The organism is Mycobacterium sp. IDUB_24 (genome assembly GCF_055419385.1).
The window spans coordinates 113,756-474,912 of record NZ_JBVAXO010000006.1 but is presented as its reverse complement, the minus strand read 5'-3'; the positions used below and the strand labels follow the sequence as shown (position 1 = coordinate 474,912).

The window sequence follows — 361,157 nt, the reverse complement described above, 5'->3', positions numbered from 1 at the left end:
TCACGCAGAGCGGCCAACCGCTCCCACGGATCCTCTTTCAAAAACCGCAGCGCCACATCATAAGTCGCCCCACCCCAGCACTCGATGGACAACAACTGCGGCATCATCCGCGCCACATACGGCGCCACCTTGAGCAACCCAGTGGACCGCAACCGGGTGGCCAACAACGACTGATGGGCATCGCGGAACGTGGTGTCGGTGACCCCGAGGGCCTTGCTGTCGCGCATCCAGGCCGCGAACCCCTCGGGCCCCAACTCGACCAGACGCTGCTTGGAGCCGGCCGGCGGCACCGTCGACAGATCCAACGACGGCAGCTTGTCCTGTGGGTACACCGTCGACGGCCGCTCGCCATTGGGCTTGTTCACCGTGACATCGGCCAGATAATTCAAGATCTTGGTACCGCGATCGGCCGGCGTGTGCGCGGTCAGAAGCTGCGGACGGTCGTCGATGAACGAGGTGGTGACCCGTCCGGCCCGGAAATCGGGATCCTCGATGACTGCCTGCAGGAACGGAATGTTCGTCGACACCCCACGGATGCGGAACTCCGCCAGCGCTCGGCGGGCCCGCGAGACCGCCGTGGAAAAGTCGCGCCCGCGACAGGTCAGCTTTACCAGCATCGAGTCGAAGTGCGCCAGCACTTCGGCCCCGACGTTGGTGCCGCCATCCAGGCGCACCCCCGCACCCCCGGGTGACCGGTAGGCGGTGATCCGGCCGGTGTCCGGACGGAAGCCATTAGCCGGATCCTCGGTCGTGATCCGGCACTGCATCGCCGCTCCGCGAATGACCAGCGAGTCCTGGCTCAACCCCAGATCGGCCAGCGTCTCCCCGGCCGCGATCCGCAGCTGCGAACCGACCAGGTCCACATCGGTGATCTCCTCGGTCACCGTGTGCTCCACCTGAATGCGTGGATTGCACTCGATGAACACGTGATGCCCACGCTCATCGAGCAGGAACTCGATGGTGCCCGCACAGCTGTAACCGATCTGGCGGGCCAGAGCCACCGCATCCGCGCAAATCCGCTCGCGCAACCCAGGATCCAGGTTCGGCGCCGGCGCCAGCTCGATCACCTTCTGATGCCGCCGCTGCACACTGCAATCCCGCTCGAACAGGTGCATCACATTGCCCTGCGTATCGGCCAGGATCTGTACCTCGATGTGGCGCGGGTTGATGACGGCCTGCTCCAAGTACACCTCGGGGTCACCGAACGCCGACTCGGCCTCGCGCGACGCCGCCTCCACCGCCTCGGGCAGCGCATCGGGACCGGTCACCCGGCGCATACCGCGCCCACCGCCACCAGACACCGCCTTGACGAACAGCGGGAACGTCATATCCCGTGCGGCAGTGACCAATTCGTCGACCGACGACGACGGTGCCGACGATGCCAGGACCGGCAGGCCCGCTGCCCGCGCAGCGTCGATCGCCCGCGCCTTGTTACCGGTCAATTCCAGAACCTGCGCCGAGGGGCCTACAAACGTGATGCCCGCCTCCGCACACGCCGAAGCCAATTCCGGATTCTCCGACAAGAACCCGTAACCCGGGTACACCGCGTCCGCACCGGAATGCTGGGCGACCCTGATGATCTCGTCCACCGACAGGTACGCCCGTACCGGATGGCCGATCTCGCCGATCTGATACGACTCGTCGGCCTTCAGCCGATGCAGCGAATTGCGATCCTCATACGGATACACCGCCACCGTCGCGATGCCCATCTCGTAGGCAGCGCGAAACGCACGGATCGCGATCTCGCCACGGTTGGCGACTAACAGTTTGGAAATCACGGGTAGACCTAACCGACAAGTTATTGCGGAAGTGTTACAGGAGCGTTGACCAGTATTCCCAGAAACGCACCAAGATCAACAGCAAAAGTGAGGTGAACCAGAGCGCCACGAGCGACCACCGCCACTGGTGGACAATTCTGGCGACCGCGTTGGTGTGCAGCGGCCGAAGCGCGATGGAGCTCGTCACCACCAGCAGCGGGATGGTCACCGACCACACCACCATGCAGTACGGGCACAGGGCACCGATGCGGTAGAGGCTCTCGAAGATCAGCCAGTGCACCATGACCGCACCGAGCAGGCTTCCCACCGCCAGTCCGGCCCAGTACCAGCGGGGCAACCGGACGCCCGCGACGGCCAGAACACCCGTGACCAGGGTGACCGTGAACGCGACCACCCCGATCAGCGAGTTGGGGAACCCGAAGACCGATGCCTGCCACGTGGACATCACCGAGCCACAGGAGATCACCGGGTTGATGCTGCAAGAAGGCACGTAGCTCGGATCGATCAGCAGCTCGATCTTCTCGACCGTCAGTGCCAGCGCCGCCGCCAGACCGAGGACGCCGGCGATCAGTATCCAGACCGCACCGGCCTTGCCGACGGCGACTCCCGGGACCTTTCCGGTCCCGGCATCGCCGGGTTCGTCGAGCTCGGACGCTGCGGCGTCAGTCATGGGTGGGCCGGCGCGGGGGCGGGCGGTGCGGGCGCGGCCGGCGCCGGCGGGGCGGGGGCTGCAGGGGCGCCGGGAGCGGGAGCGGGAGCGGCCGGAGCGGGAGCGGGACCGTTCAGGGCCGGCAGGTCGCCCACAATCTCCTTGACCTTCGCGATCAGCGCGTCCGGCGTGGTCGGGCTGTAGTCCTCACCGTTGAACTTGACGGTCGGCGTCGAGTGGATCTCGGTGGCTGCGGCCATACCCTGCACCATCTCCACGTAGCGAGCCTTGGTGATGCAATTGGGCACCTCACCGGCGGCTCCGGCCTGGCGGGCCAACTCGATGATCCGGGCATTGTCCGGGTAGACGCCGCCACCCTCCTCCGGCTGGATTCCAGGGGTGTACAGCGCGGAGTGGAAGCGGCGGAACGCGTCGACGGACTCGTCGGCGACGCAGTAGGCAGCACCACCGGCCCGTGACGAGTAGCCGTTGCCGGCCTTGTCCAGGATTGCGACCATGTGGTAGTCAGCGGCCACAGCGCCCGCGTCGATCAGCTTGTTGATGGTCGGGCCGAACTGTCGCTCGAGCATGCCGCACGCCGGGCACAGGAAATCCTCGTAGAGGCTCAGTGTCACCTTGGGCTCAGTTGTGCCCTCTTTGGTGACCACGTTGGGCGCCGCCACGTGGATGGCCCTGGCTTCCCCGGTGGCAGGCCGCTTGTGGCCGGTCGTCACGATGTAGAGCACCAGCCCGACGGCGAACACCACCACCACGGCTGTGAGCCCGATCTGAACGAACAGGTTGCGCTTGCGGTCCGCCGCCTTGAGGTCGTACTTCGCGGTCTTCTTCGGTTTGGCCACGTCGACAAGCGTACCGGCGCCGACAGGTCAACTTTCGGCGTGGCTGAGATGTGCGCGCAGGGCCGAGATCATTGCGTTCGTCGCGGTGGCGCTGCCGCCTCCCAGCGGGAAGAAGTTGGCGAACGCGTGGATCATCGACCGCTCTTCGCGGAGGTCCACCACCACCCCGGCGTCCTGTAGGGCTCTCGCGTAGCGGTTCCCCTCGTCACGCAGCGGATCGAACCCGGCGGTGACCACCAGCGCAGGTGGCAAGCCGGACAGATCCTCGCTCAGCAGCGGTGAGATCACCGGGTCCTCGGCGGTCACCTCGGCACCGTCGAGGTAGTGCGCGCCGCACCAATCCATGTCGTGTTTGCTCAGGAAGTAGCCGTCGGAGAACAGGGTCTTGGATCGCGTGTCGCTCGACATGTCTGCAACCGGATAGAGCAACAGCTGCAGCGCCGGCAGCGGCAGCTCGGAGTCGCGGGCCTGCTGCGCCACGACGGCCGCCAGATTGCCGCCCGCGCTGTCTCCCCCGACCACGATGCGCGTGGCGCCCAGGCCGGCAGCATGGTCGAGCGCCCAGCGATATGCGGCATACGCATCGTCGACGGCGGCCGGCGCCTTGTGTTCCGGCGCGAGCCGGTAGTCGACGGAGATCACCTGGATTCCACCGTCCCGGCAGATCAACCGGCACAGGCTGTCATGGGTGTCGAGGTCACCGAGCACGAAGCCGCCGCCGTGGAAATACAGCAACATCGCCGACGTCGCCGGGGAGCCCGTGCCGTCGGGGACGTAACGTCGCGCCGTCAGAGGGCCGGCCGGTCCGGGAATCGAAATCTCGGTCACGTCCGCGCGGATGTGAACCTTCATCATCGCCGCGGTGGCCCGCAACGCGGCCCGCGAAACAGCAACGCCAGACTCCGGGCTGTAATCGGCGACGAGGCCCCCGACTCCGGCTGCCCGCTGAGCGGCCAGGGTGAATTGCAGCGTGGTGTCCAGGGTGTTGCCGTCGACGACCACCGAACGCCCGCCCAGCAGCAGGCGTTTGGTCCGGTCGGAAATCCGCGGAATCGCGGACAGGGTGAACTTGGTTGCCCGCTCGAGCACCGCCTGTTTGACCGTGTCCCGGCCGTGGCCACCAGGTCCGCCCTGGATCTGCCCGCCTGGCAGACTTTCAGTCATGGCTGCTCCCTCTATGAGTCCTCGTGTCACGCTGAACGACGGTAATTCGATACCGCAAGTCGGGTTGGGGGTTTGGCAGACCCCCGCCGAGGAGACCGAACGCGCGGTGTCCACGGCCCTGCGGGCAGGCTATCGGCACATCGACACCGCCGCCGCGTACCGCAACGAGGCCGAAACCGGCCGCGGCCTGACCGACTCCGGGGTCCCGCGCGAAGACGTGTTCCTGGTGACCAAGCTGTGGAACAGCGATCAGGGATACGACTCGACACTGGCCGCGTTCGACGCCAGCCTGGACCGGCTCGGCGTCGACTACCTCGACCTGTATCTCATCCATTGGCCGGTGCCGGCCAACAACGCCTACGTCGACACCTTCAAGGCTTTCGCGCATCTGCGCGATCAGGGCCGGATCCGGTCCATCGGCGTGAGCAACTTCGCACCCGAACACCTGACGGTCCTGATCGACGCCACCGGCATCGTTCCCGCGGTCAATCAGATCGAATTGCACCCGCTGCTACCGCAACACGAGCTTCGCGAGGTACACGCCAAATTGGGCATCGCCACCGAGGCGTGGAGCCCGCTGGGCCAGGGCTCGCTGCTCGGCGATCCGGTGATCACCGGCATCGCCGAACGGCACGGCAAAACCCCCGCACAGGTACTGATTAGGTGGCATATACATCTGGGTAATATCGTCATCCCCAAGTCAGTGAACCCGGAGCGGATTGTGAGTAATTTCGACGTGTTCGATTTCGATCTGGACCAGTCGGACATGTCGGCCATCGCCTCGTTGGAGACGGACACCCGCCTGGGACCCGACCCCCAAACCTTCAACTTCACAGGATAGGTGCCATGACCTCCTCTGACGGGGCTGCGATTCCCACCGTCACACTCAACGACGACCGTACGATCCCGGTCGTCGGTTTCGGTGTCGGCGGACTCTCGGATTCCGAGGCGGAGCGCGTGGTGTCGGCGGCCCTTGAGTCCGGTCACCGCTTGATCGACACCGCCGCCGCCTACGGCAATGAGGCCGGCGTCGGCCGTGCCATCGCAGCATCGGGAATTCCGCGTGAGGAGATTTCGGTCACCACGAAACTGGACATCGCCGATCAGGGTTTCCAGTCATCGCAGAATGCCGGCCGCGCCAGCCTGGAGCGGCTCGGGCTCGACTATGTGGACCTCTACCTGATTCATTGGCCCGGCAACGACATCGGCAAGTACGTCGACAGCTGGGGTGGGCTGATGGCCCTCAAGCAGGAGGGCGTGGCCCGCTCCACCGGCGTATCCAACTTCAGCCCCGAGAACCTGTCGACGATCGTCGACCTGACGTTCGTCGCTCCTGCGGTCAACCAGATCGAGCTGCACCCCTTGCTCAATCAGAGCGCCTGGCGCGCCGCCAACACCCAGTACAACGTCGTCACGCAGGCCTACAGCCCGCTCGGTGTCGGCAATCTGCTCGACAACCCGGCCGTCACGGCCATTGCCGAGGCGCACGGGAAGACCCCCGCGCAGGTCCTGATCCGCTGGAGCATCCAGCTGGGCAACAGCGTGATCTCCCGCTCGACCAAGCCGGAGCGCATCGCCTCCAATCTCGACGTGTTCGGCTTCGAGCTGACCACCGATGAGATCGCGGCTCTCGACAGTCTCGATAATGGCACCCGGTTCCGGCCCGACCCGGCGACGTTCACGGGCTAGCTTCTCTTCCGCCAGCAGACGCAAAACTGCCCTTTTTCACGTGAAAATGGGCAGTTTTGCGTCTGCTCGCGAAGGAATTCAGCCCGTGGGGCACGTGCCGGCGGCGTCGCGCAAAACCCCGGCCGACGCGGTGTCGACCGGAAGCGCATAACCCCGCAGCACCTCGACGAACTGGACCGCGTACTGGCACCAGAACGCGCGGTTCGGCGGCATCCAGTGGGCAGGCTCCTGATCGCCCTTGTCCTGGTTGGGCTTGCCGGCGACCGCCAGCAGATTGGCGGGGTCGTTGGCGAACCGCAGCCGCAGCTCATCGGGCCAGTTCCGCGCGCCGAGATCCCAAGCCAGCGCCAGCGGCACGATGTGGTCGATCTGCACCGAGGCACCGGTCTGGTTGCCGCGCACGAACGACACCACCGCATTCGTATACGGGTCGTGCAAGGTGCCGGTCGCCACGGCGGTCGGACACCGTTTGATCGCGACGAACGTCTTGTCGACGAGGTCACGGTTGAGGATGTCGTTGCGGGTGTCACAGCCGTTGTGTCCACCGGGCGCGCCGTTGTCGTCGTCCCAGGACTCCCCGAACGCCGCGCGGCGATAGTCGTTTCCGCGCATCCGCAGCGGCACCTCGGGCACTCCGGCCAGCAGATCAACCCCGGGCGCGACGCTGGGTGGTTGAGCCTGCGCGGCGAACCGGTCAGGACGTTGCGTCGACCACGCCACCTGGATGGCGACGACCACTGCGAGTGCCACGGCTGCGGCCAGCCACCACATCCGTCGGCGGGTCACGCCTTGTCCAGGTATTCGACGCGGTCGGTGTCGACGAATTGGGCTGCCAGAAGTGCCATCCCGGGATCGTCGGGCCTCTTCTCATACACCGATTCGCAGAGCTCCCTGGCATCGGTGATCACGCCCAGGTGATCGGCGAGCGACAGGAAGCGCAGATTGATCGTGCGCCCGGACTGGTTGAGCCCCAGCACATCCCCCTCACGACGCTCCTGCAGATCGAGATCGGCCAGGGCGAACCCGTCGAGCGTGGCGGCGACGGCTTTGATCCGTTCGCCGGCCTTCGAGGTCTCCGGCAGCCGGGTGGCGAGCAGACACAGACTGGGATGCCGGCCACGACCGATCCGGCCGCGCAGCTGATGAAGCTGGCTGATTCCGAAGCGGTCGGAATCCATCACCACCATGACGGTGGCATTGGGGACGTCGACACCGACCTCAATCACCGTGGTGCACACCAGAACGTCGATCTCTCCCGCGCGGAACGCGCCCATGACCAGGTCCTTGTCCTCCCCGGACAGCCGGCCGTGCATGAGGCCGAGCCGCAACCCTGCCAATGGTCCTGCGCCCAGTCGGTCGAACAGTTCCAGGACCGTGACCGGTGGGGGGCCGCCCTCGCCATCGTTGTTGACCTTGGACTTATCCGACTCGTCGATGCGCGAGGCCACCACGTAGGCCTGGCGTCCGGCGCCGACTTCCTCCCTGATCCGGGCCCACGCCCGGTCCAGCCATGTCGGCTTCTGCGAGACGAAGATGGTGTTGGTGGTAATGGGCTGACGACCGCGGGGAAGCTCACGCAACGTCGAGGTTTCCAGGTCGCCGTAGACGGTCAGTGCCACCGTGCGCGGAATCGGCGTCGCGGTCATCACCAGCAGATGGGGTGTGACTCCGTCACGCGCCTTGGCGCGCAAGGTATCCCGCTGCTCGACTCCGAATCGGTGTTGCTCGTCGACCACAACCATCCCGAGGTTGTGGAACTCGACCGCCTCCTGCAGCAGTGCGTGGGTGCCGATGACGATGCCCGCCGCGCCAGAGGCCACTTCGCCGCGAGCCTCCCGCTTCTGCTGCGGCGTCATCGAACCCGTCAGCAACGCGACCCGGGTCCCGTGCTCGGCCCCACCGAGTTGGCCTGCCATGGCCAGCGGCCCGAGCACGTCGCGGACCGACCGGGCATGTTGGGCGGCAAGCACTTCCGTCGGTGCCAACAGGGCACACTGGTAGCCGGCATCGACCATCTGCAGCATGGCCAAGACCGAGACGATCGTCTTGCCCGACCCGACCTCGCCCTGCAACATCCGGTTCATCGGACGCGTCGCGGCCAGTTCCTCCGAGATCACGTCGAGCACCTCGGTCTGGCCCTGCGTGAGCGCAAACGGCAGCCGGGTCGCCATCTCGGCGGCAAGCCCGTCGGTCCTGCGCAACGCGACGGGCCCGGATTCGCTGAGCTCCCCGTAGCGCCGTGCCACCAGACCCCACTGCAGGCCGATCGCCTCGTCGTAGGTCAACCGTTCCATTGCCCGATCCCGGTCGACCGAGTTCTCGGCCAGATGGATGGCCCGGAGCGCCTCGTCCTCACTCATCAGATCCCGCTCGCGCACAAAGGATTCCGGGAGCGGTTCCGGGACGGGGTCGAGCACGTCCAACACCTGACGCACGCAGGCATAGATGTCCCAGCTCTGCAACTTGGCGCTGGCCGGATAGATCGGGAAGAAGTCCCGCTCGAACGCCGACAGCAACTCGTCACCCGTCGCACCCGAGCTGGTGGCGATCGCCTTCATCGCCTTGCTGCCGTGGGTCTTGCCCGTCGGGGAATCCAGCACCAGATAGGCCGGGTGCGTCAATTGCATTGCGCCCTTGAAGAATCCGACCTCGCCCGACAACATGATCCGGGTTCCGGTGGGCAGTTGGTCGATCATCCAGCCGGCGTTGAAGAACGTGGCGGTCACCTTGGGCCGGTGTTCCCCCAGCGTGACGCGCAGCCATTTGCGGGCACGCTTGCCGGGTTGGCTGCGCATCAACCCGTCTTTGGTGTCGGTCACCACGTCGACGAACGTGACGTGCTCCCCTTCCTCGAGGTCCAGGGCGTCGTCCTCACCACGTACCGACATGCCCTCGCTGTATTTGCGCGGATAGTGGCGCAGCAGGTCGTTGACGGTGCGCAAGCCGAAATGGTCGAAGAGCTTGTCGGCGCCCTTCTTGCCGAGGATGAAGTCGAGCCGATCGCCGAGGGCGGCCACTACTCCACCCCGATCAGCAGGGCGTCGCCGCGGTGGCCCGTGTGATACGTCACCAACTCGGCGCCGAGGTGCGCCCGGTGGACGTGGGCCTGCAGCGCCTCCCCCACGGTGTCATCGACACCGTCGCCGGTCAGCACCGTGATCAGCTCTCCACCGGCCACCATCAGCAGATCGATCAACCCGGCGGCGGCCGCGGTGAGATCGGGCCCGACGATCAGCACCTCGTCGCCGGCGATGCCCAGCCCGTCACCCGGCTTGCAGGTGCCCGCCCAGGTCAACGCTTCGTCGGTGGCGATCCGCACCGCACCGTGCCGTGCTCCCGCGGCGGCGCGCGCCATGGTGTAGCCGTCGTCGACGGCTTGCCGACCCTCGTCGTGGACGGCCAGCGCCGCCAACCCCTGCACCATCGAACCGGCCGGCACCGGCACCACGTCGATCCCCCAACCGATCGCGGCAGTGCAGCCCGCCACGAGTTCCTCGGCGGCGACATACCCGTTGGGCAACACCATCACCTGAGCCGCACCCACATCGATCAGCGCACGCAACAACTGCTGCGCATTGATCGGCTCGCCCCCTTCGGGCCGCAACACGTGCGCGCCCTCACCAGCGAACAGCTCGACGCCGCCGTCCCCGTCGACCACCGCGAGCACGGCCCGCTCGCGAGCCCATCCACCGACTGTCCTGACACCCGCGGCGACGGTCAGCGCGGTGATCTGAATGCGGTTCAGTGTCCCGACTGCCAGCCCGGCCTCGACTGCGGCGCCGGCATCGTCGAGATGGACGTGCACCGAGTACTGATCGCTACCTGAGGCGGCGATCGCCACCGACTCACCCGTCTGCTCGAGCACTGCCCGCAGCCCCTCGACGGCAGCCGCACCGCACCCGCTCAGCAGGTACATGACCTCGAACTGCGGCGGTGCCGCCGCGGCCGCCACTGCGGCCTGCGGCGGGGCCGGGGTGTAGATCGGACGTCGGGGCGCGTGGCCGGCCAGCGTGACCGTCATGGCGTCGAGCAGGACGAGCAGGCCACGGCCGCCGGAATCGACCACCCCGGCCTTGGCCAGTACGTCGAGCTGTTCCGGCGTGCGGTCCAGGGCGGCCGATGCGGCCTCGCCGGCAGCGGCCGCCACATCGGCGACGTCGCCCCCGGCAGCCGCGCACCGTTCGCCGGCCTCGGCGGCCGCCTGCAGCACGGACACGATCGTCCCCGGCACGGGCTCACCCATCGAGGTCACGGCCAGGGCGGCGGCATGGCCCAGCGCCGTGCCGAACAGCGCTCCGTCGACCGCATCGAGATCGCCGTCACGCTTGGCCGCTGCGGTGGTGATGGCCTCGGCCAGGCCCAGCAGAATCTGGGACAGGATCACCCCGGAGTTGCCCCGGGCGCCCTGCAATGCTCCGGCCGCCAATGCACTCGCCACCGCCGTGATGTCGGCGCCAGCCGGCTCGGCGTCGACGTGCGCCCACGCCGAACGCATGGTGAACAGCATGTTTGTCCCGGTATCGGCGTCAGCCACCGGAAACACGTTGAGTCGGTTGATCTCGTCGGTGTGGACTATCAGCTCATCGACAGCGGTATGGGCCCAGGCCCGCAGAGCGGGGGCATCCAGCCGCCGAGCCGACATCGGACCTCCCAATCCCCGAATCAGATCCCCACCGAAAACCCGGTGCGTTCCCCCGTGCGGCGCGGTCATCGCCGTGGCCGCCAGCCTATCCAGTGACAGCGACAAACCCGATCAGAGCACCACTGGCTGTGGACAACCTGGGTCATGCTCACGACCCGTTTTGGCGATCCTCTGGCCTCCCGGTATTCTGATCAGGTTGTCGGGTCGAGCCCCGCCGTTTGCGGCGAGTGGGCCCAGGCCCCCCAAGTACTGATTTCGAGGAGTTGTTGATATGGCTGCCGTGTGCGATATCTGCGGAAAGGCGCCCGGCTTCGGCAAGTCGGTGTCGCACTCGCATCGGCGGACCAGCCGGCGCTGGGATCCGAACATCCAGTCGGTGCGTGCCGTGGCGCGTCCGGGTGGCAACAAGCAGCGCGTGAACGCCTGCACCTCCTGCATCAAGGCCGGCAAGGTCTCGCGCGGCTAGCTCGCGCGCCTGGTCGGTGCGCGACGTTTGTGTTTATCTGAGGACACGGCAGGGTATCTCCTGTCGTCATGACCTCATGTCGTGCATCACAGACACCGATCTATGCATTTGCGGCCGCAGTCGCGGTCGGTTTCGTGCTGTCCGCATGCGGCGGCACCAGTTCCGATGGCAACACCACCACCTCGGAGACTCCCTCGACAACGGACGCCCCGGTGACCTCGGAAGGTCCGGCGACCCACACCGAGACCACGGTCATCGAAACCCCGGTGTCGCCCGGACCCGCGTCGCCGCCGGCTGAGATGCCGGGTCCGACCGACGGCGGCGGGGACATGACTGTTCAGATTCCCTCGCCGGGTATCCCGTCACCTCCGCCGATTCCGGCGCCGCCCGCGATCCCCGCCCCGCCGGCGATTCCCATGCCCTGATCGCCTCAGGGCAGCCGCCATTCGATCGGGTCGGCGCCTTTCTGCTGCAGCAGCTCGTTGGCTCGGCTGAACGGGCGCGATCCGAAGAAACCCCGCGACGCCGACAACGGCGACGGGTGCGGTGATTCGATCGTCGCGCAGTCACCTTCGGCCAGCAGCGGTTTGAGCGTGGACGCGTCGCGGCCCCACAGGACTGCCACCATCGGCTGCTCGCGGCCGACGAGCGCCCGGATCGCGCACTCCGTCACCGCCTCCCAACCCTTACCGCGGTGCGAGGCAGGCGTTCCCGGCGACACCGTGAGCACCCTGTTGAGCAGCATCACGCCCTGTTGTGCCCACGGGGTGAGGTCACCGTTGGCCGGCTGCGGGTAGCCCAGATCCTGGGTGTACTCGCTGAAGATGTTCGACAGGCTGCGTGGCAGCGGACGGACGTCGGCGCCCACCGAGAAGCTGAGGCCGACCGCATGTCCCGGGGTCGGGTAGGGATCCTGACCCACGATCAGCACGCGCACCCGGTCGAAGGGGAAAGTGAAGGCGCGCAGCACATTCTGCCCCGAAGGCAGATAGCGTCGGCCGGCCGCGAGTTCCTCGCGGAGGAAGCCACCCATCTGCGCGACCTGCGTTTCCACGGGCTTGAGCGCGCGCGCCCAGCCGTCCTCGACCAGATCAGTCAGGGGGCGCGCCCCTGTTGAATCGCTCCTCGCTTCCGCAGTCACGGAAAACAAACCTAGCGTGCTCCCTCAGTCAAACGACTGCCATCCCGCATTTCCCGTCCACGTGGCGCCGTCGACGAGCACCGTTGCCGGGCTTTCGATCACCCGTCCGATGCTCCGCCAGCCGGGAGGTGGCGCGCCGGGGAATGTCGCGGCCAGCGCATGGTCCTCACCACCGCCCAAAACCCATGCCAGTGGGTCGGCGCCCACTGCCCTGGCAGCCTCGGCGACGGCCAGGCGATCGGCGTCCAATCGGCTGCTGTCGAGGTCGATACCAACTCCGGAGGCCGTCGCGATGTGGCCCAGGTCGGCGAGCAGGCCGTCGGAGACATCGGTCATGGCGGTGGCCCCGGCATCGGCTGCCCGGGCACCCTGCCCGTATGGCGGCTGTGGGGTCAGGTGCCGCTGCCGCAGGTCCTGGAACCCGACGGGCCCTTCGACTCCGTGCTCCCACAAGGCATATCCGGCTGCCGATCGTCCCAACTCGCCTACCACGGCGACGGTGTCGCCGGCGCGGGCACCGCTGCGGCGCACCGGTTCCCGTCCGTCGAGGTTACCGAGAACCGTGACCGATATCACCCACAGCGGGGCGCTGACCAGATCTCCACCGGCGATGCTGGCGCCCAACCGACGCGCCTCGTCCCACAACCCGTCGGACACCTCGGTGGCGGCCGCGACGGAGGTGTCGGGCGGTGCACCGAACGCCACCACGAATGCGGTGGCCCGCCCGCCCATCGCCTCGATATCGGCGGCGTTCTGGGCGATGGCCTTGCGTCCGATGTCGTGCGGTGTCGACCAGTCCAGCCGAAAATGCCGGTCCTGCACCAGCATGTCGGTGGAGACCACGGTGCGCCCGTCGGAAGCCGTCACCACAGCCGCGTCGTCGCCCGGACCCAGCGTCACGGCCTCGGCTTGCGCGCGTCCGGACACCAGCCGGTCGATGACGACGAATTCCCCGGCGGCCGCCAGAGTGTCGCCCTCGTCGTCACCGGGATCGTCGCCGATCGTCTCGCCGGTCATGTCGCCTCCTACCGGTCGGCTGTCGCGTCGGGAGAACCCGGACCCGACCTGCGGTACGTTTGGTGCCTGCGGCCAGCAGTTTATGCAGCGAGACGGAGGAGACAGCCGGTGGTGGACGCTTACGTGCTGATCCAGACCGAGGTGGGCCGCGCCGAGGTCGTCGCCAAACAGCTCGCCGGACTGCCTGGGGTGGTCTCCGCCGAATACGTGACCGGGCCCTATGACGTGGTCTTGCGTCTCAGCGCCGACACGTTGGCCGCGCTGCAGTCCGATGTCGTGCCCGCGGTGCAGCAGGTACCCGGAATCACCCGGACGCTGACCTGCCCGATCGCCAACGCCGGCCGGCCATAGAGTTGGTGGTGTGACCGACTCGCACGCCTCCGACGGACCGCCCCGCACCCTGCTGATCGCGGCGCTCGTCGTTGCGGTCTCGGTGCTGATCACGGTCCTCGGTATCGCGGCGTCCCGGCAGCGCTCACCCGAGCAGCAACCCGTCGCCATTCCGTCGATACCTGCACCGCAGGCCGACAGCCAGCAGTGCCAGGACCTCCTGAACGCGCTGCCACAGCAGCTCGGCGATTTTCGGCGTGCCCCGACGGTGGATCCGACCCCGCCGGGCACCGCGGCCTGGCGTGCCGAGCCCGACACCGAGCCGGTGGTTCTGCGCTGCGGACTGGAGCGCCCCACTGATTTCGTCGTCGGCACCCCGCTACAGGTGGTCGACGAGATCCAGTGGTTCCGGGTGGGTGACCCAGGCGCGCCGGGCCCGGGCAGCGAGGCCGATGATCAGGGCCGCAGCACCTGGTACGCGGTCGACCGCCCGGTATACATCGCCCTGACACTTCCCGCCGGGTCCGGGCCGACACCCATTCAACAGATCTCGGGTCAGATCGCCCGCACCATGCCCGCCCAGGAGCCCGCGCCGGCTCCGGCGCGCTGAGGTCAGCGGAGACCGGTACCGCGCGCCAGCGCCGTCTCGACCATCGCGGTCAGCAATGTCGGGTAGTCGACGCCGCTGGCCGCCCACATCCGCGGGTACATCGAGATGGTGGTGAACCCCGGCATCGTGTTGATCTCGTTGATCACCGGGCCGTCGTCGGTCAGGAAGAAGTCGACGCGGGCCAACCCCTGGCAGTCGATCGCGGTGAAGGCCCGCACGGCCAACCGCCGGACCTCCTCGGAGACGTCGTCGTCGACCTTGGCAGGTACATCCAATTCGGCTGCGTCGACAAGGTATTTGGTGGCGAAGTCGTAGAAGCCGTCCTCGCGCCCGCGCACGCCGGCCACCCGGATCTCGCCCACGGTGCTGGCTTCGATCTTGCCGTCGGGGAATTCGAGTACTCCGCATTCCAGTTCGCGCCCCGGGATCGCAGCCTCGACGATGACCTTCGGATCGTGACGGCGCGCGAGTTCGATCGCCGCGGGCAGCTCATCCCACGCCGCGACCCGGCTGACGCCGATCGACGAGCCACCCCGGGCCGGTTTGACGAACACCGGCAGGCCGAGCCGTTCGCGGTCCTCGAGATCCAGAGTGGGCTGGTTGGGACGCAGCACCACGAAGTCGCCGATCGGCAGGCACTCGGCGACGAGCAGCTTCTTGGTGAACTCCTTGTCCATGCCCGCAGCGCTCGACAGCACACCGGAGCCCACGTACGGGATCCCGGCCAACTCGAGGAGGCCCTGGATGGTGCCGTCCTCGCCGTAGGGGCCGTGCAGTACCGGGAAGACCACGTCGACGGCGGCCAAAAGCTCACCGGGACCGTTGCTCAGCGCCAACAGCTGGCCGCTGCGGTTCGGGGCGGCAGGCAGCGCGAGCTCGGTCCCCGACGTCTCGGTCACCTCGGGCAACCGGCCGTCGGTGATCGCGAGCGTCTCCGGACTTCCGTCGGTCAACATCCACGAACCGTCGGGGGTGATTCCGACGGCGACGACCTCGAATCGCTCCGGATCGAGGTTGCGCAGGATGCTGCCTGCCGATACGCAGGAAATTGCGTGCTCAGAGCTACGCCCGCCGTAGACGACGGCGACGCGGGTGCGGGATCCGGTCTGATTGCGGGCTGTCACAACCTAGAGAGGTTACCGTCCCGGTCCGTCCGCGCCTTCCGGCGCATCCCGACCTGGGCTTTCACCGCTGCAGTGCCTGCTCCACGTCGGCGAGCAGGTCCTCGGTGTCTTCGATCCCGGCCGAGATGCGGGCGAAACCGGCCGGTACGGGGTCGCCCCAGCGGGCCCGGCGATCGACCGAGGTGTGGATCCCGCCGAAGCTGGTCGAGGCGATGAGCAGCGCGCTGCGCTCCACCAGGGCATGCACCGCGGCGGCATCGGCCAGCTCTATCGAAACCAGCCCGCCGAAACGCTTCATCTGGGTGGCCGCCAGCTCGTGTGCCGGATCTTCGGGCAGCCCGGGGTAGCGCACCGAGCGCACCGCCGGATGGCTGCGCAGCAGCATCGCCAGGGCTGCGGCGTTCTGGCACTGCCGTTCGAAGCGCAGTCCGGCACTGCCGAGACTGCGCAGCACCAGCCAGGCCTCGAACGCGCCCAGGATGGGTCCGGCCAGCAGCCGGTCTCGCTCCACCGCCGCCATCAGCTCGGGCTGGCTGCCGGCCACGTAGCCGGCCACCAGATCGCTGTGCCCCGACAGTGATTTCGTGGCACTGGCCACCACGAGGTCGGCGCCGAGCGACAGCGGTTGCTGGCCCAGCGGCGTGGCGGTGGTGTTATCGACGACGAGCGTGGCGCCGCGACCGCGGCAGGTCATCGCCAGCCGGTGCAGATCGACGACGTCGAGCCCCGGATTGGCCGGCGTCTCGGCGAGCACCGCGTCAGCTTCCGCGGAGGCCTCACAGATGTCGGCAACAGTCGCCTCGATCACCGTAATACCCTGCGGTGCAAGATATTCGACCGCGTATTGACGGACCTGATAGTAGCCGTCGGCGGGGACCACAAGTGTGGATCCCGGTTTGGCCAGCACCCGCAGAGCCGAGGTGATCGCGGCCATGCCCGATCCGAATGTGAGCGCGGCGGCCGCCCCTTCGAGTTCAGCGAGCGCCGATTCCAGTTGTCGCCATGACGGATTGGAGCTGCGCCCGTAGCTGTCCAGCGGCTCAGCTTCGTCTGGCGAGAGGTGGAATGTCGACGCCGGCACCGGCATCGGTGCCACCGGCTGTCCCGGAATCGATTCCAGACCAACAGCTTTGACGCTTCGAGTGGAATCCCCGTACAAACCGTCCATACCCGTTTTTCCTCCTCGCCCCGGAGGATCCCTACTCCGGTTTGGTGCTGCGACCCAAAAGCCCTGAGACTGCCTCGTGAACCGACAATCCCTTGTGACACACCCGATGAACGGCGTCGGTGAGCGGCATCTCGACACCGTAACTGGAGGCCAGCGCCAGCACTGATTCGCACGAGGCGACGCCCTCGGCCACATGTCCGCCCGCCGCGGTCAGCGCCGATTCCATGGTGCCTCCCTTGCCCAGCCGCACACCGAAGGTGCGGTTACGGGAGCGCTCCGAGGTACACGTGGCCACGAGATCTCCGACACCGGCCAGCCCGGCCAGCGTGGCGGGGGTGGCGCCCAGCGCAATACCGAGCCGCATGACCTCCGCCAGCCCGCGGGTGATGATGGCGGCCACGGTGTTCTCCCCCAGCCCGACTCCCACTGCCATGCCACAGGCCAGCGCGATGACGTTCTTGCACGCCCCGCCGACTTCGGCGCCCACCACGTCGGCGTTCGTATAAGGCCGGAAGTATCCGGTGGCCAAGGCCCGCTGCAGAGTGACCGCGCGTCCGGAGTCGCTGCAGGCGACGACAGTGGCCGCCGGCTGCTCGTCGGCGATCTCGCTGGCCAGGTTCGGTCCCGTCACCACCGCGACCCGGGACGGATCCACACCGGTCACCTGGACGATGACCTGGCTCATCCGCATGAGCGAGCCGAGTTCGATTCCCTTGGCCAGACTGACCAATGTCACGTCGTCACCGATCAGGTGCTTCCACCCGGCCAGGTTCGCCCGAAGCTGCTGAGCCGGAACACCGAGCAGCACCGTGCAGGCACCGGCCAGCGCCTCGCCCGGATCCGAGGTGGCCCGGATCGTCGACGGCAGGACGACGTCCCCGAGATAGCGGCTGTTGCGATGCTCGGTGTTGATCTCGTCGGCGACCTCTGGACGCCGGGCCCACATCGTCACCGGATTTCCCGCGTCCGCCAGCACCTTGGCCAGCGCCGTCCCCCACGCACCGGCACCCATCACCGCAGCCTCTACCACCCGTTCACCCTATCCCGGCGGCTGTGTCACGCGCCGACGCCGGCCGGGCTGGCAGGATGAACCCATGAGCGGCTCCCGAAGCGGCAACGCCGCAGCCACGCCGGCTGCTGACGTCACCCTCGTGATCGCGGTGAAACGGCTGTCAGCCGCCAAAACCCGGCTGGCGCCCATCTTCTCCGCGGCCACCCGCGAGGCTGTGGTGCTGGCCATGCTGGTCGATACCGTCACCGCCGCGTCGTCCATCGCCCCCGTCACCGTCGTCACTCCCGACGAGACCGCGGCGGAGGCCGCCCGGCAACTCGGCGCCAGGGTGTTGATGGACCCGACACCACCCGGTCATCGTGACCCACTCAACAACGCCATCACCGCGGCCGAGGCCGAGCTTCGCTCCGCTGCGCCGAATATCGTTGTACTCCAAGGAGATCTACCTGCCCTGCAGCCCCAGGAGCTGGCCGAGGCCCTGGCCCTGGCCCGCGGTTACCAACGCAGTTTCGTCGGCGACCGGCACGGCACCGGAACCGCGGCGCTCTTCGCGTTCGGCACTGCCCTGGCTCCGCACTTCGGATCCGATTCGGCTGCGCGCCATCGCCACTCCGGCGCGATCGAACTCACCGGGGCCTGGCCCGGCCTGCGCTGCGATATCGACACCCCCGACGATTTGCAGGCGGCCCGGCGTCTCGGCGTCGGCACCGCAACTGCACGCACCCTCGGCAGGCACGCCACCAGGTAGCCGAGGACCCGCGGGATAGGGAATGATCGGACGGATGAGCGAAGCCACCGAAGCCGAGCCAGGTACCCGATCGGACCACTCCCGACGGGACGCCGCGGCAGCCGTATCGGGGCCGTCCGACGAGTCATCGGCACCTGAAGCGCCACCGGCTGCCACCTCACCCGCAGTGGACGACGCACTGCCCGAGGACCGATACCTCAACCGCGAGCTGAGCTGGCTGGATTTCAATTCGCGGGTCCTGGCTCTGGCGGCCGACACCTCGTTGCCATTACTCGAGCGGGCGAAGTTCCTGGCAATCTTCGCCTCGAACCTCGACGAGTTCTACATGGTCCGGGTGGCCGGCCTCAAACGCCGCGACGAGATGGGACTTTCGGTGCGCTCGGCCGACGGCCTGTCCCCACGCGAACAGTTGCGTCGCATCAACGAACGCACCCAGCAGATCGCGAGCCGTCACGCCAGCGTGTTCTTCAGCTCCGTCCGCCCGGCCCTGGCCGAAGAGGGCATCGTCATCGTCAACTGGGCCCAGCTCGACGAGTCCGAACGCGCGAAGCTCTCCACCTACTTCCACGAACAGGTATTCCCCGTCCTCACGCCGCTGGCGGTGGATCCGGCGCACCCGTTCCCGTTCGTCAGCGGGCTGAGCCTGAACCTGGCCGTCACCGTCAAGCACCCCGAGGACGGCGGTCAGCACTTCGCCAGGATCAAGGTGCCCGACAACGTCGGCCGCTTCGTCGAACTCAGCGCGCCCGCCGACGGCTCGACGGTGGTGCGGTTCCTGCCGATGGAGGAACTGATCGCGGCGTTCTTACCGGTGTTGTTCCCCGGTCTGGAGATCGTCGAGCACCACGCATTCCGGATCACCCGCAACGCCGACTTCGAGGTCGAAGAGGATCGCGACGAGGACCTGCTGCAGGCACTGGAACGCGAACTGGCCCGCAGGCGGTTCGGCTCGCCGGTCCGGCTGGAAGTGTCCGACGACATGACCGAGAGCATGCTCGAACTGCTGCTCCGGGAACTGGATGTGTACCCCGGTGACGTCATCGAGGTACCGGGGCTGCTGGATCTCTCCGCGCTGTGGCAGATCTATGGCGTGGATCGTCCCGCCCTCAAGGACCGGCCGTTCGTGCCCGCCACCCCACCGGCTTTCGGTGAACGGGAGACGCCGAAGAGCATTTTCTCCACACTGCGCGACGGGGATGTGCTGGTGCACCATCCCTATGACTCGTTCTCCACCACCGTTCAGCGCTTCATCGAGCAGGCCGCCGCCGATCCGAACGTGCTGGCGATCAAGCAGACGCTGTACCGCACCTCCGGTGACTCCCCCATCATCAACGCCCTGATCGACGCCGCCGAGGCAGGCAAGCAGGTGGTCGCGCTCGTCGAGATCAAGGCTCGCTTCGACGAGCAGGCCAACATCAAGTGGGCCAGAGCACTCGAACAGGCCGGGGTGCATGTGGTCTACGGGTTGATCGGACTCAAGACGCACTGCAAAACCTGCCTCGTGGTGCGACGCGAAGGATCGACGATCCGGCGCTACTGCCACATCGGTACCGGCAACTACAACCCGAAAACCGCACGCCTGTATGAAGACGTGGGGTTGCTCACGGCCGATCCCGACATCGGCGCCGACCTCACCGACTTGTTCAATTCCCTGACCGGGTATTCCCGTAAGGACTCCTACCGCAATCTGCTGGTGGCGCCGCGCGGGGTGCGCAAGGGCATCATCGAGCGCATCGACCGGGAGATCGCCGCCCATCATGAGGGAGCCAAGACCGGTATCCGGGTGAAGGCCAACGCACTGGTCGACGAGCAGGTGATCGATGCGCTCTACCGGGCCTCACAAGCTGGAGTTCCGGTCGAGATCGTGGTGCGGGGTATCTGCGCCCTACGTCCCGGTGTCCCCGGATACTCCGACAACGTCACGGTGCGCTCGATCCTCGGACGCTTCCTCGAGCACTCGCGCATTATTCACTTCCGCGCCATCAACGAGTTCTGGATCGGCAGTGCCGACATGATGCATCGTAATCTCGACCGCCGTGTCGAAGTGATGGCTCAGGTCAAGGATCCGAGGCTGACCGCCCAACTCAACGATGTGTTCGAGTCCGCGATGGATCCGGCCACCCGGTGCTGGGAGTTACGACACGATGGTCACTGGACGGCCCTGCCCCAGGCGGGACAGACAGTCCGCGACCACCAGGTGTCGCTGATGGAACGCCACCGGCACCCCTGACCCCCGCCCGGACCCGGGGCCGCTCGGACCGGGCCGGTGAATGACCTGCAGGAGTTTAGGTGTCCAACGACAGCACGAAAGCAGCGCAGCCGGGTAGCAGGCTCGTGCCCGCGGCGGGCGCCGTGTTGTGGCGCGGCGGCGAGGACGCCGCAGGTGGAGCGGTGACCGAGGTGGCTGTGATCCACCGTCCGCGATACGACGATTGGTCCCTGCCCAAGGGCAAGGTCGAGTTGAACGAAACCGATCCGGTGGCCGCGGTACGCGAAGTTCACGAAGAGACCGGTTACACCGCACAACTCGGCCGCCGGCTCGGTTCGATCTCGTATGACATTCCGCAGGGCACCAAACGGGTCTGGTATTGGGCAGCCCGCGCCACTGGAGGAGACTTCACCCCCAATGACGAGGTGGACAAGCTCATCTGGCTGCCGGTGGACGCGGCAATGAACCAGCTGGACTACCCGCAAGATCGAAAAGTGTTGCGCCGCTTCGGGAAACACGCGCCCGACACCGACACGCTGCTGATCGTGCGACACGGTACGGCCGGACGGCGGTCCCGTTTCAAGGGCGACGACCGCAAACGTCCGTTGGACAAGAAGGGCCGGGCACAGGCCGAAGCTCTGGTCGGCCAACTACTGGCATTCGGTGCCACAACGCTTTACGCGGCCGATCGGTTGCGCTGCCATCAGACCCTCGAGCCCCTCGCACAGGAACTCGGGGTGGACATTCACAACGAGCCGGAGTTGACCGAGGAGGCATACCGCTCCGACCACAAGGCCGGTCGCAGCCGTGTCCTGGAACTCGCCGCCCGGGCGGGGACCCCGGTGATCTGCACCCAGGGCAAGGTGATTCCCGATCTCATCTCGTGGTGGTGCTCGCGGTCACAGGTGCGCCCGCAGACCACCGGAAATCGCAAGGGCAGCACCTGGGTGCTGTCGATGACCGACGGCCGACTGATCGCCGCTGACCATCTCGGCAGTCCCCTGCCCACCGGCGGCTGAACACACACGAGAAAAGGCACGTCGTGAGCTGACCTACCGCCCACGACGTGCCTTTACCGTAATTACTTGCGGCCCTTCTTGGCCGGCGCCTTCTTGGCAGCCACCTTCTTGGCGGGCGCCTTGGTCGCGGCCTTCTTGGCCGGAGCCTTGGTCGCCGCCTTCTTGGCGGGAGCCTTCTTGACAGCCGCCTTCTTGGCGGGCGCCTTGGTCGCGGCCTTCTTGGCCGGAGCCTTGGTCGCCGCCTTCTTGGCGGGAGCCTTCTTGACAGCCGCCTTCTTGGCGGGCGCCTTGGTCGCGGCCTTCTTGGCCGGAGCCGCCTTCTTGACAGCCGCCTTCTTGGCCGGCGCCTTCTTGGCGACGGTCTTCTTTGCGGCGGTCCGCTTGGCCGGGCCCGCGGTGACGCCGCGCTTGACGGCCGGACCGTCAGCCGGGAGGCGCTGCGCCCCAGCGACAACCGCCTTGAACTGAGCGCCCGGACGGAATGCCGGCACCGAGGTGGGCTTGACCTTCACCGTCTCGCCGGTGCGCGGGTTACGTGCCACACGGGCAGCGCGACGGCGCTGCTCGAAAACACCGAAGCCGGTGATCGTGACGCTTTCGCCCTTGTGCACCGCGCGGACGATGGTGTCCACAACGTTCTCCACCGCGGCGGTAGCCTGCCGACGATCGGTGCCCAGTTTGGTTGTGAGTACGTCGATGAGCTCCGCTTTGTTCATCCAAAACCTCCGAAACCAGTGGTCCTCCTTGGACCGACTAGAGGACACGGTAAACCCTGTGACCACTGATTTCCAAGAGCCACGCGCAATTTCAGGCGTAGCTAGCGAACAATCCGGCAATCCGCTTGCCCCACTTGGACTCCGCTCGGTCGGGTCCAGAACCGGTTTGGCAGGCGGCGATTTCGGGCGCCGAAGCGCCCGTACAGGGCCCCCGATCAGGCCGGCAGAGTATGCGGCTTCCAGGTCGGACGGCGCTTCTCGTAATCCTCGATCGAAGAGAGTTTCCGCAGCGTAAGGCCTATATCGTCGAGTCCCTCGAGCAGCCGCCAGGCCGTGTAGTCGTCAATTCTGAACGGCAACACAACCGTTCCGGCGACGACATTTCGATCTTGAAGATTCACAGTGATTTCCAGGCCCGGATTCTGCTCGATGAGCTTCCATAAGAGCTCGACATCGTCTTGGGCGACTTCGGCGGCCAATAGCCCGGCCTTACCGGCGTTGCCGCGGAAAATATCGGCGAATCGGGATGAGATAACCACCCGGAAGCCATAGTCCATGAGCGCCCAGACGGCATGTTCGCGTGACGATCCGGTGCCGAAATCTGGTCCCGCGACCAACACCGAGCCTTTGTCGAATGGCGGGAGATTCAGAATGAATGACGGGTCTGTGCGCCAGGCGGCGAATAATCCGTCTTCGAAACCTGTTCGGGTTACCCGCTTCAAATAGACCGCGGGGATGATCTGGTCGGTGTCGACATTGGACCGCCGCAGCGGGACGCCGATACCGGTATGAGTGCTAAAAGCCTCCATCAGGCTTCTCCTTCTGGTTTTCTTAGCGGGTCGCGGCGGGCAGATCGGCAGGGGACGCCAGCTTTCCGCGTACGGCGGTGGCTGCGGCGACAGCCGGCGAGACGAGGTGCGTACGGCCCCCCTTACCCTGTCGGCCTTCGAAATTCCGGTTTGAAGTCGAGGCGCAGCGCTGGCCAGGGGACAGTTGATCAGGGTTCATGCCCAGACACATCGAGCAGCCCGCCTGACGCCATTCCGCGCCCGCGGCAGTGAATATCCCGTCGAGACCTTCCGATTCGGCCTGGGCCCGGACCCGCATCGAACCCGGTACCACCAGCATCCGCACTCCGTCGGCGACCTTGCGATCGCGCAGCACGTCGGCGACCACTCGCAGATCCTCGATCCGGCCGTTGGTGCAGGACCCGACGAAGACGGTGTCCACGGCGATATCGCGCATGGCCATCCCGGGCCGAAGATCCATGTAGGCCAAAGCCTTCTCCGCCGACTGACGCTCTCCGTCGTCGCCGATCAACTCCGGATCGGGAACCGACGCGGACAGCGGAACGCCCTGGCCCGGGTTGGTTCCCCACGTCACGAACGGGCTCAACGTGGCGGCATCCAAGTAGACCTCGGTGTCGAATTCGGCACCCTCGTCGGTACGCAACTGGCTCCATGCGGCCAGAGCAGCGTCCCAGTCGGCCCCCTGGGGCGCGTTCGGGCGGCCCTTGAGGAATTCGAAGGTGGTCTCGTCAGGGGCGACCATGCCGGCCCGGGCCCCGGCCTCGATGCTCATGTTGCAGATCGTCATCCGGCCTTCCATGGACAGCGCCTCGATGGCACTGCCCCGGTATTCGATGACGTGCCCCTGGCCGCCGCCGGTGCCGATCTTGGCGATCACGGCCAGGATGATGTCCTTGGCGCTCACCCCGGGCGGCAGTACGCCGTCCACGTTGACCGCCATGGTCTTGAACGGCTTGAGCGCCAGTGTCTGCGTGGCCATCACGTGCTCGACCTCGGAGGTGCCGATGCCCATGGCGATGGCGCCGAACGCACCGTGGGTCGAGGTGTGGCTGTCCCCACACACGACGGTCATGCCCGGCTGCGTCAGCCCCAGCTGCGGTCCGATGATGTGCACGATGCCCTGTTCGGCATCCCCCATCGAATGCAGCCGGATGCCGAATTCCTCGCAGTTGCGCCGCAATGTCTCGACCTGGGTGCGCGAAACCGGGTCCGCGATCGGCTTGTCGATGTCGACCGTGGGCACGTTGTGGTCCTCGGTGGCGATCGTCAGGTCGGGACGTCGCACCGGCCGGCCCGCCAATCGCAGGCCGTCGAATGCCTGCGGGCTGGTGACCTCGTGGACAAGATGCAGGTCGATGTAGATCAGGTCGGGCTCTTGGGCCGCGCCCTCTCCCTGACCGCGCGCCACGACGTGGTCGTCCCAAACCTTTTCGGCCAGGGTGCGCGGCTTCACTGATATCTGTGTCGATTGGTCCATCGCTACTTCTCGATTCGATTAACGGCAACGCGGGCTTGCATCAAGAGTCCGCCAGGGCTGGGAGTTACTGTCGCCATCTCGCCTGTCATCTCACAATGCGAGACGCTAGTATCTCTCTGTGAGAAATGATAGCGGCATCGGCGTTCTCGACAAAGCCGTGGGTGTGCTGCACACCGTGGCCGAGTCACCTTGCGGGCTGGCCGAACTCTGCGAACGGACCGGGCTGCCGCGGGCGACCGCGCACCGGCTGGCCGCCGGGCTCGAAACCCACCGGCTGCTGACCCGTGACGGCGACGGACGCTGGCGACTCGGCCCGGCACTGACCGAATTGGCCTCCCACGTCAACGATCCGCTCCTGGCGGCCGGGGCCGCGGTACTGCCTCGCCTCCGCGAAATAACGGGCGAGAGCGTGCAGCTGTACCGGCGCGAGGGGCAATCGCGCGTCTGCGTAGTGGCATTGGAGCCCCCGGCCGGGCTTCGCGACACCGTGCCGGTGGGCACCCACCTACCGATGACCGCCGGCTCGGGAGCCAAAGTTCTACTCGCCTACGCCGACCCGGCCACCCAACAGTCCGTGCTGCCGGCGGCCAAGTTCACCGACCGCACGCTGGCCGAGGTCCGCAAGCGTGGCTGGGCACAGAGCGCCGCCGAGCGTGAGCCCGGAGTGGCCAGCGTCTCGGCGCCCGTCCGCGACGGCCGGGGCGCGGTGATCGCCGCGGTGTCGGTGTCCGGACCGATCGACCGCATGGGCCGTCGGCCGGGGGCCCGCTGGGCTGCCGATCTTCTCGCCGCAGCCGACGCGCTGACCCGCCGACTGTGAGGCGAATCTCAATATTCTCGTGACGCCTCGGCGTGGCCGGGCCGAGCTTTGTCACGACGGCGCGGCCGTCGGGGGCCGACGCTACTCCAGCGTGATGTTCGACACCCGGAGCCACTCTGGCGTGACAAAGCGGTTGCGGACACCAAGCCCGCACAACGCAAAAGCACCCAGTTCGTGAGAACTGGGTGCTCTTACTTGTTGTACCCCCGATGGGATTCGAACCCACGCTACCGCCGTGAGAGGGCGGCGTCCTAGGCCGCTAGACGACGGGGGCTAGAACTTCCGGATGGTCAGCATAGCTCAGGCGATCTCGCTGACCTAATCCGCTAGTTGGCTGGGGTACCAGGACTCGAACCTAGAATGGCGGTACCAGAAACCGCTGTGTTGCCAATTACACCATACCCCATTAATTGCCCATCACCGCAGGTCACAGGCAATTTCGATCCGATCGGCTCAGCGGGGGCTTCCCCGTTTTGCTTTTCGGGCCGACGAGCAGACTACCAAAGATCTCGGACGGTTTTTCACACCCTGCCCCGGGCGGCCCGCAACCGCTGAAGGCTGCGGTCGGCGCCCAGCAGTTCCATCGACTCGAACAGCGGCGGGCTGATCGTCGCACCGGTGACAGCGACGCGGATCGGTCCGAACGCCTTACGGGGCTTCAGCTCCAGGCCCTCCAGGAGCGCCGCCTTGAGCGCAGCCTCGATGTTGGCGGTGTTCCACTCAGAGACCCCCTCCAAGGCGCTCAGCGCGGCGTCCAGGACCGGTGCGGCTTCCTCGCGGAGTTCTTTGGCGGCGGACTTCTCGTCGATCTCGTAGGAGCCGTCGTCCAAGAACTTCAGGAGGCCCCACGCATCGCCGAGTACGACGATGCGGGTCTGGATCAGTGCGGCCGCTTCGGCGAATGCGGTGTCGTCCAAACCGGTGTCGTGACCGTGGGCGTCGAGATATGCGCGCAGCCGTGCGGTGAAATCTTCGGGCGTCAGCTGCCGGATGTGCTCGGCGTTGATCGCGTCGGCCTTCTTCTGGTCGAACCGCGCCGGGTTGGAGTTGACGTCGGCCACATCGAATGCGGCCACCATCTCGTCGAGGCTGAACACGTCGTGATCGTCGGCGATCCCCCAGCCAAGCAGCGCCAGATAGTTCAGCAGGCCCTCCGGCAGGAAGCCTCGGTCGCGGTGCAGGAACAGGTTCGACTGCGGATCGCGCTTGGACAGCTTCTTGTTGCCCTCACCGAGAACACTTGGCAAATGGGCGAACTGAGGCACCTGCTCGGCCACACCGATCCGCATCAGGGCCTGGTAGAGCGCGATCTGGCGCGGCGTCGAGGGCATGATGTCCTCGCCACGGAGCACGTGGGTGATCTTCATCAGCGCGTCGTCGACCGGGTTGACCAAGGTGTACAACGGATCTCCGTTGGCACGAGTGATCGCGAAATCCGGCACCGACCCCGCCGGAAAACTCACCGGCCCGCGCACCAGATCGGTCCAGCCGAGGTCCTCGTCGGGCATGCGCAAGCGCAGGACGGGCTTGCGGCCCTCGTCGGCAAAGGCCTTGCGCTGCTCGTCGGTGAGGTCGCGGTCGTAATTGTCGTACCCGAGTTTGGGATTGCGCCCGGCCGCCAGATGGCGCGCCTCGACCTCCTCTGGCGTCGAATACGCCTCGTAGACCTCGCCGGCATCGAGCAGACGGGCGATCACGTCACGGTAGATCTCGCTGCGCTGCGACTGTCGGTACGGCTCGTACGGGCCGCCGGCGTCGGGGCCCTCATCCCAGTCCAGGCCCAGCCACCGCAGTGCGTCGAGGATCGCGGCGTAGCTCTCGTCGCTGTCGCGAGCAGCGTCGGTGTCCTCGATACGGAACACGAACGTCCCGCCGGTATGCCGGGCGTAGGCCCAGTTGAACAGAGCCGTGCGCACCAACCCGACGTGCGGGGTGCCGGTCGGCGACGGGCAGAACCGCACCCTGACCGGATCAGAGGGAGATGTCATCACTTACCTCTACTTCTGCTTGCGTACAACGGGATTGGTGAGAGTGCCGATGCCTTCGACGGTGACACTGACGGTGTCCCCGTCTTCGATCGGACCGACTCCCTCTGGCGTTCCGGTCAGGATCAGGTCGCCCGGCAGCAGCGTCATCACGGCCGAGACCCACTCGACGATGGCACCGATGTCGTGGATCATCAGCGAGGTTCGGCTGCGTTGGCGCACTTTCCCGTTCACCTCGGTGCGGATCTCCAGATCGGACGGATCGAGGTCCTTGACGATCCACGGGCCCACGGGGCAGAAGGTGTCGTGCCCCTTGGCCCGCATCCACTGGCCGTCCTTGGCCTGCTGGTCGCGCGCCGAGATGTCGTTGGCAATGGTGTAGCCCAGGATGTTCTCGGCAGCGCGCGCGGCGGGCACGTCCTTGCAGGGCCGCCCGATGACGATCGCCAGCTCACCCTCGTGGTGAACGGGATGGGCGTCGGCCGGCAGCTGAATCGGCACGCCTGGCCCGACGATCGCGGTGTTGGGTTTGAGGAAGATCACCGGATCCTCCGGAGCCACCCCACCCATCTCCTGGGCGTGGGCCTCATAGTTCTTCCCCATACAGATGACCTTGCTGGCCAGGATGGGTGCGAGCAGCCGGACGTCGGCCAGCGGCCAGCTCCGTCCGGTGAAGTTCGGGTTGCCGAACGGATGCTCGGCGATCTCTTTGCAGACGGCATCGGCACCGTCGCCTTCGACACTGACGAAAGCGACGCCGTCGGGACTGGCGATTCGACCTAAGCGCATTTTGACCAGGGTAGTGCTCGGCGTCGGCCGCAACGCCTCCAGTCGGACTTCGTCAACGCCCGTCGAACACCGCGGCGAGGAACGGTGTCGAATCCGGAACCGAGGCCATCACAGTCCCGGAGTGATCCTCGTCGGGATAGACCTTGAGTGTGACGTCCTGCCCGTTGGCGCGTAGCTGGTCGGCAAGCTGTTGCGACATGTTGGGCGGGACATCGCGGTCCAGCAGCCCGACGCCGAGGAAGATCGGCCGGTCGTAGCCACTGGTCGGCGTGCCCAGGTAGGTGTCGAGCGCTTCGGTCAGCCCGGGCAGCGTGGCCAGCGGCGCGCGGAAGTACGCGGTCGGCGTCATACCGGTGAGATGCTGGTCGAGTTGCGGCTTGCACAGCATCTCCGCCCTGGCGACCGCGTCGAGCCCAGCCGGGGTGAGCACGCTGTCGATGTCGAGATCAGGCCGAGCCTCCCGCAACCCGGCAAGGATGTACCCGGTGTAGCTGTTGACCGCGGGCCCGGCGTTCGGCGGCAGAACCATGTCCGGCCCGGCCTGCTGGACGACGCCCTCGACATTGAAGGGTGTCCCGGTCGCCACCACGCCGCGGTAGTCCAGACCGGTACCTCGGCTGAATTCGGTGGCCCGGCGGGCGCTGTTGATCGCAGCCCCGCCGCCCTGCGACTGGCCCACGATGGCCCACTTGTTCGACAACGGCAGATCCATGTGGTGCATGGCGATCACCGAATCGACGACGCTGTGCGCGGTGGCGACGCTGTTGAGGTAACTCATCAGGCCGGGAGTGCCCAACCCGGCATAGTCCGAGCCGACAACGGCATAGCCCTGGTCGAGCCAGTGCGTCAGATATTCATCGTCCCGGGCACTGCGCGGTTGTGCCGAGGGAGCGCAATCGTCGCCGAGTCCCACGGTGCCGTGTGCCCACGCGATCGTCGGCCAGCCACCCTCGGGCGCCTGGCCGTGCGGAATGAACACCGCCGCGGTGCTGACTGCCGGTGAATCATGTTGATCGACAGTTGAATAGAGGATGCGGTAGGCGCTCTCCGCACCCGGCACGGACAACGCCTGATCCAGTGGGACCGTCTCGATCAGGCTGCCGGGCGCGGGAATCGGAGCGTCGTAGTGGCGGACATCCAGGCCCGACCAGTCCGGGACCGCCGCCACCGCGGTCGGCGCTGTCAGAAGTCCACACGTCAACAGGGCGGTAGCCGCAAACCACATCTTCACCGCCACAGCGTATTGCAGGTTTAGCGCGTCTCATATAATGAGACGCAAGTTCAATATTTTGAGACAGCATGAAACGATGCACCCATGTCTGTTTCGTCGATCAGCACGTTCCGCCGGTGGTCGATGTTGGCGATTGCACTGAGTGCCACCACCTGCGCCAACGTGTTCATCAACGGCGCGGCGTTCCTCATTCCGACCCTGCACGCCGAGCGCGGTCTGGATCTGGCCAAAGCGGGTCTGCTGTCGTCGATGCCGAGCTTCGGGCTCGTGGTCACCCTGATCGCGTGGGGCTACGTCGTCGACCGGGTGGGCGAGCGGATCGTGTTGACGGTGGGCTCGGCACTGACCGCGGCTGCGGCGTTCGGCGCGGCCGCTGCACATTCCCTGGTGATGGTCGGGGTGTTTCTGCTGTTGGGCGGAATGGCTGCGGCCAGCAGTAATTCGGCAAGCGGACGGGTCGTGGTGGGTTGGTTCCCCCCCGAACAGCGGGGCCTGGCCATGGGAATCCGCCAGACGGCAACACCTCTGGGAGTTGGACTGGGAGCGTTGGTCATTCCGCGCCTCGCCGAATCCCACGGTGTGGCAACCGCATTGTTGTTCCCGGCGATCGTTTGCGTGCTGGCGTCGGTGATCTGCGCTGTGGGCGTACTGGATCCGCCACGCCCGCCCCGGCACGAGGCGCCGGCCGAGCACCTGGCCAACCCGTACCGCGGCTCAAACGTGTTGTGGCGCATCCACGCCGTCTCGGTACTGCTGGTGGTGCCCCAGGGCCTGGTCTGGACGTTCACTCTGGTGTGGCTGATGAGCGATCGGGGCTGGTCTGCGGCGTCGGCCGGCACGCTGGTGACAGTCGCTCAATTGCTGGGCGCGGCAGGCCGGATCGCCGCGGGCCGCTGGTCCGATGTGGTCGGGCAGCGGCTGCGCCCGATTCGCACCATCGCGTTGGCGGCCGCGGCGACGATGGGCCTGCTGGCGCTCACCGATTGGCTGGGCTCCCCGATCAGTGTCGCCCTGATCGTGATCGCCTCGGTGATCACGGTGTCCGACAACGGTTTGGCATTCACGGCGATCGCCGAGATCGCCGGCCCGTTCTGGAGCGGACGCGCACTGGGTACCCAGAACACCAGCCAGCACCTGGCCACCGCCAGCTCGGCGCCGTTGTTCGGTGCGCTGATCGGGGTGGCGGGCTTCCCGGCGGCTTTCGCGGTGTGTGCGTTGTTGCCGTTGTTGGCGGTCCCCCTCGTCCCAGCTGATCCTGTGAACGCCGAGCCATAAGCTCGCGGCGCCTGCGCGAACCGGACCAGGCGGTCTACTGCACTTCGCTCATATCCCCCGTCCCCGGGGTGCCTTCGGCCAGCCCGTAACGCAGGTACACGATGCCGTTGGGACTGGCGACCGGCGGTTCCAGCATGGTGATGTTCGTGGGCACCGCGCCTCCGTCGAACACCTTCTTCCCGGCGCCCAGCATGATCGGATGTATCCAGAGGTCGAGTCGGTCGAAGAGCTTCTCGCGCAGCAGCGTCTGCACCAGGTTCAGGCTTCCGACGACCTTCACATGCTCGTGCTTGTCGCGGATCTCGCGCACTGCAGCGGCCAGATCCGGGCCGAGCTGTGTGGAGCCGGACCACGAGAGATCGGGCTTGCCGCGGGAGGCCACGTATTTCGGGATGCTGTTGAAAAGCGTTCCGAATTCGTCGTCCTGCTGCGGCCAGTGCGCGGCGAAGATGTCGTACGTGCGGCGTCCGAGCAGAAGGGCATCGGTGCCCTCGTAAGCGGTGCCGACCTGTGCGCCGGAAACATCGTCGATCAGCGGGGCCTGCCAGCCGCCGAACGAGAACCCCTCGGGATCCTCGTCAGGGCCACCCGGCGCCTGCGCGACGAGGTCCAGGGTTGCGAACATTTCGATCTCGATGAGTCCCATGCCCATACAGACCCGTGGGCGTCGGCAGACTCATCGCGGCCCTGTGCTGGGCAAGCGACTAGCAGTTCGTCGACTCTGCGGTGAGGGCGCAAAAGTGCGAGAGATGCACGCCCTCAGCGCAGAGTCGACGGCAAAGAACTACAGCAGCGAAAGGATCCGCTCGCCGACCTCGCTGGTCGAGAGCTTCGCATCGCCACGGGTGGCCAGGTGCTCGCTGACGGCCTTGTCGACCCGCGCCGCCGCGTCGGTTTCGCCGATATGGGTCAGCAGCAGCGCCACGCTCATCACCGCGGCGGTCGGATCGGCGATCCCCTGCCCGGCGATGTCGGGTGCGCTTCCGTGCACGGGCTCGAACATCGACGGGTTGGTGCCCGTCGCATCGATATTGCCCGAGGCGGCCAGGCCGATTCCGCCGGAGACCGCGGCGGCCAGGTCGGTGATGATGTCGCCGAACAGGTTGTCGGTGACGATCACGTCGAACCGGCCGGGGTCGGTGACCATGTGGATGGTGGCGGCATCGATGTGCTGGTAAGCAGTTTCGACATCCGGGTAGTCCGCACCGATCTCGTCGACGGTGCGCTTCCACAGCGAGCCGGCAAACGCCAGCACGTTGTTCTTGTGCACCAGGGTGAGGTGTTTACGCCGTGCGCGGGCTTTCTCGAACGCATAACGCACCACTCGCTCCACACCGAACCGGGTGTTGGTGGACACCTCGGTGGCGACCTCATGCGGGGTGCCCACCCGGATCGCGCCACCGGTGCCGGTATAGGGACCTTCGGTGCCCTCACGCACCACCACGAAGTCGATCTCCGGGTTGCCGGCAAGCGGGCTGGAAACCCCGCCGAACAACTTCGACGGCCGCAGGTTCACGTGGTGGTCCAACGCGAACCGCATGTTGAGCAGCAGCCCACGTTCGAGCACACCACTCGGTACAGAAGGATCGCCGATGGCGCCCAACAGGATCGCGTCGTAGCCCTTGAGCTCCTCGACGAATCCCTCCGGCAGGGTCTCCCCCGTCGCGTGGTACCGACGCGCGCCCAGGTCGTATTCCGTCCGGTCCACGCCGGGCAGTACCGCGTCGAGCACCTTGAGTGCCTCGGCGATGACCTCCGGGCCGATGCCGTCACCGGCGATTACAGCGAGTTTCATGACAGGTCCACCACTTCCAGCGTCGTGGCGTCAACCGCGGCCGAGATTGCGGAGCGCACATCCTCGGGCACATCGGTGTCCAGACGCAGCATCACGATGGCGCTGTCACCGTCGACGTCCTGGCTCAGCTGCGCAGCCAGGATGTTGACGTTGGCCCCACCCAGCAGGGTGCCGATCTTGCCCAGGGCGCCCGGCTGATCGTTGTAGTTGACGACGAGGTTGTAACCCTCGGCGCGAAGGTCGAAGTTGCGTCCGTTGATCTGGACGATCTTTTCGACCAGCTGCGGCCCGGACAGAGTGCCGGCCACATTCAGCGAGCTGCCGTCGGCGTGTACGACGCGGACGTCGACCACGCTGCGGTGGTTGGGGCTCTCGGTGGCGGTGCTGATCTCGGAGGCCACGCCACGGTCGGCGGCCAGCGTCGGCGCGTTGACGAACGTCACCTGCTCGTCGACCACCGCGGAGAACAATCCGCGCAGCGCTGACAGCTTCAGGATCTCGACGTCCTCGGAAGCCAGCTCGCCGCGCGCCTGGACGGTCAGCGACACCGGAGCCGCATCGGACAGGGCACCGGCCAGCAGGCCCAGTTTGCGTACCAGGTCCAGCCAGGGCGCCACTTCCTCGCCGACGGCCCCGCCGCCCACGTTGACCGCGTCCGGCACGAATTCGCCCGCCAACGCCAGCTTCACGCTGGCGGCCACATCGGTACCGGCCCGGTCCTGCGCCTCAGCGGTCGAGGCTCCCAGGTGCGGGGTCACGACCACCTGGGGCAGCTCGAACAGCGGGCTGTCGGTGCACGGTTCGGTGGAGAAGACGTCCAGGCCGGCGGCCCGCACATGGCCGCTGTTGATCGCATCGGCCAGGGCCTGCTCGTCGATCAGGCCACCGCGGGCGGCGTTGACGATGATGACGCCCGGCTTGGTCTTGGCCAGGTTCTCCTTGCCCAGCAGGCCGGCGGTCTCCTTGGTCTTGGGCAGGTGCACCGAGATGAAGTCGGCGCGGCCGAGCAGCTCGTCGAGCGGCAGCAACTCAATGCCGAGTTGAGCGGCGCGGGCCTGCGAGACGTAGGGGTCGTACGCCACGATGTGCGCCCCGAAGGCGGCCAGGCGCTGGGCGACCAGCTGCCCGATGCGGCCCAGGCCGACGACGCCGACGGTCTTGTCGAAGATCTCGACACCCGAGAATGACGACCGCTTCCACGTGTGTTCGCGCAGGGTCGCGTCGGCTGCGGGGATCTGGCGGGCCGTGGAAAGCAGCAGGGCCAGAGCGTGCTCAGCGGCGCTGTGGATGTTGGAGGTCGGCGCGTTGACCACGAGCACCCCGCGGGCCGTCGCTGCGTCGACGTCGACGTTGTCCAGGCCGACGCCGGCGCGGGCGACGATCTTGAGTTTGGGTGCCGCGGCGATGACCTCGGCGTCCACCGTGGTGGCGGAACGCACCAGAAGCGCGTCGGCTTCGGGTACGGCAGCGAGCAGCTTCTCGCGGTCCGGACCGTCGACCCACCTGACCTCTACCTGGTCACCGAGGGCGGCGACGGTCGATTCCGCGAGCTTGTCGGCAATCAAAACAACGGGGAGACTCACGCGGACAGCCTAATGTGTGGGCCCTACCACAGCCGAACCGCGTGCGGTGTACTGATGGGCGTGGACGTCACAATTGTCGGCAGCGGCCCCAACGGCCTGTCTGCCGCGGTCATCTTGGCGCGGGCCGGGCTGGCCGTACGCGTCATCGAAGCCCAGTCGACCCCGGGTGGCGGCGCGCGCACGCTGCCCGACCCGGATTTTCCCGGCGTCAGCCATGACATCTGTTCGGCGGTCCACCCGCTGGCGTTGGCCTCGCCGTTCTTCGCCGCCTACGACCTGACCGCCCGTGGGGTGCAACTGGCCGTCCCCGAAATCTCCTACGCCAGCCCGCTACAGCACCGCCCGGCGGCGATCGGTTACCGCGACATCGCCCGCACGTGCGCCGAGTTGGACTCTGGAGACTCGTGGCGACGGCTGCTCGGTCCGCTGGCGGCTGACTGTGATGACGTGGTCGGTCTCATCCTCGGCGACAAGCGGTCGCTACCCCCGTCGTTGGGCGCGGCCGCGCGCGTCGCACCCCGGCTCCTGGCCCAAGGCACCCCGTTGTGGCGGTCACTCAAGGGGGAGGACGCCCGCGCACTGTTCAGTGGGGTTGCCGCACATACGATTTCAACTATGCCATCGCTGGTCTCAGGCGGCGCCGGGCTGATGCTGGCCACTCTTGGGCATGCGGTCGGATGGCCCATTCCGATCGGTGGATCACAGGCCATCCCCGACGCATTGATCGCCGATCTCACTGCGCACGGCGGCGACCTGGTCCTCGGACACGAGGTCACCGAGCCACCGTCCGGCGTGGTCATCTACGACACCGCACCGACCGCTCTGCTGTCGATCTACGGCAAGGCCCTGCCGCCTCGCTACGCCCGTGCGTTGAGCCGCTACACCTATGGCCCCGGCGTGGCGAAGGTCGATTTCGTGCTGAGTGGCGAGATCCCTTGGCGTGACCAACGTCTGGCCCAGGCCCCGACGCTGCATCTGGGCGGCAGCCGGGCACAGATGGCGTTCGCCGAGTCCGAGATCGCCGCGGGCCGCCACGCGGAGTGGCCCATGGTGCTGGCCGCACTCCCCCATGTCGCCGATCCCTCCCGCATCGATGACGCCGGCCGCCGCCCGTTGTGGACCTACGTCCACGTACCCAACAACTCCACCCTGGACCTGGCCGAGACGGTGACGGAGATCTTCGAGCGGTTCGCCCCGGGTTTCAGGGATCTGGTGGTCGCGGTCCGCAGCGTGCCCGCGTCGCGGATGGACGAGCACAACGCCAATCTGGTGGGCGGCGATATCGGCGTCGGCGGCAACAACATGGCCAGTGCGCTGCTGGGCCCCACGCCCCGGTTCGATCCCTGGACCACGCCGATTGCGAAGGCCTACCTCTGCTCGTCGGCCACCCCGCCCGGCGGTGGCGTGCACGGGATGGCCGGGTTCTATGCAGCCCGCACCGTACTGAAACGCGAGTTCGGCATCACGGATCTACCTAAGCTGGCGCCATGACCAACCCTGCACCCAAGGTCGCCGTCATCTACTACTCGGCGACAGGCCACGGCACCACCATGGCCCAACGTGTCACTGCCGCCGCCGAGTCGGCGGGGGCCGAGGTCCGACTGCGCCCCGTCGCCGAGACCGCTGATCCCGAATCGTTCGCCCACAATCCGGCGTGGACCGCCAATTATGAAGCCACCAAAGATCAACCGACCGCCACCGGCGACGACATCGTGTGGGCGGATGCGGTGATCTTCGGATCCCCCACCCGATTCGGTTCCGTCGCTTCGCAATTGCGCGGCTTTCTGGACTCGCTCGGCGGCCTGTGGTCGCAGGGCAAGCTCGCCGACAAGGTCTATGCCGGGTTCACCTCAACCAACACCGCGCACGGTGGTCAGGAGACCACGCTCCTGACGCTTTACGTCACGCTCATGCACTGGGGCGGGATCATCGTGCCACCCGGGTACACCGACCCGCTCAAGTTCGTCGACGGCAATCCGTACGGCGCGAGCCTGATCGCCAATCACGACAACATCGGCGAATTCGACGACGCCACCAACGACGCTCTGGATCACCTGGCCCGTCGGGTGGTCAGTGTGGCTGCGCGCCTGGGTTCGTAGCGAGGAGGAAACGAGATGACGACTCGATACCTACAGCAAGTGGCCGCCGCCTGCGGTGCGACCGTCGTATCGGCGGTGGTCGTGTCATGCGGCTCGGGGACACCTGTACCGAACATCGAAGAAGACGTAACGATCCCGCAGATGACGATCGGCGAGACGATAACGGGTGAGCCAAAAGGACCGGCCGGTGACACCGCAACCCCGACCACTCCGCCGACGACGCCCGAAATCCCGAAGGCCACCCCGCCGTTCACCACCCCGCCGCAGGTCGCTGTCCCGCACTGACCGCGGACAGACGATTTGGTGCCGCCGCTCCCCTGGGCCGGCACTTAGATTTGAGCGGTGAAAATTGGCATCGCGCGGCTGGTGGGTTCGGTCCCCCACACTGATCCGATCATGAAGTTGTTCGCGGTGGGCGACATGGACCTCTATCACGTGAGCCCCCCGTTGCACGGCTACAACGTCGTCGCCGCTTCCCAGCAGCTGTGGGCCATGCGCGCGCAGTGCATCTATCCCGACGGCCGGATCGAGCCGCCCGAGCCCGACGACCCGGTGTCGACCGAGCTCTACGGCGTGCTCGGTGAAGGCCTGCAGATCGACAGCACCGAGAAGCTTCCGGGCAGCGCCGACGGCAGAAGTGTGGCCCGCACGCTGGCCGCCATGGGCTACACGATCATTTAGAAAAGCCGAAGGCCAGTTATCACACGCATTTTCGTAGCTTGCGTGCAATAACTGGCCAGTCGGTGCGAAAAATCAGGCCGTTTCGGTGATCGGCCGGTCGACCCAGCTCATCAGGTCGCGCAGCTGCTTGCCGGTGACCTCGATCGGGTGCTCGGCGTTCGCCTTGCGAAGCGCCTCGAGCTCCTTGTTGCCGCCCTCGACGTTGGCGACCAGACGCTTGACGAAGGTGCCGTCCTGGATGTCGGTCAGGATGTCCCGCATGCGCTGCTTGGTGTCGGCGTCGATGACGCGCGGACCCGACAGGTAGCCACCGAACTCCGCGGTGTCGGACACCGAGTAGTTCATGCGGGCGATGCCGCCCTCGTACATCAGGTCGACGATGAGCTTGAGCTCGTGCAGCACCTCGAAGTAGGCCATCTCCGGCGCGTAACCGGCCTCGACCATGACCTCGAAGCCGGCCTTGACCAGCTCTTCGGTGCCGCCGCACAGCACGGCCTGCTCACCGAACAGGTCGGTCTCGGTCTCTTCCTTGAAGGTGGTCTTGATGACGCCGGCGCGGGCACCACCGATCGCGGCGGCATAGGACAGCGCCAGGGCCTGACCCTCGCCCTTGGGGTCCTGGTCGACGGCGATCAGGCAGGGCACACCCTTGCCATCGACGAACTGGCGACGCACCAGGTGGCCGGGGCCCTTGGGGGCGACCATGCCGACCGTGACGTTGGCCGGGGCCTTGATCAGACCGAAGTGGATGTTGAGGCCGTGGCCGAAGAACAGCGCGTTGCCGTCCTGCAGGTTGGGCTCGATGTCGTTCTTGAAGATCTCGGCCTGCGCGGTATCGGGCGCGAGCACCATGATGACGTCGGCCCACTTGGCGACCTCGGCCGGGGTGTCGACCTCGAGGCCCTGCTCCTCGACCTTGACGCGGGACTTCGAGCCCTCTTTCAGGCCGACCTTGACCTGCACGCCCGAGTCGCGCAGCGACAGCGAATGCGCGTGCCCCTGGCTGCCGTAGCCGATGACGGCGACCTTGCGACCCTGGATGATCGACAGGTCCGCGTCGGCGTCGTAAAACATCTCAACTGCCATGCGAAATTTTCCTTCTCTTTCTAGCTCTACAGCCGACTAACGCTACTTGACGTGCTTACTTCACTGCGCTGATACCACGGGGTCCCCGCGAGACCGACACCATCCCGGACTGTGCGATCTCACGGATACCGTAGGGCTCGAGGACCCGCAGCAGGGCCTCCAGCTTCTCCGAAGTGCCCGTCGCCTCGACCGTCAGGGACTCGGTCGAAACATCAACGACCTTGGCGCGGAACAGGTTCACCGCTTCGATGACCTGGCCGCGGTTGGATGCATCGGCGCGGACCTTGATCAGCGCGAGCTCGCGGGAGACCGAGTTGTCGTCCTCCTGCTCGACGATCTTGATCACGTTGATCAGCTTGTTGAGCTGCTTGGTGATCTGTTCCAGCGGCGATTCCTCGACACTGACCACGATCGTCATCCGGGACATGTGCTTCTGTTCGGTGGCACCCACAGCCAGGGACTGGATGTTGTAGCCACGGCGGGAGAACAGCGTGGCCACCCGGGCAAGAACGCCGGGTTTGTCCTCGACCAGCACCGAAAGCGTGTGGGTGGGGGTGGTGTTGCTCATCAGGCATGCCCCTCGTTGTCGTTCTCGTCGAACAGCGGCCGGATGTCGCGGGCCGCCATGATCTCGTCGTTGCTGGTACCGGCGGCGACCATCGGCCACACCTGCGCGTCGGCACCGACGACGAAGTCGATGACCACGGGGCGGTCGTTGATGGCCCGCGCCTGGTTGATGACATCTTCGACGTCCTCGGCCCGCTCGCACCGCAGCCCCACACAACCCAGTGCCTCCGCCAGCTTGACGAAGTCCGGGATCCTGCGGCTGTGTGTCGCCAGATCGGTCTGGCTGTAACGCTTTTCGTAGAACAGCGTCTGCCACTGCCGCACCATGCCCAGGTTGCCGTTGTTGATCAATGCCACCTTGATCGGCGCGCCCTCGATGGCACAGGTGGCCAGCTCCTGGTTGGTCATCTGGAAGCAGCCGTCGCCGTCGATGGCCCACACCTCGGCCTCGGGGCGGGCGAACTTGGCGCCCATGGCCGCCGGCACGGCGTAGCCCATGGTGCCCAGTCCACCCGAGTTCAGCCACGTCTTGGGGTTCTCGTACTTGACGAACTGCGCGGCCCACATCTGGTGCTGGCCCACTCCGGCGACATAGATCGCCTCGGGTCCGGCGATCTGACCGAGCTTCTCGATGACGTACTCGGGACTCAGGCTGCCGTCGCTCTGCGGGCCGTAGCTCAGCGGGAAGGTCGTCTTCAGGCCGGACAGGTACTCCCACCAGCTGTCCAATTTCAGTGCGGCACTGGTCGTTCCGTCACGGCGCAGCACCTCGATCAGATCGGTGATGACCGCTTTCACGTCACCCACGATGGGCACGTCGGCGTGCCGGTTCTTGCCGATCTCCGCGGGGTCGATGTCGGCATGGATCACCTTCGCCTCAGGGGCGAACGAGGACAGCTGACCGGTGACCCGGTCGTCGAACCGCGTGCCCAGGGCGATCAGCAGGTCGCTCTTCTGCAACGCACCCACCGCGGCCACGGTGCCGTGCATGCCCGGCATACCCAGGTGTTGGGGGTGGCTGTCCGGGAATGCGCCGCGGGCCATGAGTGTGGTGACGACCGGGATGCCGGTCAGCTCGGCCAGCTCGAGCAGTTCGGCACTGGCCTCTCCACGGATCACCCCACCACCGACATAGAGCACCGGCTTGTGCGCCGCGGCGATCAACTTGGCGGCCTCACGGACCTGACGGCTGTGCGGCTTGGTGTTCGGCTTGTACCCGGGCAGGTCCATCTGCGGGGGCCAGGAGAAGGTGCACTGGCCCTGCAGGATGTCCTTGGGAACATCGACGAGCACCGCGCCCGGGCGCCCCGAGCTGGCGATGTGGAAGGCCTCGGCCATCACCTGGGCGATGTCATCGCCGTTGCGCACCAGGAAGTTGTGCTTGGTGATCGGCATGGTCATGCCGGTGATGTCGGCTTCCTGGAAGGCGTCGGTGCCGATCAGGCTGCGACCCACCTGCCCGGTGATGGCCACCACAGGGATGGAGTCCATCTGGGCGTCGGCCAGCGGAGTGATCAGGTTGGTCGCGCCGGGGCCGGACGTCGCCATCATCACGCCGACCTTGCCGGTGGCATGCGCATAGCCGCTCGCGGCGTGGCCGGCGCCCTGCTCATGCCGGACCAGCACGTGCCGAAGCTTCTGCGAGTCGAACAGCGGGTCGTAGACCGGCAGCACGGCGCCACCGGGGATGCCGAAGACGACGTCGACGCCGAGCTCTTCCAGCGACCGGACGACCGCCTGGGCGCCGGTGATCTGCTCGGGTGCCACTCGCTTGGGCTGTCCCGAATCTGATTTGGCGTTGGCTGCGCCGTTGGCAGGCGCGGTTCCCGACCGGGCTGGCGGTCGCGTTGTCGGTGCGCTCACGATGTCCTCTTCACGGTCTGCGTCACATTCCACTTGGAAATTTCAATTTTTCAATGGTTCCGGCGCGCTTGTCGGGCAAATAAAAAACCCCCGCCAGCCGGTAGCTGTACGAGGGTGGCGCGTCGATGCGGTTGCTATGCCCGGCAGAGGGCCAGCGCGGCATCAACGCGCCAACCAATTACTACGAGCAATCCGGGGGTCTGCATAGCACCTGACGGTAGCTGCCGTACAGGTTAAAGGTCAAATTGGTTCGGCACGGACCGGACGCCCGGTGACGCCGGCGGGGCGGTCCCCTGGGTGGTGCAAGGATGAACACGTGAGCGCACGATCGGCAACCGCCCCTGTCGTCATCCGGATATCGCCCATGGCGCACCTGGCAGTCGGATTCCTGACGCTGGGCCTGCTGACGCTGGTCCTGAGCAATCCGACCTGGTTCTCGGTGCTACTGGTGATCCCCATCGCGCTGTCGACGGCAATCATCCGGTACCGCACGACCGCTGATACCGACACCGTCACCGCGCGGTCGCTGACGCGCAGCCGCACAGTGTCGTGGACCGATATCAAGGGACTGCGTTTCGACCGGTCATCCTGGGCGATTGCCGATGTGAACGACGGGACCGACCTGCGCCTACCTGCGGTGACGTTCGCAACACTGCCGTTGCTCACCGAGGTGAGCGGCGGCCGCGTACCGAATCCGTACGCCTGAGATCAGTGCCCGTTCAGCACCGATTCAGCCGAGTGGGTTGCCGCCGTTGAGCAGTACCCAGATGGCGATGCCGCCGGCCACGCCGAGCACCAGGGCCACGAAGGATCCGACGAAGGGACGTCGGGCCCAGCCGCGGCCGGCGTCGAATCCGTAGCGACCTGGACCGGTCAGGATGATCGCGGCCGCGGCGACGACGACGATCAGCCGGTACTCGGTGCCGTCGGTGATGACTTCGGAGAGCCGGGCCTGTTCGTGGGCAGCCATGGCCGTGGCCAGCACCCCGTTGATCAGGTAGGCCAGCGCACCGGCGGCCGCGATCGGGGTGAACAACCCGAGGACCAGCAGCACGCCGGCGGCGATCTGCCCTCCGGTGGCCGCGTAGGTCAGGATGTCGGCGTTCCTGTAGCCCATCTCGTCCAGCGATGAGTTGAACCCGTCCAGCCCTGGGCCACCCCACCAGCCGAAGGCCTTCTGCAAGCCGTGGATGATCATCAGTCCGCCGAGCGCCACGCGCAGGATCAGCAGGCCGAGGTCCTGGGTGCCGCGCCGGCCGGCTGCCCGGACGCGGTCATCGACGAACTCGTCGCGCTCGATCTCGGCCGGTTCGGCCGAGAAGGGCCCCATCGGGGCGGGTCCGCCGGCTTGTACGTACGGCAGTGGCTCCGGGTCAGCGACCAGGCTGAACGCCGACTGGTCGCCGGTTTTCGAGTCGTAGCGGGGAATCGCGGTGGTCTCGAAGTCGCCGCCATAGTTTTCCGACGGCAGGTCGTCTTCGGGATCGACCAGGCTGGCCCCGGCCGGCCTGGCGGAATCGTCCGAGTAACCCGGTCGTTGCCAGGCTTGTGGGTCCTGTGGGTGGCTGGTCACAGCTGCCAGGGTAAGTGCAAGTCCGGTCCGATCCGAGCATTTACCCCGGCGCTTCCGCCTGGTATCGGGCTGCTACCGGTACGACGCGCGGTCCCGACGTGGCGCGCACTGCCGAGCGATCCGTAATCTGGCGGGCATGAAATCGCGCCGGCGGATGACGGGGGTGGCCGCCGTTCTGTGTGCCGCGATGCTTGTCGGGTCGGGCTGCGCCCGATTCGACGCGGCCCAGTCCGAGCCCTTCACCACTGCACCCAAGATGGAACCGGGGCCGACGACGACACCGCCGCCGCCGCCACCGCTGCCGGCCAAGCCGTTCCCCAAGGAATGCAAGGCAACGGGTGTGATGCAGGGCTGCCTGGACAGCACCAGCGGATTGATCATGCTGCCTGACAGCCAGTCCGCGCTGGTCGCCGAACGGCTCACCGGCGCGGTCAAGCAGGTGTCGGTGAAGGCCGAACCGAAGGTCAAAGTGATGATCCCGGTGGATCCGTCGGGCGACGGCGGACTGATGGACATCGTCTTGTCGCCGACCTACGGCCAGGACCGGCTGATGTACGCCTACGTCAGCACACCCACCGACAACCGGGTGATCCGGATCGCCGACGGCGACGTACCGAAGCCGATCCTGACCGGCATCCCCAAGGGCGCTACCGGCAATACCGGGTCGCTGACGTTCACCAGCAAGACCACCCTGCTGGTGCAGACAGGCGATGCGGGCGACCCGGCACTGGCCGCCGATCCCGGATCTCTGGCCGGCAAGGTGTTGCGCATCGAGCAGCCCACCACGGTCAACCAGGCACCGGTCACCACGGCCCTGAGCGATTTGGGTGCCGGCGGAGGCATGTGCGTCGATTCATCGGACGGCTCGCTCTACGTCACCGACCGCACTCCCAGCGCCGACCGGTTGCAGCGGATCACCAAGGACTCGAAGGTGTCCACGGTGTGGACCTGGCCGGACCGGCCCGGTGTCGCCGGCTGCGCCGCACTGGAGGGCACGGTGTTGGTCAATCTGGTCAATCCCAAGAAGACCGTCGCAGTGCGACTGGCGCCCGATACGGGCGCGGTCACCGGAGACCCGGAGGTGGTCCGCGAGAACGTGCGCGGGCATGCGTGGGCCCTGCAGCTCTCGCCAGACGGCAACGTGTGGGGGGCGACGGTGAACCGGACTGCCGGAGATGCCGAGAACTTCGACGACGTCGTCTTCCCCCTCTTCCCGCAGGGCGGCGGCTTCCCACGGAGCAACGCCGATAACACCTGAGGCACACGACATTTCGGCATACAATGACTCTTTGAGCCTGACCTGAGCGGCCGGCGTCAACCGGTCGGCATGAATACAACGCGCATAATGCGCCCTTAGAAATGGTTCGCCTATCACGTACCATTACCCGGGTGCCTGACCGCCAGCGCCGCAGATATGCACCGCGGCTACCGCGTGAAAAACGGCGCGAGCAACTGCTGGACGCAGCTTTGACCGTGCTCCACGATTGCCCCCTGCACGAGCTGACGATGGAGGCAGTCGCCGAGGCCGGCGGCGTAGGCAAACCCGTCCTCTATACCGCGTTCCGGACCCGCACCGAGTTGGTGGCCGCGTTGCTCGTCCGCGAGCATCAGCTCGGACTGAGCCAGGTCCTGACCACCCTGCCCAAGAATCTGTCGGTAACCGGACCGGCAGATGCCTATACCGCTACCGTCACCGGTTTCCTGCGCTGCGTGTTGGAGAACCCGGCGCGCTGGCGGCTCATTCTCACGGTGCCCGACAGCGCTCCGCGGGACTTTCACGCGGCGGTCCGCAACGCTCGCAACGAGATCCTCACGCAGGTCGAGCAAATGGCAAAAGCGGGCATAGCGGTGGATCCCCGGTTTTCCGAATTGGATCCCGAGCTTCTCGGCCACACCTTGCTGTCGTTCGCCGAGATGTTGGGCCGCCTGGCCGTGCACGACCCGGACAGCTATCCGCGCGAACGGCTCGAGCAATATGCCACTGCGGCGATGACGATGTTCGCCCGCACGGTGAGCTGACGGGCGGGCTTACCCGCTCTGACCGCAGGCGGCCAGCACCAACTCGCGAACCCGGGCCGCGTCGGCCGAGCCCTTGGTCGCCTTCATCACCGCGCCGACGATCGCCCCGGCGGCCTGGATCTTGCCGCCACGGATCTTCTCCACGACATCGGGCTGAGCCTCGAGCGCTTTATCAATGGCAGCCTGGATCACCGCATCGTCGCGCTCGAGCGCCAATCCGCGGTCGGTCATCACCTGCTCGGGTTCGCCCTCGCCTGCCAGCACTCCCTCAATGACCTGGCGGGCCAGCTTGTTGGACAGCTTGCCCTCGTCGACGAGCTTGACCACGGTGGCCACCTGGGTCGGCGTGATCGGAAGGTCGGACACGGACACTTCAGTTTCGTTGGCCTTCTGCACCAGGAAGTTGCCCCACCAGGCGCGGGCAGCCTCACTGGAGGCGCCTTGCTCGACGGTGGCGGCCACCAGTTCCACCGCACCGGAGTTGACCAGATCACGCATCACCTCGTCGGAGATGCCCCAATCCTGCTGAATCCGCTTGCGCGACAACCACGGAAGCTCAGGGATGGTCTGGCGGAGGCGTTCGATGAGCTCTGCGGCGGGGGCGACAGGCTCAAGGTCGGGCTCGGGAAAGTACCGGTAGTCCTCCGCGGTCTCCTTGCTGCGACCGGGCGATGTAAAGCCGTCCTCGTGGAAATGCCGCGTCTCCTGGGTGACCGTGCCGCCGGAATTGAGAACTGCCGCCTGACGGCGCATTTCGTACCGGACCGCCACCTCGACGCTCTTGAGTGAGTTCACATTCTTGGTCTCGGTGCGAGTGCCGAACTCGGCAGCCCCGACCGGCTTGAGGGACAGGTTCGAGTCACACCGCATCGACCCCTGATCCATCCGCACATCCGATACACCCAAGCCGCGCAGTAGGTCTCGCAGTGCCGTGACATAGGCACGGGCGATCTCCGGTGCGCGCGCCCCGGTTCCCTCGATGGTCCTGGTGACAATCTCGACGAGCGGGACGCCGGCACGGTTGAAATCAGCGAGGGAGGTCGTCGCGCCCGCGATGCGGCCGGTGTCGCTGCCCAGGTGGGTCAGCTTGCCGGTGTCCTCCTCCATGTGCGCACGCTCGATCTCGACGCGGAACGTGGTGCCATCGTCGAGCGGCACGTCGAGATAGCCGTTGACGGCGATCGGCTCGTCGTACTGCGAGATCTGGTAGTTCTTCGGCTGGTCGGGGTAGAAGTAGTTCTTCCGGGCGAACCGGCCCCACGGCGCGATGTCGCAGTTGAGCGCCAGGCCGATGCGGATCGCCGACTCGACCGCCGCCTCGTTGAGCACCGGCAGCGAACCGGGCAACCCGAGGCACACCGGGCAGACGAGCGTGTTGGGCTCGGCACCGAACCGGTTGGCGCAGCCGCAGAACATCTTGGTGGCTGTTGACAGCTCGACGTGCACCTCCATGCCCATCACGGGCTCATAGGCGGCGATGACGTCGTCGTAGTCAACGAGTTCAGCGGTAGCGACAGACATGCCGTCGATCCTAGTGGGGCCGTGTTTCAGGCCAGTCCGGGGTGGACGCCGGGGATCAGGCCTGCGGCGGCCGACAGCCGCCGCAGTGTGTGCCGCAGGACTGCGCGTTCCTCGTCGGACAGCGACGCGGTCAGCTCGTCCTCAAGCCCGCGACCCGCCTCGTCGAGCGCCGGGACCAGCTCGCGCGCCCGCTCTGTCAGTGACACCGCGAATGCTCGCCGGTCCTCGGGATGTGGCCGGCGTTCGACGAGCCCCTCGGTTTCCAGGGTGTCGATCAGCGTGACCATGACGTTGCGGTGCAGACCGAGACGCTCGCACAGTTCGCGCTGTGACTGTCCATCGACTCCGGCCAGCGCCAGCAGGACCGCGGTGGCCCGAGGATGCAGGCCCAGCGGTTCCAGCCTGGCCTTGAAGCCCTCGGCCACATACGCGCCAAGTTGGGACAGCAGGAACGGTATGCGCTCGTCGAGAGCGGACACACCGGTCGGTTCCTGGGCCACGATCCGAACACTAGCACTACCAGTGATTGTCATATAGCGTGATTGTCACTATTAGTGACTAATTGGGAGGCAACATGCGACTCGTCATCTTCGGCGCCAACGGGGCAACCGGACGTCTGCTCACCCGCCGAGCCCTCGACGCCGGCCACGGTGTCGTGGCGGTCACCCGCCACCCCGAGGCGTTCCCCATCACCGGGGCGGCACTCACCGTGGCCGAGGCCGACGTGCGTGACGCGGCGGCGGTCACCACCGCAGTCGACGGCGCCGACGCGGTGCTGTCCACCCTGGGCGTCACTTTCACCATGGATCCCGTCGACACGTACTCCGTCGGCGTGGGCAACATCGTCGCGGCGATGCGCGCGACCGCAGTGGAGAAGCTGGCCGTCGTGAGTTCCACCGCGATCGCCGATTACCCCGGCCGCACCGAAACCCCGTTCGCGCTGCGCCTGGTCCAACCGGTGATCAGCCGGATCTTCGGCAAGACCCTCTATGCCGACATGCGCCGCATGGAGGACATCGTGACCGACAGCGGCCTGAATTGGACGATCGTGCGCCCCTCCGGGCTGTTCGACCTGCCGGACGTCACCGAATACGTTGCCGGACAGTGCGATCCGGTGGGTGCGTTCACCTCCCGCACCGACCTCGCCGACTATCTGCTGACGCTGGCCGAATCTCCGGAAACCGGTGCCACCGTGACGGTTTCGACGACCGCGAACACCCCTTCGATGTGGCAGCTGCTACGCCGCGAAGCGCTCAAGAGTGCATGATTTTTCCGGCAACAGGGACTAGCCGAAGAACTCGGCGGCGTCGTCATAGCGGGACTGCGGCACCAGTTTGAGGTGTCGGGTCGCATCGGCCAGGGACACCCGGCCGATGTCCTGTCCCTGCAGCGACACCATCATCCCGAACTCACCGGCATGCGCGGCATCGGCCGCGTTCACGCCGAACCGGGTGGCCAGAACCCGGTCGTACGCCGTCGGGGTACCACCGCGCTGGACGTGTCCCAGCACGGTGACCCGGACGTCCTTCTTGATCCGCTTTTCCACCTCGAGCGCCAATTGCTGTGCCACACCGGTGAATTTCTCGTGCCCGAACTCGTCCATGCCGCCCTGGCGCAGTTGCATGGTGCCCTCTGCGGGCTTCGCTCCCTCGGCCACCACACAGATGAAGTGTGACGATCCGTGCTGGAACCGCTTCTTGACCAGCCGGCACACGTCCTCGACGTCGAAGGGCTGCTCGGGGATCAACGTCATGTGCGCACCCGAGGCCAGGCCGGCGTTCAGCGCGATCCACCCGGCATGCCGGCCCATCACCTCGACCAGCATGACCCGCTGGTGCGACTCGGCGGTGCTGTGCAGCCGGTCGATGGCTTCGGTGGCCACCTGCAGGGCCGTGTCGTGGCCGAAAGTCACGTCCGTGCAATCGATGTCGTTGTCGATGGTCTTGGGCACCCCGACCACCGGCACGTTCTCCTCGGACAACCAGTGCGCGGCAGTCAGTGTGCCCTCACCGCCGATCGGGATCAACACGTCGATCCCGTTGTCTTCGAGGGTCTGCTTGATCTGGTCCAGGCCCGCCCGCAGCTTGTCCGGGTTGACCCGCGCGGTGCCCAGCACGGTTCCGCCCTTGGCCAGCAGCCGATCATTGCGATCATCGTTGGCCAGCTGGATACGGCGATCCTCCAACAGGCCACGCCAGCCGTCGAGAAATCCGACCACCGACGAGCCGTAGCGCTGGTCGCAGGTACGCACCACCGCCCGGATCACCGCGTTCAGGCCAGGACAATCACCGCCGCCGGTGAGAACTCCGATGCGCATGGGCACCATCTTGCCCCGACTGACACGACCGCGCCGGGGATAGAGGGCGTGCCGCCTACAACGCGCTGGGCAACGGGCCGCGGGCAGCCTCGTAGGCCGCGCCGACCCGGTACAGCCGGTCATCGGCCAGGGCCGGCGCCATGATCTGCAGTCCGACGGGCAGGCCGTCGTCGGGCGAGAGACCCGACGGCACGGACATGCCGCAGTGCCCGGCCAGGTTCAGCGGCAGCGTGCACAGGTCGAACAGGTACATGGCCAGCGGATCGTCGACCTTCTCCCCCAACCGGAACGCCGTCGTCGGGGTCGCCGGGGAGATCAGCACGTCGACGTTCTGATAGGCCTGGTCGAGGTCGCGGGCGATCAGGGTCCGCACCTTCTGCGCCTGGTTGTAGTAAGCGTCGTAGTAGCCCGCCGACAACGCATAGGTGCCGATCATGATCCGGCGCTTGACCTCCGGCCCGAATCCGGCGGCTCGGGTCAACGCCATGACCTCCTCGGCGCTGTGCGTGCCGTCATCGCCGACGCGCAGTCCGAACCGCATCGCGTCGAAGCGGGCCAGGTTGCTCGACACCTCCGAGGGCAGGATCAGGTAGTAAGCATCCATCGCATGGTCGAAGTGCGGGCAATCGACCTCGGTGACTTCGGCTCCGAGCGCGGTCAGCTGGGCGACCGCGGCGTTGAACGACTCCAGCACGCCGGGCTGGTATCCGTCGCCGCGCAGCTGCTTGACCACACCGACCCGTACGCCCTTGAGATCGCCCTGCGCACCCGCCCGGGCCGCACCGACGACGTCGGGCACCGGGGCATCCACGGAGGTGGAATCGCGCGGGTCGTGGCCGGCGATCACCTGGTGCAGCAGTGCGGTGTCGAGCACCGTGCGGGCACACGGACCGCCCTGGTCCAGCGAAGACGCGCAGGCGATCAGGCCGTAGCGCGAGACCGTGCCGTATGTCGGTTTGACGCCGACCGTCGCGGTGAGCGCGGCCGGCTGACGGATCGACCCGCCGGTGTCGGTGCCGATGGCCAGCGGAGCCTGATAGGCGGCGAGCGCTGCGGCGCTACCGCCGCCTGATCCGCCGGGCACCCGCTCGGTGTTCCACGGGTTGCGGGTCGGGCCGTAGGCCGAGTTCTCCGTCGACGACCCCATGGCGAATTCGTCCATGTTGGTCTTGCCCAGGATCGGGATGCCCGCGGCGCGCAGCTTGGCGGTGACGGTCGCGTCGTACGGCGCGCGCCAGCCTTCGAGGATCTTGGACCCCGCGGTGGTCGGCATGTCAGTGGCGGTGAAGACGTCCTTGAGCGCCAGCGGCACCCCGGCCAGCGGCGAAGGCAGCGTCTCACCGGCCGCCACGGCGGCATCGATCCGGGCCGCGTCGGCCAGCGCGGAATCTGCCGCCACGTGCAGGAAGGCATTGAAGCGTTCGTCGGTGTCCGCGATCTGGTCCAAATGGGCCTGCGTCACCTCGGTCGAGGAGACTTCCTTGGCCGCGATCTGGGCACCCAGGGTCGCCGCATCGCGACGGATCAGCTCACTCATGCTCGTCATTCACCCTCTCCGAGAATCCGCGGCACGGCGAAGCGCCCGTCTTCGGCGCGCGGCGCGGCGGCCAGCGCTTCCTCCTGCGTCAGGCACGGCTGGACAACGTCAGGCCGGCTGACGTTGACGTCCTTCAGCGGATTGTCCGTCGCTTCCACACCGGTGACGTCGACGGACTGGATCTGGCTGACATGGCCGAGGATGGCATCCAGCTGTCCGGCGAAACTGTCCAGTTCGTCATCGGTCAGCGCCAGACGCGCCAGACGCGCCAGATGGGCAACCTCGTCTCGGGAGATCTTCGACACGACAAAGCAGCCTAGTCAAAGCACAGGAACTACCACACAGCGGCAGCACACCCGCCGCGGCGCAGCGCTACAGCGTGCGCTTGACCGCTACGACTTTGAACGTCGCCGACTTCATTTTTTCGGCAGTCGATTTGTCGCGTACCGACCCGAACGCCGTTCTTTTCTGGATGGCATGCGGCCCGAGGAGAGCTCCTGCGCCTGAGTCGGTGGCGAGCTGGACGCCACTGCTGTCGAATGCCCCCAGCGTGACGAAGAAGCTTCGTACCGTGTCGGTTTTGTTGGTCAGCGTGATGAGCAGTTCGGCGGTTCCCGACGGGCTGATGGTGACCTCGCCGAAATCCACCTGCAGTTCATTCGCCAGGACGTCCTCGACATCCTCATTGAAAAACTCCTCATCGCTGTCTGCCGAGGAACCCGCAGAATCCGGACCTGTTGTCGGGGTCGCGAGTGCCGGCACCACAAGCATCACAACGCTGACGGCGACCGCCAGTGCGGATATCACCGTCCCCACTACAGCCGGTAGCGGGTGTGCCGCGGCAGTGCGGAGCAGAGCCACGATGCCTGTGGCGACGCCGATGCCGGCTACCACGGTGGCCGCCGGAACCAGTGAGAACAGCGCCAGCGCCATGCCGATCAATCCCGCGATGATCGCGGCAGCCGACCACAGATACGGTGTGCTGCCACCGGAATTCGGTCCTGCCGGTGCAGCTTGAATCGGAGTCGGGGTGTACATCGTCTACCTCTCAGACTCTCAGTTACTTGGTGCCCGGATACCAATGACCCGGAAGTTGGCGCCCTTGAGTTTTTCGGCTCGTTCCTTGTTCACCGGCCCGGTGAACATCTCGATGTCCTGCGAGGCGCCCGGAACCATATCCATAACAGTCCGGTCGGCCTGGATCTGGTTGTCGGATTTGCCCTCATAGGCTCCGATCGACAACGAGAATTGTCCGCCGGTTGCCGACTTACTCGTCACCTTCACCTTCAATCGGTTGTTCACGACTCGATCCGCGTAGCCGTCGGAGGCGGGTTGGAAATCAAACTCATAGTTACCAATTTCGACGTCAAGGCCGCTGCCGGCCGCTGATACGACATCGGACCCGCCGTAGACGAACCCCATACCGATCACGATGGCGATGGCGATGGCGGACAAAGCGCCGCCGAGAACCGCTGGAAGCACCGATTCATCGGGTACGCGTTCCCGCCGCAGCCATCCGATGGCGGCGGCAATGATCCCGAAGACACCGGCAACCACACCCACCCAGCCTGCCGGTGGCGGTGCGAAGGCCAGTCCTATTCCGCATGCGCCGACCACCAGGGAGACCAGCGGCCACCTTCGCCGCCAACCGGTCCCACCGCTCCGCGCATGGGGCAGTGAGGCGTACCCGGCCATCGGGACTCCGTAATCCGGGGTCAACTGCGGTGCCCCACCGCCGTACATCGGTGGGGGTGCGGCGTAACCCCACGATGGACCGCCACCGGGATTCGGGGCCCCGGAGGTGGGTGGGAACTGTTGCCCGCCAATGCCGCCCGCTGGCGGCGGATAGTCAGGCGGGGTGCCCCACGGATCTGGTCCGGTCATCGGATCGGCTCCCCACTTTGCATGAACATCTCGTCGCGGCTATTTCGGTTCACGGGAACTCGCCTCGATCGCTCGGAAGGTCGCGTTCTTGATCTGGTCGTAGTCCACGGGACTGTTGGAACCGTCAAAAGCCTTGGCTTTCTTCGTCTGTCCAGCGTTCAGCGTTTCCTCGATCGAAGACGTCGCCAACTGGGTGTTTCCTTCGAAGGCCCCGATCAGCACATAGAATGTCCGTGCTTCCGTCAGGCGATTCTTCACGGTGACCGACAACTCACCGGATTTCTCGGCCGACATCACGAAGTCCCCTACTGTCACCTCGAGCTGGTCGGCGAGCACCTTCTGTGTGTTCGCTCGTCCTGCTCGCGGGGCCGCTGTCTGCGCGGGGGGCGTCTCGACCGCATCGCCCGAACCTGAGTAGACGATGGTCATGACGATGCCCATGACGAGGGCAAGTGCTGAGGTGACAGTGCCGATCGCGGCAAGACTCGGCCCGTCGGTTCCCCGACGCACCAGAGCAACGATTCCGACCGTCAGTCCGGCGATACCGGCCATCGCCGCAACCAACCCGACGTAATAGGGCACAAACGCCAGCAGAAGTGCACCGACACCGACGAACACGGAAATGATCGCCGGCGTCGAGCTGGCACCGTGGGTTCGCTGTGGCGGCGACTCTGTTTGTCTGTGCGGCACGGGTGGATAGGCGCCGAAGCCGCTTCCGAATTCAGGCGGCTGCCCGCCGAATGGTCCCGTCACATCAGACCTCCGAACTCCGGGCCGCGACCACCTTGAACTCTGCCGATTTGAGCTTCTGGGCCACTGCAACGTCTTCCTCGAAGGTGAAATAGTCCACGGTGGTGGTGGCGTTGGCTTCCAACGTCCCCGGACTACCGCCCCGGCCGAAGAATTTGCCACCAATCTGGGTGCGCTCATGGGCGAATGCTGCAATGTCAACTGAGAAGTTGCGAGCGGTGTTCAGCTTGTTGTGGAACGTGACCGGCATTCGGGTGCTCCACACCTTGCTACCGAAGCCGTCGAGCGTGTACTCGAACGCCCCGAACGTGACTTCGAGTTCGTCGCGCAAGATTCTCTTGGTCGCGTCGCTGTCAGCGGCCGCCGTCGACGCGCCGGGTGAGCTCCCGGTGTGCGAATTGACCTGGATCAGAACCGAACTCACCGTGAGTACGACGGCAACACCGGCTGCCACCGCACCGGAAATCGCCAGTGCCGGAACCTCTTCTCGATCACGACGTGCCTGGCGAATGCCGACGATCCCAGCGGCAAGACCTGTCAAGCCGATGACGGCCCCGATCAGGCCGAGCCAGAACGGTGCGCCGCTGTAGAACGGGATCAATACGAGTGCAACACCGATGATTCCGATCACCACGGACAGGATCGGCCACAGCGCACCGCCCGAGTTGGCTCGCGGCGGCAACGGCTGACCGACCGGCGGCGGTGCCGCCGACCCGGCATCGGGATATCCGCCCTGATATCCCGGGCCAGGACCACCCGCCCCGAACGGATCACCGAACGGCGACCCGAGCCCGCCGCCGGGCGGTTCCTGCCCGAAACTCGTCATCACGCGTCCCTTCGCATCTTCGTCATCAGGAGCAACTGGCCTTGGTCACTTCAAATCTCCCGTTTCGCAACCGATCTGCCTCGCTGCGCGGGATGCTGCCCGGGTACGAGAATCCGAAGACGTTCTGGCGCGCCGTTGCGCCGGGGTTGAGAGTCACCTGCACTCCGAGTCCGGGATAGACCTCGGCTCCTGCGCTGTCGAGGGCTCGGACGGTGAAGATGCAGAAGCGGGTGATGTCCCGTTTGCTGACCATCGTCATCTCTGCCACCGGATGCTGCGCATCGAGGGCGCCGCCGTCGTCACTGTATGGACCGAAACTGACCATGACCTCGTCCCTGAGGATCGATTCGGTGTCATGGTTGTTCTCGGGGATCGCCGTCGAGGGTCCCAACTTCTTCGATGTCACGGTCGCGGGGGCTGACGGAGCCGGCTCGGGTGCCGGCGCCCGGTAGACGACGAAGAACATCACCGCGGCCAGGGCCATCGCCAGTACCGACACCACGATTCCGGTGATCGCGCTACCCGCGCCGCGCCCCTCGCGCTGTCCTGCCTGCAGCCCCAAGACGCCCGCCACGATGCCGAAGATCCCGACCGGTATTGCTACGAATCCGATACCGGCAGGAAAGAGCGCGACGGCCAAGGCACAGATCCCGACGACCGACGCGATCAAGGGCCATCGGGACCCCGCCGTTGGTGGTGGCGGCGCGGTACCCGGCGGTGTACCGAAAGGCTGCAAAGGGCTTCCGAATGTGCCGTTGTCAGAGGGCCAACCGCTTCCCCACTGCGTCATCGCGCGACGAGCCCCCCGATCACGGTAAAAGTACCTGTGAACACCCCTGCGCGAGCATCGTAACCGGCTCTGGCCTGGGGAGCTGACACCAATTTCCCCCTCGGCTCGGCCCGCGTAGCGACGTCGCCCAGCGGTGCACCGGCAGTCCTCCTGTGCAACAGTGATGCGCGTGCCTTCGTATCTGCTGCGGGTCCAGCTCGAGGACCGACCAGGCAGCCTCGGCTCGCTCGCCGTAGCCCTCGGCTCGGTCGGAGCCGACATCCTGTCCCTCGACGTCGTCGAGCGCGGAGCCGGCTACGCCATCGATGATCTGGTCGTCGAGCTGCCGCTGGGCTCGATGCCCGACACCTTGATCACCGCCGCCGAGAGTCTTTCCGGCGTCTATGTCGACAGCATCCGCCCGCATACCGGGCTGCTCGAGGCGCACCGCGAACTCGAGTTGATCGACCACGTGGCGGCGGCGCGGTCGAGGGCCGGCCGGCTGAAGGTGCTGGCCGAAGAGGCGCCCCGGGTGCTGCGCGTCAGCTGGTGCACCGTGGTCCGGTCCACCGGTAGCGGCGTGGAACGTGTCGCGGCAAGCCATGGCGCACCCGAGACCCAGGCCCAATCGGCGCCGTGGTTGCCGTTGCCGACAGCCACCGCACTCGACGGCACCCAGGACTGGGTGCCGCAGGTGTGGCGCGACATGGACACCACGCTGGCCGCCGCGCCGTTGGGCGACCACGACACCGCGATCTTGCTGGGCCGCCCAGGGGGCCCAGGGTTCCGCCCGTCAGAGGTGGCGCGACTCGGCTACCTGGCCGGGATCGTCGCCACGATTCTGCGCTGAGGCGCGGCTACTCCTCGTCCGCCGTCACTTGCGGGCCGTCGGCGAGCAGAGCGCGAAAGCCGTCCTCGTCGAGAATGGGGACACCGAGCTCCACCGCCTTGTCGTACTTGGAGCCAGGCGCATCGCCGGCGACCACGTAGGCGGTCTTCTTCGACACCGAGCTGGCGGCTTTGCCGCCGCGGCTGATGATGGCCTCCTTGGCCTGGTCGCGGGAAAACCCGGGCAGGGATCCGGTCACCACGATGGACAGACCTTCCAGCGTGCGCTCGATGCTCGCGTCGCGTTCGTCGGCCATCCGGACTCCGGCGGCGCGCCATTTGTCCACGATCAGGCGGTGCCAGTCGACGGTGAACCAGTCGATGACCGCGGCAGCGATCGTCGGGCCCACTCCTTCCACGGCGGCCAGCTGTTCCTCTGAGGCCGCGACAATGGCGTCCAGGCTGGCGAACTCGGTGGCCAGCGCCCGAGCGGCCGTGGGGCCCACGTGGCGGATCGACAACGCCACCAGGACCCGCCACAGCGGCTGAGCCTTGGCCTTGTCCAGATTGGCCAGCAGCCGTTTGCCGTTGGCGGACAGTTCGCCGGCCTTGGTGGTGAAAAGGTCGGTGCGCAACAGCTGGTCGGCGGTCAGGGTGAACAGATCACCTTCGTCGGCGATCACTCCGGCCTGCAGCAGCGCGGTGGCGGCCTCGTAGCCCAGACCCTCGATGTCGAACGCGCCGCGGCCGGCGACGTGAAACACCCTCTCCCGCAACTGCGCCGGGCAACTGCGGGTGTTCGGGCACCGGATGTCGGCGTCCCCCTCCTTGGCGGGGGCCAGCAAGGTGCCGCACTCGGGGCAGTGGGTCGGCATGACGAACGCATGCTCGGATCCGTCCCGCAGATCGACCACCGGACCGAGCACCTCGGGGATGACGTCACCGGCTTTGCGGATCACCACGGTGTCGCCGATCAGCACCCCCTTGCGCTGCACTTCGGTCGCGTTGTGCAGGGTGGCCAGACCGACGGTCGAGCCCGCCACCTTGACCGGCTCCATGTACGCGAACGGGGTGACCCGTCCGGTCCGCCCGACACTCACCCGGATGTCGAGCAGCTTCGTAGTGGCCTCTTCCGGCGGGTACTTGTATGCCACCGCCCAGCGCGGGGCGCGCGACGTCGCCCCGAGCCGACGCTGCAGCGCCACCTCGTCCACCTTGACCACGAGGCCGTCGATCTCGTGCTCGACGTCATGGCGGTGCTCACCCCAGTAGGCGATGCGCTCGGCGACCGCGGCCACGCCGGAAACCTTTGCCGTGTGCGCGGATACCGGCAGACCCCATTCACCCAGCGCCCGGTAGGCGTCATGCAGCGATTTGAACGGGAAACCCCCAGCGCTTTCTATATGGCCGAGGCCGTGGCAGATCATCCGCAATCGGCGGCGCGCGGTGACCGCTGGATTCTTCTGGCGCAGTGAGCCGGCCGCGCTGTTGCGGGGATTGGCGAACGGTGGCTTGCCCTCGGCGACGAGCCCGGCGTTGAGTTCCTCGAAGTCGGCAACACGGAAGAACACCTCGCCGCGCACTTCCAGCACGTCGGGCACCGGAAACTCGTCGGAGGCCGTCAACTGCTCCGGGATGTCGAAGATGGTGCGGGCGTTCAGCGTCACGTCTTCACCGCTACGTCCGTCCCCACGCGTCGCCGCCCGAACCAGCCGCCCGTTGCGGTAGACGAGCGCCAGGGCGACACCGTCGATCTTGAGCTCGCACAGATAGTGCGCGGCATCGCCCGTCTCCACGCTGATCCGGGTCGCCCAGGCCGACAGCTCCTCGGCATCGAAAACGTTGTCCAGCGACAACATCCGTTCGAGATGCTCGGCAGGGGAAAATTCGGTGGCGAACCCGGCGCCCCCGACGAGCTGTGTCGGGGAATCCGGGGTCCGCAGCTCGGGATACTCCTCCTCGAGCGCCTGCAGCTGCCGCAGCAGCACGTCGAAATCGGCATCGGAGATGATCGGCGCGTCTTTGACGTAGTACCGGAACTGATGGCCCCGCACTTCTTCGGCGAGTTCCTGCCAACGTCGCCGCACGTCGGAATCGGGCTGTTCGGGCAGCACGGCCTCAGCATCTCCGGTTGGCTTCTCGCTCACCCTGGCAGGCTATCGGAGCGGGATGACACCCCCACTAATCTGGGAGGATGCCGCATCCCATCATGTTCAGCGACGACGACCTGGGCCTGGCCGAATTGCGCACCGTTGCGCTGGGATTTCCCGAGGCCTTCGAGAAGATCTCGTGGGGCCGACCGGTCTTCTGCGCGCCGAAGATGTTCGCGATGTACGGCGGCAACGTCAAACCCGAGAGCCGCGGCGAGATGGTGCCCTATCCGCATTCGCTGTTGATCAAGGTCGACGAGAGCGACCGCCGGGCACTCGAACAGGACAGCCGCTTCTTCTTCCCTGCCTACATGGGCCCTTTCGGCTGGCTCGGTCTGGACTTCACCGCCGCGAAAGTAGATTGGGGCGAGGTTCGCGAACTCGTCGACGCCTCGTTCCGCCTGGTCGCCGCACGCCGCCTCATCAAACAACTCGACGAGAACTGATCGGAAACAGCCATGAGTTTTGCCAGTCCCTTCCCCGACGTCGACCTACCCGCCGTCAGCGTCTACGACTATCTGTTCGCCGGCATGTCGGCGGACGATTTCGACCGGATCGCCCTGGTTGACGCCAAGTCCGGTACCGAGACCAGCTACGGCGATCTGGTGCGCCGGATCGACACGTTCGCCGGTGGGCTGGCGGCACGCGGGATCGGTGTCGGCGACGTGGTTGCCCTGTTGTCCCCCAACAGTTCAGGTTTTGCGATCGCGTTCCACGGGATCCTGCGCGCAGGCGCCACGGCCACCACGGTCAATGCGCTGTTCACCGCGCGGGACATCACCAAGCAACTGCAGGATTCGAGGGCCCGCCTGCTGGTCACGGTGAATGCGCTGCTGCCGCAGGCCTTGGCGGGAGCGGCAGGCGCCGGCCTCGGCGAGGATCAGGTGGTCGTGCTCGACGGCGAGGGACTCGGCGCCGAGCGCCCGGCACCCGATGTGAGCTTCGATCCGGCGCGCCACCTGGCCGCCCTTCCGTACAGCTCGGGCACCACCGCCAATCCCAAGGGCGTCATGCTCACCCACGCGAATCTGACGGCCAACGTGGCCCAGATCCGCCCACTGCAGGGCCTGACCGCCGACGACCGGCTGTTGGCCGTGCTGCCGTTTTTCCACATCTACGGCATGACGGTGCTGCTCAACGCCGCCCTGCATGCCCGCGCCCGGCTGGTCATCATGCCGTCGTTCGATCTCGGTGAGTTCCTGGACAACATCGCGACCCACCGGTGCACGTTCGTCTACATCGCCCCGCCGGTGGCCGTCGCCCTGGCCAAGCACCCCATGGTCGACTCGTATGACCTGTCGTCGCTGCGGGCCGTGTTGTCCGGCGCGGCATCACTCGATGCCGACCTTGGCCGTGCCGTGGCGGATCGGTTGGGCTGCACTGTCTCTCAGGGCTACGGCATGAGCGAGCTGAGCCCGGTCAGTCACATCACCCCGCATGACGGCGGGCTGGCCACGGTCGGCACGGCCGCGCCGCTGGACTCGTGCGGCTGGACCGTCCCCAACAGCGTGAGCAAGCTGGTCGATCCCGACACCGGCGACGAGATCGACATCCCGGCAGAGGGTTTGAGCGCGACCGGCGAACTCTGGTTCAAGGGACCCAACGTGATGGCCGGCTACCTCAACAATGAGGCAGCCACACAGGAGACCATCGACGCCGACGGGTTCCTGCACACCGGGGATCTGGCCCACGTGGATTCCAGCGGCTGCGTCTACGTTGTCGATCGGCTGAAGGAACTCATCAAATACAAGGGCTACCAGGTGCCACCAGCCGAGTTGGAATCCGTCCTGCTGGGCCACCCCGGCATCGCCGACGCCGCGGTGATCGGGGTGCAGGACCGGGAATCCGGCGAGGAAGTGCCGAAAGCCTTTGTGGTCAAACAGCCTTCATCTGACTTGAGCGGCGAAGAAGTGATGGCGTTCGTGGCCGGTCTGGTAGCGCCCTACAAGAAGGTGCGCCAGGTCGAGTTCATCGACGCAATCCCCAAGTCTTCGGCGGGCAAGATCCTGCGCCGGGAGCTGCGGGGCAACTAGTCCTCGATGTAGGCCCGCAGCCGGTCGATCGCGCTGTCCCAGCGCCGCGACAGCGCCGTCAGGTAGTCGCCGGCCTGCACCAGCGGTTCGGGCTGGATCCGCCAGATCCGTTCGCGGCCCTTGCGATCACTTGTCACCAGACCCACCGCCTCCAGCAGCAGCAAGTGCTTGGTGGCGGCTTGACGTGTCGCCGGAATCACCTGCGTCAGTTGCACCGTCGAACACGGGCCACCCTCACAGAGCCGGGTCACGATGCGTAACCGGTTGGGATCGCCGAGCGCGTCAAACAGTGGTGCGCGCTCGGCGACGGCGGTCGTCACTCCGTCTCGCCGAGCGCGAGGTACTTGCGCACCAGCTCGGTCTGGATGGCCCAGCCCTCGCTGTTGGACTCGTACGCCGCGCCGCGCCGCGAGGCCGGGATCGCGTCGAATCCAGACTCGACGATCCGGAGCAGCACGCCGTCGGCAGCCTCGGTCAAGGTGAACTCCACCAGCGTGGTGGGCTCGGCCGAGTAGTCGGTGTCGGGATCCACGGCGTAGGGATGCCAGCGGTAGGCCAGCCGGTGCGGCGGTTCCAATGCGACGATGTGCCACTTGTCCGCCTCGCCCGCGTACGGCTTCTGGGATGCCGCCACGTCCTGGTCGACCTCGGTCGGCGTGATCACCCCGTTGACGGTTTCTCCGGCGACGAACGGCCCGTCGAACCGGACCCCGAACCAGCGGCCGAATTCCTCGGAGTCGCCGATGGCCCGCCACATGCGATCCAAAGACGCCTTGAGCAGAACCTCTTTCTCGATCCGATCAGTACTCATATGCAACCTTTCAGTTGCCCTTCAGCCTACGACCACGCACAGCCAAGCGCAACCTTTTGGTTGCTTTTACTAGATCGCGTCCGGATCTTCGGCGAAGGCGTCGGCAACCTTCTGCGCGAGTTCCACCGCGGCGCGCGCCCACTGCGCGTTAGCGCCGGCCAGCCCGCACGCCGGCGTGATGCCGATGCGGTCACGCAGGACGGCCCGGGCGAACCCGAGTCGGTCTGTCAGCGCCACCGCACTCTTGGCGACCTCTTCTACCGAGGGCACGCCGTCGGGCGCCGTCGAGGGCACCAGGCCGAGCAGCACGGTGCGTCCCGAGTCGACGAACTCCCCGACACCGTCCAGATCCGCGGGCGTCAATGTCGAAACGTCGATCGACACGGCCTGAACAGCACTGCGCAACAGGGCCTTCCACGGCAGTTCGGGTGCGCAGCTGTGCAGCGCAACCTCGGTGCCGGTCGCTGCGACACAGGCGTCGATCAGGTTCATCGCTACTGGCTCGTCCACCGGATGCACCGGGGTGAAACTGGTGACCCCGGACAGCCGGCCGGCCAGCGCGGCAGGCAGCAACGGTTCATCGAGCTGGACCACCACGGGGGTCTCCAACCGCCGCGCCACCTCGGCCCGGTGGATCGCCAGTCCTTCGGCCAGGGAAGCCGAAAGATCCCGCAGCGCACCGTGATCGGTGATGGCGCGATGCCCGTTGGGCAGTTCCAGTTGCGATGCGAGTGTGATGGGGCCGGGCGCCTGCACCTTGACGGCACGCCCACTGCCCCGCAGCCCGGCGCGCTCCCAGGCTTCTTCCAGCGCGTCGATGTCCTCGCCGAGCAGGCTCGCCGCCCGGCGCCGCGCAGCGCTACGCCCCGCGGCCATGCGGTATCCGCGCGGCACGGTGTCGATCCCGATGTCGACCAGCAGCGCCCCGGCGCGCCCGATGAGATCGGCGCCGATCCCGCGGGCGGGCAGCTCCGCGAGATGCGAGAGGGTGTGCAGTTCACCGACGACGACTTCTGCTGCGGCCCGTGGGTCGGTGCCCGGCCAGGATCCGATCCCGGTGGCCGTGGCGAAGACACTCATCCGAAAACGCTCACGTGCGTGCGATGGTCGCGCTGGCGATGACCTCGTCGCCCTCGGCGTCGGGGCGATACAGCACCATGGTCTGGCCGGGCGCCACCCCACGCAATGGTGCCCGCAGGGACACCACCAACCTGCCGTCGCACAGCTCAGCCACCGCGTCGGTGATGCCGCCGTGCGCGCGCACCTGAATCTGGCATTCCACCGGCCCCTGCAGCGCCGCGCCACTGGTGAACACCGGCTTGTCGCCGAACAGCTCCCGCACCTCGAGGTCCTCGGCGGGTCCGACCCGCACGGTGCCCGTCTCGGCGTCGATCGCGGTGACGTAGCGCGGCCGGCCATCGGCCCCCGGTCCCGGGATACCCAGGCCCTTGCGTTGCCCGATCGTGAAGCCGTGCACGCCTTCGTGTTCGGCGAGAACGGTGCCATCGTTGTCGAGCACCGCGCCGGGCCGAATGCCGATGCGGGCGCCCAGGAACGCCTGGGTGTCCCCCGACGGGATGAAGCAGATGTCATGGCTGTCGGGCTTTTTCGCGACTGCCAGGCCACGCTCGGCGGCCTCGGCCCGGATCTGGGGCTTGGGCGTGTCACCGATCGGGAAGATCGCATGAGCGAGCTGCTCGGCCGTCAGCACACCCAGCACGTAGGACTGGTCCTTGTCGGCGTCGACGGCGCGGCGCAACCGGCCATCGGCCAGCCGCGCGTAGTGACCGGTGGCCACCGCATCGAACCCGAGCGCGAGCGCCCGTGCCGCGAGCGCGGAGAACTTGATGCGCTCATTGCACCGCACACAGGGGTTCGGGGTCTCGCCGCGGGCGTAGGACTCGACGAAGTCGTCGATCACGTCATCTTTGAACCGGTCGGCGAAATCCCATACATAGAACGGGATGTCGAGAATATCGGCCACCCGGCGGGCGTCACCCGCGTCTTCCTTGGAGCAGCATCCCCGTGATCCGGTGCGCAACGTACCGGGCGCCGACGAGAGCGCCATGTGCACTCCGACGACATCGTGACCGGCGTCGACCATCCGGGCGGCAGCCACCGAGGAATCCACGCCCCCGCTCATCGCGACCAGGACTCTCATGAGAACGTCCTCCCGGCACTGGCCAGCGCCGCCTGCCGGGCCCGCTCGACCGCAGCGGGCAGCACCTCGAGCACGGCGTCGACATCGGCGTCGGTACTGGTGTGCCCCAGCGAGAATCGCAGTGATCCACGTGCGGTGGCCGGGTCGGCGCCCATGGCGATCAGGACGTGTGACGGCTGCGCCACGCCGGCCGTACACGCCGAGCCGGTGGAGCATTCGACACCCTTGGCATCAAGCAACATCAGAAGCGAATCACCTTCGCAGCCGCGGAAAGTGAAGTGCGTGTTGGCAGGCAACCGGCCGGCTCCCCGTGGGCCGTTCAGGTGGGCGTCCTCGATCGTGGACAACACACCGTCGATCAACCTGTCCCGCAACGCCTGCACTCGGGAACTGTGCTCGGCGAGCCCACCGATGGCCACTTCGGCGGCCGCGGCCATCGCCACTGCGCCGGCCACATCGGGCGTGCCGGAACGGACGTCGCGTTCCTGACCGCCGCCGTGCAGCAGGGGCACACAGGCAGTGTCACGCCGCAACACCAGCGCGCCGACGCCCATCGGGCCGCCGAACTTGTGCGCCGCGACGCTCATGGCCGACAGCCCGGTCGCGGCGAAATCGACGGGGACCTGGCCGACAGCCTGGATGGCGTCGCTGTGCATCGGGATGTCGAACTCGGCCGCGACGGCGGCCAGCTCGGCGATCGGCATGATCGAGCCGACCTCGTTGTTGGCCCACATGATGCTGACCAGGGCTACCTCACCGGCACCGCCGGATCCGCCCTCCCCCTCGAGCGCCGAACGCAGAGACCCGGGTGTGACGACGCCCTCTGCGTCGACCGGCAGCCAGGTCACCTCGGCGTCCTCGTGGTCGACCAACCACTGCACGGCATCGAGAACCGCGTGATGCTCGACGGCGGTGGTGATGATCCGGCGCCGCTTCGGTTCGGCATCACGGCGGGCCCAGTAGATGCCCTTGACGGCGAGGTTGTCGCTCTCGGTGCCACCGGCGGTGAAGATCACTTCTGAGGGGCGGCAGCCGAGCAGACGGGCCAGGGTCTCGCGGGCCTCCTCCATCCGGCGCCGGGCCAGGCGCCCCGAACCGTGCAGCGAGGAGGCGTTGCCCACGCTGGTCAGCGCAGCCGTCATCGCTTCAACGGCGGCTGGGTGCATCGGTGTGGTGGCGGCGTGATCGAGATAGACCGGCCTGCCCGCGGAGGAGCTCATAACCTCTCCAGGATAGCCGCTGGCAGGCGACCCGCTCTCCAGCCGCCTCAGGCCACCAGGACGTGCGCGGGAGCGCCAGGCAGCTCCTGGTGGTCGCGCACTACCGCCTCGCAGCGTCCGGCCAGCGCCCGCCGGTCGTCTCCGGGCAGCTGCAACGACCCGACATGCACGTGGCACACCGTGCGACGTGCGGTGATCACCCGTCGTATCGACCGAAGCAGCGTGTCCTCTCCCACGAACGACGGGATGGTCGACGGTCGGCCGTCTCGGTGCCGGTAGTTCAGGCGCAATGGCTGCACCGGCCGGGCGGCGTCGATCGCGGCCTGGAACATCGCCGGCCGGAACGGTCCGTAGGCCAGCCCGCACCAGGTGGTGCCCTCCGGGAAGGCCACCACGGTGTGCCCGGCGCGGAGCCGCTCGGCGACGGTGTTGACCACCGCGGGCAGCCGGCGCAGGCTGCCCCGATCGATCGGGATCACTTTCATCACCCGGGCCAGCCGGCCCACCGCGGGCCACTCCACCAGGTCGGCACGGGCCACGAACGAACCGGGCAGCACCGCACCGATCGTGAAGATATCCAGCCATGACACGTGGCCGCTGACGACGAGTACGCCCTGCAGGTTGCGAATAGGTCCGCCCGACAACGCGATTCGGACTCCGAAGCAACGCAGCATCAACCGGCAGTAGAACCGCTGCACGTGGGAGCGGCCCGGCATCGGCACCGCCAGCAGCGGCACCCCGGGGGCCAGCAGAACGGCCATCACCACCCGCACCGTGGTGCGGATCCAGACCACGAGCCGGCGGCCGGCGTCGGCGCCACCGGCATTCACGCAACTGCCGTCACACGATGCCCTGGGCAGCCAGGAATGCTCACAACTGGCGGTGGTCATGACGCGCCCCCGGCCGTCCCGTCGGCCATGTCGGCTGCCGCCGAGACCGAGCGGAGGCGCTTGAGATAGCGGACGTCCGCGCGGCGTTTGTCCAGCAGGGCCGGAAAGTCCCCCACCCCGAAGTCGGGGTCGTGGGCCGGTTCCCCACACACCTGCGCACCGAGGCGCAGGTAGCCGCGCATCAGCGGCGGCACCGTGGTCCGTGACGGCGGGTCGATGTCATCGAGGTCTCTGCCGTCCAGCACCACCGGCCGGTACGGGTACACCGTGTGTTCGGCGGGCGCCGCGTGGCGGCGCCGCACGAAGTCACGGACCCCGCGGATCTGGGTTCCCGGCGGGCCGTCGGCGTTCCCTGCGACCGGCACGGAGACACAGCCCGTCACATAGTCGTATCCCGAGCGGTCGAGGTAGGCCAGGATGCCCGCCCACATCAACAGGACGACGGCTCCGTTGCGGTGATCGGACCGCACCACCGCACGGCCCATCTCGACCAGAGACGGCCGTAGCGCGTCGAGACCGCGTACATCGAACTCGGTGGCGGTGTACAGCCCGCCCGCGGCGATGGCGCCCGGCGGCGGCAGCATCCGGTAGCAACCCACCAGCTCACCGGTGCGGTCCTCGCGAACCAGCAGATGGTCGCAGTGCTCGTCGAACCGGTCGGCATCCAGACCAGCCGAGCGTCCGTCGACGTTCTCGCTGAGCGCGAATCCAGGTTCGGAGGTGAACACGTCGTGCCGGAGCCGCTGGGCGGCTTCGATGAGCTCGTGGTCGGCGGCCCGCGCACGCGAGGAGCGAAATGGATGAAGCAGGAGGGTGTAGCGGGGCGCATCGGGCGCCGCGCTGTCGGTGTGATCAGCGGCGATGAGTACAGATGCAGTGCTCATAACCAGCACGGTCGCCCAGTCGGGTCTCCATACGGCATCGCCCGCATGACGTGTCCGTGAGCGCCAGGTGACGTTTTGTGCCGCCGACTCAGTCGTCGAGGAACACCACGTTGTCACTGATCGGATTGCGCGGTGTATCCAGGTTGTTGGCGGGAAATGCCGGGTCGGCGTAACCGATCGACAGGCCACAGAGGATCTTCAGGTCTTCTGGGATCCCGAGTTGTTCACGCAGCACATCGGGATAGAACGAAATCGACACCTGCACGCAACTGCCGATACCCCGCTCGTTCAACGCCAGCAGCAGAGTCTGGAGGAACATCCCGACTCCCAGCGCGTCGACGTTCGTGAAATCGCGATGCATGCAGACCACCCCGGCGACCGGCGCGTGGAAGAACCCCCAATTGCGCAGTTGGGCTGCCCAGCGGCCCTCGGCGTCGTCGCGGGCGATCCCCATGGCTCCGTAGACCAGGGCGCCGCTTTCCCTGCGCCGGTGAGCGAACTGCGGCGGCAGGCCCGCGGAGCCGATCGCCGGCGGTGCGGCCTCGACCGCGGCGAGCAGCGCGTCGACCAATCTGACGCGCCGCTCTCCGGTGGCGAAGAAGACGTGCCAGGGCTGCGTGTTCGAGTTCGAGGGCGCCCGGATCGCCAAGGCGAGTGCCTCATCGAGCAGTTCTCGCGGAACGGGTTTGTCCGGCAAGAACATCCGCGATGACCGCCGCGACCGGACGACGTCCCCGAACTCGCCCATCAGCTGACTCGCCCGTCCTTGCGGGCCTCCAGTTCGTCGTCCTCGACGATGACGAGCATCGGTTGGCCGGGGACACACAGCATGTTGACGAGGAAGCGCAGGGGAACGTCGTCGCGATTGTTGGCATCCGAGTAGTGGATGACGTCACCGCCCGGTTCCCAGAAGGCCTCCCCCGCCTTGACCACCCGCGGCGCCTCACCCTCCAATTCGAAGAGCATCTCGCCCTCAAGCACATAGCCGAAGGCTGGTCCGGCCGGATGCCGGTGTGGCGGTGCCCCGGGCGACCCGGCGGGCCACTCGATGATCGTCGTCATCACCTCGGCATTGGGCGGGATGAACGGCGGTGTCGCGGTGGCGATCACGGTCATTGCGTCGTGGAGCGCCTGTTCGCGCTCAGCCGAGATCGGCATGTCAGCGAACCGCGATCCAGTCGGCCCAACGGGTTTCACCGAGGACCCCGTCATCGCCGGTGACCAGGCTGTTGTCGTCGACAGCGGTACCGAAGTACGTCGCCTGCGGATCGATCACGACGGGCTTGTCGTCACCTTGCCGGGCGAGCACCGCGCGGGCCATGTCGGCAAACGAGAACTTGTCGGGCCCACCGATGTTGACGATGCCGCCCAGCGGCGCGGCCTGCGCCACCTTGGCCACCTCGGCGGCGACGTCGTCGACAGAGATCAGCTGGATCCGTGCGTCGGGGACGCGTACCTCGTCTCCCACCACCAGCGACGCGGTGATGGCCTCGGCGAATTCCTGGAACTGAGTGGCCCGCACGATCGTGTACGGCAGCCCGGAGTCGGTGATGTTCTTCTCCTGGGCGACCTTGGCCCGCATGTAGCCACTGTCCGGCAAGCCGTCGTCGCCCACGATCGACAACGCGACGTAGTGCCCGACACCGGCCTCCTTGGCGGCGGCCGCCAGATTGCGCGAGGACGTGGTGAAGAAGTCCATCACCGGACCGTCCTCGAACGAGGGCGAGTTGACGACGTCGACCAACGCCGCTGCGCCGCTCAGCGCGTCTGCAAGACCTTCACCGGTGAGAACGTTGGCACCCGATGAAAGGGAGGCAGCCACCACGTCGTGCCCGGCGTCGGTGAGCAACCGCACTACCCGCGAACCGATCTGGCCGCTGGCACCTATGACTGTGATTTTCATTGTGCGAATACCTTTCTCTGTCGTGCTGACAGGACCAACACTGGCACCGCATGCCGAGATCCAAACCCTGGAAAGTCCGTGGTCTGCCCGCTCACCACACATGCCCAGCAGACACAAAACTGCCCCTTTTCCGAGGAAAAGGGGCAGTTTTGTGTGTGTTCGCGAGGGAAATTAACCCTTGCGGGCCTTGACGGCCTCGGTGAGCTGCGGGCTGACCTTGAACAGGTCACCGACGATGCCGAGGTCGGCGATCTCGAAGATCGGAGCTTCCTCGTCCTTGTTCACCGCGATGATCGTCTTCGACGTCTGCATGCCGGCGCGGTGCTGGATCGCGCCGGAGATGCCCAGGGCGATGTACAGCTGCGGCGACACGGTCTTGCCGGTCTGGCCGACCTGGAACTGGCCCGGGTAGTAACCCGAGTCGACCGCGGCGCGGGAGGCACCGACGGCACCGCCCAGCGAGTCGGCCAGCTCTTCGACGACCGAGAAGCTCTCGGCGCTGCCGACACCACGGCCACCGGCGACCACGACACTGGCCTCGGTGAGCTCGGGGCGGTCACCGGCAACGACGGGCTCGCGCTTGGTGATCTTGGTCGCGTTCTCGGCCTGGGCCGGGACCTCGACGTTGACGACCTCGCCGGCACCGTCGGCCGGGGCGGCCTCGATGGCACCCGGGCGCACGGTGATCACCGGGGTGTCACTGGTGACCTGGGCTTCGACGGTGAAGGCACCACCGAAGATCGAATGGATACCGACTGCGCCTTCGCGGACCTCGACCGCGTCGATCAGCAGGCCCGAGCCGATACGCGCGGCCAGGCGGGCGGCAACTTCCTTGCCGTCAGCGGTGGCAGCGACGATCACACCGGCGGGGGCAGCCGACTCGGCCAGTCCGGCCAGCACGTCGACGACGGGGGTGACCAGGTAGCTCTCCGCGTCGTCAGACTCGGCGACGTAGATCTTGGCCGCGCCGGCGGCCTTCAGGCCGTCGACCAGCGGGGCCGCGGTGCCCGGCTTGCCCACCACGACAGCGGCAGGCTCGCCCAGCACGCGGGCGGCGGTGATGAGCTCGGCGCTGACCTTCTTCAATGCGCCTTCGGAGTGCTCAGCGAGCACAAGTACTTCAGCCATGAGTTCTCGTTATGTCTTTCTGCTAGATCAGCTTTTGCGCGACCAGGTACTCGGCGATCTTCGTGCCGCCGTCGCCTTCGTCGGTCACCTTCTCGCCGGCGGTCTTCGGCGGCTTCGGGGTCGAAGACAGCACCTTGGAACCGGCATTGGCGACGCCGACCTCATCGGCTTCCACGCCGATCTCGGCGAGGGTGAGCACGGTGACTTCCTTCTTCTTCGCGGCCATGATGCCCTTGAAGGAGGGGAAGCGGGGCTCGTTGATCTTCTCGTTGACGCTGACCACGGCCGGCAGAGCGGCCTCGAGGCTGAACACGCCCTCGTCGGTCTCACGCTCGGCGGTGACCTTGCCGCCCTCGACGGTCAGCTTGCGCACGTGGGTGAGCTGCGGCAGGCCGAGGTACTCGGCGATCACGGCGGGAACAGCGCCGCCGACGCCGTCGGTGGCCTCGTTACCGGCGATGACCAGCTCGGTGCCCTCGATGGTGCCCAGCGCGCGGGCCAGTGCCCAACCCGTCTGGATCACGTCGGAGCCGTGCAGGCCGTCGTCCTTGAGGTGCACGGCCTTGTCGGCACCCATGGACAGCGCCTTGCGGATCGCCTCGGTGGCACGCTCGGGGCCGGCGGTCAGCACGGTGACAGTGCTGTCGCCGCCGTCGCGCTCCTTGATCAACAGCGCCTCTTCGACGGCGCGCTCGTTGATCTCGTCGAGCACGGCGTCGGCAGCCTCGCGGTCGAGGGTGAAATCGCCGTCGGACAGCTTGCGCTCCGACCAAGTGTCTGGGACCTGTTTGATCAGGACCACGATGTTCGTCATGACTCTGGTTCGTCCTCCTCGATGAGACCGGTGGTCCGGGCTCATATCACGTTCTAGGCAACTAGCATCATGTTACCGGTCGGTAACTTTTGATGGTTCGCAGGAACACCATAGCTGGTCGGAGTTTGTATTCCGGCCTCCCCTACCACACCCCTGAGGTATGGGAACCGTTGGTTGATTCGCCACCGACCCCTTCAACCTGGGTAAGCCTGGGTTAGCCTGCCTTCCAATGAGCACTATCGTGGACGACCCGGACGGCGTCGAATCTCGGGCCCTACCCCTGACCGGCGAGCGGACCATCCCCGGCCTGGCCGAGGAGAATTACTGGTTTCGTCGTCATGAGGTGGTGTATCGGCGATTGGCCGGCCGGTGCGCCGATCGTGAGGTCCTCGAGGCCGGCTGCGGTGAGGGCTACGGCGCCGACCTGATCGCCGACGTCGCGCGTCGCGTCGTCGCGCTGGATTACGACGAGGCGACGGTCGCACACGTGCGGGCCCGCTACCCGAGGGTGGACATCAAGCACGGCAACCTCGCCGAGCTGCCCCTGGCCGACCAGTCGGTCGACGTCGTGGTCAACTTCCAGGTCATCGAACATCTTTGGGATCAGGGCCAGTTCGTCTCCGAGTGCTACCGGGTGCTGCGGCCCGGCGGGGTATTCCTGGTCTCGACCCCCAACCGCATCACCTTCTCCCCGGGCCTGGACACTCCGCTCAACCCGTTCCACACCCGTGAACTCAACGGCGCCGAGCTGACCGAGCTGCTGCACGATGCGGGATTCACCGTCGAGTCGATGCTCGGGGTCTTTCACGGCGCCGGACTCGCGGAGCTCGATGCCCGGCACGGCGGCTCGATCATCGAGGCGCAGGTACAGCGCGCCGTGGCCGACGCACCGTGGCCCGAGCAACTGCTCGCCGACGTCGCGGCGGTCAGCATCGACGACTTCGACCTCACCCCGGCCGACGAGCGCGACATTGACGACAGCCTGGATCTGGTGGCGATCGCGGTGCGGCCGTGACACCGTCCGCCGCCGATCCGGCTCCCCGGCCCGATGTCGCCGGCGATCCGGCTCCGGGACTGTTCACGCTCGTCCTACACACCCACCTGCCCTGGCTGGCCCATCACGGCCGCTGGCCGGTCGGCGAGGAATGGCTCTACCAGTCCTGGGCCGCGGCGTACCTGCCGTTGATGCGTGTGCTGCGCGGCCTCGCTGCCGAGGATCGCAGCCACCTGATCACCCTCGGTATGACGCCGGTGGTCACCGCTCAGCTCGATGACCCCTACTGCCTCACGGGGATGCACCACTGGCTGGCCAACTGGCAGCTGCGCGCCCAGGAGGCGACGACGCTGCGTGAGCCAGAAAGCTTGCGGCAGTTCGGAATTCGCGAGTACGCCGAGGCCGGCGCGGCAATCGAGGAGTTCACCACCCACTGGCGCCACGGCGCCAGTGGGTTACTGCGCCGGCTGATCGACGCCGAAACCATCGAGCTGCTCGGCGGCCCGCTGGCGCACCCCTTTCAGCCGCTGCTCAACCCGCGCCTGCGCGAGTTCGCGCTGCGCGAAGGCCTGGCCGATGCCCAGCAGCGGTTCGGGCACACCCCCGTCGGCATCTGGGCACCCGAGTGCGCGTACGCGCCCGGCATGGAAACCGGTTACGCCGCGGCCGGTGTCGGCCATTTCATGGTGGACGGCCCGTCCCTGCACGGCGACACCGCGTTGGGCCGGCCCGTCGGCGAGTCCGACGTGGTGGCCTTCGGCCGCGATCTTCAGGTCAGCTACCGCGTGTGGTCGCCCAAGTCGGGCTATCCCGGTCACGCCGCCTACCGGGACTTCCACACCTACGACCACACCACCGGGCTCAAGCCGTCCCGGGTCACCGGTCGCAATGTCCCGTCCGAGGAGAAGGCGCCCTACGATCCGCAGCGCGCCGACCGCGCGATCGACGAGCACGTCGCCGACTTCGTCGCGGTCGTCCGCCGCCGCCTGGTCAGCGAGAGTGAGCGGATCGGCCGCCCGGCCCATGTGGTGGCCGCTTTCGACACCGAGCTGTTCGGGCACTGGTGGTACGAGGGCCCGGAGTGGCTGGGCCGAGTGCTGCGGGCACTGCCCGAGGCGGGCGTGCGAGTAGGCACTCTCGCGGACGCCAAGGCCCAGGGTTTCGTCGGTGCTCCCGTCGAATTGCCGCCCAGTTCATGGGGTTCGGGCAAGAACTGGCAAGTGTGGAACGGCGAGAAGGTGGCCGATCTGGTGGCGCTCAACAGCGAGGTGGCCGACGGCGCCCTGAGCACCGTGGACAAGGCGCTCACCCAGCACGCCTCGGTCGGTGCACCAACCCCGCGCGACCGGGTGGCCGATCAGATCCTGCGGGAGACCCTGTTGACGGTGTCCAGTGACTGGCCGTTCATGGTGAGCAAGGATTCGGCCGCGGAATACGCTCGGTACCGCGCTCACCTGCACGCCCACGCGACCCGCGAGATCTCCGATGCGCTGGCCTCGGGCCGACGCGACCATGCCGAGCGCCTCGCGGACGGCTGGAACAAGGCCGACGGGCTGTTCGGCGCCCTCGACGCCCGGCGTCTGCCAAAATGATCACCAGCACGAGCGTGCGAGTCTGCCGCTCGACACCCAGCCAATCCCCAGCATTGTGCGCACGGTCGCACCGGTACGAAGGCACGCAGTCATGAAGATCCTGATGGTGTCATGGGAGTACCCGCCCGTCGTCGTGGGCGGCCTGGGCCGACACGTGCATCACCTGGCCACCGCGCTGGCCGAAGCCGGCCACGACGTCGTGGTCCTCAGCCGCAGGCCCACCGACACCGATCCGAGCACCCACCCCTCGACCGACGAGGTCAGTGAGGGCGTACGGGTGGTAGCCGCCGCGCAGGACCCACACGAGTTCGAGTTCGGCACGGACATGATGGCCTGGACGCTGGCCATGGGGCACGCGATGGTGCGTACCGGCCTCTCCGTCAAAGATTATTCGGGTGACCGCTGGGTGCCCGACATCGTGCATGCCCACGACTGGCTGGTCGCCCACCCCGCCATCGCCCTGGCCGAATATTTCGATGTGCCACTGGTTTCCACCATCCACGCCACCGAGGCTGGGCGGCACTCCGGATGGGTCTCCGGACCGATCAGCCGCCAGGTACACGCCGTGGAGTCCTGGCTGGTGCGCGAATCCGATTCGCTGATCACATGTTCGGCGTCGATGAGCGATGAGATCACCGAACTGTTCGGACCCGAGCTGTCCGAGATCAGGGTGATCCGCAACGGGATCGATGCCGATCTCTGGCCGTTTGCGCCGCGGCGTCCCCGCACGGGCTCACCCGAGTTGCTCTACCTTGGCCGTCTGGAATACGAGAAGGGTGTGCACGATGCGATCGCGGCGCTACCCCGTATCCGCCGCGCTCATCCGGGCACCACGCTGACCATCGCCGGCGACGGCACCCAGCAGCAGTGGCTCATCGAGCAGGCGCGAAAGCACAAGGTGCTCAAGGCAACCCGATTTGTCGGACGGCTCGGCCACGAGGATTTGCTGGCGGCCCTGCAGGCGGCCGATGCCGCTGTGCTGCCCAGCCATTACGAGCCGTTCGGCATCGTGGCGCTCGAGGCGGCAGCCACCGGGACGCCGCTGGTGACCTCCAATGTGGGCGGCCTGGGCGAAGCTGTGATCGACGGCCAGACCGGAATGTCCTTCGCACCAAGGGATGTGGCGGGGTTGGCTGCGGCGGTCCGCGCCGTACTCGATGATCCCGAAGCAGCGCAGCGCCGGGCGATCGCCGCGCGCGAGCGCCTGAGCTCCGACTTCGACTGGCACACCGTGGCCGCCGAAACCAGCCAGGTGTATCTGGCCGCCAAACGTGCCGAGCGGGAACCGCACCCGCGCCGGCCGATCGTCGAGCACGCACTGCCCGACCGCTGATTCGACGGGCGTCGAACCAATCCGCACCTAACGTGCGGGTATGGCACCCAAACGTTCTGCCGCGATAACGCTGATCGCCGCATACCTCGGGTTGTTCATCGGCCTGGTCGACGCGAATGCCGTCAACCTGGCGCTACCGGCGATCGCCGGTGACCTGGGCGGCGGCGTGGCCGGTGCGCAATGGACCATCGACGCCTACAACGTGACGTTCTCGGCGTTTCTGCTGACCGCGGGATCCCTCGGTGACCGGTTCAGCCGGCGCCGCATGCTGCGGGTCGGGTTGGTGACGTTCGTCGGGGCCTCGATCGCTTGTGCGGTGGCGCAGTCACTGACCCTGTTGCTGGTGGCGCGGGCGGTTCAGGGTATCGGGGCGGCGATGATGCTGCCGCAGGGCCTGGCCATCGCCGCAGCGGCATTTCCGGACCCGCGTGGGCGGGCCCGTGCAACCGCGGCATGGGCGATGGCCGCGGCGAGCAGCACCGCGCTGGGGCCGCTACTGGGCGGGGCGCTGACCGAAACCGTGGGCTGGCGTTGGATCTTCTGGGTCAACGTGCCGGTAGGCCTGCTGGCGTTGGCGGCCAGCGCGACGCATCTGCCCGATTCGCGCGATCCGGGCGCCGCGCGCATCGACCTTCCGGGTCAGTGCCTGGCCATCCTGGCGCTCGGGGCGACGACGCTGGTGCTGGTCGAGGGACACGATTGGCGTTGGCCGCAGACCGTGACGATCGGGGCAACGGCCCTGGCCGCGTTCGTCGCATTCCTGGTCTCGCAGTACCGCGACCCGCACCCCATGCTGCCGCTGGACCTGTTCGGTAGTCGCAACTTGGTCGGGGCTCTGCTTGCGACCTTCACCATGACTTTCGGCATCTATGGCCTGCTCCTTGTGAACAGCTTTGCCTTCCAACAACTCCGGGGCTACAGCGCGTTGATGACCGCCATGTGGTTCCTGCCGATGCCGGTCGTCTACCTGGTGTTGATTCCGGTGGTCAACAGGGTGGCCCGCCACACCGGCCCACGCCCACCGATGACGGCTGGACTGGTGTTGATGGCGGTGGGGTCGCTGCTCTACGCCGCGGCCGGGCCGCTGGGCGCCATCGAATGGCTGGAACTCTCATTCGTGCTGGCGGGCGCCGGGCTGGCGCTCAACACCGGCCCGGCGGTGATGCTGGCCATGGACGCGATCCCGCCGGCACGGGCGGGGCTGGCCTCGGGTGTGGTGAATCTGGCGCGTCTGCTGGGTATCACTGTCGGCGTCGCGGTGTTGGGTAGTGCCATGACGGGCGTCGGCGGGGCCGCCGGGGTGCGCGCCGCACTGCTCATGGGCGCCGCGTGCCAGTTGGTGGGCGCGGTGCTGACGCTACGGCTGACGCGACGCACCCGGGCCCCCGCAGAAACGGGTAACCACACCACGGCCGGAAAGGAGTCATGCCATGCGTGAGGCACAGGAACTGGCCTCGACAACCGAAGTGGACATCGCCGCGGTCGCGACGCTGTTGGCCGACCCCGCGCGCTGCAAGGTGCTGCTGGCGCTCGATGACGGCCGTTCCCTGCCGGCCAGTGTGCTGGCCGAGGAAGCCGGTATCAGCCGTCCGACGGCCAGCAGTCACCTGGCCAAGCTGACCGATGCCGGCCTGCTCGCGGTCCGCACACAGGGCCGCCACCGCTACTACCGGCTGGCCGGACCTGAGGTCGGCGCGCTCATCGAGCAGCTCGGCCGGCTGGCGCCGGCCCGGCCGGTCACCTCGCTACGGGAGGGCACCCGCGCGGCGCGCCTACGCTCCGCCCGCACTTGTTACGACCACATCGCCGGTCGGCTGGGTGTGCAGCTCATGGGCAGCCTGCTCGATCGCGGCGTACTCACCGGCGGGGACGGCTGGTTTCACCCCGGCGGGACCGACCGGCTGAGCAGCCCGGGCCACGACGTGCCCTATCGGCTCACCGACGGCGGACACGACCTGCTCCATCAACTGGGAATCGAATTACCCAGCGGCCCACGGCCAGTGGTGCGGTACTGCGTGGACTGGACCGAGCAGCGTCACCACGTCGCCGGCGGGTTGGGCCGAGCGCTTCTCGACCATTTCCTGGCCGCCGAGTGGCTGCGCCGCACCCCACGTCACCGTGCGCTGACCGTGACCGATTCCGGCCGCGCCGCCCTGAGCGACCGATTCGGCATCGACTGGACGGGTTGACGCACGCGTTCAAGAATTGCCGAACGCCTGTCGGCTGCGGTGTCCACCAAGCACAATCGAGCCGTGACCTGGACCCGCAGACATCTACGCAAGACTTGCGCTGCGCTCGTCGGCGCAACCGTCTCACTCGGCCTCGCCGCACCGGCCACCGCTGAACCGGGCGGCGCCACGCCGAGCTTGCCCGCGTTCGTGCCCCACCCTTCGGACTGGTCGCCGAACTACACGGTGTTCCCCTACAACCTGTGGCAGGTGCGCGTCACTCCCGAACAGATCGACGCGCAGCGGGAGTCCTGCCAGTGGTTCAACGCCCAGTACGGCACGCTGATGACTCAGATCGTGGGCTTCCAGAATTTCCTGGGCGAGCGTCACGACTATTGGTCTGCGCCCGGCGTGCAGGCCGCGGGCGATGCCGTGAAGGCCAACGTCGATCAGTCGGCGGCGTTCCTGGATCCCCGCGCCCACACCCTCTACATCACCAATTACCCGGACCAGAGCGAGTATTCACCGCTGTACAACGGTGATTCGATCTATCACCTGTGGTATCAGCTGACCCAGATCAGCGACAAGATCCAGCAGCAACAGCCGTCCGGAGTGATCAACGCCAACATCGCCACCGCCAACGTCTACGGGAACGTGATCCGCGACTCCGGGGTGTGCAACGGGGCGTAAGCGCCCTCAGTGGCTGTTGGCGGCCTTCTTGCGCTCGATATCGGCCAGGGCCGCGGCGAGTTCGGCGCGCTCGGCGGCCGACGTCTCCCAATCCAGCTTGCGGTTCTTGACCACCTTGGCCGGCGCCCCCACGGCGATCGAGAAATCGGGGATCTCCCCTTTGACCACGGCATGTGCGCCCAGCACACAGCCACGGCCGACGGAGGTGTTGCGCAGGATGGTGACCTTCGCGGCGACCCAGGTGTCCGGACCGATCCGCACCGGGCCCTTGACGATCCCCTGGTCCTTGATGGGCATGTCGATGTTGTCCATCTTGTGGTCGAAGTCGCACACGTAGCACCAATCGGCCATCAGCGCGGAGTCGCCGAGCTCGATGTCGAGGTAGGTGTTGATCACGTTGTCGCGGCCGAGCACCACCTTGTCGCCGATGCGCAGCGAGCCCTCGTGGCAGCGGATGGTGTTCTTGTCACCGATGTGCACCCAGCGGCCGATCTCCATCTGCGCCAGTTCCGGGGTGCACTGGATCTCCACGCCCTTGCCCAGGAACACCATGCCGCGGGTGATGATGTGCGGGTTGGCCAGCTTGAACTTCAGCAGCCGCCAGTACCGCACCAGATACCACGGGGTGTACGCGCGATTGTCGATCACCCATCGGAGCGAGGCCTTCGTCAGGAAATCCGCCTGGCGCGGATCACGCAGCCGCGAGCCCCGCCACCGCTTGTGGATCGGGGCACCCCACATCGTCGTCATGGCCGGACAGCCTACGCGAGCACTTTCGACGGCTTCCGGGTCCTGCGCCGCAACGCGGCCGCGTTACCCTCACCAGGGTCACAATTACGAGCGCCCTGCGTATTCGGCGACGAAAGGACATCGTGTTCCGGCGATACCTTGTACTGGCGGTCACGGTGCTGTTCACGGGCCTGCTCGCCGGTTGTGAGAACACCGATTCATGGGTGGACGCACACGCCGCACAGGGTTGGTCAGCGCAATACGGAGACGCTGCCAACAGCAGTTTCATCCGGTCCCGTGGTCCCGAGGCTCTCCGGCTGGAATGGAGCCGGTCGGTCAAGGGTGAACTGGCGGCCCAGGTGGCGCTGAGCACGAACAATCGTCTGGCCGTCAACGCGCAGACCGCTGGAGGTTGTTCGTTGATGGTGTGGGAGGCCGACAACAACGCCCGCCAGCGCTGGTGTACGCGATTGGTCCTGGGCGGCGGCTGGTCCAGTCCCCTGTTCGACGGGTTCGACAATGTCTATGTCGGCCAGCCCGGCACCATCTTGTCCTTCCCGCCGACACAGTGGATCCGCTGGCGTCAGCCGGTGATCGGCATGCCGACCACGCCCAGGCTTCTCGATGACGGTCAGCTGCTGGTGGCCACCCATCTGGGTCAGGTGCTCGTGTTCAACGCGCATCGCGGCACGGTCGAGGGCACGCCGCTGGATCTGGTCTCCGGCGTGGACCCGACCGATTCCCAGCGCGGTCTCGGCGACTGCCAGCCGGCCCGGTCACGGTGCCCGGTGGCGGCCGCACCGGCGTTCTCGCATCAGGCGGGGCTCGTGGTGCTGAGTGTGTGGCAGCCCGGCACCGACGCGCCCGTGCTGATGGGACTGCGTTATCACCCCGGCGGGAAGACGCCGCTGACGCAGGAATGGACGAGCACCGCGGTGGACCGCGGGCCGCTGGCCAGCCCGGTGCTGTCGGCCGACGGTTCGACGGTGTATGTCAATGGCCGCGATCAGAAACTGTGGGCGCTCAACTCCGCCGACGGCTCGCCGAAATGGTCGGTGCCGCTGGACTATCTGGCCCAGACCCCGCCGTCGGTGTCACCGGACGGGCTGATCGTGGCCGGTGGTGGGCCGGAGGCCAAGCTGACCGCGGTGCGCGACGCCGGCGACCACGGCGAGGTGGCCTGGACCCGTGACGACGTCGTACCGCTGACCACGTCGAGCCGCGCTGACGGTGTGGGTTACACGGTTGCCCGCGAGGGCGGGCACGGCCAGACGCTGTTGGTCTTCGACAGCGGCGACGGGCACACCCTCAACAGCTATCCCGTACCTGAGGCCACCGGCTGGCCGGTCGGGGTTTCGATCGGGAATGACCACCGGATCGTCACCGCCACCAGTGACGGCCAGGTGTACGGGTTCGCGCCGGCCTGATCGGCGCTCAGACTGATCGGCGCTCAGGCCAGCAGCGCCGCCACGGCGGACCGCGGGACGTTGGCCTGGCTGGCTCCGGCGGCCTCGGGCAACAGTTCACCCTGGCCGAAGAAGAAGATCACCGAGTCGTCGGTGATCGCGAAATTCTGATAGTGCGTGGGGTCCAGGCCGACGGCCGGCGTGATGGCCTGTTCGATGCCCGACTGCTTCTGTAATTCGCGCTGCACAATCGGGAAGACCACGTCCAGCGGCCTGGTTCCCGGCTTGAACAGGGTGTCGAAGGTGATCGGCGCCCGGGTGGCCACGTTGTAGTTGAACGTCTTGTACCAGGTCTGTGGGTGGGCACCGCCGACGTTCTGATACACCTCGAACACCAGACTCTGGGTGTGCGGTGGTGTCCCGGAGTTGTAGGCCGTGCCCTTGGCATCCAGGACGTAGGGCTGGTCGCGTGAGCCGGGCATGCCCGAGACGTTGACGAAGCCGTCACGGGTCTGGATCAGGTACCCGGCGACGGCCTGCTGATCGGGATAGTCGACCGGGAACGTGTAATCCAGTGTGTAGGTGGCATTGGCGGTGTGCACCTGACAGATCTGACCGCCGTCGACGGTGCCGCCGAGGTCGGCACAGGCCGACTGTGCAGCCGCCACGGGCATGCCGAGCCAGCCGAGCAGCGCACCGGCCGCCAGCAGGGCTGTCACAGGGGAAATTCGCATCGTCAGTCGTCCTCGCAGGCGATCAACTCACACCGGTGGATCCACCGGCGTGTTTCGTTCAGGGTACGTGTCAGTTATCGAGACGGGCGACAAATGAATGCCGTTGCCCGACTGGCCGCTCCAGAGCCGAGCCGGGCGATAACCACCGCCAGGCGCTCGCTACCGCGCAGCCGCATCCGCGTCCGCAGCGCATCGGGGTCGATGTCCACGCCACGGATCAGGATTTCCAGCGCTCCTACCGACCGCGCCGCCAGCGCGGACCTGAGCCGACGTTCCTGAAATTGCAGCTGTTCCAGGACCTCGAAACCGCGCATCCCGGCGGGCAACTCGTCACCGGACAGGTAGGCGATGTCGGGGTCGAGCTGCCACAGGCCGTGCCGGGCCGCGTAGTGGCGCACCAGCCCGGCGCGCACTACCGCGCCGTCGGGGTCGACAATCCAGCGGCCTGCCTCGGCGACGGGACAGTCGTCGGGTTCGGCGTCCGTGATCTGTTCGGAGGTTTGGAGCATGCTGGCCCGCCGTCGCACGCCGGATTCGGTCAGGCCGGGTGACCACAGGCATGCCTCCCGCACGCTGCCGCCCACCGAGGTCACCTCGATCTCGCCGGTGAACCCCATTTTGGTGAGCTCGTCGAAATCGATTCCCGGGGCACACTTCACCACCAGGTCCCGGCCACCGTAGACGTCCAGGACCGCGTCGAGCGCCGGGGTGTAGGCCCGCGGGTCGAAGCGTCGCCGTCCACCGGACCGGCGAGCCGGGTCGATGATCACCACCGTGTTGCGGGTTATCGGCGCCAGTGCGTCGGCCCGGCACAGTGGAACAGCGGTGCCGCCGTCATCAAGATTGTTGGCTGCCATCGCCAACCGCACCGGATCGAGGTCGCTGCCGACCAGCTGAGCAGCGCAATCACGCAGTGCCACAAGCTCAGTGCCGATCGAACAGGTGGCGTCGTGAACCCGGGCCCCGGCCAGCCTGCGGGCCCGGTGCGCAGCCACCGGCGCGGCTGTCGCCTGTTGCAGCGCGTCGTCGGTGAACAGCCACCGGTCCGGGTCGCTGAACTTGCCCTGCGCACGTCTGCGCAGTTGTACGGTCTCCACAAGCACCGCCGCGCGGTCACCGAATTGCGCTCGGACAGAGGCGATATCGCTGACCAACGACGCTCCGGCCAGCGACATCCCGGCGACCTGAGTCAGTGCCTGCCGTCCCGCATCGGAGCGCAGATACGAGACGTGGGCCAAACCGAAATCTAGGACGGCTTGACCCCGGTGACCATCACGTTGTAGAACCAGCCCTTGGGCACCACGCGGCGCCACACGTTGGCGTCGACCCAGCTCAGCGTGGTCCAGCTGTTGAACGCGAACTTGGCCCAGCCCCAGCCCAGGCGCCCCGGGGGCACCGCCGCTTCGAAGGTGCGCACCGGCCAGCCGAGCATCGCCGCGGTGAATTCCTCGCTGGCGGTGCGAACTTCGACGGCACCGGCATTGGAGGCCATGCGCTCCAGATCGGCCGGGTCGAAGGTGTGCAGGTCGACGACCGCTTCCAGCGCCGCGGCGCGGGAGGACTCGTCGAGTTCGGCCTGGGGCCGACGCCATTCGCTCAGCCAGGGCAGCTTGGTCAGGTTGGTGGTGGCGTGCCAGGTGAAGGTGGACAGCTCACGCGCGTACTTGTTGCCGACCGTGGTGGGCTCGCCGGCGAAGACGAAACGGCCCCCCGGCTTGAGCACCCGGACCACCTCGCGCAGCGAGAGTTCGACGTCTGGAATGTGATGCAGCACCGCGTGCCCGACCACCAGGTCGAAAGTGTTGTCCTCGTACGGGATGCCCTCGGCGTCGGCGACCCGTCCGTCGATGTCCAGGCCGAGTGACTGACCGTTCCGGGTCGCCACCTTGACCATGCCCGGGGACAGGTCGGTGACCGAACCGCGCCGCGCCACCCCGGACTGGACCAGGTTGAGCAGGAAGAAACCGGTACCGCAGCCCAGCTCGAGGGCCCGGTCGTAGGGCAGCTCACGCTGCTGTGTCTCGGGCACGATCGCGTCGAACCGGCCGCGGGCATAGTCGATACACCGCTGGTCGTAGGAGATCGACCACTTCTCGTCGTAGGTTTCGGCTTCCCAGTCGTGGTAGAGCACCTGCGCAAGCTTGCTGTCGTGCATCGCGGCTTCGACCTGCTCGGCCGTGGCGTGCGGATTAGGAGTCGGCATGCCGGCAAGATCTGCGTCGGTGCCGGAATCCTTGATGTCAGTCATGCAGGGCAGCCTAACGGCCCGGGTCAGGTCGGAGTCAGGGCCGGTCCACCACTCCGTCGACGGCAGCCTTCGCCGCGGCCAACACGTCCACCGGATGATCGACGAATCGCCGTGCCCAGGCCAGCGCCTCGTCGTAGACGTGGTCGGGTGCCACCATCTGGTCGATCAGGCCGAGCTCCAGGGCCTCCTCGGCGCCGACGAACCGTCCGCTGAACACCAGTTCCTTGGCCTTACTGGGTCCGATGGTCTGGGCCAGCCGCGCACCACCACCGGCCCGAGGGGCCAGGCCGGCCAGGATCTCGGTCGCGCCGAACTTGACGTTGTCGCCGCTCACCCGCCAATCGGCGGCCATCGCCAGGGTCATCCCGCTGCCCAGTGCGTAGCCGGTGATGGCGGCGACGGTGGGTTTGGGGATGGCTGCCACCGCTTCGACGCACTGGCGCAGCGCCGTGTCGGCCGCCGCGGCCTCGGCGGTGTTCAGCGTGCGCAGCTCGGGTACGTCGTCGCCCGCGCAGAAGATCTCGTGTCCACCGAACAGGATCACCACGGAGATGTCGGTGCGTTCACCCAGCTCATGGGCGGCCGAGACGATCTCGCGGTACATCTGCCGGGTCAGCGCGTTGGTCGGTGGCCGCGACAGCATCAGAGTGCCGACGCCGTCCAGTTCCGGCGTGACCCCGGTGATCACGCTGACGAACTCGCTCACTGGTCCGATTCCCCGGTCGCTTCGCTCCTGCCCGCCGAAACCGATTCCCCGGTCGCCGCACCCCGGCCCAGCGGCGCCCGGTGGTTCCTGGCCGCGTTGTACCGGCCACTGTCGAAGAACTCGATCTGCCAGCTCCCTTCACCCAGGGAGAGGTTGGGCTCGGTGGCGACGATCTTGCGCTCGGTCGCCAGCACGTCGGCGACCGAGCGGCCGCTGAGTGAATTGAGCTGGGTCCAGGTCGGCGGGAGCAGGAACGAATTGCCCCGTTCGAAGTCGTCGAGGCCGGCCTGCGGGGTGCTCCAGAACGCACGGTCGGTTTCGGTGTTCTCACCGTCGGCCCGCTGCCCCTCGGGCAGCGCGCCCACGAAGAAGAAGGTGTCGTAGCGACGGGTGCGTTCCTCTTTGGGGGTGATCCAGTTGTCCCACGGCCGCAGCAGGTCGGCACGCAGCACGAGCTTCTCGTCGCGCAGGAAGTCCGCGAACGACAACGAGTGGTTGGCCAGGGCGGCGCGTGCTTCGCCGTAGACGGACGCGTCGGACACGATGCCCGGATCGCCTTTTCCGCTGGCGGGACCGGCGAACAGAACGCCGGACTCCTCGAAGGTCTCCCGGGCCGCGGCGCACACCAGCGCCTCGGCCAGCCCGGTGTCCACCCCGAGGCGCTGGGCCCACCAGTCCGGTTCGGGACCGAACCAGGCGATGTCGGCGTTGCGGTCACGGTCGTCGACTCCGCCGCCAGGGAACACCATCACCCCGGCGACGAACTCCATCGCCGCGTGCCTGCGCATCATGAAGACTTCGATCGCCTCGGCGGCGTCCCGAACGAGCATCACCGTGGCCGCGGGCCGCGGCACCAGTGGATCGTCACTACTCGTCATTCACGCCTCCTATGAGCCGCACGGCTCCTGGTTCGGCGGGCGAAGTAGCGCCCGTCGATGACATCCAGCGCGATCGACTGACCGAACGCCTTGGACAGGTTGTCAGCAGTCAACACCTCGGTCAGTAGACCCGACGCAACCGCGTGCCCTTCTGACAGGATCAGCGCGTGGCTGAATCCGACCGGAATCTCCTCGACATGATGGGTGACCAGCACCATGGCCGGCGCATCGGGGTCGGCTGCCAGGTCCGTCAACCGCGCCACCAGCTCTTCGCGGCCGCCGAGGTCGAGACCGGCTGCGGGCTCGTCGAGCAGCAGGAGTTCGGGGTCGGTCATCAGCGAGCGGGCGATCAGGACCCGTTTGCGTTCGCCTTCCGAGAGCGTCCCGTAGGTGCGTTCGGCGAGGTGTTCGGCGCCCACGCTCTCCAACATGTCGACGGCCTGGGCATAGTCGACGTCCTCGTAGACCTCGCGCCAGCGGCCCAGCACGGCATAGCCGGCCGACACCACGAGATCGCGCACCACCTCGTCATCGGGAATCCGCTGCGACAACGCCGAACTGCTGAGTCCGACGCGGGCCCGCAGCTCGGACATGTCGGCGCGGCCCAGCCGCTCACCGAGCACGTAGGCGGTACCCGACGAGGGGTATTCGGTGGCCGCCGCGATCCGCAGCAGCGAGGTCTTGCCTGCTCCGTTGGGGCCGATCACCACCCAGCGCTCATCGAGCTCGACGCTCCAGGTGATGGGTCCGACCAGGGTGTTGCCGCCCCGGCGCAGGGTCACGCGCGCGAAGTCGATCAACAGGTCGGGGTCGGTTCCGTCTCCGTCATCGCTGATTGTCGAGTCGGTGCGTTCCCCTGAGGCCACTCGCCCATCGTAGTGATCGAATCCTGATCCGCTCGGGCACGCCCGCCGCTGAAATCATGGAACAACACGGATCGTGGGGTCAGCCGCAGGAACAGCTGCACCAGCGGGCCGATCCCGACGGCGTAGACAACGGTGCCGATGCCGACGGTGCCGCCCAGTAGCCAGCCCACCGCCAGCACCGTCGCCTCAATCCCGGTGCGCACCAGGCGGACCGACAGCCCGGTCCGGGCCACGAGTCCGGTCATCAGGCCGTCACGAGGGCCCGGGCCCAGGCCGGCGCCGATGTAGAGCACGGTGCTGATGGCGTTGAGCACCACGGCACCGATCAACATTGCGATGCGCACCGGCAACGCCGACGGTGCCGGCAGGACCGCGAGTGCTGCGTCCACCGTGACGGCGATGACGATGACGTTGGCGACGGTCCCGATGCCGGGCCGGTTGCGCAGCGGGATCCAGGCCAGGAGGACGACGACGCCGACGACGGCCGAGGCCATCCCGAGTGACAGCGGCGTGTGCCGGGTGAGGCCCTGATGGAAGACGTCCCATGGATCGAGTCCGAGCCCGGCGCGCACCATCATCGCCATCGACACGCCGTAGCCGCACAGGCCGACCAGGAGCAGCGTGCCGCGTTGGAATGCGGACCTCATGCGTGGTCGGGGAATCGGACGCGGATCGCGTCGAGCTCGCTGCGCACCCGGCGAGCGTCGGCATCACGGTCATCGGCGTAGTTGCCGGCGTCGTACACACGGCGGAGATTCTCCGCCAGTCGGGAAATCCAGTTCCGTGCCATGCATCCATGATCACGAGAATGTGGCTTGCTCTTCAATATCCAGTTGGCTCATACTGGCCTCATTATGTCGACGGATATGGCCACCAGAGCCCTCGATGTGGACCTGTTGGCGCGCGAACTGGGCAACTGGCGTACCTCCAGCCAAAGTGGCCCCGCCTACCTGGGCCTGGCCGATGCCATCCGCCTGCTGATTGTGGACGGCCGGGTTCCGGTCGGGTCACGCATTCCCAGCGAACGCGCGCTGGCCGAGTCGCTGCGGGTGTCACGCACCACGGTCACCGCGGCCTTCGCCCAACTGCGCGACGACGGTTACCTGCACGCCCGCCGCGGCGCCCGCAGCATCACCGCCCTGCCCGCCGCAGGCCACATCGAGCCCGACGCCACCACGCCGACGGTCAGCCTGGCCGCCGCGGCGCTGTCCGCACCCGGTACCGCCGTGCTGGAAGCCTTCGCCGAAGCCGCCCGCGATATCGCGCCCTATCTGCGCGAGCCGGGCCACGAACTGATGGGCGTCGGCCCGCTGCGTGCAGCCATCGCCGAAAGATATTGCAGCAGAGGCCTACCCACTGATCCGGACCAGATCATGGTGACCAGCGGCGCCCAGCACGCCATCGGACTGATCCTCGTCAGCCACACCCAGCCCGGCGACCGGGTCCTCGTCGAGCAACCCACGTACCACGGGGCGCTGTCGGCGATCTCGACTGCCGGCGCACGAGCGGTCCCGGTCGCGCTCACCGACGACGGCTGGGAGCTCGACGCCGTGCAGGCCGCGCTGCGACAACTCGCGCCGAGCCTGGCCTACCTGGTTCCCGACAGTCACAACCCGACCGGGTTCACCATGCCCGCCGCCGAGCGAAAGCGGTTGGGACAGATCATCTCCGACACGCGAACCCGCACCATCGTCGACGAATCCATCGCCGACATGTGGATCGACGAGGCGCCGCCCGAACCGCTGGCCGCCTCGGTGGCCCGCAACGATCTGGTCCTGACGATCGGCTCGATGTCGAAATCGTTCTGGGGCGGCCTGCGGGTCGGCTGGATCCGCGCCGAGCGCAGCACGCTGGCCACCATCGCGGCGATCCGGCCTTCGGTGGACCTCGGTACCCCGATCCTCGAACAGCTCGCCGCGGCGAAACTGCTCGCGATGCGTGCGGAGGTGCTGCCGGAGCGGCGCGAGATCATCCGCGCCCGTCGGGAGTTTCTGGTGGCCTTGCTGGCCCGCGAGCTGCCGGACTGGCAGCCGGGCCACGGCCGCGGCGGAATGTCGTTGTGGGTGAAGCTGCCCGCGCCCATGAGCACCGCGTTGTCGGCCGCCGCGATGCGGCTGGGTCTGGATGTGCCCGCCGGACCGCGATTCGGGGTGGACGGGACGCTGGAGCGGTTCATCCGGCTGCCTTATGCGCTGCCGGAACCGGAACTGGAAGAGGCGGTGCAACTGTTGGTGCGGGCTTGGCACAGCATCACCGGCACGCTCAGCGCGCAACCTCAGACGCTGGTGGTCTAGGCCCTCGCCGGAGCTACGGCTGCTGCGACATCGCGTAGCAGGTGCTGTAATGCTCGATGGTGCACGGAATTCCGTTCACGGTCGGCAACTGGCCCGGCTTGTTCGTGATGTTGGTTCCGCCGGCAGTGGGCGCCATCACCGGCGGTGCCACCGCGCCCATTCCGCCGCCGGACGAACCGGCCACGCACACGCCCTCGAACTTTGTCTGCACCGTTCCCGACGGGCATCGCTTGGCCTCGGCCGGGGCCGCGACTGCCAGCTGTCCCAGAACTGCCGCAACGGCGAACACGCCAACCACGACCGTGTGCTTCAAGTTCGCCATGCCCCTACCCTACGTCAGGGGCGACCTGGCGCGCTGTCAGTCCTCGGGGATCTCGACGCGGCGCAACACGCCGTCCTGGGCGTCGGCGGCCTCGATCTCGCCGCGGGTGACGCCGAGGATGAACAGCACGGTGTCCAGGTAGGGATGGCTCAGCGACGCATCGGCGACCTCACGCAACGCGGGTTTCGCGTTGAACGCGACGCCGAGCCCGGCGGCTGCCAGCATGTCGATGTCGTTGGCCCCGTCGCCGACGGCCACGGTCTGCTCCATCGGCACGCCGACCTGCTGGGCGAAATCGCGCAGCGCCTTGGCTTTACCGGGCCGGTCGATCACCTGACCGATGACCCGCCCGGTCAGCTTGCCGTCGACGACCTCCAGTTCGTTGGCGGCCACGTAGTCCAGCATGAGTTCGTGGGCGAGCGGTTCGATGACCTGGCGGAAACCGCCTGACACCACACCGCAGTGGAAGCCGAGCCGTCGCAACGTCCGGATGGTGGTTCGGGCGCCCGGTGTCAGCTCGACCTGTTCGGCGACATCGTCGAGCACCGAGGCAGGCAGGCCCGCCAGGGTCGCCACCCGGCGGTGCAGGGATTCGGCGAAATCCAGTTCGCCGCGCATCGCTGCTTCGGTGACGGCGGCCACCTGTGCCTCCATGCCGGCCCGGGCCGCCAGCATCTCGATGACCTCACCCTGGATCAGGGTGGAATCGACGTCGAAGACGATGAGACGTTTGGCGCGACGGGACAGGCTGTAATCCTCGAGCGCGATGTCGACGCCTTCGTCGACGGCCACCTGGGCGAGCGCCGACTGCAATTGGCTGTAAGCGGCACCCGCAGGTACCGATACGCGCAGTTCCAGGCCGGTCACCGGGTAGTCGGACACACCGCGGATCGTGTCGATGTTGACTCCCAAGCCCGCCACCGCACGGGCCACCACGCTGAATGCCTCGGCCGTGATCGGACGGCCCAGCACCACGATCGTGTGGGTCGACGGCTCGCGCATGACGGGCATGTCGCCGCTGCGCTCGACGGTCACGTCCAGGCCGAGGCGGTGGATCGCTGTCTCGACGTCACTGCGCAGCGCGTCGGCAACCGTTTCGATCGGTGCCGCGACCAGCACACCCAGGGTGAGCCGGCCGCGGACCACGACCTGTTCGACGTTGCGCAGTTCCACTTGATGGCGGGCGAGCACCTCGAACAGTGCCGACGTGACACCGGGCTGATCGACTCCGGTGACGGTGATCAGAACCGACGAGCGCTCTCGTGGAGCACCGTTCATCGAATCACCTTCGACGTGCTCACCCCCGGATGCTGCCACCCGTCAGCTGGAGCTGTCCGCAGACTCGAGCTCTGGGTGATGTGCACGGCCCACGTGGGCCTCGGCGCGCATCCGCTCGACCATGTGCGGGTAGTGCAGCTCGAACGCCGGGCGCTCCGAACGGATCCGGGGCAGCTCGGTGAAGTTGTGCCGCGGCGGCGGGCAGGAGGTAGCCCACTCCAGCGAGTTGCCGTAACCCCACGGGTCGTCGACCATCACCGGCTCGCCGTAACGCCAGCTCTTGAACACGTTCCACACGAACGGCAGCGTCGAGATGCCCAGGATGAAGGCGCCGATGGTGGAAACGACGTTCAGGGTGGTGAAGCCGTCGGACGGCAGGTAATCGGCGTAGCGACGCGGCATGCCCTCGTCACCGACCCAGTGCTGCACCAGGAAGGTGGTGTGGAAGCCGATGAAAGTCAGCCAGAAGTGCAGCTTGCCCAGGCGTTCGTCCAGCAGGCGTCCGGTCATCTTCGGGAACCAGAAGTAGATGCCCGCGTAGGTGGCGAACACGATGGTGCCGAAGAGCACGTAGTGGAAGTGCGCGATGACGAAGTAGCTGTCGGTGACGTGGAAGTCGATCGGCGGGCTGGCCAGCAGCACGCCGGACAGGCCACCGAGCAGGAAGGTGATCAGGAAGCCGACCGAGAACAGCATCGGCGTCTCGAATGTCAGCTGGCCCTTCCACATCGTGCCGATCCAGTTGAAGAACTTGATGCCGGTCGGGACGGCGATCAGGAACGTCATGAAGGAGAAGAACGGCAGCAGGACGGCGCCGGTGGCGTACATGTGGTGCGCCCACACGGCGACCGACAGGGCCGCGATGCTGATGGTGGCGTAGATCAGGGTGGTGTAACCGAAGATGGGCTTGCGGCTGAACACCGGGAAGATCTCGGAGACGATGCCGAAGAACGGCAGCGCGATGATGTACACCTCGGGATGCCCGAAGAACCAGAACAGGTGCTGCCACAACAGGACACCGCCGTTGGCTGGGTCGTAGATGTGAGCACCCAGGTGGCGGTCGGCAGCCAGGCCGAACAGCGCGGCGGTCAGGATCGGGAAGGCGATCAGCACGAGGATCGAGGTCACCAGGATGTTCCAGGTGAACACCGGCATGCGGAACATCGTCATACCCGGGGCACGCATGCAGACCACGGTCGTGACCATGTTGACGCCACCGAGGATGGTGCCCAGACCACCGACGGCCAGACCCAGGATCCAGAGGTCGCCACCGGCACCCGGCGAGTGGATGGCGTCGGTCAGCGGCGAGTAGGCCGTCCAACCGAAGTCCGCGGCACCACCGGGGGTGATGAAGCCGCCCATGGCGATCAGCGCGCCGAACAGGAACAGCCAGAACGACAGGGCGTTCAGCCGCGGGAACGCCACGTCGGGCGCGCCGATCTGCAGCGGAAGCACCAGGTTGGCGAACCCGAACACGATCGGGGTGGCGTAGAACAGCAGCATCACTGTGCCGTGCATGGTGAACAGCTGGTTGAACTGCTCATTGGACAGGAACTGCAGGCCAGGCATCGCCAGTTCGGTACGCATGAACAGCGCCATCAGCCCGCCGATCGCGAAGAACGCGAAGCAGGCGACGCAGTACATGATGCCGATCAGCTTGTGATCGGTCGTCGTGATGAGCTTGTAGATCAGGTTGCCCTTGGGGCCCATCCGTTCCGGAAAAGGACGACGTGCCTCGAGTTCTCCGATTGGGGGCGCTTCGGCTACCAAGAGATCCTCCAAAGATTCGTCGGGAAATCCCGCATATCGACCTGAATCCTAACGCTCCCGACGGCTTGTGCGCCCGTGGGTCCTACAAACCGTCGTACTGAGTCGCGCCCTGGAGTCACCACTTTCGACGGCGAGGCCCTGACCAGCGACAAAAGCTGTGAATGTTACGGTCGGCCGGTGCTGATGAACCGACCCCGCGCCGCAGTCGCGGTGATCGCCGCGGCTGCAACACTTGCCAGTGGATGCGGTTCGGCGGAGCAGACGCCGCAGTCGCAGACGTCGATCTCCACCAGCGTCACCAAGATCGCCGATTCCGGCGTGTTGGGTAATCAGCGCAAGCCCGACGAATCCTGTGCGGCCGAGCCCGCCGCCGCCGATCAGTCGGCGCGCGAGGTCCGCAACGCACGCGCCGACGGTGCCGATGTTCCGGAGTCCACCGAGGTGCGCGGCGATCCGCAGCGCATCGTTGCACTGTCCGGCGACCAACTGGACGCATTGTGTGCGCTGGGCCTGCAGTCCCGGATCGTCGCGGCCGCGCTTCCGGATGGTTTGTCCGAGCAACCCTCCTATCTCGGTGGGGTCGTGCACGGAGTGGCTCCGGCCGGCAGTCGGGGCGCACCGGACCTGGATGCCGTCAAGGCAGCCAACCCGGAGTTGATCCTGGGTTCGGCGGCGCTGACTCCGGCATCCTTCGGCGCACTGTCGGCGATCGCCCCGACGGTGTTCACCGGTGCGCCCGGTGCCGGCTGGCGTGACACATTGCGGGCGGTGGGTGAGGCGACGGGCCGCAAGGACGCCGCGGCCGACCTGATCGCGAAGTTCGACGACGCCGCCCGCGACACCGGCGCGAAGAACGACGCCCCGCATTTCCAGGCTTCGGTGGTTCAGCTGACCGAAAACACCGTCCGGGTGTACGGGGCCGACACTTTCCCGGGCAGCGTGCTCGCTGCGGTGGGATTGGATCGCCCTGCCGCGCAACGATTCACCGACAAACCCTACGAAGAGCTCGGCACCACCGACGCCGACTACCGCAGCGCGGACGCAGACATCGTCTACGTCTCGTTCGCGTCCGCAGCAGCGCGGGACAACGCGCCGAAGATCCTCCAGAGCCCGGCCTGGCGGGCCTTGTCCGCGGCCAAGGACAACCGGGTGTTCGTGGTGAACAACGAGGTGTGGCAGACCGGGCAGAACATCGTGGCCGCCCGCGGCATCCTCGATGACCTGCGCTGGGTCAACGCACCGATCAACTGATCCTTCCGTCGACCCCGTGCACGGCCTGCTGGCCGAATTGGCCGGTGGCCAGCGCCCCGTCGGGCAGCACCAGGTCCCCGGCCTGCATGCGCCGACGCAGATACGTGAAGGTCTGCGCGGTCTGGGCGAACAGGTGCTCGCCGGCTCGCAGCGCCGGGCGCTGCGCCCCGTCACCGCTGACGAACCGCGGCAGTGGTTTCACCTCCGTGTGGTAATCGACATTGAAGAACAGCGGGAATGAGTAGCGCTCCTGCGCCACGCGGCGCACCCGGTGGCTCGTGGCCACGAACGCCCCGTTGGTCCACAGTTCGAGCAGATCCCCGATGTTGACGACGAATGTGCCTTCCACCGGCGGCACGTCGATCCACTCGCCGGCGCCGTTGAGTACCTCCAGGCCTGGCGCCGTGGGCTTGAGCAAGGTGAAGCACTCGTAGTCGGTGTGCGCGCCGATGCCCTGTCCGTCCTGCGCGTCCGCGTTGTACGGGTAGTGCATCAACCGCAACTGGCTGGGTGTCTTGGTGGCGTGGCGGGAGAACACCTCGGGGTCCTCCCCCAGCGCCACCGCGAACGCCCACAGCAATTGGCGGCCCACGTCGATCACGGCCTGGTAGTAGGAGGTCACCGCCTCGGCGAATCCGGGTAGGTCGGGCCACGTGTTGGGTCCCAGCATCGGGTTGCCGGCCAGATGGTCCGGGTCGTCGGCCGGCAGGTCCAGTGCGGTGTCGAAGGCTTCCTTCAGATCGGGCGGGCTGTCGGATTCGAGGCCTTCCTCCCCCACTGGGACGTAACCGCGGTGACAGCGTGAGTATCCGATGTAGCTGCGCATCTTGTCCTCGTGCGGCAGCGCGAAGAATCCCTTTGTGGCGGTGAGCATCCGCTCGAACACCGCCTCGTCGACCCCGGAGCCGCTGATGTAGAAGAAGCCGACCTCGCGCGCCGCGGCGCCGATCTCGGCCGCCACTCGCTCCCGCTCGTCGTAGCGGTCCGACCGCAGCCCGCTGATGTCGATGACCGGCACGGCGCTGAAGGCCGCCAACGATGATGCATTGCCACTCACAGTCCCACTGTCCCTTCGGTTCGTTCCACGACCCAGCGCACGCCGTTGGCCTGAATCTCCTTGCCTTCCAGATCGATTGCCAGCGCAGCCCACTGTGGGCCACCCACCGAGTCGATCACCACATCGCCACCGCCCAGCCAGCCGAAGGTCGGCCCGACGCGCACCAGGACGGCCAGGCTGTCGTCAGGCCCCCGTAGGAAGAGCCCACCGTGCGGGGCCGTCGGCCCTGGATCGCGTACCCAGTGTTCGACGTAGTCCTCGTGCACCCCGGTCTCGATCAGGGTGTTTCCATCCCAACGCATCTCACCCTCGTCCGGGACCGGGCCCGAAGGTTGGAGTTCGACGTCGCGCCGCCAGATGAAGACGGTGCCGCGCTGGATCAGCTCACCACCGAAGCCACGGGAGTCGACGTAAGCACTGCCGGCCTGCAGCCACGCGACGCCGCTGTCCGTGTCGCGTGACCCGTCGGCTTCGATCAGCAAGGTGCGCTGCCACAGTCCGGCACATTCCGAGGCCATGACCTGATTCACGAACATTCCTCCCACAGATCCCGGAGCTGCTGCAGCCCTTTGCCGGTCGGTGTGCCCAGGGCCCGCACCCTGGCGATACCACCGTCCGGATAGGCGTTCACGCGTATCGCGGTGACGGCCCGGGCGTCGACGATGAACACCTGCCGGGCGTCGGCGGCCAGGTGCCTGCGCCCCAGCACCGGGATGTCGAACGGTACTGCTGCCCAGCCCTGTTCGACGGACGGTTGGACACGGGCACCGAGTACCGCCACCTCCCGGGAGGCATTGAACACGAAGCAGGACGTGTCGATCTCGATTCGCTTCACATCGGTCGGCACCGTGAACGAGATGACCACCGCGTCATGGGTGTCCGGACCGATATCGCGGCGTCTGCGTGTTTCCCAGCCATCGCCCATGTGGCGTGGCCGGTGGGGTGCGACGAGCGCGCGCGCATCGGAATAGAAAGCGTCGCTGCACCACTCGACGCGTCCACCCTGTTCCAATCCGGATACCTCGACGGTGACGTCGGACCACAGTGCCGGATCGGGGATCACGTCACCGAACACCCGCAACCGGGCGACACCGCCATCGGTGGTCAGCGACAGCCGCACGTGCGTCCAGCGACGGCCATCGGACACCGTCATCACGTTGTTCGAATCTGGCTTCAGCACAGTGGTTTCCACCACGGTGGTCCATTTGACGGACGGACTCGTCGCATCCGCGTCGGGAGCGAGCACGGCCGCGTCCAGCCGGCAGGCCTGAGGATGGTTGCCCGAGAACGACCTGGTGTCAACGTCGATCGTCCGAAGGCGCCCGGGCGCACCCAGCCGGACGATGGCCCAGTCGCCACCGGGCCCGGCGTGACGGCGGGTCTCCCAGCCGTCCACGACCTCACCTCGCAGGTCGTAGGTACCCGGCACGAACGCCGGCTCGGCCGGATCGACCAGTCGCTCCTTGAAGCCGAATGATTCGTCGCTGGCGGCCACCACACTTCCTCCGACGACTCGAGAGGCAAGGTCCACTCCGGGTACCGGGGGAATCATCCGTGCCGCCCCAGAGCGGGCGAGATCGGCCAGGGGCTGCGCGGGTTGTCCGGGCCCGGTGCGTACACCCCCGCCTTGCTGGTCGACAACCCGAGACCGACGACGGCCTGAGCGAGACTGACGGCGGCGGCCACTCCGTCGATGACCGGCACGCCCAGTTTGGCGGCGACCGCGTCGACGATCCCGGACATCCCTGCACACCCCAGGCAGATCACGTCGGCACCGTCTTCGGTGACCGCTCGCGCCGCCTCCTCCATGATGGCCTGGATCGCACCTTCGGGATCGGCATCGACGGTGGCGGTGTCCAGGCCGCACGCCCGTACCGAGCTGCAGTGCGCGGCGAGCCCGGCGAGCTGCAGCCGATCCTCGATGGGCGCGATGGATCGGGCCAGTGTGGTCACCACCGAGAACCTCCTGCCGATCAAGTGGGCGATGTGGGCTGAACATTCGGCGATGTCGAATACCGGCACGGTCAGCATTTCGGCGAGCGCATCCCTGCCGTGCTCACCGAATCCGGCCACCACAACAGCGTCGAAATCGAATTCACCCGCTTCGGTCAGCCTGGCGACCAGGTCCATCATGCCGACTGCAGCCAGGTAGCTCTCGGCAGCCGAGTCGATCGCCGCGCTGCCGAAAAGCGGTGCCAAGCAGACGATCTCGGTGCCATCTTGCGCCGCCGCGGTGGCCGCTGTGGCGATCTCGGCGGTCATCGACCCCGAGGTGTTGGGATTGAGTACCAGAATCCTCATGCCGGTTGCCCCACCGCCTCCGACACGGCAACGCCGGATACCCAGGTTTGCACCGCCGCACCCCGGATCGTCATCCCTGCGTATGGGCTCACCCGGTGGCGGTGGTGCAGATCGTCGGTGTGCACGCGCGTTTCGGCGTCAGGGTCGAAGGCACACAGGTCGGCCCTCAGCCCCGTCGCGATGCGTCCCCGGTCGGTGAGACCAGCCAGCGCCGCAGGCTGCTGCGCCATCCAGCGACTCAGATCGGGCAGTCCGAATCCGCGCTGCGCCGCATGTGCCCACACCGCGCCCGGACCGACCTGCAGTGAGCTGACACCTCCGAAGGCGCTACCGAAATCCCCGTCCGCCTTCAGCTTCGGAGCGCACGGCGAGTGGTCGGAGACCACCATGTCGAGCGTCCCGTCCAGCAGTCCCTCCCACAGTCCGTCACGGTTCCCGGCGTCCCGGACGGGCGGACATGCGGCGAATTCTGTGCCGCCGTCGGGGATCGTCTCCGCTGCGAACGTCAGGTAGTGCGGACACGTCTCGGCTGTCACCGAAACGCCCGACCGTCTGGCATCGGCCAGCATCGGAAGCACGTTCACGCTGGACACATGCACGACGTGGGCACGTGCACCGCTCGCCGCCGCCGTGTCGATCACGAGCCGCACCGCATCCTCTTCGGCGGCGTCGGGGCGGGACCGCAGGAACGACGCATAGCGTCGCCCTCGCGGCGGTGCACTGCCCGCGATCACGTGGTGACTCTCGGCATGCACCAACAGCACCGAGTCGAGTTCGGCGATGCGGCTCATGGCGGTACGGAACTGGGCGGGAGTCAGGTATCCGAAGTCAGGGTTGCCGGAATCGGCGAGAAAGCACTTGAACCCACGCACGCCCGATGCCGCCAACGCTTCCAGCTCACCGAGATTCTCCGGAACCACCCCCGCCCAGAACGCGACGTCGACACGGCAGTTCCCGTGGGCGGCGGCCTGTTTGGTACGCAGTGCCGCGACGCTCGTGGTCACCGGACTGCAATCGAGCGGCATGTCGACGATGGTCGTGATGCCGGCAGCAGCCGCCGCTGCCGTTGCCGTGCCGAAACTCTCCCAGTCGGTGCCGGGGTCGTTGACGTGCACGTGGGTGTCGACGAAACCGGGTAACAGCACGGCATGCGATGGGATCTTCACGTGGTCGTCTGCCGGCACGTGAGCGTCGACCGCACCGATACCGGTGATGGTGCCACCGTCGATCACCAGCGACGCCGGCCGTAGCTGACCGTCGAGAAGCACCCGCTCGGCTCGGATCACCAGATCAGCCATGGTGTGTTCCCGAAGTCACCGGCCCGAAGCGCTCGTGAAAGTGATCGGTGAGTCCGGGCCACACCTCCGGGTCGTGACCGGGTATCAATTGATACCCCTTGTCGCGCGCCAGCTTCTTGAGCTTGCGGATCGGCTCGACCGTTTCCTCCGGCTCGACGTCGATGAACCCGCCGATCGGGAGCTCATGCTCGATGTTCTCCGTCAGATCTGCTGCGTCGAACGCGAACACGAATCCGCCACCGCCCACGGACTCATCGAGCTCCACCGCGAAACTCTGATGTCCGGGAGTGTGTCCGTACGTCGGGATCGCGGTGATTCCGGGCGCGATGGTGGCCTCACCGTCGGCCAGTCGCCATTCGATGTTCGGATCGTCGAAGTCAACTCGGACGATCGCATTCCGTTCCGGCTCTGGGTGATTCGACAGACCGTAGTCGAGCTCGCGGCGCTGGGCATGCACCGGAACCTTGCCGGCGAACAATTTGAGTCCACCGGCATGGTCGTGGTGCAGGTGACTCACCGCGACGGTACGGATGTCGTCAAATGCGACGCCGACCTCGGCGAGCCGCTGTTCGATCGGTTCGCCCGGACCGGGCAGCACCGGCCGATACTCCACTGTCGGGAAGAACCGCCGATACAACGCCGGGTCACGCACCAGGGCGGTGTTGAACCCCGTGTCGAGCAGCACCCAGCCCCCGTCGGTCTGAAGCAGCACTCCCGGAACGGGTTCGCGCATGCGCTGGCCGGCCGGCGCCCCGTACACCGATACCGATTTGGGCAGTTCCTCCCAGCCCAGTGTGAGCAGGATGATGTGGCGGACTCCGCTTTTGCGGATCAGCGTCGCCATCAGCCCACCGACAGCGCGGCGAGCCGCAGCGAGTTCGGGTTGGTCACCACGTGCGACTGTTCGACACCCTTGAGCCACGGCTGGGCCACCACGAAGTCGTTGACGTCGGCGATGTTGAGCCAGCAGCCGGTCTTGACGGCTTCCAGTCCGGCCCGCGAGAACACGGCGGAATCCCCGGTGGGCAGGCCGGTTGCCAGTGCGTCGGTGACCGGCGGTGCCGAGCAGCCCAGGTAGTTCAGGCCGCCGTCGGGGTCCCACGAGATGTGACCCCAGGTGTACGGGGACGGAGCGTCAGGCCAGGCCAGGGCGGTGAAGATCTCCGGAGCGGATTGACCGTCGGTGCCGACCCAGCCGTAGATCTCCGAGGTCGGGTAGGCCTGTACCTTCGCCGTCAGTCCTGCTGCGGCAAGCTGGGTCTGCAGCAGATTGCTGACCAGTTGATTGTCAGGGTTGCTCGAGTCGTAGCCGATCGTGATGGCCTTCTGGTCGGCGGACAGTCCCCCGGCGATGCCGGTGAGCACCGATGGATCGTGAGCCACTGCCTGTTTGGCGAAGTCCGAGGCCATCATGTTGGGCGGATAGATCTGTCCCGCCACATCTCCCCGTCCGAAGTACGTCTGCTTGACGAGCTCGTCGACGTTGATTGCCTGGAGGACCGCGGTGCGGTTCCGGGCGTCGGTCATCATGCCCTTGTGCGGGTTCACGTAGAGGTAGTTGGACATCATGGTCGGCAGCGAATAGTTGGTGAATGCCTTGTTGTCCAGATAGGACTGGACCGCCGACGAGGGCAGATCATGCAGGATGGCGGCGAGTTGCCCGTTGTTGAACTGGAGTTGCTGCGCCGATACGTCGGTGATCACCGGCATCTCGACCTTCTCGAAGTACGGCTTGGGTCCCCAGTACTCCGGGAATGCCGCCAGCGCATAACGGGATCCCACATCGGCCGCGGTGAGTGTGTACGGGCCGGTCCCAAGGTCGTGGCTGGTCAGGTAGCTCTGCGCATGATCGGCTCCCGCATTCTGCTGCAGGCCCGCAGGACTCAGCATCCTGGGCCCGTATGCGCACGCGAGATAGTCGAGAAAGGCCGCGTTGGGGGCCTTCAGGGTGATGGTGACATCGTAATCACCGTGTGCGGTAACTGATTCCACGTCTTTGACCATGTAGGACGGGCCTTGGTCGACGGCCAGGCGGCGATCGAAGGATGCCTTGACGGCCTCCGCGGTGAACGGGGTGCCGTCATGGAACTTCACGCCTTGGCGCAGTTTGAAATCGAACACCTTGTTGTCCGGCGACGCTTTCCACTCGGTGGCCAGTAACGGTTCGAGTTCGGGCTTGTCGGTGCCGGCCTTGTACTGCAGCAGCCCCTCGTAGGTATTGGTGGTCAGCAGCAGACCCTGGCCGGCGTAGTAGATGTCCGGGTCTGGCGGCTGGCCGGGGTCCTGCAGGAACGACAGATGCAGCACCTTGTCGGTCGGCGCCGCACTCGGCGTGCTGCTTCCCGAATCCGCACCGCCGCAGGCGCTCAGCGTCAACGCTGCCACCGCACTCACGGCGGCCATGGTCTTCCATCGCTTGATCATCGGGCAGCTCCTTCGAGAACAGACGGGGACGTGGTGAGTTCGGAGAAGGCGGCGAGGATCTCGTCGGAGGTTCGCACCGCACCGGTCTGCAGGTACTCCATGGCATCGAGCGCGGCGTCGTGCCGATACTGCGACGACCCACCGACGCAGTCGGTCACGACGCGGACGTAGAAGTCGCGCTGGTGGGCGTCGGCGAAGGTGTAATGCACACACACGTCGGTGAGTCCGCCGATGAGGATGAGTGTCGACGCCTTGAGGCCGGACAGCACGATCTCGAAATCCGTTCCGATGAAACCGGAGTAGCGCCGCTTCACGATGTGGAACTCGTCGGGCAGTGGCCGCAGGGTCGGTTCCAGGTCGGTACCGGGCTGCCCCTCGACACAGTGAACACCCTCGGTACCGTCGAGCTCACGCCCGAAGTCGATTCCGCTGGGCCGGTGGACCTCCTGGAAGAACACGACCGGCACGCCCGCCGCACGCGCCGCGGCGAGCAGCTTTTCCGCGACGGCGACGCGCTCGGCGTGACCGGACATCACCGGAATCCCGGCATCCTCGGCCGACATCGCCCCGCCTTCCTGTATGTCGACCACGACAAGAACTGGATTCCCCACGATGAGTGGCTGTTTGGGCACCTAACCTCCTATGACTGCGATACGGGGATCTGCTGCCGCCTGGAGTAGGTCCACGGCGGTGTTGATGACTACATAGAGCGCACCCAACATCAGGGTCACGCCCGCGATGGCCGGGAAGTCGGCGACCGGGATGCTCTGGGCGATGTACTGGCCGATACCCGGCCATCCGAACACCTGCTCGACCACCAGCACGCCCGAAAACATCAGGCCCACTTGCAGTCCGGTCATCGATAACGCCGATCCCACGGAGTTGCGCAGCACGTGGCGCGTCATGATCTTTCCCTCCGACAGACCTTTGGCGCGGGCAGTGCGTGCGTAGTCACTGTCGATGTCGGTCATGAGGCTGCTGCGCAACACCCGCCCGATCGCTACGGCCGGCCCGATGGCGATCACGACCGCCGGCAGCATCAGGTGGTGCACCGCGTCGGCCACCACGTCGAACCGGCCGTGAACGAGTCCGTCGACCGTCAGCAGACCGGTCGGCCCGGTGGGCGGGTTCGGCACGGCGATCCGGCCGTTGGCGGGAACCCAACCCAGGTTCTGGTAGAACACGATCAGCCCGAGGATGCCGAGCAGGAACATCGGCGCCGCGGCCCCGGTGAACAGGATTGCCCGGAGCACCTGTGCACCGGGCCATTTCAACGTGGTGCCGAACGCCAGCAGGGCCGCCAGCGCCAGCGCGATCACGATCCCGAAGATCGCCAGTTCCAATGTGGCAGGGAGAAAGCTGCCGAGGTCCGTCAACACCGGGTGCCGGGTGCGGTAGGACGTTCCGAGGTCGCCGGTGACGGCGTTGGTCAGATAGTGCCAGAACTGCACGAGGACCGGCTGGTTCAAACCGAGTTCCTCGCGCCTGGCGGCGACGGCTTGGGCCGAGGCCTGGGCGCCGAGCTGGGCTTTCACCGGATCAAGCGGCGAGATGTGCTGGAGCACGAACATCACCCCGGTAAGGGCGACCAGGATCGCCACCATCGCGCCCACCCGGGAAGCCACGAAAGTCTTCAACCAAGTACTCCTCTCTTCGCGCAAGCGCTCATCGGCCGTACTCCTCGCTCAACGGTTCTTCATCAGGTTGCGCAGACAATCCCCCGCGATGTTCCCGACGAGAGCGAGGACCAGGACACCGAGACCCGGCATCACCGGAATCCACCACTGCTGCAGGAAATAACTGAGATTGCGGGCCGAGTCCGCACCCAGCTCAGGTGCCGGCGCCGACTGTCCCAGACCGAGGAACGACAGTGCGGCCACGGTGAGGATCAGGGTGCCCAGGTCCAGGCTGGCGGCGACGAAGGCATTCGGCAGCGCGCCGGGCAGCAGGTGCCGGGTGGCGAGCCGGAACCGGCTCACGCCGGCCAGCTTTGCGGCCTCGACGTGAGGTCGAGCGGCCAGGCGGGCGATCTCGCCCCGTACCAGCCTGGCGTAGAACGGCCACCAGACGATCGACACCGCGATCAGTGTGTGCACGAAACTCGGCCCGAGTGCGGCGACAACCGCGATCGCGAGCACGGGCGCGGGCAGTGACAGGAACGCATCCGTGATGCGCATCAGCATCGAGTCGATCCAGCCTCCCGCCGTGCCGGCGATCAAGCCCACCAGCCCGCCGACCGCCAGGCCGACCGCCACCACCACCAGTGCCGCGAACCAGCTGGAACGTGCGCCGTAGAGCACCCGAGACAGAATGTCGCGGCCGACGCTGTCTGAGCCCAGCAGGAAGCCGTTCTTGCCCGGAGCCTGCAGCGGCATACCCACCGGGGTGAGCGGGTCGTGGGGGGCGAGCAGCGGGACCGCGACGACGAGCAGGGTCAGCACGATCACCATCGAGAATCCGGCCCAGTTCACAACGGTGGACCGCGGCCACGACCATGACATCCGGCGTCGGGTACCGGCACGGGCCGGCGTGGGGAATGCGATCGCTATCGCCATCAGACGGCCCGCCTTTCGATACATGCCACGAGATGGGGATTGCCCGGTGTGCCTTCCAGCCGGACGTCGAGTTCGTCACCGCCGCATGCCGGTATCGCGATCGGGCATCGGGGGTGGAAAGCACAGCCGTCCGGGGGCGACAGCGGGCTGGCGGGTTCGCCGGACAGCACGCGTGATTCGCGGCCGAGGTCGGGGATCGCATCGACGAGGGCCCGGGTGTAGGGATGCGCCGGGTCGGCGATCACACGGTCGGCGGGTCCGATCTCGACGATGCGGCCCAGATACATCACGGCGATCCGGTCAGCGACCACCCGGGCAACCGACAGATCGTGGGTCACGAACACGACCGACATGTCCAGGCTGCGGCGTAGATCCCCGATCAGGTTGAGGACCGAAGCGGCCAGTGACACGTCGAGCGCGCTGGTCGGCTCGTCACACAGCAGCACCGAAGGTGGCACGACAGTCGCCCGCGCCAGGGAAACCCGTTGCCGCTGACCGCCAGACAGCTCCCCTGAGCGTGCTCTGGCCACCTCGGCCGGGAGGCCGACCCGTTCGAGCACATCGCTCACCGCGTTTCGGCGCTGAGCCGCCGACATCTTGCTGCCGCGCAGCCGTTCTGCGATCAGCTCACCCACCGACAACCAGGGCGTCAGTGAAGCGCCCGCATCCTGGAAGACCATTTGCGGACGGTGACCGCCGGCGACCTGGACAGAGCCCGAGGTCGGGCTTTCCAGCCCGGCGATGATCCGCAACAGCGTCGACTTGCCCGAACCACTCTCGCCCACCAGCGCCACGGATTCTCCCTGGCGCACACGCATCGTCACGCCTCGCAGGGCGTGCAGCTTTCCGTGATTGTCGGCCGAACGATCGAGCCATCGCCGCGACACCGAGAACGTCTTGGTGATGTTGGCCAGCGCCACGGCCGGCGGCTGCTCACTGCTGCCCTGCTCCTTGGCCGGAAACAGACCCGCGGCGCCGGCCGTCGAAGCGCCCGGCATCGCGGCGATGTCCGGTATCGGCCGGATGCAGGCGCTGACTCGTTGTGGCGCAACCACAACGGGCTCCGGTAACGATGTGGCACAGTCGCCGACTGCCGCTGCGCACCGCGGCTCGAACGCACATCCGGGCAATGGCGACGCCGGGCTGGGCACCGCGCCGGGCAGCGCCGCGAGCTTCCGGTCACGTGCGGTATCCAGAGTGAGCCGGCTGCCGAGCAGTCCTTTGGTGTAGGGATGGGCGGGGCAGGCCAGTACCTCGGCGGCAGGGCCGATTTCGGCGATGCGACCCGCGTAGAGCACCGCGATGCGGTCGGAGATCTGCGCCGCTACGCCCAGGTCATGGGTGATCAGTACGATGCTGCAACCGATCTCGTCGCGCAGCCGCTGCAACAGCCGCAACACCTGGGCTTGAACGGTGACATCGAGCGCGGTGGTCGGTTCGTCGGCGATGACGAGTTCGGGGTCCCCGGCGACCGCCATGGCGATCATCACCCGCTGGCGCAATCCTCCGGAGAGTTCGTGCGGATATGCCCGCATCCGGCGCTTGGGTTCCGGAATGCCGACCGCGGTGAGCAGTCGCAGTGCCTCGTCCTCGCTGCCGGCGGCCTCCGCGACCTGCTTGCCGATCCGCATGGTCGGGTTGAGCGAGGTCATCGGATCCTGGAACACCGCACCGAGGTCGAGGCGGCGCACCTTGCGCAACGCCCTGGTTCCGCCGCTCACCATGTCGGAGTTCGCCACTCGGACCGCCCCGCCGATCTCGGCGGTCTTGGGCAACAGCCCGAGCATCGTGAATCCCAGAACTGTTTTCCCGGAACCAGATTCACCGACCAGGCCGACTATCTCCCCCGGGGCGATGGCGAGGGAGACCCCGCGCAGCGCGTGGATGTTGCGACCGTTGCGACGGAAAGTCACGCGCAGGTTGTCGATGGTCGCGATCGGTTGTGGCGGTGGGAGTGACGTTGTCCCGGCACGCACCACCGAGTCGTCCGCCGCGGTGTCTGTCCTGTCGAGGTCCGCGGGAAGGGTGACGTCGATCGTGGCCTCAGCCATCGTGTGCCTCCCAGAAGCGATTTGGCGATTGCGCGTCACCACCGTGTGCCGCAGCCTGTCGAGCGACAGTTTTCACCGGCGGCGGCGTCATCTGGTGTCACCGGCGTTAATGAGGTGTTAAGGAATTGACGGGCCCGGTAACTGCCACGTGTCGCGCGTTTCTATCGAGTGACCGGTACCCGTTGCGCTGGCTCTTCGTGGCCGAAGGGCCAACCATGGGCCCTATGGCAGGAAGACCACGGGTGCACGCCCAGCGTCGGCAGGGGCTCACCGCTCGTGACGAAATCCTCGACGCCGCAGGGGAATTGTTCACCACAACCGGCTACGCGGGAACTTCGACCCGAGCGATCGCCGAGGCGGTCGGCGTCCGCCAGGCCTCCCTGTACCACTACTTCAAAACCAAGGACGACATTCTGTGCGCTCTCCTCGAGCAGACCGTTGCGCCGACACTCAAGTTCATTCCGAGCCTGCTCGGTACCGAGCCCGCATTGACCGCAGAAGAGCACATGCACGCACTGGCGGCGTTCGACGGCGCGCAACTGATGTCGGGCCGGTGGAACCTCGGTGCGCTGTATCTCCTGCCCGAATTGCGTGAAGCCAAGCTCGAACCGTTCTGGTCGGACCGGGAGCAGCTACGACTGCACTATCTGACTGTGAGTCGCGCGCTGAGCCGGCGGACCGGCGTTCACGAAGCGGCCGCCGACCTCCCGTTCCGGCTCGTCGAGTCGTTGGTCAATGTGTGGTCGATGCCGGTCGGCCCGGAACGTTCCGAGATGCCGTTCCACGTGGCGGACGCCTGTATGCGGGTGCTGGGTGTTCCGGACGATGCTGCCTCGGCTCTGCGGGCGTGTAGCCGCGAGGTGATCGACAGACACAACACGAGCACCGTGTCCGCAGCCCCGTAGGGTGCTGTGCATGTTCCACGTGCTCACCACGACCTATGTGCAACCCCTCGATGTCGTCGATCAGACCCGCCCCGCCCACGTCGCGTGGCTCAAGGACGAAGTGGCCGCAGGCCGCATCCTGCTGGCGGGGCGTCTGGAGTCGGCGACGGGCGCCGTGCTGATCACCGGCGATCTCACCGAGGAGGAGGTCGAGGACGTGATCGCCCGCGATCCCTACACCTTGGCCGGGCTGATTCGCTGCGAGCGCACGTCCTTCAACGGGTCGGTCCGCGCGCCTGGGCTGTGACCGCATCCCGGCCTCGATCCGGGATCTATGTCACAGGCGGTAGCGGGATTACTGCTGCCGCCGGCGTCGTTGCAAGTCCTGGACTGCCTCTCAGGCAGTAGTCAGTTAACCGGACTAACCTTTTCTGGGACAAGTAAGACGACGAGCAAAGAGGGCTTTGATGAGCACTGTTTATGCCTATGCCGCGAACTCCGCGACCGAACCGCTGACCAAGACCACCATCACCCGCCGCGAGGTAGGGCCGCATGACGTGGCATTCGACATCCATTTCGCCGGCATCTGCCATTCCGACATTCACACCGTGAAGGCCGAGTGGGGCACCCCGAACTACCCCGTCGTGGCCGGCCACGAGATCGCCGGCGTGGTGACCGAGGTCGGGTCCGAGGTGACCAAGTACAAGGTCGGTGACCATGTCGGCGTCGGCTGTTTCGTCGACTCGTGCCGCGAATGCGACAACTGCAAGGCCGGGCTGGAGCAGTACTGCACCGGCGGCGGCATGATCGGCACCTACAACGCGATCGGTCGCGACGGCACCCCGACCTACGGCGGCTACAGCGGCGCGATCGTCGTCGACGAGAACTATGTCCTGCGCATCCCCGACAGCATCCCGCTGGACAAGGCCGCTCCCCTGCTGTGCGCCGGCGTCACCCTGTTCTCGCCGCTGCGGCACTGGAACGCCGGGCCGGGCAAGAAGATCGCCGTGATCGGTCTCGGCGGCCTGGGCCACATGGGCGTCAAGCTGGCGCACGCGATGGGCGCGCACGTCACCGTGCTGTCGCAGTCGCTGAAGAAGATGGAAGACGGCCTGCGCCTGGGCGCCGACGAGTACTACGCGACCAGCGACCCGGACACGTTCAGCAAGCTGGCCGGCCGCTTCGACCTGATTCTCAACACCGTGTCGGCCAATCTCGACCTCGGCGCCTACCTGGGCCTGCTCAAGACCGACGGCACCCTGGTCGAGCTGGGCGCGCCGGAGAAGCCGCTGGTGGTGCCGTTCTTCCCGCTGGCCGCCTACCGCCGCAACCTGTCCGGTTCGATGATCGGCAGCATCCCGGAGACCCAGGAAATGCTCGACTTCTGCGCCGAGCACGACGTGACCCCGGAGATCGAGGTCATCCAGCCGGATTACATCAACGAGGCCTACGAGCGCGTGCTGGCCAGTGACGTGCGGTACCGCTTCGTGATCGACACCGCCTCGCTGCGCGCCTAGTCGAAAACCACGTCAACGCCGGGGGTTGCAGTCACGTCAGCGACTGCAACCCCCGGCGTTACGCGTTATGGGCCCTCGGTGTCGGGGGTGGCGTCGGCCTCAAGGTCGACGCCGGCCAGGGGCCAGCCAGCGGCAGCCAGTCTGGCCGCGACCCGGGCAACGTTCTCCGGTCCGGCGTCGTGGTGGGCGACCTCGGCGATGAACTCCGCGATGTCGTCGCGCTCGATCGGATCGTCGATGTCGGCGGGTGCTGCGGCCTCGGCGATATTGCGCACCACCTCGGCCACCTGCTCCTCGGTGAGTGGGGTGGCCCGCAGCAGCGCGAGCAGGGGCACCCGATCGGTGCCCGGGACCCCTTCGGGGTAGCCGGCCCGCAGCCAGTTCAGGACCGAGATCAGCAGCGACTTTGTGGACACCCGGCTAAGTTACGCGGTTGTCCCGCGAACCCTCCACTGGAGGAACCGACAGTTGGGTGGCCATTCATACCTGATTCACCGCCAAAACAATCCCCCTGAGCGCAACCGGTGACTGACCGGTGGCCGCCCGGCATCCTCGGCACAGTGACCCGCGTGATCCGCTTCAATGCCTTCGACATGAACTGTGTCGCCCACCAGTCGCCCGGTTTGTGGCGTCATCCAGAGGACCAGTCCTGGCGCTACAAAGACATCACCTACTGGACCGAGCTGGCGAAGTTGTTGGAACGCGGGCGTTTTGACGGCCTGTTCATCGCCGACGTGCTGGGCACCTACGACGTGTACGGGGCCAGCGACGAAGCGGCGATCCGCCAGGCCGCGCAGATCCCGGTCGGTGACCCGATGCTGTTGGTGTCGGCAATGGCACTGGTCACCGAGAACCTGGGGTTCGGCATCACCACCGGGACCGGGTTCGAGCACCCGTATCCGTTCGCCAGGCGCATGTCGACGCTGGACCATCTGACCAACGGCCGGGTGGGCTGGAACGTCGTCACCGGGTATCTTCCCGCCGCGGCGCGCAACATGGGCCAGACCGACCAGCCCGCGCACGACGCGCGCTACGACCACGCCGACGAGTACCTCGAGGTGCTCTACAAGTTGTGGGAGGGTTCCTGGGAGGACGACGCGGTGGTCCGCGATGCCGCACGCGGCGTCTTCACCGATCCGGCAAAGGTGCACCACATCGGCCATGCCGGAACACATTTCAGCGTCCCGGGGGTACATCTGGCCGAACCGTCGCTGCAGCGCACGCCCGTCATCTACCAGGCCGGCTCGTCGCCGCGCGGGGTGCGTTTCGCCGCGGAGAACGCCGAGGCCATCTTCACCGCCGCCCCCACCAAAGCACTTCTACGCGAGACGGTTTCCACCATCCGCGCTGAACTCGAGCTGGCCGGCCGGGATCCGTACTCGGCCAAGATCTTCAACCTCACCACCATCGTCACCGCCGATACCGACGAAGAAGCCCACGCCAGGCACGCCGAGTACCTGGCCTACGGCGATCCCGAGGGTGCGCTGGTGTTCATGTCCGGTTGGATGGGCGTGGACCTGGCCCAGTACGGCCTCGACGAGCCGATCGGCAATGTCGACTCCAATGCAATCCTGTCCGCGGTCAAGGCCTTTCAGTCCGCCTCGGACAAGGGCGGTGAGTGGAATGTCCGCGATATCGCCGAGTGGGGTGAGATCGGCGGCATGGGACCGCGCATCGTCGGGTCCGGCGTGCACGTGGCCGACACCCTGCAGGAGTGGGTCGACGAGACCGACGTCGACGGCTTCAACCTGGCATACGCGATCACCCCTGGCTCCTTCGAAGAGTTCATCGAGCACGTCGTGCCGGTCCTCACCGAGCGCGGCGCCTACCAGACGGCGTACGCACCCGGCAGCCTGCGCAACAAGCTGCTGGGGCAAGGCGATCGCCTGGCCGACGAGCACCGAGGGGCCAGTTACCGTGTGGGAGGCCCGAAGTCGACGATCATCGAGCGTCCGTCGACACTGCCATCGTCCTCGGCTTCGACGGCCGCCCAGCCTGCCCGTGGCCGGTAGAATTGCCGAACAGACATAAAACTGCCCCAAATCCGGTGATTTCAGGCAGGTTTGCGTCTGCTCGCGCGGCGATTCCTAGCGTGGAGCGGCCTGGACGTTCGTGGGTTGCGGACCCAACGTCGATGGCGGCAGTCCGGTCTGTTCCACGCCCGGAGTATCCAATTGCCCGGCCAACCACGGCAGCCCGGCACCGAGCGCATTAGCGGCGAACGCCCAGTCGTGGCGGCCGGGCGCGGTCTGCACCGAGCACGTGATCGCTGCGGCGCGGGCTGCCTCGCACAACGTGGTCGCGGCGACGTCTTGGGCCTCAGGATTGGCGGTGGGGTCATGGGTTACACCACCGTGGTGCGGCACCTCGAACCAGGCCGATACATCGGAGTACGGTCCGTGCCGTTGCATGACGGTGACCGGGTCGTACGCCGCCCAGGCATCGGCGTCCCCGCCGAACAGACGGTTGATCGTCTGTGTCTTGTCTCCCGCGTTCGGGCGCAGATCACCGGCGATGTCGATGAACGACCGGAACATGTCGGGATGCATCACCGTGAGGTCCACCGCGCACGTGCCACCCATCGACCAGCCCGCAATCCCCCAACCGTCGCGATCAGCACGCACCCCGAAGTTCGAGATCAGGTACGGGACAACATCCTTGGTCAGGTGGTCGGCGGCATTGCCTCGGATGCCGTTGACGCACTCGGTGTCGTTGGTGAATGAGCCGGTGGCATCGACGAACACGAAGACCGGAGCATTACCGCCGTGCGCAGCCGCGAACCCGTCAAGGATGCCCAGCACATTGCCTGCCCGCAGCCAGTCGGCCGGGGTGTTCAGTTGTGACCCGATCATCATGACCGCCGGAAGTTGCGGCGGCGGGCTGCTCGCGAACCATGCCGGCGGAAGGTAGACGAGTTCACTGCGGTGACTGAAACCGGAAGCCTGCGAATCGATGGTCACCGGCACCAGAACACCACTCGGGGGCTGAAAGTGCGCCAGTTGCATCTTCGTCACGGTCAGCCGGTCGGTCTGTCCCGGCAGCGGACTCGCCGTGAGCTGCTTCCACATGGCGTCCATGGTCGGGAAATACCCCACCCACATGTTGAGCGTCAGACCACAGGCCAGACCGCACACCCCGACAGCGGCCACCGACGCGGTGCGCCGCCACCATCGGGCACTCACCCAACCCAGCAACGCCACGCCTACGGCCAGCACGCTCAACGCGATCCAGACCCACAGCTCGAGCGGCCCGGCGTTGCCCGCCACCCCGATCGAATCGATGTACCAGTACGTCACACCCGCCAATGCGGCCGCCACGACCACCAGTGCGGGCAACAACCGGCGGCGCCAGCGTTGCGTGCGCCAGCCCACGGCGGCTCCCAGCAGCAGTGCCGCGATCAGCTGGACGACTACCGGGAACCAGCCGTGGATCAGCGAGATCTGCGCAATGAGCTGGTGCATCGGTTCTTTTGATATCAGTGCCAGCTGTCAGCTCACTGGGCGAACGCTGAGCGGCCGGCCGCGCAACGGCGGTATCTTGCGAGTGATTCAGCGTGCAAGGAAATGGCGCCTTAAGGTGGTCCGATGCGCATGAGGATGCTGGTGGCTGTGATGAGCGTGGCTGTCGGGGCCGGCGCCGGCGTCCCCGGTATGGCAGCAGGCGACCCACCGCCACCTCCACCCCCGCCGCCACTCAATCTCAACGCACTTACGCCCGTGAAGCCGTCAGACTTCGCGATGCAGAACGGCGAGTACTACGCATTCGCGGTGCCGGGCGATATCGCGTGCGCGATCGGCCGCGGATCGGGCAAGTACGGCTGCAGCGGCCCGCTGCCCGCATCACCCGATGGGGCCAACGCGGTCACGGGCGCACAGCAGGGGCTGCCCACGTTTATGAGCGACAACCGGCCGCTGTTCGTGTTCGACGGTTTGCCCAACCGCTTGCCGCCCGGTTCACGCATCAGCTTCCGCAATGTGACGTGTGGCACCGACGGCACGGTGACGATGTGCAGTAATTCCTTTGACGGGGCGGGGTTCGTCCTCAGCCCTGGCGGCAGCCATGTCCTCGATCCGAACAACCCACTGCTGCTCAACACCGGCGAGGGGCGCAACCCGTACGCCAACTAGCTAGAAATCCCAGTCCTCGTCTTCGGTGTTGACGGCCTTGCCGATCACATACGAGGAACCCGACCCCGAGAAGAAGTCGTGGTTCTCATCGGCATTCGGTGAGAGCGCGGACAGGATCGCCGGGTTCACGTCGGTCTCGTCCTTGGGGAACAGCGCCTCGTAGCCGAGGTTCATCAGCGCCTTGTTGGCGTTGTAGCGCAGGAACTTCTTGACGTCCTCGGTGAGCCCGACCTCGTCGTAGAGATCCTGGGTGTATTCGACCTCGTTGTCGTAGAGCTCGAACAGCAGCTCGTAGGTGTAATCCTTGAGCTCCGTGCGCCTTTCCTCGTCGAGAAGCGCCAGCCCGCGCTGGTATTTGTAGCCGATGTAGTAACCGTGTACGGCCTCGTCGCGGATGATCAGCCGGATCATGTCGGCGGTGTTGGTCAGCTTGGCCCGGCTGGACCAGTACATCGGCAGGTAGAAGCCCGAGTAGAACAGGAAGCTCTCCAGCAGGGTGGAGGCCACCTTGCGCTTGAGCGGTTCGTCACCCTTGTAGTACTGCATCACGATCTCGGCCTTGCGCTGCAGGTTCGGGTTCTCCTCCGACCAGCGGAACGCGTCGTCGATCTCGGCCGTCGAGCACAGCGTGGAGAAGATGTTGCTGTAGCTGCGCGCGTGCACCGACTCCATGAAGGCGATGTTGGTGTAGACGGCTTCCTCGTGCGGCGTGAGCGCATCGGGGATCAGGCTGACCGCACCGACGGTGCCCTGGATGGTGTCCAGCAGTGTCAGGCCGGTGAACACCCGCATGGTGAGCTGCTTCTCGTGCGCGGTGAGCGTGCCCCACGACGGGATGTCGTTGGACACCGGCACCTTCTCCGGCAACCAGAAATTACCGGTCAGCCGATCCCAGACTTCGGCGTCCTTTTCATCCTGGAGCCGGTTCCAGTTGATCGCTGAGACACGGTCGATCAGCTTCATGCCTTCGCTCACCGGAACCTCATTTCGCCAGGTTGTTGTGTTTGCCGGACAGTATCCACGACACTACCCCTGGGGCTAATGACCCGCGGTGACCGCAACACCTTGTGTTTTCGTGTCGCGCGCCTCATGGATGAAATCGAACTCTTTCGGGTCCAGCTTGCGCGTGGCCAGCCAGTACTGCCAGGTCATGCCGCTCCACAGGGTCCGGTTGACGCCGTGGGCGTCCATGTACCAGCTCCGGCAACCTCCGGTGTTGAACACGGTGTCGGCCAGATCGCGTTGCAGCTCGGCATTGAACTCCGCCTGGGCGCGAGGACTGGGCGACAGCGCGGCAGCCCCGGCGTGGTCGACGGCGGCGATCGCCTGTCCGACATAGCGGATCTGCGATTCGATCATGAACACCACCGAGTTGTGACCCAGTGCGGTGTTGGGCCCGAGCAGGAAGAACAGATTCGGCATTCCGGAGACCGCGACGCCGCGGTGGGCTGCCATGCCCTCGCGGTTCCAGCGGTCCACCAGGTCCTCACCGCCGGCGCCCTTGATGTCGACGTAGGTGTAGGAATCGGTGACATGGAAGCCGGTGGCCCACACGACCACGTCCGCCGGATGCTCGACGCCGTCGGCGGTGACGATGCCGGTCGGCGTCATCCGGGTGATCGCCTCGGTGATCACCTGGGTCTTGGGGTTGGCGATTCCGCGGTAGTACTTGTCGGAGTTGAGGATTCGCTTGCACCCGGCGCGGTAGCTCGGCGTGAGTTTGCGACGCAGTTCTGGGTCTTTGATGCTGCGGTTGATGTTGTAGCGCCCCATCGCCTCACCGATCTTGAGCAGCCGCGGTTGCTGCGTCATGGCGAAGCCGACACCCTCGTGGATCCAGTAGATGGCGGCACGCATCGCCGCGCGGGTGCCGGGCACATAGCTGAACAAGCGCCGAATCCATTGCGGGAACTTGTTGTTCACTCGTGGCATCACCCAGGCCGGGGTGCGTTGGTAGAGGTGCAGCTCCGCGACGTCTTTGACGATCTCGGGCACGATCTGGATGGCGCTGGCCCCGGTGCCGATCACTGCGACCCGCTTGCCGGTGAGGTCGACGCTGTGGTCCCACTCGGCGGAGTGGAAAGCGGCACCGGCGAAGTCCTCGGCGCCTGGAATCTCGGGGATCTGCGGAATGTGCAGCCCGCCGGCTCCCGACACCAGGAACTGGGAGATGAACTCCTGCCCGGTGTCGCTGAACACATGCCAGCGCAGCTCTTGTTCGTCCCAGTGCGCGCGGTCCACATGGGTGTTGAACCGGGTGTAGCGGCGCAGCCCGTACTTGGCGGCCACGCCCAGCAGGTAGTCCTGAATCTCGGGCTGGAAGGACCACATGTGGCTCCAGTCCGCCTTGGGCTCGAACGAGAACGAGTACATGTGCGACGGGATGTCGCAGGCACAGCCCGGGTAGGTGTTGTCGCGCCAGGTCCCACCGAATTCGTCGGCCTTCTCCAAGATGAGGAAGTCGACGCCTCGGCGTTGCAGCTCGATCGCCATCCCCATCCCCGAGAACCCGCTGCCGATGATCAGGGCGCGGGTGTGGATGGGTTGCTGACCCTGCGGCGAGGGTTGGGCAGCCGTCATAGCTCAGGTCCTTTTCTGGGAACGGCGGTACCGGATACTTCCCAGTCTCCGGACCTGGAAGCCGACTGTCAACGAGATGAGTTCAGCTGGCGTGCTGGCGACGCTGGACACCCTCGTGAAGCGGCAGATCCGGGTCGATCCAGATGCCGAGCAGTTCACAGGTGCCGTTGATGGAACCGACCATGATCGTGGTGAGGTGGTTGACGAACTCCTCGGCCGGCATCCGGCGCGGGCTGTCTTCATCAGTGCCCAGCCACCAGTCCGTAGCCGACGCGCACGCACCGAAGGTGGCGAACGCCGCCAGTTCGATGGCAGCCCCGTCCAGTTCCATCTCGCGCAGCTCGTTGGAGAACATGTCGGCCATCGCGAGGGTGATGCCGCGACCTTCGTTGAGCGCCCGCATGGTCGACTCGCTCTGTTCGGCGAACCGGCCCTGGATCAGGAACCGCAACACATTCGGGTGTTCGTCGACCAACCGCACGTACTGGTCGACGCTGCGCCGGATGACCTCCCGGGCCGGGTCGGCGCCGAGGTTGATCACCGGGAAGATCGCCGACCACAACATGTCGCGTAGGCGCTCACCGATGGCCTGAAACAGATCGGACTTGTCGGCGAAGTGGCGGTAGATCTTGGGCTTGGCCGTACCGGCCTCTTCGGCGATCTCCCGCAGACTGACCTCGGGGCCCAGGCGGTCGATCGCCCGGAACGAGGCGTCGACGATTTCCGAGCGCACCTTCTTGCGGTGCTCCCGCCAGCGCTCGCTACGAGCATCAACCTTGACGCCCGGGCTATCGCTGGAATGTGATCTCGACGTTCGCCGCACGCGATCACTGTACTCGCCCTGATGGCGCTGACCTGCTCAGACCGCCTCACAACACGCGGTTCTGCCGTTTGACCCGGTCGTTCGCCCGCCAAGCCGCCGACACCTCACTTGGGTAATATCGCTGCCACAGTCAACGGATGAGACGAGGCTCATGACGCAGCGATACGACCTGGTCATAGCAGGTGGCGGCCCCTCGGGGTCGGCCGCGGCGTGGCAGGCCGCCCAGACCGGCGCCAAGGTGTTGGTCCTGGACAAAGCGGATTTCCCCCGCGACAAGCCATGTGGTGACGGACTCACCGCCCGCGCGGTGAGCTACCTGCAGAAGATGGGCTTGGCCGACGAGGTCTCCAAGTTTCATCGGGTCAACAAGGTGACCGTGTTCAGCCCCAGCGAGTGGGAGCTGTCCTTCCCGCGTCGTCCCGGGATGCCGGACCACGGCCACACCGTGAGCCGCACCGAACTGGACACGCTGCTGCTCAAGCATGCCGAGTCAACGGGAGCCGAGGTGCGTCAAGGCGCCGAGGTCGCCGGGCCCGAGTTCGACGCGAAGGGTCGCGTGGTCGGCGTGGTGCTCAAGAGCGGTGAGAAGGTATTCGGGGACGCGGTCATCGCGGCCGACGGTGCCTACTCCCCCATCAAGCGGGCCCTGAAGATCGACTCGGAGTACAACGGCTACTCGGCCATCGCGATCCGGTCCGAGATGCACGCCAACCGTCCCGACTCCGACGCCTTCGAGATCTACCTCAAGCTGTTGTTCCAGGGCGATCAACTGCCCGGCTACGGCTGGGTCTTCCCGATGGGCGGCGGCCGGTTCAACATCGGCCTGGGCTACGTCAACAGCTACAAGAACTGGCAGTCCATCAACGCCACGCAGTTCCTCGGCGACTTCCTGCGGACCCTGCCCGCCGAATGGGAGCTGCCCCCGATCGAGGAGCTCAAGAAGAACAAGAGCGTGCGGGCCTGGCGATTGCCGATGGGCTTCACGGCCTGGCCTCCGTGGCGTCCGGGCGTGCTGTTCGTCGGGGATTCGCTGGGTGCGGGCAAGCCGGTGTCCGGGGCCGGTATCTCCAAGGCACTCGAATCCGGTTTGACCGCAGGCGAATGCGCGATTGCCGCGCTGACGAACGGCGGGCCCGACGACTTCACCAACTACGAGCAGCGGATGCGCGCGGCGTGGGGGCGTGAATACCGACGCGGTCGGTTCTTCAACAAGCTCGCCGGGATGCCCGCCGTCGCGGGCGCGGGTCTCAAGGCGTTGGACAACCACACGTTCCGGGACATGTTGCTCAAGTCGCTGTACAAGAAGGCACAGAGCCCGCAGCACACGTAGGCATTAGACAGCGAGTGTGAGGCCCTTCGCGCGATTCGTCGCTGGGGCCTCACGCTTGCCTGGGCCGACTCAGATCACCGTCGGTGAACCGTGAAACCGCATGTCTGATCGCGGCTACCAGTGCGGGACTTCCGGTGTGCCCGGAGTCCTCGATGACGACAAGTTCGGCCGTTGGCCACACCTGGGCGAGTTCCCACGCAGTGCGCAGTGGAGCGGACAGATCGAGACGGCCGTGAATCAGCACAGCGGGAATCCCGGCCAGGCGGTGGGCATTTCGCAGCAGCTGCCCATCTTCGAGCCAGGCATGTCGGGCGAAATAGTGGGTACAGATGCGCACAAAAGCGTGCTGCGCGGCACCGGACCGCGCGCTGTATTGGCCCGGCGTCCCCTGGGTCTCGTGCGCGATCGCCGCGTCCTCCCACTCGCACCAATCACGCCCCGCCTGTGCACGCACCGCCACGTCGGGGTTTTCCATCAGCACCCGATATGCCTCGACGAGATTGCCGTCGCGCAGATGCTCGGGCACACCAGCCCGGAAACGGGCCCATTCCATCGGCAACAGCAGGCGCAAACCGCGGTAAAGCCAGTCGATTTCATTGGGGCGGGTCATTGTCACCCCGATCAGGATGATGCCTTCCACCCGTTCGGGATACTGCTCGGCGTAGGCCAATATGAGCGTCGACCCCCACGAACCGCCATACAGCAGCCACCGCTGCACTCCCAGATGGATCCGAAGCGCTTCCATATCGGCAACGAGGTGCTGGGTGGTGTTGTGCGCCATGTCGGTAGCCGGGTCAGCGGCACTGGGCAGGCTGTCCCCGCAGCCGCGCTGATCAAACGACACAATGTGAAACACGGTGTGATCGAACGTCCGGTGCGCGCTGTGCGAACGGCCACCACCGGGACCACCGTGCACGATCAGCACCGTGCGGCCCGCAGGATTGCCCCGCGTCTCCCAATACATGCGATTGCCGTCGCCAACATCGAGCATCCCGAAACGTTGCGGCGCCGGGGCGGCCGTCGAATTTCCTTCCCCCATAGATCAGCACGCTAATCGACAGGATCAGCAACTCAACTGCATCATCGCCCCTCCTCTACATCAGATAGCGTGGCAAAGTGCCTTGGCGAGGACGATTCGGCAGGAACTGTGGAACCGCCGTGACACTTGGGGCCCTCGCGTGTGCCACTGCGTGTTCGCACGTCGTCACCGGGCAACCGGTCGCCGGAACCGACGTCCACGACACTCCGGCGCAGAGCTCACCCACCGCGAAGTGGCGAGACCATGTCCTGCCCTCGGATTGTCTACTCAGCGGAGCGCAGATGTCCGCCCTCGCCGGCGTTGGAATCGATGATGGCCTCGACGCCGTAATCAAGAACTCCGATGGGTCCGTCGGGCACAGCTGCAATTACTACGCCACCGCAGGCGGCGTGCTGTCGTTCACGGCCACGATCAAGGTCCAGGCGCCCACCGCCGGAGTGATCACCAAGGAGCTCCTCGCCGATATCGGCCGACCGGGGGCCACTGAAGTTCCCGGCGTCGGGCTACTCATGCTCATCGAACCGCTCACTGCCCCGAGGGATTTCCCTGCGATGCGCGTCGCCACGGACAAGTATCTGGCGAACGTCGTGCTTGTGGGCGGCAACATTCCCGGGCCGCCCGACGTCGCGTCGTGGACACAGGCGGCATCCGAAATCCTGGAATCCCTTCCCACCTGACAATCCAGCACGCGCACACAGCGTGCCACGCTTATCCTTCCGGATAGAAAAGAAACAGCACGCAGCCCTCCGCGGACTGCGGCACATGCCATGAGCCGGCCGGGGCGTGCAGGAAAGTGCCTGCGGCGTAGTCGTTGACGCCGTCGTTGAAGACACCGGAGACCACATAGACCTCTTCGGGACCGGGGCTGTGTAGGTCTTCACCACCCCAGACCGCTCCCGGCGCGATGGTGGTGATCGCCGCCTTGGCTCCGTTTGCGCCCCGCCAGAGTAGTTGGACGGTAATTCCGGGAAAGACTTCGATCGGGTCGACGTCAGCCGTCGACTTCCAGACGTATCCAGGCGCATTGGGACCGAACGACGCAACGTCACCGCTAGTTGTCATATGGGCACGAACCGTGCGCACCGCTTCGCAAATTCCCGACGTGTCCGGTCCCCGAACGCGTCCGGTGCGTCAGCGCCGACCGCGCTTGGCCGAGTCCGGCTTGCGAGCTACCTTGCCCGCTGCGGCGCGGGCCGCCTGCTTGGCGAGAGTTTTCTCCCGTGCGGTGCGTTTCGGTGCCGCCTCGGCCTGTCCGCGCGACGAACTGGGTTTGCGTCCCCGCACGATGCCGACGAACTCCTCGACCAGCGCCGACTGCGGCCCTTCCGAGAAGGCGAGCGCCACCGGGCAGGTGGGTGCATCGGTGATCGGTCGGTACGTGAGGTCTTTGCGGTGATGCAGCCGCGCCAGCGACTGCGGAACGATGAGCGCTCCCATTCCCGCGGCGACGAGTTCTATTGCATCTGAGGTGGTTTCGGGTCGGTGATCAACGATGGCGCCGGGAGCGCCCGCCCAGGCGACGACATCATCGAGCGGGAGCAGAGTCGGCTCACCGTCGAGGTCTGCGGCGGTGATCTCGTCGACGGCGGTGAGAAGGTGGTCGGTCGGCACCACGGCCACCGTTGTCTCCTCGTAGAGAGGGATGACGGCCAGCCCAGACGCGTCGGCCGATGGCCGGAGTAACGCCACGTCGACGGTGCCGTCCCGCACAGCGGAGGCCGCATCAGCCGCGGCGACGGCGCACAACCGCAGCGATACCCCGGGATGCCGTTCCGCCCAGATCCGCGCCCATTTCGCCGGCGTCCCACCGGGGACGTACCCGAGGGTGAGGGAGCTGGGGGCCACCATCTCAGGCTACCGATACGCTGGTGCCATGAGCAGGCCGAACGCGCAGTCCATGAAACCCGCCACCGCGGCGAAGAAACTGGACGTCTACTTGCCCGCGACACCTGCCGAGTTCCAGGAGAACGCGATTACCCGTGCCGAGCTCGCCGCGCTGCAGGCGGAGCCGCCGCAATGGCTCAAGGACCTCCGCAAGAACGGGCCGCATCCCAAGAACCTCGTGGCAGCCAAGCTGGGCATCTCGATCGCCGGTCTGGCGCGTGGCGCTGTCGGGGATGCCCTCACCACCGAGCAGATCGATCATCTGCTCGAGGAGAAGCCGGAGTGGCTGGTCGCCGAACGCGAGAGCTACCAGAACGTGCTACGCGAGGAGCGCCGCTTGAAGTCGCTGCGTGCGGAGCAGGCCCGCGAGAGCTGATCCTCAAACCGCTGGCGGACAGCGGTGATCGTTCGATGGGTCAGTGAGGTTCCGGCGTGTCCGCCGGGAGAAGGTGCGCGTACGGATCTTCGTCCGGCCCAACATGTTCGGGCATCGGATAGTAGGTCTTGATCAACAGATTGCCGGCCGGATCCCAGGCGAAAGTCTCGATGCTGTAGGCCGACTGGACGTCGGGCTCAGTGCCGAAAGAGTTCTCGCAGACCCAGGCCATCTCGTCACCATTGACCTGCACGGTGATCATCCTGATCTTCAGGATCGACTGGAACATGTCGAACGCGTCGGAGGTGGCGGCAGCGAAGCCGTGCTTCTCCTCGGTACCGACGGGGTCGAACATCCGGACCTCGCCCGGGCAGATGGTGCGCCACGACGCCACCCACTCGTCCTTCTTACCGGCGTTCCACAGCTCAGCGTGCTTTCCCGCGTGCGCCAAGCGCGCGCGCCGACTCGGAACGTTGCTCATCGTCGACTCCCTTCTGTGCACCCAGCCGTGATGCCTGGGTTGTCACCCAATGTCGGTAATTTCGCGACGCAAGAAAAATAACAGATGTAATCTTTTGGCGTGGCCAGCTCCGATGCATCTCCCGATTTGGACGGAAAAGTCGCGATAGTCACTGGTACGAGCCGTGGTGTGGGAGTGGGTATCGCGCACGAACTCCTTCGCGCAGGTGCGACGGTGATCGGCTGCTCTCGTGCACCGTTGGACAGGCTTCCTGGCACCGAGACCAACCCGGACTGGGCTGACCGTTCCGCTCAAATGGTGTGCGACCAAGCGGATTACCGGGCTATCGACGCCTTCGTCTCGCGGGTGTCCGACACCTATGGGCGCGTCGACATCCTGGTCAACAATGCCGGCGGCACCGTCCCCTCGCCATCGGTCGATGCAGTGCCCAGCCTGGTGTCGCGCATCCAAGGAGCGCCCGCCAGTGACGACGAGTACGAGCGCAGCGTGCTGTTCCATGCCTTCGCCGTACAGATGAACCTGATCAGTCCGCTGTGGTTCGCCATCCGCGCATATCGGCAGATGAAAACGCAGGACGGCACCGGTTGCATCATCAACATCTCCAGCGGGGCCAGTCATCCGGCAGGCTCCCCCACGCTGGTGTCCTACGGCGCGGCCAAAGCCGGCCTCAATCATATGACACGGTCGCTGGCCCAGGAATGGGGTCCGACGGTGCGGGTGAATTGCGTTGCGCTCGGGCCCACAGTCACCGAGAACTTCCAGTCCTTCGTGCTGCCCAAGGATGACCCGGACGGCGAGAAGTACTTCGCCCCGATCCCCCTCAAACGAGGTGGCGAGCCCGCCGAAGTGGGGCGCACCTGCGTCTTCCTCGCCTCCGGTGCGGCCGACTACATCAACGGCACCACCATCGAGATCGACGGCGGCATGCTCCCCGGAGTCCTCTACGAGGCCGGCCTCAAGACCATCACCGATCTACTCTGAAGGAAAACCATTGACCCGCCGAGTCATTCAATTCTCCACCGGCAACGTCGGTGTCCACGCCCTGCGGACCATCATCGGGCGCCCAGATCTCGAACTCGTCGGTGTGCACGCCGCATCGCCGGACAAAGTCGGGCGTGATGCCGCAGACCTCTGCGGTTTGTCCACTCCCGCCGGAGTGACCACCACGTCGGACATCGAGGAACTCGTCGCGCTGCATGCGGATTGCGTCGTCTACACCTCCCAGGCCGAAACCCGTCCGCATGAGGCCATGGCGGATCTGATCCGCTTCCTGCGTGCGGGGACGAACGTCGTCGGGACATCCTTTGTCTGGTTGGTCGCCCCCGAATTCACCGATGCATGGCTGCGTGAACCGCTGCAGCGCGCGTGCCAGGACGGCAACTCGACGCTCTACGTCAACGGCATCGACCCCGGCTTCTCCGGCGATACCCTCGTCTATTCGGCGCTGAGCCTCGCCGGCCGGGCCACCGCGATCACCGTCCAGGAGATCTGCGAATACGGCAGCTACGACGACGCCGAGTTCACCGGTGTCAGTTTCGGTTTCGGCACCGATCCCGACCACCAGCCCATCCTCTTCGCGCCGGGCGTGCTCGCGTCGATGTGGGGAATCCAAGTGCGCAGCTTGGCCCGCGACCTCGGCGTCACACTCGACGACGTACGCGAGCGACACGAGAAATGGGTGACTCCGGAACCGATCTCCACCACCATGATGGACGTCGCGCCCGGCCAGGTGGCCGCCGTCCGGTTCGCGGTGGAAGGCGTCCGCGACGGCGAGGTGATCATCACCATGGAGCACGTCAACCGACTCACCCCGAATGATGCACCGGACTGGGCCCGTCCCCCAGACGGCAGACCCGGCGTCCACCGCGTCACCGTCGAAGGCGATCCCGGTATCCGAATCGACACCCATGTCGGCGGATCCGGGATCGATCACAACATCGGCGGCGTCGTCGCCACCGCGGCGCGGGCCGTCAACGCGATCGAGGCGGTATGCCGCGCCCCCGCCGGTATCCGCGCTGCCCACGACCTCCGGCCCCTCGACCACCTTGCCGGCACGATGTGGTGACATAGGGCGCATGGCAGGGTCCCCAGTACCCCGGCGGCCGCCCAGCGGCAACCAGGAACGCGCCGAACGCACGCGCCGAACGGTCATCGACGAAACGGTGCGCTACATCCTCGACGAAGGCTTCGCGGCACCCAGCGTGCGGCGCATCACCGAGCGCGCCGGCCTCACCTGGGGCGTGGTGCAGTATCACTTCGGAGACCTCGGCGGACTGCTGATGGCAGTGGTCGACCAGGGAATCGCCGAACTCACCGGGGCACTCGAGAGACTTCGTCACGAGACAGCAAGCCTGCCCACCGATCGCCGCACCGAGGTGGTCGTCGACGCACTGTGGCAGGCGTTCTCAAGCCCGACCTCGATGGCCGCCCTCGAGATCCTCATCTCCACCCGCGCCGCGCGCGACAGCGAGGTCAACGCCCAATTATCCGACACCATGCGGGAATTCACCGAGCTCGGCAGACACCTCGGCGAAGATCTGGACGCACCACAGGCCACCGAGATCGGCAACCTCATCTGGGCGACGTTACGAGGAATCGTTCTCGCCCAAATGGTTTCGCCGCAGCCCCTGGACACCAGCAGAGATCGCCGGACCCTGGTCGACGTGCTCAACACTTATATCCGGGCACAGCGCACGCGCCCCTAGAAAGCCCAACCGGTCAGGAGACGACATGCCTTCTCACAAGGTGACATGCCCGTTGTGTGAAGCGATGTGCGGTTTGCATGTCACGGTGAGTGACGGCCACGTCCAAGGCATTCGCGCCAATCCCGACGATGTGTGGTCCCGCGGGCACATCTGCCCGAAAGGGGTGTCGCTCGGGCACCTTCACGCCGACCCCGACAGGCTGCGCCGGCCGATGGTGCGTCTGCCCGACGGCACTCACGTGGCAGTGTCCTGGGATGACGCGCTCGCCGAGACCGAACGGGTGCTGCGGCCCGTCCTCGATACCGACGGTGCCGGCGCGCTGAGTGTCTACGTCGGGAACCCCGTCGCACACAACAGCCACTTGGCCACCTACATCGGGGCGCTGATCGGCTTCGCCGAGGCGGCCGGCATGAAGGGGTACTACTCGCCGGGCACCGTCGACCAATGGCCGCTGAACGTGGTGAGCACCCTGCTGTTCGGCGGGATGTGGAACGGGCCCATCCCCGACCTCTACCGCGCGGACCACCTGGTGATCCTCGGCGCCAATCCGGCTGCCTCGCAGGGTTCCATGCTGTCGGCGCCCGACATCATGGGCCTGCTGTCCGGTGTGACGCAGCGCGGCCGCGTGGTGGTTGTCGACCCGCGCCGCACTCCGACCGCGCAGCGTGCGAGTGAGTGGGTGCCGATCCAACCCGGCACCGACGCGCTGCTGCTGTTCGCCATTCTGCGCACCCTGGCCGAGAACGGTTGGGTGCGGCGCCCCGAGCATCTGCGCGGAAAAGTCACTGGGCTCGATGAGATCATCGCGATGGCCGAGCCTTTCGTGCCCGAGAAAGTCGCTGTCACAACGGGTATCGACGCACGCACGATCCGCCGGCTGGCCGCTGACCTCGCACAGGCCGAACATCCGGTGCTGTACAGCAGAATCGGCGCCTGCACACAGGAATTCGGCACCCTGGCCACCTGGCTGGTATTTGTGATCAATACCGCCCTCGGTGTGCTCGACCGCCCCGGCGGTTCGCTGTTCCCGAAACCGGCGGTCTGGGCGCCGATGTTCGCCAAGCCACCCGACCAGAACGGGCCGGGATGGCAGTTCGGCCGCTATCGCAGCCGCGTCCGGCGAGCGCCCGAGGTGCTCAACAGCTTTCCGGTGGGCTGCCTGGCCGAGGAGATCGACACACCTGGCGAAGGTCGGCTTCGCGCGCTGATCACCGTTGCCGGTAACCCAGCTGTCTCGGCGCCGGGCGCCGGGCGCTTGTCGGCGGCGTTGGGCCGACTCGACGCGTTGATCGCGGTGGACAACTGGCTCAACGAGACCACCCGGCATGCCCATGTGATCCTGCCCGGATCATCCCCTCTGGAACTACCCCACTTCGACGACCTCTACTGGATGTACTCGGTCGCATCCTGCATCAAGTACTCGGAACCGGTCTTCGAACCCGAGCCCCAGCGTCCCCCTGAGTGGGAGTTGCTGCTGCGACTCGGTGGCGCGATGTTCGGCACGCCGGTTCCCGAGGTCGACGTCGCCGTGCTCGACGACCTCTACGTCGGTGGGATGGTCGCCACCATGTCCGGGATTCCAGGCAACCCGCTGACGGGACGTGACGCCGGGCAGGTCATGGCCGCTCTGGCCGGCAAGGGGCCAGAACGCTTGATGGATCTGGGTATTCGAGTGGGGCCGTGGGGTGATCAACTGGGCGACCGGCCGGGTGGTCTCACCCTGAGCGAGGTGCGGCGCCATCCCGATGGACTGCGGCTGGCCGAACTCGAAGGGGGACGGCTCGAGACGAGTGTGACGACGCCCTCGGGCAAGGTCGAACTGCTGCACGACCATCTGGTCAGCGATATCCCCCGGCTGCTGTCGCGTATGGAGCGCGAGACTCCCGAGCTCGTGCTGATCAGCCGACGGCATCTGCGGTCCAACAACTCCTGGCTGCACAACGTCCCTGCCCTCATGAAGGGACGTGACCGTTGCACCCTGCTCATCCACCCCGTCGACGCGGCGCGTGCCGGTGTCGAAAGCGGCGCGATGGCGAACGTCGCCACCTCCGAAGGCACCGTTACGGTGGCTGCCGAGATCACCGACGAGGTCAAACCCGGTGTGGTGTCGCTACCCCACGGCTGGGGTCACGGCCTGGAGGGAACACAGTTGGCCACCGCGAACCGTCATCCGGGAATCAACAACAACCTGCTCAATCCCACCAACATCATCGATGTGCCGAGCAACACCCATGCGATCAATGGCGTTCCCTGCCACGTGAGCCCGGCCTGACATCACCGCGGCATGACTGCTGCCCCCAACGGTTTCATCAATGATCGCGACATTCTTGCGCTGGCCGATAGGCAGGCGTCATGTGGCGCTGCCTTTACTCGGTTCTGGCGGGCAGATTCATTCCAAGGCTGTACAGCGTGCTGGTGACGTACTTGGCCAGCACGCTCTCGCGGATGGGTGCGGGTTCGCGCAGCGTGGTGAGTAAGGCGTAGAGCCCGAGCAGAAAGAAGACGGCCGAGTGGAACGAATCCACATCGGCGCGGGCATCGCCTCGGTTGCGTGCGCGCAGGATCTCCGCTGCCAGGAGCACGATGGTGGGATGGTCGGTCCATGCGTCGTCGTCGGGGCGTGCTGAGGAGAAGTACAAACCCAAAACGTCGCGGAACAGCAGTGGCCCCCAACGGTCTTCAAGGTCCACTACTAGGCGGACGATCTCGTTGAGCACCGTCGGCAGATCGTGTCTGGTCTCCAGGAAACGGCCAAGTTCCTCCGCGACGCGGGCTTCCTCGCGACGGATCAATTCGAGCAACACGTGTTCGCGCGTCGGGAAGTGAAAATTGAAGGTTGACCGCCCCACCCCCGCCGCGTTGACGACGGCGTTGATGTCAGCAGCAGCGGTCCCCACGCGGCTGAATTCCACGATGGCGGCATCAAGTACTCGCTCACGCGTCTGTTGACGCTGCGCCACGCGCTGGTTCGGCACACCTTGCACCCCCGTATTGTGCCTCATTGCGCAAGATTTAATGAAACTGTTCATTGAGTAGATCCCGAAACGAACGGCATATTTGCAGCCTCCACGAGACTATATCCCCGATAAATCCCTAATCAAGGGCACTATTGAGCCTCAGCGCGGGACACGAGCGACTAGCCGGCCCGGGAGTATTTCGTTGACACTCTTCAGCGAAATCGGGTAGGAATAGCACGCCGCTGTGCGGCGGACGACACCTGACTTGCGAGGGGTTCACAGCAATGACCGAACAGCAGACGGACCTGAAACCGGTCGACACCGGGAAGCGAACGGGGGTCGCGATCACGGCGTTGTGGTGGGTGCTGGGCCTCGGTGTTCTGGTGTTCGTCGGCGCGCACGCCAAGCTGGGTGCCGACGAAGCGCGCATCGCCAATCCGCAGCCCTCGGAGGAAGCCTGGCGCGCGGTCGAGGGTCTGCCGAATTGGGCGCCGATGTGCAACATCTGGACGTTGGTGATGATGATCGTCGGCGGAGCGGCGTTCGTCTACGGGTGGCGTAAACATCCCCGCCACCCGTATCTGCTGTTGGTGCTGGCCGGCACGGCGCTGCCGTGGCTGGACCCACAAGCCGACTGGGTGTCGTACTCGGTGTTCAGTCCCGATCTGTGGCACTTCCCGGTCGACTGGCCGTGGGTGTCGATATCTCCTTTGGTCGAGCCGTTCGTGTGCATCGCCTACGCCTCGGTGCTCATCGTGCCGGCATTCGTGGCAATCCCGCTGCTGCGCAAACTGCAGGGCCGCCGCCCGCTCGACAGCTTCGTATGGCGCCACCCGCTGATCACCCTGAGCGCGATCACGTTCGTGATCGGGTTCGCCCTGGACGCGGTGGTCGAGATCGTGTGCATCAGCAAGCGCGTGTACGCCTACTCACAGGTGCCCGAATTCGGGTCCATCTTCGTCGGCCAGTACAACCAGTTCCCTCTGCTGTGGGAAAGTGGGCTGGCCACCTCGATGATGATCGCCGCCTCGATCATGGTCTACCGCGATGACACCGGCCGGACTCAGGCTGAAAAGCTCGCCCAGCGGCTGCGCCTGTTGCCCACCCGCCCCGCACTCGCGTCGTTCCTGGTGATGTTCATGGCGTTGACCCTGTCCTACCTCGCTGTGTACGGCGGAGGCTTCCTGATCATCCGTGCCGGCAAGCTCTCCACGTCGGCGGCCTGCCCCTGGCCGTTCCCGGAGACGAAAGTGTATGACCCGCAAGGCTTCTACGAGAAAGCCGGCCACCCCGGGCCGTTCTTCGAGGGCAAGTGGAACACCTGGCTCTCCGGGCAACCCGACGGCCGCCCCACCATCGACGGACCGGTGCAGGCAGGGCGCTGCGGCCCGGGCCATGACTAAACCCCACGATGCGGCACCCGCACATGCGAATCCCGTCATGACGCCTGACGAGCAGGCCGCGCGCCGGTTTGACTTGTTCGCCTCCGCTCTGGCCGGCCGCACGCTGCGCGTCGTCTATGGCGAGCGCGGAGAATCGGCATGGACCGACGGCAACACCCTGGTCATCGACCCGGCCAGCAGCGAGCACGACCAGCTCACCGCGGTAACTGTGCAGGCCTGCCTGATCGCTGGCGGCAGCTTGCACCCCGACACCATGCGCGGGCTGCGACGGCGCCCCAAGCTCGCGGCACGCTACCTGGCCCTAGAGGGTCCGCGTGCGCTGTGGGTCAACCAGGCAGTGCTTCCCCCGTCACCGCACCCGGTCATCGACCCACAGACCGCGCCCCGCAGCACCTCACCCTCAGCATCGTTCACGCTCGCCTCGTCTCGCCAGCCCCTGTCCGCCCCGCCCGCGGCGTTTGGCGTGATCCGCGCCAAACAGGTGTTGGCCGCCCACACCGACAGTTCCCGCGACACCAATGCCGAACCCCAGCATGCGCCGCGGTGCGAGTCCGGGCAGTTGGCCGACCTTGACGACGAAGACGACCTCGACGACGACGGGGCTGGCGCGGGGGCGGACATGTTCTCCGTCGGGGGTACGGCCGGGGCACTGGGCCGACTGCTGCAACGCCTACTCAAATCCGTGCGCAGCGGTGACGGCGAAGGCTCCCCAGGCACCGACGCGGCCACGCACCTCGGCCGTCGCACCACCGCCCGGCGCGGCATTTCCGTGATGTCCTCAGCGGCCGGGGCGGCCGCCGAGGTTACCGGCACACCCAACCCCAGCACCCTGACCTATCCAGAGTGGGATGTCACCGTCAAGCGCTACCGCCCCAACTGGTGCACCGTCAACGAGACCGACCCACCGCTGCGCGACGCCCCGGACATACCGGTCGCGCTCGACGCTGCGCGGCTACGCAAAACCCTTGCCCGACTTACCCTCGGGCTCGATCAATGCCACCGCCAACCCCACGGCGACGACATCGACCTCGACGCCGCGATCGAGGCCCGGGTGCAAGCCCGGGCGTCCTCCACACCGGACGAGAACCTCTACATCGCCAGCCTGCGCCGCCGCCGCGACCTCTCAGTGCTGGTACTACTCGACATCTCCGGCTCAGCCGGCGAACCCGACGGCCGCGGCGTTACCGTGCACGAACGACAACGCAGCGCCGCCGCCGCGATCGCCAGCGCCCTCTATGACCTCGGTGACCGAGTCGGGCTCTACGCCTACAACTCCCACGGCCGCAACGCAGTCAACGTATTCCCGGTCAAACGGTTCAACGACAGATGGAATGCAGCCACCCTGCAACGACTGCACAGCCTCACCCCCGGCGCCTACTCCCGACTAGGGGCGGCGATCCGCCACGGCGCCGCCGTACTGGAGGCCCAAGGCGGCACGATGCGACGGCTACTCATCGTGTTGTCCGACGGACTGGCCTATGACCACGGCTACGACAAGGACTACGGCGCCGCCGACTCCCGCCGAGCCCTCGCAGAAGCCCGCCGTCGCGGCACCGCAGCACTGTGCCTAACCTTCGGCGCCAACACCGACGCCCCCTCTCTCCGGCGAGTATTCGGAACCGCCGCACACGCCACGGTGGCCGACCACACCCAACTCGCACACGCAGTCAACACGCTCGTGCGCACCGCGCTGCGTTCTGCTGACGTCCGCAAAGCGACATAGCCAAGCCCCACGATCCATCACCAGCGGAAGGACACCCATGACCGCCACCGAAGCCCACCGATCAGACCGCGACGCGCCAACCATCTCCGAACGGCCCTTTTACGTCGCCACCGGTGATGAGGAACAAACCTTCACCGCGGCCTACCACCAGCACCTGTCCATCCTGCTCAAAGGACCCACCGGATGCGGGAAAACCCGCTTCGTCGAAGCCATGGCCCACGACCTGGGCCGCCCCCTGATTACAGTCGCCTGCCACGACGACCTGACCACCGCCGACCTCGTCGGCCGCTTCCACCTCCGCGGCGGCGACACCCAATGGGTCGACGGACCCCTAACCCGCGCTGTGCGCGAGGGAGCTATCTGCTACCTCGACGAAATTGTCGAGGCCCGCCAAGACACCACCGTGGTATTGCATCCCCTCGCCGACCACCGACGTCAGCTACCCATCGAACGCCTCGGCGTTACCCTCGACGCCGCCCCGGGGTTCGGACTCGTCGTGTCCTATAACCCCGGCTATCAAAGCGTCCTCAAAGACCTCAAAGACTCCACCCGTCAACGCATGGTCGGCATCGAATTCGACTTCCCCACAGCCGAAACCGAAGAAACAATCCTCACACAAGAAGCAGCCATCACCCTCGACACAGCCAAACACCTCGTCCGACTCGGCCAAGCCATCCGCCGACTCGAAGCACCAGGACTTCGCGAAGTCGCCTCCACCCGCGTGCTCATCGCTGCCGGACGACTCATCGCCAACGGCCTAACACCCCGCAACGCCGCCAAAGCTGCTGTCGCCGCACCCCTCAGCGACGACCCTGCAGTCCAAACAGGACTGCGACAGATGATCGAGACCTACCTGCCGTAGCGGTCCTAGCCTCGCAGTAGCAGGCTCACCGGACGAGACACGATGTACGCCATCTCGGCTCTCCGCCAACGAGGCATAGCCGCTGGCGGCTGATAGAACGGGCTCTCTTCGGAAGTCCTACATAGCGATACACGACCTCCGACCAAAGCCTGATCCCGTAAATCAGGCCACCGGTCGAAAGCTCGGCTGTCGCAGAATCTGCGCTGTCAGCGACCAGTCGTCACAACATGCAGCTGACGCAGTTTTCAACCTCAGTGCCTTGAAGCGCCATCTGCCGCAACCGGATGTAGTACAGCGTCTTGATTCCCTTGCGCCAGGCGTAGATCTGCGCCTTGTTGACCTCACGGGTGTCGGCGGTGTCCTTGAAGAACAACGTCAGGCTCAGCCCCTGGTCCACATGCTGGGTGGCCGCGGCGTAGGTGTCGATGATCTTCTCGTAGCCGATCTCATACGCATCCTGGTAGTAGTCCAGGTTGTCGTTGGTCAGGTACGGCGCCGGGTAATAGACGCGACCGATCTTGCCTTCCTTGCGGATCTCGATCTTGCTCGCCACCGGGTGGATCGAGGATGTCGAGTGGTTGATGTAGGAGATCGACCCGGTCGGCGGGACGGCCTGGAGGTTCTGGTTGTAGATGCCGTGCTTCTGCACCGACTCCTTCAACTGCTTCCAGTCGTCCTGCGTCGGGATGTGGATCTCCGCGTCGGCGAAGATCTGCCGGACCTTGTCGGTGGCCGGCTCCCACACCTGATCGGTGTACTTGTCGAAGAACTCACCCGATGCGTACTTGGAGTCCTCGAATCCGCCGAAGCGCGTACCACGTTCGATCGCAATGAGATTCGACGCCCGCAGGGCGTGGAACAGCACGGTGTAGAAGTAGATGTTGGTGAAGTCGACGCCCTCTTCGGAGCCGTAGTGGATCCGCTCACGGGCCAGATACCCGTGCAGGTTCATCTGCCCCAGGCCGATCGCGTGCGAGCTGTTGTTGCCCTGTTCGATGGACGGCACCGACCAGATGTGGGTCTGATCGCTCACCGCGGTCAGCGCCCGGATCGACGTCTCGATGGTCTGCGCGAAATCCGGCGAATCCATAGCCTTGGCGATGTTCAGCGAACCGAGGTTGCACGAGATGTCCTTGCCCACTTTGGCGTAGGACAGGTCCTCGTTGAACAGCGACGGCGTGGAGACCTGAAGGATCTCCGAGCACAGGTTCGAGTGGGTGATCTTGCCGGCAATCGGGTTGGCCCGGTTCACCGTGTCCTCGTACATGATGTACGGATAGCCCGACTCGAACTGCAGCTCGGCCAGTGTCTGGAAGAACTCGCGGGCCTTGATCTTGGTCTTGCGGATCCGGCCGTCGTTGACCATCTCGTGGTACTTCTCGGTCACCGAGATGTCGGCGAACGGGACGCCGTAGACCTTCTCGACGTCGTACGGCGAGAAGAGGTACATGTCTTCGTTCTTCTTGGCCAGCTCGAAGGTGATGTCCGGGATCACCACGCCCAGCGAGAGCGTCTTGATCCGGATCTTCTCGTCGGCGTTCTCGCGCTTGGTGTCGAGGAACCGGTAGATGTCGGGGTGATGTGCGTGCAGATACACCGCGCCGGCGCCCTGGCGCGCGCCGAGCTGATTGGCGTAGGAGAACGAGTCCTCCAGCAGCTTCATGATCGGGATGACGCCCGAGCTCTGGTTCTCGATGTTCTTGATCGGCGCGCCGTGCTCACGAATATTGGTCAACAGCAAGGCAACTCCGCCACCGCGCTTGGACAGCTGCAGGGCCGAGTTGATGGAGCGCCCGATGGACTCCATGTTGTCCTCGATGCGGAGCAGGAAGCAGGACACCGGCTCGCCGCGCTGCTTCTTGCCTGAGTTGAGGAATGTGGGGGTGGCCGGCTGGAAGCGACCGTCGATGATCTCGTCGACGAGCTTTTCGGCCAGCACCGTGTCGCCGGCGGCCAGGGTCAGCGCGACCATCACCACACGATCTTCGAAACGCTCGAGATAGCGCTTCCCGTCAAAGGTCTTGAGCGTGTAGGAGGTGTAGTACTTGAACGCGCCCAGGAACGTCGGGAACCGGAACTTCTTGGCGAATGCCCGGTCGAGCAGCTGCTTGACGAAATTGCGGCTGTACTGGTCGAGCACCTCGCGCTCGTAGTACTCCTTCTCGATCAGGTAGTCGAGCTTCTCGTCCTGACTGTGGAAGAACACCGTGTTCTGGTTGACGTGCTGCAGGAAGTACTCCCGTGCGGCGAGCACATCCTTGTCGAACTGAATCTTGCCGTCGGCGTCGTACAGATTCAGCATCGCGTTGAGCGCGTGGTAATCCGTCTCGCCGGGAAGCGCATGCGCGGCGGTGGTTACAGGCTCTGCAGCTGTGACGGTTGGTGGCACGTCTGATCCTTCCAAAAGTCTTTCAAACCCTCGCGGACGGCGTCGACATCGTCCGGGGTACCCATCAGCTCGAAGCGGTACAGGTACGGCACACCGCATTTGCGCGAAATTACATCGCCCGCGTAGGCGAACTCCGCACCGAAATTGTTGTTGCCCGCGGCGATGACGCCGCGGATCAACGACCGATTGTGTTCATTGTTCAAAAAGGCGATGACCTGCTTGGGCACGTAACCACCGTTGTTGACATCGGGAGTGGCACGGCCGCCGCCGTAGGTGGGCAGGATCAGAACGTAGGGCTCATCCACCTCGATGCGGCCGTGCAGCGGGATCCGGGTGACACGGTCTTCGGGCCACCCCAGCTTCTGGACGAAGCGGTGGGTGTTCTCCGAGACGCTGGAGAAGTAGACGAGATGGCTCATCGTGTCCAGCTCCTCTCCCGTGGTGGTGATGCCTTTCGTTACGCCGTCGCCGCGACCGTGCTCAGCGCCTTGATCCGATCGGGACGGAAGCCTGACCAGTGGTCGTTGCCGGCCACCACGACCGGGGCCTGCAGGTAGCCGAGCGCCATGACGTAGTCACGGGCCTCGCTGTCGAGGGTGATGTCGACCTTCTCGAAGGCGATGCCCTGCTTTTCCAACGCCTTGTAGGTGGCGTTGCACTGCACGCATGCGGGCTTGGTGTACACGGTGACGGTCATCTTCGGTACGGCTCCTCTTGCGGAAAGTGAAAAAACTAGACAGGTGACTGGCAACTGATCGGGTCTTACGTTTCGCTTAAGTTCAGCGACCGCCGGGCCGCCAAAATTCCTGCCGGTCGAAGCCGCTCTCCGGCTGGTCTTGAAACCGACTCGGCCGGATTCGCTGCGCTCCGGCCGGCTCCCGAACTGTGGTGGCCTGTCGGTCTCACAGACACTACACCTAGTGGCCGACAGTTCGAAGTCATACAACATGTTCTGAATAACATTTCTGAAATTCCCAGGTCGTAAGCTTGCCAGCAACCACACCGACGGCGTGTCGTGCCCGACTTGACAGACCGTGTCGCGCCGCGCCTCTAGATGTACCAGCAGCCACCGACAAGGTGGCCTCACGGACACCGGCGGACCCCCCAATAGCAAAGCCGCCGGCCGGGTCAGGACGACCCAGCCGGCGGCAAGATTTTGCCGGAAAGCGGCGCAAACGGCAAAACGCGAAGACGACCCCTCAGTCGACCTCGACTGTGAGCTTGCCCACAATGTCACGCAGAGCCTCGGCCACCTCGGCGTTCTCCCTCGGATGCTTGCCGTCGAGCGACTTGGCCGGCACCGAAAGCGTCAGATCCTCGACCACGCGGGGTCCGGCGATGCCGAATGATTTCCGCGTCTCGTCGTGCGCCCACACGCCGCCGTACTGCCCGAGCGCCGCCCCGACCACCGCCAGCGGCTTGTCCTTGAGCGCGCCATTGCCGAACGGCCGCGACAGCCAATCGATGGCGTTCTTCAACACCCCCGGGATGCTTCCGTTGTATTCGGGAGTGACCACGAGTGCGGCATCGGCCTCGCCGGCCGCCGCCCGCAGTGCCACCACGGGTTCGGCCACGTCCGCGGTGTCGATGTCCTCGTTATAGAAGGGCAGCTCCCCCAGCCGATCGAAGATCTTCAGCTCTACCCCGTCGGGCGCCTGCTCTACCGCCAACTCGGCGAGTTGACGGTTGATCGACGCCGCCCGCAAGCTTCCCACCAACACCAGCACCTTGACTTCGGCCATATTCACGCTCCTTGTTCGACTCGCCCGATTCTCGCAACAGTCAACCGGACTGTGGTCCGATTAATTCCACCTGAGTTAAAGTGCAGTTGTGGCAGCCTCCGACCGCCCGCCCCGGCTCGCGGGCATCGACCCGGCGCCACCAGAACGCGGCCCAGGCCGTGTTGACGCCGCCCGGAACCGCGCCCTGATCCTCGACGCTGCACGTCGGCTCGTCGCCGAACGCGGCCCCGACGCGGTCAGCACCGACGATATCGCGGTCGAGGCCGGCGTCGGCAAGGGAACTTTGTTCCGAAGATTCGGTAGCCGTGCCGGACTGATGATGGTGCTGCTCGACGAGGACGAGACCGCCGAACAGGACGCCTTCATGTTCGGCCCACCCCCGCTGGGCCCCGGGGCGCCGCCACTGGAACGGCTGCTGGCCTACGGCGCGGACCGGCTCAGGTTCGTGCACTGCCACCAGGCGCTGCTGTCCGATGCCATCCGGGATTCCGCTCTGCGCTACACCGGCCCGTTCACCCTGCACCGCACGCATGTCCGGATGCTGCTCGAAACTGCCGGCACCACCGGCGATCTCGATGCACAGGCCGATGCCCTGATTGCTCTGCTCGACCCCGACTATGTCGCCCACCAACTGTCCCTCGGCCGGCGCCTCGACGACCTCGCCTCCGCGTGGCAGGACACCGCACGCAAGTTGTGCGGCCACTAGCGCCATGACCGCCTGGGTGCTACATGTCGACCTGGATCAGTTCCTGGCCTCGGTCGAGTTGCGGCGCCACCCTGAACTGCAGGGCCTGCCCGTCATCGTCGGCGGCAGCGGTGATCCCACCGAACCGCGCAAGGTGGTCACCTGCGCGTCATACGAGGCGCGCGAGTTCGGGGTGCACGCCGGGATGCCGCTGCGCACGGCCGCACGCAAATGCCCGGACGCCACGTTCCTCCCTTCGGACCCGGACGCCTACGACGAGGCTTCCGAACAGGTGATGGGTCTGCTGCGCGATCTCGGCCACCCGCTGGAGGTCTGGGGCTGGGACGAGGCCTACCTGGGTGCGGAGGTGGACGATCCGGTCGAGTTGGCCGAACGCATCCGCGCGGTGATCGCCGCCGAGACCGGGCTGTCCTGCTCGGTGGGCATCAGCGACAACAAACAGCGCGCCAAGGTCGCGACCGGACTGGCCAAGCCCGCGGGCGTCTACCTGCTCACCGAGACCAATTGGATGTCGGTGATGGGTGACCGTCCGACCGATGCGCTGTGGGGCGTCGGACCCAAGACCACCAAAAAGCTTGCCACGCTGGGCATCACCACGGTCGCCGATCTTGCCGCCACCGATGCCACCGTGCTCACTTCGGCCTTCGGACCGAGTACCGGGCTGTGGATCCTGTTGCTGGCCAAGGGCGGCGGCGACACCGAGGTGAGCTCCGAGCCCTGGATTCCGCGCTCACGCAGTCACGTCGTCACCTTCGCCCAGGACCTCACCGACCGCAGCGAGATGGACGACGCGATCCGCGAACTGACCCGGCGGACCCTCGACGAGGTGGTCGAACAGGGTCGCATCGTCACCCGGGTGGCGGTCACGGTGCGCACCAGCACCTTCTACACCCGCACCAAGATCCGCAAGCTGAGTTCGCCGAGCATCGACGCGGAAGTCATCACCGAGACCGCGCTGGCCGTGTTCGATCAGTTCGACCTGGACCGGCCGATCCGACTGCTCGGGATCCGTCTGGAGCTCTCGATGGACGACGTTCCCGCCGCCGCGACTGTCACAGCACACCAATAACCTCGACGCATGCTGCAGACCATCGCGATCCGGGGTTACCGCTCGCTACGGGAGGTGATCCTGCCGTTGGCCGAGCTCACCGTGGTCACCGGGGCCAACGGCTCCGGCAAGTCGTCGATCTACCGCGCACTTCGGCTGCTGGCGGACTGCGGGCGCGGCCAGGTGATCGGCTCACTGGCACGCGAGGGCGGTCTGCAGTCGGTTTTGTGGGCGGGGCCCGAACAGCCGAACGAGCGGACTCAGGGCACCGTCCGGACCCGCCCGGTATCTCTCGAACTCGGCTTCGCCGCAGACGATTTCGGCTACCTGGTGGACCTCGGCCTGCCGCAGATGGCCGGGTCCGGAGGCGAGCCGTCGGCATTCACCCATGACCCCGAGATCAAACGGGAGGTGGTGTTCGCCGGACCGGTGCTGCGCCCGGCGTCGACACTGGTGCGTCGCACCCGCGAATACGCCGAGGTCGCCTCGCAATCCGGCCGGGGTTTCGACGAGGTGACCCGTTCGCTGCCCTCCTACCGCAGCGTGCTCGCCGAATACGCCCACCCGGACGCCCTTCCGGAACTCTCCGCGGTCTCCGACCGGCTACGCGACTGGCGGTTCTACGACGGGTTCCGGGTCGACGCCGGTGCACCTGCCCGCCGACCCCATGTCGGAACCCGTACCCCGGTGCTCTCCGATGACGGCTCCGATCTGGCTGCGGCGGTGCAGACGGTCATCGAAACGACCGTCGACGATCTGCAACGCGCGGTGGCCGACGCGTTTGACGGCGCCTCCATCTCGGTGGCGGTCAACGACGGTCTTTTCGATCTGCAGTTGCGCCAGCGCGGCATGCTACGACCGTTACGGGCCGCCGAATTGTCCGATGGCACACTGCGTTTCCTCCTCTGGGCAACGGCACTGGCCAGCCCGCGTCCGCCGTCACTCATGGTGCTCAACGAGCCGGAGACCTCGTTGCACCCCGATTTGGTTCGGCCGCTGGCATCCCTGATCCGCACGGCCGCCAAGCAGTCCCAGGTACTGGTGGTGACGCATTCGCGTGCATTGCTGGACTTCCTGGAGACCACCCCGGCAGCCGACGAGCAGCGCGGTACCGCGATCGAGGTCGAGCTCTTCAAGCAATGGGGCGAGACGCAGGTGGAGGGGTTCGGCATGCTCAACACGCCCTCATGGCACTGGGGAAAACGCTAGCGCTGCACGGATTTCGGTCGTAACGCCCGGCTGAACAGCACGTTGACCTGGCGCATGGCCACACTGTAGGGCCACCACGCCACCCGCTTGAAGGCATACAACGCACGGATGTCGCTTGAGGTGTAGATCAGGAAGCGGTTGCGGCGCATCCCGGCCAGGATCTTGTCGGCGGCCTTCTCCGGCGAGATGGCGTGACCGGCGAACCTGTCGACCCACTTCTGCACATTCGGATCGTCCCGGTCCACACCGGCGATCTGAACCGTCTGCACCAGACCGGTTTTCACCGCGCCCGGCACCACCACCGAGACCCCGATGCGGTGGCGCGCCAGGTCGAAACGCAGCACTTCACTCAGTCCGCGCAGCCCGTACTTGCTGGCGCTGTAGGCGCTGTGCCAGGGCAATGCCACGATGCCGGCGGCCGACGACACGTTCACCAGGTGCCCGCCGCGGCGGGCCTGCACCATCGGCGGCAGGAAAGTCTCGATCACGTGGATCGGGCCCATCAGGTTGACGTCGATCATCGAGCGCCAGTGTTGGTGGGTCAGTTGGTCGACGGTCCCCCAGGCCGACACCCCGGCGATGTTCATCACCACGTCCATCGACGAATGTGCCGCGTGGACGTCGGCGGCGAAGGCCGCCACCTGGTCATAGTCGGAGATGTCCAGCGCCCGGTGCGCGGGAACGTCGGCGCCGAGCGCCTTGGCGTCAGCAACCGTCTGTGCCAGTCCCACTTCGTCCCGGTCGGTCAGATACAGCTCAGCACCCTGCGCCGCGAGCGCAAGGGCAGTGGCGCGCCCGATCCCGCTGGCCGCACCCGTGATCAGACACCTTTTTCCCTGGAAGTGCTCCACCAGACTCGCCCGACCGTTACCCGCGGTATCACTCCCCATAGCGGTGACCTTACCTGTGACGCTAGAGGTCCTGGCCGCCCCACAGTGCGTTGAGCCACAGCCGCTCCACCACGTCGAGTGCACGTGCCGGATCGGTGCCGCGCCCGACGAAGCCCGAATCGTGCGACAGCGTCATCGCCGTCGTCGCGACCAGGGTGCGCACCAGCGCGGGCAGGTCGTCTGAGATCGGGCGGGCGCCCTGGTCCTGTTCGACGAGGCCGACGATCTGGCCGATCACGGCATCCTCGTAGTCGTTCATGATTTCCCGGATCTGGGCGTCGGTGTTCTGCGCGACGGTGCAGGCCGACATGATCGGGTCGTTGGTGGCGAAGACGGTGGCCGCACTGCCGACCATCCGTTTGGCGAAGGCTGCGGGTGTTTCACCGGAATCCCGGGGCGCGTAGTTGTGCGTCAACGCGGCGAGTTGTTCCATGACGTCGGACACGATGACGGCCAGCACCGCGTACTTCGAATCGAAGTAGAAGTAGAAGCCCGAGCGGGCCACCCCGGCGCGTTCGCTGATGGTGCTCACCGACAGATCGGCGAACGAATGCTCTTCGAGCAGGTCCCGCACGGCCGCCACGATGGCCTCGCGTTGCCGGTCACCCCGACTGCGACGGGCCTGCGGACGCCCGGTCGAGCCGTTGCTACTCCCGGGTATCGATTCGGCGGTCATGGCATTAGACCTTTGCATCCACGACGCGCCAGTTCAAAACTTGACATGCGTCAAGTCTGACAGTCAGGATGGCCTCAAGTGGTGACATCGACCACACTTCGTCGGACTTTGTTGGTCAGGAGCGGCCCATGACAACCATCAGCACCCCGCATTACCTGCTCGATCAGGCCAAGCGCCGGTTGACCCCGACCCCGGTGACCATCCCCGGAATGGGAGCGGTCGAGAAGCGGCTGCTGGCACGCCAGTGGAACCAGTTCCCGTTGGCACCTGCGCCCCCGGCGAGCGGCCTCAAGACGGTGATGGGCGACGGCGGGCTGCCGGTGTTCGGGCACATGATCGAGATGTTCCGCGGCGGGCCGGACTTCATCCTGCATCTGTATCGCGAGTACGGCCCGGTGCACTACATGTTCTCGCCGGTGCTTCCCGCAGTGCTGGCATTGGGTCCGGATGCCACGCAGGCCGTGTTCTCGAACCGGAACAAGGACTACTCCCAGCGGGCATGGGATCCGGTGATCGGGCCGTTCTTCGAAGGCGGCCTGATGCTGCGCGACTTCGATGACCACATGTTCCACCGCCGGATCATGCAGGAGGCCTTCACCCGCAGCCGGCTCACGGGATACGTGGGTCACATCGACGCTGTCGCCAGCCAAGTGCTGGCCAACGACTGGGTGGCCAACGACAAGCGCTTCCTCTTCTACCCCGCAGTCAAGGAACTCACGCTCGACATCGCGTCCGAGGTGTTCATGGGTGTTCCAGCGGGTACCGACCGCGCCCTGGTCACTACGGTCAATCAAGCCTTCACCACCACCACGCGGGCCGGCAACGCGATAGTGCGCAAGCCGGTGCCGCCGCTGAGCTGGTGGCGGGGGGTGAAGGCGCGCGAGACGCTGGAGAACTATTTCAACAGCCGGATCGTCGAGAAGCGCGCCTCGCAGGCGACCGACATGTTCAGCGTGCTGTGTCACGCCGAGGACGAGGACGGTCAGCGGTTCACCGACGACGACATCGTCAGCCACATGATTTTCCTGATGATGGCGGCCCACGACACCACCACGTCGACGCTGACCACGATGGCCTACCACCTGGCGGCCAACCCGGAATGGCAGGAGCGCTGCCGTGAGGAGTCCGAGCGGATCGGTGACGGCCCGCTGGACATCGAGGCACTGGAGAAGCTGGAAACCTACGATCTGGTGATGAACGAGGCGTTGCGGATGCAGACCCCGCTGCCGTTCAATTTCCGCCAGACCGTGCGCGACACCGACTTGTTGGGTTTCTACCTCCCTGCCGGCACCAACGTCATGACATGGCCGTCGATCAACCATCGGCTACCGGAGCTGTGGACCGATCCGGAGAAGTTCGATCCTGCACGGTTCGCCGAACCGCGCAACGAGCACAAGAAGCACCGTTATGCGTTCGCCCCGTTCGGCGGTGGCGCGCACAAGTGCATCGGCATGGTGTTCGGCCAACTGGAGATCAAGACCGTGATGCACCGACTGCTGCGCCGCTACCGCCTCGAGCTGACGCATCCCGGTTACCGCCCGCACTATGACTACGGCGGCATGCCGGTGCCGATCGACGGCATGCCCATCGTGCTGCGGCCCCTGCACTAGCCGCGAAGCGCCGAGACTCAGGCCATCATCAGCCGGTTGGCGCACGCGATCACCGCATGCAGGGCCGACTGCTCAGGATCATCGGCCAGGCCCATGGCCCACTCGCTGTGCAGGCCGTCGCTGCCTTCGATGAAAGTCGCGGTCCGGCCGCCGGTGGGCAGCTGATGAAACGATCTGGTTTCAACGGTGATCCCGCGCGCGTACAGCATTTCGGTCAGTGCGGCGACGGGTCCGCTCGCGGACACGGTCAACGTGCTAATGGTGTCGCCCAAAGCCAGCGTGGCCTGGTAGTGGCGCGCCTGCGGCCCCAACCTGCCCGCTGAACGCTGCGTATCGGTGCAGGTCCACTGACCTAGCTTCAACGCACCCGGGCCGGCCGTGTATTCGGCCAGGAACTGTTCCCAGGAGGCGGCCTCGCCGGCCTGTCGCAGGCCGCGCGGCAGAGGGTTGGAGAAATGGGCCGCGAACGTCGGTGCCATGTCCGATTGCTGGGCTGATGAAGTGATGTGCATGCGCCGGTCTTCTCTTGCTCAGAGGAGGTGACCGACGAAGTAGCGAACGACCCACAGCGGGGGGTCGGTCTGATCAGACCCCGCTGCGGGTTGCTACTACAAGTCGCCTTGGCACGTTGGCGATGCTAGACGCAGCCGGACCGGTCACGCAAACACTTTCGCCGTAGTCTCAGCCACGTGGGAGCCTCATGAGCGTCGGTGAGGTCGTCCTGCTTGTCGTGGCCGGGATCGCCGGCGGACTCACCGGCAGCATCGCCGGACTGGCCTCGGTCGCCACCTATCCCGCACTGCTGTTGGTCGGTCTACCCCCGGTCACCGCGAATGTCACCAACACCGTGGCGTTGGTGTTCAACGGCATCGGCTCGGTGCTCGGGTCCCGGCCCGAGCTCGCCGGGCAGGGTGCATGGATCAAACGGATCATCCCGGTCGCCGTTGCCGGCGGGGCCGTCGGCGCCGCACTGCTGCTGTGTACCCCGGCCGAGGGTTTCGAGAAGGTCGTCCCGCTCCTGCTGGCGTTCGCGTCGGTGGCGATCCTGCTACCGCGTGGCCGCCTGCGGGAGACCCGGGTGGTCGATCACCGCGAGCATCGGATCAAGGTCGCCATGGAGGCAGGGTCGATCTTCCTGATCACCATCTACGGCGGGTATTTCGGTGCTGCCGCCGGGGTGCTGCTGCTGGCCCTGCTGTTGCGTACCGGCGGTGCGACGCTGGCGCATGCCAACGCTTCCAAGAACGTGATCCTCGGGGTGGCCAATGCGGTGGCCGCCGTCGCATTCATCGCGGTCGCCCCGGTGTACTGGCCTGCGGTGGTGCCGTTGGGTGCCGGCTGCCTGATCGGCTCCCGGCTGGGTCCGATCGTGGTGCGACACGCCCCCGCCAAGCCGCTGCAGGTCCTCATCGGCGTGGCCGGTGTGGCCCTCGCCGTCAAGCTCGCGATCGACACCTACTAATTTCCCCGCGAACAGTCCCCCGCAAGCGGGAGGGGCCCCCACCAAACCTGCCCCTTTTCCCGTGAAAATGGGCAGGTTTGTGTCTGCTCGGCAATCAGCTGAAGGGATTGTCCCCCTTGGCGACCCGCGTCCCCAGCGCGAGGAGGTTCTCCGCCGAGGCATGTAACTGCTCGCCGGCATCGCGGCTGGCCCGCCCGGCCAGGTATCGCGACCAGGTGCCCTCGATGACGATCCCGAGTTTGAAGCAGGCCAGCGCCACATACCAATCCAGTCGGTCGGTCTGGCGGCCTCCCGCGGCGCGGTACGCCTCGATCAGTTCACTGCGGTGGGCCAGATCACCGAGGGCGGCCAGTGCCGACCCCGCGTTGATCGGATTGGGGTCGTCGGGCCAACAGACGAGCATCCACCCGAGGTCGAGCAGCGGGTCGCCGATCGTGCACATCTCCCAGTCGATGAACGCGGCCAGTTCGGGAGTGTCCCTGCGCAAGAGGACGTTGTTGAGGTGCGCGTCGCCGTGCATGATGCCGGGTTCGGCGTCGGGTGGGCGGTTGTCCTCCAGCCACTGCGCCAAATCCCCCACCCCCGTCAACGACTCGGGTGAATACTGCTCGTGGCGGTAGCTGTCGAGCAGCCCGAGGAACTGCGGAACCTGGCGGGCCAGAAAGGATCCCGGCCGGCGGATGGCGGCGAGTTCACTGTTCTCCCAGGCGACGTTGCCCAGTTCCGCGAGGCTCCCCGCATAGGACGGCCCGACACGGTAGCGCAGGTCGGCATCGTCCCGGTAGGCCTGGCTCACGTCGGTGCCGGGGTTGAACCCGTCGACCTCCTCCATCAGGTAGAACACCACGCCGATCACGTCGAGATCGGTGCAAGCGGCGATGAAACCCGGATGCGGTACCGCCGAGCCCGCCAAGGTGCGCAGCACCGCGATCTCCCGCAGCATCGTCTTGTCGCTGGTCGGCCGGGGGTGTAAAGGTGGGCGCCGCAGCACCATTCGACGTCCGTCGACGCTCATGCCCACCACGATGTTCTGCGTCCCGCCGGTCAGCGGCGCCACGTCGGTCAGTGTCGTTCCGATCCGCTGCTCACGCAGCCAGCGTGCTATGGCGTCCTGATCGGCGGCGCTGAGAGTGGGCAATTCCGGTGCATCGTCGGGCATGAGGCCATGGTGCCAGCTGTCCTTCCGGATCAGTGCACGTTCGCCGCTGACAACAGGTATTCCCACGACATCGTGGAACCGGTGAGGAACCGGTCAGCGAGCGCAGCGATCTCCGCGTCCAGTTCCGCGACCCGATCGGCATCGGCGGCGATGGCCCGGTAGGCCGAGATCGTGGGCCCGTAGTTGGCCTTGAAGTAGTCGCGGAACGCGGCTCCGTCGGCATAGGCTTCGACGTCCAGTTCCCGGCGCTCACAGGTCAATTCGCCGACCCGATCACCCAGCAGGGTGCGCAGGTACTCCTCGTCGCCCCAGCGCGGCGGCGGGGACACCCCGGGTGGCGGCGCGGGTACATACGGCTTCATGGTGGCGAACAACTGGCCGATGAAACCCTCTGGTGTCCAGGAGATCAGGCCGATCCGCCCGCCCGGACGGGTCACCCGGAGGAGTTCGTCAGCGGCCTGCTGGTGATGCGGAGCGAACATCACCCCGATACAGGAGAGCACCGCATCGAAGGAATCGTCGGCGTAGGGCAACGCCTCGGCGTTGGCCTCCGCCCAGTCGATCGTCACTCCGGCGTCCGCGCCGAGGCGGCGCCCCTGGTCGACCAGCTCCGGGCACAGGTCACTCGCGGTCACCCGCGCGCCGGTCGCGGCGGCCGGGATGGCGACGTTGCCGGTCCCGGCAGCGACGTCGAGCACGCGGTCACCGGGCCCGATGCCGCTGGCCTCGACCAGTACGAGACCCAGTGGACGCACGATGTTCGCGGCGATCACCGCGTAGTCACCCAGCGCCCACAGCGCCCGGTGTTTGGCCTCAAGCTCATTGGCGGCGGTCGTGGCCTTCATGACGGGCTCCTGTCGCGGATTGGCTTCATCGTCGCCCCACGCGGTGTGCGGATTCCAGTACCAGATCTGTACTGGCTTCCGGGCCCTGACAGGCGTGTACTGAGAAAGCCACGCATTTTCCGGGGAGGAAGACCGCCATGTCGACGTATGGCCAGTTCTGTCCCGTGGCCAAGGCCATGGAATTGCTCGACGAACGCTGGACCCTGCTGGTGGTCCGGGAACTGCTGCGGGGCAGCGCGCATTTCAACGACCTGCGCCGCGGTGTGCCGAAGATGTCGCCGGCGCTGTTGTCCAAGCGGCTGAAGTCGTTGGCTCGGGCCGGGGTCATCGAGCGTTCGGAGATCGACGGGCGGACAAGCTATTCGCTGACCCCGTGCGGTCAGGAACTCGCCGGCGTGGTCGACGCGCTCGGGTCGTGGGGGGTGCGGTGGATCGGTGAACTGGGCGAGCAGGATCTCGACCCGCACCTGCTGATGTGGGACATGCGCCGCACCATTCCCATCGCCGACTGGCCGCGTTCGCGCACCACGGTTTCGTTCGTCCTCGACGGTGTGGCGCCCAAGGCGTCGCGATGGTGGCTCACCGTGTGCGACGGGCAGGCCGATGTGTGCGATTTCGATCCCGGGCACGAGGTGGCGGGCACCGTGCAGACCTACCTGCGCACGCTGGTCGAGATCTGGCGGGGCGACGTCGGCTGGGCCCGAGCGGTGCTCGACGGCAGTGTCGCGCTGTCAGGCTCCGCTGATGTCCGCCGCGCCATCCCGCAATGGTTGGGCCAGAGCACGGCGGCCACGATTCCCCGGCCGGCCTGAGCGGTCAGTCCAGGATGCGGCGGGCGACGTTGGTGGTGACCAGGTCCAGAAGTTCATCGGCACGCCCGGCCAGGATGGTGCGAATTGCGTAGAGCGAGAAGCCCTTTGCCTGCTCAACTGTGATCGCCGGCGGTATCGACAATTCTTGCCGCGCCGTGTGCACGTCGATGACGGCGGGACCGTCGTAGGTGAAAGCGTCGGTCAGGGCCCGCTCAAGGTCACCCGGTTCGGTGACTCGGCGGCCGAACACCCCCATGGCCTGGGCCACCGCGGCGAAATCGGGGTTGACCAGGTCGGTGCCGAACGTGACGATGCCCGCCGCCTTCATCTCGAGCTCGACGAAGTTGAGCGACGAGTTGTTGAACACGATCACCTTGACCGGGAGCTTGTTCTGGATCAGTGTCACCAGCTCACCGAAGAGCATGGTCAGCCCGCCGTCACCGGCCAGCGCGACCACCTGCCGGTCGGGGAACGCGGTCTGCGCGCCGATCGCATGCGGCAGAGCGTTGGCCATGGTGCCGTGGTTGAACGACCCGATCAGCCTGCGCCGGCCGTTCATCGTCAGGTACCGGGCCGCCCACACCACCGGGGACCCGACATCACAGGTGAACACCGCATTGTCGGAAGCCAACCGGTCAGCAAGCGCGGCAACGTATTCCGGTCGGATCGGGGTCTTGTCGCGGTCGTTGACGGCCAGCGAGTCCAGCTGCCCGCGAGTCTTGCGGTAGTGCCGCAGTGAACGGTCAAGGTGCTCACGGTCGGTCTTGGGACGCAGCAGCGGCTGTAGCGCGGCCAGGGTGTCGGCGACGCTTCCGCGCAGGCCGAGGTCGATCGGGGTGCGACGGCCGAGATTGCGTCCACGGATATCGACCTGGATGACGGTGGCGCTCTCGGGATAGAACTGCTGGTACGGAAAGTCGGTGCCCAGCATCAGCAGGGTGTCGGCCTCCTTGATGGCCTTGTATCCGGAGGCGAAGCCGAGAAGTCCGGTCATGCCGACGTCAAAAGGATTGTCGTACTCGATGAATTCCTTGCCCCGCAGCGCGTGAACGATCGGGGCCTGCAACGTCGCTGCCAGCTCGATCAGCGCGTCGTGCGCGCCGGCCACCCCGGCACCACCGAGGATGGTCACCCGCTCGGCGGCGTTGAGGATGTCGGAAGCCCGGCGCACCGACTCGTCGTCGGGACGCACCACAGATCGAGTGGGCCGCACCGGGCGCGTGGTCCAGCCGGTCTCCCCCGCCCGCTGCAGGAAGATCTCGCCGGGGACGACGATGACGGCAACGCCGTTCTCCTCGATCGCGGCGCGCATGGCCATTTCGAGGATTCGCGGCAGCATCTCGGCGGTGCTGACGAGTTCGCAGTAGACGCTGCACTCGCGAAAAAGGTCCTGGGGGTGGGTTTCCTGGAAGTAATCCGACCCGATCTCGGTCCGCGGAATGTGTGCGGCGACGGCCAGCACCGGCACGCGGCTGCGCTGTGCGTCGTACAGACCGTTGATCAGGTGCAGATTGCCCGGACCGCAACTGCCCGCGCACACCGCGAGCCGACCGGTCAGTGCGGCATCGGCGGCCGCGGCGAAGGCGGCGGTCTCTTCGTGCCGGACGTGCTGCCAGGTGATCTCGCCGCTGCGGCGGATGGCGTCGGTGAATCCGTTGAGGCTGTCACCGGGAAGGCCGTAGACCCGCCTTACCCCGCTCAATGTCAATGCGGAGATGACTTGGTCTGCAATGGTCGCCATCACGCCTCCCTGGTACGTTGCGGGCCGCCTCAGCTGTCCAAGTTGTGTCTGGTCGCCCAGGACGTGATCGCTGCTGCGATTTCCATGGGCTGATCCTCGGGGGTCTCGTGGCCGGCGGGCCCGAGCTTCTCGATTTGCAGGCCGGCGACCGTGGCGGCACACCAGTCGATCAACTCGGGCGTGGTCGACGTCGTGGGTGTGGGGTCGAACGTCAGCATCAGCTTGGGGACGCCCGTACTGGTGGCCAGCCACTCGTCGAACGCCGAGATGCGCTCGACGACATCGGCGGGTGTGCCGTCCACAGGCTGCGATCGCGCCCACTGCAGCAATGGCCTGCGGCTGGCCGGGGTCGGGTAGTAACAGCGATAGACCGCCAGTTCCGGGTCACTGAGTCCAGTTGTCACCGACCCGGGCAGTAGCTGCTCGATGAAGATGTTCTGGTCCAGCACCATGGCCTCACCGACGCCCTCGGTGCGGATCGCCTGGAATAGTTCACGCGCGCCCGCAGAATAGTCTTGCCACGTCATCGGCTTGATGACTGGTTCACTGAACGCCACACCGCGCACTCGCTCGGGATGCCTTGCCGCCCAATCGAACGCCAGGGCGCATCCCCAGTCGTGGCCCACCAGGATGACCTCATCGAGCTCGACTGCGTCAAACCAGGCATCCAGGTAGCGGGCATGGTCGTCAAATGTGTAATCGATGTCCGGCTTGCCGGATTCCCCCATCCCGATGAGGTCAGGTGCCAGACATCGCCAGGTTGGGCCGACGGCCGGCAGGACCTTCCGCCACACAAAGGAGGAGGCGGGGTTGCCGTGAACGAAGACGATCGGCACACCCGACCCGGTTTCCCGATAGAACACGGCCGAGCCGAGAACATCCACTACAGGCACAACGTGACCTCATCTCGGCGCGATCGTTCTCCGCTGCGGGTTCTCACCTTTCACGACAATTCAGACACACATCCGGTACATGGACAGCCATTCCGGCGTGATCGGTGGCACTGGGCGCAGTCCGATCACGCCGGAATTCACTCTACTTGGGCGCGAAGCGCTGACCGGCGTCCAAACGAAGGCACTGGCCGTTGAGCATCGGGTTCTCGGCGATCGCGACGGCGAGCTTGGCGTATTCCTCGGGCTTGCCCAGACGCTTGGGGAATGCGGCGTCCTTGGTGAGCACCGCGGCGAACTCGTCGGGGATGCCCTCGGTCAGGCCGGTCGCGAACAGGCTCGGGGCGATGGCCAGCACCCGGATGCCCAAGCTGCCGAGATCCCTCGCCATGGTCAGGCACATGCCGGCGATGGCGGCCTTCGACGCCGTGTAGGCAACCTGCCCGATCTGGCCCTCGAACGCCGCGATGGAGGCGGTGTTGATGATGACGCCGCGCTCCTCGGCCTCTTCGTCGACGGGCTCGTTCTTGCTCATGTGCCAGGCCGCGAGCCGGCTGATGTTGAACGTGCCGATCAGGTTGAGGTCGATCGTGGAGCGGAACGAATCCAGGCTGTGCGGACCGTCCTTCTTGATGGTGCGCTCGCCGATGCCGCCACCGGCAGTGGTCACGATGATGTGCAGGCCACCCAAGGCGGCCACGGCCTCCTCCAGCACCTTTTCGGTGCCGTCGAAGTCGGTGACGTCGACGGCGAAGAACGACCCGCCGATCGCGTCCGCCACTTCCTGCCCCTTGGACTGCGGCCGGTCCAGTACGGCCACGCTCGCGCCACGCTTGGCCAGTGCCTCAGCGGTGGCCCGGCCGAAGCCCGACGCGCCGCCGACGACGATAGCCTTCTTGCCTTCGATCTCCATCTAGCTTCCTTTCCAAAAATGACCGAAATCGTAAAGCAACTTATCCCATCAACCCTTCCCGTAAGCCTTTCGGGTTCTCCCTCTGCACCGCTTCGCACCGCGAGCGTGCGTGTCTGTCGCCCGACACGCCGCATTTCGCCCGTCATCAGCGCCCGCTCGCGGCTGCTGACCGTGCGTAAATCCCTCGACGCAATCACCGACACCGAATATGTTCGCCTGCCATGACACCTGCACAGCATTGGCGCGACCGGTTGCGCGAGTCCCTGCTGTCGGCGCGCAAGTCCCGCGACACCGCCGGCGTCGCCGCGATCCGGTCGGCGTTGAGCGCCATCGACAACGCCGAGACGCCGCAGGCCGATCAGACCGACACCCGCATCGGTGGACCGATCGCGGGTGCGGTGTCCGGAGTGGGCTCGACGGAAGTGGCCCGCAAAATCCTCAGCGATGCCGAGATTCGCGATCTCATTCGGGCCGAGGTCGATGAACGCCTCAGCGCGGCAGATCAATACACCGCGAACGGGCGGCTCGAGCAGGCGTCTGATCTTCGGTCGCAGGCCGCCGTCCTGACCCAGGTGCTCAACCGAACGCCGGAGGTTGTCTGAGCCGTTGCCTTTTGGTGTGCGATTGTGAGTGCTCGCCATTAGGCAGCCTCGCCTTGCGGTGAGGCGGTCCCCGTCTGGTCCACCGACCGGTGGTGCGGGGTCGACGTTTCATCGCCTGCTGCGTGGCCCGCTGGCGCGGGTTCGGTCTCCTGCGTGGCTCCACGTCCTGCCACCGGGCCACTCCCGGCGGGACTCTGTTCACCCGCGTGTGCGGGTACGCCGAGTCGGGCGAGGTTGATCGCGGCGTTGAGATCACGATCGATCCGCACACCGCATTCGTCGTCGCCGCATTCGAAGACCCGGTCGGACAGGGTGAGGTTTGGCTTTCGCCTCCCACATCCCGAACACGTCTTCGACGACGGATAGAACCGGTCGGCCTCCACCAAATGGCTGCCGTACCAACGAGATTTGTAGCTCAGCATGCGCCGGATCTCCGCCAGCGCGGCGTCGGCCAGTGCGCGATTCAGGCCCCGTTTGCGGGCGCCTCCCTTGGCGCGCATGCCCGTAGCGTTGAGAGTCTCCACCACCACAACATCGTGCTGCTGGGCCAGGGTGGTCGTCGCCTTGTGCAGCACGTCGCGGCGCACCGCCGCGGCATGGGCATGCGTGCGGCCGATACGGGCCTGGGTGGCCCGCCACCGCTTCGACGGCGTCTGTTTGGTGCGGCTACCCCGATCGTAGGGACCGTGCTGACGGGCCGCGCGGCGCTGCAAGGCCCGCAACCGAGCTTGCGCCGCCCTCAACGACTTCGGTGCCGCGATCCGCTCGACCTCCATCCCGTCCGGGGTCGCGACCACCAGCAGACTGTCGGCCTTCACCCCGACGTCAACACCGACCACCGGATGCACCGACTGCCGGGCGTCTGCCGGCCGCGACTTGGCTTCGACGATCACCTGCAGCGCGCAATACCAGCGCCCGGCACTGTCCCGGCGCACCGTGGCCGACAAGATCCGCGCCGACCCGGCCTCGATCCGGCGGGCCAACTTGCGGGTCGATTCATGCGTGCGGACCGCGCCCAGCCGCGGCAGGGTGACGTGGCGGCGGTCGGCCTCGATCCGGATGACCCCAGTCGTGAACCGCACCGACTTCGGGGTCCGGGCCGTTTTGAACCGGGGAAACCCGACTACCCGGCCGGCGCGCTGGCCACGCCGCGATGACGACCATGCGTCCAATCCGCGGGCCAACCCATCAAGGCCAGTGTTGTAGGCCTCCTTGGAGTTCTCGCCCCACCACGGCGCACACCAGGCCTTGCGCTGATTCCAGACCTTGCGCAGCGCCGGCAACGACCACCCCAACACCGGGGTCAACTGCTCCTCGTCGATGCCGTAACTGCGCTCAGCCGAGCGCTGATCCATCACCGCCTTCACCAACACCAACATGTGATTGTGCGCGAACCGCGCCGCACCAGCATGAGAGGCCAACGCCCGCAACTGCGTTGGCGTGGGATCCAACGCGAACCGGTACGCCTGCGCCGTCCACCCATGGGGAATCTCGAACCTAGCCATCGGCTGCAGTCTGCGTCTGCTTGGTTGCGGTGACCGCTCGCATCGCCCGGTTCCGCGCGCCCCGGCGGCCGTACAGGCGCGCGCACATCGAGGTCAGCACCTCGATCATGTCGCCAACCAGATCGTCTTCGGTCTCACCCTTGTCGGTCACCACGATGCGGCGGCCCTGCGCAGATAAAGCCGCTTCGAGATGCTCGACTCCGAAACGGGCCAGCCGGTCACGGTGCTCCACAACCACCACACTCGCAGAGGGGTCAGACAAAACCCGCCGGATCTTCGGCCGTTTCCCGTTCAGCCCGGACCCGACCTCGCACACCACCTCGCCCACCACAAGCCCGTTGGCGGTAACCCACTGGGTCAGGCGCGCGACCTGCCGGTCCAGGTCCGCACGCTGATCATGCGACGACACCCGCGCATAGACCACCACCCGCCCAGCAGCCGACATTTCGGCCACATCAACCCAGATCGTCCCCGAGTCCAAGCGGCGAGCGGGCACCGGCATCCGGTCCTCCCGGAACCACCGATACGCAGTCTGCGGATGCACACCCTGCGTCCGCGCCCACTCGGCCAACTTCACGCACTCAGTAGAACACACATTCGATCACGTTTACTCACACATCACCGAACAGTTCACACCCCGTGGCACGCTGATCACGTGTTGCTCGCCGAGGTTGCCGCCGCATCTGCCGATATCGCGGGGACGCCGGCACGGCTGGCCAAGATCGACCGCATCGCGGCCCTGCTGGCCCAAACCGCCACCGAGGGAGACGGCCGCTCGGTGGCGGTCACGGTGTCCTGGTTGTCGGGAGAACTCCCCCAACGCCAGATCGGTGTCGGCTGGGCGGCGCTGCGCTCACTGCCGGCACCTGCGCAGATCCCCACGTTGACCGTCACCGGCGTCGATACCGCGTTCACCGAGATCAAGAGAATCGCAGGCAAGGGCTCGCAGTCCCTGCGTGCCGATTCGGTCCGCGAGCTTTTCGCCACTGCCACCGATGCAGAGCAGACCTTCCTGCGGCGCCTCCTGGGCGGTGAGCTGCGCCAGGGCGCCCTGGCCGGGGTGATGGCCGACGCGGTGGCCCGCGCGTCGGGCATACCCGCGGCCGAGGTCCGGCGCGCCGCAATGCTCGCCGGTGATCTGGCCGCCGTGGCCGCCGCGGCCCTGACCGGCGGCCGCGACGCGCTTGCCGAGTTCGCCCTGCAGGTCGGTCGCCCGGTTGGCCCCATGCTCGCGCAGACCGCGACCGGGGTGGCCGATGCCCTCGAACGGCTCGGCGGCACAGCAATTTTGGAGGCCAAGCTCGATGGTGCCCGCGTTCAGATCCACCGCAAGGGATCCGAAGTCTCGGTGTTCACCCGCAGCCTCGACGATGTCACCCATCGCCTGCCCGAGGTGGTGGAGGCGACACTGGCCTTGACGGCCACCGATCTGATCGCCGACGCCGAGGCCATCGCGCTGCGCCCGGACAACCGTCCGCACCCCTTTCAGGTCACCGCCGCGAGATTCGGCCGCAAGACCCCGAACGATCTCGAACCGTTGTCGGTGTTCTTCTTCGATCTTCTGCACGTCGACGGCCGGGATCTGCTCGATCTGCCCACCGAAGAGAGGCTGTCCGCGCTCGACGCGCTGGTACCCCCCGACCGACGCGTCGATCGCCTCGTCACCGCCGACGCCGCGGTGGCGCAGGAGTTTCTGGATCGCACCCTGGCCGCCGGTCATGAAGGCGTGATGGCGAAAGCGCCGACGGCACCGTATGAGGCCGGCCGCCGTGGCGCCGGCTGGCTCAAGGTCAAGCCGGTACACACCCTGGATCTGGTGGTACTCGCCGTCGAGCGGGGGTCGGGGCGACGCACCGGCAAGCTGTCCAACATCCATCTGGGCGCGCGCGACCCGGAGACCGGCGGATACGTGATGCTGGGCAAGACTTTCAAGGGCATGACCGACGCGATGCTGATCTGGCAGACCGAGAGGTTTCGCGAATTGCAGGTCGACGACGACGGCTGGGCCGTCACGGTCCGGCCGGAGCAGGTCGTCGAGATCGCCTTCGACGGCGTCCAGCGGTCCACCCGTTATCCGGGCGGTGTCGCGCTACGGTTCGCCAGGGTCTTGCGCTACCGGGACGACAAGACCCCGCAAGAAGCAGACACGATCGACACTGTGCGCGCATTCCTCGCCTGACGCGACCCGGCCCATCTGGTTAGGGTGCGGAAACCGGGATTCGATGCCACGCGGTTTGGCTCGATGAAAAGATCACACACGACGCGTATGACACTGGGTGAGCGAGGAGAGACCGTGGCAACACCGGATGCCCCACCAACGGATCGCATCGAGGAGCACGACGGCGACGTCACCTTTGTCCGCACCGACAAGGACCTTCCGCCGGTCGCGATCGTCGACCGCTCGCCCATCACGGCCAAGCACAAGGCGATCTTCGCGATCGTCGCGGTGCTGGGCGCGATCTCGTGGGCGGTCATCGCCTTCTTCCGCGGCGAAACCGTCAACGCCGTCTGGTTCGTGATCGCCGCGATCTGCACGTACGTGATCGGCTTCCGGTTCTACGCCCGGTTGATCGAGATGAAGATCGTCCGGCCTCGTGACGACAATGCCACTCCGGCAGAGCTTTTCGACAACGGTACGGACTACATGCCGACCGACCGGCGGGTGCTGTTCGGTCACCACTTCGCCGCGATCGCCGGCGCGGGTCCGCTGGTCGGCCCGGTACTGGCCATGCAGATGGGCTATCTGCCCGGGACGATCTGGATCATCATCGGCGCCGTCGTCGCCGGCTGCGTCCAGGACTACCTGGTGCTGTCCATCTCGGTGCGCCGCCGCGGCCGCTCGCTCGGTCAGATGGCGCGCGACGAGCTGGGCCTGGTCGGCGGCGTCGCCGCCATCGTCGGCGTACTGGTCATCATGGTGATACTGCTGGCGGTGCTGGCGCTGGTCGTGGTCAACGCACTGGCGGAAAGCCCCTGGGGCGTGTTCTCGATCGCGATGACCATCCCGATCGCCATCTTCATGGGCTTGTATCTGCGCTTCTTCCGCCCCGGCCGGGTGTCCGAGGTGTCACTCATCGGCGTGGCACTGCTGCTGCTCGCAGTCATCTCCGGCGGTTGGGTGGCCGAAACATCATGGGGTGTCGACTGGTTCACGCTCTCGAAGGTCACGCTGTCGTGGTGCATCATCATCTACGGCCTGGCCGCCTCGGTGTTGCCGGTGTGGTTCCTGCTGGCGCCGCGCGATTACCTGTCGACGTTCATGAAAGTCGGCACGATCGCACTGCTGGCGGTCGGCATCCTGATCGCCAGGCCGGTGATGCAGGCACCCGCGATCTCGCAGTTCGCCGCCAGCGGCACCGGCCCGGTGTTCGCCGGATCGTTGTTCCCTTTCCTGTTCATCACCATCGCCTGCGGTGCGCTGTCGGGCTTTCATGCGCTGATCTCCTCGGGCACCACGCCCAAGCTGCTGGAGAAGGAAAGCCAGATGCGGCTGATCGGCTACGGCGGCATGCTCACCGAGTCGTTCGTCGCGATCATGGCGCTGATCACCGCGGCCATCCTCAACCAGCACCTGTACTTTGCGATCAACGCGCCGACGGCGGCCACCGGCACCACCGCGCAGACCGCGGCCGATTACGTCAACGGCCTGGGCCTGTCGGGTCAGCCGATCACTGCACAGGAGATCACTGCCGCGGCCGACGGCGTGGGTGAGCATTCGATCGTGTCGCGCACCGGCGGCGCGCCGACTCTGGCCTTCGGTATGTCCGAGGTGTTGCACCAGGTCTTCGGCGGGGAAAGCCTGAAGGCCTTCTGGTACCACTTCGCGATCATGTTCGAGGCGTTGTTCATTCTCACCACGGTCGACGCCGGCACCCGGGTCGCGCGGTTCATGCTGTCGGACGGACTTGGCAATCTCGGTGGCCCGCTGAAGAAGCTGCAGAATCCCAGCTGGCGGGTGGGCGCCTGGGCCTGCAGCGTCATCGTGGTCGCCGCGTGGGGTTCGATCCTGCTGATGGGCGTCACCGACCCGCTGGGCGGCATCAACACCTTGTTCCCGCTGTTCGGCATCGCCAATCAGCTGCTGGCGGCGATCGCGCTGACCGTGGTCACCGTGGTGGTGATCAAGCGCGGATTGGTGAAGTGGGCCTGGATTCCGGGGCTGCCGCTGCTGTGGGATCTGACGGTGACGATGACGGCATCCTGGCAGAAGATCTTCTCCGCCGATCCGAAAGTCGGTTACTGGAAACAGCATTCACAGTACGTCGCGGCGCAGGAGGCCGGGAAGTCGACATTCGGCGCGGCGAAGAACCCCGATCAGATCGACGCGGTCATCCGCAACACCTTCATCCAGGGCACCCTGTCGGTGGTCTTCGCGGTGCTGGTGCTGATCGTGTTCATCGCGGGGGTGGTGATGGCACTGCAAGCGCTGCGAGGGGCCGGCCGGCCGCTGGCGGTGGACGAGGAAGTGCCCTCACGCATCTTCGCACCGGCCGGCTTGATCCCGACGACGGCCGAGAAGGAGGTGCAGAAGCAGTGGGACGCCTTGCCCGGAGCACACGCCAAGCCGCACGCCACATCGGGTGGTACTGGTCAACATTGATGGGCGACAACCACTATCGCCGCTACGTCGCGCACCGCGAACGTACCCACCCGGGTGAGCCGGTGCTGTCCGAGCGCGACTACTGGAAGATGCGGCACCGCAACACGGAGGCCAATCCGGGCGCGCGCTGCTGCTGAGCGACGAATCTGCTGATGGACTGGTCTGAAGTCGTCGCGTCCGGCTAAACTGTCGTCCATACGGTAAGGCCGTCGTGAATGGAGCGCGTTCGTGAACAAAGACGACATGATCCTGATCAGCGTGGACGATCACATCGTCGAACCGCCTGACATGTTCAAGAATCACCTTCCCAAGAAGTACGCCGATGAGGCACCACGCCTGGTGCACAACCCCGACGGCAGCGACACGTGGCAGTTTCGCGACATCGTCATTCCCAACGTCGCACTGAACGCGGTCGCCGGCCGCCCGAAGGAGGAGTACGGCCTGGAACCTCAGGGCCTCGACGAGATCCGGAAGGGCTGCTACGACGTCGACGAACGCGTCAAGGATATGAACGCCGGCGGCATCCTCGGGTCGATCTGCTTCCCGTCCTTCCCCGGCTTCGCCGGCCGCCTGTTCGCCACCGAGGATCCCGAGTTCTCCCTGGCTCTGGTGCAGGCCTACAACGACTGGCACATCGATGAATGGTGCGGCGCCTATCCCGCCCGCTTCATCCCGATGGCGCTTCCGGTGATCTGGGATGCCGAGGCGTGCGCCCAAGAGGTCCGCCGGGTGTCGAAGAAGGGCGTGCACGCCCTGACATTCAGCGAGAACCCGGCGGCGATGGGTTATCCCAGTTTCCATGATGATTACTGGACTCCGCTGTGGAAGGCGTTGTGCGACACCAACACCGTGCTCAACGTGCACATCGGGTCCTCGGGCAAGCTGGCCATCACAGCCCCGGACGCACCGCTGGACGTGATGATCACCCTGCAGCCGATGAACATCGTGCAGGCCGCCGCGGATCTGTTGTGGTCCAAGCCCATCAAGGATTATCCGGATCTCAAGATCGGCCTGTCCGAGGGCGGCACCGGTTGGATTCCGTATTTCCTGGAGCGCGTCGACCGCACCTACGAGATGCACTCGACCTGGACGAAGCAGAACTTCGGCGGCAAGGTACCCAGCGAGGTATTCCGCGACCACTTCCTGACCTGCTTCATCTCCGACCCGGTCGGCGTGACACTGCGCAACAAGATCGGCATCGACAACATCTGCTGGGAAGCCGACTATCCCCACAGCGACTCGATGTGGCCGGGCGCTCCCGAGGAGCTGTGGGATGTGTTGACCGAGAACAACGTTCCCGACGACGAGATCAACAAGATGACCCACGAGAACGCCATGCGCTGGTATTCGTTCGATCCGTTCACCCACATCTCGCGCGAGCAGGCCACCGTCGGCGCACTCCGCAAATCCGCCGAGGGTCACGATGTTTCGATCCAGGCGCTGAGTCACCACGAGCAGGGCACCCGCGCTGACGCGCTGCACGCCGCGGCGCGGGGCAACTCGGGCAGCGAGTAAGCCACTTCCTCCCGCGAGCAGACACAAAACTGTCCCTTTCCGAGCGGAAAGGGACAGTTTTGTGTCTGCTCGGCGCGCCTAACGCAGCGAATACCTCACTGGCAGGTGCTTGAGACCACCGACGAATGTCGTGGCCATGTGCTGCGGTACGCCGATGAGCTCTGCGGAGCGCAACCGCGGTAGCAGCTCGGAGAAGAAGCTGTTGATCTCCATCCGGGCCAGTGCGGCACCGAGGCAGAAATGCACACCGTAGCCGAACGCGATGTGTTTGTTGGGGTCTCGCCCGACATCGAAGCGGAACGGATCTACGAAGACGTCCTCGTCTCGGTTACCCGAGACATAGGACAGCAGTACCGACTCGCCCTTCGCGATGCGTACACCACGAATCTCGTAGTCCTGTTGCGCGGTACGCATGAACTCCTTGACCGGTGTCGTCCACCGGACCATCTCCTCGACCGCCAGCGGCATCAGACTCATGTCGTTCTGCAGCCGGGCCAGTTGGTCGGGATTCTGCAGCAGCGCGTGCATGCCTCCAGAAATGCTGGCACTGCTGGTGTCGTGGCCGGCAGCGGCGATGATCGCGTAATAGGAAACGGTGTCGATATCGGACAGCGGCTCGCCGTCCAGCGTGGCGTTGGCGATCGTCGAAGCGAGGTCGTCGGTCGGATTCGCCCGACGTGAGGCGGTCAGTTCGGTGAAGTACTGGAACATTTCGAGCAGCGCCATGCCCTGCTCCTCCATGCTGGTGCCGCGCTTGAACTCGTCGTCGTCACTGCCGAACAGCTCCTGGGTGAGCTTGAGCATGAAGGCAAAGTCCGACTCGGGTACACCGAGCAGCGTCATGATCATGTACAGCGGATAGTTCACGGCGACCTGCTGCACGAAATCGCATTCCGGCCCCTCGTCGACCATTCTGTCGACGAACCGCTTGGCCAGTTCGTCGGCGCGGTCCTTCAACGCGCGCATGGCCTTTGGCCGGAACCAGTTGGCTCCGATGGCCCGCAGGTCGCGATGCAGTGGGTCGTCCGTGTGGATCAACGTCCGGATTCCGATCGCAGCCTGCTGCTCGTCGCCCTCGCGGGTGACCAATACCGGGCGTGGCGAGTTGGTGAAGATGTAGTTGGCACGCTCGATCTCCATGATGTCTGCGTGCTTGGTGATCCCCCAGAACGGGGCATAGTCGGGTACCTCGACCCAGGACACCGGGGCGTTGGCCCGCAGGTGGGCCAGGTCCGCGTGCAATGTCACCTCGTCGGTGTACGCCGACGGGTTGGCGAACATTCTGGCGACATCGTCGACGGTGCGGACGGTCATACGTTGCTCCTCACTGGCGGGCATTCTCGAAACTCCTGCAGCACCGCATTCACGGTGTCTGGGGACACCGCGGCGGGAAAACCTGGCAGCACGCGATCGATGACACCGTCGCAGCGGCGTCGCAACGCCGCGGCGAGGTCGGGGACCGGGGCGACGACGGCGAAGGCGTCGAGCACCTCGTCATCGATGAGCTCACCCATCGCGTCCCACTGACCGGCGAGTGACAGCCTGTGCAGTTCGGTGTGCAGATCGCCCCAGCCGTGCAGCTCCAAGACTTTGCGGTAGGCCGGCGTCGAGCCGTAGAAGGCGAGTTGTTTGCGGGTCGCGATCGACGCCGCGGCCATCTCCTGCTCGTCTGCGCCGGTCACCAGGAACACCGGGCAGGACAACTCGAAGTCGGCGCGATCCCGCGCACTGCGGTCCATTCCGCGCTGCAACGCGACCGTGGTCACCTCGTCCAGGTAGCGCCGGGTGGTGAATGCGTGGGCCAGCAGTCCGTCGGCCATCTCACCGCACACTTCGGTCATCAGCTCCCCCACCGCGGCCAGGAACACCTTGGGGAACGGCAGGTCCGACGGTTCCGGGGTGAACATGGGCGTCATGATCTTGTGGGTGTAGAACTCCCCCTCGAACCGCAGCTTTGCGCCATCGCGCCAGCATCCCCAAATCGCTTGCAGCGCATCGATGTACTCGCGCATGCGGCGAGCCGGGTGGCTCCACGGCATACTGAATCGCTTTTCGATGTGCGGCTGGATCTGCGTGCCCAGCCCCAGAACGAAGCGCCCGCCCGAGTACGTCTGCAGATCCCAGCCCAGCTGGGCCATCGTCATCGGATTGCGCGCGAAGGCCACCGCGATGCTCGTGCCTATCTGGATCCGCTCGGTGTGCTCGGCCGCAAGCGCGAGGGGCAGGAACGGATCGTGGTTGATCTCACCGGTCCAGCATCCGTCGTAACCGCTCGCCTCGAGCTCACGGGCGACATCGCGAACTTCGGCGAGCCGGCTGGGAATGCCGCGGTCGACTTTGACAGCGCGAGGAACGGGGTCACTCATTGGCGACAGATTCCTTTGCCAGCGTGTTTCACCATGCGCGAACCGAGCACCTGATCGACGCTACAGTAAGCAATTCAGTATGGTCAACGGCGGTAGGCTTGGGCACCAAGCTCGAGCGCTCGACAAAAGGACGGCGGCATGACGAACGACCCGGAGTGGAAGGAAACTCTCGAGGACCTTGCTCGTCGACGTGAGCACACCCACGGCATGGGCGGTCCCGAGCGGTTGGCCAAGCACCACAGCAAGGGCAAGCTCGACGCTCGTGCGCGGATCGCGCGACTGCTGGATCCGGGCACCTTTCAGGAATTCGGCACCCTGGTCGGTGGCGACATCGCCGCCGATGGGCTCGTGGCAGGCTCGGGCCGCATCGACGGAACGCCGGTGATGGTGGGCGCCGAGGATTTCACCACGCTGGCCGGCAGCATCGGCCCGGGCGGCAACGCCAAACGGTACCGGCTGGCCGAATTGGCCTTGCGCAACAAGATCCCACTCGTGATGTTGTTGGAGGGCGCGGGTTTCCGCCCCAGCGGAGAGCACTACGGACGCACACCGACAGACCTGATCGCCCAGGCAAGATGTTCGGGAAAGGTGCCCACCGTATCGGCGATCCTCGGCCCGTCCGCCGGTCACGGTGCCCTGGTGGCCCCGGTGTGCGACTTCAGCATCATGAGCCGGCAAGGCGCGATCTTCACCGCCGGTCCCCCGGTGGTGAAAGAGTCGACCGGAGAGGATATTTCGAAGGAGGATCTCGGCGGCCCGAACGTGGCACTGGCCAGCGGCGTCATTCACAACTACGCCGAGGACGACGAGACAGCCATCGACGACATCCGGCGCTATCTGTCCTACTTCCCTTCCAGTGCATGGTCGTATCCGCCGACCAGGCTTGCCGATGACACCGCCGATCCGCGCCCGACGCCAGAGATCCTCGACATCGTGTCCCGCGACAACCGCCAGATCTACGACATGCGCGCGGTGATCGACGAGATCTTCGACCGGCCCGACTGGTTCGAGGTGCAGCCGAAATTCGGGCGCGCGATCATCTGCGCTCTGGCCCACCTCGGCGGCTATCCGGTAGCGGTGGTGGCCAATCAGCCGCAGGTGATGGCGGGTTCCATCGATGCCGACGCCGCCGACAAGGCAGCGCATTTCATCACCGTGGCCGACTCGTTCCACCTACCGATCGTGTTCCTCGCCGACAATCCCGGCATGCTGCCGGGCAGCCGGTCCGAACGCAGTGGCGTATTGCGCAGCGGCGCGCGGATGTTCGCCGCTCAGACGGCCGCGACGACGCTCAAGCTTCACGTCACACTGCGCAAGGCCTTCGGATTCGGCTCGATGGTCATGTCTCTGCTGGGTTTTGACGACCAGGTCGCGACATTCGCCTATCCGGGCGCGACGATGGGCGCCATGGGCGCGGCCGCACTCAGCGCCGCCACCCACGCCGGCGAGGACTACACCGAGGTGCTCAAGAAGATGGAGCTGGAGGCGTCCTTCCGGTCGGCAGGTCACCTCGGCTTCGACGAGCTCATCTCCCCGGAGGAAACCCGCAACGCACTGCTGGTCACCCTGCAGCACGGCATCTTCAGCCGTCAGGCGGTCGCCGAACCCGTATCGCGCACCCTGATCATGCCCTGACCCGCGCCCCCGCGGGTGTGGGCGTCTAGCCGGCCCGGTACTCGGTCACGATCGGCTCGAGCTCGTCGGGGGTGGCCCCGTGCATGATCACCGCGTCGGCGCCGTAGTCGAATTCTTTGCGGATGCGGTCCACGCACTGGCTCGCCGATCCGGTGGCCGACGGTTCGAGCCATTCGTCGGGGATCAGGGTCGCGATGTGCTCGATCTGCTCGGCGCTGGCCTTGTGGTCGATGCCGCCCGGGATTGAGGTGACGACTGAGTCTGCCCGGAAGCGTTGCAGCACAGCCGGATCCCAGTTGTTGGTGCTCACCAGCAGGTCGCCGTAGCCCTGCAGGTACGTGGCGAGGCGGGCCACGGTCTTCTTCAGTCGCAGTTCCTCGGGCAGGTGATCGCCCACGGTGGCAAAGCATGACCACACCCGCACACTGTCGGGGTCACGGCCGGCCTGCTCGGCGGCATCCTTGACGGTCTTGACCGCGCGTTGCAGCGTCTCCGGGGTGAAGTAGGTGTGCAGGATGACGTCGTCGAACTCCCGCCCGCCCAGGGCGAGTGTCTGCGGACCGAAGGCCACAATCGCCAGCCGGATGTCCTCGTTGAAGTCGGGGTCGAGGAACAGCACCTGATACTTGCCGATCGGCCCGTCGTGGTTGAAGACCACCTCGCCGTGCCACAACCTGCGCATGACCTGTGCGAAATCTTCCATCTGCGCGGTCGTCACCGCAGGCACCCCGAAGGCGTTGTACATGGCTGCGATGCCACGGCCGATGCCCAAGGTGAATCGGCCCCGTGACAATCGGTGCATCGTCGTCGCCCACGATCCGGTGATCAGCGGGTGACGGGTGTTGTGGTTGGTGGCCGCCGTGGCGATCTGCATACGTTCGGTCACCGCGCAGGCGGCGCCGACGAGCGAGGAGGCTTCCTTGACGTTCCACCGCTCGGAGATGAATGCGGTACCGAACCCGAGTTCCTCACCGCGGCGCGCTTCGTCCATCAGCGTGGCCGGACCTTCACCGCCCGCACCGGCCAGCAGGTAGTAGCCGAGCTCGTCGAGTACGGGTTCGGTCATTTCGGCTCCTCGCGCAAGCGCTCGTCGGTCATTTCGGCTCCTCGCGCAAGCGCTCGTCGGTCATGACCAGACTCCTTGTTTGTAACCACAATTCCAGACTTCGGTGATCCGGCCGTCGACGACTCGGAAGATCTCCATACTGCTGATCGTCAGGGTGTTACCGTCGATGGACGTCATCGGTGATTCGTACACGATCGCGACGTGCTCGCCATCGTCTCCCGCGACAATCAGGTTCAGGTCGAACCGGATGGTCTCGAACATCGCCCAGTGGTCGATGACCCGGTTGACCGCCTCTTCGTGGGTCAGCACCTTCACCTCCCCCACATCGTGGCGGGTGACGGTGTCCCCCAGCAGCTCTTCGGCGAGCGCGAAATCCTTCTCGTTCCAGACCACCCAGTTGTACTGTTCCACCACTTCACGCGCGGTTCTCATGAGAACTCCCCCAATGCGTCGACGTCTTCGATGGCGGCGACGGCGCGGTCGATGAGCGTCAGACACAGCTGCCGGGACCGTTCAGGGGCGACGTCCCAGGTGAGCAGTGCGACCACCGGCATGTACAGCAGCAACGCAGTCGCGAGACGATAGTCCCGCCAAGCCTCGTCGAACGTGTACCCGTCGACCTGACTGGCGTACTCACGCACCAATTCCTCGTCCAGGCCACGGCGTACATCGGTGGGCAGACCCTGGCTGACCAGATACGCGATATCGGCCGCACCCGCACCGCGGACGGACAGCTGGAAGTCCACCAGCTTCAGCGCATCGTCGCGGAAGAACATGTTGTCGGCTCGAATATCTCCGTGCAGCAACATGTTCCGTTTTGACAGCGCGGCGAGCGCGGCAGGTGCTTGATCGGCGAACCGTTCAGCGAATGCGGCGACGTTCGGAGGTATCGGCCGACCGGTGTGGTCTCGGTACAGCTGCCACCCAGGGGCGAATGCGGGCAGGAAGAGGTCACGGGTCATCGTGCTGTCGATGCTCGGGAAGTGCCGCAGTACCGCATCATCGACACCGGCCGACCACGTGTGCAGACCGGCCAACTGTTCGATACAGAGCTGGGCACGCGGCAGCGACAGCCCGGCCAGATGGTCGGCGTTCTCCCAGTCCTGCAGATCTTCGAGCACGAGGACGAAGTCGGTGCCGGACATCCTTGCGACATAGCAGTGTGGTGTGGCGATGGGTGCATCTGGCGCGACGTGCCGGTAGAAGAACAACTCGCGTTGGTAGCCCCCGAGCATCTCCATCCCGCCCCGCGCCAGTGAGTCGGCGGGCAGCTTGACGATCAAAGTCTCTGGGACACCCTCGGATCCGCTCAGATGGATCCGGTACAACGCTGCGGAGAAGCCGGTGTCCAAGGCAATCCGCTCAGCCCGCACGGACGTCACCGGCACACCCAGCGCCTCCGTCAACCACGGCGGGGTGACCTCGTCGATACCCCTGGGCACCGGTTCCGAGACAGGCACTGCGACTGATGTCACCCTTGATCTCCCCACAGAAATTTGACGCCGAACAACTAAGTTAGTTGTCGGCCGTCTAATATGCAAGGGTGCCTTCCCCAGCCCAGGGACTCACCCAGCCGGAGCGCGTCGAGCAGTCCTCGCGCCGGTTACTGCAGGCTGCCGCCGAGTTGATCGTCGAAAAGGGCTGGGAGGCAACAACCGCCGCTGAGATCGGCCGGCGCGCCGGGTACAGCCGGGCCATGGTGCATGCCCGCTACGGCAGCAAGGACGCCATCCTCGACGCCTTCCAGGAGGTGTATGTGGCGCGCCTGAATCCCGAGGCCGAACCCGGCGCCACCGGGCTACAGCAGGTGCTGGCGCATTTCGACCGCGTGCAGGAGATTCACGCCGAGGATGCAGCGGTGACCAGAGCCATGTTCGTGTCGGCCTTCGAGGCCGCGAAGACCACGTCGCCGTTGCGCGACGGGGTGCGCGCCCAATTGGCCGGGGCGGCTGTCAAGATCGAAGCCGGGCTGCGGGTGGGTATCGCAGACGGTTCTCTGCGACCCGACATCGATGTCGATTTGGCGCTCCGGGACATCACCGGATCGATCTTCGGTATCGCGTTCCAGTGGGTGGTCCTGCCCGAGGATCACGATCTCGACCACGAGATCGATTGTGTGCGAGCGCGGATCACGTCAAGCTACGGCCGTTAGGAACCGCTCGGTCACATCCTGCACCGCTCCGGAAAACAAGTGCCCGACATGGCTGCCATCGTGCCAGTAGAGTTCCCCACCCCACTGCTCGTGCATCGCCAGTGCCGAACTGCGCATGGCCATCTGGTCATGCCAGGCACCGACGATGAGGCGCCGGTCAGCATGCGGACGGGTGCGCAGCGGGTCGATCACTGAGGTCATCGCCGCCACTGTGGCCGACTGCAGATCTCGCGCGGATTGCTGTCCCGCCGATCCCCAGCGCCCCAGGTGCATCCCGATCATCGCGTTGAGACCCAAGATTGGGGTATACAGCGCCACCGCGCCGACCCGGGTATCCAGATGCGAAACCAGCGCTGCCACCGCACTACCCAGCGAGAGTCCGGCGACCGCGATCCAGGATGCCTGCGGTTCCAGCCAGCCCATCAGTGCCCGGACCTCCGACACCGCGCGCATCATGCCGGCCACATTGGCCAGCGGATCGCGAGCGGGATACTCCGGCCAGGAACCGCGCCGCGGGCCGTGTCCGGGCTGCACGGGCAGCGCCACATTGAATCCGAGGTCCCGCAACTGCCGCACCCTGGCCACCAGCAGGTCCATCGAATCGCCCTGGCCCGCGCCGTGCACCCAGACCAGCCAGGGTCGCAGATCGTCGCCGCAGCGATACAGCCGCACCCGGGCCGTAGCCACACCACCGTGACCGTCCGCCAGAACCGAGGCCGGCAGCGCGGGCTCGTGGTCGAACACCAGCTCCTCGAAGGTCAGTGCACCGAACCGGCGCGGCCGGATGTGCTTGACCTGAAGGGTATCCGGGCAGGGGTGCGCCCCATCGATGCCGAGTGCGGCCAGTTCGTCGGCCACCGGCTGATAGTCGCGCAGCGGTCGTGGCAATTGTGGCGGCGGCCCGGTAAGGGTCATACCGGTGACCACCAGCTCATCGAGGGTGACCTCACCGAGCTGACGCAGACCGGTGACCGACAGCGGATTCCATTGACCCGCCAGGGCGCCGACCGAGCGAGGCACCACGCCGCCGAGTTCCCAGGCGACGCGGGCGGCTCTAATCAATGGTGAATCCCGGGTAGCCGTCAGCAGCGATCTCGTCACAGCGGCGACGGTACTCGGGGATACCCGCGGTGTAGCCCAGATACATCCGCTTCTTGCCGGGCACGTTGCCGCCGTTGTACCAGGAGTTGCAGCTCGGGTGCATCAGCACCGTGGGCGCCACCAAGGCCGTGGTGTGCTCGACCCATTCCGCCTGCGCCTGCGGCGTTGCCTCGATGCTCCGGTGCCCACCGGCGCTCAGATACGCGATGCAGTCCGCGATCCACTCGACGTGTTGCTCCAGAGCGGCCACGAAATTGGTGGCCGCCGAGGGACTTCCCGGCCCCTGGATGGTGAACAGGTTGGGGAAGCCGGCCACCGCCAGGCCCAGGTAGGACAACGCGCCCTCCTTGGCCCAGTACTCCCCCAGCACCAACCCATTCCGGCCGCGCACGTCGATGCGGCTCAACGCGCCGGTCATCGCGTCGAAGCCGGTGGCGTACACGATCACATCGAGATCGAAATCGCCTTGCTCGGTGGAGATCCCAGTCGGAGTGACCTCACGGATGGCACCTTTGCGTAGATCGACGAGGGTGACGTTGTCGCGGTTGTACGTCTCGTAGTAGCCCTGATCGATGATCGGCCGCTTGCACGCGAAGGGATGGCTGGGGGTCAACGAGGCCGCGGTTTCCGGGTCGGTGACGATCTGGGCGACGGCTTGGCCGTACAGCTCGGTGGCCATTTGGTTGGCGTCGATGTCGAAGAAGACGTCACCCCAATTCAGGGCGCCCATCACGCCGTGTTCCTCGACCGCGCGCCGCTTGTCCTCTGGCGTGGCCGATTTCACCGGAGGCCGCACCAGCATCTCGAGGAGCACCGAGAACGCACTGAGCCGAGCCGCCCCGACCGGATGTTCCCGCTGCGCAGCGCGGATGGCCGCGTAATCAGCCTTGAGCGCGTCGAGTTCCCCGGGTTCGAAGGACCGGACCTGCCACGGCAGGGTGAACGCCGGGGACCGCTGGAACACCGTGAGATGGTCGCACTGCCCGGCTACCTCCGGGATCAGCTGAACCCCGGTGGACCCGGTGCCGATCACCCCGACCCGCTTGCCGGTCAGATCGATGCCGTCGCGTGGCCAGCGACTGGTGAACAAGGAAGTGCCGGTAAAGCTCCCCATCCCCGCAATGTCGGGTTCGAGTGGGACTGAGAGGATTCCGGTGGCAGCCACCACGAACGATGTGCGCAGAGTCTGACCGTCGGCGGTGGTGACCGCCCACTGAGCGATGCCGTCGTCGAAAGTCATCGCCACGACCTCGGTACCGAATGCGATGTCACGGCGAAGGTCGAGCCGGTCGGCGACAAAGTTCAGATACGCCTCGATCTCCGGCTGAGCCGGCATCGTCTCCGTCCAGACCCACTCCTGCTGGATCTCGTCGCTGAAGCTGTAGGAGTATTCGATGCTCTCGATGTCACAGCGCGCACCCGGATAGCGGTTGACCAGCCAGGTGCCGCCGACATCATCGGCTTTCTCCAGAACCCGCACCCGCAGCCCCGCTTCGCGGAGCCGGTGCAGCGCATACAGGCCGGAGAACCCGGCACCGACGACTACCACATCAAAGGCGAAGTCTGAATCCGTGGCACTCACAGATCGATGACCTTCTCGTTGCGGTTCTTTCGGTCGACGTAGAACTGGGCAGCGCGGCCGATCGATTCCGCCGTCGGCGCCGGTTTCCACCCCAGGTCACGCGTGGCCTTGCCGTGGTCCGCCGGGGAGGTCAGCCACAACAGCCGGACGGCGGTGAGGTTCATCGGCTGATCGGTGCCCAAGAACCGATTGGACAGGCCGGCGAGCCAACCGACCGCGTAGACCAATGCCATCGGCACCCCGAACCTGGGCAGTCGGGCGCCTACTGCCTCGGCGGCTGCGGTGAACATCTCCCGTTGGGTCATATAGCTTTCCGAGACGATGTAGCGTTCGCCGATGCGCCCGTGCTCGGCAGCCAGGACGAGTGCTGCTGCAGCGTCATCGATGCCGACCACCTCGGCACCTACCCCGCGGATGTACACGGGTGTCTTGCCGAACGCCGCCAAGGCGATCAAAGCACCCTGCTTCGGCTGCCAATCCGGCGGTCCGTACGGGTTGGACACGCACATCGCCACGGCCGGCAGGCCACGCTCACGCGCGTACGACAGCACCAGACCTTCGGCCTGACGCCGGGATTCGATATACGGTCCCCCCTTCCCCGCCCAGTTGAACGGGGTGTCCTCGTCGACGGTTGCACCGTCGTCACTGATCGCGATGGTCCCGATGGTGGACAGGAACACGAAACGTTGCAGGTCGGCATTCACCGCCACGTCGAGCACATTGCGCAGGCCCTCCACATTGGTGGAGAACAGCGGCGTCGGATCTGAGAGGTGGGCGCGAGTGTCGACCACGCAGTAGAAGACGACATCTCGATCGGCCATGGCAGCGGCTACTGCGTCGGTGTCGAAGATATCGCCGTAACAGCGTTCGACGTCGACGCCGTCGATGCCTCTGGTGGAACTGCTCTTACGCAGCAGTACCCGCACATCGTCGCCGCGCTCGACAAGTTGGCGGGTGACGCAGGCCCCGATGTTTCCGCTTGCGCCCATGACGAGTACTTTCCGTCGGCCATCCATCGCTGCTCCATCCCGTCTGACGATCGGCCATGGATGTTACTGTAATCGTTACAGTAGTGTGACGATATGGGGAGATCGTTTGAAATACACCCTGGAATACCCGAGCGAACTGCCCACCGCACCTGACGATTTCCTGCAGCCCGGGGCCATCCGCGCGGTCGCTACCCAGGCCGAAGCCGCGGGCTTCTCGGCCGTCGCCCTCAGCGAACATCCGGCCCCTTCGGTCAAATGGCGGATCAACGGCGGCCACAACACCCTGGACCCGATCGCCGCGCTGAGTTTCATGGCGGCCGCCACCACACGCATCCGGCTGATGACCAATCTGTACGTACTGCCATTCCGCAATCCGTACCTGTCGGCCAAGGCGCTGGGCAGCCTGGACCTGATCTCCGCCGGCCGGTTGATCGCCGGCGTCGGTGCGGGCTATCTGCGATCAGAGTTCGCGGCGCTGGGCGTCGACATCGACCGACGCGCCGAGTTGCTCGACGAAGCATTGGCGGCGCTGCGTTCCATCTGGACGAAACCCGAACACCCTTTTGCCGGCGTGGGTTTCGGCGCAGTGGGCCCGGTCTCGCTGCAGCACACGGCGCAGCAGCCCCATCCCCCGATCTGGATCGGCGGAAACGGCGCCGCCGCGATCCGGCGCGTGGTCGAGCACGGCAACGGGTGGATGCCGATCATCGCCGGGGCAGGCATGGCCACGACGATGCGCACAACCGCCATCGAAGACGCCGAGCAATTCGCCACTGCCGTGCAGCGACTGCGCGACCGCCTCGCCGACGCCGGCCGTGACCCGCACTCCGTCGACATCCAGGTCGTGTGTCCGCATACGGATCTGGACGACGAGGCGTCACTTCGCGCGGCACGAGAGGCAATGGCTGAACTCGCCGGCCACGGCGCCACCTGGGCGGTCGTGCATGTGGACGGCAGCAGCCCCACTGCCGCGCTCGACTACATCAAGGCGTTCGGCGAAATGGTGATCGGCTAAGCCGTCGTGAACTTCAACAGAGTCCGGGTCAGGTGCAGGCTGGTGATCCGCCATGTGCCGTCACGCTTTTCGTAGGTCTCGTGATAGTGGCCGGCCCCGTGCAACTCGCCGCCATCGGGGAAGAACAACATGTCCTCCATGGCCCAGATGCCAGTCGCGGTGGTGTCAGAGGTCAGCATGATCTCCGGGGTGTGGCAGTGGTGGACGGTCGCCGCGTTCTCCACCCCACCCCAGACCACCGGGAAGAACTCGTCAAAGCTCTTCAACGGTGGGGCCGTCTGAGGATCTGCACCGCCGGTCGACACAGCCATGTCGAGCGTCACCACGACGTCGTCGACGAACAATCCCCGCCAGGCATCGATGTCCTTGGTGTCCAGGAACCGGCAATAGCGGGCTTTGAGCTGCTTGATCGCCTCGATGTCGTCGGACAACGGGTCACCTCCTGGTTGGTTGCGGAAAAGTACACCCGCCGAAACGGTATTCCAGCAGGAAAAGTGCGAGAGCGCACCTGCCGGAATGCGGTTTCGGCGGATGCGACGATACCGCATCTTCCCTATCCAGAAATGACTACTGTAATGTCTTCCGTAGGTATTGCGAGAGCAGTGGAGACAGGGAGGCAGGCGGCCATGAAAGTGCCGTTCACCTGGAAGGTCACCGGCTGGTTCATGATCGGCTGGTCGGCCGAGTACGAGGTCGGCGACGTGCGTGCGCTGAAGTACTTCGGCGAGGACCTCGCGGCGTACCGCGACGAGTCCGGCGAGTTGCATGTACTGGAAGCCCATTGCAAGCATCTCGGCGCCCACATCGGTCACGGCGGCAAGGTCGTCGGCGATTGCGTGGAGTGCCCATTCCACGGCTGGCGCTGGGGGCCGGAGGGCAACAACACCTACATTCCGTATCAGCCCGACAAGCCCAACCGTGGTCTCCGGCTTAGGTCCTACCCGGTCAAGGAACAGTACGGCTGCATCTTCATGTGGTACCAGCCCGCCGGTTTGGAGCCGCAGTGGGAGCTGCCCGACATCTTCCACAAGTTCCCTCAGTTCAACACCGATCCGGACGCGTACTACCGGCCCTACCCGGAGTTCTCCAGCCGGGCCGACGCCATCCCGGTGCACCCGCAGATCGTGGCCGAAAATGGGCCGGACAGTTCACATTTCCGCTACGTACACGGTGCCAGCGTGACTCCGGTGTGTCTGCACTGGGAACATGTCGACGAGGAATGGCGCTTTCTCACCGGCTGGCCCGACGCCCGCAGCGACGACCCGAACAAGATGGCACTGCGAATCCACAGCCACTTCTCCGGACTCGGCTTCGCGATGAGCGCCTTTGAGGGCTCGTCCAACCACCGGTTGATCTTCGCCTGCACTCCGGTCGACGACGAGGTGTCGGACATGTTCTATTCAATCTGGTGGCCCAAAGAATCAGGCACGGCTTCCGGGTCGGACATCCCACCGGATCACGTCCGCGCAAAGGTCGAGAAGCAGTTCCTCAAGACCGTGTGGGAAGACTGCGACATCTGGCGCTATCAGAAGTACGTCGAGCATCCCCCGCTGGCCAAGATCGACGCCAAACCCTATATGGCGATGCGCAAGTGGGCCACCCAGTTTTATGAGGTGCCCCCGGTCGAGAGTGCTGTCGCCGGCGTATGAGACCCGATCTGAGCGAGCTGGTCGCACCCGAGCACACCGCGATCATCACCCAGGAATGCCAGGGCGCGGTGGTCGGTCCTGACGCCGGGTTGGCCGCATTGGCCGATGAGGCCCGCCGGGAGGCGCTGCCCAACATCGCCCGCCTGTTACCCGTCGCGCGGGCGGTCTCCACACAGGTGGTGCACTGCCTGGTGCAGCGGCGCCCGGATGGATTGGGCTCCAACCACAACGCCAAGATCTTCGCCATCGGCCGCAGCGACGTGGGGATACTGCCAGGCAGCCCGGGCGCCGCACTACTGCCCGAATTCGGCCCGGAGCCAGATGATCTCGTGCTCTCCCGCTGGCACGGCCTGGGGCCGATGGGTGGCACCGACCTCGATGCCGTCCTGCGCAATCTCGGCGTGCGCACGATCGTGGCCGTCGGCGTCTCGGTGAACATCGCGATCACCAACCTGGTGATGGACGCGGTCAACGCCGGGTACCGGGTGGTACTGCCACGCGATGCGGTAGCCGGAATTCCGACGGCCTATGCCGACGCGGTGATCGACAATACGCTGTCCCTTCTTGCCACCGTCACCACCACCGAAGACCTGCTGCGTGTCTGGCAGCGCTGACCAAACCCGCCGCTAGGAGAGCCCCGTGCAGTTCACCGTTCCGGCCGTCGCCGAGGCCGTCGCCACCGCCATACCGGACCGCTCCCTGATAGTCCAGGGCGACCGGCGCTTCAGCTACCGCCAGGTCGTCGACCGGTCGAATCGCCTGGCGGCATACCTGCATTCGCGCGGTCTGGGAGCACAGACCGAACGTGGTGACCTGGCCGGCCATGAGGTAGGTCAGGACCTACTGGGCATCTATGCCTACAACGGACCGGAGTTCGTCGAATCGCTGCTCGGTGCCTTCCGGTCCAGAGTCGCTCCATTCAACGTCAACTACCGTTACGTCAAGAACGAATTGCAATACCTGCTGGCCGATTCCGGGGCGTCGGCGTTGGTGTATCACGCGGCATTCGCACCCCGGGTGGCCGAGGTGCTGCCCGAACTGCCTGCTCTGCGGGTCCTGATCCAGATCGCCGACGGATCCGGCAACGAATTGCTCCACGGAGCAGTCGATTACGACACGATCGTGGCCGACACCCCGACGCCCGTGTACGCACCCGTGGAGCCCAGCCCGGACGACCTCTACGTCCTGTACACCGGCGGCACGACCGGCATGCCCAAGGGCGTGCTGTGGCGCCAGCACGACATCTTCATGACCGCGTTCGGCGGACGCAACATGATGACCGGGGACAAGTCACAGTCCGTCGAGGAAATCGTCGGCCGTGCGGCCGAGAATCCCGGCACCAAGCTGATGATCCTCCCACCGCTGATCCACGGTGCCGCGCAATGGGCCGCGATGACCGCGATCACCACCGGCCAGACCCTCGTATTCCCCAGTGTGGTCGATCGTTTCGATGCCGACGACGTGGTGCGCACCATCGAACGCGAACAGGTACTGGTGGCCACCGTCGTCGGTGACGCAATGGCCCGCCCGCTGCTGGATGCGATCAAGGGTGGCACCGCAGACGTGTCGTCTCTGTCGGTCGTGGCGAACGGCGGAGCGCAGCTGACCCCTTACGTCAAACAGCAACTCATCGACGCCAAGGCCAATCTCATCGTCGTCGACGGAGTGGGGTCATCGGAGACCGGCGCCCAGATGAGCCACATGTCTGCTCCCGGTGCGGTGTCGACCGGAACGTTCAACGCCGGACCCGACACCTGTGTGGTGACCGAGGATTTCACCGCGGTCCTGACCGCCGGCCACGAGGGGCTGGGCTGGCTGGCGCAGCGAGGGTTCGTGCCACTGGGATACAAGGGCGATGCCGCCAAGACTGCGGCGACATTCCCGGTGATCGACGGCGTGCGCTACGCGACGCCCGGCGATCGGGCCCGCCATCTGGGCAGCGGTGCAATCGAACTCCTAGGCCGCGATTCGGTGACCATCAACTCCGGCGGCGAGAAGATCTTCGCCGAGGAGGTCGAGTCCGCGATCGCCTCGCACCCGGCGGTGCAGGACGTCGTCGTCGCCGGCCGCCCCAGCGAGCGCTGGGGACAGGAGGTAGTGGCTGTCGTGGCACTGGCCCAGGGTGCTGTGGCCGGGGCCGACGAGCTCATCGCGCACGCCGAAACCTCGATCGCCCGCTACAAGCTGCCCAAGGCCGTGGTGTTCCGCCCGGTCATCGAGCGCAGCCCGGCCGGTAAAGCCGACTACCGGTGGGCCCGCGAGCAGGCGCTCAGCGAAACTTCTTGAGCCGGGCGGCGGTCCGGCTGCGGGCCCGTCGCAGGCTGAGGTCCGCGCTGACCCGCATGGCCGCGCTGAACGGCCTCGCCGCCTGCCCCGTGACACTGAATGGCAGGTCACTGCCGACCACGGTGCGGTAGTGGCTGAATGCATCGAAGCCGGCCTTGCCGTGGTAGGCGCCGGTGCCGCTGCGGCCGACGCCACCGAACGGGGCGTCGGACGGGATCATGTGCGCGGCAAAGTCATTGCGGGCCACCCCACCGCTGCGGGTGTGGCTGACGAAGTGCCGGAAATCGGCGTTGTCGGGACCGAACCAATACGCCACCAACGGTGACGGGTTGGCGTTGATGTGGTCGACCGCCTCGGTGAGGCCGGCGTAGCCGCGGACCATCAGCACGGGACCGAACACTTCCTCGCTCGCGATCTGCATCCGGTCATCGACGTCACGCACAATGGTCGGCGCGATCTTGCGCGAGCCCGGATCGGGCAGCACTTCCCCCGCCGGGACCACGGAATCGATTCGGGCCCCGTGCGCACGCGCGTCCGCGATCAGGCCGACGACGCGGTCGAAATTGGCCTGGTTCACCGAGGAGCAGTAGTCGGGATTGCCCACGACGGTGGGAAACAGTTTGGTCAAGGTCTTGCGCGCCACTGCGACGAACCGGTCGACCTCAGCTTCCGGTACGAAGACATAGTCAGGGCATACACACACCTGACCGCCATTGACCATGCGCGCCTGGGCGATTCGATTGGCCGCCCGTTCGATGTCGGCGCCGGGCGCCACGATCACCGGGTTCTTGCCCCCCAGCTCCAGCGTGACGGGAACGAGGTTGTCCGACGCGGCCCGGGCGACAAGCTTTCCCACCGAAGGCGAGCCGGTGAAAAACAGGTGGTCGAACGGCAGGCCCGCGAACTCAGCGGCGACATCCGGCCCACCGGTCACGACTCTCAACTCGGTCGGATCGAAGTACCTCGGGACTGTCGCCGCCATCAGTTCGGCGGTACGTGGCGTGACCTCAGACATCTTCATCATCACCCGGTTGCCTGCGGCGAATGCGGCCGCCGCGGGCAGCACCGTCAGTTGGATCGGGAAGTTCCACGGACCGATCACGCCGATCACGCCGAGCGGGCTCGGCAGCACTTCGGCGCGCAGACCCGCGAACCGGGCTGCCCGCATCAGCTTGGTCGCGCGCATCCATTGCGGCACATGCGCTCTGGTGTGCTCGATGACCGAAAGCATGCCGAGGATCTCGGCGAAGAACGCCGCCGACCGGGAACGTGACCCATAGTCGGCAGCGGTAGCGGCGACGAAATCTTCCGAGTTGTCGAGGACCATCGCGAGCAGCCGGTCAATACGGTTGCGGCGCAGCGCGATATCGGGCGACCCATCGGCGATGAAAGAGCAGCGCTGGGCAGCCAGCACCTCGTCGAGACCGTCGCGCTGCGGTTGTACCCCAGCGCGCTCCTCCAGCGCACTCATCGATTCCGTCCCCTCGCCAGGCACGCGTCGCCCACATCCCGAAGGTCCCTCCGGTAAGGCTCACGGTAGCACCCGTCAAGCAGGTAGGAGCCGATTGTCCGGCTAGCCCGAATTGTTTACAGTCATCCTTACTGTCGTTCATTCGGTGAGAGGTTGGGCATGTCGGAAACCGCGCGCAGGATCGTCGTCGTCGGAGCCGGATCCGGAATCGGAGCGGCCACCGCGGCGCACTTCTTCGAGCGGGGCGACCACGTACTCGCGGTCGACCTGCGCACCAACGACACCCCGGCATCGGAGCATGCGACCTGCGACCTTCGGGATGCCGGCGACATCGCGCGACTTCTGGGTGAGATCGGGGACGGCTGGGACATGCTCGCGCACGTCGCCGGGGTTCCGGGCACCGCGCCGGCCGCCGACGTGCTCAAGGTCAACTATCTCGGCATGCGACTGATGGCCGAGGGCATGCTGCCGCTCCTGCGTCACGGCGGGTCGATCGTCACGGTGGCCTCGACCGCGGCTCTGGGCTGGCAGCAGCGCGTCGACGTGCTGGACGGGCTTCTCGAACTGACCGATGGGGATGCGGTGGCGCAGTGGCAAGCCGGCCAGGATCCGAATTTCCCGGTGTACACCACTTCCAAGCAGGCCGCCATCCTGTTCGTCAAGCGGGTGGCAGGCCCGGCCTGGACCAAGTACGGCGTGCGGGTCAACACCGTCAGCCCGGGCCCGGTCGAGACGCCGATCCTGACCGACTTCGAACAGACCATGGGCAAAGACGTGCTCGACCTGGTGCGTGCCACAGTCGGCCGGCACGCCACCGTCGACGACGTGGTCCCGCTGATCGGCTTCCTGGCCTCCCCTGAGGCGCGTTGGATCAACGGTCAGGACATCCAGGTCGACGCCGGTTTCATCGCGTCGATGAGCAACGGGGCCCCGATCCCGCTCTGACTGTTCCGACCCGCGTCGATTCCGTTACTGTAATATTTACAGTAATATGCATCAGTGTGATCGGTCCGTTCCGAGCGGTTGAGGTGAGCTGTGGATAGTCAAGTGCAGGTTGTCGCTTCTGACGAAACTGCCGGCGAGTCCGTCGTCGATACGGCCACCCTGCTGCGCGATCCGTACCCGATCTTCGCGCGGCACCGCGCCAGGCACGGCGTGTTCCGCGGCTCGGTGATGGACTGGTCCAAGACGCCGGAATCCCTTCTGCCGGAACATCAATTCGCCGCAGTATCGTTCGACGCGGTCAATACTGTGTTCCGGGACGGCAAGTCCTTCAACTCGAAGATCTACGACAACACCATCGGGCTGTTCATCGGTCCCACCATCCTGGCCATGGAGGGCAAGACCCACCGCGACCATCGAAACCTGGTCTCGGCCGCGTTCAAGTCGCGATCCCTACAGCGCTGGGAACCCGAGATCGTGCGCCCGATCTGCGAGGCACTGGTTGACGAATTCATCGACACCGGGAGCGCCGATCTGGTGCGCGACTTCACCTTCGAATTCCCCACCCGGGTGATCTCGACACTGCTCGGACTACCCGAAGAAGACCTGCCCTGGTTCCGTCAGCGCGCCGTCGAACTGATCAGCTACACGGTGAAATACAAGCGTGCTTTCGAGGCCTCCGCGGCGCTCAAGGACTACTTCCTCGGGCAGATCGAACTTCGCCGGTCCAGGCCCACCGACGACATCATCGGCGATCTGGTCACCGCGGAGATCGACGGCGAGAAGCTGACCGACGAGGCCATCTTCTCCTTCCTTCGCTTGCTCCTGCCCGCCGGCCTGGAGACCACCTACCGCTCCTCGGGCAATCTGATCTATCTGCTCCTCACCCATCCTGAGCAATTCGCTGCGGTACAGGCCGACCATGGGCTGATCGACGCGGCCATCGAGGAGGGGTTGCGCTACGAAACTCCCCTCACCACCGTGCAACGCTCGGCCAGCCAGGACACCGAACTCGACGGTGTGGCGCTGCCCGCCGGCGCGGTCATCGACGTCTGCATCGGGTCGGCGAACCGTGACGAGAATCGCTGGGAACGGCCCGAGGAGTTCGACATTTTCCGGAAGCGGTTGCCGCACATCACCTTTGCTGCAGGCGAACACACCTGCATGGGGTTGCACCTGGCCCGTATGGAGACCCGGGTGGCCATGGAAAGCCTACTTTCCCGGGTGCGCAACCTCGAGCTGGTCACCGACGACGACCCGCACATCTTCGGCCAGCCGTTCCGCTCCCCCACAGACATACCCGTCACGTTCGAGCCGGTCCGCTAGAAGGGCGCCGTCATGGTCAGACCCGCGAGCACCCGTGGTCGCCGACGCCGCGAGCGCGGGTCGATCAGTATCGACGAGATCCTGCGCGGCGCTTTCGAAATCGCCGACGAGGTATCGATCGACAACCTCAGTATGCCGCAGCTGGCCCGCCACCTCGATGTCGGAGTGACCAGCATCTACTGGTACTTCCGCCGCAAGGATGAGCTGCTCGATGCCATGACCGAGCGCATCCTGCTCGATTACGATTTCAGCGTGCTGGCCATCGAGCCCGCCACCTGGCGCGAGTCGCTGCGCGCCCACGCCCACCGGATGCGCGAGATGTTCACGAGCAATCCAATTGTGTGCGACCTCATCCTGATCCGCGGCACTCGGGGCATTCCGGCGGCGCGCACCGCACTGGAGAAGATCGAACAGCCGGTGGCAGCACTGGTGGCGGCAGGGCTCACCGCCAAACAGGCCTTCGATACCTACACGGCTGTCTCGGTGCTGGTGCGGAGTTCGGCCGTGTTGCAACGATTACAGAGCCGCACACCCGAGGTCCAATTCCCCCGTGAGTATTGGGAACAGGTGATCGACTCCGAAGCGATGCCGTTGATCGCCTCGATTCCCGGCCGTGGGTACCGGATCGGCATGGCCGACCACGTCAACTTCGACCACATCCTCGACAGCATCCTCGACCGGGCCGACGCATGCTTGTCGAGCCGTTAGTCCGCCTGCCTCACGCTGACAGTTCGGCCTGATTCTCCGCCGCCCACCGGGCAAGGTGTGCCAGCGGCCCTCGTGCAAATGAGGCACCCAAATCTGTCAGTTCGTAGACGGCGGCCTCAGGCCGCGAATCGTCGGCTGACCTCGCAATCAGGCCGCGCGACGTCAAACGGCGGAGGGATTCGGTCAGGACTTTGTCACTGACGCCCGCGATTCGGTGTAGCAGGAAACTGCGGCGGGTTGGGCCGAGGCGAAGCGCCGAGAGCACCACCGGGTCCCAAGCATGGCTGATGAGCGCGACGGCGGCGCGTACGTGACAGTCGGAAACGAACGCCTGGCAATTCCCCTCGATCACCGGACCAGTGTTCCACCACGTAGCCCACCGATCGGTAGGAATGCGCCGCCTAGCGTCGCCGTGACATCACTCGACGAAGGAGACAGCCATGCACATCGGACTTTTGGGGACTGGGAACCTGGCGGTCACGCTCGGAACGGCATGGGCAGCAGCCGGACACGCCATCGTGGTCGGGGGACGCAGCCCAGACCGTGCGAGGGCCGCGGCGACTCAGATCGGCCCCGCGGCAACGGCGATCGATCCGTCCGACCTGGCCGGGCAGGCCGACGTCATCGTGATCGCGATCGCCTGGGACGGATTGGAGAACGGGTTGGCTCTCGTCGGCGGCCCGAACGCGGCGTTGTCGGGGAAGACCGTTGTCGACTGCACCAATCCGGTGGACTACCCGAGCGGACGACTGCTCCCGAAATCCGGGTCGGCCGCCGAACTCGTCGCCCGCCTCGCGGTCGGCGCCCACGTGGTCAAGGCACTGCACCTGTTCGCCGGTGCTTCATGGCCGTTCACCGGCCCGCAGGACAGCTCGCCCGTGGTCGCGATCTGTGGTGATGACGCCGGCGCCTTGCGGGTGGTCGGGGCGTTGATCGCTGACCTGAATGCGCGCACGGCAGTCCTGGGCGGACTCGACGCTGCCCGGCAGGCCGAAGAAACCGCCGCGTTCGTGATGCGCGTAGTGGCGGCCGGAGCGAATCCGCGCTTCGCCGTTCCGGATGTGCAGCCTGCCCTACTGGCGCGGTAGCCGCCAGCCGATCGTCTTCGTTTCGGTGTACTGCGCGAAACCCTCGATGCCGCACTGCCTTCCGACTCCGCTGTTCTTGTACCCGCCGAACGGGGCGTCGGCGCCGTAGTACATGCCGCCGTTGACACCAATGGCGCCGGTCCTGATCCGCCGGGCGATCGCCATCGCCCGGTCGGGCGACGCCGACATCACCGCACCGGCCAAGCCGAACGCACTGTCGTTGGCGATCCGCACCGCTTCGTCGTCATCGTCGAACGGCAGCATCACCAGCACCGGCCCGAACACTTCGTCCTGGGCGATGGCCGCCCCAGGATCGGCCCCGACGATGACGGTGGGTGCGACGAAGTGGCCGTCGCGCAGGTGATCGGCCAACCCCGCGACCTCCCCGCCGCCCACCACGATCTCGGCGCCGTCGCGGCGGGCACCGTCGATGGCCTCTAGCACGCGCTGCTTGGCAACCGCGCTGATCAGCGGGCCGACCAGCGTGGTCGTCAGCGCGGGGTCGCCGACCGGCACCGCGCCGAATGCCATGGTCACATTGGCCACGGCCTCGTCGAACAGGCTGCGGTGCACCAGCATCCGGGTGTTGGCCGCACACGCCTGCCCGGCGTGCACGCACGCCCCGATGGCGCCGGGGATGATGTGGCCCGGCTTGGCGTCGTCGAGCACGATCATCGCGGACTTGCCCCCGAGTTCCAGGAAGGTGCGCTTCATCGTGTCGGCCCCGGCTCGCATCAGATGCCTGCCGACGGCCGTGGACCCGGTGAACGACACCATGTCGACGCGTGGATCGGTGCCCAACTGCGCGGCCACCTCGTTGGACGGAGTCGGCACCACGTTGACGACGCCGGGTGGCATGTCGGTACGCTCGGCGATCAGCCTGCCCAGCCGGGTGGCGTTCCATGGTGTGTTCGGATCAGGTTTGAGCACCACGGTATTTCCTGCGGCGAGCGCCGGTCCGAGTTTGTTGAGGATCACCTCGATCGGGAAGTTCGACGGGGTGATCGCGGCGACCACCCCGACCGCCTCTTTGACTACGGTGCGGGCATTGCGCTCACCGAACAGCCCGCCGCCGTCGAGCGTGCGTTCCCACTCGAACTCGTCGATCAGCCGGGCCGGGTATCGCAGCGCATCGGCCAGCGGCCAGTCGAGCTGCGCATTCTCCGTCGTCGTCGCCGGACAGCCCACCTCGGCGATCAATTCTTCACGCAGATCATCTTTTTCAGACTCGATGGCGTCCTGCAGTTGGGCCAGCACGCGCCGGCGCAGGCCTCGGTTGGTGCTCCAGTCGGACTCGTCGAATGCGCGCCGGGCCGCACCGATCGCGGCATCCATATCCTGCGCACCGGCAGCGGCGGTCACGCCCAGCACCAGACCTGTTGCCGGGCTGACGTTGTCGAATTCGGCACCGGCCACCGCGGCCACCAGTTCACCGTCGACCAGCATGCGCTTCTCGGCCCGGGCCGCAGCGCGCCGCCCGACCTCCACACTGGTGACGACCTCGTCCACGACTTCGCTCACGCTCGCAACTGTAACACTTACAGTAATCCCATCCGCCGCCGAAACGGCATTCCAGCAGCGAAAGTTCGGGTGTGCACCTGCCGGAATGCCGTTTCGCGGCCCGTCGGAGTCAGCAGCGTTCCACTTGCACCGGCACACCCGTCAGCCAGGACATGCCGGCCAGCGCCTCGACATCGGCCGGGTCACTCGACATCAATTGATTGACGTTGGAGCCGCCGGCCTGGTTGGCGATCTGCCAGCCGCCGCTGCCCTTGTGGCCCCATCCGTGCGGTATTGCCACCGTGCCGCGCACGATGTCGTCGGTCAGCGCCACCGCGATGTCGATCTGGCCGTATGGCGAACGCACCCGCACCTCGTCACCGTCGGCCAGGTGCCGCGCCGCAGCGTCTTCGGCATGCATGAGTGCTCGATGGATCTTGTGGCCGCGCATGAGCAACGGCGAATTGTGCAGCCAGGAGTTCTCCGAGCGTGGTTCGCGCATTCCGATCATGCGCAGCGGATACCCGTCGGGTGCGACTCGTCCCGACATCGCGGCGATTTCGGAAGCGATGTCGTCGTGCGCGAGCCGTATCCGCCCCTTCGGGTACACCACTACTTCGTTCAGCACGCCGGTACGGAGGTTCGGTGCCACCACCACACCGTGCGGATGCTCTTCGGCCAGGCGGCGGAAGGTCAACCCGCCACGGCGCAGCCCGAAGCGGTCACCACCCTCGGCCATCCGGATCATCATGTCGATCATCGGGCGCGGGTTGAGCCGCTTCCCACGTCGCGTCGCCCGCTTGGCCGCCAGCCGAAGCGCAACGAAAACCGGTGTGCGGACACCCATCCTGCCGATCAGGTCGACGACGATGTCCCACTCGGTGCGCGCCTGACCACGTGGTGCCACCACGGCGTCGGTGGCCTGACGGAACGGGGTGGCCTGGAACATCTGGAACGTGACGGCGAAGTCGTCGCGCTCGTACATCGAGGTGACCGGTAGCACGTAGTCACAGTGCGCGGTGGTCTCGTTGACGTAGAGGTCCAGCCCCACCGAGAGGTCCAAGGATTCCAGCGCATCTTCCATTTCTACGCCGTTGGGAACCGACAGCACCGGGTTACCGGCGCCGATGAACATCGCCTTGACCTGGCCCTGGCCGGGCATCGTGATCTCCTTGGCCATGAACGCCGCAGGCTCTGCCCCGATCACGGAACGGAACCCGCCCACGCGGGTGCGCTTGGTGCGGTAGCTCCGGCGCAGCGACGCGCCCATGGCCATCGAGCCCCACTTCTGACCGGGGATGCCCAGCGTGCTGAACACGCTGCCTCCCGGGGTGTCCAGATTGCCCGCGACAAGGTTGACCGCGTCCAGCAGGTAAGTGGTCAACGTGCCATTGCGGCCGACGCAGGTGCCCAGCCGACCGTAAACCGCGGCCCGTGGGGTGGCGGCGAGATCGCGGGCCAGCATGCGAACAATCTCCGGATCGATGCCCGTGTGCCCCCGAGTGTGTTCCGGGGTGAACGGTGCACATTGCTCGTGCAGCCAGTCCAGACCGTCGGCCTGAGTCCGGGCCCTCGCGCTGACCAACCCCTCGGCGAACAGCACCTGCAAAATCGACAGGAGCAAGTACGCATCCGCGTCCGGGATGATCCCGAGCCATTCGAACTGGGCGGCGGTCTCGCTGCGTCGCGGATCGACCACCACGACCCGTCCGCCGCGCTTCACGATGTCGTGCATGCGGTCTTTGATGCGCGGCGCGGTCAGAAAACTGCCATGGGACACCACCGGATTCGCGCCGAGCATGACCAGCAGATCGGTACGCATCAGATCCGGAATGGGTACCGGGAACGGCGCACCGTAGAGAAACTGGTTGGCCAGCAAACGACTACTGGTGTCCTGCGTCGACGAACTGAAGAAATGACTGTCGCCGCCGATGCCCTTCGCGAAGCCCATCGCCGCGAACAGGTGCGAATAGCTGAATGCCGCGGGATTGCCCATGTACCAGGCGAACGCTCCCGAGCCGTGCCGCCGGTGGATCTCAGTGAGTCTGACCGCGATGTCGTCGAGTGCCTCGTCCCAGGTGACCGGTTCGAAACCGCCTCCGGTGCGTCGCAGCGGGGTGGTGACGCGATCCGGATCATTGACGACCTCGGAGAACGCGATGCCCTTCTGGCAGGCGAACCCGGCCGACAACGGGTGTTCCTTGTCCGGGCGCAACGCGGTGAGCTTGCCGTCCTCGACGGTGGCGATCATGCCGCACAGGGGCTCGCAGATTCTGCAGAACGTGGGCTTGTTCTCGATCACCGATACTAGGTTACTGTAAGAGTTACAGTTGCTATACCCTTTTGGCTTGAACACGGAGGACGGGACGTATGCAGAAGGCTCTGGCGCCGGAGATCTCCACCTGGCCCGACGCGGACGCGCAGCTGATCGGCAGCCGCTGCGCTGACTGCTCGGCCACCACCTTCCCCGCCCAGGCCCGCTGCCCCAAGTGCTCCGGCGGCAACACCGAGGAGATCCTGCTCCCTCGCCGCGGCACCTTGGTCGCCTGGACCACCCAGGGGTTCCCACCCGGCGCCCCCTACAAAGGAGCAGGCGGAAAAGACTTCGTGCCCTTCGGAGTTGGGCTGGTGCAGCTGGGAGACGTGATCCGGGTCGAAGGTCGCCTGACCGAAAACGACCCCGCCAAACTGCAATTCGGCCAAGACGTCGAACTCACCATGATCCCGTTCACCGCAGAAGAAGACGGCACCGAGGTCGTCACATTCGCCTTCACACCGGAGGTTTCTGACAAATGACCAACGACGTAGCCATCATCGGCGTCGGCCTGCATCCGTTCGGCCGATTCGAGGGCAAGTCCGCGATGGCGATGGGTGTGGACGCCATCTTCTCGGCGGTCGCCGACGCCGGTGTGGACTGGAAAGACATCGGCGCTGCAACGGGAGGCAGCTGGACGGTGGCCAACCCCGACGCCATCGTCGGGATGGTCGGACTGACCGGCATTCCGTTCACCAACGTGTTCAACGCGTGCGCCACGGCGGCGAGTGCCACCAAGGTGTGCGCGGACGGAATCCGCCTCGGTGACTATGACATCGGCATCGCAGTGGGCCTCGACAAGCACCCCCGCGGCGCGTTCACCGAAGACCCGTCTTTGGTGGGGATGCCCAGCTGGTACGCCGAGAACGGCCAGTACCTCACCACGCAGTTCTTCGGGATGAAGGCCAACCGTTACCTGCACGAGCACAACATCTCGCAGCGCACTCTGGCCAAGGTCGCCAACAAGAACTTCCGCAACGGCGCGCTGAACCCGAACGCGTTCCGGCGCAAGCCGATCAGCGAGGACGACATCCTCAACTCGACCGTGCTCAACTACCCGCTGACCCAGTACATGTTCTGCGCGCCTGACGAAGGTGCGGCCGCGATAGTCATGTGCCGCGCCGACATCGCCCACCGTTACACCGACAAGCCGGTCTACCTCAAGGCCGTCGAGGTCCGGACCCGACGCTACGGCGCATATGAGGTCAACACCACCTGCGCACCGGTCACCGAAGATGTGGCGCCGACGGTGTATGCCGCGCGGGCCGCTTTCGAGAAAGCCGGAGTGGCACCAGAAGACGTCGACGTCGTGCAGCTGCAGGACACCGATGCCGGCGCCGAGATCATCCACATGGCCGAATGCGGATTCTGCGCCGACGGCGACCAGGAGAAACTTCTGGCCGACGGCGCCACCGAGATCGGCGGATCACTGCCCGTCAACACCGACGGCGGCCTGATCGCCAACGGCGAACCGATCGGTGCCTCGGGTCTGCGCCAGATCCACGAACTGGTACGGCAATTGCGCGGCGAAGCGGGCGATCGCCAGGTGCCCGGCAACCCACGCGTCGGCTTCGCACAGCTCTACGGCGCCCCGGGTACCGCCGCCGCGACCGTGTTGACACTCTGACTTTCATAGCGCGAGCAGACGCATATGTACCCGACACGCCGAGAATTCCGGGACATTTGCGTCTGCTCGCCGGATAGGGAGACCACCAAATGACTGAACAGTTCAGGGACGCACCGGTTTTCGATGCCGACCAGCACATGTACGAGACCGGCGATGCGCTGACGAAGTTCCTGCCCGAGCAGTACAGCCGCGCCGTGCAGTATGCCCAGTTCGGCCGTCAGACCCGCATCGTGATCAATAACCGGGTCACCGACTTCATCCCCAACCCGACCTTCGAACGCGTCGCCGCCCCGGGCGCGCACGAAAAGTTCTTCGCCGGGGAGAACACCGAGGGTCAGACTCTGCGGGAAATGCAGGGCAAGGCCATCGAGGCCCCTGCGTCCACGCGTAACCCCGAGGACCGCGTCAAAGAGCTCGACCGCCAAGGCGTCGTCGAGGCGCTGAACTATCCCACCCTGGGCAGCCTGGTCGAACACTCCAGTGCCGATGATCCGCAACTGACCCTGGCGATCGTCCACGCCCTCAACGAGTGGATCCTCGAACACTGGACGTTCGACTACGACAACCGGGTGTTCTCCACACCCATCATCAACCTCTCCGAAGTCGATGCGGCACAGCGCGAATTGGAATGGATCCTCGAGCACGGCGGCAGGGTGGCGTTGATAAAACCCGGTCCCGTCAACGGTCTGCACGGCTGGCGCTCCCCCGCCCTGCCAGAGTTCGACCCGTTCTGGCGTGACGTCGAGGCCGCCGGGTTGCCGATCGTGCTGCACGCCAGCTACCCGCCGCTCGATGACTACGTCAACAAGTGGGAACCGCCCTACACCCAGAACTTCATGGCGCAGAGCGCATTCCGCTGGATGGTCCTGGGGCATCGCGAGATCGCGGACATGCTCACCGCCCTGATCTGCCACGGCACCCTGACCCGGTTCCCGAAGCTGCGCATCGCCAGCGTCGAGAACGGCAGCAGCTGGATCTTCCCGCTGTTCCACGATTTCGCCGACCTGTACAAGAAGATGCCGCAGAACTTCCCCGAACATCCGCATGATGTGTTCCGCCGCAACATCTGGGTCAGCCCATTCTGGGAAGGCTGCGTATCCGATGTGGTGGAAACGGTCGGCTGGGACAAGGTGCTGTTCGGATCGGACTACCCGCACCCCGAGGGGCTGGCCGAGCCGAAGGGTTTCTGGAAGTACGCCGAGGGCATGGACATCCGCCGCACCTATGACTTCATGGGCGACAACGCGCGACGGTTCATGGGCCTGCCGATCGCCAACCCCGATCCGGGCGCGGTGAAACCGCCGGCAATGACCAGTGTCTAGTTGAGTTTGCCGGGAGATTGCCTCGGCAAGGATGCGCGCCACTGGCTTCACCAGGACGGCGATCTGCAGATCGCGCCGTCAGCTCCCCCGCCCGTACTGGGTCCCGTGCAACCCGCCCGGCGCCGACCGGCTAGACACCCTCGTGTGTCCACGGCGGGAGTGGCTGGGCGTCAGCGGGATTGAGGGCGTCGAGCATCAAGCTCAGGTACCGACGGCGCAATTGCGGCGGTTGGTCGAGCGCAACGGATGCAGCGGTCACCATCGCAACGAACGTCGGCACATCGTCAACAGTGAGGTCGGCGCGCAGATCCCCGGCAGCTTTCCCCTGTGCCACCACGGCCTCAAGCAGTTCGCGCTTGCGGCTGAACAGCCGGGAGGTCAGCTCGGTGAGGTGATCCAGTGAAGGCACCAGCGGGCGCTGCGCGTACATGAGCTCGGCCAGCCGCTCGATCACGTCGATGAATGCCTCACGCGGAGCGTCGCTGTCGATCAGCGCCAGGATCACCGGTTCCACCTCGGTGGCGAACGCGTCCTCGTACACCGCCGCCGCCAGCGCTTGCCGGTTCGGGAAATGGCGGTACAAGGTCGCATTGCCGACGCCCGCACGTGCCGCTACCTGAGTCAACGTCGCAGCGGCACCATCGGCCGCAAAGATCTCGCGGGCGGCCGCGACGATGCGGCTCTCGTTGGCATATGCGTCAGAACGACGGCGGTCGGCTCGAGCAGGCATATCCGTTCCTGGGAAGCGTGGCGCAGGTCATGTTCGTGCACCAAGAATGGGGTTCGCTACAAACGATAGCCTACTCCCATATTGAGAGCCTACTCTCACTTATATGTCCACCTATCTGTATCGATTGGGCCGCTTCGCCTTCGGTCGACCTTGGCTCGTGATCGGCGGCTGGCTGGCGCTCGTCGCTGTCATGGCCGGACTGCTCGTGGCGAACCCACCGAAGATCTCCAACGAAATGCGCATCAACGGCACACCCGCGCAACAGGTCATTGATGAACTGGCGCAGCGCATGCCCGAATCCTCGGGTGGGCAGGGCTTGATCGCCTTTGCCGCCCCAGAAGGACAGCGCATGGACGACGGCGACAACCGCGCTGCAATGCTGCGTGCCGTGGACTCGGTGTCGCGCTCCGAGCATGTGCTCGACCCCGGCGCACTGGCGCAGGCCGAGCTGGCGAAGGGCCCGGCGAGTCCCACCCTGGCCGCGTCGGCGGCCATCGCGAAAACCCAACTGGCGGCGCCCGCGGCTGACGACGCGCCGCACCCGCTGGTGATGAACGGGCAACCCGTCCCGGGCGTGGTGGTTTCCGCGGATGGCGCGGCCGCGCTGTATCAGTTCCAGTTCGACAAGCAGACTGCCGAACTTCCGTCGGGCACCGTCGAAGCTGCGGTGGATGCCGCGCGCGACGCGGTCTCCGCTACCGGGATCAACGTGCTGCCGTCGGCGAGCATGGTCGAGATGCCCGAAATCGTCGGCGTGGGCGAAGTCGTCGGCCTGGCGATCGCCGCCCTGGTTCTGGTCGTCACCCTCGGCTCACTGGTATCCGCCGGTCTGCCCCTAGCCACCGCATTGAGTTCGGTGGCAGTCGGTGTCGGCGGAACATTCCTGTTCTCCCACCTGGTCAACATGCAGTCGATGACCGCCGTGCTGGCGTTGATGCTGGGCCTCGCGGTCGGTATCGACTATGCGATGTTCATCGTGAACCGCCAGCGCCGGCTGATCATCGACAAGGGGCTCAGCGCCGCCGAGGCAGCCGGGCGGGCGCTCGGAACAGCCGGTAGTGCAGTGGTTTTCGCCGGCACCACCGTGGTGATCGCGCTGGTTGCCCTGACCGTGGTCGGCATCTCACTGCTGACGCCGATGGCGCTGGCCGCCGCAGCCACCGTCGTCGTCGCGGTCATCGCCGCACTCACCCTGCTGCCGGCACTGCTCGGCTTGGTCGGCGAGCGGGTCTGCTCCGACAAAGCGCGGCGCACGCAGTCCGCCGAACACGGTGCGAACCACCGTTTCGCGACCGCATGGGTCGGCGCGGTGTTGCGCCACCGGGTTCCGGTCGCCATCGGCGGCGTGGTGATCGCCGCACTGCTCGCGCTGCCGGCACTCAGCATGTCGATGGGGCTGCCCGCCGGTGCCAGCTACAACCAGGGCACGCCGCAGCGCGAGAGCTACGACCTGGTCTCCAGCCACTACGGCGAGGGCTACAACGGGCCGCTCGTGGTCGTCGCCGAGCCGGCGGCGGGCAACGCCAAGCTCACTACATCCGACCTGGTCGACACCAACAACGATCTGCGACGGGTGGCCGGCGTCGATTCGGTGAGTCTGCAAAAGGTCAGTGACAATGAGGAATTCGCCCTGTTCTCGGTGGTGCCGAGCACCGGACCCACCGACGATGCGACCGCCCAACTGGTTCGCGACATCCGGGCGCACGCCGGCCCACTGAGCGAGTTGCGCAACGTCGACCTCGGTGTCACCGGTATCACCGCGATGGGCGTTGACACGACGGATCGCCTCGCGGATGCGGTGCCGCTCTACATCGGTGTAGTCGTCGGCCTGTCGCTGTTGGTGCTGCTGCTGGTGTTCCGGTCGATCGCCGTGCCCGTCAAGGCCACCGTCGGATTCCTGCTCAGTGTCCTGGCCACGTTCGGCGCCACCACCGCCCTGTTCCAATGGGGTTGGTTCCAACAGTTGTTCGGCTTGAGCGCGACCGGACCGATCCTGAGCCTGCTGCCGATCATCGTGATCGGTGTTCTCTACGGGCTCGCAATGGACTATCAGGTGTTCCTGGTGTCGTCGATGAAGGAAGCGCATGTGCACGGCCACCGGGGCGACGACGCGGTCACCCACGGCTTCACCCAGGCCAGCCGGGTCGTGGTGGCAGCTGCGGTGATCATGATGTCGGTGTTCGCGGGATTCGTGTTCAACGGCGATCCGATGATCAAGCAGATCGGATTCGCGCTGGCATTCGGTGTCCTGATCGATGCCTTCGTGGTTCGGATGGCCATCGTCCCTGCCGTGATGTCGATGCTCGGCGAGAAGGCCTGGTGGCTGCCGAAGCGGCTGGAGCGGGTTCTGCCCAACCTCGACATCGAGGGCGATCAGCTCAACAAGCAGCTGGCCGAAGTCTGACCATCCATCCCGCCGAAACGCCATTCCAGCAGGCCGCTACTCGCACTTTCCCTGCCGGAATGCCGTTTCGGCGGTTGTTACCTCAGGAGGCCTTCGCCTTGGGCGCTGAATAGTTTGGCTTGCCGAGGCCGAGCACGTGCTGGGCGATCATGTTGCGGAACACCTCGAGCGTGCCGCCGTAGATACCGACCAACGGCGCGAAGCGGTACACATATTCACTGCGGTCATCGGCTCCCCCGTCGGCCCCGATCGGCAGTGCTGCCACTGATCCGGCGATATCCATCAGATCCGGGGCGATGTCACGCATGGTCTGTGCCAGAGCGACCCGGCCGAAGATGCTCGGTGAGGACAGCGATGCCTCCATGCGGGCCACGCTGCGCCCCAACCGATAGGCGACCGATCCGTCGTCGACGGCGGCACGGCCACTGGCATCGGGAGTGCCCACCAGCGCAGCCACATTGTCTGCCGCCTCGGCCATGAACCCGGCCTGATGCATCATGATCGCGACATCGGCCAGACCGTCGTCGGCCGCCGCGACCGCCCCGTGCTCGGCGTCGAGGGGTTCCCGCACCACCGTCCAGCCGCCGTTCACGTCGCCGAGCCGGTACTTGTCGTCGACTCGCACGTCCGAGTAGTAGACGATGTTGGTCCGGTCACCGTCGACGGTGCGGATGCCCTGGATCTCGATGCCGTCAGAGTCCAGCGGAACCAGGAACATGGTGAGACTCTTGTGTTTCGGTGCATCCGGATCGGTGTTGGTGATCAGGAAGACGTACTTGCAGTTGTGCGCACCGGTGGTGAACATCTTGGACCCGTTGATAATCCAGCTCGATCCATCCGCATCCCGTACCGCCCGGGTCTTACAGGTCGCCACATCGGAGCCCCCCTCCGGTTCGGTGTAGCCGAGGCACAACCGCACGGTGCCGTCGAACACGCCGCCCAGGACGTCGTCACGGATCTCCGGGGAGGCGAACTTCGCAACGGAGCGGGCAACCATCGAGGTGGTCCCCCACGTCACCCACGGCACCTCCGCACGCCGCTTCTCCAGCTCCCAGATGCGCCTGCGCACCCGGGAGAAGCCGCCATCGGCCTCCGCCTTCCATTCCTTCTCGAGGTAGCCGGCGGCGCCGAGGGCCAGATGAACGCCCTCGTCGAAGTTGTCGCCGGTCTCACGATCCCGCCGGATGACGTCCTCGGTCACGACACGTGACAGGAACTCGCGCACCTCGCTGCGGAATGCCTCGTCCTCGGCAGACAGTTCGACTGTCGAAAAATCCACGCTTGTTCCCCTAAACCTTTGTGACTTCCCGGCTCTCACGAGCCGCGACGATGTGAGCGATGTGCACTGCGGTGGCACCCGGGTCACCACCGGCGAGCGCCCAGCCACGCGCCCGCACCAGGTACGCGGTGGCTGCCGCCTCCGCGGACACCCCCAGCCCGCCCTGAACGTGTACCGCCATGGTGGCGGCCTTGGCGGCCTCCTCGGCCATGAAGACGAACGCCGAAGGCGCGAGTTCGGCGCGCTCCTCCGGCTCGTTGTCGAGGAACCACGCCGCCCGCCGAGCCAGGCCCCGCCCGCTCTGGACCGTGATCGCGATGTTGGCCAACGGATGTGAAATACCTTGCAACGTGCCGATCGGCACACCGAGGGTGTACCGGGATTTGGCGAACTCGGCGGCGATCGTCATGGTCTCCTCGACCAGACCTACCAGCGCCGCCGCGGTCAGCAGACGCCATTCGTCCAAGGCCCGTTGATATTCCGCCACGGCGTCGGTCCCGCCGGCCAGCACCACCCGGGTGTCTGCGGCGGCCGGGTCCACCCACGCCATCGGTAGCTTGCCGATGTTGTCGACGCGAGCCGGGCGCGTGGAGAATTCCAGCTTCACGACATCCCGTCCATCGCGGACGATGATGTGGTCGGCGATCGACCCGATCGGGATGAGGCGGGCACCGGTCGGGGCCACCTGCGCAGGATCGAGTCCGACGATCTGGGTGCCGTTGAGGATGTCCTCAGACTCGAGAGCACCGAGACGCGCGAGTAACCGCGCCGCCACCACATGGTCGATCCACGGCACGGGTGCCAGTGAGCGCCCGAGCTCCTCGGCCACCAGGGTCAGGTCGACCAGGGTGGCGCCGTCACCGCCGACGGACTCCGGGAGTGCCATCGTCGTGGCACCCATGGCGCACAACCTCTCCCACAGGCTCTTGTCGAAGCCTGAGGGCTCGGCCGCGCGCACGGTCTCGATGTCGGAGTGCGTCTTGAAGAACTGGCGGTACGCGGTCTGCAGGTCGACGTGGTCCTCGGTGAGGCTGTAGTCCAGCCTGCGGAGTTCGTAGCGGTCCATCATTTTCCCTTTTCGTCCGAGCCCTCGCCGAAGAAGAACTCCGCGGCATTGTTGTAGAGGTAGTTGTCCAGCACGTCAGCGGGAAGATCGAGCGCCAGCGCCTCCGGCACCACCCGCTGCATGCGCAGCACCGGGAAGTCCGACGCGAAGATGACCTTGCCCTTCCCTCGGGTTCGCATGAAGTGCAAGAGGCTGTCCGGCAATCGTTTCGGCGACCACGCCGACGTCATCAGCCGCAGGTTCTGGTATTTGATCAGCATCCGGATCGCGATGTCCCACCACGGATCTGCGCCGTGGATCATGCACAGCTTCAACTCCGGGAACCGAACACACACCCGGTCGAGGTGGATGGGGTTCTGTACCTCACCCGGAATCGGCGGGCCGGGAATGCCGGTGTTGACGCACAGCGGCAGTTCCAGCTCGGCGCACTTGGTGTAGAGCGGGTAGTACACCGCGTCGCTCGGCGGGTACTGTCCGTCTCCCCAGAAGCTGGGCCCGACAACGGTATAGGCGACCGGCAGGTCGGCCACGACGGCTGCGAGTTCACGCAACGACGGGATGGGACGCAACAGGTTGACGCCGCCCATCGCCAGCGCGAAGCGGTCGGGATGCGCCTCGACGAACTTCCGGGCCGTTACCGACGGCTTGACCAGGGAATCCATCAAGATGGCCTTCTGCACACCGTGGGTGTCCATCTCGTCGAGCATCTCCGACAGGTCGATGGGGTCATACATCGACCTCGGGCCCTTGAAGTAGTCGTCGCGCACCTTCTTCATGAAGGTCGGCTGGTTCTCGGTCTCGCCGAAGTGCACATTGGCCAGACAGTCAATCACTCGATTCTCGCTGCGCATCACGCCCTCGTCTCCGCTTGTTCCGAGGCCAGGCCCTTGGCCCAGCGATAGTCGGCCTTGCCGTTGCCGAGCCGGCGAATCTCTTCGACGAACAGCACATCCTTGGGCAGTTTGAACCGGGCCAACCGGGTGGCACAGTGCTCCCGAAGCGCGGCTGCGTCGACCGCGTCGCGGATCGACACCAGCGCAACAACTTCTTCCCCCCATCGCTCACTCGGCCGCCCCACAGCCAGCGCATCGACCACGCGAGGATGTGCACGCAGGACGTCTTCGATCTCCTCGACGAACACCTTCTCGCCACCGGTGTTGACCACCAACGAGTCCCGACCCAACAGGCGAAGGGTCCCGTCGGCGTCGAGCGACGCGCGGTCGCCCGAGACCACCACGCGCTCGCCGGCAACCTCGGGGAAGGTCTTCACCGTCGCCGCCTCGTCGTTGAAATAGCCGAGTGGGATCCGGCCATTGCGTGCCACCCAGCCCACCTCGGTGTCGCCGGGATCCAGGAACCGGGAGTAGTCGTCGGCGAGGACCAGCCCACCGGCCCGCAGCTGGAAGGTTTCGGCGGTCGGGGTTTCGCGTTGGGTATGGCCGAACCCCATATTGCCGGTCTCCGACGAGCCGAACCCGTTGATGATGGTGATCTGCGGAATGTGTTCCAGCAGTGCACGTTGATGTTTCGGGTTGGTGGCCGCACCGCCCGTACCGATCGCGAACATCGACGACAGGTCATAGGACCGTCGGCCCAGCTCTTCGACGATCGGTGCGGCGTAGGCGTCACCGACCATCGTCATCAGCCCGATCTTCTCCCGTTGCGCCGTTTCGAGCACCGTGCGCGGGTCGAAGCGCGGCTTGGTGTCGTGCAGCACCACAGTCTGGCCGGACAGCAGCCCGGAGAACGCTGTCCACATTCCGGCGGCGTGCATCAGCGGCGAAACCGCGAACCACGGCGGACCGGCATTGGCCACCTTGTCGCGAATCTCACTCGCCTGTTCGTGGTCCGCGCCGTTCATCGACGACACGTAGATGTCGCCCTGACGCCACATCACACCCTTGGGCCGACCGGTCGTCCCCCCGGTGCACACCATGAGCAGATCATCGGGCGACGGAAGGACGCTGTGATCGATATCCCCCTGGGCCAGAACATCTTCCAGTGTCACGGCATCCGGCAGTTCGGCGCCGCTGCCGTCATCGACGGAGATCAACAACTCGGCTGCGCCTCCTCCGAGCACGTCGCTGAACTTCGCGCCCAGGGAGCGGTGGTAGATCACCGCGCGGGGCTTCAGGTAGGCCAGCAGATCGGCCACCTCGCCCGGCGAGTAGTAATAGTTCACGTTCACCGGGACCGTGCGCGCCTTGAGGCAGCCGATCACCGTCTCGGGGTACAGGTCGTTGTGCATGACGAGCGCGACGACGTCCTGACCGCACTCCCAACGGTTCAGATCCGGACGTTCCCGGTACGCACCCAGCCCGCGCGAGGCCAGAAAGTTGGCCAGCCGGCGGGTCAGGTCAGCCGCTTGCGCGAAAGTGGTGCGGCGGGTGCCGCACACCGTCATCTCCCGGTCGGGTACCGCCTCGGCAATCGCGTCGACGACGGCGCCGATGGTCCATTCAGCCATGTCGGTGGCTACACCGACACCAGGCCTGCGACACCGGACGCAGTGCGGGTCGGGTCGCCGAGGAGTTCGAGAGCGTTGTCGCGCATGACCTTCCGGGTGTCTTCCAGGCTGAACTCCGGGAACTGCGGAATGTCCGCGGTGAACGTCGTCGGATCGGCCAGACCCTCCCCGTGCGGCCAGTCCGAGCCGAACAGGATCTTGTCGACACCGATGGTGTCCGCGAGCAGCTTCACGTCGTCCTCGTAGTACGGCGCGATCCAGACGTTGGTGCGCAGCTGCTCGACCGGATCCTCCTTGAAGTGATACGGCGCATTGTTGGCCGCCTTCTTGAGGCGCTTGATCAGCCGGTAGACGAAGTAGGACCCGTTCTCGATGCTGACCACCCTGAGCAACGGGTGCCGGGTGAAGACCTGATGCACGATCATCGACGCCATCGTGTCGTGAATCGCGCGGTCGTCCATGATCACCATGTCCAACGGATCGCGCTTGCCGAATCCCTTGAATACACCGCTGCCGCCCCACAATGCCGGGACCGCCATGTACCCGGAGTCCGACAGATGGAAGACCACGGCGACACCTGCCTCGGCCAGCCGGGCCCACACCGGATCGTGGAGTGGGTCGCCCAGGGACCGCGGCCTGACCTGGCCCGGCACCGGGGCCGGCCGCACGCACACCAGCTTGGCGCCACGGCCGATCACGAACTCGACCTCCTCGACCGCCTTCACCGGGTCGGCCAGCGAGATGATCGGTGCGGACACGAAACGCCCGTCAGGTCGGTCGAAGCCCCAGTCCTCGTCCAACCACAGGTTGAAGGCGTGCACCGAGGCCATGGTGGCTTCGATGTCGTGCTTGAGCCCCTCCTCCACGCCACACGCGAAAGTCGGCAGCATGAAAACGGTTTCGAGGCGTTGGCGGTCGAGCACCTTGAGCCGGGCGTCGCGATCCTGATACTCGGGGTGATCGGACAGGCGGTCGACCTTCATCAGGGAGGCGGGGTCGACGCCCTCGGGGATCTCTCCCCGGAACAGCAGATCCAGGCAGCCGGGCTCGATGATCGGGTCGAAGGTCGGGTTGGGGATGAAGTGGTTGACCGTTCCGCCCATCACGGCCAGAGTCCGCTTGCCGTCCTGCACCATCTGCACGCCGCGGCTCTTGAATTCCTTGGGCAGATGCCGGGTGAATGCGTCCACCGGTTCGTAGTAATGGTTGTCGACGTCGACTGCCAGGTAGGGCAAACGCTCTGGTGTGTCGGTCATGTCATCAACCTTCTTTCAGGGACGGGAAGTTCGGGGGCCGTTTCTCGAAGAACGCGGTGATGCCTTCGATCAGGTCGGGCCGCACCATGGATTCGTGCATCAGAGTCTCGGCGCGGGCACTGACGTCACGCACGTCGTCATGAGCATCGCCGTAGAGCTGATGTTTGATGACCGCCATCGAAGCGGGTGAGCAGTTGCGGGCCAGATCTTCGGCGTACTCCAGTGCTCGGGGCAACAGATCCTCAGGCGCCACAACCTCTTTCACCAACCCGAGCTGGGCAGCTTCTTCCGCCAGGAACGTCCGGCCACTCAACAGCAGGTCCGCCGAGGCACCCCAGCCGGCCAGCCTCGGCAGGATCCAGGTGATGCCGTACTCGCCGATCAGCCCTCGCCGCGGAAAAGCGGTGGCGAATTTCGCTCCGGCAGCGGCGAACCGGACGTCACACATCAACGCATGAGTGAGGCCGATGCCGACGCACGCGCCGTTGATGGCGGCGACGACCGGCGTCCGCAACTCGGTCAGGAAATACGGGTGACGTTCGCCGACGATCTTGCTGACATCCGTGTCCTCGTTGATGCTGGCACCCAGATCCTGCATGGCACCCATGTAGGCGCCGGCGCAGAACCCTCGTCCGCTACCGGTCAGGACAATCGCCCGGACCTCCGGATCGGCTTCGGCACGATCGAAACTCGCGTAGACGCCGGCGGAGATGTCCGCACCCCAGGAGTTCAGCCGATCGGGCCGGTTGAGGGTGATAACCGCGACGCCGCCATCGGTGACCTCGTAGAGGACTGCCTCGGTTCCCACACTGTCAGCGACCGTCATCCGCCGATACCTCCCGATGCCACACCAGCTGTTCAGACATACATACTGTATACCTATCGGTAGTGCATTCCGCAAGCCCGGCTTGTGCCCTACGACCTGCACAAAGACGGTTCAATCGCCGATCAAACCGAGCTTTCGGTAGGCGGTCTCGATCTGGGTCTTCGCCGCATCCGGCAGCATTGCCTGGGGCGGACGGGAATGCGGGTAGTCGCCGATGGGCAATCCCAGCACCGAGGCCGCGTATTTGAACGCGTCGGCCCAGTGGGTGAAATAGTCGGCGCGGCCCGGGTAACAGGTGAACGAGGACCCCATGTCCAGGCTGAACTGGTCCAACCCGGACTCCCGGCCGAAATCCATGGCCTCGATGAGTCTGTCGGCATACACGAGCTCCCAGTACTCGGTGAAGATGCGGCGTTGCGGAGTTTCGTAGAGGTATCCGGCCGTGCCCAACTGAGCCGGACAGACGATCCCGTCCCGCAGCCAGCCGGCCCGGTAGACCGTGGTGTCGCATTCCCACACCGCCAGATACGGCGCCAGGTCATGCAGTCGACGGCTCGCCGCGGGCCGGAACGCGCCCTCCTTGGTGGCGCACACAGCCGGGATCGCCTCGGCAATCCGGGCGCTTTCGTCGGGTGTCAGCACGTAGCCCGAGGATGGTGAATTGAACATGCCCAGTGCGATATCCGTGCGATCGGCGATGTACTGGAAGAACCGAAGAACGCCCTCTCCCCCGTGTGCCTCCATCATCGGCGTCTGGATGTAGACGATGTCGGCGCCCGACTGCTGCGCATGCAGCGTGAGTTCCAGGCAATCCTTGGCCGATGTCGCCGCGGTGCAGGCCTGAACCACGACATCCGGGTTGGCCTGGCGTCCCTCCTCGATCGCCACCTCGAGCAGTAGCTTGCGCTCGGCGAGGGTCAGCGCCCAGAACTCCGCCAAACCACTGGTACACCAAAGCATCTGGCGGCCGAGATCGCCGACGCAGTAGCGCACGAGGTATCGGTAAGCATCCCAGTCGATGTCGTCGCCGTCAGTTCCACAGAACGGGGTGTAGAGCGAGTCACCGATTCCGCGCAGTGCACCGCGGGACCAGTCCCGCGCTTCGGCCGCCGTTGCCATACCGCCCCCTAGAGAAAGTCCGACCCGCCGTCTACGTTGACGTTGGCCCCGGTCATGTACGAGTTTCGCTTGGAGGCCAAAAAAGCTGCGACAGATCCGATTTCGCTCGGCAGTCCGGCCCGCGGCAGATGGGCGGGATGCCCGAAATGCTCGTCGATGGCCGCCATCAACGCATACGGATCATTGCCGTCGACACCCACTGTGTCGGCCCAGCCACGCAGTGCTTCCGAGGAGATGCTGCCCGGGGAGACCACATTCACCATGATCTCGTCGGGGGCCAACAACAGCGACAGGTTCTTGGACACGCTGTTCACGGCGGCCTTGGCCGCGGTGTAGGCCGGCAACCGGGTGCTCTGCCGCTGGGTGGAGTGGGCCGAGAAGTTGACGATGCGCGCCCATTCGGCCTTACGCAGCAACGGCAGGGCGGCCCGCACGCAGCGCACCATCCCCATCAGGCCGGCGTCGAACGCCTCCTGCCACTGGTCATCGGTCAACTCTTCAAAGTTGCCCGCGGCCCCGGGGCCGACTGTGTTGATCAGTGCGTTGAGCTCTCCCCAACGCTCGCCCACGTCGGCGAAGGCCTGCTCGACCTGAGCGCTGTCCGAGGTATCCGCGACGATCGCAATCGCGTCCGGTGAACCCAGTCGGGTCAGCTCCGTTGCGGCAGCGTCCAGTACATCCCGGGAACGCCCGACGATCGCGATCCGTGCTCCGTCCTCGGCCAAGCATTGGGCCGTCGCGAAGCCCATGCCGCGGCCACCGCCCACGACGACGGTGGCCGCCCCACTGAATCCGAGATCCATCGGAGGATCAGGAACCGGTCCAATTGGGTGCGCGCTTCTCGGCGAAGGCGATGGCCCCCTCCTTGGCGTCGTTCGAGGAGAACACCGGTCCGAGCAGTTCGCCCTGCTTCTTCCACATCTCGTCGGCCGACCACTCAGACGACGACGCGATGATCTCCTTGGTCACCGCCACCGCGAGCGGGCCGTTGGCAGTGATCCGATCGGCGAGTTCGAGCGCCCCGTCGAGAGCGGCACCGGGCTCGGTCAGCTTGTTGACGAAACCCCATGCGGCGGCTTCCTCGGCCGTGAAGCTGTCACCGGTGAGCGCAAGTTCCATCGCTTTCTGGTACGGGATGCGCTGGTGCAGTCGCAGCAGGCCGCCGCCACCGGCCACCAGACCACGCTTCACCTCGGGGATGCCGAACTTGGCGACCTTGGAGGCCACCACGAGGTCCGTCGCAAGCACGAGCTCGGTACCACCGGCGAGTGCGAACCCTTCGACGGCGGAGATCAACGGCTTGCGCGGCGGGCGCTCGGTGAACCCCGCGCCCCGGCCCGGAACATAGGGCAGTTCCCCTGCAGCAAACGCCTTGAGGTCCATGCCCGCGCAGAAGTTTCCGCCCGCCCCGGTGAGCACCGCCACCGACAGCTCGGCTGTGTCGTCAAGTTCGTCCATGGCATCGGCGAGACCCTGAACCACCGCGAGGTTGAACGCATTGCGCGCCTCGGGCCGATTGATGGTGATGACCAGGGTGCGACCCCGTCGCTCTGTGAGAACTTCGTCCGACATCGTTGCCCCTTTTGCTCGCGGCCCAATTACCCGGAAAAGCCTACTATAGGGATTACAGTACAAAGCCGGAACCCCGTCCACCGCACCGGAGCGACGCCTCGGCGCCGACGGCGGACAGCAGCAACAGAGAGGCTACCGGTAGGGTTGACGGCGACAAGACCCCGCGACACGCACGCATAGACGCAGTTCAGATGGCGGCCGGCGGTAAATTCACCTGCGATTGACCCGCGGCACAGGGACGGCTTGAGCAGAATCGATTTTGATGGAGGTGCCCGCAGTGGCAAAGCAACCGACCGCTGAGAAACGTCAACGGCGCGAACGCGGGTCCATCAATCCCGACGACATCATCAAGGGCGCATTCGAACTCGCCGAGCAAGTGTCGATCGACAATCTCAGCATGCCGCTACTGGGCAAACATCTTGGTGTCGGCGTCACGAGCATCTACTGGTACTTCCGCAAGAAGGACGACCTGCTCAACGCGATGACCGACCGTGCACTGCGCGAGTTCGTGGTCGCCACGCCCTATGTGGAGGCCAAAGATTGGCGTGAGTCACTGGCCAACCACGCCAGGACCATGCGAAAAGCCTTCATGGGTAACCCGATTCTGTGTGATCTCATTCTCATTCGCTCGGCACTGAGCGCGCGCGCCGCGCGCCTGGGCGTGCAGGAGATGGAGACCGCCATCTCCGGCCTGGTCGAGGCCGGGCTACCGGTCGAAGATGCCTTCGACACCTATTCGGCCGTCTCGGTGCACGTCCGCGGCTCGGTCGTGTTGCACCGCCTCTACGAGAAGAACCGGGCCAACGACAACGCGCCCGGCGATTACGAGGAGACCATGGTCATCGATCCGGAAGTCACCCCGCTGCTGGCAAAAGTCACCAACGAGGGGCACCGCATCGGCGCGGCCGACGAAAAGAACTTCGAGTACGGCCTGGAGTGCATCCTCGACCACGCGGCCGCCCGGATCGCACACCCTCCGGCGACCAAGACGAAGCGCAAATAGGCGCAACCCTTCACCTGATCCGAAGTCCCTCTCGGCGGCTTCGGCCATTTCTGCGAAAGCGTACCGACCCGGATTCCCGTTCGCGGCCGGGCGATTTCGCGTACCCACTACTTCCCCGGTGAGCCGCACCCAGCTCGCCTGAATCCACCACGTCATTGCCGATTGTTACATTGACAAATGTAACAGTCTGTGGTGACGTAAACGCCGTGACCGCAGCTGCCCCACCCGACCTTCCGGCTCTGCCCAGCGGGCGTTCTCCGCGCGCCGTCATCGCGGCCGGCGCCACCCGGTGGACGCTGGGCTGCCTGACCGGCGCCATCCCGATGAATCGACCCGGGGTGTGGTTTTCCCGCCGACTGGTCGCCACGATCATGGGGGCGTTGGGATCAATGCCCGACGGCACCAGGATCGTCCCGGTCCGCCGGGCCGGAGTCCGTGGCGAATGGGTGCTCGGGCCGGGGGTGGAGTTCGGCACGCGGGCGGGCTATTACGTCCATGGCAGCGCCTACGTGATCTGTTCGGCACGGACGCACCGCAAGCTGGTGGCGCAGTTGTCCGAAGCCACCGGCATGCCGTTCTTCTCGGTCGACTACCGCTTGGCGCCCGAGCACCGATTCCCAGCCGCCGCTGACGACGTCGAGGCGGGCTATCGCTGGTTACTCGCTCAGGGATACGCGGCATCCGACATCGCGATCGGCGCGGATTCCGCAGGCGGCCACCTGACCTGTGACATGTTGCTCGCCAACATCGACGAGCCGGATTTCCAGCCCGCTGCGGTGGTGCTCTTCTCGCCGCTCATCGATCTCACGCTGAGCCTTGCCCAGCAGCAAGAGGCGGTCCGTCGTGATCCGGCGATGTCGGCGGACGCAGCGCGTCGATTGGTCGGGCTTTACACCACGGCACAGGACCCGGACCAGCCGCGATTGCGCCTCGATTTCGAGAAGGCGGATCGCCTGCCGCCCATGCTGGTTCAGGTGGGCGAGTTCGAGATGCTCAGTGCGGACGCCCGCTACCTGGACGCGGAGGTCAGCCGGGCCGGAGGGACGACCACTCTCGAAATCTGGCCCGCCATGGTGCATGTTTTCCAGGCCCTGCCGCGACTGACTCCCGAAGCGACGATGGCGCTGCGGCGGGCAGCGGGGTTCATCTCCTCCGCTCTGGCCGACGACCGATCCGATACTCAGATGGAGGTGGACTGATGTTCGGAATCGACATGCTGCTCAATGCTTTTCGTGGTGACCGGCGCTGCACCGACGCGAAGGCGGTGGTGACCGGTGCCGGGAGCGGCATCGGGCGGTCGTTCGCCCTTGAGCTCGCCCGCAGGGGTGGTGAGGTCATCTGTGCCGATATCGACGCGGACCGGGCCGACGAGACAGTCGAGCTGATCGAGAAACTGCCCACCGGGACGGGCCACGCCGTGGTCTGCGACGTGTCCGATCGCAGCGCGGTCGAGCAACTGGCCAAGCAGGCCACCGACACCTTCGGCGGACCACCGACGCTGGTGATCAACAACGCCGGCGTAGGCGTCGGCGGCAAACCCGTCGGCGCCATCGGATTCGACGACTGGGACTGGGCGCTCGGAATCAACCTGTGGGGTGTCGTGTACGGGTGTGAGGTCTTCACACCGATCCTGCGCGAGGCCGGCCAGGGCGGGATCATCAACGTGGCCTCCGCTGCCGGATTCGCTGCCGCACCGTCGATGGCCCCGTACAACGTCTCCAAGGCGGGCGTGATGTCGCTGTCGGAAACACTCGCCGCTGAGCTCTCCGGCGCCGGCGTCGCGGTAACGGTGCTGTGCCCCACCTTCGTGAAAACCAACGTGTTTCAGGACGGGCGCATCACCCCCGGCTCGATGAACCTCAGCCAGCAGCTGGCTCGATGGACCGGGCTGTCCCCCGACAACGTCGCGGCACGCACCTTGGACGCGCACGACAGCGGCCGGCTGTACGTGGTGCCCCAGATCGACGCCACCGTCATCTGGCACCTGAAGCGGCACTTCCCCGGTCTCTATGTCCGGGGCGCCGGACTGCTCGGCCGAGTTCTCCCCAAAGACTGAAGCCTTCCCGACAACTGAATCTCCGCTACCCGAAAGGATTCTCATGGCGATGGATCTCGACAACATGCTGCAGATGATCAAAGACCGGCAGTGGGCCCTGATCGACATCGACTGGGACGCACCGGGAGCCGAGCTGATCGAACCCGAGCTGCACGCCAAGCTCAAGCCGTTCATGACCGACCTGATGTGGATCGAGAACGTCGGCGCCCGGGGCTTTGCCGCCCTGGCGAAGAAGGCACCGAATCCGACCCTCAAGAGCATCTACGAGCATTTCCACGCCGAAGAACAGAAGCACGCCAACGCCGAACTCGCGCTGATGCGCAGATGGGGCATGCTCGACGACGACGAGATCCCGCCGCCGAACGTCAACGTCCAACTGGTCATCAACTGGCTCGACAAGCATTCCGACGGAATGGGCCTGACGTTCCTGGGCACCGTCATCCCCATGCTCGAGGTGGCATTGGACGGGGCACTGATCAAGTTCATCACCGATGAAGTCAAAGACCCGGTGGCACAAGAGGTGTTCAAGCGGATCAACTCCGATGAGTCCCGCCACCTGGCCGTCGACTTCGAGGTGATGGACATCCTCGGTCATGCCGACATGCGCAAGCTGCTGATCGAGTTGGTGGGCGGCTGGATCAAGCCCACCTTCCTGGTCGGAGTGCTCAGCTACTTCCCGCTGCTGAACAAGATGCGAGACAACATCGTCGAGATGGGTGTCAACGAGGACCGGCTGTACCAGGCGATGCGCAGGTTCCAAAGTGTTGGTGAGCGAAGCGAATTCGCCCGACGCCTACCCATGTACCGGCTCATCTCGTGGCAGAGCCGCAAGGTGATCGACCGGACCTCCAAGTATCACTGGCTGGCCGATTCACTGGTCAAGATCACCGGCGTGATTCCGATGTCGTTGGTCCAGAACTCCCCGACGTGGTCGCAGGAACTGACCTACGAACCCGTCGCCTGAGAGAATCGATCGACGACATGACTTCTTCTTCCTTGTCAGTTGCCATCATCGGTGCCGGATTCGCCGGCATCGGCGCGGCCATCCGACTCAAGGCCGACGGCATCGACGACTTCGTGATATTCGAGCGCGACTCCCGAGTCGGCGGAACCTGGCGCGACAACACCTACCCCGGTGCCGCGTGCGACATCCCGTCCCGGCTGTACTCGTACAGTTTCGCGACCAACCCGGACTGGTCGCACACCTATTCGGGCAGTGCCGAGATCCTCGAGTACATCGACGGCATGGTCGAATCGTCCGGCCTCGCACCGAAGATCCGGTTCGGCCACACTGTCGTCGGCGTTTCATACGATGCGCCGGCCGGCGAGTGGACCGTGAATCTGGAAGGTCGGGACCCGGTGCGGGCGCGCAATGTAATCGTCGCGTCCGGCCCGCTGGCCAACGCCAGTTTCCCCAACATCCCCGGGATCGACACCTACGAGGGTCACAAGATTCACAGCGCCCGGTGGGACCACGGCTACGACTTCGCCGGCAAACGTGTCGCGGTCATCGGGACCGGTGCCAGTGGGGTGCAGATCGTGCCCGAACTGGTGAAAACGGCGAAGTCGGTCAAGGTTTTTCAGCGCACCCCGGGATGGGTTCTGCCGCGGATCAACACGCCGACCAGCGGCCGGCTCAAGCGCCTCTACCGCAGCATCCCGCTGACCCAGAGCCTCATGCGCAGCGCGTGGTACTGGGGACACGAGTCGGTAGCCCTCGGTGTGGTTTGGGATACCCCGTTCACCCGGATCGTCGAAGCCGTCAGCTCCGCAAATCTCCGTCTGCAGGTGAAGGATCCGTGGTTGCGACGCCAACTGACGCCGGATTTCTCGGCCGGATGCAAGCGGCTGCTGATGACCAGCGAGTATTACCCCGCCCTGCAGGCAGACAATTGCAGGCTGGTGACCTGGCCGATAGCCCGCCTGTCCCCCAACGGAATTCGCACCGTCGAGGGAATCGAGCACCAATTCGACTGCATTGTGTTCGCCACCGGGTTCGATGTCTGCAAGGCCGGCACGCCGTTCCCGATCACCGGAATCGACGGCCGTGAGCTGGCCGCCGAATGGAGTCGCGGTGCCTACGCATATCGCAGCGTCGCGGTATCGGGTTATCCCAACCTGTACTTCACCTTCGGCCCGAACTCCGGGCCCGGACACAGTTCGGCACTGGTGTACATGGAGGCTCAGATCGACTACATCGTCGAGGCGATTTCAACCCTCCTGAGGCACGACTGGAAGTCGCTCGACGTCCGCACGGAGGCACAGAACCGGTACAACGAGGACATCCAACGGCGCCTGGGTTCGACCACATGGAACTCCGGCTGCCAGAGCTGGTATCTGACCGAGGACGGCTTCAACGCCACCATGTATCCGGGGTTTGCCACCCAATACGTCAATCAGCTCAAGAGCGTCAATCTGCACGACTACAAGATCACCGCCGGCCGCGACAACAACATTGCCCTGGCGCAGGTCAGCGGCAGTCCCCTGGCCACCGGATAGGATTCCGTGGTGACCGAGTACCGGATTGACGACCTCGCTCGGGAGGCGGGGACAACAACCCGGAACGTGCGTGTCTACCAGGACAACGGGCTCCTGCCCCGGCCCCAGCGTCGGGGCAGGGTGGCGATCTACACCGATCGACACCTGCGCCAATTGCGCGCCATCACCCGGTTGCTCGGCGAGGGCTTCACGCTCAAGCACATCATGAAATTCCTGACCGGGTTGCAGCCCGGACAGGACCTCGTCGATGTCCTGGATCTGTCCGACCTTGAGGAACTGGTCACCGCGCCGTGGTCACGGCCCAAGCCACGCACAATGCCCCTCGCCGAGCTGGAAGAACGGCTCGGCGACCTGGACATCTCGATGCTGCGCCGGCTGACCACCCACGGCCTGATCGAGCCGACTGCCGACGAGAACATCTACTCGGTCAGCGATGTACGCCTCATCGATGACTTCGGCTCACTCGTCTCCCGCGGAATGCCGCTCGAGATACTTCTGAAAACGAGAACCGCGGTCGACAAGTTGCTCGACGCCGCCGCTCGTGAGATGACCCACGGCGGGCATACCGAGGTGGTCCGCCAGCGGGGGCCGGGGTGGGTCCCCACCAATGATGCCGAACTCGCCTGGGCCGCCGACCTCGTGGACACCATGCGCAGGGCGGCGCGCCAGCTCGCGCATGCCAGCCTGGACCGCGCGTTCGATGAAGCTGTCCGTGCCGAGTTGCACGAGTATCAGGCAGCGGGCCCGGAGACGGCCGCCCAACGTGAGCCCGACGGGAAGACCACCCCGGATGGTCCCCGCCGGGCTCACGTCAAACGAGCTAAACCTCGATGATGACCGCGCCGCCCTGGCCGCCGCCCGCGCACATCGCGGCGACGCCGATGCCGCCACCCCGGCGCTGGAGTTCGTAGACCAGCGTGGTGACCATGCGGGCACCGGACGCAGCGATCGGATGTCCGAGGCTGCAACCACTGCCGGAGAAGTTCACCAATTCCTCGTCGATGCCGTACTTGCGCACCGCGGCGATCGGCACCGAGGCGAACGCCTCATTGATCTCCCACAGCGCCACATCGGACGGCTTGAGGCCGGCGCGGTCCAGAACCTTGCCGATCACCTCGACGCCGCCCAGACCGGTGTCGCGGGCGGCGACACCGACCGCGCCCCACGCCCTGACCTTGGCCATGACGTTGAGGTTCTCCGCGGCCGCATAGTCGTCGCCGACCAGCGCGACAGCAGCGGCAGCGTCGTTGGTACCGCTGCTGTTGCCCGCGGTGATGGAGAATCCTTCGATCTCCGGGTGCAGGACCTTGAGTTCGGCGAGCTTCTCGGCGGTGGTGCCGCGGCGCGGATGCTCGTCGACGCTGAATTCGATGACGGACCCGTCTGGCTGCGACACCTTCAACGGCACGATCTCGTCGAGGAACTTGCCCGCATCGATCGCGGCGATGGCGCGCTGGTGTGACCGCGCGGCCCAGGCGTCCATGTCCTCGCGGGTGATCCCGGCCGCCTGCGCGGTGTTCCACCCGACCGTGATCGACATGTCGCGCATCGGCGCGTCCGGGGTCTCGACATGCGTCGGGGTCATCCAGGGCTCGATGAACTCGATCTCGGGCCCGAACCCGGGCACCCGCCACTTCATCAGCGGCGACGAGGACAGCGACTGCACACCGCCGGCCACCAGAACCCGCTCCATGCCGGAGCCGATCTGCGCGGACGCGTTGCCGATCGCGGTGAGCGACCCCGCACAGTGCCGGTTGACGGCCTGACCGGGCACCGACTCCCAGCCCAGGGCATCGGCCGCGTAGCGCGCGATATCGCCGCCACCGTAGTTGGATTCGGCGAAGATCAGATCGTCGATCGACTCCGGGGCGATCCCGGCACGACGCACGACCTCGGGCAGCACCGTGGTGATCAGGGTCTCGGGGGTGGTGTTGACCAGCGTCCCCTTGAAGGAGCGGCCGATCGCCGTGCGGGCAGCGCCCACGATGACAGGTTTTGGCATGAATCCACCTTTACGATCTCTAGACGTTATGTAACGGTAACAGGGCGGGGTGAACTACTGCGGTTCGGGGACGTGGAAATGTTCGTCGCGGAGCCGGAACGCTTCCTTCGTGCCATGCTGCGCGCGGGTCTTGACGAAGTTGAACTCGCCGGGTGAAAACTGCAGGTTGGTGCCATAGGCGTGGAAGATGTAGCTGGCCACTTCCTCCCCCTGGTACGCCTGGCTCTGTTCCACGAGCCGGAACGCCTCCTTGGCGATCACCACCCCGTCGGCGGGCATCTTGGCCGCCTTGGCCGCCCAGTACTGTGCCCGGGCCGTCACCTGGTCCGCGTCACAGGTGTCGGTAAAGATGCCGAGATGCTCGATGGAGCCGGCCTCGATGATGTCGCCGGTCAGCAACATCCGTCGGGCCAGCACCGGGCCGAGCCGGTGGAAGAACATGTGCAGGCTACCCAGCGCGGGACCGAGAAACCGGGTGGCCGGCATCCCGATCTTGGTATCGCGGGCGATCACCGAGATGTCGGTCATCAGAGCCATCTCGAACCCGCCGCCCAACGCGTAGCCGCCGATCTCACCGACGGTGACCTTCGGGAATCCCATGAAGTTGTGATAGAAGCCAAACGACTTGCGGTCCACCGTGAGTCGACGACGCTGGCTGGGGCGCGACTTGGCGGGTTGTTTCTCTTTATCGCCATACCAGCCGTAAGCGTTGTTCATGTCCGCACCGGTGGAGAACACGCCCTCGGCGCCGCGCAGCAGCACGACGGTCAGATCGTCGTCATCGGCGACGATATCGAGGTAACGGGCGACCTCGTCGCGCATCGCCGCGTCATAGGAGTTGCGCTGCTTGGGATTGTTCAACGTGATGGTGGCGATGCGATTGTCCGCATCGACCTCGTAGAGCACCCGGTCATCGGTCATGCGAAATCAGCCTCGCTTCAATTGTTTTGTCGTTGCCGGCAGCCAGCGTCGTGCGCCGCGCGGCGGTGAGATGGTCAGCGGCGAGCTTGGTCGCCCGCGCCGAATTGCCGTCGGCGATCGCGTCCAGCAACCGCTGGTGGTCGCGAAGTGCCGCCCGCATGGTCGCCTTGTCGACGTCATCACCCCACACCGAAGATTCATGTGCCGACCAGATCAGCTCCAGCGATCCGATCAGCAGGATCATCGGCTCGTTACCGCAGCGGGCCACCAGCACCTCGTGGAACCTGCGCGCATTCCGCACGTACTGCGCCGTGTCGTCGAACTGCACTGTCTGGATGTCGATCTCGGCCTGCAGATAGGGCACCACCTCGACAGCCCGATCTTCCCTTGCCGCGCACATCCCGGCGCAGATCGGCTCCAGGTGCAGGAGCGCCTCACTGACATCGGCCGGGGTGGCCGACCGAGTCTGCAGGACCATGCTGATCGTCTGCGCGGTGCGCTCCGGTGACGGCAGCCGGACCACCGCTCCCCCGACGTTTCCGCGCCGCACCGAGATCAGCCCGTCGGTCTCCAGCAGGTGAATGGCTTCGCGCAGCGCCGGTGGGCTGACGCCGAACTCCTGGAACAGGCTTTCCTGGGTGGGCAGGATGTCCCCGGCACGCAATCGCCCGGACAGGATGTCGTCGCGCAGCTTGGACGCGACAATCTCGGCAACCCGTGGCTGCCGGATGCGCCGTGCGCGTCCTTCCATCAGCGACCTTTCCTTGCTAACTTGTACAGGATAGTAACCGCATCGCCTACTGTATGGGTAACTGTATGGATAAGGAAAGGTCGGGTTCCAGGTGACTGACGGTTCGGTGACCACGTCCCGCGCGGACTCCACCCTGCGCATCGCCCTAGACCGCCCGTCGCGGCGTAACTCGTTGAACCATCAGATGATCGACGATCTGGTCAGCATCCTGACCGCCGCCGCCGGCGACGACTCGCTGCGGGCCGTCGCCATCACCGGGGCCGGTGACAATTTCTGCACCGGTGCGGACTGGGTGGCCACGAACAGCACCGGGCAACGGCCCCGCGCGGGCGACCTGGTGCGGCGTATCCCCCACACCGCGCACCGCCTCATCGAACTCGTCGCCACCATCCAACTGCCGGTGGTGTGCGCGGTGCGAGGCTGGGCAGTGGGCCTGGGCTGCAACCTGGCGCTGGCCGCCGATTTCACCATCGCCGACGCCGACGCGACGTTCTGGGAGCCGTTCATGAGCCGAGGGTTCACCCCGGACTCCGGGGCGACCTGGCTGTTGCCGCGACTGGCCGGGGTGGCCCGCGCCAAACGAATGCTGCTGCTGGGTGAGAAAGTCACCGGATCCGACGCCGCCGACTGGGGCCTGATCCACGAGGCGGTTCCCGCCGACCAGTTGGACACGGCGGTCGACGCGCTCCTGGCCCGGCTGGCCGCCGGGCCGACCGTCGCGATCGGGCTGGCCAAACAGGCCATCGCCTACGGCCAGCACGCATCCCTGACCCAGTCCATGAACCAGGAGCTGTCCAACCTGGAACTCTCCTGCCGCACCGCCGATTTCAAGGAAGGCCTGGCCGCGTTCCGGGAACGGCGCGACCCGGACTTCCAGGGCCGATGAACCGAAGGAAACACATGACCGTGTCTGCCACGTACGACACCATCAAATACGAGGTGGACGGCCACAAGGCCACCATCACGCTGAACCGGCCGGATGCGCTCAATGCGCTGTCGCCGCACATGATCACCGAGCTGCGGGCCGCTTATGCCGAGGCCGAGAACGACGACAACATCTGGCTGATGATCGTCACCGCCACCGGCCGCGCGTTCTGTACCGGTGCCGATGTCAAGGAGATCCCCGGCGACGGAAAGGTCCTCAACGAACGGCCCTACCTGTCCACCTACGAACAATGGGAGGCACCGCAGGAGGGCACCCCGCCGTTCCGCACCATGGCAAAGCCGGTCGTCGTGGCGATCAACGGAATCTGCTGCGGCGCCGGGTTGGACTGGGTCACCACCGGCGACATCGTGATCGCCTCGGACAAGGCGACGTTCTTCGACCCCCATGTGAGCATCGGCCTGGTTGCCGCCCGCGAGATGGTGCGTTTGGCCCGTGCGCTTCCCCGGTCGGTGGCGCTGCGGATGGCATTGATGGGAAAGCACGAGCGCATGACTGTCGAGCGGGCCTACGAACTCGGCTTGATCACCGAAATCGTCGAGCACGCCAAGCTACTGGAGCGTGCCCACGAGATCGCCGACACGGTGTGCCTCAATGCCCCGCTTGCGGTTCGGGGCACCCGGCTGGCCATTCACAAGACGCTGGACCTGCCATTGCACGAGGGCGAGATCCTGGCTGAGACGTTCCGGGAGCGGGTGGTCCGCACCGAGGATGCGCTCGAGGGGCCCCGGGCGTTCGTCGAGAAGCGCAAGCCCAACTGGCAGGCGCGCTGATGAGCGCTCGCGCGAAGAGGAGACAGCCCTGATGGATACCATCCTGGTCGACTTCGACCATGAATCAAGGGTCGCCACCGTCACGCTGAACCGCCCTGAAGCGCTGAACTCGTTCAACCGGGCCATGTGCAACGAGATGCGCGACGCGTGGCACGCTATCAAAGACGACGAAGGCATCAACGCCGTGGTGTTGCGCGCGGCGGGCGACCGCGCATTCAGCGCCGGGCTCGACGTCAAGTCCAGCTACGGACAGCCCGAGATCGTCTGGAACCATGAGGATCCCGGCGAGCTACTGAGCCCGAAGTGGCAGAAGATGTGGAAGCCGGTGGTATGCGCGGTGCAGGGCATGTGTACCGCAGGCGCGCTGTACTTCGTCAACGAATCAGATGTGGTGATCTGCTCGTCTGAGGCCACCTTCTTCGATTCGCACGTCAGCGCCGGACTGGTGTCCGCGCTCGAACCGATCGGGTTGATGCGCCGCGTAGGCCTCGGTGACACTTTACGGATGGCGTTGCTGGGCAACGACGAACGCGTGGGCGCCGAGACTGCCTTGCGGATCGGACTGGTAACCGAGGTGGTGGCCCGCGAGGACCTGTGGGCGCGGGCCGACGAGATCGCACGTACCATCGCCGCCAAACCGCCGACCGCCACCCAAGGCACCGTCAAGGCCATCTGGGAGTCCCTGGACAAGCCGTACCGCGCAGCCATGGACCAGGGCCTCATCTACACGAGGCTGGGCAACCCGATCGCGAAGGCCGAACTGGCCGACCGCCCACTGCCCAAGACACCGCCACGGATCCGCTGATGGCACATCCTCTTTCGCAACGCATCGACGATGTTCTCGACCTGGATCCCGCTGCGTCGGCGATCCAGTACGACGGTCAATGGTCCACCTGGGGTCAGGTCGCGGCGCTGGCACGGCGCATCGGCGCAGTGTCGGCAGGCGCGCGGGTCGGGATCATGCTGCGCAACCAGCCGGCCCATGTGGCAGCCCTGCTCGGTGTGTTGTCCGCCGGCGGCACCGTCGTGGTGATCAATCCGTCCCGTGGTGACGAGCGCACGCGCGCCGACATCGCAAACCTCGACCTGCCGGTACTCATCGGCCTGGCCGACGACATCGCCACGCTGGCCACCCCCTCCCCTTCCACGACGACAGTGACGATCCGCGACCTCGACACCGCGCCCGAGGTCACGCCCGCCCAGAGCCCGTCGCGCGATCCAGGGCGACCGGGTGTCGCGGTGTGGATGCTGACCAGCGGTACCACCGGCCCGCCCAAGCGCGTCGATCTCACCTACGACATGCTGGCCCGCAGCGTCATCGGCCGCGATCCTGAGAATGCCCCGGCACCAACCGAACTGCGCCGCGGGGTCGCCATCGTCAACTCGCCGTTGGTGCATGTCGGCGGGGTGTTCCGGGTGCTGTTGTGCATCGCCGAGGCCCGCTCGTTCGTGCTGTTGCCAAAATTCGAACTCCACCGCTGGGCTGACGCGGTGCGAGAGTACCGGCCGCGGGCGGTGTCACTGGTTCCGGCCGCCCTGCGCATGGTGCTGCACTCCGATCTCACCCGCGATGACCTCGCCGGCGTCCGCGCCGTCACCTCGGGCACCGCCCCGTTGTCGGCCGACGACGCCGATGCCTTCACCGAGAAGTTCGGCATCCCGGTACTGACCTCCTATGCCGCCACCGAGTTCGGCGGTGGGGTGGCCAGTTGGACCCTCGCCGACCACCAGAAGCACTGGAAGGACAAGCGCGGCAGTGTGGGCCGGGCCAATCCCGGCGCCCGGCTGCGGGTAGTCGACGAGGGAGGTAATCCGCTACAGCCGAACGAGAAGGGCCTGCTCGAGGTGAAACCCGCACAGTTCGACGCCGACGCGGACTGGCTGCGCACCACCGATCTCGCCCGCATCGACGACGACGGCTTCGTGTGGATTCTCGGCCGCGCCGACCAGGCGATCATCCGCGGCGGATTCAAGGTCATGCCCGACGATGTGCGCACCGCCCTGGAGAGCCACCCCGCGGTACGCGGTGCGGCGGTCATCGGCATCGCCGATGACCGGCTCGGCGAAACCCCGGTGGCGATGGTGGAACTGCACGGCACCGGAGCCAGCACAGCCACCGCGACGGAGCTTCTGGATTTCCTTGCCGGCCGGCTGGCCCGCTACGAGATCCCGACCGACATCGCCATTGTCGAGGCGATTCCCCGAACTCCTTCGGGGAAGGCTGATCTCGGCGCCGTACGGGAGCATTTCGCCTCACGTGTCTGACACGGTTGGCGGGCTGCTTCGCGGGTGTACCGATCGCCCGCTGCTGATCTGCGATGACGCACGGATCACCTATGCCGAGGCGCAGCACCGCTCTGCGGCAGTCGCCGGAGGCCTGATCGCGCTCGGCGCAGGCAAGGGCACCCACGTCGGGCTGCTCTACCCCAACGGTGTCGACTTCGTGGTCGCGATGCTGGCCGCCGCCCGCATCGGTGCTGTGGTGGTGCCGTACTCCACCTTCCTCACCGCGACTGAGCTGGATACCCAACTACGCGACAGTGACACCGCAATCCTGCTGTCGGCGCGCAGTTTCCGCAATCACGACTACACGCAACGCCTCGCCGGCATCGACGCGCCGTATCTGCGGCGGGTGGTGTTCGATATACCGCACGCCGACGCCCCGACTCTGGCCGACCTCGAAGACGACGTGGACGACTGCGATCCGCTGGCCATCATCTACACCTCCGGGTCGACGGGGCCGCCCAAGGGTGCCGTGCACACCCACGCTTCACTGATCGGGCATCAGCGCAGTCTCAACGAGATTCGGCAGCTGACCGCGGCGGACACCCTGTTCTGCAACTCACCGTTCTTCTGGATCGGCGGGTTCGCGTTCGGTCTGTTGGCCACCCTCGCTGCTGGCGCCACGCTGGTGTGCTCCAATGCGACCGTCCCGGCCGTCACCCTGGACCTGATCGAGGCCGAGAAGCCCACCGTCACCAATGGTTTCGTCGCGGGGATCGCACCCCTGACCAGGGACCCCAGCTACCCCGGCCGGCACTTCTCGGCGCGCCGCGGCAACCTCTACCCCGTCATGGCCCCCGACTCGCGCCCCACCGACCCGGAACTGCGGCACAACATGTTGGGGATGACCGAGGCCGGCAGTGTGATGTCGATCGACGGGGACGAAGGCGATCAGCCCGAGCAGCGGCGCGGCAGCTACGGCAGGCCCGCACCCGGATTCGAAACCCGAGTGCTGCCCTCGGGCGAACTGTGCATCCGCGGACCGTATGTCATGCAGGGCTACTACGGCCGCAACCGGGAGGACTGCTTCGATGCCGACGGCTGGTTTCACACCGGGGACCTGGTGCGTGTCGACCAGGACGGGTACATCTACTTCCTTGGCCGTGCCGGCGCGATGATCAAAACGGCCGGCGCCAATGTGACCCCCGGTGAAGTCGAGGCAGCCTTGGCGGCACTGGGTTTCACCGCACATGTGCTCGGCCTGCCCGATGCCGACCGTGGCCAGATCGTGGGGGCGGTCATCGTCACCGACAGCCCGGTGGATGTCGATGTGGTCCGTCAGGCACTGCGCTCCAGGCTGTCGGCGTACAAGATTCCGCGGGCAGTCACGGTGTGCCGTCCCGCCGACGTGCCGATGCTCTCCAGCGGAAAAGTCGACCTACCGGCGCTGGCGAGGATGTTTCATGCCTGACACCATCGACGCGTTGCTGCGTGCACATGCGGCGGTCGGCAAGCCCATGGTGATCGATCCCGACACCCGGATCGGCTACGCCGAACTCGACGCAGGAACTGCCGCATTGGCGTCTGGCCTGATGGCGGCGGGAGTCGAGAAGGGCACCCGGGTCGGGTTGATCATGCCGAACTGTGTCGATTGGGTGCGGATCGCATTGGCAGTGACCCGGATGGGTGCGGTGCTGGTGCCGTTGAGCACGCTACTGACCGCTGACGAGCTGACCTCCCAGCTGCGGACCGCGTCGGTGCAGCACCTGATCGCGGTCGAAGGGTTCCGCGGACGCCGCTACGTGCCGGGCCCCGTACCGTCGCTGCGCCGGACCTGGACCCCCGACGAAGTTCTGACACTCGCCGGGACGGCTCCCCTGCCACCGGTGCGGCCCAGCGATCCGCTGGTCATCATGTTCACCTCCGGCAGCAGCGGTGCGCCGAAAGGGGTGATCCACTCCCACGGAAATGCCTTGGGCGCAGTGCGTTCCGGGCTGGAGGCCAGGTGCATCAACGCCGACACCCGGCTGTACCTGCCCATGCCGTTCTTCTGGGTGGGCGGGTTCGGTGCGGGCATCGTCTCAGCTCTGCTGGCCGGGGCCACCCTGGTCACCGAGCCGGTTCCGCACCCCGACTCGACGCTCGAATTGCTACAGCGCGAACGGGTCACCCTGTTCCGGGGCTGGCCCGAGCAGGCCGAGGCACTGGCCCGGCACGTCGGCACCGCAGATCTGCCCGCACTGCAGCCGGGAAGCCTTGAGGCACTGTTGCCGGACGGTATGCGCTCAGAGCCGGGCGCGCGGGCGTCGTTGCTGGGTATGACTGAATCGCTCGGCCCGTACTGCGGATACCGGGCCGACACCGACATGCCGGAATCCGCGTGGGGCAGCTGTGGGCAACCGTTCGCCGGGATGGACGTACGTATCGCCGGTGACGGCCCAGTGGGCGAGATCCAGATCCGCGGCCCGCATGTGATGCGGGGAATCTGCCGACGCAGCCGCGAGGAGGTGTTCACCGCCGACGGCTACTACCCGACGGGAGATCTGGGTCGCCTGGACGGCGACGGGTTCCTGTTCTACCACGGTAGATCTGACGACATGTTCAAGGTCCGTGGCGCCACCGTGTACCCGAGCGAGGTACAACGGGCGCTGCGCGCGATTCCCGGCGTCCGCGCCGCATATGTGGCCAATGTTCCTGAAGACCAAGCCAATCGGGTCGGCGCGGCGGTGGTAGGTGACGGGCTCTCGGCGGAGATGCTGCGCTCGGCCACCCGCGCAGTCATCAGCTCATTCAAAGTGCCCACGCTGTGGCTCCTGCTCGACGACGACGCTGCCGTCCCACGCGGAGCCACCGGGAAAGTCGACAACACCGCACTACGAGCCATGCTGGCGGAAGGTGTCCAACAATGAAAACCAAAGGTGCCCTGGTCTGGGACTTCGGTCAGCCGTGGTCGATCGAGGAGATCGAGATCGGCGACCCTCGCAAGGGCGAGGTGAAGGTGGTCCTGGAGACCGCCGGCCTGTGTCACTCCGATCACCACCTGATGACCGGTGACATCCCGATGGCCGCCTTCCCCATCCTGGGCGGGCATGAAGGTGCCGGAGTGATCGTGGAGGTCGGTCCGGACACCGAGGGTCTGGAGGTCGGCGATCACGTGGTGATGTCCTTCATCCCGTCGTGCGGTAGCTGCCCGGCCTGCCAGGTGGGCCTGCGCAATCTGTGTGACCTCGGGATGGGGCTGCTCGCGGGCGCCTCGGTCTCCGACGGCTCCTTCCGGGTGCAGACCAAGGGGCAGAACGTAGTTGCCATGTCACTGCTCGGCACCTTCTCCCCCTATGTCGTGGTGCATCGGACCTCTGTAGTGAAGATCGACCCGACGATCCCCTTTGACGTGGCCTGCCTGGTCGGCTGCGGGGTTACCACCGGATACGGCTCGGCGGTGCGGAGTGCGGACGTCCGACCCGGCGAGGACGTCGCGATCATCGGTATCGGTGGCGTCGGCACCGCGGCGCTGCAGGGTGCGGCGATCGCCGGAGCTCGGCGCATCTTCGCCATCGACCCGGTCGAATGGAAGCGCGAGCAGGCACTGAAATTCGGGGCATGCGAGGCATATCCGGACGTGCCTGCCGCCCTGGCCGGAATTGCCGCGGCCACTGGCGGACGCATGTGCCGCAAGGTCATCGTGACCGTCGGCCGCGCCGAAGGCCGGGAGGTGGAGTCGTGGATGCAGCTCACCGCCAAGGGCGGCACCTGTGTGCTGACGGCGATGGGCAATGTGGTCGATTCCGACACGACCCTCAACCTGGCCGGGTTGACCCTGCTGCAGAAAAGCTTGCAGGGCAGCCTGTTCGGTGGCGGCAACCCCCAGTTCGACATCCCCGAGCTGTTGACCCTCTATCGGCTCGGCCAACTGAACCTCGATGACATGGTGACCCGTGAGTACCGCCTCGACCAGATCAACGATGCCTACCGGGACATGCTGGAGGGCCGCAACATCCGCGGCGTCATCCGCTACACGGACGCCGACCGGTGACGTCCACCATCTTCACGGTCCCGGACAACGACCTGGCCGTCGTCGCCACCGTCAGCTTTGCGAAGATCCATACCAAGGAGGCAGCGCCATGAAACTTGGATTATCCACGCCCATCGTGATGCAGCACCCCGGCGAGTTCTCACCGTGGGAGACCGAGGCCGGCCCCGATGAGCTGGCGTTGATCGCCGAGGCCGCAGACAGCCTGGGTTTTCACCATCTGACGTGTGCCGAGCACACGGGAATACCGGCTGCGGCCGCCGCGGTGCGCGGGACGGTCTATTGGGATCCGCTGGCCACCTTGGCTTTCCTGGCCGCGCGGACTCGACGCATCCGCCTGACCACCGCGGTGGTGGTACTCCCCTACCACCATCCAGTGGCGCTGGCCAAGAGCTACGGGACCCTGGACCGGCTCAGCGGTGGACGCGTGATTCTCGGCGTCGGCGTGGGGTCACTCACCGAGGAATTCGAACTGCTCGGCGCCCAGTGGACCGATCGCGGAGCCGCGGCCGACCGCGACATCGCCAAACTACGGGCCGCGTGGGGCCGGCCGGTGGTCGACGGCTTCGCCATCGAACCCCACGCGCCCAGGACGGATCTCGCAGTCTGGGTAGGTGGACGCACCAAACGCTCGCTGCGTCGCGCCCTCGAACTCGGCACCGGCTGGATGCCTTTCGGCCTGCCACCCGACACCATCGCCGAGTTCCTCGCGCCGCATGACCTGCCCGCAACCTTCGACATCGTTCTCTCCCCCGGTGCGGCTCTGGACCCACTCGGCGCCCCGGATGCCGTGCGCACACGGCTGAACCGATTGCGCGACGTCGGTGCCACCATCGCCAACTGCTCGGTGCAGGCGCGCGATGCCGAACACTTCTGTGATCAGCTCGCGGCGCTGCAATCGATCGGCGACTCGTTGTGATTCACACGATCGCGTGTGCTCGCCCAACATGCGGTGCCCGGCCGCGCTACGGGAAATGTTGAGCGCTCTAGCGGCGCCGTTCATTCCACGGCGCCAGTAGCAGTTCACATGCGTACCGCACATCCGCGACCGCACTTTCCGCGTCGAGCTGCCCCGCAGTGGCCCAGGTCAGGATCCCGTACATGCACTGCTCAACCATTCTCGCCAGTCGATGATGCTCGTCGGTGGGTTCGGCCAACCCCGCCGCTGCCAGGATCCGCTCGCGCATGGAAAGATCGGCCGGTGCGTGCGCAGAAGTCCGAATAGCGTTGACGGAAACCAACATTGCCCGGGCCAACGGCGGCTGCGCCAGCAGTGCCTCGGCAGCCTCACCCAGGAAGTCACCTACGGCCGCCACCGGGTCGTCCGGGATACCCGCGGGTTCTGGCATCTCCTGGATGGACGAGGCGAGCGCCGCTGCATAGAGGTGGTGCTTGGTCGGGTAATAGCGATAGAGCGTGCCGAGCGCGACGCCGGCCTCAGCGGCGATATCTGACATCTGGACGCGCTCCAGCCCGTGCAACGCCCCCAGTCGGGCCGCCGCGCTCAAAATCGCAGCGTTGCGTGCCAGTTGACGCGGCGTCGAGGCCTGCCCCGGCTCCCGTGGCGTTCCGATGCGCGGCACGAGACGATCTCCTCACAAAACTAGAATTGATTCTAGAAATCAGTATGCAGTGATGCTACAACAGACAGGTGATCGAAGAAGGTTTCCAGCCCGACGTGACGGCGTTCGATGCTCAGAAGTACGGCCCGTGGGCCGTCATCACCGGCGGCTCGGAAGGTGTCGGCAGGTCCTTTGCGCTCCGACTCGCCGCTGCCGGAATCAATCTGCTGCTCGTCGCCCGCAAAGCAGGCCCGCTGGAGGAGGCAGCCCAACTGGGTCGCACCCTCGGAGTGGAGGTTCGTACGCTCAGCGTCGACCTTTCGGAGCCCTCCTCGGCCGACGCCGTCGCCGAGGCAGTTTCGGACGTCGAGGTCGGCCTGCTCATCCACAACGCCGGCGCCAACACGCACAGCGCAGAGTTCCTCGACGGTGACCTCGGCGCGTTTCAACGGGTCATCGACCTGAACATCACCACCCCGCTGGCCTTGGTCCATCACTTCGGCGCGGAGATGCGCAGCCGTCGCCGCGGGGGCATCCTGCTCGTCGGGTCGATGGCCGGATACCTCGGCTCGAACCGGCACACGGTGTACGGCGGCGTCAAGGCATTCGGCAGGATCTTCGCCGAAAGCCTGTGGCTGGAACTGCGGGACAACAACGTCGATGTCCTCGAACTCGTCCTCGGGGTGACCCGCACCCCGGCGATGGACCGGGTGGGGCTCAACTTCGACATCCCCGGAATGGTGGTGTCCGAGCCTGATGACGTCGCTGCCGAAGGTCTGGCCGCGCTCGGCCACGGCCCCGTGCACGTCGTATCGCAGCACGCGAAAGTCGCTCTTGCCCACAATGATCCAGACCGCGCCGCCGCCATCCTGCGCACCGACAAGCTGATGCGCCGACTGATGGCGAACCCACTGTGACGTCACCTCTAGGAGATCCCGTCGAATCCCGGCTTCGTGACCTCGAACAGCGTCTGCAGATACTCAGCGACCAGGTTGAGGTGACGCAGCTGATCGCCTCCTACGGCCCGCTCGTCGACGCCGGAGCCGCCACTGATGTTGCGGCGTTGTGGAGCGTGGACGGCAGCTACGACGTCGAAGCCTGGCAGATGTGCAGCCGCGCCGAGGTAGAGGCCATGGTGAACTCGGATGCGCATCGAACGCTCATCGCCAGAGGCGCCTGTCATTTTCTCGGGCCTGCCCGGGTCACACTCGACGGCGACACCGCGCAGGCGGTGTGTGAGTCACTGCTGGTGGTCCACCGGGACGGGAAGTGGATCGTGGCACGCGCCGGCGCAAACCGTTTCGAGTTGCGTCGTATCGATGGCCGGTGGCAGATCGTGAACCGCACCACCCGAGTGCTGAACGGAAGCCCCGAGGCGCGGGCGTTGCTCGGTTAGACGATGGCGTTCGCCCGTAGATCCGCGATCTGCATCGCGTCATAACCGATCTCATCCAGCACCTCGTCGGTGTGCTCGCCCAACAGCGGAGCCCGTCGGCGGATCGTGCCGGGCGTTGCCGACATCCGAAACGGGGTTTCGATGATCGGCACATCGCGAGACGCCCCCGGAAACGGCACGCGCTGCAGGTAACCCATGGCCTGCACATGCGGATCGTCGAGAACTTCTTGCGGGGAATACAACGGCGCGGCAGGCATTTTCGCCTTCTCAAGAAGTTCCAACACCTGCGCCTTGGTCTTGTCTGCACACCAATCGGCCATGATGTCGTTGAGGATGTCACCGTTGGTCCAGCGGATGTCGTCGTTCGCGAAACGGGGATCGTCGAACAGCTCTTCCCTGCCCACCAGTCGGCACCAGCGCTTGAACATGGGCTGTCCGGCCACCTGCAGCAACACCCACTGATCGTCGGCGGTGCGGTAGAGATCGCACGGCGCCACCGAAGCGCCCTTGTTGCCCATCCGGGGTTTGTCTACCTGTAGGAGTTCCCGCTCGATCAGGAAGGCGTTCGAGAGCATCAGCGCGGTGGGCAGCAGCGCGCTCTCGACATGCTGCCCCTGACCCGTGCGGTCGCGGTGATACAGCGCCATCATCACGCCGATCGCCAACGTGAGCGCTGTCCCGAAATCCGCATAGGGCACCACCGTTCGGATCGGTAGCTCCGGCAGGCCCTGCCGGTAGACCGCACCTGACATCACCTGACCGGCACCGTCGAAACCGATCTTCTCGCTGTACGGACCGCCCTCTCCGTACGCAGTGGCGCTGGCCAGGATGATGTCGGGTTTGACGGCCTTGAGCGTCTCGTAATCCAGTCCGCTTGACCGCATCCCGGCCGCCGGCATGTTGGCGATCACGATGTCGGCCTGCGCGACGAGTCGCCGGGTGATCTCGGCGCCCTCGGCCGTGGTGGAGTCCAGCGTGAGTGACCGCTTGTTGCGGTTGCACTGCAGGAACGTGCCACCCTCGCCGCCCTCGGTGACGGCCTGCACCCAACGGTCCTCCCCGCCTTCACGTTTCTCCACCCGCAGCACGTCCGCGCCCATGTCGGCCAGGATCGCGCTGCACCACGGTGCCGCGATGAATCGGCCGTAGTCGAGCACCCGTATCCCGTCGAGAACACCTGGCATTGCCCCACCTTTCCTTCCGCGAGTCCTTCCGCGAGTCCTTCCGCTTTGCTACTCCAGCACTCCCAGGCGCTCGAGGTGATCGGTGAGCGGTTTGGAAGCCGCACACAGATGCTCGGCCATCGCGGCGCGGGCCGCCTCCCCGTCACGGACCTTGAGCGCGGCCAGAATCCGGCGGTGGTCGTGGGTGGACTGCTCGGGCCAGCCCTCGACCGTCGGGTACACCGATTCGAGTGCGTACCTGGTGATCTGGGACATCAACTGCGCCAGCTTCGGCGATTCGGCCGCCCTGTTGACGCCCCGGTGAAACGCGTGGTTGAGCCGGACCGCGGCGTCGTGATCATTTTGCGCATAGGCATCTTCCAGCTCCGTCTGGATCCGGTCGAGCTCGTCGAGTTGACCGTCGGAGATCTGGCCCGCGGCGCGCGACGCCAACTGCCCGCCGATATGCGCCTGCACTCCGGCCACGTCGTCGATGTCGCGGCGGGTGACCGGCAGCACCAGGAACCCGCGTCGGGGTTGTTGGGTCAGCAGGCCTTCGGCACGCAAGCCGAACAACGCTTCACGCACCGGCGTCACGCTGATCCCCAGCTCGGCAGCGAGCTGTTCGAGCCGAATGTACTTGCCCGCCGGATAGGTACCGTCGAAGATCCGCCGCCGGATCAGCCGTGCCACGTCCTCGGCCAGCTGTGGCCGTGCGGCGAAGTCGGGTATGGACACGGCTCAGACCCGATAGTCGGAGAGCAGCCGCTTGCTGATGATGTTCTTCTGGATCTCGCTGGTGCCTTCACCGATCAGCAGGAACGGTGCATCGCGCATCAGCCGCTCGATCTCGTACTCCTTGGAGTAGCCGTATCCGCCGTGGATCCGGAAGCTCTGCTGGGTGACCTCCGAACAGAACTCGCTGGCCAGGTATTTGGCCATGCCCGCAGCCACGTCGTTGCGTTCGCCGGAGTCCTTGAGCCGGGCGGCGTTGACCATCATCAGATGCGCGGCCTCGACTTTGGTTGCCATCTCGGCCAATTGGAACGCCACCGCCTGGTGCTCGGCGATCGGCTTGCCGAAGGCCTCCCGCTGCTGCGCGTAGCGCACCGCCAGCTCGAAGGCACGGATGCCCACACCGCAGGCACGCGCCGAGACGTTGACCCGACCGACCTCGACACCGTCCATCATCTGGAAGAAGCCCTGCCCGGTGACGCCGCCGAGTACGTCGTCGGCATTGGCGCGGTAGCCGTCGAATATCAGCTCGGTGGTGTCGATGCCCTTGTAACCGAGCTTGTCGAGCTTGCCCGGAATGGTCAGCCCTGGGACGACCTCGCCGAAGCCGGAAGGCTTTTCGACCAGGAAGGCGGTCAGGTTGCGATGCGGTTTGTCGGCGCCTTCGTCGGTGCGCACCAGCGCGGCTACCAGGGTCGAACTGCCGCCGTTGGTCAGCCACATCTTCTGGCCGTCGATCGTGTACGTCCCGTCGCCATTGTTCTTAGCCCTGGTACGAATCGCCGCCACATCGGAACCCAGCTCGGGCTCTGACATCGAGAACGCGCCTCGTGTCTCCCCAGTAGCCATGCGCGGCAGGAACTTCTGCTTCTGAGCGTCGGTGCCGTGCTGCCGGATCATGTACGCGACGATGAAGTGGGTATTGATCACTCCGGACACGCTCATCCAGCCGCGGGCCAGTTCCTCCACGCACAGCGCGTAGGTGAGCAGCGACTCGCCGAGACCGCCGTACTCTTCGGGGATCATCAGGCCGAAGAGGCCCATGTCCTTCATCTGGTCGACGATGGCCTGTGGGTAGGTGTCGGAGTGCTCCAGCTCCTGGGCAGTCGGGATCACCTCTTTGTCGACGAATTGCCGCACCGTGGAGACGATCTCGGTCTGGAACTCGCTGAGCCCCAGGGTCTGGGCAAGTCTCGTCACGATGCCACCCTTTCGAACACGGCGGCCAGTCCCTGTCCGCCCCCGATGCACATGGTCTCCAGCCCGTAGCGGGCCTGTCGCCGATCCAGTTCCCGGGCCAGCGTGGCGAGCATCCGCCCACCGGTCGCCCCGACCGGATGTCCCAGCGAGATCCCGGATCCCCGGACGTTGGTGCGCTCCAAGTCGGCCTCGCCGAACTTCCACTCCTTCATCACGGCCAGCGCCTGGGCGGCGAATGCCTCGTTGAGCTCGATCAGATCGATATCGCTCAGCTGCAGATCGGCCTTGGCCAGCGCGACCTCGGTGGCCGGCACCGGCCCGATACCCATGATGTTGGGCGCGACGCCCGCCGAGCCCCACGACACCATCCGCACCAGCGGCCGCAGACCCAGCTCGGCAGCCTTCTCGGGGGTGGTGACGATGCACATGGATGCGGCATCGTTCTGTCCGCTGGAGTTTCCGGCGGTCACGGTGGCTTCTGGGTCCTGTTTGAGCAGAACCGGTTTGAGTTTGGCCAGGGTCTCGACCGTGGTGTCGGCTCGCGGATGCTCGTCGATCTCGACGATCCGCTCACCGTTCCGGTCACGCACGGTCACGGGAATGATCTCCTCGGCCAGCACCCCGGACTGCTGGGCCGCCACCGCGCTGCGATGCGAGCGCACCGCGAGCTCGTCCTGCTCGGCGCGGGTGATCCCGTATTCGCGGCGTAGGTTTTCGGCGGTCTCCATCATTCCGCCGGGCACCGGGTAGAACTGCCCACCGGCGGTAGTGCGTCCCCGCGCGAGCCCGTCGTGCATCTGCACGCCACTTCTGGCCCCACCCCACCGCATGTCGGTCGAGTAGAACGCGACATTGCTCATGCTCTCGGCGCCGCCGGCCACCACCAGATCGTTGTCGCCGCTGCGCACCTGCAGACATGCCTGGATCACGGCCTGTAGCCCGGAACCGCAGCGACGGTCCACCTGCATGCCGGGAACCGTCACCGGCAGGCCGGCGTCGAGCGCAACCACCCGGCCGATGGCCGGGGCCTCGCTGTTGGGATAGCAGTGACCGAGAATGACGTCCTGCACCTGTTCCGGCGCCACACCGGTGCGTTCCAACAGTCCTTTGAGCGCGACCACACCGAGATCGACGGCCGTCAGTCCCGCAAACATGCCGCCGTAGCGGCCGATCGGGGTGCGGACCGGCTCGCAGATGACCGCCTCGCAGGTGCTCATACGTGCCGACCGCCGGTCACCTCGAGCACGGTGCCCGTCATGTACGACGACAGGTCGCTGGCCAGGAACAGGGCGACCTTGGCCACCTCGTCGGGTTCACCGGCTCGGGCCATCGGGATCTCGGCCAGCTTCTGGTCCCAAATGCGTTGCGGCATGGCCTCTGTCATCGCCGACCGGATCAGTCCCGGCTGGATGGCGTTGACCCGCACCCCGAGATGTGCGAGTTCCTTGGCCGAGGCCTTGGTCATCCCGACGATGCCGGCCTTGGCGGCCGAATAGTTGGTCTGACCGACCAGGCCGACCTTGCCCGAGATCGAAGACATGTTCACGATCGCACCGCGCTTGTTCTCCCGCATGATCGCCGCGGCCGATTTGGTGCCGTTCCAGGTGCCCTTCAGGTGAACGGCGATGACTTGGTCGAACTGATCCTCGGTCATCTTTCGCAACGTCGCGTCACGGGTGATGCCGGCGTTGTTGACCATGATGTCCAGCCCGCCGAATCGCTCGACGGCGGCCTGGACGAGGGCCTCGACCTCAGCCGACGACGTCACATCGCACCGGACCGCGGTCGCCACGTCGGGCCCGCCGAGCTCCTGCGCGGCCGCCTCGGTCGCCTCAAGGTTGACGTCGCCGAGCACCACCCGGGCGCCCTCGTCGATGAAGCGTTTCGCGATGGCCAGGCCCAGACCTTGGGCACCGCCAGTCACCACTGCAGTCTGACCGCTCAGCAACGACACCTGATCACCTAACTTTCGACCGTGGGGGCTCTGTCTGAGCCAGATCATATTTCATATACGATATTGGAAGTTCATCAGCCCCGCGAATCCCGCGCGACGAAATGGAGCTCACCTGTGACCAGCACCGCGGCCGCCACAGAAGTCAGCGACGAGGACTTCGCCGAGATCCTGGCGCAGACCCGCAGCTTCATCCGGACCGCTGTGGTGCCCCGCGAGAACGAGATCCTGGCCACCGACAAGGTGCCCGACGATCTCCGCAGCCAGGCCAAGGACATGGGGTTGTTCGGTTACGCGATTCCTCAGCAGTGGGGCGGCCTGGGCCTCAACCTGACCCAAGATGTCGAGCTGGCAATGGAATTCGGCTACACCTCGCTGGCACTGCGGTCGATGTTCGGCACCAACAACGGCATCGCCGGGCAGGTACTGGTGGGGTTCGGCACCGACGAGCAGAAGACCCGGTGGCTGGAGGGCATTGCCTCCGGCGACGTCGTCGCCTCGTTCGCACTGACCGAGCCCGGCGCCGGGTCAAACCCGGCGGGCCTGCGCACCAAGGCAGTTCCTGACGGGGACGACTGGATAATCAACGGCCAGAAGCGGTTCATCACGAACGCACCGACGGCGAACCTCTTCGTGGTGTTCGCCCGCACCCGCCCCGCCGACGAGAAGGGTGCGGGGATCGCTGTGTTCCTCGTGCCAGCCGACGCTGCCGGCGTCGAGGTCGGGGTCAAGGACGCCAAGATGGGCCAGGAGGGCGCCTGGACCGCCGATGTCGCCTTCACCGACGTGCGTGTACCGAACGCCGCACTTGTCGGCGGAAGCGTGGACGTGGGCTACCGCGCCGCGATGACTTCCCTGGCACGGGGCCGAGTACACATCGCGGCCCTCGCGGTGGGGTCCGCCCAGCGCGCACTCGACGAATCGGTGGCCTATGCCGCCGCGGCAACCCAGGGTGGCCAACCGATCGGCAGCTTTCAGCTGGTGCAGGCGATGATCGCCGATCAGCAGACCGGGGTGATGGCCGGACGCGCCCTGGTCCGCGATGCTGCAGCCCAATGGGTGTCCGGCGAGGACCGCCGCATCGCACCCTCGGCCGCCAAGCTGTTCTGCACCGAAATGGCCGGCAACGTAGCCGATCTCGCCGTGCAGATCCATGGCGGCACCGGATACATGCGGGAGGTTCCCGTCGAGCGCATCTACCGGGAGGTCCGGCTGCTGCGTCTCTACGAGGGCACCAGCGAGATCCAGCGACTCATCATCGGCGGCGGGCTGGTCAAGGCCGCCCAACGTCAACTCTGAAAAACCTATCCCCCAAGGAGAATCCATGACCGAGCGACTGGCCGGAAAGGTCGCGTTCATCACCGGCGCTGCCCGTGGACAGGGACGCGCACACGCGATCCGGATGGCCAAAGAGGGCGCCGACATCATCGCCGTCGACATCGCCGGGCCACTACCGCCGAGCGTGCCCTACGACTCGGCCACCCCTGAGGATCTGGCCGAAACCGTGCGATTGGTAGAGGCGACCGGCATGCGCATCATCGCCACCGCCGCCGACACCCGCGACCACGACGCGTTACGGACAATCGTCGGCAAAGGAGTCGCCGAGTTCGGCCGGCTCGACGTGATCGTGGCCAACGCGGGTATCACGGCGCCCGAGCCGTGGAACGAGACCACCCCCGAATCATTCCGGGACGTCATGGATATCAACGTCACCGGCACCTGGAACACGGTGATGGCCGGCGCCCAGCACATCATCGACGGCGGACGGGGCGGGTCGATCATCCTGATCAGCTCGGCTGCCGGTATCAAGATGCAGCCGTTCATGGTGCACTACACGGCCAGCAAGCACGCCGTCGCCGGGATGGCCCGCGCGTTCGCGGCCGAGCTGGGTAAGCACAAGATCCGGGTGAACAGCCTGCATCCGGGCGCGGTCAATACCCCGATGGGAACCGGTGACATGCTGGCCGCGCTCACCCGGGCCAACGACACCAACCCCGGCCTGATGCAGATGGTCACCCCGTTCCTCCCCGACTACATCGCCGAACCCGAGGACATCGCCGATGCCGCGATCTGGCTGGCGAGCGACGAGTCACGGTATGTCACAGCCAGCCGGGTGGCCGTGGACCTGGGTTCCACCCAGTTCTGAGCCGGAATGTCCAGCCCGACAAGCACGGACTTCGCTGACGCGCTGGCCGCCGGGCTGCACGCCTACGGCGACCGGCCGTTCATCGAGTTCGCCCGAAACTGGTATTCGGGCAACGACATAACCCGGTTCATCGGGCAGGTCTCTGTCGCGCTGCAGGACGCAGGCGTCGGGCCCGGCGAGCCGATCGGCATCGTGGTACGCAATCGGGTGGCGCATGCCGCGACGATCCTGGGGTTCATCGCGGCACGACGCCCGGTGGTGATGATCTACTCGTACCAATCCGCCACCGCGATCGCCCGCGACGTCGAAAACCTCGCGTTGCCGGCGATCATCGCCGACATCGATGACTGGACACCCGAGCTGCGTGGCGCGGTAGCGTCGTCCGGTTCGGCCGGTCTCGTGTTGTCGGCCGACCCGCTCCGGGTCGGCGTGACGGCATCACGGCTAGCAGGCGGCCGGCACGACCCGATGCTGGAGCAGTCCGGTCTGCACATCCTGACCAGTGGCACCACCGGCCCTCCCAAGCGAATCCCGGTCGCCACCAATGTGCTTGAGCACACCGTCCTGAGTATGACGATCGGTGCCGGCACCGAGGTGGTCGGTGCGGACACGCCGCCCGCGCTGGTGTACTGGCCGTTCGGCAGCATCGGTGTCTGCCAACTACTGGCCGCGCCGTGCGCGGGCAAACGCATGGTGCTGCTGGAGAAGTTCAGCGTCACCGAGTGGGTCCAGGCGATCAAGACGCATCGGATCACCCAGGCCGGAGTGCAACCCGCGATCCTGCGGATGCTGCTGCAGGCCGAAGTCCGTCCCGAGGACCTGGCGTCGCTGGAGGGACTCTCGGGAGGCTCCGGGCCGTTGGAGCCGGAACTGCGGGCCGAGTTCGAGGGCCGCTACGGCATCCCGCTGCTATGGGCCTACGGGGCAACAGAATTCGCCGGATCGGTGTGCAGCTGGACCCCTGAGTTGTACCGCCGGTACGGCGCGGACAAACCCGACAGCGTCGGGCGGCCCCTGCCCGGTGTGCGCGTCCGCATCGTCGACCCCGACACCGCAGCCGAGATGCCGGCCGGAAGTATCGGACTGCTCGAAGCCAGCGTCGCGGTCATCGGACCGGACTGGGTACGTACCACCGACCTGGCCTCGATGGACGAGGACGGGTTCGTCACCCTGCACGGACGCGGCGACGGCGCGATCAACCGCGGTGGCTTCAAGATCCTGCCAGAAACCGTTCGACGGGTATTGATCTCACATCCCAGTGTGCTCGACGCCTGCGTCGTCGGAGTCCCGGATTCCCGGCTCGGTGAGGTTCCCTTCGCTGCGGTCGAGCTACGACGAGATGCTGCCACGCCCACCGAGGCCGAATTGAAGAACCTGGTGCGCGAGACGTTGCCGAGCCATCACGTGCCGGTGGCCGTGGCAGTCGTCGACGCACTCCCCCGCAATGCCGCCCTCAAGGTGCGTCCGGGAGACGTCGCGGCGCTGTACCGCCCGTAATTTCTCCCCGCGCTCAGATGTCCGCCGATCGCAGCGTCCGGGCCAGGAACCTCACCTGGTCCTGGACGGCGGTGTCGAACCAGTCGTGACCCGGCCACACGTCGAAGTGATCGCAAGGGTAGTGATGGACCTGGGCCCTGGCCTGCACGGCCGTCTTCATCACCGAGTTCGCCGGTACGAACCGGTCGAAGTCGGCAACCTGAATCAACACAGGGCATTTCAGGGCCTTGGCAGCTGCCCCGGTGCGGATCTGCACCAGCTCCATCCCGATGGCCGAATCGACTTCGTTGCGCCACGTCGGACCGGCGATCGCGGTGTAGCTGTCGTATGCCCCGTCGAGGGCCAGCGCGCCGGCCTCCCCCGGCTTGGCCGCCAGCGGCATCAACGTCGGCGCTCGGCCCGCCGCCACAGCCACACGACTCTTCACGCCCGCCAGGGTCCAGCGCAATGCCGAGGCGACATCGCGGTGCGCCACCGCCGCCCGACTGGCGGCCAGCCCACTCGTCAACGGAGTCATGCCGATCACCGCAGCCACATCGGCGCACTGTGCTGCCACCCGTAGGACGTGGCTGCCCGAGAACGACGATCCCCACAGCACCACCCGCCGACGGTCCACACCCGACAGTTGTTGGGCGGCCGCGATGGCCGCACCATAATCCGCCGTCTGACGCTCGACCGAAACACTCTGTCGCGGTTGCCCATCCGATGCGCCGAACCCGCGGTAGTCGAAGGCCACCACGTCCAGACCGGCCACGCTGAAGCGCTCGGCGAAAGGCTGCAGGCCCGAGTCGACGGTGCCGCCGAACCCGTGCGCCATCACCACCACCGGACGGCCCTCCCGACCGGCGAAGTCATCGGTTGCGGCGGGGAAATGCCACGCGCTGCACCGGTCACCGGCCGAGTAGAACGTGACGTCGGTGTGAGTCACGCCGTCACTCCCACAGTGAGGCCGGCACCGTCGGCGGCGCGCTTGGCCCCAGCGGGTAGCTCCCGCACCCGGATGTCGTGCTCGTAGTAGAAGTAGTCCACTTGCTGGGTGTGCCGGGGCCGATCGGTGCAGTGTCCGCCGTGCAGCTGCTGATCGGCATCGATCACCCGCTCCATCTCCGCCACCGGTGGCAGGCCGTACCGTCCGACCGCGTAGGCCGCCAACAACCGCGACTGGCATTCCACGAACGGGAACAAGGTCGGAATCGCCTGGGCGAAACCCATGAATACCAGATCATCGATGCCTGGCTTGAACATCCGCTTGTAGAGCCGGATGTGGTTGCCGGGTGCACTGACGACCTCGGCGTCGAAGAACGGGAAGGTGATGTTGTAGCCCGTCGCGTACACGATCGCATCGAAGACGTCGCTGGTGCCGTCCTCGAAATGCACAGTGTCACCGTCCAAACGGGACACGTTTGGCTTCGGAACGACATCACCCGATCCGAGCCGCAGCGGCAGCTCGACCGACTGCGTCGGGTGCGCTTCGAACAGCTTGTGGTTCGGAGCCGGCAGCCCGTACATGGTGGGATCGGTGCCGAGCATCGGTCCGATCAACTGGACCATCTTGCGCTGCCAAGACAAGGGAATATAGGGATTGGTGCGGAAGTATTTGTCACCTGGTTGTCCCGCAATGTATTTCGGCACGATCCAAGCGCTCGATCGGGTGGACATCGTCACGTGGTTCTGCAGAGATTTCGATGACAACTCGACGGTGATGTCGGCCGCACTGTTGCCGATGCCCACCACGAGGATCCGCTTGCCGGTCAGCTCCAGCGGTTCCTTCGGGTCGATGTAGTGGTGCGAGTGGATCTGTTCACCGGTGAACGTCCCGGGGAACTCGGGCAGCCGGGGATCCCAATGGTGGCCGTTGGCGACGACGAGGAGATCGAACTCGCGGCGGGCCCCGGCCTGATCTTCGATCTCCCAACCGCCCCCGTCGACCCGGCTCGCACGCACCACCCCGTTGTTGAACTCGATGTTCTCCAACAGCCCGAAGGCATTCGCGTAGGCATCCAGGTAAGCCTTGATGTCGGAGTGGTGCGGGAACGACGGGAAGTGCTCAGGGACCGGAAAGTCCTTGAACGACAACCGATGCTTGCTGGTGTCTATGTGCAGTGAGCGGTATGCGCTGCTGTGTCCGTTGGGATTGCCGAAGGCCCAGTTCCCACCGATGCGGTCCGATGCCTCGAACGTGGTGTACGGAACCCGGTAGTCCTTGAGCATCTTTCCGGCGGTGAGCCCGCTGATGCCCGCGCCGATGATCGCGGTCCGCGGCAGTGAACGCTGCAAAACAGTGCTCCTTCACATTGTGATGCAGAACACTAGCAGCGCACTTTGACGAGCGTCAATGAATTCTGACAACTGTCAGAAACACACGAGCAGACACAAACCTGCCTTCAAACCCGCGTTTGAGGGCAGTTTTGTGTCTGCTGGCGGAGAAACCTGGCGGGAAACTCAGCCGATGAAGCGGACGATCGACTCGGCGACCGCAGCGGGCTTGTCCGAACCCTCGATCTCGACCGTCACCGTCATGGTGGCCTGCACCGCGCCGTCGAGTTGCGCGACGTCGGCGATCGCCGCACGCGCCCGCACGTTGGCCCCGACGCGCACCGGCGTGATGAACCGAACCTTGTTGTAGCCGTAGTTGACCGCCAACTTCACATTGTCGACGCGATACAGCTGATGAGTGAAGTGCGGCAACAACGACAGCGTCAACAGACCGTGCGCGATGGTGCCGCCGAACGGTCCACCGGCCGCCTTCTCGGGATCGACGTGAATCCACTGATGGTCATCGGTCGCGTCGGCGAACAGATTCACCCGATCCTGGGTGATCTCCATCCAGTCGGTCGGGCCGAGCTCGCTGCCCGCTGCCGCCACGAACTCGTCAAGACCATTGAAGACTTTCACGCTCACTCCTCCCGAACCGTGGTCAGAAGACTACGGTCTGATTCCCGAACCGGATTACGCGGTCCTCACAGTGCCATAGCACCGCCCGCGACAACACCAGCCGTTCGACATCGGCACCCAGTCGCTGTAGGTCACCGACGGAGTGGCGGTGGTCCACCCGAACCACGTCCTGCTCGATGATCGGGCCTTCATCGAGATCGCCGGTCACGTAATGCGCTGTCGCGCCGACCAACTTGACCCCGCGCTCCTTGGCCCTGCGGTACGGCGCCGCACCGATGAACGCCGGCAGGAATGAATGATGGATGTTGATCAGCGGGCAGCCGACGGCGTCGAGGAACTCGGGAGTCAGGATCTGCATGTACCGAGCCAGCACCACCAGATCGACGTTGCCACGCAACAACTCCAGCAGCCGCTGCTCGGATTCGGCCCGGTTCTCGCGGGATGCCGGGACGTAGAGGAACGGCACTCCGAAAGCGCGGACCTGATCGGCGAGGTCGGGATGGTTCGAGATGACCATCACCACCGACATGTCGAGTTCACCGCGCCGGTTGCGCCACAACAAATCCAGCAGGCAGTGGTCCTCACGGGAAGCCATCAGTGCCACGCGCTTGGGTTTGGAGGCCTCGGTGAGACGGAAGTCCATTGCGAACGGCTCGGCCACCTGCTGCCTGAAATCACGCTCGAGGTCGTCGCGCACCGCGGCCAGGCCCGGCAGATGGAAAATCGTGCGCTGGATGAAGGTGCCACCCGTCTGCTCGGTGGAGTGCTGATCCAGCGACACGATGTTCGCGCCGGCACCGGTGAGGAAGCCGCTGATCGCCGCAACCAGGCCGGGCCGGTCTCCGCACCGCAACAACAGCCTGCCGACATCGCGAGCCGGCAGGGCGGTGGTTTTCGGGTACTCCTGTGTCATCGACACCAGAATCTCATCTCGGCTCCCCCGGCGACACACAACCCGCCAATGCGCAGCCGATCCGAAAGGCCCGGCACCTCGCCAAGTCGACCGCCATTCACCGCGATGCACAATCCCACTAAGGGCTGGCTGAGAACCGTCACAGCAAAAGTCTGCGCCGCCGCCCGAGGAACACCCATTCGACACCTACGTCAATTGAAAATTTTTGCCAGACTCGCGATCAACGGCGATATTCGGCATAAATAGCGACTATCGAATTTGCCAAATTTGCATGTACCGGTGAGTAAATCGGTGATGCCCCGGCCGAATTCATCCCACGACCAGACAAGATTTCTCGGCTCGCTGGAATTCCACTGCGAGGCGGCGCAATACTCATCAGACGTATTCGCAACACCTCGCCGCACACCAAAATCAGCCGTCCAGCCGGAAGGAACGGCTGACCGACGAAATGGATTCCAGATGACCGCTCCCCAACTCGATGCCGTCGCCCGCCGCAACGTGACATTGGACGAAAGCCCAACCTGGTGGGACCCCGACAGCGAGTGCACGATCGTCGTGGCCCGCCCCCTCGCCGAGCGCGAACTGTGGAACGAATATGTTCGCGGAGCCCGGTCCAACTACCGCAAGCATGCGGTGGAGCAGGCTTTGGATCTGAAAGCCTTACGAACAGGCGAGGATACGGCGTTGTTCTGTGTCGGGATCAACAGCTCAGGCCAAGTTGTCGGCGGTCTGCGGGCCAAAGGGCCGTATCGGAGCGTCGATGAAAGCCACGCCACCGTGGAATGGAGCGGACAGCCCGCGCTCGACGCGGTACGCAAAATGATCGCCGACCGCCTGCCCTTCGGAGTGGTCGAGATGAAGACCGCCTGGGTGTGTGACGACCCAGAACAGAGTCGCGCGCTCACCGATACGCTGGCGCGCATGCCGCTGCATGCAATGACACTGTTGGACATTCAGTTTGGTATGGCCACCGCGGCCGCCTATGTGCTGAAACGCTGGCTGTCATCCGGCGGAGTGCTTGCCGCGAAGATCCCGGCGACGCCGTATCCAGACGAGCGGTACCAGACCAAGATGATGTGGTGGGACAGCAGAACTTTCGCCAACCACGCCGATGCAGGGCAGCTGTCGCGATACTTCGCCGAAGCCCAGCGAATCGGCGCGTACCCCCGAGCCGCCGGCTTCGACGCCCTCACCGCCGCCGGGGCGCAGCGATGATCCCCGATAACACCGATCCCGATCAATATCGGGCGATCTTCGTCGACGGCGGAGATCAAGGCGCAGATCATTCCGGTAGCACCCTCGACCAGTTGCGCCGGGACCCGCGTATCACCGTCATCGATGAATGCGGCCAGCAGCAGGCCGCATTGCGCACGCTGGTGCCTGCGGTCGATACCGAAATGCTCGACGAGCCGACCAGATGGGCGTACTACCCATGGCGTCGATGCCTGGTCCACATCCTGGGCCCGGCGGCATTCAATCGGTTACGCCTGGATCGCAACCGCAATCTCATCAGCGCCGAGGAACAAGGGCGGTTGTCGCGCCTGAAGATCGGCGTCATCGGCCTCAGCGTCGGACATGCCATCGCCTACAACCTCGCCACCGAGGGATTGTGCGGCGAAATCCGCCTCACCGACTTCGACGAACTGGAGTTGGCGAACCTCAACCGGGTGCCGGGCACCGTGTTCGATCTCGGTCTGAACAAGGCCGTCGTGGCCGCACGCCGGATCGCCGAGACCGATCCGTACATCGACGTTCGTATCGATCGCCACGGTGCGGTGCCGGAGTCCATCGATCACTTCCTGCATGGCCTCGACGTGGTCGTCGAGGAATGCGACTCGCTGGACGCGAAAGTCCTTGTCCGCGAGGCTGCCCGAGCCCGGCGGCTGCCGGTGCTGATGACCACCGGGGATCGTGGGCTGCTCGATGTCGAGCGGTTCGACCTCGAACCCGCACGGCCGATCCTGCACGGTTTGCTCGGCGACATCGCCGCCCGCGACCTGGCCGGGCTCAGCAGCAAGGACAAGGTGCCTCATGTCCTTCGGATTCTCGACGCGCCCGAGCTCTCACCCCGGATGGCGGCATCACTGGTGGAGGTCGGCAAGACGCTGAGCACCTGGCCCCAACTCGCCGCGGAGGTCGTACTCGGGGCGACCGTCGTCGCCAATGCCGTGCGGCGCATCGGCCTGGGCGAGCCGATGCCGTCCGGGCGGGTGCGCGTCGACGTCGCCGACGCGCTCGACCGCATCGGCGACCCGCTCTCCAGCGGGTCCGCACCCCCACCCGCATCCGTTCCCACGGAAGTCTGGTCCGAACCGACGGGGCTGGCAGACATCCTCACCGACGCCGCGACACGCGCGCCATCGGGCGGCAATGTCCAACCGTGGCACATCGAGGCGAGTGACGACCGGATCAACCTCCGGTTGGCGACGAAGTGCACCACGGCGATGGACGTCGGGTACCGCGGCAGCGCGGTGGCGCTGGGAGCAGCAGCGTTCAACGCCAGGGTGGCCGCCGCCGCACACAACCTGACCGGGCACGTGCGATGGTCCCGCGGTGACGAGGGCACACCCTTGTACGGAATCGCGGAGTTCGCCCCGGGCAGTGCGCCGGAGCTGGCCGAGCTCTATGAACCGATGCTGGCCCGCGAGACCAATCGCCTCCGGGGCACCTCGGCGCCGATCGCCGCCGGCGTGCTCGACAGCCTGCGCGCCGCGGCCGGCAACGAGGGTGCCGAACTCACGATCCTCGACGAACCGGCCCAGATCGAAACCGCCGCACGCATACTCGCCGAGGCCGACCGGATCCGCTATCTGACGCCGACGCTTCACCGGGAGATGATGTCGGAACTCCGCTGGCCCGGCGATCCGGCGTCCGATACCGGTATCGAGGTGACGACACTCGGTTTGGACCCGGCCGACATGGTGGTGCTGGACATCCTGCGCCGACCCGAGGTGATGGCGAAGTTGTCGGACTGGAACGGCGGCGCGGCGCTCGGCGACGACACCTACGAACGGGTCACCTCGAGCTCGGCGCTGGCGATCGTCACGGTCCGTGGCCGTCGGCTGACCGACTACGCACTGGCGGGATCGGCAGTCGAGGCCGTCTGGGTCGGTGCCCAACGGCACGGGCTGGCGGTTCAACCGGTGTCGCCGGTGTTCCTCTACGCCCACGACGACCGCGACCGCCAAGCGCTCTCGCCCGACCACGCCGATGCCCTGCGCGACCTGCAGTACGCTTTTCGCAGGTTGGCCGGCACCGAGCGCGACGAATTACAGGCGCTGGTGCTCAGGTTGTCCTACGCGCCGCGTCCGACCGTACGCAGTCGGCGCAGGGCCCGGGCGGGCTCGACGCCACAGTACGGCTGAGGCGGGTGCTGAGGTATAGGCGGAGGTATCTGGTGTCAGGCAGCCTCGAACTGCTCGTTACATCGGTTGCCACGCAATTGATGGCGGTTGACGCCGCGACCTCGGTCACGGTCAGCCAACAGGTGCTGGCCGAGCTGGTCTCGTTCTTCGACGTGGATGTGAGCTTCCTGCGCCACAACGATCACGAGGCGCACGCGACGCGACTGGTCGCCGAGTGGCCGCCGCGTCCGCAGGACACACCGACCGACCCGATCGCGATCATCCACTTCGCCGATGCCGACCCGGTGTTCGCGATGGCCGAGCACCTCAAGGAACCGGCCGTGTTCCGGCCCGAGCCGGCCACCGACGACTACCAGCGCACGATCGAGGCCGGACGCCACATCCCGAGCACCTCGATGGCCTGCGTGCCGCTGTTGTCCGCCGACGTCACCACCGGCGTCCTGGGGTTCGTCAAGTTCGGCGACCGTGAGTGGCTGCCCGCGGAACTCAACGCACTCAAGGCGATCGCCTCATTGTTCGCCCAGGTGCAGGCACGTATCGAGGCCGAGGACCGGTTGCGTTACCTCGCGGATCACGACCACCTCACCGGGCTGCACAACCGACGTGCGCTCATGGCCCACCTGGAGGCCCGGCTGGCACCGGGCCAACCCGGTCCGGTCGTGGTGATGTTCTTCGACCTGGACCGGCTGAAGGCGATCAACGACTATCTGGGCCACACCGCCGGAGATGCCTTCATCAGCATCCTGGCCGAACGGTTACAGCGCGGCGACGACCAACCCAAGCTCATCGCGCGACTCGGTGGTGACGAGTTCGTCGTCGTCCCTGCGGCATCGATGACCGTCGAGGCGGCCACCGCACTGGCCTACCGACTCCAATCGGTGCTGCGCGAGCGGGTGACCATCGACGGCGAGATGCTCACCCGCACCGTCAGCATCGGCCTGGCCGAAGGAATGCCGGGCCGGGACTCCACGTCCGATCTGCTCAACCGGGCCGACCACGCGGTGCTGACCGCCAAGAACTCCGGCGGCAACCGGGTGGCGGTGTTCTCCGACGCAATGGCGATGGAGATCGACTTCCGCAACGACATCGAGTTGCACCTGCAGAGCGTGATCGAGAGCGGCGCGCTCGTGTTGCACTACCTGCCCGAGATCGACATGCGTACCGGCGAGGTGCTGGCCGCCGAAGCCCTGGTCCGCTGGCAGCACCCGACCCGAGGCCTGCTGTCCCCCGACTCGTTCATCGGTGTGGCCGAATCCATCAACCTGGCAGGCGAATTGGGGCGCTGGGTGCTCCGGAACGCGTGCGCCGAGTTCGCCCGGTGGCGGTCCAACGGTGTCGGCCGCAACATCGTGCTGCGGATCAACGTGTCCCCGGTACAGCTGGTGACCGACGGATTCGTCGAATCTGTGGCCGGCGTCATGAAGGAGTTCCGTCTGCCCCGCGGATCGGTCTGCTTGGAGATCACCGAGAGCATCGTGGTGCAGGACATCGAAACCACCCGCTCGACACTGACCGGACTGCACAAGGTGGGCGTGCAGGTGGCCATCGATGACTTCGGCACCGGCTACAGCGCGCTATCGCTGTTGAAGTCTCTGCCGGTCGACACCCTCAAGATCGACCGCAGCTTTGTCGCCGGACTCGGTTCAGATCCCGGTGATCTACCGATCGTGCGTGCGGTGATCGCCTTGGCCGGAGCTTTCGGGCTCCAACTGGTGGCAGAAGGGGTGGAGACCGAACGTGCTGCGCTGACGCTGTTGCGGCACGGCTGCTACCGCGCGCAGGGCTTCCTGTTGTCCAGGCCGATTCTCGGCCAAGAGATGGCCGCGCTACTTGCGAGGGGGCGGGTACCGGTGCATTTCTCGGCCGCGCCGCGCATGTGACCGACCCGACTCACGCTTCGAGTCGTGCGTCCCACCGGAGCTGCAATAGCCCGATCCCGCTTCGCCCTGCCCGACCTCCAGCAGTTCCACCCGGCCGAATCTGCTCGCGCTGTAACCGACCAGGCCCACCTGCAGGAGTTTGCCGGGTTCGATGAGCTGAGCAGCCGTCGAGGTCGAGGCACCATGAAGTTCCGTCGATACGGCCACGCCGTGATGAGCCCGCAGGGTCAACGGACCGTCGGCGGTATCGAGCACCGCGCCCAGCACCTCGCCCTCCTCGAACACGAGGCGCTGCAGGGTGGCGTTGTCCACGATCGGGATCTGCCGGTCGCGTACCTGCGCCGACAACCAGTCACCGAGCACCGCTGCGGTGCCTGCGGCCGGGTCGGCCTCCAGCGTGCCCAGCATCTTGACCTGGATCTCCTCACCGGTGCCGGACGTCATCGAGGTGGTACCCCGGTCTGCCAACCGCGTGTAGAGCACGCCGTAGGGAGAAGTCAGGCATCGCTGTGCCCAGTCCTGCAGCCGAGCACCGTAGAACGGCGCGATCCGACCACGTCGGGAAACCGGGGTCCATTCACTGACCGCGCGGACCGTCAGGGCGGGGTCGTACTCGGCGTCGGCGAGAGGTTGCAGATCCGCAGAGAGGGCATCGAAGTATTCACGGGTCTCGGGATCCTCGATGCCCACGCCCAACCACGGTGCCTCCGGTCCGGGCGTCACCGATCGAGGGACACCCGGACGCACGATGTGCACGTCAAGCCCGGCATCCGCCGCCGCGACGGCCGCGGCCAACGCTCCCAAGCCCGAGCCACAGCAAACGACGTCGACTTCGTCATCCCACATCGGCTAGCGCCACTCCGACTGAACCATGGGGCGCATGATCAAGATCGAACGATCTTGGTAGACACCAGAATTTGAGGTCGCCATGGCCCGCACCGGGATTCGAGGGGGATTGCCGGTGCAGGCCATGGCAACGTTTCCAGGATAGCCCTTGGCTACTGCCGACCGCCAAATGGTGGCGCTCGCCACAGCGCCCGCGGCCGTGGCGAACGCCACCGCCGGGCGGGCAACCCGCGACGAACCAAGAGTTATCACCCTAAGCACGATACATACCTTTAGAATGTTATGCACGTACGGTGAAGACTTTGAGTCTGCTGGTGGCGACGATGAAATCAGACCGCGGCCGCCTGCCGACCAAAGCCAGGAAGGCCCCGTGGTGACCGAGCAGCTCGACCGGCGAGCAGAGCTGACCCGCCTCCAGATCCTGCAGGCGGCAGCGCGACAGTTCGCCCACACTCCCTACAGCCTGGTCAGCCTCGACGACATCCTGGCCGATGCCAACGTCACCAAGGGCGCGCTGTACTTCCACTTCCGGTCCAAGCACGCACTGGCCGTCTCGATCGTCGAACATCGGACCGAGCGCGCCCAGAAGGCGATCGAGGACGTCCTGGCCCGCAACCTGTCCGGAGCGGAGACGTTGATCGATCTCTCTGCTCTGGTTGCCGCCGAAGACATCGGCGATCCCGTCGCCCGCGCATGCCTGAACCTCGTCGAATCCATCGGCCGGGCCGATGACCTGGGCCCGCGGGTGCTGAACGAATGGGTACAGGGCTTCGCCGGTATCGCCAAACGGGCAATCGGCGAAGGCGATTTCACCGCCGACACAGACCCCGAGGCGGTCGCCCGGTTGCTCGTGTCGATATACCTGGGTGTGCGTCAGACCAGTGACCTCGACGATCCACCACGGTTTCTCACCGACCTCGAACACAGCTGGCTGCTGGCGATGGCCGGGTTCGTCGAGCCGGACCGGCTCGGCTACCTCAAACAATTCATCCGACGTCGCACCGCAGTGGGCATCAAGAAGGTGGCACCACTGCAACACCGCCCAAAGTGATAGGAACGCCACAATGGCACGCCAGGCTCGATCCGAGCTGACCCGGCAGAAGATCATCACGGCCGCTGTCGACCTGTTCAGCGCGCACGGCTACCCGGCAACAGGGCTCGGCGACATCATCGCGCAGGCCCAGATGACCAAGGGCGCGCTGTACTACCACTTCGATTCCAAGGAGTCCCTGGCCGAGGCGATCATCGACGACGGCGGCACCGCCTTACTGACCACATTCCGCACCATCGCCGAATCCTCTTCCCCGGCTTTGGAAAACACCATCCACGGATTGTTGGTCGTGGCCGACGTCACCCGCTCGGACAAGGTCGCCCAGATCGGCATGCAACTGCTGCGGACGTTCAGCGGTATCAATCCCGCCGCTTCGCGGGTGTACACGACCTGGCTCGACGAGCTCACCCAACAGTTGACCCAGGCCGCCGATGAGGGCGACCTGAGAGAAAACCTGGATGTCGTGAGCGCCGCCGAGGTGATCCTGGGCTCCATGCTGGGGGCCGAGGCACTGGCACGGGCCACCACGACCGGCACCGACCTGCGCGAACGCGTGGCCCGAACGTGGGATCTGCTGCTGCCGGCAATCGTGAGCCGGGAGTCGCTGGACTACTTCCGCGAGTTCCTGGCACGCGAATCGCTGCGGCGGGCGAAAGCCGCGGGATAGTCCTACAGCTCGTCGGCCCACAACTGCTCGGTGAGGTCCTCGAACGTCGCCAACGCCACCGGATCATCGCCCCGTAACAACGCCGATTTGCTCATCCGCGCCCGCACGATCGACCCGTCGTGATGGACGAGATCTACGAGCAGGCCGGCATTGGCCCGCATCACCGACACCGCCGACGCGTCGGCGGGGAGCGAGTGGAACACCTCAGCAAACGGCATGTTCTTGACCGCGTCGGCACCGCGGCCCACCATCTCGCCGAAGGCACTGTTCGCGAAGAGGATGGTGCCGTCCTCGGCGATAGCCAACACCGGCACCGGGAACCTCTCCAGCACCACCAGGGCAGGCAGGTTCTGTAGCAGTGTCATCGGAGATTGGGGGTCCTGACCGCTTTGGCGACGATCCACGCCCTCGATTATCGCCCGTGGCCGCCGCCGGCACCACCACCGCCCAGCAACGTCGCGTCCGAACGGGGCGGCCGCACGTCGCGGGGTGGCCTGCGCCACTTGACTAACTAGGTTTACTCTGTGGAGCGACACCAGCAGACAGGGGCAGGCATGGACCTGAAGTGGTCGACGAGCGACCAGGAATTCCGCGACGAGGTTCGCAACTTTCTCGCCGAGAAGCTGACTCCCGAACTCCGCCGCGCGGGTCAGTTGATGACCAGTGTGTATGCCGACCACGACGCCAGCATGGACTGGCAGAGGATCCTCCACGAGCGGGGATGGGCCGCCCCGGCCTGGCCGGTGGAACACGGCGGTTGCGATTGGAGCCTGACGCAGCACTACATCTTCAGCCGCGAATCGACCCTGGCCGGCGCCCCGTCGCTCTCGCCCATGGGCATCCGCATGGTCGCTCACGCGATCATCAAATTCGGTACGCAGGCACAGAAGGACTACTTTCTTCCCGGAATCCTGACCGGCGAGGTGTTCTTCTGCCAGGGCTACTCCGAGCCCGAGGCCGGCTCGGACCTGGCCGCGCTGTCGATGGCCGCGGTGCCCGATGGCGACGACCTGGTGTGCACCGGCAGCAAAATCTGGACCACCCACGCCCAGGAAGCCAACTGGATGTTCGCGCTGGTGCGCACCACCCGTGGCGCCAAGAAACAGCAGGGCATCACGTTCGTGCTGATCGACATGACCTCGCCAGGCATCGAGATCCGTCCACTGGTCATGACTTCCGGCGAAGAGGTGCAGAACCAGGTCTTCTTCGACGAGGTCCGGGTACCGAAGTCCAATGTGATCGGCAAGATCGACGACGGCTGGACCGTGGCCAAATATCTACTGGAATTCGAACGCGGCGGCGGCGCCAACGCGCCCGCGCTGCAGGTGCTGGGTGACGAAATCGCCGCGGTCGCCGCCGAAATGCCCGCACCGGCCGGGGGCCGGCTCCTCGACGACCCGGCCTTCAGTCGCAGGCTCGCCGACGCCCGGATCCGCACCGATGTGCTGGAGATCCTGGAGTACCAGGTGCTGGCCGCGGTCGCCGAGGGCGGCCATCCCGGCACGGCGTCGTCGATGCTCAAGATCCTGAGCACCGAACTGAGCCAGACGCTGACCGAACTGTCCATGGAGGCCGCCGGCCCGCTGGCCCGTGCCTACCAGCCGCACGCCACCTTCCCGGGCGGCCCGGTGGCCGAGTACGAGCCTCCCGCCGACGGCTATCACAGCGGAGCACCGTGGCAGGCGGTCGCCCCACTGCGGTACTTCAACGACCGGGCCGGCTCGATCTACGCCGGCAGCAACGAAATTCAGCGGAACATTCTCGCCAAGGCAGAACTGGGGCTCTAGATGGACTTCAACCTGACCAACGAACAGGAACTGCTGCGCGACGGGCTGACAAAGTTCCTGGCCAGCCGCTACGACCTGGCGTCGAGCCGTGCCGCGGCCAAGACCGGCCCCGGGTGGCAGCCTGAGATCTGGCGCGGCTTCGCCGACGAACTGGGAATCCTGGGTGCCACTCTGCCCGAGGCGGCCGGTGGCATCGGTGGCGGTCCGGTCGAAACCATGGTCATCGCAGAGGCTTTGGGCCACGCCCTGGTGATCGAGCCGTTCGTCGACACCGTGGTGGTGGCCGGTGGCCTGCTGCACCGGTCCGGCAACACGACCACCGCGCCCCTGCTGGAGCACATCGTTGCGGGTTCGGCCATCATTGCGCTGGCGGCCACCGAACCGGCCTCCGGGGACAACTGGCGCGACGTGTCCACCACCGCACGTCGTGACGGTGATGAGTGGGTGCTCAACGGTTCCAAGGTGATGGCCGTCGACGCACCGCTGGCCACGCACCTGCTGGTGACGGCACGTACCTCGGGGGAACGTGCCAACACCGACGGGATCTCCCTGTTCCTGATCGATATCGACTCGCTGACAACGGGATTCACCGCGCACCACTACCGCACGGTGGACGATCGCCGGGCATCGGACCTGACGTTCTCCGACGTCCGGTTGCCTGCCGGGGCATTGTTGGGGACCGAGGGTCAGGCCTGGCCGTCGCTGGAGTTGGCTCACGACGAGGGAGCCGCTGCGGTGTGCGCCGAAGCCGTCGGCGGGATGCGCAAGGTGCTGGCCGACACGGTCGAGTACTGCAAACAACGCCAGCAATTCGGCTTGCCCATCGGCAGCTTCCAGGCGTTGCAACACCGGATGGTCGACATGCACATGGAGGTCGAACAGGCGGCGGCAGCGGTGTATCTCGCGGTGCTGAACCTCGATGCCGAACCCGCGCAACGGGCCAAGGCGGTGTCGGCGGCGAAGGCCACCATCGGCCGGGCCGCGCGCTTCGTCGGGCAGAACGCCGTGCAGCTGCACGGCGGCATGGGCATGACCGAGGAACTGGCGATCGGTCACTACTTCAAGCGGCTCACCGCGGTCCAGTACGAGTTCGGGTCAACCGACTACCACGTCGGCCGCTACGCGGAGCTGACCCGGGGCTGAGGGTGTTGCTCGTGTTCCAGACGTCCGTAGTCTGAACCGGGTGAGTCTGCGGGGCTGGCTGCTGCTGGGCGCCATGAGCATCATCTGGGGCATCCCGTATCTGCTGATCAAAATCGCCGTCGAAGGCGTCTCGGTGCCCGTGCTGGTCCTGGCCCGCACGGCCGTCGGCGCAGCCGTGCTGCTGCCACTGGTGATGTCGCGCACCGCCTGGGCGCCGGTGCTGCGGCATTGGCGTCCCGTGCTGGCGTTCGCGTTCTTCGAGATCGTGGCGGCGTGGTATCTGCTCTCGGATGCCGAACGCCGCCTGAGCAGCTCCCTGACAGGTCTGCTGATAGCCACCGCCCCGATCATCGCCGCGGTACTCGACCGGCTCACCGGCGGAGAACGGTTGGGCGCCAAACGAATCACCGGGCTTGGGGTGGGTCTGGCCGGGGTGGCTGTGCTCGCCGGACCCGGGCTGGCCGGTGGACACGGCTGGCCGATCGCTGAAGTGCTGTTGGTGGCAACCTGTTACGCCATTGCGCCGCTGATCGCTGCACGCTACCTGGGCGACGTGCCCACGCTTCCGTTGACCGCGGCCTGTCTGACGGTCGCGGCCCTTATCTACACCGCGCCGGCGTTGATGACCTGGCCCGACCAGATGCCATCGCGGCATGTGCTCATCGCACTGGCCGCCCTGGCCGTGATCTGCACCGCCCTGGCATTCGTGGTGTTCTTCGCGCTGATCCGTGAGGTGGGAGGCGCGCGGGCGCTGGTGTTCACCTACGTGAACCCGGCCGTCGCCCTGGCCGCCGGGGTCATTGTGCTGGGCGAGCCGCTGACCGTCTACAACATCGCCGGGCTGGCGCTGATCCTCGCCGGTTCGATCCTGGCGACCCGAACACCACGGGATACCGATCCGGAGATCGAGCCAGAGGAAGTCAGCCGCGCAGGCCCGCGCTGAGCATCTCCTCGATCGACACGAACTTCACCCGCGGCCGCGCGGCCTGCACACCACGGTCCCGTTCCGCGGCATCGATCGCTCGCCAGCCCGGCCAGCTCACCGGCTCGGCACCCCGCGAGACCAACAGGGCGGCAAGCGATTCGCGGTCCTCGACATCATGGTCCAGCAGACCTGCATCGAAATCCGCCCACAGCTGCGCCACTGTCTGCTCAGCACACAGCCGGTTCGTGCCGATCACGCCACGAGGCCCACGCTTGATCCAGCCGGTCACGTAGACACCTGGCACCGGCGGCCCGTCGATGACACGACCGGACTCATTGGGCACGGTCCCGGAGTCCTCGTCGTAGGGCAGACCGGCGACGGGCAGACCGCGATAGCCGATCGAGCGCAGGATCAGCGACGTCTCGATCACCTCGGCGCCGTGCATGTCGCTGCGGACCTCCAACCCTTCGGCACGGTCGGCGCCGCGGATGGCGACCGGCGAGGCGCCGAAGCGGAACACCACGCGCTTGTTTCCAGGCGTCGGGCTGCGTTGCGCGTATTCGCGCGCGATCGCGAGCTTGAATGAGGCTTCGATGTCGTCGTGCCCGTCATCGGCGGGAAGGTCATGCGGATCCACGATGACGTCGACACCGTCGAGGTGGCCCAGGGCCAGGAACTCCCCCGCCGAGAACGCGGCATGCCCGATGTCACGTCGAGCCAGGATCACGACCTCACGAATCGTGCTGTCGGCCAGGGCATCCAGGGTGTGCTGAGCGATATCGGTGGCAGCGAGCGCGGCCCGGTCCATCAACAGCACCCGGGCGACATCGAGGGCGACGTTGCCGTTACCGACGATGACCGCCCGCTCGCCCGACAGGTCGAACTGGTGCGCGGCGTGGTCGGGATGCCCGTTGTACCAACCGACGAACTCGGCCGCGGCGTGGTGGCCCATCAGATCCTCGCCGTCGATGCCCAGTCGCCGGCTGGTGGCCGCACCCACCGCGTAGATCACCGCGTGGTGATGCGCCAGCAGCTCATCATGGTTGATGGTGCGACCAACCTCGACGTTGAAATGGCTAGCGAACCGCGGGTTGGTGAACGCCCGCTCGAAGATGTCGACCACCGACTTGGTGTGCTGGTGGTCGGGGGCCACGCCCGCCCGGATCAGGCCGAACGGCGTGGGCAGCCTCTCGAACAGATTGATCTCCACGCCGTCGACCCCGATCAGCTCGGCGGCGGCGTAGCAGGCGGCCGGCCCAGATCCGACGATGGCGACCCGCAGCGACCCCGTCTCGACCCGTGCCCTCGAAGCCGGCGCGGGGACGCTCACCGGCTCGAGCGGATGACGCTCGAAATAGGCGGCATTGAGGTCCTTGAACCGCTGCAGTTCGCCGGGCAGATCCTCTTCGTAGTGGATCGCACCGACCGGGCACTCCTCGAAGCAGGCTCCGCAGTCGATGCACGATTCCGGGTCTATGTAGAGCATCTCGGCCGACGCGGAATCCAGGCCGCCCTCAGCCGGACGGATGCAGTCGACCGGGCACACCGGCACGCAGCTGGCGTCCTTACAGCAGTTCTGCGTGATCACGTAAGCCATCAGACCTCCCCTTCCAATCTGCCGCCGAGCGTACTGGACAACTGTCCGGTTTAGCGAGCCGATAGCCTCGGCGCACCTACCCTCCAGCGGTCGACCTGCGCGGATCTCAGTATTGAAAATGTGTTGATACAGGCAGTTTCAGAAGATGATTGCCAACTCCGCCTAGGGTCTATATCTTGGACACATGTCCAGGCAAGCGGTGGCTACGGTCACTCGCCTACACGACGCACAATGTCAGCGCACGCGCATGCACCGTCGCGTCTTCGGTGCCGCGTCACAGCTCCTCGATGCGCAGACCGATGTCTCGGTGCCGGCCCTGGCCGCGCGGGCAAAACTCGCGCCCGCCGCGTTCTATGCACACTTCCCCTCCATCGAGGTGGTGTTCGCCGAGCTGTACCTGGATCGGGTGATTCAGCTGCCGCTCGACGTGGATCCCGCGGCCAGTACCACCGACCGGGTCACCGAGCAGCTCACTGCCCTCACGCTGTTGATGGCCGATGAGCCTCGATTGGCGCGCGCCTGCACCCGGGCATTGGTGAGCACCGACGATGAGATGGTCGACGATGTACGTGGGCGGATCGCCGCCGAGATCACCCGTCGGATCTCCACCGCCTTGGGCGGCGGGGCTTGGCCCGAGGTACTAGCCACGCTGGAATCGGTGTTCTGGGGCGCGCTGCTGCAGGCACAATCGGGTGCGATGAGCTACCGGCAGATGGCCCGCCAGCTCGAAACGATGGTTTCGTTGATCGTCCCTGGAGGCTGACGGGCCTACGCCGGATCACGCCATCGCAGCCAACCAACCCCGGTACTCGGTGATATCGCGACCGTGAACCGGCGCGGTGTGGTCACAGCCGAATCCGGTGATCCAGCGGCCGTCCTCGAGCTCCACCTTCCCGAGCAGCATCGGTGCGGGCAACTCAGCCAGGAACTCGCCGAGTGCGGCCGGGGACAACAGCCACCGTTCTCCGACGATCGGCGCACCGTCCTCGTCAACCCGGGTCAGGCCGGGCTTGGGCGGAACAGTGTCGAGGGCGTAGAGACGATAGTGCGGCGCGGTGGTGATCGGCCCCGCCCAACGCGCGCCCCGGCCGGTGAGCTGATGTTCCAGCGGCTGCCCGCGCAGATGCGCGCCGAACACGGCGAGCTCGGTGAGCGGCGCGCCGCCCGACTCGGGCCAGGTCCCGGCCGACGGAGCTTCGAGGAAACGGGCGGCCAGATCGGCGACGACACCGTCGTGGAAAGCCGGTGCCAGCAGGGTGATTCCGAACTGGGCACCATCGGTCACCGTCCCCGCCGGAACTGCGATGGCGCACATGTCGAAGAGGTTGCAGAAGTTCGTGAACCGGCCCATCCGGGAGTTCACCGCGACTGGATCAGCCGCGACCTCGTCGATGCGTGGATGCTCTGGAGCCGTCGGGACCATGAGCGCGTGGCACCCGGCGAGCTGCGCCAGCGCCTGACCGCGAAGTTCCTCGACCTTGCGGCGGTCACGCAACAGATCGGTCGCCGAATACCTCCCTGCCGCAGTGATGATCGCCGCCACCGTCGGATCCAACCCGGCATCAACGCCCGCTGTGCTGACGAACTCCCCGACCGCATCCCACCTTTCGGCAACCAGAGCGCCACAGTAGAGCAGCTCGGCTGCGGCGAAGAAGTCATCCATCGGAACCGTCAGGATGTCGAAACCGGCGGCCTTCGCCTGGCGCACGGAGGCATCGAAGGCGGCCCGCCATTCCTCATCAAGTCCCGACAACTCATCTGGTATCGCGACTCGGGGCGTCACCGGCGCGGCGAACGAAACATCGGCCGGCCACTGCCGTTGCGGTGCACCGGCACTCATCACGGCCATCGCCGACTGGGCAGTGGCCAGGTCAGCGGCGAAGATCGTCACACAGTCATAGCTCGCGCATGCCGGGACGACACCCACGGTGGAGACGAGGCCAACCGTGGGCTTGATCCCGACGATCCCCTGCAGCCCGGCCGGGACCCGGCCCGACCCGGCGGTGTCCGTGCCGATCGCGATGTCGGCGAACCCGAGTACGACGGCTACCGCAGAACCGGAACTCGACCCGCCCGAAATGTAGTCGGGTCGGCGGGAATCGCGCACGGCGCCATGGGGACTGCGAGTTCCCACCAACCCGGTGGCGAACTGGTCGAGGTTGGTCTTCCCGATGACGACGACACCGGCGGCCTTGAGAGCGGTCACCGCCGGTGCGTCGGCATTGGGAATGTAGCTGAAGTCCGGGCACGCCGCAGTGGTGGGTACCCCAGCGACGTCGACGTTGTCCTTGACGGCAAGCACCAACCCGGCCAGGGATCCACCCCCCGCAAGCGCCGCACGGTGTTCGGCCTCGACCTCGGCCTGCGGACGCAGGTGGATGAACACCTCCGATCGGCCGCTGTCCTCAATCTGGCGGTAGATCTCGGCAATCCGGCTCACGCAGGCTCCTTTCGTGCGAATTCTCCTGCCGCAGACCAACGCTTGCGCTCTTCGGCCCGCGCTACCTCCATCGCCGTGCGCTTCACGGCAATGTCCTCGGCGTTGGCAGCCAGGAACTGTTCGTGCTCGGCCAGCGAGAACGTTCCGTCGGTGATCTCGACCTGGCCGCGTCCGGCGGCCATGTCGGCGCGCAGGTCCAGCAGCTCCTCGGCGGACACCGGATACCACTGGATCCGGTCGAAAGACCGTAACAGCCACGGGTGTTCGGGGTCGAAACCCTGGGCCACCAGGGGGTGACGATGGTTCCAGATCTGCGTGGTGCGGCCGACGAACTGGTATCCGCCCGGCCCCTCCATCCCGTAGATGCACAGGTACGCCCCACCGATTCCGACCGCGTTCTCCGGGGTCCAGGTCCGCGCTGGGTTGTATTTGGTGGTCACCAGACGGTGCCGCGGATCCAGCGGTGTGGCGACTGGGGCACCCAGGTACACATCACCGAGGCCGAGCACCAGATATTCGGCGTCATAGACGATTCGGTGCACATCGTCGACCGAGTCCAGACCGTTCATCCGACGGATGAACTCGATATTCCACGGGCACCACGGTGCATCGGCCCGCACTCCGTGCATGTAGCGTTCGATCGCCTCCCGGGTGGACGGGTCATCCCAGCTCAGCGGCAGCCGTACGGTGCGGCTCGGCACCACCAGATCCTGTGCGGGAGGCAAAGAAGCTTCAAGCTCGGCCAGCAGCGGCACCAGTTTCGATTGCGGAAGCCGGACCGGGTCAACCTTGACCTGGAGTGAACGGATTCCCGGTGTGAGGTCGATCAGTCCGTCCGGCCGGTGCTGTTCCAGTGCATGGTGCAGCGCATGGGCACGCGCCCGCAATGCCAGGTCCAGTCGCATCTCACCGTATTCGACCAGGATGTTGTCATCCCCGATCCGGCGATAGGTGACGGCTGTGGTGCCATCCGATGAGGTTGTGCCGGAGATGATTCCGTCGTCCTCATCGCCGCCGCCGGAAAACACGGCGGGGATGGAGGCGCGCCGGGCTTGGCCTACCGTGGCGGGCGATGCCGCCGCCGACGCCTTCACCGGGACGAACCGGATCGTGGCACCGGGCGCGAGTTGGCCCAGTTTCCAGCGGTCGGCTGCGGTGACGGTGACCGGGCAGACGAACCCGCCGAGGCTCGGACCGTCCGGGCCGAGCAGGATCGGGGTGTCCCCGGTGAAGTCGAGCGAGCCCACCGAGTAGGCATTGTCATGGATGTTCGACGGGTGCAGCCCGGCTTCCCCACCGTCGGGGCGGGCCCATTCCGGTTGAGGACCGATCAGCCGCACACCGGTGCGATCGGAGTTGAAATGCACCTCGTAGTCGTGATTGAGCAGCGTGTCGATGTCGTTGCGGGTGAAGAACTCCGGCGCCGAATGCGGACCGATCGTCACCGCGATGTACCAGTGGTGACCGATGGCCGGCTGCTCCTCGAACAGGATCCGCCGACGGGTACCCGCAGGCGCCTCGGCAGTTTCCAGCTTGTCCCCCACCGCCAGCGCCCGGCCCTCGTGCCCGCCGAACCGGCCGAGTGTGAATGTTGAAGCGCTGCCCAGGTATTCATCGGCGCGCAGACCGCCGGCCAACGCGATGTAGAGCCGCAGTCCCGGGCCGTCGACCATACCGACATCCAGAACCTGACCGGCCTCGACCAGCACCGGAACCCACTGGGCAACACGCGTGCCGTCGACACTCACCCTCGTCGGGGCACCCGTGACACACACCCAGGTGTCGGTGTCGAAGCGCAACGCGGGGCCGCCCATCGTGGCTTCGAGACCGGGCGCGCCCTCCGGGTTGCCCACCGCGACGTTGGCCAGTCGGAAGGACACATCGTCCATCGGTCCCGACGGAGGCACACCGATCTGCCAGAACCCGGTCCGCCCGGGCCAGTCCTGGATCGTGGTGGCCATGCCGGGCCGGATCACCTCCAGGGTCGTCATGGGCGGGTCACGACCATCCGCACGGCTGTCGGGTCGAATCCGTTGCACGGGTTGTTGATCTGCGGGCAGTTCGACACCAGCACCAAGGTGTCGATCTCGGCCCGTAGCGACACCGCCTTGCCCGGTGCCGACAGGCCATCGACGATGCCCAGTGCGCCGTCGGGATCAACCGGCACGTTCATGAAGAAGTTGATGTTGCTGACGATGTCGGCCTTCGTCAGCCCCCACCTGGCGCCTTCGCCGACGAAGTTCTCCACACAGGCATGCTGGTGTTTGGTGTGGTGTCCGTAGCGCAAGGTGTTCGATTCCTGTGAGCAGGCCCCGCCGAGAGTGTCGTGGTTGCCGACTTCGTCGTCGATGATGGTCAGCATCGGCTCGCCGTCACTGTCACGCAGCACCGAACCGGTGGTCAGGAAGATGTTGCCCTGGGCCGCGATGGTGGCCGGGGCGCTGTACCGCACGGTGTGGTCGTCGGCCCCGTAGAACAGGGTGTCCACGGCCTGATTGCCGTGCAGGTCAACGATGGTGAGCATATCCCCGGCGCGGACGATCTTCGCCCACGCGGCGCGTGGCGCGACGATTTCATCGACGATGGTGTGGGCAGCGGTCACGGTCATCGGGCACTCCAGACATCTTCGGAATTCAGATAGGCGCGTTGGTATTCCGGATCGCGGTCACCGACCGTGGCGCCGATCTCGGCCAGATCACCCGGCGCGGACCAGGCCAGCACCTCCAGGGAACCGACGGTGAACTGCGGTGCCGGGTCCAGGGGGTGCGCGGTATTCGCCAGCGCCACGATCAGCGGCAGATGGGTGATCAGTTCGACGGCCGTGCCGGCGCCGGCTGAGCCGGTGGACACCAGCGTGCCGTCGGCTTCCACCCGGACTCCGTGGAAGAACGACACGCTGGGTGCGACGTCGCGTCGGGTCAAGCCGTTCTTGAGGGCGGCCAGCGCAAGCAGCTCACGGCCAGACGGGCTCGTCGACTCCACTTCGCCCGCACCGTACTTGGTGGCGTTGCCGGACCGGGTGGTGGTGCCGCACAGGGCATCGTGGTGGCCGGAGGTGTCGGATACCAGGGTGGCCAGCACCCGGCCTTGGTCGCTGAGCAGCGGATGTCCCGACGAAAGATAGGCCTGCCACGGAACTTTCACGGTGTCGGCGACGTTGAGCCGCTCCCAGGGTGCGTCGGCTCGCCACAGCAGCAGGTGGGCACACGCGGTGCCGTCCAGGTCACGCAACCGTAGCCGGGTGCCACGGGCCAACACCTTGCTGGTGTAGCGACCACCGGGAACCGTTTCGGCCCAGGTCAATTGCTCGGCGGTGACATTCTGCGGCGGTGTGGGCCAGGCGGAGGCCGGCACCACGGGCATCGAATCGGTGAGGGTGCCTGCCTGCGATCGGGCGTGATCGCGGGCACCGGCGGTCGTCGCTGTGGTCATCTCAGGCTCCGATCGTGACGGGTTTGGGGTGGGTCTTGCCGCGGGGGAAGCAAAGTGCGCCGAGCGCGACCGCGGCCGCGATGCTCAGCGGTCCGGCCCACTGCAGGATCGGCATATCCCCAGCGGGGTTGAAGATCTCGGCTCGGGGCCAGCCCAGGTTGACGATCATCACCGTGCCGTAGAGCACCGCCAGGACATTGACGGCGACACCGAACTTGCCGAGCGAGAACAGCGGTAGCCCTTCGGCATCGACCTGGTTGCGCTGGGCGGGCCAGCCCTTGAGCCGCCGGTACAAAAGCGGCGCGGTCACCATCAGGTAGGCCAGGTAGATCAAGATGATGCAGACACTCGCCAAGGTCGCGAAGATCGCCGAATTGCCGACGTTGACCAGCAGCACCCCGATGCACAGCAGGCCGATGAGCACCGACGGCCAGATCGGGGTCCCGGTGCGGCCGTTGACCTTCGACAGGATCGCCGAGGCCGGGAGGCGGCCGTCGCGGGCCATCGAGAACATCAACCGAGAGGCGGCAGTCTGAATTGCCAAGGTGCAGATGGTGATCGCGATGCACACGTCGATCAGCAGCACCGTGCCCCACGGTGAGGACAGCACGGTGTCGAGCACGTACGGCAGGCCTTCGGTGGCCAGGCGGCCGTCGGTCAGGCTCGGCGCCGCCATCAGGGCGCCGAGGATCATGAGCCCACCGCCGAGCGCCGACACCGACAGGGCCAGCCGGATGGTGCGGGGCGCGACCCGACGGGGATTGCGGGTCTCCTCGGCCAGCTCGCCCGCCGAGCCGAAGCCGACCATTACGTAGGCGGCCATCAGCCCGCTCATGATCCAGGCCCAGACGTAGCCGGGTTGTCCGCCGGCGTGACCGGTGTCGAACACCACCTGCGGTCCCCGCTGAGCGTGGGTGAAGAACACCCCGATGACCGCGATGACGCCCACGATCTCGCAGACCACGCCGGCGCTGTTGACCCGTGACATCCATTTGACGCCGAGACAATTGATCGTCGTGGTGACGACCAGCAGGACGGTGCCGAGTAGGACCGCGTTGGCGGCCCCGCTCGGTGAGGTCAGGGCCGCGTCCTCGCCGATGAGCTGGAATCCGGACCAAATCGTGGGCAGCACCACCTGTAGGGCGATCGCCGCGGCCGAGGCGGTGACGATCTGCGCCAGAATCATGAACCAGCCGCCGAACCAGCCGATCACCTCGCCACCCATCCGGCGGGACCACTGGTAGATGGCTCCCGAGATCGGGTAGCGTGCGGCCAGCTCGGCGAAGCACAGTGCCACCAGAAACTGTCCGAGGAACACCGCGGGCCAGGTCCAGAAGAAGGCCGGGCCGCCGAAGCCGAACCCGAGGCCGAACAACTGGAAGATCGTGGTCAGGATCGACACGAACGAGAAGCCCGCGGCGAACGATTCGAACTTGCCGAGCCGACGGTGCAACTGCTGGTCGTAACCAAACTCGGCCAGGTCGTCATGGTCGCCAAAATGGTCGGCCACATCTCCCTGGTTCTCGGTAGCACTGCTGGTCATAGGCGTTTCTCTCAGGCTCGGGGGCGGTGCCGCCAGCTCTTTTAACTGTCACTCGATAGATAAGCGCCTTGGCGTGTCCGAGCTGTCACCCACGTGTTTCGTTCATGTAGCGAGCGGTAATCATTGCGTTGCCGAAACCTCACCGGGCTGTTCGCCTGTCACAATCGCCGACATGGCTGCGGCTGCGTTGGACGATGCCCGCCGGCGCATTGCGTCGGCGGACAGCGAGGCCGCGCTCGTGGCGGCCACCGCCTCCGCCCACGATGCGGTGCGCATGGTCGTCGACGCCCGGGTCGGGGCCGCCTCTGTTGCCGCGGCGTGGTCGGCCGTCGCCCGTGCCGCGCTGGCGACCGCGGCACGACTGGTGGACCCCCGCGGCGGCTGGTACGCCTCGGGCAGCGTCGGCCGCGGCGACGCACTACCCGGATCGGACCTGGAGACCCTGGTGGTCCACAGCCCCGACGTCACATCGGCATCAGCCCTGGCCCGGGCGGTACATGTGCACGAACTGCTGGGCTGTTGCGGGTTCCGGGCCGACGACAACGGTGCGGTGGCCTCCCGGGTGCGCTTCAACCGCACCGCCCAGGAGTGGGCGGTCGGCATCGGCGGGTGGGCTGCCGACCCCTCCGCCGACCGGGGTGTGGTGATGATCGGCCTGCTGGCCGACGCGCTGCCCCTCGGGACGTGGCCCGATCTGCGCGATCAAGCCGGCATCGCGGCGCGGGCTCAACCGCCGTCCCTGGCGGCGATGCTTCAGGACGCCACTTTCGTCCGCGCCCACGTCCCGTCCCGGCTGCGATTACTGACCTCGGGCGACAGCACCGTCGACGTCAAACATGCCGCTGTCGACCCGGTCGTCCGGATCGCGCGCTGGGCCGCGCTCAGTTGCGGATCCGACGCGCTGCCCACCGCCGACCGGATCGCCGCCGCCGCGGGTACCCGGTACCTCGATCCCGACGACGCCCGGGTGCTCGCGAAATGTCACGCGATCGGATCCAGCATCCGCTGGCGGGCACGCGCCGCACGCTGGAACCCCGCGAGCGCCGATGACCACGTCGACGAGCGCGTCGAAATCTCAGATCTCCCACCGCAGGACCGCACGGCGCTGCGCAGCATCGGACGTGAACTCGCCGGAGTCCGGCGCAAGCTCGTGTACCTGGCGTCGACGTCGACGTTCTCCACGTGGTAGCCGAGACCACCGTGGCCGGGCGCCATGCCCTGACCCAGACGATCGCCGCCGAGCGCCTGGAAGGCTGGCGGCCCACACCGGAGCAGACCGCCTCCCTGACCGCCTTGCTCACCGGTGCGGTTACCTACGGCGAGTACCTCGCGCCGCACCTCCCCCACTCACTTCCACCGTCGCGCCGGCGGGTGTTCGCGCGGCGCCGGCCGTACTTCGTCCCGGGAACAACACTGTTACGCAACAACTTCGGCTTGCAGGATGCCACGTTGCTCGCGCAGCTGGAATTCGTGGCGACCGCAGGCCGGGTCCTGCAGGTGCATCTGCGTTGCAGGGACTCGGATCTGGATGTGCGGTCACTGCACCGGCAGGTCTTCGGCGACGTGTACGCGTGGGCCGGCGAGCCCCGCATCGTCGAACTCCGAAAAACGGACAGCTCGTTCGGCTCATGCGCCCGCATTCCGGCCGCTCTGGAGGAATTGCACGTCGAGATCATCAGGCTCGCCGACGAGGGCACTCAGATCGACGATGGCACACTGTCCTACTGGCTGGCCCGAATCTATGCCGACTACAACCAGATCCATCCGTTCCGTGAAGGCAACGGACGCACCGGGACCCTGCTCCTACATCTGCTCGCCGCGCGGGCCGGGCGCCGGTTGTTTCTCGAGGAGATGACCCGCTCGGAGTGGATCGATGCGTCCCGGGATTCGATGCCGTTCCGGCGGGACGGGCGCGCCGACCCACGGCCGTTCGTGGCGGCGTTGCGCGGACGACTGCGACCGGTAGAGGTATTGGATGCCGATGTCTGACAACCTTCCCGCGGGCGGCTACGGATCGGGATCCGTGAGATAGCGCTGCACGGTTGGCCCCATCCAGGCCACCAGGTCATCGATACTGGCCGAAGCCATCGGCTCGATCTTGAGCTGATACCGCGCGAACGCCAGGCCCACCAGGTGCACCGTCACCAACTCGGCCCGCAGCTCGGCATCGTCGACGCCGAATTCCCTGGCAACCCGCTGAGCCACCGGCCCGGCCAGAGCATCGTGTAAGAGCTTGCGCGCCAACGGTTGAATCCCCGCCGATCGCCACACCGTCAGCAACGGGTCGAAGGTCCCTCCCTCATCCCACCGCTGAATGACATCACGGACCAGTCGCGCGCCGATGTCGTCAGTTCCCTCGTCGAGCAGATTCGCCAGCTGATGCAGCGGGTGTTGCGGAGTGTCGAGCACCGACGCGGTGAACAGGCCCTCCTTGTTGCCGAAGTGGTAGTAGACCATCGCGACGTCCACGCCCGCGTCCGCGGCGATCCTACGGACGGTCGCCTGCTCGTAGCCGTCGCGCATGAAGTGCTCGCGGGCCGCGTCCACGATCCGCTGCTTGTTCTGTTGGCCCGTGCGCCACCGGCCGCTACGCCCGGTCTCCGACATGCCGCGAAGTTTAGTTCAACAACCGTTGACCTATGCGGAACCCGAGGCGTAGCGTTTTCTTCAACAACAGTTGAAGAAAGGAGTTCGACATGACACAACGGCGACTCTGGTGGCGGCACACCATCTCGGTGCTGATCGCCCCGGCAACGATGACGATCTTCATTCCGAGCCTGATCATCTGGCTGACCGGCACGAAGGCGCCTGACCTGACCACCGCTTCGGGTCTCCTGCTCGCCCTCACAGGCGCAGCGTTGATCGCGTTCGGGCTGTGGTTCCTGGTGTGGACGGTGATCCTGTTCGACCGCATCGGCAAAGGCGCATTGGCCATCGGATCGCCGGTGAACCTGGTGGTGGAAGGGCCGTATCGGCACGTCCGCAACCCGATGATGACCGCGGTGTTCTGCATCCAGCTCGGTACCGCGGTGGCGACGGCCTCCCCCTGGCTGTTCGGCTGGTTCGCGCTGTTCTGCACTCTGACGGTGATTGCGATCCCGGTCTTCGAGGAACCCCACCTCCGCAAACGCTTCGGCGCCCAGTACGACGACTTCCGCCGAAACGTTCCCCGGTGGATACCGCGTCCGACCGCGTGGGTTCCCGCCCATGGCGGCTGAGGGTCCGGCACTTTCGCATCACCCTGCGTCGATCTCTTCAGGCAGGTCAGACTGGGTTGGACACTCGCAGCGGCTCCCGCCCGGGATTACCCGGGTGTGAGCTCGCGTTGTCGCCAGGGACCGCGACTGAAAGTGAGCACCGTCGATGGGCACTTCACTGCACCTCGCCGTCGCACTCGACGGCACCGGCTGGCACCCGGCGTCCTGGCGCGAGCCGTCGGCCCGGCCCGCCGAAGTGCTGACACCGCGGTACTGGACTGACCTGGTCAGCCAGGCCGAACGCGGCCTGCTGGATTTCGTCACGATCGAAGACGGCCTCACGTTGCAGTCCGAACATCCGTTCCGCCCCGATGACCGCACCGACCGCGTGCGCGGGCGCCTCGACGCCGTACTCATCGCCTCCCGCGTCGCACCCCGCACCCGCCACATCGGCCTGGTACCCACCGTCATCACCACCCACACCGAGCCGTTCCACGCTTCCAAGGCCATCGCGACACTCGACTACGTGAGCACCGGCCGGGCCGGGGTACGGGTCCAGGTGTCCTCCCGCCGGGATGCCGCGGCGCACTTCGGCCGGCGCCACCTGTCCGAGGACCGTGCCACGCTCACCGCCGAATTGTTTGGCGAGGCCGCCGATTACGTGGAAGTGCTACGGCGGTTGTGGGACAGCTGGGAGGACGACGCCGAGATTCGCGACGTGGCCAGCGGACGATTCGTCGACCGGAACAAGCTGCACTACATCGATTTCGAGGGCAGCTCGTTCTCCGTGAAAGGCCCCTCGATCACCCCACGCCCGCCGCAGGGCCAACCCATCGTGGCCGCGCTCGGCCATGTCGACCCCGCCTACCAGCTCATCGCGGGCAGCACGGACGTCGGATTCGTCACCCCGCACAGCGCCGATGAGGTCACTTCACTGGTCGACACCGTCGCCGCGCTTCGCCCCGCACAGTCCCCGCCCGCGCGGGTTTTCGCCGATCTGGTGGTGTTGCTCGACGACACGCCTGATGCGGCGCGCGCACGACGCGAGCGTCTCGACGAGCTCGCCGGAACCGAATATCGCAGTGACGCCGAGATTTTCGTCGGCACCCCGGAGAAGCTGGCCGACCTGCTGCAGGACTGGCACTCTGCCGGCGCCACCGGATTCCGGCTGCGCCCGGCGTCCCTGCCGCACGACTTGCAGCAGATCACCGACGGGTTGGTGCCCCAGCTGCAGCGCCGCGGACTGTTCCGTGAGACCTACGAAGCATCCACGCTGCGCGGCCTGCTCGGCCTGACCCGGCCCGTCAACCGCTACACGACCGTCTGACAGCGACAGGACACGCCCATGAGCAAGCCCGTCAAGCAGATTCACCTGGCCGCGCACTTCCCTGGAGTCAACAACACCACGGTGTGGAGCGACCCCGAATCCGGCAGCCACATCGATTTCGACTCGTTTGTCCGGTTCGCCCAAACCGCCGAGCGCGGCAAGTTCGACTTCATGTTCCTGGCCGAGGGATTGCGGCTGCGCGAGCAAGGCGGCCAGATCTACGACCTCGACGTGGTCGGGCGCCCCGACACCTTCACGGTGCTGGCCGCGCTCGCCGCGGTGACCGACCGACTCGGGCTCACCGGCACCATCAACTCCACGTTCAACGAACCCTATGAGGTGGCCCGACAATTCGCCTCGCTGGACCACCTCTCCGAAGGCCGGGCCGCCTGGAACGTCGTCACCTCATGGGACGCCTTCACCGGGGAGAACTTCCGCCGCGGCGGTTTTCTGCCGGAGAACCAGCGCTACGAGCGAGCCGAGAGCTTTCTGGCCGCCGCCCACACGCTGTTCGATTCCTGGCGCGGTGACGAGATCGTCGCCGACAAGGAAGCCGGCGCCTTCCTGTCCGATCCGGCTGCCGGCGAATTTGCCTACCACAACGACCATTTCGACATCAGCGGCCGGTTCAATGTCCCGCGGAGCCCGCAGGGACGCCCGGTGATCTTCCAGGCCGGTGACTCCGACCACGGCCGCGAGTTCGCCGCTGCGGCCGCCGATGCCATCTTCTCGCGGTACGGGACGCTGAAGGACGGTCAGACGTTCTATGCCGACGTCAAGGGCCGCCTGTCCAAATACGGCCGGCGCCACGACCAGTTACTGATCCTGCCTGCGGCGACCTTCGTGCTCGGTGACACCGACGACGAGGCTGCCGACATCGCCCACGAGGTTCGGCTCGCCCAGGTGTCCCCCGCCACCGCGATCAAATTCCTCGAACAGCTGTGGAACCGCGACCTTTCCGACCACGACCCCGACGGGCCGTTGCCCACCGTCGATCCGGTGGTCGGGGAGAACACCATCGCCAAGGGCCGGGCCAGTGTGCGCATCCACCGCGACCCGGTCGCCGTCGCCGACGAGTGGCGCGCCAAGGCCGAGGCCGAGAACCTGAGCACCCGCGAGCTCATCATCGAGGTCACCGGCCGGCAGAACTTCGTCGGCTCGGCGACCACGATCGCCGAATCCATCGACCATCTCGTGCAATCCGACGCCAGCGACGGCTTCATCCTGGTCCCCCACGTCACCCCGGGCGGGCTCGACCCGTTCGTCGACCGGGTCGTCCCCCTGCTGCAGGAGCGGGGTGTGTTCCGCACCGACTACGAGGGCACGACGCTGCGCGAGCATCTGGGCCTCGAGGTACCCCTGGCGCGTCAGGAACACACAGCCGCAACAGGATAGGGCCCTACTCGGGTGTGTCGGGGTCGGCGCGGTCCTTGTACTCCCAACTCGCGCCCGCGGTCAACGTGCCAGGTTCCAGCTCGGTGCGCCCGGCGTCGCGCACGTGCACCGTCTGAGCCAGGATCTCATCGGGCTTGCCGCCGATCACGATGACCGGGTGTACGTACTCGATGCCGTAGAGCTTGAGCGCGGCGTGTACGGCGTGCGCCGCGGCCTTCCCACGCGACATCTTGGCGTTCGAGTTGACCCTGATGACCAGCCGGCGTTCCGGTGCTTCGGTCTCCTCGGCGTCTTCAGCGTCCATGCGCACGAGCATAAAGCGCGATCCATCGCCGAGCCCAGAACTTGTCGTACCCTTCTGCTTTGATTGCGTTATGCCTTCCACCGCAGCCGCATTCGCCACGGTGGTGAATCCTGCACAGCGCACCGAGGTGTTGTTCGACGAGTTGTCGCAGCTGTGCGGTCAACGCAATGCGATCGACGGCCGCATCATCGAGATCGTCGCCGAACTGGACCGTGACGAGTTGTGCGGCGCCACCGGTGCCCGCTCGGTCGAATCATTGGTGGCCTGGAAGACCGGCATCAGCCCACGCAACGCCGAGGTCGTGGTGGCTGTGGCACGTCGGCTAGAGGAGTTTCCCCTCTGCGCACAAGGAATGCGGGAGGGCCGGCTGTCGCTGGATCAGGTCGGGGTGATCGCCGAGAATGCTGCCGACGGATCTGATGAGCACTACGCGGAGCTGGCCGCCGTGGCTACGGTCAATCAGCTGCGCACAGCGGTCAAGCTTGAACCACGCCCCGAACCCGAACCCACACCCGAACCGCAGCGGTCATTCACCCGCGTCGAAGCCGACGGGCACACCACGTACACAATCCGCCTGCCTCGAATCGAAGCGGCCAAGTTCGACGCCGCCCACCGGGCTCATCACGAGGGGCTGATCGCGGACTGGAAACGCGAACATGACGCCGGCGATGATCCGATACGGCCGTTCCCCAACAATGTCGATGCCTTCATGTGTCTGGTCGATGCCGGCTGGGACGCCGAGGCGGCACGTCGTCCGCACGGGCTGCACACCACGGTGGCGGTGCATGTCGACCTGGACAAGGACGGCGACAAGCCAGTCGCCGCACTGCATCTGGGACCGGTGCTGACCGATGAGGAACGCCAATACCTGCTCTGCGATGCCATCTTCGAAGCCTGGTTTGAACGGTCCGGCCAGCCCATCGGCGCGGGCCGCAGCACCCGGGCGATCAGCCGCCGGCTCCGCCGAGCCCTCGAACATCGCGACCAGTGCTGTGTGGTGCCCGGCTGCGGGGCCACCCGCGGATTGCACGCCCACCACCTCGTGCATTGGGAAGACGGCGGCCCCACCGAACTGCACAACCTGGCATTGGTTTGTCCGTATCACCACCGCCTGCATCACCGGGGTGGCATCACCATCACCGGACCCGCCGACCTGCTCATCGTGACCGATGACCGCGGCCGCACACTGCACGGCGGATCACTGGCCCGTCCACCCACCACACCCCCACCCGATGTCCCACCGTGCCCCGGTCCCACCGGAGAACGCGCCGACTGGTGGTGGTACCAACCCTTCCAACCCCAACCACCACCGTCGACGAACTAGCGTCGCCATTTCGTGACAAGCCAGATCGCGCGCGTCACGGCTCGTCGGACACCACTTCCCGGAGGAACTGACCGCCATGGATAGCGGTCAGCAGCGAATTCTCCGACGTGCGGTTGGCGGTGAACAGAAGCTCGTCACCGGCTTCGAGCACATCGTCAGGTTGGGGCAACCGGACCTTGTCTCCACGGACTACCGTCACCAACGCGGTGTCCGCCGGCAGATTCAACCGGTCCACCCGCTGACCGACCACCGGGTTATCGTGCGGCAGCGTGAGTTTCGTCAGCTCTACCCGTCCCCCGCGCAGCATCATCAGTCGCACCAGGTGTCCGACGTCGATAGCACCCTCGACCCCGGCCACCAAAGCGCCCGGCGTCGACACCGCGACATCGATGCCCCAGTCCTGACCGAACAACCACTGGTTGCGGATGTCGTTGATTCGGGCCACCACCCTCGGGACCCCGAACTCCGACTTGGCCAGCAACCCGACCACCAGATTGGACTTGTCGTCACCGGTCGCGGCGATCAGCACGTCGCAGGTTTCGATCCCGGCATCTTCCATCGCCGAGAGCTCGCAGGCGTCAGCCAACAACCAGTCGGCGTCCGGCACCGTGTGCGGCTCGTAGCGGCGCTGCAGCTGCTCGATCAGCAGGACCTTGTGGCCGTTCTCAAGCAACTCCCGCGCAACGGAACGACCCACATTGCCCGCCCCGGCAACCACTACTCGCATATTCCGTTCCGCCACTCAACCATTTTCGCCTATTCGCACGGCCCACTCACGGCCCTTCGCCCTGATTAACTAATTCCCGATGAGTCTGAACCAGCTGTACCTGACCTTGCTCACCGGCGGCGTTGTCCTGCTGGCGAGCATCATCGGCACGCGGGTGGCGACCCGGATCGGGTTCCCCAGCCTGCTGTTCTTCCTACTGGTCGGCATGGTGCTCGGCGTCGACGGGATCGGGCTGGACTTCAACAACGTCGAACTCGCCCGCAACGTGTGCACCACGGCGCTGGCGATCGTGCTCGTCGAGGGCGGTTTGACCACCCGGTTCTCCGATATCCGAGGGGTACTGGCACCCGCAGGCGTGCTGGCCACTCTCGGCGTTTTGATCAGTACCGCGATCACCGCCGTCGGCGCACATCTGCTGCTGGGTATGGACTGGCAACTCGCGCTGCTGCTCGGAGCGATCGTCTCCTCCACCGATGCGGCCGCGGTGTTCTCGGTGCTGCGGATTTTGCCGCTGCCCCGCCGGCTGGCCGGGCTGCTGGAGGCCGAGTCCGGTTTCAACGACGCGCCCGCGGTCATCCTCGTGTTGACGTTCAGCGTGGTGCCGTTCGTGTTCCACCCCGAGGGCGCCATCACCGATCTGCTCTACGAATTGGTCACCGGTTCTCTGCTGGGCCTGGCCGTCGGGTTCGCCGGGGCATTTGCGTTGCGCCGTATCGCGCTGCCCGCCTCGGGTCTCTACCCGATCGCCACCTTCGGGCTGGGTTTCATCGCATTCGCCGCCGCAGGCAGTGCCCACGCGAGCGGTTTCATCGCCGCCTACCTGTCCGCGGTGGTCCTCGCCAACTCCGGTCTGCCGCACAAGTCCGCCACTCGTTCCTTCGCCGAGGGCGTGGGCTGGCTCGCCCAGATCGGGCTGTTCGTACTCCTCGGGTTGCTGGTGAATCCACACGACCTGTCCGGCGACATCATCCCGGCAATCGTCATCGGGCTGGTGCTCCTGCTGATCGCCCGACCGGTGTCGGTGGTGCTGTCGCTGACCGGATTCCGGATCCCGTTCCGCGAACAGCTCTTTCTGTCCTGGTCGGGGCTCCGCGGTGCGGTGCCCATCGTGCTGGCCACATTTCCGATCGTCGCGGGCGTGCCCGACAGCTACCGGCTGCTCAACATCGTGTTCGTCCTGGTGGTGATCTTCACCCTCGTGCAGGCGCCCAGCATCCGATTCGTGGCAAACGCGCTGGGGCTGATCACCCGCGACATCACCCGCGAGATACAGGTCGAAGCCGCACCGCTGGACGTGCTCGACGCCGAACTGTTGACCATGACCGTGCAACCGCATTCCCGGCTGCACAACGTCACCATCCTGGAATTGCGACTACCGGACCCGGCGGTGATCACGTTGATCATCCGCAACGGCCGTACCTTCGTCCCGCTACCGGACACCCGCATCGCCGTCGGCGACGAACTGCTCATCGTCACCACGAGCAAGACGCGGCACGCGGCCGAGGCCCGGATGCGCGCGGTGAGCCGGCGCGGCAAACTCGCCTACTGGTTCGACGAATACGGGCACGAGGACTGAGGCGGCCGTGCCGACGCCGATGTGGGATCGAGCACATCCGCGCCTGCCGATTTGAAACACAACCCTCCCCCAGGGGTAGAGTTCAGCTACGACGCCGAACGTGGCAGCCGCACGCCCGCGCCCACGGGCCCTGCGACCGTGAATCGATTACATGTTCTGGCAATACCTTTCACGCAACGACGCGTGTCTCGACTGTGCCCGTATTTGCCCTCCGCGTTGGACTGAGGGCGCTGAAACGGAGTTGTGTTGAAACGATCGACCGATGCGGTACCGCCTCACCAACAGCAATCGGTGCTCGCCACACTCCGTTCGCCGCGCAGATTGCGCACCGAGGTGCTCGCCGGCCTGGTGGTGGCGTTGGCCCTGATTCCCGAAGCAATCTCGTTCTCAATCATCGCCGGCGTGGACCCGCGCATCGGCCTGTTCGCCTCGTTCACGATGGCGGTGACGATCGCGCTCGTCGGTGGGCGCCCGGCGATGATCTCTGCCGCTACCGGGGCCGTCGCCCTGGTGGTGGCGCCGTTGGTGCGCAGTCACGGTCTGGACTATCTGATCGCGACGGTCATTCTGGCCGGTGTGCTGCAGTTGGTGCTCGGCGGCCTGGGAGTCGCCAAGCTCATGCGGTTCGTGCCCCGCAGTGTGATGGTCGGATTCGTGAACGCCTTGGCAATCCTGATCTTCCTGGCCCAGCTGCCTCACCTGCTCGGGGTGCCGTGGCTGGTCTATCCCATGGTCGCGGTCGCCATCGCCGTCATCGTGGCGCTCCCGAAACTGAGCACCGCGATCCCCGCTCCACTGGTCGCCATCGTGGTGCTCACCGCCGCCACCGTGGGATTCGGCTGGTCGATTCCCAGTGTCGGCGACGAGGGGCAGCTGCCGTCGAGCCTGCCGTCGCTGCTCATTCCCAACGTCCCGTTCACTCTTGAGACCCTCGGGATCATCGCGCCTTACGCGCTGGCGATGGCCGTGGTCGGCCTGCTGGAATCGCTGATGACGGCCAAGCTCGTCGACGACATCACCGATACCCACTCCAACAAGTCCCGCGAGTCGCTGGGTCAGGGTGTGGCCAACATCGTCACCGGATTCTTCGGCGGCATGGGCGGCTGCGCGATGATCGGGCAGACCATGATCAACGTGAAGGCCTGCGGTGCCCGTACCAGGATCTCTACGTTCCTGGCCGGTGCGTTCCTGCTCGGTCTGGTTGTCGGGCTCGGCGACATCGTGGCCCAAATCCCCATGGCCGCACTGGTCGCCGTGATGATCATGGTGTCCGTCGGCACCTTCGACTGGCACAGCATCAACCCGAGAACGTTGCGGCGCATGCCCAAGAGCGAAACCACGGTCATGCTGGTGACGGTGGCGGTCACCGTGGCGACCAGCAACCTGGCCTACGGGGTCGCCGTCGGCACGCTGACCGCGATGGTCCTGTTCGCGCGGCGCGTCGCTCACTTCACCGAGGTCGTCGCCATCGACCATCCCGATGACGACACCCGCGTCTACGCGGTCCGGGGCGAACTCTTCTTCGCCTCCAGCAACGATCTGGTCTACCAATTCGACTACGCCGGTGACCCCGATAACATCATCATCGACATGAGCCAGACCCATATCTGGGATGCATCGACCGTGTCCGCGCTTGACGCCATCACCACCAAATACGCCGCGAAGGGCAAGACCGTCACCATTATCGGGATGAACGAGAACAGCGCAGAACGTCACGCGCGGCTCAGCGGCCAATTGACCGCGGCGCACTGAACCGTCACAGGAAAATCATTGAGCAATCAGGATCATCTACAGATCGGCGAGGTCGCCACGCGAACCGAACTGTCCATCAAGACAATTCGCCACTACGACGAGGTAGGCCTCGTCACCCCCTCGGCCCGGTCCGCGGGCGGCTTCCGCTTGTACACCGCCGATGACGTCAACCGCTTGCTGGCGATCCGCCGAATGAAACCATTGGGCTTCAGCCTCGACGAAATGCGTGAGCTGCTCAACGCCCTCGATACCCTCAACTCCCCCACCGCGTCCGCCGCGCAGCGCACCGAGGCCACCACCTATGTGGCCGAATGCCATACGCGCGCGCAGGACGCCTGCGCCAAACTCAGCCGACAACTGGCGTACGCGCAGGAACTGACCGAGCAACTCGCGGACTATCGCGATTGAGCCGTTTGACCTGCGGGCAGGCGGGTATACCGCGCGCATGCCGATGTCGAGACCTTTTGCGGTCCTGTTCGACGTCGACGGGACGCTCGTCGACACGAACTACCTGCACGTGCATGCGTGGGCGCGCGCGTTCCGCGACGAGAACATCGACGTGGAGTCCTGGCGGATCCACCGCAGTATCGGCATGGACGGCAGCACCCTGGTGGCCAACTTGTCCGGGGATGCGAGTGACGCTGTGCAGCAACGCCTCAAGGACCGGCACAGCAGTCTCTACAAGGACAGTGCGGATCTCATCGTGCAGCTCCCAGGCGCTCGCGAGTTGCTGCACCACCTCGCCGACAACGGAGTGCGGGTGGTTCTCGCCAGTTCCGCGCCCGAAGACGAACTCGACATCACCCGAAAGATTCTCGACAGCGACGACGTGATCTTCGCGGCTACGTCCTCGAAGGACGTCGACACGGCCAAACCGGACCCGGGCATCGTCCAGGTGGCGCTCGGGCGGGCCGGCGTTTCCGCCGATGGGGCGGTCTTTGTCGGCGACGCGGTGTGGGATGGCGAAGCTGCCACTCGCGCCGATGTGCCCTTCATCGGTCTGCGGTGCGGCGGCGTCGCCGACTGCGAACTCGAAAAGGCGGGTGCACAAGCAGTTTTCGATGACCCACTCGAGCTCCTCCGACGTCTGGACACTACCGTCATCGCCGCCCGGATCGCCGAGTCCGCCCATCGGACAAAGTGAGCGTGGCGGGCGCGCCAACTTGACCGCAGACGTCGAACGTGTGTTCTAATGTCTCCGACCGCCAGACCGCCCAGCGTAAGCGATGTTCGAAAAGGAGTTCGCCGTGACGATGACTGTAGACGCCCTGGCCCCAGAAACTTTGACCGCCGATGCCGACACTCCGGACGCCGTGGTTGCGCCGACCGACAGCGCCGCACCCGCCGCTGAAGCCCAGGTCGACGAGAAGCCCAAGAAGGCGCCGGCCAAGAAAGCAGCTGGCAAGAAGGCCAAGACCATCGAGCTGACCCTCACCGTCACCGGCACCGCCGACGGTGAATGGCATGCCGAACTCAAGCAGGGCACCACCTACCTGGCGCGCAATGTTGCGGTCGCGGCTGCCGCCGTCTCCCGCGCGGCCAAGGAACTACACGTGGACCTCTCCACCCCGATCGACGAGGTGATCGAAGAGGCGCGCTCCCAGCAGGCTGCCAAAGTGGCCGCCTTGGAGGCAGAACTCGAAGCTGCGCGAAAAGCCTTGTCTGACTTGGAGTGAGGGCAGAGGGTGCCACTCCGTTCTAGGCTTGCAGCGCCTGCCGACGGTTCCTGGCCGAGAGGATCTGACTCCCCCATCGGGCTTGGAAGACGCAACGCTGCCGCTACCCCAGATGGACCTTGACGGAACGGCGGGATTCGAACCCCTGTATGGCACCCAAGGGTTCGAAGCTCGTTGCAGACCACTATGCGCTTGGGGGTGTAATTTTTGCGCTCGGCCCCCATACCTGCATCCACTCCTGCCAGCACTGAGCCAGCCATCGGGATGTCCACAGAACGGGGTCAACCTCAGGTCAGCGAGTATTTGCGCTGGTGGATGGAACCCGGCTGTTTGGTTGGTCAGTCGTTTTCGCGCAGGGTGCCGCGGAAGATGCGTTCTGGGCGTCCTGCCTGCTGCCATTTGCTGTAGGCGCGTTCCATGTGGCCATACACGCGCGTGATCTCGATGCCGCTGCGGCGTGTGAGCGCGAAGTGGATGAGCTGGGTCGGCTGGATGAAGCCCTCGCGGAACGGAACGTCGATGCCCGGAAACGGGGTGTCCTGTTCAGGAGTGCTTTCTTGAGGTGGGATTGCAACCCAAGCGCCTTCGAATGCACGGCGAAAGGTCTCGCCGATGTAGTAGACGAAGCGCATCGTGCGGTGGACGTTCTCATCACCGGTGTACGCGGCGCGGTTGCTGTCGTAGAGATCGGTCAGCTTGGCTTCGGCCAGGGCGAGGCTGTCCTTGGTGAACATAGCGTCGCGGACCTCTGGCAGATCCTCGACCGGAAACACGATCCCCATCGCGGCATCTTGCATTTTGAGCCAGCCTTGGAATTTCTCGTCGGCTTGGGCGTCGCGGAACGCCTTCGTCAGCTGGATCGGTACGTAGTCAAATGTGCTGCCCATGGTTGCCTCTCCGTCAGGGTAACCGGTTCACGCGAAACTGGTCTGGGTACTCGTCTTGCAATCGCTGCAGTTCGGCGAGTTCCGCTTCGCTGTAGGCGAATTTGCTGTTGATGTTGTACGTGACGTTCAGGCCCGCTTGCAGAGCTTCCTCATCGTCTCGTAGCTGATTGAAATCAAGTCTGCCGCTCTTATTCTCGACTACCTCGTCCGGCTTTCCCTCGACCAGATGGGCCCAGTCCCACCGTCGGCCGGGCACGATCGTGGCATTGGAGTATTGGTGTCGCCAGCCCTCGTCAGTGTCGTACCCCATGATGTCGGCGACCAGTTGGTCATACCACCAGCCGTTGGCAGCATTTTCCAGGAGTTGATCGTAGGCCTTGCTCCACCGATCAATATCCCAGTCGCCGCCCCGTTCGAGGTAACGCTGCCAGGCCGCCCACTTAGCCCGGTCGAAATAGCGGACAGTGGGTTTGAGTGTGCCGTCAGGTCGGCGTTCATACCCGACGGAAGGGATAAGGATTTCTCCCTCAAGAAGCGATTTCATGACCGGCTCAAAGACCGGCGAGAAGGTGTTGATGAGTGTCGCGGTGGTCTGCAGGGTGTTGATGTATCCACGGATCCTGTTCGAGGAACCACGAATGAGCCGCCGCGCCACAACAGCCTCGGCTCGGATCGAAAACCCACCGGTGATCCCCGCAGCGCCGACGGATATTACTCCGGTACCACCGAGCGCGAGTGCGGTTAGTTTGGCCTCCCGGTCGATGGCGTGGCGCATCATGATCACACCAGCTGAAAAACCACCGGTGAGCGAGCCTAGAGCCCGGGCATCGGCAGCCAATGCGTCCCCCGGCGCGCTGACTTTGATGACCGAGTCATAGAAAGCAGTCGCGTCAGGCAACGACGGATCGGGGCGACGTGTCTGCCGGATTACCTTGTCGACCGCTTCAGTGATGTCCACGGCTAACTGATTCCACGCGTCGACGGCATTGTTGAGCTTGTCCGTGTTGGCGTTAGGAGTTTCTCGGCCCAGCATCTCCAGCAAGCCTGGAAGCAGTTCATCGAGGCCAATACCGTTGCCGCCCACCGATGTTTGCATCGTTAGACTCAACTGAGAGATGGCAGGTTCGGGCGGCAGGTTCGCCGGCACGGGCAGCCGACCCCGGCCATTGCGAAACTCGACCCATGCGTGGTTCACCCCAGCTTGATAGATGCGACCGGCCAGCGCCGACCACGCCGTGGTGAGCAACACCACGCCCTGAACGGTGTCGGACGCACCGGCATCGTATTTCGAACCCCACCCGGTTCCGATCGGGTCGTTGCCCGCCATGTGCAGGCTCGCGAAATCCGCGACAGCTGCTACGGTTCCGGCAGCGCCGGCCAGTTCAGAAGCTGCGCGTCCCAGAACCTCGGCGGTGGTGAAGTACCAGTCGGGATCGACGACCCAAACGCCCACGTACGACGACCTGTTCTATCCCTGCGCCATACGCAGGTTGATCTCCATGACCTCGCGGTAGCCCTCTTCGGCCTCACTCGCCCAGGTCTTGAAGTCGGTAACCGAGTCGTTCATGTCGCCCAGCGCGTCGACCCATTCGCGGTGGCGACGTTGGTAGGCAGCGGCAGCAGTGCCGTCCCAACCTTCACAGACCCGGGCTATAAGACCCTCTACAATGGCCAGACTCTCAGAAGCTTTGGCCAAAAAATGCTGCATTTGTACTTGAAGATCTTGCAGTGCATCAACATCCACGGTGTAACCAGCCAATGTCACACCTGCCCTGACCACGTAGCCCGCAACATTTCAGCGCTGGATTCGTCTTCGTTGACGTAACGGTTGACGCTCAGGGCTACCAGACCGGCTATCACATCGGCGTCTTCGATGATCGATTCAGCCGTCTCCCGGAACTCGTGCCATTCGTTGGCGAATACCGATGCGGCTTCGCCCCGCCACGAACCGTCGACTACCCGGTCAGCGTGTGAAACAAGCCGACGCAACTCATCGCGCAACTCATCAGCGATCGACTGCAATTGATCCGAGGCGCTGCCCAACGTTTCGGCCTGAACGCGCAACTCGTTATCCCTGCCCCCACCAGCATAACTCGGCACAGCCTGCCCCCTTTCGCCCAAAGCAGCCTACAACCAGGACGGGACTGCCCCGAGTTCAGTTGACTCGCGGTGTGTGAATTTCAGGCCGCGGTTGCGACTGGTGTGTGGAGCAGTTCGAACTCTATCGGGGTGAGCCGCCTCGCCAATGCGGGCTCCTTGCTAGCCGCCGATGCCCTGCTCGCTAGCAGCCTCTTGGCCGTGTTCGCGCAGATACCAAACCTGCGGCCGAAGCTCAGCGACTGGTTCACAGAGGGCTACGCCCACGCCCACGACGACAAAGACGCCATGGCTGAAAGTGCGACACGCCTCCTGTTTGCGATCATGTTGGCGTTCATCAATGCTGCCGTGCTTGTAGCGGCGTTAGCCTTCGCACCACCTGGCACGACGGTGGTTAGCGGCGTCATCGGTGGCGTTAGCGCCGCGCTCTTCGTATACATCCTGCTCCTCCTCTTGATGCTATTGCCGCGCATTCTGTACGCCTACACAACAGTCAACGGGGTGCGGGGACAATCTCAGTGGGTTTCGCCGAAAGTAGAACTGCGGCAGTGTAATTCGGCTCCACCCAAGGTTTCCATGTCGGCGCCCCCTACTGTCCAGCAACATGGGGATCGAGGGCCTCTGGCATCCATGGCGCACACCGCGACGAGCACACTGACGTTCAACTGTCCTGTCGACACCGACTGCCCGACCAGATCATGGGGTTGCAGCGCGGCGCCCGCATCTGGTTGTGCCGCACGCTGACACAGGCAGAACGTCGCTGCACGCTGACCCACGAGCTGGCGCACCGCGAGCGCGGCCCGGTGCCGGTGGATCCGGCCGCCGCAGCGCGCAATGCTCGACCTGGAACGCCAGTGGTTCGCCACAGCAGGCGGCAAAGAGGACGCGATCCGGGCGCTCGGCCTCAACCCGGTCCGCTACTACCAGAAGCTCAATCAACTGATCTTGACCGAAGCGGCAGTGGCTTACAACCCCGTGAACGCCAACCGATTACGGCGCCGAGTCAACCTCTAAGCAATTTTGTCACCGCCGTAAGCCGCGCGCCCTAGGATTTGCGCATGACAACACCCGCAGGCTGGTACCCCGATCAATCAGGGACCACCCGCTACTGGGATGGCCAGCAATGGACCACTGCGACCGCACCCGCGACCGGTGGCCCAGCAGCGCCCGGCAGCGAACGCCGTTTCACGATTCACTATGGGTTCGCACTGCTCGCCATCTTCGCGTTCCTCGGCACTGCGATCCCGTGCCTATTTCTGTTTATCGGCGGAGGCAACTCGGATGATCCCGGGGCCGCGAGTATGAGCGCCACGTTCGGAGTCCTCTGGGGCCTGTGGGGGCTCATGTGGACCATCATTTGGGCCGCGTTCGCGATCAACCACACCCTGAAGTCGCGGCGCTGATAGCGGACGGATTCGGCAAGGTTTAGTCGAGCATTCCGTCCATGAAGTCAGCTGCGGCGCGTCAGCTGGTGCGGTCATCGTCGCCGACGACACGACCGACCTTCCGCAGGCTCCGACCGGAGGTGGGATTGGCGGGGATGTGCTTGGGCACAGCGGCATTCAGAACGCTGGACAGGAGCCCGTATTTGTTCGCGATGGTCTTGCGAGCGTGCCTGGTGCCCTTGCGCCCGCCGGTGGTTTCCATGTGTTTGATCCAGCGGCTCAGATCTTCTTCGCCGAGCGCGGCCAGCGGCATCTCGCCGAAGAATGGTTCGATGACGTTGCGGAGGTGATCCTCGTATTTGTCGATGCTGGACTGTTCGACGCCGGTCAGGTGGTCGACGTGGTGACGCACCCAGCTGGCGACCGTCAGCTCAGTCCTGGCGGCCCGCTTGCGGGGTGTGGGGTCGACGCCGTGCATTTCGAGTGCAGGCTGGGTCGCGCTGTGCGTCGATGGCGGCGACGAATGCATCGGCGGATTTGCGGTCATCGGAGGTGTGCGCGCGGATCCTCGGGCCACGGGCACATCGGTGTTTCGGCCGCGATCTCCACGACGATAGGACCAAGTTGAGTCACAACAGCCAAACGCTCTCCAGCAAAACCAAAAAACCCGCTCCGACCGAAGTCAGAGCGGGTTTTTTAAATGTGGAGCTAAGGGGATTCGAACCCCTGACCCCCACACTGCCAGTGTGGTGCGCTACCAACTGCGCCATAGCCCCGTTTGTCGTGCCCCACGAAATTACACCACCGCCACCCTAGGTTCAAAATCGCTGGTCAGGGAACCTCTCCACCGGCCTCCGGACCCAGCGCGCGGGCCGGAGTGTGCTCCGCGGAAGGCCGCCCGCGGGTCTCGGGAGCGAAGATCCAGCCGACCGCGGCGATCAACAGGATCACCCCGCTGATCACGAAGGCCCAGGAGAACGACAGGTACTGCGCGATCAGCCCGACCAGCAGCGAGCCGCCGATCGAACCGACGTCGGCCATCATCTGGAACGTCGCCACCGCGGTGCCGCCGCGGGCCTTGTTGCCGATGATGTCAGCCACGGCAGCCTGCTGCGGCGCGGTGAAGATCCCGGTGGAGAATCCCGCGATGTAGGCACTCACCAGAAACAGCATCAGCCCGTCGGTGAACCCCACCATCACCGTCGAGATCCCGGCCGCGGTGAGCCCGACGATCATGAGTAGGCGCCGCCCCACCCGATCCGACAGGTAACCGCTGGGGATCACCGCGGACACGTTGCCGACGGCGAAGGTGGCCAAGGCGAGTCCCGCCATTCCGGGACCGCGACCCAGCACGTCGACGATGAACAACGGCACCAAGGCAATTCGGAGGCCGAACGCCGACCAGCCGGTCGCGAAGTTCGACAGCAACGCCGCCCGGTACGCACGGTTGCGCAGCGCCGTGCGAACCGTCACCTTGGCGCCTTCCTCAGGCGCGGGTGCGGCCAGCGACGAGTGCCGCAGGCTGATGAACACCACGGCGGCCGCCACCAACAGCGCGACCCCGTAGATGACGAACGGGGCATTCAGGCCGAGCCCCGCGGTGAGGCTGCCGAGCACCGGCCCTCCGACCGAGCCGACCAGGAACGCCGAAGAGAACAGGCCGGCCACCCGTCCGCGGGCATCCTCCGGGCTGACGCGGATCATCAGTCCCAACGCGGACACGAAGAACATCGTCGACCCGATTCCGCCCAGCGACCGGAACAGCAGCAACTGCCAATACGTCTGGGCGAACGCACACGCGCCGGTGGTGACGGCGACGATCAGCAAGCCCCAGACGTAGATCCGGCGCTCCCCCAGCCGCTGGATCAACACCCCGGTGGCCGGCGCGAAACACAGCCTCATCAGCGCGAAGGCAGTGATGACGAACGTCGCGGCGCTGATGCTGACCCCGAAGTGGCGGGCGTAGGCCGGCAGCACCGGCGCCACCACGCCGTAGCCGAGCGCGATGACGGCGTTGGCGACGATCAGGACCCAGACTTCACCGGGCAGCTTCGGCTTGGCGTCGCTCTGACAGTCCCCCTCCTTAACGCTCACCCGATGACTGTATTAACCACGTCCTTGGCGGCCTCCTGCACCTCCGCCAGGTGGTCGGCTCCGAGGAAGGACTCGGCGTAGATCTTGTAGACGTCCTCGGTGCCCGACGGCCGTGCGGCGAACCAGGCGTTCTGCGTCGTGACCTTCAATCCGCCCAGCGCCGCGCCGTTGCCGGGCGCCGCGGTCAGCTTGGCGGTGATCGGCTCACCGGCCAGTTCGGTGGCGCTGACTTGTTCGGGCGACAGCTTGGCCAGCCGGGCCTTCTGCTCCCGGTCGGCCGGCGCGTCGATCCGCGCATAGGTCGGCGAACCGTAGCGTTCGGCCAGCTCGGCATAGCGCTGCGAAGGCGTCGAGCCGGTGATCGCCAGGATCTCCGAGGCCAGCAACGCCAGGATGATGCCGTCCTTGTCGGTGGTCCAGGTCGAACCGTCAGTGCGCAGGAACGAGGCCCCCGCACTTTCCTCACCGCCGAAGCCGATCCCGCCACCGATCAACCCGTCGACGAACCACTTGAACCCGACGGGCACCTCGACCAGCTTGCGATCCAGCCCGGCCACCACGCGATCGATGATCGAACTGCTCACCGCGGTCTTGCCCACCGCGGTGGCTGCCGGCCATTCCGGGCGATGGGTGTAGAGGTAGTCGATGGCCACCGCGAGATAGTGGTTGGGATTCATCAGCCCGCCGTCGGGAGTGACGATGCCGTGCCGGTCGGAGTCGGCGTCATTGCCGGTGGCGATCTGGTAGGAATCCCGGTTGGCAATCAGCCCAGCCATGGCATTCGGTGAGCTGCAATCCATCCGGATCTTGCCGTCGGTGTCCAGGGTCATGAACCGCCAGGTTGCGTCCACCAGCGGGTTCACCACGGTCAGGTCCAGGTTGTACCGGTCGGCGATGGCGCCCCAGTAGTCGACGCTGGCCCCGCCCAGCGGGTCGGCCCCGATGCGGATTCCCTCGGCCCGGATCGCGTGCAGGTCCACCACATTGGCCAGATCCGCGACATAGGCATCGAGATAGTCGTGACGCTGGGCCATCTGCAATGCCCTCGACAGCGGCATGCGTTTCACCGACTTGAACCCCTCACGCAGGATCTCGTTGGCGCGCTTGGCAATCCACCCGGTGGCGTCGGTGTCCGCGGGCCCGCCGTTGGGCGGGTTGTACTTGAAGCCGCCGTCGCGCGGCGGGTTGTGTGAGGGGGTGACGACGATTCCGTCGGCCAAATCTGCATCTCGGCCCCGGTTGAAAGTCAGGATGGCGTGGCTGACCGCGGGCGTCGGGGTGTAGCGATCGGCCGAATCGATCATGGCCACCACATCGTTCGCTGCGAGCACCTCCAGGGCCGAGGCCCAGGCCGGCTCCGACAGGGCGTGGGTGTCGCGGCCGATGAACAACGGTCCGGTGGTGCCCTGCGCGGCCCGGTATTCGACGATGGCCTGGGTGGTGGCCAGGATGTGGCCTTCGTTGAATGCGGTGTCCAGACTGGAGCCGCGGTGCCCGGACGTGCCGAACGCCACCTGCTGCGCAATGTCATCGGGGTCGGGCCGCCTGGTGTAGTAGGCGGTCACCACCTCGGCGATGTCGATCAGATCCTCGGGTTGAGCCGGTTGCCCGGCACGGGGATTGGCAGCCATGGTTCCCGATTGTGCTCCCGAACGAATGTCGGTGCCCGCTAGTCGCGCACTAGCCGCCATACTTTTGGCTTATGTTCGGCCACGATCCCCGAGAATTGGCCGCGGTGTTCGCCGGCGGTGCCCTGGGCACCCTGGCGCGCGCCGGCTTGGCGGTGCTCGCGGCCCACGATCCCGGACATTGGCCCTGGCCCACCTTCATCGTGAACATCGTCGGTGCGTTCCTGCTCGGCTACTTCACCACCCGCCTGCTGGAGCGGCTGCCCGTGTCCAGCTACCGCCGGCCGCTGTTGGGCACGGGGTTGTGTGGCGGGCTCACCACGTTCTCCACGATGCAGGTCGAGACGATCACGATGCTCGAACATGGTCATTGGGCGTTGGCCGCCGGCTACACCGCGGCGAGCATCGCTGCCGGCCTACTCGCAGTGGCGATCGCGACCGCGCTCGTGCGGCGAGCCATGGTGCGAGGTTGAGTGCCCCGATGACCGCCGTCGTCTGGGCCGGGGTGATGCTGCTCGGCGGCGTCGGGGCGGTCTGCCGGTTCATGCTCGACCGCGCAGTGTCCGCCCGACATTCCCGGGGCTTCCCGTTCGGCACCCTGGCGGTCAACCTCAGCGGCGCCTTTCTGCTGGGCTTCCTCGGCGGCCTGGCGCTGAACCCACACGCCGCGCTACTGGCCGGCACCGCATTCGTCGGCTCCTACACGACGTTCTCCACCTGGATGCTGGAAACCCAGCGGCTCGGCGAGGAGCGCCGGATCTGGCCGGCGGTGGGCAATATCGTCGTCGGCGTCGCACTCGGCCTGACCGCGGCGTGGCTGGGCATGTCACTGGGGAGCCGGCTGTGACCACCACCGACTACCTCAAACTGACCGCGTATTTCGCCGAGCGACTGCGTCACGAGAACCGCTTCGTCGCCGACGCGCTGTTGGATCTGTACGGCAACAGCGACATCGCGATCAGCGTGATGCTGCGCGGAATCTCCAGCTTCGGACCACACCACCATCTACGCACCGACGAAACGTTGACCGCCTCGGAGGATCCCCCGATCGTCATCGCCGCCGTCGATGCCGCCGACAAGATATCCGCATTGGCCGAGCAGACCGTCAATCTCATTCCCCGAGGGCTGATCACCCTCGAACGGGCCCAATTGGTCCGCCGCGAGTCGCCCGCGCCGACCGTGACCGACTTCGCCAAGCTGACGGTGTACGTCGGCCGCCATCACCGGATCGGTGGAGTTCCGGCCTACCGTGCGGTGTGCGATCTGCTGTATCAGCGCGGGTTCGCCGAGGCCACCGTGTTCCTCGGGGTCGACGGCACCGTGCACGGCCGGCGTCGACGTGCGGCGTTCTTCGGCCGAAACACCGACGTGCCGTTGATGATCATCGGCCTCGGAACCGGAGGGCAGGTGAACACCGTGCTCGGTGAGCTCACCGAACTTCTGGCGCACAACCCACTGCTCACCGTCGAGCGGGCACAACTGTGCAAGCGGGGCGGGCAATTGCTGACCCGCCCGGCCGAACTCCCGGGCTCCGACGCCGAGGGCCGACCGCTGTGGCAGAAGTTGATGGTGCACACGTCGGAGACCGCGCACCACGACGGAGTGCCCGTTCACCGCGCGATCGTCCGCAGGCTGATGCAGAGCGGCGCGGCCAGCGGTGCCACCGTGCTGCGCGCGGTGTGGGGCTTCACCGGCGAGGACAAACCGCACGGTGACCGGCTGTTTCAGTTCGGGCGGCAGGTGCCGGTGACGACGATCGTGGTGGACACCCCGGAACGGATCGCCGGAGCCTTCGAGATCATCGACGAACTCACTCGCGAGCACGGCGTGATCACCGCTGAGATGGTGCCCTCGGCAACTGTCGTCGACACCGGCCACCGCCTCGGCGGCACTGACCTGGCGCGCTTTAGTTACTAAGCCCACAGCAGGACTGGTAAGGCTAGCCTAGCTTTCCTTCGCCGTGTACCGTGCGACCCCATGCAGTCGACAACACCCGAAGCGGTCAGCGCCGCCCTTACCGAGATCCTTCGCGACGACATGAACGTCGATGTCCGTCGGGTGACCAGGGAATCCCGCCTCGTCGACGACGCCGGCCTGGATTCGGTGGCCTTCGCGGTGGGCATGGTGGCGATCGAAGACAAGCTCGGGGTCGTCCTGTCCGAAGAAGACCTGCTCAGCTGCGACACCGTCGGAGACCTCGAGGCGGCCATCCTGGCGAAAGTGCCTGCCGCGCAGAGCAGCCAGTGAGCGTGCTCGCCACGGCCCTCGCCGCGTCGCTGACCGCGAGCGACGCCGATCTCGTGGTGTACGACCAGGATGCGCGCGCCTGGACCCGCCACCCATGGGGGCAGATGTATGCCCGCGCCGAGAACGTCGCCGAACAGATCGGCAACGACGGTTCCACGGCTGTCGGTGTGGTCGGTGAGCCCACCGTGGAAGGAATCGCGACAGTTCTCGGCGGCCTCCTTTCCGGCGCAGCGCTTTCCGTACTGCCCGGTCCCGTTCGGGGAGCGGACGCCGGTCAGTGGGCGCATTCCACGCTGGAGAGGTTCGCCGCCATCGGGGTGGGCACCGTGTTCAGCCATGGCGACTGCCTGAATCTGCTGCAGAAGGCCGAGCCGTCCCTCGCGATCCATGACGACGTCGTCGTCGCCCACACCCAGCGCTCCACCACGCTGCCGCTGGGAACCGGTCCCTGCGCCGTGCTGCAGGGCACGGCAGGTTCCACCGGCACACCACGCACCGCTCAGATGCCACCATCGGCAGTACTGGCCAATCTGAATGGCCTGGCCGAGCGAATCAGCTTGTCGCCCAGCGATATCGGTTGCTCCTGGCTGCCGTTGTACCACGACATGGGCCTGACCTTCCTGCTCACCGGCGCAGTCCGCGGCATCGAGGTGTGGCAGGCGCCGACGGCGGCGTTCGCCGCCTCACCGTTCAGCTGGGTGCGCTGGCTCACCGAGAGCCGCGCCACCCTGACCGCCGCGCCGAACATGGCGTACGGACTGATCGGCAAATACTCCCGGCGGCTGACCGATCTGGACCTGTCGGCTGTGCGGTTCGCCCTCAACGGCGGCGAACCGGTCGATTGTGAGGCCACGAGCCGGTTCGGCACCGAGCTGGCCCGCTTCGGCTTCAACCCCGGAGCCCTCTCACCGTCCTACGGCATGGCCGAATCATCCTGCGCGGTCACGGTTCCCGTTCCCGGGTTCGGCGTGGTGCTCGACGAGATCACCGTCACCACGGACGCCGGCTCCAATCAGCAGCAGCTCGCGGTCCTCGGTGACGCCATCGCCGGGATGGAAGTGCGCCTGCACCCCGGCGACGACAACGCCGGCATCGTCGGCCGCGAGGTGGGCGAGATCGAGATCCGTGGCACCTCGATGATGTCGGGCTACCTCGGCCAGACCCCGCTGAATCCCGGAGACTGGTTCGCCACCGGCGATCTGGGCTACTTCGTCGACGGCGGGCTGGTGGTGTGCGGGCGCACCAAGGAACTGATCACGGTCGCCGGACGCAACATCTTCCCCACCGAGATCGAGCGAGTTGCCGCCCAGGTCAAAGGAGTTCGCGAAGGCGCAGTGGTTGCCGTGGGTGCCGGCGAGAAGGCAGTCCGGTCCGGTCTGGTGATCGCGGCGGAGTTCCGCGGCGCCGACGAGGCCGGGGCCCGCAGCCAGGTCATCCAGCAGGTGGCCTCCGAATGCGGCATAGTGCCCGCCGACGTGGTGTTCCTGACACCGGGCTCACTCCCCCGCACCTCCTCGGGCAAGCTGCGCCGCCTGGAGGTCAAACGACAGATGGAGGCAGCGAAGTCATGACCGCCACAGTTCCGACACCGGTGCCGGCCACCACGACCCTCGACGAGTACCGCGATCTGCTGGATCGGGTGTTCGACGACCAGGTCAAGGCATGGACCGCCGAAGCCGAAGAGACCGAACGTTTTCCGCGCGCACTCATCGAACACCTCGGACGCAATGGGGTGTTCACCGAGAAATGGGGCGACGGTCAGCAACCTGATGTGGCCAAGCTGATCGAGTTGGCCTTCGCACTGGGCCGGACGGGTTCTTCCGGCATCGGGGTGGGTGTCAGCCTGCATGATTCGGCCATCGCCCTCCTGCGCCGGTTCGGCAAATCCGATCACCTCCGTACCATCTGCGAACAAGCCGTTCGCGGCGAGGCCGTGCTGTGCATCGCTGCCTCTGAAGAATCCGGCGGCTCGGATCTGCAGATCGTGGAGACTGAAGTCCGCACGGCACGAGACGGTTTCGAGATCAAGGGCATCAAGAAGTTCGTCTCGCTGTCGCCGGTCGCCGACCACATCATGGTGGTGGCCCGCAACGTCGACCACGACCCGACGAGCCGGCACGGCAACGTCGTCGTCATCGCCGTCCCGACCTCACAGGTCGAGGTACAGACCCCCTACCGCAAGGTAGGCAACGGCCCTCTCGATACCGCCGCGGTGCACATCGACACCTGGGTGCCCGCCGACCATCTGGTGGCCCGGGCCGGGACCGGGCTCGCGGCAATCTCCTGGGGCCTGGCCCACGAACGCATGTCGATTTCGGGGCAGGTGGCCTCCGGGTCACAACGAATCCTCGGAATCACGTTGGCGCGCATGATGAAGCGTCGCCAGTTCGGCCACACGCTCTATGAGCACCAGGCGCTGCGGATGCGGATCGCCGATCTGCAGGCCCGCGTCGACCTGCTGCGTTACGCCCTGGCCGGGGTGGCCCTACAGGGCAAGCTCGACCTCCGAGCCGCCGCCGCCTTCAAGGTGACTGCCGCACGTCTGGGCGAGGAGGTCGCGTCGGAGTGCATGCACATCTTCGGCGGATCGGGCTATCTCGTCGACGAGACCCCGCTGGGTAAGTGGTGGCGCGACATGAAGCTGGCCCGGGTCGGTGGCGGCACCGACGAGGTGCTCTGGGAACTGGTGGCGGCCGCGATGAAGCCCGACTACGAGGGCTACGAGGAATTCGCCGGCGCCTGAACCGGTCCCGGCGCGGTCACCCGGCGGCGCCGAAGGCGTCGTCGGGGGTACGCGGCAGCGCGTAGAGGGCCATCCGCCGGTTCGACATCTGGTGCTCACCGAGGAATTCGCATCCCGCCCATTCGCACAGCCGTCGGGCTCCGGTGTTGCGGTGGTCCGGGTCGAACATGATCCGGCGGCAGTCCGGGTCGAGCTCGAACACGCCGGCCACGATGCGCGGCAACAGGATCGGGCCGATCCCGCGGTTGACGAATCTCAGATCGGCGATCGCGGCGTGCATTCCGATGTCGTGTGGATCGGCGGCGTAGCGGGGGGCGATGGAATCCTTGGCCGCCCGGTACAACTCGACGTAACCGGCGGGCTTTCCGCGAAAGCTCGCGATCAACGGCCGTGAGTACTGGCCGTCGAGCTGAGCCTGCAGGTATCGCCGCCAGCGGTCCGGCGCCCAGTCGTATTCCCAGGCTTCGACCAGGTGCGGTCGGTTCATCCACTCCGAGATCAACTCAGCGTCGGCGGCAGCATCGGCCGGCCGGATGTCGTACGGCTCGGCCAGTACCGGGATGGGCGCTGCGCCGACCGCGCGCACCTCGTCGGGGATGTCGGTCAGCTCGCGTTTGAGGACGGGGGCCCCTGGCAGGTCCGCCACGTCGGTATCGAAATCGGTCATTTGAGCGCCGAGCCTACCGTAGCGACTGAGGGTAGGTTTACCTTCCTCCGGCTCAGGCGAGCAGCTTGGCCAACACCGTGAGATGGCTGAGTTCAACGTCGCGGGTGGCAGTCACCAACGTGGCCGGCCCCGCACTGACCAGCGCCCGCAACTCCTCGAAGGCCGTGGCCTCCTCACCGGACTGCAGCTCCTCGGTGTAGCGCGCCACGAAGTCGTCGTAGCGCTCGGGCTTGTGGTCGTACCAGTGACGCAGTTCCGTGGAGGGGGCCACCGCGGGCAGCCAATGGCCCACCCGTGGATCGGTCTTCTTCATTCCCCTGGGCCACAGCCGATCGACCAGGACCCGCTGGCCCTCATCGGGTTCGGGCTCGGCGTACACGCGAGCCAACCGCACTCGGTTTTTCGCCGCCATGCCGTGCCATGGTAGTAGGCATGAGCGTCGATCGGGTCGCAGATCTGCAGCGCTGGCAGGATTCCGGCGCGCACTGGCGCGTCCTCACCCGCACCACGGACAGCATCACGATCTCCTTGCTGCGCTGCGACGGCGGCGAGGAAGTGGACCGGTTCAGCTCCTCAGATCCGCGACTTCTCGCTTTCGTGGGCGCCCGCACCGCGAGCGACGACGACGCCTGAGACCGGTAGCGTCACACCGCCGGACCGAAGCGTGCCAGCCGGGCCAGCTGATCGCGGTCCTCCACCCCGAGCTTGGCGAACATGCGGTACAGATGGCCGTCGACAGTGCGCACGGACAGGCACAGTTTGCCGGCGATCTGCCGGTTGCTCAGCCCCACCCCGACCAGGTCGGCGATCTCCCACTCGCGATGGGTGAGCGGCAGCGGGTCACCGACGCAGCGCAGCGCCGGGGTGCGCGCACCGGTCTGGCCCGCCAGCCACACTGCTCTGGCCGCGGATTCCAATTCGCTGCCGCGGCAGCCGGCCTCGGCGAACATCCGGGCCGCATCGGCGGCAGCGTCGGCGGCCGGCACCAGCGCACCGAGCGTCTCGAACCGGTCCGCCGCGGCGACGAGCAATGCCGGATCATGCCGCGTCAGACCGAGACTGTGCGCTCCAACAGCTTCTGCCACCCGCGTCCCGCGCCGCCGCACCAACTGCTGGATCCGCCGGTGGACTGACGAAGCCCCGAACCTCAGCGCGGTATGCAGGGCCGTGAGCTCGATCGCGTCCATCCCGCTCGCTCCGGCGATGTCCGCAGCCAGCACCGCGTGCTCGACGGCGAGGCCGGTCTGGCCGGTCGCGGCCGCCGCCCACGCCCGGGCCAGCTCCAGCTCGGGCCGGAACACCTCGCGTGGCCCGGCTGCGGCAGCCTCGGCCCGCGCCAGCGCTGCGTCCGCAGCAACGCCGTCACCGCGCATGCCCTCACCTTGAGCCAGACAGGCCACAACGACCATGGACCACCCCGGCGGAAGTCCTCGCGGCGTAGTCCAGGACGCTGCCTGCAGCGCATCACAGGCGGACGAAAGGCGACCACGGGCCAGTTCCACTCGCCCATACAGTGCGGTCACGATGGCCTCGGCCTGCGGCGAACCGGCCGCCCGCACGGCGTAGGCATCGCAGATATCGCGTGCCTTCGCCAGCTCCACGTCGCCCAGGGCCGCCGACACCTGGGCGAAGACGAACCAGTACCGCGGCAGGCCCGGCGCGCAGCCTTCGGCAGCCAGCTCACCCGCGTGCGCCACCGCGACAGCCTCGTCCAACCGACCGGACAGGGCCAAGGCGCTCGAGGTGGCCAGCGCGGCCCATACGGTGGCCGTCGGCGACACTTCCTGGTCCAGTACACCGGTGCCCAAAGCGATCGCCTCGGCCAGCTCACCGACGTGGAAGGCGAAAACCGCTTCCATCGCCGTGACCAGACTCACCGTCTGTGGACAGTGCAGGTGCTCGCGGAGCATGGAGAGCACGACACGTGCCGCGTCCGGTCGAGCGCATCCGAAGAACAGGTTCGATGCCCGCAAACAGCCCCACCGGGCCAGCATCGCTTCGTCATCGAAGGCCGGCACCGACCGGGCCAGCAGTTCCTCGGCCTGCTCGCACCGGCCCTGCCAACTCATCGCATCGGCCAGCACGATCACCGCGGACATCCCCGCACCGTGATCCACCGCGTACCGCGCAAGCTCTTCTCCGAGAGACAGATTGGACATGGTGACCGCACTGGCAGCAGCTTCGGCGACGGCATCCGGATCCGCCGGAACTTCGCCTCCCACCATGAATCGAGCCAGTTGGATTCGACTGCGCACGTCCGGCGCCGGACCGTTACCGGGCGATTGAAGGTGTGCCGCCAGCAGCACAGCCAACTCCGTATTGATCTGGCGGATTCGGGTTTTCGAGCATCGGCCGCGCGCAACCTCACCGATGATCGGGTGGCCGGGCTGCACCAGGGTGCAGGCCGCAGCGTTGAGCACCTGGATCGCTCCGCGGCGTTCCACCCGGGCGATCGCGTCGAGGTCGCAGGCCGCTGTCAGCACATCCCAGTCGAGGACCTCGGCGGTGGAGACCACCTCGACCACGGCCCGCTCGCTCGGTGTCAGCGTGTCGAATCGCGAACTGATGAGGGCGTGCAGATCCGCACTGGCCCGTAGCCGCCCGCGCAGCCGCCACCGACCGTGATCGCACACCAGCACCCCGTCGCCGAGTGCCGCGTTGACCGCCCCCCGAAGGTAGAGCGGGCTGCCGGAGGAGAACCGATGCAGTTCAGCGACCGCGCGCGAGTCGACGTCGGCGTGCAACACCGCTGCCACCAACTCACCGGTCTGCTCCCGGGTGAAGGGTTCCAGGTCAAACCGCAGCAGCAGCTGTTCCTTCCACAACGCGGTCACGGCATCGGATGTGGGCGCGTGGTTTTGGATGGTGACGATCAGTTTCGCCGAGTCGTGGACCGCCAGTTGCTGGACCAGTAGTGCCGACAGCGGATCGAGGTGCTGCGCGTCGTCGACCACGATGACCAGATCCGATTCTGCGGCCAGCGCCTCATGCGCCGCGGCGAGCATCACCGTGGGGTCATGCGCGTCGGTCAGGGTGAGCGCGGGCAGAAATGCCCCGAGCGGTACCGCCTGCCCGGTTTCGGTGCCCAGGACGAACCGCACCGGGTGCCCGTCGGTCTCCATCTCGGCGGCCAGCGCCCGGGCCAGCGCCGACTTGCCCACGCCGGCTCCGCCCGCCAGCACCACGCCCCGGAAGTCACCGCGCAACGCCTGCGCGGCCTCGCGCAGTTCGGCATCTCGTGCGACAAATGGCCAGTCCGACAAAAACGACCCCCACATGCTTCGCGTCGTACCCGGCTGACGGTACGCCGGTACCGGAATCTGTAATGGTCATTCACCGCGGGCGCAACTCGAATCCTTGCCTCAGGAAACACTTCTCGGATCTCCGGGCACATCGGCACGGTGCAGCTACCTCGCCGGATCCAGCTCCCACGCACCGCGCCGCAGGACCCCGCCGACAGTCAGATCCGGACTCAGCACCACGAGATCGGCTGTGGCCCCGGGCATCAACTCTCCACCGGCCAGACGGAGTGCCCGGGCCGGATTGGTCGAAGCCTGACGGGCGACGAGCATCAACGCGTCGTCGCGGCCCAAGCCGCAATGGGCCACCGCGAATCGGACCACCCGGTCCATGGTCGCGGTACTGCCGGCGACCGTGTCTGTCCCCCCGACGAGAGCAACCCCGTCCATCACGTCGACCTGTACCGGCCCCAGGTGGTACCGGCCGTCGGGCATGCCGGTGGCCGCCATCGCGTCGGTGATCAGCGACACGCGATCCGGCCCGACGGTGCGCGTGACGTGCCGGTAGATCGCCGGATCGAGGTGGACCCCGTCGGTGATGAGTTCGACGGTGACACCGGGATCTTCGAGCAGCGCGATCACCGGGCCCGGCTCGCGCCGGTCGATCGGGCGCATGGCGTTGAACAGATGCGTGCCCACGGTGGCACCGGCCTCGATCGCTGCGCGGGTCTGTTCGTAGGTCGCCTCGGTGTGACCGACGGCCACCACCACGCCCGCTTCGACGAACTGCCGGATCGCGGCCGGCGCCCCGGGGCGCTCAGGGGCGATCGTCACCATCCGTATCGTTCCCGCAGCGGCGGCCAGCAGCCGTTCGATCTCGGCCGGATCCGGGTCACGCATGAGCGCGGGTTGATGGGCCCCGCACCGCGCGGTCGACAGCCACGGACCTTCGAGGTGTATTCCGTCGATCAGTCCAGCCCGGACATCCTCGGCCAGCGTGCCGACCTCATGCAGCAGGTTGTCGGGGCTTGCGGTGACCAGCGAGGCGATCATCGTGGTGGTGCCGTGGCGTCGGTGCAGTCTCACCGCGGCCGAGGTGTCGGCCCTCGACGCGGCCGAGAAGCTGCCCCCACCCCCGCCGTGGGTATGGGTGTCGACGAAACCGGGCATGACGGTCACCGGGCCGAGGTCGCGATCGGCACACCGGGGCGGCGGCCCCTTTCCCAGCGCAGTCACCTGCCCCCCGGACGTGTCGATCCATCCGGGGCGCAACAGCTCGGCACCCGTTATCAGCGTTTCAGCGGTCAGCAGCACTCAGATGCCCTGCCAATCCGGTTTCGAGCGGTAAGTCTCGCGGTAGTAGTCGACGAGCTGAAGACGCTGCGCCGCTGCGGCATCGAGCAGAACGGTCACGTGCGGGTGATGCTGCAGGACCGTGGCCGGCCACATGGCGCTCACACCGCCCTCGACCAGATGGTGCACCGCCTCGGCCTTGGCGCGCCCGAAGGCCACCAGGATCACGTGCCGGGCCGCCATGATCGTGGCCAGCCCCTGCGTGAGGCAATGGGTAGGTACCGCGTCGAGGTTGCCCCCGAAAAATCGGGCGTTGTCGAGGCGGGTCTGCCTGGTCAGCGTCTTGATGCGGGTACGTGAGGCCAGCGAGGACCCCGGTTCGTTGAATCCGATGTGCCCGTCGGTGCCGATCCCGACAACCTGCAGATCGACACCGCCGGCGTCCCGGATGGCGTCCTCGTATGCCGCGCACGCGGCGGGTATGTCGTCGGCCAGGCCGTCGGGGCCCTGCACCGACCCGGGTGCGAAGTCGACACGCGAGACGAACACCGTGTCGATGACATTGCGGTATCGCTCGGGATGATCGGCCGGCAGACCGACGTATTCATCGAGGGTGAATCCGCGGGCCCGCCGGAACGAGATCTGCCCCGCGGCGAATCGCGCGGAGAGTTCGTCGTAGATCGCCAGCGGAGATGATCCGGTGGCGAGGCCGAGGACCGCGTCCGGTTTACGGTCGAGCAGCGCGCCGAACGCACCGGCCGCCACCCCGCCTATCTCGGCGGCATCGGCCAGGATGATGACTTCCATCTACTTGGTCGCCGTGAAAAGTTCTGCGCCCGATTCGATGTCGGCCCCGGCGTCGACGGGCTCGGCCACGGTCACGTTGCCCGCTTCGCGCTCGTCCATGACCACAACGGGGACGATCGGGTTGAGGCCCTTCGCCTCGATGGCCGGGACGTCATAGGTCACGATCACCTGGCCGGCGACGACGTCGTCCCCCTGGTGCACGTGGGTGGTGAAGCCTTCACCGTTCAGAGCGACGGTATCCAGACCGAGGTGCACCAGCACACCGACACCCTCGGCCGTCATGATGACGTAGGCGTGCGGCATCAGTTTCAGTAGCCTGCCGCCGACCGGGGCGATCGCATCGATCACGCCGCGAGGCGGGTCCACCGCAGCGCCGTACCCCACCATGCCGCCCGAGAACACGGGGTCCGGAACGTCGTGGAGTGCTACCGCGCGCCCCGCGACCGGGGCGAGTACTCGGGTCAAGCTCACTGTGGTGGCTCCTTCTGTGGTGTCCCAACAATACGAGGGTGGCCGGAAGACGGCCGCGAGTTCACTGGTTCTCGTCTAAGCTTCCGCACAGCTTTACGGCGGTTCGCGCCGGGTGGCCAGCAGAACGGTGGGGCGATGAGCAGTACGACGAAACCTGAAGGTGCGCAGGAGAAGTCCGGCCTGCGAATACCCGCGTTCGCGCAGCTGCAACGACTCGGCAAGAGCCTCATGCTGCCCATCGCCGTTCTGCCCGCCGCGGGCATCCTGCTGCGGCTGGGCCAACCCGATCTGCTCGGCCGGATCGACTCCCCCGTCATCGGTCCGTTCTTCAAGGCGATGAGCGCGGCCGGCGACGCCCTGTTCACCAATCTGCCCCTGCTCTTCGCCGTCGGTGTCGCGATCGGCTTCGCCCGTAAGGCGGACGGCTCGACAGCGCTGGCCGCGGTGGTCGGATACCTGGTGATGGCGGCGGTCTTCAAGACCATGTCCCCCATCGTGCTGGCGGGCGAGGTGGACAAGGCCGGCGATCAAGCGCAGATCAACTACAGCGTGTTCGCCGGGATCGTGGTGGGTCTGGTGACGGCGTGGCTGTTCGACCGCTACCACACCATCCAATTACCGTCCTATCTCGGCTTTTTCGGCGGGCGACGGTTCGTCCCGATCGTGGTGTCCCTGGCGAGTTTGTTCATCGCCTTCCTGATGAGCTACTTCTATCCGATCTTCGATGCCGGCCTGACCGGTCTCGGCCGGTTCATCGGCGGGAGCGGTGCGCTGGGCGCATTCATCTACGGATTTGCCAACCGCATGCTGATTCCCCTGGGCCTGCACCATATTCCGAACTCATATGTGTGGTTCATCTACGGCGATTACCAGACTCCCGACGGCAACGTCGTGACCGGCGAGCTTACCCGGTTCGCTGCCGGCGACCCGACCGCGGGCATTCTCACCTCGGGCTTCTACCCGGTCCTGATGTTCGGTCTGCCCGCCGCCGCGCTCGCGATGATCCTCGCCGCGAACAAGAAGCAGCGCAAGGTTGCCGTCGGCATCCTGTCGGCAGCCGCCCTGACCGCATTCCTCACCGGCGTGACGGAACCGCTGGAGTTCGCGTTCATGTTCGTGGCGTTCCCGCTCTACGTCATCCACGCCGTCCTGACCGGGCTGTCCCTGGCGATCGCCTATCTGCTCGATATACATCTGGGCTTCTCGTTCTCGGCCGGGCTCCTCGACCTGTTGCTCTACGGCGGTGCGCCCGCGGCCCACAACATCTTGCTGCTCATCGCGATGGGAGCAGTGTTCTCCGTCGTCTACTTCGTGCTGTTCTACGTGGCGATCACGAAGTGGAACATGAGCACACCAGGCCGTGAGCCCGAGGCCGAATTCGAGGCGGAGGAACAGGCGAACCTCGGCGATGGTGCCAGACCCGACACTCAGGCCGAGCAGATCATCGCGGCGTTCGGCGGCCGGGAGAACCTCGTCAATGTCGACGCCTGTATCACCCGGCTCCGCATGGAGGTCGCTGACAAGAGCAAGGTCGACCAGGACCGGCTGAAGGCGCTCGGCGCCGCAGGCGTCATCGAGGTCGGCAACAGCGTTCAGGCGGTCTTCGGTACCGGCTCAGAGGCGTTGAAGAACGCCATCATGGACAGCTTGTAACCTTCGCGCGCCTCACACCGACAGCAGCCGGTTGAAGAAATCGCGGTAGCGCGTCAGAGCCACGCGCAGATCTTCGGTGGACGCCACCTCACCACGAGACCATTGCGCCTCGAGCCGAGACCGGGTGTCGGCGAAACTCGCGGTGAGCTCATCGACGACTTCCGCCACGAGGTTGTCCGCTTTCTGCACACACTCTTTCGGGTCGTCGACGAACGCCGCCTGAACGTCATTCCAGCGCGCGTGCAATCCGGACCGATGCTGGTCGGCGAACAACAACGTGTTGTCTTCGTTCAACGCCTCGGCCCGAGCAGTTCCTGCGCCTGTCTCGGGGACAGACCAGGCCGCAACCGCGCTTCGCGACTCCGGCAGATCGGTGCCCTCGTCGTGGATGGTCATGCTCGCGCCTCCTTGGTCGAATCGGTACCGGCTTCGTTCGCGTCGACCTCGTGCTTGCCGGCATCACGCTGGGCCTGGGTGTCGTGTGCGGGCCGTTCTTCGGGCACTGTGCCGACCAACTGTTCGAAGAGCGCTCGATAGTGCACGAGCGCCTCACGTTGCGCCTCGGTGCCGATCTCGCCCTGACCTTGAGCAACGTGCAGGATGTGCGCGGCCCGGTAGTGCTCGACCACCTTGGGATGGTCGACCGAGATGTCGGCAGCGCGCTGCTCGAAATCGTCTATCGGATAACCGCGTTCACGCATCACCTCGGTGACCAGGCGATCCGCCTCACCGACCGATTTCGATGGATTGTCGACGAACCCGGCCTGGGTCACCCCCCACGCCTCGACGTACCGCGCGCGGGATTCCGGCGACAACTCGTTGAGCTTCAGTTTGTTGTGTTTGCGTTCGCGCGCAAGCAGTTCCCGCTCGGCTGCACGTTGACCACCTGCTGTTTCGACGGCGTGATCGTACTCGGGCCCGAACTGTTGCCTGAGCCGTTCACTGCGCTTCTGACGCATCATCGACGCGCCCACGACCACCGCGAGCAGGACGATGACCACGACGACCACTGCGATGACGATCCAACTCCATGTAGGCATTTCCTGACCTCCTGCGGCCAGGGATACCCGCCCACGGTCGACAGAAACGTCAATACTCGGATGGGGCCGACGGTCAACGGCAATAAGACCTGGTGGCGTGCTCCAGCGCCCGCCGATACAGCGGATCCAGATGTCGCGCCGTTGCCACGCCCTCGACGGCGCTCGCCAGATCGGCCGGACATGACGGTGAGTGCAGGGTCGACCATCGGTCGGCGATCTCGTTCACCATCGTGCGATTGAGCCCGTCGATGGCGGTTCTCGACGCCGCGAGATCGGGTGCGTTCTCCGGAGCGGTCGCCGGATCCAGCTTCCATTGCGAGAACAGGCCGTACTCCACCGCGACGGTCGCATCGATCTGGTCCCGGAACACCTCACCCACGTAAGCCGGATCGATGTGGCGGTTGCCCGCCTCGGCGGTAGTGGCATCGATGACCTGCTGTTCGCGTTGCGGATCCTCGATCGCCCCGCCGGCGCGGAACTTGTTGGCGGCCACCGAATCCGCGGTCGCAAGACGCTGCGCGGCGGCATCGACCAGCGGCTGCAACGGGCTGGGCTCCTGTGCCCGGACCGGCGGCGCACCGGCGAGTACCGCGAGTGCGAGTGCGAGTGCGAGTGCCCCGACGGTCGCCGGTCGAGCGATCATCAGAGCTTGGCGAAGCAGGCGTCGTCGGAATCGTCGTTGGGTATCGACGCGTTCTGGCTGGAGAACTTGGCCACCACTCCGGTGTCGGTCACCGAGACGCTGTCGGCGTGGATGCCGAGCGGGTAGGCGTCGTTGAGCTTCGTCGTGAGGCCGTCGAGCGCCGTCTGCACGGTGTCCTTCTCGAAGGGACCGCTGACATCGGTGATCTGCAGGTCCAGGTTTCCGTTGTTCACCACGGGCCTTGCGGTCACCTTGGTATCCCCGACGGCCTGCATTGTGATGGTTCCCGCAGCCGGGTCGGTGCTCACGTCGGTGACCAAAGCGCCGACGCCAGGCAGGTTCTCGGCCACCGTGTCCTTGATTCCGGCCGACGTCCAGGTCAGCGTGGCACTCAACGATCCGATGGTGCCCTTGGAGTCCTCGGTGCCCTGCAACCGGATGTCGGACAGCGCCACGTCCGCGGTCATTCCCTTGGCGGCCTGAACCTGCTTGCCTCCGGTCTCCACCGAGATGTTGGTGTAGTGGCCGGTGATGTGCTGCCACAGGAACGGCGGATTGACGCCGAACGAGACCGAGGCGTTGTCCTCCACCACACATTCGGCAACGGACACCAGCAGGGAGCCGGCCTTGTGACGAGCGAACAGTTCACCGCCGGTCAGTCCGATGACCACAAGTGCGACGGCGATGACCGCGATGAGGACGATCGCCTGCGGACTGCGCCATTGCCCAGACGGCTTTGCCGGCCGCGGCTTCTCCGGCTCAGCGGGCGGCTTTGTCGGTGGTGGTCCCGCCGCCCGTCCGGCGGGCGCCGGACGGGGCTTCGAGATCTTCTCGGTCGAGGCCTCAGGCGGCTGGTAACGCGCCCGGATCTGTTCGGTAGCGGGCTCCGGGGGTCCGGGGCGCGCCCGGATCTGTTCGGTAGGCGCCTCGGGCCGGCCGGGGCGGGGCAACCGTCGAATGGCCGGGTCAGGCGGCGGCACGGGGCCCCGGCCTGGCCGGGGCGGTTCGCCGGGGCGTTGCGGCGGTGTCGGCATCAGCGCAATTCTGCCTCATCACCCAGGCGCTCAGGGGTGTGCCGCGCCTGTGGGTTCGCTCCTCACTCCTGGTTGCCTGCGGCACCCGAAGGCACCGTTTCGGGCTGTTGTTGCAGGCCCGCGGGATTTGCGGTGGCCGCCGCGGCGATCGACAGGCCCGCGATCACCACGCAGATCACGGTGTAGACCAAGCTGCCGATGGGATCGCCATCGGCGGTGACGCCGTCAGCCGCGCCGAAGTAGGCCGGCAGAGCCGTCAGCCACAGGACGGTCATGACCGCCAGGTAGACCGCGGCGTAGCGCAGGATGAGCGGGTTCGCATAGCGCACGGTCGCCGGGTCGCGGTCCTTGCGTACGGTCGACCATTGGTTGAACAGCACCGGAATCGCCACGAGGGTGAGCACCACGAGTTCAGCGGCGTACACGACGCCCCCGACGGTCGTGCTGCCCGAGATCGACGTGGCCAGCGTGGCGGGCAGTGGCAGGATCGCGGTTCCGATCGACGCCAGCACACCGACGACGATGGTGCGGCCCACGAGCTGCGGCCCGCTGAACGTCTTGCCGTCCTGGACGTGGCGGCCGACGAACAGCTGCACGCAGAAGGCCAGCGACATCGGCCACAGCGCGGCGAACACCACCACGCTGGGCAGCGGCACCGAATCGAAGAACGGCTGGTTCATCGGATGATCCAGCGTCCACTCCCACCACCGCAGCTGCGGGCCGAGGTGGTCGAAGATCTCGTAGAACGCGTGGTGAACGAACCCGACGCAGATCGCACCGACCAGCACACCGCGCCGGCGGAACACCCCGAGGGTCCGGACGATCTCGTACGCCACCGTCGCCATCATCGGGTAGATCGCCACGATGTACAGCGGCAGCCGGCCCCACAGGAAGTCCACCGTGAACACGTTGTGGGCGAACATCGTGTCGACATGTTCGCTGATCCCGAACGCCCCGGGGAAATACAGCGGCGGTTCGATGATCAGCAGATAGGCGATGGCACCGAACCACAGCACCAGGTTGGTCGGATCGTTGTGCCGGCGCAGCCGCACGATCGCGTACACCAGGGCCAGCACCGCGCCGACGATCACGGTGATCTCCAGCACCGGAAGCGTCCAGTTCTCCAACCCGAACGGGTTGCGGAACTCGACCAGCCCGCCGGCGGTGTCGCATGAAAAGCCCAGGCGCTGAGCCAATCCCGAGAATGTCGGGGTGCAAAGATCAGACATCGGCGGTCGTCGCTTTCTCTTCCGCGGCCGGGTTCGTGGCGTCACCGGCGGTGTACCACTGCGTGACCTCGTAGCCGTCCTCGTAGCGCTGGAACCACTCGTCGGCCAGCGCCGGCAGTTTCTCGTGGGCCGGATTGTGGCCCGGAACCTGGCTGCGCACCACGCCGGAAAGGGCGGTCAGCATCTCGCGCACCGGCAGGTGGGCGAACGCATTCGCCACGGGGCCGTCGTACGCGGTCTCGGTAAATGGAAGCTTTTGCAGCAGAGCCTTTTTCCGTGCCTGCATGCCGAACATCGACATCGCGTCGATCTGGCGTTCTTCCAGTGGAACGTGCTTGTTGAAGCCTTCGCAGGCGATCTTGAGCACCGCCCACACGTGCTTGAAGATCGACGGCGCGACCCGCATGCGGTACCACGGATCGTCGGCCACCGCGTCGTAGATGATCAGCGCCGAGCTGCGGTGCTCGACCTCTTCGACGAAGTGCCACAGGAACAGTGACGCCACCCGGTCGTCCCCGGGAGCGAACAGCGTGTCGTCGTGGTCGAGCATCAGCTTGAACACCGGCGTGAACGTCGCCTCCAGATCGGCGGTGTAGGCCAGCCGGTACTTCAACGGCGTCTCGGCCGTCAGGTCGTCGAACGCCTTGACCACCTCGTCGAGGGTGTCCTTGAGGCCCGGGTAGGTCTTGATCAGCCCCTTGGCGTGCTGGCGGTGGGCCATCGCGTGCTGACCCTCCTGCCGCACGAAAGCCTGGGCCTCCTCGGCCACCGCCGGATCATCGATGAACGGCATGGCCTCGGTGATCATGTGGCCGATCATCTTCTCGAAGGCGATGGCCAGGAACGACACCGCGTTGGCCATCGACGAGAACGCCGGGTTGGTCTCGTTCCACAGGAAAGGGACGCGGTGATCCGCGAACGCGAACCTCATCTTCCGCACGATCAGATCCGTCATCGGTGGCACCTCAGCTCTTCCCAAGCAATCATACAAATAACGCCTTCGTTGTATGATTACTACACGCGGATGCGGCCCGTCAACGGCGGGTGGCGATATCCTGCAGAGATGTTGCTGGCCAGGAATCCGGACCGTGGCGCGTAGGCGCGGGTGGGACGGGCGACCGCCCGGCAGCGACGAGGAAGCCTCCGAGCGCATCGTGGCCGCCGCCGTGGCGCTGATCGCCGAGACAGGCACCGGGATCAGCATTGCCGACGTCGCGGCATCGCTCGGCGTCATCCGCCAGACCGTGTACCGCTACTTCCCCACCGCCGAGGCCCTGATGCATGCGGCCGCGATCGCCTCGGTGGAAGGCTTTCTCGACCGGCTCGCCGAGAGCGTGCGAGGCATCACCGACCCCGCTGAGGCGATGACCGAAGGCGTCATGTTCACCTTGGAGGAGGTCACCCGCATACCGCACCTCCGCATCATGCTGTCCGGCCCGCAAGCCGCCACCAGTTCGGTCAACGTCGCCTCCGACGAAGGTCAGGCCTTCGGCATGCGGATGATCACGCGCTTCGATGTCGACTGGGAGAAGTACGGCTACGACGAATCCGCACTGCGCGAACTCGTGGAATTCACGCTTCGCACCATGCTGTCGTTCTTCGTCGCCCCCAACGATCCCGGCCGCAGCCGGGAAGAGTTGCGACGCTTCCTCAGACGGTGGCTGGGCGGATCGATCCTGGCTCAGCCGGCCGATGGCGCGCGATGACATCGCCGAACACCGCCGGGATCAGCCGGTTGAAGATGTCGGCGCGCTCCCACTGCAGGAAGTGACCGGCTCCCGGAACCACCAGTGGTCCAATGCGATTGAGAAATGCGCGTTCGGTGCGGGGCACGAAGTCCTCACCGACCACATGATCGTCGGGACCGTAGAGCACCAGCGTGGGCACCTCGACCGCAGCCATCAGCGGGATCTCGGACATGGCACGACCGTAGGCGAGTTGGTACGACGCCCATCCGGCCCGTAGCCGCGCCTCGTCGGCGAACGGCTCGGTCATGAAATCCACATCGGACTGGGTGAACGCATAGGCCGAGCCCCACAACCGATTGGTGTACATGCCCGCGACCCACTGCCTACGCGCTTCCGGCGTGGGCAACATCGAGGCAAGTTCGTCGGGGAAGGCACCCTGCATCCAACGGTAGTCGCCGGTGGGATCGGTCGCGCCGCCCACCGAGCCCGGATGCTGCGTGCCGATTCCCGAGTAGTCCACGGCCATGGGCGGCACCGTGTTGAAAACACAGAAACCCGTGACGAATCCGGGAAATCGGTGAATCAGGTCGGTGCTGACGACGGCGCCGACATCACTCGCTGCGATCAGGCAGGACCTGTGTCCGAGCTGGTCGTGGACCAGCGCATGAAGGTCGCGGGAGTAGGTGACGATGTCGTGCTGGTCGTCGGGCGGGATGCCGCTGTCTCCCATACCGCGCAGGTCCGGGACGATGACCTCGAAGCCGGCGGCGGCCAGAGCCTCGATGTTGCGCCACCAGATCCGCTTGGTCTCGGGATACCCGTGGACCAGCAGAAGCGGCACGCCACCGATACCTTCGCGGACATACGCCAGCGAAACCCCTTCGGCGACAACGGCAGTGTGGATGGTGAACGCGTCAGCGGCCGGCACCGGAGGTTGCGCCGGACGCTGACGCGGGTCGTAGCGAAAACCCACTGATCAGCGCGTCCCGCGCACCAGCCGGCCCGGGCGGGCCCCGGTGTCGACACCGTGACGGCGGGTCACCGCGCCGCTGACAATCGTTGCGTCGTAACCACTTGCGCCCTGCACCAACCGCTTTCCACCGGCAGGCAGATCGTACGCCATCGTCGGCGCATGCAAGGTCAGGGCGTCGAGGTCGATGACGTTGACATCAGCCTTCTTGCCCACACTGATCACGCCACGGTCCGACATGCCGTAGAGCTGCGCGGTGTCGTGCGACTGTTTGCGGATCACGTACTCCAGCGGCAGCTTCTCGCCGCGACGACGGTCGCGGGCCCAGTGGGTCAGCAGGAACGTCGGGTACGAGGCATCACAGATCATGCTGCAGTGGGCGCCGCCGTCGGACAGGCCGAGCACACCGGCCGGGTGGGTGAGCATCTCCCGGATGGCGTCGTGATTCCCGTCGGAGTAGTTGAACATCGGATACATCAACATCGCACCGGCATTCGCTTCGAGCATCAGGTCGTACATCGCCGCCAGCGGATCCAGGCCGCGCTGCTTGGCAATCGCCGCGACGGTGCGCTCGTCAGTCGGTTCGTAATCCGGCGGTTCGCCGATGTGGTACAGGCGGTTTGAGACATTCTGCGCGAGCATGAACATGCCGTCGAACAGTTTGTTCGGATCGATCGGCAGATCTTCTTCGGCCAGGATCGCCGCGCGCACCTTGGGGTCCGCCAGCCGCTCCGCGAGCTCCTCGCGGGTGCATTCGGCCTGCAGGCGCCGGTAGGTCGGACGGTGTGTGAAGGCGTGATGGCCGGGAAAGCCCAGCAGCATGCCGAACGGCCGCGCCGCCACCTGGGGGAACAACCGGCTGCCCGCCTGATGGGCCGCCGCGGACAGGTCGAGTTGTTCGCGCCACAGGTTGGGGTCGGCGTCGACCTGGATCAGGGCGAAACTGAGTGCGCAGTCGATCTCCTCGCCGAGGCGGCGCATCCAATCGAGTTCCTTCTTGGGTGCGACGATGTCTTCGCCGGCCGCCCCCTGCGGGGCCAGCTCGAACACCGCGGCTCCGGCGGCCGCGGTGGCCCGACCCAGAGCGAACAACTCGTCTTCGGCGGCAAAGGTTCCGGGCACCGGCTCGCCGTCCATGGCGGTGTGCGCGATGGTGCGCGACGACGAAAACCCAAGCGCTCCAGCCTCTATGGCCTCCTGCACCAGTTTCGCCATGGCCTTGATGTCATCGGGGGTCGCCGCTTCGTTGCGGGCGCCGCGCTCCCCCATCGCGTAGGCCCGGATCGCACCGTGGGCGATCTGGGTGCCCATGTCGACAGCCAGTTCCCGTTGTCCGATCACGTCCAGGTATTCGCCGAAGGTCTCCCAACCCCAGGTGATGCCCTCGGTCAAGGCCGTGCCGGGAATGTCCTCGACCCCCTCCATCAGGGAGATCAGCCACTCCTCCTGGCCGGGCCGCACCGGCGCGAAGCCGACACCACAGTTGCCCGCCACCACGGTGGTGACCCCGTGGTTACTCGACGGTTCGAGCACGGCGTCCCAAGAGACCTGACCGTCATAGTGGGTGTGGATGTCGACGAAGCCGGGGGCGACGATCTTACCTGTGGCGTCGATGGTTTCGGCTGCGTCACCGGCCAGGGCCGGGTCGTTGGCGCCCCGCCGATGCACCTCGACGATCTTTCCGTCCTTGATCGCGACGTCGGCGGTGAACCGGTCGGCGCCGGTCCCGTCGACGACGGTGCCGCCGGTGATTTTGAGATCGAACACGTTTCTGCTCCCTTGAGGCTTTCAGGCCGCTACGGTGGCAATGTAACACCGTTACAGAACTGCCGTGCCAAGTTTTCGATCTTCGCAGCGGGAGGCACTCCATGACCCTGAGTTCCACGCACACCGACGACACGGGACGGGCGGACGCGATCGGTGACCCGCCGGCGCGGCCCACCCTGGTACCCGCCGACCGCTACATCTCACCGGCGTTCGCCCGCCTCGAAGTGGAACGCATGTGGCCACGGGCGTGGCAGGCCGCATGCACGGTCGATCATGTGGCCGACCCCGGTGACTACTTCGAATACCGTTGCGGCCCTTATTCGGTACTGATCGTCCACGGAGATGACGGTGAGTTGCGCGCTTTTCAGAATGCCTGCCGTCATCGCGGCAACGCGCTGTGCACCGGCGCCGGTTCGTCGTTGCGGGAACTGAAGTGCGGCTATCACGGCTGGACGTGGGATCTGGCCGGCACGCTCAAACGGATTCCGAACCGCAAGGGGTTCGGAACGGTGCACATGTCGGAGTTTCCGCTGGCACCGGTGCAGGTCGACACCTGGGAACGGCTGGTCTTCGTCAACCTCGACCCAGGCGCGATACCCCTGGCCGACTACCTGGAGGCGGTCCCCGACGACATCGCCTGGTGTGGGCTCGGCGACTTCCGTTGCTACGCCACGATGACCATCGACGTCGAGGCGAACTGGAAGACCATCGCCGACGGTTACAGCGAGACCTACCACGTTCAGACGCTGCACCCCGAACTCCACCGGTGCATGGACGATGTCTACGCACCGCAGCAGATCTGGGGCCACACAGGCAAATCCGAATCACTGTACGGAGTCCCGAGCCCACGACTCGCCGGGTCATTGAGCGACGAAGAGGTATGGGACGCGTACGTGTGCACGCAGGGCCCGCTGATGGGCATGGCCGAGGGGACGCCGTTTCCCCGTGAGCGGCAATCCCCCGGCCAGTCGGTGGCCGACGTGATCGCCACGCAGATCAGGGATTTCGCGGCCGGTCGCGGCGTCGACATCAGCTGGGCGAGCACCGATCAGGTGATGTGTCTGCACCAGTACAACGTCTTCCCCAATCTGACCCTGCTGGCCAGCGCCGATCATCTGACCGTGATGACGTCATTGCCCGGGTCTGATCCCGACCGTGGCCTGCTCGTCATGACCCTGATGACCCGCATGCCGCCGCAGGCGCCACGCGTCAAGCCGACGGATGTCCGGCTCAGTGCGGAGGAAGCCCATCCCGGCGTGGTGATGAGTCAGGACATCGCCGTGCTCACCGGCCTGCAGCGCGGTTTGCACCAGCCGGGCTTCACCCACCTGGTCCTGTCCGCCGAGGAGCGGAGAATCATCAACATGCACCGCAACCTTGAGCGCTACCTCGAACTCCCCGAGTCCGAATGCATCGCCGAAGCCGAAGCCGGCGGATGAGCCCGAAGCCGAAGGCCATCGACGCCGACGTCATCCTCGATGCGGCGGCCTGCCTCATCGAATCCGACGGGGTGGAAGCGTTCTCGATGCGGGGGCTCGCCGAGCGCATCGGCGTGGCCGTCACCTCGATCTACTGGCACGTCGGCGGCCGTGACGCGCTCTTCGACAGCCTGGTCGACCGCCTGGTCGCCGAGATGGCCGGATTGCCCATGGAGGGCGACACGCCGGTGAATCGCATTGCCGCACTTGCCCGCAACCAGCGCAGCCTGCTGATCCGACGCCAGCATCTGCTGGCGATCGCTCACGAGCGGGATCGCACCCCGACGTTGTTCCTGCCGGTCCAGCAGAGGCTGGCGGCCGAACTGGCCGAGGCGGGTGTCACCGGGGCCCGCGCCGCATTGGTGCTGCGGGCGGTGGAGGTACACGTGGTCTCCTCGTCGGTGATGCTGTTCTCGGCCGTGCGCGGCCCCCGCCATCAGGAGGAAGACCCGTCCCTGTGGGCCACCGACTGGCCCGACCAGGCGCTCGTCGCCGCCCTGCAGTCCCCCACCGATTACGACGCGGTGTTCGAGTACGGTCTCGACGCGCTGCTGGCGCCGCTGGGTCAGCTCAACGGTCGGGTCAGCGGCCGGATCAAGGCAGCACGGTCTTCATCAACATGACGTTGTAGGCCGACCACAGCGACAGGTTGTAGTAGAGCTCCTTGCCCGTCGACCACGGATGCAGATAGGGCGCGTAGATGCCGCCCGGGATCTGCCCCGAGGGCACGATCAACTGCTCGGGCCCCCACGGGCCCTGCGGCGCGGGCGCGGTGCGCATCACGACATCGTTGGCCCCGTTGCCGTACAGCACGAGGTACTGCTTGAGGTAGGTGTTGTACTGGGCGGACATTTCACTCACGGGACCCGGGATCACCGGCGTCGCCGCCGCCGGGTTAGCCGGCACCCAGGCGTTGTTGTCCGCGTTCCAGTATTCGTATTTCGTGAGATCCGGAATGAGACCAGGCGACACCCGCGCCAGGTACGCCGACCCGCCTCGCCCGTTCGGTGTCCCGAACGTGTAGATGTACGGATCACCGGGGCCCGGCTTGAGGTAGGCGCCCATCTGGAAGTTCTCGTTACCTCCGCCGGGCGGGCGGATGGTCCCTGGGTACACGCCCCAGTTCTCACCGTTGTCCGGTGACATCGCGATCGCCGAGAAGTTGGTCGACCACGCTCCGGGGCTGTCCCAGTTCCGGATCGACATGAAGTTGAGGTACTGGTTGCGCCCGACCGAGACTCCCGCTGTCGGAATGATGCCCGTCTCCTCCGGGGCCCGGCCGATGCTGTTGATGATCTGCTTCGAAATGCCTTGGCGCCACACCGGGGAACCGGAGTATTTGTTGGCCACCACGCCGTCCGGCACGGCGACGGTCTTCGACAGTGATCCGTCCTGGCTGCGGAACAACGCGTTGTACCGCCACTGCTTACCGGGAATGCCGCAGTAGCCGTTGGTGTCACCGAAGGCCATCAATACCTGCCGGTTCGCGGGATCCCCGTTGTCCCACATGATTCCGAGGTCGGTGCCGGTGATGGCGAATCGTTTGATCGTCTGGTTGGGGCTGTCGGGTCCGGTCACCCACCCGACGATCGACGTTCCCGGAGGCGCCCCCGGTGCCGGCTGCGCCGCGGGAGCCGGAGCGGGTTGGGCTGCGGCCGGCGCCGGGGCAGGCTGCGCTGCATTCGGGACAGGCTGGGCACCACCAGGATTGGGAGTCGGGACGACCGCCGCCTTCTGCCTGACCTGGCCGGTGTTCGGGATCAGCGCCTTGAGGAGGGCCAATGGCAACTGCCCGAGCTTGGGCAGTGGAGCCCGGTCATTGGCGCCGGCGGGCATGTGCCCGATCGGGCGGTTCAGCGGCGCGAGCCGTGAGGGTTTGGGGATCTGGAAGGCCTGATTCGGGAGGGGCTGGGCCGCTGCGGCCGCACCTTCGCAGGGTTCGGCCGATGCCGAGGGCGCCACGCCGACGGCGAAGACGAGTCCGATTGCGGCCGCCGCTGCCATCGTCGAAGCACCCCGAGGACGTCGCGACATGTCACACCTTCCCAATGCAGGGACGTCGACATGACGTCACAGTTGGCCCATGTGACGTTAGTGATCAATGGTGCCGATGTGACCAGTGATGCACTGATAGGTATCGTCCCGTGATCGTGTCGCAACCGACCCGGCGTGTTGCTTTCCCCTGTTGTGGCCGCTCCTGACCACGGAGTTTCAGCCGGCGGTGCGGGAAATCAGTGCTCGGGACCGGATCCGGGCCGGCGTAGCGCCGGGGCGCCCGCCGACAATCGTCTCAAGGCCCGTTCCCTGTTCGTTGCGGTTAGCTGCGCGGTCGAGAGTTCGTCGCTACGGTGGGCGGTGGTGGAACTATCGAAACGAGCGAGAGGGATCGCCATGGCAGGAACATTCGATCCGAAAAAGGGCGGCAAGTTCGAGCCGACCACGAAGGCCAAGCCGCCGCCACCTCCGCGGCCTGGGGGCAACAAGAAGTAGCCAGACAAGGCTGCCCACGTGCGAGCGTTTTCGGCTCACACGTGGGCAGTTTCGTTTACGGGGCGGCTTCGTTTACGGGGCGACGGGGACACTCCGCGCGTCCGGATCGCGCAGCGCGGCCAAGCGGCGCTTCGAGGCAGCCGACTGGATGGCCTGGGGCCACCAGAACCACCGGCCGAGCAGCGCCGCGATCGCCGGGGTCATGAATGACCGCACGATCAGGGTGTCGAACAGCAGGCCGAGTGCGATGGTGGTGCCGACCTGTGCCATGACCTTGAGATCGCTGAATGCGAACGATGCCATGGTGAACGCGAACACGAGACCGGCCGAAGTCACCACGGAACCGGTCCCCGCCATGGCCCGGATGATGCCGGTCTTCAGGCCACCGGACAGCTCTTCCTTGAAGCGGGACACCAGCAGAAGGTTGTAGTCGGACCCGACCGCCAGCAGCAGGATGACCGACATCGCCAACACCATCCAGTGCAGTTCCAGCCCGAGTAGATGCTGCCAGACGAGCACCGACAGGCCGAATGACGCGCCGAGGGACAGGAGCACCGTGCCGACGATCACCGCTGCGGCCACCGCGCTGCGGGTGATCAGTAGCATGATGATGAAAATCAGTGACACCGCGGCAATTCCGGCGATCATCAGGTCGTAGAACGATCCGTCCTTCATGTCCTTGTAGGTGGCCGCGGTACCCGCCAGATAGATCTTGGAACCTTCCAACGGCGTGCCCTTGAGCGCTTCCTTGGCCGCCAGCTTGATCGGCTCCACATGGCTGACGCCCTCCGGCGTCGCAGGATCGCCCTCGTGACTGATGATGAACCGCACCGATTTTCCGTCGGGTGAGATGAAGTTCTTCATGCCGCGCTTGAAGTCCTTGTTGTCGAAGGCCTCCGGCGGGAGATAGAACGTATCGTCATTGCGAGCCTCGTCGAAGGCCTTGCCCATCGCCGTCGAGTTCTCCTGCATGGCGGCCATCTGATCCTGCTGACCGGCCTGGGTGGCGCGCTGCGTCAGCATCATCGTCTTCATGGTCTTCATGGACTCGATCTGCTGTGGCATCAACGCGGCCAGCTGTGGCATCAGCGTGTCCAGGCGCTCGAGCTCGGGCACCAACTCCTGGACGTCGTCGGTGAGGGCGTCGATCCCGTCGAGAGTGTCGAAGATCGACCGGAGCGACTGGCACACCGGGATGTCGAAACAGTGCGGCTCCCAGTAGAAGTAGTTGCGCAAGGGGCGCAGCCAATCGTCGAAATCACCGATGTTGTCGCGCAATTCGGCGATATCGAGGGTCATCACCTTGGTCTTCGCCACCATCGAATGCGTGATGTCGGCCATCTGCTGGGTCAGCTGCGACATCCGCTCCATCGTGTCGATGGTCTTCTGCATCTCGTCGGCCTGAACCAGCATGTCAGCCATCCGGTCCTGGTTGTACTTGCGGTTCATCGTGTTCAGCGTGCCCTGCCGGCTGAGCAGGAACGGGATGGACGTGTGCTCGATCGGGCGGCCGTTGGGCCGGGTGATGGCCTGTACCCGGGAGATTCCGGGGACGCGGACGATCCCCTTGGCGATCTTGTCGATGACGAGGAAGTCTGCAGGGTTTCGCAGGTCGCGGTCGGTCTCGATCATCAGCAATTCCGGATTCATCCGCGCGGCGGTGAAATGCCTTTCGGCGGCGGCATATCCGACATTGGCAGGCAGGTCGGAGGGCAGGTATTTGCGGGCGTCGTAATTGGTCTTGTAACCCGGCAGTGTGAGCAGGCCGATGAGCGCCAGGCCCAACGTCGCGGCCAGGACCGGACCGGGCCACCGGACCACCGCGACGCCGACCCGACGCCAGCCACGCGACCGGATACTGCGCTTGGGCTCGAAACGGCCGAACCGACTGCCGATCACGATGACCGCCGGGCCCATCGTCAGCGCGGCGACGACGGCGACGAAAGTGCCCACCGCGCACGGCACTCCCATGGTCTGGAAGTACGGCAGGCGGGTGAAGCTCAGGCACAGCATCGCGCCGGCGATCGTCAGACCGGACCCGAGGACCACGTGAGAGGTTCCGCGGAACATCGTGTAATACGCGGTTTCCCGGTCTTCACCCGCGCCGCGCGCCTCTTGATAGCGACCGATCGCGAAGATCGCGTAGTCGGTTCCGGCGGCGATGACCATCAACGTCAGGAGGTTGACCGCGAAGGTCGACAAACCGATGATCCCGGTGTGAGCCAGGAACGCCACGATGCCGCGGGCCGCGCCGAGCTCCATGAACACCATCAGCAGTACCAGGATCATGGTGGCAATCGAGCGGTAGACGATCAGCAACATCGCCGCGATCACCACGAGCGTGATGGCGGTGACCCGGGCGACGCTCTTGTCGCCGGCGTGGTGCTGATCGGAAACCAGCGGCGCGCCGCCGGTGACGTACACCTTGATCCCGGCCGGAGGCGACGACTGGTTGACGATCTCTCGGACTGCGGCAACTGATTCGTTGGCCAGCGTCTCGCCCTGGTTGCCACGAAGGTACAGCTGAACGTAGGCGGACTTGCCGTCGTTGCTCTGCGCGCCCGAGGCCGTCAGCGGGTCGCCCCAGAAATCGGCCACGTGCTGGACGTGGGCGGTGTCCGCCTCGAACTTGTCGACGATGCCGTCGTAGTAGTGGTGTGCGTCGTCGCCCAGGGGCTGCTCGCCTTCCAGCACCACCATGGCGTTGCTGTCGGAATCGAACTCCTGGAAGTCGCTGCCGATCTTGCGCATGGCGATCATCGCCGGCGCGTCTTTGGCACTCAGCCCGACGGTGTTCTCTTCGCCGACCTTCTCGAGCGGTGGGACGAAAACGTTCGTCGCGATGGTCAGGGCGACCCAGCCGAGCAGGATGGGCACCGCCAGCATGCGGATGACCCGGGCGATGCCAGACCCCTTGGGTCCCGCGCTCGTGCCCGTTGCCTTGGTATGCACAACCCGCCCCTTCGATCAGGCCACTGTCGCCCGGTGGGACAGGTCGCAAGCGATACACATTCGCAATCGCGCGTAATATACCTAGCCTGTCAAAGTGTCAGTGTCAATAATCACTTCGCCGGTTCACTGACAGCTGGCTCACAGCTATGGCGCATCCGCTCCCACGGCCAGGTCATCAGCGCCCAGACGATGAGGACGACCACCACCTCGGCCAGCAGATACACCGGCCACGGGCCCAGAACGTCCAGCAATGACGCGGTGGGCGGCTTCCGGTTGAGGTAGCCGTAGTTCGAACCGGTGATCACGTTGAAGATGAACGTGACGACCCCCCACGTGAGCGTCGCGATTACCGCGAAGCGGTAGTCACGCCACCGCGGACGCATCCCTCTCCCCCAGGTGAGATAGACGGCCGCCGACACGACAAGCACGTGAAGCGTGAAGAAGGTGACGAAGAGATGGTGGGGAAAGTCCGGAGCACCATCCTTTGCGGTACCGATGTCCGGCGTGATCAACGCCTGTGAGCTCAGGACCAGGCCCCAGTAATAGGTGAGGACGAAGGCCCAATGCCGTTGCGACCACAAGGCATACGCTGCCGCGAGTTCCGCGAGATCGCACAACTGAAGTGGTACCGAGTTGTCGACCGTCGGCTCGACCAGCTTGTAGGCCAACGCCACGAGGAAGACCGCGACGAGGAGAACAGCCAGGGCACGGCTCAGGAATCTGGACTGCGATTCGTTCTGCCGCCGGCCCACCACGACCAGAAGCACTGCGCCGGTCACGAACAGCGCCAGCACCACCCAGTGCGACGGGCCGTACGCCTCGAACTCACGTTGTGCGGAGAACATCTGGATCAACTCCCCGTTTCATCGCAGGGAACTACCACCCATGATCGCAGGCGGTGTGCCTCTCCGCGCTGAAAGACGAAGAAGGGCCGCATCGCTGCGGCCCTGCCTCGTGAACTTCCTAGACCCACCCGATTCCGGCGGGTGGTGCGGCAGGCGCGGGTGTCGATGCACCTGACCCGGGTGGCTGCGTTCCGTACCCGGGAGCATCCGGGCTGTACCCCGGAGCCGGGCCGTACCCCGGTTGCGGACCGTGCTGCGACGTGTCCGGGCCGGAGCCCGGAAGCGGGCCGTACACCGGCGTCGAACCGGACCCCGGCAGCGGGCCGAACTCAGGCAGCTGACCGTAGTCCGGCAGCGCCGGGCCGTACCCGGGCACCGACTGACCGGACCCGGCGAGCAGCTTCGACGCGACAAATGCCGCGGCCTGGGTGGTGTACACCGGGACATAGCCGTCGGTGTGTCCACTCCATTCGTTGCCCTGACCCTCGTGGCAGATCGGATCCATGGGGTTACACAGGTCGATCGCCTTGGATCCGTACAGTGCGCTCTGGGTTGCTATCGATTGCTTGGTTCGGGTACCGACGTCGCCGAAGGTGGTGATCGCCACGACGCTGTCCGCGTACTCAGTCGGGAGCGAATCGCCCCACGTGATGTTGCCCAGCGGGTTGCCGGCCACGATGTTGATCACACTCGCGCCCTGTGAGTAGCCGCCCAGCACGATCTTGGTGTCGGGGCAGGAGGACAGCGTGGACTTGATGTGGGAAATGGCGTCTTTGGCGCCGTCACCACCGTGCAGCTGCAGCTTGCTGGCCTTGTAGTTGACCCCGTAGCTGTCGATGTTCATGCCGGTGGCCTGCTTGCGCAGCGCATCGACGAGGGCATCGCCGACCCGGCCCATACCGGCCGGCTCATCCGTGCCACGCGCGAAGACCACCTCCACATCGGCGCAGTCGGCGGCCGATGCCATCGGCGGCGCGGTCAGGGCAGCGAGCGGGAAGCCCGCGACGAGAAGTGCAGCAGCGCCAAGCCCGACCCAGCGACCACCTGACCGCGCACTGCCCGTCCCAGGGCTGTGTATGCGGCGAGAGAACATTCCTCAATCTAACCCGTATCCGCGGCCGCCGAGGCCCCCTCGGCCTGCATGGACGCCTGCCGTCTCGGTCACCCCGGTACGCCGAAATATTGACGGCAAAGAAATAAAGTTCCGGGATTGAATCCCTGACCTGCCAGGTTGTCCGCCAGGCGAACGCTACTGCGCGAGGTATCCCCCGTCGACAGGCAGCACTGCGCCGGTGATGAAGGAGGCGTCGTCAGAGGCAAGGAAGACGATGGCACTGGCCACTTCGGCCGGTTCGCCGAGACGGCCCATCGGATGCATCCGCTCGATCGTGGCCAGGTATTCCGAGCCGCCCGGCTGTTGCGGAATCCGCTTGACCGCGTCGGTCCGAATCGTCCCGGGGGCAACGGCGTTGACTCTGATTCCCTGGTCGGCCCACTCGACCGCCAGATGCTTGGCCAAGCCGGTGGCGATGAACTTGGCGGGGCCATAGGCCGCCTGCCGTTTCTGGCCGGCCAGTCCGGAGATCGAGGAGAGGCAGACGATGGCGCCACCACCGGTCGGCAGCATCGCTTCGATCGCGAACTTGCACGTGAGGAACATGCCGCGCCCGTCGATGGCCATCACCTCGTCCCACCCGGCGGCGGTCACCTCCATCACGTCGCCGAGCGGGATGACCCCGGCGTTGGCCACCAGCACGTCAAGAGCTCCGAAGCGGTCGACCGCCGCCGCGATCATCCGCCGGGCGTCGTTCTCTACCGAGACGTCGCCGATGACTGTCTCGACCTCGGCACCGGCGCGCCGCAGTTCGTCGGCCAGCGCCAGCAGCGGCTCACCCTGAATATCGGTCAGGGTGAGCCGCGCGCCCTCGCGTGTGAAGAGCTCGGCAGTCGCCCGACCGATGCCGAAGGCGGCCCCGGTGATCACAGCAGACTTCCCGAGAAGGCGGTTCACGGCGCCATCGTCGCACTGTTGATCGACAACGACGGTCCTTAATGGAAAACGAGAACGGGCCAGGACTGTCGTCCTGGCCCGTTCTCAACCGGTGGAGCTGCCGGGAATTGAACCCGGGTCCTACGGCACTTCCTCGAGGCTTCTCCGTGCGCAGTTCGCTGTGCCTCTACTCGGATCTCTCAGTCACGCGAACAAGCCGAGATGACGATCCCAGTCGCTGTTTGATGTCCCCACGGATCCCGCGACCGAACCCGTGGGTGGGTCCCTCTAGCTGATGCCAGGGTCCGGGCCGAGGGCGCTCCCGGTCTGACAGACACGCAGTCGCTTAGGCAGCGAGTGCGTAGTCGCGCTGATTGGAATCGGCGCTTAATTGGTTGCAACGACGCTTACGGTGGTCATTTGCCTGCACCGGCACGCTTCCCTTGATTCGATGCGCGAAGTCGAAACCGATCAGCCCCTCGCATCCCTGCCGAGTCTCGGCAGGACAGTCAATGGTACGTCAGACCCAACGGCGAACGCCAAGTCATTATTCCGAGGCATTTTCGTGTCGCTTGCGGGGTAGAGGAACCGGAACTACATGCCCTTGGCGCGGCGACCCAGCTCACGGGTGATCTCCCGATCGGCATCCCGTTTGGCCAGGTCCTGACGTTTGTCATGGGCCTGCTTACCGCGGGCCAGCGCCAGTTCGACCTTGACCTTGCCGTCGGAGAAGTACATCGACAGCGGCACCAGCGTCAGGTTGCCGTCACGGATCTTGCCGATCAGGTTGTCGATCTGACTACGGTGCAGCAGCAGCTTGCGGTTGCGCCGCGGGGCATGGTTGGTCCACGTGCCGTGGTGGTACTCCGCGATGTGCACGTTGCGCAGCCAGATCTCACCGTCGTCGACGGTGGCGAACGCGTCGGCCAGCGACGCCTGGCCTTCGCGCAGGCTCTTGACCTCGGTACCCATCAGCGCGATACCGGCCTCATAGGTGTCGAGGATCATGTAGTTGTGCCGCGCCTTGCGATTGCTGGCCACAATCTGCTTATTGCCGGCGGGGCTGGATTTCTTGGTCGCCACTAGCTCACGATTACCTTCGGATGTAGAGCCGCAGTGTCACGTACGCGGTAACCCCGGACATCGCCAGACCGAGGAACAGCATCCATGGTGCGCTGAAGTAGAGGACGTCAGCGTAGTCGACCCTGGCAATCAAATTCGACTGATAAAACTGGTCGAGCGCTTTCTCGAGGAACACCGCTCGCACCACGATCAGCCCGACGATCGCGATCACCACACCGATCAATGCGGCGATCATCGCTTCCACCAGGAACGGCAGCTGTGTGTACCAGCGGGTCGCACCGACCAGGCGCATGATGCCGATCTCGTTGCGCCGGGTGTAGGCAGCCACCTGAACCATGTTGGCGATCAGCAACACCGCACCGATCGCCTGCACCAGCGCCACCGCGAAGGCGACGCTACTGAGACCGTCGAGCACGGCGAACAACCGATCGATCAAATCCTTCTGGTTGAGCACATTGAGCACGCCGGGCTGCCCCTGCATCGCCTTGTCGAACGCGTCATGCTGCTCGGGGTCGTTGAGCTTGACGATGAACGATGCCGGGAACGCATCCTTGCCCGCGACATCCTTGTACTGCGGGAACTTCTTGATCGCGTCGTTGTAGGCCTGCTCACGATTGAGGAAGCTCAGCGAGCGCACGTCGTCACGGTCGTCGATCATGCGGTACAGCGCCTTGCACGCATCGGCGTCGCAGTTGGGGTCGTTGGCCGAGATGTCGTCGGTCAGGAACACCTGGCTTTCGACGCGATCGAGGTAGATGTCACGGGACTGGTCGGCCAGCCGCACCACCAGCAGACCGCCACCGAACAGGCCGATGGAGATGGCGGTGGTCAGGATCATCGCCACCGTCATCGTGACGTTGCGGCGAAGCCCGGTCAGAACTTCATTGACAAGAAAACCGAAGCGCACTTAGCGATCCATTCCGTAGACGCCGCGCTGCTCATCACGGATCAGCCGGCCGAGTTCGAGTTCGACGACCCGCTGGCGCATGGAGTCGACGATGTGATGGTCGTGGGTGGCCATCAGCACCGTGGTTCCGGTGCGGTTGATCCGTTCCAGCAGGTCCATGATGTCCTTGCTGGTCTCCGGATCCAAGTTTCCGGTGGGCTCGTCGGCGATCAGGACCAGCGGACGGTTGACGAAGGCCCGCGCGATGGCGACACGCTGCTGCTCGCCACCGGACAGCTCGCTCGGCAACCGGTTGGCCTTGCCGGACAAGCCGACCATCTCCAGCACGTCCGGGACCACCCGGTTGATCACCTCGCCGCGCTTGCCGATCACCTCGAGCGCGAACGCCACGTTCTCGAACACGGTCTTCTGCTGCAACAGCCGGAAGTCCTGGAACACGCAGCCGATGACCTGACGCAGGCTCGGGACATGCCGGCCGGCGAGTTTGTTGACATGAAACTTGGACACCCGGATGTCACCGGAGGTGGGCGTCTCGGCCGCCAGCAGCAGCCGCATGAACGTCGACTTGCCCGAACCCGACGGGCCGATCAGGAAGACGAACTCACCCTTGTCGATTTTCAACGAGACATCGTCGAGCGCTGGGCGCGCCGAAGACTTGTAGTGCTTCGTCACGTGGTCGAGGGTGATCATCACGGCACGCCAGTGTAGCGGGGCGGAATCATCCGGCAGGTCAGGCTATCGCGGCAATGTCTGAGCCATCGGCTCCTGGCCCGGTTGCTGCTGTTCGACCGTGGGGCTCGGTGCCGGCCCCGGCAGCACCGGCAAAGTGATGGGCGGGAGCAGTCCCGGACCGTCCGGATCGAACACCGTCGTCCGGGGCGCCCCGGGCAGTGGCGTGGTTGTGGGACTCGTCGGCATTCCGGGAATCGTGGTCTCGGTCGTCCCGGGGGTCTCTGTCGGCGTCGTCGTCTCCGGGGTGGTGGTCTCGGTCGTCTCCGGCGTCTCCGTCGGCGTCGTCGAGCGAGGCGTCTGCAGCTTGGTGCGCGGCACCCAGGTGTAGTCGGGATCGGGCACGAACCCGGGCGGCACCACCTGGGTATCGGGCGAGGGCGGGGTGGTCTCCTTGGGCCGGTACTCCTGCTGCACCCACGACAGCGCGATGAACACCACGACCAACACCACTGTCGACGTGCGGAGGCGGCCGACACGGCTGCGCCAGAGTTTTTCGGCAGCGGTGGTCGCCCGCGAGAAGTCGAGTTTCACTTCTTCGGCTCCTGAGTCGTCGCCGGCGGTGTCGCGACCGTCTCAGCGACCGCGTCCGGATGCATGACGTCGCCTGCCGCGGCGATCGTCCCGTCTGAAGACGTCACCACTCCGGCACGCCGGAGTGCCCGCACCACCCGCACCCGCAACCGCCGGCCCACGTCGAACTGTTTGCCCGGCAGGGTGCGTGCCACCATCCGGAGGTTGACGGTGTCGACTCCGATGCTTTCGACGCCCATCAGCTGCGGCTTGTCGAGCAGCAGCTTGGACAGCTCCCCGTCCTCGGCGGCCTTCTCGGCGACATCGTTGAGCACATCGTTGACCACGTTGAGGTCGGCACTCACCGGTACCGGGATGTCGACGACCGCGCGCGCCCAGTCCTTCGACAGGTTCAGCGACTTGACGATCTGTCCGTTGGGCACGGTGAACATCTCGCCTTCGGAGGACCGCAGCTTGGTGACCCGGAGCGTGACGTCCTCGACCGTGCCCTCGGCTTCGTTGGCCGCGGCGATCGTCAGCCTGACGAGATCACCGAAGCCGTACTGCTTCTCGGTGATGATGAAGAAGCCGGCCAGCAGGTCCTGCACGATGCGCTGGGCGCCGAAACCGAGCGCGGCACCGAGCACGGCGGCCGGGGCGACCAGGGATGCGATGGGCACCGCAAGCGCATCGGTGACCTCGACCAGCACGATGATGAACAGCACCGCCACCGACACCCAGGAGATCACCGAGGCGACGGCTTGGCGGTGCTTGGCGCTCTCCGACCGCACCAGCTGGTCGCTTTCCTGGTATTCGGCGTCGATTCGGCGCACCACGCGTTGCGCGGCCCAGTTGATGAAGCGTGCGGCGAGCAGACCGCCGATCAGCAGCAGGGCGATATGCAGTCCGGTGGTCAGGATCCACACGCCGATCTCGCCGTGCCAGAAATCGTGCCAGCGGTCGGCGAGGGGAAGGGCGAGCACGGTATCAGTCATCGTCGATCAGTCGTCGTCGTCTTTTCTGTTGCGCCATCTGATCCCCGCTTCCAGGAATCCGTCGATGTCCCCGTCCAGCACCGTGGCCGGATTTCCGACCTCGTACTCGGTGCGCAGGTCTTTCACCATCTGATAGGGGTGCAGCACGTAGGACCGCATCTGGTTGCCCCAGGAGCTGCCGCCGTCACCCTTGAGCGCGTCCATCTCGGCACGCTCCTCCAAACGCTTGCGTTCCAGCAGCCGTGCCTGCAGAACCCGCATCGCCGCGACCTTGTTCTGCAGCTGCGATTTCTCGTTCTGGCAGGTCACCACGATGCCGGTGGGAATGTGGGTGAGCCGGACAGCGGAGTCGGTGGTGTTCACCGACTGTCCGCCCGGACCGCTGGACCGGTACACGTCGACGCGCAGGTCGCCTTCGGGGATCTCGATGTGGTCCGTGGTTTCCACGACCGGGAGCACCTCGACGTCGGCGAAGGACGTCTGCCGCCGGCTCTGGTTGTCGAACGGGCTGATCCGCACGAGTCGGTGGGTGCCTTGTTCCACCGAGAGGGTGCCGTAGGCGAACGGAGCGTGCACGGCGAATGTCGCGCTCTTGATGCCCGCCTCCTCGGCGTAGGACGTGTCGAACACCTCGACCGGGTAGTCATGCTTCTCGGCCCATCGGATGTACATCCGCATCAGCATCTCGGCCCAGTCGGCGGCGTCGACACCGCCCGCGCCCGAGCGGATCGTGACGACGGCTTCCCGCTCGTCGTACTCGCCCGAGAGCAGGGTGCGGACCTCGAGGGTCTCGATCTCCTCGCGGAGTTTGGTGAGCTCGGCATCGGCCTCGACGAGAGCTTCGGAACCGTCTGCTCCCCCTTCTTCGTCTGCGAGTTCGAACAGCACCGGCAGATCCTCGACGCGCTGACGGAGGTCCTGCACCCGGCGCAGTTCACTCTGCGCATGGGAGAGATCACTGGTGACCTTCTGGGCCCGCGACTGGTCGTCCCAGAGGTTCGGATCGGAGGCCTGCTGCTCGAGCATGTCGATCCGCTGGCGCAGGCCATCGATGTCGAGCACCCGCTCCACTGTCGTCAGGGTGGTGTCGAGTGCGGCTACGGCGGCTTGGCGGTCTGGATCCACGAATGTTCAGGGTACCCGGCGGCATTTCGGCGGCAGTTCTCTCCGACTCGCGGCAGCGCAGACGATCTGTGTTTAAAGTCGGTTGGTACCCGGCCCAGCACGCCGTCAGCCGGGTCTGTGACGGTTTTTCCGCTCGTACGAAGGCAGGGTATGCGCCCATATCACGTAGCGATCGTCGGCTCCGGCCCCTCGGGATTCTTTGCTGCCGCATCGCTGCTGAAGTTCGCCGATCTACCCGACTCCGATCGCGATGTGCGAGTCGACATGCTCGAGATGCTGCCGACCCCGTGGGGGCTGGTGCGCTCGGGAGTCGCGCCCGACCATCCGAAGATCAAGTCGATCAGCGCGCAGTTCGACAAGACCGCGGCCGATCCCCGGTTCCGGTTCTTCGGCAACATCAAGATCGGCGAGCACATCACCCCGGCCGAGTTGGCGCAACGCTACGACTCGGTTATCTATGCGATCGGGGCTCAGTCCGACCGGGCCCTGCACATCCCCGGGGAAGAGTTGCCCGGCAGCGTGGCCGCGGTTGATTTCGTCGGCTGGTACAACGCCCATCCGCATTTCGACGGCATGGCACCCAACCTGGCGGGCGGGCGGGCCGTGGTCGTCGGCAACGGCAACGTCGCCCTGGACGTGGCGCGCATCCTGGTCAGCGACCCACAGGCCCTGGCCAACACCGACATCGCCAACCACGCGCTGACCTCGCTGGACACCCGCGGGGTGGAAGAAGTCGTCGTGATCGGACGCCGGGGTCCGTTGCAGGCGACGTTCACAACGCTGGAACTGCGCGAGCTGGGCGACATGGAGGGGCTCGGCGACGTCGACGTCATCCTCGATCCGGCCGATTTCGCCGGCATCAGCGACGACGACCTCGAAGCGGCGAGCAAGACCGTCAAACAGAACATCAGGGTGCTACGCAAGTACGTCGACGAGCCACCTCAAGAATCCAAGCGGCGCATCGTGTTCCGTTTCTGCACCTCCCCCATCGAATTGCGCGGTGAGGACCGAGTTGAGTCAATTGTGCTGGGCCGCAACGAACTTGTCCGCGATGCCGACGGGCGGGTGGTGGCCAAGGACACCGGTGAGCGCGAGGAGCTGCCGGTCCAGCTGGTGGTGCGAGCGGTGGGTTACCGCGGCGTGCCCACCCCGGGGCTGCCGTTCGACGAGCGCTCCGGCACGATCCCGCACACCAACGGCCGAATCGACGGCAGCCGTAACGAATACGTGGTGGGCTGGATCAAGCGGGGGCCGTCCGGCGTGATCGGCAGCAACAAGAAAGACTCACAGGACACGGTCGACACGTTGCTGGAGGATCTTCGGGCCGCCGGAGTGGACGAGCGAGACTCCGAGTACAGCATCGAGCTTGCCGAATGGCTGTTGGAACACCAGCCGAAGCTGGTCACCGGCGAACACTGGCAGCTGATCGATGCGCACGAGCGCGCGGCCGGGGAATCAGTCGGCCGGCCCCGGGTGAAGCTGGCCAGCGTGGCCGAGTTGCTCCGGATCGCGCACGCCTGAAATCGGTCGGCCGACCTCCTAGGGCTTCCACGCCCCCAGAGTCCCCGGCGGACCCTCTGGCCCCGGGGACCCACCGGGCGCCATAGCCCACTTGTCCGGGTTGCTCGGCGAGTAGACCACCGGGAACAGCGCCCCCATCGTCGGCCAGTCGTTCACGTCGACAGCCATGCGCTGATACACGACATGCTCGTTGACGGTCGGCCCACTGATGACGCCGGTGATCGTGACGTACTGCTCCCCCGTGGCGTCCGGGCGGGGGCTCACCCCGGTCACCAGCAACGTGCCGTGCGCCAGTTCACCGCGAATTCCGCGACGCCGCATGATCCGTGGCGCCAACAGCAGGACGAGAGCGCCGACGAGCAAGAGGAGTATGCCGATTTCCCACACCAGGCCATGGTAGGACTTCAGCCATGAGCACCATCGCAGATGACTTGGCATTGGCCCTCGAATTGGCCGATCAGGCCGACGCACTCACCATGGATCGCTTCGGCGCCCTGGATCTGCGCATCGAGACCAAACCCGACCTGACCCCGGTCACCGATGCCGACCGCGGAGCCGAGGAAGCCCTGCGCGCATCGCTGGCCGCGGCGCGCCCCGACGACACGGTGTTCGGCGAAGAGTTCGGTGGCACAACGACATTGACCGGTCGGCAGTGGGTGATCGATCCTATCGACGGGACCAAGAACTTCGTCCGAGGCGTGCCCGTGTGGTGCACGTTGATCGCGTTGCTCGAGGACGGCGTCCCGACCATCGGTGTGGTGAGTGCACCGGCGCTCGCACGCCGGTGGTGGGCCGGGCTGGGCCAGGGCGCATTCGGCTCATTCGCCGGGGCAACCCGCAAACTGTCGGTGTCGGGCGTCACCGACCTTGCGTCGGCAAGCCTGTCATACTCGGATCTGACCACCGGCTGGGAAGACCGTCGGGACCGATTCGTCGAACTCACCGATGCGGTGTGGCGCGTGCGGGCCTACGGCGACTTCTGGTCGTACTGCATGGTCGCCGAGGGTGCGGTCGACATCGCCTGCGAGCCCGAGGTGAAGCTCTGGGACATCGCCCCGCTGGACATCTTGATCCGCGAGGCCGGCGGCACGTTCACCAGCATCGACGGTGAGCCCGGACCGCACGGAGGCAGTGCGCTGGCCACCAACGGGCCACTCCATGACGCGGTCGTCGCCAGGCTTTCGGCGAGCTGAGTTCAGGGCGGGTTCCCCCGCCGATGCGCTGTGAGGTTGGTAACAGATGCCATACCTTACTCCGGAGTAAGATACGGTCAGATGCGTCGCCACGACCAACAGAGGCAGCTGACATGACCAACACCCTGCCGTCCAAGAACGGCACTCCCACACGTCCCTCCAGCTCCGGCCGGCAAAGCGCGGTCGGATTGCACAAGCACAAGCGCACCGCGACCGACATCGGTTTGGCGCTGATCACCCCGATCGTCGGCCAGGAATTCCTGGATCGCTACGGTCTGCGCGATCCGCTGAATCGCGGTCTGAAATATGGTGTGAAGCAAGCGTTTTCCGCCGCGGGTGCCGCCACGCGGCAATTCCAGCGCGTCCAGGGCCTGGGCAAGGCGCCGACCCGGCTGAAGGCCAGCGGGGCCGACTACTTCGACCTCACCCCCGACGAAGACCAGCAGATGATCGTCGAGACGGTCGGGGAATTCGCCGCGGAGATCTTGCGGCCTGCTGCCCATGACGCCGACGCTGCCGCCGCCTATCCCGCGGATCTGATCGCCAAGGCCGCTGAACTGGGCATCACCGCGGTCAACGTGCCCGAGGACTTCGACGGCATCGCCGAACATCGCAGCACGGTGACCAATGCACTCGTCGCCGAGGCTCTGGCGTACGGCGACATGGGCCTGGCCCTGCCGATCCTGGCGCCCGGGGGCGTCGCCTCGGCACTGACCCACTGGGGCAGCGCGGATCAGCAGTCCACCTATCTCAAGGAATTCGCCGGCGAGAACGTCCCGCAGGCCTGCGTCGCGATCGCCGAACCCCACGCGCTGTTCGACCCCACCGCGCTGAGGACCACCGCGGTACGCACCCCCAGCGGCTACCGCCTGTCCGGCGTCAAGTCATTGGTGCCGGCCGCCGCCGATGCCGAATTGTTCATCGTGGCAGCGCAATTGAACGGCAAGCCGGCAATGTTCATCGTCGAGGCCTCGTCACCGGGTCTCACGGTCAAGGCCGACCCGAGCATGGGCATCCGGGCCGCGGCGCTGGGACAGATCGAGCTCGACAACGTGGCGGTGCCGCTGGGCAATCTGCTCGGTGAGGACGGAGCTACGGATCAGGACTACAGCGACGCGATCGCCCTGTCCCGGCTGGGCTGGGCCGCATTGGCTGTCGGCACCTCGCACGCGGTGCTCGACTACGTGATTCCTTACATCAAGGAACGTCAGGCGTTCGGTGAGCCGATCGCCCACCGCCAGTCGGTGGCCTTCATGACCGCCAACATCGCCATCGAACTCGATGGCCTGCGCCTGATCACGTGGCGCGGCGCCGCCCGCGCCGAGCAGGGGCTGCCGTTCGCCCGCGAGGCGGCACTGGCACACAAGCTCGGTACCGACAAGGGCATGCAGATCGGCCTGGACGGCGTGCAGCTGCTGGGCGGTCACGGTTACACCAAGGAACACCCGGTCGAGCGGTGGTACCGCGATCTGCGGGCCATCGGCGTCGCCGAAGGTGTCGTTGTCATCTGACTGCGGCGTCCTCTAAACGGTTACCCAAGCGAAAGACTAATCATGGCAATCAATCTGGAAATGCCTCGCAAACTGCGGGCGGTCATCGAGAAGGGCCACCAGGGCGCCGCCGAAATGCTTCGCCCGATCTCGCGCAAGTACGATCTCGCCGAGCACGCCTACCCGGTCGAGCTCGACACCCTGGCCACCCTGTTCGAGGGCATCTCGAGCGCGAAGACGATCTCGTTCGCGGGCGCCGAGGCGTTCCGCGACGACGCCAACGGCAAGGGCGAGAAGGTCACCGTCAACGGCGCCAATATGTCCGCGCTGCTCAACGCGCTCGAAATCAGTTGGGGCGATGTCGCCCTGCTGCTCTCGGTGCCGCGTCAGGGCCTCGGTAACGCCGCCATCTCCTCGGTGGCAACCCCCGAGCAGCTCGAGAGCCTGGGCAAGGACGTGTGGGCCGCGATGGCCATCACCGAGCCTGGCTTCGGCTCCGACTCGGCGGCGGTCACCACCACAGCAGTGCTAGACGGCGATGAGTACGTGATCAACGGCGAGAAGATCTTCGTCACCGCGGGTTCGCGGGCCACCCACATCGTGGTGTGGGCGACACTCGACAAGTCGTTGGGTCGGGCGGCCATCAAGTCGTTCATCGTGCCGCGCGAGCATCCCGGCGTGACCGTCGAGCGCCTGGAGCACAAGCTGGGTATCAAGGCGTCCGACACCGCGGTGATCCGTTTCGAGAATGCCCGCATCCCCAAGACCAACCTCCTGGGCGATCCGGAGATCCACGTGGACAAGGGTTTTGCCGGGGTCATGGAGACCTTTGACAACACCCGGCCCATCGTGGCGGCCATGGCGGTCGGCATTGCCCGCGCCGCCCTGGAAGACCTGCGGGCGATCCTCACCGACGCCGGCATCGAGATCTCCTACGACAAGCCGGCCCATGCGCAGAGCGCCCCCGCGGCGGAGTTCCTGCGGATGGAGGCCGACTGGGAGGCCGGCTACCTGTTGACCGTCCGCTCGGCATGGCAGGCCGACAACAGCATCCCCAACTCCAAGGAAGCCTCCATGGGGAAGGCCAAGGCAGCCCGGGTCGCCAGCGACATCACCCTCAAGGCCGTCGAGATGGCGGGCACCACGGGCTATTCCGAGCAGACCCTGCTGGAGAAGTGGGCCCGCGACTCCAAGATCCTCGACATCTTCGAAGGCACGCAGCAGATCCAGCAGCTGGTGGTCGCCCGCCGCCTGCTCGGGCTGTCCTCTGCCGAACTGAAGTAGTTTTCTTCTCTCCCGCAAGCGGGAGGCCCCCAGCAAACTGCCCAAAACCACATGGTTTTGGGCAGTTTTGCGTCTGCTCGGCCAACTAGGGTGACCGGCGACTTCTGACCAACAGACGCAAAACCCCCCGAATCTCGCAAGATTCGGGGGGTTTCACGTCTGCTCGCGCTACGAGAGCGAGCGGGAGGAACTTAGCCGAGCACCCGCTGCAGGTCCGGAACCATGGCCTGCAACTGCTGACCCCAGTAGGCCCAGTTGTGGGTACCGGCGTCCGGGAAGTTGAACACACCGTTGGTGCCGCCTGCGGCGATGTAGTTGTCCTGGAAACTGCGGTTGGTCTTGATGGTCAGGCCTTCGAGGAAGGTGGCCGGCAGGTCGCCGCCACCCAGCTCGTTGGGCTGGCCGTTACCGCAGTAGATCCAGAGCCGCGTGTTGTTCGCGACCAGCGTCGGGATCTGCACCATCGGGTCGTTGCGCTTCCAACCGCTGTTCGGATCCTCCGTCGGACCCCACATGTCGTTGGCCTTGTAGCCGCCGGCATCACCCATGGAGATGTTGATCAGGAACGGCCACCAGCCCTCGGAGGGGTTCAGGAAGCCCGACATCGAGCCGGCGTAGATGAACCGGTCGGGGTGGTAGGTCGCCAGGATCAGTGCGGCGGAGCCGGCCATCGACAGACCGACCGCGGCGTTACCGTTCGCCGCGACATCGCGGTTGGCGGCCAGCCACTGCGGCAGCTCGCTGGTCAGGAAGGTCTCCCACTTGTACGTGGTGCAGCCCGCCTTACCGCAGGCCTGGTTGTACCAGTCGGCGTAGAAGCTGGACTGACCACCGACCGGCATGACCACCGACAGGCCGCTGTTGAGGAACATCTCGAACGCGTTGGTGTTGATGTCCCAGCCGTTGAAGTCGTCCTGGGCACGCAGGCCGTCGAGCAGGTACACCGCGTGCGAACCCGGCCCACCGCTCTGGAACTGAATCTTGATGTCGCGGCCCATCGACGGCGACGGAACCATCAGGTACTCCACCGGCAGACCAGGGCGGGAGAATGCTCCCGCGGTCGCCGATCCGCCGGTCACTCCGATCAAGCCAGGCAGCATCAGCGCTGCCACAGCCGCCACCGTCATGCGGCGTGCCCAATGGCCACGAATCTTGTCAATGAAGGTCATACTGCGAATCCATCCGTCTTCCGGGTCAATTACGCCCTTTTGTGCGATCAGCGATCAACATCGCCAAGCAGCCCCACAACGATCGACCGCTGTGTTGCCACGCCCGCTCCCCAACGCCCGGACGCCTAAGAAGACGCAGCAGAGCGGACCAAAGAATTCAGTTGTTGCGCCATGAGTAAAGCACGCGGCCACGACAGGGGAAAACCCGCGGCGCGCCGCCGAACTGCACATCTGCGGATTTCAAAAAGTGATTTCGACTTTATCTATTGCCCGTCTCCAGGGGATCTACCTGGGTAAACGGCTCGACACTAGCGCACGCAGGGGTGACGTTCGATGAACAACGATGCGCATCTGTTCACAACTGGTGTCCGGAGGGTTATCTGATCGTCGCCAACCGGTTTTCAAATTGGCCGGCCGGCGTCCTCGGGACGGCCCCGATCATGACCATACTAAAAAGTATGGTAGTTTTCGGGCCATGACCTCGCCCCCCGCCACGGACTGCGTCATCACCGCCGAATTCGTCACCCGACTCGCCGATCGGGCCGGTGAAGCCGAGGAGTTGCGTCGGCTTCCGGATGCAACGGTGACCGACCTCGTCGACTCCGGCTTCACCGAGCTCCTGGTACCCGCTCGCTACGGCGGTCAGCAGGCCGATTTCCCGGCAATCCTGGATCCGGTACGCCGGATGGCCCACGGATGCACGTCCAGCGCCTGGACCATCGGGTTCCTGGCCCTGCACAACTGGATGCTCTCGTTGTTCGGCGAGCAGGCCCAGGCGGAGGCGTTCGCGAACCGCCCGTTCCTGGCCCCGGCTCCCCTGGCACCGACCGGGCGCGGACTGCCGGCCGAGGGCGGCATCCGCCTGACCGGCAGGTGGTCCTGGGCCACCGGCGTCATGCACGGCAACTGGATCATCGTCGCCGCGTTGTGTGGACCCGACGACGCGTTGTATCCGGCACTCGCGCTGCTGCCCATGGCCGATGTGACCGTGGCCGACGTGTGGCACACCGACGGCATGCGGGCCACCGGCTCCAACGACGCCATCGCCACCGACGTCTTCGTCCCGGAGCACCGACTGGTGAAGGTACTCGACATCTATTCCGGTACCGCGCCGGGCGCCGGACTGCACGACAGCGCCACTTACCGCTGGCCGATGGTGCCCGCACTGGCACTGCTGGCGGCGATGCCTGCCCTGGGCAGCGCTGAGCGGGTCACCGAGATCTACGCGCAGCGCCTCGGCGAACGGGTACTGCCTTACGAGGGCGTAGTACAGAAGGACAAGCCGATCGCGCAGGCCCATCTGGCCGGGGCTCAGGTGCGGGTGCGTGCGCTACGCGCCCTACTGGCCGACACCGTCGGCGAGATCGAGGGCATCGTGGCGACCGGCGACGCGGTGGACAAGCCGGTGCGCGCGCAGGCCCGGCTTGCCGCCGCCCACATTGTCACCGAGTCCAAGGCGGTGATCGCCGATCTGTTGGGCTCTGGCGGCGCGAGCATCCATTTCCTGTCCAGCCCGCTACAACGGTTCAAGCGCGATGTCGACGTCCTGTCCGGACATGTGGTGTTCGACTACGACACCAGCAGGGAGTTGGCCGGGGCGCTCGCGCTGGGGATGAAGATTCCCCGGACCTCCATGATCTGAGGTGCAACGTCAACGGCGCGGCGGACGCGGCCTGCCCCGCGGCGGAGCCCCCGCCCCCGGGCGAAACGGTCGCGTGGGCGGTTCCGCCGGCGGCTGGGCCACCGGGGTGCGCAGCCGGGTGGTCGGTGGTTCCACGACGGGGCGCCGCGACGGCCCCAACTTCATCGGCCGGGTCTCGTCCTGCGCCGGATCTCGCTCCATCAGGACACCGCGCGCGAGACGGTCGAGCGCGCCCTGCACCTGCAAGCGGTCGGGCCGGCCCTCGAATTCCGGTGACTGCGCGAGAGATTCGGTGAGCCAGCCCGAGATGATGTTTCGAGCCGAACTGATCTCCGCCGCCCCCGCGGGGGTGAGAGAGAACTCGCGTCCGCTCCGTGCCGCCAGACCCGAGGCAACCAACCGGTCGAACGTAGGCTCCAGGATCTGCCGCGGCACCCGGCGCTCGTCGGCGATGTCGTACAGGTTGGCGGCCCCGGTCGCCGCGGCATGCCGGTAGATCTGGATCAGCGCCCACAGCTGCGCGGCATCCAGCCGGCTGCGGGGCGACTGGGCCAGGGCCTCGAGATCGATACCGTGACTACGTTGCAGCAGCCGGCCGATCGCCATTTCGAGGAGCTTCTCCGGTGACTCGGTGGTCGGCATGCCGAAGCCCTCACCCATGTCGGTACTGCCGCTCGCCGCGGTGTCGCGCAACGGAACCTGCTTGAGGAAGAGCGCCAGGATGAAGCCGACGACGGCGAACGGGGCCGCGAACAGGAACACGCGGGTCAGTGAATCGGCATAGGCGTCGACGATCGGCGCCGCGATCTCATGCGGCAGTGCATGCAGCGCCTGGGGCGATGTCGCGGCTTCCGGGGGTGCGCCGCTGCTTGCCATCGCCGGCGGAAGCCGGTCGCCGAGGAAGTTGGCGAACAGCGAGCCGAAAATCGCTGCGCCGAAAGAACTGCCGATCGCCCGGAAGAACGTCACGCCCGATGTGGCGACACCGAGATCGGTGAAGTCGACGGTGTTCTGCACCACCAGGATCAGCACCTGCATGCTGAGCCCGATCCCGCAGCCCAGCACGAGAAGGTAGAGGGACTGCGTCAATGTCGAGGTGTCGGCGTCCATCCGGGACAACAGCACGAATCCGATTGCCATTACCGCGGTGCCGGCAATCGGGAAGATCCGGTATTTCCCGGTCCGCCCGACGAGTACGCCGCTGCCCAGAGAGGTGACCAGCAGCCCGGCGACCATCGGCAGGGTGCGCAGCCCCGATGCGGTGGCCGAGACACCGTCGACGAACTGCATGTAGGTCGGCAGGAAGGTCAGCGCACCCAACATCGCGAAGCCCACCACGAACGACAACACGCAGCACACCGTGAAGACCGGATTGGCGAACAACCGGATGGGCAGAACCGGTTCGGTGGCAAGGCGTTCGACGAAGACGAAAGCCACCAGAGCGGCCACCGATGCGACGAACAGCCCGATGATCGTCGCCGAACCCCATGGATAGGTGGTGCCACCCCAACTGGTAGCCAGGGTCAGACCGGCCGCACCGAGTCCGACCAGGACGATGCCCGCGTAATCGAGTACCGGCCTGGCGGTGCGGGTGAATTCGGGTATGGCCACCGCGGCGATCGCGATGACCACCACCGCCACCGGCACGTTGATCCAGAAGGCCCACCGCCAGCTCAGGTGATCGGTGAACAGTCCGCCGAGCAGGGGACCGATGACGGTGGTGACGCCGAAGACCGCACCCAGCGCGCCCTGGTAGCGGCCGCGGTCGCGCAACGGGATGACCTCGCCGATCACCGCGACTGCGGTCACCGTGATGGCGCCACCGCCGAGCCCCTGCAGCGCCCTCGACGCGACGAGCATCCCCATCGACCCGGCCGATCCGCACAACACCGATCCGACGAGGAACAGCAGGATCGCCACCTGGAAAACCTTCTTGCGCCCGAAGGTGTCCCCCAGCCTGCCCACTACGGCGGTCACGATGGTCGAGGCGAGCAGATAGCTCGTGACCACCCAGGCCTGGTGTCCCGCGCCGCCCAGATCGGCGACGACGGTGGGCAGCGCGGTCGCCACGATCGTCTGGTCGAGGGCGGCCAGCAGCATGCCGAGCACGACCGCCAGGAAGACGAAGTTGCGCTGCCGATTGGTGGATTGCTCAGCGACCGGTTCAGCACCGGCCGTGTCGACGGTGGCGCGAGTAGTCATGGCCCGGCCCGCGCTCAAGTCTGGGCCGGGCTACTCGCCAATACCTCGGTGACGGCCTCACAGAACGCGGGCAGATCGTCCGGCGCGCGGCTGGTGATCAGGTTGCCATCGATACAGACCTGCTGATCCACCACGGTGGCACCGGCGTTACGAAGGTCGGTGCGGATACTCGGATAGCTGGTCAACGTGCGGTCGCGAACCACGCCAGCTTCAACCAGGGTCCATGGCCCGTGGCAGATCGCGGCGACGGGCTTGCCGGATCGGACGAAATCGCGGACGAACGCCACCGCGGTCTCGTCGAGCCTCAACTTGTCCGGGTTCACGGTGCCCCCGGGCAGGATCAGCGCGTCGAACTGATCCACCTTCGCCTCGGCAACAGTGCGATCCACCGGAAAGGTGCCTGCAGGTTCGAGATCGTGATCGCGAGCCTGGATCTCCCCGGCCTTGAGTGACAGCAGCTCGACGTGACCGCCCTCGTTCTCGACGGCCGTGCGCGGTTGTTCGAGTTCGATGCGCTCCACACCGTCGGCGGCAAGGATCCCGACCCTGCGGCCTTCCAATTCCTTTCGCATGCGAGTCCTTTCGTTGACACCGACGGACAGAAGCGGGCTCAACGCCCATGAAGGGCTACCCCGGGAAGCCGGGCCCAAAACGCCGCAGATCGGCCGCTGCCACCCCTTGTCACCGTCCGTAAGAAAAAGTAAAGTCACTTTCAGTTTTTAGCCCGCACCTTCAGGAGTCGAGCATGGAATCATTCGTCCACCTGCGCAAAGGCAAAACCCCGAAACGGGTACATGCCGACCTCGACGGCCTCAAGGACGACGAACTCGGCCGCGGCGGTTTCGTCGGCCGCACCGCGAACATGTACCGGCGCAACGACCCGACCGCCTACCGCACCGTCGGCCCCCTGCGCCCCACCGACGTGTTGTCCAGCGAGCTCAAGCCCAGCGACGCCACCGACGCCCATGGCGGCCCGCTGCTGATGTTCTCCAACGCCGATTGCCAGGTGCTGTTGAGCCGGCGCAGCGAGGAGATGCCGTTCTTCGTCCGCTACATCGACGGCGACCTGCTGCTGTTCGTCCACAAAGGGTCGGGCCTGCTGGAAACCGAGTTCGGTCCACTGCGCTACCGCGAGGGCGACTGGGTCTACATGCCGAAGGCCTGCACGTTCCGTCAGGTGCCGGACAGCGAGAGTACGTGGCTCATGATCCAGGCCACCGACGACTTCCGGGTCCCGCCGGCCGGCACCCTCGGCCGCCACTTCCCGTTCGACCCGGCGCAGGTCACCATCCCCGAGCCGCAGCCGATCGACGACGATGGCAGGGATGAGTACGAAGTCCGGCTGGTCCATTCCCCGATTGACGGGGTAGGGACGACCTCTCTTATCTACCAACACAATCCGCTCGACGTGGAAGGCTGGCGGGGCGACAACTTCCCGTTCACCTTCAATATCGAGGACTACACCGTCATCACCTCCGAGAGCGTGCACCTGCCACCGACCGTGCACCTCTTCATGCAGGCCACCGGCGTGTACGTGATGAATTTCCTCCCCAAGCCCGCCGAGAGCGTTCCGGGCACCGAGCGCACGCCGTGGTATCACCGCAATGTCGACTACGACGAGATCGCCTTCTTCCACGGCGGAACGCTCTACGGCATCCCGATGCCGCCCGGCCTGGTTTCCCACGCACCGCAGGGCGTCCACCACGGCGCCCCGGAAAAGGCCAGGGAACGGGCCCGCCGCAAATTCGACGACTACGACCGGGTCGACTGGTCGGTGATCGCCATCGACACCCGACGTCGTCTCATCCCGTCCGCCGAAATCCTCGCCAACGATCTGGGGCAGCACTAGCGATGACCGCAACCACCGAAGCACCCGTGAAGCACGAGTACGACCGCATCCCGTATCTTGTCGCCTACCAGAACAACTCGTCCGTCCGCGACGTGTACGGCGGCGTCGCCGAGCTTGTCGTGCTGGAGAGCTATCTGTTGCGGCCCAAATCGAAACCCTCAGATACCGTCCTGGTGTTCATGCACCCGATCGGTGGTGGCGCGTATCTGCCGATGATCAATGCGCTGGCCCGCGCCGGGCACCATGTCATCTACTGCAACAGCCGGTTTCGTGGCACGGACTCGGCTTTGCTCATGGAGAAGGTGGTCGAGGATCTCGGCGAGTGCATCAAGGATGCCAAGAACCGGCTCGGCTACGACAAGGTGGTACTGGCCGGGTGGAGCGGCGGCGGTTCGCTCTCGGTGTTCTACCAGCAGCAGGCGCAGCACCCGACGGTGACGGCAAGTCCCTCCGGGGACGGCCCGGATCTGACCAAGCTCGGATTGATCCCGGCCGACGCAATCATGCTGCTGGCCGCGCATATCAGCCGGCACGGCACCATGACCGAGTGGATGGACGCCTCCATCCTCGACGAGAACGACCCCACCAAGCGGGATCCGGAACTCGACCTCTACAACCCAGACAACCCCAACCAACCGCCGTACACACCGGAGTTCCTCGAGCGTTACCACCAGGCACAGGTTGCCCGGAACCGGCGAATCACCAAGTGGGTCAAAGAAAAACTGGCGGAGCTCAAGGACGCCGGGCGACCGGATGACGAGTTCGCGTTCGTTGTGCACGGCACCATGGCCGACCCGCGCTGGCTGGACCCCAGCGTCGATCCCAACGATCGCCAACCCGGTACGTGTTATCTCGGCGACCCTCAGGTGGTGAACATGAGCCCGGTCGGCCTGGCCCGGTTCTGCACACTGCGCAGCTGGCTGTCCCAGTGGAGCTACGACGACGCCAACGGTGACGCTGTCAAGGCCGGGCCGGACATCGCGGTGCCCGCCCTGGTGATCGGCAATCTGGCCGACGACGCCTGCACGCCCAGCCACACCCGACGGCTGTACGAGGCGATCGGTCATTCCGACAAAGAAATGCACGAGATCCCCGGCGCCAACCACTACTACTCGGGTCCCGATCAACGCGGCACGCTGCGCCAAGCCGTCGCGATCTGCACGGATTGGCTTCACCGGCATGGGTTCTCATTGGATCCGTCATGACAACAGGAGCTTTGGACGGGGTCCGGGTGATCGAACTCGGCACCCTGATCTCCGGGCCGTTCGCCGGCCGCTTGCTGGGCGACATGGGCGCCGAGGTCATCAAGGTCGAACTGCCGGCCACCCCGGATCCGCTGCGCACCTGGGGGCAGGCCGAACTCGACGGGCACCACTTCTTCTGGACCGTGCACGCCCGCAACAAGAAGGCCGTCACCCTGGACCTGAGGAAGGAAGCCGGCCGGGCTCTTTTCCTGGAGCTGGTCGAACGGTCCGACATCATCGTGGAGAACTTCCGCCCGGGCACGCTGGAGAAGTGGGACCTGGGCTATGACGTTCTGCGCGACCGGAACAAGGGCATCATCCTGGTCAGGGTATCCGGGTATGGACAGACCGGACCCGACGCCGGCAAGGCCGGCTACGCCTCGGTGGCCGAGGCATCCAGTGGGTTGCGGCACATGAACGGATTCCCGGGCGGTCCCCCACCCCGGCTGGCCCTCTCACTGGGCGACAGCCTGGCCGGTATGTTCGCGGCCCAGGGTGCGCTGGCTGCCCTCTACCGACGCACCGTCACCGGCGAGGGCCAGATCGTCGACACCGCGCTGACCGAAAGCTGCCTGGCCATACAGGAATCCACCATCCCCGACTATGACGTCGGCGGCGTGGTGCGCGGGCCATCGGGCACGCGGCTGGAAGGTATCGCGCCGTCGAACATCTACCAGAGCGCCAACGGGAGCTGGGTGGTGATCGCCGCCAACCAGGACACCGTGTTCCGCCGGTTGTGCGCGGCGATGGGCAGTCCGGAGCTGGCGACCGATGATCGCTTCGCCAATCACGTTGCCCGGGGCCGCAATCAGGACGAGCTGGACAAGATCATCGGCGATTGGGCGGTGCGGCGGCAGCCGGAGGAGATCATCGAGACCCTCTCGCAAGCCGGCGTCATCAGCGGGCCGATCAACACCGTGGCCGAGGTCATGGAGGATCCGCAACTGCAGGCCCGCGGCATGCTCGCCGATCATTGGGACGAACGGGTGCAGCGCAACGTCAAGGGCCCCGGCGTCGTCCCGGTGCTCTCCGAGTCACCTGGCACCATCCGCAACGCCGGCTCAGCCCGTCCCGGCCAGCACAACGACGAGGTGTACGGCGGCCTGCTGGGGCGCAGTGCACAAGACCTGGAAACCCTGCGCGCCGAGGGAGTGCTGTGAGATGAACCTGCCCGACAAGGTCGATATCCGCGAGGTATGCCTGCGGGATGGCCTGCAGATCGAGACGCCGATTCCGTTGTCGGCCAAGGTTGCGATCCTCGAAGCCATCGTTGCCACCGGGGTGCGCGAGGTGGAGGCGACGGCGTTCGTCTCCCCCTCGAAGGTCCCTGCCCTGGCCGACGCTGCCGAACTCGCCGAAGAACTGCACCGGTTCCCGGAAGTCGAGTTCTCCGCGCTGGTCGCCAGCCCCAACGGCGCCAAACGCGCCATCGCCGCAGGCCTGCGCTCGATCGAATACGTGGTGTCCGCATCCGACGCCCACTCACAAGCCAACGTCGGACGAAGCTCGGCGGAGGCCATCGCACAGATCGCCGACATCGTGGCCCTCGCGGCCGACAGCGGCACCTCTGTCGAGGTGATCATCGCCACCGCGTGGGACTGCCCGTTCGACGGCCCCACCGATCCGCAGCGGGTGCTCGACATCGCTTCGGCGGCCGCCGGTTTCGGGGTCAATCGGATTGCCATCGCCGACACCATCGGCACCACCACGCCGCGGCGGGTCAGCACATTGGTCGCGAAGGTCCGGCCCCTGATCGGGGACCTGCCGCTAGGTGCCCATTTCCACAACACCCGTGGCGCGGGCCTGGCCAGTGCCTACGCCGCCGTGCAGGCCGGCGTGACCCGGCTGGACGCCTCGGTCGGCGGGCTGGGCGGCTGCCCCTTCGCCCCGGGAGCAAGCGGCAACATCGCCACCGAGGACCTCGTCTACATGTTGCGCGACAGCGATATCGCGGTCGATGTCGACCTGCCCGCCGCCATCGTCGCCGCCCGCGCCGCGCAGGAGGCCGTGGGCCACGAGCTCCCCAGCGCGCTGCTGCGCGCCGGCGACCGGATCTTGAACTGAGACGTCGATGACCGCTGCCGAGCTGGGCACCAAAGGCCGCCAGACGCGGTCGGCGATCGAGCTTGCCGCGCGGAAACTATTTGCCGAGCGTGGCTTTCACGGCACCACCCTGTCCGACATCACCTCGGCCGCGGGCAAGAGTCCGGCGGTGTTCTATCGGTACTTCACCGACAAGGAGGATCTGCTGGCCGCGCTGGCCGAATCGTTCCTGCACGACGTCGTCGAACCGTCCGGGCTGAACCTGCACCTGCCGGACTCCCCCGACGACACCGAGTTCTTCACCACGGTGGTCACCGGCTACTGGAACATCTTCAAACAGAACATCGGCATCATGATCGCGGTCGCCCAGTTGGCCGCCACCCAGCAGCGATTCGCCGACGTGCAGAACAAGTTCCGCCGGTTCGGCATCGACATCGTCATCGCGTCGGTGCATCACGCGCAGGATCAGGGCCACGCCCAGGGACTACAACCAGAGCACGTGGCGGCGGCCATTGCCTTGTTGTTCGAGAACTTCACCACGGTATTCGTCGGTCAATCTGGCCTTGGCATCGAGATCAGCGACGCCGAAGCCATCGTCACCCTGTCCACAATCTGGAAGAAGACCCTTTACGGCTTCTGACCCCGAGAAAGAGAGATCGTCGTGGATTTCGCTTTGCCCGAACATCTTTCAGGTGTGCTTGCCGAGATGGACGAGTTCATCGAGGCCGAGATCAAGCCGCTTGAGCTCGAACACATGCAGTACTTCGACCAGCGCCGCGAATACGCCCGCACCGACTGGGAGAACGGCGGTGTGCCTGCCCGCGCCTGGGAGGATCTGCTCGACGAGATGCGCCGTCGTGCCGACGCCGCCGGCTGGCTGCGCTACGGGCTGCCGGCCCGGTTCGGCGGACGCGACGGCAGCAACCTCGACATGGCCGTGATCCGGGAACATCTGGCGCACAAGGGTCTGGGACTGCACAACGACCTACAGGACGAGTCCTCGATCGTCGGCAACTTCCCGCAGGTGATCATGATGGACCGGTTCGGCACCGAGGCCCAGAAGGCCGAATGGGTCGAGGCGATGCTCACCGGCAAGCGCTCGATGGCGTTCGGGTTGACCGAACCCGACCACGGGTCCGACGCGACCTGGCTGGAAACCACGGCGGTGCCCGATGGGGAAGGCTGGATCATCAACGGTCGCAAGCGATGGAACACCGGCGTACACCGTGCCACGCACGATCTGATCTTCGCCCGCACCTCCGGCGATCCGGGACAGGCGCGTGGCATCAGCGCATTCCTGGTGCCCACCGACGCGCCGGGATTCACGGTCCCGTTCTACTGGTGGACGTTCAACATGCCCACCGATCACGGCGAGGTCGAGCTGGACAACGTCCGGGTGCCGGCTGACGCGGTGCTCGGCGAGGTCGACCGCGGCCTCGAGGTCGGGCAGACGTTCCTGCACGAGAACCGGATCCGCCAGGCCGCCAGCAGTCTCGGCGCCGCACAGTTCTGCATCGACCGCGCAGTGGACTACGCCAACCGGCGCAAGGTGTTCGGCAAGCCGCTCGCGGTGAACCAGGCCGTGCAATGGCCGTTGGTGGAACTGCAGACCGAGGCGCAGATGGTCCGGTTGCTCGTCCGGTATGCCGCAACGCAGCTGGACCAGAACCACCACATGGAGGTTTCCGACAAGGTCTCGATGGCAAATTACCGCGCCAACCGCCTGGTGTGTGAGGCCGCGGATCGCGCCATGCAGGTCCACGGCGGCATCGGCTACAGCCGCCACGAACCATTCGAGCACATCTACCGCCACCACCGGCGCTACCGGATCACCGAAGGCGCCGAGGAGATCCAGATGCGCCGAGTGGCCCAGCGGCTGTTCGGGTTCGGCAGGGCCAAGCAATGACCGGGGCCCTGGCTACCGGCCTCACCAACGTCCTCAGCCCGGTGCTGGGCGCCGATGTCTCCGTCGATAATCTGCGCGAGCTGACCGGCGGAGCAAGCCGCACCACCTGGTCGTTCGATGCCGTCACGGACTCGACCCGGCGCCCGCTGATCCTGCGTACCGGTGCACCCGATGAGGTACACGCCGGGATGGAACTGGAGGCCGGTGCACAACGGGCGGCGGCTCTGGCCGGGGCCCCGGTCCCCCACGTGCTGGTCGCCGACAACTCCGTTGCCGCCCTGGGTGATCCCTTCCTCATCTGCGACTTCATCGGTGGCGAGACCATAGTGCGGCGCATTCAGCGCATGCTCGACGACGCCGGCCGGGCCCGGCTGCTGACCCAGTGCGCACAGGCGCTGGCTGCCGTCCACCGGGCCGACCCACCGGCGCTGCCCGGCCTTGTCGAGCTGGACCAGGTGGCGCAATGGCGTGGGCAACTCGACGAGATAGGCGACACCACAGCGACTTTCGAGTGGGTGTTTCGCTGGCTGGATGCCAACCGGCCGCCCGCGTCGCCACTGCGGCTGGTACACGGCGACTTCCGGATGGGCAATGTGATCGTGGACGGCTCTGGCCTGGCCGCGGTACTGGACTGGGAGCTGGTGCACCTCGGCGAGGTGTACGAGGACCTGGCCTGGTTCTGCATCCGGGCCTGGCGGTTCGGCGCACCGGCCGACCTCGGGGCGGGCGGCCTCGGCAGTATCCAGAGCTTCCTCGACGCCTACGAGAACGCCGGCGGGCAGCCGCTGGACCGGTCGGCGATCCGCTGGTGGCTCGTCCTGGCCACGCTGCGCTGGGGCGTCATCTGCCGCTACCAGGCCGAGCGGCATCTGAGCGGGCAGACCCGGTCAGTGGAGTTGGCGACCATCGGGCGCCGGGTCTGCGAAACCGAGTGGGACCTGTTGTGTCTGCTGGATGGGAGCAGCTCGTGAGCAACCTGTACGGACGGCCGACGGCGGCCGAGCTGGTAGCCGCGGTGGCAGAGTTTCTCGACACCGCGGTGCGCGACAGCGAGACGGTCGGAGCGCCGGTCAAATTTCAGGCCCGCGTCGCAGCCAATGCCCTGCGCATGGTCGAACGCGAATTGCTGGCCTCCGCCGCTCCTGCGGCTGCCACCGCTTCGTCTGCGGCCCTGGCCGGACTCGGGTTCACCGACGAAGCCACGCTGGCGGCGGCGATCCGGGCCGGCGAACTCGGCAACCGGGACGATGACGTCATCGCCTGCCTGCGCGCCCTGGTACGTCAACGGCTGGCCGCCGCGCATCCGGGGTACGACGAGCCGTGAGCCCCTCAGAGCCGTCGGATGCGCGCCAACCAGGCCGGCTCGTCCACGCGCGCCCCGACCGGCTCGCCGATCGCCTCGGCATGGGTCGCCCCCACCACGCCGCGATACGTGGTGGTGTCCAGCGCCTCCAAGTCCCAGCCGTCCGCGAAGGCCCGGCGGATCACCTCGGCGCTGACTTGAGGTCCGAACCCGCGGCCGGCGTCGGAAAGCGCCAGCACGTGCACAGTCGCCCCCGGCCGGCAGGCCCGGTGCAGGCTGGCGACGTAGGCGGCGCGGTCTGCATCGCCGAAGATGTGGAACAACGCGCTGTCGACGATGGTGTCGTAGCGCGGACCCGCCGACTCTCCGAGCCGGGTCGCATCGGCCACCGCGAAGTGCGCATCGATTCCCCGCTGCGCGGCATTCTCCCGGGCTTGGGCGACAGCATGTTCGGAGAAGTCGATTCCGAGCACGTCGTACCCCAGTCGCGTCAGCAGCATGGTGTGCTCGCCGGCACCGCAGCCGACATCCAGCACCTTGCCGCCCAGGACGCCGGACCGTTCCAATTCGACTATCGCCGGCTGCGGCTCGCCGATCACCCATGGTGCGGTGCGGTGCTCGTAGGCTTCGTCGAACAAGGAATGCGCGGGTGTGGAGTTCATGATTCGAGTCTGAAACCTCAATAACCATTGAGGTCAAGTCCCATCTGAGGAGGCCGATGATATCCCCAGCCGACACCGAGCTCATCGATGATGTCGCGCACCGGCTGTTCGACGCGATCGAGCGCGGAGACAAGGCCGGAGTGTCCCGGCTGTGGGCCGATGACGTCGCGGTATGGCACGCGGGCGACTCCAGGGACAACGACCGCGTCCGCGCACTGAAGGTCATCGACTGGTTCATCAACGTCACCGGCGAGCGCCGCTACGAAGTACTGGACCGGCAGTTCTTCGACGGCGGATTCGTCCAGCAACATGTCCTGCATGCCACCGGACGCGACGGTGCACTGATCGCGTTGCGGGTATGCATCGTGATCAAGGTGGGTACCGACGGTCTGATCCACCGCATCGACGAGTACTTCGATCCCAAGGACATCGCGCCCTTGTTCACCTGACCCGAGCCGACGAACTGGAGAAGCCATGGCCACGCTCAGCGACATCCTGACCACACACGCCGGAAACTGGATCCTGGTCCCAGACCGATCCCGAGTGACGTTCCGGAACAAGACGCTGTGGGGCCTGGCCACCGTCACCGGCCGGTTCACCGAGTTCGCCGGCGAAGGCTTCGCCGGACCCGGGGTGAGCGGCCAGGTGGTGATTGCAGCGGCATCGCTGAACACCGGGATACGCAAACGAGACGACCATCTGAGATCCGCCGACTTCTTCGACGTCGAAAAGCATCCCGATATCAGGGCGCAGGTGACCGGTTTGGCGTCCTCTGAGGAGGCTGACCTGGCGCGACTGACGACACTTCTGACCGTCCGGGGCGTGTCGCGAACCATCGAGCTGCCGGTCGAGGTGCAGATTCTCGACGACGGGGCGCTGCAGCTCGCCGGCCAGTGCGCCGTGCAGCGGGATGACTTCGGCGTGTCGGGCGATCTACTCGGGATGGTCGGTCCGACGACGATCATCTCCGGTGAACTCGTGTTCACTCGGGACTGATGCGCCACAACAGAATTCGCTGACTTGTCGGGCCGACGGCGTCGCGCGCAGTAGCATCGGCACCATGGCCGGCCCAGCGCCGCTGCGCATCCTGGTGTACAGCGACAACCCGCGCACCCGCGAACAGGTACGACTCGCACTGGGCAAACGCGTGCACCCAGAGCTGCCGGAACTGGCGTACGTCGAGATCGCCACCGCACCCATGGTGATCTCACAGATGGACGCCGGGGGCTGCGACCTGGCGATCCTCGACGGGGAAGCCACTCCGGCCGGGGGCATGGGACTGGCCAAACAACTCAAGGACGAGATCGCCGACTGTCCGCCGATCCTGGTGCTCACCGGGCGTCCTGACGATGCCTGGCTGGCTAGCTGGTCACAGGCGGAGGCCGCCGTCCCCCACCCGATCGACCCGATCCGGCTGGGCGATGCCGTGGTGTCTCTGCTGCGCTCTCCAGTGCAGTAATTTTTCTGCGAATTGCCCTGCTGCCGTTGATTGTTCACGGCACGGCTGTGGCCGCAGCGACACGCTGCCCCGATATGAAACAATACTAACCAAAATGTGTGGCACGGGCCGCAAACCTCGCTAGGCTGTGGGTTAGCTCACATCGACAGCCCACCGAGGGAGCGATAGGTGGCATGAATTTATACACGCCCATCCTGGTTCTCGGAGCGATCGCGGCCGCGTTCGCCGTGGTATCCGTGGGGATCGCGCTCGTCATCGGTCCGCGCCGCTACAACCGGTCCAAACTTGAGGCCTACGAATGCGGTATCGAACCGATGCAGCCCGGGGCCGCCGGCGTGACCGGCCAGCGCATGCCGATCCGGTACTACCTGACGGCCATGTTGTTCATCGTGTTCGACATCGAAATCGTCTTCCTCTACCCGTGGGCGGTGGCCTTCGACAGTCTCGGGCTGTTTGCACTGGTGGAGATGTTGCTGTTCATGCTCACGGTATTCGTGGCGTACGCCTATGTCTGGCGGCGAGGAGGCCTGAATTGGGATTAGAGGAGCGTCTGCCCGGTGGAATCCTGCTGTCAACGGTGGAGACTGTCGCGGGTTACGTACGTAAGGGGTCGTTGTGGCCGGCCACCTTCGGCCTGGCCTGCTGCGCGATCGAGATGATGTCGACGGCGGGACCGCGTTTCGACATCGCCCGGTTCGGCATGGAGCGGTTCTCCGCGACGCCACGGCAGGCCGACCTGATGATCGTCGCGGGCCGGGTCAGCCAGAAGATGGCGCCGGTGCTGCGACAGATCTACGACCAGATGGCCGAGCCGAAATGGGTGCTGGCCATGGGGGTTTGCGCCTCCTCCGGCGGCATGTTCAACAACTACGCGGTGGTGCAGGGCGTCGACCACGTGGTGCCGGTGGACATCTACCTGCCCGGCTGCCCACCACGGCCGGAGATGCTGCTACACGCAATCCTCAAGTTGCACGACAAGATTCAGCAGATGCCGCTCGGGGTCAACCGCGAGGAGGCGATCCGGGAAGCCGAGCAGGCCGCGCTGGCCGTCACACCGACCATCGAACTCAAGGGGCTGCTGCGGTGAGCACGGCCAACGGGAACGGCCCGGGCGGCAACGACACGCCCGAGGTGATCGGAACGCGGCGCGGCATGTTCGGCGCCTCGGGCACCGGCGACACCTCGGGATACGGCCGGCTGGTGCGATCGGTGGAATTGCCCGGCAGCTCCCCCCGGCCCTACGGCCAGTACTTCGACGAGGTGGTGGACCGCCTCGCCGAAATCCTCGGCGAGGAACGCTATGCGGTGTCGATCGAGCGCGTCGTGGTGCAGCGTGATGAGCTGACCCTGGAGGTCAGCCGCGTCCAACTGCCCGCGGTGGCCAGCGTCCTGCGCGATGACCCACAATTGCGGTTCGAACTGTGCCTGGGTGTGAGCGGGGTGCACTATCCCGACGACACCGACCGCGAACTGCACGCCGTCTACCCGCTGATGTCGATCACCCACAACCGCCGGGTCCGGCTGGAAGTCGCAGCGCCCGATGCAGATCCACATGTGCCGTCGCTGTTCACCGTCTATCCGACCACCGACTGGCACGAACGTGAGACCTACGACTTCTTCGGAATCGTGTTCGACGGCCACCCCGCGTTGACCCGGATCGAGATGCCCGACGACTGGGTGGGCCATCCCCAGCGCAAGGACTATCCGCTGGGCGGCATTCCGGTCGAATACCACGGCGCGCAGATCCCGCCACCCGATCAGCGGAGGTCCTACAACTGATGAGTACCGAATCCCCTGTGGTGGTAGTCGGCGGACAGGACTGGGATGACGTGGTGTCCGCGGCCCGCGCGCATGCCGGTGAACGCATCGTCGTCAACATGGGCCCCCAGCACCCGTCGACCCACGGGGTGCTGCGGCTGATCCTGGAGATCGAGGGCGAGATCATCACCGAAGCCCGTTGCGGCATCGGCTATCTGCACACCGGCATCGAGAAGAATCTCGAATACCGCAACTGGACGCAGGGCGTCACGTTCGTCACCCGGATGGACTACCTCGCGCCGTTCTTCAACGAAACGGCGTACTGCCTGGGTGTAGAGAAGCTGCTCGGCATCACCGACGATATTCCCCAACGCGCCAGCGTCATCCGGGTGATGCTCATGGAGCTCAACCGGATTTCCTCGCACCTGGTGGCGCTGGCCACCGGCGGCATGGAGTTGGGTGCCATGTCTGCCATGTTCTATGGCTTCCGGGAGCGCGAAGAGATCCTGCGGGTCTTCGAATCGATCACCGGCCTGCGGATGAACCATGCCTACATCCGGCCGGGCGGCCTGGCCGCCGACCTGCCTGACGGCGCGTTGGACCAGGTTCGGGCACTGCTCGATCTTCTGCCGAAAGGCCTGCAGGACTTGGAGGATCTGCTCAACGAGAACTACATCTGGAAGGCTCGCACCGTAGGTGTCGGGTATCTCGACCTGACCGGATGTATCGCGCTGGGGATCACCGGCCCGGTGTTGCGCTCCACCGGCCTGCCCCACGATCTGCGGCGCGCACAACCCTACTGCGGTTACCAGGACTACGAATTCGACGTGATCACCGATGACCGCTGTGACTCCTACGGCCGGTACATCATCCGGGTGAAGGAAATGCGGGAGTCGATCAAGATCGTCGAGCAATGCGTCGACCGACTTGAGAAGTTGGGCGACGGTCCGGTGATGATCGACGACAAGAAGCTGGCCTGGCCGGCCGATCTGAAAGTCGGCCCAGACGGTTTGGGTAACTCCCCCGAGCACATCGCCAAGATCATGGGCCACTCGATGGAGGGGCTGATCCATCACTTCAAGCTCGTCACCGAGGGCATCCGGGTCCCGGCCGGGCAGGTGTACGTCGCGGTGGAGTCCCCACGCGGCGAGCTCGGGGTGCACATGGTGTCCGACGGCGGCACCCGGCCCTACCGGGTGCACTACCGGGACCCTTCGTTCACGAATCTGCAAGCGGTGGCGGCGATGTGCGAGGGCGGCATGGTCGCCGATGCCATTGCCGCGGTGGCGTCGATCGATCCGGTCATGGGAGGCGTTGACCGATGAGCGCCTGCGCGAAGAGGAGACAGCACAGATGAGCGAAGTCTTCCTGGAGCTGGGGCAGCGCCCCGATGAAGCGGGCCCGCCGATCAACGGGCCCGCGGCGTATCCGGACGAAGTGACGGCGCGGCTGAGCTTTGATGCCGAGCAGATCGTCACCCGCTATCCCGATGCCCGCTCAGCCCTGCTCCCGCTGCTGCACCTGGTACAGGCCGAGGATGGTTGTCTGACGCCGGCCGGAATCGATTTCTGTGCAACGTTGTTGGGATTGACCGCCGCCGAGGTCACCGCGGTGGCCACGTTCTATTCGATGTACCGGCGCACCCCGACGGGCGACTATCTCGTCGGGGTGTGCACCAATACGTTGTGCGCGGTCATGGGCGGCGACGCGATCCTCGATGCGCTGGAGGAGCACCTGGACATCCACGCCGGGGACACCACTGCAGACGGCCGGGTCACCCTGGAGCACATCGAGTGCAACGCCGCGTGCGATTACGCGCCGGTGATGATGGTCAATTGGGAGTTCTACGACAACCAGACTCCGTCGTCGGCACGGGATCTCGTCGACGGACTCCGCGGCGGGACTCCACCCGCACCGACCCGCGGCGCGCCGCTGTGCACCTTCCGGGAAACCGCTCGCACCCTGGCCGGCCTGACGGATCCACAAACACCGGGCGGCGCCCCCGGCGCGGCCACGCTGGCGGGGCTTCGGGAAGCCCGGAAACGCGGAATGTCCACTCCTGAGGCGGCAGGTCCGAGCGCATGACGCCGCTGACCCCGGTACTCAGCCGATCCTGGGACGAACCCGAACCCTGGACGCTGGACACCTACCGACGCCACGACGGGTACCGCGGGCTGCAGCGCGCCCTGGCGATGGGGCCCGACGACGTCATCGCGCTGGTGAAGGACTCCGGGTTGCGCGGTCGCGGCGGCGCCGGGTTCCCGACCGGGACCAAGTGGTCGTTCATCCCGCAGGGCGAAGAGGGAGCGGCGGCCAAGCCGCACTATCTCGTGGTCAACGCCGACGAGTCGGAACCCGGTACGTGCAAGGACATTCCGCTCCTGCTGACCACGCCGCACTTTCTGGTCGAGGGTGTGATCATCGCGGCATATGCGATCCGCGCCCGCCACGCGTTCATCTACGTCCGCGGCGAGGTGGTGCCGGTGCTGCGGCGGCTTCAGGCCGCGGTCGCCGAGGCCTATGCGGCCGGATACCTGGGCGCCGACATCCTCGGGTCGGGTTTCGATCTGGAACTGACCGTTCATGCCGGTGCCGGTGCCTACATCTGCGGCGAGGAAACCGCACTGCTGGATTCCCTGGAGGGCCGCCGCGGCCAACCACGGCTGCGCCCACCGTTTCCCGCCGTAGCGGGTCTCTACGCGTGCCCGACCGTGGTCAACAATGTCGAGTCCATCGCCAGTGTCCCGCCGATCTTGGTCAACGGGGTCGATTGGTTCCGGTCGATGGGATCGGAGAAATCCCCGGGATTCACACTGTATTCGCTGTCGGGCCACGTCAACCGGCCCGGCCAGTACGAGGCGCCCCTGGGCATCACCCTGCGGGAACTGCTCGACTATGCCGGCGGCGTCCGCGACGGACACACCCTGAAATTCTGGACCCCGGGCGGTTCATCGACACCACTGCTGACGGCCGAACACATCGATGTGCCACTGGATTACGAGGGCATGGCCTCTGTCGGCTCCATGCTGGGCACCAAGGCACTGCAGATCTTCGACGAGACCACCTGTGTGGTCCGGGCCGTCCGGCGCTGGACGCAGTTTTACGCCCATGAGTCCTGCGGTAAGTGCACACCGTGTCGGGAAGGCACCTACTGGCTGGCCCAGATCTACGCCCGGCTGGAAACCGGTGCGGGCACTCAGGCCGATATCGACAAGCTGCTCGACATCGCCGACGGCATCTTCGGAAAGTCGTTCTGCGCGTTGGGAGACGGTGCGGCCAGCCCGATCATGTCCTCGATCCAGCATTTTCGCGAGGAGTACGTGGCGCATCTGGACGGCGGGTGCCCGTTCGATCCGCACGCCTCGACATTGATGGCGACCGAAGGGGCGGGTGCGTAGATGTTTCATTGCGCGAGCAGACGCATATGTACCCGACACGCCGAGGTTCTCGGGACATATGTGTCTGCTCGCGGTAGGAAAGGAGGCCGTGCATGACGTTGGCCGAGCCGACCAAGGACACCCCGCCGGTGGAGATGGTGTCGCTCACCATCGACGGTGAGCAGATCAGTGTCCCCAAGGGCACACTGGTGATCCGCGCCGCGGAACTGATGGGTGTCCAGATCCCCCGGTTCTGCGATCACCCACTGCTCGATCCGGTGGGCGCGTGCCGGCAATGCCTCGTCGAGGTAGAAGGCCAGCGCAAGCCGATGGCTTCGTGCACCACCACGGTGAGCCCGGACATGGTGGTGCACACGCAATACAGCTCGGAGGCGGCCGACAAGGCACAGCGCGGTGTGATGGAACTGCTGCTGATCAACCATCCGCTGGACTGCCCGATCTGCGACAAGGGCGGTGAATGCCCGTTGCAGAACCAGGCAATGTCCAACGGGCGCCCGGAGACCCGGTTCGAGGATGTCAAGCGGACCTACCCGAAGCCCATCAGCATCTCCGCGCAGGTGTTGCTGGACCGCGAACGGTGCGTGCTGTGCGCGCGGTGCACCCGGTTCTCCGCACAGATCGCCGGCGACCCGTTCATCGAACTGTTGGAACGTGGGGCGCTACAACAGGTCGGTATCGCCGCAGGCGAGCCGTTCCAGTCCTACTTCTCCGGCAACACCGTGCAGATCTGCCCGGTCGGCGCGCTCACCGGGACGGCCTACCGGTTCCGGGCCCGGCCCTTCGACCTGGTGTCCAGCCCCAGTGTCTGTGAGCACTGTGCGTCGGGATGCGCCCAGCGCACCGATCATCGACGCGGAAAGGTGCTGCGGCGCCTGGCCGGCGACGATCCCGAGGTCAACGAGGAGTGGAACTGCGACAAGGGCCGGTGGGCGTTCACCTATGCCACGACCGGGGACCGGATCACCACACCGTTGATCCGCGAAGACGGGACGCTGCGTCCGGCGTCGTGGTCGGAGGCGCTGACAGTCGCCGGGGCAGGCCTGCTGGCCGCCGCATCGAACACCGGCGTGTTGGCCGGTGGGCGCTGCACCGTGCAGGACGCCTACGCATATTCGAAGTTCGCCCGAATAGTGCTGGGCACCAATGACATCGACTTCCGCGCCCGGCCGCACTCCGGCGAGGAGGCCGATTTCCTGGCCGCCCGCGTCGCCGGGCAGCCGATGACGTTGCGCTACGCCGAATTGGAAAAGGCACCGACCGTACTGCTGGCCGGCCTCGAGCCCGAAGAGGAATCCCCCATCGTCTTCCTGCGGCTGCGCAAGGCCGCCCGCAACAACGGACAGCAGGTGCTCGCGGTGGCACCGTTCGCCAGCCGCGGGCTGACCAAGATGGGGGGCACGCTCATCGCGACCGTCCCCGGGGCCGAGGCCGACGCATTGGCCGCGCTGGAGACCGATGAGCGGCTGCGGCGCCCGGGCGCCGTCGTCCTGGTCGGTGAACGACTCGCCACCGCACCCGGTGCACTGTCTGCCGCACTCCGTCTTGCGGACGCCACCGGGGCCCGGTTGGCCTGGATCCCGCGCCGGGCCGGTGAACGCGGCGCGGTCGAGGCCGGTGCCCTGCCGAACCTTCTGCCCGGTGGGCGCCCGGTGACCGAGGCCGACGCGCGGGCCCAGACCGCCGCGGTCTGGAACACCGCCGCGCTGCCCGGCAACAGCGGCCGCGACACGAACGGCATCCTGGCGGCGGCCGCCGGCGGGGAACTCTCCGCGCTTCTGGTCGGCGGCGTCGAGATCACCGACCTTCCCGACCCCGCCACGGCGCTGGCCGCGCTGCGGGCCACCCCGTTCGTGGTGAGCCTGGAGCTGCGTGAGAGCGAGGTCACCGAACTCGCCGATGTGGTGTTCCCCGTGGCGCCGGTGGTGGAGAAGGGCGGTGCCTACCTCAACTGGGAAGGCCGAATTCGCCCGTTCAAGGCGGCGTTGCAGACCAACGCGATACCCGACCTGCGGGTGCTGCAGTACCTCGCCGACGAGATCGGCGTCGACCTCGGGCTGACCGGACCCGAGGCCGCCGACGCCGAACTGGCCCGGCTCGGCTCCTGGACCGGACCTCGCGCCGCGGAGCCGTCCGCGACGCCCGCACCACCCCCCGCCCCCGCACCCGGGCAGGCGGTGCTGGCCAGCTGGCGTCTACTGCTGGACGCCGGGCGGCTACAGGACGGCGAGCCCAATCTGGCCCGCACCGCGGTCAGCCCGGTGGTGCGGCTCTCCCCCGGCACCGCCACCGAACTCGGTGTGGCAGCGGGAGATCCGGTGACCGTCAGCACCGACCACGGATCGGTCACGTTGCCGCTGTCGATCACCGAGATGCCCGACCGGGTGGTGTGGCTGCCCACCAATTCCCCGGGATCGGCAATCCATCGTCAACTCGGGGTGACCGCCGGTTCCCTGGTTTCAATCGCGCCGGCCTCGATCGGGAGGGCTTACTCGTGAAGTATCCCGATCCCACTCTCTTCGGCCACGACCCATGGTGGCTGATCCTGGCCAAGGCACTCGGGGTGTTCGTCTTCTTGTTGCTGACCGTGCTCGCGGCGATCCTCATCGAACGGAAGGTGCTGGGCCGCATGCAGATGCGGCCAGGGCCCAACCGCGTCGGGCCCTGGGGTCTGCTGCAGTCCCTGGCCGACGGCGTGAAACTCGCCCTCAAGGAAGGGCTCGTCCCAGCCGGCGTCGACAAGCCCCTCTACCTACTGGCCCCCGTGATTGCGGTGATCCCGGCCTTCATGGCGTTCGCGGTGATCCCGATGGGCGGAGAGGTATCGGTGTTCGGTCACCGCACCGCACTGCAATTGACCGATCTCCCCGTGGCGGTGCTCTACATCCTGGCGGTCACCTCGATCGGCGTCTACGGCATCGTGCTGGCCGGCTGGGCGTCCGGGTCCACCTACCCGCTCATGGGTGGGCTGCGCTCCAGCGCCCAGGTGATCTCCTACGAGGTCTCGATGGCCCTGTCCTTCGCCGCGGTCTTCCTCTACGCGGGCACCATGTCCACCTCCGGCATCGTGGCGGCCCAGGATCGCACGTGGTACGTCTTCCTGCTCCTGCCCTCTTTCCTGGTGTACGTGACCTCGATGGTGGGCGAAACCAACCGGGCGCCTTTCGATCTGCCCGAGGCCGAGGGTGAGCTCGTCGGCGGTTTCCACACCGAGTACTCCTCGTTGAAGTTCGCCATGTTCATGCTCGCCGAATACGTCAACATGACCACCGTCTCCGCGCTGGCCACCACGATGTTCCTGGGCGGCTGGCATGCACCGTTCCCGTTCAACCTGATCGACGGCGCCAACAGCGGCTGGTGGCCGTTGCTGTGGTTCACGGCCAAGGTGTGGACCTTCATGTTCGGATACTTCTGGCTGCGCGCCACCCTGCCCCGGATGCGCTACGACCAGTTCATGGCGTTGGGCTGGAAGGTGCTCATCCCCGTATCGCTGGTCTGGATCATGGTCGTCGCGGTCACCCACAGCCTGCGAGAGCACGGTTACGACAACTGGGCCACCGGCCTGGTGACCACGGCGGTCGTGGTGGTCGCTGTGCTGGCAGTCGCACTGTGGAAGGCGCTGCGGCGCAGGACTGTACAGCCGATACCGCAGCAGAGCGCCGGGGCCTATCCGGTGCCACCGCTGCCGAATGCTGGAAAGGAGGTCGTCGATGTCTAAGAAGCCCAAGTTCCTCGACGCCCTGGCCGGATTCGCCGTCACGTTCGGCTCGATGTTCAAAAAGCCGATCACCGAAGGGTATCCGGAGAAGCCGGGGCCGGTCGCGCCGCGCTATCACGGTCGGCATCAACTCAACCGCTACCCCGACGGTCTGGAAAAGTGCATCGGTTGCGAGTTGTGCGCCTGGGCCTGCCCGGCCGACGCCATCTTTGTCGAGGGTGCCGACAACACTGACGCAGAACGCTTCTCGCCGGGCGAACGCTACGGCCAGGTGTACCAGATCAACTACCTGCGCTGTATCGGGTGTGGATTGTGCATCGAGGCCTGCCCGACCCGGGCCCTGACGATGACGAACGAATACGAGATGGCCGACGACAACCGGGCAGATCTGATCTGGGGCAAGGACAAACTGCTGGCCCCGATGCAACCCGGGATGCAGGCGCCTCCTCATGACATGGCGCCGGGCAGTACCGACGAAGACTACTATCTCGGCCGGATCAGCCCGCTGACCGAGGACGTCCCATGAGCCCTGACGTCATGCTCCTGGCCGCAGCGCCGCACACCTCGACATCAGAGGCAGCGCTGTTCTGGATCCTGGGGACGGTCGCGGTGCTCGGTGCCATCGGCGTGGTCGCCGCACCCAAAGCGGTGTACTCCGCAGTGTTCCTGGCCTCCACCATGATCGCACTGGCGGTGCTCTACATCGCCCAGGACGCCCTGTTTCTCGGCGTGGTGCAAGTGGTGGTCTACACGGGCGCGGTGATGATGCTGTTCCTGTTCGTGCTGATGCTCATCGGTGTCGACCTGTCCGAATCGTTCGTCGAAACGATACGCGGCCAACGTCTTGCGGCACTGGCGGCCGGCACCGGGTTCGGCATCCTGCTGATCGCCGGGATCGGCAGCGTGTCTGTCAACGGGTTCACCGGACTGGCCCAAGCCAACAGCGGCGGCAACGTGGAAGGTCTGGCCGCCCTGATCTTCACCCGCTACCTGTGGGCATTCGAGTTGACCAGCACACTGCTCATCACCGCGGCACTGGGTGCGATGGTGCTCGCACACCGGGAACGCTTCGAACGCCGCAAGACCCAGCGGGAACTGGCTGTCGAGCGCTTCCAGGGCGGGGGCCATCCGACCCCGCTGCCCAATCCCGGTGTCTACGCACGGCATAACGCCGTCGATGTCCCGGCACGGCTGCCCGACGGCTCCGATGCGGCATTGTCGGTCAGCGCCATCCTGCCGCAGCGCTCGATCAGCAATTCGGCCAACGGCGAGGGGTGATGCGATGAATCCCGACAACTATCTCTACCTGTCGGCCCTGTTGTTCACTATCGGCGCATCAGGAGTGCTGTTGCGGCGCAATGCCATCGTGATGTTCATGTGCGTCGAGCTCATGCTCAACGCCGCGAATCTGGCATTCGTGGCGTTCTCCCGTATGCACGGTCATCTCGACGGACAGGTGGTGGCGTTCTTCACCATGGTGGTGGCCGCCTGCGAGGTGGTGATCGGCCTGGCCATCATCATGACCATCTTCCGTACCCGCCATTCGGCCTCGGTCGACGACGCCAGCCTGCTGAAGCACTAAGGGCGACATGACACTACCTGTGTGGCTGCTGATCGCCCTTCCCGGCGCCGGAGCAGCGGTACTGCTGTTGAGCGGCCGACGATCCGACCGGTGGGGGCATCTGCTGGGCTGTGCGACCGCGTTGGGCGCCTTCGCCGTCGGAGCGGCACTGTTCACCCAGATGCTGGGCCGCCATGACGAGCACCGCGTAGTTCAGGAATCTCTGTTCTCCTGGGTGCCGGTGGCCGGCCTGCAAGTCGATTTCGGGCTGCAACTGGATCAGTTGTCGGTGTGCTTCGTGCTGCTGATCACCGGTGTGGGCTCGCTGATCCACATCTATTCGATCGGCTATATGGCGCACGACCCTGACCGGAGAAGGTTTTTCGCGTACCTCAATCTGTTCTTGGCGGCCATGCTTCTGCTCGTGCTCGCTGACAACTACCTCGGTCTGTACGCCGGGTGGGAAGGCGTTGGCCTGGCCTCGTATCTGCTGATCGGATTCTGGTCATACAAACCGTCGGCCGCCGCCGCAGCCAAGAAAGCCTTCATCGTCAACCGGGTCGGCGACATGGGTCTGGCGATCGCCCTGATGATCATGTTCGCCACCGTCGGATCCATCTCGTTCGCCGGGGTCTTCGGCGCCGCACCGGCTTTGAGCGAAGCCACCCTGACCGCGATCGGTCTGCTGCTGCTGTTGGGCGCGTGCGGCAAATCGGCCCAGGTGCCGCTGCAGTCCTGGCTCGGGGATGCGATGGAGGGCCCGACACCGGTGTCTGCGCTGATCCACGCCGCGACCATGGTCACCGCCGGCGTCTATCTGATCGTGCGGTCCGGGCCGATCTTCGATCTGGCCCCGGGCGCCCAGACCGGTGTCGTCATCGTCGGCGCGGTCACATTGCTGTTCGGCGCGATCATCGGCTGCGCCAAGGACGACATCAAGAAAGCCCTTGCCGCGTCGACCATGTCGCAGATCGGCTACATGATCCTGGCGGCCGGCCTCGGGCCGGCCGGTTACGCCTTCGCCATCATGCATCTGCTCACCCACGGATTCTTCAAGGCCGGATTGTTCCTCGGTGCCGGCTCGGTGATGCACGCCATGAACGACGAGGTGAACATGCGCCGCTACGGCGGGCTGCGCAAGGTCCTGCCGATCACGTTCGCCACCTTCGGGCTGGGCTACCTGGCGATCATCGGTGTGCCGCCGCTGGCCGGCTTCTTCTCCAAGGACAGCATCATCGAGGCGGCGCTGGGCGCCGGGGGCGTGCGCGGCATGATCCTCGGCGGGGCAGCCATCCTGGGGGCCGGGATCACCGCGTTCTACATGACCCGGGTGATGCTGATGACGTTCTTCGGGGAAAAGCGTTGGGATGAAACGACACACCCCCACGAGGCCCCTGCCGTGATGACCTGGCCGATGATCCTGCTCGCGGTCGGCTCGGTGGTCTCCGGCGGCGCGCTGGCAATCGGCGGCACGCTGTCGCACTGGCTCGAGCCGGTGGTCGGCGCACACGAGGCGCACCACGCGATTCCCGCGTGGGTGGTCACCGTCGTGGTACTGGCGGTCGTGGCAGTCGGTATCGCGGTGGCCTACCGGATGTACGCGCAGCGGTCGGTCCCGGCCGACGTGCCCGACGGGTCTGCACTCACGGTGGCGGCCCGACGGGATCTGTACGGCGACGCGTTCAACGAGGCGGTGTTCATGCGAGGTGGCCAGACCTTGACCGCGGCCCTGGTGGTCGTTGACGACAAGGTGGTCGACGGCACTGCCGGCGGGCTGGCCGCGCTGGTCAGTCGAACATCGGATGGGTTGCGCCAGTTTCAGACCGGATTCGCCCGTTCCTATGCGCTTTCGATGTTGGGCGGCGCAGCCCTGGTGGTGGCGACGATCCTGGCGGTGCGACTGTGGTGAGCGCGTTTCCGTGGCTGACGGCGTTGTGGGCCACCCCGACTGTGGGGGCCGCAGTGGTGATGCTGCTGCCCGCCGCACAGCGGACGCTGGCGAAATGGCTGGCGCTGGCGTTCTCCCTGGCAGCCCTGGGCCTGGCGGCCGTCCTCGCTGTCGGTTTCGATCCGGCGGGCGAGCAGTATCAGTTCGTCGAATCACACCGCTGGATACCGTCGTTCGGCACCGGTTACATCCTCGGTGTCGACGGGATCGCCCTGGCTCTGGTGGTGCTCACCGCTGTGCTGCTGCCACTGCTCATCGTCGCGGGCTGGAATGACGCCGCCCACCAGACCGGTCTCGGTGGCCGCGGCGTGCAGGCCTACCTGGCGTTGACGCTGGCCGTGCAGGGCATGGTGTTCATGTCCCTGGTGGCACTGGACATCCTGCTGTTCTACGTGTTCTTCGAGGCCATGCTGATCCCGATGTACTTCCTGATCGGGGGATTCGGCGGGAACCGCGCTCACGCGTCGAAAGCGGCGGTGAAGTTCCTGCTGTACAACCTGTTCGGTGGGCTGGTCATGCTGGCCGCGGTAATCGGTCTGTATGTGGTGACCGCGGGCAGCGACGCATTCGGTTCAGGCACCTTTGACTTCCGCGCGATCGTGGCCGCCGTCTCCTCCGGCGAGTTCGTGATCAACCCTGCGGTGGCGAACTTCCTGTTCCTGGGTTTCATGTTCGCGTTCGCGGTGAAGGCACCGTTGTGGCCGTTTCACCGGTGGTTGCCGGATGCCGCGGTTCAGGCCACCCCGGCCAGTGCGGTGCTGATGATGGCGATCATGGACAAGGTCGGCACCTTCGGCATGCTGCGCTATTGTCTGCCGCTGTTTCCCGATGCCTCAACGTATTTCCGCCCACTGATCATCACGCTCGCGGTGATCGGCATCATCTACGGCGCCGTCCTGGCGATCGGCCAGACCGATGTGATGCGCCTGATCGCCTACACGTCGATATCGCACTTCGGTTTCATCATCCTTGGCATCTTCGTGATGACCAACCAGGGCCAGGTCGGGTCGACGCTGTACATGATCAACCACGGGATCTCCACGGCCGCACTGTTCCTGATCGCCGGAATCCTGGTGTCGCGGCGCGGTTCCCGGTTGATCGACGCCTACGGCGGCGTGCAGAAGGTGGCGCCGGTGCTCGCCGGAACATTCCTGGTGGCCGGGCTCGCGACGTTGTCGTTGCCGGGCCTGGCACCCTTCATCAGTGAATTCCTGGTCCTCATCGGCACATTCACGCGCTATCCGGTGGTCGCGGTATTCGCCGCCACCGCACTCGTGTTGTCCGCCGTGTACATCCTGTGGATGTACCAACGGATGATGACCGGGCCGGTGCCCGAGGAGCTCTCCGGAGACGAGCGCCGGATCCGGGATCTGGTGCCTCGCGAACTGGCCGTGGTGACCCCGTTGATCGCGCTGCTGCTGGTGTTGGGCATCTATCCCAAACCCGCTCTGGACGTGATCAATCCGGCCGTCCAGCACACGTTGAACTCCATCGGACAGAGCGATCCGCCACCGCAGGTGTTACCGAAGCTGGCAGAGGGGGTTCGCTGATCATGGTGACACCGAGCATCGAATACGGCCTGCTCTCCCCCATGCTGATCGTCTTCGGGGTGGGCGTGGCCGGTGTACTCGTCGAGGCATTCCTGCCCCGGCCGGCGCGTTATCGGACGCAAGTGGCGCTCGCGCTGGGCGGCCTTGTCGCCGCGGTGGTGGCCGTCGTGGTGCTGGCCCGAGAGCTACACGGAACCCCCGGCAGGCCGGCGGTACTGGGGGCCGTGGTCCTCGACGCCCCGGCGTTGTTCCTGCAGGGCACCATCGCGCTGGTCGGAATACTGGGCATCCTGCTCATCGCCGAACGTCAGTCCACCGCCGAAACTTCCGACGGCCCGCGTGGTCTCGACGGCTTCACGCCGCAGGCGTCCGCGGTGCCGGGAAGCGTGGCCGAGCAACTGGCCACCAAGGCCGGAGTGATGCAGACCGAGGTCTTTCCGCTGACCATGTTCGCCATCGGCGGCATGCTGCTGTTCGGAGCCGCCGACGATCTGCTGACCATGTTCATCGCGCTGGAGGTCCTGTCACTTCCGCTGTATCTGGTGTGCGGGCTGGCCCGGCGGCGGCGGTTGCTCTCCCAGGAAGCGTCGCTGAAATACTTTCTGCTGGGTGCGTTCTCGTCGGCCTTCTTCCTGTACGGCGCGGCGATGCTGTACGGCTACGCCGGCACCCTGGACCTGAACGGTATCGCCGGTGCAGTGGTCAGCCGCGCACCCAATCTTCCGCTCGCACTGATCGGTGTCGCACTGCTGCTCGTCGGACTTCTGTTCAAAGTGGGTGCGGTTCCGTTTCATTCATGGATACCCGACGTGTACCAGGGTGCCCCCACCGCGATCACCGCGTTCATGGCCGCGGGGACGAAAATCGCCGCGTTCGGCGCGACGTTGCGCATCTTCTACGTCGCGCTACCGCAGTTGCGTGATGACTGGCGGCCGATCCTGTGGGCGATCGCGATCCTCACCATGGTGGTCGGGACCATCACCGCTGTCACCCAGACCGATGTCAAACGGATGCTGGCCTACTCCGCGGTGGCACATTCGGGGTTCATCCTCACCGGCGTGATCGCCGCCAACCCTGCCGGGGTGTCCGCCACGCTGTTCTACCTGTTCGCCTACGGATTCAGCACCCTGGGCGCGTTCGCGGTCGTCGGCCTGGTGCGCAATGCCGCCGGCGAGGAGGAGACGTCGATGGCCCGGTGGGCCGGTCTGGGCCGGCGATATCCGATTGTCGGCGTGGTGTTTTCGCTGTTCCTGCTGGCGTTCGCCGGGATTCCGCTGACCAGCGGATTCGTCAGCAAGTTCGCGGTGTTCAAAGCCGCCGGGGAGGGCGGGGCGATCCCGCTGGTCATCGTCGGCGTCATCGCCAGCGCCGTCGCGGCCTACTTCTACGTGCGGGTGATCGTGCTGATGTTCTTCACCGATCCACCCGAGGACGCACCCGAGGTGGTCATCCCCAGCGGCCTCACCACCGCCGTCATCACGGTCACCGCGGCGGTCACCTTCGCACTCGGCGCACTCCCCCAGCCGTTGCTGGATCTCGCCAACAACGCCCAGACGTTCCTGCGGTGAGGTCCGTTACATTCGAATCCATGACGACCGTCCTCACCGCTGACCATGGCGCAGTTCGCGTGCTCACCCTCAATCGCCCACAGTCGCGGAACGCCCTGGGACGTGAGCTGATCGAGGAGCTCTACGGCGCCCTGGACGACGCCGATTCGGACGAGACGGTGCGGGCGGTCGTGCTCACCGGGACCGACCCGGCGTTCTGCGCCGGCGTCGACCTCAAAGAGGCGCAGACGCTCGGCATGGAGTATTTCGAGAAGTTCCGGTCGCAAAACTGCATCACCAAGACCGGTCAGTTGCATACCCCGATCATCGGAGCGATCAACGGAGCAACCTTCACCGGTGGCCTGGAGATGGCCCTGGGTTGCGACTTCCTGATCGCCTCCGAGCGGGCGGTGTTCGCCGACACGCACGCCCGGGTCGGGATCCTGCCCGGCGGTGGCATGACGGCGCGGCTCCCCCACGTGGTCGGCGCTGCGATGGCACGCCGGCTGTCGATGACCGGTGAAGTCGTCGACGCCGCCCACGCCGAACGCCTGGGCCTGGTCACCGAGGTGGTCGCTCACGAACGCCTGTTGGACCGGGCGTTGGAACTGGCCGGGCACATCGCCGAGGTACCGGGCCCGATCATGGCCGGACTCAAGGAGATCTACACCCGGGGCAGCGAGCCGGTCATCGGCCCGGCGCTGGCGGCAGAGCAGGACATCGCCGGCGCGCAGGCGCGTGATTTCGACGGCCTGGGTGACCGGTATCAGGCGGTAGCTGAACGGAACCGAGGTCAGATCGACGGCTAGCCGTTGTGGGCGGGCTCGATGATCGTCATTCCCGGGCCCGTGGGGGCGTCCATGGCGGCCATCGCCGCGCCGGCGTCGTCAAGCCCTACCCGCTGGGTGACCAACAGCTCGGGTTGCAGCGCACCGGACTCGAGAAGCTCCAGCATTGCCGGATAGTCGACGGCCGGCATGCCGTGCGATCCCAGGATCGAAAGTTCCTGGGCGATCACCCGGTCCATCGGGAAGGCAGTCTGTGCCGCGTCACCCAGCAGGAGCCCGACCTGGACGTGGCGGCCACGGCGGCGCAGCGATGAGACCGAGGCCGCCGCGACGGCCGGATGCCCGATGGCGTCGACCCCGATGTGTGCACCGCCACCCGTGCGGTGCACGACTTCGGTTGCGATGTCCGAGATCTCAGTCGCGTCGATCAGTTCATCGGCGCCCAGTCCAGCAGCGGTGGTCAGCGCCGGGGCGCTGCCGTCGACAGCAACAACCTTGGCGCCGAACGCTTTTGCGACCATCACCGCTGACAGCCCGACCCCGCCGCACCCGTAGACCGCGACCCACTGACCGGGTTGCACCTTGCCGTGGGTGACCACCGCGCGAAACGAGGTCGCGAACCGGCACCCGAGGGAGGCCGCCGCGACGAATGAGACCGAGTCGGGCAGTCGTACCAGGTTCGTCTCAGCCCGCGGGAGCGCCACCTGCTGGGCGAAGGCACCGGGCAGGGTGAATCCGGGTTGCAACTGATCGGGACACACCTGGGCATCACCGGCCAGGCAGAATTCACAGTGTCCGCACCCCAGCACGAACGGTGCGGTCACCCGGTCGCCCACCTGCCAGCCCGCCACTCCCGCACCGACGGCCACGATGGTGCCGGCGAACTCATGCCCGGGGATGATCGGCAAGTCCACCGGATCGTGACCTCGCCAGGCGTGCCAGTCAGACCGGCACACACCGGTGGCCGCAACCTCGACCACCACCCCGTCGTCGGGACATACCGGATCGGGCACCTCGGCCACCGCGGGCAGCACGCCGACCTCGGAATACATCACAGCACGCACAGCTGCGATCCTAGGCCGACCTCGGCAGGGTCAGCGATGCCGCTTCAGGATGAAGCCGACGGTTCGCTCACCGAAGCCCGGCAGTGCCGGGGTCGACATTTCCACCTGCGTGCGAGCCTGCTCGACGACGGGCGTGTCCGGATCGAGCACCGAGAGATACACCTCGTGAGCGGCAAGGGAATTCACCGCCGCCTCGGTGTAGCCGTCGACCACCTCGCAATGCGTCGGGCCCGGACCGTTCTCGAAGAGCCATGCCGGCGGATCGGCCAAGCTGTCGTAAGCCGCGGCAACTGCGTGGGCGAACTCGATGTGATCGCGTTGGTTGGGTGCGTCGGGCGCCCAAGCCGGCCCGCTGTAGAGGGTGACGACGACGTCGGGACGCAATGCCACGATGGTCTCGGCGATCTTCGAGCGCAGCTCTGGGGTGTCGCGGATGTTGCTGTCCGGGAAGTCCCAGAAATCCACGTCGTCAACCCCGACGATGGCCGCCGATCGTCGCTGCTCGCCTTCCCGCAGCGGCCCCGCCTCTTCGGGTGCCATGCCGGCGATCCCCACCTCGCCCCGCGAAGCGAGCGCGTAATGCACGGTCCTGCCCGCAGCGGTCCACTTCGCGACCGCCGCACCGACTCCGTACTCGGGGTCATCGGGGTGGGCCACCAGAACGAGCGCAGACCGCCAGTCCGAGGGGAAGGGTTCGACGTCCTTCGTGTTCATCACACCAGTGTCGAACCTCGACGACGGTTCATGTCAACCGGCCACGGTGATCCGTGCGAACCTCAGCCCCAGCCCTGGGGTCGATAGCCAGCGCCCGGATGCTCCGCAGCCAGTAACGGCCCAGTGCCCCCGAGCCGCTCCCGCAGGGTGGCCGGTTCGCTGTGGCTGGGCACCCTGCCGCGTCGGCGCAACTCGGGCACGACATGGCGGGCGAAGTCGACAAAGGTGCCCGGTGTGGTGACATACGCCAGGTTGAACCCGTCCACACCGGCCTCGTCGACCCAGCGCTCGAGTTCGTCGGCAACCTCTGTGGGCGAACCCACCACCACCGGACCGCGGCCACCGAGACCGACTTCGTGGGCCAACTCGCTCGCTGTCCAGTTCCGGTCCGGCGTGGTGAACGATGCCAGCGCAGAACGATTGGCCTCGGTCTGGACGTATCGCAGGGGTTCATCTGCACCGAGTTCGGCCAGATCAACACCGGTCCAGCCACCGAACAGGGCCAGCGCGCCGTCGGCGCTCACATACTGCCGGTACTCGTGCAGCTTGGCGACGGCGAGCTCGTGAGTATCGGCCACGATCGGAGTGAGCATCGTGAAAACCTTGATCGACTGGGGATCTCGTCCTTGTTCAGCGGCGGCGGCGCGCAGCGCCTTGACCGGCTTGGCCACGACGCCCGGCGTGGGGCCCGACACGAACACCGCCTCCGCGTGAGCCGCGGCGAACCGGACTCCCCTCGGCGAAGCACCGGCCTGAAACAACATCGGGGTGCGTTGCGGGGACGGTTCACACAGAAACGGCCCTGGGACGCTGAAGTAGTGGCCCTTGTGTTCGATGTCGTGGACTTTCGCCGGATCGGTGAACACGCCTCGTTCCCGGTCGCGGACCACGGCGTCGGGTTCCCACGATGCCTCCCACAGTTTGTAGCAGACTTCGAGATACTCCTCGGCGATCTCGTAGCGTTCGTCGTGCGGAATCTGGTTCCCCAGCCCCAGATTACGGGCGGCACTGTCGAGGTAGGAGGTGACGATGTTCCACGCCACCCGGCCGCCGGTCAGATGATCCAGCGTGGAGAACCGGCGCGCCAACGCATAGGGCTGCTCGTAGGTCAACGACACCGTGACACCGAATCCCAGGGTCTCGGTGACCGCCGCCATGGCCGACACCGCCAGCGTCGGATCGTTGACGGGTACCTGCGCGGCATCGGCCACCGCCGCATCTCGCGAGCCGCCGTACACGTCGTAGACGCCGAGGACGTCGGCGAGGAACAACGCGTCGAAGCCACCGGCCTCCAGGGTGCGGGCCAATTCCGTCCAGTACCCCAGTTCGCGGTAGCGATAGCCCTGGTCCTCGGGATGGCGCCACAAACCTGCGGATTGGTGTCCCACGCAGGCCATGTCGAATGCGTTGAGGTAGATCCTGCTCATCGCTCATCCCCGATCTCATCCTGATGCGTTTCGCGCGCGAAGTAGGCCGCGGTGAAAGTGATCGCCGCCAGCACCGCGAAATATCCGACGATCAGCCAGGGGCTGCCACCACCCGCGACCAGCAGCGCCGCCGCGATCAACGGAGCGAACCCGCCCGAGAGCACCGCACCGATCTGGTAGCCCAACGAGGCACCGCTGTAGCGCACGCGGGTATCGAACAGTTCCCCGAACCACGCGGCCTGAGGCCCGTACATGGCATCGTGAGCGATGTTGACACCGAACACGATCGACAACACGATCGCGATGTGGGACCCAGTGCCCGCCGCGACGAAGAACAGGATCAGCGCCAGCACACCGGCCACCGCACCGAACAGATACGGAGGCCGCCTGCCGTAGCGGTCCGACACCATCGCCCACGCCGGCGTACTGATCAGGCCGATGGCCGAAGCGATCAGGACTGCCGTCAGGCCGACCTGGCTGCCCGCGTCCGACGAATCCTGCAGGTAGGTCAACGAATACGTGGTCAGCAGAACAAACAGCGCGATCTGCGAGAACCTCAATCCGGTGGTGATCACCACATTGCGCGGTTGTGTGCGCAGTACCTCCAGCACCGGCAGCCGCGCGACCTCGCCGCGATCGCGAACCTGAGTGAACATCTCCGCATCGGTGAGCCTCAGACGGATCACCAGGCCGACGATGATCAGAACGGCACTGAGCAGGAAGGGGATTCGCCACCCGTAGGCGAGGAAGGCATCATGGCCGGTGGCTGTCCGCGTGAGGTAGAAGACCGCCGTCGACAGCAACATGCCTGCCGGAGAACCCAATTGGGTGAAACTGCCGAACAGGCCGCGGCGCCCCGGGGGCGCATGCTCCACCGAAAGCAGTGCCGCACCGCCCCATTCGGCGCCCACGGCCAGGCCTTGCAGCAATCTCAGGCTCACCAGCAGCGCAGGCGCCAGCAGCCCCACCTGGGCGTAGGTCGGCAGGAGGCCGATCGCGAAGGTGCTCAGCCCCATCCCCACCAGCGCGGCCACCAAGACCGTCTTGCGTCCCAGCCGATCTCCGTAGTGCCCCGATATCAGAGCCCCCAACGGCCGAGCCCCGAACCCCGCGGCGTAGGTCGCGAACGCGGCCAGCGTGCCTGCCGTCGATGAAATGTTCGGGAAGAACAGGGGTTTGAAGACCAGGGCGGCGGCCGTGGCGTACAGGTAGAAGTCGTACCACTCAATCGTGGTGCCGACTGCACTGCCCAACGCGACGGAGCGCGCGCTCGGCTTGGCAGTGGCCACTGAACGTGGGTCGGTAACAGTCACGTGGCCACAGGCTATGCGGGGCCGGAACCGCTCGGAAGATTTGCCCTCAGCCTGAATCAAACAGCGCCGGACGTCACGGCTTGACGGTGGCCCCGTGCACCAGGATCGCCGCCGTCTGCGCCACCCACTCGTCGTCGAGTTCGCGTTCGGGCCACAGCAGCATCCTCAGCATGGTCGACCCGCCGATGAGCTCAACCAGGCGGTCCGGGTCGACATCTGGTTGGACCTCACCCCGCACGATCCCGTCGACGATCCGGGCTCGCACGGTGACGAACGTCCCGGCGAACCGCTGCATCACCCGCGAGTTCAGATCGGTGTCGGCGACGACGTCGGCGACCAAACCGGGCAGCGCTGCACGCATCACCGGGCTGGTGAACACATCGCGGGCCGCACCGACCATCGCCCGGATGTCGGCGGCGATGTCACCGGCCGGCGCGGTCAGACCCGTCGCGGCCGCGGGAAACACGGCCTCGTGTACCAACTCGGCTTTGCTCGACCACCGGCGGTACAGCGCGGTTTTCGTGGTTTGCGCACGCTCGGCGACCGCGGCCATCGTCAGGTTCGCGTACCCGATTTCGACAAGCAGGTCCACGGTGGCCTGCAATATGGCAGCGTCGATCCGCGGGTCACGGGGGCGTCCCGCTCCGGCGGTCTTGCCAACCGGTGATGGCTCTGCTTTCATAACGCTACTAACAGTATCGTAATTGTGGCCGTAAGGAACAGTTGAATGGCAAACGAGGCCGTGGACGCTCCTGTAGAGAACGTCGACCACCTGCAACGCTCCAGTCGCGACGTCACCACCCTGCCATCGGTTTTGTCGAAATGGCTGTCCACCGTGATGCCGGGCGGAGTCACACCTGAGATCACCGTGGAAAGCGGGGTCGACTCCAACGGCATGTCCTCGGAAACGATCATGCTGACCGGTCGCTGGGAAGAGAACGGCGAGGCCAAAGAGCAAAAGTGGGTGGCCCGCGTCGCCCCTACCGCCGATGATGTCCCGGTGTTCTCGTCCTACCGGCTGGATCACCAGTTCGAGGTGATGCGGCAGGTCGGCGAACTCACCGACGTGCCGGTTCCCAACGTGCGGTGGATCGACACCACCGGCGAGGTGCTGGGCACTCCGTTCTTCCTGATGGACCGGGTCGACGGCCAGGTACCGCCGGACGTCATGCCTTACACCTTCGGCGGCAACTGGTTCGCCGACGCTCCGGTCGAACGCCAGCGCGAACTGCAGGACAGCACCGTGGAGGTGCTCGCGAAGCTTCACGCGATCCCCGACGCGGCAGAGCGGTTCGCGTACCTGTCCGAGGCCGGCTCGCCGGGCGATACCCCACTGCGCCGGCAGTTCGGCTGGCTCAAGGATTGGTACGAGTACGCGGTACCCGATATCGGCCGTTCACCGTTGGTGGAGCGGGCACTGCAATGGCTGGAAGACAACTTCCCCGATGACGTGGCGGCCTCGGAAACCGTTTTGACGTGGGGTGATTCGCGTATCGGCAACGTGCTGTACGACGACTTCCGCCCTGCCGCGGTCCTCGACTGGGAGATGGCCACCCTCGGCCCCCGCGAGCTCGACGTCTCGTGGATCATCTTTGCGCACATGGTGTTTCAGGAGCTGTCCGGAATGGCCGGGCTGCCCGGCTTGCCCGACGTGATGCGCGAGGAGGATGTGCGCGCAACCTACCGCGAGTTGACCGGGGCCGAACTCGGCGACCTGCGCTGGTTCTACGTCTACTCAGGCGTCATCTGGTGCTGTGTGTTCATGCGCACCGGCGCCCGGCGAGTGCACTTCGGCGAGACCGAGAAGCCCGACGATGTCGAGACCATGTTCTACCACGCGCCGTTGCTGCGGCGTCTCATTGAGGAGTCTTAAATGCTCGGCCCGATGGACGAATTCCCGGTACATCAAGTTCCCCAGCCCATCGCCTGGCCGGGATCGTCAGACCGGAACTTCTACGACCGTTCGTACTTCAATGCCCACGACCGCACCGGCGACATCTTCGTCATCACCGGTCTCGGCTACTACCCCAACCTCGGGGTGAAGGATGCCTACTTCCTGGTGCGGCGTGGGGACGAGCAGACGGCTGTGCACCTGTCCGACGCGATCGATCAGGACCGGATCAACCAGCACGTGATGGGCTACCGGGTCGAGGTCACCGAACCGCTGCGCAAGATCCGCATCGTGCTCGACGAGACCGAGGGTGTCGCTGCGGACCTCACCTGGAACGGCCTGTGCGATGTCGTGCAGGAGCAGCGGCACCTGATGCGCCAAGGGAACCGGGTAACGCTCGACGCCCAGCGCTTCGCCCAAACAGGTTCCTGGAGCGGCTATCTGGAAATCGATGGCCAACGCTTCGACGTCGATCCCGAAACCTGGATCGGCACGCGCGACCGGTCCTGGGGCATCCGCCCGGTCGGTGAGGCCGAGCCCGCCGGACGTCCGGCCGACCCGCCGTTCGAGGGCATGTGGTGGCTCTACGTGCCGATGGCATTCGACGACTTCTCGATCGTCTTCATCATCCAGGAGGATCCCAGCGGGTTCCGCTCGCTCAACGACTGCAGCCGGGTCTTCAAGGATGGCCGCGTCGAACAGCTCGGCTGGCCGCGGGTGAAGATCCATTACCGTTCCGGCACCCGGATCCCGACCGGGGCCACCATCGAGGCCACCGCACCCGACGGCACCCCCATCCGGTTCGACGTGGAATCCAAACTGCCCGTGCCGATTCACGTCGGCGGCGGCTATGGCGGCGACGTCGACTGGATCCACGGCGTGTGGAAGGGCGAGAAGTTCACCGAGCGGCGAACCTACGACATGACCGATCCGGCGGTGGTCGGCCGGACCGCGTTCGGAGTGATCGACCACGTCGGCCGGGCCGTCTGCACCGAGGGCAATGGCGCTCCGGTGGAAGGCTGGGGTCTGTTCGAGCACGGCGCACTGGGCCGCCACGACCCCTCCGGCTTCGCCGACTGGCTCACCGTCGCGCCGTAGCTCGCCTCCTTCCGCTCATCTCCTTCCGCTCGCCTCCTTCCGCGAGCAGACACAAAACTGCCTGTTTTCTACTGAGAATGGGCAGGTTTGTGTCTGCTCGCGGAGGAAAATCAGGCGACCCAGAACAACGCGGCCGCACCGATCGCCTCGACCAGGCAGTAGAACCAGTTGGGGTAGAACGATGTCTGTTCATCGAAGACCGCCGAGAGGGCGCGGCCGACTGCCATCCCGGCCAGCGCGGCACCGACGGCGATCAGTATCCCGGCGCGTACCTCCCCTGGCGCCAGAGCCGCGTAGGTCAGCACCGCGGCTATGGCGATACCGAAACCGCCATACACGCCACGGACTTCCGCGCGGGCCGCGGCCGTCCTGAGGTCGTAGTCGAACGGACGCAGAATCGCCTGCGGAGCCGCCAGTGCGTAGACACCCATGCCGAGGAAGAACACCCCGATCACGACGATCACTGCGATGACCACGGTAGCCTCCTGATCAATTGATTAGGAGGCCAGCATGCAGACTGAACCCGTGCCAGCGCTTCCACAAACCTGCTGCCCGACGGTGTGGCTGTGGCCGGGGCAGGCGCTCTATGCCGGACCGGGGCTCGGCCTCGAGCCGCATTCGGGATCGGTGTGGTGCCTGGTGGTCGGCGTCGACGGGCCCGTGCAGGTGACGGTGCCAAACCACACGATCGTCGCGCGAACCGTGTTGATTCCACCGCGGCTCACCCATCACCTGTCGATGCAGGGTGCCATGGTGTCGAGCTACCTCGATCCCAGTTCGCAACGTAGCGCGTCGTGCCGGCAGCAGTTCGCCGAGTTCCGGGACGGCATCGGTGTAGGCCATGGCGCCGAGACCAGACTGACGGCGATGCCGGACGGCGACGAGAACGCGCGGCGCTGGTTGGACGCGGCCGCCCCGGATGTCCCTCATCGGATCGACCCTCGGATCGAATTGGTGGCCAAGCAGATTCGCGAGGATCCGGCGGCAGCGGTACCGGCACGTGAGCTGGCGGCCGCCGCCGGACTCTCCGAATCGCGGTTCCTGCATCTGTTTCGCCGCGAGGCCGGGACCAGCCTGCGGCGCTACCGGATGTGGAGCAGGCTGATCGCGGCGGGTGCCGCCGTGGCGGCCGGCCAGAGCCTCACGAGGGCAGCGGCCGATTCCGGGTTCGCCAGCCCCTCACATCTTGCGGATACCTTCAAGACCACCTTCGGGCTGTCGGCGACGCAACTGCTCGCGACGGGTCTGCGCATCAGCACGCCGTGACCAGCGTGCGCAAAATGCCGGTGAAATGCGGCGTGTCGAGGGGCAGACGCGCACGCTCGCGGTGCTGAGGTGCACGCTCGCGGTGCTGAGGCGCGGCGCCTAGGAGGCAGACACGGACTCGGCGGCCGGGGCGCGCCCGAAGACCATCGACTCGTCGATGCGGTCGAAGCGGTGGTCGATGGCGTCCAGCACATAGTTGTGGCGCACATGCCACGGCCGCTTGGTGCCCGAACGCGGCAGCGCATGCTCGGAACGCTGGATGTAGCCGGCCTCCAGGTCCCATGTCCGCTTCTCCGGCATCGGCGCCGCACCCTTGTGCGGATAGGCATGGGTATAGCCGTGAGCACCCATGTAGGCCAACAGGTTTGCGAACGCCCGCGCGGTCATGTCGGCCCGCAGCGTCCACGACGCGTTGGTGTAGCCGATGCACCACGCCAGGTTCGGGACGTCCTCGAGCAGGAACTCCTTGTAGACGAACCGCTCGGTCGGCTTGACCTCCTGACCATCGACCGCGAGTCTGATCCCGCCCAGCGCCTGCAGTTGCAGGCCGGTCGCGGTGACGATCACGTCGGCATCCACCCGCGCACCGGATTTCAGCACGATGCCCGTGGCGTCGACGTGGGCGATCTGATCGGTGACGACGTCCACTTGGCCCCGGCTGATGTGCTGGAACAGGTCCCGATCGAGCACCAGGCACAAGCGCTGGTCCCACGGGTTGTACCGCGGCTTGAAATGCACGTCGACGGGGTAACCCTCGGGTAGTGCGGCGACGGTCCGATTGCGGATCAGCCACCGCCCGAACTTGGGCGCCTTTCGGAACACGAAGTACATCAGCACGTGGATCATCGCATTGCGGAACCGCACCACCTGATGAGAAACCCTGCGCGGCAGGACCTTCCGGATGGCCTGCACCATCGGGTCGATCCGCGCCATCGACATCATGTAGGTCGGTGAGCGTTGCAGCATCGTCACGTGCGAGGCCTGCTCAGCCAGGGCGGGCACCAGACTGATCGCAGTGGCCCCGCTACCGATCACCACGACGCGCTTGCCCGAGTAATCCAGCGACTCGGGCCAGAACTGCGGATGCACCACGTCGCCGCTGAAGCTCTCGATACCGGGGAATTCCGGGGTGTAGGGCTCGTCGTAGTTGTAGTAGCCGGTGCCGCAGAACAGGTACCGGCACCGGTAGGTCCCAGCCTGGCCGTCCTGCTCGGTCTGTACGGTCCAGGTGTCGGTGCCCGAATCCCAATCCGCCGACAACACACGGGTGTTGAACCGGATATGACGGTCGATGCCATACGTCCTGGCAGTCTCGGTCAGGTAGTCGCGGATATCGCCACCGTCGGCAACGTTCTCCGGCCGCGTCCAGGGTTGATACGGAAAGCTCAGCGTGAAGATGTCGCTGTCGGAGCGGATCCCCGGATACCGGAACAGGTCCCAGGTGCCACCGATCCTCTCCCGACGTTCCAGCACGGTGTACGTCAGGCCGGGGCTCTTCTCGTGCACACGATAGGCCGCGCCCAGCCCCGAGATCCCGGCCCCGATGATGAGTACATCGGTGTACTCCGGATCCGCAGCACCCATGGCGAACCTCCTTTGGTCCCGCTCAGTACCACCCACCCTAAGCGTTCAGCTGCGCAGCGCGTCAACGATCTGGGCAAGCGAATCCACGGCGATCGGACCCGGCTGATACAGGCAGATCCGGTCCGATACGCCCGCCACCCGGTCCCGGATATGAGCGGCGATGTCGGCAGGGCTGCCGCAGGCCGCGATGGTGTGCAGCACCTCGTCGTCGATCAGCGAACCCATGTCCTGCCAGCGGCCCTGCTTGGACAGCGCGTTGAGCTCTGGCTGCAGGTCCCCCCAGCCGTGCACCTCCAGCACCGGCCGGTAGGCCGGGGTCGAGCCGTAGAAGGCCAGCAGCCGCCGCGCAGCGTCGTGATCGGGGTCCGCTTCGGAGTCGGCCGACACGATGATCTCCGGGACGATGGCCAGATCCGCCTCATCGCGTTCGGCCGCGGCGAGCCCTTCCCGCACCGCGGGCAGCGTGGCCTCCTGCAGGAATCGCTTCGACCCGAACGGCATGACCAGTAGTCCGTCGGCGAACTGCGCGGTGGCCCGGGTCAGCCGGGGGCCCAGCGCGCCGACATAGATCGGCGGCGGACCGTATGGGTTGTCCCGAGGAGTGAACGTGGGTGTCATCAGCGTGTGCTGGTAGTACTCGCCGCGAAACTGCAGGCGCTCGCCGCTCTCCCAGGCCGCGAAGATCGCCCGCAACGCCGCGACGAACTCGGACATCCGGGCCACCGGCCGGTCGAACTCGGCACCGAACCGTTTCTCGATCTGGGTGCGGATCTGGGTGCCGAGTCCCAGGGTAAAACGGCCGCCGGACAGGATCTGGTGGTCGATGGCCTGGTGTGCCAGGTGAATCGGGTTGCGCGGGAACGCAATTGCCACGTTGGTCATCAGGTCGAGGTCCCCGACCGTGCTGGCCAGCGTCAACGGGGTAAATACGTCGTGGGGCCCCTCAAAGGTGAACACCCCACTGGCCCCGGCCTCACGCAGGGCCGCGGCCCGACTGATCGCGTCACGCGGACCGAACAACGCTGTCATCACCTTCACGCGTGAGAGCCTAGACAGGTGAGCATCCCAACCAGCACCGACGTCGTCATTGTGGGCGCCGGCTTCGCCGGGCTGTCCGCCGCCCGCACCCTGGTTCGGCTCGGACACCAGGTGGTGGTGCTCGAGGGACGTGACCGGGTGGGCGGACGCTCGTCGACCACCACGATCGCCGGGGTGCCGGTCGACCTGGGCGGCACATTCGTCGGCCCCACCCAGGACGCCGTACTGGCGCTGGCCGACGAACTGGGTTGCCGCACGGTGTCCACCTACGACCGCGGCAAGAACCTGATCCGCTGGCACGGGCGCGTGCGGTCCTACCGCAGCACGATCCCGCGGCTGTCGATGATGGAGCTGTTCGACGTTTCCCGCATCCAGTGGCGGTTCGAACGGCTGTGCCGGTTGATCCGGGTGGATGAGCCGTGGAACAGCCCGAACGCGCACAAGCTCGACGACCGCACGCTGGAGCAGTGGCTGCGCTCGGCAGGCGCCAATGCCTCGACGCGCAACCTGATGGCGATCATGTCGAGGGTCACCTGGGGCGCCGAGCCCGACGAGGTGTCGATGCTGCACGCCGCCCGCTACGTGAAGGCTGCCGGCGGGCTGGACCGCATGCTCGACGTCCGCGGCGGCGCCCAGCAAGACCGGTTTCCCGGCGGCACCCAGCAGATCGCGTGCAAGATGGCCGAGGAACTCGGAGATCAGGTGGTGCTCGACGCCCCGGTGAGCCGCATCGAGCGCCGCCCCGACGGCACCGTGGCGGTGATCTCCCCTACCGGCGCGGTTCACGCCCGTGCGGTGATCGTGGCGATCCCGCCGCAGCACCGGACCGGGATCGAGTTCAGCCCGGCGCTGCCCAAGCCATATGCCGAACTGGCGGCGAACTGGCCGCAGGGCAACCTCAGCAAGGCCTACGCCGCCTATGAACGGCCGTTCTGGCGCACCAACGGCTGCTCGGGCGAAGCACTGTCCGATGAAGGGCCGGTGTTCATCACCTTCGACGTGAGCCCGGGTGGTGAAGACCGCCCGGGCATCCTGTTGGGGTTCACCGACGCCCGTACCTTCGACCGGCTGTCACCGGCGGAGCGCCGCGAACAGGCCCTGTCCGGGTTCGCCACCCTGTTCGGCGATGCGGCCCTGCAACCGATCGATTACGTCGATCACTGTTGGAGTACAGAACAATTCGCGCCGGGCGGGCCCACGGCGGCGGTGCCGCCGGGTTCGTGGACGCAGTACGGCAAGTGGCTGCGGGAACCGGTCGACGCGATCCACTGGGCCGGCACCGAAACCGCGGATGAGTGGACCGGCTTCCTCGACGGGGCGGTCCGGTCCGGTCAGCGTGCGGCCGCCGAGGTGGCCGGCCGGCTTACCGACTGAGCGCGTTCGGCCAACGCCCGCAACTGGGCGTTCACCTGCGACGGGCATTCCAGAATGGCGCAGTGACCACCGGGCATCTCGACGAAGGCGCTCAGGTTCGGAGCGTCGGCGGCGATCCGGCGGGCAGCGTCGATGGGTAGCAAGCGGTCCTTGGCACTGCCGATCACCAGCGTGGGCACCGTCAGGTTACGCAACGAGATGTGTTGTGCACCAAGCCCGTTGACCAGAGTGCGGGCCCAGCCGCCACGTCCGGCGGACGGGGTCTCGGCGAACAGTTGATAAACGAACTCCGCGACCGACGGGTCGGCGTCACGGCCCACCGCCAGACGAGCGACGAAACGCTTGTTGGGCCGCTCGATCATCCGCGGCATCCGCGTCCCGCCGAAGGTCCGGATCGCCGTACCCGCCGCCCGGATCCGCGTCGACGCCAGCGGCGCAGGCACTCTCAGCAATTTCACGTCGCGCACCAGATCCCCGGTGGTGGTGTTGATCAGCGCGACAGCGTCGGCGCGCGCCGCCACCTGAGCCGGATACCGCTGCGACCACGAGGTGATCGCGATGCCACCCATCGAGTGTCCGGCGATGATGGCCCGTTCGCCCGGCTTCAGCGTGGCGTCGAGCACTGCGTCCAGGTCGGCGGCGAGGTGGTTGAGGCTGTACCGGTGACGCCCGCGCGGCGTCTCGCTGCGGCCGTGCCCCCGGTGGTCGTAGGCGATGACCCGGTAGTCGGTGGCCAGATCGGCGATCTGGTGGGCCCAGACCCCGATGGCACAGGTGATGCCGTGGGCCAGCACGATCGGGTAGCCGTCCTCGGGCCCGAACACCTCGGCATGTAACCGCACGCCGTCGACGGCACGGACCTCGACTGTGCGTCCCGGCGGTAGCTGGGGAAGAGTCATGCTGCTCCGATCATTGGCGTCGTTGCCGGGTGAAACTGGGGATTCATGAACCTACCGCGTCGGTGATCAGCACCGGTTTGACCACGTCAGCGGCCTTGGCGGCGGCCCAGGCCCGGTCGAAGTCGGCGAACGGGTAGCGGCTCACGAGCTTGTCGATCGGAAGTTCGCCACGGTGGTACAGATCGACCAGGCGCGGGATGAAGGTGTGCGGTTCGCTGTCCCCCTCCACCACACCGCGCACGGTCAGGCCCTTACCCATGACGGCCGCGACGGGGAGGTCGGCCGTCAGCGCGCCGAGGCCCAGCAGCGCCAGGGTTCCCCGTTGGCGCAACACCCCGATCGCTGCCGCGAGAACATCGGGCCGCGCGGTGGTGTCGACCGCGGCGGTCACTCCCCCGGTCAGTTCCAGTACCGCTGCGGCGGCGTCGCAACCGGTCGGGTCGATCGTCGCGGTGGCACCCAATTCGGCTGCCAGCGTCCGTCGTTCGACTATCGGGTCGACGGCGATGACGGTCCGGCAGCCCGCGATGCGGGCACCCATGACCGCCGAGAGCCCCACCGCGCCGGCGCCGAACACCACGAGTGCGTCCGCAGGCTGCGGCGCAAGCACATTGAGTACGGCACCCATGCCGGTCTGCACGCTGCAGCCCAGCGGCGCGGCCAGCGCGGGGTCGATCGGCTCGGGCAACACCACGGCGTTGCGGCTGCCGGCGATCGCATACGTGCAGAAGCTGGACTGGCCGAAGAAGCCGCCCCCGATGGGCACACCGTCGGCGCGCAGCGCACCGGACTCGTCGCGGTAACCGCGCATGTTGAGGTCGGTGGAACGCTCGCAGTAGGCCGGGGCGTCCGCATGGCAATTGGAACAGATGCCGCAGCTGGCGAACGTGAGAACGACCTGTTCGCCGACCCGGGGTGTGGCGTCCGGCCCGGCCTGGACCACGGTGCCCGCGCCCTCGTGGCCGAACACCATCGGCAGCTTGCGAAACCGCGCGGCCACACTCACATCGGTGTGACAGATGCCCACCGCGTCGATGCGGACCAGCACTTCGTCGCCGCGCGGTTCCCGAATCTGCACGTCGATGAGCTGTGGATCAGCCCCGGCATCGAGCACCACGGCGGCGCGGGCGTTGAGCATCCGGTGATGCTAGCCACCCACTTGACACCTGTCACAATTGGCTGGCGACCCACCCGAAGGAGACACCGATGCGTGCAGCACAGATCACCCGGCTCGACGGTCCCGACGCAGTGCGGGTATCCGAGGCGGAGGAACCCTCCGGTACCGACGAAGTCGTGATCGACGTCCACGCCGCCGGCGTCGCATTCCCCGACGCCCTACTCACGCGCGGCCTCTACCAGTACAAGCCCGAGCTTCCGTTCACCCCGGGCGCCGAGGTCGCCGGCGTGGTGCGCAGCGCCCCGGACGGTGCCCATGTCCGCGCCGGCGACCGCGTCCTCGGCCTGACGATGTTGTCCGGCGGTATGGCCGAAGTCGTGGCGCTGCCCGCCGAGCGCGTGTTCGCACTGCCCGACGCTGTGTCCTTCGAGGCCGGCGCCGGCATCCTGTTCAACGACCTGACCGTCCAATTCGCGTTGCGCACCCGCGGCCGGTTGACACAAGGCGAGACCGTGCTGGTGCACGGCGCCGCGGGCGGCATCGGCACCTCGGCGCTGCGGCTGGCACCCGCATTGGGCGCCTCGCGCACCATCGCGGTGGTCTCCACCCAGGAGAAGGCCGAGATCGCCCGGGCTGCAGGGGCTTCGGAAGTGGTGCTGGCCGACGGGTTCCGTGACGCGGTCAAGGAACTCACCGACGGCCGCGGTGTGGATGTCGTCGTCGACCCTGTCGGCGGTGACCGCTTCACCGACTCACTGCGGTCGCTGGCCGTGGGCGGACGACTGCTCGTCATCGGCTTCACCGGCGGCGAGATCCCCACGGTCAAGGTCAATCGCCTGCTGCTGAACAACGTCGACGTGGTCGGCGCGGGTTGGGGCGCCTGGACGTTCTCACACCCCGGCTACCTGCAGGAGCAGTGGGCCGAATTGCAGCCCCTGCTGGCTTCTGGCGCGGTGCCCGCACCGCAGCCCGAGGTGTATCCGCTGGAGCAGGCCGCTGAGGCCATCGCGTCACTGGAGAACCGCAGCGCCAAGGGCAAGGTGGTGCTGAAACTTCGGTGATCCGGGAATAGGAGCGCAGCAATCGGTGTTGCCGCGTGGGTGACTGATGCCGAATTGAGCCCCACCGACTGGGTACGCGACCAGACCCAACGCATCCTGGAACAAGGCACGACTGACGGTGTCGAGGTTCTCGACCGTCCCATCGTGCTGTTCACGACGACGGGCGCCAAGTCCGGCAAGAAGCGGTACGTACCGCTGATGCGTGTGGAAGAGGACGGCCGCTACGCGATGGTGGCTTCCAAGGGCGGCGCCCCGGAGCACCCGTCGTGGTACTTCAACGTCAAGGCCAACCCCGCCGTGACAGTGCAGGACGGCGACAAGACCGCATCGCTGACAGCTCGCGAAATCTCCGGTGACGAGCGCGAGCACTGGTGGAAGCTGGCCGTCGAGGCCTACCCGCCGTACGCCGAATACCAGACCAAGACCAACCGACAGATTCCGGTCTTCATCGTCGAATGACGGCTACCACCAACCGAGGGCGTCGGACATCTGCCGCGCCAACTCGGTGGTGAGGGTGCGCACATAGGTCGCCGACAGATGGTGAGCGTCGTGGTAGACCAGCACATTGCCCTCGACAGCGCGACAGATCGTCGGCCGGCACACCGCATCGCTGAGGTCCAGGGCCTTCATCAGCGGATAGTCGGCCAGGTGATCGAGAGTCGGATTGCGCTGGGCCAGCGCTTCGTTGCGCGGCACCCCGCAGGACTCGGCGTCACCACCGCGCGACAGACAGTCCACCGGCGAGAAGAACCATCCGTCACGGATCATCCACGGCGTATCACGCATGCCGAGCATCGGGATTCCCTTGGCGGACAAGTCATCCCAAATTCCCAGGTAGTAGTCGGGCACATAGTCGCCCTGGCCGTTGAGGATCGGGCGCGTCGAGGTGAAGAACACGTAGTCCGGCCGGTCGGCGATGATCTGCGCCAAGGCGTTGTCCGACCACGTCCGACAAGACGGGTATTTCTCAAAGGACCCCGCGATGATCGGCATGCGCTTGGTGGTCAGCGGACATCCGAACTTCAGGTAAGTGGTCACCTTGAAGCCGTGTTGACGCCCGATCTGATGAAGCGCGGTCAGCCAGTGCTCGGAGTGCGACCCACCGGCCAACGCAATCGTGTGGGCGCCCTTGGGATCTCCGTACACGCACGTGACGACCTCATCACCGGTGAATCCCGTGACGCAATGGTCGATCGACGACGGCGGGATGTCGTCATCTGCCTCCAGCGCGCTCGGGCGCATGGGCAACTTAGCCACTCGGTGATTCCCGATGAGCGCCTGCGCGCCTGGATAGTCGCGGATCGGGAGCATGCCGAGTTCGGCACCGCTGGCGCGGGCCAGGGCCACATGGCCCTGCCACATCAGCGACATCGCGACGAGCATCACCGCGACCAACAGCGCAACCGCACCCGATACCATCCGCATGCCGGCCCCACGGCGCCACGGCAACTGGGCCCACCGCACGGTGAACACCGTCAATAGCACCGCGACCAGCATGACCGCCATACCATCGACCGGGCCGACGGCATCGTCGTTGATCGTCGCCAACCAGAAGATCAACAACGGCCAATGCCACAGGTAGAGCGGATAGGCCATCGCCCCGACGGCGACCACCGGGGCGCTGCGCAAGAATTCGCTCGTCCTCGATGACGTCTCCTCGACGCCGCTGACGATGATCAGCAGCGTCGCGGCCACCGGAATCAACGTCCACACGCCCGGGGACTGCACGGTCCGATCGGTGAGTACACCGCACACCAGGATTGCCGCCAACCCGGCTGCCGTCGCACCGGCCCGCGACCAGCCGCGCCACCGGATTCGGCCCAACGGGCCGGCCACGAACGCCGCCGCCATCACCCCGGCCAACAGCTCCCAGGCCCGAGCGACCGTGCTGTAGTAGCCGAGCATCGGGCTGTCGAACTGCGTGGTGACCGCGTAGTACAACGATGCCGCCATCGCGGTGCCGGACACGACCACCAGAACCGTGCGTCGCGCCGCACCACCCCGACGCAGCGTCAGCGCAACGACCACAGCAGCCAGCACGAACAACGCCAGCGCGAACTGGCCCAGCACCGAGACGGCCCACAGGTGGTGCAACGGGGTCACCGCCTCACCGGCCTGCACATAGTCGTCAGCCGACTGGAGCAACTGCCAATTCTGGTAGAAGCCCACGCCGGCGAGGGTCTGCTCGGCGAACGACTCCCACCGGGTCTGCGGCTGGACGAGTACGGTCAGCACCGCGGAAACGACCAGCACAAAAACCAGCGGCGGCACCACCCACCGCACCACCCGGCCCGCCTCGGCGGCCAGGGTTGACCCGCTCGCGGTACCGATGCTGCGCAGGACGCGACCGCCGACGAAGTAGCCGGACAGGACCAGCAGGACATCCACGCCGCCAGACGCCCGCCCAAGCCAGAAATGGCACACGACCACCATCACGATGGCCACACCGCTCAATCCGATCAGGTCATCGCGAACCCGCCGCGCAGCAGCAGGAACGCGAACCGGATCGTCAACAATCAACTGCACGCTGAACTTTCCCTGGGCTGTCTTCGCCGGTCACTGACGACGAGAACACCCTGGGGCACGCCGTTCGCCGCACCGAGCATAGGCCACCGGATCAGGTGGTCAAGGTGAGCCGCCGAGCAGCCCGGGAGGCCCTTCCGGACATCTGAAGCGCATCGCTTGTACGAAACGGCCATAGGCATATTTGCCCCGCAAATCTAGCCTTGAGGCATGACTGCCACTGCCACACCGGCCGCCAAGAAGTCCACCTACCGGCCGTTGGAGCTGTTCGACACCGACCGCCTGCTCGATCAGGACGAACGCGAGATCGCAGCGACGGTACGCAAGTTTGTCGATACCCGGCTGAAGCCAAACGTCGGCGAATGGTTCGAATCGGCCACCCTGCCCAGAGAGCTGGCCAAGGAGTTCGGCAGGCTCGGCGTGCTCGGCATGCACCTGCAGGGTTACGGCTGCGCGGGCACCAATGCCGTCAGCTACGGCCTGGCCTGCATGGAACTGGAAGCCGGGGACAGCGGATTCCGCAGCTTCGTCTCCGTCCAGGGCTCGCTGTCGATGTTCTCGATCTACCGCTATGGCTCAGAGGAACAGAAGAACGAATGGCTTCCCCGGCTGGCCACCGGCGACGCGATCGGCTGCTTCGGCCTGACCGAGCCCGACTTCGGCTCCAACCCCGCAGGCATGCGCACCCGCGCAAAGCGCTCTGGCGCCGGAGAAAACGCAGACTGGGTGCTCAACGGCACCAAGATGTGGATCACCAACGGCAACCTCGCCGACGTGGCCACCGTGTGGGCACAGACCGACGACGGGGTTATCAGAGGCTTCCTGGTGCCCACCGACACCCCGGGCTTCACCGCCAACGAGATTCATCGCAAACTCTCGCTGCGCGCCTCGGTGACCTCCGAGCTCGTGCTGGACAACGTCCGGTTGCCCGCCTCGGCGCAACTGCCGCTGGCCGACGGACTGTCCGCACCACTGTCGTGCCTCAACGAAGCCCGGTTCGGCATCGTGTTCGGGTCTCTCGGCGCC

Annotated in this window: 352 protein-coding genes, 3 tRNA genes and 1 other RNA gene (1 of these 356 cut by a window edge); 162 read left to right on the top strand and 194 right to left on the bottom strand. The window is 66.1% G+C overall.

What is annotated here, in order from left to right; translation table 11 throughout:
* The 4 genes from ACZYZF_RS22620 to ACZYZF_RS22605 form a co-directional block, all read right to left on the bottom strand.
* Positions 1–1,778 (bottom strand): pyruvate carboxylase (locus ACZYZF_RS22620; RefSeq protein ID WP_463836860.1); only part of this gene is annotated, 1,778 nt, incomplete at its 3' end.
* A 34-nt stretch (positions 1,779–1,812) separates the two neighbouring features.
* Positions 1,813–2,448 (bottom strand): vitamin K epoxide reductase family protein, encoded by a 636-nt coding sequence (locus ACZYZF_RS22615; protein ID WP_463744207.1) that lies wholly within the window; start codon positions 2,446–2,448, stop codon positions 1,813–1,815.
* Entirely contained in the window at positions 2,445–3,287 is an 843-nt protein-coding gene (locus ACZYZF_RS22610) for a DsbA family protein (protein WP_463744208.1), read from the bottom strand. Before ACZYZF_RS22610 ends, ACZYZF_RS22615 begins: the two co-directional genes overlap by 4 nt.
* Positions 3,288–3,314: 27 nt before the next feature.
* A complete protein-coding gene (locus ACZYZF_RS22605; protein ID WP_463744209.1) occupies positions 3,315–4,451 on the bottom strand; it encodes an alpha/beta hydrolase in 1,137 nt (378 codons plus the stop codon).
* A gap of 13 nt (positions 4,452–4,464) precedes the next feature.
* Between ACZYZF_RS22605 and ACZYZF_RS22600 the strand changes: the two genes are divergently transcribed.
* Both ACZYZF_RS22600 and ACZYZF_RS22595 read left to right on the top strand, forming a co-directional pair.
* Complete coding sequence (locus ACZYZF_RS22600) at positions 4,465–5,292, top strand: aldo/keto reductase (RefSeq protein WP_463745242.1); 828 nt, start codon at positions 4,465–4,467, stop codon at positions 5,290–5,292.
* Positions 5,293–5,297: 5 nt separating this feature from the next.
* Entirely contained in the window at positions 5,298–6,140 is an 843-nt protein-coding gene (locus ACZYZF_RS22595) for an aldo/keto reductase (RefSeq protein WP_463744210.1), read from the top strand.
* Positions 6,141–6,218: 78 nt separating this feature from the next.
* Here ACZYZF_RS22595 and ACZYZF_RS22590 read toward each other — a convergent pair whose 3' ends face one another.
* Genes ACZYZF_RS22590 through ACZYZF_RS22580 form a run of 3 tightly spaced genes read right to left on the bottom strand, consistent with a single transcriptional unit; the run spans position 6,219 to position 10,782 of the window.
* Positions 6,219–6,911 (bottom strand): HNH endonuclease family protein, encoded by a 693-nt coding sequence (locus ACZYZF_RS22590; protein ID WP_463745243.1) that lies wholly within the window; start codon positions 6,909–6,911, stop codon positions 6,219–6,221.
* An 11-nt stretch (positions 6,912–6,922) separates the two neighbouring features.
* On the bottom strand, positions 6,923–9,157 hold the full coding sequence (recG, locus tag ACZYZF_RS22585; RefSeq protein WP_463744211.1) for an ATP-dependent DNA helicase RecG: 2,235 nt from the start codon (positions 9,155–9,157) through the stop codon (positions 6,923–6,925).
* Positions 9,157–10,782 (bottom strand): DAK2 domain-containing protein, encoded by a 1,626-nt coding sequence (locus ACZYZF_RS22580; RefSeq protein WP_463744212.1) that lies wholly within the window; start codon positions 10,780–10,782, stop codon positions 9,157–9,159. Before ACZYZF_RS22580 ends, recG begins: the two co-directional genes overlap by 1 nt.
* A 271-nt stretch (positions 10,783–11,053) precedes the next feature.
* On the opposite strand from ACZYZF_RS22580, the gene rpmB reads away from it, so the two are divergent.
* Complete coding sequence (rpmB, locus tag ACZYZF_RS22575; RefSeq protein WP_003881125.1) at positions 11,054–11,248, top strand: 50S ribosomal protein L28; 195 nt, start codon at positions 11,054–11,056, stop codon at positions 11,246–11,248.
* A gap of 68 nt (positions 11,249–11,316) precedes the next feature.
* The gene (locus ACZYZF_RS22570; protein WP_463744213.1) at positions 11,317–11,673 is read left to right on the top strand and encodes a hypothetical protein; all 357 of its coding nucleotides are present in this window, start codon (positions 11,317–11,319) and stop codon (positions 11,671–11,673) included.
* A 5-nt stretch (positions 11,674–11,678) separates the two neighbouring features.
* Here the strand turns inward: ACZYZF_RS22570 and ACZYZF_RS22565 are convergent, their stop codons facing one another.
* A complete protein-coding gene (locus ACZYZF_RS22565) occupies positions 11,679–12,389 on the bottom strand; it encodes a uracil-DNA glycosylase (protein ID WP_463744214.1) in 711 nt (236 codons plus the stop codon).
* 24 nt (positions 12,390–12,413) lie between these two features.
* A complete protein-coding gene (locus ACZYZF_RS22560; RefSeq protein WP_463836859.1) occupies positions 12,414–13,406 on the bottom strand; it encodes a thiamine-phosphate kinase in 993 nt (330 codons plus the stop codon).
* 108 nt (positions 13,407–13,514) lie between these two features.
* Here ACZYZF_RS22560 and ACZYZF_RS22555 point away from each other — a divergent pair, with 108 nt between their 5' ends.
* Complete coding sequence (locus tag ACZYZF_RS22555) at positions 13,515–13,757, top strand: Lrp/AsnC ligand binding domain-containing protein (RefSeq protein ID WP_463744216.1); 243 nt, start codon at positions 13,515–13,517, stop codon at positions 13,755–13,757.
* A 10-nt stretch (positions 13,758–13,767) separates the two neighbouring features.
* A complete protein-coding gene (locus tag ACZYZF_RS22550) occupies positions 13,768–14,346 on the top strand; it encodes a DUF3515 domain-containing protein (RefSeq protein WP_463744217.1) in 579 nt (192 codons plus the stop codon).
* Between the two features lie 2 nt (positions 14,347–14,348).
* Here ACZYZF_RS22550 and ACZYZF_RS22545 read toward each other — a convergent pair whose 3' ends face one another.
* From ACZYZF_RS22545 to ACZYZF_RS22535, 3 genes are all read right to left on the bottom strand, one after another.
* Entirely contained in the window at positions 14,349–15,470 is a 1,122-nt protein-coding gene (locus ACZYZF_RS22545; protein WP_463744218.1) for a D-alanine--D-alanine ligase family protein, read from the bottom strand.
* Between the two features lie 61 nt (positions 15,471–15,531).
* Positions 15,532–16,638: a cystathionine gamma-lyase gene (locus ACZYZF_RS22540; RefSeq protein WP_463744219.1), complete on the bottom strand. Its 1,107-nt coding sequence runs from the start codon at positions 16,636–16,638 to the stop codon at positions 15,532–15,534.
* Positions 16,639–16,669: 31 nt separating this feature from the next.
* The gene (locus ACZYZF_RS22535) at positions 16,670–17,650 is read right to left on the bottom strand and encodes an NAD(P)H-dependent glycerol-3-phosphate dehydrogenase (protein ID WP_463745244.1); all 981 of its coding nucleotides are present in this window, start codon (positions 17,648–17,650) and stop codon (positions 16,670–16,672) included.
* A gap of 82 nt (positions 17,651–17,732) precedes the next feature.
* Here ACZYZF_RS22535 and cofC point away from each other — a divergent pair, with 82 nt between their 5' ends.
* Genes cofC through mutT1 form a run of 3 tightly spaced genes read left to right on the top strand, consistent with a single transcriptional unit; the run spans position 17,733 to position 21,626 of the window.
* Positions 17,733–18,398 (top strand): 2-phospho-L-lactate guanylyltransferase, encoded by a 666-nt coding sequence (gene cofC / locus ACZYZF_RS22530; RefSeq protein ID WP_463744220.1) that lies wholly within the window; start codon positions 17,733–17,735, stop codon positions 18,396–18,398.
* Between the two features lie 34 nt (positions 18,399–18,432).
* Complete coding sequence (locus tag ACZYZF_RS22525; RefSeq protein WP_463744221.1) at positions 18,433–20,628, top strand: RNA degradosome polyphosphate kinase; 2,196 nt, start codon at positions 18,433–18,435, stop codon at positions 20,626–20,628.
* Positions 20,629–20,687: 59 nt separating this feature from the next.
* The gene (gene mutT1, locus ACZYZF_RS22520) at positions 20,688–21,626 is read left to right on the top strand and encodes an 8-oxo-(d)GTP phosphatase MutT1 (protein ID WP_463744222.1); all 939 of its coding nucleotides are present in this window, start codon (positions 20,688–20,690) and stop codon (positions 21,624–21,626) included.
* Between the two features lie 62 nt (positions 21,627–21,688).
* Here the strand turns inward: mutT1 and ACZYZF_RS22515 are convergent, their stop codons facing one another.
* From ACZYZF_RS22515 to leuC, 3 genes are all read right to left on the bottom strand, one after another.
* Positions 21,689–22,342, bottom strand: a complete 654-nt coding sequence (locus ACZYZF_RS22515; RefSeq protein ID WP_463836858.1) for an HU family DNA-binding protein — start codon at positions 22,340–22,342, stop codon at positions 21,689–21,691.
* Between the two features lie 215 nt (positions 22,343–22,557).
* Positions 22,558–23,151, bottom strand: a complete 594-nt coding sequence (gene leuD, locus ACZYZF_RS22510; RefSeq protein ID WP_463744224.1) for a 3-isopropylmalate dehydratase small subunit — start codon at positions 23,149–23,151, stop codon at positions 22,558–22,560.
* Between the two features lie 22 nt (positions 23,152–23,173).
* A complete protein-coding gene (leuC, locus tag ACZYZF_RS22505; RefSeq protein WP_463744225.1) occupies positions 23,174–24,628 on the bottom strand; it encodes a 3-isopropylmalate dehydratase large subunit in 1,455 nt (484 codons plus the stop codon).
* 118 nt (positions 24,629–24,746) lie between these two features.
* On the opposite strand from leuC, the gene ACZYZF_RS22500 reads away from it, so the two are divergent.
* On the top strand, positions 24,747–25,448 hold the full coding sequence (locus tag ACZYZF_RS22500; RefSeq protein ID WP_463744226.1) for an IclR family transcriptional regulator: 702 nt from the start codon (positions 24,747–24,749) through the stop codon (positions 25,446–25,448).
* Between the two features lie 201 nt (positions 25,449–25,649).
* Here the strand turns inward: ACZYZF_RS22500 and ACZYZF_RS22495 are convergent.
* From ACZYZF_RS22495 to ACZYZF_RS22475, 5 genes are all read right to left on the bottom strand, one after another.
* A tRNA-Glu gene (locus ACZYZF_RS22495) sits at positions 25,650–25,722 on the bottom strand.
* A 57-nt stretch (positions 25,723–25,779) separates the two neighbouring features.
* A tRNA-Gln gene (locus ACZYZF_RS22490) sits at positions 25,780–25,854 on the bottom strand.
* Between the two features lie 115 nt (positions 25,855–25,969).
* Positions 25,970–27,436: a glutamate--tRNA ligase gene (gene gltX, locus ACZYZF_RS22485; RefSeq protein WP_463744227.1), complete on the bottom strand. Its 1,467-nt coding sequence runs from the start codon at positions 27,434–27,436 to the stop codon at positions 25,970–25,972.
* Positions 27,437–27,445: 9 nt separating this feature from the next.
* Positions 27,446–28,222, bottom strand: coding sequence for a fumarylacetoacetate hydrolase family protein (locus ACZYZF_RS22480; protein ID WP_463836857.1), 777 nt, complete (start codon positions 28,220–28,222; stop codon positions 27,446–27,448).
* A gap of 52 nt (positions 28,223–28,274) precedes the next feature.
* Positions 28,275–29,447: an alpha/beta hydrolase family protein gene (locus ACZYZF_RS22475; protein WP_463836882.1), complete on the bottom strand. Its 1,173-nt coding sequence runs from the start codon at positions 29,445–29,447 to the stop codon at positions 28,275–28,277.
* A gap of 90 nt (positions 29,448–29,537) precedes the next feature.
* On the opposite strand from ACZYZF_RS22475, the gene ACZYZF_RS22470 reads away from it, so the two are divergent.
* A complete protein-coding gene (locus tag ACZYZF_RS22470) occupies positions 29,538–30,728 on the top strand; it encodes an MFS transporter (protein WP_463836856.1) in 1,191 nt (396 codons plus the stop codon).
* 34 nt (positions 30,729–30,762) lie between these two features.
* Here ACZYZF_RS22470 and ACZYZF_RS22465 read toward each other — a convergent pair whose 3' ends face one another.
* From ACZYZF_RS22465 to serA, 3 genes are all read right to left on the bottom strand, one after another.
* Entirely contained in the window at positions 30,763–31,374 is a 612-nt protein-coding gene (locus ACZYZF_RS22465; protein WP_463744230.1) for a dihydrofolate reductase family protein, read from the bottom strand.
* Between the two features lie 138 nt (positions 31,375–31,512).
* Positions 31,513–32,523 (bottom strand): 3-isopropylmalate dehydrogenase, encoded by a 1,011-nt coding sequence (locus ACZYZF_RS22460; RefSeq protein WP_463744231.1) that lies wholly within the window; start codon positions 32,521–32,523, stop codon positions 31,513–31,515.
* Positions 32,520–34,106 (bottom strand): phosphoglycerate dehydrogenase, encoded by a 1,587-nt coding sequence (gene serA, locus ACZYZF_RS22455; RefSeq protein WP_463744232.1) that lies wholly within the window; start codon positions 34,104–34,106, stop codon positions 32,520–32,522. The genes ACZYZF_RS22460 and serA overlap by 4 nt, the downstream gene beginning before the upstream one ends.
* 60 nt (positions 34,107–34,166) lie before the next feature.
* On the opposite strand from serA, the gene ACZYZF_RS22450 reads away from it, so the two are divergent.
* From ACZYZF_RS22450 to ACZYZF_RS22435, 4 genes are read left to right on the top strand one after another with little or no spacing between them, the layout of a single operon-like run.
* Positions 34,167–35,597 carry a phytoene desaturase family protein gene (locus ACZYZF_RS22450; RefSeq protein WP_463836855.1) on the top strand — a complete coding sequence of 477 codons (1,431 nt, stop codon included), beginning with the start codon at positions 34,167–34,169 and terminating at the stop codon, positions 35,595–35,597.
* Positions 35,594–36,205, top strand: a complete 612-nt coding sequence (gene wrbA / locus ACZYZF_RS22445) for an NAD(P)H:quinone oxidoreductase (protein WP_463744234.1) — start codon at positions 35,594–35,596, stop codon at positions 36,203–36,205. The genes ACZYZF_RS22450 and wrbA overlap by 4 nt, the downstream gene beginning before the upstream one ends.
* A 15-nt stretch (positions 36,206–36,220) precedes the next feature.
* Positions 36,221–36,490 carry a hypothetical protein gene (locus ACZYZF_RS22440; RefSeq protein ID WP_463744235.1) on the top strand — a complete coding sequence of 90 codons (270 nt, stop codon included), beginning with the start codon at positions 36,221–36,223 and terminating at the stop codon, positions 36,488–36,490.
* 57 nt (positions 36,491–36,547) lie between these two features.
* Positions 36,548–36,886, top strand: a complete 339-nt coding sequence (locus ACZYZF_RS22435; protein ID WP_463836854.1) for a hypothetical protein — start codon at positions 36,548–36,550, stop codon at positions 36,884–36,886.
* Positions 36,887–36,958: 72 nt separating this feature from the next.
* On the opposite strand, the gene ilvC is transcribed toward ACZYZF_RS22435, so the two are convergent.
* From ilvC to ACZYZF_RS22420, 3 genes are all read right to left on the bottom strand, one after another.
* Complete coding sequence (ilvC, locus tag ACZYZF_RS22430; protein ID WP_463745246.1) at positions 36,959–37,960, bottom strand: ketol-acid reductoisomerase; 1,002 nt, start codon at positions 37,958–37,960, stop codon at positions 36,959–36,961.
* Between the two features lie 67 nt (positions 37,961–38,027).
* A complete protein-coding gene (ilvN, locus tag ACZYZF_RS22425) occupies positions 38,028–38,540 on the bottom strand; it encodes an acetolactate synthase small subunit (protein WP_463744237.1) in 513 nt (170 codons plus the stop codon).
* Positions 38,540–40,402, bottom strand: coding sequence for an acetolactate synthase large subunit (locus tag ACZYZF_RS22420; protein WP_463744238.1), 1,863 nt, complete (start codon positions 40,400–40,402; stop codon positions 38,540–38,542). Before ACZYZF_RS22420 ends, ilvN begins: the two co-directional genes overlap by 1 nt.
* A gap of 364 nt (positions 40,403–40,766) precedes the next feature.
* Here ACZYZF_RS22420 and ACZYZF_RS22415 point away from each other — a divergent pair, with 364 nt between their 5' ends.
* The gene (locus tag ACZYZF_RS22415; protein WP_463745247.1) at positions 40,767–41,108 is read left to right on the top strand and encodes a PH domain-containing protein; all 342 of its coding nucleotides are present in this window, start codon (positions 40,767–40,769) and stop codon (positions 41,106–41,108) included.
* A gap of 24 nt (positions 41,109–41,132) precedes the next feature.
* Here the strand turns inward: ACZYZF_RS22415 and ACZYZF_RS22410 are convergent, their stop codons facing one another.
* On the bottom strand, positions 41,133–41,975 hold the full coding sequence (locus ACZYZF_RS22410; protein WP_463836853.1) for a DoxX family protein: 843 nt from the start codon (positions 41,973–41,975) through the stop codon (positions 41,133–41,135).
* Positions 41,976–42,111: 136 nt separating this feature from the next.
* Between ACZYZF_RS22410 and ACZYZF_RS22405 the strand changes: the two genes are divergently transcribed.
* Both ACZYZF_RS22405 and ACZYZF_RS22400 read left to right on the top strand, forming a co-directional pair.
* Entirely contained in the window at positions 42,112–43,233 is a 1,122-nt protein-coding gene (locus tag ACZYZF_RS22405) for a PQQ-dependent sugar dehydrogenase (protein WP_463744240.1), read from the top strand.
* Between the two features lie 101 nt (positions 43,234–43,334).
* A complete protein-coding gene (locus ACZYZF_RS22400) occupies positions 43,335–43,994 on the top strand; it encodes a TetR/AcrR family transcriptional regulator (RefSeq protein ID WP_463744241.1) in 660 nt (219 codons plus the stop codon).
* Between the two features lie 9 nt (positions 43,995–44,003).
* On the opposite strand, the gene gatB is transcribed toward ACZYZF_RS22400, so the two are convergent.
* Together gatB and ACZYZF_RS22390 are read right to left on the bottom strand one after the other, a co-directional pair.
* Entirely contained in the window at positions 44,004–45,515 is a 1,512-nt protein-coding gene (gene gatB / locus ACZYZF_RS22395; RefSeq protein ID WP_463836852.1) for an Asp-tRNA(Asn)/Glu-tRNA(Gln) amidotransferase subunit GatB, read from the bottom strand.
* 26 nt (positions 45,516–45,541) lie between these two features.
* Positions 45,542–46,015: a MarR family winged helix-turn-helix transcriptional regulator gene (locus ACZYZF_RS22390; protein WP_463744243.1), complete on the bottom strand. Its 474-nt coding sequence runs from the start codon at positions 46,013–46,015 to the stop codon at positions 45,542–45,544.
* A 74-nt stretch (positions 46,016–46,089) separates the two neighbouring features.
* On the opposite strand from ACZYZF_RS22390, the gene ACZYZF_RS22385 reads away from it, so the two are divergent.
* Positions 46,090–46,782, top strand: a complete 693-nt coding sequence (locus ACZYZF_RS22385; protein ID WP_463744244.1) for an NAD(P)-dependent oxidoreductase — start codon at positions 46,090–46,092, stop codon at positions 46,780–46,782.
* A gap of 18 nt (positions 46,783–46,800) precedes the next feature.
* Here ACZYZF_RS22385 and ACZYZF_RS22380 read toward each other — a convergent pair whose 3' ends face one another.
* The 8 genes from ACZYZF_RS22380 to ACZYZF_RS22345 form a co-directional block, all read right to left on the bottom strand.
* Positions 46,801–47,832, bottom strand: a complete 1,032-nt coding sequence (locus ACZYZF_RS22380) for an ATP-dependent 6-phosphofructokinase (protein ID WP_463744245.1) — start codon at positions 47,830–47,832, stop codon at positions 46,801–46,803.
* 55 nt (positions 47,833–47,887) lie between these two features.
* Positions 47,888–49,369: an Asp-tRNA(Asn)/Glu-tRNA(Gln) amidotransferase subunit GatA gene (gene gatA, locus ACZYZF_RS22375; protein WP_463744246.1), complete on the bottom strand. Its 1,482-nt coding sequence runs from the start codon at positions 49,367–49,369 to the stop codon at positions 47,888–47,890.
* 5 nt (positions 49,370–49,374) lie between these two features.
* Positions 49,375–49,674 (bottom strand): Asp-tRNA(Asn)/Glu-tRNA(Gln) amidotransferase subunit GatC, encoded by a 300-nt coding sequence (gene gatC / locus ACZYZF_RS22370; protein WP_463744247.1) that lies wholly within the window; start codon positions 49,672–49,674, stop codon positions 49,375–49,377.
* A gap of 67 nt (positions 49,675–49,741) precedes the next feature.
* Positions 49,742–50,407: a hypothetical protein gene (locus tag ACZYZF_RS22365; protein WP_463836851.1), complete on the bottom strand. Its 666-nt coding sequence runs from the start codon at positions 50,405–50,407 to the stop codon at positions 49,742–49,744.
* A gap of 18 nt (positions 50,408–50,425) precedes the next feature.
* Positions 50,426–50,926: a hypothetical protein gene (locus ACZYZF_RS22360; RefSeq protein WP_463836850.1), complete on the bottom strand. Its 501-nt coding sequence runs from the start codon at positions 50,924–50,926 to the stop codon at positions 50,426–50,428.
* 366 nt (positions 50,927–51,292) lie between these two features.
* A complete protein-coding gene (locus ACZYZF_RS22355; RefSeq protein ID WP_463836849.1) occupies positions 51,293–51,871 on the bottom strand; it encodes a hypothetical protein in 579 nt (192 codons plus the stop codon).
* 136 nt (positions 51,872–52,007) lie between these two features.
* Positions 52,008–52,829 carry a hypothetical protein gene (locus ACZYZF_RS22350; RefSeq protein ID WP_463836848.1) on the bottom strand — a complete coding sequence of 274 codons (822 nt, stop codon included), beginning with the start codon at positions 52,827–52,829 and terminating at the stop codon, positions 52,008–52,010.
* Between the two features lie 25 nt (positions 52,830–52,854).
* A complete protein-coding gene (locus ACZYZF_RS22345; RefSeq protein WP_463836847.1) occupies positions 52,855–53,469 on the bottom strand; it encodes a DUF4190 domain-containing protein in 615 nt (204 codons plus the stop codon).
* Positions 53,470–53,788: 319 nt separating this feature from the next.
* On the opposite strand from ACZYZF_RS22345, the gene ACZYZF_RS22340 reads away from it, so the two are divergent.
* Complete coding sequence (locus ACZYZF_RS22340) at positions 53,789–54,448, top strand: ACT domain-containing protein (RefSeq protein WP_463744253.1); 660 nt, start codon at positions 53,789–53,791, stop codon at positions 54,446–54,448.
* Between the two features lie 7 nt (positions 54,449–54,455).
* Here ACZYZF_RS22340 and ligA read toward each other — a convergent pair whose 3' ends face one another.
* Positions 54,456–56,540: an NAD-dependent DNA ligase LigA gene (ligA, locus tag ACZYZF_RS22335; protein ID WP_463836881.1), complete on the bottom strand. Its 2,085-nt coding sequence runs from the start codon at positions 56,538–56,540 to the stop codon at positions 54,456–54,458.
* Between the two features lie 80 nt (positions 56,541–56,620).
* On the opposite strand from ligA, the gene ACZYZF_RS22330 reads away from it, so the two are divergent.
* Both ACZYZF_RS22330 and ACZYZF_RS22325 read left to right on the top strand, forming a co-directional pair.
* Entirely contained in the window at positions 56,621–57,022 is a 402-nt protein-coding gene (locus ACZYZF_RS22330; protein ID WP_463744254.1) for an MmcQ/YjbR family DNA-binding protein, read from the top strand.
* 12 nt (positions 57,023–57,034) lie between these two features.
* On the top strand, positions 57,035–58,609 hold the full coding sequence (locus ACZYZF_RS22325; RefSeq protein ID WP_463836846.1) for a 4-coumarate--CoA ligase family protein: 1,575 nt from the start codon (positions 57,035–57,037) through the stop codon (positions 58,607–58,609).
* On the opposite strand, the gene ACZYZF_RS22320 is transcribed toward ACZYZF_RS22325, so the two are convergent.
* The 12 genes from ACZYZF_RS22320 to ACZYZF_RS22265 all read right to left on the bottom strand — a co-directional run bounded on the left by ACZYZF_RS22320 (position 58,606) and on the right by ACZYZF_RS22265 (position 68,420).
* Positions 58,606–58,929 carry an ArsR/SmtB family transcription factor gene (locus ACZYZF_RS22320; protein WP_463836845.1) on the bottom strand — a complete coding sequence of 108 codons (324 nt, stop codon included), beginning with the start codon at positions 58,927–58,929 and terminating at the stop codon, positions 58,606–58,608. The two genes, ACZYZF_RS22325 and ACZYZF_RS22320, sit on opposite strands and share 4 nt — an antisense overlap.
* Complete coding sequence (locus tag ACZYZF_RS22315) at positions 58,926–59,420, bottom strand: SRPBCC family protein (RefSeq protein ID WP_463836844.1); 495 nt, start codon at positions 59,418–59,420, stop codon at positions 58,926–58,928. Before ACZYZF_RS22315 ends, ACZYZF_RS22320 begins: the two co-directional genes overlap by 4 nt.
* Before the next feature lie 69 nt (positions 59,421–59,489).
* Entirely contained in the window at positions 59,490–60,500 is a 1,011-nt protein-coding gene (locus ACZYZF_RS22310; RefSeq protein WP_463836843.1) for a uroporphyrinogen decarboxylase/cobalamine-independent methonine synthase family protein, read from the bottom strand.
* Positions 60,501–60,510: 10 nt separating this feature from the next.
* Complete coding sequence (gene mnmA / locus ACZYZF_RS22305; protein ID WP_463836842.1) at positions 60,511–61,581, bottom strand: tRNA 2-thiouridine(34) synthase MnmA; 1,071 nt, start codon at positions 61,579–61,581, stop codon at positions 60,511–60,513.
* Positions 61,578–62,801, bottom strand: a complete 1,224-nt coding sequence (locus tag ACZYZF_RS22300) for a cysteine desulfurase family protein (RefSeq protein WP_463744260.1) — start codon at positions 62,799–62,801, stop codon at positions 61,578–61,580. Before ACZYZF_RS22300 ends, mnmA begins: the two co-directional genes overlap by 4 nt.
* Before the next feature lie 47 nt (positions 62,802–62,848).
* The gene (locus tag ACZYZF_RS22295) at positions 62,849–63,691 is read right to left on the bottom strand and encodes a lysophospholipid acyltransferase family protein (protein ID WP_463744261.1); all 843 of its coding nucleotides are present in this window, start codon (positions 63,689–63,691) and stop codon (positions 62,849–62,851) included.
* Positions 63,688–64,575 (bottom strand): GNAT family N-acetyltransferase, encoded by an 888-nt coding sequence (locus tag ACZYZF_RS22290; protein ID WP_463744262.1) that lies wholly within the window; start codon positions 64,573–64,575, stop codon positions 63,688–63,690. Before ACZYZF_RS22290 ends, ACZYZF_RS22295 begins: the two co-directional genes overlap by 4 nt.
* An 88-nt stretch (positions 64,576–64,663) precedes the next feature.
* Positions 64,664–65,323, bottom strand: coding sequence for a nitroreductase (locus ACZYZF_RS22285; RefSeq protein ID WP_463744263.1), 660 nt, complete (start codon positions 65,321–65,323; stop codon positions 64,664–64,666).
* Positions 65,323–65,733, bottom strand: coding sequence for a cupin domain-containing protein (locus ACZYZF_RS22280; protein ID WP_463744264.1), 411 nt, complete (start codon positions 65,731–65,733; stop codon positions 65,323–65,325). Before ACZYZF_RS22280 ends, ACZYZF_RS22285 begins: the two co-directional genes overlap by 1 nt.
* Before the next feature lies 1 nt (position 65,734).
* On the bottom strand, positions 65,735–66,478 hold the full coding sequence (locus ACZYZF_RS22275; protein WP_463836841.1) for an SDR family oxidoreductase: 744 nt from the start codon (positions 66,476–66,478) through the stop codon (positions 65,735–65,737).
* Between the two features lie 171 nt (positions 66,479–66,649).
* Complete coding sequence (locus ACZYZF_RS22270) at positions 66,650–67,606, bottom strand: electron transfer flavoprotein subunit alpha/FixB family protein (RefSeq protein WP_463744266.1); 957 nt, start codon at positions 67,604–67,606, stop codon at positions 66,650–66,652.
* Between the two features lie 22 nt (positions 67,607–67,628).
* Positions 67,629–68,420: an electron transfer flavoprotein subunit beta/FixA family protein gene (locus ACZYZF_RS22265; protein ID WP_463744267.1), complete on the bottom strand. Its 792-nt coding sequence runs from the start codon at positions 68,418–68,420 to the stop codon at positions 67,629–67,631.
* A gap of 229 nt (positions 68,421–68,649) precedes the next feature.
* Here ACZYZF_RS22265 and ACZYZF_RS22260 point away from each other — a divergent pair, with 229 nt between their 5' ends.
* The 6 genes from ACZYZF_RS22260 to ACZYZF_RS22235 all read left to right on the top strand — a co-directional run bounded on the left by ACZYZF_RS22260 (position 68,650) and on the right by ACZYZF_RS22235 (position 75,197).
* Complete coding sequence (locus ACZYZF_RS22260) at positions 68,650–69,435, top strand: class I SAM-dependent methyltransferase (protein WP_463744268.1); 786 nt, start codon at positions 68,650–68,652, stop codon at positions 69,433–69,435.
* Positions 69,432–71,006 (top strand): 1,4-alpha-glucan branching protein domain-containing protein, encoded by a 1,575-nt coding sequence (locus ACZYZF_RS22255; protein ID WP_463836840.1) that lies wholly within the window; start codon positions 69,432–69,434, stop codon positions 71,004–71,006. The genes ACZYZF_RS22260 and ACZYZF_RS22255 overlap by 4 nt, the downstream gene beginning before the upstream one ends.
* A 91-nt stretch (positions 71,007–71,097) precedes the next feature.
* Positions 71,098–72,339 (top strand): glycosyltransferase family 4 protein, encoded by a 1,242-nt coding sequence (locus ACZYZF_RS22250; protein ID WP_463744269.1) that lies wholly within the window; start codon positions 71,098–71,100, stop codon positions 72,337–72,339.
* Positions 72,340–72,379: 40 nt separating this feature from the next.
* Complete coding sequence (locus ACZYZF_RS22245; RefSeq protein ID WP_463836839.1) at positions 72,380–73,777, top strand: MFS transporter; 1,398 nt, start codon at positions 72,380–72,382, stop codon at positions 73,775–73,777.
* Positions 73,770–74,528, top strand: a complete 759-nt coding sequence (locus ACZYZF_RS22240) for an ArsR/SmtB family transcription factor (protein WP_463744271.1) — start codon at positions 73,770–73,772, stop codon at positions 74,526–74,528. Before ACZYZF_RS22245 ends, ACZYZF_RS22240 begins: the two co-directional genes overlap by 8 nt.
* 63 nt (positions 74,529–74,591) lie before the next feature.
* Complete coding sequence (locus tag ACZYZF_RS22235) at positions 74,592–75,197, top strand: hypothetical protein (protein ID WP_463836838.1); 606 nt, start codon at positions 74,592–74,594, stop codon at positions 75,195–75,197.
* Between the two features lie 6 nt (positions 75,198–75,203).
* Here the strand turns inward: ACZYZF_RS22235 and ACZYZF_RS22230 are convergent, their stop codons facing one another.
* On the bottom strand, positions 75,204–75,947 hold the full coding sequence (locus ACZYZF_RS22230) for an acyltransferase (protein ID WP_463744273.1): 744 nt from the start codon (positions 75,945–75,947) through the stop codon (positions 75,204–75,206).
* Between the two features lie 122 nt (positions 75,948–76,069).
* Here ACZYZF_RS22230 and ACZYZF_RS22225 point away from each other — a divergent pair, with 122 nt between their 5' ends.
* Positions 76,070–77,353 (top strand): outer membrane protein assembly factor BamB family protein, encoded by a 1,284-nt coding sequence (locus ACZYZF_RS22225; RefSeq protein ID WP_463836837.1) that lies wholly within the window; start codon positions 76,070–76,072, stop codon positions 77,351–77,353.
* Positions 77,354–77,376: 23 nt separating this feature from the next.
* Here the strand turns inward: ACZYZF_RS22225 and ACZYZF_RS22220 are convergent, their stop codons facing one another.
* The 8 genes from ACZYZF_RS22220 to ACZYZF_RS22185 all read right to left on the bottom strand — a co-directional run bounded on the left by ACZYZF_RS22220 (position 77,377) and on the right by ACZYZF_RS22185 (position 83,554).
* A complete protein-coding gene (locus ACZYZF_RS22220; protein ID WP_463744275.1) occupies positions 77,377–78,066 on the bottom strand; it encodes an esterase in 690 nt (229 codons plus the stop codon).
* Between the two features lie 74 nt (positions 78,067–78,140).
* On the bottom strand, positions 78,141–79,355 hold the full coding sequence (locus ACZYZF_RS22215) for a THUMP-like domain-containing protein (protein WP_463836880.1): 1,215 nt from the start codon (positions 79,353–79,355) through the stop codon (positions 78,141–78,143).
* Positions 79,313–80,269, bottom strand: a complete 957-nt coding sequence (locus tag ACZYZF_RS22210; protein WP_463836879.1) for a class I SAM-dependent methyltransferase — start codon at positions 80,267–80,269, stop codon at positions 79,313–79,315. Before ACZYZF_RS22210 ends, ACZYZF_RS22215 begins: the two co-directional genes overlap by 43 nt.
* A 79-nt stretch (positions 80,270–80,348) precedes the next feature.
* Positions 80,349–81,020: an enoyl-CoA hydratase gene (locus tag ACZYZF_RS22205; RefSeq protein ID WP_463836836.1), complete on the bottom strand. Its 672-nt coding sequence runs from the start codon at positions 81,018–81,020 to the stop codon at positions 80,349–80,351.
* On the bottom strand, positions 81,017–81,898 hold the full coding sequence (locus ACZYZF_RS22200) for an NUDIX hydrolase (RefSeq protein WP_463836835.1): 882 nt from the start codon (positions 81,896–81,898) through the stop codon (positions 81,017–81,019). The genes ACZYZF_RS22205 and ACZYZF_RS22200 overlap by 4 nt, the downstream gene beginning before the upstream one ends.
* Positions 81,895–82,764 carry an ABC transporter ATP-binding protein gene (locus ACZYZF_RS22195; protein ID WP_463744278.1) on the bottom strand — a complete coding sequence of 290 codons (870 nt, stop codon included), beginning with the start codon at positions 82,762–82,764 and terminating at the stop codon, positions 81,895–81,897. Before ACZYZF_RS22195 ends, ACZYZF_RS22200 begins: the two co-directional genes overlap by 4 nt.
* Positions 82,695–83,411, bottom strand: a complete 717-nt coding sequence (gene yczE, locus ACZYZF_RS22190; RefSeq protein ID WP_463744279.1) for a membrane protein YczE — start codon at positions 83,409–83,411, stop codon at positions 82,695–82,697. The genes ACZYZF_RS22195 and yczE overlap by 70 nt, the downstream gene beginning before the upstream one ends.
* Positions 83,408–83,554, bottom strand: coding sequence for a hypothetical protein (locus tag ACZYZF_RS22185; protein ID WP_463744280.1), 147 nt, complete (start codon positions 83,552–83,554; stop codon positions 83,408–83,410). Before ACZYZF_RS22185 ends, yczE begins: the two co-directional genes overlap by 4 nt.
* Before the next feature lie 64 nt (positions 83,555–83,618).
* Here ACZYZF_RS22185 and yczR point away from each other — a divergent pair, with 64 nt between their 5' ends.
* Positions 83,619–85,058 carry a MocR-like transcription factor YczR gene (gene yczR, locus ACZYZF_RS22180; RefSeq protein ID WP_463836834.1) on the top strand — a complete coding sequence of 480 codons (1,440 nt, stop codon included), beginning with the start codon at positions 83,619–83,621 and terminating at the stop codon, positions 85,056–85,058.
* A 13-nt stretch (positions 85,059–85,071) separates the two neighbouring features.
* Here yczR and ACZYZF_RS22175 read toward each other — a convergent pair whose 3' ends face one another.
* Genes ACZYZF_RS22175 through ctaD form a run of 3 tightly spaced genes read right to left on the bottom strand, consistent with a single transcriptional unit; the run spans position 85,072 to position 88,428 of the window.
* A complete protein-coding gene (locus ACZYZF_RS22175; protein ID WP_463744282.1) occupies positions 85,072–85,380 on the bottom strand; it encodes a hypothetical protein in 309 nt (102 codons plus the stop codon).
* Between the two features lie 36 nt (positions 85,381–85,416).
* Positions 85,417–86,658, bottom strand: a complete 1,242-nt coding sequence (gene serB, locus ACZYZF_RS22170; protein WP_463744283.1) for a phosphoserine phosphatase SerB — start codon at positions 86,656–86,658, stop codon at positions 85,417–85,419.
* Positions 86,659–86,700: 42 nt separating this feature from the next.
* Positions 86,701–88,428 carry an aa3-type cytochrome oxidase subunit I gene (ctaD, locus tag ACZYZF_RS22165; protein ID WP_463744284.1) on the bottom strand — a complete coding sequence of 576 codons (1,728 nt, stop codon included), beginning with the start codon at positions 88,426–88,428 and terminating at the stop codon, positions 86,701–86,703.
* A 177-nt stretch (positions 88,429–88,605) separates the two neighbouring features.
* Between ctaD and ACZYZF_RS22160 the strand changes: the two genes are divergently transcribed.
* A complete protein-coding gene (locus ACZYZF_RS22160) occupies positions 88,606–89,679 on the top strand; it encodes an iron-siderophore ABC transporter substrate-binding protein (protein WP_463744285.1) in 1,074 nt (357 codons plus the stop codon).
* On the opposite strand, the gene ACZYZF_RS22155 is transcribed toward ACZYZF_RS22160, so the two are convergent.
* The 11 genes from ACZYZF_RS22155 to ACZYZF_RS22105 are packed head-to-tail and all read right to left on the bottom strand — an operon-like array spanning position 89,672 to position 101,365.
* Positions 89,672–90,736, bottom strand: a complete 1,065-nt coding sequence (locus ACZYZF_RS22155; RefSeq protein WP_463836833.1) for an isopenicillin N synthase family dioxygenase — start codon at positions 90,734–90,736, stop codon at positions 89,672–89,674. The two genes, ACZYZF_RS22160 and ACZYZF_RS22155, sit on opposite strands and share 8 nt — an antisense overlap.
* The gene (locus tag ACZYZF_RS22150) at positions 90,733–91,266 is read right to left on the bottom strand and encodes a hypothetical protein (RefSeq protein ID WP_463744287.1); all 534 of its coding nucleotides are present in this window, start codon (positions 91,264–91,266) and stop codon (positions 90,733–90,735) included. Before ACZYZF_RS22150 ends, ACZYZF_RS22155 begins: the two co-directional genes overlap by 4 nt.
* The gene (locus ACZYZF_RS22145; RefSeq protein ID WP_463836832.1) at positions 91,263–92,231 is read right to left on the bottom strand and encodes an allantoicase; all 969 of its coding nucleotides are present in this window, start codon (positions 92,229–92,231) and stop codon (positions 91,263–91,265) included. The genes ACZYZF_RS22150 and ACZYZF_RS22145 overlap by 4 nt, the downstream gene beginning before the upstream one ends.
* A gap of 53 nt (positions 92,232–92,284) precedes the next feature.
* Positions 92,285–93,037: an aspartate/glutamate racemase family protein gene (locus ACZYZF_RS22140; protein ID WP_463836831.1), complete on the bottom strand. Its 753-nt coding sequence runs from the start codon at positions 93,035–93,037 to the stop codon at positions 92,285–92,287.
* Positions 93,034–94,335, bottom strand: a complete 1,302-nt coding sequence (gene allB, locus ACZYZF_RS22135) for an allantoinase AllB (protein ID WP_463836830.1) — start codon at positions 94,333–94,335, stop codon at positions 93,034–93,036. Before allB ends, ACZYZF_RS22140 begins: the two co-directional genes overlap by 4 nt.
* Positions 94,328–95,179, bottom strand: coding sequence for an N-acyl homoserine lactonase family protein (locus ACZYZF_RS22130; protein WP_463836829.1), 852 nt, complete (start codon positions 95,177–95,179; stop codon positions 94,328–94,330). Before ACZYZF_RS22130 ends, allB begins: the two co-directional genes overlap by 8 nt.
* Complete coding sequence (locus ACZYZF_RS22125) at positions 95,179–96,759, bottom strand: ABC transporter substrate-binding protein (RefSeq protein ID WP_463836828.1); 1,581 nt, start codon at positions 96,757–96,759, stop codon at positions 95,179–95,181. Before ACZYZF_RS22125 ends, ACZYZF_RS22130 begins: the two co-directional genes overlap by 1 nt.
* Complete coding sequence (locus ACZYZF_RS22120; protein ID WP_463744293.1) at positions 96,756–97,391, bottom strand: cysteine hydrolase family protein; 636 nt, start codon at positions 97,389–97,391, stop codon at positions 96,756–96,758. The genes ACZYZF_RS22125 and ACZYZF_RS22120 overlap by 4 nt, the downstream gene beginning before the upstream one ends.
* Positions 97,392–98,396: an ABC transporter permease gene (locus ACZYZF_RS22115; protein ID WP_463836827.1), complete on the bottom strand. Its 1,005-nt coding sequence runs from the start codon at positions 98,394–98,396 to the stop codon at positions 97,392–97,394.
* Positions 98,397–98,444: 48 nt separating this feature from the next.
* Positions 98,445–99,314 (bottom strand): ABC transporter permease, encoded by an 870-nt coding sequence (locus tag ACZYZF_RS22110; protein WP_463836826.1) that lies wholly within the window; start codon positions 99,312–99,314, stop codon positions 98,445–98,447.
* The gene (locus ACZYZF_RS22105) at positions 99,314–101,365 is read right to left on the bottom strand and encodes a dipeptide ABC transporter ATP-binding protein (protein ID WP_463836825.1); all 2,052 of its coding nucleotides are present in this window, start codon (positions 101,363–101,365) and stop codon (positions 99,314–99,316) included. The genes ACZYZF_RS22110 and ACZYZF_RS22105 overlap by 1 nt, the downstream gene beginning before the upstream one ends.
* Positions 101,366–101,589: 224 nt before the next feature.
* Here ACZYZF_RS22105 and ACZYZF_RS22100 point away from each other — a divergent pair, with 224 nt between their 5' ends.
* From ACZYZF_RS22100 to ACZYZF_RS22090, 3 genes are all read left to right on the top strand, one after another.
* A complete protein-coding gene (locus tag ACZYZF_RS22100) occupies positions 101,590–102,270 on the top strand; it encodes a TetR/AcrR family transcriptional regulator (RefSeq protein WP_463836824.1) in 681 nt (226 codons plus the stop codon).
* Positions 102,271–102,280: 10 nt separating this feature from the next.
* Complete coding sequence (locus ACZYZF_RS22095; protein WP_463744298.1) at positions 102,281–102,556, top strand: YciI family protein; 276 nt, start codon at positions 102,281–102,283, stop codon at positions 102,554–102,556.
* Positions 102,557–102,716: 160 nt separating this feature from the next.
* Positions 102,717–103,766 carry an NAD(P)-dependent alcohol dehydrogenase gene (locus ACZYZF_RS22090; protein WP_463744299.1) on the top strand — a complete coding sequence of 350 codons (1,050 nt, stop codon included), beginning with the start codon at positions 102,717–102,719 and terminating at the stop codon, positions 103,764–103,766.
* A 65-nt stretch (positions 103,767–103,831) separates the two neighbouring features.
* Here the strand turns inward: ACZYZF_RS22090 and ACZYZF_RS22085 are convergent, their stop codons facing one another.
* On the bottom strand, positions 103,832–104,182 hold the full coding sequence (locus tag ACZYZF_RS22085) for a DUF3349 domain-containing protein (protein WP_463836823.1): 351 nt from the start codon (positions 104,180–104,182) through the stop codon (positions 103,832–103,834).
* 144 nt (positions 104,183–104,326) lie between these two features.
* Between ACZYZF_RS22085 and ACZYZF_RS22080 the strand changes: the two genes are divergently transcribed.
* Positions 104,327–105,778, top strand: coding sequence for an LLM class flavin-dependent oxidoreductase (locus tag ACZYZF_RS22080; RefSeq protein ID WP_463836878.1), 1,452 nt, complete (start codon positions 104,327–104,329; stop codon positions 105,776–105,778).
* Positions 105,779–105,853: 75 nt separating this feature from the next.
* On the opposite strand, the gene ACZYZF_RS22075 is transcribed toward ACZYZF_RS22080, so the two are convergent.
* Positions 105,854–107,227 (bottom strand): alpha/beta hydrolase, encoded by a 1,374-nt coding sequence (locus tag ACZYZF_RS22075; RefSeq protein WP_463836822.1) that lies wholly within the window; start codon positions 107,225–107,227, stop codon positions 105,854–105,856.
* A 123-nt stretch (positions 107,228–107,350) separates the two neighbouring features.
* On the opposite strand from ACZYZF_RS22075, the gene ACZYZF_RS22070 reads away from it, so the two are divergent.
* Positions 107,351–107,893, top strand: a complete 543-nt coding sequence (locus ACZYZF_RS22070; RefSeq protein ID WP_463744303.1) for a hypothetical protein — start codon at positions 107,351–107,353, stop codon at positions 107,891–107,893.
* Here the strand turns inward: ACZYZF_RS22070 and nrdF are convergent, their stop codons facing one another.
* The 3 genes from nrdF to ACZYZF_RS22055 form a co-directional block, all read right to left on the bottom strand.
* Positions 107,894–108,856, bottom strand: coding sequence for a class 1b ribonucleoside-diphosphate reductase subunit beta (gene nrdF / locus ACZYZF_RS22065; protein WP_166909448.1), 963 nt, complete (start codon positions 108,854–108,856; stop codon positions 107,894–107,896). It abuts the gene before it with no gap.
* 75 nt (positions 108,857–108,931) lie between these two features.
* Positions 108,932–110,473 carry a flavin-containing monooxygenase gene (locus tag ACZYZF_RS22060; protein ID WP_463744308.1) on the bottom strand — a complete coding sequence of 514 codons (1,542 nt, stop codon included), beginning with the start codon at positions 110,471–110,473 and terminating at the stop codon, positions 108,932–108,934.
* Between the two features lie 82 nt (positions 110,474–110,555).
* A complete protein-coding gene (locus ACZYZF_RS22055; RefSeq protein ID WP_463744309.1) occupies positions 110,556–111,296 on the bottom strand; it encodes a TetR/AcrR family transcriptional regulator in 741 nt (246 codons plus the stop codon).
* A gap of 151 nt (positions 111,297–111,447) precedes the next feature.
* On the opposite strand from ACZYZF_RS22055, the gene ACZYZF_RS22050 reads away from it, so the two are divergent.
* The gene (locus tag ACZYZF_RS22050) at positions 111,448–112,626 is read left to right on the top strand and encodes a geranylgeranyl reductase family protein (RefSeq protein WP_463744310.1); all 1,179 of its coding nucleotides are present in this window, start codon (positions 111,448–111,450) and stop codon (positions 112,624–112,626) included.
* A 49-nt stretch (positions 112,627–112,675) separates the two neighbouring features.
* On the opposite strand, the gene pip is transcribed toward ACZYZF_RS22050, so the two are convergent.
* A complete protein-coding gene (gene pip / locus ACZYZF_RS22045) occupies positions 112,676–113,665 on the bottom strand; it encodes a prolyl aminopeptidase (protein WP_463836821.1) in 990 nt (329 codons plus the stop codon).
* Positions 113,666–113,784: 119 nt separating this feature from the next.
* Between pip and ACZYZF_RS22040 the strand changes: the two genes are divergently transcribed.
* Positions 113,785–114,342 (top strand): hypothetical protein, encoded by a 558-nt coding sequence (locus ACZYZF_RS22040; RefSeq protein WP_463744312.1) that lies wholly within the window; start codon positions 113,785–113,787, stop codon positions 114,340–114,342.
* A 31-nt stretch (positions 114,343–114,373) separates the two neighbouring features.
* Here ACZYZF_RS22040 and ACZYZF_RS22035 read toward each other — a convergent pair whose 3' ends face one another.
* Positions 114,374–114,727 (bottom strand): cupin domain-containing protein, encoded by a 354-nt coding sequence (locus ACZYZF_RS22035; protein ID WP_463744313.1) that lies wholly within the window; start codon positions 114,725–114,727, stop codon positions 114,374–114,376.
* 69 nt (positions 114,728–114,796) lie between these two features.
* Positions 114,797–115,513 carry a LysR family substrate-binding domain-containing protein gene (locus tag ACZYZF_RS22030; protein ID WP_463836820.1) on the bottom strand — a complete coding sequence of 239 codons (717 nt, stop codon included), beginning with the start codon at positions 115,511–115,513 and terminating at the stop codon, positions 114,797–114,799.
* 25 nt (positions 115,514–115,538) lie between these two features.
* Here ACZYZF_RS22030 and ACZYZF_RS22025 point away from each other — a divergent pair, with 25 nt between their 5' ends.
* Entirely contained in the window at positions 115,539–115,925 is a 387-nt protein-coding gene (locus ACZYZF_RS22025; protein ID WP_463836819.1) for a DUF5997 family protein, read from the top strand.
* A 40-nt stretch (positions 115,926–115,965) separates the two neighbouring features.
* On the opposite strand, the gene ACZYZF_RS22020 is transcribed toward ACZYZF_RS22025, so the two are convergent.
* On the bottom strand, positions 115,966–116,406 hold the full coding sequence (locus ACZYZF_RS22020) for a hypothetical protein (RefSeq protein ID WP_463836818.1): 441 nt from the start codon (positions 116,404–116,406) through the stop codon (positions 115,966–115,968).
* A 99-nt stretch (positions 116,407–116,505) separates the two neighbouring features.
* Between ACZYZF_RS22020 and ACZYZF_RS22015 the strand changes: the two genes are divergently transcribed.
* The 4 genes from ACZYZF_RS22015 to ACZYZF_RS22000 are packed head-to-tail and all read left to right on the top strand — an operon-like array spanning position 116,506 to position 121,383.
* Complete coding sequence (locus ACZYZF_RS22015; protein ID WP_463836817.1) at positions 116,506–117,387, top strand: SDR family oxidoreductase; 882 nt, start codon at positions 116,506–116,508, stop codon at positions 117,385–117,387.
* A gap of 10 nt (positions 117,388–117,397) precedes the next feature.
* Positions 117,398–118,471, top strand: coding sequence for an NAD(P)H-dependent amine dehydrogenase family protein (locus ACZYZF_RS22010; RefSeq protein WP_463744318.1), 1,074 nt, complete (start codon positions 117,398–117,400; stop codon positions 118,469–118,471).
* Positions 118,472–118,481: 10 nt separating this feature from the next.
* Positions 118,482–119,111 carry a TetR/AcrR family transcriptional regulator gene (locus ACZYZF_RS22005; protein WP_463744319.1) on the top strand — a complete coding sequence of 210 codons (630 nt, stop codon included), beginning with the start codon at positions 118,482–118,484 and terminating at the stop codon, positions 119,109–119,111.
* A 25-nt stretch (positions 119,112–119,136) separates the two neighbouring features.
* Positions 119,137–121,383, top strand: a complete 2,247-nt coding sequence (locus ACZYZF_RS22000; protein WP_463836816.1) for a molybdopterin-dependent oxidoreductase — start codon at positions 119,137–119,139, stop codon at positions 121,381–121,383.
* A gap of 94 nt (positions 121,384–121,477) precedes the next feature.
* On the opposite strand, the gene ACZYZF_RS21995 is transcribed toward ACZYZF_RS22000, so the two are convergent.
* Entirely contained in the window at positions 121,478–122,113 is a 636-nt protein-coding gene (locus ACZYZF_RS21995; protein WP_463745253.1) for a TetR/AcrR family transcriptional regulator, read from the bottom strand.
* Between the two features lie 239 nt (positions 122,114–122,352).
* Between ACZYZF_RS21995 and ACZYZF_RS21990 the strand changes: the two genes are divergently transcribed.
* From ACZYZF_RS21990 to ACZYZF_RS21980, 3 genes are read left to right on the top strand one after another with little or no spacing between them, the layout of a single operon-like run.
* Positions 122,353–123,471 carry a spirocyclase AveC family protein gene (locus ACZYZF_RS21990; protein ID WP_463836815.1) on the top strand — a complete coding sequence of 373 codons (1,119 nt, stop codon included), beginning with the start codon at positions 122,353–122,355 and terminating at the stop codon, positions 123,469–123,471.
* Entirely contained in the window at positions 123,464–125,194 is a 1,731-nt protein-coding gene (locus ACZYZF_RS21985) for a nitric oxide reductase activation protein NorD (RefSeq protein WP_463744322.1), read from the top strand. Before ACZYZF_RS21990 ends, ACZYZF_RS21985 begins: the two co-directional genes overlap by 8 nt.
* 37 nt (positions 125,195–125,231) lie before the next feature.
* On the top strand, positions 125,232–126,056 hold the full coding sequence (locus ACZYZF_RS21980) for an AAA family ATPase (RefSeq protein WP_463744323.1): 825 nt from the start codon (positions 125,232–125,234) through the stop codon (positions 126,054–126,056).
* Positions 126,057–126,276: 220 nt separating this feature from the next.
* Here the strand turns inward: ACZYZF_RS21980 and nrdE are convergent, their stop codons facing one another.
* From nrdE to ACZYZF_RS21960, 4 genes are all read right to left on the bottom strand, one after another.
* On the bottom strand, positions 126,277–128,445 hold the full coding sequence (gene nrdE, locus ACZYZF_RS21975; protein WP_463744324.1) for a class 1b ribonucleoside-diphosphate reductase subunit alpha: 2,169 nt from the start codon (positions 128,443–128,445) through the stop codon (positions 126,277–126,279).
* On the bottom strand, positions 128,412–128,864 hold the full coding sequence (nrdI, locus tag ACZYZF_RS21970) for a class Ib ribonucleoside-diphosphate reductase assembly flavoprotein NrdI (RefSeq protein WP_463744325.1): 453 nt from the start codon (positions 128,862–128,864) through the stop codon (positions 128,412–128,414). Before nrdI ends, nrdE begins: the two co-directional genes overlap by 34 nt.
* Positions 128,865–128,902: 38 nt before the next feature.
* Entirely contained in the window at positions 128,903–129,142 is a 240-nt protein-coding gene (locus ACZYZF_RS21965) for a redoxin NrdH (protein ID WP_166903969.1), read from the bottom strand.
* Positions 129,143–129,644: 502 nt separating this feature from the next.
* A complete protein-coding gene (locus ACZYZF_RS21960) occupies positions 129,645–130,187 on the bottom strand; it encodes an NADPH-dependent FMN reductase (protein WP_463836814.1) in 543 nt (180 codons plus the stop codon).
* An 88-nt stretch (positions 130,188–130,275) separates the two neighbouring features.
* On the opposite strand from ACZYZF_RS21960, the gene ACZYZF_RS21955 reads away from it, so the two are divergent.
* The 3 genes from ACZYZF_RS21955 to ACZYZF_RS21945 are packed head-to-tail and all read left to right on the top strand — an operon-like array spanning position 130,276 to position 133,150.
* Entirely contained in the window at positions 130,276–130,893 is a 618-nt protein-coding gene (locus tag ACZYZF_RS21955) for a TetR/AcrR family transcriptional regulator (protein WP_463744327.1), read from the top strand.
* Between the two features lie 4 nt (positions 130,894–130,897).
* Complete coding sequence (locus ACZYZF_RS21950) at positions 130,898–131,962, top strand: DNA polymerase IV (RefSeq protein ID WP_463836813.1); 1,065 nt, start codon at positions 130,898–130,900, stop codon at positions 131,960–131,962.
* Positions 131,963–131,971: 9 nt separating this feature from the next.
* The gene (locus ACZYZF_RS21945) at positions 131,972–133,150 is read left to right on the top strand and encodes an AAA family ATPase (RefSeq protein ID WP_463744329.1); all 1,179 of its coding nucleotides are present in this window, start codon (positions 131,972–131,974) and stop codon (positions 133,148–133,150) included.
* Here the strand turns inward: ACZYZF_RS21945 and ACZYZF_RS21940 are convergent.
* A complete protein-coding gene (locus tag ACZYZF_RS21940; RefSeq protein WP_463744330.1) occupies positions 133,147–134,040 on the bottom strand; it encodes an SDR family oxidoreductase in 894 nt (297 codons plus the stop codon). The two genes, ACZYZF_RS21945 and ACZYZF_RS21940, sit on opposite strands and share 4 nt — an antisense overlap.
* 22 nt (positions 134,041–134,062) lie before the next feature.
* The gene (locus ACZYZF_RS21935) at positions 134,063–134,716 is read right to left on the bottom strand and encodes a TetR/AcrR family transcriptional regulator (RefSeq protein WP_463744331.1); all 654 of its coding nucleotides are present in this window, start codon (positions 134,714–134,716) and stop codon (positions 134,063–134,065) included.
* Positions 134,717–134,844: 128 nt separating this feature from the next.
* Between ACZYZF_RS21935 and ACZYZF_RS21930 the strand changes: the two genes are divergently transcribed.
* The gene (locus ACZYZF_RS21930) at positions 134,845–136,326 is read left to right on the top strand and encodes a cytochrome P450 (protein ID WP_463744332.1); all 1,482 of its coding nucleotides are present in this window, start codon (positions 134,845–134,847) and stop codon (positions 136,324–136,326) included.
* Between the two features lie 17 nt (positions 136,327–136,343).
* Here ACZYZF_RS21930 and ACZYZF_RS21925 read toward each other — a convergent pair whose 3' ends face one another.
* Positions 136,344–136,805 carry a homocitrate synthase gene (locus ACZYZF_RS21925; RefSeq protein ID WP_463744333.1) on the bottom strand — a complete coding sequence of 154 codons (462 nt, stop codon included), beginning with the start codon at positions 136,803–136,805 and terminating at the stop codon, positions 136,344–136,346.
* A 221-nt stretch (positions 136,806–137,026) separates the two neighbouring features.
* Between ACZYZF_RS21925 and ACZYZF_RS21920 the strand changes: the two genes are divergently transcribed.
* On the top strand, positions 137,027–137,788 hold the full coding sequence (locus tag ACZYZF_RS21920; protein ID WP_463744334.1) for a sulfite exporter TauE/SafE family protein: 762 nt from the start codon (positions 137,027–137,029) through the stop codon (positions 137,786–137,788).
* Positions 137,789–137,882: 94 nt separating this feature from the next.
* Here ACZYZF_RS21920 and ACZYZF_RS21915 read toward each other — a convergent pair whose 3' ends face one another.
* A complete protein-coding gene (locus ACZYZF_RS21915) occupies positions 137,883–138,947 on the bottom strand; it encodes a phosphotransferase family protein (protein WP_463744335.1) in 1,065 nt (354 codons plus the stop codon).
* 29 nt (positions 138,948–138,976) lie between these two features.
* Positions 138,977–139,792: a class I SAM-dependent methyltransferase gene (locus ACZYZF_RS21910; RefSeq protein WP_463836812.1), complete on the bottom strand. Its 816-nt coding sequence runs from the start codon at positions 139,790–139,792 to the stop codon at positions 138,977–138,979.
* A gap of 137 nt (positions 139,793–139,929) precedes the next feature.
* On the opposite strand from ACZYZF_RS21910, the gene ACZYZF_RS21905 reads away from it, so the two are divergent.
* Entirely contained in the window at positions 139,930–140,604 is a 675-nt protein-coding gene (locus tag ACZYZF_RS21905) for a winged helix-turn-helix transcriptional regulator (protein ID WP_463744337.1), read from the top strand.
* 4 nt (positions 140,605–140,608) lie between these two features.
* On the opposite strand, the gene poxB is transcribed toward ACZYZF_RS21905, so the two are convergent.
* The 3 genes from poxB to ACZYZF_RS21890 all read right to left on the bottom strand — a co-directional run bounded on the left by poxB (position 140,609) and on the right by ACZYZF_RS21890 (position 144,148).
* Positions 140,609–142,345: a ubiquinone-dependent pyruvate dehydrogenase gene (poxB, locus tag ACZYZF_RS21900; RefSeq protein ID WP_463744338.1), complete on the bottom strand. Its 1,737-nt coding sequence runs from the start codon at positions 142,343–142,345 to the stop codon at positions 140,609–140,611.
* Positions 142,346–142,374: 29 nt separating this feature from the next.
* Positions 142,375–143,238 (bottom strand): haloalkane dehalogenase, encoded by an 864-nt coding sequence (locus tag ACZYZF_RS21895; protein WP_463836811.1) that lies wholly within the window; start codon positions 143,236–143,238, stop codon positions 142,375–142,377.
* 142 nt (positions 143,239–143,380) lie between these two features.
* Positions 143,381–144,148 (bottom strand): SDR family NAD(P)-dependent oxidoreductase, encoded by a 768-nt coding sequence (locus ACZYZF_RS21890; RefSeq protein WP_055112536.1) that lies wholly within the window; start codon positions 144,146–144,148, stop codon positions 143,381–143,383.
* A gap of 221 nt (positions 144,149–144,369) precedes the next feature.
* Between ACZYZF_RS21890 and ACZYZF_RS21885 the strand changes: the two genes are divergently transcribed.
* Entirely contained in the window at positions 144,370–144,750 is a 381-nt protein-coding gene (locus ACZYZF_RS21885; RefSeq protein WP_463744339.1) for a GatB/YqeY domain-containing protein, read from the top strand.
* Between the two features lie 38 nt (positions 144,751–144,788).
* Here the strand turns inward: ACZYZF_RS21885 and tnpB are convergent, their stop codons facing one another.
* Both tnpB and ACZYZF_RS21875 read right to left on the bottom strand, forming a co-directional pair.
* Positions 144,789–146,255, bottom strand: coding sequence for an IS607 family element RNA-guided endonuclease TnpB (gene tnpB, locus ACZYZF_RS21880; RefSeq protein WP_463744340.1), 1,467 nt, complete (start codon positions 146,253–146,255; stop codon positions 144,789–144,791).
* Entirely contained in the window at positions 146,248–146,832 is a 585-nt protein-coding gene (locus ACZYZF_RS21875; RefSeq protein WP_463744341.1) for an IS607 family transposase, read from the bottom strand. The genes tnpB and ACZYZF_RS21875 overlap by 8 nt, the downstream gene beginning before the upstream one ends.
* Positions 146,833–146,910: 78 nt before the next feature.
* Between ACZYZF_RS21875 and ACZYZF_RS21870 the strand changes: the two genes are divergently transcribed.
* The 4 genes from ACZYZF_RS21870 to ACZYZF_RS21855 all read left to right on the top strand — a co-directional run bounded on the left by ACZYZF_RS21870 (position 146,911) and on the right by ACZYZF_RS21855 (position 152,370).
* Positions 146,911–148,434, top strand: coding sequence for an ATP-dependent DNA ligase (locus ACZYZF_RS21870; RefSeq protein WP_463836810.1), 1,524 nt, complete (start codon positions 146,911–146,913; stop codon positions 148,432–148,434).
* 114 nt (positions 148,435–148,548) lie between these two features.
* Positions 148,549–150,855 (top strand): carbon starvation CstA family protein, encoded by a 2,307-nt coding sequence (locus ACZYZF_RS21865; protein ID WP_463836809.1) that lies wholly within the window; start codon positions 148,549–148,551, stop codon positions 150,853–150,855.
* Entirely contained in the window at positions 150,855–150,992 is a 138-nt protein-coding gene (locus ACZYZF_RS21860) for a CstA-like transporter-associated (seleno)protein (protein WP_216615863.1), read from the top strand. The genes ACZYZF_RS21865 and ACZYZF_RS21860 overlap by 1 nt, the downstream gene beginning before the upstream one ends.
* 91 nt (positions 150,993–151,083) lie before the next feature.
* Entirely contained in the window at positions 151,084–152,370 is a 1,287-nt protein-coding gene (locus ACZYZF_RS21855; protein ID WP_463744344.1) for an amidohydrolase family protein, read from the top strand.
* A 78-nt stretch (positions 152,371–152,448) separates the two neighbouring features.
* Here the strand turns inward: ACZYZF_RS21855 and ACZYZF_RS21850 are convergent, their stop codons facing one another.
* Together ACZYZF_RS21850 and ACZYZF_RS21845 are read right to left on the bottom strand one after the other, a co-directional pair.
* Entirely contained in the window at positions 152,449–153,684 is a 1,236-nt protein-coding gene (locus ACZYZF_RS21850) for a cytochrome P450 (RefSeq protein ID WP_463836808.1), read from the bottom strand.
* The gene (locus tag ACZYZF_RS21845; protein ID WP_463836807.1) at positions 153,681–154,736 is read right to left on the bottom strand and encodes an LLM class F420-dependent oxidoreductase; all 1,056 of its coding nucleotides are present in this window, start codon (positions 154,734–154,736) and stop codon (positions 153,681–153,683) included. The genes ACZYZF_RS21850 and ACZYZF_RS21845 overlap by 4 nt, the downstream gene beginning before the upstream one ends.
* 138 nt (positions 154,737–154,874) lie before the next feature.
* Here ACZYZF_RS21845 and ACZYZF_RS21840 point away from each other — a divergent pair, with 138 nt between their 5' ends.
* Entirely contained in the window at positions 154,875–156,371 is a 1,497-nt protein-coding gene (locus ACZYZF_RS21840; RefSeq protein WP_463744347.1) for an acyl-CoA carboxylase subunit beta, read from the top strand.
* 25 nt (positions 156,372–156,396) lie between these two features.
* On the opposite strand, the gene ACZYZF_RS21835 is transcribed toward ACZYZF_RS21840, so the two are convergent.
* From ACZYZF_RS21835 to ACZYZF_RS21825, 3 genes are read right to left on the bottom strand one after another with little or no spacing between them, the layout of a single operon-like run.
* Positions 156,397–157,437, bottom strand: a complete 1,041-nt coding sequence (locus ACZYZF_RS21835; protein WP_463836806.1) for a TIGR03857 family LLM class F420-dependent oxidoreductase — start codon at positions 157,435–157,437, stop codon at positions 156,397–156,399.
* A gap of 60 nt (positions 157,438–157,497) precedes the next feature.
* Positions 157,498–157,869: a nuclear transport factor 2 family protein gene (locus tag ACZYZF_RS21830; protein ID WP_463836805.1), complete on the bottom strand. Its 372-nt coding sequence runs from the start codon at positions 157,867–157,869 to the stop codon at positions 157,498–157,500.
* Positions 157,866–158,912 (bottom strand): phosphotransferase, encoded by a 1,047-nt coding sequence (locus tag ACZYZF_RS21825; protein ID WP_463836804.1) that lies wholly within the window; start codon positions 158,910–158,912, stop codon positions 157,866–157,868. The genes ACZYZF_RS21830 and ACZYZF_RS21825 overlap by 4 nt, the downstream gene beginning before the upstream one ends.
* A 68-nt stretch (positions 158,913–158,980) precedes the next feature.
* Between ACZYZF_RS21825 and ACZYZF_RS21820 the strand changes: the two genes are divergently transcribed.
* A complete protein-coding gene (locus ACZYZF_RS21820; RefSeq protein WP_463836803.1) occupies positions 158,981–159,589 on the top strand; it encodes a TetR/AcrR family transcriptional regulator in 609 nt (202 codons plus the stop codon).
* Here the strand turns inward: ACZYZF_RS21820 and ACZYZF_RS21815 are convergent.
* Genes ACZYZF_RS21815 through ACZYZF_RS21805 form a run of 3 tightly spaced genes read right to left on the bottom strand, consistent with a single transcriptional unit; the run spans position 159,572 to position 163,288 of the window.
* Positions 159,572–160,648: an alpha/beta hydrolase family protein gene (locus tag ACZYZF_RS21815; RefSeq protein WP_463836877.1), complete on the bottom strand. Its 1,077-nt coding sequence runs from the start codon at positions 160,646–160,648 to the stop codon at positions 159,572–159,574. The genes ACZYZF_RS21820 and ACZYZF_RS21815 overlap by 18 nt on opposite strands.
* Complete coding sequence (locus ACZYZF_RS21810) at positions 160,644–162,272, bottom strand: flavin-containing monooxygenase (protein WP_463836802.1); 1,629 nt, start codon at positions 162,270–162,272, stop codon at positions 160,644–160,646. The genes ACZYZF_RS21815 and ACZYZF_RS21810 overlap by 5 nt, the downstream gene beginning before the upstream one ends.
* The gene (locus tag ACZYZF_RS21805; RefSeq protein ID WP_463836801.1) at positions 162,269–163,288 is read right to left on the bottom strand and encodes an NAD-dependent epimerase/dehydratase family protein; all 1,020 of its coding nucleotides are present in this window, start codon (positions 163,286–163,288) and stop codon (positions 162,269–162,271) included. The genes ACZYZF_RS21810 and ACZYZF_RS21805 overlap by 4 nt, the downstream gene beginning before the upstream one ends.
* A gap of 79 nt (positions 163,289–163,367) precedes the next feature.
* On the opposite strand from ACZYZF_RS21805, the gene ACZYZF_RS21800 reads away from it, so the two are divergent.
* Entirely contained in the window at positions 163,368–164,276 is a 909-nt protein-coding gene (locus ACZYZF_RS21800) for an LLM class F420-dependent oxidoreductase (RefSeq protein ID WP_463836800.1), read from the top strand.
* Here the strand turns inward: ACZYZF_RS21800 and ACZYZF_RS21795 are convergent.
* Entirely contained in the window at positions 164,273–164,707 is a 435-nt protein-coding gene (locus ACZYZF_RS21795; RefSeq protein WP_463744356.1) for a nuclear transport factor 2 family protein, read from the bottom strand. The two genes, ACZYZF_RS21800 and ACZYZF_RS21795, sit on opposite strands and share 4 nt — an antisense overlap.
* 195 nt (positions 164,708–164,902) lie before the next feature.
* Here ACZYZF_RS21795 and ACZYZF_RS21790 point away from each other — a divergent pair, with 195 nt between their 5' ends.
* The 3 genes from ACZYZF_RS21790 to ACZYZF_RS21780 are packed head-to-tail and all read left to right on the top strand — an operon-like array spanning position 164,903 to position 168,211.
* Positions 164,903–165,925 (top strand): Rieske 2Fe-2S domain-containing protein, encoded by a 1,023-nt coding sequence (locus ACZYZF_RS21790; protein ID WP_463744357.1) that lies wholly within the window; start codon positions 164,903–164,905, stop codon positions 165,923–165,925.
* Complete coding sequence (locus ACZYZF_RS21785; RefSeq protein ID WP_463744358.1) at positions 165,922–166,539, top strand: cysteine hydrolase family protein; 618 nt, start codon at positions 165,922–165,924, stop codon at positions 166,537–166,539. The genes ACZYZF_RS21790 and ACZYZF_RS21785 overlap by 4 nt, the downstream gene beginning before the upstream one ends.
* A gap of 25 nt (positions 166,540–166,564) precedes the next feature.
* Positions 166,565–168,211 carry an acyl-CoA synthetase gene (locus tag ACZYZF_RS21780; RefSeq protein ID WP_463744359.1) on the top strand — a complete coding sequence of 549 codons (1,647 nt, stop codon included), beginning with the start codon at positions 166,565–166,567 and terminating at the stop codon, positions 168,209–168,211.
* On the opposite strand, the gene ACZYZF_RS21775 is transcribed toward ACZYZF_RS21780, so the two are convergent.
* A complete protein-coding gene (locus ACZYZF_RS21775; RefSeq protein WP_463836799.1) occupies positions 168,195–169,682 on the bottom strand; it encodes an aldehyde dehydrogenase family protein in 1,488 nt (495 codons plus the stop codon). The two genes, ACZYZF_RS21780 and ACZYZF_RS21775, sit on opposite strands and share 17 nt — an antisense overlap.
* 159 nt (positions 169,683–169,841) lie before the next feature.
* Here ACZYZF_RS21775 and ACZYZF_RS21770 point away from each other — a divergent pair, with 159 nt between their 5' ends.
* The 3 genes from ACZYZF_RS21770 (at position 169,842) to ACZYZF_RS21760 (ending at position 172,658) form a co-directional block, all read left to right on the top strand.
* Positions 169,842–170,627, top strand: a complete 786-nt coding sequence (locus ACZYZF_RS21770) for an SDR family oxidoreductase (protein ID WP_463744361.1) — start codon at positions 169,842–169,844, stop codon at positions 170,625–170,627.
* A gap of 102 nt (positions 170,628–170,729) precedes the next feature.
* Positions 170,730–171,950 carry a cytochrome P450 gene (locus ACZYZF_RS21765; RefSeq protein WP_463836876.1) on the top strand — a complete coding sequence of 407 codons (1,221 nt, stop codon included), beginning with the start codon at positions 170,730–170,732 and terminating at the stop codon, positions 171,948–171,950.
* A gap of 12 nt (positions 171,951–171,962) precedes the next feature.
* Positions 171,963–172,658: a TetR/AcrR family transcriptional regulator gene (locus ACZYZF_RS21760; RefSeq protein ID WP_463836798.1), complete on the top strand. Its 696-nt coding sequence runs from the start codon at positions 171,963–171,965 to the stop codon at positions 172,656–172,658.
* A gap of 10 nt (positions 172,659–172,668) precedes the next feature.
* On the opposite strand, the gene ACZYZF_RS21755 is transcribed toward ACZYZF_RS21760, so the two are convergent.
* Positions 172,669–173,010, bottom strand: coding sequence for a winged helix-turn-helix transcriptional regulator (locus tag ACZYZF_RS21755; RefSeq protein ID WP_463836797.1), 342 nt, complete (start codon positions 173,008–173,010; stop codon positions 172,669–172,671).
* Between the two features lie 88 nt (positions 173,011–173,098).
* Here ACZYZF_RS21755 and ACZYZF_RS21750 point away from each other — a divergent pair, with 88 nt between their 5' ends.
* Positions 173,099–173,746, top strand: coding sequence for an NADPH-dependent F420 reductase (locus tag ACZYZF_RS21750; RefSeq protein ID WP_463836796.1), 648 nt, complete (start codon positions 173,099–173,101; stop codon positions 173,744–173,746).
* Here ACZYZF_RS21750 and ACZYZF_RS21745 read toward each other — a convergent pair.
* Together ACZYZF_RS21745 and ACZYZF_RS21740 are read right to left on the bottom strand one after the other, a co-directional pair.
* Positions 173,732–175,192, bottom strand: coding sequence for an aldehyde dehydrogenase family protein (locus ACZYZF_RS21745; protein ID WP_463836875.1), 1,461 nt, complete (start codon positions 175,190–175,192; stop codon positions 173,732–173,734). The two genes, ACZYZF_RS21750 and ACZYZF_RS21745, sit on opposite strands and share 15 nt — an antisense overlap.
* 184 nt (positions 175,193–175,376) lie before the next feature.
* Positions 175,377–177,497: a molybdopterin-containing oxidoreductase family protein gene (locus ACZYZF_RS21740; RefSeq protein WP_463836874.1), complete on the bottom strand. Its 2,121-nt coding sequence runs from the start codon at positions 177,495–177,497 to the stop codon at positions 175,377–175,379.
* Between the two features lie 119 nt (positions 177,498–177,616).
* Here ACZYZF_RS21740 and ACZYZF_RS21735 point away from each other — a divergent pair, with 119 nt between their 5' ends.
* The 3 genes from ACZYZF_RS21735 to ACZYZF_RS21725 all read left to right on the top strand — a co-directional run bounded on the left by ACZYZF_RS21735 (position 177,617) and on the right by ACZYZF_RS21725 (position 180,509).
* Positions 177,617–178,042, top strand: coding sequence for a Zn-ribbon domain-containing OB-fold protein (locus ACZYZF_RS21735; protein WP_463744365.1), 426 nt, complete (start codon positions 177,617–177,619; stop codon positions 178,040–178,042).
* Positions 178,039–179,187: a thiolase family protein gene (locus ACZYZF_RS21730; RefSeq protein ID WP_463836795.1), complete on the top strand. Its 1,149-nt coding sequence runs from the start codon at positions 178,039–178,041 to the stop codon at positions 179,185–179,187. Before ACZYZF_RS21735 ends, ACZYZF_RS21730 begins: the two co-directional genes overlap by 4 nt.
* Positions 179,188–179,276: 89 nt before the next feature.
* Entirely contained in the window at positions 179,277–180,509 is a 1,233-nt protein-coding gene (locus ACZYZF_RS21725) for an amidohydrolase family protein (protein ID WP_463744367.1), read from the top strand.
* A 130-nt stretch (positions 180,510–180,639) separates the two neighbouring features.
* Here the strand turns inward: ACZYZF_RS21725 and ACZYZF_RS21720 are convergent, their stop codons facing one another.
* Positions 180,640–181,239 carry a TetR/AcrR family transcriptional regulator gene (locus tag ACZYZF_RS21720; protein WP_463836794.1) on the bottom strand — a complete coding sequence of 200 codons (600 nt, stop codon included), beginning with the start codon at positions 181,237–181,239 and terminating at the stop codon, positions 180,640–180,642.
* A gap of 103 nt (positions 181,240–181,342) precedes the next feature.
* Here ACZYZF_RS21720 and ACZYZF_RS21715 point away from each other — a divergent pair, with 103 nt between their 5' ends.
* The gene (locus ACZYZF_RS21715) at positions 181,343–183,643 is read left to right on the top strand and encodes an MMPL family transporter (protein WP_463836793.1); all 2,301 of its coding nucleotides are present in this window, start codon (positions 181,343–181,345) and stop codon (positions 183,641–183,643) included.
* Between the two features lie 82 nt (positions 183,644–183,725).
* Here ACZYZF_RS21715 and ACZYZF_RS21710 read toward each other — a convergent pair whose 3' ends face one another.
* The 9 genes from ACZYZF_RS21710 to ACZYZF_RS21670 all read right to left on the bottom strand — a co-directional run bounded on the left by ACZYZF_RS21710 (position 183,726) and on the right by ACZYZF_RS21670 (position 193,228).
* A complete protein-coding gene (locus ACZYZF_RS21710) occupies positions 183,726–184,922 on the bottom strand; it encodes an acyl-CoA dehydrogenase family protein (RefSeq protein WP_463836792.1) in 1,197 nt (398 codons plus the stop codon).
* A 10-nt stretch (positions 184,923–184,932) separates the two neighbouring features.
* On the bottom strand, positions 184,933–185,988 hold the full coding sequence (locus ACZYZF_RS21705) for an acyl-CoA dehydrogenase family protein (protein ID WP_463744371.1): 1,056 nt from the start codon (positions 185,986–185,988) through the stop codon (positions 184,933–184,935).
* The gene (locus tag ACZYZF_RS21700; RefSeq protein WP_463836791.1) at positions 185,988–186,839 is read right to left on the bottom strand and encodes an amidohydrolase family protein; all 852 of its coding nucleotides are present in this window, start codon (positions 186,837–186,839) and stop codon (positions 185,988–185,990) included. The genes ACZYZF_RS21705 and ACZYZF_RS21700 overlap by 1 nt, the downstream gene beginning before the upstream one ends.
* Positions 186,839–188,455 carry an acyl-CoA synthetase gene (locus tag ACZYZF_RS21695; RefSeq protein WP_463744373.1) on the bottom strand — a complete coding sequence of 539 codons (1,617 nt, stop codon included), beginning with the start codon at positions 188,453–188,455 and terminating at the stop codon, positions 186,839–186,841. Before ACZYZF_RS21695 ends, ACZYZF_RS21700 begins: the two co-directional genes overlap by 1 nt.
* An 8-nt stretch (positions 188,456–188,463) precedes the next feature.
* Positions 188,464–189,711, bottom strand: coding sequence for an amidohydrolase family protein (locus tag ACZYZF_RS21690; protein ID WP_463744374.1), 1,248 nt, complete (start codon positions 189,709–189,711; stop codon positions 188,464–188,466).
* A 4-nt stretch (positions 189,712–189,715) separates the two neighbouring features.
* Complete coding sequence (locus ACZYZF_RS21685) at positions 189,716–190,537, bottom strand: enoyl-CoA hydratase (protein WP_463744375.1); 822 nt, start codon at positions 190,535–190,537, stop codon at positions 189,716–189,718.
* Positions 190,538–190,648: 111 nt separating this feature from the next.
* Entirely contained in the window at positions 190,649–191,656 is a 1,008-nt protein-coding gene (locus ACZYZF_RS21680; protein ID WP_463836790.1) for a dihydrodipicolinate synthase family protein, read from the bottom strand.
* Between the two features lie 8 nt (positions 191,657–191,664).
* Positions 191,665–192,459, bottom strand: a complete 795-nt coding sequence (locus ACZYZF_RS21675) for an SDR family NAD(P)-dependent oxidoreductase (RefSeq protein ID WP_463836789.1) — start codon at positions 192,457–192,459, stop codon at positions 191,665–191,667.
* Between the two features lie 7 nt (positions 192,460–192,466).
* A complete protein-coding gene (locus tag ACZYZF_RS21670) occupies positions 192,467–193,228 on the bottom strand; it encodes a crotonase/enoyl-CoA hydratase family protein (protein WP_463744378.1) in 762 nt (253 codons plus the stop codon).
* A 262-nt stretch (positions 193,229–193,490) separates the two neighbouring features.
* Between ACZYZF_RS21670 and ACZYZF_RS21665 the strand changes: the two genes are divergently transcribed.
* The 6 genes from ACZYZF_RS21665 to ACZYZF_RS21640 all read left to right on the top strand — a co-directional run bounded on the left by ACZYZF_RS21665 (position 193,491) and on the right by ACZYZF_RS21640 (position 199,620).
* Positions 193,491–194,231: a TetR/AcrR family transcriptional regulator gene (locus ACZYZF_RS21665; RefSeq protein WP_463744379.1), complete on the top strand. Its 741-nt coding sequence runs from the start codon at positions 193,491–193,493 to the stop codon at positions 194,229–194,231.
* Between the two features lie 206 nt (positions 194,232–194,437).
* Positions 194,438–195,430: an alpha/beta hydrolase gene (locus ACZYZF_RS21660; RefSeq protein ID WP_463836788.1), complete on the top strand. Its 993-nt coding sequence runs from the start codon at positions 194,438–194,440 to the stop codon at positions 195,428–195,430.
* Positions 195,430–196,287: an SDR family NAD(P)-dependent oxidoreductase gene (locus tag ACZYZF_RS21655; RefSeq protein WP_463836787.1), complete on the top strand. Its 858-nt coding sequence runs from the start codon at positions 195,430–195,432 to the stop codon at positions 196,285–196,287. The genes ACZYZF_RS21660 and ACZYZF_RS21655 overlap by 1 nt, the downstream gene beginning before the upstream one ends.
* A 43-nt stretch (positions 196,288–196,330) precedes the next feature.
* Positions 196,331–197,251 (top strand): ferritin-like domain-containing protein, encoded by a 921-nt coding sequence (locus ACZYZF_RS21650; RefSeq protein WP_463744382.1) that lies wholly within the window; start codon positions 196,331–196,333, stop codon positions 197,249–197,251.
* A gap of 17 nt (positions 197,252–197,268) precedes the next feature.
* Positions 197,269–198,786 carry a flavin-containing monooxygenase gene (locus ACZYZF_RS21645; RefSeq protein ID WP_463744383.1) on the top strand — a complete coding sequence of 506 codons (1,518 nt, stop codon included), beginning with the start codon at positions 197,269–197,271 and terminating at the stop codon, positions 198,784–198,786.
* A 9-nt stretch (positions 198,787–198,795) separates the two neighbouring features.
* On the top strand, positions 198,796–199,620 hold the full coding sequence (locus ACZYZF_RS21640) for a MerR family transcriptional regulator (RefSeq protein ID WP_463836786.1): 825 nt from the start codon (positions 198,796–198,798) through the stop codon (positions 199,618–199,620).
* Here ACZYZF_RS21640 and ACZYZF_RS21635 read toward each other — a convergent pair.
* Genes ACZYZF_RS21635 through ACZYZF_RS21625 form a run of 3 tightly spaced genes read right to left on the bottom strand, consistent with a single transcriptional unit; the run spans position 199,607 to position 202,460 of the window.
* Entirely contained in the window at positions 199,607–200,788 is a 1,182-nt protein-coding gene (locus tag ACZYZF_RS21635; protein ID WP_463744385.1) for a thiolase family protein, read from the bottom strand. The genes ACZYZF_RS21640 and ACZYZF_RS21635 overlap by 14 nt on opposite strands.
* 54 nt (positions 200,789–200,842) lie before the next feature.
* On the bottom strand, positions 200,843–201,709 hold the full coding sequence (locus ACZYZF_RS21630) for an enoyl-CoA hydratase/isomerase family protein (protein ID WP_463744386.1): 867 nt from the start codon (positions 201,707–201,709) through the stop codon (positions 200,843–200,845).
* Complete coding sequence (locus tag ACZYZF_RS21625; protein ID WP_463836785.1) at positions 201,699–202,460, bottom strand: FadR/GntR family transcriptional regulator; 762 nt, start codon at positions 202,458–202,460, stop codon at positions 201,699–201,701. Before ACZYZF_RS21625 ends, ACZYZF_RS21630 begins: the two co-directional genes overlap by 11 nt.
* 91 nt (positions 202,461–202,551) lie before the next feature.
* Here ACZYZF_RS21625 and ACZYZF_RS21620 point away from each other — a divergent pair, with 91 nt between their 5' ends.
* From ACZYZF_RS21620 to ACZYZF_RS21585, 8 genes are all read left to right on the top strand, one after another.
* On the top strand, positions 202,552–203,346 hold the full coding sequence (locus ACZYZF_RS21620) for an enoyl-CoA hydratase/isomerase family protein (RefSeq protein ID WP_463836784.1): 795 nt from the start codon (positions 202,552–202,554) through the stop codon (positions 203,344–203,346).
* A 14-nt stretch (positions 203,347–203,360) separates the two neighbouring features.
* A complete protein-coding gene (locus tag ACZYZF_RS21615; RefSeq protein WP_463836783.1) occupies positions 203,361–204,176 on the top strand; it encodes an enoyl-CoA hydratase/isomerase family protein in 816 nt (271 codons plus the stop codon).
* A 31-nt stretch (positions 204,177–204,207) separates the two neighbouring features.
* Positions 204,208–204,981, top strand: a complete 774-nt coding sequence (locus tag ACZYZF_RS21610) for an enoyl-CoA hydratase/isomerase family protein (protein WP_463836782.1) — start codon at positions 204,208–204,210, stop codon at positions 204,979–204,981.
* Positions 204,981–206,441 carry a class I adenylate-forming enzyme family protein gene (locus ACZYZF_RS21605; protein ID WP_463836781.1) on the top strand — a complete coding sequence of 487 codons (1,461 nt, stop codon included), beginning with the start codon at positions 204,981–204,983 and terminating at the stop codon, positions 206,439–206,441. The genes ACZYZF_RS21610 and ACZYZF_RS21605 overlap by 1 nt, the downstream gene beginning before the upstream one ends.
* Positions 206,434–207,870: a class I adenylate-forming enzyme family protein gene (locus ACZYZF_RS21600; protein WP_463836780.1), complete on the top strand. Its 1,437-nt coding sequence runs from the start codon at positions 206,434–206,436 to the stop codon at positions 207,868–207,870. The genes ACZYZF_RS21605 and ACZYZF_RS21600 overlap by 8 nt, the downstream gene beginning before the upstream one ends.
* Entirely contained in the window at positions 207,863–209,308 is a 1,446-nt protein-coding gene (locus ACZYZF_RS21595; RefSeq protein ID WP_463836779.1) for a class I adenylate-forming enzyme family protein, read from the top strand. Before ACZYZF_RS21600 ends, ACZYZF_RS21595 begins: the two co-directional genes overlap by 8 nt.
* Positions 209,305–210,432 carry an NDMA-dependent alcohol dehydrogenase gene (locus ACZYZF_RS21590; protein ID WP_463744394.1) on the top strand — a complete coding sequence of 376 codons (1,128 nt, stop codon included), beginning with the start codon at positions 209,305–209,307 and terminating at the stop codon, positions 210,430–210,432. The genes ACZYZF_RS21595 and ACZYZF_RS21590 overlap by 4 nt, the downstream gene beginning before the upstream one ends.
* Positions 210,433–210,520: 88 nt before the next feature.
* The gene (locus ACZYZF_RS21585; RefSeq protein WP_463836778.1) at positions 210,521–211,348 is read left to right on the top strand and encodes a TIGR03619 family F420-dependent LLM class oxidoreductase; all 828 of its coding nucleotides are present in this window, start codon (positions 210,521–210,523) and stop codon (positions 211,346–211,348) included.
* 67 nt (positions 211,349–211,415) lie between these two features.
* On the opposite strand, the gene ACZYZF_RS21580 is transcribed toward ACZYZF_RS21585, so the two are convergent.
* Positions 211,416–212,012: a TetR/AcrR family transcriptional regulator gene (locus ACZYZF_RS21580; RefSeq protein ID WP_463836777.1), complete on the bottom strand. Its 597-nt coding sequence runs from the start codon at positions 212,010–212,012 to the stop codon at positions 211,416–211,418.
* Between the two features lie 68 nt (positions 212,013–212,080).
* Between ACZYZF_RS21580 and ACZYZF_RS21575 the strand changes: the two genes are divergently transcribed.
* Both ACZYZF_RS21575 and ACZYZF_RS21570 read left to right on the top strand, forming a co-directional pair.
* A complete protein-coding gene (locus ACZYZF_RS21575; protein ID WP_463836776.1) occupies positions 212,081–212,908 on the top strand; it encodes an SDR family NAD(P)-dependent oxidoreductase in 828 nt (275 codons plus the stop codon).
* A complete protein-coding gene (locus tag ACZYZF_RS21570) occupies positions 212,905–213,387 on the top strand; it encodes a nuclear transport factor 2 family protein (protein ID WP_463836775.1) in 483 nt (160 codons plus the stop codon). Before ACZYZF_RS21575 ends, ACZYZF_RS21570 begins: the two co-directional genes overlap by 4 nt.
* On the opposite strand, the gene ACZYZF_RS21565 is transcribed toward ACZYZF_RS21570, so the two are convergent.
* Genes ACZYZF_RS21565 through fabG form a run of 5 tightly spaced genes read right to left on the bottom strand, consistent with a single transcriptional unit; the run spans position 213,384 to position 218,487 of the window.
* Entirely contained in the window at positions 213,384–214,571 is a 1,188-nt protein-coding gene (locus tag ACZYZF_RS21565) for a CaiB/BaiF CoA transferase family protein (protein ID WP_463836774.1), read from the bottom strand. The genes ACZYZF_RS21570 and ACZYZF_RS21565 overlap by 4 nt on opposite strands.
* A gap of 48 nt (positions 214,572–214,619) precedes the next feature.
* Positions 214,620–215,288 (bottom strand): GntR family transcriptional regulator, encoded by a 669-nt coding sequence (locus ACZYZF_RS21560; RefSeq protein WP_463744400.1) that lies wholly within the window; start codon positions 215,286–215,288, stop codon positions 214,620–214,622.
* A 3-nt stretch (positions 215,289–215,291) separates the two neighbouring features.
* Positions 215,292–216,485: an acyl-CoA dehydrogenase family protein gene (locus tag ACZYZF_RS21555; RefSeq protein ID WP_463744401.1), complete on the bottom strand. Its 1,194-nt coding sequence runs from the start codon at positions 216,483–216,485 to the stop codon at positions 215,292–215,294.
* Positions 216,482–217,702: an acetyl-CoA C-acetyltransferase gene (locus tag ACZYZF_RS21550; RefSeq protein ID WP_463744402.1), complete on the bottom strand. Its 1,221-nt coding sequence runs from the start codon at positions 217,700–217,702 to the stop codon at positions 216,482–216,484. Before ACZYZF_RS21550 ends, ACZYZF_RS21555 begins: the two co-directional genes overlap by 4 nt.
* Positions 217,699–218,487 (bottom strand): 3-oxoacyl-ACP reductase FabG, encoded by a 789-nt coding sequence (fabG, locus tag ACZYZF_RS21545; protein ID WP_463744403.1) that lies wholly within the window; start codon positions 218,485–218,487, stop codon positions 217,699–217,701. The genes ACZYZF_RS21550 and fabG overlap by 4 nt, the downstream gene beginning before the upstream one ends.
* Positions 218,488–218,553: 66 nt before the next feature.
* Here fabG and ACZYZF_RS21540 point away from each other — a divergent pair, with 66 nt between their 5' ends.
* Genes ACZYZF_RS21540 through ACZYZF_RS21530 form a run of 3 tightly spaced genes read left to right on the top strand, consistent with a single transcriptional unit; the run spans position 218,554 to position 222,079 of the window.
* Positions 218,554–219,735: an acyl-CoA dehydrogenase family protein gene (locus tag ACZYZF_RS21540; RefSeq protein WP_463744404.1), complete on the top strand. Its 1,182-nt coding sequence runs from the start codon at positions 218,554–218,556 to the stop codon at positions 219,733–219,735.
* A 25-nt stretch (positions 219,736–219,760) separates the two neighbouring features.
* The gene (locus tag ACZYZF_RS21535; protein WP_463836773.1) at positions 219,761–220,582 is read left to right on the top strand and encodes a mycofactocin-coupled SDR family oxidoreductase; all 822 of its coding nucleotides are present in this window, start codon (positions 219,761–219,763) and stop codon (positions 220,580–220,582) included.
* A 6-nt stretch (positions 220,583–220,588) separates the two neighbouring features.
* Positions 220,589–222,079 carry a class I adenylate-forming enzyme family protein gene (locus tag ACZYZF_RS21530; RefSeq protein WP_463836772.1) on the top strand — a complete coding sequence of 497 codons (1,491 nt, stop codon included), beginning with the start codon at positions 220,589–220,591 and terminating at the stop codon, positions 222,077–222,079.
* 13 nt (positions 222,080–222,092) lie between these two features.
* Here the strand turns inward: ACZYZF_RS21530 and ACZYZF_RS21525 are convergent, their stop codons facing one another.
* The 4 genes from ACZYZF_RS21525 to purU all read right to left on the bottom strand — a co-directional run bounded on the left by ACZYZF_RS21525 (position 222,093) and on the right by purU (position 225,887).
* The gene (locus ACZYZF_RS21525; protein WP_463836771.1) at positions 222,093–223,007 is read right to left on the bottom strand and encodes an alpha/beta hydrolase; all 915 of its coding nucleotides are present in this window, start codon (positions 223,005–223,007) and stop codon (positions 222,093–222,095) included.
* Positions 223,004–224,356, bottom strand: a complete 1,353-nt coding sequence (locus ACZYZF_RS21520; RefSeq protein ID WP_463836770.1) for a flavin-containing monooxygenase — start codon at positions 224,354–224,356, stop codon at positions 223,004–223,006. Before ACZYZF_RS21520 ends, ACZYZF_RS21525 begins: the two co-directional genes overlap by 4 nt.
* Positions 224,357–224,521: 165 nt before the next feature.
* Complete coding sequence (locus tag ACZYZF_RS21515; RefSeq protein ID WP_463744414.1) at positions 224,522–224,974, bottom strand: MaoC family dehydratase; 453 nt, start codon at positions 224,972–224,974, stop codon at positions 224,522–224,524.
* Between the two features lie 22 nt (positions 224,975–224,996).
* Positions 224,997–225,887 (bottom strand): formyltetrahydrofolate deformylase, encoded by an 891-nt coding sequence (purU, locus tag ACZYZF_RS21510; RefSeq protein ID WP_463744415.1) that lies wholly within the window; start codon positions 225,885–225,887, stop codon positions 224,997–224,999.
* Positions 225,888–226,346: 459 nt separating this feature from the next.
* Here purU and ACZYZF_RS21505 point away from each other — a divergent pair, with 459 nt between their 5' ends.
* From ACZYZF_RS21505 to ACZYZF_RS21495, 3 genes are read left to right on the top strand one after another with little or no spacing between them, the layout of a single operon-like run.
* Entirely contained in the window at positions 226,347–227,102 is a 756-nt protein-coding gene (locus ACZYZF_RS21505; protein ID WP_463836873.1) for a hypothetical protein, read from the top strand.
* Positions 227,099–229,252: an Rv1355c family protein gene (locus tag ACZYZF_RS21500; protein WP_463836769.1), complete on the top strand. Its 2,154-nt coding sequence runs from the start codon at positions 227,099–227,101 to the stop codon at positions 229,250–229,252. Before ACZYZF_RS21505 ends, ACZYZF_RS21500 begins: the two co-directional genes overlap by 4 nt.
* Before the next feature lie 32 nt (positions 229,253–229,284).
* Entirely contained in the window at positions 229,285–231,132 is a 1,848-nt protein-coding gene (locus ACZYZF_RS21495; protein WP_463744417.1) for a putative bifunctional diguanylate cyclase/phosphodiesterase, read from the top strand.
* Here ACZYZF_RS21495 and ACZYZF_RS21490 read toward each other — a convergent pair.
* Positions 231,079–231,978: an FAD-binding protein gene (locus ACZYZF_RS21490; RefSeq protein ID WP_463836768.1), complete on the bottom strand. Its 900-nt coding sequence runs from the start codon at positions 231,976–231,978 to the stop codon at positions 231,079–231,081. The two genes, ACZYZF_RS21495 and ACZYZF_RS21490, sit on opposite strands and share 54 nt — an antisense overlap.
* A gap of 373 nt (positions 231,979–232,351) precedes the next feature.
* Here ACZYZF_RS21490 and ACZYZF_RS21485 point away from each other — a divergent pair, with 373 nt between their 5' ends.
* Positions 232,352–233,029, top strand: a complete 678-nt coding sequence (locus tag ACZYZF_RS21485; RefSeq protein ID WP_463745259.1) for a TetR family transcriptional regulator — start codon at positions 232,352–232,354, stop codon at positions 233,027–233,029.
* Between the two features lie 13 nt (positions 233,030–233,042).
* Positions 233,043–233,696, top strand: coding sequence for a ScbR family autoregulator-binding transcription factor (locus tag ACZYZF_RS21480; RefSeq protein ID WP_463836767.1), 654 nt, complete (start codon positions 233,043–233,045; stop codon positions 233,694–233,696).
* Between the two features lie 2 nt (positions 233,697–233,698).
* On the opposite strand, the gene ACZYZF_RS21475 is transcribed toward ACZYZF_RS21480, so the two are convergent.
* Complete coding sequence (locus ACZYZF_RS21475; protein WP_463745260.1) at positions 233,699–234,061, bottom strand: PAS domain S-box protein; 363 nt, start codon at positions 234,059–234,061, stop codon at positions 233,699–233,701.
* Positions 234,062–234,250: 189 nt separating this feature from the next.
* Between ACZYZF_RS21475 and ACZYZF_RS21470 the strand changes: the two genes are divergently transcribed.
* From ACZYZF_RS21470 to ACZYZF_RS21460, 3 genes are read left to right on the top strand one after another with little or no spacing between them, the layout of a single operon-like run.
* Positions 234,251–235,483 carry an acyl-CoA dehydrogenase family protein gene (locus ACZYZF_RS21470; RefSeq protein WP_463836766.1) on the top strand — a complete coding sequence of 411 codons (1,233 nt, stop codon included), beginning with the start codon at positions 234,251–234,253 and terminating at the stop codon, positions 235,481–235,483.
* Positions 235,484–236,626 carry an acyl-CoA dehydrogenase family protein gene (locus ACZYZF_RS21465; RefSeq protein ID WP_463836765.1) on the top strand — a complete coding sequence of 381 codons (1,143 nt, stop codon included), beginning with the start codon at positions 235,484–235,486 and terminating at the stop codon, positions 236,624–236,626.
* A gap of 40 nt (positions 236,627–236,666) precedes the next feature.
* Positions 236,667–237,569 carry a DMT family transporter gene (locus tag ACZYZF_RS21460; protein ID WP_463836764.1) on the top strand — a complete coding sequence of 301 codons (903 nt, stop codon included), beginning with the start codon at positions 236,667–236,669 and terminating at the stop codon, positions 237,567–237,569.
* Here the strand turns inward: ACZYZF_RS21460 and ACZYZF_RS21455 are convergent.
* The gene (locus ACZYZF_RS21455) at positions 237,547–239,148 is read right to left on the bottom strand and encodes an FAD-dependent oxidoreductase (RefSeq protein ID WP_463836763.1); all 1,602 of its coding nucleotides are present in this window, start codon (positions 239,146–239,148) and stop codon (positions 237,547–237,549) included. The two genes, ACZYZF_RS21460 and ACZYZF_RS21455, sit on opposite strands and share 23 nt — an antisense overlap.
* A 247-nt stretch (positions 239,149–239,395) precedes the next feature.
* Here ACZYZF_RS21455 and ACZYZF_RS21450 point away from each other — a divergent pair, with 247 nt between their 5' ends.
* Positions 239,396–239,911, top strand: a complete 516-nt coding sequence (locus ACZYZF_RS21450) for a TetR family transcriptional regulator (RefSeq protein ID WP_463836762.1) — start codon at positions 239,396–239,398, stop codon at positions 239,909–239,911.
* 15 nt (positions 239,912–239,926) lie between these two features.
* Here ACZYZF_RS21450 and atzF read toward each other — a convergent pair whose 3' ends face one another.
* Genes atzF through ACZYZF_RS21425 form a run of 5 tightly spaced genes read right to left on the bottom strand, consistent with a single transcriptional unit; the run spans position 239,927 to position 246,563 of the window.
* Entirely contained in the window at positions 239,927–241,588 is a 1,662-nt protein-coding gene (gene atzF / locus ACZYZF_RS21445; protein WP_463836761.1) for an allophanate hydrolase, read from the bottom strand.
* The gene (locus tag ACZYZF_RS21440) at positions 241,585–243,579 is read right to left on the bottom strand and encodes a 5-oxoprolinase/urea amidolyase family protein (RefSeq protein WP_463836760.1); all 1,995 of its coding nucleotides are present in this window, start codon (positions 243,577–243,579) and stop codon (positions 241,585–241,587) included. The genes atzF and ACZYZF_RS21440 overlap by 4 nt, the downstream gene beginning before the upstream one ends.
* The gene (locus ACZYZF_RS21435) at positions 243,576–244,196 is read right to left on the bottom strand and encodes an urea amidolyase associated protein UAAP2 (RefSeq protein ID WP_463836759.1); all 621 of its coding nucleotides are present in this window, start codon (positions 244,194–244,196) and stop codon (positions 243,576–243,578) included. The genes ACZYZF_RS21440 and ACZYZF_RS21435 overlap by 4 nt, the downstream gene beginning before the upstream one ends.
* The gene (locus ACZYZF_RS21430) at positions 244,193–245,020 is read right to left on the bottom strand and encodes an urea amidolyase associated protein UAAP1 (protein ID WP_463836758.1); all 828 of its coding nucleotides are present in this window, start codon (positions 245,018–245,020) and stop codon (positions 244,193–244,195) included. Before ACZYZF_RS21430 ends, ACZYZF_RS21435 begins: the two co-directional genes overlap by 4 nt.
* Before the next feature lies 1 nt (position 245,021).
* The gene (locus ACZYZF_RS21425) at positions 245,022–246,563 is read right to left on the bottom strand and encodes an amino acid permease (protein ID WP_463744429.1); all 1,542 of its coding nucleotides are present in this window, start codon (positions 246,561–246,563) and stop codon (positions 245,022–245,024) included.
* Between the two features lie 172 nt (positions 246,564–246,735).
* Between ACZYZF_RS21425 and ACZYZF_RS21420 the strand changes: the two genes are divergently transcribed.
* Both ACZYZF_RS21420 and ACZYZF_RS21415 read left to right on the top strand, forming a co-directional pair.
* Entirely contained in the window at positions 246,736–247,752 is a 1,017-nt protein-coding gene (locus ACZYZF_RS21420) for a putative nucleotidyltransferase substrate binding domain-containing protein (RefSeq protein WP_463744430.1), read from the top strand.
* Positions 247,746–248,552, top strand: coding sequence for a Fic family protein (locus ACZYZF_RS21415; RefSeq protein WP_463836757.1), 807 nt, complete (start codon positions 247,746–247,748; stop codon positions 248,550–248,552). Before ACZYZF_RS21420 ends, ACZYZF_RS21415 begins: the two co-directional genes overlap by 7 nt.
* Before the next feature lie 18 nt (positions 248,553–248,570).
* Here the strand turns inward: ACZYZF_RS21415 and ACZYZF_RS21410 are convergent, their stop codons facing one another.
* Complete coding sequence (locus ACZYZF_RS21410) at positions 248,571–249,170, bottom strand: TetR/AcrR family transcriptional regulator (protein WP_463744432.1); 600 nt, start codon at positions 249,168–249,170, stop codon at positions 248,571–248,573.
* Positions 249,171–249,259: 89 nt separating this feature from the next.
* Here ACZYZF_RS21410 and ACZYZF_RS21405 point away from each other — a divergent pair, with 89 nt between their 5' ends.
* From ACZYZF_RS21405 to ACZYZF_RS21395, 3 genes are all read left to right on the top strand, one after another.
* On the top strand, positions 249,260–249,781 hold the full coding sequence (locus ACZYZF_RS21405) for a methyltransferase family protein (protein ID WP_463836756.1): 522 nt from the start codon (positions 249,260–249,262) through the stop codon (positions 249,779–249,781).
* A 145-nt stretch (positions 249,782–249,926) separates the two neighbouring features.
* Positions 249,927–251,087, top strand: a complete 1,161-nt coding sequence (locus ACZYZF_RS21400) for an LLM class flavin-dependent oxidoreductase (RefSeq protein WP_463836755.1) — start codon at positions 249,927–249,929, stop codon at positions 251,085–251,087.
* Between the two features lie 18 nt (positions 251,088–251,105).
* Positions 251,106–252,482 carry an NtaA/DmoA family FMN-dependent monooxygenase gene (locus ACZYZF_RS21395; protein ID WP_463744435.1) on the top strand — a complete coding sequence of 459 codons (1,377 nt, stop codon included), beginning with the start codon at positions 251,106–251,108 and terminating at the stop codon, positions 252,480–252,482.
* Between the two features lie 4 nt (positions 252,483–252,486).
* On the opposite strand, the gene ACZYZF_RS21390 is transcribed toward ACZYZF_RS21395, so the two are convergent.
* The gene (locus ACZYZF_RS21390; RefSeq protein WP_463836754.1) at positions 252,487–252,786 is read right to left on the bottom strand and encodes a hypothetical protein; all 300 of its coding nucleotides are present in this window, start codon (positions 252,784–252,786) and stop codon (positions 252,487–252,489) included.
* A gap of 70 nt (positions 252,787–252,856) precedes the next feature.
* On the opposite strand from ACZYZF_RS21390, the gene ACZYZF_RS21385 reads away from it, so the two are divergent.
* The gene (locus ACZYZF_RS21385; RefSeq protein WP_463744437.1) at positions 252,857–254,110 is read left to right on the top strand and encodes an HNH endonuclease signature motif containing protein; all 1,254 of its coding nucleotides are present in this window, start codon (positions 252,857–252,859) and stop codon (positions 254,108–254,110) included.
* A 34-nt stretch (positions 254,111–254,144) separates the two neighbouring features.
* On the opposite strand, the gene ACZYZF_RS21380 is transcribed toward ACZYZF_RS21385, so the two are convergent.
* On the bottom strand, positions 254,145–254,837 hold the full coding sequence (locus ACZYZF_RS21380; RefSeq protein ID WP_463745261.1) for a potassium channel family protein: 693 nt from the start codon (positions 254,835–254,837) through the stop codon (positions 254,145–254,147).
* Positions 254,838–254,916: 79 nt separating this feature from the next.
* Here ACZYZF_RS21380 and ACZYZF_RS21375 point away from each other — a divergent pair, with 79 nt between their 5' ends.
* The 5 genes from ACZYZF_RS21375 (at position 254,917) to ACZYZF_RS21355 (ending at position 259,841) form a co-directional block, all read left to right on the top strand.
* Positions 254,917–256,413: a potassium/proton antiporter gene (locus ACZYZF_RS21375; protein ID WP_463744438.1), complete on the top strand. Its 1,497-nt coding sequence runs from the start codon at positions 254,917–254,919 to the stop codon at positions 256,411–256,413.
* Between the two features lie 246 nt (positions 256,414–256,659).
* Positions 256,660–258,165, top strand: a complete 1,506-nt coding sequence (locus ACZYZF_RS21370; RefSeq protein ID WP_463836753.1) for a SulP family inorganic anion transporter — start codon at positions 256,660–256,662, stop codon at positions 258,163–258,165.
* An 18-nt stretch (positions 258,166–258,183) separates the two neighbouring features.
* Positions 258,184–258,573 (top strand): MerR family transcriptional regulator, encoded by a 390-nt coding sequence (locus tag ACZYZF_RS21365; RefSeq protein WP_463836752.1) that lies wholly within the window; start codon positions 258,184–258,186, stop codon positions 258,571–258,573.
* Between the two features lie 43 nt (positions 258,574–258,616).
* On the top strand, positions 258,617–259,309 hold the full coding sequence (locus ACZYZF_RS21360) for an HAD family hydrolase (protein WP_463836872.1): 693 nt from the start codon (positions 258,617–258,619) through the stop codon (positions 259,307–259,309).
* Positions 259,310–259,418: 109 nt separating this feature from the next.
* The gene (locus ACZYZF_RS21355; RefSeq protein WP_463836871.1) at positions 259,419–259,841 is read left to right on the top strand and encodes a DUF6319 family protein; all 423 of its coding nucleotides are present in this window, start codon (positions 259,419–259,421) and stop codon (positions 259,839–259,841) included.
* Positions 259,842–260,179: 338 nt separating this feature from the next.
* On the opposite strand, the gene ACZYZF_RS21350 is transcribed toward ACZYZF_RS21355, so the two are convergent.
* The 4 genes from ACZYZF_RS21350 to ACZYZF_RS21335 are packed head-to-tail and all read right to left on the bottom strand — an operon-like array spanning position 260,180 to position 262,828.
* The gene (locus ACZYZF_RS21350; protein WP_463836751.1) at positions 260,180–260,728 is read right to left on the bottom strand and encodes a hypothetical protein; all 549 of its coding nucleotides are present in this window, start codon (positions 260,726–260,728) and stop codon (positions 260,180–260,182) included.
* Positions 260,729–260,741: 13 nt separating this feature from the next.
* A complete protein-coding gene (locus tag ACZYZF_RS21345; protein ID WP_463836750.1) occupies positions 260,742–262,181 on the bottom strand; it encodes a hypothetical protein in 1,440 nt (479 codons plus the stop codon).
* 15 nt (positions 262,182–262,196) lie between these two features.
* Positions 262,197–262,487 carry a WXG100 family type VII secretion target gene (locus ACZYZF_RS21340; protein WP_463836749.1) on the bottom strand — a complete coding sequence of 97 codons (291 nt, stop codon included), beginning with the start codon at positions 262,485–262,487 and terminating at the stop codon, positions 262,197–262,199.
* Between the two features lie 2 nt (positions 262,488–262,489).
* Complete coding sequence (locus tag ACZYZF_RS21335; RefSeq protein ID WP_463836748.1) at positions 262,490–262,828, bottom strand: WXG100 family type VII secretion target; 339 nt, start codon at positions 262,826–262,828, stop codon at positions 262,490–262,492.
* A 129-nt stretch (positions 262,829–262,957) separates the two neighbouring features.
* Here ACZYZF_RS21335 and ACZYZF_RS21330 point away from each other — a divergent pair, with 129 nt between their 5' ends.
* The 3 genes from ACZYZF_RS21330 to ACZYZF_RS21320 all read left to right on the top strand — a co-directional run bounded on the left by ACZYZF_RS21330 (position 262,958) and on the right by ACZYZF_RS21320 (position 264,228).
* Positions 262,958–263,569, top strand: a complete 612-nt coding sequence (locus ACZYZF_RS21330; protein WP_463836747.1) for a hypothetical protein — start codon at positions 262,958–262,960, stop codon at positions 263,567–263,569.
* A 90-nt stretch (positions 263,570–263,659) separates the two neighbouring features.
* Positions 263,660–263,839 carry a DUF3263 domain-containing protein gene (locus ACZYZF_RS21325; protein WP_463836746.1) on the top strand — a complete coding sequence of 60 codons (180 nt, stop codon included), beginning with the start codon at positions 263,660–263,662 and terminating at the stop codon, positions 263,837–263,839.
* Between the two features lie 44 nt (positions 263,840–263,883).
* A complete protein-coding gene (locus tag ACZYZF_RS21320) occupies positions 263,884–264,228 on the top strand; it encodes a DUF2510 domain-containing protein (protein WP_463836745.1) in 345 nt (114 codons plus the stop codon).
* 61 nt (positions 264,229–264,289) lie between these two features.
* Here ACZYZF_RS21320 and ACZYZF_RS21315 read toward each other — a convergent pair whose 3' ends face one another.
* From ACZYZF_RS21315 to pgm, 4 genes are all read right to left on the bottom strand, one after another.
* On the bottom strand, positions 264,290–264,757 hold the full coding sequence (locus ACZYZF_RS21315; RefSeq protein ID WP_463836744.1) for a tyrosine-type recombinase/integrase: 468 nt from the start codon (positions 264,755–264,757) through the stop codon (positions 264,290–264,292).
* 156 nt (positions 264,758–264,913) lie between these two features.
* Positions 264,914–264,986, bottom strand: a tRNA-Ala gene (locus ACZYZF_RS21310).
* A 55-nt stretch (positions 264,987–265,041) separates the two neighbouring features.
* Positions 265,042–266,304, bottom strand: coding sequence for an MFS transporter (locus ACZYZF_RS21305; protein WP_463744466.1), 1,263 nt, complete (start codon positions 266,302–266,304; stop codon positions 265,042–265,044).
* Positions 266,301–267,935 (bottom strand): phosphoglucomutase (alpha-D-glucose-1,6-bisphosphate-dependent), encoded by a 1,635-nt coding sequence (pgm, locus tag ACZYZF_RS21300; RefSeq protein WP_463836743.1) that lies wholly within the window; start codon positions 267,933–267,935, stop codon positions 266,301–266,303. The genes ACZYZF_RS21305 and pgm overlap by 4 nt, the downstream gene beginning before the upstream one ends.
* Before the next feature lie 71 nt (positions 267,936–268,006).
* On the opposite strand from pgm, the gene crcB (ACZYZF_RS21295) reads away from it, so the two are divergent.
* Genes crcB (ACZYZF_RS21295) through mbtN form a run of 6 tightly spaced genes read left to right on the top strand, consistent with a single transcriptional unit; the run spans position 268,007 to position 272,922 of the window.
* Entirely contained in the window at positions 268,007–268,405 is a 399-nt protein-coding gene (crcB, locus tag ACZYZF_RS21295) for a fluoride efflux transporter CrcB (RefSeq protein WP_463744468.1), read from the top strand.
* A gap of 8 nt (positions 268,406–268,413) precedes the next feature.
* Positions 268,414–268,779 (top strand): fluoride efflux transporter CrcB, encoded by a 366-nt coding sequence (crcB, locus tag ACZYZF_RS21290; RefSeq protein WP_463836742.1) that lies wholly within the window; start codon positions 268,414–268,416, stop codon positions 268,777–268,779.
* A complete protein-coding gene (locus tag ACZYZF_RS21285; RefSeq protein WP_463836741.1) occupies positions 268,776–269,849 on the top strand; it encodes a DUF190 domain-containing protein in 1,074 nt (357 codons plus the stop codon). Before crcB (ACZYZF_RS21290) ends, ACZYZF_RS21285 begins: the two co-directional genes overlap by 4 nt.
* 60 nt (positions 269,850–269,909) lie before the next feature.
* Positions 269,910–270,179: an acyl carrier protein gene (locus ACZYZF_RS21280; protein ID WP_055112333.1), complete on the top strand. Its 270-nt coding sequence runs from the start codon at positions 269,910–269,912 to the stop codon at positions 270,177–270,179.
* The gene (gene mbtM, locus ACZYZF_RS21275; RefSeq protein WP_463836740.1) at positions 270,176–271,750 is read left to right on the top strand and encodes a long-chain-fatty acid--ACP ligase MbtM; all 1,575 of its coding nucleotides are present in this window, start codon (positions 270,176–270,178) and stop codon (positions 271,748–271,750) included. Before ACZYZF_RS21280 ends, mbtM begins: the two co-directional genes overlap by 4 nt.
* Positions 271,747–272,922, top strand: a complete 1,176-nt coding sequence (mbtN, locus tag ACZYZF_RS21270; RefSeq protein ID WP_463744471.1) for a mycobactin biosynthesis acyl-ACP dehydrogenase MbtN — start codon at positions 271,747–271,749, stop codon at positions 272,920–272,922. Before mbtM ends, mbtN begins: the two co-directional genes overlap by 4 nt.
* A gap of 16 nt (positions 272,923–272,938) precedes the next feature.
* On the opposite strand, the gene ACZYZF_RS21265 is transcribed toward mbtN, so the two are convergent.
* On the bottom strand, positions 272,939–273,589 hold the full coding sequence (locus ACZYZF_RS21265; RefSeq protein WP_463744472.1) for a GNAT family N-acetyltransferase: 651 nt from the start codon (positions 273,587–273,589) through the stop codon (positions 272,939–272,941).
* A 52-nt stretch (positions 273,590–273,641) separates the two neighbouring features.
* A complete protein-coding gene (locus ACZYZF_RS21260) occupies positions 273,642–274,001 on the bottom strand; it encodes a DUF488 domain-containing protein (RefSeq protein ID WP_463744473.1) in 360 nt (119 codons plus the stop codon).
* Positions 274,002–274,021: 20 nt separating this feature from the next.
* On the opposite strand from ACZYZF_RS21260, the gene ACZYZF_RS21255 reads away from it, so the two are divergent.
* Positions 274,022–274,222, top strand: coding sequence for a hypothetical protein (locus ACZYZF_RS21255; RefSeq protein WP_463744474.1), 201 nt, complete (start codon positions 274,022–274,024; stop codon positions 274,220–274,222).
* A gap of 11 nt (positions 274,223–274,233) precedes the next feature.
* On the opposite strand, the gene ACZYZF_RS21250 is transcribed toward ACZYZF_RS21255, so the two are convergent.
* The 4 genes from ACZYZF_RS21250 to ACZYZF_RS21235 form a co-directional block, all read right to left on the bottom strand.
* Positions 274,234–276,867 (bottom strand): LuxR C-terminal-related transcriptional regulator, encoded by a 2,634-nt coding sequence (locus tag ACZYZF_RS21250; RefSeq protein ID WP_463836739.1) that lies wholly within the window; start codon positions 276,865–276,867, stop codon positions 274,234–274,236.
* A gap of 129 nt (positions 276,868–276,996) precedes the next feature.
* Positions 276,997–278,142, bottom strand: a complete 1,146-nt coding sequence (nagA, locus tag ACZYZF_RS21245) for an N-acetylglucosamine-6-phosphate deacetylase (protein ID WP_463836738.1) — start codon at positions 278,140–278,142, stop codon at positions 276,997–276,999.
* Entirely contained in the window at positions 278,143–278,928 is a 786-nt protein-coding gene (gene nagB / locus ACZYZF_RS21240; protein WP_463836737.1) for a glucosamine-6-phosphate deaminase, read from the bottom strand.
* On the bottom strand, positions 278,929–279,399 hold the full coding sequence (locus tag ACZYZF_RS21235) for a PTS sugar transporter subunit IIA (RefSeq protein WP_463744478.1): 471 nt from the start codon (positions 279,397–279,399) through the stop codon (positions 278,929–278,931). It abuts the gene before it with no gap.
* Positions 279,400–279,534: 135 nt separating this feature from the next.
* Between ACZYZF_RS21235 and ACZYZF_RS21230 the strand changes: the two genes are divergently transcribed.
* On the top strand, positions 279,535–281,052 hold the full coding sequence (locus tag ACZYZF_RS21230) for a PTS transporter subunit EIIC (protein WP_463744479.1): 1,518 nt from the start codon (positions 279,535–279,537) through the stop codon (positions 281,050–281,052).
* A 12-nt stretch (positions 281,053–281,064) separates the two neighbouring features.
* On the opposite strand, the gene ACZYZF_RS21225 is transcribed toward ACZYZF_RS21230, so the two are convergent.
* The 6 genes from ACZYZF_RS21225 to ACZYZF_RS21200 all read right to left on the bottom strand — a co-directional run bounded on the left by ACZYZF_RS21225 (position 281,065) and on the right by ACZYZF_RS21200 (position 285,953).
* Complete coding sequence (locus ACZYZF_RS21225) at positions 281,065–281,448, bottom strand: hypothetical protein (protein ID WP_463744480.1); 384 nt, start codon at positions 281,446–281,448, stop codon at positions 281,065–281,067.
* Positions 281,445–282,092, bottom strand: coding sequence for a hypothetical protein (locus ACZYZF_RS21220; RefSeq protein ID WP_463744481.1), 648 nt, complete (start codon positions 282,090–282,092; stop codon positions 281,445–281,447). The genes ACZYZF_RS21225 and ACZYZF_RS21220 overlap by 4 nt, the downstream gene beginning before the upstream one ends.
* Positions 282,093–282,165: 73 nt before the next feature.
* Entirely contained in the window at positions 282,166–282,735 is a 570-nt protein-coding gene (locus ACZYZF_RS21215) for a chorismate mutase (protein ID WP_463836736.1), read from the bottom strand.
* On the bottom strand, positions 282,735–283,769 hold the full coding sequence (locus ACZYZF_RS21210; protein WP_463744483.1) for an LmeA family phospholipid-binding protein: 1,035 nt from the start codon (positions 283,767–283,769) through the stop codon (positions 282,735–282,737). Before ACZYZF_RS21210 ends, ACZYZF_RS21215 begins: the two co-directional genes overlap by 1 nt.
* Before the next feature lie 62 nt (positions 283,770–283,831).
* Complete coding sequence (locus ACZYZF_RS21205; protein WP_463744484.1) at positions 283,832–284,998, bottom strand: DUF7802 domain-containing protein; 1,167 nt, start codon at positions 284,996–284,998, stop codon at positions 283,832–283,834.
* The gene (locus ACZYZF_RS21200) at positions 284,991–285,953 is read right to left on the bottom strand and encodes a metal-dependent hydrolase (RefSeq protein WP_463744485.1); all 963 of its coding nucleotides are present in this window, start codon (positions 285,951–285,953) and stop codon (positions 284,991–284,993) included. The genes ACZYZF_RS21205 and ACZYZF_RS21200 overlap by 8 nt, the downstream gene beginning before the upstream one ends.
* Before the next feature lie 133 nt (positions 285,954–286,086).
* Here ACZYZF_RS21200 and ACZYZF_RS21195 point away from each other — a divergent pair, with 133 nt between their 5' ends.
* The gene (locus ACZYZF_RS21195; protein ID WP_463744486.1) at positions 286,087–286,704 is read left to right on the top strand and encodes a TetR family transcriptional regulator; all 618 of its coding nucleotides are present in this window, start codon (positions 286,087–286,089) and stop codon (positions 286,702–286,704) included.
* On the opposite strand, the gene ACZYZF_RS21190 is transcribed toward ACZYZF_RS21195, so the two are convergent.
* Together ACZYZF_RS21190 and ACZYZF_RS21185 are read right to left on the bottom strand one after the other, a co-directional pair.
* The gene (locus ACZYZF_RS21190) at positions 286,649–287,659 is read right to left on the bottom strand and encodes an alpha/beta fold hydrolase (protein ID WP_463744487.1); all 1,011 of its coding nucleotides are present in this window, start codon (positions 287,657–287,659) and stop codon (positions 286,649–286,651) included. The genes ACZYZF_RS21195 and ACZYZF_RS21190 overlap by 56 nt on opposite strands.
* A 3-nt stretch (positions 287,660–287,662) precedes the next feature.
* Positions 287,663–289,423, bottom strand: a complete 1,761-nt coding sequence (locus ACZYZF_RS21185) for an N-acyl-D-amino-acid deacylase family protein (protein ID WP_463744488.1) — start codon at positions 289,421–289,423, stop codon at positions 287,663–287,665.
* A gap of 101 nt (positions 289,424–289,524) precedes the next feature.
* Here ACZYZF_RS21185 and ACZYZF_RS21180 point away from each other — a divergent pair, with 101 nt between their 5' ends.
* Together ACZYZF_RS21180 and ACZYZF_RS21175 are read left to right on the top strand one after the other, a co-directional pair.
* Positions 289,525–290,862, top strand: a complete 1,338-nt coding sequence (locus ACZYZF_RS21180) for an aromatic ring-hydroxylating oxygenase subunit alpha (protein WP_463836735.1) — start codon at positions 289,525–289,527, stop codon at positions 290,860–290,862.
* A complete protein-coding gene (locus ACZYZF_RS21175) occupies positions 290,859–291,524 on the top strand; it encodes a TetR/AcrR family transcriptional regulator (RefSeq protein ID WP_463744490.1) in 666 nt (221 codons plus the stop codon). Before ACZYZF_RS21180 ends, ACZYZF_RS21175 begins: the two co-directional genes overlap by 4 nt.
* On the opposite strand, the gene ACZYZF_RS21170 is transcribed toward ACZYZF_RS21175, so the two are convergent.
* From ACZYZF_RS21170 to prfB, 12 genes are all read right to left on the bottom strand, one after another.
* The gene (locus ACZYZF_RS21170) at positions 291,496–292,935 is read right to left on the bottom strand and encodes a DUF4185 domain-containing protein (RefSeq protein WP_463744491.1); all 1,440 of its coding nucleotides are present in this window, start codon (positions 292,933–292,935) and stop codon (positions 291,496–291,498) included. The two genes, ACZYZF_RS21175 and ACZYZF_RS21170, sit on opposite strands and share 29 nt — an antisense overlap.
* A 528-nt stretch (positions 292,936–293,463) precedes the next feature.
* Positions 293,464–296,277 carry an MMPL/RND family transporter gene (locus ACZYZF_RS21165; RefSeq protein WP_463836870.1) on the bottom strand — a complete coding sequence of 938 codons (2,814 nt, stop codon included), beginning with the start codon at positions 296,275–296,277 and terminating at the stop codon, positions 293,464–293,466.
* A 176-nt stretch (positions 296,278–296,453) separates the two neighbouring features.
* Positions 296,454–297,188: a YwaF family protein gene (locus tag ACZYZF_RS21160; protein WP_463836734.1), complete on the bottom strand. Its 735-nt coding sequence runs from the start codon at positions 297,186–297,188 to the stop codon at positions 296,454–296,456.
* Positions 297,189–297,306: 118 nt separating this feature from the next.
* Positions 297,307–298,281, bottom strand: a complete 975-nt coding sequence (locus ACZYZF_RS21155; protein ID WP_463836733.1) for a cutinase family protein — start codon at positions 298,279–298,281, stop codon at positions 297,307–297,309.
* A gap of 156 nt (positions 298,282–298,437) precedes the next feature.
* A complete protein-coding gene (locus ACZYZF_RS21150; RefSeq protein ID WP_463744494.1) occupies positions 298,438–299,199 on the bottom strand; it encodes an SDR family NAD(P)-dependent oxidoreductase in 762 nt (253 codons plus the stop codon).
* A gap of 89 nt (positions 299,200–299,288) precedes the next feature.
* Positions 299,289–299,657: a transfer-messenger RNA gene (gene ssrA, locus ACZYZF_RS21145) on the bottom strand.
* Between the two features lie 115 nt (positions 299,658–299,772).
* Positions 299,773–300,261 (bottom strand): SsrA-binding protein SmpB, encoded by a 489-nt coding sequence (gene smpB, locus ACZYZF_RS21140; RefSeq protein ID WP_064929252.1) that lies wholly within the window; start codon positions 300,259–300,261, stop codon positions 299,773–299,775.
* A 10-nt stretch (positions 300,262–300,271) separates the two neighbouring features.
* On the bottom strand, positions 300,272–301,168 hold the full coding sequence (gene ftsX, locus ACZYZF_RS21135) for a permease-like cell division protein FtsX (protein WP_166903838.1): 897 nt from the start codon (positions 301,166–301,168) through the stop codon (positions 300,272–300,274).
* The gene (gene ftsE, locus ACZYZF_RS21130) at positions 301,169–301,858 is read right to left on the bottom strand and encodes a cell division ATP-binding protein FtsE (protein ID WP_064896558.1); all 690 of its coding nucleotides are present in this window, start codon (positions 301,856–301,858) and stop codon (positions 301,169–301,171) included.
* A 45-nt stretch (positions 301,859–301,903) separates the two neighbouring features.
* Positions 301,904–302,431 carry a hypothetical protein gene (locus ACZYZF_RS21125; protein WP_463836732.1) on the bottom strand — a complete coding sequence of 176 codons (528 nt, stop codon included), beginning with the start codon at positions 302,429–302,431 and terminating at the stop codon, positions 301,904–301,906.
* Positions 302,428–303,405: a mechanosensitive ion channel family protein gene (locus ACZYZF_RS21120; RefSeq protein WP_463744496.1), complete on the bottom strand. Its 978-nt coding sequence runs from the start codon at positions 303,403–303,405 to the stop codon at positions 302,428–302,430. Before ACZYZF_RS21120 ends, ACZYZF_RS21125 begins: the two co-directional genes overlap by 4 nt.
* Positions 303,406–303,411: 6 nt before the next feature.
* The gene (prfB, locus tag ACZYZF_RS21115) at positions 303,412–304,530 is read right to left on the bottom strand and encodes a peptide chain release factor 2 (protein ID WP_463744497.1); all 1,119 of its coding nucleotides are present in this window, start codon (positions 304,528–304,530) and stop codon (positions 303,412–303,414) included.
* A 150-nt stretch (positions 304,531–304,680) separates the two neighbouring features.
* Here prfB and ACZYZF_RS21110 point away from each other — a divergent pair, with 150 nt between their 5' ends.
* Entirely contained in the window at positions 304,681–306,051 is a 1,371-nt protein-coding gene (locus ACZYZF_RS21110) for an FAD-dependent oxidoreductase (protein ID WP_463836731.1), read from the top strand.
* Positions 306,052–306,069: 18 nt separating this feature from the next.
* Here ACZYZF_RS21110 and ACZYZF_RS21105 read toward each other — a convergent pair whose 3' ends face one another.
* Positions 306,070–306,438 carry a hypothetical protein gene (locus ACZYZF_RS21105; RefSeq protein WP_463836730.1) on the bottom strand — a complete coding sequence of 123 codons (369 nt, stop codon included), beginning with the start codon at positions 306,436–306,438 and terminating at the stop codon, positions 306,070–306,072.
* Between the two features lie 23 nt (positions 306,439–306,461).
* Between ACZYZF_RS21105 and hisN the strand changes: the two genes are divergently transcribed.
* The 3 genes from hisN (at position 306,462) to ACZYZF_RS21090 (ending at position 310,018) form a co-directional block, all read left to right on the top strand.
* On the top strand, positions 306,462–307,244 hold the full coding sequence (gene hisN / locus ACZYZF_RS21100) for a histidinol-phosphatase (RefSeq protein WP_463836729.1): 783 nt from the start codon (positions 306,462–306,464) through the stop codon (positions 307,242–307,244).
* A 113-nt stretch (positions 307,245–307,357) separates the two neighbouring features.
* Positions 307,358–308,755: an acyl-CoA dehydrogenase family protein gene (locus tag ACZYZF_RS21095; protein ID WP_463836728.1), complete on the top strand. Its 1,398-nt coding sequence runs from the start codon at positions 307,358–307,360 to the stop codon at positions 308,753–308,755.
* 42 nt (positions 308,756–308,797) lie between these two features.
* Entirely contained in the window at positions 308,798–310,018 is a 1,221-nt protein-coding gene (locus tag ACZYZF_RS21090) for an acyl-CoA dehydrogenase family protein (RefSeq protein ID WP_463744502.1), read from the top strand.
* Between the two features lie 191 nt (positions 310,019–310,209).
* On the opposite strand, the gene ACZYZF_RS21085 is transcribed toward ACZYZF_RS21090, so the two are convergent.
* Positions 310,210–311,187, bottom strand: a complete 978-nt coding sequence (locus ACZYZF_RS21085) for an esterase family protein (protein ID WP_463744503.1) — start codon at positions 311,185–311,187, stop codon at positions 310,210–310,212.
* A gap of 475 nt (positions 311,188–311,662) precedes the next feature.
* Between ACZYZF_RS21085 and ACZYZF_RS21080 the strand changes: the two genes are divergently transcribed.
* Positions 311,663–312,829: an acyl-CoA dehydrogenase family protein gene (locus tag ACZYZF_RS21080; RefSeq protein ID WP_463744504.1), complete on the top strand. Its 1,167-nt coding sequence runs from the start codon at positions 311,663–311,665 to the stop codon at positions 312,827–312,829.
* 9 nt (positions 312,830–312,838) lie between these two features.
* On the opposite strand, the gene ACZYZF_RS21075 is transcribed toward ACZYZF_RS21080, so the two are convergent.
* Positions 312,839–315,031 carry an MDR family MFS transporter gene (locus ACZYZF_RS21075; RefSeq protein ID WP_463836727.1) on the bottom strand — a complete coding sequence of 731 codons (2,193 nt, stop codon included), beginning with the start codon at positions 315,029–315,031 and terminating at the stop codon, positions 312,839–312,841.
* 14 nt (positions 315,032–315,045) lie between these two features.
* Positions 315,046–315,603, bottom strand: coding sequence for a type 1 glutamine amidotransferase domain-containing protein (locus ACZYZF_RS21070; protein WP_463744506.1), 558 nt, complete (start codon positions 315,601–315,603; stop codon positions 315,046–315,048).
* A gap of 173 nt (positions 315,604–315,776) precedes the next feature.
* Here ACZYZF_RS21070 and ACZYZF_RS21065 point away from each other — a divergent pair, with 173 nt between their 5' ends.
* The 8 genes from ACZYZF_RS21065 to ACZYZF_RS21030 are packed head-to-tail and all read left to right on the top strand — an operon-like array spanning position 315,777 to position 323,397.
* A complete protein-coding gene (locus ACZYZF_RS21065; RefSeq protein ID WP_463836726.1) occupies positions 315,777–316,880 on the top strand; it encodes a homogentisate 1,2-dioxygenase in 1,104 nt (367 codons plus the stop codon).
* Positions 316,881–316,882: 2 nt separating this feature from the next.
* Positions 316,883–318,085: an alpha/beta hydrolase family protein gene (locus ACZYZF_RS21060; protein ID WP_463836725.1), complete on the top strand. Its 1,203-nt coding sequence runs from the start codon at positions 316,883–316,885 to the stop codon at positions 318,083–318,085.
* The gene (locus tag ACZYZF_RS21055; RefSeq protein WP_463744509.1) at positions 318,082–319,284 is read left to right on the top strand and encodes a CaiB/BaiF CoA transferase family protein; all 1,203 of its coding nucleotides are present in this window, start codon (positions 318,082–318,084) and stop codon (positions 319,282–319,284) included. The genes ACZYZF_RS21060 and ACZYZF_RS21055 overlap by 4 nt, the downstream gene beginning before the upstream one ends.
* Position 319,285: 1 nt before the next feature.
* Positions 319,286–320,188: a hydroxymethylglutaryl-CoA lyase gene (locus ACZYZF_RS21050; protein WP_463836724.1), complete on the top strand. Its 903-nt coding sequence runs from the start codon at positions 319,286–319,288 to the stop codon at positions 320,186–320,188.
* Positions 320,189–320,195: 7 nt separating this feature from the next.
* A complete protein-coding gene (locus tag ACZYZF_RS21045) occupies positions 320,196–320,807 on the top strand; it encodes a TetR/AcrR family transcriptional regulator (RefSeq protein WP_463836723.1) in 612 nt (203 codons plus the stop codon).
* Positions 320,808–320,828: 21 nt separating this feature from the next.
* Entirely contained in the window at positions 320,829–322,073 is a 1,245-nt protein-coding gene (locus ACZYZF_RS21040) for an acyl-CoA dehydrogenase family protein (RefSeq protein ID WP_463836722.1), read from the top strand.
* Positions 322,070–323,044 carry a phosphotransferase family protein gene (locus tag ACZYZF_RS21035; protein ID WP_463836721.1) on the top strand — a complete coding sequence of 325 codons (975 nt, stop codon included), beginning with the start codon at positions 322,070–322,072 and terminating at the stop codon, positions 323,042–323,044. Before ACZYZF_RS21040 ends, ACZYZF_RS21035 begins: the two co-directional genes overlap by 4 nt.
* Positions 323,041–323,397: a DUF6285 domain-containing protein gene (locus ACZYZF_RS21030; RefSeq protein WP_463836720.1), complete on the top strand. Its 357-nt coding sequence runs from the start codon at positions 323,041–323,043 to the stop codon at positions 323,395–323,397. Before ACZYZF_RS21035 ends, ACZYZF_RS21030 begins: the two co-directional genes overlap by 4 nt.
* Before the next feature lie 5 nt (positions 323,398–323,402).
* On the opposite strand, the gene ACZYZF_RS21025 is transcribed toward ACZYZF_RS21030, so the two are convergent.
* Positions 323,403–324,038: a class I SAM-dependent methyltransferase gene (locus tag ACZYZF_RS21025; protein WP_463836719.1), complete on the bottom strand. Its 636-nt coding sequence runs from the start codon at positions 324,036–324,038 to the stop codon at positions 323,403–323,405.
* 56 nt (positions 324,039–324,094) lie between these two features.
* On the opposite strand from ACZYZF_RS21025, the gene ACZYZF_RS21020 reads away from it, so the two are divergent.
* The 18 genes from ACZYZF_RS21020 (at position 324,095) to ACZYZF_RS20935 (ending at position 341,783) form a co-directional block, all read left to right on the top strand.
* Entirely contained in the window at positions 324,095–324,487 is a 393-nt protein-coding gene (locus ACZYZF_RS21020; protein WP_463836718.1) for a nuclear transport factor 2 family protein, read from the top strand.
* A 25-nt stretch (positions 324,488–324,512) separates the two neighbouring features.
* A complete protein-coding gene (locus ACZYZF_RS21015; RefSeq protein WP_463836717.1) occupies positions 324,513–325,034 on the top strand; it encodes a YceI family protein in 522 nt (173 codons plus the stop codon).
* A 64-nt stretch (positions 325,035–325,098) separates the two neighbouring features.
* A complete protein-coding gene (locus tag ACZYZF_RS21010; protein WP_463836716.1) occupies positions 325,099–325,497 on the top strand; it encodes an Rv3143 family two-component system response regulator in 399 nt (132 codons plus the stop codon).
* Positions 325,498–325,670: 173 nt separating this feature from the next.
* Positions 325,671–326,039: an NADH-quinone oxidoreductase subunit A gene (locus tag ACZYZF_RS21005; protein WP_003881436.1), complete on the top strand. Its 369-nt coding sequence runs from the start codon at positions 325,671–325,673 to the stop codon at positions 326,037–326,039.
* The gene (locus tag ACZYZF_RS21000) at positions 326,030–326,584 is read left to right on the top strand and encodes a NuoB/complex I 20 kDa subunit family protein (protein ID WP_463744519.1); all 555 of its coding nucleotides are present in this window, start codon (positions 326,030–326,032) and stop codon (positions 326,582–326,584) included. Before ACZYZF_RS21005 ends, ACZYZF_RS21000 begins: the two co-directional genes overlap by 10 nt.
* Positions 326,581–327,276 carry an NADH-quinone oxidoreductase subunit C gene (locus tag ACZYZF_RS20995; protein WP_463744520.1) on the top strand — a complete coding sequence of 232 codons (696 nt, stop codon included), beginning with the start codon at positions 326,581–326,583 and terminating at the stop codon, positions 327,274–327,276. Before ACZYZF_RS21000 ends, ACZYZF_RS20995 begins: the two co-directional genes overlap by 4 nt.
* Positions 327,276–328,580 carry an NADH dehydrogenase (quinone) subunit D gene (gene nuoD, locus ACZYZF_RS20990; protein WP_463744521.1) on the top strand — a complete coding sequence of 435 codons (1,305 nt, stop codon included), beginning with the start codon at positions 327,276–327,278 and terminating at the stop codon, positions 328,578–328,580. Before ACZYZF_RS20995 ends, nuoD begins: the two co-directional genes overlap by 1 nt.
* 28 nt (positions 328,581–328,608) lie before the next feature.
* Positions 328,609–329,340 (top strand): NADH-quinone oxidoreductase subunit NuoE, encoded by a 732-nt coding sequence (gene nuoE / locus ACZYZF_RS20985; RefSeq protein WP_463744522.1) that lies wholly within the window; start codon positions 328,609–328,611, stop codon positions 329,338–329,340.
* Entirely contained in the window at positions 329,337–330,653 is a 1,317-nt protein-coding gene (nuoF, locus tag ACZYZF_RS20980) for an NADH-quinone oxidoreductase subunit NuoF (RefSeq protein ID WP_463836715.1), read from the top strand. The genes nuoE and nuoF overlap by 4 nt, the downstream gene beginning before the upstream one ends.
* A 92-nt stretch (positions 330,654–330,745) precedes the next feature.
* Positions 330,746–333,148, top strand: coding sequence for an NADH-quinone oxidoreductase subunit G (locus tag ACZYZF_RS20975; RefSeq protein ID WP_463836714.1), 2,403 nt, complete (start codon positions 330,746–330,748; stop codon positions 333,146–333,148).
* Positions 333,145–334,368: an NADH-quinone oxidoreductase subunit NuoH gene (gene nuoH, locus ACZYZF_RS20970; protein WP_463836713.1), complete on the top strand. Its 1,224-nt coding sequence runs from the start codon at positions 333,145–333,147 to the stop codon at positions 334,366–334,368. The genes ACZYZF_RS20975 and nuoH overlap by 4 nt, the downstream gene beginning before the upstream one ends.
* Positions 334,361–334,894, top strand: a complete 534-nt coding sequence (gene nuoI / locus ACZYZF_RS20965) for an NADH-quinone oxidoreductase subunit NuoI (protein ID WP_463744526.1) — start codon at positions 334,361–334,363, stop codon at positions 334,892–334,894. Before nuoH ends, nuoI begins: the two co-directional genes overlap by 8 nt.
* Positions 334,895–334,905: 11 nt before the next feature.
* Positions 334,906–335,646, top strand: a complete 741-nt coding sequence (locus ACZYZF_RS20960) for an NADH-quinone oxidoreductase subunit J (protein ID WP_463836869.1) — start codon at positions 334,906–334,908, stop codon at positions 335,644–335,646.
* Between the two features lie 4 nt (positions 335,647–335,650).
* Positions 335,651–335,950, top strand: coding sequence for an NADH-quinone oxidoreductase subunit NuoK (gene nuoK / locus ACZYZF_RS20955; RefSeq protein WP_064878910.1), 300 nt, complete (start codon positions 335,651–335,653; stop codon positions 335,948–335,950).
* Positions 335,951–335,957: 7 nt separating this feature from the next.
* Positions 335,958–337,838 carry an NADH-quinone oxidoreductase subunit L gene (gene nuoL, locus ACZYZF_RS20950; RefSeq protein WP_463836712.1) on the top strand — a complete coding sequence of 627 codons (1,881 nt, stop codon included), beginning with the start codon at positions 335,958–335,960 and terminating at the stop codon, positions 337,836–337,838.
* Positions 337,832–339,427: an NADH-quinone oxidoreductase subunit M gene (locus tag ACZYZF_RS20945; protein ID WP_463836711.1), complete on the top strand. Its 1,596-nt coding sequence runs from the start codon at positions 337,832–337,834 to the stop codon at positions 339,425–339,427. Before nuoL ends, ACZYZF_RS20945 begins: the two co-directional genes overlap by 7 nt.
* A 2-nt stretch (positions 339,428–339,429) precedes the next feature.
* Complete coding sequence (gene nuoN / locus ACZYZF_RS20940; protein ID WP_463744530.1) at positions 339,430–340,995, top strand: NADH-quinone oxidoreductase subunit NuoN; 1,566 nt, start codon at positions 339,430–339,432, stop codon at positions 340,993–340,995.
* 20 nt (positions 340,996–341,015) lie between these two features.
* The gene (locus tag ACZYZF_RS20935; protein ID WP_463836710.1) at positions 341,016–341,783 is read left to right on the top strand and encodes an enoyl-CoA hydratase; all 768 of its coding nucleotides are present in this window, start codon (positions 341,016–341,018) and stop codon (positions 341,781–341,783) included.
* On the opposite strand, the gene ACZYZF_RS20930 is transcribed toward ACZYZF_RS20935, so the two are convergent.
* From ACZYZF_RS20930 to ACZYZF_RS20910, 5 genes are all read right to left on the bottom strand, one after another.
* Positions 341,780–342,826: a zinc-dependent alcohol dehydrogenase family protein gene (locus tag ACZYZF_RS20930; RefSeq protein WP_463836709.1), complete on the bottom strand. Its 1,047-nt coding sequence runs from the start codon at positions 342,824–342,826 to the stop codon at positions 341,780–341,782. The genes ACZYZF_RS20935 and ACZYZF_RS20930 overlap by 4 nt on opposite strands.
* Positions 342,827–342,856: 30 nt before the next feature.
* Positions 342,857–343,540, bottom strand: coding sequence for a PIG-L deacetylase family protein (locus ACZYZF_RS20925; protein WP_463836708.1), 684 nt, complete (start codon positions 343,538–343,540; stop codon positions 342,857–342,859).
* Between the two features lie 62 nt (positions 343,541–343,602).
* A complete protein-coding gene (locus ACZYZF_RS20920) occupies positions 343,603–344,967 on the bottom strand; it encodes an LLM class flavin-dependent oxidoreductase (RefSeq protein ID WP_463836707.1) in 1,365 nt (454 codons plus the stop codon).
* The gene (locus ACZYZF_RS20915) at positions 344,964–346,256 is read right to left on the bottom strand and encodes an MFS transporter (RefSeq protein ID WP_463836868.1); all 1,293 of its coding nucleotides are present in this window, start codon (positions 346,254–346,256) and stop codon (positions 344,964–344,966) included. The genes ACZYZF_RS20920 and ACZYZF_RS20915 overlap by 4 nt, the downstream gene beginning before the upstream one ends.
* 97 nt (positions 346,257–346,353) lie before the next feature.
* Positions 346,354–346,962, bottom strand: coding sequence for a TetR/AcrR family transcriptional regulator (locus ACZYZF_RS20910; RefSeq protein ID WP_463744535.1), 609 nt, complete (start codon positions 346,960–346,962; stop codon positions 346,354–346,356).
* 45 nt (positions 346,963–347,007) lie between these two features.
* Between ACZYZF_RS20910 and ACZYZF_RS20905 the strand changes: the two genes are divergently transcribed.
* Together ACZYZF_RS20905 and ACZYZF_RS20900 are read left to right on the top strand one after the other, a co-directional pair.
* Positions 347,008–348,153 carry a phosphotransferase family protein gene (locus tag ACZYZF_RS20905; protein WP_463744536.1) on the top strand — a complete coding sequence of 382 codons (1,146 nt, stop codon included), beginning with the start codon at positions 347,008–347,010 and terminating at the stop codon, positions 348,151–348,153.
* Positions 348,154–349,269 carry an Rv3169 family protein gene (locus ACZYZF_RS20900; RefSeq protein ID WP_463836706.1) on the top strand — a complete coding sequence of 372 codons (1,116 nt, stop codon included), beginning with the start codon at positions 348,154–348,156 and terminating at the stop codon, positions 349,267–349,269.
* Positions 349,270–349,379: 110 nt separating this feature from the next.
* On the opposite strand, the gene ACZYZF_RS20895 is transcribed toward ACZYZF_RS20900, so the two are convergent.
* A complete protein-coding gene (locus ACZYZF_RS20895; RefSeq protein WP_463744538.1) occupies positions 349,380–349,745 on the bottom strand; it encodes a DUF4345 domain-containing protein in 366 nt (121 codons plus the stop codon).
* 34 nt (positions 349,746–349,779) lie between these two features.
* Between ACZYZF_RS20895 and ACZYZF_RS20890 the strand changes: the two genes are divergently transcribed.
* The gene (locus ACZYZF_RS20890) at positions 349,780–350,535 is read left to right on the top strand and encodes an AraC family transcriptional regulator (RefSeq protein WP_463836705.1); all 756 of its coding nucleotides are present in this window, start codon (positions 349,780–349,782) and stop codon (positions 350,533–350,535) included.
* Between the two features lie 99 nt (positions 350,536–350,634).
* Here ACZYZF_RS20890 and ACZYZF_RS20885 read toward each other — a convergent pair whose 3' ends face one another.
* On the bottom strand, positions 350,635–352,119 hold the full coding sequence (locus ACZYZF_RS20885) for a flavin-containing monooxygenase (RefSeq protein WP_463836704.1): 1,485 nt from the start codon (positions 352,117–352,119) through the stop codon (positions 350,635–350,637).
* 45 nt (positions 352,120–352,164) lie between these two features.
* Complete coding sequence (locus ACZYZF_RS20880; RefSeq protein WP_463836867.1) at positions 352,165–353,148, bottom strand: TIGR03617 family F420-dependent LLM class oxidoreductase; 984 nt, start codon at positions 353,146–353,148, stop codon at positions 352,165–352,167.
* A gap of 27 nt (positions 353,149–353,175) precedes the next feature.
* On the opposite strand from ACZYZF_RS20880, the gene ACZYZF_RS20875 reads away from it, so the two are divergent.
* Positions 353,176–354,531 (top strand): flavin monoamine oxidase family protein, encoded by a 1,356-nt coding sequence (locus ACZYZF_RS20875; protein ID WP_463836703.1) that lies wholly within the window; start codon positions 353,176–353,178, stop codon positions 354,529–354,531.
* Here ACZYZF_RS20875 and ACZYZF_RS20870 read toward each other — a convergent pair.
* Both ACZYZF_RS20870 and ACZYZF_RS20865 read right to left on the bottom strand, forming a co-directional pair.
* Entirely contained in the window at positions 354,489–355,430 is a 942-nt protein-coding gene (locus tag ACZYZF_RS20870; protein ID WP_463836702.1) for an alpha/beta fold hydrolase, read from the bottom strand. The genes ACZYZF_RS20875 and ACZYZF_RS20870 overlap by 43 nt on opposite strands.
* Before the next feature lie 43 nt (positions 355,431–355,473).
* A complete protein-coding gene (locus ACZYZF_RS20865; protein ID WP_463836701.1) occupies positions 355,474–356,568 on the bottom strand; it encodes an NAD(P)-dependent alcohol dehydrogenase in 1,095 nt (364 codons plus the stop codon).
* Between the two features lie 68 nt (positions 356,569–356,636).
* Between ACZYZF_RS20865 and ACZYZF_RS20860 the strand changes: the two genes are divergently transcribed.
* The gene (locus ACZYZF_RS20860) at positions 356,637–357,608 is read left to right on the top strand and encodes an NADPH:quinone oxidoreductase family protein (RefSeq protein ID WP_463836700.1); all 972 of its coding nucleotides are present in this window, start codon (positions 356,637–356,639) and stop codon (positions 357,606–357,608) included.
* Between the two features lie 39 nt (positions 357,609–357,647).
* Positions 357,648–358,067 carry a nitroreductase family deazaflavin-dependent oxidoreductase gene (locus ACZYZF_RS20855; RefSeq protein ID WP_463744545.1) on the top strand — a complete coding sequence of 140 codons (420 nt, stop codon included), beginning with the start codon at positions 357,648–357,650 and terminating at the stop codon, positions 358,065–358,067.
* 3 nt (positions 358,068–358,070) lie between these two features.
* On the opposite strand, the gene ACZYZF_RS20850 is transcribed toward ACZYZF_RS20855, so the two are convergent.
* Complete coding sequence (locus tag ACZYZF_RS20850; protein WP_463836699.1) at positions 358,071–360,134, bottom strand: acyltransferase family protein; 2,064 nt, start codon at positions 360,132–360,134, stop codon at positions 358,071–358,073.
* A 207-nt stretch (positions 360,135–360,341) separates the two neighbouring features.
* Here ACZYZF_RS20850 and ACZYZF_RS20845 point away from each other — a divergent pair, with 207 nt between their 5' ends.
* Positions 360,342–361,157 carry the 5' portion of an acyl-CoA dehydrogenase family protein gene (locus tag ACZYZF_RS20845; protein WP_463744547.1) on the top strand. The gene runs 396 nt beyond the window's last position, so only the first 816 of its 1,212 coding nucleotides appear in the window; its start codon is at positions 360,342–360,344; its stop codon lies beyond the right edge, outside the window.

Bases quoted from the DNA above. Each gene is read 5' to 3' on its own strand.
- ACZYZF_RS21405 (WP_463836756.1), top strand. From the start codon at position 249,260: ATGACACAACGGCGACTCTGGTGGCGGCACACCATCTCGGTGCTGATC.
- ACZYZF_RS21770 (WP_463744361.1), top strand. From the start codon at position 169,842: ATGTCGGAAACCGCGCGCAGGATCGTCGTCGTCGGAGCCGGATCCGGA.
- ACZYZF_RS21565 (WP_463836774.1), bottom strand. From the start codon at position 214,571: ATGCCAGGTGTTCTCGACGGGATACGGGTGCTCGACTACGGCCGATTC.
- ACZYZF_RS21200 (WP_463744485.1), bottom strand. From the start codon at position 285,953: ATGACGGATCTGATCGTGCGGAAGATGAGGTTCGCGTTCGCGGATCAC.
- ACZYZF_RS22385 (WP_463744244.1), top strand. From the start codon at position 46,090: ATGCGACTCGTCATCTTCGGCGCCAACGGGGCAACCGGACGTCTGCTC.
- ACZYZF_RS21790 (WP_463744357.1), top strand. From the start codon at position 164,903: ATGAAAGTGCCGTTCACCTGGAAGGTCACCGGCTGGTTCATGATCGGC.
- ACZYZF_RS21170 (WP_463744491.1), bottom strand. From the start codon at position 292,935: ATGTCGCGACGTCCTCGGGGTGCTTCGACGATGGCAGCGGCGGCCGCA.
- ACZYZF_RS21835 (WP_463836806.1), bottom strand. From the start codon at position 157,437: ATGACCGAACCCGTACTCGACGAGCTCGGCTACTACCTGCTGGCCGGT.
- ACZYZF_RS21830 (WP_463836805.1), bottom strand. From the start codon at position 157,869: ATGAGAACCGCGCGTGAAGTGGTGGAACAGTACAACTGGGTGGTCTGG.
- ACZYZF_RS22070 (WP_463744303.1), top strand. From the start codon at position 107,351: ATGCGCATGAGGATGCTGGTGGCTGTGATGAGCGTGGCTGTCGGGGCC.
- ACZYZF_RS21315 (WP_463836744.1), bottom strand. From the start codon at position 264,757: ATGACCGCAAATCCGCCGATGCATTCGTCGCCGCCATCGACGCACAGC.
- ACZYZF_RS22310 (WP_463836843.1), bottom strand. From the start codon at position 60,500: ATGAGTGTCTTCGCCACGGCCACCGGGATCGGATCCTGGCCGGGCACC.
- ACZYZF_RS21960 (WP_463836814.1), bottom strand. From the start codon at position 130,187: ATGGCCGAAGTCAAGGTGCTGGTGTTGGTGGGAAGCTTGCGGGCGGCG.
- ACZYZF_RS21070 (WP_463744506.1), bottom strand. From the start codon at position 315,603: ATGCGAAAGGAATTGGAAGGCCGCAGGGTCGGGATCCTTGCCGCCGAC.
- ACZYZF_RS22035 (WP_463744313.1), bottom strand. From the start codon at position 114,727: ATGACAACTAGCGGTGACGTTGCGTCGTTCGGTCCCAATGCGCCTGGA.
- ACZYZF_RS21725 (WP_463744367.1), top strand. From the start codon at position 179,277: ATGACTGAACAGTTCAGGGACGCACCGGTTTTCGATGCCGACCAGCAC.
- hisN (WP_463836729.1), top strand. From the start codon at position 306,462: ATGAGCACCATCGCAGATGACTTGGCATTGGCCCTCGAATTGGCCGAT.
- ACZYZF_RS22025 (WP_463836819.1), top strand. From the start codon at position 115,539: ATGAGCAGGCCGAACGCGCAGTCCATGAAACCCGCCACCGCGGCGAAG.
- ACZYZF_RS22325 (WP_463836846.1), top strand. From the start codon at position 57,035: ATGAGTTTTGCCAGTCCCTTCCCCGACGTCGACCTACCCGCCGTCAGC.
- ACZYZF_RS21935 (WP_463744331.1), bottom strand. From the start codon at position 134,716: ATGACCGCCGAATCGATACCCGGGAGTAGCAACGGCTCGACCGGGCGT.
- ACZYZF_RS21885 (WP_463744339.1), top strand. From the start codon at position 144,370: ATGACACCTGCACAGCATTGGCGCGACCGGTTGCGCGAGTCCCTGCTG.
- ACZYZF_RS22440 (WP_463744235.1), top strand. From the start codon at position 36,221: ATGACGACTCGATACCTACAGCAAGTGGCCGCCGCCTGCGGTGCGACC.
- ACZYZF_RS22460 (WP_463744231.1), bottom strand. From the start codon at position 32,523: ATGAAACTCGCTGTAATCGCCGGTGACGGCATCGGCCCGGAGGTCATC.
- ACZYZF_RS20880 (WP_463836867.1), bottom strand. From the start codon at position 353,148: ATGACAGCGTTGTTCGGTCCGCGTGACGCGATCAGTCGGGCCGCGGCC.
- ACZYZF_RS21590 (WP_463744394.1), top strand. From the start codon at position 209,305: ATGAAAACCAAAGGTGCCCTGGTCTGGGACTTCGGTCAGCCGTGGTCG.
- ACZYZF_RS21230 (WP_463744479.1), top strand. From the start codon at position 279,535: ATGAGCAGTACGACGAAACCTGAAGGTGCGCAGGAGAAGTCCGGCCTG.
- ACZYZF_RS21920 (WP_463744334.1), top strand. From the start codon at position 137,027: ATGAGCGTCGGTGAGGTCGTCCTGCTTGTCGTGGCCGGGATCGCCGGC.
- ACZYZF_RS21025 (WP_463836719.1), bottom strand. From the start codon at position 324,038: ATGAACTCCACACCCGCGCATTCCTTGTTCGACGAAGCCTACGAGCAC.
- gltX (WP_463744227.1), bottom strand. From the start codon at position 27,436: ATGACATCTCCCTCTGATCCGGTCAGGGTGCGGTTCTGCCCGTCGCCG.
- ACZYZF_RS22105 (WP_463836825.1), bottom strand. From the start codon at position 101,365: ATGGCTGAGGCCACGATCGACGTCACCCTTCCCGCGGACCTCGACAGG.
- ACZYZF_RS22535 (WP_463745244.1), bottom strand. From the start codon at position 17,650: ATGGGTGCCGGTGCGTGGGGGACGGCGCTGGCCAAGGTGCTGGCGGAC.
- ACZYZF_RS21805 (WP_463836801.1), bottom strand. From the start codon at position 163,288: ATGGATGGCCGACGGAAAGTACTCGTCATGGGCGCAAGCGGAAACATC.
- ACZYZF_RS20910 (WP_463744535.1), bottom strand. From the start codon at position 346,962: ATGAAAGCAGAGCCATCACCGGTTGGCAAGACCGCCGGAGCGGGACGC.
- ACZYZF_RS21175 (WP_463744490.1), top strand. From the start codon at position 290,859: ATGAGCCCGAAGCCGAAGGCCATCGACGCCGACGTCATCCTCGATGCG.
- ACZYZF_RS21550 (WP_463744402.1), bottom strand. From the start codon at position 217,702: ATGAGCACCTGCGAGGCGGTCATCTGCGAGCCGGTCCGCACCCCGATC.
- ACZYZF_RS21700 (WP_463836791.1), bottom strand. From the start codon at position 186,839: ATGCGCAGCGAGAATCGAGTGATTGACTGTCTGGCCAATGTGCACTTC.
- ACZYZF_RS21350 (WP_463836751.1), bottom strand. From the start codon at position 260,728: ATGGGCAGCACATTTGACTACGTACCGATCCAGCTGACGAAGGCGTTC.
- gatB (WP_463836852.1), bottom strand. From the start codon at position 45,515: ATGTCTGTCGCTACCGCTGAACTCGTTGACTACGACGACGTCATCGCC.
- ACZYZF_RS21585 (WP_463836778.1), top strand. From the start codon at position 210,521: ATGAAACTTGGATTATCCACGCCCATCGTGATGCAGCACCCCGGCGAG.
- ACZYZF_RS21890 (WP_055112536.1), bottom strand. From the start codon at position 144,148: ATGGAGATCGAAGGCAAGAAGGCTATCGTCGTCGGCGGCGCGTCGGGC.
- ACZYZF_RS21860 (WP_216615863.1), top strand. From the start codon at position 150,855: ATGGGCGACAACCACTATCGCCGCTACGTCGCGCACCGCGAACGTACC.
- ACZYZF_RS21410 (WP_463744432.1), bottom strand. From the start codon at position 249,170: ATGTCGGAGACCGGGCGTAGCGGCCGGTGGCGCACGGGCCAACAGAAC.
- ACZYZF_RS21945 (WP_463744329.1), top strand. From the start codon at position 131,972: ATGCTGCAGACCATCGCGATCCGGGGTTACCGCTCGCTACGGGAGGTG.
- ACZYZF_RS20865 (WP_463836701.1), bottom strand. From the start codon at position 356,568: ATGCTCAACGCCCGCGCCGCCGTGGTGCTCGATGCCGGGGCTGATCCA.
- ACZYZF_RS21075 (WP_463836727.1), bottom strand. From the start codon at position 315,031: ATGACTACTCGCGCCACCGTCGACACGGCCGGTGCTGAACCGGTCGCT.
- ACZYZF_RS22140 (WP_463836831.1), bottom strand. From the start codon at position 93,037: ATGAGGATTCTGGTACTCAATCCCAACACCTCGGGGTCGATGACCGCC.
- purU (WP_463744415.1), bottom strand. From the start codon at position 225,887: ATGACACAGGAGTACCCGAAAACCACCGCCCTGCCGGCTCGCGATGTC.
- ACZYZF_RS21210 (WP_463744483.1), bottom strand. From the start codon at position 283,769: ATGCCGACACCGCCGCAACGCCCCGGCGAACCGCCCCGGCCAGGCCGG.
- ACZYZF_RS21680 (WP_463836790.1), bottom strand. From the start codon at position 191,656: ATGGCAACGGCGGCCGAAGCGCGGGACTGGTCCCGCGGTGCACTGCGC.
- ACZYZF_RS22280 (WP_463744264.1), bottom strand. From the start codon at position 65,733: ATGCCGATCTCGGCTGAGCGCGAACAGGCGCTCCACGACGCAATGACC.
- ACZYZF_RS22290 (WP_463744262.1), bottom strand. From the start codon at position 64,575: ATGAGCACTGCATCTGTACTCATCGCCGCTGATCACACCGACAGCGCG.
- ACZYZF_RS21360 (WP_463836872.1), top strand. From the start codon at position 258,617: ATGTCGAGACCTTTTGCGGTCCTGTTCGACGTCGACGGGACGCTCGTC.
- ACZYZF_RS22465 (WP_463744230.1), bottom strand. From the start codon at position 31,374: ATGGGACTCATCGAGATCGAAATGTTCGCAACCCTGGACCTCGTCGCG.
- ACZYZF_RS21005 (WP_003881436.1), top strand. From the start codon at position 325,671: ATGAATTTATACACGCCCATCCTGGTTCTCGGAGCGATCGCGGCCGCG.
- ACZYZF_RS21965 (WP_166903969.1), bottom strand. From the start codon at position 129,142: ATGACCGTCACCGTGTACACCAAGCCCGCATGCGTGCAGTGCAACGCC.
- ACZYZF_RS21205 (WP_463744484.1), bottom strand. From the start codon at position 284,998: ATGTCTGATCTTTGCACCCCGACATTCTCGGGATTGGCTCAGCGCCTG.
- fabG (WP_463744403.1), bottom strand. From the start codon at position 218,487: ATGATCTGGCTCAGACAGAGCCCCCACGGTCGAAAGTTAGGTGATCAG.
- ACZYZF_RS21690 (WP_463744374.1), bottom strand. From the start codon at position 189,711: ATGACCGACACACCAGAGCGTTTGCCCTACCTGGCAGTCGACGTCGAC.
- ACZYZF_RS21595 (WP_463836779.1), top strand. From the start codon at position 207,863: ATGCCTGACACCATCGACGCGTTGCTGCGTGCACATGCGGCGGTCGGC.
- ACZYZF_RS21645 (WP_463744383.1), top strand. From the start codon at position 197,269: ATGACTTCTTCTTCCTTGTCAGTTGCCATCATCGGTGCCGGATTCGCC.
- nuoN (WP_463744530.1), top strand. From the start codon at position 339,430: ATGGTGACACCGAGCATCGAATACGGCCTGCTCTCCCCCATGCTGATC.
- ACZYZF_RS22100 (WP_463836824.1), top strand. From the start codon at position 101,590: ATGGCAGGAAGACCACGGGTGCACGCCCAGCGTCGGCAGGGGCTCACC.
- leuC (WP_463744225.1), bottom strand. From the start codon at position 24,628: ATGGACCAATCGACACAGATATCAGTGAAGCCGCGCACCCTGGCCGAA.
- ACZYZF_RS22020 (WP_463836818.1), bottom strand. From the start codon at position 116,406: ATGAGCAACGTTCCGAGTCGGCGCGCGCGCTTGGCGCACGCGGGAAAG.
- ACZYZF_RS22380 (WP_463744245.1), bottom strand. From the start codon at position 47,832: ATGCGCATCGGAGTTCTCACCGGCGGCGGTGATTGTCCTGGCCTGAAC.
- ACZYZF_RS22570 (WP_463744213.1), top strand. From the start codon at position 11,317: ATGACCTCATGTCGTGCATCACAGACACCGATCTATGCATTTGCGGCC.
- ACZYZF_RS20905 (WP_463744536.1), top strand. From the start codon at position 347,008: ATGGCAAACGAGGCCGTGGACGCTCCTGTAGAGAACGTCGACCACCTG.
- ACZYZF_RS21055 (WP_463744509.1), top strand. From the start codon at position 318,082: ATGACAACAGGAGCTTTGGACGGGGTCCGGGTGATCGAACTCGGCACC.
- ACZYZF_RS21035 (WP_463836721.1), top strand. From the start codon at position 322,070: ATGACCGGGGCCCTGGCTACCGGCCTCACCAACGTCCTCAGCCCGGTG.
- ACZYZF_RS21490 (WP_463836768.1), bottom strand. From the start codon at position 231,978: ATGTGGGATGACGAAGTCGACGTCGTTTGCTGTGGCTCGGGCTTGGGA.
- ACZYZF_RS22330 (WP_463744254.1), top strand. From the start codon at position 56,621: ATGCCGCATCCCATCATGTTCAGCGACGACGACCTGGGCCTGGCCGAA.
- ftsE (WP_064896558.1), bottom strand. From the start codon at position 301,858: ATGATCACCCTCGACCACGTGACGAAGCACTACAAGTCTTCGGCGCGC.
- ACZYZF_RS21095 (WP_463836728.1), top strand. From the start codon at position 307,358: ATGACCAACACCCTGCCGTCCAAGAACGGCACTCCCACACGTCCCTCC.
- ACZYZF_RS21775 (WP_463836799.1), bottom strand. From the start codon at position 169,682: ATGAGTGCGCTGGAGGAGCGCGCTGGGGTACAACCGCAGCGCGACGGT.
- ACZYZF_RS21480 (WP_463836767.1), top strand. From the start codon at position 233,043: ATGGCACGCCAGGCTCGATCCGAGCTGACCCGGCAGAAGATCATCACG.
- ACZYZF_RS21505 (WP_463836873.1), top strand. From the start codon at position 226,347: ATGACCGCTCCCCAACTCGATGCCGTCGCCCGCCGCAACGTGACATTG.
- ACZYZF_RS21090 (WP_463744502.1), top strand. From the start codon at position 308,798: ATGGCAATCAATCTGGAAATGCCTCGCAAACTGCGGGCGGTCATCGAG.
- ACZYZF_RS22285 (WP_463744263.1), bottom strand. From the start codon at position 65,323: ATGGGCGAGTTCGGGGACGTCGTCCGGTCGCGGCGGTCATCGCGGATG.
- ACZYZF_RS21265 (WP_463744472.1), bottom strand. From the start codon at position 273,589: ATGACCGATTTCGATACCGACGTGGCGGACCTGCCAGGGGCCCCCGTC.
- nuoD (WP_463744521.1), top strand. From the start codon at position 327,276: ATGAGTACCGAATCCCCTGTGGTGGTAGTCGGCGGACAGGACTGGGAT.
- ACZYZF_RS21420 (WP_463744430.1), top strand. From the start codon at position 246,736: ATGGCTGCGGCTGCGTTGGACGATGCCCGCCGGCGCATTGCGTCGGCG.
- ACZYZF_RS21990 (WP_463836815.1), top strand. From the start codon at position 122,353: ATGACCGAACAGCAGACGGACCTGAAACCGGTCGACACCGGGAAGCGA.
- leuD (WP_463744224.1), bottom strand. From the start codon at position 23,151: ATGGAGGCTTTTAGCACTCATACCGGTATCGGCGTCCCGCTGCGGCGG.
- ACZYZF_RS21740 (WP_463836874.1), bottom strand. From the start codon at position 177,497: ATGATCGCCACCGTCGAGGACGGCAAGCTCACCGCGTTGCGCCCGGAC.
- ACZYZF_RS22580 (WP_463744212.1), bottom strand. From the start codon at position 10,782: ATGTCGGCTCGGCGGCTGGATGCCCCCGCTCTGCGGGCCTGGGCCCAT.
- ACZYZF_RS21985 (WP_463744322.1), top strand. From the start codon at position 123,464: ATGACTAAACCCCACGATGCGGCACCCGCACATGCGAATCCCGTCATG.
- yczR (WP_463836834.1), top strand. From the start codon at position 83,619: ATGTCGACGGATATGGCCACCAGAGCCCTCGATGTGGACCTGTTGGCG.
- ACZYZF_RS21675 (WP_463836789.1), bottom strand. From the start codon at position 192,459: ATGGATCTCGGATTCAGTGGGGCGGCCACCGTCGTCGTGGGCGGTGGC.
- ACZYZF_RS22415 (WP_463745247.1), top strand. From the start codon at position 40,767: ATGGCGCACCTGGCAGTCGGATTCCTGACGCTGGGCCTGCTGACGCTG.
- mnmA (WP_463836842.1), bottom strand. From the start codon at position 61,581: ATGAGAGTCCTGGTCGCGATGAGCGGGGGCGTGGATTCCTCGGTGGCT.
- nuoF (WP_463836715.1), top strand. From the start codon at position 329,337: ATGACGCCGCTGACCCCGGTACTCAGCCGATCCTGGGACGAACCCGAA.
- ACZYZF_RS21020 (WP_463836718.1), top strand. From the start codon at position 324,095: ATGATATCCCCAGCCGACACCGAGCTCATCGATGATGTCGCGCACCGG.
- ACZYZF_RS21015 (WP_463836717.1), top strand. From the start codon at position 324,513: ATGGCCACGCTCAGCGACATCCTGACCACACACGCCGGAAACTGGATC.
- ACZYZF_RS22130 (WP_463836829.1), bottom strand. From the start codon at position 95,179: ATGGCGACGCTGATCCGCAAAAGCGGAGTCCGCCACATCATCCTGCTC.
- ACZYZF_RS22260 (WP_463744268.1), top strand. From the start codon at position 68,650: ATGAGCACTATCGTGGACGACCCGGACGGCGTCGAATCTCGGGCCCTA.
- ACZYZF_RS22600 (WP_463745242.1), top strand. From the start codon at position 4,465: ATGAGTCCTCGTGTCACGCTGAACGACGGTAATTCGATACCGCAAGTC.
- ACZYZF_RS21225 (WP_463744480.1), bottom strand. From the start codon at position 281,448: ATGACCATCCACGACGAGGGCACCGATCTGCCGGAGTCGCGAAGCGCG.
- ACZYZF_RS21730 (WP_463836795.1), top strand. From the start codon at position 178,039: ATGACCAACGACGTAGCCATCATCGGCGTCGGCCTGCATCCGTTCGGC.
- ACZYZF_RS21155 (WP_463836733.1), bottom strand. From the start codon at position 298,281: ATGTTCTCTCGCCGCATACACAGCCCTGGGACGGGCAGTGCGCGGTCA.
- ACZYZF_RS20960 (WP_463836869.1), top strand. From the start codon at position 334,906: ATGCTCCTGGCCGCAGCGCCGCACACCTCGACATCAGAGGCAGCGCTG.
- ACZYZF_RS22475 (WP_463836882.1), bottom strand. From the start codon at position 29,447: ATGTGGTTTGCGGCTACCGCCCTGTTGACGTGTGGACTTCTGACAGCG.
- wrbA (WP_463744234.1), top strand. From the start codon at position 35,594: ATGACCAACCCTGCACCCAAGGTCGCCGTCATCTACTACTCGGCGACA.
- ACZYZF_RS21440 (WP_463836760.1), bottom strand. From the start codon at position 243,579: ATGACGACCCTGGAGGTGATCCGGCCCGGCATGGCCACCACGATCCAG.
- ACZYZF_RS22525 (WP_463744221.1), top strand. From the start codon at position 18,433: ATGAGCGAAGCCACCGAAGCCGAGCCAGGTACCCGATCGGACCACTCC.
- ACZYZF_RS21670 (WP_463744378.1), bottom strand. From the start codon at position 193,228: ATGTCGGACGAAGTTCTCACAGAGCGACGGGGTCGCACCCTGGTCATC.
- ACZYZF_RS21530 (WP_463836772.1), top strand. From the start codon at position 220,589: ATGTCCAGCCCGACAAGCACGGACTTCGCTGACGCGCTGGCCGCCGGG.
- ACZYZF_RS21695 (WP_463744373.1), bottom strand. From the start codon at position 188,455: ATGGCTGAATGGACCATCGGCGCCGTCGTCGACGCGATTGCCGAGGCG.
- ACZYZF_RS22000 (WP_463836816.1), top strand. From the start codon at position 119,137: ATGCCTTCTCACAAGGTGACATGCCCGTTGTGTGAAGCGATGTGCGGT.
- ACZYZF_RS21655 (WP_463836787.1), top strand. From the start codon at position 195,430: ATGTTCGGAATCGACATGCTGCTCAATGCTTTTCGTGGTGACCGGCGC.
- ACZYZF_RS21470 (WP_463836766.1), top strand. From the start codon at position 234,251: ATGGACCTGAAGTGGTCGACGAGCGACCAGGAATTCCGCGACGAGGTT.
- ACZYZF_RS21980 (WP_463744323.1), top strand. From the start codon at position 125,232: ATGACCGCCACCGAAGCCCACCGATCAGACCGCGACGCGCCAACCATC.
- allB (WP_463836830.1), bottom strand. From the start codon at position 94,335: ATGGCTGATCTGGTGATCCGAGCCGAGCGGGTGCTTCTCGACGGTCAG.
- ACZYZF_RS21905 (WP_463744337.1), top strand. From the start codon at position 139,930: ATGTCGACGTATGGCCAGTTCTGTCCCGTGGCCAAGGCCATGGAATTG.
- ACZYZF_RS21065 (WP_463836726.1), top strand. From the start codon at position 315,777: ATGGAATCATTCGTCCACCTGCGCAAAGGCAAAACCCCGAAACGGGTA.
- ACZYZF_RS21605 (WP_463836781.1), top strand. From the start codon at position 204,981: ATGGCACATCCTCTTTCGCAACGCATCGACGATGTTCTCGACCTGGAT.
- ACZYZF_RS21215 (WP_463836736.1), bottom strand. From the start codon at position 282,735: ATGATCGCTCGACCGGCGACCGTCGGGGCACTCGCACTCGCACTCGCA.
- ilvC (WP_463745246.1), bottom strand. From the start codon at position 37,960: ATGTTTTACGACGCCGACGCGGACCTGTCGATCATCCAGGGTCGCAAG.
- ACZYZF_RS21260 (WP_463744473.1), bottom strand. From the start codon at position 274,001: ATGGCGGCGAAAAACCGAGTGCGGTTGGCTCGCGTGTACGCCGAGCCC.
- ACZYZF_RS21840 (WP_463744347.1), top strand. From the start codon at position 154,875: ATGACGAACGACCCGGAGTGGAAGGAAACTCTCGAGGACCTTGCTCGT.
- ACZYZF_RS22470 (WP_463836856.1), top strand. From the start codon at position 29,538: ATGTCTGTTTCGTCGATCAGCACGTTCCGCCGGTGGTCGATGTTGGCG.
- ACZYZF_RS21850 (WP_463836808.1), bottom strand. From the start codon at position 153,684: ATGACCGTCCGCACCGTCGACGATGTCGCCAGAATGTTCGCCAACCCG.
- ACZYZF_RS21750 (WP_463836796.1), top strand. From the start codon at position 173,099: ATGCACATCGGACTTTTGGGGACTGGGAACCTGGCGGTCACGCTCGGA.
- ACZYZF_RS22125 (WP_463836828.1), bottom strand. From the start codon at position 96,759: ATGATCAAGCGATGGAAGACCATGGCCGCCGTGAGTGCGGTGGCAGCG.
- gatA (WP_463744246.1), bottom strand. From the start codon at position 49,369: ATGAGTGAGCTGATCCGTCGCGATGCGGCGACCCTGGGTGCCCAGATC.
- ACZYZF_RS22515 (WP_463836858.1), bottom strand. From the start codon at position 22,342: ATGAACAAAGCGGAGCTCATCGACGTACTCACAACCAAACTGGGCACC.
- ACZYZF_RS21455 (WP_463836763.1), bottom strand. From the start codon at position 239,148: ATGGCTTACGTGATCACGCAGAACTGCTGTAAGGACGCCAGCTGCGTG.
- ACZYZF_RS21665 (WP_463744379.1), top strand. From the start codon at position 193,491: ATGGAGGTGCCCGCAGTGGCAAAGCAACCGACCGCTGAGAAACGTCAA.
- ACZYZF_RS21785 (WP_463744358.1), top strand. From the start codon at position 165,922: ATGAGACCCGATCTGAGCGAGCTGGTCGCACCCGAGCACACCGCGATC.
- mbtN (WP_463744471.1), top strand. From the start codon at position 271,747: ATGACCGCCACAGTTCCGACACCGGTGCCGGCCACCACGACCCTCGAC.
- ACZYZF_RS21940 (WP_463744330.1), bottom strand. From the start codon at position 134,040: ATGGGGAGTGATACCGCGGGTAACGGTCGGGCGAGTCTGGTGGAGCAC.
- ACZYZF_RS21845 (WP_463836807.1), bottom strand. From the start codon at position 154,736: ATGAGTGACCCCGTTCCTCGCGCTGTCAAAGTCGACCGCGGCATTCCC.
- ACZYZF_RS22030 (WP_463836820.1), bottom strand. From the start codon at position 115,513: ATGGTGGCCCCCAGCTCCCTCACCCTCGGGTACGTCCCCGGTGGGACG.
- ACZYZF_RS21010 (WP_463836716.1), top strand. From the start codon at position 325,099: ATGGCCGGCCCAGCGCCGCTGCGCATCCTGGTGTACAGCGACAACCCG.
- ACZYZF_RS22400 (WP_463744241.1), top strand. From the start codon at position 43,335: ATGGTTCGCCTATCACGTACCATTACCCGGGTGCCTGACCGCCAGCGC.
- ACZYZF_RS21635 (WP_463744385.1), bottom strand. From the start codon at position 200,788: ATGCCAAAACCTGTCATCGTGGGCGCTGCCCGCACGGCGATCGGCCGC.
- ACZYZF_RS21650 (WP_463744382.1), top strand. From the start codon at position 196,331: ATGGCGATGGATCTCGACAACATGCTGCAGATGATCAAAGACCGGCAG.
- ACZYZF_RS20900 (WP_463836706.1), top strand. From the start codon at position 348,154: ATGCTCGGCCCGATGGACGAATTCCCGGTACATCAAGTTCCCCAGCCC.
- ACZYZF_RS20860 (WP_463836700.1), top strand. From the start codon at position 356,637: ATGCGTGCAGCACAGATCACCCGGCTCGACGGTCCCGACGCAGTGCGG.
- ACZYZF_RS22200 (WP_463836835.1), bottom strand. From the start codon at position 81,898: ATGACGAGTAGTGACGATCCACTGGTGCCGCGGCCCGCGGCCACGGTG.
- ACZYZF_RS20870 (WP_463836702.1), bottom strand. From the start codon at position 355,430: ATGACTCTTCCCCAGCTACCGCCGGGACGCACAGTCGAGGTCCGTGCC.
- ACZYZF_RS22240 (WP_463744271.1), top strand. From the start codon at position 73,770: ATGCGTGAGGCACAGGAACTGGCCTCGACAACCGAAGTGGACATCGCC.
- ACZYZF_RS22605 (WP_463744209.1), bottom strand. From the start codon at position 4,451: ATGACTGAAAGTCTGCCAGGCGGGCAGATCCAGGGCGGACCTGGTGGC.
- ACZYZF_RS22050 (WP_463744310.1), top strand. From the start codon at position 111,448: ATGACGCAGCGATACGACCTGGTCATAGCAGGTGGCGGCCCCTCGGGG.
- ACZYZF_RS22295 (WP_463744261.1), bottom strand. From the start codon at position 63,691: ATGACCACCGCCAGTTGTGAGCATTCCTGGCTGCCCAGGGCATCGTGT.
- ACZYZF_RS20890 (WP_463836705.1), top strand. From the start codon at position 349,780: ATGCAGACTGAACCCGTGCCAGCGCTTCCACAAACCTGCTGCCCGACG.
- ACZYZF_RS20885 (WP_463836704.1), bottom strand. From the start codon at position 352,119: ATGGGTGCTGCGGATCCGGAGTACACCGATGTACTCATCATCGGGGCC.
- ACZYZF_RS21380 (WP_463745261.1), bottom strand. From the start codon at position 254,837: ATGCGAGTAGTGGTTGCCGGGGCGGGCAATGTGGGTCGTTCCGTTGCG.
- ACZYZF_RS21500 (WP_463836769.1), top strand. From the start codon at position 227,099: ATGATCCCCGATAACACCGATCCCGATCAATATCGGGCGATCTTCGTC.
- ACZYZF_RS22270 (WP_463744266.1), bottom strand. From the start codon at position 67,606: ATGGCTGAAGTACTTGTGCTCGCTGAGCACTCCGAAGGCGCATTGAAG.
- ACZYZF_RS21475 (WP_463745260.1), bottom strand. From the start codon at position 234,061: ATGACACTGCTACAGAACCTGCCTGCCCTGGTGGTGCTGGAGAGGTTC.
- ACZYZF_RS22315 (WP_463836844.1), bottom strand. From the start codon at position 59,420: ATGAGTACTGATCGGATCGAGAAAGAGGTTCTGCTCAAGGCGTCTTTG.
- ACZYZF_RS22595 (WP_463744210.1), top strand. From the start codon at position 5,298: ATGACCTCCTCTGACGGGGCTGCGATTCCCACCGTCACACTCAACGAC.
- ACZYZF_RS21930 (WP_463744332.1), top strand. From the start codon at position 134,845: ATGACAACCATCAGCACCCCGCATTACCTGCTCGATCAGGCCAAGCGC.
- ACZYZF_RS20920 (WP_463836707.1), bottom strand. From the start codon at position 344,967: ATGAGCAGGATCTACCTCAACGCATTCGACATGGCCTGCGTGGGACAC.
- ACZYZF_RS21255 (WP_463744474.1), top strand. From the start codon at position 274,022: ATGAGCGTCGATCGGGTCGCAGATCTGCAGCGCTGGCAGGATTCCGGC.
- cofC (WP_463744220.1), top strand. From the start codon at position 17,733: ATGAGCGGCTCCCGAAGCGGCAACGCCGCAGCCACGCCGGCTGCTGAC.
- nuoI (WP_463744526.1), top strand. From the start codon at position 334,361: ATGTCTAAGAAGCCCAAGTTCCTCGACGCCCTGGCCGGATTCGCCGTC.
- nuoE (WP_463744522.1), top strand. From the start codon at position 328,609: ATGAGCGAAGTCTTCCTGGAGCTGGGGCAGCGCCCCGATGAAGCGGGC.
- ACZYZF_RS21180 (WP_463836735.1), top strand. From the start codon at position 289,525: ATGACCCTGAGTTCCACGCACACCGACGACACGGGACGGGCGGACGCG.
- yczE (WP_463744279.1), bottom strand. From the start codon at position 83,411: ATGAGGTCCGCATTCCAACGCGGCACGCTGCTCCTGGTCGGCCTGTGC.
- crcB (WP_463836742.1), top strand. From the start codon at position 268,414: ATGACCGCCGTCGTCTGGGCCGGGGTGATGCTGCTCGGCGGCGTCGGG.
- ACZYZF_RS21050 (WP_463836724.1), top strand. From the start codon at position 319,286: ATGAACCTGCCCGACAAGGTCGATATCCGCGAGGTATGCCTGCGGGAT.
- ACZYZF_RS22230 (WP_463744273.1), bottom strand. From the start codon at position 75,947: ATGACGACGATGTGGGGTGCCCCGATCCACAAGCGGTGGCGGGGCTCG.
- ACZYZF_RS22590 (WP_463745243.1), bottom strand. From the start codon at position 6,911: ATGTGGTGGCTGGCCGCAGCCGTGGCACTCGCAGTGGTCGTCGCCATC.
- ACZYZF_RS20925 (WP_463836708.1), bottom strand. From the start codon at position 343,540: ATGAACACGAAGGACGTCGAACCCTTCCCCTCGGACTGGCGGTCTGCG.
- ACZYZF_RS22005 (WP_463744319.1), top strand. From the start codon at position 118,482: ATGGCAGGGTCCCCAGTACCCCGGCGGCCGCCCAGCGGCAACCAGGAA.
- ACZYZF_RS22480 (WP_463836857.1), bottom strand. From the start codon at position 28,222: ATGCGCTTAGGTCGAATCGCCAGTCCCGACGGCGTCGCTTTCGTCAGT.
- tnpB (WP_463744340.1), bottom strand. From the start codon at position 146,255: ATGGCTAGGTTCGAGATTCCCCATGGGTGGACGGCGCAGGCGTACCGG.
- ACZYZF_RS21715 (WP_463836793.1), top strand. From the start codon at position 181,343: ATGTCCACCTATCTGTATCGATTGGGCCGCTTCGCCTTCGGTCGACCT.
- nuoL (WP_463836712.1), top strand. From the start codon at position 335,958: ATGACACTACCTGTGTGGCTGCTGATCGCCCTTCCCGGCGCCGGAGCA.
- ACZYZF_RS22300 (WP_463744260.1), bottom strand. From the start codon at position 62,801: ATGAGCTCCTCCGCGGGCAGGCCGGTCTATCTCGATCACGCCGCCACC.
- serB (WP_463744283.1), bottom strand. From the start codon at position 86,658: ATGAACGGTGCTCCACGAGAGCGCTCGTCGGTTCTGATCACCGTCACC.
- ACZYZF_RS22265 (WP_463744267.1), bottom strand. From the start codon at position 68,420: ATGACGAACATCGTGGTCCTGATCAAACAGGTCCCAGACACTTGGTCG.
- ACZYZF_RS21630 (WP_463744386.1), bottom strand. From the start codon at position 201,709: ATGACCGATGACCGGGTGCTCTACGAGGTCGATGCGGACAATCGCATC.
- poxB (WP_463744338.1), bottom strand. From the start codon at position 142,345: ATGGCGACCATTGCAGACCAAGTCATCTCCGCATTGACATTGAGCGGG.
- ACZYZF_RS21615 (WP_463836783.1), top strand. From the start codon at position 203,361: ATGACCGTGTCTGCCACGTACGACACCATCAAATACGAGGTGGACGGC.
- ACZYZF_RS22365 (WP_463836851.1), bottom strand. From the start codon at position 50,407: ATGTACACCCCGACTCCGATTCAAGCTGCACCGGCAGGACCGAATTCC.
- ACZYZF_RS21465 (WP_463836765.1), top strand. From the start codon at position 235,484: ATGGACTTCAACCTGACCAACGAACAGGAACTGCTGCGCGACGGGCTG.
- ACZYZF_RS21250 (WP_463836739.1), bottom strand. From the start codon at position 276,867: ATGTGGGGGTCGTTTTTGTCGGACTGGCCATTTGTCGCACGAGATGCC.
- ACZYZF_RS22615 (WP_463744207.1), bottom strand. From the start codon at position 2,448: ATGACTGACGCCGCAGCGTCCGAGCTCGACGAACCCGGCGATGCCGGG.
- ACZYZF_RS22405 (WP_463744240.1), top strand. From the start codon at position 42,112: ATGAAATCGCGCCGGCGGATGACGGGGGTGGCCGCCGTTCTGTGTGCC.
- nrdF (WP_166909448.1), bottom strand. From the start codon at position 108,856: ATGAAGCTGATCGACCGTGTCTCAGCGATCAACTGGAACCGGCTCCAG.
- ACZYZF_RS21910 (WP_463836812.1), bottom strand. From the start codon at position 139,792: ATGAAGGCCACGACCGCCGCCAATGAGCTTGAGGCCAAACACCGGGCG.
- ACZYZF_RS22175 (WP_463744282.1), bottom strand. From the start codon at position 85,380: ATGGCGAACTTGAAGCACACGGTCGTGGTTGGCGTGTTCGCCGTTGCG.
- ACZYZF_RS22220 (WP_463744275.1), bottom strand. From the start codon at position 78,066: ATGCGAATTTCCCCTGTGACAGCCCTGCTGGCGGCCGGTGCGCTGCTC.
- crcB (WP_463744468.1), top strand. From the start codon at position 268,007: ATGTTCGGCCACGATCCCCGAGAATTGGCCGCGGTGTTCGCCGGCGGT.
- ACZYZF_RS21280 (WP_055112333.1), top strand. From the start codon at position 269,910: ATGCAGTCGACAACACCCGAAGCGGTCAGCGCCGCCCTTACCGAGATC.
- ACZYZF_RS21915 (WP_463744335.1), bottom strand. From the start codon at position 138,947: ATGCCCGACGATGCACCGGAATTGCCCACTCTCAGCGCCGCCGATCAG.
- ACZYZF_RS21085 (WP_463744503.1), bottom strand. From the start codon at position 311,187: ATGACCTTCATTGACAAGATTCGTGGCCATTGGGCACGCCGCATGACG.
- ACZYZF_RS21435 (WP_463836759.1), bottom strand. From the start codon at position 244,196: ATGACCGTGACCGCTGCCCACACCATCGTCGATGAAATCGTCGCGCCA.
- pip (WP_463836821.1), bottom strand. From the start codon at position 113,665: ATGGGGGAAGGAAATTCGACGGCCGCCCCGGCGCCGCAACGTTTCGGG.
- ACZYZF_RS21745 (WP_463836875.1), bottom strand. From the start codon at position 175,192: ATGCTGGTCGACGGTGAACTGGTGGCCGCGGTGGCCGGTGCCGAATTC.
- ACZYZF_RS21390 (WP_463836754.1), bottom strand. From the start codon at position 252,786: ATGGACGCTGAAGACGCCGAGGAGACCGAAGCACCGGAACGCCGGCTG.
- ACZYZF_RS20975 (WP_463836714.1), top strand. From the start codon at position 330,746: ATGACGTTGGCCGAGCCGACCAAGGACACCCCGCCGGTGGAGATGGTG.
- ACZYZF_RS21685 (WP_463744375.1), bottom strand. From the start codon at position 190,537: ATGACGGTCGCTGACAGTGTGGGAACCGAGGCAGTCCTCTACGAGGTC.
- ACZYZF_RS21320 (WP_463836745.1), top strand. From the start codon at position 263,884: ATGACAACACCCGCAGGCTGGTACCCCGATCAATCAGGGACCACCCGC.
- nrdI (WP_463744325.1), bottom strand. From the start codon at position 128,864: ATGAGCCATCTCGTCTACTTCTCCAGCGTCTCGGAGAACACCCACCGC.
- ACZYZF_RS21355 (WP_463836871.1), top strand. From the start codon at position 259,419: ATGACTGTAGACGCCCTGGCCCCAGAAACTTTGACCGCCGATGCCGAC.
- ACZYZF_RS21735 (WP_463744365.1), top strand. From the start codon at position 177,617: ATGCAGAAGGCTCTGGCGCCGGAGATCTCCACCTGGCCCGACGCGGAC.
- ACZYZF_RS21760 (WP_463836798.1), top strand. From the start codon at position 171,963: ATGGTCAGACCCGCGAGCACCCGTGGTCGCCGACGCCGCGAGCGCGGG.
- ACZYZF_RS21425 (WP_463744429.1), bottom strand. From the start codon at position 246,563: ATGACCAGCAGTGCTACCGAGAACCAGGGAGATGTGGCCGACCATTTT.
- ACZYZF_RS22540 (WP_463744219.1), bottom strand. From the start codon at position 16,638: ATGGACGGTTTGTACGGGGATTCCACTCGAAGCGTCAAAGCTGTTGGT.
- ACZYZF_RS22350 (WP_463836848.1), bottom strand. From the start codon at position 52,829: ATGACGAGTTTCGGGCAGGAACCGCCCGGCGGCGGGCTCGGGTCGCCG.
- ACZYZF_RS21325 (WP_463836746.1), top strand. From the start codon at position 263,660: ATGCTCGACCTGGAACGCCAGTGGTTCGCCACAGCAGGCGGCAAAGAG.
- rpmB (WP_003881125.1), top strand. From the start codon at position 11,054: ATGGCTGCCGTGTGCGATATCTGCGGAAAGGCGCCCGGCTTCGGCAAG.
- ACZYZF_RS21375 (WP_463744438.1), top strand. From the start codon at position 254,917: ATGAGTCTGAACCAGCTGTACCTGACCTTGCTCACCGGCGGCGTTGTC.
- pgm (WP_463836743.1), bottom strand. From the start codon at position 267,935: ATGGCTGCCAATCCCCGTGCCGGGCAACCGGCTCAACCCGAGGATCTG.
- ACZYZF_RS21060 (WP_463836725.1), top strand. From the start codon at position 316,883: ATGACCGCAACCACCGAAGCACCCGTGAAGCACGAGTACGACCGCATC.
- ACZYZF_RS21400 (WP_463836755.1), top strand. From the start codon at position 249,927: ATGGGCACTTCACTGCACCTCGCCGTCGCACTCGACGGCACCGGCTGG.
- ACZYZF_RS21450 (WP_463836762.1), top strand. From the start codon at position 239,396: ATGCACCGTCGCGTCTTCGGTGCCGCGTCACAGCTCCTCGATGCGCAG.
- ACZYZF_RS21535 (WP_463836773.1), top strand. From the start codon at position 219,761: ATGACCGAGCGACTGGCCGGAAAGGTCGCGTTCATCACCGGCGCTGCC.
- ACZYZF_RS21385 (WP_463744437.1), top strand. From the start codon at position 252,857: ATGCCTTCCACCGCAGCCGCATTCGCCACGGTGGTGAATCCTGCACAG.
- ACZYZF_RS22095 (WP_463744298.1), top strand. From the start codon at position 102,281: ATGTTCCACGTGCTCACCACGACCTATGTGCAACCCCTCGATGTCGTC.
- ACZYZF_RS20935 (WP_463836710.1), top strand. From the start codon at position 341,016: ATGACGACCGTCCTCACCGCTGACCATGGCGCAGTTCGCGTGCTCACC.
- ACZYZF_RS21165 (WP_463836870.1), bottom strand. From the start codon at position 296,277: ATGCTGGCGGTGCCCATCCTGCTCGGCTGGGTCGCCCTGACCATCGCG.
- ACZYZF_RS21610 (WP_463836782.1), top strand. From the start codon at position 204,208: ATGGATACCATCCTGGTCGACTTCGACCATGAATCAAGGGTCGCCACC.
- ACZYZF_RS21625 (WP_463836785.1), bottom strand. From the start codon at position 202,460: ATGGAAGGACGCGCACGGCGCATCCGGCAGCCACGGGTTGCCGAGATT.
- ACZYZF_RS21080 (WP_463744504.1), top strand. From the start codon at position 311,663: ATGACCTCGCCCCCCGCCACGGACTGCGTCATCACCGCCGAATTCGTC.
- ACZYZF_RS22275 (WP_463836841.1), bottom strand. From the start codon at position 66,478: ATGAAAATCACAGTCATAGGTGCCAGCGGCCAGATCGGTTCGCGGGTA.
- ACZYZF_RS22110 (WP_463836826.1), bottom strand. From the start codon at position 99,314: ATGGCGATAGCGATCGCATTCCCCACGCCGGCCCGTGCCGGTACCCGA.
- ACZYZF_RS21045 (WP_463836723.1), top strand. From the start codon at position 320,196: ATGACCGCTGCCGAGCTGGGCACCAAAGGCCGCCAGACGCGGTCGGCG.
- ACZYZF_RS21395 (WP_463744435.1), top strand. From the start codon at position 251,106: ATGAGCAAGCCCGTCAAGCAGATTCACCTGGCCGCGCACTTCCCTGGA.
- ACZYZF_RS21160 (WP_463836734.1), bottom strand. From the start codon at position 297,188: ATGTTCTCCGCACAACGTGAGTTCGAGGCGTACGGCCCGTCGCACTGG.
- ACZYZF_RS22210 (WP_463836879.1), bottom strand. From the start codon at position 80,269: ATGCCGACTCCTAATCCGCACGCCACGGCCGAGCAGGTCGAAGCCGCG.
- ACZYZF_RS22560 (WP_463836859.1), bottom strand. From the start codon at position 13,406: ATGACCGGCGAGACGATCGGCGACGATCCCGGTGACGACGAGGGCGAC.
- ACZYZF_RS22060 (WP_463744308.1), bottom strand. From the start codon at position 110,473: ATGACGGCTGCCCAACCCTCGCCGCAGGGTCAGCAACCCATCCACACC.
- ACZYZF_RS22250 (WP_463744269.1), top strand. From the start codon at position 71,098: ATGAAGATCCTGATGGTGTCATGGGAGTACCCGCCCGTCGTCGTGGGC.
- ACZYZF_RS22245 (WP_463836839.1), top strand. From the start codon at position 72,380: ATGGCACCCAAACGTTCTGCCGCGATAACGCTGATCGCCGCATACCTC.
- ACZYZF_RS21120 (WP_463744496.1), bottom strand. From the start codon at position 303,405: ATGACTGATACCGTGCTCGCCCTTCCCCTCGCCGACCGCTGGCACGAT.
- ACZYZF_RS22075 (WP_463836822.1), bottom strand. From the start codon at position 107,227: ATGCACCAGCTCATTGCGCAGATCTCGCTGATCCACGGCTGGTTCCCG.
- ACZYZF_RS21995 (WP_463745253.1), bottom strand. From the start codon at position 122,113: ATGAGGCACAATACGGGGGTGCAAGGTGTGCCGAACCAGCGCGTGGCG.
- ilvN (WP_463744237.1), bottom strand. From the start codon at position 38,540: ATGAGCAACACCACCCCCACCCACACGCTTTCGGTGCTGGTCGAGGAC.
- ACZYZF_RS22185 (WP_463744280.1), bottom strand. From the start codon at position 83,554: ATGGCACGGAACTGGATTTCCCGACTGGCGGAGAATCTCCGCCGTGTG.
- ACZYZF_RS21430 (WP_463836758.1), bottom strand. From the start codon at position 245,020: ATGACCACAGCGACGACCGCCGGTGCCCGCGATCACGCCCGATCGCAG.
- ACZYZF_RS21110 (WP_463836731.1), top strand. From the start codon at position 304,681: ATGCGCCCATATCACGTAGCGATCGTCGGCTCCGGCCCCTCGGGATTC.
- ACZYZF_RS21925 (WP_463744333.1), bottom strand. From the start codon at position 136,805: ATGGCACCGACGTTCGCGGCCCATTTCTCCAACCCTCTGCCGCGCGGC.
- ACZYZF_RS21950 (WP_463836813.1), top strand. From the start codon at position 130,898: ATGACCGCCTGGGTGCTACATGTCGACCTGGATCAGTTCCTGGCCTCG.
- nagB (WP_463836737.1), bottom strand. From the start codon at position 278,928: ATGGAAGTCATCATCCTGGCCGATGCCGCCGAGATAGGCGGGGTGGCG.
- ACZYZF_RS21220 (WP_463744481.1), bottom strand. From the start codon at position 282,092: ATGCCTACATGGAGTTGGATCGTCATCGCAGTGGTCGTCGTGGTCATC.
- nuoK (WP_064878910.1), top strand. From the start codon at position 335,651: ATGAATCCCGACAACTATCTCTACCTGTCGGCCCTGTTGTTCACTATC.
- ACZYZF_RS22090 (WP_463744299.1), top strand. From the start codon at position 102,717: ATGAGCACTGTTTATGCCTATGCCGCGAACTCCGCGACCGAACCGCTG.
- ACZYZF_RS21720 (WP_463836794.1), bottom strand. From the start codon at position 181,239: ATGCCTGCTCGAGCCGACCGCCGTCGTTCTGACGCATATGCCAACGAG.
- ACZYZF_RS21705 (WP_463744371.1), bottom strand. From the start codon at position 185,988: ATGGACCGCTACGAACTCCGCAGGCTGGACTACAGCCTCACCGAGGAC.